Below are 461,373 nucleotides of genomic sequence, written 5' to 3'. Positions count from 1 at the left end.
GTCCTCTAAATCGTCTATCCCCTCTTCAATTTCCTGATCAGTTAAAACATCGGGTCTAAATTCACTCATTAATTCTTCTCTCTTAGACTTTGCATATTTATAACCAGATTTCCACCATTTACGCATTAAAGTTTGATCAAAAACTAAAGAATTAGTTGTTAAAACAGTTGGGGTATAATATAAATTTAATTTAATTCCTTTATTTGTAGCCGCTAATTTACCAATGGTAATATTGTGTCTTTCTACATGTGCCAACATAAAATCGAACACATCAAACAATAAAGAGAATGGGTTTGTAGCGGGTAATTTATTAAACTGAGTAACTTCTGTTTCTAAAATAATAGCATCAATTTCTGTGGCTCCTCTTAAAATAGCTTCTCTAATAGGTACTAAAGAACCAAAACCTCCGTCTGCATACTGACAATTATTTTTTTCTAGCAAACTCATAAAAGGTACATAATTGCAAGAACCCCAAATCCAATCACAAAAATCGTCATAGGTGCAATCGTTTATAGATTTATATTCAATTTGATTGGCTGTTAAATTAGAAACTGTTACAACAACTTCTTTGTTGTTATTTCTAATTTCATGATATATTTCTTTAGTAATTTTTTTCTTAATTAAAGTTCGTAAGTTTTTACTTTCTCCAAAAGTTTTTCTTCCGTTTAAAAAGTTCCAAAAAGTATTTAAATGTCGAATACTAACTACTTTTTCTCCGGCTACTTTTTTAATTTTAAAAGGATTATTACTAAAAATAGTTTTCTGATTTACATTGGTGTAAAGATCTTTTAGTTCATCTAATTTGCCCAAAGCTAAGTGAGAAACCATTAAACTCCCCGTAGATGTGCCTATAAATATATCGTAATCTTTATGCTCTTTTTTCATTAAGTATTGCGCAACTCCGCCTGCAAATGCCCCTTTACTTCCTCCTCCTGAAATTACCAATGCTCTTTTCATTATCTAAAAACGATTTGTTATTTTTAAAAAAAAGTCTCACTATTTTTATAGTAAATACCTTTAAAATTGTCATTCCCACCTATCTTTTTCAATCAAGACGAACACCGGCAGAATCTAAAATAATATTTTTTAATTTAAATATATTCTTACCTCTCCAATAAATAAGCGAATAAGTTTTAAAAAAACAACTATTTTAGAGCTATAAAAGTATCAAAAATGAAGAGAATAATCATATTTATTTTTGGTTTCCTAGCTTTTGTGTCTTGTGCAGACATTTATCAACCTAGAGAAATCAAGACTATTACCGTAAAAGAATTTAAAATAGACAGTGTTAGCATACGTGCAATTCAGGTTATTAATAAAAATGAAGTTGTATATGCAGGCTCAAATGGAAATATTGGTTTCTTTTCTGATAATGAGAATTCTAAGTTAAAACCTATTGTTTTAGAAATTAAATATCAAGATTCTATTCGCCCAAATTTTAGAAGTATTGCTTCAAATAATAAAGGTATTTTTGCTTTAAGTATTGGTAATCCTGCTTTATTATATCAACTTTCAGATGGAAAAGTAACCTTAAAATACACAGAGAATCACGAGAAAGTTTTTTATGATGCTTTGCAGTTTTTTAATGATAACCAACATGGCATTGCGGTTGGAGATCCTACAGAAAATTGTGCGTCTATTCTTCTAACTTCAGATGGTGGAGATACTTGGCATAAAATTCCGTGTGCTAATTTACCTAAATTTGAAGATGGTGAAGCTTTTTTTGCTGCAAGTAATACCAATATTAAAACTATTGGAAATACAGTTTGGATAGCATCTGGAGGAAAAAAAGCACGCATTTTAAAGTCGGATGATTTTGGAAATACTTGGCAAATTTATAACACGCCAATTGTGCAAGGAAATGGACCACAAGGTATTTATTCTATTGATTTTGTTGATAAAAATAATGGAATTATAATAGGTGGTGACTACTCTAAACCTTTAGAAAATAACGCAAATAAAGCCATAACTAATAACGGCGGACTCACTTGGACTTTAGTTTCCGATGGACAAAACCCTAACTACAAAAGCTGTGTGCAGTATGTGCCTAAAACCAAAGGAAAAGAAGTTTTTGCTGTTGGTGTAACAGGAATTTCATATTCTAATAATGGTGGTATTACCTGGACAGAGGTTAGTAAAGAACCGTATTATGCGATACAGTTTGTAGATAGAAAAACCGCTTGGTTATCTGGTAACAATAAATTAGGAAAACTAGTTTTAAAGTAGCCATTATTGGTACTAAAATTACAGAAACTTAACCTATAATTAGATAATTAGTAACCTCACATTCTTATGGTTTTAAATAAAACTAAAAAAGCAATTCTTTTTAGCGTATTTACTATCTATATGTCTAGCAGGTAGTTAGTAGTATTTATCAATATTTTCACTAAAAAAGTATCTTATTAAATTGAAAATATTTACCTTTAATTAGGTTTATCAACCTTATCAAAAAAAAAGTATATTTGCCATCGATTTTAATTTATGGCGCTTAAAATGATCTCTAATAGTTAGCAATCAAATCTTTTTATTTGAGATACGGTAAAACCTAAAATTTCTATCTTTTTATAAATAATTCAAAAATTAAATAGTATGAAACAATTAATTACAGCAGTCGCAGCAATTTTAGTGAGTACAGCTTCTTTAGCACAATTTCAAATATCGGCAAGTAGTGGTTACGCAATGGGTAGTGCTGGGATGCTTACAGGAACTACAACAACTACAACAGGTACAGAAAACAATTATGGTAGTTATGGTGAAGGTTCGAATTTTCAGTTAAGAGGAACTTATTTTTTAAATGAAAAATTTGGGCTTGAATTAGGTTTGGGATATTTACATGGTGCAGACCAAACAATTAATAAAACATCTATACCAGGTGTTGCAGAAGTAAACGCCATTGCAAGAGCACGTGCGTTTGGAGGATCTGTTTCTATGATTTATAATTTTTCATCTAACTTTTACGGACGTATTGGTGCTTTAATTAAAGTTGGTGGTAAAACAGAAGCTGTTGTTTATAACAAATCTTTCTATACAGATGCAAATCCATCGCCCCAAGGATTACCTAATGGTTCTTATTCTGAAACAAATTATATAGAAGACTTTCATGGGCAATTTCCTTTAGGTTTTGTGGGTGCATTAGGATATTCTTATGATTTAAATGAACATTTTGCTCTTTTTGTAGAAGCAGAATACTACGGAATTAGTTTAAAAAGAAAGGATTCTGAATTTAAAGAATTTAATACAGATGTTGCTTTAGCAGATGGTACAGTCGTTGCTAATTTCAATTTAGAAAGTGGCTTGCCAAAACCTACTGGTGCTGGTAATGATGTTTTTAACACAACCACTTATGTAGATGAATTATCTCATGCAGAAGCAATTGAGCAATTAGCAACAGCAAAAGCAGCATCACAAGCAGGAGAAGCTACTCATATCAAAAAATTATCTCAAAAAGTTCCTTATTCTTCTTTTGGGTTAAATTTTGGAGTTACTTATAAATTTAGTGGTTCTAGTAAATAATAGTATTATCACCTAAGTACAAGTGGTTGTCTAAAAGTATTGCATTTTGAAATACTGAATTTGCTTCAGTATTTCAACTTATCAAAATTTATAATTGATAAGAATCTGAAATAAATTCAGGTTAACGTAAAACTTCACTTTAGACAACCACTTTTTTTATCTTCTTCTTTTTATAAATTAGCATCTTCTTGCCTGCTTCTTTGTAATTTTTTCTTCTTTTTTATATTGATAAAAGGTATTTTCATCAGTTTTAAAGCCTTTTAAACTCACTTATTCTAAGTGTATATATTATCTTTATTAATCTATTTACTAAGATAGTTTCCTCTTTTTACTTGTATTTAGGCTAAAAAAAATCCTGCCGAAGCAGGATTAAATATTTTATCTAAAGCATATAACCGTATTGTAATTATTTTATAATTATAATGAATAAAAAAAGTAATAAAAATTAAAGTTAAAATAATGACTTACAGTTACTTAAAGCATATTAACTAAATAATAGGTTTATGATCCTATTTTATCTCTTTTAATATCTTCTTTAAGAGATGCTACTTGCTGTTTATATTCTTCACGCTTTTTAAATATATAATTATCGTCTCCTTTAGGTTCTGCTGCCAAACGTCTTATACTTTCTTCGTCGTACTTAATAAAGTTGGTAACTTGTTTTTTTAATGTTTCTTTTTGAAAACCAACTTTAGTTAAAACATCACAAGCTAACGTTAAGGAAGTCTCTAAAGTTTCTCGATATATATTTTCTATTCCTAAATTAACCAACTCGTAGGCATCATATCTATTTCTTGCTCTAACCATTAATTCTACATGCGGATATTTTTTCTTAACCTGTTTGCTTATTTCATGGGCAGCATCTGGATTGTCTACTGCACAAATTAAAATTTTAGCATCTGCAATACCGGCAGACTCTAATAACCCCATACGTGTTGCATCACCATAATACACTTCAAAACCTAATTTTCTAAGATAATCTACTCGATTAGAGTCGTGGTCTAAAATAGTGGTTTCTATATCATGAGATTTTAAAAAACGACCTATAGTACTTCCAAATTGTCCAAAACCAACCAATATAATTTTTTCAGATTTTGTGTGTTCGTCCATGGGTCTTTTTACAGACTCTTTTGTCCCTATTCTAGGAAGAATTAAACGCTCATTAATCATACTAGCAATAGGTGTAATAGCCATAGTTAAGGCGGTAACAACAAGCATAATGTCTAGATGTTCTTGGTCTAAAATACTAGATTGAAAAGCAAAGGACAACAATACAAAAGCAAACTCCCCTACTTGCGATAAATTAAAAGTCAACAATAAATTCTGATCTATTTTTAATTTAAAAATAAGGCCTACTATAAATAAAACAATGGCTTTTATAAAAATAACAGCAACTAAAATACCTCCAATAGTAAAAGGACTATTAGCAATTACAATAAAGTTAATAGAAGCACCAACAGCAATAAAAAACAACCCTAACATAAGATTTTTAAAGGGTTCTAAAGTGCTTTCTAGCTCATGCTTAAACTCACTATTAGATAAGACTACACCTCCTAAAAAGGCTCCTAACGCCGGACTTAACCCAACATACTCCATAACAAATGAAATACCAAAAACAATTAAAAAAGCAGCTGCAATTAAGAGCTCTCTAACTCCAGATTTTACAACTTTACGTAACATAGGTACAATTAAATAACGACCAGCTACAATAATAAAAACTACAGATGCAATAATGGCTAAGGCTTGCAGTTCCATTGGCAAACCATCTAATAAATTTACGTGCCCACCATGATTATTGTTAACTGTTTTTAGATTAGAACTAGCCATTAACGGTATAGAACCAATCATAAAAATAACAACGATATCTTGAAACAATAAAATTGAAAAAGCAGAGGTGCCAGAAGTGGTATTCATAAATCCTTTTTCTTTTATAGTCTGTAGTACAATTGCAGTAGAAGAAAGTGCTACAGCCATAGATAATACCAAGGCAACTTTAGATTCGTAATCAAAATATATAAAGAGATAATAAGATAATAACATGGTTACAGAAACTTGTATACCTCCCATTCCTAAAATGGTTTTTCGCATGTTCCAAAAATTCTTAGGCTCAATCTCTAGACCTATTAAAAACAACATTATTACAACCCCAAACTCAGAAATATGCATAATATCTTGTCCTTCTTCTCCAATAACTCCTAGCATATAAGGCCCAATTACAACACCTGCTATTAAATAGCCCAATACAGAACTTAAACCTAATCGTTTGGCAATAGACACGCAAATAATTGCTCCTGCTAACAATATAATTGCAATAAAAAGTAGACTTCCTGTCATATTTTAACTTTATTTATTTTGTTACTTTTTATAATTACAAATGCAAAAGTTGTAATTCTTTATATTAAGTTCAAAGATATCACGATTATTAAATTAATTACTTATTTTTTTAAGAAATTGAATGTTAAAAATTAGATTAAATTAAAAGTGCTTTTTTTATAATATTAGAAAAAAAAAGCAATATATATTCTAAATAATCATGAATATACAAGCATAAATAATTTCTTTAAATTGAAAATAAAAAAGAATAAAAATCACTTAAAAGACTTAAAATAAGTCTTTTAAATTGAAAATAAAAAAGCAGTTTTAAGTGTTGACAATAATGCCGTAAATACGTTTCTTATTTCTTTTGATGATAAACTACATTTACAACTAAGTACATCAACTAATATAACATTTGCTACAGTAATATTATAAATAAGTTAGGTGCTGTTGTTTCGTAAAAAATAGATGTATCAAACAAAAAAGCAACCTTAAATAACATGGTTAAGATTGCAATTAGTAATTTATGTATTACCTATAACTGAGTTACATAGTACCCAGAAGATTGTGAAAAAACAAATTTCCTTTTATAAAATTAAGAAATGCTCTAAAAAGAATTAAACGCTGTATTACTAAACCTATTAAAGTATATGAACTTACGGAAATTAAGTTTCCTTCAAATATTGAATGATGATATGTCTAGAATTATAAAGACATTAATTGAAAAGAAATTTTAATACCTGTAATCACCATACCTGTACCAATAATGGCAATTATTAAACCCATTATTTTACCAATAACAGAAATTACGTTATTACCAACTACTTTTACTATTAAATCACTTAATCTAAAAGTATAAAAAGTAATTAAACTCATAGTTCCGAATATAGCAATAACTAAAATGATGTGTATGGTTTCTACATTTGCCACAAAATTCATAGCAGTTACAATGGTTCCTGGGCCTGCCAAAATAGGAATTGCCAATGGAGACACCGCAATATCTTCATCAACATCTACATTTTTTATATTTTTTACATCAGATTTTTTAGATTGTAGCATTTCAAATCCAATATAAAAAATTAAAATACCACCTGTAATTTTAAATGCAGGAATACTTATATTAAACAACTCAAAAATATATTTACCTAAAAGAACAAAAACAGTTACAATTACAAAAGCAATAATATTACTACGCTTATTAATGTCTCTTTTTGTCTTTTTATCTAATCCTCGTGTTAAAGACACAAAAACCGTCATGTTTGAGATGGGATTGGTTATAGCAAAAAAACCTGTAAAGACAGTTATTGCAAAGGTGATTAGATTATCCATTTAGTATGAGGTTTGAACTGCAAAAAAATCAAATAACTTTTGTATTACCTAAGTAATTTTGTCTTTTTTTTCTGATTTTATAATTAGTAGGAAGATACAATTTAAACTTCTCCTTTAAAAAAAGAAATAGATTAATTATAAAAGCCATATTATAGATGCTTTTAAAACTTAAAATAATAAAGTATTACCACGAATATGTTAAAAAGACCTTTTATACTAGAACTACTAAAAAACACCTTGTACATAAAAATATGTACGTCAATTAAGTTGTATATTTGCCCTTATTTTTTACATTAAACATTTACCTTTTTTAGATATGCCTTTTAAAAAATTACATGCAGATATAAAAGAGATTTTAGAATCTCTAGAAATAACAACCCCTACTCTATTTCAAAGTAAAAGTATACCTGTTATTAAAAGTGGTGCAAACGTATTTTGTACAGCTCCAACAGGTGCCGGAAAAACAACTACTTTAGTACTTACTACTTTACACAAATTAAAATGTGAAGAAGTTGGTACAGCACCAAGAGCATTGGTTTTAGTAGAAAACTCAGAAAAAGCCCTTGCATTACATGATGAATTTATAAAACTTAGTAAATATGATGCTTTGCGTATTTATGCTTGTGATGATAGAGAACACATAGAATTGTTAAAATCAGAAATATTTGAAGGTGTAGACGTACTTATTGCTACGCCTAAAACTATGAATAAATTGCTTTTATTAGAAGGAATAAACACAACGCAATTAAAGATTTTTAACATTGATGATGCTGAATTTTTAATTGAAAAAACGGCGTATGCAGCATTAATGGCAATTACACAAAGTATTCATAAATGTCAATATGTATTATATTCAGATAAAATGCACCCAATTTTAAAACGATTTGAGTCTTATTTTATGCAATACGCAAAAACAATATCTCTTAAATAAGATACGCTTTTAAAGCTTTAACTCTCCTCTAAAAAACGAACTCATAATGATACCTAAACTACATTATATATCTCAAGGTAATTCTCCCAAAGAACATCTAGAAAATATTCAGAAAGCGTGTTCGGCTGGAGCAGAATTAGTGCAATTACATATAAATGCTATTTCTGAAAAAAAATATCTAAAATTAGCATTAGAAGCTAGAGAAATTACGTCTCACTTTCAAACAAGATTAATTTTAAGCAATCACTATAAAATTGCAAAAGAAGTAAAAGCAGATGGCGTTCATTTAGAAAACACAGATTTCTGTGCAACAACAGCATTAGAACATTTATTTACTTGGCAAATTGTTGGCGGAACTGCAAACAACTTAAAAGATTGTAAAGCCTTAATTAGCAAAAAGGTAGATTATATTACTTTAAGTCCGTTTAGAGATACCAAAAACCAAGATAACTTACCTACCGCTTTAGGATTAAATGGGTTTTCTTTAATTGTTGAAGCTTTAAAAACTGAAACGCCTATTATTGGAGCTGGAGAAATAACGACAGAAGATGTTACGGCTATTTTAGAAACAGGTGTTTCTGGAATTGCTGTTTCCGATGAAATTTCAAGCAATTTTGATACTATCAAAAAATTCAACCAATTATTAAGTGCATCTTCCACAGAAGAGCAGCGTCATACTTTTTAGTCAAAATTAGTTGCTTTAGAGCGTTTACTCTAAGTAAAATATCATTTTTCGTTTCAACTTTAAAATCAAAATAAATTGATATTATAAAGCTAACTTATTAATAGGTTTAGTTTTAAAAACATTTACACATACTACATCTATTTTTAAACAAATAGACAGGCTTAAAACTCTTCATTTATGAAATTTGCACATTTATTATACAATTACTTAATAACTACTGGAATCTCAGAAACGTACGCTGCATATATAAATATGTTTGCTTTGCTAATAGTAGTATTGATTATTACGTTTTTAATCGATTATATTATTAGAAAAATAATAGTACAATTATTTACTCAGTTTGCTTTAAGAAGTAAAACTAATTTTGATGATTTATTAGTTAAAAATAAAGTACCACGGAATGTAGCGCATATTATTCCGTTAATTTTTGCTTTAGAATGTGTGCCTGCTGTATTTTTAGATTTTCCATATATAGAAAATATATTTCAGAAAAGTTTAGAGGTATTTACCATTGTTTTAATACTTTGGATTGTAAGAAGTTTATTAAATTCTCTTAAAGATTATTTTAAAACCTTACCCAATTTAAAAGACAAACCAATAGATAGTTACACGCAAGTATTTATGATTTTTGCTTGGGTATTCGGAATTTTATCTGCTTTTGCTATTATTACAGGTATTGAGTTTATTAAATTTATTACCACCATTGGTGCTGCTTCTGCAGTTATAATCTTAGTATTTAAAGATACTATTTTAGGGTTTGTTGCCAGTATTCAGGTTTCTATCAATGATATGGTAAGAATTGGAGATTGGATTACTTTTGAAAAATATGGTGCAGACGGAGATGTTATTGAAATTAATTTATCAACCGTAAAAGTCCAAAATTTTGATAAAACCATTACCACAATTCCTACTTATGCCTTAATTTCAGATTCTTTTAAAAACTGGCGCGGAATGACTAATTCTGGTGGTAGACGTATAAAAAGGTCTTTAAATATTAACTTAGAAAGCATTCATTATCTATCTACACAAGAAGTTAATGATTTAAAGAAAATTCAGTCAATTACTACTTATTTAGAAAACCGTCAAGCAGATATTGACGCCTATAATGAGACCAATAATATCAATAAAGAATTACTGCTAAACGGTAGAAACCTTACCAATATTGGTGTTTTTAGAAAATATATTGAAACATATATAGAAAATCATTCTGGTACGAATAAAGAAATGATGATTATGGTGCGTCAAATGGCACCAGAAACGCAAGGAATCCCTATTGAAATTTATGCTTTTAGTAGTGATAAACGCTGGAAAAACTACGAATACATAATGTCGGATATTTTTGATCATGTAATAGCTGCAGTCCCTTATTTTAATTTACAAATCTTTGAATTGCCTAGTAGTTCTAATTTTTCTAACTTAAAATAATAATCTAAAAGAATATAAATAGGCGGATAATTTTACAACTACCCTCTTATTTTTCAATAGATATGACCCAATGTATTTATGTTAGCTTACATTTATAATACCAACTACTTCATAAAATCTTGTTCCGTTTACTTGTACTTTATTGTATAAAACAGTTGCATATTCATAATAGTTTTGCCAGTAGTAAGTAATTATTTTATGAGCTAAACACTTCAAATATAAAACTATTTGCTTTCTAAGTTAAATGTAAAAGACTGTTTGGGGTGTTAAACATCCAATCTAATAATTTTTTAGATATATAAAAAAAAGCAATATAAAATGTAGTTACTATGAATAAATTTGGTGTTATAATATCTAAATTTGATCCCGCCTTTTTAGGCTATTCTATTAAATAATGACTAAAAAAAAATCATTTAATTTTTATAAAAATGAGTAAAAATTTATCCAATTCCGTACTCTATTTAATGAGTATATCTGCAGGACTTGTTGTGGCAAACCTCTATTACAACCAACCACTGCTGCACCAAATGGTTTTAGAATTTGGAGTTAGTGAATCTGCTATAAGCAAAGTCCCTTTAGCTACACAACTGGGGTATGCTTTTGGATTGTTGTTTATTGTTCCTTTAGGAGATAAGGTTTCTAACAAAAAAATATTACAGTTCGATTTTGCTTTAATGATATTATCACTTATTGCAGCATCCTTATCTAGTACTTTATACCTTTTAATAATCAGTAGTTTTTTTATTGGCTTTTCATCAGCAATACCTCAACTATTTGTGCCTATGGTTGCACAATTATCAGACGATAAAGGTCGTGGTCGTGCCATCGGTATTGTAATGAGCGGATTGCTAATTGGTATTTTAGGAAGCCGTGTAATAAGTGGTGTTATTGGCAAATGGTTTGGATGGAGATTTATGTTTTCTGCTGCAACCATACTTATGGTGTTGCTTTTTATTTTACTTCAATATAAATTACCAAAAATTAAACCAAATTATAAAGGAAGTTACGGAAGTTTATTAAAATCTATAGGGCATTATTTTAAAACAGAACCTTCCTTACGATTGGCTGCTTTACGCGGCGGACTTGGTTTTGCCGGATTAAGTGTTTTTTGGACCACCTTTGTTTTTTTAATGGAAGATCATTTTAATTACGATAGTGATATTGCTGGTGCTTTTGGTGTCTTTGGTATTGTTGGAGCACTTGGAGCAACCGTTGTAGGAAAGATGAATGATAAATATACCAGAAAGAGTATGATTATCTTCTCTACCGTATTATTAATGGTTTCTTGGGTTATTTTCTTCTTTTCTGGATATTCACTAATAGGTTTAGCTTTGGGAGTAATTATTGTAGATTTAGGGATGCAAGTATTACATATTACCAACCAAGTTACTATTTTTTCTAAGAATCCAGAAGCACGAAACCGAGTGAATACAGTGTATATGGTTGGCTTTTTTATTGGTGGTGCTTTTGGTACTTTTTTTGGGGCTTATGCTTGGCAAAACTTTGGTTGGAAAGGTGTTGCTGGTTTAGGACTTTTAATATCTGTGAGTATTTTAGTCGTTCAATTTATTTATGAACCTAAAACTTCAATCATAAAAGAAGTCTAACTGTTTACATAAATTAGTTTTTTCAAAAACACTAAAATAGCTGTTCTATTTTAATTGTTAAACCTAATGTTATTATTCATATTTTTACTTTTTTGAGTGTTTTTATTGAACAAATCTTAGCTGAAACTATGCACTATCTTATAAGAGCCTAATAGACGTTTGCAAATTGTTTCTATACGAGAAGGGTATTTTTTAATAGATGGAAGATTTTTGGTTGAGTGATATATTACCATTTGAGAGACCCTTCAGGTTTTAAAAACCTGAAGGGTCTTTTTAAGTCATAATTACATTGAATGTAGTTAACATTTCATAATGCGAAAGCTGTTGATTTTGACAAGGATTATCTTTTATTTGGGTAAACTGATTCTTAAAAAATAAAAGAAGTCTAATAAGTCATTGCGAGGCACGAAGCAATCTGTAACTGATACTAAAGAGTACTTCGATTTACTCGTAATAGCATATAACTATACTTTTTAAAATTTATTTTCACTGTTCTTTTTCATTGATGAATACTGAATCAAGTTCAGCACAGGCTTCACCAAAAATCTAGACTTCTGATAATTTTATTGAATTCTACAAGGTATTACACTATCGTGTCCAGACCGCAAAAGCTCTTTGGACACTTGCCGTTCCATACCTTTTGAATTGCTACTAAAATTATAATAGGTCGGGATAAGATTTCGAAATAATTTTTATTTTATTTATTGGTTTTATTGTCATTGCGAGGCACGAAGCAATCTGTGACAGAGGCTAAAGAGTACTTCGGTTTACTCGTAATAGCATATAACTATACTTTTTAAAATTTTCTATTCACTGCTCTTTTCCATTGATGAATACTGAATCAAGTTCAGCACAGGCTTCACCAAAATCTAGACTTCTGATAATTTTATTGAATTCTACAAGATATTACACTATCGTGTCCTGACTGCAAAAGTTCTTTGGACACTTGCCGCTCCATATCTTTTGAATTGCTACTAAAATTAGAATATGTCGGGATAAGATTTCGAAATAATTTTTATTTTATTTATTGGTTTTATTGTCATTGCGAGGCACGAAGCAATCTGTGACTGATACTAAAGCTTGCCGTTCCATACCTTTTGAATTGCTACTAAAATTATAATATGTCGGGATAAGTTTTCGTAATAATTTATATTTTATTTATTGGTTTTATCCTCATTGAGAAGTATAGAGAAGAAACCTCTATTTATAAAGACCATAAATTTAATATTAGATTTTTGTTACTCTATTCAATTAAATATATTGATATTTCCTCCTGCAAGGTTTCAAAAACCTTGTAGGTGTCAGTTTAAAGAATGACGTCTCTTTAAACAAACTATCTTAAAAAAAAAGAATTAAAATGAATTATTCAAAATTCCATCCAAATATCCCTTCCCAATATCAAATATTTTTTCTGAATCTTTATTATCTAATCCAGAATACTCAGACAACGGAAAACTAACGGTCATTTTTGTAGCTGCAAATTTAAAACCTTCTGCCGCATGTGCTTTTAAATACGTAGCATGTGCAATCACTTTAAAGGTTGAGTTTAATTGTTGAGGCGTTTTTTTTGCAGGTTTACCTACATAACTTCCTATAATTGGTAAACCTGATTTAAGAAAAGGCTTAATTGGGAAATTATCTAAAATTCCACCATCAGAATACAGTGTTTTATTGATTATAATTGGCGTAAAAATACCAGGAATAGCACAAGAAGCCAACACCGGTTTTAATAATTGACCTTTACTAAAATAACGAGACTTGCCACTTTGCATGTTAGAGGCAGTAATATAAATAGGAATTTCTAAGTCGCTAAATTTATTTTTAATTTTATTTTCTATAATCGATTTAAATAAAAAAGTATCAAAAAGCCCTGCTTTTGTAATGCTGAAAAATGAAAATTTAAAAAGACTTGTTTTTTTAAAGATCTCTAAAATTTCTTGTGTAGAAATACCAGAAGCATATAACGAAGCAACCAAAGCTCCTCCACTACTTCCAGAAATAGCATTTATTTGTAAACCAAGTTCTTCTATCTTTTCTATCAAAGCCAAATGTGCGGCACATTTAATGCCTCCTCCAGATAATACCAAGTTTATAGGAATGTTTACATTTAATTTAGAAAGTTGTTCACTGTAATTTTTAAGCAATTGATTCTTTTTTTAGTCTAGAAAATACACGTAAATATACTTCTTAAATAACTTAGAAGCTATTTATTACTAAGGCAATCGTTTTTAGAGGTAATCAACTATAAAATATCTTAAAATTAGAAAAAAATTTCTATACACTTTTATCAAAAATTTGGTTGAGATAAGTAGAAACCTTGATTAGTAACCCAATAATTCTTAACTGCGCTCGAACAGACATTGTGATTTTTAACAATTATTTTAATTGATTAGAAATTAAGAATTCAATTCTTTCATAATTTCTGCAAATAACTCATAAGAACGAACTCTATCTTTTATAGAATAAATATTAGTTACTGCAATTAATTCATCCGCTTGCGTTTTTTCTAAAAAGTCTTTTACTTTTGCTTTTACGGTTGCTTTACTTCCTATAAAAGAATATTTCAGCATTTGATGTACTTGCGGGTTTTGTAAAATCTCTTTATAATAATCTGTCATGGCAGTTGGAGGTTGTACAAAATCTCTTTTTCCGGTAAATAAACCTACAATCATTCTAATTAAAGACGTAGATAAATTGGCAGCTTCTTCATCGGTTTCTGCAATAATTATGTTTACACCCGCAATGATATACGGTTTTTCTAAAACATCCGAAGGTTGAAATTCTTCTCTATAAATGGCCAAAGCATTCCATAAATGTGTTGTTGCAAAATGACTTGCAAATGCATACGGTAATCCTTTTTTGGCTGCCAAATGTGCACTGTCTGTGCTAGATCCTAAAATATAAAGTGGCACCTCAACGCCTTCTGCAACCGTAGCTCTTACATTTGCATGTTCGTTTTCTTTAGAAAAATAAGTCTGAATTTTTTCTATTTCTCTAGGGAAATGTTGCGCTGCTTCCATAAAATCCGATCGAATGGCTTCTGCCGTTTCTCTATCGGTTCCCGGAGCTCTCCCTAAACCTAAATCTATTCTATTTGGGTATAAAGAGCCTAACGTACCAAACTGTTCTGCTACAATTAATGGCGAATGATTGGGCAACATAATTCCGCCAGAACCAACACGAATGGTTTTAGTTCCTTGTGCAGCATACCCAATTAAAACTGAGGTGGCAATACTACCAATATTTGTAGAATTATGATGTTCTGCCAACCAATAACGCGTATACCCAAAGGTTTCGGCATTTTGTGCTAATTCTAATACATTATTAAAGGTATCTTTTAAAGTATTCCCTTCGGAAACTAAAGCAAGATCTAAGATGGAATATGCTGTTTGTAGAGTTTTCATAAGTACGAATAATCAATAATTATATTTCGAATATAGTGTCGTTTTTAAGCTTACAAAATTACAGAAAGTAGTCCTTTTTTAAGATAATGTTTTGTTAATATAAATAACGAAATGCTAAATTTGTACATAGTTCTAAAAACAAGCATTTTAAAATGAATACCACCATACAATCCATACCCGTTTTAGATTTAGATGAAATTGCTGTAGATTTAATGACAGTATATAAAAACCAGATTTTACTACTGATAATTTATAACAATGATTGTTTAGGATGCACAGGTCGTGCGATTCCTTTGGCATATGAATTTCAGCAGAAGTATCCAACAATTCAAGTTGCAGGTATTCATGCAGATTTTTCTAATAGAGAAGGAACTAAAGCCAATATTAAAAGTATTTTTACAAGTGGCGAGAATCCGTTTCCGATTTATATTGATAAAAACCACAAAGTGTACGATCAGTTTAAAGCTGAAGGAACGCCACAGTGGTTGCTTATTTCAGAAAAAGGAGAATTGTTTCGCTCTATCTTCGGATCTCAAGAAAACGCAGCAAATAGATTATTTTATGCTTTAGAAAGTTTAGTTGATGTATAAAAAAAGAGATTGTCTAAAAAGAGTTTTCTTTGTCAATCTGAATTTATTTCAGATTCTTACAAGAACTGAATTTCATCGGATTTAGATGCTGAAACAAGTTCAGCATGACAAGGCTTAATACTTTTTAGACAACCAATATTAAAAATAATACTTAAATTATTTAATGTTTAATTGCCTTTACAGCATGTTCTGCCCATTCTGGATATACAGTTGGGTCGATATCAAAAATAATGGTTCCCCAAACGATGGTCATGATTACAATAATGATGGTTGCAAAAATATCGATGATAATTCCTGTTTTTATCATTTGAGATATTTTTAGTTTACCAGTACCAAATACAATTGCATTAGGCGGTGTTGCAATAGGTAGCATAAAAGCCATTGAGGCTGCTAACGTAACCGGAATCATTATTAACAAAGGATTTACTTTAATTTCTGTGGCTAATCCAGAGATAATAGGCAACATCATTTCTGTAGTTGCGGTGTTAGATGTAAATTCTGTAAGTGTAGACATCATGGTTGTTAAAGTAGCTACCAATGCTACTGGAGACATATCTTTTGTTCCGCTTAAAAGTCCGCCAACATAATTAGACAATCCAGAATCTATAAATCCTTTTGCCAATGCAAAACCACCTCCAAATAGAAATACAATATGCCAAGGTAATTTTATCATAATCTTCCATCCTACTAAGGCTTGTTTCTTTTTTGTAGAGGGTACAATAAATAGTAACATGGCAATAAAAATAGCCACAGTACCATCATTTAAATATTTTGGGTTTTCAAAAAGAGAACTCCAACCAGGGACGATTGTAAAACCTAAATTAAGGTTAGATCTAAACACCCATAATAATGCTAATGAAACAAATAAAACAAATACTCTTTTTTGTTCTGCACTTACTTTACCGAGTGCTTTATATTTATCTGTAAAAAAAGAGGCATCTAATTTTTCAATTTTTCCTTTTGGTCTATAGGTATAGTATAACAGAAATAACGAAAAAATAAAAATCATCACTGTAATTGGAAAAGCAAACGTAATCCATTGTCCGAATGAAATTTCTGGCGCTCCAGGATAGATAATTTGGAAAATTCTTAAAAAGGATAAATTAGGAGGTGTCCCTACCAATGTTGCTATACCACCAATAGAACACGCATGTGCAATAGACAATAACAAACCTGCAGCAAATGAACTTATTTTTCCTTCTCCATATACTTCTTCTAACGCAGCAGTTACAGAAAAAGCGATAGGAAGCATCATCATTGCGGTGGCCGTATTAGACATCCACATAGATAAAAACGCAGAAGCCAACATAAACCCTAGCATAATTCTAAACGGACTACCACCAACAATAGAAAGTATTTTTAAAGCAATTCGTTTATGAAGCTCCCATTTTTCCATAGCCAAAGCCATAATAAAACCTCCAATAAACAAAAAGATTACATAATTAATATAGGCGTTAGAGATTGCTTTACCGTCTAAAACCCCAAGCATCGGGAATAAAATAATGGGCAACAAAGAAGTAATACCAATGGGTAATGCTTCTGTAACCCACCAAAAAGCCATTAGCACAGCAATTGCAGCTGTATAGGTAACTTCTGGTTTTCCGGGTTGTAGATCTACAAAAAAAACCATACCGAAAAACACAAGTAGCCCGATAATTATTAGTTTCATATTAATTTCTGTATTCGCTTCGAAAGATGACATAGTTAATTGTTTTAAATGGTTAGTTTATTTCTATTTGGTACTGCAATACCAACATTCCTTTTCGTTCGTCTACCTTAAGTAGATTATTTATATTTTGATAAACAGGTCTATTTTGATAACCTAAACTTAATTTGTTACTGTGTCCATTAAAGAAACAGTTAATCCCTAGATCATACACAACCATTGCATCCTCTAAAGCATCAAAATCTGAATATTGAACGGCAATGTTAGGTTGTAATTGGAAACTCTTTTTACCCTTTGCTAATAAATAGCCCAATTGGAAAAAAGTGGTGTTTCCAGTTCCTATCATCGGGAAATCATTACCGCTACCATTAAAAGAAGTTCCACCAGAAGTAATATCATTAGCGCCAACGTTTCTTACATAATTAGGTCCAAAATCATTATGATTGTATCCTAAATAGGTGGTAATTGCAGTTCCTTTTTCTATATCAAGCGGAGCGTCATAAAATACATCTACTGCCCAATTTTTAAAATCGTAATATTTTTCTATTCCATTTATTAGTTGTGATGTCATTTTAGGTTGGTTCATAAAACCAGCACCTAAGTTTAAAATATTCTTTGTACCAATGTATGTTCCTGCGCCTCCACTATAGGGAGATTTGTTACTTTCATTGTCTAGAAATTCATATTTCACATAACCAGATATTCTTTTTCGTGGTTTATTGGTCGCAAAATCTACCTTTCCTTCTGTTGGTGTAACTCCATATTGAATTGGGTCTTTTAAAGATAAAATATAATCGAACTTATGTATTTGTCCTTTTGCCCAGATACCTAATCCACGTGCAATATCATCATTCTTATTCACCGTTAACAAAGAATATAAAGGAGCATCTACTGCCATTAAAGATTTACTACTTCTTACATTCCATCTGTTTAAACCTTCCCATCCAGACTCTCCAAAACCCAATGCAAATTCTTTGGTAAATTCATATTCCGCATATAAATCTAACACTTCAAACTGAAAATATTTTTCTGTTTTGCTGTTCATATTATTACCACCAAATAAGGAGTACACATATAATTTAGGTGTTAATTGTGCCGAAATGCCCATTCTTAATCTTCTAATAGAAATGTCGAATACCTTATTTGCTGCTTCATTGTTTATGGTAGTTCCTGGGTTGCTATCAAAATACCTAGCCCATAATTGCATCCTTACAGAAGCTTTTATGTAGGTTTTACCTGTTTCATCTAAATTTAGTTTTAGCTTATTGCTCTGTGCGTAACTAGCAGTATATAAGAATATTAAAGTAAAAATAAGTTTGGTTGTTTTCATAGTTAATTGGTTTAGTTTATAATCTTTTAAATTTTAAGAATACGAATCATAAGGTATTTTATTCGCTAAACTAGCATAACTATAAAAGAAACTTACTGATATATATCACGTTAAGTTTCTTTTGAAAAAATTATTTTAAAGCTATTTAAAATTTATACAGCTAATTAAAGAGAGGTAAAAAGGTAAATAACAACATTTTATTAAATAATTTCTCATTTAGAATTAAAAGGGAATTAAATATTAAATAAAACTATTTTATGCTTCTCTATGATTAAAAACATATAAATATTGCCCCGTAGCCATTCTTCTAGAAGCATCTTTGGCTCTTTGCGCTAAATCACCAACATATAAAGAATCTATGGTTGTAAACCAGATTTCTAACCACTTTTCAAAATGAAGCTGACTCATGGTATGTTTCAAGTTTTTATCTACTTTTAAATGTGCTTTACTTGGGCTTCCTTTAAAACAAACATCTCCCAATAAAGCAGTAACCCAAAAATCTGTCAGTTTTTCTAAATGAGCAGGCCATTGATCCGCCGCTAGGTGGCTATTAAAAATAGGCCCTAATAATTCATTTTTTCTAACTGCATTGTAAAAACTAACAACCAATAGGTTAATATCTTTTCTGTTTTCTATTTCTTTCATTTTATATAAAATTAAAAATCCGCACAAACCAATATTAGGTGTGTGCGGATTATTTATCAACTTAAACTTAATTTTTCTTTTTGATACAATAAATGGTTTCTTGTATGGTAAACCAACAGAAGTAAAAAATACCTCCAGAGAATATTACATCACCAATCATACGCATCCATTTTAAGGTTTGTATTGTTGGAGAATACAATAATTCTGCATCTCTTGCAAAAGAATATCCTTTTGTAATTGATGTGTACGCTTGTATAAGACCTATAGGCAACAAGCTTAAAAATATCATAGCACTTAAACCAATATTTAACAACCAAAAAGCTCTTTTTAGTTTTACAGAACTCCAAACTCTGTCTGAATAAAAACGCAAACAGATAATTATGAATCCCATTCCTAACATACCATACACGCCAAATAAAGCTGCGTGAGAATGTACTGCGGTAGTATTTAATCCTTGAATATAAAACAAAGCAATTGGAGGGTTAATTAAGAAACCGAATACGCCAGCTCCTACCATGTTCCAAAATGCCACGGCAATAAAGAAAAATATTGGCCATTTGTATTTTTGCATCCATAGATTCGATTTTAAGATATTCCAATTTTCACGAATCTCAAAGCCCATTAAAGTTAGCGGTACCACTTCTAAAGCACTAAATGTTGCTCCCAAAGCAATTGCTTGCACAGGTGTTCCCGAATAATATAAATGGTGTAAAGTTCCAATAATTCCTCCTGCTAAAAATATGGTTGCTGATGCAATAGAAGCTTTTCCTGCTGTTTTTGCTGATAAAATTTTCATTCTTAAGAAAATAAAAGCAATAATTACGGTTGCAAAAACTTCGAAAAAACCTTCTACCCAAAGGTGTACCAACCACCATCTCCAATAATTAATTACTGGTAAACTACTGTTTTCTCCATACATTAAACCAGAGAAGAAAAACATACCAATTGCTATTACAGAAATTAATAAAATAATTAATAAATGTTTAGAATCATCATTTTTTCTAATCGCAAACACAACGTGTCTACCTACCATAAGTACCCATAATATCAAACCAATACCTAAGTATATTTGCCAGAATCTACCTAAATCCATATACTCATATCCTTGATGCCCAAAGAAAAAGTTAGTTGTTAAATCTAAAAATTGATGTACACCTAACCATTCGCCCATCATAGAACCTAATACGATAACTAATAGTGAAACGAAGAGAAAATTAATTCCGAATACTTGAAACTTCATTTCTTTACCACTAATCATTGGTGCTAAAAATAATCCTGTTGCTAACCAAGTTGCAGCAATCCAAAAGACAGCCAATTGAGTATGCCAAGTTCTAGTAATGGAATATGGTAAAAAACTAGATAAATCGAAACCAAAGAAAGATTGTCCTTCTACCGTATAATGTACTGTTAAGGCTCCTAAAATAACTTGCAATGCAATTAATAATGAAATAACAATGAAGTACTTTAATACAGATCTTTGAGATCTTGTTAATACCAAGGTATCTAAAGGATCTTTTTTAGGATGCATTATTGCCTCTCCTTTTTCGTGATTGCGAATGTAATAATAGCTTAACCCTCCAATAAATAATAATAACAATACAATAGAAAACCCAGACCATATTTGAGCATCTGGTGTAATGGTATTATCTATTAAAGGTTCATGTGGCCAGTTAGAAGTATAGGTATAGTCTTTTTCTGGTCTGTTGGTACTTGCTGCCCAAGAAGTCCAGAATAAAAAAGCATTTAATTGTGCTAATTTTGTGGTATCTACTAAAGCTCCTTTTGGTATTGCATATTTTTCATAACCATTAGAAAAGATGTCTGTATAATGTTTATAATTCTCTAAAATAGCAGTGTACCGATCTTTAGATATGGTAATGCTACCTGTTTTTGCATTGTATGTATTTGTTTTTACATGTTTAATTAATCGCGCTTTTAAAGCTGCTTTATTTTCTACGTCTAAATTTTCGTAGGTGGAGTTAAAATCTTTTTTTGCCCAAGCATTTAACATAAAAACGGCCTCTTTATGTATCCAATCTGCAGACCAATCTGGTGCCACATAACTACCATGTCCCCAAATAGAACCTACTTCCATTCCGCCAATAGATTCCCAAACATTCTGACCAATTTGTATGTCTGCTTTGGTTAAAAAGGTTTCTCCTGTTTCTTGTATAATAACGGTTTCTGGTATTGGTGGTTGTGTTTGATAAACTTCTGTACCCACCCAAATAAGTACTATAAAGGATAGTGTTACCACACTAGTAAATGCAATCCAAACTTTTTTCATGTTGTTGTTCTTTATATAAATTATACTACGTCTTTTACTCTTTGTTCGCTGTCTGAAACTGAAATTGTAAGTCTTATAATACAATCTTCAGTACAATATAAATCGTGAGGAACATTTGCGTCTAACGCAATTAAATCTCCTTTTTTTAATGGTTGCTTTTCTCCTTCTACTCCAAAATCTATCGTTCCTTCAAATAATTCTATAACAATAGGAAACGGCGCTTTGTGCTCTTTCATTTGTTGTCCTTTTTTCATAAGGATTCTTATTTCTTTTGTGGTTGCTGTTTTAATTAATACAGTTACTGCTGGTTTGTCTTTTCCGTAGATTAAATTTTCTGTGATCGATGCTATTTTCATTATATTAAGTTTGATTAAAGTATTAAAAGATATTTATATCTCTTGTTTGATTAAATTTTTAGCGTTTTAATAATAGTCCTTCTAAAGTCATATCATCAATTATAGATTTTATAGAAGTATTTTCTAACATATTCTTTAAGTTATCACGGATATCTACAAATTTAAAATGCAACGGACAAGGAGATTCGGCATCACATTGTTTTAATCCTAAACCGCAACCTTTATAGATATTATCTCCATCTAAAATACTTACAACTTCACTTAGTTTGGTTTCCATCTGTTTTACTTCAATAGAAAAACCACCATAAGGTCCTTTTACAGATGTAATAATTGCATTTCTTTTAAGTTGTTGTAAAATTTTTGCTGTAAATGCTTGTGGTGAGTTTATTTCTTCTGATATTTTACTCATACTAACCTTATTACCGTTGGCACTTTCTTGTGCTATAAATAGCACAGCTCTTAGTCCGTATTCACAAGTTTTAGAAAACATAATGTTACTTATTTTAATAGCACAAATATAGCTATTATTTTATAAAGGACAAATATACCCCTTATAAATTATGCTTGTAAATATTCTTTCCTCTTTTATTCTAAAAAAAAAAGTTTAAACATAAAAAAAACCTTGTATTGATATAATAGAAACAATACAAGATTTACAACAAAAATGAGGGACAGCTAGTCAATAGGAATTGAAAGTAACGGAATATTTTGACCAGAAGCCATAACTCTAGTTTTACTTTTATGCACAATAGATTCCCAAAAACCATATTTTTTAGGCATCATGACTAAGAGTTCTGAATGTGATTTTTTAATCTCATTTTCAATTGATTCAATCACCGAATTAGATTTTACATTTTTATAAAAATGAGTAACATCTTCTAATTCTTTATTTAGATTGCTGGTTATTTCTGTTTTTAATTCTTCAATTTTTTGATCAACATAAAAAACAGTAACCGTGGCTTTTAAGTTTAATGCTACCTGACGTAGTTTTGCTAAGGTTTTTAAAGGGATGTCTTGTAATAAATCGCACGCAAAAAGTATTTGTTTTATTTCTTTAAATTTTGCTTCTATAGGAATTGCCAATACCGGAAATTCTTTCATACTTATAACACTCGTTGTAGGATTGCCCAATAAATTTTGTTCCATAGATTTTGGAGACATACCAATCACTAAAAAACGACCATTATACGCTTTCATTAAATGATCTACTTCTTCACCCAAATCACTATAACTACTCTTATAAGAAACTTTAATTTGAAACTCTTTACTTAATTGCGCTGCTATCTTCTTTAATTTATCTTTATTTTTTTGAAAAAAAACATCTAAAGACACGGCAGATAACCTACTATTTGCAGCATGTACAGGCAATCTAAATGCATGAAATAATACAAGTTCTGTCTGAAATTGTTTTGTTAATGCTGCTGCGTATAATACAGCATTTTCAGATAATTTAGAAAAATTGGTAGCTACTATAATACTCATAACTTAGATGGTTTGTTTATACTCAAAGATAAAAAACAATCCGCATTATATGGTGGTCAAAAAAAGGGATGTATTGGTCAATAACAAGTTTTTATATAAGTTTAACAAAAAATATAAATTATATTATTTTATGTTTTTTCTAAAGTAAGAAGGCGATACACCTGTATTTTTCTTAAAGTATTTGCCAAAAAAAGAAAGGTTACTAAATTTTAATTCATTAGCAACTTGAGAAATACTCAATAACGGGTTGCTCAACAACAATTTAGCTTCCATAATTACGGTATCATCAATTAATTGACCAGCTGTTTTATCTGAAACTACCTTTAAAACCTTAGATAAATGAGCAGAAGTTAAATGCATACGATCTGCATAAAATTTAACAGAGCGTTCGTTTTTAAAATGATTGTTTAAGATGGCTAAAAACTGAAGTGTTAATTGTTGTTGTCTATTTAAATGTGCTTCTAAATTTGGATGTTCTCTTTTAAAAATAGCTCCGTAATGATATAACAATAACCCAAAAGAATGCATTATTATTTCATTTCTAAAAGGTAAAAAAAGCTCATCGGCATTATTATTTTTTGCTAATAATTTAGACAGCACTATAGAGGTTTCCGTTTCTTGTTCTAATAATTTTAACTTCGGAAAATTGTTGGCTGTTATAAAATCTATGGCATCAAACTCAGATTTCTTTAATAGTATTTTAAAAATAAAATCTACCGTAAAACTAACGCTAATAATTTCTAGATCTTCACTGACTTCTATAATTTGAGAAACCGTTTGAGGTTTCACTACAATCATCTCACTAGTTTTTAAAGTATATGTGAATAGGTTTAACTGTAACTTTATGGCTCCTTTAGTAATCAATAAAAAAGTATAATTCCCTGCTCTAAAAGGTGCTGAAAAAGGAGTTTTATCAAAATTATTTTTAGACAAATGCACATGTAAATCTGTGTACAGTTGTGGTTTGTCTCCAATAATTTCGACAACGTCGTTCATCGTATAATTTTTAATAAAGGGTGTCTGCAAGGAGTTTTTATTGTTAATTGGTTATTCAAAGATACCAATTTATGTAATTAACTTGCACTAAATACCTTTTGTATTGCCTTCTCTATTCCATATTTTCTTGTAGTTATATAAGGTATCAATTATATTTATAAGTGTATAAATATAAATCTTTGTTAAAAAAAAGAATGAACGTTCATTTTTATGTATCTTTGTCATCTAATATTTAGAGAATGAAAATTATTTGGAACGTATTGCGTATTTTATTTGCCATATTTATGATTTATGGAGGAATACAACATTTTGTTAAGCCAGAATTTTACACCGTATTTGTTCCTGATTTTTTAACATATAAAGACATTATTATTTATGCTTCTGGTGTGGTAGAAATCTTATTAGGTATTTTATTATTAATACCAAAATACAAATATATTGGTGCAACCGGAATCTTAATTTTAATGATATTGTTTTTACCAATTCATATTTGGGATGTGTTTTCAGAAACACCAGCTATTGGAAGTCACAAAGCAGCGTTAATTAGATTACCTATACAATTTGTGTTCATTGCTTTGGCATATAAATTTCAAAAAAACAGCAAATAATGGCAAAGCTTCAAAAAAGTATAGACAAACGTAATGCACTTGTAAAGGCAACAATAGAGCTCGTTAATAATAGCGGTTTTCATGCGACACCTATGAGTAAAATTGCAAAAATGGCAAATGTATCTCCAGCTACTATCTACTTGTATTTTGAAAACAAGCAAGATTTGGTGAACAAAACATATATAGAAGTAAAAGCAAAATATACAAGCTATGCTTTTGAAACGTATGATGTTAATATGTCTGTAGAAGATGGTTTTAAATTGATATGGAATCGCATTGCTAACTTTAAATTAAAAGAATGTGAAAATGCTATGTTTTTAGCACAATGTGATAACACACCAATGATAGATGAACCAAGTAGACAAGAGGGAATTAAGCATTTACAACCCCTACTCGACTTGTGGACACGTGGTAAAAAGGAAGGTATTATTAAACCGATGTCAGATTATATTTTATATGCGTATGCTATAAATCCGTTATCCTTTTTAATGATGTCGGAAAAAAGAGGTTCTTTTAAGTTAAATGAAACTCATTTAGAAGAAGCGTATCAATCTGCTTGGAGCAGTATAAAACTTTGTAAATAAGATGAAGAAAACTGCAATTATATTAGGCGCAACCGGTTTAACGGGTAACCATATTCTTCATCAATTAATTGAAGATAAAAACTACGAGACTATAAAATTATTTTCTCGTTCTAAAATTGATGGTTTACCAAAAAAGGTAACACAATTTATAGGTGATATTTTAGATTTAGCAAAATTTAAAGCAGATTTTACAGCAGACGAAGTGTATTGTTGCATTGGTACAACTGCAAAAAAAACACCAGATAAATCATTGTACAAAAAGATAGATTATGGTATTCCAGTTACTGCAGCAAAACTATCAAAAGAAAATAACATTGCTACCTTTTTAGTCGTTTCCGCCATGGGCGCAAATACAAAAAGTACTGTTTTTTATAATAAAACAAAGGGAGAAATGGAGCGAGATGTTTTAAAACAAAACATTAAAAACACTTTTATTTTAAGACCTTCCTTAATTGGAGGAGAAAGAAAAGAAAGTAGACTTTTAGAAAAAATAGGTTTGTTGGTTATTAAAGTAATTCAACCCTTATTTATAGGAAAATTAAAAGAATATAAAATAATAGATGCTAAAGACATTGCACAAGCAATGATAAACGTAGCAAATACTAAAAATAATGCCGAAGTAATAATTACTTCAAACGATATAAAAAAACTTTCAAAAAAATAAACAAAGAAAAAAATATGGAATTATTAGATAAATTAAATTGGAGATATGCTGCAAAGGCCATGAATGGTAAAGTGGTTGCAGAAGATAAAATAGAACGCATTTTAGAAGCAGCTCGTTTAGCAGCAACTTCTAGTGGGTTACAACCTTTTGAAATCTATGTAATTAAAAACCAAGAGGTAAAAGAAAAAATTAAACCAGTTGCTTGGAATCAATCTGTAATTACAGACTGTTCTCACTTATTGGTATTTGCAGCCTGGGATACGTATACACCAGAGCGCATCAACTATATGTTCGATTTAACAAACGAAATTCGTGGTTTTAAAAACGAAGGTTGGGAAGATTACCGTCAAATGTTATTAGGTATGTATCCACAAAGAGATGCTGAAGAAAACTTTAACCATGCTGCAAAACAAGCTTATATTGCTTTTAGTCATGCTATAATTGCTGCTGCTTACGAAGGTGTAGATGCAACTCCTTTAGAAGGTTTTGATCCTGTAGCGGTTGATGAAATTTTAGGCCTAAGAGAAAAGGGTTTACGTAGTGCTGTTTTATTACCATTAGGGTATAGAAAAGAAGATGAAGATTGGTTGGTAAACTTGGTAAAAGTTAGAAAACCTATGAAAGATTTAGTAACTGTAATTGAATAAAAAAAAAATGAAAAAAATTTTATTAAACAATAGACCACAAGGAAAACCAACAACTTCTAATTTTGAATTTGTTACGGAAGACATTGAATTAGCAATAAAAGATGGAGAAATTCTTTTAGAAGCTGCTTATGTTTCTGTAGATCCATATTTAAGAGGAAGAATGAGCGATGCAAAATCTTACATTCCTTCTTTTGAATTAAACAAACCAGTACACTCTGGAGTAATTGCTAAAGTAATTGCTTCTAAGAACGAAAACTTTAAAGAAGGTGATTATGTTTCTGGGATGCTAAATTGGCAAACACAACAAGTTTCTAATGGAGACGGTCTTTTAAAAGTAGATGGTTCTAAAGCTCCGTTAAGTACATACTTAGGTATTTTAGGGATGACTGGTTTAACTGCTTATTTAGGATTAAACGAAATTGGAAAACCTAAAGCAGGAGAAACTATTGTAGTTTCTGGTGCTGCAGGTGCAGTTGGTTCTGTTGTTGGGCAAATTGCTAAGATTCTTGGTTTAAATGTAATTGGTATTGCAGGTACTGATGACAAAATAGCAATGCTTAAAACCAAGTTTGGTTTCGATGCAGGTATTAATTACAACACAAGTAAAGATATTAATGCAGATATTAAAGCATTGGCACCAAATGGTGTAGATATTTATTTTGATAATGTAGGTGGACCAATATCTGATGCAGTTTTATTTAACATTAACCGTTTTGCTAGAATGATTATTTGTGGTGCAATTTCTGTTTACAACAATACAGAGTTACCAAAAAGTGCTAGTGTACAGCCCTTTTTAATAAAAAATAGTGCCCTAATGCAAGGTTTTATTGTGTCTAATTATGCAGATAAATTTCCAGAAGCAATGAAACATTTATCAGGCTGGTTAGCAGAAGGAAAACTAACGTACACAGAAACCATCGTAGAAGGTTTCGATAATATACCAAATGCTTTTATCGACTTATTTGAAGGTAAAAACAAAGGAAAAATGATCGTTAAAATTTAAAAAGAAAAAAAATGAACAATTTTGAATTAAAAAACCCAACCAAAATTATTTTTGGAAAGGACACAATTAAACAATTAGAAAGTGAAATTCCTAAAGACGCTAAAGTATTATTACTATATGGTGGAGGAAGTATCAAAAAAAATGGAATTTACGAACAAGTAAAAAAAGCGTTAACAAAAGTTGATGTTGTAGAGTTTGGAGGAATCCCTGCAAACCCAGAATACGCAACTTTAATGGAAGCTTTACAAGTAATTAAAGAAGAAAACATTACCTATTTATTAGCTGTTGGTGGTGGTTCTGTAATAGATGGAACTAAGTTCTTATCTGCTGCAGCATTATTTGAAGGAGATACCCCTTGGGATATTTTAACCAATAATATTAGAACAGAAATAGGAATGCCTTTTGCAACTGTTTTAACATTACCAGCTACAGGTTCTGAAATGAATTCTGGAGCCGTAATTACCAGAGCAGAAACTAAAGAAAAATTAGCAATGGGTGGTCCTGGTTTATTCCCTGTGTTTTCTATATTAGACCCTCAAGTAATTAGCTCTATTCCACAACGCCAATTGGCAAACGGATTAATGGATTCTTTTACACACGTTTTAGAGCAATATATGACCTACCCAGTTGGAGCATTATTGCAAGATCGTTTTGCAGAAAGTATTTTACAAACCATTATAGAGATTGCGCCAAAAGTATTAAAAGACCCTACGGATTATGAAGCCGCTGCTAATTTTATGTGGAGCTGTACAATGGCTTTAAACGGATTAATTCAAAAAGGAGTTCCTGGAGATTGGGCTGTTCATGCAATGGGACATGAGTTAACTGCTTTGTTTGGTATAGACCATGCACGTACTTTAGCAATTATTACTCCAAGTCATTACAAGTTTAATTTTGAAACTAAAAAAGAAAAATTAGCACAATTTGGAGAACGTGTTTGGAAAATAAAAGAAGGTAATAAAGAAGAGAGAGCGCATGCTGCAATTGATAAAACAGAAGCCTTTTTTCATAAATTAGGAATACAAACAAAATTATCTGATTATACAGATGATTATAAAGGTACTGCAGAGGAAATAGCAAAACGTTTTACAGATCGTGGTTGGTTAGGTTTAGGAGAACACCAAAACTTAACACCAGAAAAAGTAGAGAAAATAGTAAAAATGGCTTACTAATTAAATATATGAAGATCACAAAAATTATAGCTTTAACGCTTACAATTATTACAGCATCTAGTTGTAAAGAGACTAAAAAAGAAACAACCTCTGAAAAAGTTTCAGAGATAGAAACAACTATTAAAAAAGATAAAAAAATGAATATATTATTTGTATTAACATCTCACGATAAATTAGGAGATACAGGAAAAAAAACAGGATTTTGGGTAGAAGAATTTGCAAACCCATATTACACATTATTAGATAAAGGAGCAACAATTACTATTGCAACTCCAAAAGGTGGTGCTGCACCTATAGACCCAAGTAGTGATGCTCCAGATGCTGCTACAGAAGATACAGATCGTTATAATAATGATGCAGATGCAAAATCTAAAATTGCAAATACAAAAGTATTGGCAGATATGAATGCAGATGATTTTGATGCTGTTTTCTATCCAGGTGGTCACGGTCCTTTATGGGATTTAACAAACGATAAAGTATCTATTGCTTTAATTGAAAAGTTTAATAGTCAAGAAAAACCAATTGCTTTTGTTTGTCATGCACCAGCTGTGTTAAAAGATGTAAAAAATGCAGACGGAACTGCATTAGTTAAAGGTAAAAAAGTAACAGGTTTTTCTAATAAAGAAGAAGCAGCTGTTGGTTTAACAGAAATAGTACCATTATTATTAGAAGATATGCTAATAGAAAACGGTGCATTTTATTCTAATGGAGACAATTGGGCACCTTATTCTGTGCAAGATGGTAATTTAATTACAGGTCAAAACCCTGCATCTTCTCAGTTAGTTGCAGAAAAATTATTAGCTAGTTTAAAATAGTTAATTTTTAACTTTTAGTAAACAATATCAGTTTATTAATGCAAAAAGGCTCGCAAATTGCGAGCCTTTTTGCATTAATAATACATACAATTAGGCAAATTAAATCTCTACTTTTTATATAAATTTAGTTTAATATACATTTTATACTAAAAAACGATAGTTTGGTTTATATACCAACAAATATTGTTATTATTTACTTTTTATCCAATACCTATAATTAGGTATATTTGTACTAATGAAAGAAATAACGAGTATTCATAATACGTATATAAAAAACTTGCTTAAACTACAAGAAAAAGCAAGAGAACGAAAAAAACAAGGTTTGTTTATCATTGAAGGTAAACGAGAAATTACACTAGCGATTTCTGCAAATTATGAATTTGATACCATTTTATTTTATCCAGATTTAATTTCAGAAAATGAAATTTTACATCTTTTTAATGCCAATGTAAACAGAATAGAAATCTCTAAAGATGTCTATCAGAAATTGGCTTATAGAGGCTCTACAGAAGGTATTATTGCTGTTACAAAAGCAAAAGACTTCTCTTTAGAAAACATCTTATTTGAAACTACAGATCCATTAATATTAGTTGCTGAAGGTGTTGAAAAACCAGGAAATATTGGTGCATTGTTAAGAACTGCAGATGCAGCAAATGTAGATGCTGTTTTTATTGCAAATCCTAAAAGCGATTTGTATAATGCAAACATTATTAGGTCTAGTGTTGGTTGTGTTTTTACCAATCAAATAGCCGTAGGAACATCCGAAGAAATAATTACTTTTCTACAAGAAAAGAATATCAATATATATGCTGCTACCTTACAGAATTCTAATGAATATCATTTAGAAAAATATACAGAAAGTGCTGCAATAGTTGTAGGTACAGAAGCTACTGGTTTAACAGATGTTTGGAGAGAAGCTGCTACACAAAACGTAAACATACCTATGCAAGGGCAAATAGATTCTATGAATGTATCTGTTTCTGCTGCTATTATTTTGTTTGAAGCAAAAAGACAAAGAAATTTTAAAAAGTAAAAATGAAAGTATTAGGAATTGATATCGGTGGATCTGGAATAAAAGCAGCAATAGTAGATACAAAAAAAGGTAAATTACTTTCTAAAAGACACCGAATAGATACACCAAAACCAGCAACACCAGAAGCAGTTGCAAAGGTTGTAAATGAAATGGTAAATCATTTTAACTGGAAAAAAGCAATTGGTTGTAGTTTTCCTACCACAATTGTAAATGGTAAATGTATTCATACTGGAAATTTAAGTGAAAAATGGTTAAATGTTAAGGTTGATAAATTATTTAGAAAAGAATGTAAATTGCCTTTTTACGTTAGTAATGATGCCGATTTAGCAGGTTTGGCAGAAGTAAGTTTAGGTGCTGCTAAAAAAGAGAAAGGGGTTGTAATTATGGTTACCATAGGTACCGGAATTGGTTCTGGTCTGTTTTTTAATGGAAACCTAATTCCTAATTTAGAAATAGGTAAAATGTTACATACTAATGGTAAAATAATTGAATCTTACACCGCAGATTCCGTAAGAAAAAAAGAGAATTTAAAATTAAAAGACTGGGCTATCAGGTTCGATTCTTTATTAGAATATATAAGAATTGTATACACACCTAGTTTAATTGTTTTAGGTGGTGGAATTAGCAAAAGATATGACGGTTTTAAAGAATATTTAAAAACTGATGTAAAAGTAAAAGTTGCTGAATATAAAAACAATGCTGGTATTATTGGAGCAGCAATTTACGCGAGTAAAGAACATAAAAAATAAAATACGCTTTATTATTTTCTTTTTACAATACTACTTTCAATAAAAATTTAATGGATTATGAACTTTAGAAAAGCTACCATAAACGACGTTTCGGAAATTATTAAAATGATGGCTGAAGATGAACTTGGTAAAAAAAGAGAAAACTTTAAGAATCCTTTACCTAATTCTTATTTGGAAGCCTTTAAAAACATAGATGCAGATAAAAACCAAGAACTTATTGTTATAGAAAACAAGGGTTTTCAAATTATTGGAACTTTACAAATTACTTATATTCAGTATTTAAGTTATTGTGGCGGAATGAGAGCACAAATAGAAAATGTGTTTATTAGAAGTGATCAAAGAGGACTCGGAATAGGAAAAAGTGCTTTTGAATGGGCTATAAACCGAGCAAAAGAAAAGAATGTGCATGTAGTACAATTAACTTCTGATAAAAAAAGACCTCGAGCAATTAAATTTTATGAAGATTTAGGCTTTAAAGCTACGCACGAAGGAATGAAATTACACTTTTAATAAAAACAACTCTAAGCATTTTGTTTAGCACCTTTTATATATTTTATGCAACCAACTACTTTATTCTATATCATTATTGCCATATTAATTATCAGTTTTCTGGTTGATAAATTCTTAGATATCTTAAATGAAAAACGTTTTGATGCTGAAATTCCAGCTAAATTAAAGGATGTTTATAACGAAGATGAATATAAAAAATCACAAGCTTATAAAAAGACCAGTGCTCAGTTTACTAACATCACATCATTGTTTTCTACACTTTTAACCTTAATTTTCTTTTTTTTAGACGGATTTAAATATGTAGATGATTTTGCCAGAAGTTATACAGATAATCCAATTTTGGTTGCTTTACTTTTCTTCGGAGTTATTATGTTGGCATCAGAAATAATGACCACGCCTCTCTCCTATTATAGCACATTTGTAATTGAAGAAAAATTTGGTTTTAATAAATCGACAAAAAAAACATTTTGGTTAGATAAAATAAAAGGATTGGTAATGAGCGCCTTATTAGGTGGCGGAATTCTGGCTTTAATTATTTGGTTTTATCAACTTACAGGAGAGAATTTTTGGATGTATGCTTGGGCTTTTGTCGCTATTTTCTCTTTGTTTATGAACATGTTTTATGCTAAATTGATTGTTCCTTTATTCAACAAACAAAGTCCGTTAGAAGATGGAGAATTAAAAACTGCCATAGAAAAATATGCGAAAAGTGTTGGTTTTACCATCAATAATATTTTTGTGATAGATGGTTCTAAAAGATCCACCAAAGCAAATGCTTATTTTTCTGGTTTTGGATCACAAAAAAGAATTACGTTATATGATACTTTAATAAACGACTTAGAAACGGATGAAATTGTAGCCGTTTTAGCGCATGAAGTTGGCCATTATAAAAGAAAACATATCGTTTTTAATTTAATAGCATCAATTTTATTAACAGGATTAACGTTGTTTATTCTATCCTTATTTATCAATTCTGTGGTTTTATCGGAGGCATTAGGTGTTTCTATACCAAGTTTTCATATTGGATTAATTGCATTCGGAATTTTATATTCTCCGATATCAGAAATCACAAGTTTATTCATGAATTATATGTCTCGTAAATTTGAATATCAGGCAGATAATTATGCAAAAGAAACTTTTGAAGGAAATGCCTTAATAACATCGCTTAAAAAATTATCTAAAAATAGTTTGAGTAATTTAACTCCGCACCCGGCGTATGTTTTAGCGCACTACTCTCATCCAACTTTGTTGGAAAGAATTAATAATTTAGAAAGTTAATTTTTTTCTATTACGGAATGCACTATTTTCATTAACATCATTTTATCTTTAGCATCTGCATTAACAGCAAGCATTGTTGTAAGTTCTATACAGGTGTTTTCATCTTGCTTTATGTAATATTTTTGTTTTGTAAATTCAATTCCTTTTTTAATTATCGTACCAGTTAACAATAAAACATTTTCACTATTTATCATCTGCTCCCCTTTAAACTCCATTCTTTCCGCTGCAGGATTATTATTTATTTTTGTCTTTTTAGTTTCATAAGAAATAGGTATAAACAAACCTACAATTAATGCTTGTGGTTTTTTAGATACATACATATTTGTAGTAACACTTGTAAAAACATCTTTATTTATATCTATTTCTACTTTCTTTTTTTGAAGTTCAAAAAGACGATTTGGCCCTGCTTTTTCTTGAGCATTCATAGTAAAACTGATAAATAAAACGATAAAACTGATACAAATATTTTTCATTTTACAAAAATAAGAAATAAATACATTTAGAAAACGAAATACTTGTATGTTAAAATACTTATTGCTAAATTCACTTTGAGTTAACCCCTAGTAATAAAATAACGCATTTGGAATACACCGCAACCATAGAAGAGGAAAATAAGGAAATAGCAAAACGATATAAAGATTTGCTAAAGGGTACGTATGAGATTATGTCTAAAGAAGATAAAGAACTCATAAGAAAAGCATTTGACATTGCTGTAGATGCACATTCTGAGCAACGTAGAAAAACTGGTGAACCTTATATTTATCATCCCATTGCAGTTGCAAAAATTGTTGCTTATGAAATTGGCTTAGATGCAGTTTCTATAGCTTCTGCCCTTCTGCACGATGTTGTAGAAGATACAGAATACACGGTAGAAGACATGGAAAACCTTTTTGGTGAAACCATTGCTAAAATTGTAAACGGATTAACTAAAATATCTCGCTTAAACAAAGAGCAAGATGCTTCTATACAAGCTGAGAATTTTAGAAAAATGCTTTTAACATTAAATGATGATGTAAGAGTTATTTTAATAAAAATTGCAGACAGGTTGCATAATATGCAAACTATGGATGCGATGCCTGCTCATAAACAGGTTAAAATTGCATCGGAAACCTTATATATTTATGCTCCTTTGGCACATAGATTAGGTTTGTATAATATTAAAACAGAACTCGAAGATCTTGGTTTAAAATATACAGAACCAGAAGCTTATTTTGGTATTCTTGGTAAAATAAAAGAAAGTAAAGAAGATCAGAAAAAATATTTACAACGATTTGAAGAGACTTTAAAATCTGGCTTAGATAAAGAAAACTTCGATTATGAAATAAAAGGACGTTTTAAGTCCATTTATTCTATTCGTAGAAAAATGATCAATCAAAATGTAACTTTTGATGAGGTTTATGATAAATATGCCATTAGAATTATTTACAACCCAAATTCTAATGACGATAAATTTGATGCTTGGAAAATTTATACCATTGTAACCGATTACTTTAAGCCCAACCCTACGCGTTTAAGAGATTGGATTTCTCAACCAAAATCTACTGGTTATGAGGCCTTACATATTACGGTTGTAGGACCTGGTTCTCAATGGGTAGAAGTACAAATTCGCTCTAGTAGAATGAATGAAATTGCAGAAAAAGGGTATGCTGCACATTTTAAATACAAACAGGGAGAAACTAAAGACAACGGATTAGAAGATTGGTTAAATAAATTAAAAGAAACCTTAGAAACACAATCTTTAAATGCAGTAGATTTTGTTGAAAACTTTAAACTAAACCTATATTCTAAAGAAATATATGTTTTTACGCCAAAAGGCGATTTAAAATCACTTCCAAAAAACGCCACTGCTTTAGACTTTGCTTTTTCGATACATACAGATGTTGGTTTAAAATGTAGAGGCGCAAAGGTAAACGGTAAATTAATGCCTTTAAGTCACCAATTAAAAAGTGGAGACCAAATAGAAGTAATTACAACTGCTTCTAATAAGCCAAATGCCAGATGGTTAGATTTTGTAATTACAGCAAGAGCAAAAGCAAGAATTAGAGCTGCTTTAAATGAAGAAGAAAAGTTAATTGCAGATGAAGGAAAAGCTATCTTAACACGTAAATTACGTCATTTAAAAATAAATTTCACGGATAAAAATATTAATGAACTTGTTAATTATTTTAAATTAAAAACAAGTTTCGATTTATTTTATAGAGTTGGTAGCGGTACTATAGACAATACTCTTTTAAAAGCTTTTGTTTCTCAGCGAAACAGTAAAATTTTAAATTTCTTTAAAACCAAACTAAGTAGAAATACTGCTGAAAAAGAATACGTAGAATTAGATTCTGTTACCAACAAATACGACTCTTTAGTGTTTGGTAAAGAAGAACAAAAACTAGATTATAAGCTTTCTAAATGTTGTAATCCAATTGCTGGAGATAAAGTTTTTGGTTTTTTAACCATAAATGAAGGAATAAAAGTTCATAAAATGAACTGTCCGAATGCTATTTCATTACAATCTAACTATGCCTATAGAGTAATGCAGGCTAAGTGGATAGATTCTTCTCAACAAGATTTTAAAGTTATTTTACATATTTCTGGTGTAGACAATCAAGGAATGGCAAATGATGTAACCCGTACTATTTCTAGCAATATGGGCGTTTTTATTAACAGCATAAATATTAAAGGAAATGAAGGTGTCTTTGATGGTAAAATCTCTATAAGTGTTAAAAATAGCTCGCAATTAGATAAATTGATAAAAAACCTTCTTAAAATAGAAGGAGTTAAAAAAGTAGATCGTGTTAATACTTTATAAATATCAATTGATTAAAAGTGGTATTTAATTAAGAAATAACTGTAAATTTGCTTTTTGTAAAAAATAAATCTAAATGAGTAGTTCTCTTGAAAATCAAGAAGTAGTAAAAAAAGTTTTCACCACATATTTAGGCGAAAATAAGCATAGAAAAACTCCAGAACGCTATGCTATTCTTCAAGAAATATATGCGGCAGAAGAACATTTTGATATAGAATCTCTATATATAAAAATGAAAAATAAAAATTATAGAGTTAGTAGAGCTACACTTTATAATACAATAGACTTACTTTTAGATTGCGGTTTAGTTAGAAAACATCAGTTTGATGGGCAATCTATGGCGCGTTATGAAAAAAGTTATTTCGATAAAAATCATGACCACGTTATTTTTACAGATTCTGGAGAAGTAAAAGAATTTTGTGATCCACGAATTCAAATTATAAAAAAAACCATAGAAGACGTTTTTGATATTGATATTCATAATCATTCACTTTACTTTTACGGAACAAAAAAGAACAAATCTTAATTAACATCATAACAAAATAAACAATAATTAACACAACTATAATGGCTGTAGATTTATTACTAGGATTACAATGGGGAGATGAAGGAAAAGGTAAAATTGTAGACGTACTTACAAGAAACTATGATATCATTGCACGTTTTCAAGGTGGACCAAATGCAGGACACACTTTAATTTTTGATGGACATAAACATGTTTTACACACAATTCCTTCTGGAATTTTTCACAAAACGGCTTTAAACGTTGTTGGAAATGGTGTAGTTATTGATCCTGTAATCTTTAAAAAAGAATTAGAAAATCTAGACAAACACAATATAGATTATACTTCTAAATTATTAATTTCTAGAAAAGCACACTTAATCTTACCAACTCATAGATTATTAGATGCTGCTTCAGAAACTTCTAAAGGAAAAGCTAAAATTGGTTCTACATTAAAAGGAATTAGTCCAACTTATATGGACAAAACCGGTAGAAACGGAATGAGAGTTGGAGATTTAGAACTAGACAACTGGAAAGAAAAGTATGATGCTTTAACAGAAAAGCACATTAAAATGCTAGATTTCTTTGATGTTCAGGTAGAATATGATTTAAAAGAATTAGAAGCAGAATTTATTAAAGGAATTGATAAATTAAGAACTTTAGAATTTATTGATAGTGAAGAGTTTTTAAACCAAGCTATAAAAAACAAGAAAACCATTTTAGCAGAAGGAGCGCAAGGTTCTTTATTAGATATTGACTTTGGGACATATCCTTTTGTTACTTCTTCTAACACTACTGCAGCCGGTGCTTGTACTGGTTTAGGTGTTGCACCAAATAGAATTGGTGAAGTTTTTGGAATCTTTAAAGCATACACTACTCGTGTTGGTTCTGGTCCTTTTCCTACTGAATTATTTGATAAAGATGGTGAAGACATGGCAAGAATTGGTCATGAATTTGGAGCAACAACAGGTAGAGCAAGACGTTGTGGTTGGTTAGATTTAGTTGCCTTAAAATATGCTGTAGACGTTAATGGTGTTACACAATTAATGATGATGAAAGGTGATGTTTTATCTGGATTTGATACATTAAAAATATGTACATCTTATAATTATAAAGGAAAAGAAATTAGTCATTTTCCATACAATATTGAACCAGAAAATGTTTCTGTAAACTATTCTGAGTTTAAAGGTTGGGATGAAGATTTAACAGAAATGACTTCTGCAGATCAATTACCTAAGAATTTACTTGACTATGTTGCTTTTATTGAAAAAGAAACAGGAGTTCCTGTATCTATCGTTTCTGTAGGACCAGATAGAAAACAAACAATCACTAGATAATAATCTATAATTGTGACGTTCTAAAATAGCGTTATATAATTTATAAAAAGAAGGTAGTGATTTAATATCACTACCTTTTTTTATTTATAATATTTATTTACATGCTTTCTATTTTTTAACGTCATTGAGAGTTCTATTAGTGTCCTTTTTATATGTAAATGATCACTAATGTTACTATCTACAACTCTCTAAGAGTACGCTTCTTTAATTTAATTTTTATGATTACTTTTAAAAAAAAATAAAACACGAATAATGCCAAATACAGAAGACCTAGAAACCATTAATCTAGACAACCCTTTCAAGAGAACTCTTGTTGGAATTCAATTTTTATTTGTTGCCTTTGGAGCAACTGTATTAGTACCACTATTAATAGATATAGACCCATCTGTTGCCTTATTTACCGCAGGCGTTGGAACATTAATTTTTCATTTAATTACAAAAGGAAAAGTCCCTGTCTTTTTAGGTAGTAGCTTTGCCTTTATTGCTCCAATTATTGCAGCTACTAAATTATATGGTTATGCAGGAGCCTTAGGTGGTTTAATTGCTGTTGGTTTAGTATACGGAATTGTATCTGCAATTATAAAACTGTGGGGATTACGCGTTATTGAAAAAATATTCCCTTCTATTGTGGTTGGTCCCGTAATTATGATTATTGGTTTATCTCTAGCTCCTGTTGGAGTTAATATGGCTAAAACAAACTGGCTTATTGCTCTTTCTGTATTAGTTACAGCTATTGTTATTGTTGTATATTCTAAAGGACTTGTAAAATTGATTCCTATTTTTATAGGAATTGTTGTTGGATACCTTATCTCTATAATTTCTGGATTGGTAGATTTTACATCCGTGAATGAAGCTGCTTGGTTTGTACTGCCTAAATTTACAAGACCAGAATTTAATTGGGGAGCCATCATTTATATGATTCCTGTTGCTATCGCTCCTATTATTGAACATATTGGCGATATGTACGCCATTGGTGGTGTTGCAAACAAAAAATTTGTAAAAGATCCGGGATTACATAGAACATTATTAGGAGATGGAGTAGCAACTGCTTTTGCAGGTTTTTTAGGAGGCCCACCAAATACCACTTATTCTGAAGTTACGGGAGCTGTTGCTTTAACTAAAATTGTGGATCCTCGTGTGTTACGAATTGCTGCTGTAACGGCCATCGTTTTTTCATTAGTTGGAAAGATAAGCGCGATACTAAAAACCATACCACAAGCTGTATTAGGAGGAATTATGCTACTTTTATTTGGTATGATTGCCAGTATTGGAATTAAAACATTAGTAGACGCTAAAACCGATTTTGGCAAAACTAGAAATCAAGTAATTGTTTCTATTATTTTAACCATTGGTATTGGAGGAGCTGAAATTTCTTATGGTAATTTTTCATTAGCAGGAATAGGACTCGCTTCAATTGTTGGTGTAGTATTAAACTTAATTTTACCAAAAAAATCAACACCTATAAAAGGAAGTCACGAAGAATAAATCCATTTTAATTTATATAAAAAAAGCCTTTTAGAAATATTTCTAAAAGGCTTTTTTTATATTTAATTTTTAGAATTACATCATAAACTTAATTATGAATAACACTGAAATTACATACATTATAGGCTTTATTTCTTTATATTTTCCTGTAAATAATTTTAACAGTACAAAAGACAACATACCAAATACAATTCCTTCCGCAATACTATACGTTAATGGCATCATAATAATAGTGAAAAATGCAGGAATTGCTTCTGTAAAATCTTCTAAATTAATTTTTGTAATAGGTGTTATCATCATTAAACCAACAATTATTAAAGCTGGAGCTGTTGCAGCAGCAGGGATAATCATAAATATTGGTGCAAAAAATAAAGAAAGCGCAAACATAATAGCAACCGTTAAAGCGGTCATACCTGTTTTTCCTCCTTCCGCAACACCAGCAGCGCTTTCTACATAGGTTGTTACTGTAGAAGTTCCTAGAATTGCACCTACAAATGTACCAATAGAATCTGCAAATAATGCTTGTTTTACTCTTGGTACTCTTCCTTGTTCATCTAACATTCCAGATTTTGAAGATACACCTACTAAGGTTCCAACGGTATCAAACATATCCACAAATAAGAATGTAAATAATACAATTAACATATCTATTGTAAATACTTGAGAAAAATCAAACTTAAAAAAGATAGGTTCAATTGATGGAGGTAAGCTCACGAATGTGAAATTTTCTGGAATAACAGTAACGCCAACAATTAATCCGATAAGTGTAGAAGATAGAATTCCGATTAAAATGGCTCCTTTCACTTTTTTTACTAATAAAACACCAATAATTAATACACCTGCTAATCCTACCCAAACTGCCGGGTTTTTCATATTCCCTAAAGTTACTAATGTTGCAGAATTATCTACAACTACACCAGTTCCTTTTAAACCTATAAAAGCAATAAATAATCCAATACCAACAGATACTGCGTGCTTTAAATTTAATGGAATTGAATTTACAATCAATTCACGAATATTAAACGCTGTTAATAATAAGAATACAATTCCTTCTAAAAATACTGCGGTTAAAGCAAATTCCCATGTATACCCCATTCCTAAAACTACAGTGAATGCAAAAAAAGCGTTCAGCCCCATTCCTGGTGCTAATGCAAAAGGTAATTTAGCTACTAATGCCATTACTAATGTTGCAATTACTGCAGATAAGGCTGTTGCTGTAAAAACAGCATCCTTGTCCATACCAGCTGCACTTAAAATACTTGGATTTACAGCTAAAATGTAAACCATTGTCATAAACGTAGTGATACCTGCAATAATTTCCGTTCTTAAAGTTGATTTATTTTCGGTAATTTTAAAATATTTATCTAACATCTTTTCGTTATTTAATTATAAGTTCCATTTTACAGCTAAAGTAGGTCTTCCTTTAAATGCATAAGTACCAGCAAAATTATTTGACAGTTCAAGCTCACCTCCTACAGAAAATGTTTTATTTAAATGATACCATAATTGAGGCTCTGATAAGAATACCGTTTTATCACTTAGTCCATTTTCAGACCATAGATCTGCAAATCCAGAAAAAGTTAATTTATTAGCAATGATATTCCAATACCAAGTTCCTGTTGTTTGAAAGTTTCCTTTACTTGTACCTTTAAAAGTTTTGTAACCAGCATAGGTAGAAAATCCCCAAACGGCATTTGACTTACCATAATTAGCTCCAAAAATCCAAGCATTATTTATGGTATAACCATTTAAACCTGTACCCCTTTCAAAAGTTCCTAATCCACCATTATATTCAATATGTAACCCAACTGGCATTTTTTCAGTTTTTAAAACACGTGCAATTTCAAAATATGCTTGACTAATTCCATTGTCTGCATTAAAATCAAAATCAGTAAAAGTATAAGTGTTTCCGTAGTTATCGGGTTTAAACATTTCAAAAGTTAACGTTACATGTTCACGAGCTAAATCATAGTGACTTTGAAAATTTTGAGCACTTAAAGTTACAACGGTAAAAAGAGCAAAAAGAGTAGTAATTTTTTTCATTATAATAAGTTAAAATTAAGCGTTAAACTTACCTTAAAATGTAGAAAACAGCCTTTTATAAATAGTTCAATTATAAACAATATACTTTTAATTCATTATAGGTAATCACTTATAAATCAGTTTTTAAAAAGGTTAAACATAAAATTAAGAAGTGAAATAAAAAAATGTTAATAAGTTTTATTCTTTAACATGTTAAACACCTCTTAAAAAAATCTAATAATATCACTTTCTATAAAAAGAATTTCAAACCTTAATCCAATAATTAAATCACTAAAAAACAACACCTTATATCTTTAAATTACAAATACATATTATACAAAACAATCAAGGTTATTTCTTGTACAACTCTAAGTAAACAATATTAGATATAGCACTAATTTATGATAAACTAAAAAAGCATCTTTCAAATGAGTGAAAGATGCTTTTTATATAAAATATTCAAGATATTCTAAAAATATTGCCTTATAAGAGGATATTGATATAAACTAAATTTATAATGTTCTAAAATATTCTAAAATTAATCTAGTTTCTTTTTCTGATAAATGTTGATTAGCCATTGGCACACCCTTAAATTGAATTAACAAAGCCTTTGCTATTGGATCTTTTTTAACCATTTCTTCTGGATTTAAAATCATATTCATTACCCACTCTGGAGAGCGTCTTTCTAAAATTCCATCAGGACTAGGCCCTATAAATTTTTTATTAGCTTTATGACAAGAAGAACATTTACTTTTAAATATTAACTTTCCTTCTTCTGCCATTTTTTGATCAATAGTCCCATCTAGAGTAACAGACTTTACAGGACCAATTCCTTTGTTATTTAAATCTATTGTTATCTCTTCTTTTTCTACTACTTTAGTTTTGGTCTCTTTTTCCGGAGCTTTTTTTACAGCTGCTTTTTTAGTTGGTAAGTCGTTTGTAGATTTCTTTTTTTCTTCTCCTCCACAACTAATTAATAATAGTATTGCAAACAAAGCGATTAAATTTCTTATTTTCATTTTTGGTGTATTTAAAGGTTAATTGTTATTTTCTGTAAGTACTCGTTTTTAGTATGTTTTTTATTATTTGACTTGTATTACTACTAACAAATTTAAAAAAGTAGTCTGCAAAAAAACATGACAGTTATCATATTTAAAGACTTTATTGTCTTTTATAAAAATAACTTTTTACTCAGAAGAAAACCACATTAATCACCTTATAATTAATAATTTAAAATATTTATAATTATTATATCTCCTCTATTAATAAACATAAAAAAAGCCTCTTTTAATATTAAAAGAGGCTTTTTTTATGATAAATATTATTCCTTATAAATTCTCTATTTCTACACCTATTAAAACAAGTTTTTGTTGTTCTATTTTAAGTGAAGTTAAAAGTGCTTCTTTGCTATCTTTAAAAGCTTCTTTTTTCGCTAAAAATAATTCATTGTAATACTCAATTCCGGCTTCTAAATTCTTTTTAAACTTAGTTAAAGTTCTTAATTGTTTTTTATCAATTGTAGCTTTTGCTTCATTTACTTTATCTTGTAAATGGGTAATATAAAGAGATAATTCTTTTACAAAAACATTTGGTCTATCTGTTCTGGTCATCATATTTTTTCTTCCATAAATATGGTCTGTAATATCACATAAACTCATTATTTTATCATAATATGCCATATTAGGTCCAGGGCAAACAGAAACCCCTTCTCCAATTTTCTTGGTACTTAAATTATTCAAAATTAAAGTAGATGTACCTAAACCAACACAAATACAAGACTTTTCTGTAACCTGATTTATTTTTTTCTCTTTTTCTTCTGAAGAAATTTCTAAAGCATCTATTTCTTTTAATTTTAAATGCTGATACTCTCTAGATGCAGTACACAAACCTGTATCTTTAAATTCATGATTTAAAGCAATAAATTTATTCGGACAAGAAGTACCTGGTCTTCCTTTATCTATTAGCATTTGTCTTTGTACATCTTTTGTATTTCCTTTTAATGTGTTAAAAGGAACTCCTAATGGAGAGCTGTTGCTTAAATATAAGTCTTGTTCTTTAGCTTTTGCTAATTGTGCTACCGTTTTCTCATCAACACTTGTTGCTTCCGGAACCAATAAAAATGGACTTCCCCACCCTACAGAATCTAGTTGATATTCTTCTAATAAAAAAGAATGCTCTTCACCAGTACCAACACCACCTTGCGTTGTTATTTTAAGTTCTAAATTTTTGGTAGGAATTATACGGTCTGCATCTTTTAAAGCTTGCTGCATTAATTCTTGCGTTTGATTGATTAAAGTTTCCTTGTTTTCTTTAAATTCTTTTAAAACAGGTCCCATTAAAAAACCATCCGTAGCAAAAGCATGTCCACCACAATTTAATCCAGATTCTACTCTATATTCAGAAACCCATAATCCTTTTTTAGCCAAAAATTTACCTTGTATAAATGCAGATCTATAATCGCTTACTTTTAAAATAATCTTCTTTTTAATGTTTCCGTTTACATCCGGAAAAAAATCATCAAAATTACTCATGTAAGTATATAACCTTGGGTTCATACCAGCAGATAGAATTAAAGAGGAAGATAATTTACTGTTAGAATATCCTCTTAATGCAGCATGTGCATCATTATATTCAATAGGTAATAACTCTTTATCTACATAATTTCCTTTATCAATTTTAGTCATAATATTGACATCAATACTCCCCATTGATAAGTTTTTAGTAGCCCAATCTTTCAGCTTAGAAAAATCTACGCCTTCTTCTGTCAGTTTTAAAAACTCTTTCCTTAATGAAGAATATTCTGGTAACATGTGAATATAATCCATTAAAGCTTTACTTTTTTCTGAAGTAATATTCTTTAATTGATTGAACTTTTCTTCTGTTTGATCATGTAATAAATCTAAATAAGAAGTAATTCTCTTTGCTCTAAAATCATCAACTTTATCTGAAATTTCTTTATATGGTATTTCAAATTTTTCGCTGTAAATTTTTCGCATTTTTTCTACTAAAATATCATCCACTAAAGAAATAACAGAATCTATACCAAATTGTGCTACTTTTAAAGGAGAATCTATTGTAAACCCAATTCCCATAACAGGAATGTGAAATGAATGTGCGTTTTTCATTGTTTAATTTAAATGTTTAACTAAATTTAATTAAGCTTGCAATTTATATGTATCTGCCTTTAAAAAACATGATTAATATCATTAGAAGAAAAAAAACTAAGCATTAAACAAATAACACTCAGTTTTTTAAACGATATATTAGATATAAAATATTCTTATTCTTTATTTTTTTGCTCTAAAAGAATGGCTTTAGGAAACAAAATATTATTTTCTAAATGAATATGTTGATGTAAGTCTTGCTCAAACTCATCTAATTTAGCATACAACGCCTTAAATGTATTACAAGCTCCTTCTGGTGGTGTATAATTATTAGAAAGTTTTTTAATTTCCTTTAAGATATCACCAGCACTTTCATGTTCTTCTTCCATCATTGCTATTGGATTGTTTACGGTTCCAAAATGAGGTTGATTCACTTTTACTCCTTCTAAATCTGCTTTTACTAACTTTTTAATAAAAGGGAACAAAATAAGTTCTTCCTTTTTTAAATGTGCTGCTAATTCCTGTGCTACCTCAATAAAAAGTTTATTAATTTCTACAACTTCGGTATAATGATGTCCATGAACTTTAGCCACTTTAGCGGCATATTGCAATATTATTGGAGTACTTTCTTCTACATAAGCATGGTGAATGTTTATAATATGATCTACCAAAAAATCTAGCTTCCAACTATCATAATTATATGTATTAGAGGTTGGGGTATTTATATTTAATAGTTCTTGCTCAATTTCTTCAAAAGAAACATTGTGCTTTTTACATGCTTTTTCTATAGAAATTCCTCCTCCACAACAAAAATCTATTCCGTGTTTTTTAAATACATCTGCTGTTTTTATATTGTAAGTTACTACTTCTGCTACTGTATTATCTTTTGTAATTTTCATTTTAATATGTTTTAACTGTTTCTATAATTTTTGTAATAGTCTCATTATTATCAACTCCTAATCCTTCTTGTTGATGTACCAATTCTCCTTCCGGATTAAAAACACTGATAATGTTAGAGTGTGAAAAATCTAATGGAGAAATTTGTTTGTATTTTACAGCTAAAACATTCGCAAACTCTCTAACACCACTTTCTGTACCTTGTAATAAAGTCCATTGTTTGTTGTCTATAAAATTTTCTTTAGCAAACTCTTTCAACTTTTTTGGAGTGTCATTTTCTGGATCTATACTTACCAAAACAAATGCAACATCATTTTTTAAATCTGTTGGAATTTTTTCTTCAATATTTCTCATATCTGCTGTTAACCTTGGGCAAGCAGCTTTGCAAGTGGTATAAATCATTACCATTACCAAAGTTTTACCTTTTAGTTCTTTTAGCGCTATTTCCTTACCATCTTGTGTATTCCATTTAGAGGTTAGGTTAAAAATAGATTCATCAGAAATCATAGTAGACAAAACCTTTTTTATCACTTTTGATGTTGGCCTTAATTTCATTTCACAAACAGGACAAACACCTTCTTCTGCATATACTTTATCTCCCTCACATTTCATGGGGCATTGGTACTCCTCTTTACTACTTTCTTTAGAAGTAGGTGAATTACAAGAGCTTAATAATGTTGCTGTTACAACCAATAACAATATGTATTTAAGTATTTTCATTTTTCTATTTTTTAGTATCTTTTACACATCTAAAACCTAGGTTTTTCATGGTATATTTTGCTTTTAAACTTCCCCTAATTGCGTACCTCATAAAAGCAGCATAATTCATTAAATCTGTTGCATTTACGGCTGCACTTCCACAGAATAGATTATTATCTGTATCTACATCTTTTCTAGATTCTCCAGAAATTAACACCGAATTAAAATCTGAAGTCCACTCCCAAACCAAACCATGTAAATCATATACTTTCCAATAATTTTTAAAAGTAGATCCTATTGTTTGGTTAAAACTCTTTGGTTTTTCATACCAACCTAAAATAAAGGCATTGTATTCCTTTAATTTTCTAGCATCTGGTATGTTTTTATTAGCCATCGCTACATACTCCCATTCATCTACTGTTGGCAACCTTTTACCTTGACATTCACAATACTCTTTTGCCGCAAACCAAGATACTTGAGTTATTGGAGATTGCTCTTTTTGATTTTCACCTAAAATAGTATCAGATTTCCAATCTCGTAAATAACTTCCATCAGCAAATAATTTTATGACTTTACTTTTTTGCCATTTTGAAAATTTCTTTACAAAATCTATATACTCTTTATTTGTAACCGGATACACATCCATTAAAAAATCATCAATCTTAACATTCATAGAATCTCTACCATATAAAGGCATGTATTCTCCTCCTTTTATTTGTACCATTTTAGATTGACAACTTGTATTGGTTGCATTAAGTAGAAATAAACAAATTGTCAATCTTAAAATAGTTTTCATAGTATTGAATTGAGGTTATTAATGGCTGCTTTTTACTTCTTTTACTGTGTTTACTGTAACATTGGTTTTATTATTTCCCCAAGAATTATATACATAAGTAAGTACATCTGCCACTTCTACTTCGGTAAGTGTTTGTCTTGTCATTACACTGTTATATTTATTTCCGTTTACAGTAATTTCACCTGTTTTACCATGTAACACAATACCAACAGCTCTTTTAACATCTGCATTTAAATAATCTGATTTTGCTAAAGGAGGAAATGCATTCGGTATTCCTTGTCCTTCTCCTTGGTGGCAAGCAAAACAAGTAGTCATGTAAACTTGTTTACCATCTGCTATTTTTTTAGCCAAAGGTTTTTCTGCAGTATTCACAGCCACTTTTTCTTTATTATCATTTGGCATTGTTTGAATAGTACCTCCTTCTGGGTGATAAATTCCTTCTTGTTTTACTCCAGAATATAATTTTTTATTTTCTTCTCCAGATACTTTTAGCATTCCTAAAGCACCTTTGTTAAACGCTCTAAAAATAGCATGATCTACTAAAATAAATGTTCCGGGTACTTCTACTTTAAATTCTACAATTGCTGCACCACCAGAAGGAATTGATGTAGTTTGTACATTTGTATTTATTAAATCGCCACCTTCTACATGTACTTTATCAAAAATTTCTCCAATAACATGAAAAGAGGATGTTAAGTTTGGACCACCATTACCTACAAATAAACGAACCGTTTCGCCAACATTTGCTGTAATTGCATTATCACCAGTTAATGACCCCACTTTACCGTTAAAGACAACATAATCTGCATCTTCTTTTATAGCTTTTGTCATATCAAAAGGTTGTAGCCCTTTTTCATCGGTAGCTCCTTTGGTATAAAAGTCCCCTTGCATAATATAATATTCTTTATCTACTTTTGATAAACCACCTTCTGGTTCCACCAAAATTAAACCATACATTCCGTTTGCAATATGCATTCCAACAGGTGCGGTAGCACAGTGGTATACAAACAAACCAGGATTTAATGCTTTAAAAGAAAACGTTTTATTATGACCAGGAGCCACAAAAGAAGAGGTTGCTCCACCTCCAGGTCCCGTTACCGCATGCATATCTATATTATGTGGTAATTTATTATCTGGATGATTAGATAATGTAAATTCTATTTCATCTCCCACTCTAGTTCTTATAAAGCTTCCTGGAACAGAACCACCAAATGTCCAGTAAACATATTGTACGCCATCTGTCATGGTTCCTTCTTTTTCAAGAATTTCCATATTAACTAATAACTTTTTAGCCGTTCTATCTCCTATTGGAGCGGGCACAAAAGGAGGCGAAGTTAATTCTGCTTCCATAGTTCCTTTTATATAAATGTTAGAACTATCTACTTTAGCTAATTCTTGTTTTGGTTCACTCTTACAATTAATAAGAAGTAAACTTCCTGCAAATAGTATGCACACTGCTTTTAATAATTTCATTTTTGTTTCGATTTTTAGGTTTAGTTACAATAAAAGACTTTTTAATCCTTTATTATGAAGCAAAATTATTAATCTTCTTTAAAAAAATAAATGATATTTATCATACTAAAAGATAGTTTTATCTTTATATTTTTACAAAAAATATAAAATGTTATCAAATTCAAGTAAATATGCTATAAGAGCAGTACTCTATCTTACCGAAAAAGCGAGTGTAGATAATAAAATTGGCTCTAAAAAGATTGCAAATGATTTAACCATGCCAGCACCTTTTTTAGCCAAGACTTTACAAGAATTAACTAAAAAAAATATAATAAGCTCTGTAAAAGGACCTCATGGAGGATTTTATTTAACAGAAGCTAATGAAAAAAACTCCTTATTAGATATTATAGATTGTATTGATGGAGTAGAAAAATTTAATGAATGTTATTTAGGACAATCAGAATGCAGCGATACTAACCCTTGTGTTGTTCATCAATTATATGTACCATTTAAAGACAAATTAATTTCTAAATTAAAAAAGAAATCCATTTTAGAAATGTCTATGGAGTATGTGAAAAATAATAATATTATAAATACTTTATAACAATGATGAAAGCCAAAACACAAAGTTTTGTCGCACTTTTGTATTTTTTAATTGCTTCTTCGTTAGGTATTCTATTACGTCTTTTTCCTATTATTGATATAAATATTGATTATAAATTTTTTGTACACACCCACTCTCATGTAGCTCTGTTAGGTTGGGTATATATAGGTTTAACAAGCTTACTATTTTACTTGTATATAAAAGAAGAAGCTAAAAGAAAATACACAAAATTATTTTTGTTCACCCAAGTTACTATTGTAGGAATGCTTATTAGTTTTCCGATTACAGGTTACGCCTTATTCTCTATTATTTTTTCTACATTATTTATAATTTGCTCTTATTGGTTTTATGCTTTTTTTAGAAAAAACAATAATTTAGACAAAGATAGTTCTGCTTTAAAATTTATAAATACATCGCTACTATTTATGATTATTTCTAGTATTGGCCCTTGGTCTTTAGGAATAATTATGAATACCTTAGGTAGTACATCTCATTGGTATAAAAATGCTATTTATTTCTATTTACATTTTCAATATAATGGATGGTTTATTTTTTGTTTATTAGGACTCTTTTTTTCATTTTTAGAGAAGCATCACAGCATTATTCCTAAGAAAAAAGCTGTTTCTTTTTATAGATTGATGTTATGGGGTTGTGTGTTTACTTTACCACTGTCTTTTTTATGGGTTAAACCACATGTAACTATTTATATATTAGCGCTATTAGGAGTACTTACTCAATTCTTTGCTTTAATACAATTTTATCAACTAATTAAGCATCAAAAATCATTTTTAAAAGAAAAAACAACACCTTTTTTCTACCGATTAATCAGCTTTATTTTTGTATTATTTACTCTAAAAACGTTAATGCAATCTATTACGGTAATCCCTTATTTTGCAACCTTATCTTATCAAATAAGAGACTTTGTTATAGGGTATTTACATCTTGTTTTTCTGGGTATTATAAGCCTAAGTATCTTGTTTTTTTTACATCAAAACAAACTATTAAAATTACCCAAAGTTTGGATAAGCATTTACTTAATTGGTTTTCTTTTTTCTGAAATTTTAATATTCTATAAAGGATTTTGCAATTGGCAGCAATTATCTATCATTAATAATTATTATACAATATTAGTACTGATTTCTGTATTGATGCCAATTGGTATTTTAGGAATATTTATTACGAATATAAAACCTACTTTTTCCAATCTAAAAGAACCTGTTTAGCAAATACTTCACATTGGTCTAAAGTGTCTGTAACATGCTTTAACGTTGTTTTAGGGTTTATTAAACACATTCTAATTACTACTTGACTTTGTAAAACAGTAGTTACTAAAAAGGCTTCTCTAGAGTCTACCACTCTCGTAGAAATTTCTTGATTTAATCTATCTACTTCTTCTTCTGTTAAATCTTTATTTAGCGGATTATATCTAAAGTTAATAATGGCTAAAGTAGCCGGAGAAACAATTTCCCAGTTTTTACTTTTTCTTAGGATGTCTTCAGTTTTATCAGCCAAATCTATATTATAGGTAATGGCTTTCTTAAATGCATTTAGACCATACGTTTTTATAGACATATAAAATTTTAAAGCTCTAAACCTTCTTGTTAACTGAATTCCGTAATCATAAAAATTAATTTCAGACTCATTTCCTTCAATATCCCTTAAATACTCTGGTTTTTCACTAAATGTATTACTTAACCAAGAGGCATCTTTTACTAGTAGACAACCAATCTCATACGGTTGAAAAAACCATTTATGAGGGTCTACCGTTAAAGAATCGGCACGTTCTATTCCGCGTAAAATTCTACTCCCTTTTTTAGATAAAATTGCAGCAGCACCATAAGCACCGTCTATATGAAACCAAAGATTTTCTTTTTCACAGATGTCTGCTAAATCATCTAAAGGATCTACAGTACCAGTATTGGTAGTACCTGCAGATGCAATAATACAAAATGGTTTTTTGCCTTCTAACTGATCTCTTGCAATTTCATTTTTAAGTTTATTCATACTAAACTTAAACTCTAAATCTGTCGGAATTATTTTAATCTGTTCCTTTTTAAAGCCTAAAACACGAATTGCTTTAATATTGGAAGAATGTGCTTGGTCTGATAAATAAATAACGCCTTTAGAAAAATCATCGCCACATTTTACTCTTCTCGCTGTTGTTAAGGCTGTTAAATTAGCCATAGAACCCCCACTTGTAAAAATTCCGCCTCCTTTAGTTACAGGAAAATCGAACATTTTTAACAACCAATTTAAAGTTACAATTTCTAGTTCTGCAGCTGCAGGAGAAACAATCCATCCGCCAGAAAAAATATTAAAACCTGTTGCTAAAGAATCTGCCATGGTACTTATAAAATTACTTGGGCCAGGTACAAAAGAAAAAGATTTCGGATGCGTAGAAATATTACTGTTTGGCAGCACATTATCTACCACAAAATCTAATACTTCATTTGCATCTGTAGCATTATCTGGAGCTTCACTTAAAAATAATGAGTCCATTTCTTCTCTAGAAGCCTTAATTACTGGCTTTTTATGTTCTTCTTCTGTATAATGGTCTACAATAGTATCTACTATTTTATAGCCATAAGACTGCATTTCTTCTTTTGTTAAGTAAAAGGGTGATTTCATTCTAAATAATTTTGTCGCAAATTACGTCAACTTAAACTTTTATTGAAGATAAAAGTTGTTTTATCTCAATAGTAAGCCCCAAAAACTTCATTTTAACGTTATGAATAAATGATTTTTATTCATCATTTAACATCTACTTATCCGAAAATGATATCGTTTTAATACAAATATCTATAATTATGTAAAAAAGTGACAAAAGTCATTTTTTATCCCTAATTATAATACAATATTTGTTAGAAATTCAAAGCCTATTATTGTGAAGGACCTAATGAATAAAAGTATTGCAACAATAGTTATTGAGAACATAAATACTGCCTCCGTTTTTAAAAAATATAAAATAGACTTTAGTATTCATGGAAACATGTTACTTAGTAAGGCTTGTGAAGAAAAAAACACCAATTTAAAACACATTCTAAAGGATTTAAAAGCAGTAAATGATAAGGTTTACTATTTGAAAGATTATAATTCTTGGAAATTAGATTTTTTAATTGATTTTTTAGTGAATATTCAACATGAGTATAAAGAAGAAAATATATTATTCTTAAAAGAATATGGAAAAAAAGTAACTGCTATCTATGGGCAAGAATACAAAGAACTTATAAAAATTAATCTGTTAATATTAGAAATTGCAGATAGTGTTCTAGAGCACATGAAAAATGAAGAATGCATTATTTTTCCTTATATAAAGAAACTTATTAAGGCGAATACTAAAAAAATAGTGACTAATACATCTAATTCTCCTTTAAACAGACCTATTGATATTATAGAAGATGATCATGAAAAAGTGAGTAAAACATTTAAAAAAATAGCTGAACTAACCAATAATTATAAGATTCCAGAAAATGCATGTATCTCTTTTAAAGTCTTATACCTAAAATTACAGCAATTTGAAGAATTATTAAACAATCATATTCATATAGAAAATAATATCTTATTTCCTAAAGCAAAAAAGTTAGAGCAATCTTTATTAATACTTTGATTGCTTAATTCAACCAATTTTTAGTTTTCTTTAATACATAGCCATTTTCTTTTCATTATTTTTGCTTAAAATTCATCATTTTGAAAAGAATACTTTTTTTATTTCTTGTTATTTCATCCTTCGTTTCTTTTTCTCAAGAAAACAGAAAAATAGAATATTATGCAGAGCAGCAAGAAGCTGATGAGGAAAAATATCCTGGAGCAACACTACTAATTGGTAATGTTAAAATGATTCATGATGGAATTATTTTAACTAGTCAACAAGCCTTATACTATAAAGATAAAAACTTTTTTAGAGCTATTGGTAATGTATTAATTAAACAAGGAGACACAATTACTCAAACGAGTAGTTATACAGATTACAATGCCAATTCTAAACAAGCGCTTTCTTGGGGAAATGTGGTTTTAAAAGACCCAACAATGACCTTAACAACGGATACATTGCATTTTGATCGATTAAATCAGAAATTATATTACAAAAATTACGCTACCATAAAAGACCAAACAAATACTTTAAAAAGTAAAAATGGAAACTTTTATTTAGAAGATAAAAAGTTTACTGCAACTACAAGAGTTACCGTAGTAAACCCAGAACATCATCTAGAATCTGATCATTTAGATTATTATACAAACTCTGGACTAACCTATTTATACGGGCCAACGACTATTACAAATACAGAAAATGATAATAGAATTTATTGTGAAAAAGGATTCTATAATACCAAAACAGATGTTTCTCATTTTGTTAAAAATGCCAAACTCTATTTAAAAGAAAGAACTGTAGAGGGAGATAGTTTGTATTATGATAAAAGAAAAGGGTTTGCTTCTGCCACCAATAATATTCAAGTTATAGACACCGTTCAAAACTTTATAACAAGAGGTAATTATGCCGAAATATTTGAATTAAAAGATTCATTATATATCATTAAAAAGGCTGTAGCTATTTCTATTATAGATAAAGATTCTATGTTTATTCATGGAGATACTCTTTTGGTTACCGGTAAACCGGATAAAAGAATTGTAAGAACCTACCATAATGTAAAAATCTTTAAATCTGATTTACAAGGAAAGTGCGATTCTATACACACAAATCAAGAAACTGGCTTGACAAAAATGTTTAAAAACCCTGTAATTTGGTCAGATCAAAATCAAATTACTGGAGATACAATTCACCTGCTTTCTAATGTAGAAACCCAAAAACTAGACTCTTTAAAGGTATTAAACAACTCATTTATAGTTTCTAAAGATTCTATTTCTAACAAAGACTTTAACCAAATTAAAGGTAGAAATATGTTTGGGAAGTTTAAGGAAAATAAATTGCACTTACTTCTGGTAAAAGGAAATGCAGAATCTGTTTATTTTAATAGAAATGCAGAAACCAATGTTTTAGAAACCATAACAAAAGAAATATCTAGTAATATAGAATTTACTTTAGACCAAGGACAAATTGAAACCATAAAGTATTTAAAAAAATCTGATGGAGATACTTACCCTCCTTCTAAATTACCAGATGATGTTAGAGAGTTAAAAGGTTTTATTTGGCGAGAAGATGAACAGCCTAAAAAGATGGAAGACATCTTTATAAAGGACGATAAAAACACATCTTCTTCTAAAACAGAAAATAAAGTCGAAAAAATTTCTGACCTTCTGAGTAAGAAAAAGGTTCTTAAAGACAAAAAAGAGATTAAATTACCAAAATCAGCTATTTCTCCTAAAAAACAATAAGTTGAAAAAAGACTTCTTTAAATACCAAGCACAAACTACTCCTCACCCATTGGCTATAGAAATATCTAAGGCAAAAGGAAGTTATATTTATAATACTTCGGGTAAAGAATATTTAGACTTTGTAGCTGGGGTTTCTGCAAACAGTTTAGGTCATAATCACCCAAAAGTTACAAATGCCATAAAAAATCAATTAGATTCTTATGCGCATGTTATGGTTTATGGCGAGTTTATACAGCAGCCACAAGTAGCATTATGTAAATTATTAGCTCAAAATTCTCCAGAGAATTTAAACGCAGTTTATATTACAAACTCAGGAACAGAAGCTACAGAAGGTGCTTTAAAATTAGCCAAAAGAGTTACCAATAGAGCCGAAATAATTGCTGCAAAAAACTCTTATCATGGTAATACAATGGGGTCTATGAGTGTTTCTGGCGTAGAAAAACAGAATCAAGTTTTTAGACCTTTAATACCTGGTACAAGATTTATTGAATATAATAATGAAAGTAAAATAGATAAAATAACTTCTAAAACTGCAGCCGTAATTTTAGAAACCATACAAGGTGGTGCTGGTTTTATTGAACCTAAAAATGGTTTTTTAACCAAAATAAAACAACGCTGTTTAGAGGTTGGTGCTTTGTTAATTTTAGATGAAATACAAACAGGTATTGGAAGAACAGGTAAATTTTGGGGATTTGAAAACTACAATGTAATTCCGGATATTGTAATTACAGGGAAAGGTTTAGGTGGTGGAATGCCAATTGGTGCTTTTATTGCTGATTTTAAAATGATGAGTTTATTAAAAGACAATCCTAAATTAGGACACATTTCTACATTTGCAGGTCACCCTGTTATTTCTGCAGCAGCCGTAGCAACTGTAACAGAAATTACTCAGAATAACTTTATTAAAGAAGCGTTACGCAAAGAAGCATTGATTAGAAAACATTTGGTACATCCTTCAATTGTAGAGATTAGAGGAAAAGGATTAATGTTAGCGGCCATTTTAGAAAGCCCCGAATTAAACTCTAAAGTAATTTTGAAATGTTTAGAAAATGGGTTAATTCTTTTCTTTTTATTGTTTGAAGAAAAAGCAATGAGAATTACGCCTCCATTAACCATTTCTGATGAAGAAATAATAAAAGGCTGCAATATCATTTTAAAAACTATTGACGAAGTAACCCAATAAGTTTTTTATAAATTAATCTAACCTTTTTATAAACAGAAAAGAGCAATTATATAACTATAATTGCCCTTCAAATAAATCAACCATTAACATAATAGTAGATTATATTTTTTTTCTGTTATCTTATTACACTTCCAGATAAAACTGCTTTTGGTCCTGCTCCCATAGAAATTACGGTATGGTTATCTGCATCTGCTGGTACAACATGTGCCAAAGGCTTTAACGTAAAAGGTGCTGGACTATTATCTGGGCTAGGTTCAACAGAAATTACTACTGTTGCTCCTTTTAAATCTGTAGGAAAATCTACACCTGCAGCAGATCCCATTACATAATCTTCTCCTGGAAAACCTGGTCCATTTCCAACGGCCCCTTTATAAGGTGAAGTTGCAGCGTTATCATCTGCAGCATCTACAGCTGTAAAAGTACCTGTACTTACTGGTGTTCCGTTTAAAACTACCCATCCTTCATATTTCCATCCATCTGTTAAAGTTGGTAATCCTAAACCGGCAACAGCAGGAGGCGTTGTGTTATCTAAAAACCAAATTCCACTTGCTTCATTGCTATCATCATTATCTGTAGGTGTTGCTAAAAAGTATTTTCCCCAAGAAGATCCTAAAGCTTTAATTTCTCCACTAGAATCAACAACAATGTTATCAGAATTTACACTTGCTGTGTCTCCAGAAAAGTTACCAGCTAAAAGCTTCGTTGCTGCTGGTGCTAAAGCATCTGCTCCAGTTTCTCCTGCAGGTTCAATAGATAAAACAAAAGTTGTTGCTGCTTGTAAATTATCAATACCAACAGTATACGTTTGCGGAAAAGTTACACTTGTAAAAGTACCTGTACTTACTGGGCTTCCGTTTACAATTAACCATCCTTCGTAAACGAAATCAGCTCCTAATTCTTCTAAACCTGTAAAGTCTACTATTAAATCTCCTGTTGTTGGTACAATGTTGTTGTTGTTGTTGTCATCGTCGCTACAAGCTACAAAAGTAGTTGCAAGTGCAAATGCGAATGCTAAATTTAAAATTTTTTTCATCTTATTAATATTTATGTTAATGTTGATGACAAAATTATATGTTTAAAGCATCTTGAAATGTTAGCTAGCGAACACTTAAGCTATTTTTTGAAGTAATCTTATTTCTTTTCTATTAAAAGTGATAATACTTTCCTCTTTTAACTCGTTCATTAATACATTTAAGTTAGATCTAGAAGTACCTATTAATGATGCAATATCTTTCTGTGTATATGGGTGTTCAATAACCTTATCTCCTGTTTTTTCACAATCATAACCAAACTCTTCACAGAGTTCTTTCATAAATTCTAAAAAACGTGTTTTGGTATCTTTAAATAAAATTAATTGTAATCTTCTTTCTAATTTTTTAAAACGAAGCCCAAGAAACTTATAAATTTTTAAACTAAATGTTTTATTATCACGCATTAAATCGTGCATCGTATCTACTCCTATTGGGCAGATTGATGTGGATGCATCTACAGATTGAGCAAATTCATTTCTAACTTCTACTCCTAAAATGGCTTTTTCTCCAAACAATTCTCCTTTGGTTAAAATAGCCTTAACTACTTCTGTACCATCTTCATTATAATATCCTAGTTTTACTTTTCCTTTTTCAATTAAATAAATTTTACTTGCCGTGTCTTCTTCAAAATAGATATAATCGCTCTTTTTATAAGCATCGAAAGTATGACACTCTTTGTATTCTTTAAATTTATGCGGACAAAGAAGATTAAATAAATTTACGTTATCAAAAAACCATAAGTTATTCATAAAAAAGAGTTTCAGTTTTGGTTTTAGTAAGTCTAAAAACATAGTAATAGCTTACAAAATTTAATAAATTAAACCAAAAACTTTAACAATAAATTTGGATCAGGACAATTCTTCTTATAAAACGTTATATTTTCTTCGGATGAAACTCCTGGATAATCACCAAAATTAACCTCTAAATCTCTAATTATTTGAAAGTGTAAATGCGGTGCATAATCTCCATTTACAGATGAATCTCCTAAATACCCAATAATATTTCCTTTTAAAACCAAGTCTCCAATTTTTATATCTTCTATGGATGCTAGCGTTAAATGTCCATATAGAGTATAAAAAGTTTCACTTTCTAATTGATGTTTTAAAATGATTGTTGGTCCGTAATCACCATAATTCTTATTATTTTTAAAACTATGAACTTCCCCATCTAAAGCTGCTAAAACTTTGGTGTTTTCACCACACCATAAATCTATACCTAAATGAATATTTCTTTTTTCATTTTCTAGTTGATTTTTAAAATATTCGCTTCTATCGTAAATATTCCTTTTTTCTAAATAACCTCCAAAAGCTACCTTAGCTTTGTTTTGTTCTAAAAATAATTTTATATATGTTTCCCATTCCGAAGAAGAAGAGATATCAAATTGTAATAAATCTTTATTTTGAGAAGAAATTGCGATAGGATAATAACTCTCTAAAGAAATTTGTACATCAATTACAGCTAAAGACTCTTTAGATATTTGACTTAAAAACTGATTGAATTTTTCTGTATTCATAATTGTAGGGAACAAAAAAACTCTCGAATTTCTCCGAGAGCTTTATATTTAAAATACTTAAATTTTAAGCATTTTCTTTTTTAATTAAGTTTAAGGCAGAACCTTCATTATACCATTCAATCTGACCTTGATTATAGGTATGGTTTGTAATAATGATATCTTTAGATCCATCTGCATGTACAACCTCTATAGTTAAAGGTTTATCTGGTGCAAATTCATTTAAATCTAAAAAGTTAAACGTATCATCTTCTTGAATTAAATCGTAATCTGCTTCATTATTAAATGTTAAACCTAACATTCCTTGTTTCTTTAAGTTGGTTTCATGAATTCTAGCAAAAGATTTTACTAAAACAGCAGCAACACCTAAATGTCTTGGCTCCATAGCAGCATGTTCTCTAGAAGAACCTTCACCATAATTATGGTCTCCAACCACAATAGATTTAATTCCTGCAGCTTTATAAGCTCTTGCTGTATCTGGCACTCCACCAAACTCGCCTGTTAATTGATTTTTAACAAAATTTGTTTTTTTACCATAAGCATTTACAGCTCCAATTAAACAGTTATTAGAAATATTATCTAAATGCCCTCTATAACGCAACCATGGTCCTGCCATAGAAATGTGGTCTGTTGTACATTTACCAAATGCTTTTATTAATAATTTTACACCTGTTAAATCATTTCCTAACGGCGTAAAAGGCTCTAATAATTGTAATCTGTCAGAATCATCTTTTACAGCAATTTGTACATGACTTCCATCTTTTTCTGGTGCTAAATAACCATCATCTTTTACTTCAAAACCTTTTGGAGGTAACTCCCAACCAGTTGGTTCATCTAACATTACTTCTTCACCGTTTTCGTTGATTAATGTATCCGTAATTGGATTAAAATCTAAACGACCCGCAATAGCAATAGCAGCTGTTAATTCTGGTGAAGCAACAAAAGCATGTGTATTTGGATTACCATCTGCACGCTTAGCAAAGTTTCTATTAAAAGAATGTACAATACTATTTTTAGGTGCATTTTTTGGATCATCATAACGAGCCCATTGTCCGATACAAGGTCCACAAGCATTGGTAAATATTTTAGCATCTAATTTTTCAAAGATGCCAATAATACCATCTCTGTCTGCGGTATATCTTACTTTTTCAGATCCAGGATTTATCCCTAATTCCGATTTCATTTTTAAACCTTTATCCAAAGCTTGTTGTGCAATAGAAGAAGCTCTTGATAAATCTTCGTAAGAAGAGTTGGTACAAGAACCTATTAATCCCCATTCAACTTTTAATGGCCAATCATTATCTTTAGCTGCTTTTGCCATATCAGTTCCTACTTCTGTAGATAAATCTGGTGTAAAAGGTCCGTTTAATAAAGGTCCTAATTCTGATAAATTAATTTCTATAACTTGATCGAAATATTCTTCTGGGTTAGCGTATACTTCAGCATCACCTGTTAAATAGTCTTTTACTTCATTGGCTGCATCTGCAACATCACTTCTATCTGTAGCACGTAAATATCGTTCCATAGATTCATCATACCCAAAAGTAGAAGTCGTTGCTCCTATTTCTGCTCCCATGTTACAAATAGTACCTTTACCAGTACAAGACATAGAAGTTGCTCCTTCTCCAAAATATTCTACAATAGCACCTGTTCCTCCTTTTGCAGAAACAATACCTGCTACTTTTAAAATAACATCTTTTGGTGCAGTCCAACCAGATAATTTACCGGTTAACTTCACTCCTATTAATTTAGGGAATTTTAATTCCCAAGCCATACCTGCCATTACATCTACAGCATCTGCACCACCAACACCAATAGCTACCATACCTAAACCACCAGCATTTACTGTGTGAGAATCTGTACCAATCATCATTCCTCCAGGAAATGCATAATTTTCTAAAACTACTTGATGAATAATTCCTGCTCCTGGTTTCCAAAAACCTAATCCGTATTTATTAGAAACCGATTCTAAGAAATTAAAAACTTCGTTACTTGTATTTAGAGCCGATTGTAAATCTGAACTTGCTCCATTTTTAGCTTGAATTAAATGATCGCAATGTGTTGTTGTAGGCACAGCAACTTTACTTTTACCTGCTTGCATAAATTGCAATAATGCCATTTGTGCAGTTGCATCTTGTAAAGCAATTCTATCTGGTGCAAAATCTACATAATCTTTTCCCCTAACAAATGCTTTGTTAGTAGTTTTATCCCACAAGTGAGAATACAAGATTTTTTCTGCTAAAGTTAAAGGTTTTCCTGTTAGTTTACGAGCTGCATCTACACGTTCTACTACGTTAGAATACACTTTTTTAATCATATTAATATCAAATGCCATAAGATTTATATCTAATTTAGTGGTTAATATTTATTAGTACACTAAGATACAAAAATATCTACTATTTTTTATAACTGAATGCTGCTTACTAAAGATTTAATACTGATAGTGAAATAGAAAATTTTGATAGAAAATAGTTGCTCGGAAATAGCTGTTACTTCCATAAATGCTAATAGCTCGGGTTAGGGATTGAAATGGAAATCCTTTTTGAGAAGTATGAACAAAAAGATTGTAATAAAAAGCCCGACCACGACTTTTTAGGAGTGGTAACCCACAAATTATATGTATACCATAAGCTGATAAATTCTATACACCATTCTGCAAGGTTTTGTTTAACCTTATAGGTATCTTTTATACTTGTATGCTTTAATTAAAGTTTATTCATTTTTCTAAAAAAAAGACCTACAAGGTTTTGGAAACCTTGCAGGTCGGGACTACTTTAAATAATTTTTCTCTGAATAAGAGCAAAAAAAAAGTCTGAGTATAAAACTCAGACTTTTTAATATAATTTTTAATCTTTAGATTATCTCACTAATTGTTTTTGAGATGGCTTAAACTTAGTTAAAACGATACCGTCTACAGCTGCTTCATACTCTGCCATAGTTGGAGTTCTACCTAAAATTGTAGACAATACAACTACTGGAGTAGATGATAATAAAGATTCTCCTTTTTTCTCTCCAGAATCTTTTACAACTCTTCCTTGAAATAAACGTGTAGATGTTGCCATTACAGTATCTCCTGGTGCTGCTTTTTCTTGATTCCCCATACATAAGTTACATCCTGGACGCTCTAAATACAACATATTTTCATATCCAGTACGTGCTACTCCTTTTGGTGCGTTGTCATCAAATTCGAAACCAGAATATTTTACTAAAACATCCCAATCTCCTTCTGCTTTTAACTCATCTACAATATTATAGGTTGGTGGTGCAACAACTAAAGGCGCTTTAAATTCTACTTTACCATATTGAGCTTCAACATTCTTTAACATTTGAGCTAATATTTTCATATCACCTTTATGAACCATACAAGATCCTACGAATCCTAAATCTACTTTTTTAGTTCCGCCGTAGTAAGATAATGGTCTAATGTTATCGTGTGTATAACGTTTAGAAACATCATCGTTATTTACATCTGGATCCGCAATCATTGGTTCTGCGATTTCATCTAAATCGATCACAACTTCTGCGTGATATTTAGCGTTTGCATCTGGTCTTAAAGAAGGTTTAATTCCTGTTTTAAGCTCTACAATTCTATTTTCTGCCTTGTCTACTAAACCTTTAAGAACTTGACCTGCATTGTCCATTCCTTTATCAATCATGATTTGGATACGACCTTTGGCAATTTCTAAAGATTCAATTAAAGTATCATCTTCAGAAATACAGATAGACGCTTTTGCTTTCATTTCTGCAGTCCAATCTGTAAATGTAAATGCTTCATCTGAAGTCAATGTTCCAATATGAACCTCTATGATTCTTCCTTGAAAAACGTTTTCTCCACCAAATTGCTTTAACATTTGAGATTGTGTAGCGTGTACTACATCACGGAAATCCATATAAGATTTCATTTGTCCCTTAAAAGTAACTTTTACTGATTCTGGAATTGGCATAGAAGCTTCACCTGTAGCTAATGCTAAGGCAACGGTTCCAGAATCTGCTCCAAAAGCAACACCTTTAGACATACGTGTGTGAGAATCTCCACCAATAATAATATCCCAATCTCCTACTGTAAGATCGTTTAATACTTTATGGATAACATCTGTCATTGGAAAATATTTCCCTTTAGGATCACGACCAGTAATTAAACCAAAGTCGTTCATAAACTTCATTAACCTTGGTATGTTTGCTTTCGATTTATCATCCCAAACTGAAGCTGTATGACAACCAGATTGGTATGCTCCATCTACAATTGGAGAAATAACTGTAGCAGCCATCATTTCTAATTCTTGAGAAGTCATTAAACCTGTAGTATCTTGAGATCCTACAATGTTTACTTCTACTCGAACATCTGAACCTGCATGTAAAGTTTTTCCTGGAGTGGTACCAACAGCATTTTTGTTGAATATTTTTTCAACAGCAGTTAATCCTTGCCCTTCAATAGATATTTCTTTTGATGGTGCATAAACTGGCACTACATCTATACCTAATACTTTAGAAGCAAAGGTTTGTAATTTTTTACCGAAAACAACAGCGTAAGAACCTCCTGCTTTCATAAACTCCATTTTTTGTGGTGTAAATGCTGCAGAAATATCTTTTAATTCTGTATCTCCGTTATATAATTTTTTCTCTTTGGTATTAATAGTAAGTACAGTACCTGTTGCTACAGAATATTCTTCTTTTAAAACAGGGTCTCCATTTGCATCACGAATCGTGTTTCCTTCTGCATCTTTTTGTTGTACCCAGTTTTTAAGGTCTAAACCAATACCACCAGTTACCCCAACAGTTGTTAAGAAAATAGGCGAAATACCATTTGTACCTGCAATTACCGGCGCAATATTAATAAATGGTACATACGGACTAGATTTAATACCTGTCCATAATGCTACGTTGTTTACACCAGACATTCTTGATGATCCAACTCCCATTGTTCCTTTTTCAGCAATTAACATCACTCTTTTATCAGGGTGTTGTGCTTGTACTGCTTTTAATTCGTTTTGTTGTGCAATGTTGTGTTCAAATAAACACTGACCGTGTAATTCTCTATCTGAACGAGAGTGAGCATCACCACCTGGAGACAATAAATCTGTAGAAATATCGCCAACTCCAGCAATAAATGTTACTACATCTATTTTTTCATCAATCTCTGGTAATTTTGTAAAAAATTCTGCTTTCGCGTAACTTTTAATAATATCTATTGCAATTTTATTACCTTTATTAAATGCTTCTTCTAAACGTGTTGTATCTGCTTCATAAAGAAAAACTTGTGTTTTTAAAACATCTGCAGCTTGTTTTGCAATGGCAGCATCGGCTCCTAAAGCCAAGTCTAATAAAACCCTTACTGAAGGTCCACCCTTCATGTGTGATAATTGCTCAAAAGCAGAAGAAGTTGTAATTTCTTTTACGATTGATTCACCTAAAATAATCTCTTTTAAAAATTTAGCTTTCACTACAGCAGCACTTGTAGTTCCTGGTAAAACATTATAGATAAAAAAGTTTAAAGATTCTTCTCTGTACTCGTTTTCTAAATCTTTAATTTGTTCAATGATTTTGCTTAGTAATTCTGCACCATCAATTGGTTGTGGATGAAGTCCTTGTTCTTTACGTTCATCTATCTGCTTAAGGTAGTCTTTATAAATACTCATGAAAGAAATCTTTAGTTACTGTAAGCCCTTTTAATTCTTATAAACGAAAAGACATACTGTAAAATTATTTTTTTATTTTAGTCTGACAAACTTACATTTTTTATATTAAAATTAAAAGATAAATAATAGATTGCGTAAATTAATGAATAAAAAAAAGTTATTCGATAAAACACTGATTTTAAATCAATAAAAAGGTTTCTTTATTGATTTATTTTGAAGTTTTAATAATTATATAGAAAATGCAGACTAATAAGCCGAATCCTGTTCCTTAAAAAGGCTCTTATCATTTATCTAGAATTACAATTACTCGTAACTTCTATCTGCCTACCCTTTAGAATCGAGCGAGTAGCTCTCAAGCTCTAATTTACATGGCATTGCACCTCATAGAGTTTACCTGGTTTCACTACAGCCTAACTGTACATTCTTTCTGTTGCACTGGTCCTCAGCTCTCGCTGGACGGATGTTATCCGCTATGATACTCTTTGGTGTCCGGACTTTCCTACTTGTAAAACAAGTCGATAAGATAAGTCTGCAATTTCTATATTATATTATATTATGAATTTTTCTTTAATCATAAAAAAAACCCACTCATAAATGAGTGGGAAAAATTGCTATGAAAAAGAAAAAGTGTTGCCGATAAAATCGGCAACACTGCAAATATACTTTAAATATTTAAATAAAAAAACAGCTTATTTTAAAAAGTTACTTTTTTATTTAAAATTAACATTTCCTTAAGAGAACATGTCTTTAACTTTTTCAAAAAACGATTTGTCCGACTTATTTGGACTTGGTCTAAAATTCTCATTATCAGACATTTTATCAAAGAATTGTTTTTGTTCTTTATTCAATTCTTGTGGTGTCCAAACATTAATATGTATTAGAAAATCTCCAGTACCATAACGCTCTATACTTGGCAAACCTTTTCCTTTTAACCTTAAAATCTTACCCGATTGTGTACCAGCATCAATTTTAATTTTTACTTTACCTGTAACGGTATCAACTTCTTTGCTTGTTCCTAAAACTGCTTCAGAGAAATTAATATATAAATCATAATGAATATTAGTTCCTTCTCTCTTTAAAATATCATGAGGAACTTCTTCAATTAATACTAATAAATCTCCAGCAATAGAGTTTTTACCAGGAGCTTCATTTCCTTTTCCTCCTACTTTTAATTGTACACCTTCTGTAACTCCTGCAGGTATATTTATAGAAACGGTTTCTTCTCTTGTAATTAAACCTTGTGCATCTGCTTCACTTGGTTTTGTACTAATAATCTCTCCAGCACCAGAACAAGTACCACAAGTAGTAGCTGTTTGCATTCTACCTAAAATAGTATTGGTAACGCGCATTTGTTGCCCAGAACCATTACATGTAGTACACGTTTTATAAGTTACTCCCTCTGCTTGTACTTTACGTCTAACTTTTACTTTCTTTTCTACGCCTTTTGCTATTTCTTCTAAAGTAAGTTTTACACGTATTCGCATATTACTTCCTTTAACTCTTGCTTGTCGTTGACCTCCACCACCGCCAAAACCACCGAAGCCACCTCCAAAACCGCCGCCTCCGCCGCCGCCAAAGATATCTCCAAACTGACTAAATATGTCATCCATATTCATTCCGCCGCCGCCGAAACCGCCGCCACCTTGTGGACCTTCAAAACCAGCATGACCATATTGATCATAACGTGCTTTTTTGTTTTCGTCACTTAAAACCTCGTACGCTTCTGCAGCCTTTTTAAAGTTCTCTTCTGCAGCGGTATCATCTGGATTTTTATCTGGATGATATTTAATAGCCATTTTTCTATAACCTTTCTTTATTTCTGCTTGAGTTGCAGATTTTGAAAGACCTAATATTTCGTAAAAATCTTGTTTTGCCATGTTTTATTTCAATTATCAATTAACAGTAATCAATGATCAATGGTAATTGTACATTGTTAATTGTAACTTATTGTCCAATAACCACTTTAGGATAACGAATAATTTTGTCTCCTAATTTGTATCCTTTTTCTACACAGTCAATTACTTTTCCTTTTAAATCTTCTGATGGAGCAGGAATCTGAGTAATTGCTTCGTGAATTTCAGCATCAAAAACATCACCAGCTTTTGTTTCTACTACAGACAATCCTTTTAACTCTAAAGTGTTAAATAATTTTTGATAAATTAACAACACTCCTTTTCTTAATTCTTCTGCCTCTTTATCATCTTCAATATGTGTCAGAGCACGTTCAAAATCATCAATAATTGGCAGTAAAGATGTCATTAAATCTTGTCCAGCAGTTTTAAATAATTCTATTCTTTCTCTGGATGTTCTCTTTTTATAGTTTTCAAACTCAGCAAACAAACGTAAAAACTTATCTTTTTCAGCTTGAAGCAACTCTTCTGTTGTAGGTTCTTCTTTTACAACTTCTGCTTCAACTTCTTGATTTTCTTCTACTTGAACAGTTTCTTGTTCGTTTCTTATTTCTTCTTCTTGGGTGTTATCTTTCTTACTCATTATCTTTGTAAACGTTAAAATATCTACTATTAAAAGGCAAAAACGTTGCCAACAAAAAAATAGTGTCAGATTGACACTATTTTTAATTTCTTTATATTTTAACATGTCCCCAATTTTCACCAGATTTAATTCTATGAATTTGCATATCTGAAACTCCAAATCGTTTGGCAATCATAGTGATTCTTGTTCTTTTATTTTTAAGCTGCCTTTTTATGATTTTTACTTTTCCTTCTGTTAGCTTATAACTATTTTTTTTATTCTTTATAGATTCTACAAACACAGGGTTTTTAAACTGATGCAACTCTTTTTCTCTTTTTGTTGCCCATTTTAAATTCTCTAGTGTATTATCTGTTTTATCATAATTAAGATGCAAAACAAAAATTTTCTCTTCACTTTCTTTTTCTAGAAAATGTTGAGCAACTAATTTATGTACATACCTACTAGTAGATTTATTATTTACGACTTGTTTTACATAAATGGTTTCATAGCCATTAATAAAACTTTTTTCTCTTAAAAATTCTTTATCGTCTTTAATATAAAGAACTCTTCCGTAGTTAGAAATCTTAAATTTTTTTACATCAGAAATTTTCTCATCAAATTTAATATCCTTCCACTCTTCTTTCCACAAACTTCTTATCATAATATAAAAGTATTTTTAAATTCATAAAAAACTTTTCTTTATTCAGCAATTCTTTCAATTTTAGCACCAATAGATTTTAAACGGGCTTCTATGTTTTCGTACCCTCTATCTATTTGTTCAATATTATTTATAATACTTGTTCCTTTTGCAGATAATGCAGCAATTAATAATGAAATTCCTGCTCTAATATCTGGCGATGTCATTTTGGTTGCCTTTAAAGAGCTTTCAAAATTCATACCAATTACGGTAGCTCTATGAGGATCACACAAAATTACTTTAGCGCCCATATCGATCAATTTATCAACAAAGAATAAACGGCTTTCAAACATCTTTTGATGTATTAAAACGGTTCCTTTTGCTTGTGTAGCTATTACCAAAACAATACTTAATAAATCTGGCGTAAAACCAGGCCAAGGTGCATCTGCAACGGTTAAAACAGAACCATCTATAAAGTTTTGAATTTCATACGATTCTTGTGCAGGAATGTAAATATCATCTCCTTTTCTCTCTAGTGTAATACCTAATTTTCTAAATACATTAGGTATTTGCCCTAAGTTATCCCAACTAACATCTTTAATTGTTAATTCAGATCTGGTCATTACAGCAACACCAATCCAAGAACCAATTTCAATCATGTCTGGTAAAACAGTATGCTCACAACCACCTAGCGCTTCTACTCCTTCTATTATTAATAAATTAGACCCAACTCCAGAGATTTTTGCCCCCATAGAATTCAACATTTTACATAACTGTTGAATATAAGGTTCGCAGGCTGCATTGTATATTTTTGTAGTTCCTGTAGCTAAAACAGATGCCATTAAAATATTAGCGGTTCCTGTTACAGAAGCTTCATCTAACAACATTTCTACACCAAATAACTCTGCTGCTTCTACTCCGTAAAAATGTTCTTCTTTATTATAACGGAATTTTGCTCCTAATCTTATAAAGCCTTCAAAATGGGTATCTAATCGTCTACGACCAATTTTATCTCCTCCAGGTCTAGGAATATATCCTTTACCAAAACGAGCTAAAAGCGGACCAACAATCATAATAGAGCCACGTAAAGAGCTTCCGTCTCTTTTAAAATCTGCAGATTCTAAATATTTTAAATTGATTTCATCCGCTTGAAAAGCGTAAGAATTTCTACTTAATTTTTTTACTTTTACACCTAATTCTCCAAGAATAAAAATTAGTTTGTTAACATCAATAATATCTGGAACGTTATTTACAACAACTCTTTCTGGGGTTAATAAAACCGCGCAGAGTATTTGTAAAACTTCGTTTTTTGCTCCTTGTGGAGTAATGGTTCCGTTTAATTTATGACCGCCTTCAATTTTAAATGATGCCATATACTAATATCTTTTTCTATTTTTATTTTGATTACTGTGTTGTGGTTTCTTGTAAGTACCTTTCGTTGCAGTAGTACCTTGACCTTGTGTACGTGGCTTTCTTAACAAGTTTTTACTTTCAGAAAGTTCTTCTTCTGTATTTCGTAAATCTAATTTACCATCAGATAAATCGAATAAATGCTTAAAAATTACAGCATCATCTACAGTGTCTTTATTCCAATTTAAATAACACTTTTTCATGTGGTTTGCAATGGTAAATACCAAAGCTTCTTTTTTCTCGCCTTCTTCCCAGCTTAAAGCAATATCTATCATTGTTTGAATATTGTTACCATAATAACGATATCTAGACGCAGATTTTGGATACGCTAATCCTTCTGGTTTTTCTTGTAATTCTTCTTTTGAAGGCTGAGGATATGGAGATTCTACATCTAATTTAAAATCTGCCATAATATATAGCTGATCCCAAAGTTTGTGTTTAAAATCTGGAACGTCACGTAAATGTGGTTGTAAATTCCCCATAACATCTACAATCGCTTTCGCCATTTTATCGCGTTCTTCTTTAGTTTCTAAAGCCAAACAATGGTCTACTAATTTTTGTATATGTCTGCCGTATTCTGGTATTATCATTAACGGTCTTCCTGAATTGTATTCTAAATCGAATGTCATTTTTATATTTTTGAGAAGTGTTCTCGATACATTTTCCTTTATCCTTTTAATCAAAAGAAAACACTAGAACTGAAAAATTATAGTTTGTAGTTATTTAATGTTGCAAAATAACAATTTATTTTTAGTTTCTATGAATGATTTTTAACCAATCACTTTTAATTTGGCAAATTGAAGCAATAATTTCTTCTTACCAACAGTACCAAATTTAATTTCTGCCTTTTTATTTGGGCCATTTCCCTCTAGCGCAATTACTTCTCCTGTTCCAAATCTATTGTGTTCTACAAAATTACCCACAATAATATTACCATCAAATAAATTAGGTTTTGAGGTTGCTTGAGATACCTTTTTTAAATTTTTAGGAATCACCATCTCTTTCTTCTTTACCAAATCTCGCTCCATTTTTTTACGCTGAATTGGTTTTTGAAAACGAATTCCTTTTGGGGCATCATCAAAAATACTTTTATCAACAAAATTATTAATTGCTGGGTTGGTGCTTTTTGGTGTAATGTAATTTAGATATTGATCATCTATTTCCTCTAAAAATCTACTTGGTTCTGCATCTACCAATTTCCCCCATCTATAACGGGTTTGCGCATAACTTAAATAGGCCACTTTTTCTGCCCTTGTTATAGCAACGTAAAATAACCTTCGCTCCTCTTCTAGTTCACTTCGAGTATTCATACTCATTGCAGAAGGAAATAAGTTTTCTTCTAAACCAACAATGTATACGTACATATACTCCAATCCTTTAGATTGGTGAATGGTCATTAAAGAAACAGATGGTTTGTCTTCTTCTTTTTTAGCGTCAAAATCTGTAGCCAAAGCAACATCTTCTAAAAAGGTAGTTAAAGAGGTATCGCCACCTTCTTCAATTTTATCAGTAATAAAGTCCTTAATTCCGTTTAAAAGTTCTTGAACATTTTCTACTTTACTAACTGCTTCTGGCGTTCCGTCTTTTTCTAAATCTTTTATTAATAGCGTCTTTTTTACAACGGTTTCTGCAATTTCAAATGCATTTTTTGTTTGCGATTCTACTTGCAAACTCTGCATCATCGTCATAAAATTACGAAGCTTATTTTTAGTTCCTGCATTAATTTTTAAATCTATTTTATCAATATATTTTATAATATCGAAAATTGATTTTTTATAATGATTTGCAGCTATTATTAATCGATCTATGGTTGTTGCACCAATACCACGAGCAGGATAATTGATAATTCTTTTTAACGCTTCTTCATCATTTGGGTTGATTAAAATACGTAAATAAGATAAAATATCTTTAATTTCTTTTCTTTGATAAAAAGACATTCCTCCGTAAATGGTATACTCAATTCCTTTTTTACGCAAGGCATCTTCAATAGCTCTAGATTGCGAGTTTGTTCTATATAAAACACAAAAATCATCTGGAGTTAATTGATGATTCATTTGGTTTTCCCAAATGGATTGAGCTACAAAACGCCCTTCTTCCCCATCGGAAATGGTACGCATTACATTTATAGCGTCTCCAGGATCATTTGAGGTCCAAACTTCTTTATCTAATTTTGTTTTATTTTTTTCGATTACAGAATTTGCAGCGTTTACAATATTACTTGTAGAACGGTAATTTTGCTCAAGTTTAAAGGTTTTTACATCCGGATAATCTTTCTGGAAATTTAAGATATTCTGAATATTTGCTCCCCTAAAACTATAGATACTCTGAGAATCGTCTCCAACCACACAAATATTACCAAATTTGTCTGCCAAAGCTCTTACAATAATATATTGAGAGTGATTTGTATCTTGATACTCATCTACCATTATATATCTAAAACGGTCTTGGTATTTAGCTAATACTTCTGGAAAACGCGCTAATAACTCATTGGTTCTTAACAACAAGTCATCAAAATCCATTGCCCCAGCTTTAAAACATCTATCTACATAGGTTCTATAAATATTACCAACTTCTGGCCTACTTGCATGTAAGTCTGCTTCTTGTAAATCTGCATTATTAAAATACGCTTTAACCGTAATTAAACTGTTTTTAAAGGAAGAAATTCTACCTAAAATCTGTTTTGGCTTGTATTGTTCTCTATTTAAATTCTTTTCTTTAATAATTGCTGATATTAAACGAACAGAATCTTGAGAATCGTAAATTGTAAAATTGGTTGGAAAACCTAATTTGTCTGCCTCGGTACGTAAAATTCTAGCAAAAACGGAGTGAAAAGTTCCCATCCACAGATTTCTAGACTCACTGTTACCTACAACTCCGGCAATTCTTGCCTTCATTTCTTTGGCTGCTTTATTGGTAAATGTAAGTGATAAAATGTTGAAAGAATCTACACCTTGCTTCATTAAATGGGCAATTCTGTAGGTTAATACACGTGTTTTACCAGAACCTGCACCCGCAATAATAATCATGGGTCCATCTTTTTGTAAGACAGCTTGTTTCTGTGCTTCGTTTAAAGAATCTAAATATGTGCTCAATAGTTTATTTTGAAAGAATTTGAAAGCGTGAAATTAACCAAACTATTCGTTTCTATAAAAGAAGATGAATACTATTTATTCACAATTTATACATAACAAATCATAACGATATCTGCCCTAGAACAGATAAACACAATTATCTGCCTATAGACAGATAATTGTGTTTATCTGCTTACAGGCAGATAATATTGACTTTTAGTTAAATAAATGATATATTAGCTAAAAATTAAGATTCACAAATGACTAGTATTTTAACAGGCGACATCATCAATTCTAGAAAGAAGGATGACAATTTTTGGTTAGAAACTCTAAAAGAAGCGTTGAATACTTTTGGTGATTCTCCAAAATATTGGCAGATTTACAGAGGAGATAGCTTTCAATTAGAAATAGAAAACTCTGAAAAGGCATTTTACGCAGCTCTAAAGTTGAAATCTCATTTAAAATCTACAGTAGATATAGATGTTAGAATTGGCATTGGAATTGGAGAAAAAGAATTTAATGCTCCAGAGGTTACAGCCTCTAACGGAGAAGCTTTTGTAAATTCTGGCTATGCATTTGACACTTACTTAAAGAAGCAAACTATTGCGATTAAAACACCTTGGCAAGAAATTGATGAAGAATTAAATATTGCTTTTGACTTAGCTTTATTAACCATGGATTCTTGGACGCAAAATTCTGCCGAAGTTTTTAAACTCTCTTTAGAGTCTGTAAATAGTACTCAAAAAGAAATTGCTGCAGTTTTAGGAATTACCCAAGGAAGAGTAAGCGAAAGGCAAAAAAGAGCAGGATTTGAATCTGTAATGAAACTAGAAAAGCGTTTTAGAAAAATTATCAATCAAAAAATACATTTATAAAATGCTCTTATTTTTAAAACTTTTGTTAACTCATATTTTAGGTGATTTTGTTTTTCAGCCAGAAAAATGGGTAAAAGACAAAGAAGAAAAGAAAGTAAAGTCGATAAAATTATACTTCCATATAGGAATTCATGCTATTTTATTATTACTAGTCCTTCAACTTAAATTACAAGAATATTGGCTCGCTTTTCTGTTAGTTATAATATCTCATTATGGTATAGATCTTTTAAAACTCTATCTCCAAAAAAAGAAAACAAAACGAATTTGGTTTTTTATAGATCAAGTTTTGCATCTTAGTGTATTAGTGTTTGCAACTTCTTTTTATGTTGATTTTTCTTTATCAACTGAAAACTTAATAACAGATCAAATCTTATTATTAATTATCTTTTTACTGTTGGTTATTTTTGTTTCCGCAATTATCATTAAAATAATAATTACACAATGGAATCCTGAAAGTAAAAAAGAAAATGATGATTCTCTCGAAAAAGCAGGTCGTTATATTGGTATTCTAGAACGTTTATTTGTATTTACGTTTGTAATTACCAATCATTGGGAAGCAATCGGCTTTCTACTAGCAGCAAAATCTGTTTTTAGATTTGGAGATTTAACATCATCTAAAGACAGAAAATTAACGGAATATATTTTAATTGGTACTTTATTAAGTTTTGGTATTGCTATCTTTTTAGGAGTATTATATTTGTACACTTTAAAATTCATCTAATTTATGGAAGATAAACTAATAGAAAGCATTGCATATATTCTACCCGCTACTGTTACCGGTTTCGTTGCTTATTATATATTTAATAGATTGATAATAAAGCTAAATTCTGATGAAAAAACAGCGTTATTATCTCAAAGAAAAAAAGAAGCTTTACCTATAAAACTACAAGCTTACGAAAGAATGTTGTTGTTTTGTGAGCGTATTAATCCTGTTAAAATGTTGGTGAGAATTAAACCAATTACAGAGGATACGCAAGATTATTTACAATTGTTGATTGCAAATATAGACCAAGAGTTTGAACATAATTTAGTGCAGCAAATGTATATTACAGACGATACTTGGACAGCAGTTGTGGCTACAAAAAACACGATTATTAATAAATTAAGACAAGTTGCAGAAACGGCAGAAACAGCCAATGAACTGCGGGAAAAGGTGATTATCGATTACTCTAAAACCTTACCACCAACGGATACTGCTATTGGTTTTATTAAAAATGAAGTAAAAAAGTTATTGTAATCAAAAAACTCCATTTGTTTAATTTCTTAAACAAATGGAGCTCTTCTTCTTCCCTTTTTCTAATGCTATTCTTTCTTAATTAAAGTATATTTTTGAAGCACCTAAACCTACTGGTGCAGTGTAAATTTCTTCTTTAGTAGATAAATCTGTAACGATTAATTTACTTAAAGCTGTAAAGCTATAACTTGTGGTAAACAACTTATTATCTTTAACCGCCATACCATAAATACTACCTGTATTTATACCAGATGTTGCTAAAGCAGTAGCAGACTCATCAATAGAATATAAAGTGCTATCAGCACCTTTATAATAGTATATAGTACCGTTTTCATAAGACATTAAAGATGCTTTTTCCTGATCAGCGAACTCTATTTGATTTGTAACAGTTTTTGTTGATGTGTTGATGAAAGAAATTGAAGAAGTAGTTCTACCTATAACAGACCAATCTGTTGTATCATAAATCGTATTTCCCTCACATAAAACAATTAAATTACCTGAATTATCTACAATAATTTCATCTGGATTATCATTTACTTCAATTTCAGTAACTGTATTTCCTGCTGATAAATCTACCACAGAAACAATATTATTAGAAGAATACGCTCCTTGATGAGTTATATATAACTTATTGTTACTAGCTACTATTTGTTCTACACCATAACTTAAAGAAATCGTTGAAGCTTCTAAGGTATTTGTAGACAAGTCAATAACAGCTAAATAATCATCATTTGTAGTATAATTAGTTGCCCCCCAATTAGTAACATACCCTTTACCATTAGAAATTGCCATGTATCTAGGGTTTGCTAAACCTGTATTAATTTCTGTAATTTTCTTAAAAGTATATCTATCTGCAACAATAATTGTATTCACATCATTTAAAATAATATAAGCTTCTGTATCTGAAAAAGCTATAGATTGTATTAGGCCACCTAATTGAGCATTATTTACTCCTGTGTATATAAAATTTGTTGCCAATCTATTTAAATTCTCATTTACATAAGAAATAGAACCATCTTTACTTTTGAAACTACCTTCTGCACTAACAATAATTCCGTCTTTATAATTACCTGTTATTTCTGGGAATTCTTCATCATTATTTGAACATGATGTAAAAACTAAACTAAGTACGAATAGTTTAAAAATTGATTTTGTAATCTTCATTTGTATTAAAATTTATAGTTTAAATTAATGTTATAATTTCTTCCTGGCATAGGACGTAAATTTGAAAAATAATACACATTATTAAATATATTATTAACTTTAAAACCTATTTTTATTGTATTTTTTTGATTTTCAAACACCTTAAAATCACTACCAAAATTAGAGACATTTAAAGAATTTAAGGAGTAAAAATCGATGTTAATTTCATTTGTATAAACTTTACTTTGATATAAATGCTGAATAAAAAAAGAGATTTTTTTATACTCATAATCTAAGTTGAAATTTAACAGATGTATAGGCGCATAAGGCAGAAAGGTATCCGTTTCTTTATTTTTTGCTAACGTAAATGTATAATTGGTAGAAAAATTAAAAGAATGCTTATTAATTTTTTTTGATAATTTTATAGCCGTTTCAACTCCACTATGTGTAACATCGCCTACATTTCTGGGTCTCCATAAATTAGACGCTGCGGTTGGCAACCATAAAATCTTATTTTTTAAATGAATATAGAAAAGTGAAGAAGTAATTTCTATATTCTTTTTCTTAAAAGTAGCACCCAATTCTCCCTGAACAGACTCTTCTGGTATTAAATCTAAATTACCAACCACTGGCCAATACAATTCATTAAAAGTTGGTATTCTATAATTAGTAGATAGATTTGCTTTTAACAATAAATTATCTGTAATTTCTTGTTCTGCAGCAAGAGAAACTAATAAAGGAACTTTAAAATCTGAATTAGATTCTTTTCTAAAGTTAATTGCTGTTGTTAATTTATCCGTAGGCTTGTAGGTGACTTTTGCCAAGGCTGCAAAAAATGTTCTACTTTTTGATAAAATATCATTTGTTGTTCCTATGTTTTCATCATAAATAAAAGACGTTTCCATTTTTAAATAATTAGAAAAGCGATACTTTAAATTATAGTTAATATTATAGTTTTTTGATTTTCCAAAAACAAAATCTGTAGCATTTTTGTCATCATAATACCTATATTCTTGTGTTAAATAAGCTACGTTTACAGTTTGTGTAAAATTAGAAAAAGTATATTTCCATTTTAGTAAATTTCTTTGATTAAAGTCTTCATTTCTTTCGCTACCAGCAGCAGGATTTGGTAATCCATCAGAAAACAAACGATCACCATAATAACCAGTCGTATAAAAGTAAAGCTTGTTTTTGTCTGTAATTTTATATCCTAAACTAAAGTTTACCCCATAATTTTTATAAACTCCATTTTCATTTTTCAATAAACTACCGTCGTTATTTTTATAACGAGTATCTATAAACGTATAATCGTTATCAGAATAATTTAAAGTTGCTGCAAACTTAACAGCCCATTTCCCTGTTCCAACATTTGCTTTAAAGAAATTAGATGTGGTATTAAAACTACCGTGAGAAGAAAATAAATTAAAATCTTTATGTTTTTTAAACGATAAATTGTCATTTAAATGTACCGTACCACCAATAGCACCAGAACCATAATCTACACTTCCTCCTCCACTATTAACAACAATTTCATCTGAAATACTTGCAGACAAAGAGTTAAAATCTGTTTGTCCGCTACCCATTGCATTAATAGAAATTCCGTTCCATAAAACGGCCGTATTAGAAGCTGAAGTTCCTCTAAAACGAGCTGTACTAATACCTCCATTACCATAATCTCTAAAAGAAATGGGACTATTGTATCTTAATAAATTAGTGAAGTTTATAGGATTTTTAATAATTTGAATAGTTCCTATTTCTATTTTTTTTTGTCCAATTACTTTATTTTCTTGTTCAGCAACCACAATTATTTCCTTCAAAACAGTTCTTATAGAATCATTTTGAGCTAAAACAGCCTGTGTAATAATAAAAAAGAATGTAAAAAATAAGTGTTTTTTCATAATCTGTTTAACCTTTATCCCGAAAGTTTTAATTTTTCAAAAATCTAGGCAGGTCTCCTGGCTTGTTTTTATGTTACTATACCTTCCCAACATACTTCTGCCAGTGGTAAAAGAGTTAATAACATCCTTAAATAAGGTACTGAAATAAATTCAGCATAAACTTACAGTTGCGGGAACAGCTTCGGTATTTAACCAAATTCCCTTTTAATTTGTTCTCAAAAAAACAAAACCTAAATTCTTCACAAATGTAGATTATTTCTAATTACTAGAATCTAATAATTAATAAATTTTTAGCTTAATTCATTCCAAAATTCTAAGTATTCTCAGAAAATCATTTTAAGAAAATATTCTATTTATATAACGTCCACATTTCTTAAATCTTTATAAAATAACTACTTTAAAAATTCTCGATAACTTTAGGTATAAATCATAAAAGAAAAGCAATTTAAATACTATTTAAGATATTCTTTCCTTTTTAACAAAATGTTTCTAACCTTTGTATTTATATTTTATACAACTTTATGATTCATTATATTTCTGGCGGAGAACGATCTGGTAAAAGTAGTTACGCCAAAAAAATAGCTGAAGAAATTTCTAAAAACCCCTTTTATTTGGCAACTTCTAGAATTTGGGATGAAGATTTTAAAACAAGAGTAGAAAGACACATTTCTGATAGAGACAAACGTTGGACAACCATTGAGGAAGAAAAAAATATTAGTGCTGTTATTGTTGATAAATCTACTGTAGTGGTAGACTGCGTAACATTATGGTTAACAAATTTTTATGTTGACACTAAATATGATGTAGAAGAATCTTTAAAATTAGCCAAAAAAGAAATAGAAAAACTAGTAGAAATTGATGCTACTATTATCATTATTTCTAATGAAATTGGTATGGGATTACATGCAACTACAGAATCTGGAAGAAAATTTACAGAACTACAAGGCTGGATGAATCAATTTATTGCAAAAAAAGCAGATAAAGCAACTTTTATGGTTTCTGGATTGCCCTTAAAATTAAAATAAAACATGATTTCAAAAATTACACCTCTTTCTAAAGAAATAATAAATGCTCTTCAAAAAAAGATAGATTTTAAAACAAAACCTATCGGAGCTTTAGGTATGTTAGAAGATATTGCTATTAAAATTGGTAGCATACAAAACACATTAACACCTAAAATTACAACACCAACAATTGTTGTTTTTGCTGCAGATCACGGAATTACAAAAACAAAAAAGGTAAGTCCATATCCGCAAGAAGTAACGCAACAAATGGTGCTAAATTTCTTAAACGGAGGTGCTGCAATTAATGTTTTTTGCAAACAAAACAACATCAATTTAAAAATTGTTGATGCTGGTGTAAATGCAGATTTCACTCCAAATAATCAATTAATATCTGCTAAAATAGCAAAAGGAACCAAAGATTTTTCTACTGAAAAAGCGATGACAATTACAGAATGTAATACTGCGCTAGAAAAAGGAAAAGAAATTGTAAACACTCTATTTAAAGAGAACTGTAATACCATTGGTTTTGGTGAAATGGGGATTGGAAACACTTCTTCCGCAGCACTTTTAATGAGTTATTTTACAGCCGTTAACATTGAGAATTGTGTGGGAAAAGGAACAGGTTTAAATGATGAAGGTCTTCTACAAAAAAAGATTGTTTTAAGACAAGTATACGATAAACATTCATTAACAATACATTCACCAATAGATGCACTTACTGCTTTTGGTGGCTTCGAAATTGTAATGATTACGGGTGCCATTTTAGAAGCAGCGGCTTTAAAAATGACAATTCTAATTGACGGATTTATTGTTACAGCTGCCTTGTTAGCTGCTTTTGCTATTGATAAAAATGTACTTGATTACTGTCTTTTTACACATTCGTCTGGTGAACAAGGGCATCAAAAAATATTAAATCACTTAAATGTAAAACCTATTTTAAATTTAGGTTTACGTCTCGGAGAAGGTACTGGAGCTGCAGTTGCACTGCCTATTATTCAATCTTCGGTGCTATTTTTAAACGAAATGGCTACTTTTGAAAGCGCCAATATCAGCGAAGCTTAAAGCTATGAAAAAAGAAATTCATTATTTTTTAACAGCCATATTATTCTTTACAAGAATACCTTGCCCAAAATGGGTCGGGCATTCCTCTGAAATGCTAAATAAAAGTAACCGATACTTTTCTTTAGTAGGTATTTTAGTAGGATCTATTGCTGCTTTGGTTTACTACTTGGCAACGTTTCTTTTTACTCCAGAAATTTCTATTATTTTAAGTATGATTTCTTCTATTTGGGCAACTGGAGCTTTTCATGAAGATGGTTTTGCCGATTCTTGCGATGGTTTTGGAGGTGGCTGGACCAAAGAAAAAATCTTACTAATCATGAAAGATTCCAGATTAGGAACTTTTGGAGTTATAGGATTATTTTCAATTCTTTTATTAAAATTTTCAGCAATACAAGCGCTTAGTTTATCCGCTATAAACATTCCATTACTTATTATTTCTGGTCATGCCATTAGTCGTTTTATTGCTACTATCCTACTCTACACGCATCCGTATGTAAGAGATATTGAAACTTCTAAAATAAAGCCGACAACAACACAAATGAGTACAAAATCTTTAGTGATTTCTTTCTTTTTTGGAATTTTACCTCTTTTCTTTTTTCAAAACTACAGAGTATTTCTATGTCTTATACCTTTATTAATAACGTATTGGTATGTAGCTCGTTTTTTTAAGAAATGGATTGGCGGACAAACAGGAGATTGTGCGGGTGCTTTGCAACAAGTTGCAGAAGTTATTTTTTATCTTTTTATACTCGTTTTATGGAGATTATATTAATTAGACATACAACCCCCAAAATAGCAAAAGGAATTTGCTACGGACAAGCGGATCTTGATGTTACTGATACTTTTTTAGAGGAAATTAAACCTATTTTAAAGAAAGTTTCTACTTATGATGCTGAAACTGTTTATTATAGTAGTCCACTTAAAAGGTGTAAAAAGCTAGCCGAAAAACTTTCAAATAAAGTTCTTTTTGATGATCGTTTAAAAGAGTTAAATTTTGGAGATTGGGAACTACAAAACTGGAACGATATCAATAAAACTGAATTAGATATTTGGATGAATGACTTTGTAAAGGTTGCTGTAACAAATGGCGAATCATATTTAGATTTACATGCAAGAACTACAAATTTTCTTTTAGAAATAAGCAAGCAAAAACACAAAAAGGTTGTTATTATAACACATGCAGGTGTTATGAGAAGTTTGCATTCTTTTATCAATAAAATCCCTTTAGAAAAATCTTTTGATTTAAAATTACAATACGCACAAGTTTTAGAAATAAATTATTAAAATGAAACATCTTTTAGCTTTCTTAATTATAAGTAGTCTCTTCTTTTCTTGTCAAAAAAAAGCAAATCAAGCAACAGTAAAAACAACGCTAAAAAGCACCATAAAGTATGCAAAAGGTTTTGACATAATTACAATAGGTAATCAGAAAAAATTGGTAATAAAAAAACCGTATCAAAACTCTAAAGAAGAATTTACCTACCTACTTGGCGATAAAACGGATTTAAGTAAAAATGAATTAAAAATCCCTATTAAAAACATCGTGGTTACAAGTACTACCCATATATCAATGTTAGAACAAATTGGTGCAGAAAAGTATTTAACAGGGTTTCCACAAACAGAATTTATTTCATCAGAAAAAACTAGAAAACGTATTGCTGATGGTAAGGTTGTTGAGTTAGGTAGTGAACGATCTATGAACACAGAAAAACTACTAGAATTAGCACCAAATCTCGTCATTGGTTTTGGCTTAAATGGTAATAATAAAACATATAAAACGATTATGAGAAACGGAATTCCTGTTATTTATAATGGAGATTGGTTAGAAGATACTCCTTTAGGTCGCGCAGAATGGATTAAGTTTTTTGGTGTTTTATTCAACAAAGAAAAAGAAGCAGACAGTATTTTTAACGTTATTGAGTCTAATTATTTAGCTGTGAAAAAAATAGCTTTAAAATCAAAAACTATTCCCACTATTATTTCTGGAAATTTATTTAAAGATACCTGGTATATGCCAGCTGGTAAAAGTTTTATTGCTACTTATTTTAAAGATGCCAACACAAATTATATATGGAAAAACACACAAGGAAATGGTAGCTTACCTTTAAGTATAGAAAGTGTTTTAGACAAGGGAAAAGATGCCGATTTTTGGATTGGTTGTGGTTTATTTGAAAGCAGAGAAGAAATGTTAAGATCTAATCAATCTTACAATTCTTTTAATACTTTTAAGAATAAAAACGTATATACCTATGCCACTAATAAAGGAATAACGGGCGGACTTATTTACTTTGAAAAAGCTCCTGTAAGACCAGATTTACTTTTAAAAGACATAATAAAAATTACGCACCCAAATTTGTTGCCAAATTATAGCTTAACTTTCTTCGCAAAAATGAATTAAATTAAGTTTCTATAAAAATAATAATTTTAATGAAAAAATTACGTCCAAAATCTAACATAGATGAGCTTTGTTATCCTTTTATATATGAAGATTCTTCTCTTTGCGATTATGAAATAGAAACAGATCAACTAACTCGTTCAGTAGCTTGGGCTATTAACGAACTCTCTGTTTTAATCTTAAATTACCCTAATAGCGAAGAACTAAAAAAACTAGAAAAAGAATTAAACTGGTTAGTACCTCTTTGCTACCATCTTAATGGTTCGATAAGAGGGAAATTAGCTATTACAGAAAATGATCATCAACAATTATTAGATCATTATAGAAAGATGAAGTTAATAGTAGAAGATACTATTTCTGGTTTTGTTTTACCTGGAGGAAAATCTCCTGTAGGTATTTTGAATCAGTGTTCTTCACTTTCAAAGAAGGCCGTTAGATTAATGGTTATTATACATAATAATGAAAACAAAGAAGTTGCAGATATTTTACCAAAATTCGCAAATTTACTTTGTAACTATTTTTTTACCGCCACAATTCTAATCAATAAAGTAACTGGTTTTAAAGAAACTCCTTTTGTTAGTAAGAGTTATTAATTTATAGTAAAATTACATTTCATTTTTATTCGAATCAAACTCATTTCCATCGATAATCTAATAAAACCATTTTCAAATTTAATACCTTTATCACTTAACAATTTTGATAGAGATGAGAATAGAAAATGAATTAAAATTAGGTTTTAAAGATGTTATGATTCGTCCTAAAAGATCTACACTAAAATCTCGTTCGCAAGTAAGTTTAGAAAGAACATTTACTTTTTTACATAGTGATATTGTTTGGACAGGAATACCAATTATGGCGGCAAATATGGATACCGTAGGTACTTTTGAAATGGCAAAATCACTTGCAAAACATGGTCTATTTACTGCAATACATAAACATTATTCTATTGAAGATTGGAGAAGTTTTGCCGCAAAAGCGGATAAAAAAACATTAAATAATATTGCAGTTAGTACAGGAACTGGAAAAGAAGATTCGGAAAAAGTGAAGCAAATTTTATCTGAATTTCCTCAAATTAACTTTATTTGTGTGGATGTTGCCAACGGTTATTCTGAACATTTTGTAAATTTTGTTCAAAAAATGCGTAAAAATCACCCAAATAAAGTAATCATTGCTGGTAATGTGGTAACAGGTGAAATGGTAGAAGAATTATTATTAGCTGGCGCTGATATAATTAAAGTTGGTATTGGTCCTGGTTCTGTTTGTACAACGCGTGTAAAAACCGGAGTTGGTTATCCACAATTATCTGCTATCATAGAATGTGCAGATGCTGCTCACGGAATGGGCGGTCAAATTATTTCTGATGGAGGTTGTAAAATTCCTGGAGATCTTTCTAAAGCTTTTGGAGGTAGTGCAGATTTTGTAATGTTAGGTGGTATGCTTGCTGGTCATGAAGAAAGTGGTGGTGAATTGATTGAAAAAAATGGAGAAAAATTCAAAGCTTTTTACGGAATGAGTTCTACAACTGCTATGAATAAACATGTTGGTGGCGTTGCAAACTATAGAGCTTCTGAAGGCAAAACGGTTGACGTTCCTTTTAGAGGAAATGTAGAAGATACCATTATAGATATTTTAGGCGGAATTAGATCTACATGTACCTATGTTGGTGCAAGCAGATTAAAAGAATTGACGAAAAGAACTACTTTTATTAGAGTCCAAGAACAGGAAAATCAAGTATATTCTTAATGAAAAATTTAAATTTTATTCTTGTTTTATTCTTATTAACGTTAACGATTTCTTGTAAAAAAGAAATCGTTAACGTTAATAAAAACTCACAATCCGAAAGTAGTATTAAATATGCTAAAGGGTTTGATATTATTGATGATCAAGGTATTAAAAAGTTAATTATAAAATCTGCTTATCAAAAATCTAAAGAAGTTTCTGAATATATTATTATAAACAAATTAGAAAATAGCTCCTCTATAGAAAACACCATCTATACTCCTATTCAAAAGATTGTAGTTACATCTACAACTCATATTCCCATGGTTGAGTTATTAAATGAAGAAACTTCCATTATTGGTTTTCCTTATACTAAATATGTTTCATCAGAAAAAACTAGAAAATTAATAGATGACGGAAAAATAAAAGAAATAGGAAAAGAAACCTCTTTAAATACAGAAATATTATTGGACCTGCAACCCAAGTTAGTTGTTGGCTATAGTGTTTCTTCTGCAGATAAAAGTTTGACAACCGTTAAAAGAGCTGGTATAAATGTAATTTACAATGGAGATTGGTTAGAAGAAACTCCGTTAGGAAGAGCAGAATGGATTAAATTCTTTGGTGTTCTTTTTAATAAAGAAAAACAAGCTGATAGTATTTTTAAAGTAATTGAAAGTAATTATTTAGAGGCTAAAAAAATAGCTTTAAAATCAACCAACAAGCCCACCATTTTGTCTGGAGCAATCATGAGTAAAGATATTTGGAATTTACCTGCAGGAGAAAGTTTTGTTGCACAATTTATAAAGGATGCAAACCTAAATTACTTGTGGCAAGACACAAAAGGAAAAGGAAGCTTGTCTCTAAGTTTTGAAAGTATTTTTGATAAAGGCCAAAATGCTGATTATTGGATTTCTCCTGGATATTTTTCTACCAAAGAACAATTATTACAAAGCAATAAAATTTATGCAGAATTTGATGCTTTTAAAAATGATAAAATTTACACTTCAACAATTAAGAAAGGTAAGACTGGTGGTATCATTTATTTTGAATTAGCACCTACAAGACCAGATTTAGTTTTGAAAGATTTTATAAAAATTACAAATCCAGATTTGTTACCAAATTATAAAATGACATTTTTTGAAAAAATGAAATAAAAAAAAAAGCCTTCAGTAAGATACTGAAGGCCTTTTGTTATTGAAAAATTTTGGGGGAAATTTCTACTTCAAAAATACTATAAATAGTAAGTTATTCTTGTTATTTTACGGGTAGTATTGGGGTAGTATTAAGGTAGTCTTTAGGTGGTTCTTCTAAAAACCCTAGTGTTTTATGACTTTTTTAATGGTTAATGCTTCTTTTCTATTTTTGATATCTAATTTTAAGTAAATATTTTTTACATGAAATTTAACGGTATTTACAGAGATATTTACTTCGCTTGCTATTTCTTTATTGGACTTACTAGATACTATTAAGTTAAAAATTTCTCTTTCCCTTAAACTCAAGTTGTCTAAATCTACTTTTAAAAGTTCTTCTTGAGTTGTAAGATGTTTTATTTCTTTAGAGAACTTTATAATTTCATTTTTCATAAAGAAATTATATCTTCTTAAATCTTTTTCTCTAAACAAAACAGCAAATGATAAAACTAAAATTTGTAAAAAGCCCCCCATTTTTAAATTGGTTGCATTTGTTTCAAATAACGAAACACCAAAATTCTTTAAAACAAAAAAGTCTAATCCGCTAAATAATGAAATTGCAAAAGAAAAAACAAAGAGCTTCGTATAGTTGTTTTTATTAAAAAGTAAAATACCTAAAAACCAATAGATAAATAAAAGTAGCAATGTTAAAACGCTTAGAATTATATAGAATTCATTTATTCTAAAAATAATAAATAAGATAACAAATAAAACAATGATTAGAAACAAACCAAAAGTATACTTCTTAGCCCCTTGAAAATACTTATCTAACAAAACAAAACTATTTCCAAATTTTAATGATGTATAGCTTAATAAAATATAATCTAGTAAAATTAAGAATTCTATTATTTTTTGGTCAACATTAAAAACATTTAATAAACCATCAAAAATTACAAAACTAAAAGAAATACTAATTAGCAAAAAAGCATGATATAAAAATGCAACATTTTTAAAAAAACAGTAGTAATTAATACTAAAAATAATTACCAAAAAAGTTACTCCATAGTAAAACCCATTAATACTAAGTTGCACTTTTTCTGTAAAAGTAGCCTCCTCAATTGTACTCAATTCTACAGGGAAATAAGAACTAAAATTAGAACTCGCTTTTATGTATACCGGATCTTTTCTAGAGAATTTAAAAGAAATATATCTTTGATTACTTAATTTAGAAATCTCTTTATTCTTTTGGTATGCATGTACATTTATTGCTCTTATATTATTTATTCTAAAGATATAGTCTATATCCGTTTCATTTTCAAGTACCTTAAACCAAAAAGTAGCTTTAGAATGTCTTTCTAAAACTTGTTTATGTAAAGGTTTAAAATCTACTGTGTCAATATCTTTATAACTAAAACTACTATTAGTATCTTTAAAATAATAAACATCAGATTGAGAAAAAGTATTAAACCCAACTATAAAAAGAAAGATTAAGAGTAGTTTAATTTTCATTAATGGTTTTTTTTAAAAATAGAATGTCTTATATAAATAGATATATAAGAAATTAAAAAACAAAAATAGAAGAAAAACTACGACTACATTTTAAATAAATATTATTTTTTTTCAAATTAATGTAAATTTTCTTTTTCTAATTAGCTCTTAAAAATAGCTTAAATTTTTAAAACTTCTTTTCTACTTTTAATATTTAATTTTCCATAAATGTTTTTGACATGAAACTTAACGGTATTCACTGAGATATTTACTTCAGCTGCTATTTCTTTATTAGACTTACTAGATACAATTAAATTAAAAATTTCTCTTTCTCTAAAACTTAAAACATCTAAATTTATCTTTATAGATTCTTCTTGTACTGTAAGTTGTTCTATTTCTTTAGAAAACTTTATAATATCTTTTTTCATTAAAGAATTATATTTCCTTAAATCCTTTTCCCTATATAACACAGCAAAAGAGAGGATTATAATTTGTATAAAACCACCAATTTTTAAATTAGTAGCATTGGTTTCAAATAAAGAAATTCCGAAATTTTTTAAAATAAAAAAATCAATTCCGCTAAACAATATAATTACATAAGAAAATGTAAATAATTTAGTATGTGTATTTTCCTTAAAAAGTAACACACCTAAAAACCAATAGATAAATAAAAGTATAGCTGTTAAAACACCTAAGGTTATATATAATTCGTTTTTTTTAAAAATTAAAAATAATATTACAAATAAAATAATACCTACTCCTATTGTATAAGTATAATTTTTTACTTTAGGATAATAGATATCTAATAACAGAAAACTATTTGCAAACTTTGATGCAAAGTAAGCTAGAACAGTGAAATTTAATAAAATTAAAAACTGAATATATTTTTCATCAACATTAAATAAATGCAAAATACCATCAGATAATATAAAACTAAAAGTTAGACTGGCTAATAAAATAGCATGGTATAAAAATGAATTGTCTCTAAAAAAATAGAAATAATTAAGACTAAACAGAATTACTAAAAAAGCAACTCCATAATAAAAACCATCAATAAGTAATTGTACTTTTTCTTTAAAAGCAGCGTCTTCTTCTGTATTTAATTCAACAGGAAAATAGGCACTAAAATTAGAACTTACTTTTATATATATTGGCGCTTCTCTAGAAAATTTAAAAGAGGAATACCTTTGATTCTTTAATTTTTTAATTTCTCTTAAATTTTGATACGCCTTTGCATTCGTAGCTCTTATACTTATAATTCTAAAAATATAACTTAAATATGTTTTATTAGCTGGTATCTTAAACCAAAAAGTAGCTCCAGATTTTTCTTCTAAAATATCCTTTTCTAAAGGTTTAAATTCTACTTTGTCAATATCTTTATAACTAAAACTACTACTAGCATCTTTAAAATAATAAACGTCAGATTGAGAAAAAGTAGATACTACAAAAAAAAGAAATATTAGTAGTACCTTAAATTTCATATATACTTTCCTATTATTATTATTATTATTATTATTATTATTGCTGTTGCTGCTCTTGTTGTTGTTTTATTTTTTTCTTTTGATATTGAATTTCAGGTATTTTTTTTTCTTTTTTATCTATATCGTTATTCTTTAATGTAGAATTATCTTCCATAAAATATTAAAATTAAAACAACTTTGTCTGATTTTCATCATCTATTTTTTTCTGCTCTGCTTTTTTTCTTGCTATCGATTTTTGCAATGCAATTTTTGCTTTTTCTTCTGCAGAAAGTTCTTCTAAAATAGGTTTTTTAGTTTCCGGTATCGGAATATCAATAGGCAATTCATCTTCAATAACTTCTTCTTCAGCATCATCTATATCTTCAGATACTTCTTCTTCTGGTTCATTAAAAGGTAAGGGTTCTAATAACCTAACTTGTTTTATTTTTTCGGTTGTTAACTGGTTTCCTTGTGCTTTAATTCCTTTAACAGAAATAAATTCTTCAAAATTGACTTCTTCATTTTCTAAACTTCTTTTAGAAAATTGAACTTCAGCAATTGGTCTATAATCAGTTGCAACAATTTCTAATTGACTTTTTACATGATCAGAAATAAATTCTTCTTCTTTTTCAGTTGTTTCAATTAAGAAACGTTTTACGTAATAACGCTCTTTTTCACCATCAAAATAAATAGCAGAAATTGGCTTGTTAGGCTTCCATTTTTCTAAGACAATCATATCATCTTCAAAATGCATCGCTAAATTTGGTTTTACCGCTTTTGCTTTTCCACTTTGTGTAATAATTAATAACTTATCCTCTGCTCTAAATTCTCCCAACAACTCTCCTCTTTCATCAACATTTAAACGCTGCACAGTATCATCAAACCAAATTTTACGAGGTTTTAATGTAGAAACACCTTCAGATTTAAAATCTACAGATTTAATGGCGTATTTTGTTATTCTATTTCCTCTTACAGCTCTACCTTTTACCGTTAAATCTGCAAAATCTATATCCCATTTTAACTTTTTAACACTACCAGCTGCACGTAAATTAACCGTTACAACTTCTGCTTCTCCATTTAAGTTTGCAGTAAAATAATGCACAATAGATCCTTTATTTCCGTTTGTTAAATCGTACTCTTTATCTCTAGTAACAGACGTAACATTAAAACGCTTCATGTAAGACGCACCTCTAGCACCGTCTCTGTACATAAAATTATAAACGGTTCTTCTGTCTTTCTTTTTAAAGATAGCAACATAAATAATATCTTTACCTACAAAGGTCTTAGTATCTACTTTAGACACCATCATCCCTCCATCTTTTCTAAAGATAATAACATCATCAATATCAGAACAATCAGTTATAAACTCATCTCTTTTTAGAGAAGTTCCTATAAACCCTTCTTCTCTATTTACATAGAGTTTTGCATTATTCATTGCCACTTTAGAAGCCACAATATCATCAAAAATTCTAATTTCTGTTTTACGTTCTTTGTCTTTTCCGTACGTCTCTTTTAGACGTTTAAAATAATTTATTGCAAACTCAATTAAATTTGCTAAATGATCTTTTACTACAGCAATTTTCTCTTCTAAACCTTCTATAAATTGTCTTGCTTTGTCAATATCAAACTTAGATATTTTCTTAATTCTAATTTCTGTTAAACGTGTAATATCGTCTACAGTAATCGCACGTTTTAAATGTTTAATATGTGGTTGTAAACCTTTGTCTATCGCCTCAATTACGCCATCCCAAGTTTCTTCTTCCTCTATATCTCGGTAAATTCTGTTCTCAATAAAAATACGTTCTAAAGAAGAAAAATGCCATTGCTCTTCCAGTTCGTTTAACTGAATTTCTAATTCTTTTTTAAGCAAATCAACCGTTAAATCTGTAGAATGCTTTAACATTTCTGATACACCTACAAAAACAGGTGTATTATTTTCTATAGTACATGCTAAAGGCGATATTGATGTTTCGCAACTTGTAAAAGCATACAACGCATCAATCGATTTATCTGGCGATACATTTGGTGGTAAATGCACCAAAATTTCTACTTCTGCTGCTGTATTATCTTCAATCTTTTTTATTTTAATTTTCCCTTTATCGTTGGCTTTTAAAATACTATCAATTAAAGTGGTGGTGGTCGTAGAAAACGGAATTTCATTAATCACCAACGTCTTTTTATCAAGCTGATGAATTTTAGCACGAACTCTTACCTTCCCTCCACGTTTACCATCATTATAATGGGTGAAATCTGCAATTCCTCCTGTTAAAAAATCAGGAACAATCTTAAAACTTCTCCCTTTTAAGTACTTTATAGAAGCGTCTATTAATTCAATAAAGTTATGTGGTAATATTTTAGTAGACAAACCAACCGCAATTCCCTCTGCTCCTTGCGCTAACAATAACGGAAACTTTACAGGCAAATCTATTGGCTCTTTTCTACGTCCGTCATAAGACATTTTCCAAGCGGTAGTTTTCGGATTAAAAACAACATCCAACGCAAATTTAGACAAACGTGCCTCAATATAACGAGAAGCCGCAGCTCTATCTCCCGTTAAAATATTACCCCAGTTTCCTTGCATATCAATCAGTAATTCTTTCTGACCAATTTGCACCATAGCATCTGCAATAGAAGCATCTCCATGTGGATGATATTGCATGGTGTGACCAACAATATTTGCTACCTTATTGTAACGTCCATCATCTAAATCTTTCATAGAATGCATAATTCTACGCTGCACTGGTTTTAACCCGTCTTCTAACGACGGAACCGCTCTTTCTAAAATCACATAACTAGCATAATCTAAAAACCACTCCTTGTACATCCCTGTAACTTTGGTTATGGTTTCTACCGCTTCTGCCGGATTTTCTAGAGAATCAGATTGATTTTCTGGAATCGTTAATTCTTCTTCGTGTTCGTTCTCGTTAATTTCTTCACTCATTTAAAAAAACGTTTATTCGTTTAAGAGTTTACTTATTTTATTTTTTGGGCGTTTTAACAGGCTTTGCGCTGTATCTTTTTGCAAAAAAAGCAAAAAGGATGTCGCTTCAATCCCTAACGCAGCGTACTTGCCAACTATATTTTTTAATCTTAATCTTTTTTATAACCGATTTTATTTGTCTCTGGCCTATTTTATTTCTTCTCCACCAATTCATCTAAACTAATTAACATGGCAACTCGTTGTTCTGTAAAAAACATTGAAACATAACGCAAACTCATCGTTTTAGAATTGGCGGTCTCAAATTGAGACCTTCAATTTTTATTTTCTAAACCATTACAAAAATATAATTTTCAGACCTCACAGGTTTTAAAAACCTGTGAGGTCTTGATACAAATTATTGGTTTAGATTTGTTTCCTTTTTATTTTATTAACCTTAAAACAACAAATTGTAATCTTAAAATTTTCAAACTCATTATTAATCATTTTAAACATACAGACTTTTAACCTCCCTAAAAATAAAACCTAAATCACTTACTTTTAAAACCTTGAAGTTTTAAATTGACTCCTCAAGTTGTTTTATTATTTTAATTCTCCCAATCAATATCTAAATTTTGAACTTCAATATTTCCATATTCGTATTTATAACCTCCATCAGAATCCTTATAACCTATCTTTATAGTTACAAAACTTAATTTTTCTACTGTTGGAAGAATTTTAATAAAATTAATTGAAGCCTTAACAGGAATATTTGTTGGTACTTTATTGCACATGTAAGAAGCAAATTTTGAAGAAACTTTTGAACCAACCGAAACAATATCTGAGTTATATTCATTTCCTTCTAAATCGTAAGCTTTAGCATCTTTTATACTTTTATTAAAACAAATATCTTGATGTACCTTTTTATGTTTAATTAAAAATTCAATTTTTACTTGTTGAGTATTCTTATCTCCTTTACAACTCAATAATTTTAAATCATAATCATTTGAAAAAGACTTTATCTTTATTTCATCTAAAACTTTATTTTCTACAATTTCTTTTGCAACAAAAGCTTTATTCTTCGAAATCATTTCTCCTGTTAAAATAGCACTTTGCAATGGTACGGCTAATCTCATTTGAGAGTTTGGAACTTTAATAATAGCAAAAGTATAATAATTATTTTCAGATTTAACACGTTTAAAATATCTAATTTTTCCTTTAAAGCCATTAAATTCTTTTGACACTGGAATAATATATTCCCCTTTTATTATCATATTATTGTCTTTGTCTTCAAACACATCATATGAAGGAACTACATCTAGAGCAAGAGCATCATCTATATTATCTAATACACTTTTATGTTTATAAGCAAATATATTTCTAAATGTTTCTCCATTTAAAGCATTACCTAATTGAATAACATCCTTAATTTTATAACTATTTTTATCTGGCCCTGTTTGAGTTTCTTTTGTTCTTTCTCCTGGGAATTGAGAAAAAGTTATTGATGTAATTAATAAGCAAAATAAAGTAATTTTAATCTTCATAATTGTTTCTTTTTTAAATTTTCTTTAACATAATAATTTTAATACAAAAAAACAGTATTATTTTAATTGAACGTATCCAATTGCATCCACTATATTTTTTTAGGTTTACATTCTTCAGAGGGTTAAAAAAAATTACTATTTAGAAAACTTTTTAGATTCAAATTCCTTTTTAACTCTTCTAAAATTTGGCTAAAGCCTATATTCTTCTCATTTATTAAACACAGGCTAAAGCCTGTGACAATTCAAAATCATAATAAACCTTTTTCTTCCCTTTTGAATTGCCTATGGATTTATCCATAGGTATTTAATTACATCAACACAGAGGCTTTAGCTAAATTCACTCCAACCCATCATTACCGGAATCATTAACTAATCAAAGTCCTTTCCATCGGATAAGATTTAAGATAGACTCTCTTCATCTTCAATAGTATCCAATTCAACCTTTAAATTCTCTATAATAAATTTCTGTCTATCCGGAGTATTTTTCCCCATATAAAACTCCAACATCTGCTCTATAGACATTTCTTTGTCTAACATAATTGGGTCTAAACGAATATCATCACCAATAAAATGAACAAACTCATTAGGCGAAATCTCTCCCAAACCTTTAAATCGAGTTATTTCTGGTTTCCCTCTTAATTTATTAATAGCATCTTGTTTTTCTTCTTGAGAATAACAATAGAAAGTTTCTTTCTTGTTACGAACTCTAAACAACGGCGTTTCTAAAATATACAAATGCCCTTCTTTTATCAATTCAGGGAAAAACTGCAAGAAAAATGTTATCAATAACAAACGAATGTGCATACCATCTACATCGGCATCGGTTGCAATTACAATATTGTTATAACGCAATTCTTCTAAACCATCTTCTATATTTAATGCTGCTTGCAAAAGATTGAATTCTTCATTTTCATACACAATTTTCTTACTTAATCCATACGAATTTAAAGGTTTCCCTTTTAAACTAAAAACCGCTTGTGTATTTACATTTCTAGATTTTGTGATAGAACCAGAGGCAGAATCTCCCTCGGTAATAAAAAGTGTAGATTCTAAATAGGCTTCTTTTTTTGTATCACCTAAATGAACTCTGCAATCACGTAATTTTTTATTGTGTAAACTAGATTTTTTAGCTCTGTCTTTTGCTAGTTTTCTAATTCCGGAAAGCTCTTTTCGTTCTTTCTCTGCCTGAACAATTTTTCTATGTAATGCATCTGCAACATCAGTATTTCTATGCAGGTAATTATCTAATTTCGTTTTTAAGAAATCGTTTATATAAGTTCTTACAGTTGGTAAGTCTCCTCCCATGTCTGTAGAACCTAATTTTGTTTTTGTCTGACTCTCAAAAACAGGTTCCATTACTTTAATGGCAACCGCAGAAATAATAGATTTACGAATATCTGAAGCTTCAAAAGCTTTGCCGTAAAACTCTCTAATTGTTTTTACAATTGCTTCTCTAAACGCAGATTGATGCGTTCCACCTTGCGTGGTGTGTTGTCCGTTTACAAAAGAATGGTATTCTTCTGAATATTGTGTTTTACTATGCGTAATGGCAACTTCTATATCATCTCCTTTTAAGTGAATTATTGGGTACAACATATCATCTACATTGTTGTTATCTTCCAATAAATCTTTCAGTCCGTTTTCTGAAATAAATTTTTCGCCATTAAAGATTATGGTTAAACCTGGGTTTAAATACACATAATATTTGAGCATTTTTGCAACATACTCATTTCTAAATTTGTACTTCTTAAAAATTTCTTCATCCGGAATAAAAGAAACTTTGGTTCCCTTTCTACGAGAAGATTCTTCTAAAAACTCTTCGTTTTCTAAGTTTCCTTGGCTAAATTCTGCCGAAGCAGATTTACCATCACGAGAAGATTCTACTCTAAAAAATGACGAAAGTGCATTTACTGCCTTTGTACCAACTCCATTTAAACCTACCGATTTTTTAAACGCTTTAGAGTCGTATTTTCCACCAGTATTCATCTTAGAAACTACGTCTACCACTTTACCTAAAGGAATTCCACGTCCATAATCTCTAACAATAACTTTGCTTCCATGAATAGAGATTTCAATGGTTTTTCCGGCGCCCATAACATACTCATCTATAGAGTTGTCTAAAACTTCTTTTACAAGAATGTAAATTCCATCGTCTGCAGAAGACCCATCGCCCAATTTACCAATGTACATTCCCGGACGCATTCTTATGTGCTCTTTCCAGTCTAAAGACCTGATATTATCTTCGGTATATTTTGTTTCTTGACTCATGAAATATGTTACTATTGTTAGGTTTGAAGCCTTGCTAAAATAGCATTAAACAAGCTAAAATAAAAGGACTCAGCCAATTAGTTATCAACAGGATTTCAACGATTCTTTTATCTAAATTTTATCAACTTATAAAAATAAAATCTAAAGAAATTAAGGAAAAATTATCAAATTTAACACTCCTTCAAAAATACAAATTCCGCATAAAAATCACAAAAAAAAACAATATGTTATATTTTTAAACAAGTCATTATTTACCCAACAATTTTATTACTTTTGACGTCTGATATAAAATAAAACAAAGTGAAAAACGCACAATTAATAAAGTTAGCAAATAAATACGGAAGTCCTTTATATGTTTACGATACAGATAAAATAGAATCTCAATACAACAGGTTAACAAATGCTTTTAGCAGCGTTAAAAGTTTAAAGTTAAATTATGCTGTAAAAGCACTTTCTAATATTAATATATTAAAGTTCTTTAAAGACTTAGGTTCTGGTTTAGACACTGTTTCTTATCAAGAAGTACAATTGTGTTTAACTACAGGAATTGAGCCTCACGACATTATTTACACGCCAAACGGTGTTTCTTTATCAGAAATTGAAGAAGTTGCTAAATTGGGTGTTCAAATTAATATTGATAACCTTTCTATTTTAGAACAATTCGGACAAAAACATCCAGACATTCCTGTTTGTGTGCGTATCAATCCACATATTATGGCAGGTGGAAATTCTAAAATTTCTGTGGGTCATATCGATTCTAAATTCGGAATTTCTATTCACCAAGTACCTCATATTAAACGTGTGGTAGAAAATACGGGAATGAATATCAACGGAATTCACATGCACACTGGTTCTGATATTTTAGATATCGATACTTTTTTACGTGCCTCTGATATTTTATTTGATGTTGCTAAACAATTCGAAAACATCGATTTTATCGACTTTGGAAGTGGATTTAAAGTGCCTTATAAAGAAGGAGATATTTCTACAGATATAGAGCAATTAGGTTTGCAGTTATCAGAGAGATTCAATGAATTTTGTGCAGATTATGGTAAAGACATTACTTTAATGTTTGAGCCTGGTAAATTCTTAGTTTCAGAAGCAGGTTCTTTTTTAGCAAAAGTAAATGTTGTTAAACAAACAACTTCTACGGTTTTTGCACATGTAGACACAGGTTTTAATCACTTGGTAAGACCAATGATGTACGATTCTTATCACCATATTACCAACATTTCTAACCCAAAAGGAAGAGATCGTTATTACTCTGTAGTTGGTTATATTTGTGAAACGGATACGTTTGCATCAAACAGAAGAATTGCAGAGATTTCAGAAGAAGATGTTTTATGTTTCCACAATGCGGGTGCATATTGTTTTTCAATGGCGTCTAACTACAACTCTCGCTATATTCCTGCAGAAGTTATGGTACACAAAGGAAAAGATTACCTTATTAGAAAAAGACAAACAATTCAAGATATTTTACACAACCAAGTTGTAGTAGATTTTTCTAAAACAGAAAAAGCAGAAGCTTAAAAAAAGCTTTTAAACAAGTTATAAATCCATCAGAAAATATATTTTTTGGTGGATTTTTTTATTAAATTTACCTTATATAATTAAAACAAATTTAAAATGAAAATATTAGGAATTGGAAGTAATTACGTTACTGACTTGAAAGACATTTCCGAAAAAAAGAATGCTAAAAAGTTCATTTTTTCAAAACCAGAAAGTAGTTTAGCTGTTAATTGTGATGTAGAATACCCTAGTAGCATTACAAACGAATTAATTTACGAAATAGAACTAGTTGTTAAAATAGGAAAAGAAGGAAAAAATATTTCTAAAGAAACTGCAAACTCTTATATTTCAGAAATTGCCGTAGGTATCGATTATACTGCAACAGACCTTTTAAAAGACGCAAGAGAAACGAAACATCCTTGGGATTTTGCAAAAGGTTTTGATGGTGCTGCTCCTATTTCTAGTTTTAAACCGGTTTCTAATTATAATTTAGGTGATATTGATTTCGATTTAAAAATAAACGGAGAAGAAAAACAAAAAAGTAATACAGCCTATATGATTCATGATTTTGCTGATATTATTGTGTTTATTTCTAAATATATGACCTTACAACCTGGAGATTTAATTTTTACAGGAACTCCTGCTTTAGGAAAAGGAGAAATTTTTAAAGGAGATCAATTGCAATGTTCTGTAAACGGAGAGTTGTTGTTAGATTTTAAAATGATTTAATTGTCTATTCGAGCGTAATCGAGAATTTTTAATTATTAAAAACAAGATCTCAACTGCGCTCGATCTGACAAAACCCTATATTATTATATTTTTTTTATGAAAATAAGACTTTCTAATATTGAAGATATTCCTGCAATAATGACAATTATAGATGACGCCAGAGAACTCTTAGCATCCTTACATATTGATCAATGGCAAAACGGATATCCGAATGCAGCCCAAGTAGAAAATGACATCAAAAATAATGAAAGTTATGTTGTTGTAAATGATGACAATATTGTGATGGCAACTTCTATGTTTACATTCAAAAAAGAACCAACTTACAAGGAAGTTATAGACGGAAATTGGTTGGTAGATGAAGATAAAGTCTACGGAGTAATCCATAGAATGGCAATTAAAAAAGAGTTTAGAAAATTAGGTTTGGCAACATTTCTTTTTAGTGAATTTCATCAAACATTAAAAGATAAAAACATTCAAAGCTTAAAGATAGATACTCACGAAGACAATCTAGGAATGCAATCTTTAATTAAAAAATTAGGCTACACTTATTGTGGAGTTATCTATACCAATTATAACGCTAAGAGGTTAGCCTTTGAGAAAGTGATTCTCTAAAAAAAAATCTCGACACAAAATTCTTAAAAAAAGAATTTCACTCGAAGTGACAGAATGCTCATACTTGTAAACGTATTATAACACGCAATGTCACTTCGAGTGATTTTTCTGACAAAGGATGAGAAATTTTATCGATAAGTTTTGTTAAAATAACCTAAAAATCAATTAATTAACAAACTGTTTCGATAAAATTAGTTAAAAAGGTTAAACATAAATTAAAGTGATTTTTTTTTCAAGAAAAAGCTATTTATTTGTATCAAACAAATTAAAATTATAATTATGAAAAAAGTATTACTAGTAACATTATTAACAGTTTTAAGCATTGTAAATGCAAATGCACAAGACATCGAATTCGGAGTTAAAGCTGGACTAAATTTTGCTTCCATTAACGGAGACAATACCAAAGATTTAGGCACTGTCACCTCTTTTAATTTTGGTTTAATGGCAGAAATTCCCTTTACAGAAAAATTTTCGATTCAACCTGAATTGTTATTTTCTGGTCATGGTTTTAGTACAGGATCTGACACAAATGATTTTGTTGCTTTAAATTATTTAAACACCCCATTAATGGGAAAATATTATGTTACAAAAAGACTAAGTTTTGAAGCAGGACCTCAAGTGGGTTTTTTACTTTCAGCAACAGATGACAATACAAAAGCAGATGTTAAAAATGCTTACAAAGACCTAGATTTTGGAGTAAATTTAGGACTTGGATATAAACTAGATAACGGACTTAATTTTAGTGCACGTTATAATGTTGGTCTTTCTGACATTAATGAAGTGAAAACTGATAAAAATAGAAACGGTGTGTTTCAAGTTTCTGTTGGCTACTTCTTTTTTTAAGACATGACAATTATATAAGAAAAACACAAAATAAAACTATATTTACAACCTCATAAATTCATTTTTATGAGGTTTCTTTTTTCTGATAAAATTCAAATAAAAAAATGCAATTACTTTCTTATATAATTCAGCAAACCCAACTTTCTTCTAAAGCTGTAGAAAATACTATTTCATTGTTAAATGAAGATGCTACAATTCCTTTTATCAGTAGATATAGAAAGGAAATGACAGGTAATTTAGATGAAGTGCAAATTGGTGATATTGTTAAGTTTAAAGAAACTTTTGAAGCTTTAGAAAAGCGTAAACTCGGTGTTTTAAAAGCTTTAAAAGAACAAAATGTATTAACTACAGAATTAGAACAAAAAGTAAACGCTACTAGAGATTTAATTACTTTAGAAGATTTGTATTTACCTTTTAAGAAAAAGCGAAAAACCAAAGCAGAAACTGCTCGTTTACAAGGCTTAGAACCACTGGCAAAAATGATGATGAGTCAGCGTGTAAACGACTTAGAACATACCGCTTCTAAATACACGTCCAAGGAAGTTGTAACTATTGATGATGCATTAGAAGGTGCACGATTCATTATTGCAGAATGGATTAATGAGCGCACAGATATCAGAAATAATATTAGACGAGAATTAGAACGTTATGCTACAATTACATCAAAAGTAATAAAAACAAAGTCTGAAGATGAAAAAGCTCAAAAATTTAAAGATTACTTTGATTGGAGCGAATCTTTAAGCAGAATTCCATCTCATCGATTTTTAGCAATTTTAAGAGCCGAAAATGAAGGTTTTATCCGTGTTAAAATAGAAATTGATACAGAAAGGGTCATTCAAAAAATGGAAAGCAATATTATTCGTACACAAAACGAATGTACTCAGCAAATAGAACTTGCTATAAAAGATGCTTACAAGCGTTTGCTGTTTCCTTCTCTATCTAACGAAAGATTATCATTAGCAAAAGAAAATGCAGATGAAGACGCTATAACTGTGTTTTCTAAAAACTTAAAGCAATTACTTTTAGGTGCTCCTTTAGGCGAAAAAAGAATTTTAGCAATCGATCCTGGATTTAGATCTGGTTGTAAAATTGTATGTTTAAATGAGCAAGGAGATTTAGAACATAACGAAAATATTTATCCGCATGCGCCTCAAAATCAATCTACAGAAGCGATTAAAAAAATAAGTTCTTTAGTTGAAGCACATAAAATTGAAGCCATTGCAATTGGTAACGGAACAGCTTCAAGAGAAACTGAGCAATTGGTAAAGAAAATTGAATTTAAACATTCGGTTGATGTATTTGTAGTGAGTGAAGCTGGAGCGTCTATTTATTCCGCCTCTAAAATTGCAAGAGATGAATTCCCTAATTTTGACGTTACCGTTCGCGGTTCTGTTTCTATCGGAAGACGTTTGCAAGATCCATTGGCTGAATTGGTGAAGATTGATGCAAAATCGATTGGAGTTGGTCAATATCAGCATGATGTAGATCAAACAAAATTGAAAAAATCTCTTGATACAACTGTAGAAAGTTGTGTAAACACCATTGGTGTAAATATTAATACTGCAAGTGAATCTTTGTTGAGTTATGTTTCTGGAATTGGACCAAAATTGGCAGAAAACATCGTGAATTACAGAAATGAAAATGGTTCTTTTACTTCTAGAAATGCCATTAAAAAAGTACCTCGTTTAGGCGGAAAAGCATACGAACAAGCTGCTGGTTTTTTACGAATTAAAAAAGGAAAAAATCCGTTAGATGATTCTGGCGTGCATCCAGAAAGTTATGCTTTGGTTGATAAAATGGCTAAAGATAATAACATAAAAGTTTCTGAGTTTATTGGTAACAAAGAATTGATTCAGAAAATAAACCTAAAAAAATATATTACAGAAACTATTGGTCTACCTACTCTAGAAGACATTATTAAAGAATTAGAGAAACCAGGTTTAGACCCAAGAGCCAAAGCAAAAGTGTTTTCTTTTGATAAAAATATTAAAACGATTGCCGATTTAAGAACAGGGCAACTCTTACCCGGAATTGTAAATAACATTACCAATTTCGGCTGTTTTGTAGATGTTGGAATCAAAGAAAGTGGCTTAATTCATGTTTCTAACTTATCAGATACTTTTGTAAAAGACGTTAGTGCAATTGTAAATCTACAACAACAAATTATTGCAAAAGTAATAGAGGTTGATGTTGTGAGAAAACGAATTCAATTGGCTTTAGTAAAGTAAAATAATAATTTCTTATCTTTATAAAATGAGCAATAAAATAGAAAAAAATGATATTTGGGATGACTTAACAGATTCTCAAAAGGATGAGATTCAACAAGAAGTTAATGAATCTAACAAAAAGAAAAAAACAACTTGGGACGATGTTAAAAAAGAGCTCTCAAAATTGAAGTAAAATACAGTTTCTTCTTCTTTTAAAAACCAAAAAGTTTTTTTTGGCCAATAGTGTTGCAAAAAATGTAAATACAATTCTTACTTTACTTAAACATATAGTTTAAAAATTCTAGAGGTTGATGTAGTTAGAAAGCGAATTCAATTGGCTTTAATGAAGTCAATTAATAATTTATTATCTTTATAAAAAGAAAACAAAATGGATATTCAAACAACAAAAATAGCATTGATAAAAGAAATTTTAGATATTGAAAATCCGGAAACTCTTTTAAAAATAAGAAATATACTTGATGAATCTAATTTTGATTTAGATGTTGTTAATGAGAGTAATATAGATTATGACAACCTAAAACCTTCTCAACAAAAAAGGAAACTAGCATTTATTAATGATTTCATCAATTTAGAAAATGAAGAAACAATATCTAAACTTGAAAAATTACTTTGGCAAAACAATGATTTTTGGAATGATTTAAGTCTTTCTGAAAAAGAAGAAATTGAACAAGGAATTAAAGAATTAGACGAAGGTAAAAGAGTTTCTTATGAATCTGTTTTAAATGAAGTCTCCTAATGCAAGTTTTTTACTCTAAACTAGCAAGACTTAAATATATTAAAATAACAAATTATCTACTTGAAACTTGGAGCCTACAAAGCAAAAACAATTTTATTAAAAAGTTTGATTTAAAAATTCAACAAATAAAACTTCATCTTTATAGCTGCTTAGAGTCTTTTGAGTATAAAGGCTTACATAAATGTGTCGTAACAAAACAAACCACTTTTTATTATAGAGTTTTGCTAAATCAGCAAGAAATAGAAATTATCTCTGTTTTTGATACAAGACAAAATCCAGAGAAGTTAAATAAAGATTTATAAAATTCCCAAAATAATTTGTCAATAAATTTTATAAGGAATACGATTAGTTTTCATTCAAACACTTAATACTCCATAAACAATTACTAATTTCAGCCCCTTCAGGTTTTAAAAACCTGAAGAGCTTATTTTTATTAACAATCACAAAAGATTATCATTAAATTTGTAATAATTCCTTAATTTCGAACTCACAAAAATAATCAATGAAAGTCTGTATTGCCGAAAAGCCATCTGTAGCAAGAGAAATAGCTAGTATTCTAGGAGCCAACACAAAACGTGATGGTTATTACGAAGGAAACGGTTATGCGGTAACATATACATTCGGACATTTGTGCACACTTTTAGAACCTAAAGATTACAAGCCGCATTGGAAAAGTTGGGATTTGAACAATCTACCAATGCTTCCAGAACGTTTTGACACCAAAGTTACGGGAGATGCAGGAATTAGAAAACAATACAATATTGTAAAATCTTTATTTGATAAAGCAACGGTTGTAATTAATTGTGGGGATGCTGGGACAGAAGGAGAATTGATTCAGCGTTGGGTAATTAATCAAGCCGGTTATAAAGGAGAAGTACAACGTTTATGGATTTCGTCTCTTACAGAGGAAGCTATAAAAGAAGGTTTTAAAAACCTAAAACCTGCAGAAAAATACGACAACTTATATTATGCAGGTTATTCTAGAGCTATTGGAGACTGGCTTTTAGGGTTAAATGCAACGCGTTTATACACCGTAAAATTTGGTGGATTTAAACAAGTTTTATCGGTTGGTAGAGTACAAACTCCTACCCTAGCCATGTTGGTAAATCGTTTTGTTGAAATTGAAAATTTTAAACCACAACCTTATTGGGAACTACAAACAACCTATAGAAATACCCTTTTCAATTATGAAGATGGACGCTTTTTAAAACAAGAAGACGGACAAGTTTTAGCAAATAAAGTGAAAGAATCTGATTTTGAGATTGTTTCTGTTACCAAAAAGAAAGGGAAAGAATACGCTCCGAAACTGTTTGATTTAACTGGTTTACAGGTATATTGTAATAATAAATTTGGCTTTTCTGCGGATGAAACTTTAAAAATGGTTCAGAAGCTATATGAAATGAAAGTAGTTACGTATCCTAGAGTTGATACTACTTTTTTACCAAATGATGTGTATCCTAAAATTGCAGGTATTTTATCTAAATTAACAAATTACAGCGCACTTACTCAACCTCTTTTAGGTAGTAAAATAAAGAAATCGAAACGTGTTTTTGATGATAAAAAAGTAACAGATCACCACGCAATTATTCCTACCGGAATTCAAGGAAATTTGCAATACAATCAGCAACAAGTGTACGATATTATTACTCGTAGATTTATTGGTGTTTTTTATCCAGATTCTGATGTTTCTAATACTTCAGTAATTGGTAAAGCTGCAGATGTACCTTTTAAAACAACCGGAAAAGAAATTTTAACCAAAGGTTGGCGTGTTGCTTTTGAAACGGAAGAAAGCAAAATTAAGAAAGAATTAAACGAACAAATTACATTGCCTTCTTTTGTAAAAGGTGAAAAAGGCGCACATGAACCTTCGTTTTTAGAAAAGGAAACCAAACCTCCAAGAAATTTTACAGAAGCAAGTTTATTGCGCGCCATGGAAACTGCTGGAAAGCAAGTAGATGATGAGAATTTACGTGAATTAATGAAAGAAAACGGAATTGGAAGACCTTCTACAAGAGCAAGTATTATTGAGACTTTATTCCGAAGAAAATATATTGAGCGTAAAAAGAAATTGGTTTTACCAACACAAACCGGAATCGATTTAATTAATATTATTGACAACGAATTATTAAAATCTGCTGAATTAACTGGTCGTTGGGAAAAACGTTTAAAAGAAATTGAACGAGGAGAATTCAACGCCGGAACCTTCATTAATAATATGAAGAAAATGGTAGATGAATTGGTGTATGAAGTCCGTTCTAATACTTCTAAAAAACGAATTACTTCTAACGCAGAAGTCATTGCGAGTTCAACGAAGCAATCTATTGTTTCAAAGACAAAAAAAACTCCAACAAAAAAACAAGTTGTAGGAAAAACTTGCCCGAAATGTAAAAAAGGACAACTCTTAAAAGGTTCTTCTGCCTTTGGGTGTTCTGAATATAAAAACAATTGCGATTTAAAAATTCCGTTTGAAATTTACGGGAAGAAAATTTCTGAAAACCAATTGATACGATTGGTTGACAAAGGTTGTACTACCAATTTAAAAGGCTTTAAAACGGATAATGGTTCTGTAGAAGGCTTAATAAGATTTGATGATGCTTTTAAATTGAAATTAGAACCTAAACAAAAAGTAGTCACTTCTAACTCTGTCGAAAAGAGTTCTGATAAAATTACGTGTCCAAAATGTAAACAAGGAACTATTTTAAAGGGGAAAACAGCTTATGGTTGTTCTGCTTATAAGTCAGGTTGCGATTTTGTTTTCACATTTGATAACATCAAAAAAATAGCCAATGGAAAACCATTGACTAAAGATTTGGTGATAAAAATTATAAGTAGTTAATATTTACAATCAACTGTCATTTCGAAATAAGTTTTTTTTTAGCGATTGAGAAATCTCACATCCTCTTTACAAAATCAACAAGTAAAAAAAACGGCTTACTCAGCATACATTTTATCAATAAGAGCTTTGTATTTTTTATAAATTACTTTACGTTTAAGTTTTAAAGTGGCAGTAATTTCTCCTGCCTCAATAGTAAACTCTTTTGGTAATAAAGTAAATTTCTTAATTTTTTCAAACTTAGAAAACTCCTTTTGCAATTCTTCAAAACGTTTTTCTAACATGGTTTTAATCTGATTATTATTAATCAAATCTTCAATATCTTTAAAACTAATTTTATGCTCTTCAGCATATTTTTTAATATTCTCGAAACTAGGAACCGCCAAAGCCGTAACATACTTTTGCTGATCTCCTATCACAGCAATTTGCTCAATAAAAGAATCACTAACTAAAGCCATTTCAAGTTTTTGAGGAGCAATATATTTACCTCCAGAAGTTTTCATTAAATCTTTAATTCTATCAGTAATTACTAAGTTTCCTAATTCGTCAATTTTTCCTGCATCACCTGTTTTAAACCAGCCATTTTCAAAAACTTCTGCAGTAGCTTCTGGTTTTTTATAATAGCCTTTCATAACTCCAGGTCCTTTTACCAAAACTTCATCATTAGCACCAATTTTAATTTCGGTTCCTAAAATTGGCTTACCCGCAGAATTAAACTCGAAGTAGTGATCACCAAACAACGTAACTGTAGCAGTTGTTTCTGTTAAACCATAGCCACATTTTATATTTAATGCAAACGAATGAAAAAACGAAACCATATCTGGTACTAAAGGTGCTCCGCCACAAGGCATAAACTTTATATTCCCTCCAAAGACATCACGTAATTTACTAAGTACCAATTTATCTGCTATTTTATATTTTAGCTTTAACATTAGTGGTACTTTTTTATCAAAACGACGATAGGTATTATGGTATTTATTTCCAACTCCCAATGCCCAACTTGCCAATTTCATTTTAGTAGGGGAAGCTTCTTTTCTTTTTTCTTGAATAGCAGCAAAAATTTTCTCAAAGATTCTAGGTACTGTACACATCAAAGATGGTTTAACCTCTTTTAAGACATCTGCAATTTTCTTTGGGTCTTGGTTAAAATATACCTGAATTCCTTTTTGTAAGCAGAAAAACACCCAACTACGTTCGTAAATATGACTTAATGGTAAGAAGCTTAAAGTTACATCATTTTCATCTACATCTAATTCTGCTTCATGTGCTTTTAATGAGGATGCAAAATTGTTATGATCTAACATTACACCTTTAGGCTCTCCTGTTGTACCAGAGGTATAAATAATACTTGCTAAATCATTAAGTTCAGAATCAGAATGACGCTTTTCTAATTCATTTTCAATACTTTTTGGAAATTCTGCATTTATAAAATCATTAAAATAAACAGCTTTTTTATGGCCTCTTAAATCTACAGTACTTGTTAAGGCTACTATTAATTTTAAGTATGTATTATTTTCTGAGACTAATTCTACTTTATCAAACTCATCTTGATCTCCCACAAACAACACACTAATTTCTGCATCGTTAACAACGTATTCTACTTCTTTCTGAGAATTGGTTGCATAAATAGGAATCGTTACGGCTCTTACACCCATAATTCCTAAATCAGCAATAATCCACTCTGTCATATTTTGAGCAAAAACACCAATATTGTCTTGTTCTTTAATTCCGAAATTGATTAAAGCTTTAGAAACTTGCTGTATTTGAAAATAAAAAGAATCCCAAGAAATTCCTTTCCAACTTTGTGAAGCTTCATCTTTATAAAAAACTGCATCTTTTGTTGTAAATCGATTAGCGTTATCTTTAATTACTTCTAGTAAATGTTTATAATTCATCTTTCGATTATTTTTAAATAAGGATATTATAACTATCAAATTTACGAATATTTCAAAGATTTAAACAGATATCAAATTATATATTAATGTTAATGAAGTATCAAACCAATGTATCATTCTATTTTTTCGGTTAAATTTAATAGGTAAAAAAATTAATAATATCCTTTTTAAATTCTTTATTAACTTTTTAACAATAACTAATGTTAAAACTTATAGCTATTTCCTTATTTTGCCTTAGTTTTAACAAAAAAATTAAATAGTAAATGGATTTTACAAACCCACTAGTATATGGTGTACCGTGTTTCTTAGCACTTATTTTAGTCGAATTAACATATAGTAAGCACAATAAAAAAGAAGAAAAGAAGAAAATTTATAAATGGAAAGATTTAGCAGCTAGCCTTACCATGGGGATTGGTTCTGCTATTCTAGCTCCTTTAACAAAAACAATTGCTGCAATTGTACTTTTTAATTTTGTCTATGAAATATTCAATCCTTTAGTTGATGGAATTCGCACAAATTTAATGGGCTACGAATCTTTTGGATACGCTTGGTATATTTGGCTTATTTGTCAAGTTTTAGACGATTTTAGTTATTATTGGTTTCACAGACAAAACCACAATGTACGTTTTTTATGGGCAGCACATATTGTACACCATTCTTCGGATAATTTTAATTTAGGAACTGCCGTTAGAAACGGATGGTTTACCATTCTTTACAAACCATTTTTTTATGTGTGGATTGTTGCTATTGGTTTTCCACCAGAAATGTTAGTCGTTTGTTTAGGTATTGAAGCTTTATGGCAATTTCAATTACATACCGTTTACATTGGTAAATTAGGTTTCTTAGATAAAATATTGAATACACATACCATGCACCAAGTACATCATGCTCAAAATTTTGAGTATATGGATAAAAATCATGGTGGATTTCTAAACGCTTTTGATAGAATGTTTGGTACTTTTAAAGAATTTGACGAAAATATTGACATCAAATATGGAGTTACGCATCCGCCAAACTCTTATAATCCGTTTGTTATTCTAACACATGAATATAAAGATATTTGGGACGATATGAAAAAATCTAAGAACTGGTATCATAAATTTATGTATGCATTTGCCGCACCAGGTTGGAGCCATGATGGAAGTACACTAACCATTAAACAAGCTCGTAAAGCTTTACAAGAAGAATAATATGTTTTTTTTTAAGCAAAACTTGTCAACTTAAAAAAAGGAATCTCAAAATAAATTTGAGATTCCTTTTTTTATTAAATGATATAAAAGATAAGTAAACTTACGCTTGATTAAAACGACATCCTTTTTTTGAAGTAAGAAAAACCGATTCCGTCTTTCGATTTATCTCAAGAGACATTCCAAGCTGTAAATAACTCTTAATAAAACTAAGACGTTATTTGACTAAAAAACTCAAAGATTTCTCCTTTAGAAATAGCACTTCCTTTTTCTATTAAATCGAAAATTTCAGTATTCCTATCATCTTTATTATAAGGTTTTGTTCCTTTAAAAATCTCTACAGAATTATCCATAGGATTTTGCATTAACCATTCAAAACCTTTTTGTTCTAATAAATTAATATCCCAAGTAATTTTAATGGCAATTCTATGTATTTCTTCAGCATCACACTTAAACAGGTTTACAGAGGTTTTAGAAAAATGTTCTACATAGTTTGTTTTTGTTAGCACATTATCCCAAACAACATCAGAAAAAACATTCATCTCCTCTTCTGCAACTTGTGGTGTTTCTTCTTTTATTTTATTCCATTCTTTAACGTCTATACTTTGGGTTGCTAAAAAACGAGCAAAGTCTTCGTGTAAGCTTTCGAATTGTTCTTTGGTAAGTTGTCTATATTTCATAATTTATGGTAAAAAAAACCGCCCAATTATGGGCGGTTCAAATATCTGAATTCTTTATTGATTTAGAAAGAATATCTTAAACCAACTTGTGCTTGCCATCTAGAAAGTAACGTAGAATTATATACAAAAGTTTCTTTTAAGTCTGAATTAAAACTATAGGTTGGTAAACCTGTATTATCTACAGTAACACCTAATAATTGTACTGCATCTGGTTGTTGTACTAAGCCCCAGTTTGAGTTTAATAAATTACCAAAGTTTAAAATATCTATAGTAAACTCTAAAGAATTATTGTTTCCTAATTTTAAATTCTGGATAAATTTTACATCCATCTTTCCTCTCCAAGGTGATAATGCACCATAACGTTCTGCATATTCTCCCTGTCTATCACTTAAATAATCATCTTGATTGATATAATTTCTTAAGCCATCTTTTTGATCTTGAATAGATAAGTCTCCAGTATTTACTGGTGCTTTAAATGTCATTGCGTCTATTTCGCTGTCTGTTGGTATGTAAATTAAATCATTTAAGTTAGAGCCATCATTATTAATATCGCCTGCGTATGTATAGTTAAAACGACCTCCTTTTGCCAATTCATAGAAAGAAGAAATAGTGGTTGTCCATTTATCATTTGTTCCATAATTCCAAGATTTAGAAGCTACCGCAATAAAACGATGTGTATCTCCATATTTAGAATGTGCTAATGTTGCATCATTTGCATTAGATAAAACTGGATTAAAATCGAAAGCATCTCCTGTTATTTCTGCTTCAATAGAGTTTACATCTTTAGAATTTAAGTAATTATAGGCTGCCATTAAATACAATCCATTATCAAAATTTCTCTGTGCTTTTAAGGATGCATTTAAAGTTCTTCCTTTATCAGAATTGGTAAATACATAAGCATTTGATTTATCATTTGGTCCTCCCCAGTTTGGGCTTCTGTCTGTATCTGTATACACCAATCTATTATCTATACCACCTGCCAAAGTTCCTGTAGGTGTTTTTAAACCCCAGTTTTGCACATGTGCTCCGTTTATATCTTTTGTGTACGAAAGATCTGAAGTTAAAATAGTACCATCTTTTAATTTTACATCTGCTCCCAAACTTGTTCTCCAAACTTGTGGGAATTTAAAATCTGGATCTACAACTTGGTAAAAATATACATTAGGATTTGCTATTTGGTTACCTAACCAAACAAAAGGAAAACGTCCTGTAAATAAACCAGAACCACCTCGTAATTGTAAAGTACTATCTCCATTTACATCCCAGTTAAAACCAATTCTTGGTGAAACTAAGAAGTTGTTATTTGGCATTTTAGTAGAATCAAATAATACTGTTTCTCCTGTATCAGGGTCTGTATATGGATTATTAGGTAAGTAAAAACTTTTATCTATTACGTCTTGTGCTTTATCTGCAGAATTGAAAAATAAAGGCTTATCAAAACGAACACCATAAGATAATTTAAAATTATCATTTATATTCCAATCATCTTGTACGTAAAAAGCAAACTGACCAACATTTGTTTCTGCTAATGCCCAAGAATCATTGGCGTTATTAGTAGTAAATGTGCTTTGGGCAGCAGCCATAGCATCCGCTAAAAGACCATTAGTAATTCCTGTTCTAAAAGCATCCATATTAGCAAAATCTCCACCAAATGCACCTACATAACCTCTTGCATCTCCAAAGCCATAAGCTCCTAAATTAAATGAATTCTCAAATTCGAATTTTTCAAAAGAAAAACCAACTGTATAGTTATGGTCTCCATTACTTATATTTAAATTATTTGTAATTTGAAAAACTTTTTGATCTAATGTATTGTTAATTGAAAAAGGTTCATGACCTGAAATTATATAATTTCCTCCGTTACCATCTTGAATTCTAAATGCTGGCATAGGTGCAGATTTAGGACTTCTAAAATCATCGAAATGTGTATATCCTGCTTGAAATTTGTTTGTTATATTATCTGTAACAGTAGAATTTAATTCTAATAAAAATGAATTCAAATTATTATTAATTTGATATCCAGAATTTTCGAATTGTAACATTTGAGAACTTGGACCTCTAAAACCAAGTGCTGTTGGATGCGCTGGCAAATCTCTAGAGGCGTTTAAAAAATTATATACAAATGAAAGACGATTGTCTTTGTTGATATTCCAATCTAACTTAAACAATCCTTTGGTACTTTTAGAATCGTGTGTAAAACCTTCATAAGCACCGGTACTGTAACCAATACCTGCTAATGCGCTTTTAACTTCATCTAAATCTGATTTTAAAACTCTAGATTCATTAATAGCTCCCGAACCTGTGTTTGGTAACCAAGACTGGCCTAAATCTGATCTATTGTCTTTTTCGAAATTTATAAAAACAAATAATTTATCTTTTATAATCGGTGCACCTATACTAGCTCCTACTTGAGATTGTGATAATTTAGGAACAAAAATACTTTCTCCTTTAATTTTACCTCCTGTAAAATCTTGATTTCTGTAATATCCGTATGCGGTTCCTGTTACGGTGTTTGTTCCACTTTTGGTTACTGCATTTACAGAAGCACCTGTAAAACCAGATAAAGTAACGTCATAAGGTGCTGTAGAAACAGAAATTTGCTCTATAGCGTCTAAAGATACTGGCTGAGAAGCTGTTTGTCCTCCGGGTGTTGCTGCATCTAAACCAAAAGGATTGTTAAAGATAGAACCATCTAATGTAAAGTTATTAAATTGGTCATTTCTCCCTCCAAAAGATCCACCTGAAGCAGAAGGGTCTAAACGCGTAAAATCTGATGCCGATCTAGATATCGTTGGCAATATCTTTAAATCTTTAGTTCTAATACTTGTCTGTGCTCCTGTTCTATCGTTATTAAAAACAGCATTTTTACCAGAGCTAATTACAACTTCTTCTAAAGTATTACTATCTTCAGACAAAACAACATCTACATTTGACGTTTCACCTAATGTTAAAAAGATATTTGTTATCTTTTTAGATTTAAAACCTAGGTAACTAATTGTAATTGTATACGGACCTCCAATTCGTAAATTAGATAGCGCGTACCTACCATTATCTTGTGCTGTTGTACCAGATACGGTACCTGTTGGAGTATGCAAAGCAACAATTGTTGCTCCGAATAAAGGTTCTCCAGAATTCTCCGTAATAATTCCGTTAATTTTTGATGTTGTTGTTTGTGCATTTGCAACGAAACTAAACATTAAAATGAATGAACATAAAAAAAGTAATTTTTGCTTCATCTTTTTGAATTTAAGTTTATATAACCAAAAATAGAGCAAAAAAAAAGTCTACTCGTTAAAGTAGACTTTTAGTTCTTAACAATTATTTAACAATTGTTATTTATTCAGCAATAACTTCAAAAGAAATTTCAGCAACTACTGCTCTGTGTAATCTTACAGAAGCTTCATATTTACCTAATCTTTTTACAGAACCACCAACAACTTTAATAAATTTCTTATCTAAGTCTGTTCCTGCTTTTGCAAGTGCTGCAGCTAAATCGATGTTGTTTACAGAACCAAATAATTTGTCTCCTGAACCAACTTTAGATGCAATTTTAATTTCATATCCTTTAACTGCTTCTGCTATTACATTAGCGTCTTCAATTAATTTAGCTTCTTTGTAAGCACGTTGTTTTAAATTCTCTGCTAAAACTTTCTTTGCAGATGAAGTAGCTAAAACTGCTTGTCTTGTAGGGATTAAGAAGTTTCTACCATAACCGTTTTTCACGTCTACGATATCATCTTTGAATCCTAAATTTTCTACGTCTTGTCTTAATATCAATTCCATGTTCTACCTCTTTATTATTTTAACATATCTCCAACGTAAGGCATTAACGCTAAATGACGCGCTCTTTTAATTGCTTGCGCAACTTTACGTTGATATTTTAATGAAGTTCCTGTTAAACGTCTTGGTAAAATTTTACCTTGTTCGTTTACTAAATACATTAAGAAGTCTGCATCTTTAAAATCGATATACTTGATATCTTTTTTCTTAAATCTACAGTATTTAGCTTCTTTTTTAGTGTCTATATCTAACGGCGTTAAATATCTAACGTCAGCAGATTTACCGCCTTTTGCTTGTTGTTCTATTGATGCCATTTCTTATTTTTTTGTAGATTTAACACGTTCAGTTCTAATTTTTGCCCAAGCAGCTGCATGTTTGTCTAATCTAACAGAAAGGTAACGCATAACGCTATCATCTCTTCTAAATTCTAACTCATAAGCAGAGATTTCTTCTCCAGCAATTTTAAACTCTAATAAGTGATAAAAACCACTTTTTTTCTTTTGAATTGGATAAGCTAATTTCTTTAAGCCCCAGTTCTCTTTCGAGATCATTTCAGCTCCTTTAGAAACTAAATAATCTTCAAACTTTTGTACTGTCTCCTTTATCTGAGTATCAGATAAAACGGGATTCAAGATGAAAACAGTTTCGTAATGATTCATAAATTAAATATTTATTGTTTATTTTTAAGGCTGCAAATATAATAACTTTTTTATAACTAGCGTTATATATAACAGTTATTCTTGCTAAGAATATGTAAAACAAGCATATTACGTGTAAATAAATGCAGATGTGTCAATTTTTTCTACTTAAAAAGTATCATTATTATTTAATTTTCTAAATAATTAAGAATGTCATTAATAATAAGGTAATTTAAAAAAAAGAAAAAACCTCTAGGTTGAAACACAAAACAACACCAGAGGTTTATCAAAAATATTCTAGTTAAAATTAGACTTCAAAAGCTTCTAAATGAAAAGCTTCGCTAATTTCTTTATAAACAATTTTTCCTTTTATAATATTTAATCCTTTGTCTAGAGATGCATCTGTAGCACACGCTTCTTCCCATCCTTTATTTGCAATATTTAAAATATATGGCAATGTTACATTTGTTAGAGCAATTGTAGAAGTATAAGGTACAGCTCCTGGCATATTTGCTACACAATAATGCACTACATCATCAATAATATACGTAGGATCTTCGTGTGTTGTTGCTTTGGTGGTTTCAAAACAACCTCCCTGATCTACGGCAACATCAACAATAACAGTTCCTGGTCGCATATCTTTAAGCATGTCTCTAGTAATTAATTTTGGAGCCTTTCCTCCTTTTACTAAAACACCTCCAATAATTAAATCGTGTGTTTTTATTAGTTGTCTAATACTGTATTCACTAGAAAAAGCGGTGGTAACATGGTTTGGTAAAACATCATTTACATAACGTAAACGTTTCATATTAATATCCATAATAGTAACATGAGCACCTAAACCTGCTGCCATTTTTGCTGCTTGTACACCAACAACTCCTGCTCCTAAAATTAATACTTTTCCTGGTGCAACACCTGGTACACCACCTAATAAAATACCACGTCCTTTAATTGGTTTTTCTAAATACTTAGCACCTTGCTGAATTGCCATTCTTCCTGCAACTTCAGACATTGGTGTTAATAAAGGTAAAGTTCCTTCACTATCTTCTACTGTTTCATAAGCAATACAAATAGATTTACTTTCTATCATTGCTTTTGTTAAAGGCTCGCATGATGCAAAATGAAAATATGTAAAAACAATTTGATCTTCTTTAATTAAAGGATATTCTGAAGCTATTGGTTCTTTTACCTTTACAATCATTTCACTCTGGCTGTAAACTTCTTCTATGGTAGGTAAAATAGTTGCTCCTACCTTAATGTAATCGGCATCAAAGAAACCACTTCCTTCTCCTGCTGTAGACTGTACGTAAACAGTATGATTTTTTTTAGTCAACTCAAAAACACCTGCAGGTGTCATACCAACTCTACTTTCGTTATTCTTAATTTCTTTAGGAATTCCAACTTTCATTATTGCTTAATTTAGATGTTTTAAGCAAGTAAATTTACTGTCTTTTTGTTTGTATTTTAACAAAAATATTAAAAATTGTTATTTTTACTGATGTCCTATTTTTTGTTATTTTAAAATGATTTAATACAAAATTCTATTCATTAAAATTATCAAATATTCAATAAAACTCACAAAAAACTGACATCAGCAATATTATCTTTAACGTTTTAATCTAAATCTAAACGAATTCCCATAGAAATGTTTCTAGTTTCGGTATTTTTAAATAAAGAGTTTAAATCATATTTCACATAAAAACTAGTAGATCTATACCCCACATAAGCACTTAATCCATAATTAACAGTATTCATATTAAAATTATTGAATTGCACTTCTTCAACTTCAACATTGTTTTCATCTTTGTATTCTAAATATTGTCTTGTTCCTAATTTAAAACCAACAAAACCTCCAAGACCTAAACGAACAGATCTGTTTGTTCTATCTTTTACAAAACCATCTTTATCCGTTTTATTTTTAGAAAAATCCCATTCTACATGCATCGGAAAATTCATTTGTACATGACGTAATCTACTTTCTGATAATTTGTTATCAAAGACCTTAACCTCTGTAATATCTCCATCCTTTACATGAATACTATTATTATCTAATCGTAAATTATTCCAAAGAAAAGAAAGTCCGTATTTAAAATACAATTGAGAAGGCTCTTTAGTCAATCTTGTTTTCCACGTCCAACCTAGCTCATAAAAATGAGATTGCCAGAACTTGTAATCAGCATCATTTAAAGAAGATACTTCATGATCATTTAAAACATTATTTACTCCCATAGAAAACACAAACTGAGAGGTAGTTCTTCTATTCATTTTTCTTTTTCTCTTTTCTATTCTTTCACTTTTATCATCATTATTTAAGCTAAATGAAAATGTTTTCTTTCCAACAGTAAACGTATTATCGTCATCATCAAACTCACTTTCTTCATCTGAACTCGCTATTCTACCATTGGTTTTATCTTGCACCAATAATTGCAACAAATGCTCTTGTTCTCCAACTAATTTTTCAATTCTTCTGGCATGATAAGAAGCAACCTCTTTCTTTAAGGTGTTTGAAATCGGTTTTGTAATTTCTCCTTTCTCTAGCCTTTCATCAATAGCAACCACTTTTATTCTTAATGAGTCTTTTTGAGTTGCTGTAATGCGTTCTATTCTTTTAGATATTTTATTTACTTCTTTCTCAAAAGTTTTTGCTTGAGATACGGCAATAGTTGTACTTAACAACACTAATATTAGTAGTATTCTTTTCATCTTGTATGTTTTAAAAAATTGTTTTTATTTGATAAAATCATTTCGTAATCTAGCTTCAATTAAAACGTCTTTTAATTATACTACCACAGAAAGTGATTTAATTTAATCGTTTCTACTTGCAATAGCAGTTGCAATATCTGTTACTCTTTTCTTTAAAGATTGTAAGAAATTATTCTGAAAATCTTCTTCTCCAATCGTGCGTTCTACTTCAGCCAAAATAGCTTCTGGACTCACTTTAATATTAGAGTTTTTAAGCTCATTTTTAATCGTACTTAAAACATCTTCCCTTGTTAAATTTAGTTTTGCATAATACTCCTTTACTTCGGTTGACGAATGTGTTACCGCGAATAACAAATCATCACTATTAATTTTTATGCTACTATTTGGGTCTTGTTTTAAGATTTCTTTATTTATTGTTTTCTCCTTCGTCGGATGATCCTCAGAGACTGCTACCACTGTTTCGATAACTTCCTCCGTTGTCGGAATTACATTGTTTTTATTGTTTGCAACTATAGAATTATTGATAGATTTTTTAGATTCCTCCTTTGTCGGAATGACATTCTTATTTGTAACAACATTCTTTTTAGAAACTTCTACTTGCTTCTCTTCTACTTCATCAATCTTAACAATTGCTTCTTCTGCAGGAATTTCATTTATAAATTGATCTATTTTTGCATCAATTGTAATTGTATCAATTGGGTTTTCAACAATAATTTCTACAGGCTTAATGTCTTCTTTTTTATTTAAAAACAGAAAACCGACACTAATTAATAATAAAATACTTGCTGCTGCACCAACATAAAAAAACCATCCTTTTTTCTTTTGCTTTGGTTGCTCATCTAATTGTGCAGACATACGTTCCCAAGCAGAAGCCGATGGATTTATCGTTCTATTATCTAACTTCTCTTTTATGTTTTTATCTATATTATTTGTCTCCATTGCTCACTGTATTCATTTTGTAATAATTCTGTTGCAATAATTTACGTGCTTTAAATAATTGCGATTTTGATGTACTTTCAGAAATACCTAATCTCTCTGCAATTTCTGAATGTTTATATCCTTCTATCGCATATAAATTAAATACCATTTTATAACCTTCTGGCAATTGATCTATCAATTTCTGAATATCTTCTACAGACGTGTTTTCTAAACTTTCTGTAGCTGCATCATTAAAAACATAATCTTCGTCAGACAAATCAATTAAATTCTTTTTACGTAGATAAGAAATACAAGTATTCACCATAATTCTGCGAATCCAACCTTCAAAACTACCTTCGTGTTTAAACTTATGTAAGTTGGTAAAAACCTTTAAAAAGCCTTGTAATAATAAATCTTCTGCATGATGCACGTCTTTTACATATTGTCTACAAACTGCCAACATTTTAGGCGAATGTTGCTCAAACAATTGTTGTTGCGCTTCCCTATTATTGTCTATCGCTTTTTTAATGAGCGATTTTTGTTTGTTATGTAATTTTATAATTTTCAAGCCTCTCGTTTCGTTTTTAACTGCCTTACAAATATATAGACTACAGAAGTCTTAAAAAGGTTGCCTGAAGATAAAAAAATAATTTATTTATCACTCCAACCAAACTTAAACTCTTTGTCTATCAAATAATAAATGAAAATAAAATATTTTATTTTTCATAAAATTAAGAACATTATTATTCATTTCTTAATTATCTAGAACAAAAAAAGGGACTCAAAACTGAGCCCCTTTTTTAAAATAGAATATTAAAAATTCTTAATTATTGTTATTGTCTTTATCATCATCTTCTTTAGAAGTTTTGTTCCAAATTTTAATCTCATCATCTTTAGTAACACCTTCTAAAATTTCAACATTTACACCGTCTGACGTTCCTAATTTCACATCTTTCTTGTCAAATTTTCCTTCTGCATTTTTAATTTCTACATAAGGCAACTCTGTTTTTCTATCAAATTGTAATAAAGATTCTTTAATAGATAAAACACTGTCTTTTCTCTCTAAAACAATTTCTGCATTTGCGCTATAACCAGCTCTAATAAAATGCTCATCATCTAAAGAAACGTCTGCTTTAATTTTAAATTGAACTGCTCCTGCTTCTTCTGTTCCTTTTGGAGCAATGAAGTTTAAAACTGCTGGGAATTTCTTGTTTTCGATAGCTCCTAAAGAAATTTCTATTTCTGTTCCTTTTACCAATTTTCCAACTTCAGATTCATCTACTTTTCCTTCAAAAATCATTTTAGTCATATCTGCAATGGTAGCAATTGTGGTACCTGCACTAAAACCATTTGTTTCAACAACCTGATATCCTTTTTTAACAGGAATTTCTACTACCATACCAGAAGTTGTTGCTCTAATATTTGTATTTGCTCCAGAAGAACCTGCAGATCCTTTTTTAATAATCTGATAATCATTTTGTGCATTACGTAAATCGTTTTTTGCTTTATTATATGAAAGTTCTAAAGACTCAAATTCTTGACGAGAAATAACTCCTTTATCAAATAATTTTTTATTTCTGTCGTATTGAATTTTAGTATTATTTAATTGAATTTGAACTGAGTTAATACGTCCTTTTGCACTTGTTAAAGATTGTTCGTTTGGCACAACTCTTACTGTAGCTATTAAATCTCCTGCTTTAACAATCTCTCCTTCTTCAACAACTATTTTATCTATAATACCTGCTATTTGTGGTTTTATTTCTACTTCTTCTAACGGAGTAACTTTACCAGTAGCAACACTTTTTTTAACAATTGTTGCTTTAAAAGCTTTTTCTGTTTTGTATTCTATTGGTGATGCACTGTTCTTTTTACCAAACCAAATTAGTACTGCTATTAATGCAACAGCTATTCCTCCAAAAATGATTACTTTTTTCATTTATCTTTTATTTATTCTTGTTAGTTGATTTTTTTTATTCTTCTCTTAATGCGTCTATTGGTTTCACTATTGTTGCCATATACGCAGGTATAAATCCTATTAATGTTCCTAAAAATACTAATACTGCATATGCTATTAAAACAATAGGAATATCTACTGTAGGATTTACAAGAAATTCTACAAAATTATCTAATAACATTAAAACTAATCCACCAGCAATAATTCCTAAAGAACCTGCCAATAGCGTTAAAAATAGCGATTCTAATATAATTTGTTGTCTCACTTTATTTGGCGTTGCACCTAAAGCTCTTCTAATTCCTATTTCTTTTGTTCTTTCTTTAACGGTAATCAACAAAATATTACCAATTGCAAAAACACCAGCAATTAAGGTTGCAATACCAACAAACCATGTTAAAAATTGCATTCCTGTTAAAAAACCTGTAACCTGTTTTATACGTTCGCCTAAGTTAAACCCTCTAAATGCTCTGTTATCATCTGGATGAATTTTATGTAAATTTTTTAATAATAACTTTACATCAGATTCTAATTGAACAATATCAAATTCATCTTTTCCGGTTACAACCATCCATTCAAATTTATCTCCTTTATTATACACTAATTTAAAGGTACTAAAAGGTATGTGAATGTTATTCTTTCCTTCAAACTGACTCGTTTCATAAACGCCAACAACTTTATAATTGATGCCACTTACTTTTATATAAACACCTATAGCGTCTTCACTTCTATCAAACAATTCTTTATAAACACCTTCACTAATAACACAAACTTTTTTATTTTCGTCCATGTCACTTTGGTTGATAAACCTACCTTCTATCAAGTTCTTTTTTTGAACTAGATCTATTAAAGGAAAATCTCCAAAAATGGTAAAATTACCAGTTTTTAAACCATGAACTACTTGTCCGCCAGTTGCATTTCTTGGCACTACAAACTGAATACCTTCTATTTCTGAACGAATTTTATCTACATCACTTAATCTTAAACTAATCTGGCGTCCTTCTTGAAAACCTTTAAAAGGCATCGACGTTCTACTCCCAGACATAAAAACACTGTTAGTAGCAAAATTACCAAACATGCTATTAAAACTATTTTCTATTCCTTTGGCTGCGCCTAATAAACCTACCAATAATAGAATTCCCCAAAATGCCCCAAAAATGGTGATTGCAGTTCTAGTTTTATTCTTTCGAATACTACCGTAAATTTCTTGCCAAGTATCTTTTTCAAATAAAAATCTCATAATTAATCTGAATTTAGTGCTACTACGGGTTTAATTCTTGCTGCTTTTTTGGCTGGTAAATATCCTGCAATTAAACCGGCACAAACAAGTGTTAATGTTGCTCCAATAACTACAGGTTGAGAAACACTAGGATTTAAAATAAAGTATTTCTCTAAACTTGGTCCGGCTATTTCTAAAATACCTATTCCTATTAGCAAACCAGCATAACCAGAAATAGCGGTAATAAAAACAGCTTCTTGCATTATCATAGCAACAATCATTTTTGGTGTAGCACCAACTGCTTTTCTAATTCCTAATTCTTTGGTTCTTTCTTTAACGATGTACACCATAATATTACTAATACCTACAACTCCAGCTATTAGGGTTCCAAAACCAATTACTAGAATTAAAATACTTAAGCCAAACATCATACCTGAGACTTCCTTATTATTTGTCGCGTAATTATCTAATCCAATTCCTCTTTGGTCATTGGGTGAAACATTATGTCTTTTCTTTAATTCTCTGTGTAATTCACTACTAAATGCAATAGCTTCATCTATACTTAAATCTGGGTTATATGTAATTCCAAATTCATTTACATAATCGTTATTTCCATACATTCTTTGCATTGTAGAAAATGGAGTGTAAATATATCTTTCATCACTATCTCCTCCAGGATCAGAGAAAATACCAATAACTTTATACATAATTCCCCCTATATTTATTTGTTTTCCAAAAGCACTTAATTGACCAAACAAATCTTTTTCTACCATTCTACCAATTACAACAACTTTTCCTCTTTCTTGTATATCTCTATAATTTAAAAAACGACCTTCTGTTACTTCTGCAGATTCCAACACATAATATTCTGGATATACACCTCTAATAGTGTAATTGTCTTTTTCATCTTTATAAACAACATTCTCAGACCTCTGAATTCTTGGACTTATGGTTTGAATTTTATCTCCATAATTTTCTTTGATATAAGTAAAGTCATCATTTTTAAATTGAATTCTTCTACCTATTTGGTTTCCTTTATAAGCTATAGTGGTGTTATTTGTCCAAATATAAATGGAGTTCATAGCATCTTTTGCAAACTCATTTTTAAAGGTATTTTGAAGTCCGTTACCAATACCAAAAAGTAACGTAAAAAGTAAAATAGCAAACGCAACCGTAAAACCAGACAACGCAGAACGCAACTTGTTTTTACTAATGCTTTGAAATATTTCTCTCCAACGATCTAAATCAAACATAATTAAACTGTTTTAGATACATTTGTATATTCATCACTAATAATAAGACCGTCTTTTAAACGTACAATTCTCTTAGTTTGCTCTGCTACTTCCTCCTCGTGGGTAATAACAAACACCGTCATTCCTTCATTATTAATGTCTTTTAATAATTGCATTACAGAATCTGTTGTTGTAGAATCTAATGCTCCGGTTGGCTCATCTGCTAAAACTACTTTTGGTTTTGTAACCAAAGCTCTTGCAATGGCAACACGCTGTTTTTGTCCTCCAGAAAGTTCGTTTGGTAAATGATTTGCCCAATCTTTTAATCCCACTTTTTCTAAATATTCTAAGGCAATCTGCATACGCTCTTTTCTTGCCATTCCTTTATAATACAAAGGCAGCGCAACGTTTTCTAAAGCTGTTTTGTATGAAATAAGATTGAATGACTGAAATATAAACCCTAAAAATTTATTTCTAAGAATTGCAGCTTTTTTCTCGTTTAGGTTCTTTATTAATTGTCCGTTTAGGAAATAATCACCTTCATCATGTTCATCTAATAAACCAACAATGTTTAATAAAGTAGATTTACCAGAACCAGAAGATCCCATAATAGAAACAAATTCGCCTTCTTTTATATGTAGATTAATACCTTTTAAAACATGTAGAGAATCTTTACCTATTGGGTAAGATTTGTGTAGTTTTTCTATTCTAATCATTGGTTGGTTAATTTTAAGCTAATATATTTTTAAGTAAAATCTTTACATAAAATAAAGCGTTATTTACTCGAATACTAACATAAGACGTCTCATTAAAAAAAATGTTACAAGAAAATTAACTTTTTTTTAAAACATTTAAAGATACCTGTATTTTCTTTAAAACAAAACTACTTTAGAAACCATTATCAATTTTTATCTGTTTCGAAAAAAGATAAAGTATCTTTGTTTTCTTAAATTTTGAAATGCTAAAATGATTGATTTACCAAAAAACAAAAAGATTATTTTATTTGATGGTTTTTGTAATTTATGTAACGATTCTGTCTTAAAAGTAATTAAATATGATACTAAAAACATCTTTTTATTTACAGCCTTACAGTCTGATAAAGGGAAAGAAATTATAAATCTGTTAGGAATTGACATTTCTAAAATTGATTCTATTGTTTTGTATGAACCTGGTGTTTCTTATGAAGTAAAATCTACTGCAGCTTTAAAAATTATGAATGACTTTGGTGGAATTTGGAGTCTAAGTCAAATCTTTTTATTTTTACCAGAAGCATTTAGAAATTATGTTTACGATTATATTGCTAAAAACCGTTACAAATGGTTTGGAAAAAAAGAAACGTGTATGATTCCAACACCTGAATTAAATGCGAAATTTTTAGATTAAAATGAACGCGGTTTTATCAATTAAATATTCATTATTCTCTTTTGTATTTACAATAGCTATTGCTATTTTGTCTGTATATATGAATGATGACAATTCTTATATTATTTCAAATTTAGTAGGAATTCTCGCTTTTGTAATTCTATTTTTATCAATTATAGGATTATTAAAAGCTGTAAAAAGTATTAATGAAACTAAAAAGTTTCAGGTATTTATGGCATTCCTATTAAATATATTTTTTTTAACCCTATACTCTTATTTAATAATATCAAACTCTTAATAGCAACATGAACGTACCAAAAGAAATAAAATGTGTCATTTTTGACATGGATGGCGTAATTATAGATTCAGAAGAAATTCATAAAAAAGCATATTATGAAACCTTTACTTCTGTTGGAGTAACTGTTTCAGAAGATTTATACAAAACCTTAACAGGCTCTTCTACCATTAATGCTTTTCAGAAATTAGTAACACATTTTAACTTAGATTTAGACCCAGAAGCATTGGTTTTAAATAAAAGAAAACGCTATGTAAATTTCTTTGAAAGCGACCCAACATTACATCTAGTAAAAGGTGTAGAAGAATTGATAAAGCATTGTCATAAAAAAGGTTTAACCTTAATTTTAGCTTCTTCTTCTGCGATGGTTAATATTGATAGAGTTTTTAATAGATTTGATTTAAACCAATATTTTACGGCAAAAATTAGTGGTGCAGATTTAACCGAATCTAAACCAAACCCAGAAATCTTTAACAAAGCAGCTATTCTAGGAAATACGCCAAAAGAAAATTGTGTGGTAATAGAAGATTCCGATAATGGTGTTAAAGCGGCTAATGATGCTGGTATTTTTGTATTTGGCTACAGAAACCCAATGTCTGAAGATCAATCTTTAAAAAATGCCGATTTTATAGTGAATAATTTTAAAAGGTTACATAAAATCATCTAAAACACTGTATATCATAAATATAGCAAGAAAGAACTTTATTAAAACATTATAATGAGAAAAATAGTAGTATTGGTTATCATATTTGGAATTTGGAGTTGTAAATCTGATCAAAACCAAATTGAACAAGTCACTTCCTTCAAAGGACAACAAGTAACAGGTGTTACTGTGAGTGATAAAGGTAGAATTTTTGCTAATTTTCCGAGATGGAGAGAAAACGTTAAAAATTCGGTTGTTGAAGTTCTTGATGATAAAAAGTCAACTGCTTATCCTAACAAAAAATGGAACAGTTGGAAATTAGGTACAGCAATCTCTGATAGCGTATTTGTAGCTGTACAATCTGTTGTTGCTTTCGAAAACATTGTCTATGTTTTAGATACACGTAATCCATTATTTAAGGGGGTATTAGATAATCCTAGAGTTTTTGCTTTTGACCTTTCTACAAATCAGTTGATAAAAACCTATATTTTATCCGAAGACAGTTTTCTAAAAGATTCTTATATAAACGATTTACGTGTTGATAAAAAAAAGGGTAAAATATACTTAACAGATTCTGGACATGCAGGCCTTGTAGTGGTTGATATAAATTCTGGAGATTCTTTTAGAGTATTAAATAATCATACCTCTACACTTGCAGAAACCAATCACTTAACTTTTAAAAACAGTATATGGGAAAATACGGTTCATTCAGACGGAATTGCATTGGACACTAAAAATGATGTTTTATATTTCCATGCTTTAACGGGTTATAATTTATATGCTATATCTACTGAATTTTTAATAAAAGGGAATAACACTGAAATTGAAAAAAATGTAAAACATATTGCAAAAACAACTGCTCCAGATGGAATGATTTTTGATCAATCGGGTCTTTTATTTCTTGCTGATTTAGAAAATAACAAGATTATGAAATTTAATATTTCTAACGGTAAAATAAGTGTTTTTGCTGAAGGTGAAAAAATTAAATGGGCAGATACATTTAGCATCTATAATGATGAATTATATTACACCAATTCTAGAATTAATGAAGTTAAAGGAGATATTAGCAATATGGAATTTACTATTCATAAAATGAGCATAATCGAAGCAAAAAAATAGCTAGAAACTTACTGTTTACATCTTTTAATGGTAAACGATTACTACTCATTGATAAATATCAAAAAAAAAAGCTTGGAGATGTCTCCAAGCTTTTTTTTTACAAACGATATTACAACTTTTAAATCATTAAAAAACATGTATTTTCAGTATAATTAACCTTATGAACTTTTCTGTATATTAATGGTTTACTGTTTTAAATTTTCACCTATAATCATCAAAATTAATTCTACTAAAGAAAGCTTTTATCAACTATAAAAAAAGAGTTCTATTTTTATTTTATCCTTTTTTCCACCAAGATTTCTTCACCTCAGCTTCTCCGTAACCATAGCCATAACCGTAACCGTATTTTGCTTCTATATCTACATCATTTAATAAAACTGTCATATTTGGCAAACGTTTATCTTTGTATAATTTTGCAGGTATTTCTAATAAACGTTTATCTAAATAATTAGCTCTAATTGTATAAATAAACAAATCTGCACCCCTACCTAATAACATGGTATCTGTTACTAATTTTACTGGAGCTGTATCTACAATTACAAAATCGTAATGTTCTTTTCCATACGCTAAAAGATCTTCAAAACGTCCGTTACTTAATAATTCCGAAGGGTTTGGCGCTATTACTCCAGAGTGCAACACATCAATATTAAGTGCATCTACATGTTCTATTACATCGGAAACTTTTAATGTATTATCAGTTAAATAATGTGTAATTCCTTTTCCTAATTTTATATCTAAATATTCTTCTAAACGAGGTTTTCTAATATCTGCACCAATTAATAATACTTTCTTATTTGATAATGCCAACACCGCAGATAAGTTTACAGAAATAAAAGTTTTCCCTTCACTTGCTAATGTAGACGTTATAAAAATAGTTTTCCCACCTTCTTTAATTCCTGCGCCAGAAAGCATAAAATCTAAATTTGTACGAATCATTCTAAAAGATTCAGACAAACCACTTCTATCATCTTTCTTAATGACTTTAGTAGTGTCTTTTGTTTTTGGAATTTCGCCCATTAAAGGTGCTTTTACAATAGATTCTACTTCTTTGGTATTATGCACTTTATTATCTAATAAAAATAACACATAAATAATTGCAAATGGTATTGCTAATCCTAATGAAATAGCAATTAAGTACATTACTTTACCTTTCGTATTTATCGGACTATCACTGCCTCTTGCGGTATCAATTACTTTTGCATTAGGCACTGTTACCGCAAGAGAAATTGCATTTTCTTCTCTTTTTTGAAGTAAATAAAGATATAACGTTTCAATAATCTGTTGTTGTCTTTCAATATCCCTAAACTCTCTATCTTGTTTTGGTACAGAAGACATTCTATAACCTACTTTGCTTTCTGCTTTTTGAGCATCGATTAAAGAAATACTTAAAGATGATTTTAAGTTTACCAAACTTTGATAAATACTGCCTCGTAACTGAGCTATTTGAGAGTTTAAATTAACAATTACAGGATTTTTAAGACTAGATCCTTCTAAAATTCTATTACGTTCTAAAATTAAATCATTGTACTGAGAACTATTAAGATCTAAACTACCATCATTTAAACCTAAATTAGCAGGTATTAAGTTTTCTTTATTTTCTGTTATATAAGTCATTACATAATCAGTTAACCGTATCTGCGTATTTAAATCTACTATTTTCTTTTCTAATTCTGCGTTATTTTCTAGTACTATGGCAGCTTCTGCAGGAATACCTGTTAATCTATTATTAGACTTAAAATCTTCTACTCCCTTATCTACTGCAGATAAATCTTTTTCTATAACGGCCAACCTTTCATCGATAAAAGTACGGGTATTATTTCCTATTATATTTTTACCAGCAACAGCGTCTTCATTATATTGAGCTACCAAACCATCTAAAATAGCGGTTGATTTTGCTTTATTTTGAGAGATTAGACTAAGTTCTAATAAACTAGATTTTTCAAACATTAAACCTACTTGAAGCGCCCCTCTTAAACCTTCTACAACATTGTTTAATGCAGATATTTTAACGGTAACTATTTCATTTATATTCTTAATTTCATTTTTTGTTGGTGTTATGGTAATATTACCAAAGCTGGTGCTTATGTTCTCTCCAAACACATGTTTCTTTACACTTTCATCCTCCGAAATAAATTCAAATTGAGATTTAGATATTACACGAATTTTAAATGTAGTATTTGATTGATATACTTTTTCTTTAGAAAAAAAAGATATTTTAAAAGGCACCTCTGTATTATACATTTCTGTAATACGGCCTCTATCTTCTTTGTAAAATGTTGTATATACACCTAATTCTTTTACAACACGCTCCATAAGTGTGTATGATTTTAAAATACCGATTTCATTATCTATCGATTTTTTTCCTCCACCTATTAAACCTAAATCTTCAAAAGCAGAAAGCTCACTAGATAAACCACCATTACTATCATCATCAATTAAAATTGTTGTTGCTACTTGATATTGATTTGGTGTATAATAAGAGTACGCATACGCTATTGCGATTGCTACTATTACAGTAATAATAAACCATTTCCAATGAACTAAATATTTTTCTAACTGTTCTCTTATATTTATAGGTTCTTCTTCCTGAAAAATATAATTTAAAGGGTTCTCTTGTTGCATAATTTAAAAAATAGTTATTGTATTAGAATGGCAATAATTGATATAAACGTGGCAATTGAAGTAAAAATAACACTCGTATTTGCCCCTATACCAGAAGAATTAATCTTACTTTTATTGGGTTCTACATAAATAAGATCATTTTGTGATAAGTAGTAATATGGAGAATTAAATAAGGCTTTATTTGTAATATCTATGGGTATAAAAACACGTTCTCCGTCTCGTTCTCGTATTAATGTAATATCTCTATTTCCATTAATTGTTAAATCTCCGGCTAAACCTAAAGCCTCTACAATGGTGATTCGTTGATTTTGAATTTGATATGTACCAGGTTTATTAACCTCACCCAAAACAGTTACTTTAAAATTAATGGTACTAATATTTATAATGGGATTAGAAATATATTCTGCCAATTTTGTATGTAAGAACTCACTTAATTCGTTAGTTGTCATCCCTGTTACTTTTAAAACACCTAATACCGGAAACTTAATTTCTCCACTAGCATTTACTAAATAAGGTAATGGTTTGGCACTTCCTATTGAATTCTCTAAAATTGGAGTTTCATACAAATTAAAAGGTAAAACTGCTTCTGCATTTGCTGCAGATACATTAATATTTAGTAGGTCATCTTTTTGAATAGTAGGTTCATATTGTTGTAATCTACTATTTACTATCACCTTTTTTTTATCTCCGAAATACACAATCTTTTTTTTAGAAACACATGATGTGACTAAAAATAAAAGCAATACAGATGTTACATATAGATACTTCATTTTTTTTATAGATATTTAATTATTGATAAAATTCTTTTTTACAATTATTGTATAATTATTTATTGATAATAATACTTTTTAGTTTTTCTTTAATTTTAAGCGTTCTTTATTAATACTGCTTTTTAGTTTATAAAAGAGCAATAGAAATAACCCGAAAGCCATAACGAATACACCTAACATTTGAAAGCTATTTAAGCAAGACCCTAATTTTATGATAAAAATTACAAACAGGTAATTAATAAAACCTAATAACATAGTAGCCTTAAAATGAGACATACCAAAATCTATTAAAACATGGTGAGAATGGTTTCTGTCTGGATAAAATGGACTTTTCTTTTGCAATAAACGAACTCCAATAACTCTTAACAGATCAAACAAAGGAATACATAAAATAGCCATTAAAACAAAAAAACCATTTTCTGGTTTAAATGTAAAGTGACTATACATACTAATATCTATCGCCATAAACCTTAAAGACAAAAAGGCAATACAAAAACCTATTAATAATGAGCCTGTATCTCCCATAAATATTTTTTTCTCGGTTGAAAAATTAAAAAATAAATAGGCTAATAACATCCCTATAAAACTTAAACAGATTAAGTAATAAAAATACAAATCAATGGCATAAAATATTAAGCTAAATACACTAAAAATTATAATAGCAATAATAGATGCCAAACCATCTATACCGTCAATTAAATTATAGGCATTTATAATTGTTAACACCAATAATGTACTTGCAATATATACCAGCCATAATGGTATTTCAAAAATTCCCAAAAAACCATATAAATTATTTCCTTCTAAAGCATTATGAAAAAATAAAAATAAGACTGCTAATGCCTCCATAAATAGCTTCGCTTTTGGAGAGGAGACTACTAAATCATCTTTAGCACCTACCATAAATATCAATGTACTACTTGCTATTAAATTTAAACCAATATTCTCTGTATCAAAATGTTGAATAAAAAATAGCGTTAATATTAAGGTTACAAAAAAGGCAACACCTGCCATTGTAGGCGTTGCTCCTTTGTGAGAACTACGCTCATTTGGTTTTTCATTTAAATGGCGTGTTATTATTACCCAACTTATTTTAGGTATTATATAATAAACTAATAAAAGTGAATTTATAACAGCTAGTATGCTTACTACCGTTAAGTTAGACAATATTTCTTTTAACATGTTTAGTCGGTTTTATTTGTAATTTTTTGCTTTTAGCAAATCCCATAAAAAAAGAGGTGTAGACACAAAATTACGTTTCCATAAACGTTTAGGTTCTCTTAATAATCTAGGGAACCACTCTAATCCTAACTTTATCCAAAAAGGACTAGATCTCTTTACTGTACCTGCATAAAAATCAAATACAGCTCCAATACAAGTAATCACTTTAACATCTAAAAAGTCACTATTTGTATGCACCCATTTTTCTTGTTTAGGAGCTGTCATACCTACAAATAAAATATCTGGTTTGCATTTATTTACTGCCGCTATCATATTAAGATTATCTTCTTTAGAAAATTCTGATTTATAAGGCGGTGAATAAGTATTTACAGTGATGGTTGGAAACTCTTTTTTTATTCTTGTTGTTATTAAACTTAATGTGTTTTCTGAAGCTCCTAAATAAAAAATAGTTAACTTTTTTAATGCTGCTTCTTCCAATAAAAACTGATGCATATCTGCACCTGCAATTTTTTTTATTACTTTACCATTAAGTACTTTGGTAGCTAAAACAATTCCGGTTCCATCTGGCAGCAATACATTACTTTCATTTAAAGCTTGACTAAAAAACGGATCTTTTTTAGCCTCACAATAAGAATGAGGGTTTATAGTATTGATTATTTGTTTTGTTTTAAAAAGTGATAATTCACTTAAATCGTTAGCATAAACTTTTTCTGTAACATCTTTTAATTTAATCATCTCTTGGTTTTATTTTAGATAGAATTTAAAATATTAAACATATTTTTTTCAAAAAATTTCAATGTATAAGATTCTTCATATTTCTCTTTAGCAGCTATTCCTAGACGATTTCTAAAAGGAAAATCATTTATTAACAGTTCTAACTTATTCGCTAAATCAACTACATTTTGTTGTTCTACTAAAAAACCATTTACTCCATCCGTTACAATTTCTGGTATTGCTCCCTCAAAAGTTGTAACCATGGGTAAACCAAACTGAGAAGCTTCTAATAAGACTAATGGAAAACATTCATTATGATAAAACGTGGGCAATACAAAAATGTCTGAAGAATTAAATATTGCTGTTTTATCACTATTATACTTTTTACCTAAATAAAAAACTTGATTTACTAATTGCAATTCTTTTAACTTCTCAGTAAATATTTCTTTTGTAACATCTCCTTCTCCTCCAACAAAATTGCATGTAAAATCAATTCCTTTTTTATTTAGAATTTGTAGTGCTTTTAATAGAATAATAACACCTTTAGATGCTATTAAATTTGAAAGAAACAATAATTTAGGTATTTCATTTTTTAGCCGTTTAGTAACCAAATCTTGATGTATTGGAGGTATTCCATTTGGGCAATAATACACATCGTCTTCATCAACATATTTCTTAACATCATAATACAAGTGCTTAGAAAGTAGAATCACTTTTGTGTTTTTGAACACCTTTTGATATAAAAAATTATCAAATCTTTTTTCTTGTCTCGTATGTACCCCTTTGTTATGAAAATGTAACACTATTGGACGTTGGAAACACTTTACAAGAAGTACAATAACAGCATCTTTATAAAAGCCAAACCCCTTAGCCGTCATGGCTAAATAAATTAAGTCGGGCTTGTTGACTAAAAGCTGTTTTAACGTTTGAAAAACAATAGACAAATACCTTAAAACTTTTCCTAATGGATTTTTCCCTATTTCATCAATCGTTTTTGATGTTCCTAAATCAATGTAATCCGTTTTAAAACTATTATTGATTATAGTACTATCCTTTATAAACTGCCCTACCATAGAAGAACCATGTACAGGAGGTGGTAAATGCAAAAGAAACAATATCTTTTTAGCCATTATTTTTTATTTAAGACATGTATTACTTTGGCTGGGTTACCTGCTACTACAGTGTAAGGAAGTACATCTTTAACGACTACAGATCCTGCTCCTATAATGGCATTGTTACCAATAGTAATTGGCCCAATAATTATGGTATGAGGCCCTATCAAGACATTATCACCAATAACAGGAGAACCTAGATCTTCTCCTTCTAAAGACTCTTTATTCCCAATAGTTGTATGGTGTTTTAAGGTTACATTTTTTCCAATTACAACCTTGTTGTTTAAAACCAAACCTGTAACATGATGAATAACCAAACCTTCTCCTATTACTGTTGATGCAGGAATTTCGCACTTCAATAAAAAATCTGTTATAAACTTGTATAAAATAATAACAGGAGAGAATAAGATTTTAGTGAAAATGTTATTCATTCTAATTCTAAAATATCGCATAAAGACATAATTGCAGACTACAATTCTTCCTTTAAAATTAGAATTCTGTTTTGCTACTTTTATTATTTGAGAAATCAACATACTTTTATCAATAATGTCATAGAACTAAATTTGTACTTCTTATTTTACTTACAAGAAGTACTCTTGTATTAATTGGAAGCGTACTATTTTTTTAAATATTCAATAAAACTACCAGTAACTAGTTTTTGCCCTTTAGGATTTAAGTGTATTCTGTCATAAAATAAACTCGCTTTAGCACTATATAACTCGTTATAATCTAAAAATTTGATATTACTAAACTTAGATTCAATGCTTTTGAAATAAGTAATTTCAGAATTAAATTTTCCAATTTCAGCATTGTTGTATATCGAGGATGTTGGAACATATAACAAGATGATGTTTATGTTTTTTTGAGTTATTTTTTTTAGAGTATTTTCAAATGTTTTTCTATTCTCATTTGTAGAAACGATCTTTCTAAAATCACCTTTTTTAATATCAGAATTCAAAGCAACTGTATCTAAGACTCCTACTTTTAAATTGTCCCAACTTTTTAAATAACCTCTAAAACTACCACTTACTAAACCTTCGTTATATCTAGATGATTTTATAATTTGATGTTGCCAAAAATCTCCAAAAGCTGCATTTCCAAAAACATAATCATTAATTGTCTTTTCACCCATAAATGGATAAAACTGTTTGTAAGAGTTATCACTTAACCCCTCTCCTGTAAACATCCAAGCATCTACAGCGTATACGACTAATTTTAATTGCTGATTACTTTCTAATAATTGATCTATCATTAAATCTCTTTCAACAATGTTTACACCTTCTCTTGTATATTTAGAAACTTTTACATGAAGTTCTTTCTCCATCTCTACCTTATCAATACCAAGCATTAAATGAGAGTGACCAACAAGTGCAATTTCATTATCAGTATATAAACCATAATATGCATACAACCCATTTAATAAAAAGTAATTCACTCCATTATCTAAAACGATAAGTAATAACAGAAATAGGAATCCTTTTTTTAAGTAGTCCTTAAAAAGCTTGTTCTTAATCTCCTTTTTAATCATAATTTAAAATTGAAAATAAATAAAAGCATTCGAAGACATTCCGAACAAAGCAATTGTAATTAATAAGAAAGCATAAGACAGCCACTCAACAAAACTTGGCAATTGCGTTTTTGAAAAGTAAATGGACACCTTATTATTAAATTGTAAAATTTGCACACCTATTAAAAACAAGATTAACAATACAGAGAGTACTGTTGTTACAGAAGATCCACCTGTCCATAATTGTCCTGAAAAGCTAATTATTTTTGTACTAATTAAAAAAGCATCAGAAACCGAATTTGCTCTAAAAAATATCCAAGCAAAACAGACCAAAATAAATACTATAATAATTTTAAAAAATTTATAGTATCCTTTTTTCATTACATCCTCAGCTCTTACTAATACAAGTATTTTTTTACCTATAAATTCTATAAAATAATAAAAGGCATGTAACGCTCCCCAAATAACAAAGGTCCAATTGGCTCCATGCCAAAGCCCGCTAAGTAAAAACACTACCGAAATATTAAATACCCAACGACTGATTGAAACACGGTTTCCTCCTAAAGGAATATAAACGTAATCACTAAACCAAGTTGATAAAGAAATGTGCCAACGTTTCCAAAATTCTCCTATAGAAATCGATAAATACGGTAAATTAAAATTCTGCATTAAACGAAATCCTAACATTCTTGCACTACCAATAGCCATATCTGAATACCCACTGAAATCACAATAAATCTGAAAAGTAAAAAATACAGTTGCTAGGATTAATGTTGAACCAGAATGTGCTTCTGGGTTGTTAAAAACAGCATCTGAGTAGACAGACAATCTATCTGCAATTACTATTTTTTTAAATAAACCCCAAATAAACAATTTAGCACCTTCTACAAATCTTTTAATATCAAATTCATGTTCCTCATAAAATTGCTGTAATAAATTAGTGGAACGCTCTATAGGTCCTGCAACCAATTGAGGAAAAAAAGCAACATAGGTTGTAAACCTAACTAAGCTTGTTTCTACACCTACTCTATTTCTATAAATATCGATAGAGTAACTTAATGCCTGAAAAGTAAAAAATGAAATTCCGACTGGTAGTATAACATTTAAAGTATATTTATTAGCATGTACATCAAAAAAAATGGCCAAATTAGAAAATGAATCAATAAAGAAATTGGCATATTTAAAATAAAACAGAGGCAATAATGAAAGCATCAGTGCAGTTGCAAACCATTTCTGTTTTCCTTTTTTAGTAGCAGCATAAAATATTTTTTTTCCGCAAAAAAAATTTAAAACACTTACTCCAAACATTAGCAACGCAAATTTCCAACTCCAAACCGAGTAAAAAATATAGGAAGCAATTAATAGAAAATGTATGCGCCATTTATGCATTAGTGAAAAGTAAATAACTAAAACAACTAAAAAAAAGAATACATACTGCCAAGAATTAAATAGCATAATTTATTTATAGGTTTATCTTTTTCATATAACTATAGAGACTATTATATGTTTTTTAATAAGTCTTGCATTTTTTGATCAAAAGTAAAAGGCATTGCACTTTCTCTTAACTCTGTAATACTTTTGCCTAATGGTTTTACTTCATCAAAAGCTTGTTTTAACTTCGTTGATAAATCATTTTCTTCATTAGGGTTAAACAACACCCCATTCTTCTTATTTATCAATGAAGATGCACCTGCTAGATCTGAACATAAAACACGACAACCACCAACTAAAGCTTCATTAACAACTGCTCCAAAAGGCTCAGAGGTACTTGGTAAAACAAATAATTGAGAAAAAAGATACCAGTTGTATAATTCTATACCTTCTTTTCTACCTATAAATAAAACGTCTTTTAAAATGCCTAATTTCTCTGTAAACTCAATTAATTTTTCTTTCAACACTCCTTCTCCTACAAGTACCAATTTTTTATCTTTTTCTTTAACATTGGAAAAACATTTTATCAGAAAAAATAAATTTTTAACATCCACCAATCGCCCAACATAAAGCAATACTTTTTTGTCTTTTAAATCATATTTGGCAATATTGATGTTCGCTTGATTTACGGCGTTTGAATATTTTTTTAGCAGTGATTTTTCTGAATGAATAACAGGGAAATCAAGTGTATTACTTTTAGTACTAACATTTACTTTATACCAATTAGAAACCTCTTTGCTCGTAAACACAACCCCATTAATATTTTTAGAGATAAAATTTCTAAAAAATAGTCTCAAGCCTTTTCTGTCTTCAGAGTTTTTTATGCTATCATCACTTAAAGTGTATATTTTAATTCTAGGGTTCTTAATTTTACAATACAGAAATGCTAATAGTGTAATTTGATTATATTCTGCACAGAAAATAATATCTGGATTTTCTTTTTTTATAATTGAAAAAACGCCTGTTCTAATTGATCTTCCCAAAACTTCGAAGCCATTAGAAACATAATTGCACTTAAAATTACAAAGAGATTTTAAGTTTTCTTGATTAAATTTTTGATCACTTACATTTTTTAAACTAAAATAAAATGAAGCTGAATAATACTCATTTAAAGAATTAAAAAAATCGACTCTGTAAGGTGCTAAAGCAGGATGAAAAATTAATGCTTTCATTAAAATTTTATTTTTGATTCTTCTTTAAAATCTTGTTTAAAACAACATTCGGAACTAATGTTAAACATAAGTACGCGTAAACTACCTTATTTAAGGGATTGTAGTAAATAGCATCAAAAGACTCTTTAATAGATTTAGATCTTAAGCCTAATCTTAAATAAATGGAAGCTCTCATTTTTTTCCAAGAAGAAATATATTCTTTTAAAAAAGCTACATTGTTATTCTTTTTATATAAATCACACAGCTCCTGACCTACAATATCTACTTTTTCAGGAATTCTATTCGGTTTATTGTCATAGGTATGTGCTCTATCTTGCACAAAAACAGCCAAAGCATTTAAGTTATACGCTATCTGGTTTTTAATTGCCAATTTAGCCCATGTTAATAAATCCTCTCCAGATTTTATACCCAATGGAAAACCATTAATTTCTAGTAACGCTTCCTTTTTAATAACAATTGCAGAAGACCAAAGTGGCGGATGCGAATAGCATGCTACTTCAAAATAATTAGTTAAGATTCCTGTATCTCCCTTAAATAGAATTTTGTTTAATTTTATAGGTGTCTGTTCTCCTTTATAATCTTCCATTAAATAAGCAGTTGCCAGTACATTACTATTCGGATACTTTTTTGCCAACGTCTTAATTTCTTTCAGGTAATCTACATTCCATATATCATCTGCATCTAAAAAGGCAACCCATTCATGTTTTGCTTTATCAACTCCCGTATTACGAGCAGCCGAAACACCCGAATTATTTTGATATATCAATCTCACTAATGGATGCTCTAATTTAGATACAATTTTATCTGATCCATCTGTAGAGCCATCATTAACAATAATTATTTCATCTGGTAAAACAGTTTGATTTAATACTGTTTTAATAGTATCAACAATACTATCCTTCTTATTGTAAAGCGGAATAACAACACTTATTTTCATTATAAAATTACTTTCTTTTAGATTTCATTACCAAAGCAAAACCAAAAAATATATACGGATAACTTAAGGTAATTAAAGAATAGTTAACAACATTGTCTGTAAACGCTGTTGCCATAATACCACATAAGGAAGTACCGGCAATAAAAGCAGCATATCTTGCAGAGACATTATTTTTTTTATTGTTATAAATTCTAAATGATTGCCAAACAAAACTGATTATTATGAGTCCGTATAAAACGAACCCTATTAGACCTGTATCACAAAGTATTTGAAGATAATCGTTGTGAGCAATTCTTATTACTCCAAAAGGATGATTTCCAGAATAAAAACGAGCTTGCATTTGTCCTATACCAGCACCCATTAATTCATTTCCCTTGTAGAAAACTTTTAAACTCCATTCCCACATTGCAAAACGGCCATTACTATCAATAGTATCTGGTGATATTTTACCACTCATATTAAGAACCTCTTCTGCACTATTAAAAGATGTTCTAAACATTTTATTTCTTACTGTAGGCACAAATAAAATAGACGCTACAAAACTGGCAATTATTAAAGCAAACACGGGTATCGCTTTTAACTTATACTTAAAAAAAGATACTGCTAAAAAAAAGACTCCAATACCTATTAAACCCGTTCTTACACTTTCTACTATTGGAATACTAATAAAAAGAAGTATGGCAAGTAGTACATATTTTTTTTTTGAAAACTTGTACAATAATATTCCAGTACCTATAAAAAAAGGATTTACATCTATTACTGCAGGCGGCCACCATAAAATAGGATTATAAATAGAGTAGATGGGAATAATTTTCATTAATACAATACATGTATTTATGATAACACCTGCTATAAAACTTATTTTTAAGGCTTTTATAAAAAAAACATCTGTAATTTTTATAGAAGTAACAACCAATATGACTAAAAAAGGAAATAAGAACTTTAAAAAGACCCGAAAACCATATCCTTTTTCGGTAGTTAAAACTAACGAAAATAGCAGCCAACACAAATACAAGGCGTAAATTTTAAGCATCGGTGATGAAAACATTTGTATACCATACTTAAATAATAACCCTAATAAAAATGCCATCCAAATTAACAACAATAAAGCAGAAAAATTACCAGCTTGTACAATTGCTGTAGCCAATAAGAATAAAATAAAACGTTGTTGCGTGTTTATTTTAAATTTAACCCTTTTATTCCAGGTAGTGCTTACCAAATAGGTTTTACCTAAAAAGGTGTATTCAAAACCATAGATGATTATAATTAAAAAAGCTAATAAACTTAATCCTAAAGCCATTTATAATTGAGGATATAAAAACATTCTTTTTTGATTGAAAACAACATTTTCTAAGGGTGTTAAATAAAATTGTAATTTCTTCATCAAACAGATGTATATATTGTTATTAGAAAATTTATATTGTATCATTAAATAATTGAGTCCATTTTGTCATAATTTCATCTATATGAAAACGTTTCACATTCTGTGATGCTGTTTCTCCCATTAGCAACCTTAATTCTTTATTTTTCATTAATTTTTCTAAAGATTTTGAAAAATTTTCTATGTTAAAACCTTCAATTAAATAACCATCTTTTTCATCCGTTATAATTTCTGAAGGACCACATTCGCAATTAAAAGCTACACATGGTAAACCACATTCCATTGCTTCTGTTAGCACTAAGCCAAAGCCTTCATATCTTGATGGAAAAGCTAGTATAGAACTATTTAGTAATGCTTCTTTTATTTTTTTTGTTGGTGGTTTTAATAAAATTACATCCTGTAAATTATAACTTTTTATGAGCTCTAATAAATAACCTTTATCCTGACCTTCTCCATAAATTGTTACTTTCCAATCGGGATTATTTTTTGTAATTAAACTAAAACTTTTAATTAATAAGTCAAATCCTTTTTGCGCTATAAATCTACCAATGGCAATGATTTCTTTTTGTTCACCAGTCGATTTTTCTTTTGAATTAAATGATAAAGGATTTGAAATTACAGAACTATTTACAAGATTATTCCAAAGTAATTGATCCTTTTCTGTTAATAATACAAATTTATCATACTCTAAAACAACCCTTTGCTGCTTGTACTGAAGATATGAAGCATATAGTTTTCTAAGCTTTCTAAATGATAGATTGGGTATATTAGCCATTAAATGACTTAGATAGTTTTTAGAGAAATGAAATTCGATAATTTTTTTACTACCATCCTTAATCGTATGTAAAAACTGATATTCATCTCCAAACATACTTATGGTAATGTCTGGTTTTAATTCTAATAACTTTTTTGTTAACTCCTTTTTAAACTTTTTCCTATCTGTATTAAAAATTAGATTTAAAATTTTATGATTAGATTGTTTTAAATTTAAATTTTCGACGGTCACATTTTTATTTAACTCAAAAAAAAAGCCGTTTTTAGTGTCAGTTCTAGAAACAATAGTTACATCAAATTCTCTTTGAGATGCAAGCCAATTAACTTTAGAAGTTAAAACCCGTTCCATACCACCAGAATCTTCTAATGAGTTAATTATATATACAATTTTCATTCTATTAATTAATGGCTAGATGTTTATTATAAATAGCAATATATTTTAAAGCTGTATCTCTCCAAATAAATTTGGATGCTTGTACCAATCCTTTCTTTTCTATTTCGTCTAAGTCAAAAGACTTATTTTCAAATTGTTCCAGTACATCACAAATATCTTCTGGTTCTGAAGATTTTAAATATAAAGCAGCATTACGACCTACTTCTTTTAGAGAACTATTACTGCATGTTATAACAGGGCAACCACAAGCCATGGCTTCTAAAACAGGCAATCCAAAACCTTCATAAGAAGACGGAAAGACTAGAGCCGTTGCTCCATTATAAACTATAGATAATTCGTTATCTGTAATGTTCGCTATAAAATGAATTCTTTCTTTGCAATTAGATTTTTCTATCATTTCTAAAACAAACAAAGGCGGATTTCCCCAAAGAAGCACCAAATCATTAACAGGAAACTGTTTAGATAACTGTATATAGGCTTCAACTAATTTATGTGTATTTTTACGTTCTGCATTACACGAGACGCTTAAGAAATATGAAGAATCTATTCCAATTATTTTTTTAATCCTTTTTAGTAGTAAATCATCTTTTGGTAATTTATAAAAAACCTCGTGCTTTACTCCCCAATAAACAACATCTATTTTAGATGGATCTATTTGCATTGTTTCAACAATATCTTTTTTAGAAGCTTCAGAACAAGTTATAATCCCTTTACATTGCTGCATTAAAGGCGGTACATCTTTTACCATTTGAGTATGATTGAAAGCTTTTTCTTGTATTTTCATAAATAAGGCATCATGTAAAGTTATAATGGCTTTTTTAGGTTTATAAATACGAGCAAAATTATGAGGAACATGCATTAAATCATATTTAGCAAAGCTTTCTTTTATTGGTAGTTTTTCAATTATTTTATTGATAGTTTCTCTATGTGGCAGGTATAAATGCTTCGTTTTAAAATCATCAATAAACTCTTTTGCACCAATACCTTTCATGTTTTGAGAATACAAAATAATCTCAAAAGGCAAATTTTCTTCTATTTTAGAAAATGAATCTATTAACTCTAAAGTTGTTCTACCAACTCCTGTAGTTTTACCTGTTAATAAATAAGGAACTACCGAATTAATATCCAATAATATTTTTTTCATAATTACCTATAAATAATAAACAAATGATACTTAAGAAATAGTCTAATTTTTAAAATCAAAGTAATAAATGCTCTTGTAAGTTGCTTATACAAAACCTCTATAAACTTTCATCAAATCTAATACGTGATTATCTATTAAGTTTACATTTAAAGTTGTCTTTTCTTTTAACTTAAGTAATAAATTAGGCGATTCTATGATCTCTATTATTGCTTTCTTTAATTCATTAACATTATTAGGAGCTATTAATAAACCATTTTCATTATGAGTAATTTGCATTTCTGCTCCACCACATTTTGTTGCTATTACTGGTTTACCCATTTGTAAAGATTCAGCAATGGTAAGTCCAAATACTTCTAAAAAGAAAGCAGGATGTATCATAACATCAAACATTTTTATTTTTTCATTTACTTCTTCTGGAAGTACTTTACCATGCCAGATAATATTTTCGTTTTTATATGTTTTTTTCAAATATTTACTATAACTTTCTTCCACATGATTACCTGTACCTCCTATAACATGAATTTCTGCAGGCAAGGTTAAATTATTAAAAGCTTTCAACATAACATGTACGCCTTTTTCTCTGCAAATTCTTCCTACATAAAAAAACTTTACGGGTTTCTTTTCTTTTAAAACTTCTATGTCTTTCTTTACCTCAGTAATTTTATTTACTTTTATAGAAGGTATTCCATGCGGAATAACTTTTATACTACTTACTGGTGCGCCGTTGAGTACCATTGCTTTTTTAATAGCTATTGATGGTGCTATTAATAAACTTGCATTATTATAAATATTTTTCCATTCCCTTTTTTTATTCTCAATAGAAAGTGTGGTTGTAACAATAGGTGTAACATAATAAATAAAAGGAATTTTAAGAAATGCTTTACCAATTGCTAACCTAAGATTAAATGGAATCAATTTTTGTATTGGTAAAGTACAAGTTCCTCCTTTTACATTTCTTAATACACAAGGTAAACAGTTGCTCTCTGATGCTGCTACCGTACAAATTTTATCTTTAGAGTTTAATAATGCCCCTGCCGGACAAACTAAACCACCATGATGTGCCGTAACAATACAAGGTATCTCTAGTGATTTACAAGCAAATGAAAAGGGAGCTTTAAAACCATGAAGATGTACTATTGATGGATTAATCTCTTTTATAAAATTTCTTAATTCTAATAAATTCCCCTCTAACATTTTGTTCGTAAATGTATAAACAGGTTTTTCTTTATAGTGAGATAACTTTGTTCCGGAAATTTCTGGTGTTGCAATACTAACATCTACACCTTGCGCTATCATTTGGTTTACGATGTTCTTTACATAAACCTGACCTCCACCATAATTAGAGAAAAAATTAGCCGATGATACTATTAAAATCTTTAAAGGTTTATCATCTTTCATCTGCCTTTGTATACTTTATTATTTTTGCAGGAATACCTACAATAGTTATATTAGATTGAGGAAAAGATTTTGTAACAACTGTATTTGCACCAATGGCAACTTCATTACCAATTTCTATATTACCAAATAACTTTGCACCAGGGCCAATGTAAACATTACTACCAATAGTTGGAACTCCATTATTGCTAATTCCTATATTAACACCAGCTTGTAATACGCAATTTGCTCCTACTTTTGCAAAAGGATGCACTACAATTGTTCCGTAATGTGGTATTCTAAGACCAGGCCCAAAAACATTTGGTGGTATTGAAAAACCTAATTTATAGCCTAAATTTTTATATTTAACTAGATAATACTTTCGCTTTAATCTAGATACTATATCTTTTTTATTTGCATTCAAATAATATTCATAATGTCTTAAATATCTAATAAACATCCATAACAAATTAGGTGTAAAAATTGTTAAAAACTGTTCGTAATTAGTCACAGAAATTATATCATTCGCTTTAGCATCTTCTTCAAGATAATGCTTTAAACTGATTTTATTTTTAACCATTTTTTATATTTAAAACTTCTTTAATTTCTTTAACCATTAAAATTAAATCATTTTTCATGAACACAAAATAGAAAGTCAAAAACACAATTAAAAAAGTAATTGATGCTATTAAAAGATCCATATATAAGATTTCTAAGTAAACATATTGCTTTAATGTAAAAACAATTAATATTGAAATTAGATAGATAACCATATTTTTAATTGAAATATAATACAACTCATTTTTAAAGTTTAATTTTTCTGAAATCACGATTAATCCTGTAACAAAAACAATAATTTGAGCACAAACAAAGCCTATTAAGTAACTATTTAAGTTAGCATAAAATAATAAAATAAAATTTGCAAAAAATAATACCTTATTAAAAATATTAATTTTTAAGTACAAACCAGATAACCCTTTACTTAATAATATATTATAAAATAAATTAAAAATTTGTGGAGCAAAAGCACCAAATATAATTATTTGAAATATACGAACTGAGGGTTCCCATTTTTTAGAAAATAACAATAATATAATTTCATGAGCTCCTACTAAAAACACCCCACAAGCAAGAAAAGATACAAAAGAGATTATCTTAAAAAGTTTTAAAACAGTCTTCTTATATACAATTGGTTCGTTATTAATAGTACTTAAACTAGGTAATAGAATGTTAGATAAAGTAGAAGCTGTATATCTAAATGAAAAGTTTTCTAAAGATTTTGATCTATAGTAATATCCTAAAGTAGCTGGGTTTAATATTTTTCCAATTATTAACGAATCTAAATTTATAAAAATAGTATCTAAAACACCTGTTAAAAAAATTTTTGATCCAAACCCCCATAATTCTTTTACTGCCGTAATACTAAAAACTAATTTAAAACGAAACTTACTTAGTACAAAAATTAATATATTGTTAAGTATTTCTGAAATTAATATCTGGCTAATCAAACTCCATATTCCATAACCATTATATGCCATATATACAGCTATAAAACCACTAATAAAAGCAGATATAATGTTGGATACAGATATGATCTTAAAATTCATGATCCGCCTTAAATGTGCTCTGGTTACATTACCAAATGAATTTATGACAAAACTAAAAGACATCACTCTAATAAGATTTGTTAGTACTTCTTTCTCATAAAAATTAGCAACCAATGGAGCTGTAAAAAATACTAGTCCTCCTAAAAGGACTCCCATAATTACATTCATAAAAAAAACAGAAGCGTAATGTTCATTAGTTACATTAGTACGCTGAACCAAAGCAGTACTAAAGCCAAAATCTAAAAAGACATTTGCTAAATTTATAAAAACGGTAATGATGGCCAATAAACCAAAATCTTCTGGTAATAGAATTCTAGCTAAAATTATGGAAACAAAAAAACCAACTCCCTGCAATCCTAACTTACCTACAAAATCCCAAACAAGACCTGTTAAACTTTTTTTCTTTAAACTTGTCATTTAACTTTATATCCTATTTTTAGAATATTAACTTCTTCACTGTATTGAAGACTCTAACTCAATATTATTAATAGAATCATGATCTCTTAAAACTGAATTATTTAAAAAAACTATTTAATTTTCTGATAAAAGAATTAGAAAAAAAGACCATTCATAAACCCATTAAAATCCTTTTTACAAATGACTTTTAGCCTATAAGTTTTTAGCTCTGAATAGTTTCTATATAAAAGAATCAGTAGCAGTTATAAAACTCTAGAATTACTCTCAATAAAATAGTTTCTTATTATGGAAACATTATAAAATTCACAACAGCAATTAACACCATACCTACCGTTGCTACTAATGCAACTCTTAAAACTTTTTTAATTAAACTCATAGCAATATGTTTTTATTAATTAATAAATATGTTTTTTTGAAGCAGTCTTTTAAAATCAAAATATTATACTTTTTGAAGACTATTTATAGGTAATGTTACTTCAACATAACTCCCTAAGGCTTCCATTTCAATAATTACTTTGTCTTTACCTGAATTAGATAAATAGTTACCATATAAACCTTTAAAGGCTCCTTCAGAAACTGTTATTTTTGTTCCTTTAGCTAAACCAATTGGTCTGTTATATACCGAGGTTAAAAAATTAGTATTGGTAGACAAAATTCTTAAATTTTCAATTTCATAATTTTTCACTACCGCATAGTTTCCTAAATATTTTAAAATAGTTAGAACACCTGCTGTTGGATAAACTTGGGCTAAATTTTTTTGAGTCGATTTCACAAAAACATAAGAATTAATAAAAGGAACTTGTGTTTTCTTTTTACGATCACTCCACTGTTTCACAACAGTTTGCATTGGCAAAAAAGTATCAAAGCCAGCAATAGATAATCTTTCTTCTACCTTTTTTTCAGCTTTTGGTCGTGTATAAACAGCAAACCATTGTAATTCTTCTTTTCTTTTTTTGATTGTATTCATACTATAATATTTTTCTTTTCTCCTATTAATATGTTTTTACATTAACTATAATAGCAATGGTTGTGAATATTTTTGGGGGAATTTTGTGTAAGCGAAAAACCTCCTTAAAAGGAGTAAGTTTAATAGTAAAAATTTGAGGGGAGGTAATTATATTTCTTTTATGGCTTCGCCATCGAAAATCACATTTAGAGTAGTAAATTTTAGAAATTTAAAACAAAAAAAATGACAACGGTGCTAGTACTTAAAAAAAATAAAATAACATATAAAAAATAATTTAGGGAGAAATTTACTATTGTTTATTAAAACCAATATAAAATTGATTAGATAAACAGTAGATTAATTATTTACATTTATACGCCGCTAATTTATACCTTTTTGATTACTGAACAAGTTTAATTAACAAAAAAATCTCTTTTTAAAATAAGTTTAATTAAGTGCTGTTCTTCAATATAAAAAATATAATTGAACATTAAATTTTCAGTGATTTTATTTAGATAGTTTTACATATTTACAAACAACAACATTAAAAAAATACATATTATACAAAAAATGAACAAAATCTAATTAAATAGTAAATAAGAGATAATTTCTATACAAAATATTTTATTCCCTTAAAATATATAAAACAAAAATATTAATTTTTATAATTTGGGTTAAAACACCCTTTTTTAATATAGAATAAATTTCTAAAATATAAAAAATTGAGTACTTAATAAAAGTTTTAAAACAACTAACTTAATAGTTCATTGGAACGAAGTATTTAAAAATAAACATCAAATAGAGAGTTCTCAACTTCATCTAAAATAGTATAAATCGTTTTCAATAATAAATATTTGAGTATGGATCTTACTTTTCAAATTAAGTCTGTTATTTGAACAACATCTGCTTACCTATTTATCATTAAAAAAAATAAATTAGTTCATTAATTTTTCTAAAGAGGTTGTCTTTGGAGTAATTAGCTCCTATAAATTGAAAAAATCACTCAGTCATATTTTTTCCATTATAAAAACACTTAAACAACTATTAATCAATAACAAAAAAAATAGGAGTAAAAACACAATGGTTTCTACTCCTATTTACTCATTTTTTACCTCTAATTTATTTAAAGGATTTTTTTACTACTTATATTTCGTCTTCTAGATCATCTACATCTAAGTCTTCATCCTCATCAAAAGAATCTTCATCTTCTGCGTAATCTTCCATAGTTTGCTCTAGTTTAGAGCTAATTTTCACTAAATAAATAGTATCATCAGTCCTTACTTCTACTGCTTTTATGGTTTCTCCTTTTGCATTTTTAAAAGAAATAACATTCTCATAATCATATCCGTCAGGATATTTTTCTACCAACATATCTAATATGTCCGTAGTCAATTTTGCGTATTCTACGATTACTCTTTTCATAATATTGATGTTTTATTTGTCATTTCGAATGAGAGAAGAGAAATCTCATGTTAAGATTCCTCAATCGCAAAAAAGCTCATTTCGGAATGACAATTTTATTTACATTTCTAATAAATATGCAAAAATTAATGGAGCAACAATCGTTGCATCACTTTCTATAATAAACTTTGGCGTATCAATATCTAATTTACCCCAAGTAATTTTTTCGTTTGGTACTGCACCAGAATAAGAACCATAACTTGTTGTAGAATCTGAAATCTGACAGAAATAGCTCCAGAATGGCGTTTCTGGTCTTTCCATATCTTGGTATAACATTGGTACTACGCAAATTGGAAAATCTCCAGCAATTCCTCCCCCTATTTGAAAGAATCCAATTCCGTTTTCCGAATTATTTGTGTACCAATCTGCAAGAAAAGTCATGTATTCAATTCCAGATTTTACCGTACTCGCTTTCAATTCGCCTTTTAAAACATAAGAAGCAAAAATATTACCCATGGTAGAATCTTCCCAACCCGGACAAATAATAGGTAAGTTTTTTTCTGCTGCTGCGTACATCCAAGAATCTTTAATGTCTATCTCGTAATATTGCTCTAAAACACCAGACAATAATAATTTATACATGTATTCATGCGGTAAAAAACGTTCACCATTTGCTTCTGCTTCTTTCCAAATTTTTACAATATGTTCTTGAATTCTTCTAAAAGCTTCTTCTTCTGGTATACAAGTATCAGTAACTCTGTTTAAGCCTTTTTCTAATAAATCCCACTCGTCTTGCGGAGTTAAATCCCTATAATTTGGTACACGCTTATAGTGAGAATGCGCTACTAAATTCATTACATCTTCTTCTAAGTTTGCTCCTGTACAAGAAATAATTTGCACTTTATCTTTGCGAATCATTTCTGCAAAAATCTTCCCTAGTTCTGCAGTACTCATTGCTCCTGCTAAAGAAACTAACATTTTAGACCCTTTATTTAGTTGTGCTTCGTACCCTTTTGCTGCATCTACTAAAGCGGCTGCATTAAAGTGTAAAAAGTATTTTTCTATAAAATTTGTAATTGGTTTGCTCATTTTATTTATTCATTTTTTTTGTCTTTGCGAGGAACGAAGTAATCTCATTTCGATTACCTAATGTAGTTCACATCGAAAGATGTAATTAATTATTTATTTTTTTGGAAGTTTTCGAACTTCAAAGATGTCTTTTCTTCTATCTTTTAAATTACGTACGCTACCAAACTGGTTTAAATCCTTTAATAAATCTAAATCTACATCAGCAATTAAAATCATTTCTGTATTTGTGGTTGCTTCTGCTTTTATTCCGTTTGCAGGAAAAGAAAAATCACAAGGTGTAAAAACCATAGATTGCGCATACTGTATATCCATGTTATTTACTTTCGGTAAATTACCAACACTACCTGCAATAGCAACATAACATTCATTTTCTATAGCTCTAGCTTGTGCACAATGACGTACTCTAGAATATCCGTTTTGAGTATCCGTTAAAAACGGGATAAACAAAATGTCCATGCCTTCTTCTGCTAAAATTCTACTCAATTCTGGAAACTCAGAATCATAACAAATTAAAACACCAATTTTACCACAATCTGTATCAAAAGTTCTTAATTCATGACCACCTTGCATTCCCCAAACTTTTGCTTCATCTGGAGTAACGTGTAGTTTTTCATAACGTTCTTTAGAACCGTCTCTTTTACATATATACCCCACATTATACAACAATCCATCCTTAATTTCTGGCATACTACCAGTAATTATATTAATGTTGTATGAAATTGCTAACTCAGAAAATTTCAGAACAATTTTTGGTGTATACTTCGCCAATTCTCTAATAGCCTCAGATTCTGGCAAGTGATTATTATCCGCCATTAATGGCGCATTAAAAAACTCTGGAAACAATGCAAAATCCGATCTGTAAGCAGCAACAGCGTCTACAAAGTATTCTGCTTGTTGCATTAATTCTTCCAAATCTTTATACAAACGCATTTGCCACTGAATCAACCCTAAACGAACTACTTTTTTCTTTGTTGCCGCTTTTCTAGACTTTTTCTCGTAGTAAATATTATCCCATTCTAATAAAACTGCAAATTCACCAGAATTTACATCTCCTTCTAAATATCCTTTTAAAATTTTTGAAGGATGGAAATCATTTGAAATTTGAAAATTTAAAACAGGATCATGTATTTCTTTACGTTTTACTTTCGCAATGTATTCTTTAGGCGATAAAGTAGCTGCATATTTATGATAATTCGGAATTCTACCTCCAAAGGCAATTCCTCTTAAATTCAATTTTTCTGCAAGTTCTTTTCTATAATCATACAACCTTCTACCTAAACGTAATCCTCTGTATTCCTTTTTTATAAAAACATCTATTCCGTATAAAATATCTCCATCTTCATCATGGGTATCAAAAGTATAATTTCCGGTTATATCTTCATACGTGTGCTGTTCATCAAAACTATCATAATCTAATCTAAGAGAAAGCGCACAACCAGCCAAATCTCCATTTATCTTAATTACAACCTGTCCTTCTGGAAACTTTTCTATTAAAGATTTAATCTGATTCTCACTCCAATAAGAACCTGGCATACTTGAATATGCCTGAATCATTGCTTCTTTAAACTGTTTATAATCAGTTAAAGTTAGATAATGAAGTTCTATATTTTCAATTGTTTGAATCATTATATAAAATTAAAAGTTATCATCTTCATCATCCTTAAATTTAGATAATTTACTAAACGGATTCGTATCAGTATCATCATCACTATTATTATACGTATCATCTTTTGATGCAAATTTGTAGCTTAACATTTTGTAAAATAATTTTGCAGCTAAAAAGTCTGATGATTTTTCATTTTCGTTAGGGCATAACTCAACCATATCAAAACCTACCACATTCTTTTGTTGAAAAACCTGTTTTAAAAATTCTAAGGTTTCATAATAAAACAATCCTCCTGGTTCTGGAGTTCCTGTAGATGGCATAATAGAAGGGTCTAAAGCGTCTAAATCAAACGTAATAAAAACATTTTCAGTTAATTGATCGATTACATCTTCTACCCAATCCTCATTTACAGCCATATCATGTGCAAAGAAAACTTTATCAAGATTCATTTCTCTTTTTTCAGAAATATCCATACTTCTAATACCAACTTGCACCAAATTTGTATTTTGGTTAGCTTCATAAACTGCACAAGCATGGTTACATTTAGAACCATCATATTCTTTTCTTAAATCTGCATGTGCATCTATATGTAGTACTGTTAAACTGCTAAAACACTCATTAAAAGCTCTAATAGTTCCAATAGAAACAGAATGCTCACCACCAAAAACGGTAACAAATTTATTTCTATTAATGTATTTTTTAGTAATTTGATGTACTTCTTCTACCATTGCTTCTGGAGAAGAATTTTCTGTAACTGCATCTGCTAAATAAACACCTTGTTTATATACTTCAGAATCGGTTTCAATGTCATACAATTCCATGTTTTCTGAAGCATCTAAAAATGCTTGAGGACCTTTATCTGCACCTTTTTGCCAGGTACTCGTTCCATCATAAGGAACAGGAATAATTACTACTTTTGAAGTTGACAGGTTTCCAAATTCTGCTGAAATTCCTGCATATGTTTTATTTAAATTCATTTTAATTTTCTTTTTAATACCCTAAAATTGATAATAATTCGCTACTTTTTTGTTGTTCTTTAAAGACTCCTGAAGTTAAATTTCCATCTTCATCTCTATCTAAAATTAAATGTTTTGGATGTGGAATTAAACAGTGCTGTAACCCTCCAAAGCCTCCAATAGATTCTTGATAGGCACCCGTGTTAAAGAAACCAATATACAGCGGATTATCTTTTTCGTAAATAGGTAAATAAATTCCGTTTATATGTTGCTCAGAATTGTAATAATCATCACTATCACAGGTTAAACCACCTAATAAAACACGTTCATACTGCTTGTTCCATTTGTTAATTGGCAACATAACAAAACGCTTATTAATTGCCCATGCGTCTGGTAAAGTTGTTATAAATGAAGAGTTTATCATGTTCCAACGCTCTCTGTCATTTTGTTTTTTCTGATATAAAACTTGATAAATAGCAGCTCCAGATTCCCCAACAGTAAAGCTTCCAAATTCGGTAAAAATATTTGGCACATCTACTCCTGCATCTTTACAAACTTCATTTATTTGATTGATAATTTCATCAATCATATACTCATAGTCATAATCAAAAGCCAATGAGTTTTTAATAGGAAAACCACCACCAATATTTAAACAATCTAACGTAGGGCATATTTTTTTTAGGTTGATGTACACATTTAAACATTTCATCAATTCATTCCAATAATAGGCATTGTCTTTAATACCTGTATTGATAAAAAAATGTAACATTTTTAAATCTACTTGTGTATTTGTAGCGATTTCTCGCTCGTAAAAAGCAACAATATTTTTATATCCAATACCTAATCTAGAAGTATAAAACTCAAATTTTGGCTCTTCTTCTGATGCAATTCTAATACCTACATTTATCTGTTTATCAGTTTCATCTAATAATAGATTAATTTCTTCGTAATTATCTATAATAGGTATTACGTTCTTATGACCAGAGTTAATTAAGCCTCCAATATTTTTAATGTATTGGTCACGTTTAAATCCGTTGCAAATAACATACGTATCGTCTTTTATTTTTCCTTCTTTTTTAAGGTTGTTTACAATATCTATATCAAAAGCAGAAGATGTTTCTATATGGATATCATTTTTTAAAGCTTCATGTAAAATGTGTTTAAAATGAGAGCTTTTTGTACAATAACTATAAAAGTATTTTCCTTTATAGTTATGTTTTTCAATACTATTTTGAAACCAACCCTTTGCTTTATTGATATTTTCTGAAATTTTTGGTAAATAAGTAAATTTTAATGGAGAACCATATTGCTCTATTAATTCCATTAAATTTATTCCGTGCCAAAATAATTTGTTGTTTTCTGTTTTAAATTCTTCTTGTGGGAAATCGAACGTTTGCTCAATTAAATCTATGTATTTAGTGTTCACTTTTGTTTTTTAAATTAAATATATGATAAATTCATCTAAACGACAACATTACTTATGTTATAGTATAGAAATAATAACTCTAAAATAAGAGGTTTATCACTGTAATATTTGCAAGTAAACAACATGCAACTTTGAGAAAAGCTGCAATTCTGGAAGAATTGAAAATGGAGAGACCTTAATTTTTTCGTTGCATTTCCAAAATGCTATATAACTTTCATTCTCCGACTGAGAGTTATTTCCGAAATAAGAAAAACGATACATTTTACTTAAATAAGTTGAACAAATGTATATTTTTTTTAAATACAAATAACATAATCAAAAAAAAAAATCATTTTTTTTTGGTTATTAATTTTACTTGTAAACAATAGTAAATAAAGAGGTTACAAACTCTTATTCAGAATAAGCTAAGAGATTTAACCAAAATAAGAATCTAAAAGTTTCAAAAAGAAGCTTTTTTTTAGCAAATTAAAGGAAATATATTAAAACAAAAAAAACTCTGAAAATTCAGAGTTTTTTTGTTAATCTGAATTTCGTCAGATTTTATGATTACTTCATTAGATATCTTGAAACAATTTCAAAAATATAAAATTTTAAAATTTATTTTTTATTCTTCAATTGGTGGGTGACCATGAATTTCTTCAAAATCTTCATCAAAATTAGTTCTTAAATAAGCGTTTAATTTCTTTCTATAATCATCTTTTAACCACGTTACAAAATTGTGTGTACTTTTAGAGATACACTTTGCATATCTATTAATTCTATCATCAATTTCTTCACCTAATAATTTGGCTAAAATTAATGCATCAAAAACGTCTTCACTGTTTTCTATACACATTTTTGCATGGTGCACAATAGACTTTTCTAAAACCCTTTTAGAAGATTCTCCTTGTCTAATAGTATCTATATATACTTTTTTCATGTCGAAATAAGTATCGGTAGATTTTTCAAACTCTTTTTTAACATCTGCAGTTAACTCATATCTAAAAGTGCTTTCTATATCTTCATCAGAAAGAATTGCATTTAAATAGTAGTCTGGTGCTCTAAACATTTTCTCCCAATCTAAATCTGCTCCCCAAGGACCAAATCTATGAAAGTTGTTACCTAAATCGATAACATCAAAAGTACTTTTATTGTTTAAAACCCTAGAACCACGACCAATCATTTGGTAGTATAAAGTCAACGATTTTGTTGCTCTATTTAATATAATTGCTTCAATGGTTGGCTCATCAAAACCTGTTGTTAAAATACTTACAGAAGAAATAATTGCTCCTGGTGTTTTCTTAAACCATTTTAAGATAAGCTCTCGCTCTGCTCTTGTATTTGTATTGTCTAAATGCGCAATTGGATATCCTGCTTTTTTAAACGCATGAAACACTTGTATAGAAGTGTTAATACCGTTGTTAAAAATTAAGGTTTTCTTTCCTTTTGCAGTTTCTTCGTATGCTGAAACTAATTTAGAAAGCATGTCTGAATTGGTATATAAATCTTCAGAAGACTTTACCGTATAATCTCCATTTGCTCCTACTTCTAATGAAGTTAAACCAACATTATAAGAATATAAATTTGCGCTTGCTAAGTATTCATGATCAATTAAATGCTGAATTGTTTCTCCAACAAATAACTCTTGATAATTCTCATACATTGGCAACTTAATGTTAGAACTCAAAGGAGTTGCTGTTACACCAAGTATAAAAGATTCATCAAAAAATTTAAAGATTTTTGTAAAAGAATTATAATGCGCCTCATCCACAATTACCAAACCGATATCAGAAATATCTAGTTTGTCATCATTTAACCTATTTTTTAAGGTCTCCACCATGGCAACAAAACAACTAAAATCTTCTTGATCGTCTAAAACTGCAGTAGAATTAATAATTTTGTTAGCAACACCAAATTCTTTTAACATCTTAGATGTTTGCTTACTCAACTCAATTCTGTGCGTTAATACTAAAACTTTCTTTTTAAAAGTTTCTAAATAACGTCTTACAATTTCAGAAAAAATTACAGTCTTCCCTCCTCCTGTAGGTAATTGATATAATAAATGGTAATCTTTAGGCGCATCTTTAAACCTTCTAAAAATTTCTTGAAGTGCATCTTGTTGATAACCGTATAATTCTTTACCTACTTTCTTTACTGAAGTGTCTATCTCTGCCAAAGGAATATAAATTTAGGCTACAAAAATAAGACTTAAATAAGGGTTTATGCAAGTTTATACTATATAAATCTCGATAAATTTGTATTTGTGATATCATAATGAGCTGCACTCTCTATAGAAATACCATTTTTAACCACTATTAATTGCGGTGATTGGTGCATTACTTGAAAGGTGTACCCTACTTCATCAGAAATATTTCTGTAATTTAATAAATCTAAATAATAGACTTTTAAATTTTTATGTTCTTCTGTAAAAAGCTTTTCAAATTGCTTAATTACCATACTGCTAATACCACATCTTGTAGAATGCTTAAAAATTAAAACAGCTTCTGTTTTAGAAATTTCTTTAATTTTCTCTAATTCTTCCATAGAAGTTAAAGGAATCCAATTTAAGTATGACACTTTTTCTACTTTTGAGGTATCATCTGCCTTTGCTCCAAAAATCTTATTAAATATACTCATTATCTATTTTTATTGGTTTGTCGATGTAAATATAAGAAACTTTCAAATGTCAAAAAGTCAGCAAAAACAAGGTTTTACAAGACAAATTGACTTATCTTACATACATTATCTATATGGTATTAAAATTGCTTATTACTTATCAAAAGAAAAATAAAAAAAACAAAATATGAACTTTAACAATTATACAACAAAATCGCAAGAGACCATACAAATGGCGCAACAGATTGCGCAAGGTTTTGGTCATAATCAAATAGAAAATGAGCATATTTTTAAAGCTTTAACACAAGTTGATGAAAATGTTTTGCCATTTCTTTTGAAAAAGTTGAACATCAATATAAATATTGTAGAACAAATTTTAGACAAACAATTAGAGAGTTTACCTAAAGTTTCTGGTGCAGAATTAATGATTTCTAGAGAAGCTAGTAAAACCTTAACAGAAGCTGCTGTTATTGCTAAAAAAATGAAAGATGATTATGTTTCTATCGAACATTTAATTCTAGCTATTTTTAAATCTAAAAGTAATATTGCTCAGGTTTTAAAAGACCAAGGTGTTACAGAAAAGCACTTACAAGCTGCCATAGACGAGTTAAGAAAAGGAGAAAGAGTAACATCTCAAAGTCAAGAAGAAACTTATAATTCTTTAAATAAATTTGCTAAAAACTTAAATCAATTAGCCCAAGACGGTAAATTAGATCCAGTAATTGGTAGAGATGAAGAAATTCGTAGATTATTACAGATTTTATCTCGTAGAACTAAAAATAATCCAATTTTGGTTGGTGAACCAGGAACTGGTAAAACGGCTATTGCAGAAGGCTTAGCACACAGAATTGTAGATGGAGATGTACCAGAAAACCTAAAAGGAAAACTTATTTTCTCTTTAGATATGGGCGCATTAATTGCAGGTGCAAAATATAAAGGTGAGTTTGAAGAGCGTTTAAAATCTGTAATTAAAGAAGTAACAAGTGCCGATGGAGATATCGTATTATTTATTGATGAAATTCACACCTTAGTTGGTGCTGGTGGCGGACAAGGTGCTATGGATGCAGCAAACATTTTAAAGCCTGCTTTGGCTCGTGGAGAATTGCGCGCAATTGGTGCAACTACGTTAGACGAATATCAAAAATACTTTGAAAAGGATAAAGCTTTAGAAAGACGTTTCCAGAAAGTACAGGTAAATGAACCGGATACAGAAAGTGCTATTTCTATTTTAAGAGGAATAAAAGATAAATATGAAACTCACCATAAAGTACGTATTAAAGATGAAGCGATTATTGGTGCTGTAGAATTATCTCAACGCTATATTACCAACCGTTTTTTACCAGATAAAGCGATTGACTTAATGGATGAAGCCATGGCTAAATTGCGTATGGAAATAAATTCTAAACCAGAAGAGCTAGATGTTTTAGACAGAAAGGTGATGCAGTTAGAAATTGAAATTGAAGCCATTAAACGTGAGAAAGACGAGACCAAGTTAAAATCTTTACGTTCTGATTTAGCAAATCTAAAAGAAGAACGTAATGAGATGAATGCAAAGTGGAAATCTGAAAAAGATGTCGTTGATAATATTCAAAATGCAAAAGCTGCCATAGAAGATTTAAAAATGGAGGCAGAAAAAGCAGAACGTGATGGAAATTACGGTAAAGTTGCCGAAATTAGATATGGGAAAATGCAAAAAGCCCAAGAAGATTTAGAAGGTTTCCAAAAGGTTTTATCAGAAAATCAGTCTGAAAAATCTTTAATAAAAGAGGAAGTAACCTATGATGATATTGCAGAAGTGGTTGCTAAATGGACTGGAGTTCCGGTTACCAAAATGATACAGTCTGAACGTGAAAAATTACTAAGGCTAGAAGGTCAATTACATAAAAGAGTGGTTGGACAAGAAGAAGCAATTGTTGCTGTGGCAGATGCCGTAAGACGTTCTAGAGCTGGTTTGCAAAACCCAAATAAACCTATTGGTAGTTTCTTATTTTTAGGAACCACCGGAGTTGGTAAAACAGAGTTGGCAAAAGCATTGGCAGAATATCTTTTTGATGATGAAAACGCTATGACACGTATTGATATGAGTGAATATCAAGAAAAACACTCTGTGAGTAGATTGGTGGGAGCGCCTCCGGGATATGTTGGGTATGATGAAGGTGGTCAATTAACAGAAGCGGTTAGAAGAAGACCTTATTCTGTGGTGCTTTTAGATGAAATTGAAAAAGCACATCCAGATACTTTTAATATTTTATTACAAGTTTTAGATGAAGGAAGATTAACAGACAATAAAGGACGTGTAGCTGATTTTAAAAACACGATTATTATCATGACCTCTAACATAGGAAGTCATATAATTCAGGAGAAATTCAGCAACCCAAAAGCAGATTTAGACGCTGCAACTGAGTTAGCTAAAATTGAAGTTTTAGCACTGTTAAAACAATCTGTAAGACCAGAATTTTTAAACAGAATTGATGATGTAATTATGTTTACCCCTTTAAACAAGGAAAATATATTTGAAATTGTAAAATTACAAATAGCCCAATTAAAGAAAATGATTGGTAAACAAGAAATTACGTTAGACGCAACTGATGAAGCTCTTACGTATTTGGCCGAAAAAGGTTATCAGCCAGAATTTGGAGCAAGACCTGTAAAAAGAGTCATTCAGAAAGAGGTTTTAAATCAGCTTTCTAAAGAAATTTTATCAGGAAAAATCACAACAGATAGTATTATTTTAATTGATGCTTTTGATGACAAATTGGTTTTTAGAAATCAGTCTGATTTGGTAGAAAATTGATAAAAATACTGTCATTGCGAGGAGAAACGACGAAGCAATCTGTGAATATAAACTACAGATTGCTTCGTGTCTCGCAATGGCGTTAAAAATATAGCGGTGTTTGAAAAAACATCGCTTTTCTTTTTTAAGTATATTCGTACTTTAAACATACTCTTATGAAAAAAATTTTATTCCTTATTATACTTACTTTTAGTTTAATAACAGCCTGTTCTAAAGATGAAACAACTACCTATTATTTAATTCGTCATGCAGAAAAAGTTAGAATAGACAATACTAATAGAAATCCTAATTTGAATAAAAACGGACAAGAAAGAGCTAAAAAATGGGCAAATCGTTTTAAAAATGTTCCGTTTGATGCTATTTACTCTACAAACTACAACAGAACCATACAAACTGCCAAACCAACAGCTGAAAGTAAAAATTTAGAAATACAAACGTACAACCCTAGCAAAATGTACGATTCTATTTTTAAACAAGCTACAAAAGGAAAAACTGTTTTAATAGTTGGTCATAGTAATACTACACCCATTTTTGCTAATAAAATTTTAGAGGAAGAAAAGTATCAATTTATGGATGATAACAACAATGCTAGTTTATATATTGTTACTATTACTGGTGATAAAAAAACGAGTGTTATAGAAAAAGTTGAGTAATTTTTTAAGTTTGAAAAAAATTATTGATTTCACTTAACAATTCAGTTTAAGGTTTGTTCATTTTAAGAATTCCAAAAAACGGATTATTTATTGATTTATCAATTAATTATCCGTTTCTAATTTTCATTAAATGAGGAAATTTACTGTACTGCTTTAATCCATATAAAGCTTCAGAAATAAACTCTTTGTTGTATTTCGATTCGATATTCCTACCTTTTAAATATACGATTTCAACATCTTTATTTAGGCTTAGAAGGATACTTTTTTCTATATAATCTTTTGATTTTTTTCTATTATTATAGCAGAAAAAATTCTTCCCTTCATTTTCATTTAGAAATTTCATATATTTATATTGAAACTTTTTCCTTTGAAAATATTTAAATATTACAAACGGAATTGATAAAATTAACACAGAAAATCTTACTACAACTAACAGAACTATTAATAATATTTCTTTTAATTTTTTTACTTATTTTTAGATAATCAATGTTATATATAGAAAATTCACCAATTAGCATTTCCTTTTTTAAATAGTAAAATTATTGATTAAATACAATTAGTTAACAAACACAGGTAGCCCTCATTGCAGCAATTATTTGAACTCTTTTTTATTATTTTCTGAATAAAAAAGCGAGTGCCTTTCGACTGCTCTCAAGATAAACTCCAAGTAGAAAACAGCTTCAAAAAAAATAGATAAAACGTTTTTATCAAGATTATTTTAAAAGCTGTACTTCGATATTTTCTAAATTGATTTCTGACAATTTTTTAAGCTCATTTTTCTCAAAAGCTTTATCAATATCTGTTAAAGAAATTTCTTTGTTTAAAGGCTTATAATTATCATAATTTACAAAACGAATTCCGTTTTTTAAGATTTCTTTGTTGATAGCTCTAAAACGTTTTCCTCCGTCGTTGGTATGGTAAGAATATGCTAAATAATCAACTAAAAAATCTTGTTTTCCAATCCAATAAATAAAAACATCATCAAAATCTTCTCCTCCTCCATCTTCAGAAAAAGTAACTTGTACTTTATAATATTCTTTATCTTTTAAAATAATCGATGGCAATAATTTTTTTACAACAGCTTTGTCATTTAATCCGAATGGTAATACAGAAAAATAATGCACAGAATTTACAGAATTAGATAAAATATTTGCAATTGAATCGTTTACTTGGTAGGGAACTCCATTCACCAATCTTTTAAACTTGTCATTACTTAAAACATCAGTAATAAGTCCTAATTTTTCATCTTTTTGTTTTCTTGTGAGTTCAAAATTTCCATTATTACTTCTATTTGCAATATATTCTTTGTCTCTAAATATAAATTTAATTTCAGAATTAGCCACTTTATCTGCACCAGATGAAATAATGGCTTTATCAATAACTTGTTGTGCAGTCAACTTGTTTTCAGAAGGTTTACAAGAAATTAAGAACGCTAAAAAAAGGATTGGTAAATGTTTCATGGGTTGTTGTTTTATTAGGTGGATAATAGATTTCAAAATTACATTTCTTTGACCAAAGTAAAAATGTATCTTTGTTAAAATTATAAAATTAAAACCAGTCTATGGCTGTTCAGAAAAAGATAAACATAAAGAATAAAAAAGCGCGTTTCGAATTTGAAATTCTAGACAAATACGTGGCTGGAATTCAGTTAACCGGAACGGAAATAAAATCTATTCGTTTAAGTCAGGCTAGAATTACAGAAAGTTTTTGTGAATTTAATGATGGCGGAGAATTGTTTATTGTTAATATGTATATTCAAGAATACATGTTCGGCCACCACTTTAACCATAAACCAAAAAGTGAGCGTAGATTATTAATGCACAAACGAGAATTACGTTCTTTAAGAAAAGACGTTGAAGCAAAAGGAAATACGATTGTGCCTTTACGTTTGTTTATTAATGACAAAGGTTTTGCCAAACTAGAAATTGCATTGGCAAAAGGAAAACAAACGCACGACAAACGAGAAGTTATAAAAGACAGAGATAACAAACGTGATTTAGCACGTATTAAAAAGAGCTTTAACGGTTAATGGATTTTTTAAGACTTATTCGTTACAAAAACCTTTTAATGGTTTTATTAACAATGGTTTTAACCAAATATGCGGTAATAGATTCTATTTTTTTTAGCAATCTTAGTTTTAAAAATTACACCTTAATACATACTACTTATTTAGGCATTACTTTAACATATTATCAATTTACACTACTCGCTTTAAGTATTTTAAGCATCACTGCTGGTGGATATATTATAAATGATATTTTTGATATTGAGGCAGACAAAATAAACAAGCCTTTAAAAGTAATTCTAGAAAAATCTATTTCTAAAAAGAAGGCTTGGATTCTTTACTATTCTAGTACTATTTTAGGTTTATTCTTGGGCACATATTTGTCTTTTACTATTGAAAATAGTTTGTACAGTTTCTTTTTTATAGGAACCATTTTAGTACTATTTCTATATTCTAAATACTTAAAAAAAACACTTATTATTGGTAATTTAATAGTGTCGCTTCTCTTAGGTTTAGTAGTGTTTATCACTGTAATTTTTAACGAACCAAAAGCACATAACAGTAATTTATTAGAAGTAATAAGTAACATGGCAACGAGTATTCGTTTACTATTAATAACAATTACTTATATTGTTTTTTCTGTACTAACCAATCTTATTAGAGAAATAATTAAAGACATAGAAGATATTAATGGTGATTTAAAAATAAAAGCAAAAACATTACCTATTTTATTTGGAAGAAAAAGAGCTTCTAAAGTCGCTTTTTTCTTTTGCGCCGTTTTATTGGTTTTTCTTTTAATTATTTTACAATCTTTAATAAAGGAGTATGTACTTTTAACCTACGGAATTCTATTTATTTTACTACCATTACTCTATTTTATGTATAAATTATGGAGTTCTGAAAGTAAAAAAGATTTTAGCTTACTTAGTAATTTAATGAAAGTTATTATGCTTTTCGGAATTTTATCTATGGTTTTATTTAGACTAAAATAAAAATTGATTTCTGCTTTCGCAGGATGAACAACAAAAATATATGTTAAGAGAAAAATTAAAAGAATACAACGTAATATTAGCTTCTAAATCTCCAAGAAGACAACAGTTCTTTAAAGATTTAGATATCGATTTTACAATTCAATTAAAAGAAGTTGAAGAGATTTATCCGCCTGAATTAAAAGCAACAGCCATTACAGATTTTTTAGCCGATTTAAAATCGAAAGCTTTTTTAAATTTATCAGAAAAAGACATATTAATTACTTCAGACACTATTGTTTGGTTAGAAGGTATAGCATTAGGGAAACCAAAAGATGAAGCAGATGCATTTGCTATGTTAAGAGCATTATCTGGTAAAAAACACCAAGTAATTACCTCTATAAGTATAAAGAGTAAACGTTTTCAAAAAATTATAAACGACATTACTGTAGTTTCTTTTAAAGAGCTGTCTGACGACGAAATAAATTATTATATTAAAAACTACAAACCTTATGACAAAGCTGGTGCGTATGGCATACAAGAATGGATTGGTTTTATAGCTATAGACAATTTAGAAGGTAGTTATTTTAACGTTGTAGGTTTACCTGTACAGAAATTATACACAGAATTAATGAATCTCTAAAGCAATTGAAAACAGTAAAACAGCAATTTATTTCACTAAAAAACAGTAGATTACCCTAAAACTTTCAATTATTTAACTTAAAGTTAACATACCATACATATTCATTAATTCTAATGTTTTTATAAGATTATAACCTTTGTAATTTTGCACCCGCAAATAAAGCAATTATGAAAACAAGTAATCAAAAAGTAAAAAGTAAAGTTGTAGGACCAACACAAAATTTAAGTAACACAAATTCAACTCTTTGGAATTTAAAAAGACGTTATAGATAAATAGAAATAAACATATATTAAATAAAAAATAAGCTCTTTTTAAATAAAGAGCTTATTTTTTTGATTAACAATCAACATAACCATTACTTGTACCTACTATTTAAAAGTACAAACTAACAAAGAAAATAGATACGAATCGATTATAGTGTCTTAAAATTCATTCTTTTCATTGTCTAAAATCTCCTTTCGCGGTCTATCAATTATTTACCAAAACACAAATCTATAAGTTATTGCATTTTCTTCTTAATTTGCTTATTTTATGTATTAATTAGTAACAAATCACTTTTATATTAAATCAACAGTAAAAAAACAGCAGGGTTTTGCAAAAAATTAACCTTTCTAAAAGCAATTATTCCTATTATTGCAATATGCAAAGACTACTATATTTTTTGTGCTTATTAGCTTCCTTAAGCACATTCTCTCAGAACGATACCCTTCGTATTAAAACCTTAAAAGGTCAAATTATTCATGCCGAAACTAAAAAAGCTTTAAGCGCATCTCACATCCTAAATCTTAATACCGTAGTAGGTACAATTACAGATGATAGAGGTTTTTTTGAAATTCCTACAAAAGCTAATGACACTATTTTAGTTTCTTACTTAGGGTATGAATCGATAAAATTAAAAATTACAAACGATTTATTAAAAGGTAACGAGTTGCTAATTGCTTTGTATGAAAAACCAGAAGAAATTAGAGAAGTTGTTATAAAATCTACCCAATTAATAGGGGTTTTAGAAATTGATGTAAAACTAGTACCTAAAGATCGATTTACAAGAATTAAAATTAATGGTCTTCCACAAACCTACGAAGTTGGTAAACCTAAAGGAAAAGACTTCTCATCACCAATTGCAGCATTATTTCAACCTGTAGATTATTTATACAATCTCTTTGGAAGCAAACCGAAACAATTAAAAAAATTACAGAAACTTAAAAAAGAGGATGATTTACGTAAAATGCTGGCTGGTAAGTTTGATAGAGAAGTAATGATGGAGTATTTGCAAATGGACAGGCAAGAACTTACAGAACTACTTACGGACTGTAACTACTCTGAATATTTTATTAAAAAAGCTTCTGATTTACAGATGATTGAAGCTGTATTGGATTGTTATGAAAACTACAAAGCAATTAAAAATGGTAAAATTGAACGTGATAAAATTCCCGTAAAGAATTAATTTCTTATACCTAAAAACAATAATATTATTATAACCTTGAGGCTAAACCCTCAAGGTTTTTTATTTATAAAATCTTTTCTAAACTTCTATTCTTCAATTAATTTATTTAAACATATTTTCTTAAATCCCTACCTTTCTTAAAAATAACTTGCAAGATAATTAGAAAACACAAAGCTTAGAAGTTAAATTTTGTGCTAGATACTATTAATTAAACACAAGTTGCTAAAGCTAGAAAGAGCCAAAAACAATATTGCTTCCAACTCTAATCAACTACTAAAAACAAACTATAATACAATGACATTCTTACTTTATATCACACTTTTTTAACCTCTTTAAAAACACCTTTTAAATTTCTTTTATAGCCTTTATAACTCTTCTCTGTAATTTCAAATGAATTTTACAATACGTATTAACTTATTTTTGATTATAGCCAGAACTAAAAAAACATAGAGCTAGGTAAAACCAATAACCATTGTAAAATAAACAATAGCTTTACACAATTACCTGCGTTTATAAGATAGCAAAAGATACTTTAGATATAACCTAAAACTACCTTAACAGAACTATAAATTTCTAAAAATAGGCACAAAAAAAATCCAGATTTCGCTGGATTTTCATTGAGAAAAAATTTCTCTTATTAATTTTACCTCCCGAGTTAGCGGAAATTATCTTTTTACTGATTTCCTAAAATAATAGGTAAACCATCTTTACCAGAACCAATAACAATCACTTTACTGTTTGGTGATTTAGCCAACTCTAAAGTAGCACCGATTCCTTTTTCTTGTAAAATTTTATCAGTTAAAGATGCACTTAAAATTTTATTTGCAACTGCTTTACCTTCTGCATCAATTTTTTGTCTCTCTGCTTCTTTCTTCGCTTTTGCTAATCTAAATTCATATTCTAAAGATTCTTGCTCTTGCTTTAACTTCGTTTCAATTGCAGTTCTAATAGTAGTTGGTAATTTTACATCTTCTACCAAAACTCTTTTTACAAGTAAAAATTGCTCTTTTAAAACTATTTTAATTTCATCTAAAATTTCTTGTTCAATTACATCTCTTTTACTAGAATATAATTGCTCTGGAGTGTAACGCCCAACAACACTTCTTGCTGCCGCATTAATTGCTGGATCTAGCAACTCACGTTCATATTCTTCTCCTTTTGTTTTTATCAACATTCCTAAATTAGAGAATTCAGGCTCATACCAAATTGTACCGTTTACCTTAACCTCTAATCCATTTACAGAAAGTACATTCATTTCAGTAGATATAGACTGCTGACGAACCTTTCTTACAATCATACGATTCCAAGGTGCAACAATCTGAAAACCCTCTCCGTAGGTTTTATCTGTATTAATACCATCTCCTAAAGCTTCAAAAACAACACCTCCTTCTCCAGGCCCAATAGTTACTGTAGATTTAGAAAATAAAATGATTAATACTACCGCTAAAATGATAAAAAAAACACCTCCCTTAGGAAACTTTAGATCTACTTGATTATTCGCCATACTTATAAATTTTGATTAACTACAAATTTACAATTTAACTTTGTGAAACACAATATATATAAACTATATATTCGCTTAAAGATGGTTAACAATTAACATTTGTTAAGATAAAAAATGAATCTTAAATCTAATCTACTAATCGATCTCTTACGTATTCAATCTCCGTTTTTCCATGCTTTTTAGGGTTCCCATTTTCATCTAAACAAACCATAACAATTTTCTCTACCTCAATAATGGTTTTTCTTGTTAATTTATTTCTAACACTGCACGTTAAAGTAAGAGAAGAATTTCCAAACTTTAAAACATCAATACCTATTTCTATAATATCTCCTTGTCTTGCAGAGCTTACAAAATCTATTTCAGACATATATTTTGTAACCGTTTTTGTGTGTTCTAATTGAATAATTGCATAAATAGCTACTTCTTCATCAATAAATTGTAATAATCTACCTCCAAACAAAGTTCCGTTTGGGTTCAAATCCTCTGGTTTTACCCATTTTCTTGTGTGAAATCTCATATTTAATTCTATTTTTATTTTTAAATTTTACCGTAATATTTTCTAATAAACCATTCTATAGATAACAAGCTTATAACAATAAATAAAACCCATTTCCAGTCTATTAAATTTTCTTCTTTAATTATTGATTTTTGTGTTGTATAATAAGATTTATCAGCTAAAAGGGCCTTCTTTAATTTGTTTACTTCATCTTTAAAATAAAGCTTTCCTGCTGTATTATTTGCCAGTTTTTGAAGTTTTTTAGCGTTTGCATTGGTAAACTGTTCTTCTATTTGGTAATCTGTAATTTTAAACTTACCGTAGGCATGTATATTTTGTCCGTTTACAGAAACTTTATAATTATAATCTCCAGCAATGAGGTTTTCAATTTCCGTTTGATAAGCGTTATTTATTAATGAAAATGGATTTCTTACAACCTCTTTTGTTGCCATATTAGTAACGGTTATCTCTAATGTAGCTCTAGCATCAAACAGATAATTTTTGTCTGTATAAAATGCGGATATTTTAATAACCGAATTGGCAGGATACAAACTTTCTGCATTTACCTCTAAGCGATTTCGTTTCTTATTTGATGCTAAATACTGAACTAAATTCCCAATAAAAGCATCAAAATCTTGAAAGGAATTTGAGTTTAAAAAACTAGCCGCTCTCCATTTCCATAACCCCTCTCCAAACAAAACACTAGATTTCTGATTATTATCTTCTAAAGTTATCAATAAAGGTTGCTTGGTTTCTAATCCATTTATATTTTGATACAATAATATTTGATGTTCTTTAGAAATGTCAACTTCTCCAAATTGATCTTTAAGCGGCGGAAATTGATTAAAACCAATATCTTTTTGAGAAAAAGTTAAAAAAGAATCACTAAAAGAGGCACCATAATTTTCTGTTTGATTCAGCGCATTTTTCTTGAATCCTAATTGTTGTTTGTTGATAAAATTCCAATCTGTATTTACTCCAGAGATTAAAAAACAGTTGCTATTATTCGATTTAACCTCATTTAAAACCTTATTAAACTTATTGTTCGGTTGATTAAAAATAACTAACTGATAATCATTGATATTGAGTTTAAATTCATCAATTAAAAAAACATCTACTGAACGTTGTTTATTACTTTCTATTGATTTTTTTAAAACACCTAAATCCGGATGTAAAACTGAAGTTAAAATCAATACTTTTGTTTGTTCATCGATTACTTCTACAGAGAAACTTTTGCTATTATTCTTTGTGTTTTTCTCTCCTTCTATCTTATTAATTGATGCTGTGTAATATTGAAGACCTTCTTTACTTGAAGTTATATTTGTTGAAATTGTTTGAACATTATTCGTTGCTGAGAATTGTATTTTTTTAGTAAAAACAGTTTTTCCATCTTTATAAATCGAAAACTGAGAAGTTACATTTTCCTTTCCTTCATAATTCAAGAATACTTCTACCGGGAATTTATTTTTTATATAGCTATATTTATTAACGTTTAACTGACTTATTTTTAAATCTTGATACTGAATCGTATCACCAAAAACAATGGGATATATCTTTTGCTTAGAATTGATAAATTCATAATCATTACCAATCGTTTGGTTTCCGTCTGATAGTAGGATTATCGGCGCAATTTTATCCTCATACAAATCATTTGCAGCCGTTATTGCTTTAGACACATTGGTTTCATTCTCTTTAAAAGAAAGTGAGTCTAATGGCTTTATATCACTTCCGAAACTAAAGCTATTAATATCAAATTTCTCATTAATACTTTTATCCTTTTTAATTTCAGATAAAAATGTTGCTATGTTCTTCGTTTCCTTAAAAAACGAAATAGATTTAGAGGCATCTACTAAAACAGACAAAACAGGCTTTGTGTTTTCTAGTTCTGTTTTTTTTATTATTGGGTTTATCAGCAGTGAAAGTAACAAAAAAAGACTCAATGCTTTTAAAAAAAATAGTACAACATTAATTTTAGCCTTATTTTTTTCTTTAAAAAAGTACTGAAAATAAGCTACTGAAAGACTCAGTAACAAAGCTAAAATGAGATATGTAATTGTAATTGTTTGCAATGATTTTTATTTATGTAAAAATATATAAAGAACTATGTAAAAACGAATCTTAATTATTATGATACTTGAGTTATACGTAATAGGATACAAAACATTTTATAATTTCTTAGTCTAATAAATCTATGAATAAAAAAGACTAATAAAGGATTAAAACAACAAGAGAGCTTCTTAAAATGGTAAGACAATAACTAAATTAGAAATACGAAATAAAAAGAGTTTTCATTTTTTACATATTTATGGTTTTATGACTTCTTCTGCATCTACCTTTGCAATCCTTTTTCTAGAAGTAATAAAATAGACACCTGTTAATAAAACAATAGATGCTAGAATAGATTGATTAGTAAATTTTTCATCTAAAAAATACCATCCTAAAAGCATTGCTATAATAGGATTTACATAAGCAGAAGTAGCAACTTTTTCTGTAGATACTAATTTCAGCAAATAATTAAAGGCTGTAAATGCAATAATACTTCCAAAAACAACTAACATAACCATAGATAATTGTACTTCTTGAGACCAATTGAAAGGTGAAATCATAGTTTCATTAAAACTGAAGCTCATAATTAACAAAACTAAGCCTGCAAACAAGGTTTGATATCCTGTAGTAATAAAGAAGTTTTTAGGTAAATCTGCTTTAGAAACAAACACACCTCCATAACTCCAACTTAACACACAGGTTAAAATCATAAATATACCGAGTAAACTACCCTCAGAAGCGGTTATAGATTGTTGACTTACCAACAAATACATTCCTAAAATACCCAAAGCAACACCAATTACAGATTGTTTTTGCATCGGTTTTCTATCTATTAATCGTAATAATATTAATACAAATAATGGCTGTGTAGATGCTAACAAAGCTGCAAAACCACTATCTAAATAAACAAGTGCCCAAACAAAAACGCCGTTTCCATACACCAAGAAAAAAAAGCCAGAGATACAACAGTTAATCAATTGCTTTTTAGTAATTCTAAGATCTAATTTCAATATTTTAGAAATCATCATAATTAAAACTCCTGCACCTAAAAAACGGATTGAAGCCATAAAAAAAGGAGGTAAAGCGGTTACTGCAATCTTATTAAATAAATAAGTAGAACCCCAAACAATATAAATTGTAAAAAACGCTAAGACTATTAATATTTTTGATTTTTTCAAAAGAAGTAATTTATTACTCAAAGGTAAATATAGAATAGCTATAAATAAAATTACTGATTAACCTATTTTGCATTTATTTTAACTTACTACAACTATTTAAACCTCACAAGCATAAACTTGTGAGGTTTTGGTTATCTCAAACCATTACTAAACTAACTTTTCTCGTATGTTAATTTATTATTGATAAAATCTATATCTCTGGTATTTTTCTGTACAGTAATTGCCCCAAATAGACTTAGCAGAAATGAAATTCCGTAAAACCCTTTTTCACTTAAAAGTAAATCAGCATTTCTAAGCCCTATAATTAATAACAATATTGCTGCAAGAACTACAACCCAACTTATTCCGTAATACATTTCACTTACTTTAATCTCTTCTGCTTTATCCCTTACCGCTTTTTGTAGAGAAATTACAGCGTAAATACCCATTAAAAGAATAGCAAAATAAAATCCTTTTTCATTCAATTCCATCGCGGCATTCCATAAACCAATACAGTAAGAAACCAAACCAATCATTAAAGCTCCCCAAGAAGCCCCAACATAAGCAGACGTTGGTTTTGAGTTTAACTCATTCTTTACTTTTTTCTTTTTACTTTCTTTTTTAGTTTCTTCATTAATTGAAGATGTTGTTTGATAATTCATAATATTTAGTTTAATAATTATGATACAAATTTGCAACTCTTTTAAAGTTCTGAGAATTCAATTTTTAATAATTACTGACGATAAAAAGCATCAAAAATTAATAATAAAACATTATTTAAGTATATTTACAAGACATTTACTGACGATATAATGATAAATTTAAAAGAAGTATTAAGTACTTTTACAAAGGAACAACAACAAGATTTCCTTACTTATCTTGATAAAAAGAATAAGAGAAAGGATGCTAAAAACTGTCAATTAGTAACGCTTTTGTTAAAAGATAACTTATCGTCTAAAGAAATTTCTGACAAATTGTACGGAAAACAGAATAAAATAGCTTTACATGCCCTTAGAAAACGGTTATTTCAATCTCTTATAGATTTTACAGCAAACACAAGCATGAAAGAAGAAAATTCCATTGATATTCTTTTGATAAAAAACATTCTTTCTGCACGATATTTTCTCAAAAAAGGGCTACTAAAAGTGGGGTATCAAATTTTAGATAAAACTATTATAACGGCAACTGAATACCAATTATTTGCACTTTTAAATGAAGTATACCATACTAAAATTCAATATGCTCATTTAAATTCGGACTTAAATTTAGATACATTAATTGTAGATTTTAAAGAAAACCAAAATCGACTTATTTTAGAAGACAATCTGAATATTGCCTACGCTAAAATTAGAACCTCATTAGCCAATTACCATCAAAATAAATCTAAAATTGACATTAAAAAATTGATAGATGTTGCTTTAAAAGAACAAAACATCACAATTTCCAATTCTTTATCCTTCAAATCCTTGTATCAGATTATTCAAATCACCAGCATTTCTTCTGCTCAAAAATTTGATTATTATCATATTGAAGAATTTATTATAGAAACATATCAAGTTATTCAAAATCATACATCAAAAGACAAACAACTCAATTATCACTTAGAGGTGTTGTATTTAATTGCGAATGTACTTTTTAGAAGCAAGAAGTTTAATGAATCTCAAAAATATTTAAAACTGATGCTCTTCTATATGAATGCGGAAAAGAAAAAATATTATAATGATTTTATTCCTAAGTACAACTTGCTACATGCTTTAAACTTAAATTATACAAATAAACAAGAACAAGCTATTGCTTTAATAGAACCTTATATTGATAAAAAAAACACAGATATTGTTGCTCAATTAGACTTCTCTCTTTCTTTAATCGTATTTTATTATCAGCATAAATCCTTAAAGAAAGCTCAGAAAATAGTATCTAAATTTTACCATACAGATAAATGGTATATTGAAAAAGCCGGAATTGTTTGGACTATTAAAAAAAACTTAATTGAAATTTTATTACTAATAGATTTGGGTAATATAGATTTGGTAGATTCTAGGTTAAAAAGCTTTAAAAGAAACTATTTCTCTAATCTAACAGCAATAAACCAAGAAAAAGTAATTACCTATTTAAAGTTAGTAGAAATCTATTACAAAAACCCAGAGGTGGCTACAACAATTGAATTTAAAGATAAAGTAGAAACTTCTTTTAGTTGGATTAACAATGAAGAAGAAGATATTTTTATGATAAGTTTCTTTGCATGGCTAAAAGCAAAAATGACCAAACAAGATATTTATTTGGTCACGTTAAATTTGATAAATGGATAAACTTATTTACGTCTTCCTTTTAATTCCTTTTCAATGTCTTTTAAAGTAAATCCTTTTGCTTGCAACAACATTAAATAATGAAACATTAAATCTCCAGATTCATACAAAAACAACTCGTCGTTATTATCCATTGCCTCAATAACAGTTTCCACTGCCTCCTCACCCACTTTCTGTGCAACTTTATTAATTCCTTTTGCAAATAAACTCGCAACGTAAGATTTCTCTGTATCTTTATTAGCTACTCTTTCTGCAATTACATCTTCTAACGTAGAAAAGAAACCATAGTTTTGTTTATTTTCTTCTCCCCAACAAGTAGCTGATCCTTTATGACAGGTTGGTCCATTTGGATTTACAGAAACTAATAATGTATCATTATCACAATCTAGTTTTATATCCACTAAATTCAATACATTTCCGCTTTCTTCTCCTTTGGTCCAAAGTCTATTTTTAGTTCTAGAAAAAAAAGTTACTAATTTAGTTTCTTGTGTTTTTGCAAATGCTTCTTCATTCATATACCCCAACATCAATACATTTTTTGTGGTTGCATCTTGAATGATTGCGGGTACTAAGCCGTCGTTGTTTTTACTAAAATCGATATTCATAATATTATTTTTATACTGTCTTGTCATTTCTAAATGAACCTTTTCAGAGATTTAGACTCCTCCTTATTAGCTTCTCTATTTAATTTCAATCAAAATATATTTTGATTTCAATAACATTCGGAATGACATTTTTATTTCCGTTAATTTCTGCCAGTTCAAGTGATTTCAATTTTCTATCGAAATTATATCGAGAACTTTTTGTTTATTATCAATTATGAAATTCCTTTTTCTTCGGAATGACATTCTTTATTTTTTATATTCTAACTGGTATATTTTGTTTTTTCAATTCTTCTTTCAACTCCAAAATAGGAATTTCTCCAAAATGAAAAACACTTGCAGCCAAAGCAGCATCTGCTTTCCCTTCTTTAAATGTATCAACAAAATGCTGAATAGTTCCCGCTCCTCCAGAAGCTATAATTGGAATATTCAGTAACTCAGATAAATGCGCCAAAGCTTCATTTGCAAAACCTGCTTTTGTACCATCATGATTCATAGAAGTAAATAAAATTTCTCCTGCTCCACGATTTTCAACCTCTTTTGCCCACTCAAATAAATTCAATTCTGTAGGTATTGTTCCTCCAGCCAAATGGACAATCCATTCTCCATCAATTTGTTTTGCATCAATTGCAACCACTACACACTGACTTCCAAATTTTTCTGCTAATTCGTTTACTAAATCTGGTCTTTTTACTGCAGATGAATTGATAGAAACCTTATCTGCTCCCCATTTTAACAACTCATTTACATTTTCTACAGAAGAAATTCCACCACCAACTGTAAACGGAATATTTACTTGTTCTGCCACTTGATGCACCATTTCTATCATGGTTTTTCTACCTTCTAAAGTTGCAGAAATATCTAAAAAAACCAATTCGTCTGCACCTAAATCTGCATATTGTTTTGCTAAAACCACAGGATCTCCTGCATCTATTAAATTTACGAAATTAACACCTTTTACAGTTCTTCCGTTTTTAATATCTAAGCAAGGTATTATTCTTTTTGTTAACATTTTTTCACTTTTGGCTTTTCGCTTTTGGCTTTTCGCGAATTGCGAACTGCTAAAAGCTAATTGCTATTTAAAATATGTCTCCTTGAGCGCAGTCGAAAGGTTTTTAATAATTTTCGACTGCCCTCGAACTGACATTTAATTATTTAATATAAATTGTTCCAACTGTTTTAAGCTAATTTTATTTTCATAAATCGCTTTTCCTATTATAACACCTTCACAACCATTTTCTGCTAATTTTGGCAATTCATCAAAAGCAGATATTCCTCCAGAAGCAATTAGTTTTACATTTTTTACTTCGGATAAAATCTGATTATAAATATCAAAACTTGGTCCTTGTAACATACCATCTTTAGAAATATCTGTACATATAATATACTGAATACCTTTTTGCTGATAATTAGCAATAAAAGGTATCAATTCTAAAGAACTTTCTTCTTGCCAACCATTCGTTGCAATCTTCCCTCCTGTTGTATCAGGATAAAAATCGGCACCTAAAATAATTTTTTCTGAACCATATTTTTCAATCCAGCTTTCAAAAATTTCATTATTTTTTACAGCAATACTTCCACCAGTAATTTGATTAGCTCCAGAATTAAAAGCAATTTCTAAATCTTTATCAGACTTTAAACCACCACCAAAATCAATCTTTAAATTGGTTTTAGAAGCAATTTGCTCTAATACTTTATGATTGATAATTTGACTTGCTTTTGCACCATCTAAATCTACTACATGTAAATATTCGATTCCTGCAGCTTCAAATTCTTTGGCAACCTCTAATGGACTCTCATTATAAATTTTCTTGGTGCTGTAATCGCCTTTTGTTAAACGAACACATTTTCCGTCAATAATATCTATGGCTGGAATAATTCTCATATTTTTTTTATCTTATATAAGACCTGTCAGGTTTTAAAAACCTGACAGGTCTCAAAGTAATTACTTATTCAAAGCAGTAACCTGAATTTCAATTTTCATTTTTTCATCAATTAACGCTGCAGAAAAAACGGTAGCTGCTGGCTTTACATCTCCCATATATTTTTTTAAAACTGGTAATATTGAATTAAAATCAGACGCAGTTGGTAATATATAAGTAACACGTACTATTTTATCTAAACCAGAACCTGCTTGCTCTAAAACAGCTTTTATATTTTTAAAACACTGCTCAGTTTGGTTTACAACATCATCGGCAATTGTCATATTTTCATAATTAAAACCTGTTGTTCCTGATACAAAAACCCAATCTCCTTCTACTACTGCTCTAGAATACCCCATTTCATCCTCAAAAGGAGAACCCGAACTTATTAATTTTCTTGCCATATTAATTCTATTTTATAAATTTAAGAAGTTTTGTAAAATCTTACTTCCTGCTATACCACTTTTTTCTGGGTGGAACTGTGTTCCATAAAAGTTATCTTTTTTTAATGCTGATGCATATTCAAATTCGTAATCTGTAGTTGCAATTGCTTCTTCACAATTTTCTGCGTAAAAGCTATGCACTAAATACATAAATTCTTTCTCTTTAATTCCTGTAAATAAATCAGATTTTAAATTATAAATAACGTTCCAACCCATTTGTGGAACTTTTACTGCTTTCGAAAACTTCTTTATCGCCACATCAAAAATACCCAATCCTTTTGTATTTCCTTCTTCAGATGAATTACACATTAATTGCATTCCTAAACAAATTCCTAAAACAGGTTGTGTTAAAGTCGGAATTACTTTATCCAATCCACTTTCTTGCAACATTTTCATGGCAGAACTAGCTTCACCAACTCCTGGAAAAATTATTTTATCAGCAGCTCTAATTTTATCAATATTATTTGACAAAATAGCATCAATTCCTAATCTCTTAAACGCAAACTGAATACTTTTTATGTTTCCTGCTCCGTAATCTATAATGACTAATTTCATTCTTTAGCTTTTAGCTTTTGGCTATTAGCAAATGGCTAACAGCTAAAAGCAATTTTATAACACACCTTTTGTTGATGGTAAAAACATTTTGTTGGCATCTCTTTTAACCGCCATTTTCATCGCTTTAGCAAAAGCTTTAAAAATCCCTTCAATTTTATGATGCTCGTTTGCGCCTTCTGCCTTAATATTTAAGTTACATCTTGCGCCATCTGTAAACGATTTAAACAAATGTAAAAACATTTCTGTTGGCATATCACCAATCATTTCACGTTTAAAATCAGCTTCCCAAACCAACCAAGGTCTTCCGCCAAAATCTACCGCTGCTTGTGCCAAACAATCGTCCATTGGCAAACAGAATCCGTAACGCTCAATACCTAATTTATTTCCTAGTGCTTTGTTGAATAATTCTCCCAAAGCAATCATTGTATCTTCTATGGTGTGGTGTTCATCTACCTCTAAATCTCCATCAACTTTTACGGTTAAATCCATTGCTCCATGACGACCAATTTGATCTAACATATGATCGAAAAACTTAACACCTGTAGAAATATCATTTTTACCAGAACCATCTAAATTTAATTTGATGTAAATCTTGGTTTCATTGGTATTTCTTGTTATTTCAGAAACTCTATCTTTTAATTTTAAAAACTCGTAAATAGATTTCCAATCTGTAGAAGTTAAAGCAATACAATCTAAAATTTCTTGCTTAGAAGTTTCTACTTCATCTGCACCTAATTCTGGGTCTTCAGATAAAAAGATTCCTTTTGCTCCCAAGTTTTTAGCCAATTCCATATCGGTAATTCTATCACCTAAAACAAAAGAGTTTGCCAAATCATATTCTTCAGAAAAATACTTGGTTAACAAACCTGTTCTTGGTTTTCTTGTTTCAGCATTTTCATGCGGAAACGTTTTATCTATATGAACTTCAGTAAAAACAACACCTTCTTTTTCAAAGGCAGACATTACTTTATTTTGTGCTGGCCAAAAAGTATCTTCCGGAAAAGATTCTGTACCCAAACCATCTTGGTTGGTTACCATAACCAACTCAAAATCTAATTCTTCGGCAATTCTTGCCATATAACGAAAAACCTTCGGATAAAACTCTAATTTTTCTAAACTATCTAATTGATAATCTACTGGAGGCTCTAATACTAAGGTTCCGTCTCTATCTATAAATAATACTTTTTTCATACTGTAGCTTTTGGCTCTTGGCTTTTAGCGTTTAGCGAAATGCTAAAGGCGAGTAACCAACAGTTTTATTTATTTTATCGCTTTTAAAGCTCTTAATAATCTTTGATTTTCTTCACAAATTCCAACACTTATACGTAAAGTATTTTCACATAAAGGTTGTGTTGTTCTATTTCTAATTACAACGCCATACTCTATTAATTGCTGGTAACGTTTATTAGCATCATCTACTTTTAACAACAAAAAATTACCGTCTGATGGATATACTTTTTTAATATAAGTTTCACATTTTTCTAGCTCTTTTTTAAGTCGTTTTCTTTCACTTATCAACTGCGAAATTTCGTTTTCAACTTCATCCATTTTCTGCAATCTAACAACGGCTCTTTGCTGGCTTAATTCATTTACGTTATAAGGCGGCTTAATGTTGTTTAAAATTTTAATAATTTCTTTGGATGCATAACAAACTCCTAAACGAATTCCGGCTAAACCAAAAGCTTTAGATAATGTTTGTGTAATTATTAAATTAGGAAACTCTTCTAACTTTTCTAACCAACTTTTATGTTCAGAAAAATCTATATAGGCTTCATCAATAACCACCAAACCTTTAAATTTCATTAATAATTCTTTCACTGATGCTACCGAAAAACTATTTCCTGTTGGGTTGTTTGGAGAACACAAAAACAAAACTTTACTATTTACATCTGCTTCTTTTAAAATCTTACTAACTTGTGGCTGAAAATCATCATTTAATAATACCTCTCTATTTTCGATGGCATTAATATTTGCCAACACAGAATACATTCCGTATGTAGGTGGCAAGGTGATTACATTGTCTCTATTAGGCTCACAAAAAGCTCTAAATATTAAATCTAAAACCTCATCACTTCCGTTTCCTAAAAGAATGTTTTCTTTAGAAACTCCTTTTATACCAGACAATAAATCTTTTACATTGTTTTGTTGCGGATCTGGATATCTATTTACACCGTTTTCAAAAGGATTTTCATTAGCGTCTAAGAAAATCATTTCTGTTGTATTAACGTCTTTATACTCATCTCTTGCAGATGAATATGGCTTTAGAGATTTTATATTTTCTCTAACTAAGTTGTTGATGTTAAAGTCTGTTTTCATTTTATTTTTTGTCATGCTTAATTTATTTCAGCATCTAACTATTTATGTTTTGAGATTCTGAAACAAGTTCAGAATGACAAGCTTACTAATTATTTTAAATCTTTTAAACGAATTGAAACTGCATTTTTATGTGCATCTAAACCTTCTGCTGCTGCCATTAACTCAATAGATTTTCCTATTGTTTTAATACCTTCTTTAGATATTTTCTGAAACGTAATACTTTTTGTAAAACTATCTAAGTTTACACCAGAATACGATTTAGAAAATCCGTTTGTTGGTAATGTATGGTTGGTTCCAGATGCATAATCTCCCGCACTTTCTGGTGTGTAATTACCAATAAAAACAGAACCTGCATTTTCTATATTATCTACATAAAAATCATTATTATTTGTACAAACAATAAAGTGTTCTGGACCATACTGATTAATCAACTCTAAAGCGATTTCATCATTCTCTACAAAAATAGATTTCGAATTATTGATCGCTTTCTGAGCTATTTCTGCTCTCGTTAATTTAGCTAACTGAGTTTCTATTTCTTTGGCAACCTCAGCAATCATTTCTTTTGATGTTGATACCAAAATAACTTGACTATCAGCACCATGTTCTGCTTGACTTAATAAATCTGAAGCCACATAACTTGCGTTTGCAGAATCGTCTGCAACCACTAACAATTCACTTGGACCTGCAGGCATATCTATGGCAACACCATGTTTTGTAGACAATTGCTTTGCAACGGTTACATACTGATTTCCTGGGCCAAATATTTTATAAACTTGCGGAATGGTTTCTGTTCCAAACGTATATCCTGCAATAGCTTGAATTCCGCCAACTTTTATAATTTTTGTAACTCCGCATAAATTTGCAGCATACAAAATAGCCGGATGAATTTTACCTTCTTTATTTGGAGGAGAACATAACACTATTTCTTTACAACCTGCAATTTGTGCAGGAATTGCCAACATCAAAACCGTAGAAAACAAAGGTGCTGTTCCTCCAGGAATATACAAACCAACTTTAGTAATTGGTCTTTTTTCTTGCCAACATGAAACCCCGTTTGCCGTTTCTACAAATACTTTTTCTGTTTTTTGAGCAGTATGAAATTTGGTTATATTTTCTTTTGCAAGAATAATAGCGTCTTTTAACTCATTAGAAACTAATGAAATTGCTTCTTCTATTTCATCTAACGAAACAATTGTATTTTCTAAAGAAACACCATCAAATTTTGCGGTGTATTTCTTTACAGCTGCATCTCCGTTTTCTTTGATATCAGCAAAAACTTCATTTACAACTCCTTCTATATCATCAACCGTTTTTGTAGGTCTCTCTAAAATTTGAGACCACTCTTTTCTGGATGGGTTTATAATTGTATTCATGTTTTAAATTTCTCCTGCAAGGTTTCTAAAACCTTGTAGGTATTTTACTTTTTAATTTATACGAACAAAGTTTTTAAACCTTGCAGAATGTTTGCAAACTTGCAATTTGCGTTAGGGATTGAAACGGCATCCTTTTTGTTTTTCACAAAAAGATATAGTGTAAAGCCCGTTAAAACGCCCTAATAATAATAATAAATCAACACCTACAAGGTTCTGAAAACCTTGCAGGAGTAGCGGGCTAATTAAAGCACCATTTTTTCGATAGGGCAAACTAAAATACCTTCTGCACCATTAGCTTTTAACTCCTCTATAATTTCCCAAAATTCATTCTTGCTAATTACTGTGTGTACAGAACTCCATCCTTTTTGTGCCAATGGCAAAACAGTAGGACTTCTCATACCTGGTAATAAATTTAAAATGTCATCTAATTTATCGTTAGGTGCATTTAGCAACACGTATTTAGAGTCTCTACCTTTTAAAACAGACTGAATTCTGAATTGAATTTTCTCTAAAATGGCCATTCTTTCATCTGAAATTAATGGTGAAACAGCTAAAACTGCTTCCGATTTTAAAAGAACTTCAATCTCTTTTAATCCGTTTTTAAATAGTGTGCTTCCACTAGAAACGATATCACAAATTCCGTCTGCTAAACCAATATTTGGTGCAATTTCTACAGAACCGTTAATAATGTGCAACTGTGCCTCTATATTATACTCTTTTAAATATTTTTTAACCGTTTCTGGATAAGATGTAGCAATTCTTTTTCCGTCTAAATCTTTTAATGAATTCGCTTTAGATTCTTTTGGCACTGCTATAGAAACTTTACATTTAGAAAAACCTAAACGCTCTATAAAGTCTAAATCGTTTCCTTTTTCTATTAAAACATTTTCGCCTATAATAGCAGCATCTACAACTCCATCTCTTAAATACTGCGGAATATCTCCATTTCTAAGATAAAAAACTTCTACAGGAAAATTTCTTGCGGATGCTTTTAATTGATCTTTTCCGTTGTCTATTGAGATTCCGATATCTTTTAAGATACTCATTGAATCTTCATTTAATCTTCCTGATTTCTGTACTGCAATTCTTAAATTACTCATTTTTGTTTTGTTTGATGCCTGAGCAAATACGGTTTAAAATTAAAAAAACCCGTTTGATTCGCTCAAACGGGTTTATAAATATCTTGATTTTATTCAATACACTTTTAAATCGCTTGACTGCAATTGTAAAAATGATGATGATGGTTTTGAATAAAAGTCATGTCTTGTTTATTTCTATGCAAATATCAAAATTTTATTTTTAATTACACTAATAAACATATAAAAAAAGTTATTAAAATTAAATATTAATCAAAATATTAATATTTGTTTAAAATTTATATTTTTTTATTTATAAATCTCTCTTAGCTTTTAAGAACAAACTACTATTTTTGCAGCCATGGAAAACATAAAACAGGTAACAAAAAAACTACAGCGCGCTGTTGCAGAAGCAATACAGCAATTTACTATGATTGCTGAAGGAGATAAAATAATGGTTTGCCTTTCTGGAGGAAAAGATAGTTATGCAATGCTAAATATGTTACTATATTTCCAGAAAGTAGCGCCAATTTCTTTTAATATTGTTGCCGTAAATTTAGATCAAAAACAACCTGGTTTTCCTGTAGAAGTACTCCCTACCTATTTACATAACTTAGGGGTTGATTATAAAATTATAGAAAAAAACACTTATAAAATTGTAATGGACAAAACTCCAGAAGGTAAAACTACCTGTAGTTTATGTTCACGTTTACGTAGAGGAACGCTATATGAAGCCGCCAAAGATTTAGGCTGTAATAAATTGGCTTTAGGACACCATAGAAATGATATTCTAGAAACATTTTTCTTGAACTTCTTTTTTGCTGGAAAAATGGAAACCATGCCGCCTAAATTTAAAAATGATGCAGGTGACTTAGTGGTATTAAGACCTCTTGCTTTTTGTAAAGAAAGTGATATTGAAGAATATGCCAACTTTATGAACTTTCCTATTATACCTTGTAATTTATGTGGCTCGCAAGAAAACTTACAGCGCCAGAATGTAAAACAAATGATTACGGATTGGGAAACAGCGTTTCCTAATAGAAATGCTATTATGATGAATGCTTTACAAAATGTATCTCCTTCTCATCTTTTAGATAAAAACTTGTATGATTTTGATAATCTAGATAGTAAAATAAATGAGGCTTCTTTGGTCTAGTAGTTCTGATTTTAATTCTTTCTTAAAATTATAAAAACATTAGCATTTTATTTTTATGATTCTAACTCGAAAGTGCTAATTTAGCTATGAATTAGAAGTTACCTCAACTTTAAAAAATAGAGTTATTCATTATTTAAAATCATTAAATATGAGCTTAATAACAAAAAATATGATTACTGGAAATCACGGAAAAGTATTTGAAACAAATGCAAAAGAAAATCACGATTTAGAAAAAATTAAAGACAAACTATCATCTTTAGACGGCATTAAAGATGTAATTATTAATGCAGAAGTCTTTCCTAAAGAATTTACAGTTCATACAACAGAACTAGTTAATATTAAAGAGATTGAAAGCGTAGTAAAGTCTCTAGGTTTTCATGCAATTCCAAAAACTCCTTTTTCTTTATAAAAAAATGCATTCTTGTTCAGTTCAATAATATTTTGAACTTAATAAGAATGTATTAAATATGACCAAGGTAATAGGATTAATATTTTTGCTTATGGGGGATTGCTTTTAAAATATGTCTTCCTATATTAATACCTTGATCTACTCCATTATCTATAGCTGCTCTAAAATGAATACCTCCATACAACCTACTAATAGCAGCTTCTTTTGCAGCAGCATTAAAAGAGTTGAAATTTCTAATAGGCAATCCAAAAGGCAATTCTGTATCATCTGAAAAACTAAAATTTTCTCCAAAAATAGCCGTTAAAATAGTTGCTGATGCGCCTGAAACTACAGAATGACCACTTGTATATTCTGGAAACGGAGGCGTTTGCAATAAAGGCGTCCAATTTTTATCTATTGTTTTATTTATAAGGGTTTCTGGTCTTATTAAATTACTTCTATATTTTTCATCCCAACAACTTATAAAAGCATCAAAAATACCTATTGATGTTATTGTGTTTGCAGATACAGATTCTTCAAAATTAAAATTACTTTTTTTACAAGCAATCTTTGTAATTCCAATCCAATGTGCACCAGGAGTAATCTTTTTTGTAGCAATCATTAAATGCCCTTTGCTTGTTGTAACATACGGGTTACAATCCCAAAATCTTGCAATTTCTACTTCTTCGGATGTATCTCCGTTTTTTCTAATTCTATTAGTAACTGTATATACTTCTTGTACTTCTTTATAAAACGCACTGCCTTCATCCATAGAAAATGTAGGATGTCTTTTTGGTTTAAACTGAGAGACAGAATCTAAAAACATTGGTCTTATTTTCATCCAATGAGGCTCAATTCCGTCCATATAAGCTGGTGGAGTTGGCTGCCATCTTGATGGATCATCAGAATAAAGCTCAAATTTAGGATATGTTCTAGTCTCTTTATAATTGTCTTTACCAGACCATTCTTTAATATGCTTTGCTACTTGCAATCCATATTTTTCTGAAGCTATAAATTCTTCTTTATTTAAGTCCTTCCAACCTGTAAATAAGCTGTCTGCGTATTTTGTAATAATATCATCTTTAAAAATAAGATCTTTACTTACATTAACATAAGCCACTATTGCAGCTACTTTTGTATTTACATTTTTACCTGGTTTTGGAATTGCAGCTAATGATTTTATCTTTGTTGAAAGGGAAACATAATTACTGTCTTTTTGAGCAATAACCTCATAAGCAGCAATATTTGGATATACATAGATTCTGCTGGCAACAGGTGGCGAAAAAATATCATGAATCATTGTTTCCGTTATTTTATCGACAACCTCAAAATAATTATTGCCAGTAACGGTTATTGGCAGCACTTCCTTTTTACACGCTTGTAGTAGCAGTGTAATAAGTACTAATAAATATGTTTTCCCTTTCATAAATAAATTATTTAAACTCTTCTGAATAATAGGTTGTAGCATCCGTTAACAACAATTCCATTTTCTCTTTCTCTAAAAGGATTCTTTTATCGTCCCAGTCTAAATATTTTATAAAATCTTTTAAAATAATATCAAAATAGACAGCAATACTTGGTATGTTAAAATACAATCTTCCTGTTCTTCGTACAAAGAAATCTGCTAAACTATTGGTCATTTCATAGTTTATACAATACCAAAGTTCTGCTCTAATTAAGTTTTCTAATGGAGTTCCGTTTATAAAGAAATCCATTTTAGCAACAATTAAATCTGCCTTTTTACCAAAAGTAGTTGTTAAATACCAAGCATGATACGGATCTGAAACACCTTTCTTTAGCAAATCATTTTCTACTTCTTCTTGATAAAGTTCTACTTCATAAGAAGAATGTAACGTTGGCGTTACCAAAGAAATATGTTCTGTATCTGTTTTTTTTAATCTCTTTTTTCTTTTCTTTGGAAGCGTTTTTAAAATGACATCAATAACTCTGTGCGCCATTTTTCTATAGCCCGTTAACTTACCACCAGCAATAGAAATTAAACCGCTGTCTGAAACAAAAATCTCATCTTTTCTAGATAATTCTGATGGATCTTTCGACTCTTCATGAATTAAAGGTCGTAAACCTGCCCAATTAGATTCTACATCATCAATGGTTAAATTTACGGTTGGAAACGTATTATTTGCTGCTTTTATTAAATAGTCAACATCTTCTTTTGTTGCTACTACTCTATTTAAATCTCCGTTATAATTGGTATCTGTAGTACCCACATAAGTACATCTTCCTCTTGGAATTGCAAAAATCATTCTACCATCTTCTACATCAAAATACACAGATTGTTGTACCGGTAATTTTTTATTAGGAAAAACAATATGTACACCTTTGGTTAAATGTAAGTACTTATGATTGATAGAATTATCTTTCTTTCTAATTTTATCTACCCAAGGGCCCGCAGCAGATACATAATTTCTTGCCGTTAAATTTATTTTCTTACCCGTGTTATGATCGATACAATTTAGGCTTTCAATTTTATTATTGTTATCATAAATGATCGATTCCATTTCACAATAATTAATAACAGTCGCTCCAAATTCTGATGCTTTTTTAAGTAACTCAATTGTTAATCTTGCATCATCTGTTCTGTATTCTGCATAAAAACCACTTCCTAAAACGGTACTATCATCTAACAAAGGTTCTTTCTTAAAAGTATCTTCTTTGTTTAGCATTCTACGTTTATCATCTCCACCAACATTGGCCAACATATCATAAACTTTTAAACCAATAGAAGTCATCATTTTACCATAAGTTCCTCCTTCAATTAAAGGTAACAGCATTTTTTCTGGTAAAACCAAATGAGGTGCTAATTTATGTACAATTGCTCTTTCGGAACCAGATTCTCTTACCAACCCAATTTCTAATTGTTTTAAATACCTTAACCCTCCGTGAATTAGTTTTGTTGATTTATTACTGGTACCCGAAGCAAAATCATTCTTCTCTATTACACAAACACTTAAACCTCTAGAAGATGCATCTAAAGCAATACCTGCTCCTGTTACACCTCCACCAATTACAATAATATCGAACTTTTTAGAGGTTATTTTTTTAAGCTGTTTACTTCTATCTAAAACAGAAAAACGAAGCGGCTTATTTTTAACCTTACTAGTATTGGTTGTTTTTGTTTTATCAACTGCATTTAACCAACCTTTGTACTTTTTATTTCTTAGTTTGGGTTTCATCTCTGGTTTAAAAACAGTTTCTACTTTTCTTAAATCTTCAATATTTTCTTTTACCCAAAAACCAGCTTTAATACCCGCCAATAAAGCAGCACCAAAAGCGGTAACTTCTATCATTTTTGGTCTGTCTACATCTACATTTAAAAGATCGGACTGAAATTGCATTAAGTAATTGTTGTCACTTGCGCCTCCATCTACTTTTAAGGTTCTCATTTCTTTACCAGAATCTTGAATCATCGCATCAATCACATCTTTTGTTTGGTATGCTAATGCCTCTACTGTTGCTTTTATAATTTCTTTTCTACCCGTATCTAACGTCATACCATAAATACTTCCTTTTGCTTTGGCATCCCAATAAGGTGCTCCTAATCCTGCGAAAGCAGGAACCACATAAATGTCTTTTAAAGGCGGAATACTTTTACAAATTTCTTCTGTATCGGATGCTTTTTCAATAAGCTGCATGCTATCTCGTAACCATTGTATAGAAGCACCTCCTACAAAAATGCTTCCTTCTAATGCATAATTTACAGGCTCATTTTCTAAACTACAGGTAAGTGTAGTTAATAAGCCATTATGAGAAACCACTTGCTCTTTTCCTATATTTAACAACATAAAACAACCCGTTCCGTACGTGTTTTTAGCGATACCAGATTTAAAACCTCCTTGTCCAAACAACGATGCTTGTTGGTCTCCTGCAACTCCGTAAATAGGAATTTTAATATCTTTATACGTTACCGAACCAAAGTCTGATGACGATTGTTGTACACTTGGCAATACACTTTTAGGAATGTCTAATGCTTTTAGAAGGGTTTCATCCCATTTTAATTCCTTAATATTATAAATTAACGTTCTCGAAGCGTTTGTATGGTCTGTTACATGTTTCTCACCATTGGTAAATTTATAAATTAACCAACTATCTATGGTACCAAAACACAATTCGCCTGCATTTGCTTTTTCTCTTGCTCCGTCAACATTGTCTAAAATCCATTTTAATTTTGTTCCAGAAAAATAGGCATCAATAACCAAACCTGTATTTTCTTTTACGTAATCTGTAAGTCCTTTGTGCTTTAAATCTTCACAAATTTCAGATGTTCGTTTGTCTAACCAAACAATAGCATTATGTATTGGTTTACCTGTTTTACGATCCCAGACAACCGTAGTTTCTCTTTGATTTGTAATACCAATTGAAACAATTTCTTGTGGATTAATTTTAGAATCTTCTAATACTTTATAAAAAGTTTCTAATTGATCGGTATAAATATCTTCTGCATTATGCTCTACCCAACCAGATTGCGGATAATGTTGTTTTAATTCTTTCTGAGAAATTGCTACTATTTCTCCTTGATGATCAAAAATGATGGTTCTGGTGCTTGTTGTTCCTTGATCGAAAGCAACTATATATTTTTTTTCCATGATTATAAAAATCTTATGTTATTTTCTAAAAAATTAAGTAAGTACTTAATACTAAAATTGTAATTGCAACGCCTATAACTTTTGCATATTTCCAAGGAGTAATATCTATTTCTTTTGTAATTTTTGGTGTGTACACTTTTTTACTAGGGTATAATTTTCCCATAATAAGCATAAACGCAACATTAATTACAAACAGAATTCCCATAATATGCAAGAAATGAGGATAGGCTTTTGCCTTAATAATACTTAACTCTTTTGCATTTGTAATACCATTTATGGCGGCTTCTGATAAAGCGGCATCTATAAAATGAGGACTCAATACAAACTGACTTATTAAATACATTAATACACCAATAGTTAATACAATTTTTGCAGCCAACGCTGGTACTTTTTTAGTTGCCATACCAACCGCTACAACAGCCAAAATAGGCACACTTAAACTTCCTAAAGATTCCTGTATGTAAGAGAATAATCCGTCTGGTGCATTTGCTATAAAGGGTGCAATACTCATAGAAATAATTGCTAATAAAAGACCAAAGAATTTCCCAGCTTTTACCATTTTTAATTCAGAAGCATTTTTATTAAAGTATTGACGGTATAAATCGACTCCAAATAATGTAGAACTACTATTTAACAAGCTATTAAATGAACTTAAAACGGCTCCAAATAAAACGGCTGCAAAGAATCCTAAAAATGCTGCTGGCAATACTTTTTTAACCAAAGCAGGATATGCTTGATCTGGATTTGCCAAGTCACTACCAAAAATATGCCACGCAATAATACCTGGAAGTACTACAATAATTGGAATTAAAAACTTTACAAAACCTGCTAAAATCATTCCTTTTTGTCCTTCTGCTAAACTTTTAGCGCCAAAAACACGTTGTAAAATAGATTGATTGGTTCCCCAATAATACATCTGCGCAATCATCATTCCTGTAAAAATGGTACTAAAAGGAATAAAAGAATCAATCTCTCCTTTTGCATTAAACTTCTCTGGGTTCTGAGTCCATAATTCTGTAAATCCATCAGAAATACTTCCATCACCAATAAGCATTAAACCAAAAACAGGAATTAAAAGTCCACCTATTAACAACCCAATTGCGTTTACTAAATCGGAAACTGCAACCGCTTTTAAACCTCCAAAAATGGCATAAATAGAACCAATAATTCCAATAGATAAAACACAAACCCAAATAACGCTAGCTTGCGATATCCCCAACGTTTCTGGTAAATCGAACATGGTACTAAAAGCCAAAGAACCAGAGTATAAAATGGTTGGTAACAATACAACACCAAAAGCAACCAAAAACAGAATTGATAAAATTGATTTTGTTTGTCCATCAAAACGTTCCTGTACAAATTGTGGAATTGTTGTTATACCAGAGCGCATGTATTTTGGTAATAAATAAATGGCTGTTACAATCATAGAAATAGCTGCTAAGGTTTCCCACGCCATTACTAAAACTCCTTGCGCAAAAGATTGTCCGTTTAAACCAACAATTTGTTCTGCCGAAAGATTGGTTAATAATAAGGAGCCTGCAATGGTTATTGCCCCTAAACTTCTACCGCCTAAATAATAACCATCTGCAGATTTTTCGTCTGTTTTACGAGTTGCATACCAAGCAATAAAGGCTACCAATAAGGTAAAACCTAAAAACGAAGCAATAGAAAGTATATCCATTTTTTTATATTTTTTTAGTTAATTGAATCAATCCACAAGCAGGAGCTTCTAAACTAGAAATTCCTTTATTTAATTTAAAAACAGTTGTTTTTACCACTTCTCCTTCACAATTAAAAATTGTTGCTGTAAATTCTCCTAAATCAAATTTTGATTTAAGAATAATTGTTTCACTCAATTTTGCATTTAAGATATCTAAGTTTTCTACTTGCTCATTTATTTCTGAAACGTAGTTGTCGTAAATACCCAAAATCATTTTATCAGCATTTATAATTTGTTTCTGCGGATAGTTTAACAAAGGGTTAAAAGGGGTAAACTTCCCTTCTGTAAATAACACCTTATTTTCATTCCAATAATTGGTGTAGAATTTAATCATTCTTAAATGACTTTGGGGTGCTTCTTTTAATAAAATTGAAATTTGCGGTACACCAAACAACGTATTTACCAATTGCAAAGCAGCAACCTCTACAGTTTCTTCTTTATGCCAAGTAATCATATCTGAATGTACAGCCGTATTACCTGCTAACATTTTAATATCTGCAATTCTTATTCTGTTCATCGTAGCATCTCCAGGACAATCGAAAGCTCTAAACATATTACCATATTTACGCATTGCAGGACCTACGTATTTTTGTCTAAACTCTATAAAAACATCCGCCTTAATTGCCTTTAAAGTTGTAATAACATCCGTTAACAAACGATCTACAGCTTCATTTATAGAATGATAATCCATTTCTGGTGTCTTCTCTTTTGTCTCTGGATAATGTTTAAAATCATCAATAAAATCAAGTTTAAAACCATCTAAATCCCACTCTATTAAAGCAGATTTATAAATATTGATTAAATATGCTCTCACATCTGGATATCTTGGATCAAAAACGGGTGCCCATCTATGGTTTTCCGTTAAGAATTTCCCCTTAAAACGTTTGTAAGCTTTTGATTTATGTCCGCAAAAAGGAACCGAATACCAAAAACCAACTTTCATTCCTATTTTATGAATTTTAGCTACAAATTCTTTCGTCTTATCTAGTCTGTCTGGTTCCCAATCTCCTGTATAATCATAACCTCTATTATCATCTTTTGTTTGCCAACCGTCATCTACAATAATGGCTTTATACCCTAAATCATAAGCAAGTTTACATTCTTCTTCTAACTTGTCTTCATCTAAATTTTGATGAAAATTATACCAAGTAGAATACAAAGGCACTAATGCACTTTCTGGTACAGAGGTTGGTTGTAAGTTGTCAAAAGATTCCCACCATTTAGAAACATCTTTAAGCGTTTCTGAAAAATGAACATTTCTAGTATCTATTCTTAATTGAATATTAAAGTCTTTTACCTCATAATTTGTTTCTGTAAATAGGTTGATAAAGCAATAGAAATAATCATCTTCTTCTCTATATCTTGCATTTAACTCTAACTTATTAATGGCGTTAGAACATGCAAAAGTTAACCGATTGCTATCATCATGACCAAAAAGATTTATTATTGGCGCATCAATAGAAATACGAGATTCCATGTGGTCTAATTCCCAATCTGCCTGAATTCTCTTTGCAAAATCGGTGGTTGGTTTCCACACTCCTTTTACATTATGTGCTGGTATTTTCCATTTTATAGTAATGGGCGCTGGTATCTCTGCTTTTTCTCCGGTTATATTTATATCGAAAATGGTAATATTATTTTCGTTTGATACTACTTTTAAGTTTGATGAAAAGTTCTCTGAACCTCCAACTATTGTAATGTCCTTTTCTGAAATTGTATAATTTTCTTTAATCATCTTATTGTTCTAAATTGATTTTAAACGTTTTAGCTTTCTCGTTGTTCTGTGTTGCAATAATTAATTTCTCTTTATTTATAGTCTGTATTTCTACAATATGATTTGATTGTTCTGGTACATAAAACCCAGATTCATTTGATTTCTTAGCAATAAAACCTGTTTTACTTCCTTCTAAAAAGACACCCGTTAAAGCATCTGAATGTCCGTAAATAGTTTCAGTATTTTTATCATTACCTACTAGCAAGGCATCTAAAAAACCATCGTTATTAAAATCTTTTGCCAAAATATCATTTATAGGTGCTGTTTGGCAAATAGCTGGTAATTTGTGTACTTTAAAAGAATTCTGACCTAAATTTTCTATATAACAACTAGAAAAAATAGCCGCTTTTAAAGTCTCTTTCTCAAGATCTTTTATATTTAATAATTGGTTAAAGGTGGTATTTGAAAAATCTTTATAAGAAACATAGGTGTCCTTTAATTTTACAAGCTGTTTCATTACATCATCTCTGGTATGCACTGGCAATAAATCTTCACTCCTTTTAGTATCTGTAAAGTATTGCGCCATTATTGGATCTACACTTCCGTTTCCGTCAAAATCTTGTTTGTAGATGCAAACAGGCTTGTTTTTCTTCGGATTTACAAAACCATTTTCTCCTTGGTTCCCTACTATAAAATCGATATCTCCATCATTGTCAAAATCACCATATTTTATGGTATTCCACCAACCAGAAGTATCTATATTTTCATCTAAAGTATTTAACCAATTAGAAGTAGATTTTTCTAATTTTCCTTTTTTATTGATAAAAACAGTAATGGGCATCCAATCTCCAACCACCACTAAATCGAACCAACCATCTTTATTTATATCCGCCCAAACGGCATCCGTAATCATTCCTAAACTTTGTAGATCTTTATTAATTGTATCAGTAAAGACACCATTATCATTTAATAACAACTGACTTTTAGGTGCTAATGGATAGCTTCCCTTTATCATTCTACTACCAACAAAAAAGTCTACATCTCCATCTTTATCAAAATCGAAAGGTTTTACACAAGAGCTAATTTCTAGTGTATTTGGTAATCCGTTTTCTTTTCTTGTAAAATGCCCTTTACCATCATTAATATAAATTCTGTCTTGTAGAAACTTAGATCCTTTAGAAAATTCAGATCCTCCACTGGCAACATATAAATCTAAATCCTTGTCATTATCTACATCAACAAAAACAGCATTTGTATCTTCAAAATCTGAATCTAACTCTTGCTGAATTTCAAAAACACCTTGTTTGTTTTGTTTCCAAATGGTAGACGCTTGTCCTTTGCTACTACCAACAAATAATTCATCACCTATATTATTATCTACATTTGCAGCAGCAATACAAGGGCCTAACTTAGAGAATTGACGCATTAGTAAATGTTGAGAAACAAAATCGTGTCCCTGGTTTTCTTTGTGTTTAAAAGAAAACACTTCTTGTTTTGCTATAAAAAGGTTATTTATCTTTTCTTCTTTTATCACTTGATTTTTCCCTGAAGAAATATCAACCTTTAAAATAGAATTTGATTTAACGTTGTAAATTTTTGAAACTTTTTTACTTGGCCAAATCACTTGTACAGAATCTACCAAACTATCTTTTAACCCAAAATGTATTTTTGACTCAACTGATGATAAATAACCTCTTGTTTTAGATTGATATTGCTGTTGTACTTTATTGTGAGACCAAAGGGTGACTTTTGCACCAATTGCGTCTTTATTTTCTTTGTTTCCTTTTAGCTCAATTTTTAAATAATTGCTTTTTGGAAAATTTTCTATGGTATTATTTCTTATTAAAAAAGCTTCTTGATTTAAGTTATTTACAACCAAATCTAAATCTCCATCATTATCAAAATCTGCGTATGCTGCTCCGTTTGATAAAGAATTTTCTTTGGAAACCCAATCTGTACTAACATCTGTAAATTTTAAGCTTGTATTGTTTTGATAAAAATAATTAGGAATAGAAACACTTGGTGTTTTAGCTAATAAAGCTGATAATTTCTTGCTTTTAGATTCTTCTGTACCAAATAATGTACTCTGATTAGAATAATTGATAAAATCTAAATCTGTAATGTCTTTTGCATATCCGTTTGTAATATACATGTCTTTATCGCCATCATTATCAAAATCTGCTAAAATTGGCGCCCAACTCCAATCTGTAGAAGAAATACCTGCGTAATTACCAATTTCACTCGATTTTAAAATAGAATCATTTACAAAACCATTATGGAGTTGTAAGGTATTGTGCATAAATTGTGGCGTATAATTGTTTCTTTTAGAAATTAAATATTTATCATAATTCATAGAACCCAACATACTTTTTTGCCTTTGGTAACTTTGTGGTAACATGTCTACCACCATAACATCTGGTAATTCATCATTATTAATATCTGCAATATCCACACCCATTGCATTGTATGTAAGGTGATTAAAAAACTGTTTATTTGCTTCTTTAAAACCTAAATGTTTTTTTGTTTTTGCATCTATTCCATTATTTAAATACACTAAATCTTCTGTAATAAAATCATTAGAAACATAAATATCTGGTAAATTATCATTGTTAAGATCTTGTACGTTTACACCTAAAGAAAACCCTTTATAGGTAATGCCTAAAGTATCTGAAACGTTTGTAAAAACTGGGTGATTTACACCTGCTACTTTATCGTTTCTTAATAAATAATCTGCTAAGTTTTTAGGCATATAGTGTTTTGGAACTGGAGAGTTTTTATCAAACTTTACATTTCCATTATGTGCTATAAACACATCTAAATCTCCGTCTGAATCATAATCTAAAAAAACAGCTTGCTGACTGTAATTACCATCATTTAAATTATATGCTGCTGCTTGCTCTTTAAAAGTTGGAATTCCTTTTTCGTTTAATTTTTGATTAACAAATAAAAGATTATTACAATTATTCTTACAATTTATACCCGCAACACTTAAATAAATATCATCCCATCCATCTGCATTAATATCTACAATAGCAACACCTGTTACCCAAGAATTTGTTGTAAAACCAGCTGCTTTAGAAATATCTTTAAACTTTAAATCTTTTTGATTTAAGTATATTTTTGATGATACTTGATTTCCTGTAAAAACAACATCTGATAAACCATCATTATTAAAATCTCCAATACCTACACCTCCACCATTATATACATATTGAAAATTGACAACATTTAAGGTATCATTTTCTGTAATGGTATTTTTAAACGTAATATTAGATTCCGAAGAATTTATATACGTAAAAGTCTTCTTTTCTTTCTTGGAAGAACATCCTAAAAAGAGCAGTAAAATAAAGCTAGAAATAAGTAGTTTTAATTTCAAAATAAATACGGTTTTTAGTAAATAAAAGCCAAGTTTTAAAGCTTGGCTTTTATCACTTAATTAACATAATTCAACTTAAAAAAATCTTAATACCCAGAATTTTGATTCAAATTTGGGTTTGTTCCTCTTTCTGATATTGGTATCCAAACAAGTTCATTTTTACCTGACTGAAAGGTACCGCCACTTATAGATTTAGGGTGATATGTTTGCGATCCGTTTGTAACGTGTTTAGACGTTGATCCTAAATAATCTTCTGCCAACCCCCAACGAACCAAATCAAAGAAACGGTGTCCTTCTCCTGCAAGTTCCATAGCTCTTTCGTCTATAATTGCTTGTCTAACATCTGTTTGAGAAATTGCAGTTGTAAGTGCTAAACCAGAACCAGGTCTTTGTCTTACCAAGTTAAGGTTTATAATTGCATTACCTGTTTGACCATCTTCATTTAAAGATTCTGCAAGCATTAATAATACATCAGAATATCTAATTATTCTCCAGTTGTTACCAACATTAGTCCCAAGAAAATCTACTTCACCTCTTGTACCTAAGTCCATACCTGTATATTTTTTAGAAAATATAGGTTCTACACTGTTATCATTTGCTACTGCAATATCATCTACAAAATCTGTAGCATAAGCAATACCACCGTAACCAGTAGCTCCAGGATAATTATACGCTAAAGTTTCATTTCTTCTAAATGTATCGCCATTGTCTTCGTATAATTTCTTTAACCAAGGGTTTACAATGTGACCAAAATCTGGCGATTTAGATGGCGGTGCATAATCAATATGATAATTACCCATTGTACCAGTTTGAGGAATATCTGTACCCCAAACAAAGTTAGATTGCCCTAAGAATTGTAACTCGAAAACAGATTCTGCATTGTTTTCATTATTTACACCAAAATTATCGCCAAATTCTGAAGCAGGTAATAAACTATACTTACCTACCAAAGTACTTAAAGTAGTATGCGCTTTTTCCCATTCTTTCATAAATAGGTAACTTTTTCCTTTTAAAGCAGTTGCTGCTCCAGAAGTTGGTCTACCCGTATTATCTCCTGTCCAAGTTGCTGGCAACATTGTTTCTGCCATTTTTAAATCTTCAATAATTTGTGCCCAAACATCTGCTGGAGCTGCTTGATCTACTAATAGATTATCAAAATCTGGCAAATCTGTAATTAAAGGCACATTACCATAAAGGTTTACTAAGTACCAATAATCGAAAGCTCTTAAAAAATATGCTTGTCCTAATAACGGATTAATATCTGTACTAGAAAATGTATCTGGAGTATTAATTATTATATTATTACACCTAGCAATAGACTTGTACAATTCTTGCCAAGGCTCTGTTGCCCATCGTCCGTTTCCTGGTCCTCCCTGAAAAGTAGACATTACTGTGTTACCTCCATTCGGAATTATATTAAACTCATCTGAACGTAACAATGCACCTGCATGTGCTATTCTTCCCCAGAAAAAAGTACCCGTTATTGGATGAAAAGCTCCGTTTACTGCAGATTCTACCTGTTCTAAGGTTGCCCCAAAGTTTCCTGTAGAAATTGCATTATTGTTTTTTTGATCCAAAATATCTTCAGAACAACCTATAAGAGAAACAATTGTTGCAACTATAGCCAAACTTAAAAATGATTTTGTTTTATTTAGTTTTTTCATTTTATTATTTTTTATTTATTAGAAAGTTGCTTTTAACCCAACACTAAAAGTACGTGCATTTGGATACGCTCTTAAATCTAAACCTCTTGATAAAAGTGGGTTTACTGAATTTCTTACACCAGGAACTCCCGAATTGATATTAGAACGCCCTCCGTTAGCAGATGCTACATCTGGATCATAACCACTATATTTTGTTAAAACAAAAACATTTTGAACATTAAAAGAAACTCTTAAGTCTTTTACCCAAGCTAAACCAGGATTAGATTCTGTATTAAAATTATAACCAACTTCTAAGTTTTTTAATCTAAAATAAGAACCATCTTCTACAAAGAAAGATGAAGGAGCTCTATTACCCGCTGCATCATTTACAGTAGCTACAGGAATATTAGTATCTGTGTTTGTTGGGGTCCAAGCGTTTAAAACTTCCGATAATTTACCACCATCTTGCCATAAGATATTGTAATAACGACCAACATTGTAAATTTCATTTCCTTGTACTCCATTAAAAGCTAAAGAAAAATCGAATTCTTTATAATTTGCTTTAAAGTTAAGACCGTATGTAAAATCTGGTGTAGGGTCCCCTATTTGAGTAATATCATTTTCATCAACTATAGAATCTCCATTTGTATCTACTCTTACAAAGTTACCTGTTAATGGATCTACTTTATCTTCTACAACCCAACCATAAAACGCGCCCACTGGTGCATTTTCTCTTGTTTCATTAACAACTCTTAAATCTTCATCTATTGCAGGTCCTTGAATTGTTGCTGGAATGTTTTTTGCTTGGTTTTTAAGGTTGAATGAAAAATTAGTACCAATTGTGTATGTAAAATCTCCTTCAGATTTATTGTAAGCTACATCAAATTCGAAACCATTGTTTACTAAAGACCCTGCGTTTCTAATAACTGCCTGACTAACTCCTGCTGTAGATGGTACATTAATTGGTACAATAGCATCTTCTACGTTTTTAGAATAGTAATCTGCAGTTACCTTTACTTTACTATCAAACAAAGACATATCAAAACCAACATCAAATGTTTTTGTCGTTTCCCAAACTAAGTTTTCATCAACTAAAACTGTTTGTGCTAAACCATTTGCAAGACCACCACCAAAACTTGTAGCAGAACTATTACCATATACTCCTTGTGTTGGGTAAGCTGCATCTGGGTAAGAACCTAACTCTCCATAAGAAGCTCTTAATTTAAAGAAGTTAATTGTTTCCGATTTCCAAAATTCTTCACTACTTAAATTCCATGCTCCAGAAAAGGCAGGGAAATAACCAACTCTATTTGCCTTTCCAAATCTAGAAGACGCATCTCTTCTTACAGTTGCAGAAAATAAATATTTACCATCGTAACCATAATTTACTCTACCAAAATAAGACAACAATACGGCTTTAGAATTATTACCCAAAGCTTGTGTAAGTGTGTTTAATTTTTCTGGAACTCTAATTAAATTATCTCCCGTATTTTCTCCATACAAACCATTACTACTTTGCGATTCTACAAAACGAGTATGCCCTAAAACAACATCTAATTTATGTACATCATTAAAAGTCTTGTTATAATTTATTGTAGGCTCAAAAGATAAATTTATATTATCTCTATTAAAATTTGTTAAATCATTTAACTCATTTACATTTCTTACAGGATCTATACTGTTACCACTTGCAACAGGGTTTGTCATTAAAAAAGTTGGTGTAAATTGGTAGCTATGTCTTGTTCTATAATCTGCTCCAAAATTTACAGAAGCAGTAAAATTATCGTTTATTTCATAATCTAATTTTAAACTCGTAAATAAAGTTCTTGTAGTTTCTAAATTGTCTTCTAATGAAGCCAAACCAAATTGATTTAATCCACCAGGACCATGAATATCTTCTGTTGGTCCATCAAAACCACCATCTAAGTTATCATTTTTTAAAGCAATTGTTGGTGCCGTAACTGCATCAAAACCATACCAGTTATTGTTTTGTAATTTTCCTTCTGCTAAACCTAAAGAATGTGTGATTTTTACTTTATTAAATTGATGTTGACTATTAAACCTTGCATTTAATCTTCTAAAACCAGAACCTATTAAAATTCCGTCTTGGTTAAAATAGTTTAATGATCCAAAATAAGAAGAGTTCTCTCCACCACCAGAAATAGAAACACCATAATCCTCTACAATACCAGACTTTAAAGACTCTTCTTGCCAATCTGTATTTACACCATTGTAAGTAACCTGCGTTGCAGAACCTTCATTTGTAAAACGTTGGTTTAAATAATCTGTATACTGTTCTCCATTAATAAAATCTAATTTTTTACTTGGTGTATCAAAACCAACTCTAGCAGAAAAAGTAACCTCTAATTCTCTATTCTTTCTACCATGATTTGTTTTAATCAATATAACTCCATTTGCAGCTCTAGAACCATAGATTGCTGCTGCTGCTGCATCCTTTAGTACAGAAATATCTTCTATATCTGCAGGGTTTACATAATCCATATTTGTAACAAATAAACCATCTACAATATATAAAGGACTTGCATTACTTAATGAGTTAACACCTCTAATAAATACGTTTGGCGATCCTCCTGGTTGCCCACCTGGTGCCTCTACCTGTATACCAGACAATTTACCTTGTAATGCATTTGTTGGGTTACCCGCAACTGTATTAACAATATCTTTTCCTTTAATAGTAGAAACCGCACTTGTTGCTTCTCTTTTACTAGAAGTACCGTAACCAACAATTACAACTTCGTCTAAAGAAGCTGCATCTTCTTCCATAGCAACGTTTAAAGTTTTCTGACCTGTAAAAATCACTTCTTTTGCCTTAAAACCTAAATAACTAAATACTAACACATCTTTTTTACTTACTTTATCTAAAGTAAAATTTCCATCAAAATCAGAAGTAATCCCTAATGTTGTTCCTTTAATTATAATATTAACCCCAGGAAGCGGACCTTCTCCGTCTGTAACAACTCCACTTACAGAAGAAGTTTGAGCATTTACTACAAAACCAACTAGAAATATGGCTGTGTAGAATAGTTTTTTTAATAATTTTTCATTCATAAAATTAAAATTTAAGTTAATGTTAGTTAAAACACAATTTTGCGTTAAAGTCAATTGTTTTTATGATTTTTTACTGCTACTTTTTCATAAAAAACACAAACTGTGATACTCTATGCTACTTGCAAATATATGTATAAATTTCTTATACGCAAGTTTTTAGCTTATAAACTGAGTTTATCGTAAAATTTAAGGTTTTAAATATATTATTGATATTAAATATAACAGACACACTATATTAACATAAATTATGACTTTTATGAATGGTAGTACAATACAAGGAAGGATTGCCGAGGCTAAATCTAATTATAGAAAATTAGAAAAATGTATTCCTGTATACAAGTAAATAAATTTTAAAATAGGTATACAGATAAATTTTACCCAATGCAGATTGGGCAAAAGAACATTAGAAGAAAAGTATTTTAGGTTTCCGCTATCGCGGGATTTAAAAAAAGAACACTACTTATTAGGTAAGAATTAGACAAATTATAATCAATTAAAAGATAAGCAAGTAACTATAGAGAATCTATTCTTTTTATATTAAAAGGAATAATTTTATGCACCGTAGTTCTGTGCTTTACAAAACTAGCTGCTTCTAGAGCCATCTGTTTAAAATCTGCAGAAATAGTTGTAATTCCATCAAAAATAATTTCTTTAAAATCGGCATCATTATGGGTTAAAATACCAATGTCTTTACCAACTTTAAAATTTAAATCTTTGCAATCTTTTAGCACTTGCCATAGGTTAGAATCACTAATAAAAAAATACAATGTATTTAACTTAATACTTCCTTGTTTATAAGTCTTCTGTACAGATCCTTTTATATTATAATCTTTAATAAACTTATTAAATCCTTTTTTTATTCCTACCGGATAATCTGAATCATCTCTATAAAAAAGAACTACTTTATCATACTTTAAAATCCTACTATGCATCTCCTCTAACTTATGATATGTAGAAAGTTCAAATTCTTGAGAAATGTAAGAATACTCGCTTGGCATGTCAATAAATCTATCTACAATTAATGTCTTTTCAGAAGGAAATTGTTCTATTAAAACAGCAGATTCTTTACTGGGTATTGGTGCAATTACATACATACCATATTTCCCATTTATAGTCTCTAATATATTTTTAAAAATAGCTGCATTATTATGATGAAAGAAAATATCTATTTGATAATTTTTACCTAAAGATTTTCTAAATGTATTGTAAAAATCTTCATGAAAAGATTGAAAAGCAAACAATAACAAAGCAACCTTTAATTGAGATTTAGTATTTACGTTGGCTACATAATACCCTTTAAAGTTTTTAGATTCTACAATACCTCTATTTTTTAAATCTTCGTAAGCTTTTACAATTGTTTTTCTAGCAAAACCAATTTCACTTACCATTTTATTTATAGAAGGAAGTTTGTCGCCTTTTTTAACAATTTTTTCGTTAATAGCATTAATAACTCCATTAACTAGTTGCTCGTGCTTAGATCTAATGCTTTCGTCTTGCAACTCTTTAATTTTCTCAAAAAAATCATTCATTTGGCAAAAATAACATTTTTTACCACTAATTCAAGATGCTTTTATAGTCTAATCTATATTCCTATAAATGGATAAGCATTACTCAACCTACAAAAAAAGTACTAATTTATACAAGAAAGCAAAAGTCACCTTATTTGTTAGCGCTATTTTTAAAGACTAAGAATGCAGGAATTTTTAACACCTAAACACCTCTCTATTTCTTAATATTATCATAAAACTTAAAAGAAAACATCAAATTGTTTTTTTATTACTAAACGATTGTTTAGTTTTGCATTGTAATTAGAAATAATGGCAAGAAAGAAACAATATAACGAAGACGAAGTAGTTGAAAAAGCAATGAACCTATTTTGGCGAAATGGCTACCAGACAACTTCTATGCAAATGCTCGAAAAAGAAATGGGTATTAATAAGTTTTCTATATATGCTAGTTTTGGTAACAAACATGGCTTGTTTTTAGAAAGCTTAAAAAGTTATAAAGTAAAGGTTAATGTAATTTTAGAGAAATTTAAGAAAGCACAAAATGGTGTAGAAGATATTAAACAATTCTTTTACGATTCTGTATACATTGATCATAAAGGAAGTGCTCAAAAAGGATGTTTAGTAACTAATACTTATAATGAGTTTTCTGAAAGTGAAGACGCATTAATAAAAGAACAAATGAATTCTTTTATGGTAAATCTTAAGGATTTATTTATAGAAAAATTACAAAAAGATACCTCTAAAGATAAAGCTACTGTACTAAAACAAGCTAACTTTTTATTATTAGCAAAACACGGTTTAGCAGCAGCAACTAGAGTAAATACTCCAAAAGAAATAGAAGATTACATAGAAATGACGTTTATAAATATATAAACTTTTTTTTACCAGATAACTAAACGATTGTTTAGTTAAATTTAACATAAATTATAAATATAAAAACAAAAATTATGACAACTTTAAAAATTCACAACAGCGAAACAGCACCAGAAGAAAGTAAAGCATTATTAGCAAAATCTCAAAAAGCATATGGTATGATACCTGGTTTACATGGTGTTTTAGCTGCTTCACCTCAACTTTTAGATGCTTACCAAGTATTACATGAATTGTTTACAAATACCTCTTTTAACGATGAAGAGTTAACAGTTGTATGGCAAGCAATAAACGTAGAACATTCATGTCATTATTGTGTACCTGCACACACAGGAATTGCAAAAATGATGAAAGTAGATGATGCAATTATAGAGGCTTTACGTAACGAAACTCCTTTAGAAGATGCAAAATTAGAAGCATTACGTACAATGGCTTTAACAATTACTCGTAATCGTGGTAACGTTACTCAAGATGATTTAGATGCATTTTATGCAGCAGGTTACGAAGAGAAACAAGTTTTAGAAATTATTTTAGGTTTGTCTCAAAAAGTAATTAGTAACTACACAAACCATATTGCAAATACACCTGTAGATGCTGCCTTTAAAGCTTTTGCTTGGGAAAAAAAATAATTAGGTAATTTTTTAATTACATAGTAACATCTATAAACCTTTCGTATTTTTTTACGGAAGGTTTATCTTATATTTAATACTTTAAATTTTACAATACATGAGTATTTCAATAGAAAATAAAATTGCTTTAGTAACTGGTGCCAACAGAGGTATTGGAAAAGCAATTGTAGAATCCTTTATAAATCATGGTGCTAAAAAAGTATATCTAGCCGTAAGAGATGTAAACTCTACAAAAGAATTAGTAGAAAAATATGGAGCTAAAGTAGTTCCGCTAAAAGCGGATGTTTCTAATACAGCTTCTATTAACGAATTGGCACAAAAAGCAAATGATGTAGACATTGTTGTTAATAATGCAGGTATAGGAACCCCTTACCCTACAATTGGTGAAGATGCAGAAAGCGATTTTATGAATCAGTTGCAAGTAAATGCTTTTGGTTTATTAAGAGTTGCCAATGCTTTTGCAAAAATATTAGAAGATAAAAAAGGCGCTTTAGTACAATTAAATTCTATTGCTTCTTTAAAAAACTTCGAGCAGGTTTCTACCTATTCAGCTTCAAAAGCTGCTTCTTACTCTTTAACACAAGGCTTAAGAAACGAATTAGGTGCAAAAGGCGTTTTCGTTTTAAGTGTACATCCTGGTCCTGTTGCTACAGATATGAGTGCTGCTGCTGGTTTTGACGGAGGCGCATCTGCCACAGAAATATCCGAAGGAATTGTAAAAGCATTAAAATCTGGCGACTTTCATTTATTTCCAGATGCAATGGCAAAACAATTTGAAAGTGCTTACCAAAGCTTTTCAGAAAATATTGTTTTAGCAAATCTTTCAGAATAAAAAAACACCTATAAAAACACATAATTATGATAAAAGTATCTGTAATGTACCCAAACTCTAAAGATGTAAAGTTTGATGTAGCATATTATAAAACAAGTCATTTACCTATGATTTCTAAAGCCGTTGGTAGTGCTTTAAAAGGTTTAGAATTAGATTTAGGCGTTGGAAGTAGAGTTCCTGGAGAACCTGCTCCTTATGTAGCAATCGCTCATTTATTATTTGATGATGTTGCTTCTTTTAAAGAGTCATTTGACCCTCATGCAGCTGTATTTGCTGCCGACATAAAAAACTACAGTAATGTAAAAGGAGAACTTCAAATTAGTGAATTGATTACTTTTTAAAGATGAAAAACAACCGTAACATAAAACCGAAAGTACTTTTTTTTGATGTAAATGAAACTCTTTTAGATCTTACCAAAATGAAAAAACAGGTTGGTGCCGCTTTAGGCGGAAAAGAAGAATTATTGCCTTTATGGTTTACAACGATGTTACAGTATTCTTTAGTAACATCTGCTAGTGGAGATTATAAACCTTTTGGGCATATTGGAGCTGCTGCGTTGCAAATGGTTGCTGCAAATAATGGAATTAAATTATCTGAAGAAAACGCACGAAAAGTAACTACTACTGCGCTGCAAAACCTACCTCCTCACCCAGAAGTAAAAGAAGCATTGCTTCAATTAAAACAAGCGGGTTACAAATTAGTTGCCTTTACAAATTCTTCTACCGAAGGTTTAAAAAATCAATTTAAAAATGCTGGCTTAACAGATTATTTTGATGAAATGTTAAGTGTAGAAGAAACTGGTAAGTTTAAACCTTTTACAGAGACTTACCTTTGGGGAGCATCAAAAATGAATGCAAAACCAGAAGAATGCATGTTAATTGCAGCACATGGTTGGGATGTATATGGAGCAATGAATGCTGGTTTTAGAGCTGCTTTTGTAGCAAGACCTGGTCAGCAATTATTTCCGTTGGCTCCAGAAACAGAAATTGTAGCATCGAATTTAAAAAAAGTAGCAGATATTCTAGTAACTTATAAGTAACATCTTTATAAAAAGCGATGTAAGGTAACATGGAAATTAAGGAAGTCAACATAAAAGAAATAGCAGAACATTGCGTAGAAAATGTATTTAGAACAAATACTGATGCGCCTGGTTTTGTGTACCTTGACTTTGGTAAAAATAGAACCTCATTGCAACTTAGAGCTATTATGGTTTCTTTAAAAAAAGAATTATCTGCATTTACAACAAGGCGATTCAATAAAAAATTAAGCTATCATTGGTTGGTTCGTTTTGACCAACAAGTTAGTACTCCATTTCATTTAGATAATGCAGAAGATCAATCTTTTTTAATGCTAGGTTACCAACCAAGTGAAGTAGAAAGTGAATTATATATTGCAGATTATTTTAAATATGCGAGTGATAAAAAAGAGGATTCAGAAACGTATCTTAAAAACTTTATTCCTGTTTTTAAAGGGGATGAAGCAATACTGAAACCGTATATTACCAAGCTAGCATCATTTAACAAACATACATATAAGATTGTTTTAATTAATAATAGCAATCCAAAACAAAGTAGAGAAACCTTAGGTGTATTTCATAAAGCAAAAATAGAGAATCCCGATTTAAATAAAAGTAGAATAGTAAATTCAATGATTTTTAATATGTTAACAATAGATAAAACTATTGAAGACGAAAAAAAAGAAAATGCTTTTTTAAGTACTGATAGTATAAGTAAATAATAATTACTTAAATATTGATTTTAAATGAGTCTAAAATAAACATAAAATGAAAGAAAAATTAAAAATAGATATCGTATCAGATGTTGTGTGTCCTTGGTGTACTATTGGATATAAACGTTTAGAAAAAGCAATTGTAGAACTTGGTCTTACAGAACAAGTAGACATAGAATGGCAACCATTTGAGTTGAACCCTAATATGCCTGTTGAAGGTCAAAATTTAGATGAACATATTACAGAAAAATATGGATCTACCCCAGAACAACAAAAAGATTCTAAATTAATGATGTCTGAAGCTGGGGAAGAGCTTGATTTTACTTTCGATTATTTTGATGAAATGCGCATGGTAAACACTTTTGATGCGCATGTTTTATTAGAGTATGCTAAAGATTTTGGAAAACAAACAGAATTAAAAATGTGTTTAACAACTGCCTTTTTTAGTGAACGTAAAGATGTTTCTAAAAGAGATATTTTAAAACAAGCCTTATTAGCTGTTGGTTTAAATGCAGATGAAGGAATTGCAAAGCTAGATAATGAAAATGCTAGAAAAGAAGTAAGAACCAAACAAGATTACTGGAAAAGCTTAGGTGTTAATTCTGTACCAACAATTGTCTTTAATAGAAAAAGTGCAGTAACTGGTGCACAACCGGTAGCTACTTTTAAACAAGTACTTACAGAATTAATGAAAGAACAGCAAACAGTTTAAATCTACTACTAATTAATTTAAAAATCACTCAAATGGAATCAACAAAAAATAAAGGCGAATTAGATGCATTGTTAGCTGTAAAACGTAAAGAGGGTGCTCTTAAATATGGTAAAGAAAAAAATCAACTGTATTCAGATGGTATTGATGCTGTAGCTACTTCTGGTATTTTAGAAAGTGCTTTAAACGTGGGTGATAAAGCCCCTAATTTTACACTAAAAAATGCGTTGAACCAAACGGTTAGTTTATATGATGATTTAAAAAACGGGCCTGTAGTTTTAACTTGGTACAGAGGTGGTTGGTGTCCTTATTGCAACATCACTTTACACTATTTACAAGAAAAATTACCAGAATTTAAAAAAGCAGGTGCAACACTTATGGCTTTAACACCTGAGCTGCCAGATAATTCTTTAAGTACTTCAGAAAAAAATAAACTAGGTTTTAACGTTTTAAGTGATATTGGCAATACCGTTGCAAAAAATTACGGAATTGTATTTCAATTAATAGAAAAAGTGGCAGTAGTTTATGAAAGTGGCTTTGGTTTAAGTAAAGTAAACGGAGATAATAGCAACGAGTTACCTTTAGCAGCTACCTACGTTATTGATACTAACGGAATTATTCAGTATGCTTTTTTAGATGCCGATTATAGAGAAAGAGCAGAACCATCTGCTATTTTAGATGCCCTAAACAAGTTAAAATAAAACCAAATGAATACAACCAAAATTATCTTAATCACTTTTAGTGTCTTCTTTTTTTCTTGTGGAAACAAAAAAACAAATTCAGCAGTAAAATCAGATACAAATACAGAGAAAGCAACTCCAATTACCTTTAAAAACAAAGGACACGAATTGGTGTACAATACCGTACAAAAAACGGGAAACTATCAAATGCTTGCTGCTAAAAAAGATGTGGTCTATACCTATTCTTACCAAACGCCAGATGGAAAAACAGATATTTCTACAGAGAAATATATTTTTGATGGAGAACTTTCTTATGGAGAATATGTAAAGCACGAAAGAACATTAACCGAGCTAAAAGGAAAAGTAGAACAAGGATATGATGGAAACGAATATTGGTTAAAAAATAATGGAGAAAACATAACAGATTCAGTAGCCTTAAAAAGAGTTGCTTTTAACAGACCTACCAATTTTTATTGGTTCTGTATGATTCAAAAATTATTAGACCCAAGTGTAGAATATCAATATGTAAAAGCGCAAACAATTGAAGGAACTGCTTATGATATTGTTAAAATAACTTTTGATGGTAGCAATAACAAACCAAAAGACATTTATCAACTATACATAAATAAAGAAACCCAAATGATAGATCAGTTTTTATTTACAGTAATGGATTTTGCAAAATCAGATCCTTTATTAATGAAGTTGAAATATGAAAAAATAGACGGTATCTTAATTCCAACACAACGTACATACAAAGCCTCTAATTGGGATGCAGAAGTTACAGATGCACCATGGGTTCATGTAAATTGGACCAATATTAAATTTAATAATGGCTTGCAAAAAGCGATGTTTAAAAAATAATTAGAAGCCCCATTCTAATAACATTATATCTATTTATTTAGCCCCTTCAGGTTTTTGAAACTTGAAGGGGTTTCTTTTGTAAAAAAACAGTCTTTGCTTAACAAAGATGACAACGAAGAAACTGATTTATAACAAATACCCAAGTAATTTGGATTAGTTTTATTACTTCTTTCAAGAATAAAATACTAATTTTACAATCTTTCACCCGCAAAAACAAAGACTGAATGGCAATTGAAAACATCCCAGAGATATACATAGATAACACTAAAGAGAGTTTAGATTTATTTGTGTACGATTTTAAAATGACCAGTGACGTTGTTAAAAGCAAGGTTAATTTAGGGATGAATATGTTTAGTTTTTTACAAGTTGGTAAAAAGCAAGTGCATTTTGCAGATACTGCTATTGCTGTAAATAAAGAACAGTCTTTATTATTAAAAAAAGGAAATTGGCTTTGGACAGAATTACTAGACACAGAAGCTATTTATTACTGCAAACTTTTCTTTTTTTCTGAAAAAAAACTCACTGATTTTTTAAGTAAATACACCAACAATGTAAAACCATATAAAGAAGAATCTGCTTATTTTGTGATAGAAAACGACGATTACATAGCTTCCTTTATCAGCTCTTTATCTTCTAAAACATTTGACAAAAACAGCTATAGCACTGCCCTACTCTCTCTAAAGTTTGATGAAATAATGCTGTATTTATTAGACAAATATGATACTAAATTCGAGTATTATTTACATTCTTTAATCTCTAAAGAAATATCTCCTTTTAAAAAGACCATAGAAAGTAATGTAGATTCTAATTTAAAAATAGAAGAAATTGCTTTTTTGTGTAACATGAGCTTATCAACTTTTAAACGTCATTTTACAGCTGCTTATAACGAACCTCCTGGAAAATGGTTTCAAGACAAACGACTTCAAAAAGCAAAAAAACTACTACAAAAAGGCACCTTAACACCATCTGATATTTACCTAGATATTGGCTATAACAACCTGTCTAACTTTAGTATAGCTTTTAAAAATAAGTTCGGAATAAGCCCAACGGATGTTTCAAACTAATTAAAACAAACACAAGTATCTGATTTTTAAAACATTAACTTCATATCAACTTTTTCACTTCACCCAAAACACAACATTGAACTTTTTTCATAAGCTATTGAACCAAATCAATAAATAAAACCTTTAGATACCAACATACATTTGCTACATACTTACAAACACCTGTTTTGTAAGAAATTATTAAACATAAATTTAAAACATATAATTATGGCAAATGTAACTAAGCCTGTATTTAAAGAAAAATACGGAAATTTTATTGGCGGTAAATTCGTTGACCCAATTAAAGGTCAATATTTCGAAAACAGATCTCCAGTAGACGGAAAAGTATTTACACAAGCAGCACGTTCTACAGAAGAAGATATTAATCTTGCTTTAGATGCAGCACACGAAGCTTTCCCTGCATGGAGTAACACGTCTGTAACAGAACGTAGTAATGCGTTATTAAAGATGGCTCAGGTTATGGAAGATAACTTAGAGTATTTAGCAACTTTAGAAACAATTGATAACGGGAAACCAATTCGTGAATCTCTTGCAGCAGATATTCCTTACTGTATAGATCATTTCCGTTATTTTGCAGGTGTTATTCGTGCTGATGAAGGAAGTATCTCTGAACACGATAAAGACACGGTAAGTATCGTTTTACACGAAGCTGTTGGTGTGGTTGGGGAAATTATCCCTTGGAACTTTCCAATGTTAATGTTAGCTTGGAAAATTGCGCCGGCTTTAGCGGCAGGTTGTACAGCAGTTGTTAAACCAGCAGAACAAACACCTACAAGTGTTATTATATTAATGGAACTTATTGGTGATATTTTACCTGCAGGTGTTTTAAACATTGTAACTGGTTTTGGTAATGAAGCAGGTGCAGCTTTAGCAACCTCTAAACGTATTGCAAAATTATCTTTTACAGGTTCTACAGCAACAGGACGTACAGTATTGCACAATGCAGCAGAAAACATTATTCCTGTAACGATGGAATTAGGTGGTAAATCTCCAAACATTTTCTTTCCATCTGTAGCAGCTCAAGACGATGAGTTCTTTAGCAAAGCTATAGAAGGTGCATTAATGTTTGCTTTAAACCAAGGTGAAATTTGTACATCTCCGTCTCGTATTTTAGTACACGAAGATATTGCAGATCGTTTTGTAGAAAAAATGCAAGAGCGTTTAAAACTAGTAAAACCAGGAAACCCATTAGATCCAGAAACCATGATTGGTTCTCAGGTATCTAAAGCACAATACGAAAAAATACTAAACTATATTAAAATTGGTATTGAAGAAGGTGCTGCTGTTTTAGCAGGTGGTGAAGCTGGTAATTATGATGGTGAATTAGCCGAAGGTTACTACGTACAACCAACTGTTTTAAAAGGTGATAACAAAATGAGAGTGTTCCAAGAAGAAATTTTTGGGCCTGTTGTAGCCTTAACAACTTTTAAAACAACAGAAGAAGCTATTGCTATTGCAAACGACACTCCTTACGGATTAGGTGCTGGTGTTTGGTCTAGAGACGCCCACGAATTATACCAAGTACCACGAGCTATACAAGCAGGTAGAGTTTGGGTAAACCAATACAACACCTACCCTGCACACGCTCCTTTTGGTGGTGTTAAAGAATCTGGTTTCGGACGTGAAAATCACAAAATGGCTTTAGATCACTACCGTGTTGTAAAAAACATGTTAATCTCTTATGACAAGAAACCAATGGGCTTCTTTTAAGTAAGAAACCACATTCACTTTTTTAATAAAACCTCAGATTCGTCTGGGGTTTTTTCATTTTTTATTTTAAAAGATTATTCTTTTATATACAAAAACAGCCTTTGTTAAATGAACAAAGGCTATTTTAAAATATTGAAAAAAATTACATTATTCTGTAACTTCAGTTTCTTTAATTCCTACTACTTCAAGGTCAAAAACAAGATCTCTACCTGCTAAAGGATGGTTACCATCTATAACAACACTTTCTTCTTTTACCTCTATAATCATTAAATTCATTTCTTGTCCTTCTGGAGACTTAGAAACCAATCCCATACCAACTTTTGGCTCCATATCTTGTGGAAGATTTGCTCTTTCAATTTCTTGAATTAATTGCTCATTTACTTCACCATAAGCTTCTTCTTTAGCAATAGAAATGGTTTTCTTTTCATTCAATTTCATGTCAATTAAACCTTGTTCAAAACCAGGAATTAATCTTCCTTGTCCTAAAACAAATTCTATAGGCTCTTTTCCTTCAGAGGTATCAAAAACTTGTCCGTCTGCTAATTTACCTGTATAATGTACTTTTACTGTATTATTCGCTTTTACTTGACTCATACTATAATTAATTTGAAAAAATAGGCGTTGCATAATTCTTACACAAAAACTATTTTAGTTTAAACTTACAAAAAAGTATCTGCCATAACCAAGCCAAAACTAAATAAAAAGAGTTGCTTTAGTAAAAAACACACGATTTAAAAAGAACAAATAATTCGCTATCACTATAATAGCAGGAGTTAAGAACGTTTTCTCTTTTTTACAAGACAAAATGAACACGTATTTTTAAAACAGCAACTTTGTCAGTATTTGTTCTAAATTATGTTTTTTTTCTGACAGGTTTGTTCTTTCTAGCCCTTTGACTTTTCTGTCAAGAAGATGAATTTTATAAAGAAACAGCGTTTCATTTTTATTTTTTTGTCAATTTCTCCTAAAGTCGGATGAAAAGTCGGAGTGTTTTTTAAATCTTACACAGCACTTTATGCACTGCTTGTCATTTCTACTAGAAGAAAAAATCTCATAAGAATAAGTCTTTTATGTTTTCTCTCTTATAAGATTTCTCCTAAAGTCGGATAAAAAATTGGAGTGTTTTTTTAGGTTGATAAGTAACTAATTACTGTTCATAAATTATACTTCTAAATCTCATTAAATTTGTATTTTTATCTAAAAAAACACGCTCTTATTTTTACTTAGAAAATTTTAAACTAAAAGAAGTAATTGAGTATATATTTATAAAATAGTAAAGAAAATATAAAATGAAAAATAGAACATTAGGAAATAACGGTTTTGAGGTTAGTGAAGTTGGTTTAGGTTGTTGGCAAATTGGAGCTAATTGGGGCAATGAAATCGATAAGAATAACGCTTTTAAAATACTTAATGAAGCTGTTGATAATGGTGTTACATTTTTTGATACGGCAGATGTTTATGGAGATGGAAGAAGTGAAAAGTTAATAGGAGAGTTTTTAAAAAACTCTAAAGCTAATATTAAAGTTGCTACAAAATTTGGACGAGCAGCTAATGTATTCCCTAATAATTATAGCGAACAAGCATTAAGAGACAGTGTAGAAGCCTCTTTAAAACGCTTAAATGTAGACGCTATTGATTTATTACAATTACACTGTATACCAACTGTTGAACTAAAAAAAGGAGAAATTTTTGATTGGTTAAGATCCTTAAAAAAAGAAGGAAAAATAGTTCATTTTGGAGCGAGTGTAGAAAGTGTAGAGGAAGGTTTAATATGTCTCGAACAAGATAAACTACAATCACTACAAGTAATTTATAATATATTTAGACAAAAATTAACTCATAATTTATTACCACAAGCCAAGAAAAAAGGGGTAGGAATTATTGTTCGTTTACCACTAGCAAGCGGCTTACTTACTGGTAAATTTACACAAGAAACCAAGTTTTTAGAAAACGATCATAGAAATTTTAATAGAAACGGAGATGCATTTAATGTGGGGGAAACTTTTGCAGGACTTCCATTTGATGTTGGTGTTAAATTAACTGATGAATTAAAAGCATTTTGTCCAGAAAACATGACTATAGGAGAAATGGCGCTTCGCTGGATTTTAAATCATGAAGAAATATCAACCATAATCCCTGGAGCAAGCTCACCTAAACATATTTCTAAAAATACTAAAGCAAGTGATTCAACACCACTTCCAACAGAATTAATGAACAAATTAGAGGAATTTTACACAAAAAATATTCACCAACATGTTCGTGGAGTATATTAACGAATACAAACCAGCCATAAATAATATATAGTAAAGAGAATTTATATTAGAAAAAAAATCTAGTATTAATATTATCTTGAAAAATAATTTGGAGAAAAACATTACTAAATGCAAACAAAAATTATAGACATTAATGAAGCTACTATAAAAAAATATGTAGCTTCATTACGTCCGGAAGATTTAGAAATTAGAAACCAAATAGATATTGGTTATCTTTATAAAGCAAATGTTGTCTGCTTATTTGAAATAAGACCAGATTGGCAAAATCCAAATCAAATGCAAAAAATAGAATTTGCTAGAATTAGGTTTTATAAGACTAAAAAAATATGGAAACTATATTGGATGCGAGCAAGCGGAAAATGGGAACTTTATGAACCTTTTTCTGAATCTACACATTTAGGTAAAATTATAGAAATTATAAAAGAAGATAAACACGGTTGCTTTTATGGATAATAAAAAACAACAAATAATTAAAGAAATTGCACAAGAAATAGATTGTGGCAGTGATTGCTATTATAATTTGAAAACAAATGAAATTATAGCAATTCCAGATTCTTCACAAGTATTTGATGAAGATGAATTTAAAGAGGCTTTTAGCGAATCTCTAGAAAAGGTACGTGTGCAAAAAACAGACTTCATAAAAATTAAACCCTTAGAAAGTTTCGAATCCTTTAAAATAATGGAAAGCTTTGTAGCAGCGTTAACCGACCTAAATTTTAAAGAGGAATTGCAAACTGTTTTACAGAGAGGAAAACCGTTTCAGAATTTTAAACATCAAATAGACCATTCTATTTTTAGGCAAGATTGGTTTGATTTTAAACAGCAAGAACTAGAGAAAATAGTAGCTAAAAGGTTATATTAAAGAATCTATAGATATAACTTCTGTATGATTAAATTTATAATCTATAAAAAATTTCAAAAAAATATAATAATAAATTACTCACCTCCTATTTTCTAAATTCATATTTAGAAAAATCACAAAAAGGTCTTTTTGATTGCTCCTTATATAACTCAAAAAAGTTAATTTAGCTTTTAAATGAATCTTTTATTACACAAACCTTTATTTTCGATTTTAAAACCGATTTAATTCTACTTTTTCAAGATTCACCCGTTAAAAATTTGAAAAGAAAATGAAAATACTGCACACTGCCGATTGGCATTTAGGACATAGATTACACGAACAATCTCAACTAGAAGAACAATCTTTATTTTTAAGCTGGATTGAAACCTACATTATTGACCAAAAGATTGATATCCTTTTAATTTCTGGTGATATTTTTGACACCGGTTCTCCGTCTAATCAAAGTTTAGAAATGTATTACAGTTTTTTAGTAAAACTAAACGGAACCACTTGTAAATCTATTATTATAACTGGCGGAAATCATGATTCTCCTGGAACTTTAAATGCGCCAAAACATATTTTAGATGCTTTGTCTATAAAAGTAGTTGGTAAAGCAACCGAAAATATAGAAGATGAGGTTTTTGAAATTGAAATAAACAATGAGAAAGTAATTATTGCGGCCGTTCCTTATTTGCGAGATGGAGATATTAGACGTGCGGTTGCAGGTGAAACTTTTGATGAATTAACAGATAAATACAAAACGGCATTAATTAACCATTATGCAACTGCCGCAGACCAATGTAAGCTTATAAACACAGGCAATGTACCTGTTATTGCTATGGGGCATTTATTTGCAACTGGAGGAACTATTTCTGATAGTGAGCAAAATATCTATGTGGGAACTTTAGGACATATTGGCGCCGAAGATTTCCCTACCTATTTCGATTATGTGGCATTAGGACATCTGCACAGAGTTCAAATTATTGGAGGAAATGACAAAATTCGTTATTCTGGATCACCAAATATTTTAAGTTTTAGTGAAATTAATTACGATAAAAAAATAATTATTTTATCCGTAGAAAACAATAAAATTTGTGATATCAAAGATGAGGTAATTCCTAAATTTAGAACATTTTACAAGCTTACAGGAACATTGCAAGAATGTATGAATGCTTTTACTACAATTACTTCTAATACCTACAATTTAACGCCTTGGGTAGAAATTGAGCTAAAGGAAGATAACACTGTAAATACAGACGATTTAAAAAAGGAAGCAGAAAAATACCCTTTTGAAATCTTAAAAATTGGGTTAAAAAACCAGCGAAAAGTTAAAGGAATAGAAGAGTTATTAGAAAACACAAAATCAATCAAAGAATTATTGCCTACGGAGGTTTTTAAACTAAAGTGTAAAGAAATGGAATACGATTTAGAAAAAAGCCCCGAAGTTTGGGATGCTTTTAATGAAGTTTTACAATCCGTTAAAAACCAATAAGGCTGCTTTCCTATGAAAATTTTAAAGATAGAATTACAAAATATAAACTCCTTAAAATCGGATACTCCTATTGTTATCGATTTTGAAAATGAACAATTTAAAGATGTGGGTTTGTATGCAATTACAGGCTCTACAGGTGCTGGTAAAACAACTATTTTAGATGCTATAACTATTGCATTATATCATAATGTTCCTCGTTTTAGCGGCTCAAAGGGTACATTATTAGACGTAGTGAGCCATAGTGCACACGATGCTTTTAGTAGGGTTACCTTTGAAAACGACAATAACATTTACGAGGCATTTTGGGGAATTAGAATTGCTGATAAAAATGGAAAAGCATATAAAAACCCTAAAGAGGAAGTCAGTTTAAAAAACTTAACTACAGATGCCATTTTAGCAACTCAAAAGCGGAATTTAATTATCGAAATTGTTAATGTTACTCAATTAGACTATAATCAGTTTTTAAGGTCTGTAATGTTAGCACAAGGAGAATTTGCTTCGTTTTTAACAGCTAAAGGTCCAGAAAAAGGAAAGTTATTAGAACAAATTACTGGAGAACAGATTTATAAAAAAATCGGTCAAGGAATTTTAGATAGAAAATCTGAGGAGGAAAAAAAATTAAGAGAAATTGAGGCAAAAATTAATGCAGATGATGTTTTAACAGAAGATGCTAAAGCGAAATTAAAGCAACATGATAAAATTTTAGATACCGATATTCTTAAAACTGAAAAGGAAATAAAATCTACGCTAGTTATAACAGATTGGTATCTTCAGTATAAAGAATTAGTTGCAGCTTCTGAAGTATTAGATCAAAACACTAAAACTTTAGACACTTTTATAGAGAAACATAAACCAGAATTAGATTTATTAGCTTTAAACGAAAAAGCAGAACCGTTTAAAGAAATCATCCAGAATTTTAATAGAACCGAAAAAGAAATTAATGAAAAGGTAGAGCTATTAAAAAAGATTGAAAAGGAAATAATTACACTGAAACCTCAGATTGAAAATTTAGAAGCAATTACAAAAAAAGAAGCTCTTGAAGTAGAAGCTTCTGAGAAAGAGTTTTCTTCTTGGTTGCCAAAATTCGATGCTGTTACAACTTTAGATGGAGAGATAAAAAGTGAAGTTGCAACTCAACAGAAATCAAACGAACAGTTAGCACAATTAAAGCAACAGATGGATGCTTTAAAAGTAGATCAGCAAAAACTGACGAAAGAGTTAAACTCTATACAAACAACTATAAAAGTTGATGAATCTTTTGTTGCTGAAAATAAATTTTTAAAAGAAGTTGATTTAGAAATCTCAGACTGGACAACTGGTTTAACAACCTTAAAAGGACATAAAGAAATACTAAACGCAAGTATTTTGTCTGTAATTGAAAAGAATAAAGCAATTGCTAAAACTACAGAAAGTTTAAAAATAAATAATGAACTGCTCTTAAAAAAAATTACTGATGTTACCAAAATAGATCAAGAAATAACCACTATAAGTACTGCAATAGATAAAAATAATTTATCTGATTTATTAGCAAAAAAAGACAAATTTCTTGTTTCTGAATCTAATTGGAAACAGTTTAAAACACTTGCAGAACAACATAAAAAGGCTAAAGAAACCAAAACTACTTTAGTAGAAAACAATAAATCTTACACCTTAGATTTAGAAGGAATTAATAAACAAATAACAAGCTTAAAAAAGGATATTGAAATTCAAGAAAAAGCGGTTATAGATGCTTCCAAAATTTTAGATTTAGAAAGAAGTGTTGCTAAATATGAAACTGATCGTCAATATTTAATTGCTGGAGAGCCTTGTGGATTATGTGGTTCTAAAGAGCATCCGTTTACGGAACATATAACGGAAATTAATATCTCTAAATCTGAATTAGAACTTAACAATAGAAAAGATAAACTACAACTACTCAACAACTCTAAAGCTACTTTAGATAAAAATGAAGTCCAATTAAACACAAGTATTGATAGTTTAACAAAGCAAATTAACACACTTACCTCTGAGTTAAATGCTATTGAAACAAATGCAAAACAATTAAATATTTCTTGTGAATTAAGCAATAGTACTAAAATTGATATCGAGTTAAATTTACTTATAACACAAATAAAAGACTTAAATAAAAATTTAGCCATAGCACAACAATTACAAGTTGATAAAAATAAATTATCAAAAAATATTGAAGGCGAGAAACAAGAGCTTCAATCACTAAAAACAACAATTGCAACGCTTCAGGAAAAAAATAAAAATGCAAAAGTTGATATTGAACAGAGTCAAAAAACGATAGATAATGTATCTGAAATTTGTAAAAGTTTAGAAACAGATTTAAAAACTAAACTTTCTAAGTATAAATATGAGCTGCCACTACCAGAAAATACAAACGCATTTATAAATGAGATTGAAGCCATAATTACTCAGTATTATAAAAAACAAAAGAATTTAGATGCTTTAAGAGCAGAAACAAAAGTAATTGACACAAGGTTAGAAAATCATAAAAAACAATTAGAAACCTATTCTAAGACAGAAACTGAAACTCTAAAAATCATTAGTGATTCAAACCTAAAATATGCGCAATTAAAAACTCAACGAACTGCTATTTTACCTATTGATATTACCATAGAAAGCAAAAGAAATAGTTTACAAGAGTTAAAAAACAAAACAGTTGAAAAAACAAAGTTGAGCAACATTAGTTTGCAAAAATTACTAGACTCTAAAAATAGATTAGATACTTTAAAAGTTGATAATATTGCCAATCAAAAAGAGCTAAAAAACAAATTAGATACATTTAAAACTTCACTTAATTTACAATTAGTTGGTAGTGGTTTTACATCAAAAGAAACTGTTGAAAGTGCTTTATTAGCTACAGAAGACAAGTTGAAATTTACAACGAATAAAGAACGAATTAAAGAAAATCAGCTTAAGATAAAAACACTAAAAGAAGCAAATTTTAAAGCAAAAGAAGCTTTACATAAAACTAAGAATTTTGAAACTTCTGAAGTAGAAAGCAAACTTACTTTAGAAAATTTAAAATCAAAAAAAGATGGTTTTATTACTGAAAGAGGCAAAATATCTGAAGCTCTTAGAAAAGATAAAGAAATTAGAGATCGAAATAAAGAAGTCTATAAAAAGATTGATGCACAGGCAGATATTTGTAAAGTTTGGAAAGAGCTCTTTAAAATTATTGGAAATTCTAAAGATGCTTTTAACGTGTATGTACAACGATTAACGTTAAAACATTTGTTAGATCTTGCTAATGTGCATTTGTATCAATTAAATAAGCGGTATTCTTTAAAAATGGAAGAATCATACAAGCCAAAAGAAGAGCTTAATTTTAATTTGATAGACCATTATCAAACAGATCAAGCAAGATTGGTCGATACTTCTAGTGGAGGTGAAAAATTTATCATTAGTTTGGCATTGGCCCTAGGATTGTCTGATTTAGCCAGTAAAAATGTAAAAATAGATTCTCTTTTTATTGATGAAGGTTTTGGTACTTTAGATAGTAATACCTTAGAAACCGTAATTTCTACCTTAGAAACCTTACAATCTCAGGGTAAAATGATCGGAATTATATCTCACGTAGAAAACTTAAAAGAGCGCATACCTACTCAAATTCAGATTACAAAGAAAAGTAATGGTGTTAGTGCTGTTAAAATCATATAGAAAACACAAAGATTCCTCGCCGTAAACTCGCTCGGAATGACAGTAAAAAAAATAAATTACCTACAAAAAAAGCTCAAGTTTAACACTTGAGCTTTTAATTTATAAGATGGAATCGTTTTAATAAAAACGAAGTAAACGTTACAATCTGCTTAATAAATCTATTTTTTTATTTTCAAATTCTTCAACAGAAAGAATCCCTTTGTCTTTTAAGCCTGCTAATTTTTCAATTTTACCAAAAATATCTTCTTCAAAAGCACTATTGTTATTATTGTTGAAGTTATTATTATTAACTGGCTGCACTGGAGCTTCCATAATAGGTGCTACTGAAGTTTCTACAACATTATTTTGTAGGTCATTATTATGAAAAACTTCTGGTTGTTGTTGCTTATTTTCACCAGAAATAATAGGTAAAGAATTTAAATTTACATTACCATATTGGCTGGTAAAAGAAACCGAATAATTACCACCTTGTTGTTGCCCTACTCCACCAATATTATGATCTAACGTATCAAAAATGGTGACTTTTCCATTTTGCTGAATTGCCAAACGATGTATGTTATTAAAAATAGCATAGCTAGTATCATTTTGACTTCCAGTAGAATTTGGAAAACCTAAATCTCCCCACCAGTTTCCAGAAAAACCTCCTTGTGAATTCGCCGTTTTCGGTAAAGGCTTGTATTGTATTGCTCCTTGGTGAATTAAATTAGATAAATCTACACAAAGTCCGTCTACCAAATATTTAAGGTTATTGTTAAACATATCCCCAACCATGGTCATACCACCTTGCATCCACTGGCCACCACCACCTAATTCGGCAATATTAAACTGCGCCATAGAACCATTACTCCCCATAAGACAATACGTTAAATCTGTAACAGCATTTGTACTTACTCCGTATTTGTTTGCTACGTTTGTCATGTTCTGAAAACTAGCATCTGTAAATATTGCATTCATAATTCTATGTGGTATAATTCTTAGTTCAGTTACACGTTTCTATGTAACAATTTTAATACAAAGGTAGACTATAGTACTATCAATAAGGTTTTTTTAACTTTAAGTTTTAATACTATTAACATGGTAATAAATACTTTAACTCAACATTTTAATATTGCTTTAATAATAAAAAAGTGTAGATAAAAATAACAAATGAAGACTTTTATCCTAATTTATTGGTAAAATGATACATAAAGTAAAATCTAAAAGTGATAGATTTTTTATTGAAGCAAAAAACAATATATAAAATTTTATCTTTTATTATTAAACCTCAAACTTTTGGATACATTTTCTACTTTTAATCGGTAAAACTTATTTTTTTAAAACTATTCTATTTCTAAATTTAAGACTAGATATATTCAGTTTTAAAAATTTCTATAAATTAAGATTGCATTGGAATTTCTGGAAGTTTATTTTTAAAACTTGGAGCATTGTCTCTGTAAGAAACCAATTTCTTTTTAGAAACCATTACAATTAAATCTTCGCTTAATGTAAATAAAGTAGCGGCTCTAAAAGTTTCCATAAGTAGTTTTTCTACTTCAGTCATTACACCTTCTAAAGAAAATTGTAGAAACTCATTTTCTTCTGCATGACGGTATTTTAATTCAAAAACATCTTCACCATCAACCTTAAATAAACGCACATATACATTTAACAACCCTTCACTTTTACGCATCGGTTTGCTTAATGTTAGTTTTACAAACTCATCATTGGTTAGGCTACGTTGTAATGTTTCAAATAAAACTTTAAATTCACTCATGCTGCAAAAATATAAATAACAAATTGTTAAACCCTTTTTTAATCCATTTTATTTGAGGGATTCTTCTCTTAGTTTTTAAGGCGATAAAGAACAATGTAAAAACAGTTGCTAGATACTTTCTTTACTTAATAAAACAAGCTTCTAGCATTTTATACAATTCAGGATGTTTTCTTTGAAACAGTTTTGGTCTTTCAAAGAAATACTCTCCGGCAACCGCTAGAAATTCAATTTCAGAGGTTCCACCATAACTTCTAATATCTGAGTGATCATTATTAATAGCCTCCATTTCTTTATGCACTAATTGTAAATAAGGAATAATATATTGCTTGTCTAATAAGACAGCAGGAATACCATCTATAACGCCGTCTGCTTTATCTAAAAGATGAATAAACTCGTGAATTGCAGTATTCCCTTTATCGGTTTTGTTGCTAAAACCAAGATGTAATGCTTTTCTAGATAATATCATCTGATTTTCAAACCTTCCTGTGCCAACCAAACCCCCAATAGTTCTTCCTTCTATTTGAGAATCAAATTGCAAATCATCATCAAAATAATCTGGATAAATTAATACGGTAGATAAGTTGGTGTACTTCCAATTTGAAAATCTAAAAACCGGAATTACAGCACTCGCAGCAATCAATAAAGTATCTAACTCTTCTAAATTAAAATGAACTGCTTCAATATTTGTTTCATTTAAAAAAGCAACCATTTTATAGCGAAACAATTGCTGCTCATCAACATTTAACTTTTTATAAAAAAGAACATTGTCTATTAATAGTGGATGCCAATGTTCTGGAACGACAACTTTGTCTAATGATTTTATGGTTGTTTTTTTCTTAGTCTTTAAACTAACGTATAAAACAAAAAGAAGTATTGCGATAGCAATTATATATAACATTGTATTATTTTAAAGATAGGCAAACTACAAAAAATTAAAAGACTTAGAAATCATTTTAGAACTACTTTCTTTAACTAATTTTATTTATAAAACTAAAGTCCATAAAAAAAGCTCAAGTTTAAAACTTGAGCTTTTTAATTTTATATAGATTTCTGCCTAAACAGAAATGAAAATAATTTTTAATATTATCCTTTAAAAACAATTTTACGCATACGTAAGCTTTCTGGAGTTACTTCTAAGTACTCATCTGCTTTAATGTATTCCATGTTTTCCTCTAAAGAAAAATCTACTTTAGGTGCAATTTTCATAGCTTCATCTGTACCAGATTTACGCATGTTTGTTAATTGCTTTCCTTTAATTAAGTTAACAGCCATTTCATCAGACTTACTGTTCTCTCCAATTACTTGACCAACATAAATTTCTTGGTTTACATCGATAAAGAAAACTCCTCTATCTTGTAAACGGTTTAATGCATATGCAGTTGCTTTACCAGCAGCAGAAGAAACAATTGCTCCTTTTACTTCTTCAGTAAAGTCTCCTTTATAAGGACCATATTCACTAAATCTGTGGTTAATAATTGCTGTACCACCAGTTGCAGTTAAAATTTTGTTTCTCAAACCAATTAATCCTCTAGAAGGAATAGAAAATTCTAAGTGTTGTAAATCTCCTTTTGGTTCCATAATTAACATATCTCCTTTTCTAAGAGATACTAAGTTAATTGCTTTAGAAGCCATTTCTTCTGGTACATCAATAGACAATGTTTCCATTGGCTCATGTTTCTTACCATCAATCATTTTAATAATTACTTGTGGTCTTCCCACTTGTAATTCATATCCTTCTCTACGCATTGTTTCAATTAAAACAGATAAGTGTAAAACTCCACGTCCAAAAACGTTAAATTTATCTTCACTATCAGTAGTTTCAACTTTTAATGCTAAGTTTTTTTCTAATTCTTTAAACAGACGATCTCTAATGTGACGAGATGTTACAAATTTACCTTCTTTACCAAAGAAAGGAGAGTTGTTAATTGTAAACAACATACTCATTGTAGGTTGGTCAATTTCTGTTCTTGGTAATGCTTCTGGCTCTTCTAAATCTGCAATTGTATCACCAATTTCAAATCCGTCAATACCAGTAATTGCACAGATATCTCCACAAGGTACTTTTTCTACTTGAACTTTACCCATTCCTTCGAATACGTGTAATTCTTTAATTTTTACTTTTTTAGTAGTACCATCAGCTTTACATAAACTGTATTCTTTACCTACTTCTAAGTCTCCTCTAAAAACACGTCCAATAGCAATTCTTCCTGTAAATTTAGAAAAATCTAAAGAAGTAATTTGCATTTGTGGCGTACCTTCGTTATATTTAGTTGCTGGTATAGATTCTAAAACAGCATCTAATAAAGGAACGATATCAGTAGTTTGGTTTTGCCAATCTGTAGACATCCAGTTGTTCTTTGCAGAACCATAAATTGTAGTAAAGTCTAATTGCTCTTCTGTAGCTTCTAAAGCAAACATTAAATCAAAAACTTTTTCATGAACGATGTCAGGAGTACAGTTTTCTTTATCAACTTTATTTACAACAACAATAGGAGTTAATCCTAATGCTAAGGCTTTTCCTAATACAAAACGAGTTTGTGGCATAGGACCTTCAAATGCATCAACTAATAATAAAACACCATCAGCCATTTTTAATACACGCTCTACTTCTCCACCAAAATCGGCGTGACCAGGAGTATCAATTACGTTAATTTTTGTGTCTTTATATTGAACAGATACGTTTTTAGAAAGAATCGTAATTCCTCTTTCACGCTCTAAATCGTTATTATCTAACAATAAATCTGTACGTTCTTTACGATCGTCTAAGATTTTAGCTTGATCTATAATTTTATCTACTAACGTTGTCTTTCCGTGATCGACATGGGCTATAATAGCAATATTTCTAATTGGCTGCATTAATATGTTCTTAAATTTCGTGCAAAAGTAGTGATTTTTGATTAAAGAATCTATTCATTCTAAAAAAGTTTAACTATCTAAACCTTAATTTTATATAAAAATGTACTTTTTATGTTATAAATTAAAAACAACCACCTTTTAAATTTAAAACTCTAGATTTAAAATTGTTGCTTAACAATGTAATAATTGCTGTACTACTTCGCATACCAGACTTACAATAAACAACCAAATCTTTATTTTGATTCACCTCATCAATACGTTCTAATAATTCGCCCAAAGGGATGTGTTGTCCACCAATATGGTACGCTTCTCTTTCATTATTTTGACGAACATCTAATAAATTATATTTTTCTTTATTTTTATTAAGTTCTTCTAAAGTAATTTCTTCTTTGGATATAATACCGCAGAAAAAATCATAATCGGTTTCTAAAACAGTAATTTCTAAAGTAGTGTCTTTTTCATATGTTAAGACTATTTGATTCATTTGTAAAGAATCATACATCAATAATTTATTGGCAAGCACCACTCCTATTCCACAAATAATTTTGATCGTCTCATTGGCTTGTAAACTTCCTATAATTCCGGGTAGCACACCTAAAACACCAATTTCTGAACAATTTGGAGATTCATCTGGTTTTGGTGGCGTTGGATACAAACATCTATACGTACCGCTTCCTAGATAATTAAAAACACTAACCTGACCTTCGAATTTAAATATAGATCCATAAACTAAAGGTTTCTTTGTAATTACAGCCGCATCATTTACTAAATAACGAGTAGAAAAATTATCGCTTCCATCTACAATAATATCATAATTATTGAATAATAAAAGGGCATTTTCTTGGGTTAATTTTTCATTATAAACATCAAAATTCACAAACGGATTCAATCTTGACAATCGTTTTGCTGCAATTTTAGATTTAGACAGACCAATATCATCTATCGTATATAAAATCTGACGTTGTAAATTACTTTGATCTACCACATCGTCATCAATAATACCAATCGTTCCAACTCCTGCTGCTGTTAAATACTGTAAAACAGGGCAACCTAATCCGCCAGCTCCAATAACCAAAACTTTGGCCTTTTTAAGTTTCAACTGACCTTCTTCTCCTATTTTATCTAGAATTAAATGACGATTGTATTGTTTTTTTTCTTCTGATGTTAGCATGATAAAACTAAGTTAAAACGTGAACTTCATAATTTGAAACCCGTAATTATTAAATGATAATTGATCACAGATAATTGATAATTGATTAATTAAAATGTTCCCAATCTTTCCAAACCACTTCTAAATCTTGATTTTTTAGCATTTGTACCACCTCAGCAGTACTTCTTTCATCAGAGATTTCAAATTGTTCTAAAGATTGTGGCTCTACGGTATAACCTCCAGGATTTGTCTTCGATTCGGCACTAATAGACGTAATTCCTAAATTGACAATGTGATTTCTAAAAACTTCACTTTCTCTGGTAGACATTGATAATTCTATATCTTCATCAAACAAACGAAACGCACATATAAGCTGTACTAAATCCGAATCTGTCATCTCTACTTTTGGCTCTAAACCACCAGAATGCGGACGCAATCTTGGAAAAGAAATCGAGTATTTTGTTTTCCAATACGTTTTCTGTAAATATTTTAAATGTAAAGCGGTAAAAAAACTATCGGCACGCCAATCTTCTAAGCCGAATAAAGCCCCCAAACCAATTTTATGAACTCCTGCTTTCCCTAATCGGTCTGGTGTATCTAATCGATAATCGAAATTAGATTTTTTTCCCTTCGGATGATGTTTTTTATACTCATCTCTATGATATGTTTCTTGATACACTAAAACTGCATACAAGCCATTTTCTACCAATAATTCATATTCATCTTGGTCTAAAGGCTGTACTTCTATAGTAATATTAGAAAACTGAGAACGGATTAATTGAATCGCGTTCCTTATATATTCTACTCCAACCGTTTTATTTGCTTCTCCGGTTACCAACAAAATATGATCGTAGCCTTTCTCTTTTAAAAAAGCGACTTCCTTTAAAATTTCTGCATCTGTTAGCGTCCGTCTCGGAATTTTATTCGTCATACTAAAACCACAATACGTACAAATATTCTGACATTCGTTACTCAAATACATTGGCACATACATTTGCATGGTATTTCCGAAACGTTTTTTGGTCAATAATTGACTCTTATACGCCATTTCTTCTAAAAACGGTTTTGCAGAAGGAGAAATTAAGGCTTTAAAATCTTCTAAATCTAGCTTATCTTTTGCCAACGCTTGTTGTACCTCAACAGTTGTTTTGTCGAAAATACTTTTTAGGCTAAAATCCCAATTATAGGTATTAAATATATTTATAAACGTGTTATCCATTTTACCTTTGTAATTTATACAATTAATGATTCTATAAGTTTTAAAACTATTTTACTCTTATTTAGTAAAAATAATTTACTGAATTTAAAATACTACTTCTTGTATTATTCTAGTTTTAAGACTCCAAAAGATTCTGCTACATGAAAATCTGGTTTTTCTGTTTTTGGATCCACCCAACTTATCCACTTAATTGTAGCTATGTCATTTACTAACTCAACACAGTGCCCTCTATAAAGACCAATTTCTAATTGATTCTCTTTAAGTATTTCCTTTTCCTTCAAAAAAGACAAACTTAACTTACCTTCTAATATATAACGATCTTCTTTTATTACAGTTTTAATACATAATGATGTTGGCCACATCCATTTACGATTAAACTTGCGGTATGTATTTGCTTCATAATCTAAAACTCGTCCATTCGGATCCATTTCTAAACAATAATAAGGTGTCATTTCTTTATTTTTTCTAAAAAAAATTTCTACCCTTTCAGATTTTGTTACCTCTAACTTGTTATCAGTTGCTACAAACACTTTAGGCTTGGGCCCAAATGCTTCAAATCTAAAATTTATATATGCATCATCATAAAAAGCACTAAATAATGTTTTAGGTGAAGTTTCTTTTTCCCAAGGGTAAAAAAAATCATCTAATACAGTTAAATCATCTCTGCTTTCTCCTTCTTTTAATTTATAAATTACAAATTGTTTCATTCTTTTTAATTTTATAACAAAAAAAATAATTTAAAATAATGACTCATACTTTAACTTAAAAAACTCGTTAACGGACTACTTGCTATGGCCATTTCGCTTCTCGGAGCTAACTTTGCTTCATAAGCCATTCTACCAGCTTCCACAGCCATTTTAAATGCTTTTGCCATAACAACAGGGTTTTGAGAAACTGCAATCGCTGTATTTACCAAAACAGCATCTGCGCCTAATTCCATCGCATACGCTGCGTGAGACGGTGCGCCAATACCTGCATCTACAATTACTGGTACGTTAGATTGCTCTATAATAATTTCTAAAAAATCGACCGTTTTTAAACCTTTGTTACTTCCAATTGGCGCACCTAAAGGCATTACACATTGCACCCCAACATCTTCTAAACGCTTACATAAAACAGGATCTGCATGAATATATGGCATTACCACAAAACCTAATTTCACCAATTCTTCTGCTGCTTTTAAGGTTTCTATAGGATCTGGTAATAAATATCTTGGATCTGGATGAATCTCTAATTTCACCCAATTGGTTTCTAAAGCTTCTCTAGATAATTCGGCTGCAAAAACAGCTTCTTTAGCAGTTCTAACTCCAGAAGTATTTGGCAACAAATTAATACGATTATGATTCAAATGAGATAAAATATCATCCTCTTCATTTGCAACATCTACCCTTTTTAAAGCAACGGTAATCAACTCACTTTCGGAAGCCAATAATGCTTCTTTCATTAACTGAGATGAACTAAACTTCCCTGTTCCCGTAAATAAGCGGGAAGTAAATTCTTTGTCTGCTATTTTTAATTTTTGACTCATTTTATATTTTTTTTTGATTTGATATCACGTCGAGCAAAGTTTAAACTTAGTTCATTTTATAAAATTCCTAACCTATAAACCCTACTCTAGTTGATATCTCTCTTTCTCAATTTAATATTTCTTGAAATTCAGCAATACTGCTAACTTCTTTTGTTATTTCGCTAGAAATTGCAATTCCATAAATTCCTGTATTTATTATTGCAGGAACATCTTTTAAAGTGATTCCGCCTATTGCAATAATTGGAGTTTCAGTTTGTAATTCTTCGAGTATTTTTTTGTAACCTAGAACACCCAAAACCGGACTTAAATTCTGTTTTGTTTTGGTAAATTGATAAGGGCCTAAACCAATATAATTTACTTTTTTATCTAATAAACTGGAACAATCTTCAGTAGTGTTTGCAGTCCCTCCAATTATAAAAGACGCCCCTAAATAGGCACGAACTACTAACGGACATTCATCACTTTTACCTAAATGCACTCCGTCTGCTTTTACTTCTTTTGCAATTTTGTAATGATCGTTTATAATTAATTTTACTTTAAAACTATTTGTTATTTCTCTTGCTTTTTTAGCCGTTTCTAGAATTGTTTCAGCATCACAATTTTTTAATCGCAACTGCACCCAATCTGCTCCAGCAACACACACTTTTTGTATGTTTTCTAAATGAACTTCAGGCGTTTCACCTTGTGATATATATTGTAATTTACTAATCATTCGTTTTGATAATTATGTGTTCCTAATAAAGATTCGTTAGAACTTAAAAACTGTTCCGTGTAGAATTTTGTATTTCTACAAGCATCTTCCAAAGGAATCTCTTTTAATAAATTTGCTGCTAAAGCGGATGATAAAACACAACCACTTCCATGTTTTTCAAAAATCGGTTTCGTAGTTATTGGCGGAATATTCAGTTTTACTATTTTACTGTAATACACTTCGTCCCAACCTTTTTTATCTGTTCTATGTCCACCTTTTAGGTAGATATTTGTTCTTTCGGCGATAAATTCTATGGTTTGTTCTATGCTTTTATCAGGAAACAACGCTTTTATCTCATCATAATTTGGTGTTATAAAACTGCAATTTTGTAATACTTTTTCAAAGGTTTCTAAATCTTTTAGGGTATGAAATGTAAAACCTGTGCTTGCTTTTAAAATAGGATCTAAGACAATTTTAATCTTCGGATTTAATTTTTTTAAAGTCAGAATTACTTCTAACAGCGTTTTCCAAGATTGAATAATTCCAATTTTTACAACAGGAATAGAAAAGCGTTTAAAAAGATGTTGTACCTGACTTAATATTACTTTTTTCTTGATCCAAATACAATCTGTAAATTCAATATCATTCTGAACCGTAACTGCTGTACAAACCGATAATCCATATAGATTATGCGCTTCAAATGTTTTAATATCCGAGGTAATTCCTGCGCCACTTGATGGGTCTAAACCTGCAATGGTTAATATGTAGTTTTTTTGACTCAATTTTTTATTTCTTTCTTTTAGTTTCTTTCTTCTTTTTGAAAACAGATTTGTGTTTTGCAAACGTGTTCTCGATACATTTTTATTTCGTTACCACTTCATAAAAACACTCGAACTGACAGGAGTTCTCATTTTTGTGGTTAATTAATATGCGTAAAAAAATTATTCCTTCTAAATGTATTCTCGATACATTTTTATTCCCTTATCACTTCATTAAAACACTCGAACTGACAGGTGTTCTCTTTATTGTGTTTAAAATATGAGTTAAATAATCTCCTCTTTTATACCTTTAATTATGGCGTTCCCTTATAGGTCAGGCTTTCGCTACTCGCTTTTTTGTGAAAGAAAAATTCACAAAAAGAGCTCAGACAAACCGCTCAATCCTTAACGCAAAACAACTTAATACCTTAAAACATGTTCTCGATACATTTTTATTCCGTTACCACTTTATAAAAACACTCGAACTGACAGGAGTTCTCATTTTTGTGGTTAATTAATATGCGTAACAGACTTATTTGTTCTCAATAAATTTTAATCATAAAACAAAGATTCTACTTATTTCAACTGTCATTGCGAGGACGAAGGACGTGGCAATCTATACTTAATGCACTTTCCTAATTCTTCCATCTAAATGACTTTTAATTTAGATAGTTCTCGACTGCGCTCGAACTGACAAGCAAAAGACATTAATTTATAAAACATACTTGATAAGCATGTTTAATACTTTTAAAACTCTCAACCGGTTTTTCAGCATTCCAAATGCCGCCTAAAACTCCAATTCCTTTAAAACCTAATTGCAACGTTTCTTGGATGGTTTCTGCATTGATTCCGCCCATACCAACAACTTTTTTATTAATATGGTTTACATCAAAACCTCTGCCTTCATATCCTTCTTTAGAAATGGAAGAAAAAACAGGACTTAATAAATGGTAATCGAATTCGAAATAACAATCTTTTAAAACTTTTGGTTCATGAAAAGAAGAGCTAATTGTTTTACCATACATGTTTAAGTTTTTAAAATATTCACTCGGATTATCGATACAATCTATTCTTTTTTGTTCTTGAAAATGAATTCCTTTTAAGTTGAACTCGTTAATCAATTCATGATGATAATGCACTACAATTCTGTTGTGAAATTCGGTATCTATCTGATTCAAATATGCAACGTGTTCTTCGTAATTTTTAGCTGGTTTTCTAAAATGATAATACATTAAACCTTCTTCAAATAATTGGTTTAGTATTTCAATTTCGTTTGGAATATCTTTTTCTGGTGCAATAAGAATTATCATAGTGGTTTTAGTTTTTGATATTAAAAGATAAGATTACTTCGTTGTACCTCCTTGTAATGACGATAACTTTCACCTTCTTGTAATTACGGTTGCTAGGTTTTGAGTTAGGGATTGCAGTGGCATCCTTTTGCTTTTTTGCAAAAGATATAACGGAAAGCCCGCCCACGCTTTTTTTTAGCGTGGGAACTTCCTAATTATTTTACAAATACACTTCAGATCCTTTTTCTTTAAATTCTTTCGATTTTTCTTTGAAACCTTTTGCAATTACCTCGTTGTCTACAATGTCATTTTCGGCTGCAAAGTCTCTCACTTCTTGAGAAATTTTCATAGAACAAAATTTCGGTCCGCACATAGAACAGAAATGTGCCACTTTTGCTCCATCGGCAGGTAAAGTCTCATCGTGATACTCTAAAGCACGCTCAGGATCGAGTCCTAAATTGAATTGATCATTCCAACGGAATTCAAAACGCGCCATACTTAAGGCGTTATCTCGGTGCTGAGAACCTGGATGCCCTTTTGCTAAATCGGCAGCATGAGCTGCTAATTTATAAGTAACCACACCAACACGAACGTCTTCTTTATTAGGCAAACCTAAGTGCTCTTTTGGCGTTACATAACACAACATAGCGCAACCAAACCAACCAATCATAGCAGCTCCGATACCAGATGTAATATGATCGTATCCTGGTGCAATATCTGTAGTTAAAGGGCCTAAAGTATAAAAAGGAGCTTCGTCGCAAACATCAATTTGCTTTTCCATATTTTCTTTAATCATGTGCATTGGCACGTGACCTGGTCCTTCTATAAAACACTGAACTTCGTGCTTACGAGCAATCTGAGTTAACTCTCCCAAAGTTTCTAACTCGGCAAATTGTGCTTCGTCATTCGCATCTGCCACAGAACCCGGACGTAAACCATCTCCTAAAGAAAAAGCAACATCATATTGTTTTAAAATTTCACAAATATCTTCGAAATGTGTGTATAAAAAACTTTCTTTATGATGCGCTAAACACCATTTTGCCATGATAGATCCTCCACGAGAAACGATTCCGGTAACACGTTTTGCGGTCATTGGTACGTAACGTAACAAAACACCTGCGTGAATGGTAAAATAATCGACACCTTGTTCTGCTTGCTCAATTAATGTATCACGGAAAATCTCCCACGTTAAATCTTCTGCAACTCCGTTTACTTTTTCTAAAGCTTGGTAAATTGGCACGGTACCAATTGGCACAGGAGAATTACGAACAATCCACTCGCGCGTTTCATGAATGTTTTCTCCGGTAGATAAATCCATAATATTATCTGCGCCCCAACGACACGCCCAAACGGCTTTTTCTACTTCTTCTTCTATAGAAGATGTTACGGCAGAATTACCAATATTTGCGTTAATTTTCACTAAGAAATTTCTACCTAAAATCATAGGTTCTGCTTCTGGGTGATTGATGTTAGACGGAATTACAGCACGTCCTCTTGCTACTTCACTACGTACAAATTCTGGTGTAATTTTATCTGGAATAGAAGCGCCAAAGTGTTCGCCTTTGTGCTGTTTTCTAATCTCTGTCATTTCATCGATTCGTTGGTTTTCTCGAATAGCGATGTATTCCATTTCTGGCGTAATGATTCCTTTTTTAGCGTAGTGTAATTGGGTTACGTTTTCTCCTTTTTTAGCACGCAATGGCTTCTTTAGTAAGGCAAAACGCATGTGATCTAAACTTTTGTCGTTTAAACGCTCGTTGCAATATTCCGAAGAAAAGCCATCTAATTGTTCTACGTTTTTTCGGTCTAAAATCCATTGTTCACGAATTCTTTCTATCCCGGCATGAATATTAATTTCTTTGTTTGGGTCTGTATAAGGTCCAGAGGTATCATACACCGTTACAGGTTCGTTTGGTGTTTTCTTTTTTGTTAATGAATCTGTAGTATCACTTAATGCAATTTCTCGCATTGCCACTTTAATCTGTGGGTGAATTTTACCTGATACATACACTTTTGTTGAATTAGGAAACGGATGTCTTGTAATTCCGTCTTGCTTTGGTGCGGTGTCTTTGCTCTTCATAAATTATAGTTAGATCAATTAAATAGTTTATTTTTTAAATGTCTAATTATTAACCTCCTTGGGTGGATTTAATAATTAAAACTTCATCACTATTTTGAAGTAACCGTAAAGACCAATCGCTTTTTTTAACGACACTGCCGTTTATAGCAATCGCAATTCCGTTCGTTTTTATTTCTAAAAAACGAATTAATTGTTCAACCGCTAAAATTTCTGAAAATTGATATTTATCTTGGTTTACTTTTATAGTAATCATATTTTTTAAATATTTACTGTAAACCGTAGAGAGGTAGTTTTTGTATAACTAAATCTAAGCAACTTTTTCCTACGTTGGTATTAACCAAATCAGGTTCTAAGGATTTTTCTCAAACTAATTTAATAGCTACTCCTAAAGTTTACTCTACAAATGTATTGTATTATTTTTTGATAAATAAAGTTTTAAGGACTTAAATTTTAAAATAATTTTAAGACCTATTTTTTGTCACCAGGTAAATCATCTTTAAAAGCCGATGGTAAAATATCTGGAATTAATTTTATTAAAAGTGGTAATAACAATGCGCCTCCCGGAAGCAAGAATACAGCTAAAGCAGGTATAGACTTACAAATATCTAACAATTGTATTCTAATCTTTCCCTTTTCTTCTTCTGTTAAATTAGAATGTGTTGCTTTCTTTATAAGATAAACAGCTTCTTTACTTTGTCTTAATTCTTGTGCAAGACGTAACTTATTTCTATAAAGCAGCGCTTTTATTTCTTCTAAACTTGTCATTATAATTTTCTTCTCTTTCTTTCTGTTTTTAAGAGATTTAACTCTCTACTTGTTTGTCCTGAAACCGATGTATTCTCTTCTGCTCTTCTTATTAAGTAAGGCATTACGTCTCTAACAGGTCCAAATGGTAAGTACTTTGCAACATTGTAACCTTGGTTGGCTAAGTTATAACTAATATGATCGCTCATACCAAATAATTGCCCAAACCATAAGCGATTATCATTTTCTTTTATGTTGTGTTTTTTTGCTAAATCCATTAACAAATAAGAACTATCTTCATTATGAGTACCTGCAAATAAAGCCATTTTAGGTTGTTCTATCATGTAATTTATAGCAGCATCATAATTAATATCTGTAGCTTGTTTGTCTTTGCAAATTGGTGATGGATAGCCTTTTTCTTCGGCTCTTTCTCTTTCTTTTTCCATATATGCACCTCTCACTACTTTCATACCAATATAAAACCCTTTGTCTTTTGCTTTGGTATGTAGAGTTTTTAGATAGTCCATTCTATCGTGTTTATACATTTGTAATGTATTAAAAACAATGGCTTTTTCTTTATTATAAGTCTCCATTAATTCCTCAATCAATTCGTCTGCAGATTTTTGCATCCAACTTTCTTCTGCATCAATTAATAACGGAACATCTTTTTGAATAGCTACTTTACAAACTTTATGAAAACGGCCTACTACTCTGCCCCATTCCGCTTGCTCTTCTGTGGTTAACTCTTTTTCTTCGGATAATTTTTGAAACAACCCAAAGCGTCCAAAACCTGATGGTTTAAAAACAGCATAAGGTATCGATTGTTTTTCTTCACAAAAATTAAGAATTTTTAATATTTTTTCTAAAGCGCCATCAAAACTTACCTCTTTATCTTGCCCTTCTACAGAATAATCTAAAACACTATGTACATTTCCATTATTATACATATTATCTATAATTGGCATACAATCATCTTCTGTTACACCTCCACAAAAATGATCGAAAACAGTAGAACGAATTAATCCTTCTACAGGCAAATGTACTTTTAAAGCAAAATTAGTTACAGCAGAGCCAATTCTTACCATTGGTTCATTTTGTATCATTCTAAACAAAAAATAAGCGCGTTCTAATTGAGAATCTGTTTTTAAAGAAAATGCAACTTTGGTATTGTCAAAAAGTTTCATACTATATCGTTTTAGTAGAAACAAATATAGTTATAGAATGGTAATAATTGAATAATTTATTTTTAATTTGCACACTTAATAATTTATCTATGAAATCTATTAAATCAATAACATACCCAGTTCATTTTCAAGACAAAGCCTACAAAGAGCTTTCTAATTTAATTGCAACTAATAACTATTCTACGCTCTTTATTTTGGTTGATGAGAATACAATGGAACATTGTTATCCTAAATTTATACCCAATCTAGAAACAGACAAACGTATTGAAGTTATAGAAATTGAGTCTGGAGAAATTAATAAAAATCTAGAAACTTGTATTGGCGTTTGGAATGCTATTACCGAATTAGGTGGTGACAGAAAAAGTTTAGTAATTACTTTAGGTGGTGGCGTTATTACTGATTTAGGTGGTTTTGTAGCTTCTTGTTTTAAGCGTGGAATTGACTTTGTAAATATTCCGACGACTCTATTATCTATGGTTGATGCTTCTGTTGGAGGAAAAACTGGCGTTGATTTAGGTGTACTAAAAAACCAAATTGGATTGTTTGCAAACCCTGAAATGGTACTTGTAGATACCGATTATTTAACGACTGTTACAGAGAGAGAAATTAAATCTGGTACTGCAGAAATACTTAAATATGGTATTACCTACGACCTTAAACTATTTAATGAAATAAAAAACAACAAAGGCCTGAATATTAATGCTTTAATATATAGATCTATAGAGATAAAAAACGAAGTTGTTTTACAAGATCCTAAAGAACAAAGCTTACGTAAAATTTTAAATTTCGGTCACACATTAGGGCATGCAATTGAATCTTTTTACCTAGAATCTGAAGACAAAGAGAACCTTACCCATGGAGAAGCAATTGCTATTGGAATGGTTTGTGAGTGTTTTATGTCTGCTAAATTATTAGGTTTCCCAACCGAAAAAGTAAACGAAGTAAAAGAAGTTGTTTTATCAATCTATACTAAAAAAAATCTTTTAAAAGAAGACTTTTCGGACATTATGGAATTACTAAAACATGATAAGAAAAACGTAAACGGACAAGTAAATTTTGTCTTACTAAACGATTATCAAGATTATAAAATTGACTGTAAAGTTCCTGAAGAATTGATTATTGAAAGTATGGAGTTTTATAATAGCTAAGATTATTAGGTAGCTTTGCTTTTAGAAACAAGACATTAAAAAGACCTTTCAACTTAAAAATTGAAAGGTCTTTTTTATGATGAAATAGAAAAAACTAAATGATAAGTACTTCTTTAAATATGCTATCAAAAAAAAAAAGCCCCTTCAGGTTTTAAAAACCTGAAGGGGCTGAATATATATAATCTATGCTTTAAAACTCTTTCTTACCAAATTCACTATCAATAAATTTCGATTTATTTTTGACTGCATTAAAGGTATAAGATAGGTTTAAAGAAACCATATCTACTTCATACTTATAGTTTGTACTTGTAAAAAAGTTACTTCCAGATGTCGTTATACGCTGTTCATTAGTGCTTAACAAACCCATATCTATATTTTGCCATTGTAAAGTAGCCGTTAATCGATCGTCCATAAAACTTTTTCTAAAGGTTAAGTTCGGAGAGTAAAAACGAGAATCTTCTCCCATTGCTGTATTTCTATCAGACAAATAATTAAAGGTAAACTGTACAGACGCATTTTCCCAGAAATTATAAGTAGAGTTTAAGTTAAAAGAATAAATGGTAGATTTAGAATTTATAGCATATTGTCTATCAATTCCGTCTCTGTGTTTAAAATTTAAAATACCATCAATTGCATAATTATACACATTTGCACCAAACGAGTTGGTCCAATTTTCTGTTGGTTTAATAGTTGCCCCAATCTCTAAACCAATTGCATTACTTTTACCTACGTTAGAAAACACTCTATTAATTACACTATCTATTATTGCTCCTCTTTGCTCGTAAGCCAACGTATTTACACGATTAATAACATTATCTACATGTCTATAATAAGCCGTTGCATACACAGAATTTCCTTTTTTTAATTTTTTAGTAATTCCTAATTCTACTAAATCTATAAATTCTGGTAATAACGTGTTATCTCCTTGTTCAAAAACTTCTGAATGCTCACGCTCTGCAAAACTATTCATTTTAAAAGTAGTCGTTCTTTCTACTCTTTTACTATACGCTGTTTTTATATTTGTTTTATCATTAATCTTATATTGTAAAGATGCTGATGGAAATAACTTTACAAAATCGTAATTATATACATTTTCGGTTGTTTCACTTCTTAAAGCCTCTTTATACACTCTATCCATAGATTCTAAACGAACTCCGGCTGCATAATCCCACTTACTTTTAGAACCTGTTAATTGCGCATAACCAGAATGAATGGTTCTTTTTAGGCTTACATCACTAGAAAACTCTGGCACAAGGTTTCCATCTCTTTCATACACAAACTTACCTGTGTGGTCTAAATCTCTATATTGATATCCTGTTTCTAAAGTACCAAAAGAAAAAGGTTTCCATTGATAATCTAAGTTAAAACGAGTTCCGTATAAAGGATTATCGTTGGTATTATATTCTTGTTGATAAACAATTGCATTATCAGGGTTTCCTAAATTGTCATTTTCTGTTGGTCCTCCTAAAAAAGTATATTCATATAAGATAGAAGCAGATAATTTTGAAGTATTATCAAATTTATGTGCATAATCAAAACTACCTAAAGCAAAATCTCCTTTTCTAATTCTTAAGTTGTGGTTGTAATAGCTAAAAGTATATTGACGATTATCTGTACCTATTGGAGATACTGCATGATTATCAAAATATACAATATCTGCTAAACGTTCTTTAGTTCGTTTTCCTGCAAAAAGACCAACTGAATATGTGTCTTTTTCATTTGGTGTATAATCTACGTTAAAACGTCCGTTATAAGTAACCTCATCAAAACTACGTTCACCATCCGAAGGTAAAAAAGTTGTTTTATTTTCTGGAGTATTCACAATAAACATTTCTCCTTCTCTTCTACCCGTTTTATCATTTCTTTGGTAACTAGCACCTACAGAAATATTCCAATTATCTGTTCTTTTATTAACAGTTGCATCTATTCCATATCTTCCCGCAGGAACTTTAGTATCGTATTCTTCTATTGAAGGAAATCCGCCACGAACATTAATCTGTGCAAAAGTTCCGTTAACGGCACCTTTTTTAGTGATAATATTTAAGATACCTCCTTTTCCTTCCGGATCATATTTTGCAGAAGGCGCTGTAATTAACTCAACACTCTCTAAAGCATTAGCAGGTAATTGTGCTAAAATAGCACTTGCATCTCCTTGTGTTGGTTTTCCGTTTATTAAAACAGTAAACCCTTTACTACCTCTTACACTAATATCTCCTAAACCATCTACAGTTATAGACGGTAAGTTTTTAACCACATCTACTGCATTTCCACCAACGGTACTTTGGTATTTTTTTGTATCAAAAACTTGTCGGTCTATTTTATGTACAACCGTACCTCTTTCTGACTTTATAACAACTTCATTCAACTGATTTCCAGCACCTAAAACTAATTTTATAGTTCCTAAATCTTTTCTTTCCCCTTTTTTATTGATAACAATTGACTTAATCGTCTTTATTTGATATCCTATAAAAGAAGCTTCTAAATAATAGTTACCAGGTTTTACATCTGCTACAGAAAATAAACCATCAAAATTAGTAACAACACCAGTAACCAATGTTTTATTATTTGTTTTATACAAAGCTACAGTTGCATATTCTAGCGGATAACTTTCATCTGCTTCAATAATTTTACCAGTTAATTGAGCGGTTGCAAATTGACTTATAATAAGCGTGAGTAATAAAAATGCACATTTTTTAAATTTCATTGAAATAAGTTTTTATGTAAGTTATATGTTGGTTAAACTATATTAAGTGGTTAGACTAAATAAGTATAAAAGGTTTAATTGATTTGTTTTGTTACATCACAAAAAAAAACACCTCTTAAACAGCGTCCTTAATAATATCTAGCAAAAGTACTTTAGCTTCTTGTTATTAAAATGGTCTATTTGAAAATTTCACGGTCTATATAGCCTTCATATTAATTTTAACTCCTTATGGGTTTCCCCTGTATATCGTTTAAAATATTTAGTAAAGTGAGAAGAATCTTTAAAGTCTAAACTATAAGCAATATCACTTATTGCGCCATTAGTATATAACAATCTTCTTTTAACTTCTTTAATTATATGTTCTGAAATAATATCTGAAGCAGATTTATCATACTCTTTTCTACAGTTTGCATTTAAGTTTTGAGGAGTAGTCTTTAAATTTTCTGCATAAAAGTTTACATTATTTTTTAATGTGTGAGATGAAAAAGATGTAAATATTAATATACTTTATAGTAAGAAGTAAAAAAAAAATCCTTCTTAAAAGAAGGATTTTTTTTATAAAGTATCTGTGTAAAGTATTAAACTTTCTTAACTTTTACTGCATTCATACCACGCATTCCTCTTTCTAATTCGAAAGAAACTTTATCGTTTTCTGCAATTTCATCTATTAAACCACTTACGTGTGTAAAATATTTTTCGTTATTTTCTAAGTCTATAATAAAACCAAAACCTTTAGAAGAATCAAAGAAAGAAACTTTTCCTTTTCTAACAGGATCTTCTTCTGGTAAATCTTCTTTTTTGGTTACAGAAATCTGAATATCTTCCAATTCATATTCTACTTTTAATTCTGGATCTGGTGGAGTATCTGTTAAATTTCCATTATGATCCACATAAGCAAATTGGATACCTGTTGATCCATTTTCATCTTTGTCCGCTTTTCTAGCGTCCATTTTCTTTTGCTTATCTAAACGTTTTTTTAAACGTTTTTTTTCTTTTTCACTTTTACTAAAGGTTTGCTGCGATTTTGCCATTAAAAATATAAGAGTTTTTTAAATTAATATTTCTGAAAAGATAAAATACCTAACTGGAAATTCGAAATCAAACTAACGCTAACTAGTGTATTTAGAGGAGTGTATTTTTTCTTATGTCTGCAAAGATACGATAAATTTAAAAGTTTTCAAAATAGTTATAGGTTTATGACCATTTATTTTATTAATCCTTAAAATATTATAAAAAAATGCATTTAAAAAAACCAACTCTAAAACTATTACGTATATATTTTTGATAACTAAAAAAATATTAAATTATGAAGACAATTAAAATTTTTACATTAGTATGTGCAACAGCCCTAGGTTTAACATCTTGCTCTGATAACGAGAATAATATTACAGCTCAAGTACAAACTAAATTATTATTTACCTCTAACAATTCTGACGGAAATGTAAATATTTACAACGTAAACAATACAAAAGCTGTTACTAAATCTACATTAAACACAACCACTAGCGCTGCAGATGGTATCTATTATAATAGTGAAGAAGATTTAGTTATACAAGCATCTAGAACTACTTTTGGCATAGAAGGTTATGCAGGTGCATCATTAGTTCCATCTGATGTTTCTGCAAATGTAACTGCAAGTGTAACCGCAAGTGTTGTTGGAAGTCTAGATATGAAAAGTCCTAGAGAATTGGCCGTAAACGGTAATTTTTATGTAGTAGCAGACAATGCCGATGCAGATGGAAATACAGAAACTAAGGACGGAAAATTATTTATCTACACTAAAAGTGGAAATCAATTTAATTTAAGAAATACAATTACAACAAATTTTAAACTTTGGGGAATAACCTTTATTGGTAACGACTTGTATGCTATTGTAGATACAACAAATGAGTTAGCTGTTTTTTCTAATTTTTTAAATAACACATCTACCACCTCATTAAGCGCTACAAAACAAATAGCAGTAGAAGGTATTGTAAGAACACACGGCTTAACGTATGATATGGATACAGATACTATGATTTTAACAGATATTGGTGAAGCTTCTAACGGGCAAGATGATGGTGGTTTTCAAGTAATAGAAAACTTTACAAGTAAATTTAGCGCTACTACTAATGGAAATATTTTAGCTTTAACTGAACAAACAAGAGTTGCAGGTTCTAATACCTTAATGGGCAACCCAGTAGATGTAGCTTATGATGGTGACACTAAAACTGTTTTTATTGCGGAAGCAGGAAATGGTGGTGGAAGAATTCTAGCTTTTAATAATTTTACTAATGGAGGAAACTTAACTCCTATATATAATGCAAGTTTAACTGCAGCTTCTGCAGTATACTTATATAAGAATTAAAAAATATTTCAACTTTTTTAGTTGAATATTTAATGTTGATGTTAGCCTTCCGTTTTTACGGAAGGTTTTTTTATGCAGTCTTTTTAAGTAACCTTTTGTTAAAAATTAAATAAAAAATAGTAAACCATACTTTTATAATAGTAATACTATTATATTTGCACTTTAAATAATAAATTATGAAAAACTTATTATCTGTTTTAAAAATTTCTGTATCAGATAAAATTTTTATAAAAGATCCCGAAACTTCTGTTTTAGGGAAAAAAATTATAGAACATAGTATTTTACTGATTCATGAAATTGGTTTTGAAGCTTATACTTTTAAAAAACTAGGAACTAAAATTGGTTCTAATGAGAGTTCTATTTACAGGTATTTTGAAAGTAAGCATAAGTTGCTTTTATACTTATCATCTTGGTACTGGGCATGGTTAGAATATCAATTAGTTTTAGAAACCTTTAGCATTACTAATCCTTTAGAAAAGCTAGAAAAAGCCATTTTTATTGTAACTAGAGTTGTAGAAGAAGATGGAAATTTACCGCACATCAATGAAAAAATATTATATAAAATTATTGTTAGCGAAAACTCTAAACACTTACTTCCTAAAGAAGTAGATGCAAAAAACAAAGAAGGATATTATGAAACTTATAAAAGAATAATTACTAGAATTAGTGATATTATTTTAGCTGTAAACACAAACTACCCATACTCTTTAAGCTTAGCGAGTACACTAATAGAAGGCAGTTTACATCAACATTACTTAAAAGAACATTTCCCTTCTATTACAAACTGTAATAAAGATAAAAATTCAACACAGTTTTTTACTGAACTCGTAAAAAATACAATTAAATAATTATGGAACAAAAACAATTAACTCCTTGGAAAAGGTTTATTGGTTTATTAAAACTAGAAAGAAAAGACATCTTCCAAATATTTTACTATGCTATTTTTGGCGGAATTGTAGCTTTATCTCTACCCTTAGGTATTCAGGCAATTATCAATTTAATACAAGGTGCACAAATATCTAGTTCTTGGATTGTGTTAGTAATTATGGTTACCATTGGTGTTCTTTTTTCTGGAGCATTACAATTAATGCAATTAAGAATTATAGAAACCATTCAACAAAGAATATTTACACGAGCTTCCTTTGAACTCAGTTTTCGTTTTCCAAAAATAAAAATGAATGAACTGCGTAATGATTATCCACCAGAATTAGCCAATCGTTTTTTTGATACATTAACCATACAGAAAGGACTATCTAAAATATTAATTGATATACCAACAGCACTTCTACAAATTATTTTCGCCTTAATTTTGTTATCTTTTTACCATTCTTTTTTTATTGTATTTGGTATTCTATTGTTACTTTTAATATATATCGTATTTAAATTTACAGCTCAAAAAGGACTAGAAACTAGTTTAATAGAATCTAAGAAAAAGTACAAAGTAGCCCATTGGATACAAGAAGTTGCAAGAACTCTAGTGAGCTTTAAATTATCTGGAAACACTAGTTTAGCTCTTCAGAAAAACGATGATTTAGTGAGTCAATATTTAGAAGCAAGAGAAAATCATTTTAAAATATTGATGATACAATTTATTCAAATGATAAGTTTTAAGGTAATAGTAACTGCTAGTTTATTGCTAATTGGTGGTGCTTTAGTTTTAAATCAAGAAATGAATATTGGGCAATTTGTTGCTGCAGAAATCATTATCCTTTTGGTTATTCAGTCTGTAGAAAAACTAATTATAGGTTTAGAATCTTTTTACGATGTGCTAACATCCATAGAAAAAATAGGACAAGTTGTAGATAAAGAGCTTGAACCTCAAGAAGGAGAAAGACCTTTATTTAAAGAAGGTTTAACAATAGAGTTAGAGGATGTTTCTTTTGGTGTAGAAAATAGAGAGAAACATATTATTAAAAATATTTCATTTACCTTAAAACCTAAAAGTAGAATTTTAGTAATGGGAGAAAGTGGCGCAGGTAAGTCTACTTTATTACGTTTAATTTCTGGAGTTATAGAACCCGTTGCAGGTAATATTTATATCAATAATCTATCACTAAGTAGCCTACATTTAAATCATTATCGTTCTCAATTAGGTTTATCGTTATCAGACGAAACACCATTTGAAGGTAGTATTAAAAACAATTTAGTTTTTGGTGATAAAAACATTAAAGATGATATTATATATGATGCTTTAGAAATTGTTGGTTTAACACAATTCTTAAAAGAGCAACCCAAGGGATTAGAAACTGTTTTATATCCCGAAGGGAAACAAATGTCTTACACAATTGCAAAGAAATTAATTTTAGCGAGAGCTATTATAAAGCAACCTAAAATAATGATTTTAGAAGACCCTTTAGATCAATTTAATTTAGAAGAAACAGTCCGTATCATTAATTATTTAACAGATATTAAAAGACCTTGGACTTTAATTGTAGTGAGCAGTAAAAAGAGCTGGAGAACTCAATGTAACGAAACAATTACGTTAGAAAAAGGTGAAATTAAATCAATAAATTAAGTAGCAATGTTAAATATATCTAACAACCAATTACATAAAAACTTTGATTTAGCTGCGTTTAAATCTGGTAAGAATATTTTTACTAAAGAATATTATAAGGCTTTTAATAAATTTCTTTTAGCCTTTGCTATTATAGGTTTTATAGCGCTCTTTTTACCTTGGACACAGAATATAACGGGCCAAGGTTTAGTAACCACTTTAACACCAAACCAAAGACCACAAACAATTCAATCTCAAATTCCTGGAAGAATTGAAGAATGGTTTGTAACAGAAGGAGATTTTGTAAAAAAAGGAGATACCATTTTAAGAATATCTGAAGTTAAAAGTGATTATTTCGACAATCGCTTAATAGAAAGAACTAGCGATCAAATTAATGCTAAATCCTCTTCAGTTATATCATACCAAGGTAAAGTAGCCGCATTAAAAAGACAAGTTAATGCGCTTAAACAAGAACAAGTGTTAAAAATTGAGCAAACAAAAAACAAACTTTTACAATCTAAATTAAAAGTAAAAAGTGATAGTATCGATTTTGAAGCTGCCAAAACAAATAGCACCATTGCAGAAACACAATACGATAGAACAAAAACTTTGCAAGAAGAAGGTTTAAAAGCCGTCATAGATGTAGAGGAAAAACGAATAAAACTACAAGCTACACAAGCCAAATTAATTTCACAAGAAAATAAATTATTAGCAAGTAGAAATAATGTTTTAAATGCAAAACTAGAGTTATCTAGAATTAATGCAACGTATACCGATAAAATTTCTAAATCACAAAGTGATATGTACACAGCACAATCAAGTGGTTTTGATGCTGAAGCACAAGTGTCTAAATTAGAAAATAGTAGAAGTAATTATAGTGTTAGAAATAGCTTATTATTTATTACGGCACCACAAAATGGTTATATAAACAAAGCGCTAAAAGGCGGAATTGGAGGTACTTTTAAAGAAGGTGAAGACCTTGTTGGTATTATGCCAGAAAAATACGATTTAGCAGTAGAAACCTTTGTAAGACCAATTGATTTGCCCTTATTACATATAGGTGAAAAAATGCGTATTCAGTTTGATGGTTGGCCAGCAATTGTATTTAGTGGATGGCCAAATGCTTCTTACGGTACGTATGGTGCAACGGTTATTGCTATCGAAAATTTTATTAGTACTAATGGTAAATATAGAGTTTTATTAGCGCCAGATAAAACTGCTGATAATGATTGGCCAGAAGCAATTAGAGTGGGATCTGGCGCTAGAACAATTGCGTTGTTAGAAGATGTACCTATTTATTTTGAAATATGGAGACAACTAAATAGCTTCCCTCCTAACTACTATCAACCAAAAGGAGCAAAAAGTGATACAAAGAAAAAATAATATCAATTTGTTTATTTGACACATTATTATGAAAACATATATTTTAATATTTCTTCTATTTTTTACTTCTGGGTATTTTGCACAAGAAAAAGTAGCTTCTGTTATGACATTGTCGGAGTATTTAGGCTATGTAAAAAACTATCATCCTATTGTAAAACAAGCGCATCTTATTATCAATGAAAGCGAAGCTAAATTACTAAAAGCAAGAGGTGCTTTTGACCCAAAAATTGAAGTGGATTTTAATAAAAAACAGTTTAAAGAAAAAGAGTATTATAATAAATTAAATGCCGCTTTTAAAATACCAACGTATTACGGAATTGAGTTTAAAGCAAATTTTGAAAACAATGATGGCTATTACTTAAATCCAGAAAATACGGTTCCAGAAGATGGGTTATATAGTGCTGGAGTTTCTGTTTCTTTATTAAAAGGTCTTTTAATAAATACAAGAATGGCTTCTTTAAAACAAGCTAAATTCTTTTTAAACCAAGCAAAAGAAGACCAACAGATTTTGGTAAATGAAATTTTATACAACGCTTCTCTTTCTTATTTTAATTGGCTTAAAACATATCATCAAAATAGTGTTTATAAAGAATTTTTAACAAATGCAGAAATCCGTTTTAAAGCTACAAAAATAGCTTTTTTAGAAGGAGAAAAACCAGCGATAGATACTACCGAAGCATCTATTACATTAAAAACCAGAAAACTAAATTTAGAAAAATCTAGAATAAAATTAGTAAAATCTTCTTTAGAATTGTCTAATTTTTTATGGTTAAATGATAATACACCTGTAGAACTAAAAGAAACTATTATTCCTGATATTCATACAGTAGATAATGTAGATGTTACTTTTAATATTGCGTTATTTAATAATGCTAATTTTGATATTACTAACCATCCTAAAATTAAATCTTTAGAATACAAAATAAAGAGTTTACGTATTGATAAAAACTTGAAATTGAATAACTTACTACCTAAACTAGATGTTCAATATAATTTTTTAACAGAAAACAGAAATCAAATAAACTCTTTAAATACTCAAAATTATAAAGCAGGAATTAATTTTAAAGTCCCTTTATTTCTAAGAAAAGAAAGAGGAGATTTTAAACTATCGAAAATTAAGCTTCAAGACAAAAAATTTGAAAATGAAGTAGCTAAAGTTGCCATCAAAAATAAAGTAAATGCTATTCAGCAAGAATTAGATTCTTATGTTTTACAAAATAGTTTAACAACTGATATTGTTAAGGATTATGGAACCTTGTTAAAAGCAGAAGATCGTAAGTTTTTCTTAGGAGAGAGCTCTCTTTTCTTGGTCAATTATCGTGAAGTTAAATTAATTGAAGCCAAGCTAAAAGCTATTGATTTAGAAAATACTTTCTTTAAAACTAAAGCAAGTTTATTTAAAGCAACTGGTATTTCTATTGTAGAATAACTTATTGAAATCCATAGTGATACAAGCTTTTTTTGTACATTTAGTAAATTGATAAACAATAAAAATAGATGTATGAAAAATAACCTAAACAAACCAAGTAAAGCTTTTTGGATAATTGCAATTGTTGGATTACTTTGGAACATTATGGGTGTAGATGGTTATCTAAACCAGGCTTATCAAACGGAACGTTTTAAATTAATGTACACAGAAGAACAACTAGAATTTATTTACAACACACCGTCTTGGGTAATGGCTGCTTTTGCAATTGCAGTATTCTCATCTGTTTTGGGTTGTATTTTATTATTCTTCAAAAAAAAATTAGCCAAAGTATTTTTCTCAATCGGATTAATTGCGGTATTAATACAAACAACTTATAACGGGTTTATAAACCAAGGTAAAGAGCTGTATGGCGTTATGGAATATTCTATGCTAATCATAATTCCACTTTTCGCTGTTTTTCTATTTTGGTTTTCTAAAAAATGTGCAGACGATGGAATTCTAACTTAAAATCCTTTTATTTATTTCCTTTTATTGAAAAAAAGCGGCAAGAAACTCTGCAACACAAGCTGGTTTTTCTTGTCCTTTAATTGCTATCGTACAAGAAAATGTAACTTTTATTCCGTTATGGGGCATTTCTTTAATTTCCTTAACAACTGTAATCATCCTTAATTGACTATTTACAGGAACAGGATTAGGAAAACGGACTTTATTTAAGCCATAATTCAAGCCCATTTTAATACTTTTTATCGAAAAAGAAGCCTCTAATAATTTAGAAATCATGGCTACAGACATAAAACCATGTGCAATGGTAGCTTTAAAAGGACTCTCCTTCTCTGCTCTTTTTTCATCAATATGAATCCATTGTTTGTCTAAAGTAGCATTTGCAAAATCATCAATCATTTGCTGGGTAATAGTATACCAATCTCCAACAGGCAATTGTTGTCCCTTTATCTTTTTAAAATCTTCGAAATTTGTAAACTCTAATGGTTTCAACTCTTACTTTTTTGTAAATAGATCTTCTTTAATTTTAGGCAATTCTAACTGAAACTTAACAGAAACTACCCTGATAATAACTATAATACATGCTGATAATACAAAAACTACATTTTCAGGAACATTAAATTGACTTAAAATTAAATAAGCGATTCCACCAACTAAACAAGCAGAAGCATAAATTTCTTTTTCAAAAATTAAAGGTATTTTATTGGTTAAGACATCACGTAAAACACCTCCAAAAACAGCAGTAAGCATACCCATTATTAAAGCAATAATAGGATGTAAATCAAACAATAATCCTTTTTTTAAACCTAACAAAGTAAAAACACTAATCCCTATTGTATCAAACAAAAACATTGTTTTCCCTAAGTAAATTATTTTACTTTTAAAAAGAAATGTAAAAATAACGGCTGTAAAAATAGTATAGAGATAATTTAAATCACCAATCCAATTTATCGGATGCGCATTCATTAAAACATCACGCAACATTCCGCCACCAACTGCAGTTACAAAAGCAATAATTAGCACACCAAATAAATCTAACTTTTTATCAGATGCTACTAAAGCGCCACTAATTGCAAAAGCAAAAGTTCCTAAGATATCTAAAACATAAATGAGTTCCATTTACATCAATTTAATTATGAAAAATAGTATCAAAAAACCGAAGTTTTTCAACTAAAAAACTTCGATTTAGATTTTGTTATACGGTAACTTCAGAAAACTTAATATTTAACTCTTTCTGAATTTCATGAATTCTCACGATTTCTGAAGGTAAAATAAAAGCAATTGAAACTCCTGTTTTTCCTGCTCTTGCAGTTCTTCCACTTCTGTGGGTGTAGTATTCTAATTGTTCTGGTAATTGATGGTGAATTACAAATTCTAAACCACTAACATCAATACCACGTGCAGAAACATCTGTAGAAACCAAATATTGTAAATTCTCTTTCTTAAAAGCACGCATTACTTTGTCGCGTTCTTTTTGTTGCATATCTCCTTCTAAAGCTGCCGTAGAAAAACCTTCTTCAATTAAAAATGCAGCTAAATTCTGTGCACCTGCTTTTGTTCTACAAAAGATAATACCTCTTTGGTCTTGTCTCTTTTCTAAGAAAGTTACAATATCTGCCGCTTTTTCTTTTAAGGTAGTTTTAGCAAAATGATGACGGATATTTGCATTTACCAAAGAGCTTCTATTAATTTCTACTCTTGGCGCATTAGCATCCATATAGGTCTTTACAATTCTCTTAATTTCTTCTGGCATTGTTGCAGAAAATAACCAAGTTTTTCTATCAGATTCGGTTGTAAATTTTAAGATTCTATTTAAATCTTGTTTAAAACCCATGCTTAACATTTCATCAGCTTCATCTAAAACTACTGTTTTTACATGGCTAATATCAATGTTTCCTCTTTCTATTAAATCGATTAATCTACCAGGAGTAGCTACAACAATATGCGTAGTTCTCTTAAGATTATTCATTTGTCTGTCAATTTTTTCTCCACCAAAAACAGCTTCTACAAATATTTTATCTTCACTAAACTTCGTAAACTTAAATAATTGCTTTTTTATTTGTTGTACCAACTCTCTGGTTGGCGATAAAATTAACGCTTGTATATGGTCTGAACTCGCATCTATATGATGAAGTATAGGCAAACCAAAAGCAGCCGTTTTACCTGTACCTGTTTGTGCTAAACCAATAAAATCTGTAGGCGCATCCAATAAAATTGGAATTGCTTTCTCTTGAATTTCTGAAGGCGTAGAAATCCCTAATTCTTTAATTGCTTGTATATAATCTTTGGTAATTCCTAAGGAAGAAAAAGTTGACATTTTGTATCTTAATTTTGTGCAAAGATACTTTTATTTAGGAAGTTGTAATACTTTTAAAACATTTTCTCTAATTCTTGCAGGCTTAAAGGTTTTAGAATCTAACATTGCCCATATTGTTTTGGCTTTCACCAATATAGTATTCTCTTTATAAAACTCCATAAAACGGACAGAAGTAATCCCTTTGGTTTCTCCCACCCACGTTTTTACAGTAATTAAATCTCCTAAACTAGCTTGTTTTAAATAATCAATTTCATGCCTCATTACTACCCAAACATACTGTGGTAGTGGATGATTTTTGGTTAAATGAGCCCAATGTGTTGTTGCTATTTTATCCATCCATTTTACATAGACCAAATTATTTACATGATCTAAATTGTCAATATCTTCGGATGAAACTGTAATCGTTAATGTAAATACGTTTTCCACTTTAATCAATTTTAGCAAACATAAAAATTTTATGATATATATAACAATTATTGCTGCGTAGATTTATAGAGAACTTAGTCTTTATATCGATATTTGTAAAATATTATGACAGAATTAGCAAACGACTTAGGGACTCAAAAAATTAGTACACTATTAATTAAGCAAGCAGCTCCAGCTACCATAGGAATTCTTGTAATGTCTTTAAATATGATTGTCGATACTATTTTTGTGGGACAATGGATTGGTGTTTTAGCAATTGCTGCTATTACAGTAGTTTTGCCAATTGCTTTTCTAATTTCTTCTATAGGAATGGGAATAGGTATTGGAGGAAGCTCCATTATATCTAGAGCTTTAGGAGCAGGAAATTCTAAAAAAGCCTTTTTAACTTTTGGTAATCAGGTTTCATTAACTGTTATTTTAGCCATTCTTTTTGTAATTCTTGGATTTTTTTTTAGTGTACCCCTTCTAAATTTATTTGGTGCCAAAGGCGATATTTTACCCATAGCATCAGAATATTTTAGTGTTGTTATATATGGAGTTCCCTTTTTGGCTTTTGCAATGATGGGAAACCCAACCATTAGAGCAGAAGGAAAACCTAAATTTGCCATGTATGCAATGATGGTTCCTGCTGTACTAAATGTTATTTTAGATATTATTTTTATCAAATTTTTTAATTGGGGAATGTGGGGAGCAGGTTTAGCAACTACCATTTCTTTTATGAGTTCTGGGTCTTATATATTGTATTTCTTTTTATCTTCTAAAAGTGAATTAAAAATTATTCCTAAAAACTTTAAATTAGATTTTAATATTGTTAGAGAAATTGTAGAATTAGGAGGCGTTTCTATTGTAAGACAAGGTGCAATAAGTATCTTAATGATTGTTTTAAATTACTCTCTTTTTAAATATGGCGGAGAAATATCTATTGCCGTTTACGGAATTATTAACCGAGTAATGATGTTTTCACTCTCACCTGTTATGGGGGTTTCTCAAGGTTTTTTACCTGTTGCTGGTTATAATATTGGTGCAAATAAAAATGAAAGAGTTAAAGAAACTATTAAAAAAGCTCTTTTATATGGTTCTGTTTTAGGAACCATCATTTTTATAGCCATTTTATTTTTTAAAGAAGAAGTAATTGGTATTTTTACAACTGATACTACTTTATTAGCTGAAACGCCAAATGCAATGTTAATAGTCTTTTTAGCAACTCCAGTAATTACCATGCAGTTAGTTGGTTCTGCCTATTTTCAGGCAGCAGGAAAAGCATTACCGGCTTTATTTTTAACCCTTTTAAAACAAGGGATTTTCTTAATTCCGTTAGCTTATTTTTTGCCTAAATATTATGGAATTAGTGGTATTTGGTGGTCTTTCCCTATTGCAGATGTTTTATCGACCATAATTACAATTATCGTTTTAAAACGTGAGGTTGATAAGAATTTGAAGCACTAAAATTTTTATATTATTCCGAATGAAGCAGGAAGAAGAAGCTCAATTTTAGAAGCTAGGAGATTTCTCAATCGCCTAAAAAGGCTCATTTCGAAATGACAATCGTCTTTAAAGCGAAATTAAAAACCTCCATGAATCTCTTTATGCTCTCTGTGAATCTCTGCGAAATAACCCAATTATGTTTTCAATGTATTTACAACTTACTCAGTAAAAGGAAACTTCATTTTAGAATATTCAAGATTTCTCAATCGCCTAAAAAGGCGCATTTCGAAATGACAATCGTCTTTAAAACAAATTTAAAAACCTCCGTGAATCTCTGCGAAAGAACCCAATTATGTTTTCAATGTTTTTACAACTGACTCAGTAAAAGGAAACTTCATTTTAGAATATTCAAGATTTCTCAATCGCCTAAAAAGGCTCATTTCGAAATGACAATTGTCTTTAAAACGAAATTAAAAACCTCCGTGAATCTCTGTATGTTCTCTGTGAATCTCTGCGAAAGAACCCAATTATGTTTTCAATGTATTTACAACTGACTCAGTAAAAAGAAACTTCATTATAGAATATTCGAGATTTCTCAATCGCCTAAAAAGGCTCATTTCGAAATGACAATCGTCTTTAAAACAAATTTAAAAACCTCCGTGAATCTCTGTATGTTCTATGTGAATCTCAGCGAAAGAACCCAATTATGTTTTCAATGTTTTTACAACTAACTCAGTAAAAGGAAACTTCATTTTAGAATATTCAAGATTTCTCAATCGCCTAAAAAGGCTCATTTCGAAATGACAATTGTCTTTAAAACGAAATTAAAAACCTCCATGAATCTCTTTATGTTCTCTGTGAATCTCTGCGAAAGAACCCAATTATGTTTTCAATGTATTTACAACTGACTCAGTAAAAGGAAACTTCATTTTAGAATATTCAAGATTTCTCAATCGCCTAAAAAGGCTCATTTCGAAATGACAATCGTCTTTAAAACAAATTTAAAAACCTCTGTGAATCTCTGTATTTTCTCTGTGAATCTCTGCGAAATAACTCGCCAAAACTCAACTCTTAAACAATAGTCTCTCCATTTAAGTTCGTCGTTAAAACATCACTAAACAAATTAAAAAACGGACGTAAAGCTTTAAAACTTTTATCCAATTCTTCTAAAAAGTTAGGTGCTAAAACTTCTGCATCTGTAAAATTTCGAGTTGCTACAAATCCTTTTTTACGCAATAAATCGATGTCTTTATGTTCTTTGTCAAAACCTCTTGGTGCAGATTTTAATTCATCTCCGCCAAATTTTCCTTCAAAGTATCTTACAAAGTCTTTATGCTCTAAAATTTCTCTAAATTCAAATGAATCTTGTTCAATTTCTTTTCTTAATCTGAATAAATCATCTTTTTCTGGTTGCCAAAATCCTCCACCCAAAAATGTCCCTCCAGGTTTTATTTGCAAGAAATAGCCTCCGCGTAATTGTTTTCCTAATCTGGAAAAAGAAACAGCAAATCTGGGATTGTAAGGTGTTTTATCTTTAGAAAAACGAACATCTCTATAAATACGATAAATTTTCATTTTATCTATTTCATCATGCTTTTCTAAATCCATTTGCATTGCTAAAAATAATTCTTTTAGATTTTTTTGATGCTTTACAAAAGTAGGTTTATGCTCTGTAAACCACTCTCTATTATTATTTTCTTGTAAATCTTTTAAAAACTGAAAGCTAGATTTTTCGAATTGCATTTTGGTGAAATTTTTAGAGGTTAAACTTACGAAGTTTTTAGATATTATTGATACGGATTTTACGAATATTCACAGAGATGTTTTTTTTCTCGCAAAGACACAAAATTAAAAGTTTAGCAATATCGTTTTTGTTGAGAATACTATTTTAAAATCAGCTTTATAAATTACATTATTTATAAAATCGTACTTTTATTTGTCTGCTTAGCATTAAATTAATTTAAATTTGTGTCTTATATATGCATCAAAAAACAAAAGATATTCAGAAAAGGTATGAAGGATTTTTACAAACACATTGTTTGTGGAAAGGCAATACTGTTTGTGGCTTACATCAATTTAAAATTGAATTGAAATCAACAAAAATTGATATAGACATCAATGAAAAACTACGTTTAGGTAAATATATAGAACGTTTTGTTTCTTATCAATTAGCACAAGAAAAATCGATTTCTATTATTTGTGAGAACATTCAAATTCAGAAAGAAAAAATCACATTAGGTGAGTTAGATTGCATCTTGTTAAGGAATGAAAAACCAATTCATTTAGAAGTTATTTATAAGTTTTATTTGTATGATTCTTCTGTAGGAAAAACAGAAGTAGAACATTTTATTGGCCCGAATAGAAAAGATTCTTTAGTAGAAAAATTAGATAAACTAAAAGACAAACAACTGCCTCTTCTCTACTCTAATGAATGTATATCGTATTTAAAAACCATTAATTTAAAAGCTTCAGAAATAGAACAAGAAGTTTATTTTAAAGGACAATTATTTATTCCTTTTTCTGATAAAAATCTTGAGTTATCAACATTAAATCAAACTTGTATTGCTGGTTTTTACATCAACAAAAACGAGTTAGAACAATTTAAAGATTGTAAGTTCTTTATCCCAAATAAAAAAGATTGGATTTCTATTCCTCATAAAAATGTTGCTTGGTTAAATTTTGAAGGTTTTAGCCTTGTTGCCGAAGAATATTTGCAAAGAAAATTCTCACCACTTTGCTGGTTGAAAAAACAAAATGGCGAGCTTATTAAAATATTTTTAGTTTGGTGGTAATTTAATTTTTATCAACCACACTTCCAGAACCAACCGATTTACTATTAACTTTTGCAGGGTTTCCTTTGTAATAAACATTACCAGAACCTACTAATTTTGCTTCAATTTTAGAACTTACGCTCGTTTTTACACTACCCGAACCAGCAACATTTACATAAACCTCATCCGTTTGTAAACCGTACGCACTAATGTCTCCAGAACCAGCAATAGAACAAGTAAACTCGTTACAACTACCTTCTAAGTTCATATTTCCAGAACCACCAATAGCAGCTTTAATATTGTTCGCATCAACTTTTAAAGTTATGTTTCCAGAACCACCTAAACTAATACTAAAATTGTTTGCCTTAATTAAACTTTCACTTAAAATGTTTCCAGAACCGCCCAAAGCAACACTTTCAATATCTATATAAGGCACTGTTACTGTTAGTTTTTTAGTGGTACTAATATTTGTATTGTTCTTAAACTTTACTTTTAAAGTGCCGTCAGAAACTTCAGTTTCTATAAAGGGAAGTATATTTTCTTCTCCCTCTAAGGTTATTTTACCTTCTTTCCCTTTAACAAGAATTACATCAAAAGATCCACCTATAGAAATACTTTTATACGTTTCTGTAGTTTTCGTTAGCGTAATCAAATTTCCATTTCCTTTTATTTGTTTACTGCTTCCAAACCAATTTTGTGCATTTATAGTAAAACTGACCGTTAAAATTAAGCTTGTTAAAAATATTTTCTTGTTCATAATCGTTGTTTTTATTTTATTTTTTTTATTAGAAATCTATTTAATAGTAACCCCTCCGTACTGAGATTTAACTTTAAGTTTAGAGTTACTTTTTCCAATTCCAAATTTACCCTCGTAATATTTATCTGTTGACTTAGAAATATTTTTAGAAAACACTATATTATTCTCATTTCTATTAAAATCTGCATATTGTAAATCTATTTCAAATTCGAAAACTGCATCTGAATCTACACCAATATTTACACCTGCATATTCTGCATTTACCACCACGTTTTGGAAACCTTTTACTAAGTTTTTAACGGTTAAAGATCCATAATCTGTTTCTATAAATAAATTTTTCTTTACAGTACCAAATTGCATACTTAAATAATCTGAATTTCCTTTTATTTCTTCTGCCTCCTCAATATACATAGAACCGTAATCGCAATTAAAAGCTACATTTACAGCATTTTCTATTTTTACAGTAGAATACTTTGCGTTTATTTTTATATTTTCTGATGTTCCTATATTTAGTTTAGAATAATCACTTTTCACAACCCCTTCTTTCATATAATTAATATTTGAAGTTGTGCAATACTCTAAGTTAATATTATTATTTACTGCTGATAAATTTCCAATAGAAACCTTGCCATAATTGCAATTAATAGCTGCGCTTCCATCTAAAATATCTAGGTAAATATCACCATACACATTATTTAAATTTACGGAGTTAGACCTTGGCATTTTAACAACATAATTAATTTTATAATTAATTTTTTTACTTTTCCCCCACCAAGACCAAGCACTTTTTTGGTTGTCAATAATTGTTCTCGCTTCTACTAAAGAAGAATTTGAATTAAAAGCAACATCTATCGTAGAAAGTTTTTCGTTAACATCATCTAAGTCATCACCTTGTATAGTAATCGTTACTTCAATTTCTACCCTATTTTTATCCCAAGTAGTAATGTTTAAATTTCCGTACTTATTGGTTATAATTAGCTTAGCATCTGTATTTACATTAAAAAATTTAGTAATAACCTTATTTTTTTCATGTTTCTTTTTATCAATATTAGCAGACGTTAATAAGGGAATTAAAAGAAATAATAATGTAATTTTATAGATAGGTTTCATTCTTTTCTAAATTAAGATTTTTAACTTGCTCTATCTGTTTTAGGGTATTTTCTAATACAGATAAACGTTGCTGATAATTTTTAATCATAGCACTAATAACTTTTATTTGCTTACCATTTTTATTCAATTCCTTCACAAAAGTAGCATATACATCTTCCAACTCCTCCAACTCCTCTAAAGCATTCTCTATAATTTTTTCTGTATCTAAACTTCTATTTTTTTCTAAAGTTTTTAATTCTTGATAAATTGTTGATACAAAATAAGTCTGTACTTCTTCCATCTTAGGAGAAACATCTGCCAAATCTAATTGTCTTTTTTGATGACTAGACCCCAACCAAAAACCAACAACTAAAACTATAGAAGCTGCTACAGACATCCACGTCCAAGAAGTTTTATTTTTTCTACTTAAATGATTTAGTTTTCGTTCAAAACGGTCTAAATGACCCGCATGTGGTTCCTGAAAATCGAAATCCTTTTCAGAAAAAAAATGATTTAATTTATCTTCCATACCCTTGTGCTTTACTATTTTCTGCAAGCAATACTTGCTTTAATTTCTTTTTTGCTCTAGAAACAGTGGTTCTTACATTTTCATTTGAATAATCTAAAATCTGTGAAATTTCTTCATAATCATATCCTTCTATTAAATGCAAAGTTAATACCAATCTGTAATTTTCTTTTAAACTTTGTAAACAAGTCAAAACGTTTTTTGCTTTTAAACCGGTATAGTCAATCTCTTCTTCATCTACTTCATCTATAGAAACAACTTCCATCTTTACTTCTTCATATCGGTTGTTTTTCTTTAACTGCGTTAAACTTTTATTAATTACAATTCTCTTTAACCAAGCACCAAAAGTAACTTCCCCCTTATAACTGTCCATCTTTGTAAAAACCGTTAAAAACGCTTCTTGCATAATATCTTCCGCCTCAAAACTGTCTTTTAAAATGCGATAAGCAGTATTGTACATTGCATGGTAATATGCTTTATACAAATCTAATTGCGCGTTTTTATCCGACTTTTTGCAGCGTTTTATAAGGTTGGTTATATGTGGTTGATTAGTTTCCAATAAAACGTTTGTATCCTAGAGACTACATTCTTTTTAATTTGTGACAGTTTGCAAAAATAAAAATACTCTTTTTTTATGTGAGATCCATTTTTAAGTATTTGTTGTTACATTTGAACCCTAATAATTGTGCGTGTTTTACTTTAAATTTCTATGGATAAAAAAACAAAGAAACCTTGGCCAACAAAAAAGGCAATGGAACAAGTTTACGAAATGAATCTTTGGGGAAGCAACAACGCTGAGTTTTATTCTGGTTCGGGCTCTCATCAACCAGAAATAATAGCACCTTATATAAAAACTATTAGTTCTTTTTTAACTTCTTTTAAAAGCCAAATTACTGTTTTAGATTTAGGATGTGGAGATTTTAATATTGGTAAAAAATTTGTAAAACTTACTCAAAAATATACGGCTATAGATATTGTCTTAGAATTGATAAAACACAATAAAGAAAACTTTAAAGCAGATAATTTAAAATTTGAATGTTTAGATATTGCTACGGATAATTTACCAATAGGAGATTGTATTATTTTAAGGCAAGTTTTGCAACATTTATCTAATGCAGAAGTACTAAGTGTTGTAGAGAAATTAACAAATTATAAATATGTTATTCTTACAGAACATCTTCCTTGTGATGATTTTATTCCTAATAAAGATATTATTTCTGGACAGGGAATCCGAATTAAAAAGAAAAGCGGAATTGACTTATTAGCGACACCTTTTAATATGAAGGTTAAAGAAGAAAAAGAATTATTGTCTTATACCTTAGAAGACGGAAAAGGCAAAATTGTGACTACACTTTATACTATTTTTTAGGCGCTTGCCTTAGTATCTTTTCCATCTTTTTCCCCTTCGCTAACTCATCAACTAATTTATCTAAATAACGAACTTGCTGTGTTAAAGAATTCTCTATCTCCTCTACTCTATAGCCACAAATCACACCCTTTATCAAATGTACATTTGGATGTAATGTTGCATTTTTAAAAAAAGTTTCAAAGGTAACTTCAGTAACTATCAGTTCTTTTAACTCTTTTTCATTATAACCAGTTAACCATTCAATTACTTCGTGTAATTCAGCGATACTTCTTCCCTTTTTTTCCACTTTTGTTACATAATGAGGATACACAGAAAAAAAATTCATATTTGCAATACGTTCATCATGATGACTTGTATCTTTCAAAATTGGAAATTAATTATTTTATTCAATCAAATTTACTAAAATTATAATAAGTTAAATACTTTAAAAGGAATCTAAACTATTTTAACCTTGGCATAACAATTGTTTTTATATATTAGAGATTAAGAAAAAATATTATTACCTTCTTGATTATCAATAAACTAAAAACAACGAATTGATATTGATCTTAAACTTTTTAAGAATCAATGTCAGTATGACAGAGATATAACAGATGAGCAAACCAAAAATAATGCATTTAGACAATATGTCGCTACATAGTATGTTGAATGAAGATTCTGAATTAATTCCGTTAATGACTCCAGAAGATGAGGAAATTATTAATAAGGAAAGCGTTCCAGAAGTTTTATCCATTTTACCTTTAAGAAACACCGTATTGTTTCCTGGTGTTGTAATACCAATTACAGCAGGTAGAGATGCTTCTATTCAATTAATAAAAGACGCTAACAAAGGCGATAAAGTAATTGGAGTGGTTGCGCAAAGAAATGAAGACGAAGAAGAACCTACTTTAAAAGACATTCATACAACTGGTGTTGTTGCGCAAATTTTACGTGTTTTAAAAATGCCCGATGGTAACACAACCGTTATCATTCAAGGTAAAAAACGTTTCGAGATCGATGCAATAATTCAAGACAAACCGTATTTAAAAGCAACGGTAAAAGAAGCGTTAGAAGACAGAAGTGTAGATGACGAAAAAGAATTTGAAGCAATTATAGAGTCTATTAAAGAACAAGCTTTAGAGGTAATTAAGGAAAACCCAATGTTACCTAGTGAAGCTTCTTTTGCTATTAAAAATATAAAATCAGATTCGTTTTTGGTGAATTTTATTTCATCTAATATGGATTTATCAGTAGCTCAGAAACAAGTCATTTTAGAAAAAGACAATCTAAAAGAACGTGCTTTATTAGCGTTGAAAAACCTAAACAAAGAGCTTCAGAAATTAAAATTACGTAATGATATTCAGTCTAAAACTCGCGAAGATTTAGACCAACAACAACGTGAATATTATTTAAATCAGCAATTAAAAACCATTCAGGATGAATTAGGTGGTGTTTCTAATGACGAAGAGTTAGAAGAAATGCGCAAGCAGGCTAAAACTAAAAAATGGAGCAAAGAAGTTGGTGAAACTTTTGAAAAAGAGTTAAATCGATTAAAAAGAATGAATCCGCAAGCTGCTGAATATGGTGTTCAGAGAAGCTATTTAGAATTGTTGCTAGAGTTACCTTGGGGAATTTACTCAAAAGATAAATTCGACTTAAAATTTGCTACTAAGGTTTTAGATAGAGATCATTTTGGTTTAGAAGAAGTAAAAGAAAGAATTATAGAACACTTAGCCGTTTTAAAGTTAAGAGGAGATATGAAATCGCCAATTATCTGTTTATACGGACCTCCGGGAGTTGGTAAAACTTCTTTAGGGAAATCTGTAGCAGAAGCATTAGGACGTAAATATATACGTATGTCTTTAGGTGGTTTGCGTGATGAAGCAGAAATTAGAGGACATAGAAAAACTTATATTGGTGCTATGCCAGGACGTTTAATTCAGAACTTAAAAAAAGCTGGAACTTCGAATCCTGTTTTTGTTTTAGATGAAATTGATAAACTAAGTAACAGTCATCAAGGAGATCCTTCTTCTGCAATGTTAGAGGTTTTAGATCCGGAACAAAACGAATCTTTCTACGATAATTATTTAGAGGTTGGTTACGATTTATCTAAAATACTTTTTATTGCTACTGCAAACAACTTAGGTCAAATTCCTTGGGCTTTGCGCGATAGAATGGAAATTATAAATGTTACTGGTTATACAATTGAAGAAAAAATAGAAATTGCTAAAAGACATTTATTACCAAAACAATTAAAAGAGCATGGTTTAGCAACTGCACATTTAAAGTTAGGTAAAAAACAATTAGAGCAAATTGTAGAAGGTTATACAAGAGAGTCTGGAGTACGTGGTTTAGAAAAGAAAATTGCAAAAGTGGTTCGTTTTGCTGCAAAATCTATCGCTTTAGAAGAGGAATATGACATTGCTATTTCTTCAGAAAAAATAGAAAAAATCTTAGGAACTCCAAGGTTTAGAGATAAATTCGAGAATAATGAAGTTGCTGGTGTAGTTACTGGATTAGCTTGGACAAGCGTTGGTGGAGATATTTTATTTATAGAATCTATTTTATCTAAAGGAAAAGGAAATCTTTCTATTACAGGTAATTTAGGAAATGTGATGAAAGAATCTGCAACGATTGCTTTGCAATACATAAAATCGAATGCAGAAGAATTTGGTATTAAACAAGAAATTCTAGAAAAATATAATGTACACATTCACGTACCAGAAGGCGCAACGCCAAAAGACGGACCAAGTGCAGGTATTACCATGTTAACTTCTTTAGTTTCTTCTTTTACACAACGTAAAATTAAAAACAAATTAGCCATGACTGGCGAAATTACGTTACGTGGAAAAGTATTACCAGTTGGCGGAATTAAAGAAAAAATATTAGCTGCTAAAAGAGCCAATATTAAAGAAATTATTCTGTGTAAAGAAAACGAAAAAGATATTTTAGAAATAAAAGAAAGCTACTTAAAAGGTATGACTTTCCATTATGTTACAGAAATGAAAGAAGTAATAGAAATTGCACTTACAAAGCAAAAAGTTAAAAATGCAAAGAAATTAGTATAAATAACTATTTCATAAACTAATAAAACCTCTATTTTACTGATATCAAATCGGTAATTAGAGGTTTTTTTACGCCTTTTAGAGAATGATTTTTTTATTTAATAAATTGTTAAAAATAAATAGTACCATTCAACTTAGGATAGTAAATTTGCCAAAAAAGGATTTTTAATAAACAATTATACAAGTCAATTATTACATTAATAGACTTTATAAATGTTCTTTAAATTATCTATAAACAAAATATTAAATCATTCAATTTAGTAAACATAAAAGCTTTTAAAAATGCTTTTATGTTTTTTTTTGATAGTATCCCCTAATTAATATTACATGACGAATACTTCTGAAAAGAACACCAACAATAATAGAATTACTACAGCTTTATTACTTGCTGCCGGAACCGGAAGTCGCCTTTTTCCTATCACTAAAGACGCTCCAAAATGCTTAACCTTAGTCAATGAAAAATCGATGTTGGCGCGTTTGGTTACCAATTTAACAGCACAAGGTTTTACACGTCTTATCATTGTAACAGGTTACAAACAAGAATGTATTGTAGACTTTTTAGGTAATCAAAAAGAAGGTTTAAATATTGAGTATGTACACAGTCCGTTATACAAAACCACCAACAATATTTACTCACTTTGGATGGCGCGTAATAGCATTAAAGAACCGTTTGTTTTAATAGAAAGCGACTTGGTTTTAGAAACATCCTTACTAACCAATATGGTGTATCCAGATAGAATGGCTGTAGCAAAAATGCAACCTTGGCTTAACGGAACCACAGTAACGATTAACAACCAAAATAAGGTAATTCAGTTTCAAGCAGGCACTACAGAAGCATATTCAGAAACACGTTATAAAACGGTAAATATTTATAGTTTCTCATTAGATTCTTGGCAAGAAGTTAGTAAAAAACTAAATCAATATATTGAAGAAGGAAGTGTAAATTCTTATTATGAAACTGTTTTTTCTGATTTGGTAGATGAACAAAAATTACAATTAGAAGCCGTTTCTTTCGATAAAAAACCTTGGTATGAAGTAGATAATATTGAAGATTTAGCGGAGGCAGAAAAATTATTTCCAGTAATTGTAGAGGAAGAAGAAATTGAATATGCCTTATATTAAATATTCTTTTAAAAGCTGTTTACTGCTTATAATTTATCTTAAGCAAAGTCAAAAAAACAATATCTTTTTCAATAGAGATTTCTGCTAAAAGCAGTTTTCTCTATTAAAAAAGGATGTCGTTTCAATAAGGACTAAGCTTGTTTATTCATTTTATTAAAAGCTAAAATATTTAATTACTTATTTAAAAGTGCTATCACAGCGGTATTTCCTTGCATAACCGCATGTTTTAAAGCAGTATTTCCTCTATTATCTGTTAAATTTTTATCAGCATTATTAGCCAATAAATATTTTACAATTTCTGTATGACCAAAAGTACTTGCATAAATTAAAGCAGTTGCTCCGTTATAATTTTGTGCATTAACTTCTGCTCCATTTTCTATCAATATTTTAACAATAGAAATAGATCCTTTAAAACAAACGCCCATTAAAGCTGTGTTACCAGATGCATCTTTAGCTTCTACGGCAACTCCTTTTTCTAATAAAAAAGCAACAACTTTTAGTTGGTTATTATAAGCCGATAAAATTAAAGGAGTAAAACCTTTAGTATCTGCTGTGTTTATAACATTATTGTCTAAAGTATAAAGAGCATTAATTTTATCTAAATTACCATTTCTAGAAGCATCAAAAATAGACTGAGCAGAAATAGTAGATGATAAAATTAGAATTAAAATAAATGTAATTTTTTTCATAATATATATAATTTAAAAAAGAGGAAGCTTAAACTTCCTCTTTGTAATTTGTTTTGTTATTTACTTAGTGGTTCATAAAATCTTTTGCAGAAAAACCAAGAGACTTTGCTACTCTCATTCCATACTCTTTATCTGCTTTATAGAAATAAGTAATCATTTTCATTTGAATCTTTTTATCAGTAACCTGACCTAAATCTCCTTTTAAATTTTTAATTAAATTATCTTGTTGTTGCTTAGAAAGCGATCTATAAAAATCTCCTACTTGTGCAAAATCATTTGTTTTAGAAATCTCTTTTTGTGTAATTGTTACGTTTGTTAGTGTAGTTTCCACTTGTTTATATTGTGGGTCTTCAACTAAAGAAGATCTACTACTTGGTTGGTAATTTACATCTGGGTTTTCAAACCTTTTGTTTCCGGCACTTAACCAACCATCAGAATTATAATTATTAGGATTTTTTAAAGGCTTATTAATTTCTAATTGCTGAAAATTAGGTCCTAATCTATGTCTTTGCGTATCAAAATAAGAAAACAATCTTCCTTGTAAAAGTTTATCTTCAGAAGGTTCTACACCTGGTATTAAAGCACCCGGAGAAAAAGCAATACTCTCTACTTGTTCAAAATAATTTACTGGGTTTTCGTTTAAAGTCATGGTACCAATCTTAATCTTTTCTATCTTATCTGCTGGCCAATCTTTGGTAGCATCTAAAGGCCAAAAATTAAAAGAATGCATATCTTCTGGCTTTATCAATTGCACATATAAATCCCATTGAGGATAATTTTTATCAGCAATATCTTTACGTAAACTTACCGTTGCATGTTGCCAATCTTTACCTTGTTGTATCGTTGCTTCTTCTGCTGTTAAGTTTTTTTCTCCTTGTTTAGAAACCCAAGAATACTTTACATAGGTTACTTTACCGGCTTTATTAATCCATTTATAACCATGTACACTACTTCCATTCATATATTGGTAGCCTTTTGGAGTTCCTAAATCTGTATACAATCTCGTAATTAGATGTGTAGATTCTGGTTGATGAGAAAAGAAATCGAAAAAACGATTAGGATCTTGCTTATTCGTTACTGGAGAAGGTTTTAAAGAGTGCACCATATCTGGAAATTTAATAGCATCTCTAATAAAAAAGACAGGTAAATTGTTACCAACAATATCATAATTACCTTGTTCTGTATAAAATTTTACAGCAAAACCTCTAGGATCTCTTGCTGTTTCTGGAGAACCTTTTCCGTGAATTACGGTAGAAAAACGAACGGCTAAATCCGTCTTTTTCCCTGCTTCTGCAAATAATACAGCTCTAGTGTAATCAGACATATCTTTTGTTGCTTCAAAGTAACCAGACGCTCCTGCTCCTCTTGGGTGCACTACCCTTTCTGGAGTTCTTTCTCTATCAAAAGCCGCTAACTTTTCTATTAAATGAATATCTTCTAATAAAACAGGTCCGTACTCGCCTACCGTTTTAGAATTTTGATTGTCACCAACAGGAACTCCTCCATTTGTTGTAATTGTGTTTTTGCCGCTATTGTTTTGTGCAAATCCAAAAAGGGCTACAGATAAAGCGATAAATGTTATTAATCGTGTTTTCATTTGTAATTGATTTTATTTATAATTAAAGTACAAATATCAATCAGGCCCTCTCATAAATCAAATTAATAGTTTATATCCTTGTATTGCTAAAATCAATATAACATGACCCTCCAACAATTAGAATATGTAATTGCCCTAGACACCTATAGGCATTTTGTAAAAGCTGCCGAAAAATGTTTTGTTACCCAACCAACAATTACAATTCAAGTTAAAAAGTTAGAAGACGAAATTGGTTTTTCTATCTTCGATAAAAGTAAATCTCCATTTAAACCCACAAATTTGGGCGAAGTATTTATTAATAAAATTAAAGTAATATTAAGGGAAGTTAGCGAGTTAAAAAACATGGTAAATACCGAATTAGATAGTATGAACGGTGTTTATAAAATAGGAATTATCCCCACTGTTTCTCCCTATTTAATTCCATTAATTTCTGGTTCATTTTCAGAAAAATACCCAAACACCACATTAATTATCGAAGAAATGCAGACAGAAAACATTATTGCTGCATTAAAAAATAAAGAAATTCACATTGGTATTTTAGTAACTCCGCTTAACGAATCTTTTATAAGAGAAATAAAATTATACAACGAACCATTTGTGTTTTACGGACAAAAAGGACAGTTTCCGGAAGATAAAAAAGTAGTTTCTGCAAAAGAAATAGAAAATTTAGATAATATTTGGCTGTTAAAAAGCGGACATTGTTTTAGAAATCAGGTTTTAAAGATTTGCTCTAAAAACACAAACCCAAAAAGTATTCAATTTCAAAGTGGTTCTATAGAAGCTTTAAAAAAGATGGTAGATAATTATGGCGGATTTACCTTAGTACCCGAAATGGCGATTAATAAAAACGACATTGGTTGTCATATTAATTTCGAAGATCCAAAACCTATAAGAGAAGTTAGTATAGCAATACATCATTCTTTAGCAAAAGACCATTTAATAGACGCTATTCGATTAGAGGTTTTAAATAAAATACCGACAGAATTTGTAAAAAACAACCGATTTATTAAAATTAATTGGAAGTAATTTAAAATTCTTTTTTAGAAGCTATTTCCTGCTTTCCACTATATCTTTTTTTTCGTCCCTAAAAAAAAGGATGTCGTTTCAATCAGGGCTAAACTTGTTTGTTCACTTTATTTAAAAACAAAAGACTCATATAAATTCTATTTATTATTAAACCTTAAAAAAAAGTAAAATCACTTTTTAAAACGGTTCTATAATCTAATTTTAATACTTAACCTCTCCTTCTTCCATAAGAACAAAAACTAACGTTACATTAAAAAATAACTAGTATCTAAGAACTCATTTAAACTACTAACTATAAACAAACTAGCACTCTATAAAACTCATATATTAAAATCTTTATTTTATCTATTTTATTTTTATTATAATTAAAATAGAATTATTTTACACCAATATTTAAAAGTCTATGAATAATTTTGATGTAGTTATTGTTGGTGGTGGTACTGCTGGTTTAATGTTAGCTAGAGAGCTTGGTAATTTTAAACAAAAAACACTTATTTTAGATAGAAAAGATAATTTATTAGAGTTTTCTTTTAACACACTTGGTAGTTTTATAAATTTAGAAGATTTCAATTTATCTACAGAAGTTGTAGCACAACAAATAGATACACTCGTTTTTCAATCTAAAAGGGTAAAAAGAGAAATTAAAAACATTAATATGTATGTTTTAGACAAAAAGAAACTGCATGAAGAACTTATTAATTCTTTAGACACAAACTACGTAACCATAAAAACTGAAGTTCATATTAAAGATGTTTTAAAAGATGATGCGGGGCTATTTACCTGTGTTACAGATAAAAATGAAAACCAATATTTTGGAAAAATTATTGTGGACGCATCTGGTACAAATGGAATTATTAGTAAAAAAATAGGATTAAGACAAAAGAAAGGAAAACTAGCAACTGGAGTTGAATATAATGTTGAGTATTTAGGAGAATCAAATAAAATGTATCTTTTAAGTGGTAAAGATTATCAAGGTGGTTATGGGTGGATTTTTCCATTAAAAAATAAAAGAGCAATTATTGGTTTTGGAACCTACAATGAAGCCATTATAAAAAATTTAAAACCTAGGTTAAATGAGGTTTTAAACTTACCATTAATTAAAAAATTAGTTAGAAAAGATAATGACAAAGTAGAAGGTGCTAGCGTACCAATTACCCCCGTCTTAGAAAAATTTGTAATTAATAACTTAGTTTGTGTAGGTGATAGTGTTTCTCAAGTAAACCCTATTGTTGGAGAAGGTTACAAGTTTATTTTTGAAGCGGCTATAATGGCAAGCAAGGCTATACATAAATCTTTACAAGAACAAAATATCAATTTTTTAAGTGAATATGAAACTGAATGGAAAAATAGATTTTCAGCAAACTATAAGCGCTCTAAAAGTGCACAAGAAAAAATATTTAAGTACTCTAATAATGATGTTGTAATGGATATAGCATTACTATCAATGAGACTGCGTTCTAATGATAGAATTATCCGTTCTATATCCGGTGAATATGGACTTGAAAAAAATTAAATTTTATAATACAATCTAAATAAAAACCTCTAAAACTGAAATTCAATTCAATTTTTAGAGGTTTAATTTTTTTAATAACTAATATTTAATTTATTATACCCCCTCATTATCTGTATTTAATCACTCACCTCCTTTAGAGTCATAAAAAAAGCATCAAACTCATACCTATCAAAAATTACGCATCCCGTCTTGGTTTTTAATATCTATTACATAAAACCTTTTTGAATCAATCTAAAGAAATTTCTCAGACTTTAAATCAGCTTATTTTCTTTGGTAAATGAATTACTTCTCCAGTATTACAATAGATATCTTACTATTATACCTTTCTGTAACTCTTATAAAAACACACCTATTTTTATAAGAGATATTGTTATTTACAATTTCCTTCAGCTTGAAATTTAATACTAAAAAAAGTAAAGCTCAAAACACCATAAATTAGTGTTTTGAGCTTTATAATATGTAAATTATAATAAAGATGTTTGTGCAAACTACTTATTTATTGAATTTCTTCAATTTCAAAACCAGCACTTTTAACAGCTTTTAAAACACTCTCTTTATCTTCATCATCTAATTTTACTTCTAAAACTTTATCATCATGCTCTAAATCTACTTTCCAAAAATCTAAGTTATCTAAATCGTTTAGCACAGGTGTTACAGATTTAATGCAGCTACCACAATGAATATTTGTTTTGTATTTTACGGTTGTCATAATTTTTATTTTTAATTTAATTTTTTATTTTTTAATCTTAAACTGTTAGAGAGTACAGAAATAGAACTCATAGACATGGCTGCACCCGCAATCATTGGGTTTAATAAAAAACCATTGATAGGATATAACGCTCCTGCAGCAATTGGTATTGCAATAATATTATAAATAAATGCCCAGAATAAGTTCTGTTTTATAGTTTTCATCGTTTCTTTAGACAATAAAATGGCTTTAGAAATCTGTTTTAAATCGGAATGCATTAAGGTAATTCCAGCACTTTCCATAGCAATATCTGTTCCGCTTCCCATGGCAATACCAACATTAGCTTGTGCCAAAGCATGAGAATCGTTTATACCGTCTCCCGCCATTGCTACAATTTTTCCCTGTGCTTGTAGTTCTTTAACAAAAGCACCTTTGTCTGCTGGCATTACATTGGCTTTATAGTTTTTTATCCCAACTTTGTTGGAAATAGCTTTTGCCGTTTGTTCATTATCACCCGTAAGCATGTATATATCGATACCCATTTGCTGTAATTTTTGAATGGCTGCAAGTGTTGTTTCTTTTACTTTATCGGCCACTGCAATAATACCCACAACATTATTTTGATGCGCTACATAAACGACCGTTTTAGCTTCTATTTTTAATTCGTTTGCTTTTGTGTTTAAATCAATCGGAATTGTAATATCCTTTTGAAGCATTAAACTTTCATTACCTATGTAATAGAGTTCTTCATTAAATTTTGCTTCTGCGCCTAAACCAGTGATACTTAAGAAAGAATCGATAGCAACACTTTTAGTATCTAACTCTTTTAAATAAGCTACAATTGCTTCTGCAATAGGATGTTCTGACTGTGTTTCTATCGCCAAAACTACTTTTTGTAATTCGGTGGATGAAGTGTTTTTATCCCAAATTAAATCGGTTACTTTTGGTTTCCCTTCTGTTATAGTACCTGTTTTATCTAAAATTAAAGTATCAATTTTATATGCTGTTTCTAGCGCTTGTGCGTCTTTAATTAAAATTCCTTGCTGTGCTCCTTTTCCTATTCCTACCATTAAAGCTGTTGGCGTTGCCAAACCTAGCGCACACGGACAAGCAATTATTAGAACCGTAATTGGCGTTAGTAATGCGTACGTTAATGATGGTTCTGGACCTAATAAATACCATAAAACAGCAGTAATTAAAGCCAAACTAATTACAACCGGAACAAAAATTCCTGCAATTTTATCTGCCATTTTTTGAATGGTTGGTTTGCTAGATTGCGCTTCTTCTACTAATTTAATTATTTGAGAAAGCAAAGTTTCATCACCAATTTTATTGGCAATAATTCTTAAAGATCCTTTTTGATTAATGGTACCAGCAAACACTTTACTTCCTTTTATTTTTTCAACAGGAATCGGTTCTCCAGAAATCATGCTTTCATCAATAAAAGAGATTCCTTTTTTTACTTTTCCATCTACAGGAATTTTATCTCCTGGTTTTAAAATGATCAGTTCTCCTTTTAAAATTTCATCATACGTAATTACTTTTTCTTCTCCATTTCTAATAGCTGTTACTTTTTTAGGTTGTAAACCCATTAATTTCTTAATGGCTGAAGATGTTTTACTTTTTGCTTTTTCTTCAAAAAAACGTCCTAATAGAATTAAGGTTATAATAATTACTGCCGATTCGAAATACACATGCGGCACAAGTCCTTTACTTAAAAAATATTGCGGATTTATGGTATTAAAAACACTGAATAAAAATGCAATTCCGGTACTTAATGCCACAAGTGTATCCATATTTGTGGAAAACTTCTTTAACCTTTTCCAAGCAATCGTATAAAATTCTGATCCACTATAAAATAAAACAGGCAGTGCAAGTAGCATCATAATCCAGTTTTCATAAGGTATTTTTCCCATAAGAAACATAGACATGATAAAAATAGGTACAGAAAATATAGCAGCGAAAATCAACTTCCTTTTAAGGGAAATCAATCTTTTTTTCTCTAATATTTCAAACTCCTTTTTAGTGTCTTTCCTATTTCCTGTAATTAGTTTAAAACCTATTTCCTTTACTTTTTTAGAAATTGTTTCAAGTGAAATAGTATTTTCATCGTACTTTATGGTTACCGATTGATTTGGGTAATTTACAGCAACTTCCAAAATCCCTTTCTGTGGTTTTAAATAAGATTCTATACTAATTGCACACGACGCACAAGTCATTCCAGCTACTTTATATTGTTCTTTCATGCTATCATCAATTTATTGTATCACAAAAATACAGTTACTGTTTGCATAAAAGGTTACACAATTCCTACTATCATTTGTATAATTATGCCATAATGATTTTTAACTTTAAAGACTATCTAACGGTTGATGATTGGGGTCTTTCATCTTTTTAAACTGAGAAGGAGACATGCCTGTTTCTTTTTTAAACTGAGCAGAAAGGTGTGCCACACTGCTATAATTCATTTGAAAGGCAATTTCCGATAACGTATATTCTTTGTAAAAAAGAAGTTCTTTTACGTGTTCTATTTTTTGCTTTAAAATAAATTTCTCAATAGTAATTCCTTCTACAGAAGAAAAAAGTCTGCTAAGAGAAGCATATTCATGTTGTAATTTATCAGCAATATAATCAGAAAAATTAATGGTTAAAGGTTCTTTAGAATGATGAATTTGAGCTACAATTAACGCTTTTATCTGAGTAATCATTTTTTGACTTTTATCTTCTAAAAGTTCAAAACCTCTTTCCTTTAAACGTGCACTCAACAATAATTTTAGCGTATTATTTATTTCTAAATTACTTTCTAATTTACCTAATTGAATATCCTTAACAGATATTTTTAAATCTTCACAAATTTCTTTTACCACGTCAATACAACGTGGGCAAACCATGTTTTTAATGTAAATAACGTTTGTTTTCATTTTAAAAATTTTAATAAATATTACTGAGGTTTATTATTGGTTTGTAAAGTTTCTTAAATCTTTATTCGCACCATAAATTACTAAAATATCATTTTCATCAAGAACAGTATCTGGTGCAATAACACCTTGTACTTGTTCTTCATTTCTAGATCTTCCTACAACTGTTTTTACTTTTGTTTTTTTAATGGTAGTTAAGGCTAAGATATTATACTTTCTACGCAACTGAATTTCTTTAATACTGCTACCAATGTATCTTGTAGGAATATTTACTTCTATAATACTAAAATCTGCACTTAACTCAAAAGAATCTACCACGTTTGTTAAACATAATTTTTTTGCCCATCGTTCTGCAGATTCTTCTTCCGGATGCACAATTTCTTCAATACCAATGGCATTTAAAACTTTTTCGTGTAAAGGATTAATTGCTCTACTAATTAAGCGTTTTACTTGCAAATTTTTAAACAAAGCGGTTGTCATTACATTGGCACCTTGGTCTTGGCCAAAGGCAATAATAACAATATCTGTATCACTTAAAGGGAGCCCAGAAACAGTAGATTCATCTGTAGAATCCATACAAATAGTATGTGAAATTCTTTCTTTATACATTTCTACTTTTGCCATATTACTGTCTATTCCTATAACTTCATTTCCTTGCGTTGTTAATTTCTCAGCTAAAGGCCCTCCAAAATTTCCTAGTCCTACAATAATATACTTCATAATTTTAGTTTATTGTTATTTCTTCGCTTGGATAGCGATAATTTTTATGTTTAATTTTTTTGAAAACCGCTACCATTATAGAAAGCATACTTACTCTTCCAATAAACATAATAGCAATTACAACTATTTTACTTGCCGTACCCAGACTTGCTGTAATACCTAAACTTAACCCTACGGTACTATATGCAGAAAAACTTTCGAAAGCGATGTTTAATAATTTTAATTCGGGGTTAAATATGGTAATAAGCATAACTCCCAAACCTATTATAATTAATGAAAGTGCTATAGTGGCAAATGCTCTTTTTACCGAAATATCGGCAATTTCTCTTCGATATACTTCTATTCTATTTTTACCTTTTGCAAGACTTAATATATTTAAAATTGCAATGGCAAAAGTACTGGTTTTAATTCCACCTCCGGTGGATGCAGGAGAAGCCCCAATCCACATTAATAAAAAAGTAATCATTATGGTAGGTGATGCCAAAGCATTTAGGTCTACAGAGTTAAAGCCTGCCGTTCTTGGTGTTGTAGCAATAAATAAAGCATTTACCATTTTTCCAAAAAGAGAGTGTTCTTCTAAAGTATTGTGGTATTCTATAATAAAGAAAAGTATAAATGCAATAGAGGTAAGTGATAAAGTGGTTATTAAGTTAATGCGGCTATTAATTTTTAAAATCCAAGGTTTATACCTTTTTCTGTAAGATTGAAATTTAAAAAAATTTAAAATTACGTGTTTTAAATAATTTAAAAGATTTACAACAATAGGAAACCCTAAACTACCTAAAAAAAAAGTAGCAATAATAACCAGTTGTAGCGGGTAATTAAAACGAAAACCAACTTGGTAAATACTATTACTTAATGTAGAAAAACCAGCGTTACAAAAAGCAGAAATAGCATGAAAAATGGAGAAAAATGATTTGTCTGCAAAATTGGTAATTAATTGATCTCCTAAAGAAATATAAATAAGCAAAGCTGCACTTAACTCTACCGTTGCAGTAATTACAATAATATTTTTTAAGGTATTAAAAACTCCACCAATTCTTTGTGAGTTTGTCATTTCACTTAAAGTTAGTTGATTTTCATAAGTACTACCTCCTTTAAAAAAATAACTAAAATAACTGGCAAAAGTTAAAATACCTAAACCACCAATTTGAATAAGAACAAGGATAATAGATTGACCAAATACTGTAAAATAAGTTCCTGTATCTACCACAGATAAACCGGTAACACAAACAGCACTTGCAGACGTAAATAAAGCATTTATAAAAGACAAACCACTGTGTGTTGCTTTTGGCAACATTAACAATAAACTACCTAAAAAAATAATGATTAAAAAACTTAAAATAAATAACTGAGCAGGATTCAAGTAAATTCTTTTCAAATTTAATTTCAGTTCAGAAAATTCTCTAATAAATGATAAAATAACAGCTAAAACAAGCCACAACGGATTTTCTAAAACTAAATCTGTTTGAAAAGCTTCTCCTACAAATAAATACATATAAAAGATGCCTAACGAATACACCACAGAAAGTAAATCAAATACTGCTACATTTCTTTTTAAGAGATGCGGACTCGCAAAATATCTTACAAAAGTAGCCATTAAACCTAAAGCAATTACAACAAAATAGAACCCATCTATAATTTGTTGTACTAATATACTTTGATCAAAACCAAAATGAAATATAAAGGCAAACAGTCCTAAAACACTTGCCCAAAATGCAATTTTATATATTTTTTTGTAAGCAAAATTCATTAAGTAAAAGTAATCTACCTAATTAATATTTTTATTAAAATTTAAAAGTTTTTTAACCAATAAGATATGTTCTAATAATTCTAAAAGAATATTGTTTTCTTATATATATAACGTCTTTAATTTGCGTTATTAGTTATTATAACACCTGTTTTTTCATAAAATAATTAAATGTATTCTACCCAATACTAAATTTAATAAAGAAAATAACCATCAAAAGCAATAAAAAACATTTAGCTACTACAAATTTTATATTTTTTAGGCAGCATAGTAATTTGTTCTAGAGAAAAAACACCTTTTTAAAAATAAATTCAAGATTAATTTCTTGTACTCTCTTTTTAAATCTCAATAGAAAAAAAGCGCTATTTTAATTCTAATTTTATGTAATTTTGAATCCATCGTTAATTTTTATATTATTGAAGTCGATTAACAAAATTGATTTCTATTTAAGAAGAGAAATCTTTTAATAAAATTTTATATTTCTTAAAATAATATAACAACAAATAATTAAAAAACAACTATTTGTCACATTTCATAGACGTCATACTACCTATTCCTATCCAGAAAACATTTACGTATTCTGTTACAGAAGATGAAGCTAATTTTCTAAAAAAAGGAATGCGTGTTGCAGTTTCTTTTGGAAAATCTAAAATGTATTCTGCTTTAGTTTTAAACATTCATAAAACTAGGCCTGTTTTGTATGAAGCCAAAGAAATTCATCAGATTTTAGATGAAGTTCCTTTGGTAAATGAATTACAATTAAAACATTGGCAATGGATTTCTAATTATTATGTATGTTCTTTAGGTGATGTGTATAGAGCTGCTTTGCCTTCTGCCTTTTTGTTAGAAAGCGAAACCATTATCAATAAAAATGAAGATTTTTCTGATGATGCTATTTTAGCAGATGATGAGTTTTTAATTTTTGAAGCTTTACAACATCAATCTCAATTAACCATTCATCAAGTAATTGCTATTTTAGGAAAGCAAAAAGTAATGCCTATAATAAACTCTTTAATCAAAAAAGAAGCAATTATAATTAAAGAAGAAATTTACGAACAGTACAAACCAAAACTGGTGAAATATGTTCGTTTACATGCAGATTATTCTTCGGATGATTCTTTAGGTAAACTATTAGAAGAATTATCTAGAGCAAAAAAACAACGGGAAGCTGTTTTAGGTTATTTTCAATTATCTACTTCTAAAAAACCAATAAAAGCAAAAGATTTAGAAGAAAAAGCAACTGTTTCTGCTACCATTTTAAAATCTTTGGTTGATAAAAATATTTTTGAATTTTACCACATTCAAACAGATAGAATTGAGTTTAATGGAGACACCAATGATTTAAAAGTGCTAAATGAATTTCAAGAAAAAGCACTTTCAGAAATTAAGGAAACCTTTAAAGAAAAAGACGTTACACTTTTACACGGAATTACAAGTTCTGGTAAAACGGAGGTATATACAAAGTTAATTCAAGAAGTATTAGACCAAGGTAAACAAGTAGTATTCTTGTTGCCAGAAATTGCATTAACTACGCAAATAATTACACGTTTACAGTTTTATTTTGGAGAACAAATTTCTGTTTTTCACTCTAAATATTCTATGAATGAACGTGTAGAAGTTTGGAATAATGTTTTAGAAAACAAACCAAAAGCACGCATTATTTTAGGGGCTCGTTCATCTATCTTTTTACCTTTTTCTAATTTAGGTTTAATTGTGGTTGATGAAGAACACGAAACTTCTTATAAACAATTTGAGCCTTCACCTAGATACAATGCACGAGATTCTGCTATTGTTTTAGCAAAACTTCATAATGCTAAAATCTTATTGGGTTCTGCTACTCCATCTATAGAAACCTATTTTAATGCACAACAAAATAAATATGGTTTAGTTACATTAAATCGTCGTCATGGAAATGTACAATTACCAAAAATAGAATTAATAGACGTAAAGGAAAAGCAGCGAAAAAAGGAAATGACTGGTCATTTTTCTGATCGTTTGCTAAAACTAATTCAGGAAGCTTTAGACTTAAAAGAACAAGTAATTTTGTTTCAGAATAGACGTGGGTTTTCACCAGTGGTAGAATGTAATACTTGTGGAGTATCACCAGAATGCCCAAATTGTGATGTCAGTTTAACCTATCATAAATTTAGACACGAACTGCGTTGTCATTATTGTAACTATCAAAGATCCATGCCAAATAGTTGTGGTGCTTGTGGTAGCAACACTTTAGACAATAAAGGTTTTGGAACCGAGCAAATTGAATTAGAATTAACAGCCTTATTTCCCGATTTTAAAATTGGAAGAATGGATTTAGATACCACTCGTGGAAAATATGGGTATCAAAAAATAATTGGTGCTTTTGAAGCCAAAGAAATAGATGTTTTAGTGGGAACGCAAATGCTTTCTAAAGGGTTAGATTTTGAGAATGTAACATTAGTTGGCATTATAAATGCAGATTCTATGTTAAATTTTCCAGATTTTAGAGCACATGAACGCGCGTATGATATGATGGTGCAAGTTTCTGGAAGAGCAGGAAGAAGTAAAAAACAAGGAAATGTAGCCATACAAACCTACAACCCTCATCATAAAATATTGCAGCAAGTATCTACTACAAGTTATGCCGAAATGTATAAAGAACAATTGCAAGAACGCTGGCAATATAAATATCCGCCTTATTATAGGTTGATAAAAATCACCCTAAAACACAAAGATTATAACAAAGTTGATAGTGGTGTAAATTGGCTTTTTAAAGCATTGTCTAGTTCTTTTGGTGAAAACGTTTTAGGCCCAACTGCACCAGCTGTTTCTAGAGTTAGAAACCAATATATTAAGAATATTGTCATTAAAATTCCGCCAAAACAAAATTTAGCACAAACAAAAAAACAACTTCAAAAGATAAAAGATACTTTTGAAGCTGTTAAAGATTTTAGACCTATCCGATTTATTACGGATGTGGATGCGTATTGATTTAGTTGGCAGTGTTCAGTTGCCAGTGCACAGTCTCAGTTTCCAGTAAGAAGCTAACCGCTTTCGCTAGCGAGAGCGTCCCGCTCGTGAAGACTCCGGTACAATTTTGTCTTTAATTTTAAAACTCGCTCATAACGATACGAGCGTTTATGTGAGTATTAATTAGTTGGCAGCACTCGTCTCAGTTTTCAGTTACAAGCTAACTGCCTACTGCAACTGAAAACTGCAAACTTTTTTAGTAATTTCTATATTTTTTCGTTTCTTCAAAAACGTGTTCTAATATTTTTTGATCTTTTTCATCAAAAATCATATCTCTACGCTTCATAACCACTTCTGCCACTTCAAAAACTTTATTGGTTTTATATTCTGTAAATCCAGAAGCGCCTCCCCAACTAAAAGACGGAATAAAATTCCTTGGAAATCCACTACCAAAAATATTAGCACTTACACCAACTACCGTACCTGTATTAAACATAGTGTTAATACCACATTTAGAGTGATCTCCCATCATTAAACCACAAAACTGTAAGCCTGTTTTGGCAAAACGACCAGTTTCATAATCCCATAATTTTACTTCTGCATAGTTATTTTTAAGATTAGAGTTATTAGTATCTGCACCTAAATTACACCATTCTCCTATTACCGAATTTCCAAGATAACCATCGTGTCCTTTACTTGAATATGCAAATAAAACAGCATTACTTATCTCACCACCTACTTTACAATAAGGTCCTAAAGTGGTTGCTCCAAATATTTTTGTCCCTAATTTTACAACGGCATTTTCACACATAGCAAAAGGTCCTCTAATTGCAGAATTTTCCATAACAACAGCATCTTTACCAATATAAATAGGCCCTGTAGATGCGTTTAAAGTTGCAAAAGTAATTTCTGCTCCTTCTTCTATAAAAATATTTTCTTTATTCAAATACCTTGTACCTTCTGGTATAGGTTCCGATTCTCTTCCTTCTGTAATTAAATCGAAATCTTGTTGAATGGCTTTTTCATTTAAAGAAAAAATATCCCACGTGTTTTTAACTTGTATTAAATCTTCATCAAACTCAATTTGAGTATACTCATCAAAATTCACTTCTTCTTGAGAATCTGAAGTAAAAAAAGCAATGACATCATCACCTTTAAAAATAGCTTCATTTTTTGATAAATTTTTTACTTTTTCAATCAAATTTTCAGTCGGACAAAAAGAGGCGTTGATTAAAATATTTTCTTCCATTTCTACCATCGGATATTTTTCTTCTAAATATTCCTGAGTAATAGTTGTGGTTGTTAAACCTAAATATTTTTCCCATTTTTCTCTAATGGTTAATATTCCTATTCTAATGTCTGCAACTGGTTTTGTATATGTAAAAGGTAATAGAGCGTTTCTAACATCTCCATCAAATAGAATATAATTCATTTTTTCTTTTTAAAAGTGGCACAAATTTACTTTAAAATGAGCATAAAAAATACGAATTGTATTAATTACAGTTCCTTTTTATCAACTCTTAAATAAAATAGCACTTTTTTTATGCTATTCTAAAACATTATTTATTCTAATATTAACATATCATAAAATTTAGGTGCTACTTTTATATAAAATTCTGTAAATGGAAGTATATTTTAACTTCAAAAATTGTTTTCTTAATATTATTTATCAAAAATCACTAAAAAATGTATTTTAAAAGTTCTTTTAAATTAAAATACCGCCACAAGTAATCATATAATTTTACACCTTTAATAATAAAGAATCCATAATAATTACTTCATTAAACTAATAAATACCTAATAATAGATAATAAGTACTCTTTTTTATTTAAGAGCGTAAATAAAATGATATTTTAGCTTTATTAGAAACAAAAATAGGCAACGATAATATTTAAGTTATAGAAGGCCTATTCTTATAAGCTTAAAACTAAATTATGACTAAACAATTTAAATACATTAAAGAATCGCAAGTAAAGATTATGGAGTTAATGAAACCATCCAACTCTAATTTTAGTGGTAAAATTCATGGAGGTTATATTTTAAATTTGATGGATCAAATTGCTTTTGCTTGTGCTTCTAAACATTCTGGAAATTACTGTGTAACAGCTTCTGTAAATAAAGTAGATTTTTTAAATCCTATTGAAGTTGGTGAGTTGGTTACCATGAAAGCTTCTATTAATTTTACTGGTAGAACCTCTATGGTAGTTGGTTTACGTGTAGATTCTGAAAACATTAGAACTGGAGAAACAAAACATTGTAATTCTTCTTATTTTACAATGGTAGCAAAAGATGATGATGGAAAAAGTACTCCAGTACCAGGTATTATCTTAACAACAAAAGACGAAGTAAGACGTTTTGCCAGAAGTATTACTAGACAAAATGAAGGAAGAAATAGAACATCTCGTTTTCATAGTAAAGTTTTTAAAGTAGATGAATACATTCACTTATTAGAAGAAAGCAATGCTAAAATTGACTTAAAATAAGATTTTACTTGTTCTATAGACATATAAAAGAGCTATGCTAAGAGACTCAAAAAATATTAATCTTAGATTATTACTTTTGTAAAATAAAAAAACCGAGTAAAATTAATTTTACTCGGTTTTTTTATATCTTAAAATGTGTTTATCTTCTACTATAATTAGGCGATTCTTTAGTAATAACAACATCATGAGGGTGACTTTCATTAATTCCGCTTGCGGTAATTCTTACAAATCGTCCTGTTTCTTTTAATGTTTCTATATCTTTTGCTCCACAATATCCCATTCCTGCACGTAAACCTCCAATAAATTGGTGAATACTTTCAGATAATTCTCCTTTATAAGGAACACGACCTACAATACCTTCTGGAACTAGTTTTTTAAGATCATCTTCTACATCTTGAAAATATCTATCTTTAGAACCTTGTTTCATCGCTTCTACAGATCCCATACCTCTATAAGACTTAAATTTTCTTCCTTCGTAAATAATAGTTTCTCCTGGAGACTCTTTTGTACCGGCTAATAAAGAACCTAACATTACAGAATCTGCTCCGGCAGCCAATGCTTTAGGAATATCTCCTGTATAACGAATTCCACCATCTGCAATTACTGGTACGCCACTTCCTTTAATAGCTGCGGCAACTTCTAATACTGCAGAAAACTGAGGAAAACCAACTCCTGCAACAATTCTGGTAGTACAAATAGAACCTGGTCCAATACCAACTTTTACGGCATCTGCTCCTGCTTCTACTAAATATTTAGCTGCTGCACCTGTTGCTATATTACCAACAACTACATCTAATTCTGGAAACTTAGCTTTTACTGCTTTTAAAACCGTTACCACACCTTTTGTATGTCCGTGAGCGGTATCTATAATTACAGCATCTACGCCTGCATTTACTAAAGCTTCTGCTCTATCTACTGCATCTGCAGTAACACCTAAAGCAGCTGCAACTCTTAATCTACCAAAAGAATCTTTGTTAGCAATTGGCTTTTGAGTTACTTTGGTAATATCTCTAAAAGTAATTAATCCTTTTAATTTGTAATCTTCATCAACAATTAAAAGCTTTTCTATTTTATAATTCTGAAGAATTTTTTCTGCATCGCTTAAAGAAGTTCCAACAGCTGCAGTTACTAGATTTTCGCTAGTCATTACATCTACAATTGGTCTTTGGCTATCATGCTCAAAACGCAAATCTCTATTGGTAACAATTCCTTTTAAAATACCGTTGTCATCAACAATAGGAATTCCTCCAATACCATGTTCTTTCATGTTTGCTTTCGCTTCAGAAACTACAGCAGTTAAAGGCAAAGTAACCGGATCTATAATCATTCCGCTTTCTGCACGTTTTACTTTTCTAACTTCTTTGGCTTGTTGCTCAATAGTCATGTTTTTATGTAAAACACCAATACCGCCTTCTCTTGCAATAGCAATAGCCAATGCAGATTCTGTAACGGTATCCATTGCTGCTGATGCAATAGGAACGTTGATTGTAATATTTCTTGTAAATTTTGTTTGAATACTTACTTCTCTTGGAAGTACTTCGGAAAAGGCTGGGACTAAAAGAACGTCATCGTATGTTAACCCTTCTCCTAAAATTTTGTTGTTGTGTGCTGTCATGTTGCAATTAAGGTATAATTGCGTGCAAATTTACAATTAATATCTCAATTTTATACTAAAAATAACTTAGTATCTATAATAATAACAATTAATTCACATAAAAAATTATTCTTATTTATTCTAAATAAGGTTTGCGTAACTGCAATTGAATTGTATATTTGCTCCAAAAAAACAACCTATTTAAAACAAGTCTAAATAAACTTAACCAAATGAAATTCAATTTTACAAAGCTTACATTACTCTTATTTACATGTATTTTAACTATTTCTTGCTCTAGTAATGACGCAGAAGAAGAAATGATAACAAAAGAATTTACAAATGCAGATTTTATAACAAACTACACAACTATTGCTGCTGCAAATTATGCAGACACGTATAACACAGCGGTAGTTATGCAAACAAAAATTAATGAATTTATTGCAAATCCGTCTATTACAACTTTAGCAGATGCCAGAAAATCTTGGTTACATGCAAGAGATTTTTACGGACAAACAGAAGCGTATAGAGTAGCAAACGGACCTATTGATAATGAAAAACTAACGGTTGCAGAAGGATTTTTAGCTACAGAAGGAAGAATTAATGCATGGCCTTTAGATGAAGGTTTTATTGATTATGTTTCTGATAATATAGGTGGAAATATTCAAAACGGATTAATTGGAAATACTTCTTTTACTATAACTGCCGATAATCTTATCAATAAAAATGAAGATATAGATGCAGATGATATTGCTACTGGTTGGCACGCAATTGAGTTTTTACTTTGGGGACAAGATTTAAACTACGATCCTATCAATCAAACTACAGATAATTATGCGGTTTCTGGAGATAGACCTTTTACAGATTATACAACGGCAGACTTTGCAGACAGAAGAGCTACTTATTTACAAGTTGTTACCGATTTATTGGTAAACGATTTAAATGATTTAAACAATACGTGGAAAGTTGGAGGAACTTACAGAACAACTTTTGAAGCTTTAAGCGAAGAAGTTGCACTAAAAAACATCTTAAATGGAATTGGTTTTATCTCTAACGGAGAAGTTGCGCAAGAAAGAATTTATGCAGCTATTGATGAAGGTCAAGAAAATGAACATTCTTGTTTTTCTGACAATACAAACCAAGATATGTGGGCAAATGTACACGGTATAAACAATATTATTATTGGTAGTTATACCACAGAAAGTGGTGCTATAATTTCTGGTGCTTCTTTAATAACATTAGTAAAGCAAAACAACAACGCTTTTGGAACTACTTTAGAAACAAAAGCAGATGACACTATTTCTAAATTAAATACTTTATTAGGTTTAGGTAAGAATTTTGATGAAATTATTAGCGAAGAAAATTTAACTTCTGGTGGTCCTGCTAATGATTTGGCTTTAGCTTTAGTAGAACAAAGTCATGCAATTTCTGATGCAGCTAATGCATTAGGGGTTACTATTACAGTTGGTGGATAATTATAGTAAAACGTATTAATTTTTTAATAAAACTGAAGACTTTAGGGGCTTCAGTTTTCTCTATTTTATAAATAAAAGCAAATGAAATATTTTTATTGTATTTTAATATTCATGTTTTTTTCTTGTAATTCTGATGGACTTTCAGATGAAGAGTACATTAATATTGAGTATGAATTAGGTGAAGAAAACTTAGTTTCAGAATTATCTATAGAAGCTTTTACAGCAGAAAAAGCTTTTGGAACGAGTATCCCTGGTTTAATCGGTTTAGAATCTGCTTTCTTTGGCATTGGTAATGCTATGTTTGAGCAAAGTTGGGTTTCTGCACCTGCAACCACCACTTCTAGAGATGGTTTAGGTCCTATTTTTAATGCGAGAGCTTGTGCTTCTTGTCACTCTAATGACGGAAGAGGAAAACCAGTATTAGAAAATAATGCAAGTTCTCAAGGATTTTTAATCCGTTTAAGTGCTGGTAATGATCCTATAAATGGACCAATTGATTTCCCTAATTATGGCGGACAATTACAAGATAATTCTAATTTAGGTATTACTAAAGAAGGAACTATTAATGTAAGTTTCCAAACAATTACAGGCACCTATCCAGACGGAGAAACGTATGAATTAAGAAAACCAACCTACACAATTGTAAATGAAAATTATGGTAGTTTACAGCATGTAAAACAATCTGCTCGTGTTGGGGCACAAGTAATTGGTTTGGGTTTTATAGATGCTTTAAGCGAAGCTAGTATTTTGGAAAACCAAGATATTAATGATTTAGATGGTGATGGAATTTCTGGTAAAGCAAACTATGTTTGGAATGTTAAAGAAAAGAAAACTACCATTGGTAAATTTGGATGGAAGGCCAACCAACCCTCTTTAGAACAACAAGTAGCAGCCGCTTTTAGTGGAGATATGGGATTAACAACGTCTTTATTTCCTGATGAAAATTGCCCTAATGGTTTAGATTGCAGCAAATTAAATAATGGAAATAATGTTGGTGAAACGGTAGAAGTTACCGATACTCAAATGAGCAGAATAATGGTGTATCAAGCTGCTATTTCTGTCCCTAAAAGAAGAGATTATAAAACTCTTGATGTTTTAGAAGGAAAACAATTATTTAATGATTTGGCATGTGTTACTTGCCACGTAAACAACTTTACAACTGGTAATGATTATTCTTTATTAACACAATTAGAAAATAGAACGATTAGACCTTATTCAGATTTTTTGTTACATGATATGGGTGATGAACTTGCAGACAATAGAGCCGATTTTTTAGCCAACGGAAACGAATGGAGAACACAACCTCTTTGGGGTTTAGGTTTAATAGAAACGGTAAACAATCATACTTTTTTATTACACGATGGTAGAGCTAGAAATATAGAAGAAGCTGTATTGTGGCACGGTGGCGAAGCTGAAAGTGCTAAAAATAACTTCAAAAATTTATCAAAAGAAAAACGAGAACAAGTCCTTAAATTTTTAAACTCTTTATAAAATTATGAAAAAAAATATTTTATTATTTCTTTCTACAATCCTTTTAATAATGTCTTGTAGCAAAGAAAGTGACAACTCAACATCTGCAATAGATCTTTTTCACGAAGAATATTATAATGCAAATATACTTCCGTCTTTAAATAATTTTAAAGCAGAAATTACAAAACAAATTGAATTAACAGAAGCTTTTCAAACAAATACAACGCAAGAAAACTTTACGTTATTACAAGAACAATGGTTAAATGCTGCAAGTTCATTTTCTAAAACTAGAGTTTATAATGTGGTAGATGTAAAATCGCTTTATTTTGATATTATCATTTACAATTTTCCTGTAAATGAAACATTGATTGAAAAAAATATTGCTGAGAAAACAAATTTTGACACCACTTATATAGAAAATAGTAGCACCGTTTCTAAAGGTTTAGCAGGAATAGAATATTTACTTTTTGATAAAGAAAGCGTAAAAAACAGCCTTACATTATTGCAAGAAGATACTTTTAGGGTAGATTATTTGTTATCAATTACACAAGAAAATTTAAGACAGATAAATAAATTAATCGATTTTTGGGAACAAGGCTACAAGGAAACTTTTAAGAGTTACAAAAGTTTGTCTTGCGTAGAAAATGCACGTTGTTTGGCTTTTAATCAACTCATAAATATAATAGATATTATTAGAGTTACTAAAATTGGTAAACCTGCAGGCTTAGAGAAATCTCCTAATACAGATTTAAGTATTTTAGAAGCTTATAGAAGTAGAAGTTCTTTAAAATTAATTAAAAGTTCTTTAGAAGAAGTACAGAAAGCATATGCAACAAGTAGTGTCAATTTTGCAAATATTGTTGATGAAATAGCAGGTTCTTCAGAAATATCTACAGAAATAGACAATAACTTTAACTCCGTTTTTACTAATATTGATGCTATTGATGGAGATTTATATACTGCAATTTCTAATGGAGATAAAAGTGTAGCAACATTACATGCTTCTTTAGCTACTTTATTGCAATATTTCTCTGTAGATGCTGCGAGTACTTTATCTGTAAATATTTTACCAACAGATAATGATGGTGATTAATACCAAATAAATATCCTTCGAAAAAAACAATTTAAAATCATTCAACAAAAAAAGAGGCTTTCTAAAAAGTAATAAATCTTGTCATGCGGAACTTGTTTCAGTATTTTAATTTACTGAACATCAAAATTCAAAAGAATCTGAAATAAATTCAGATTGACAAAAACTCACTTTTTAGAGAACCTCTTTTTTATATCAATAAATTTAATAAAAGTTGCCTTTTTAAAACTTAAATTCTAAAGTAACATAATAATTTCTTGGTGACGATGGAATAATTCCCGGACCAGGATACCCCGTTGCTCTACGTGTAAAATAACTATTGTCTAAAAGATTATTTACACCCGTTTCTAGCTTCATAAATTTAAATTTATAAGAAGCAGAAAAGTCTAAAATATCATAGGCAGGTATTTCTCCTGTAACTCCGCTAATACTTCCTCCAGATGCATTTGTAGCATCAGAAAACTGACTTGATAAATAAGAATATTGAATACTTGCTAAAAAGTCTTTGTACCCAAAACGTGCACCTGTTTTTATATTGATCTTTGGTATAAACTCTACTTCGTTCCCTTCTACTCCATTAATTTCAGATTTTGTGTATTCTGATGTTATAAAAGAAGAATTTATAAAGTAATTTAACACATAATCAGAATTATTAGTAAACAGTTTTTTTAGGTTAAAATCTATCAAACTTTCAACTCCTAAAATTCTTGCATCACCAATATTTGCTCTTTCTGCTTTACCATCATCTCTTGTATAAATATTAATTCTATCATTATAAAACAACCCAAAAACATTGGCGTCATAAGAAAAGAAGTTTTTGTAATTACCACGAAAACCTGCATCAATTGTAAAACCATTTTCGTCAGAAATATCTGGCGAAATTTCAAAAGCAGGATTTGCCGTACTAATATCAGAAAAAGTTACGGAACGGTAATTTTGAGAAATATTACCGTAAAACTCCGTGGTATTATTCAGTTTATAACTTGTTCCCAATCCTAATAAAGCAAATGTTCTTTCGTTAGAATCTTCCACGTCATCTATACTTTCATCTATTTTATTTCCTGCAGCATCAAACTTAAACTCTTTAACAATCTCATCTCTTTTTGTATTGATATACTCCAATCTAAAACCTGGTGTAATTGATAGTTTATCATTTATATACATAATGTTTTCACCAAATAAAGACACATTCAAATTAGGGAATTTACTATCCGATTGCCTCGGATAATCTGGAGATTCATCTAAATACATCTTAAAATCGGCATCCGAACCATCAGATCCAGGACCTTGCATATTGGTATTGTTTGCTTTATAAAACTTGGTACCAATCAAAAAAGTAGATTTTTTATCAAACAAGGTATAATCACTAACCAAACGCGACTCAAAACCAAAGTTTTTGAAAGTACCTTTTATCAAGTCTCTTTCATCTCCAGAATCTGCTTGACTTACTCTATTTGTTCTAAATCCTAAGGCATCTCTAGACGCATCTAAACCAAAGAAATTAAAAGAAAAATTGGTTTTATCAGAAAAAGCATGTTCCCATTTTAGATTGTATAAAAACCATTTTACCTGAAACCAATTACGCGCTCTATTACTCTGTAAAGGATCTTCATTAAACATTCTATCTGTTAAACCACCTGCTTGTTGTGCTAAATATTTTAACACGGTAACTTCTGCAGACAACTTACTTTTATCGTTAATTTTATAGCCTAAATGTGCAAATACATTGGTAGATTCAAATTCTGAATTCGGTCTAAATCCGTCTCCTTTTTTATAATTTACATACGTGTAATAACTAAACTTTCCGTGTGTGTTACTCAAACTGGTAAAGTTGGTGTACAAACCGTAACTTCCAACAGTATTTCTAAAAACAATTTCTTGGTTTTCGGTTGGTTTCTTGGTTACAAAATTTACCAAACCACCAAATTGCGTTCCGTATTGCAAAGAAGCTGCACCACGAATTACTTGTATTTCATCTAACCCTTCACTTGCTGGAGTGTAATAACTTTCTGGATATCCTAAAACATCTGCGCTAATATCATATCCATTCTGACGTGTATTAAAATTAGCGGTTCTGTTAGGATCTAAACCTCTACCACCAATATTTAACTGCAAACCGGCATCATCATTCTGATAAATATTTAAACCTGCAACTTGATTAAAAATCTGACGCGCATTATTTGTTGATAAAGCTGCCGCAGATTGATTCACCAAAACGACTTCTGTTTTTTTACCTGCAAAAATAGAAGTTCCTTCTACATCTTTCAATCTTTTTAACTCAAAGACCTTACGTTTTCTGGCTTTTATTTCAATTTCTGATAATTCTTCTGAGAACGAGTTTAAAACAATTTTCACATCATTATAGGCATCAGAATTTAAAACAGTTCTATTTACTCTAAAATTATCAGTATAAAATACAAGAGAAACTGTTTCTTTATCAACCGAAAAAGAAAATTTTCCTAATGCGTCTGTTTGTGTTAATAATCCGCCAGATTCATTATAGATTTCTACATTTTTTAAAGCTTTATTCCCATCAGAAACTACGGTTCCAGATACTTTATATTGACTGTAAATTGCCGTTTGTAATAAGGTAAGAATGATAAAAATGATTCTAAATTTCATATACTTAAATTCCTTTAATTTTTATTTTTGATGAAAACGGAATAATCCAATCTTTGTGTTTAAAGCTTTCTTTTTGTTGATACAAATCTACCTTTGGGTTGATGAATCTTGTACTTAATCGTCCGTTTAAGGCGACGTAACTTTCTGCAAAAATAGCAATATTTTTATGTCCCTGACTTTTAAAATGATCGCCCAAATAATGCACGTATTCTAAAATAAAATCAGGTTGATAACTCATTTGTTTTTCTTGAAATGTGGTTAAAAAATCTTTATTATCCACCATAAAAGAACGGCCTGTTTTTGTATCTAACACTCTAAAGGTTGTCATTCCTGCTTTTTCCATTAACATAACTCGCCAAGAAAAACGATAACCTTCTTCTGTCCAAAATAATTCTCCCGGATACAATAAAGATCTAAAAGGCATTAGTAATTGAATTATTAAAAACACGCCTAAAATTGGTAAAACCATTTTCCCTTTAAAAGTTGAAAACGTATAGTTTTGATTTAAAACAACACCTCTCGACTGCGCTCTAGGAGATAAATTAGTTCTCGATACAATTTTTCGTTCCTCAAAATCATTCGAACTGACATTTAGGATATATCTTTTTATAAAAGCTATTATTTTCTGATGAAAACCAGCATCAAAAAATATCAATGTAGAAATAATCATCACAAAAGGAAACATACCAATTGGGAACAGAATCCTTGTAAATACATGGAAAAAAACCACTAAAACAAACGCAAAAACTCTTGTTCTTTTGTACAATAATAAAAACGGAATGGTTAAATCATACAACATACCAGACCAACTCATGGCAAAATGAAACCACTCTTGTTGCATAAAAGTATTTCCAATTAAAGGAAAATCATATTTAGATGGCAACCATATTTTTAGAGGCATTGCTCTAAACATCCAATCTGAATTTAGTTTTGCCAAACCTGCATAAAAATACACAACGCCTAAAAGGATTTTAATAATATCAATAGTCCATTTTGGTATGTTTGTATATTTCTTTTTGTTGATTAAATTATCAACAGAAAAAGTAGCATTTGCAGGTAAAAAAATAAGTACAAAACTAAGAACAGTAATAAAATAATAATGGTTTAAATACGTGGTTTTATCCATGAATTCTATATACGTAAAGGATAGAAAAAAGGTAATTATTGCCAATCTATATTTATAACCAAACGCTACAAAAAGAGCAGATAAGCCACAAATAATAAACAGCAAATACGTGTAATTACCTATTGGTTTTATCCAACTGAATCCATAATACGTAAAATGAAACTTTGGTTCTAGATACAATGTTTCAATCCAACCGTTTGCCCAAAAACGCACAATACTAGCAAACATCATAAAACCAAAAAACAAACGAAAAACAGCTAAAGGAGCTTCATTTGTTTGTTCTTTAAAATTGTAATTTAAAAATTTCATCAAAATAAAAAAAACTGAAAAAGTTCTGTACTTATCCTGCAAGGTTTCAAAAACCTTGTAGGTATATTATTTCTATCTTGGTAAACATCTTTTATAAACACCTACAAGGTATAAAAGAAAACCTTCCAGGAGAAAAAATCCGTTCAATAGATTAATATGTATTAATCTCCATCTGCATCAACATAATCTACACTTATATTAAAAGCCTGTAACATATCAACCTTTAATAAAATAACTACTTTTTGTAATTCATCATACGCCATTGTCATTGCAGAATTATCTGTATTAATTTGTGTAGAAAAACTATTGTCTAATTTGTTAATTTCTATATTTGCAAGTCTAAATTGAGTCTTTATACCTGCAACAATATTCCCACCATTTAAAGCTTCTAAATATTGTTGAAAACTAGGACCAACAGTTGAAGAACTGAAATGTTTCCCTTCAAATAAATCTTGAACCGCAGTTAAAGCTTCTAAAGCTAATTCTTTAGAAACATTATTTTTATAAAAACCTTCTACTTTTTCAGGCAAAGGTGTTGCAGAAAAAATACCTGCAGGTATTCCTATTTTATTTGCTCTTAATCCTTTTTCGTAGTAAAAAATATAATCATTAATTAGCATGTTTACAGCACTGTTTACGGTATTAGAAGTACTTGTAACAAAACTATCTCTTTGTGTTTTAAAATCTGAAACGACACTTGTAGTAAGTGTATTCATTTTATTTAAAACGTCTGTAATGTATTTTTTATAATTGTCTTTATTGGTATCTGTAGTGTATTTAGCTAAGATAGTTGCATCAGAATCTGCGACACCATACAATAAATAGTCTAATGCAGGAAAACCTTGTGCATCATGATTATTAGCACTATCTAAATCGTACACTCCATTAGATATATTAGTTTCTACATCTGCAACCGTTAAAGGGTAAATATTCATGTGAAAAGAATATTGAAGCTCGTCTGCTTTACCAATATTAAACATTTCTATATGTTGCCAAGTTTTGTATGCTGTTAACCAAGAAGTTCTTAAAGCGTCTAAATTTACTTGATTTGGAGTTGTAGTAAATGTTTCTCCTGCAGTTTTTAAAGCGGTCATTTTTGAGCTAAAATCATCATAAGCAGGAACTATAATATTATCTGCAATATTTACAAGCATTGCATTTCTATCAAAACTATCTTTTACTTTTGGTTCTCCTTCATCAGAAGAATTACAAGAAGCAAATAAAGTTATGGATATAAAAAGGATACAAAAATTTTTAATCATCTTATTTTTATTAAATCTAAATATAAAGCAAAAATAGTAAAAAGCATTTAAAAAAATACTTTTTACTATTCTTAAAAAGAACTATTAAGGTATTAACTACCTGCCTGTAAAACTGTAAAATTGAATTTAGAAGCTATAGTTTCTGATACCTCATCTAAAGTTGTAGTTGTAACATCCCAAAAACCATTACCAGATTGTAGTGTTTCTAAAATTGTATCTACTTCTGTTTTTGATAAATATGGTTCTGTAGAGTTTGGTTGTCTTGTAAATTGTAAGCTATAAATAAAACCTACTGCTTCTGATAATGCGTGAAAAGCAGCTGCTTCATCTACACTTAAAACAGCTTTACCTTGTTGTAAATAGTAAATACCTCTTACTGCAATAACTTCAGAAATTTTTTCTTTTAAAATTGCTACCTGACGATCTCTAGTTATATAATCTTTATTTACAATTGCTGCCCTACCTAAAGTAAAAGCATTGTAAATATCTGCTGCAATACCTGCAAAATCTTCATCGTCATTAACTCTGCTTAAATATTCATTTAAGAAACTGTCGTTATTTAAAACGGGAGAAGTAGCATCTGCCTCTAAAGCGTATAAATAACCAAAAGCTTCATCCCATTTATGTTCCATGGTGGTGTAGTTATGATCTCCATCTAAAGTTTCATTATCGTTATCTGTTCTATTAGACGCTTCATCTAAAACAGCAGTACTTAAATAATTATTTAAAATTTGATCTACCACTAAAGCTCCAATTAAACCTTTATTAATTGCTTGGTTATACTCTAATCCTTTTGCATTAATATATCTTAAAGATCCACCACCTGCTTGTTGAATTTGACCTGCAACACCTGCAGAAGCATTTACATTCCAATTAGGAAAAACCTCGGTTACTTGTAAAGAAATCCAAGTATCAAATTGTGTTTTTATAGTAGAAGCATCTGTAGAGTTTGCTGCATAAAAATCTGTAGACGCTGCCGTTTTACTTCTAATACTTTTATTTGATTCATTTAAACTTGCTTCAGAAAAATCTAAATTCCCTTCTGAATGGGCAAATTTACTGTTTAAAGAAGTTACTGTTTCTGTAGGTACTTTTAAAGCATCTAACAACTCTTCTCCCATTTTAATTCTTGTCGTTTGGCCACCATAACTTACGGTAGATTCTCCGTTTCTAGAAAAACTATAGCTTGATGGTGAAACTGTTGGGTTTTCATCATCATTACTATTACAAGATATTAATGTTGCTACAATTGCTAACGATAGGATTACTTTTTTCATTTATTTAGATTAATTACAAATAATTTTCCGCAAATATAAAATTGATTTTTACATTGACAAAGTTTATTTAGATTTAATTTAAATAAAACCAACACACAACAAGTAAATACCTAAAAATCAGTTAACAACTTATAAGTTTTCAAAATAAGCAACAACAGCTTTTCTAATATCATAAGCTAATTCCTCTTTTTGGGGAGTATATACAGCAAGTATTTCTTTATTTTCTTTTGATAAAAAAGGAATATCAAACCCTTTTAATAAATAGTCAGAAAAAGCAACCGTATACGTTTTATTTACGTTTAATTCTTCACTTTTAATCATCCACTTCTCACCTACTTTCTCTGCATTATAACGTTGTAAATAAGCGCCGTTGCCTACAGCTAAAACACCATAATCTAAAACACGTTTTAATAGTCTTCCTTTTATTTTAACTTTTAAAACTTCGCCTCCATAGGGCAATACTCTAAAAATATCTACTGCAGTTATATGACCACTTAATTGGTCGTCAATTCTTATAGAACCTCCATTTACCAAAGCACAATCTACTTCATCATTAAACGCAAAAGACATTGCTTTGGTTATTACTAGACCTAAATTTGTTTGTGTACTTCTAATGGGTGTATCTCTACCATCTAAAGGTATTTTAGCTTCAAAAATAACTGCTTCTGGGTTCTTAATAATTTCTTTAATTTTTGATGTTAAAATGGTTTGCCATTTATTTACAATTTCGGCTATTTTTTTATCCGACTTTATTGTTGAATTAATTTCTTTTAATTCTGAGATCACTACTGTTTTCTTCGTTTTTTTATCATAAGAAATTCGATGTACATACATTGTTTTTGCATTAGCATCTGCTTTAGCAATAATTACCTTTCCTATAGTGTCATAAGAGTTAGTGTGCTCATGACCTCCCATAATTAAGGGTAAATTAGGTATTAACTTTGCTATTCTTTTATCATTAGTTAATTTAACATGTGTTAAACCAAAAACTACATCTACAGAATCTTTTATAGCTGCATAAGAAGCTCTTGCTTTTACAAACATATTACCGTATTCTACAAACTCTTTTGGGTTAGAAGGTATACAAACACTTATAAAGCCTACTTTTATTTTGGTACCGTCTTTATCAGAAAATTCTTTAATAAAAGTTTCTCCTATATGTTCTTTTTGTCCGTTTATTTCTTTATAAAAAGGAATTGCTGCTTCTCTTGTTGTTTGTTTTACGTTGGCAGTTATCCAAGGAAAATTGCTTTCGTTTAATCTTTTCTGAAGGTCTTTTTTAGAAACATCAAACTCATGATTACCAAATGCTACCAAATCGAAATTCATAGCATTCATTACTTCTACCATTTGTTTTCCTCTTACTCTTTCTCCGTCTACTTTTATGGTACCTAATAAAGACGGATTTAAAAAATCGCCTGCCATAAAAAGCATGGTATTTGGGTTCTCTTTTAATAATTCTTTGTGTACCGTTTCTACTCTTGCCATTCCGCCATATTCTCCACCTTGTATGGGTGCAATTTCGTAGACATCATTTAATTGTAGAAAAGTAAAGTTTATTTTACCATCATCTTTAGAGCAAGAAATAACTACGAATATTGATAGAAAAAATGGAAGTAATTTTATAAATTTCATTATATATGGGTTGTTAGCTTTGTAATGCGTCTGTTAATTTTAAAAACGGATATAAGGCTTTTAATTTTTTTAAGATATGATGAGAAGTTAAAACAGATTTAGCTTGAAATTTTTTACTTTTCTCCTTTCAGATTATGTAAATTTTAGTCACTTCAACTTTAAATAAAATCTTAAATAAAAGTCTCTAATGCTTTGTTATAAGCACTTTCAAAACTCATTGGTTTTAAATTAGTATCTGCTTTTTGAGCTGTAAAATAACTCAATAATTTTTCTGTTGGCATATTACCCGTCAATTCATCTTTTGCCATTGGGCAACCACCGTAGCCTTTAATTGCACCATCAAAACGGTTACAACCAGCTTTGTAAGCTGCGTCTACTTTTTCGTGCCATTTATCTGGTGTAGTATGTAAATGTGCGCCAAATTCTATTTTTGGATAAGCAGAAATTAAATTCGAAAATAAATAATCTATTACTTCTGGCGTAGAACTACCCACGGTATCTGAAAGAGATAAAATTTTAACACCCATTTTAGATAATTTTTCTGTCCACTCACCTACTATTTCCACATTCCAAGGATCTCCATACGGATTTCCAAAGCCCATAGATAAATAGGCAACCACTTCCTTGTTGCTTTTATCTGCAATATTTAAAATGGCATCTAGGGTTTCTATAGATTCTGCTATTGTTTTGTGCGTGTTACGCATTTGAAAGTTTTCTGAAATTGAAAATGGATATCCTAAATAATCAATTTCTTCAAACTGAGAGGCATCATCTGCTCCTCTTACATTCGCTATTATGGCTAACAGTTTACTTTGGGTTCTAGACAAATCTAATTTTGATAAAACAGCGGCAGTATCTCGCATTTGCGGAATTGCTTTTGGAGAAACAAAGCTGCCAAAATCAATCGTATCAAACCCTACTTTTAATAAAGAGTTTATATACAATGCTTTTTGTTCTGTAGAAATAAAATGGCTTTTTATTCCTTGCATCGCATCACGCGGACATTCTATGATTTTTACTTTTTTCATCAGAACCAAAGATAGAAATTCTAATGAAGTAGCAAAACATTTTTCAATTGATTATTACCTGCTTTTTGTACTTTTGCTTTTATATGAGCAAATCAAAATATATTTTACCAGTAATCATTATTTCTCAGTTTTGTTGCACCTCTTTATGGTTTGCAAGCAATGGAGTAATGACAGATTTAGTAACTAGTTTTAACTTAAGTGATATTGCTTTAGGCTATTTAACCTCTGCAGTGCAATTTGGCTTTATTATGGGTACGTTGGTATTTGCTTTGTTTACCATTGCAGATCGGTTTTCGCCATCTAAAGTGTTTTTTTTCTGTGCTATTTTAGGCGCGTTTTTTAACTTGAGACTTATTTTTGAAAATCAAACTTTTTTAACACTAATAGGAATGCGTTTTTTAACCGGGTTTTTCTTAGCAGGAATTTATCCTGTAGGGATGAAAATTGCTACAGATTATTATAACAAAGGCTTAGGTAAATCTTTAGGTTATTTAGTTGGTGCATTGGTTTTAGGTACTGCTTTACCGCATTTACTTAAAGATTTAATGCAAGATTATACATGGAAAACAATTATAGTATCCATCTCTATTTTAGCTGCTTTTGGCGGATTATTAATGTTACTTTTTGTGCCTAACGGACCTTATAGAACTGCTGGGAAAAAATTAGATATTACCATCTGTTTTTCCATTTTTAAAAACGTAAAGTTTCGAAAAGCTGCTTTTGGTTATTTCGGACACATGTGGGAACTCTATACTTTTTGGACTTTTGTGCCCATTCTTTTAAAAATCTATGAGAATTTACATGCTGATGTTTCTTTTAACATCCCTTTATTATCATTTATAATTATTGCAATTGGAAGTATATCTTGTGTAATAGGTGGTTATTTATCTGAAAAATATGGCCCAAAGAGCATTGCTTATTTAGCCTTATTTTTATCTTGTATCTGTTGCCTTATTTCTCCGTTGATGTTTCAACTAGCTAATGAAAACCTGTTTATAGCTTTTTTACTCTTCTGGGGAATGGTTGTTGTTGCAGATTCTCCATTATTTTCTACTTTAGTAGCTCAAAATGTAGCTTCAGAAAATAAAGGAACAGCGCTCACCATTGTTAATTGTATTGGTTTTGCCATTACTATTGTTAGCATTCAATTAATAAGTAACTTTAAAAGCATTACAGATTCTAATGTTATTTTTGCGCTGTTAGCTATTGGACCTATTTTGGGTTTATTCACTTTTTCTAAAAATCGTGTTAGCTCATAAGTTAAAATTATCTAGATACAATTTTGCAAAAAGCAAAATTACTTGATGTGACAACTCCACACTAAACCCAATAGCACGAACTGTCAGTTCGAGTGAAACTTCTTTTCCAGAAATTTTGTATCGAGAACATTTTGTGTCTTTTTCAGATATTACATTTATCACAAAAAATAAAGGATAGCAAAACGAATTGCTATCCTTTATTTTTATATAAACTTCCCGAAATTTAGAGAGATAAGTTAAGTATTATGATTGTAATAAATTTTCTCCCTTTGGCAGAAATTACAAATAATTATCTAAACTTTAGTCAAAACCCAAAGTTGTACTTCTTCTAAAGGAGCTTCTTTTTTGTTTCTTTTTGTTTTATCAACCGTAGGTTTAATTGTTTTCTTTAAACATTTTTCTAGTTTAAAACGAACTCCTTTAGCCAATTCTTTTTCAATAGGATTTTCTTTTGTCAGCTTTTTTATTTGAGCAGAATTAGAGAATAAAATCACTAACCTTCCATCTTCAGCTAATCTATTACTTGCTTCTGCAAAAAACTTAGGAAACAAGTTTTTATTATAATAAACAGCTTCATCTATATTTTCTTCATTAGAAATTGCAGGTAACCAAGGTGGATTAAAAACAATTAATTCGGTTTCTTTCTCTATTGTAGCAAAAAGGTTTCCGTGTTCTAACTCTATTTTACGAGACAACTTAGTCTCTCCCATAAATTCTTTTAACCCCAAAATTGCATTTGGGTTTGTATCTGTACCAAATACTTTCTGAAAACCATGTTGCACCATTTGAAAAGACAAAACTCCACTACCAATACCAACATCTATAGCAGATTTCTTCGGTCCTTCGTATCGTTTTAACCAATTATCAAATAACGTTAAATGATCGAAACGAGTAGGAAAATATGTACCTAAATAAGGATGTACTTTGTTTCTTAAAACAGGCACTTTAATTCCCTTATTATACTTTTGCCAAGCACTGTTTAGTCTTTGAACTTCTGGAAACGTTAATAAAAAATTATTTTTATTTGCATACAATTTAGAAAACCAACCAATTTTAGGTGCTTTGTCTACCACCACTTTTTGATTTTTAATTTGTAATAAAATTTGATTAGAAAGTGTATGATATTCTACACGAAATGCATGTTGCTCTTTAATTGTTTTATTTGGCAAACGGATTTTTAAATGTTTTTGCAACTCTTTTAAAAGTAACATTCCGTTGCTATAAAATTCCGTAATTAAAACAGATTTGCCTTCTCTCATCGCATAAAGCGTTTCCCTTACATCTGTATTGCTATCGAATTTTATTAGATCATCACCAGGGTGAATTGGTGTTGGTTTGTTTATTTGCAGCGCTGAACTCATTAATTTATGTGGTATTATATAGAATTGCAGATACTTAACATTTACAATTCACGATTTTAAATAATAAAATTAGAAAAAAATAGCAGCAATCTGAATACAAATTTTTGCTAAATAATATTTTGCAAAGATACTTTTTAAAACCTAGTATTATTACTATTCTTAGAATTAGCAAAAAAATTAAAATATCACTTTTTTATACTTTCAAATTAGCAGTTTTATTAACCATTTTTTATAGAATCAATAAAAATAATTAAAGAAGTTTTTTGAGATAGAAATAATGATTTTTTATTCGGATATTTGTTTCTTATTCTTACTTTTTAATAGTAAATAATGATAGACAATACTACTTTAGATAATTTAAACAACTCACTTTCTGGTGATGTTCTTTTTGATAAGTTACACAAAACATTATATGCAACAGACGCTTCTGTTTACAGGAAAATTCCATTAGCAGTAGCATTTCCAAAGGATGAAAAAGACTTAAAAACCCTAATTGCCTTTGCAACTAAAAATAAGATTACTTTAATACCTAGAACTGCCGGAACTTCTTTAGCAGGACAATGTGTTGGTGACGGACTTGTAGTAGATGTTTCTAAGCATTTTACCAATATTATTTCTTTTGATGAAAAAGCAAAAACAATTACGCTACAACCTGGTATTGTAAGAGATTCTTTAAATGTGTATTTAAAACCATTTGGTTTGTTTTTTGGTCCAAACACCTCCACCTCTAACCGTTGTATGATGGGTGGAATGGTTGGTAATAACTCCTCTGGAAGTACTTCTATAAAATATGGAGTAACACGTGATAAAGTTTTAGAAATTGATGCTGTTTTAAGTGATGGTAGCACTGCTATTTTTAAAGAAATTAGTGCTGCAGATTTTATTAAAAAAACGAAAGAAAACACACAAGAAGGAAAAATATATAAAAGTCTTTTTGATGAGCTTTCTATAACAGAAAATCAAGAAGAAATAAAGAATGAATTTCCTAAAAAAAGTATTCATAGAAGATGTACCGGTTATGCGATTGACGAGTTATTAACGTCAGACTTATTTGGCGGAACTTCACCAACCATAAACGTTGCAAAATTATTAGCAGGGAGTGAAGGTACTTTGGCTTTTTCAACGTCAATTACCTTGCAATTAGATGTGCTTCCTCCTACAGAAAGCATTATGGTTTGTACACATTTTAAAACCGTAAATGAAAGTTTAATTGCCACAGTAATTGCTATGAATCACAATTTATATAATTGTGAGTTAATGGATAAAACCATTTTAGATTGTTCTAAAAACAACAGAGAATTAGCTAAAAGTCGTTTCTTTTTAAAAGGAGATCCAGAAGCTGTTTTAATGCTAGAAGTTTCTGCAAACACTATTGAAGAAACAGAGGTTTTAGCAGATAAATTAATTGCCGATTTAGAAAAAAACAATTTCGGCTATCATCATCCTAAAGTGTACGGAGCAGATATTGCTAAAGTTCATTATTTACGTAAAGCTGGTTTAGGTGCTTTGGGTAATATTGTTGGCGATAATAAAGCGGTTGCTTGTATAGAAGATACTGCAGTTGCTTTAGAAGATTTGCCAAATTATATTGAGGAATTCACTCAAATTATGGCTAAATATAAGCAAAACGCAGTTTATTATGCACATGCTGGCGCTGGTGAATTGCATTTACGTCCGATTTTGAATTTAAAGAAAAAGGAAGACGTTGTTTTATTCAGAAAAATTACAACGGAAACTGCCGAATTAGTAAAAAAATACAAAGGTTCTTTTTCTGGTGAACATGGAGACGGAATTGTGCGTGCAGAGTTTATTCCTTTAATGATTGGTGATAAAAACTACCAGTTATTAAGACGAGTTAAAAAGGCTTTTGACCCAAACAATATTTTTAACCAAGGAAAAATTACAGATGCTTTTTCTATGGATAAAAATCTTCGATATGAAATTGATAGAGAAGAACCAGAAATTAAAACTATTCAAGATTTTTCTGATAGTGAAGGAATTCTAAAATTAGCAGAAAAATGTAATGGTACCGGAGATTGTAGAAAACCTGTAGAAGCTGGCGGAACCATGTGCCCTAGTTATAGAGCTACCAAAGACGAAAAAGACACCACAAGAGCAAGAGCAAATACGTTACGTGAATTCTTAACAAATTCCGACCAAGCAAATAAATTTAATCATAAAGAATTAAAACAAGTTTTCGATCTATGTTTAAGCTGTAAAGCATGTGCATCAGAATGCCCAAGTAATGTAGATATTGCTACAATGAAAGCAGAGTTTTTATATCAATATCAAGAAACAAACGGGTATTCTTTTAGAAATAAAATGTTTGCAAATAATGCGAAATATAATAAATTAGGAAGTATAGCACCTTCTATCACTAACTTTTTTACCAATTCTACACTAGCTAAAAAGGTTTTAGGAGTTGCGGTAGAACGTTCAGTTCCTAAATTAGCGAATCAAACTTTAGAAAGTTGGTTAAAGAAACATCACCCAAAAACATCTAAAAAAGCAGTTTATTTATTTAATGATGAATTTACCAATTTTTACGATTCAGAAATTGGACAAGATGCTGTTATTGTATTAGAGAAATTAGGCTACGAAGTAAAAACCGTAAAACATGATGAAAGCGGTAGAAGTCATATTTCTAAAGGATTTTTAAAAGAAGCAAAAGCCATTTGTAATAATAATGTTGCAATTTTTAAAGATCTTGTTACAGATAAAACTCCTTTAATAGGAATAGAACCCTCTGCAATTTTAGGATTTAGAGATGAGTATATTCGTTTAGCTGATGATAAAGCATCCGCAGAAAAAATAGCGAAAAATAGTTTTACATTCGAAGAGTTCTTAGCCAAAGAATTAGAAAAAGGAAATATTGATACTTCTTTATTTACAAAGGAGTCTAAGACTTTAAAAATACATGGACATTGTCATCAAAAAGCATTGTCTAGCACGCAAGCTAGTTTTCAAATTTTAAATATTCCAGAAAATTATAAAGTAACCATTATTAGTTCTGGTTGTTGCGGAATGGCAGGTTCTTTTGGTTATGAAAAAGAACATTATAAGGTTTCTATGCAAGTTGGTGAAGATACCTTATTTCCAAAAATTAGAAATTGTAGTTCAGATACTGAAATTGCTGCTGCAGGAACAAGTTGTAGACATCAAATTTTTGATGGTACAAAACGCATCGCAAAACATCCAGTTACGTTATTAAGAGAAGCTCTTATCTAGTATTCAGTTTTCAGTGGCCGTTTGCAGTAAAAAAGCCGGTTTAAGTATTACAAATTGAATTCGTTATATTTGTATAAATAACTAGTAATCAGTTATATTATTATTTATACTTTGCTCAATACAAGCTTTATCGAATACTTCTTTTTAACAACTGAATATCCTTCGACAAGCTCAGGAGGACATTTTGAATTTTAATTGTTTTACGACATTATAAAATTCATTTGATATTAGAAAACATAAAAAGAAGACCCAAGGTAATTAAGTAAAATTTAAAAGATATATAACGGAAATATATGAAAAGCAATGATTGTAAAATCGTTGCTTTTTTGTTACTTTGAAAATAGAATTCGACCCTAAATATTAATAATCATGGCAAAATACAAAGCAGATTCAGAGAGGTACAATAAAATGAACTATAGAAGAACAGGAAATAGCGGTTTGCTGTTACCTGAACTTTCTTTAGGTTTATGGCATAACTTTGGTAAAAATGACGATTTTGACAATGCCAGAAATTTATTAAAATGTGCGTTCGATAACGGAATTACGCATTTTGATTTGGCCAACAACTACGGACCTCCTTATGGTTCTGCTGAAAAAACTTTTGGAAAAACCTTAAAAAAAGATTTCAAAAAGTACAGAGATGAATTGATTATTTCATCAAAGGCTGGTTATGATATGTGGGAAGGTCCTTATGGGAATTTTGGTTCTAAAAAATATTTAATTTCTAGTTTAGACCAAAGTCTACTAAGAATGAATTTAGAGTATGTTGATATATTTTATCATCATAGACCAGATCCAGATACACCATTAGAAGAAACTATGGGAGCTTTAGATTTAATTGTAAGACAAGGTAAAGCGTTGTATGTTGGCTTATCTAATTACAAACCTAAAGAAGCAGAAAAAGCCTTTAAAATATTAAAAGACTTAGGAACTCCATGTTTAATTCACCAACCAAGATATAGTTTATTTGACCGTTGGATAGAAGATGGACTTTTAGGTTTATTAGGAAATTCTGGAGTTGGAGCCATTTGCTTTTCTCCATTAGCACAAGGAATGTTAACGGATAAATATATTAACGGATTGCCAAAAGATTCAAGAGCTGTAAAAGATGGACGCTATTTAAAAACAGATAAAGTGATGGAAATGCTTCCAAAAATTAAAGCCTTAAATGAAGTTGCTAAAAGCAGAAATCAGAATTTAGCACAAATGGCAATTTCTTGGATTTTAAAAGATGATAGAATTACATCTGTTCTAATTGGGGCTAGTAAAACCGAACAAATTTTAGACAGTGTAAAAGCTACTGAAAATACTGTTTTTTCTGATGAGGAACTGACTAGAATTAATTCCATTTTAGCGTAAAATAAAATGATAAAAGCTTCTTTAAGTTTTATAAATCTAAAGGGCTCTTTTTTTATTATCTACCAACAAAAGTAGATTATTTATTACATAAAAAAAGCTCCTTTAACAAGGAGCTTTTCACTTTTTAATACTGCACTCTTCCTTTTCCTAAACTCTTCCTTTTTCATACAATTTTTATTATTCAGAAAGTTGATCATCTGCAAGTAAAGCAAAGAATTTATCTAAATTTGGTAAAATTACAATTCTAGTTCTTCTGTTTTTTGCTCTATTAGCATTTGTAGTATTTTCTACTAAAGGCATAGTAGAACCTCTACCTGCAGCAATCAATCTACTCCCCTCAATATTATATTTACTTTCTAAAAGACGTACAATAGATGTTGCTCTTTTTACACTTAAATCCCAATTGTCTTGTACAGTTACATTGTTAATCGTTCTAGAATCTGTATGTCCTTCAATCATAACATCCATACTTGGTTCAGATTTTATAACTGCTGCTAATTTTTCAATTAAATTATAAGCACCACTTTTTACCTTATAACTTGCTGTGTTGAATAATAATTTATCCGAAACAGAAATCATAACTACAGTTTGATCTATATCAATATTTAAATCATCAGAATCTGATAAATCAGAAGTACTAATTTTATTCTTTAAGTTATAAGCAATAGCAAGGTTTAAAGAATCTTTTAATGTTTTTGCACCAGAAAGTAATGTTGGATCTACTTTAGATAAAGTTGCTCTCATTCTCTCTCTCGTTTTATTAGAGATAACTGCTGTTTTACCAACCATGTCTAACTTTACATCATTCGCATCTTGTAAACTAGAATTATCACTTTTTAAAGAATTAATTTTTTCATTATAATCCGCTACTCTATTCTCAATTTTAGCAAATTTCCCCTCTAATGCTTCTTTTTCTAAAGTAGTTTTTTGAAGATTTCCTTTTGTATTAATATACTGGTTTTCTAAAGTAACATACTTTTTTTTAGAAACACAAGATGTTGCTAACAAAGAAATTGCTACAACAGGAATAATAAATTTTTTCATAATTAATTAGTTTAAATGATATAACCTTTAGCGGTTATTTTGTTATTTAAAAGTTACTACTATCAATAAAACAACTCAATTTATAAATACCCTACCTTAAAAAGGTGTTTTTTTAAACTAAAAATTAAAAAAGTCCATAAAAACTTAATTTTCATGGACTTATAATATTAAAAAAATATAAAATTTTTATTGTAACGAACTCAAACTACTTTTAATCGTTTCAATTTTAGCAACGGTATCTGCTTCTTTTTTACGTTCTAAAGCCAACACTTGTTCTGGTGCATTAGACACAAAACGCTCGTTAGACAATTTCTTTGTAATACCAAATAAGAAACCTTGGGCTCTTTTAAGCTCTCCTTCTAATTTTTTAATTTCTGCTTCTACATCTATATTTTCTATAGAAATTGGTACAAAGTATTCATTAGATTTAACTCTAAACGAAGCGCCTTCTACCTTTTCTGAAACGTAGTTTATAACCGATGTATTTGTTAATTTCTGAATAACAGCATCAAATTGTTTTGTGCTTTTATCATTATCAATTACAAATAACTCAATGGCATCTTTAAAAGAAATGTTCTTATCTTTTCTGATGGTTCTAATTCCTGATACAACTCCGGTTGCAAATTCAAAATCTTCTATAATTTTTGCATCAAAATCTTTAATTACAGGATATTTTGCAATAATTAACGCTTCTTCTGGTGTTCTGTCTGTAATATATTGCCAAATATCTTCCGATAAAAATGGCATAAACGGATGCAATACTTTTAAGTTATTTTCTAAAACTTCTATAATAGCATCAAACGTAGTTTTATCTATTGGTTGTTGGTAAGCAGGCTTAACAATCTCTAATAACCATGAAGAAAAATCATCATTAATTAGTTTATAAATTGCCATTAAAGCATCAGACAAACGGTATTTAGAGAAATGGTCTTCTATTTCTGCCAACGTTTTTTGAAACTTAGCTTCATACCATTCTAAACCAATTTTAGAAGTTTCTGGTTGTGGTAAACTTGCGTCTACTTCCCAACCTTTTATCAAACGGAAAGCATTCCAAATTTTATTTGCAAATCCTTTTCCTTGCTGACATAAATCTTCCTCAAACATTAAATCGTTTCCGGCAGCAGAACTTAATAAAAGTCCAACTCGTACTCCATCTGCTCCATAATCTTCAATTAACTTTAAAGCATCCGGAGAGTTCCCTAAAGATTTAGACATTTTACGTCTTTGTTTATCTCTAACTAATCCTGTTAAATAAACATTATTAAAAGGCTTTTCATCTTTATATTCATATCCTGCAACAATCATTCTTGCTACCCAGAAAAATAAAATATCTGGTCCGGTAACTAAATCGTTTGTTGGGTAATAGTATTTAATTTCTTCGTTTTCTGGATTTCTAATTCCGTCGAAAACAGACATTGGCCATAACCAAGAAGAAAACCAAGTATCTAGTGCATCTTCATCTTGACGAAGATCTTCTATTTTAAATGAAGCATCAACTACGTTCTTAGAAATTGCTAATTTATATGCCTCTTCCCTATTCTCTGCTACTACAAAATCTTCTTTTCCGTCTCCGTAGAAATAAGCCGGAATTTGTTGTCCCCACCAAAGTTGACGAGAAATATTCCAATCACGCACATTTTCCATCCAATGACGGTAGGTGTTTTCAAATTTCTTTGGATATAAGTTGATTTCTGCATCTTCACCCAAAACTGCATCAATTGCAGGTTGTGCAAGATCTTTCATCTTTAAAAACCATTGATCTGACAATCTTGGCTCTATAACAGCTTTTGTTCTTTCTGATGTTCCTACTTTATTTGTATGAACTTCAGTTTTCACTAAAATACCTTTTTCTTCTAATTCTTGAGCAATTTCTTTTCTTACTACAAAACGGTCTTTACCTTGATAATGTAATCCGAAAGAATTTAAAGAAGCATCATCATTAAAAATATCAATTACTTCTAATTTATGCTTGTCTCCTAAATTCTTATCATTTTCATCGTGTGCAGGCGTCACTTTTAAACAACCTGTACCAAATTCTAAATCTACATATTCATCCTCTATAATAGGAATTACTCTGTTAGATAAAGGTACAATTGCTTTCTTGCCTTTTAAATGCGTAAAACGTTCGTCATTTGGGTTGATACAAATTGCCGTATCTCCAAAAATAGTTTCTGGCCTTGTAGTTGCAATGGTTAAAGTATCCTCAGATCCTTCAATTTTATATTTTAAGTAATACAAGTTTCCTTGTCTTTCTTCGTGAATTACTTCTTCATCAGAAAGTGTTGTTTTTGCTTCCGGATCCCAATTTACCATTCTGTAACCTCTATAAATTAAACCTTTGTTGTATAAATCAACAAAAACTTTTATTACAGATTCAGACATTTCTGGATCCATGGTAAATGCAGTTCTTTCCCAATCACAAGAAGCACCTAGTTTTTTTAATTGTTCTAAAATAATACCTCCGTATTCATCTTTCCAATCAAAAGCATGTTGTAAAAATTCTTCACGTGTTAAATCGCTTTTTTTAATTCCTTGCTCTTTTAACTTGGCAACCACTTTTGCTTCTGTAGCAATAGAAGCATGATCTGTACCAGGAACCCAACATGCATTTTTACCTAATAAACGCGCACGTCTAATTAATACATCTTGAATTGTATTATTTAACATGTGCCCCATGTGTAAAACGCCTGTTACGTTTGGTGGCGGAATTACAATTGTATAAGGCTCTCTTTCGTCTGGCGTAGAATGAAAATAGTTATTTTTCATCCAGTAGTCGTACCATTTACCTTCTACTTGGCTTGCATCATATTTAGATGGAATTGTCATACTTTGGTATCGTTTTTGATATATAGTTTGCAAAAATACAAAACTCTAATTTGTCGAGAAAATTAGTAGTAGATTTTTTAAAACAAATTATTAGTCATAAATTTACGGTATAAAATATTAAAATATGAAAGCTTTCGGAACATTATTAGTAATCTTCTTTATTTCTTTGTCTATAAACGCTCAAGAATTTAAGTTTGAAAAAGAGACCATTAACTATGGAAAAATTGAAAAAGGATCTGACAGAGAAAGAGTCTTTGTTTTTTCTAATATTGGTGATGAACCAATAGTTATTAGTAGAATTCAATCTTCTTGTGGTTGTACAATTCCTAAAAAGCCAGAAGCACCAATAATGCCAGGAGAAAAAGGAGAAATTAAAGTATCTTATGATACCAATAGACTTGGTGGTTTCTCTAAATCTATTACAGTTTTTTCTAATGCAAAAGAAGGAAATAAAGTAATTAGAATTAAAGGGATGGTAACAAAAGAACTTTCTTTAGAAAAAGAAAAAAGTATCTTAACAGATATTTAAACTATATTTTTTTTAGTAAACGAAATTCGAATTTCATTTTTACGCCATTGCGTTTAATTGTAATTCGAATTTTCTTTTTATCTCTTTCTTGAAATTTATGAGTAATATCTTCTATCTTTAATTCATGCGCTAGTTTGCCATTTATTTTAAGAATAATATCACCTTTTAAGATACCTGCTTTTTCAGCTGCTGAGTTTTTTAACACATGACGGATAACAAAAGATGGTTTAAAATTAAAAGAATAACTAGTTACAAATGCAACCGAATTTCTGTTTAATTCTTCTTTACCATAAACACTGGTAAACTTTTCTAAAACTTCTTCTTTTACCAATTCTTTTCCATTATAAACAACATCTAACCCACTCATATTATAATTAAAGCCAGCAGAAAGAGAGCCATTCTTTTTTAAAGTGATTTTTTTATGCGGATAATCAATCCAAACTTTAAACCTACTTAAAACACCACCACCAACACTACCATTTCTTGCTTTAAATTTTCTAGCATTATGTTTAGATGCCGAATCTAAAAAAGAAACCGTTGGGTTGTTAATTACAAACCTACCTAGTTTAAATTCTGGTACTCTACTTCTATTACCAAAAATAGGTCCGCTTAAACCTTCGCCTAAAATATCATTAAAAAAACGTTTGGGTGTTCTAATCGATTTCTTAGAGTTTTCGAAAAGCCATACAGCATCACTTCCTCCAGAATCTACCAATAATTTTACCGCTGTAAATGTATCTCCAATAGTATCTAAAAGAACCTCCGCATTAATATATGGCTTTTTACGGTAAAACTTAAACGGAATAGTTTCGCATTTTTTACACTTTCTGTATGTAAACGTTTTGGGATTGTAAAAGTGAATCCTTTTTGACTTATAGTTAATTTTTACAATTACATTTTTTAATAAACTATGCCCAATAATACCATGAATGGTAGTCCCCATTTTACTTGATAAATCAAAATAATCATTTAAAACAACATAAATAGTTTCATTAGTACTTACTAAGTTCTTTATTTTAAATGTATTCTTTTTTTAGATTAAAGCATCTACCGCATCACCATTACCTAAACCACGTAATTTAACATTTCTAGTATTTAATAAGCTAATACTATCATTTTCAAATAAATTAAATAAAATGGTTTTATTAACTCCTGTATCTAAAATAAAAGACAATTCCTTCCCATTAATTTCTAGAGGTATTACAATTAGGTTGTTAATTAATCTAAATTTAATTTGTTGTCGATACTTATTCCCTTCATTAAAAGTAAAACCCACCTGAGCATTAATTGTTAATGAAAATAAAAATGAGCATAGAATAAGAGCATATTTTTTTATCAAGTTGCCTGTTTTTAGAACATATACAATATACAACTTAAGTTTTTAACGTTAAAAAACACACAATCATCAACCTACAAAGTTTCTTTAATATACTCTATTAAATAAAATATATTTCGGAAATTTGCATATACAAATATTTAAAACATAATTATGCCTGCAATATCTAAGAAAGGATTAAAAATGCCAGAATCGCCAATTAGAAAATTGGTACCATATGCTGAAGATGCAAAAAAAAGAGGTGTTAAAGTATTCCATTTAAATATAGGTCAACCAGATATTAAAACACCACAAGTTGCTTTAGATGCTGTAAAAAACAATGACATACAAACATTAGCGTATGCACGTTCCGAAGGTTCTGAAGAATATAGAAATAAACTAGTTTCTTATTATAAAAAACATAATGTTAACGTAACTGCAGACAATATTGTAGTAACAACTGGTGGTTCTGAAGCCTTGCTTTTTACTATTGGAAGTATTACAGACCCGGGTGATGAAATTATTATCCCTGAGCCTTTTTACGCTAATTACAATGGCTTTTCTACTGCTTCTGGAGTTACAGTTGTTCCTGTAATTTCTAAAATTGAAAACAATTTTGCATTGCCAAAAATTGAAGAGTTTGAGAAATTAATCACCAAGAAAACCAAAGCAATATTAATTTGTAACCCAGGTAATCCTACCGGATACTTATACTCAAAAGAAGAGATTCAGAAATTAAAAGAAATTGTTTTAAAACACGATTTATTTTTAATTGCCGATGAAGTGTATAGAGAATTCACTTACGATGGTTTAGAGCATACTTCTGTAATGGCTTTAGATGGTTTAGAGCAAAACTCTATTGTAATAGATTCTGTTTCTAAGCGTTATAGTATGTGTGGTGCAAGAATTGGATGCATTGTTTCTAAAAATGAAGACTTTATAAAAACCGCTATTAAATTTGCACAAGCACGTTTAAGTCCGCCAACATATGCATTAATTGCCAGTGAAGCTGCTTTAGATACACCTCAACAATATTTTGATGATGTAAAAGAAGAATATGTAGACAGAAGAAACACTTTAATTAAAGAATTAAACAAAATTGAAGGCGTAAAAGTAGCCAACCCAAAAGGTGCTTTTTACTGTGTTGCAGAATTACCTGTAAAAGATTCAGATCATTTTGCAAAATGGTTATTAGAAGACTATAATTTGAATAACGAAACGGTTATGGTAGCCCCTGCAAGTGGTTTCTATTCTACCGAAGGTGAAGGAAAAAATCAAATTAGAATGGCGTACGTTTTAAATAAAGTAGATTTAATTAGATCTGTAGAAATTTTAGGTGAAGCTTTAAAAGTATATAAAGATTAGTTATAGTAAGACTTATAAAACATTAAAAAACCAAATAAAGTTTATATTATAAAATAACTATTATGAAAGATGAAAAGAAAAAACTAACTTCTGTCTCAGGAAGACCTATTGCAGAAAATCAGAATGTAAAAACTGCCGGAAAAAGAGGTCCTATGCTGTTAGAAGATTATTGGTTTCTAGAAAAATTAGCTCATTTTGACAGGGAAGTAATTCCGGAAAGAAGAATGCATGCTAAAGGTTCTGGAGCCTTTGGATCATTCACTGTTACACATGATATTACCAAATATACAAAGGCAAAAATATTTTCTGAAATTGGTAAAAAAACAGAAATGTTTGCCCGTTTTTCTACAGTTGCCGGAGAAAGAGGTGCTGCTGATGCAGAAAGAGATATTAGAGGTTTTGCCATGAAATTTTATACAGAAGAAGGAAATTGGGATTTAGCTGGAAATAATACGCCAGTTTTCTTCCTAAAGGATCCATATAAATTTCCAGACCTTAATAAAGCTGTAAAACGTGACCCTAAAACAAATTTAAGAAGTGCAAACCATAATTGGGATTTTTGGACTTTATTACCTGAGGCGCTGCATCAAGTTACAATTACAATGAGTGAAAGGGGAATTCCAAAATCATTTAGACATATGAATGGTTATGGAAGCCACACCTTTAGTTTTTTAAATGCTGCTAATGAACGCTCTTGGGTAAAGTTTCATTTTAAAACTGCACAGGGAATTCAAAATTTAACAGATGCAGAAGCAGAAGCTATTGTTGGTAAAGACAGAGAAAGTAATCAACGAGATTTATTTGATTCTATTGAAAATGGAGATTTTCCAAAATGGAATTTAAAAATACAAATAATGCCAGAAGCAGATGCTAAAAACTATCGCTTCAATCCTTTTGATCTTACAAAAGTATGGCCTCATGAAGACTATCCATTAATGGATGTTGGTGTTATGGAATTGAATAGAAATCCAGAAAATTACTTTGCAGATGTAGAGCAAGTAGCATTTAACCCTGCTAATGTGGTTCCCGGAATTGGTTTTTCTCCAGATAAAATGTTACAAGGTCGTTTGTTCTCTTACGGAGATGCACAACGTTATAGATTAGGTGTTAATCATTATCAAATTCCTGTAAATAAACCAAAATGTCCGTTTCATAACGCACATAGAGATGGAGCAATGCGTGTAGATGGCAATGAAGGATCTACCATACATTATGAGCCAAATAGTTATGGGCAATGGGCAGAAAGCAAAGAGTTTGCAGAACCTGCAAGTCCTTTAGATGGTGAAGCTTTTCATTATGATCATAGAGAAGATGATGATTATTATACGCAACCAGGAAATTTATTTAGAATGATGACTGCAGAACAACAACAAGTTTTATTTGAGAATACAGCGCGTCAAGTTGGTGGTGCAGAAAAATTTATTCAAGAAAGACATATTGGTAATTGCTACAAAGCAGACCCTAATTATGGAATTGGAATTGCAAAAGCATTAGGTATAAACCCAGCTGATTTAGATTTATCTTAAACAGAATAGGCTTACAATAAAAAGTATCGTTAATGGCGGTTTTAGTCTTAATTTTAACACTTTAGCATGTATTAAGTCAAGCGCTAAAGAGAAAGTTAAATACAGAGGAATCCGCCACTAACCATACACAAATGGTTGTAAAACATTTGATAAAATTAACAAACAATGAGAAATATTTTAAGTTTAGTGCTATTAATTAGCATTTTTTCGTGTAAAAATTCTGAAAAAGAAAATAATCAGAATCAAAAAGAAACTGAGTTAACTCAGCAAGAAAAGAACCTGGAATCTAAAACTACAGAGCTTGAAGTAAGTGAGCAAGTATTAGCACTTAATGCAGAAGTTAAGAACAACGTTATTCATTGTGAAAATGAAAAGTTCTCTATTAAAGTAGACAACCTTAAAAATGGAGATTTAAGATACACTTCTTGGGATAAGCCAAGATCTACTTCTAACAAACCAGACCTTGTTCTTTATGACGGAAAAGTTGAACAACAAGGAACTAGTGGAGGATATCATTATGTATTTAAAAGTGGTGAATGGAAGTATATCATTGAGAATAACTTAATAGGAGAAACAAAGGAATCAATGGGAGTTTTTTTAAAACTACTTAAAGATGGAGAACAGAAAGGGTATTCTAAAATGAATGATTTGACCATAAAAAAGAATTATGATCTTAAAACTTACACAAATAAAGAACTAATAGGAAACTGGTCTACGCCACATTATGCGGTTAGAAAAGTAACTTTTTTTGAGAACGGAACATTTTTATTTGAAAATGGAGATGGAGATGGAGATGGAGAAAATCTAAAAGGAAAATTTGAGCTGAATGACAAATCTGTAAGCTTAAATTTCGATAGTGGTCTTAAGAAAGTATTAAAAATTGGACGAGGAAAAGAAAACACAAGTTTTACTTTAATTGGCGAAGGAGAAAACTTTGTTAAAAAATGGAAAAAATAAAAAGGTTTTACACTAACTAGTATAATTAATTACTGGTTTTAGTAAACTTAAAGAAAGTCTTCATGGACTTTCTTTAAGTTTTACCAACAATAATTGCTCTTGTAAAGGTTTTAAAGAGTGAATTTAAAGGAAAAACATAGAATACCGCTTCGTTAACAAAGAATTCCGTTTAAAGCAACATAAATATTAATTGTGAATATTCAAGAAAATACATCCTTAAAAAATTACAATACATTTGGCATTTCTGTATATGCTAAACGTTTTATTTCTATTGATTCTGTCTATCAATTACAACAACTTTTAAAGGTTGAAAAAGACCTTTTTTTAATTTCTGGAGGAAGTAATATGTTACTGACAAAAGATATTGAAAAACTAGTAGTACATATAGATATTAAAGGTATTTCTATTGACAATGAAAATGAAAATGCTGCTTATATTACCGTAAATGCTGGCGAAAATTGGCATGAATTTGTGTTGTGGTGCGTTTCTGAAAATTATGGCGGAATAGAAAACTTGTCTTTGATTCCGGGGAATGTGGGCACCTGCCCTATTCAGAATATTGGTGCTTATGGTGTGGAAGTAAAAGACACCATTACAAAAGTGGAAGCATTAGATATTGAAACTGGTAGATTGGTTCAGTTTTCTAATGAGGACTGTAATTTTGGCTACAGGAATTCTATTTTTAAAAATGAAGTAAAAGGAAAATATATTATTACTTCGGTTAGTTTTAAACTGACTAAAAAAGACCATAACTTAAACTCTTCTTATGGTGCTATTAATACAGAATTAACATCTAAAAATATTATAAAACCCACTTTAAAAGATATTTCTGATGCTGTAATTGCTATTAGAAAATCGAAGCTTCCAGATCCGAAGGAAATAGGTAACAGTGGTAGTTTTTTTAAAAACCCTGTAATTGCAACTACGCAATTTTTAGAGTTGCAAAAAGATTTCCCAACGATACCAAGCTATAAAATATCGGATACAGAAGTAAAAGTGCCTGCTGGTTGGTTAATAGAACAAGCTGGCTTTAAAGGAAAACGTTTTGGTAATTACGGTGTGCATGAAAAACAAGCCTTAGTATTGGTAAATTATGGAGATGCTACTGGAAACGAAATTTATCAGCTTGCTGAAAAAATAAAAGAAACCATCTTTAAAAAGTTTGGTATCGCTTTAGAAATTGAAGTGAATATTATTACATAAAAAAGAAACTGTCTCAAAAACAGCCTTTTTATCAATCTTAATTTATTTCAGCCCCTTATAAGTACTAAAAAGCAATAGATTAAGATGCTGAAATGAGTTCCGAATGACAAGCTATATTTTTTAAAATAGTCTCTTTTTTTTTAAAATTACTGCTCTAATTGCAGCGTTTTAATATCAGCAATTAATTGTTTTACAGAATTTTTATTTAAACCGTTATAAATACCTCTAATGTGTTTTTGCTTATCGATAAGAATAAAGTTCTCAGTATGTAAAAAATCATCGATTCCTTTTGGTTCTCCTAAGTCTTCTTCAACAAAATAAGACTGTCTACCTAAATCGTAAATTTCTTTTTTATCACCTGTAACCAAATGCCAATTCTCACCAATATTTTTATCTATTGCATATTTTTTTAATTGCGCTACAGAATCGATAGAAGGAGTTACTGAATGAGATAACATTAAAACACTAGTATCATCTTTAAAAGCATCTTGTACAAGTGTCATGTTTTTTGTCATCATTGGGCAAATACCCGGACAAGTTGTAAAGAAAAAATCTGTTACATAAATTTTACCTTCAAATGTTTTTTGAGTGATATTTTCTCCATTTTGATCTGTTAAACTAAATTCTGGAATGGTGTGAAAAGATTTTAATTCATCACTATTAGCATCTATCCATTTTGGAGTAAAAGATGCTTCATTATAATAAGGCAAAGTATCTACTCTACTTAAAACGGTTTCTTTATTTGTGTTCTTACAACTGATTGTGGTTACTATAATCAATAATAAAAAAAATCTACTTACTATTTTCTTCAACTTTTTCATCTTTTAATTGGTAACATAAATTTGCTCTTTGTAAGCCAAAAGTTCTTCCGTTTTTAGCTTCATAATTAATATAAATTTTCCCGTTTTGCAACCAAGCTTGTTGCAAACCATTTTCTTTTCCGTCTGTTAAATTTTTCCGTTTCGCTAATTGCCCGTTTATAAACCATGTTTTTTGAATTCCATGTTTTTTTCCGTTTACATAATTAGACTCTAAATAAATATTTCCATTCTTAAAATAATGCAACTTTAAACCATGCAATTTATTTTGAACATAATGTGCTTCCATTTTTATAGTTCCATCATCAAAATATTTAAACATTTCCCCTTGCCTTTTTCCATTAAAAAAACCAGTTTTTTCAGATAAAACTTCATTCTTATTATAAGTAATAGCATAGCCATTAAAAGGTTGGTCTTTATAAAACCATTGTCCTTTTAAAGGATTCAATTTTACTTGCTCTTTAGGTATCAAAATGTTTACAATCTCTTTAGTATTTATAATAGATATGTTTTTGGTAGTTTGATTTTTACAACTACCAAAAACACATATAAATACTAAAAAAATATATTTATCTAATTGCATTAGGTGTTCCTTTATATGGGCCAGGAAAAACAAGATATCTTCCTGTTGTTGTATATAATTCGTTAATAATATGATAATGATATTCTGCTGTTGTTGTATGTTGTGTTGTACTTGTATGACCGCCAGAAGTATCTAAATCTGTTGGATATGTTCCTGTTGAGTTACATTTTCTTCCATAGATAAAAAAACCATCAGAAATAATACCATTTAATTTATCATCGTCATCAGAAAAAGCTAAAGGCTCTAAATGATAGTGATAATCTGTTGGGCCAATATGTGCACCCGAATAATCTAAACTTCCTGCTGCAGCATCTAAAGCACCATTTCCTTCTTGATCATTATAAAGATAAGCACCACTTACAGCAATACCAATTGCACCTAATTGTGTTGCTGTTGTTGCACTTGCTAAACTAGCATTTTGAGAGACCGTTAAAGTACTTGAATTATCTCTGTTAGAAGTATCAATTCTAGTTGGTGTCATTTGAGCTTCACTTGTAACTGTTGGTGCTATATATAATGGGTGACTTTCGCTCCAATAAGGAGTTTTGTGATTTGGTAAACCTGTAGTTTCTATTACTACATTTGATCCTGAAAGATAAATTGTTGTTTCGTTTTCATCAAAATCTGCAAAGGCATTATGTAATGTTCCTGTTGTTTCTTCTTGTTCTTCTTCTCCTACAACTTCATCATCTGAGCTACAAGAAACGATTCCTGTAAAAAGTATTGCTAAAAGTACTGTGGTTTTAATAAATTGATTTTTCATTTTTTAATGGTTTTTTAGTGTTTTATATTTAGATGCTTAATTAAAACAAAACTTGCGTTTTATTTTAATTAATTGTGTTTAGGCACTCTTTGTCCTTGTCTTTGCCCTACATTTCCTAATTCTTCTTTGGTTAAAAAGCCATCCTTATTTTTATCTATACGATCAAAATTTTCACTTAGAGGTCCTTTTGCTTCGGCTTTACTTACTTTACTATCTTTATTAGTATCCATCATTTTTAAAATTTCGTAAAAACTTGGTTTCCCTCCTTGTTGTTGATCTCTTGATGGTCCTTTACGCTCTTGCTGAGTAACTTCTCCCATTAAACATCTACTTACATAAGGAAATTCATTGGTAACTAAATACATATATTTTCCGTCAATGGCTATTCCGTTACATTCATCTAAATCTCCTGAATTTGCTACATATTCGAAGTCAGCACCAAAAGTTCCATCATGATGCCCACCAACAGAAATATCTATCGTTTCTTTTGGGTTTTTATAAGCACAATCTTCACCTTCTCTTGTGCCGTCTAATAATTTAAAACTTGGTTTATACTTTCCGCTTTTAGAATAATACATAGGAAAACCATCGTGTGCAAAACCAATATGGACTAAATCTTTGCCAGTATCAAATTTCTCAATAACAGAAGTTGGTGTTCCGTGATAATGATATGCGCCTGTTGGTTGTACATGCGCATGATTAGAATCTAAACCTAAGTCTATTAAAGCTTGTAAAGCTTCAACTCTATAATTTTCGCCAGTTTCACAAACTACAACTTCTGCAGTTCCTGGTTCAAACTTAACACCATTTAAAGCAACTCCTGGTTCTCTAACCCAAGTAGATTTTCCTGTATACTTTGGATTTATTGGAAATGTATACGTTCTATTTTGTGCAGAAATTGTATTCGGGTTTCCAGAATTTGGGAACTCGCCAGTTTTATGGTTTGGTAAAGCATTTGTTACCATTTTACGTTCCGATGCTTTTACAGTAACAATTGTTTTTGTTCCGTAAGTTTTATCTACTAAACTATACGAATCAAAATAATTGTTTTTTTCATGCACATGTGCTTCCACATTTTCATCATGACTATGAGCGTGAGTTTCTTTATTTTTTTGACTTTTACAACTAACAAACAAACCGCTTACTAGTATTGCAATAAAATATTTCTTTATCATTTTAATAAGTTTATAAAAGTTTAGATGTTTTTTTTTTGATAAAACTTGCGTTTAATATTTTATAAGAAAAAAGCTTCGCAATTTCTTACGAAGCCTTCAATCAATCGAACTCAAATTTTTAATTTATTAATCTAAATAATTTTCTACAGCAGTTTTTCTACTTGTAACATGACTTTTTAACTGGTTAACAGCAGTTTGAAATTCTGAACTATTATTTAAAAAAGTATAACCACTTATTTCTGAAGTTGCATGTTCTTCAATTAGTGAAGCATACGTGCTGTATAAATTTTGAATAGTAGTTTCATTAAATGCTCCTTCAACTACTTCTTTTACATACACATCGTATTTTGCTTTGTAAACTTCATCTTGATATAAATAACCTATTAATGGCCATTGTGCTGCATTTAATCCAGAGAAATCTAATGGTAAAGAACCGCCTTGTTTACCTTCTTGCAATGCTTCATTATTATCCCAAGGAATCCAAGTTAATTTACTTGTTGTAGGATCATTGTACATAAAATAATTATGTGTCATTCTACCATAAGTATCCCAGTTTTGTACCACAGTGTTTACAGCCAAATACTTTAAAAAGATATCTGTATTAAAAACAGCCTCTAAGCTTGTTCTCCAAGTTGCCGCATCTGTAGTTCTAGTTTCATCGTGTAAAATGGTTAATAAACTCTGTACATCAGAAAAATCTGCTTCATCCCCATTATTTTTCTTCACATATTCATCTTCATCAAAAGTAGCATTTGCAAAAGAAGCTGCATCTCCATCTGGTTTGTATAAATTTCCTTCATCCGAAGAAAATTGCGTATCTAAAACAGTATCATCTACTTCTTCTACCAAGGTATACAACCCAAAATATTGTGGGCCATCTCCGTAATCTACATATACAGTGTAAAAAGCAGTATGAGATGCTGCTAAACCTGCATTTCTAAACACATCTGTAGCTACTTTTTCTCTTAACATAGATTTGTCATCGTAATTATTTTTAAGGCTTAATTTTTTAAACCCATAAAAACGTTGATTTTTTATTTGTGGATACTCATCTTCAAATTCATCAAAATCTAATTTGAATGATAATTTTAAAATACCTGCTTGCCAACTAGATTGTAAACTAGAATTCCCTTTAAAACGCAAACCAACTCTATACCATTCTTTACCTTCATAAAACACTTCTCCAGGAACAAAAATAGGATCTATATCTGCAGTTGTAGCTCCTCCTCCTGGTTGTTGCCCACCAGCTCCTCCAGAACCACCTTGTCCGCCAGAACTAGCGTTAAAGGTTCCGTAATTTACGGCCATATCATCTAACATATTTTGCCAGCGTTCTGTTGTTATTACTAAATCTAACCTTTTTACAATATTGTCTTCAAAGACTTCGTTAAAATTTGCATCAGCATCTTTACTATGCGTTTCGGGAGTCCAATCGGTAGCATCAAAATCAGTGTCGTCTATTGCTACTATAATTTCCTCATCCACTTTAACTTCTTCTGTAATATCATTACTTGTACACGAAAAAATACTGGTTAGTATAAATGTTGATAAAAATATGTATCTAAAATTTCTCATTATCGTTCGTTTAATCAGCTTTTATTATTTTTTTAGTTTCTTGGTCTTTGTTGTCCACTTGGTTTTGGTGCTTTCTTCAATTCCTCTTTAGAAATATAACCATCTTCATTTGCGTCTATAGTAGAAAAACTTTTAGACAAAGGTCCTTTTGCTTCACTTTTAGATATTTTACCATCTTTATTAGCATCCATTTGTGTGAAAATAGTTTCTAAATTTGGACGATCACCGCCTCTCTTTTGTTCTGATCGTACTGTTTTTTCTGTTGTTGCTTCTGATGATGATTTACAAGAAATTACTAGAGTTGAAATAGTAAATAATGCTGCTATAATAAAGTGGTTACGTTTCATAAAATATAGTATTTAAAGTTTTTAATATTTTTAAACTAGAGATTTCTTCTCTGTTTTAACTTTAGATGTTCTTTATTTATAAAACTTGTGTACGTTAACTTTACTTTAACAAAAAAGCCTTATTAACTAAATAATAAGGCTTTTTTTAAATTGATTAAATCAATAAATTTTATCTTGGAGGTGGCGGCATACCTTCTCTTCTTGGAGGAGGATTTCTACCATCTCTTGGCGGTGCGCCTTCTCCTGCTCTTAAAGCTCTTTTTAAAATTTTATCAAACTTTTTTGTTTGCTCAACAGTACACAAAGTTCTTACACTTTTAAAAAAACGATAAACTTCTGCATCTTTTTTTGCTGATAAAACACCTATTTTACTTGTTAATGAATCTATATTAATAGCTGATTTATTAAAAGAATTAAATAAAATATCTTTTTGATTTCTAGTTTCTTCTTCTAAAATTCTCATAAAATATCTATGAGTTTTATCTAATTCTATAAATTTTTCGGTTTGAGAGTCCGTAAAATTTAATTGCGTAGTTAAGAAATTATTTTTCTGATGATCTCTTTGATTTTCATGAGGTTTCTTTACCAACATAAAAATTAATACGCCATTTAAAAGTATTAATAAAAACAATAAAATAGGAAGTAATTTTGATTTCATATCTTTTAATTTAAAATTGAATCATTATCCGTTTGTAAAGAATAATCTTGTGCAAAAAGTTCAATGTCTGATGTTGTACTTGTACTTTCTTGAAAATTATTAAAAGCATAGAAAATAGTTCCGAAATTTAGCAACAACACAATACTTACCGTTGCCAATTGCAATTGCGGCGTAAACCAAGAAAAAATAGATTGCTTCACTTCTTTTTCTTCATTTAGTTTTTGCAGAACTTTATGCTTAAAAAAATGATTTACGTCTACTTTTTCTATCGTTTCTAATGCTTTAAAAGTAGCTGCTACTTGCTGATTAATATCTTCTTTATTTTTCATACTTATTTGTTCTTAAAACAATTACTATTTATTTAGATGCTAGAAATCTTAAAAACTTGCGTTAGTTTTCTAATTTATAAAAATTTTCTAATTTAACTTGTAAATTTTTCTTAGCTCTAAACATTAAAGACTCTACAGATGATAAACTTTTACCTGTAATTTCTACAATTTCTTGATAGCTCTTATCGTCAATCTTTGCCAAAGTAAAAACCACTCTTTGCACTTCTGGCAAGGTATTTATCGCCTTAAAAATAATTGCTGATTTTTCTTTATTCTCTAATAAAATTCCCGGGTGGTTTACCTCTGTAAAATAACTAGTTTTATCTAAAGGAGTTTCATTACCTAAGATTGTTTGCATAAATGCAAATCTCTTTTTCGTATTCTTTTTTCTAATAAATTCTAAGCACTTATTTGTGGCTATCTTATAAATCCAAGTAGAAAGTTTAGAATCTCCTTTAAATTTATGTATCGATTTAAAAACTTCTAAAAAAACTTCTTGCGCAACATCTTCTGCATCTTCTTTATTTGGGATAAAAGAAATACAGGTACCAAAAACTTTCTGCTGATAATCATCTAAAAGTTGACTAAATGCAGACTGTTTTCCAGCTGTTAATTGCGTTATAAAATCTTGTTCGTTCAAAGAGTATTTTATCAAAAAAGTAAACATACAAAAAAAGACTGCTTGTTAAAACAGTCTTTTCTAAATATATGTAATTATAAATTATTTTGTCATCGTTACAACACGCTGCGGTAAAGGAGCTTCGTAACCTGCATTCCCTAATGCTTCTACAATTTCTTGTCTTGTGTCCCAATAAACATCCCAATAGTTTTCGCAATTAGCATACGGTAAAGCCAATAACTCAACACTATTTTGGCCTAAATTATTAACAGCAACTCTAGGTACATTTGTTCCTATTTGCAAAACATTTTTATCTTTTTTAAGAACATCTAATACAATCTCTTTTGCTTTTGCAATATCCGAACCATATCTAATAGCAAACGGCATGTCTATACGTAAGTTTCCTATTTTAGTTAAGTTGGTAATTTTATTAGAAGTAATTGCCGAATTTGGTATAATCTCCGTTTCATTTTGAAACGTTTCTATAACCGTTACAAAAACAGAAATTTCTTTTACAAAACCAAAGGCTCCGTTTGTTTTAATTAAATCGCCCACCTTAAAAGGTTTAAAAATAAGTAACATTATTCCAGATGCAATATGCCCTAAAGAACCATTAAAAGCAGCACCAATTGCCAAACCAACACCTGCTAATAAAGCTGCAAAAGAAGCCATTGGCAAACCAACAATACCTGCTATAGAGATAATTAATAATAACTTTAAAAGAAAACCAATAGTTGTTAATAGAAACGGTTGTAAAGTTTCATCTAATTTTGTTCTTTCAAATGCTTTAGAAATTCCTTTCATTATCATTCTAATAATCCAAAGGCCAATAATTAAAGCTGCAAGAGCTCCTATTAATTGAAGTCCCCAATCTCCTAAACCAGAAGATATTGAATTGTAAAAATTTTTTAAAGAGTCTGTAGTTGTATCCATAATACTATGTTTAATTTGTTAATTATATTCATAATTTTGACACATCTAACTTTAAAAAGTCACTTTATAAATATCTCATATTGTTTTTTAAGAAAGCTTAAGAATTTGTACCTTTGTAGATCAAATTTTTATTATGAAATTATTATTTCTTACTTTAGGTTTATTAGCACTTGCAGTGGCAGGAATTGCTATAAAAATATGGGCAAAAAAAGATGGTAAATTTGCAGGTACTTGTGCAAGCCAAAACCCAATGTTAAACAAATCAGGAGAATCTTGTGGTTTTTGTGGAAAAAGCCCAGACCAATTTGATACTTGCGAAGACACCGAACATAACTAACTCTCGTTTTTAAATGATATTATCTGTACTTTTCTACTCTTTTGTAGTTTTTACAGGGATACAACTTCTCTATTATTTTATCTTTTCTTCATTTTTATTTGAAACTAAAAAAGATAAAAAAAAGGATATTCATGTTCCTGTTTCTGTAATTATTTGCGCAAAAAATGAAGCAAAAAATCTTCAAACATTTTTACCCTCTATTTTAAATCAAGAATACACCAATTTTGAAGTTATTTTAATTAACGACGCTTCTTCTGATGAAACTTTAGAGGTAATGGAATCTTTTAAAGAGCAACACAATAACATTAAAATTATTAGTGTAGAAAACATCGAAGCTTTTTGGGGTAATAAAAAATACGCGTTAACATTAGGAATAAAAGGAGCAAATAATGAACATCTATTGTTTACTGATGCCGATTGCAAACCCGTTTCTAAACATTGGATTTCTGAAATGTCTAAAAATTTCCATGCAGAAAAAACAATTGTTTTAGGATATGGAAAGTATAAGAAAGAAAAATTATTTGTAAATCTATTTGTTCGTTTCGAAACTTTGTTAACTGCAATACAATATTTTAGTTATGCAAAACTAGGATCTCCATATATGGCCGTTGGCCGAAACTTAGCCTATCATAGATCTGAGTTTTTTAATGTAAAAGGTTTTATAAACCATATGCACATAAGATCTGGCGATGATGATTTATTTATTCAAGATGCTGCAAATAAAGAAAACACTACTTTTTCCATCTCTAAAAAAAGTTTTACAGAATCTATTGCACCTACCAGTTTTACCGAATGGTTTCGACAAAAAAGAAGACATATTTCTACAGCCAAACATTACAAAACACCGCATAAATTCTTTTTAGGTTTATTCTTCGTTTCTAAAGTATTGTTTTACCTTTTAGCAATTTCATTGTTTGTCTTTTATCCTTGGAAACCTGTTTTAGCAATATTTTTAACGTATTATATAGTTCAATTTATTGTTATTGGTTTTTCTGCTAAAAAATTAAAAGAACCTGGAATTATTTATTTATTGCCTTTTTTAGAAATTGGTTTACTAATATTTCAATTTTCGATATTTATCACTAATTTGTCGTCAAAACCAAATCATTGGAAATAGACGATACTAAACTTACTATTAATATTACAAAAGCTAAAAGTGGAAATCAATCTGCATTTAGATACTTATTGGATACCTATTGGTCTGCTGTTTATAATTATCAATTAAAAAGAACAAAAAGCGAAAACGAAGCAGAAGACATTACGATACAAACGTTCTCTAAAGCTTTTGATAAAATTAATACTTTTGATGATCAGTATGCTTTTAAGACGTGGCTAATTACCATTTCTAAGAATGTTCATATAGATTTATTACGTAAGAAAAATAGATCTATTGCAACAGAAACCTCTAAAGAACAAGAAGAAAAGGCTTATTTAGTAGTAGATGAAAGTCCAACACCAGAAGATAAAATTATTACAGAACAAAATTTAGCGAAGTTGTTAAGAGATATCAAACAATTAAAACCTAAATACCAAGAAGTAATTCAGTTGCGTTATTTTCAAGAACTTTCTTACAAAGAAATTTCAGTACAAATTAACGAACCAATGAACAACGTAAAGGTAAAGTTATTACGAGCCAAAAAATTGTTAGCAGAGATTATTAAGAAATCTTAAATTAACAAAAATATTTGATGTAAATAATAAAATCCATTTTATTATTTGTCTAGAAAATAGCTATAATTTGTCTATTAAGTTATTACATAAAAAAACACTTTTCTTTCTAAAAAAGGGGAAAAAATTAAGGTTAACTATCGTTATTTCTTTAATTTTATTTTTAATATTTAAAGCTATATTTTGTAATTTTAAAAACTTTAAAGTTAGAATATCAGGTGGTTTAAAAAAAAACGGCTATACCTTAATTATTCAAAGTAAACAGACTAATTACTTAGAAGTTTTAACCATTCATTTTTACTTTTTCCTTTGTATCTTTGCTTTTTAATTTAGAGATAAAATGGCAATAGAATCCGTAATACTTCCAGAAAAACTTAAAAAACCAAAATGGTTACGTGTAAAATTACCGGTTGGTAAAAAATACACTGAACTAAGAACTTTGGTAGATAAATATAAACTAAATACTATTTGTACCAGTGGTAGCTGTCCTAACATGGGAGAATGTTGGGGAGAAGGAACTGCAACATTTATGATTTTAGGAAATACCTGTACTCGTTCTTGTGGTTTTTGTGGTGTAAAAACCGGAAGACCAGATACTGTAGAATGGGATGAACCAGAAAAAGTAGCACGTTCTATAAAATTAATGAGTATAAAACATGCTGTAATTACTTCTGTAGATAGAGACGATTTAAAAGATGGTGGTTCTATTATTTGGGCAGAAACTGTGGATGCAATTCGTAGAGCAAACCCAAATACAACTTTAGAAACTTTAATTCCAGATTTTCAGGGAAACACAAAACAGATTGATAGAGTTATAGAAGTACACCCAGAAGTAGTTTCTCATAATATGGAAACTGTTAGAAGGTTGACTCGTGAAGTTAGAATACAAGCAAAATACGATAGAAGTTTAGGTGTTTTAAAATACTTAAAAGAAAACGGAATGCGAACTAAAACTGGTTTAATGCTAGGTTTAGGTGAAAAGGAAGAAGAGGTTATACAAACCATGAAAGATTTACGTGCAGTAAATTGTGATATTATTACTATTGGTCAGTATTTACAACCTACAAAAAAACATTTACCTGTTAAAGAATTTATAACTCCAGATCAGTTTAAAAAATACGAAACTCTAGGTTTAGAAATGGGCTTTATGTTTGTAGAAAGTGGTGCTTTGGTGCGTTCTTCTTACAAGGCACATAAACACGCGGTATAAGTATTTTTAAGTTGATAATAAATTAGCAAAAACACTTATAATTTTACATAAAAAACGAATAAAATTTAACGATTCTCAGTAGAGAATCGTTTTTTTATTAAATTAATATAAAAATCATATTTAATTAACATATTATCATACAATACACTATTTTTGCACTCGCTTGAAAGAGCGCTATTGAAAACAACTTTGTAAACTGTTTTTGATGTACTTATTTGAATTAGTGAATAAAAAAACCATCTCAATTGAGATGGTTTTTTTTATGAAAATTAATAAAAGTAATTTTTAAATTACCTTAAAATAGCCTCTAAGTTTTTCTCAAAAGATTGCTGTAATTTTTGCATTATTTTATCTATTTGTTTGTCTGCTAAAGTTTTTGTTTCATCTTGTAATAAGAAACTAACGGCATACGATTTTTTTCCTTTTGGTAATTTATCACCTTCGTAAACATCAAATAAATCTACTTCTTTTAAGATGCTTTTTTCCGCTTGAAAAGCTAAATTATACACTTCATTAAAAGACACTTTAGAATCTAATAACAAGGCTAAATCTCGTTTTACAATAGGGAATTTAGATAATTCACTTACCTTAACATTCTTATTACCTACTAATTTTAAAATAGTATCCCAATTAAAGTCTGCAAATAAAACCTCTTGCTTAATTCCGAATTCTTTTAATAAAGAAGCTTTAACTACACCAAATTCAACTAATTTTATTTTTCCTAAACCAAAAGAAATTCCTTCAGAAAAAATATCTTGTTTAGATGGAGACGATTTTATTTTATCTATACCTAACCTACTTAATAATGACGTTATAACACCTTTTAAGTAAAAGAAATCTGTAGTTTTACTAGCAACACTCCAGCTTTCTTTAGATCTGTTACCAGTAACAAAAAGCGTTAAGTGTTTATTTTCTTCATATTTATCTGCGTATTTATGATACGTTTTACCAAATTCAAAGAATTGTAATGAATTATTTTTTCTGTTAATATTATAACTTACAGACTCTAAACCACTAAATAATAAAGACTGACGTAGCACTTTTAAATCGTTGCTTAACGGATTTAACATTTCTACATTTGCTTCTTCATTAATATTCTCAGACAAAGCAGTATACTCTGGCTTTGTTAAAGAATTTGCCATCGTTTCATTAAAACCTAAAGCACTTAATTGGTTTGCAATAACGTTTTCTATCTTTGTTTCTTTATTAGAATCATAAGAAATAGATGTATTTAGTTTGTGAGAAAACTCAATATTATTGTAACCATATACTCTTAAAATTTCTTCAATAATATCTGCTTCACGCTGTACATCTGTTCTATAAGAAGGTATTGTTAAGCCAAGACCACCATTTGTTTCACTATTTATTTTAATTTCTAATGAAGCTAAAATATTTTTAATGGTTTCTTTTGGAATCTCTTGACCAATTAAACGATACACGTTATCGTAAGACAAAAAGACTTGAAAATCTTCTATTCTAACAGGATAAAAGTCAGAAATATCTGAAGCTAATTTACCACCTGCATATTCTTCAATTAATAAAGCTGCTCTTTTTAAAGCATATTCTGTTGTATTAATATCTATTCCACGTTCAAAACGGAAAGATGCATCTGTATTTAAAGCATGTCTTTTGGCTGTTTTACGAACACTAACAGGATTAAAGTAAGCACTTTCTAAAAATATAGATGTTGTATGGTCTGTAACTCCAGAATGTAAACCTCCAAAAACACCTGCAATGCAAAGAGGATTAGAATCTCCATCACAAATCATAATATCTTCGGCAGATAATTCTCTTTCAACTTCATCTAAAGTGGTAAACTTAGTACCGGCTTCTAATGTTTTTACAAGTATTTTATTTCCTTTTATTTTCTGAGCATCAAACGCATGCAAAGGTTGCCCAAGTTCATGTAAAACATAATTTGTAATATCTACAATATTGTTTTTAGGTATTATGCCAATAGCCTTTAACCTATTTTGAATCCATTCTGGCGAATCTTTTACTTCTATATCTGTAATAGTGATACCACAATAACGTGGAGTTGATTCTTTATTTTCTACTTCTACATCTATACGCAACGTTCTTTCATCTACATGAAAATTACTTACAGAAGGAGATATCAATTCTAATTTAAGATCTTTTTGAATTAAACCTGCTCTTAAGTCTCTAGCTACACCAAAATGGCTCATTGCATCAGACCTATTTGGGGTTAACCCTATCTCAAAAACATAATCTGTTTCTATTTTAAAAACTTCTGCAGCAGGCGTTCCTTCTTTTAGGTTATCATCTAACACTAAAATTCCGTCATGACCTTTACCTAAACCTAATTCGTCTTCGGCACAAATCATTCCATGACTTTCTTCTCCCCTAATCTTCCCTTTTTTTATTTTAAAGCCGTCACCTTTATCATCATATAAAGTAGTTCCAATAGTTGCAACTGGCACTTTTTGTCCTGCAGCAACGTTAGGCGCTCCACAAACAATTTGTACGGGATTTTCTAGACCTAAATCTACTGTAGTTATTTTTAAACGATCTGCGTTAGGATGCTGTATACAAGTTAAAACCTTACCAACAACAATTCCTTTTAAACTTCCTTTTATAGATTCTTTGGTTTCAATTCCTTCCACCTCTAATCCTAAATCAGTTAACAATTCTCCTGTTTTAACAGGCTCCCAATCTATCTGCAAAAATTGTTGTAACCAATTGTATGATATTTTCATATTATTTTTTTCCGGGTTTGTTAACTGCAAATTTACTTAAAATCTACTTTTTATCATCCTTTTTAATTCTAAAAACGCAAGTTTATTTTTAATATTTCTAAAATAAATTTTCATGCGTCTTTAAATCTTAATAATGTTGTAGAAAACACTGAATTACCAACTACTTTCTAGCAAATATTTTATTTCTGAAAAGCACCAATTACAGCCTCTTTTTTTAGTTTAAGATCTGTAATTAAAAAAATTGCTACTTCTAAAGTTTAAATGTATTTTGATTACATTTTTTTTATTAAAAACAAAAATTAGTGCGTGAAAAAAGTTATAATAACTTAATTACACCACTAATTATGCATTTACAAAACTGGTTTCTAATATTTTAAATTGAAGAATTTATTGCATGGCTTTTTTTCGATAATTATCGGAAAAAACACTAAATAAAGTAAGTATCTTGTCTAATTTTATTTAAATATTTTTTGATCTACCTTCTTAAAAAAGAAGTAATAAATATAAGCAAGAGTAATACCAACTAAGGCTCCTACAATAATATCAATAGGAAAATGCACACCTAAATACAACCTACTATAAGCGAAAATTAATGGCCAAAATAAGATAAAGTAGATATACTTGTATTTATCTTTTAAAAGTAACACTACAAAAACAGAGAAAAAAGTTGATGTAGAAGAATGACCAGAGGTAAAACTATAACTCTGAGGAGTAATTAAAGTTCTTAATAAGTGTTTTATTTCTGGATCGTTATTAGGTCTTAAACGTTGTACATTATTTTTAATTAAATTGGTAAATTGGTCTGAAAATGCAACCAATAAAATCATGGAAAAAATCATAAATCCACCCTGTTTCCAACCATAAGCTTTAATGGTTAAATAAAAAATAAGAATAAACAATGGGCTCCAATAAAGTTGATTGGTAATTACCAACCAAAACGGATCCCATTGCTCACTCCCTAAACTGTTTAAGAAAATTAATAGATTTTTATCTAAATGTATAATATCTTCCATCTAATTATTTTCCTATTTTTAAAACTTCAACTTCAAAAACTAAATCAGATTTTGCAGGGAAAGGTCCGTATTTTTCTTCACCATACCCTAAATAGTAAGGTATAAATAAACGTACTTTTTCACCTTCATTCATGGTTAATACACCTTCTTTAAAACCAGCAATCATAGGTCTTTGAACATCATTTAACTGACATACAAAAGGCGTACTACTAGTTTCTGCTGTAGATTGAATCTTTTGCCCATCTGCAGTATACAATGTATAGTTAATAGACAAAGGTTTGTTGTCTACTATTTTTTTACCAGAAGTTTTCTTAAGTTTTAATATTCGAAGTCCAGAAGATGTTTTCTTTGCTTTCGCTTCATCCATTTCTTCTAAAAAAGCTGCTTTTTCAACTAAATAATTAGCATATCTTGCTTTTTCTACTTCATCTTCTGCTTTCTTTTTATTTTTTTCTAAGCTTTCAAAATCTCCTAACTGGGTATCAAAAACTTCTGCAGCATTAAAATTATTTGCTTCAGTACCTAGTTTAAGAATCTTTACAGATAAAATAGTATCTTTTTGTACGATACTATTTACAACAGACATTCTTGTAGAATCTATTGCTCTATTTAACTGTAAAGAATCTTTAATTTTACTTTTTAATTCTTTTAATTGAAGTGTGTTTATTATTGTTTTACCAAATACAGCGTGTTTACCATCTAAATGCGGAATTGGTTTATGAGTAATAAAAAACTGAGTATTATTGGTTGTTGGTCCTGCATTTGCCATAGAAAGAATCCCTTTATCATCATGTCTGTACATTAAATCTCCATCTTCACTCTTTGGAAATTCATCACCAAAAACATAACCTGCATCTTTTCTTCCTTTAGCAGTAAAACCACCACCCTGAATTACAAAATTATCTACCACTCTATGAAAAATAACACCTTCATAAAAGTCTTTACCTTTTAAAGAATCTACTAACTTACTATTTGTTCCTTCTACAAGAGAAACAAAATTAGCAACTGTCATTGGTACATCTTCCGCATATAATTTTACTAAAATTTCTCCTTTATTGGTTAAAATTTCAGCATAAACTCCATCATCAAGTCCTTTGTACTTTTCTGGTGTAGTGCTACATGCAGTTAATAAAACAACAAATGCTATTAAGTATTTTAAATTCTTCATTCAGGATATTATTTTGTAATTTCTAATAATTCTACTTCAAAAATTAATGTAGAAAAAGGCTTAATATCTGCACCTTTTTGTTGTGCTCCGTAAGCTAATTCTTGAGGAATAAAAAATTTGTATTTAGAACCAACACTCATTAATTGTACACCTTCTGTCCAACCTTTAATTACTTGGTTTAATCCAAATTCTGCTGGTGTACCTCTATCTACAGAGCTATCAAATACTTTACCTTCTATGTTCGTTCCATGATAATGAACTTTAACTTTAGTAGTTGGTCCTTCTGGCTTGTCTCCGTTACCTTCTTTTAAAACAATGTATTGTAAACCACTATCTGTAGTAATTACTCCTTCTTTTGTTTTGTTTTCTGCTAAAAAGTCAATTCCTGCTTTTTTATTTTCTCCAAACTTAGCTTCTGCTTCATTAGCTGCTTTTTCTTGCTGCTCTTTCATTTCTGCTGCTTGTTTCTTTTGAAAATATGGGCTTATTACAGACTGAATATCTTTAATGTCTATTAATAAATTAGTAGAATCTAAACCATTTCTAATAGCCTGTGTAAGAATATCTTTATTTACTTCATCGAAACCTGTTTTTAATTGACCAGACATACTTAACCCAATTGCATAACTAACAGAATCTATTTCTGTTTCTAAAGATTTTACTTCTTTTACTTGGTTATCACAAGATACCATAGATGCAACAACTGCTAATGCTAAAACACTTTTTACTACTTTCATTTTTACTTATTTATATTGATTAATGTTACTGTACTCTTAATTGATTGATTAATTCCTATTTTATTTCCATCTCCAGAAATGCCATAAGCACTATAAGACGGAATGACAAATGTAATGGTTTCTCCAACTTTCATCAACTTTATTCCTACTTGAAGTGCAGAAATAAAATCTTCTTTATCTACTCTGTATTCTTTTGTACCTAATTCTGCCTCACTATAGATTATATTACCTTGCAAATCAGCCACATTATACGTTATTGTTGCAATATCTCCTACTTGTGGAGTTGGAGCGTTTTCTGCTACTTTGTTAATATAGGCATACCAAAATCCATTAGGAGAAACTTGAAACGTTTTTGTAGAATCTTTTTTAATAATATCTAAAACCTTAGCCTCTTCTAAAGCGTTTAGCTTTATAGATTCATTAATGGTTTCTTTTAATATAGTTGTAGAATTCTTAGGATTAATAGGTCTTCTAGGTGCTATTTTAGAACAGCCTAAACATAAAATTAACGTAAGAACTAAAATTTTAATTTTCATAAGATGCTTCTAATTCTTTTTGATATTGTGGTAATAAACTAACAAATTTGGTCACGGTCTCTGCCATGGAAGCATCAGACCTTCCTCCTGCTGCATTATCATGTCCGCCTCCAGAAAAATGATTTCTAGAAAACTGATTTACAGAAAAAGCACCTTTAGAACGGAAAGAAATTTTAACCATTCCTTGCTCACTATCTTCTATAAAAATTGCGGCAAAAATAATTCCTTTTAAAGAAAGTGCATAGTTTACAACACCTTCTGTATCTCCTTTCTGAAAATCGAATCTCTTTTTTTCTTCCGAAGACAATGTAATATACGCTGTATTGTACGTTGGTAAAATTTGTAAATTACTTAATGCTTGCCCTAATAACAACAATCTATTATAAGAATTAGCATCATATACATTATTATGTATTTTATCATTTTTTGCACCTTTATCTATTAAAGCTGCAATAATTCTGTGCGTAGTACTTGTGGTAGATCTAAAGCGAAAAGACCCCGTATCTGTCATGATACCGGTATATAAACAAGTAGCAATGTCTGCATCAATTAAATCTAAATCGGCATTCATTTCTATAAATTGATACACCATTTGGCTTGTAGAGCAAATAGTAACATCTGAATACATATATTTTACATCATCTGGTTGTTGATGATGGTCTATCATAGCAAAATCGTTGGGATATTTTTCTAACGTTTTTTGCATATCAGAACCTACTCTATGTAATGTATTAAAATCTAAAAGAAAAATAAGATCTGATGCATTAATTGCTTTTTGAGATTGATTATTTTGCCAATCGAAACGATATGTGGTTTTTGAACCAGGCAACCAATGTAGAAATTCTGGATATTCATTGGGCACAACAACAGTTGCATTGTGTCCTTTTTTATCTAAATAATGTTTTAAAGCTAATGTAGACCCCATAGCATCTCCATCTGGATTTCTATGCCCTATAATTACAATATTTCTCGATGTGTCAAGAAAGCTTTTTAACTCTTCAAATCCTTTTAAAATCATAAGATGCGAAGATACAATTTAATAACATTGTTCAAAATATATTTTCTTTTACATTTCTGTTAAAATAAACCCATTTAGTCTTAAAATTTAATAATTGGAATCTACCTTTTAGTTGTTTTTATTTAGAATATTGGGCATCTTCTAATGAAACTTACCACAATAACATCAATTACTTTACTTATAGCCAACTTATAAATCCCTACAATAATTTCCTCTAAAAAAACGGACAAACACATTACAAAATGTAGTTTTAGACTTATAAAATTTATTTTTAAGAAAAAAGAAATCGCCCTAGAAATGTTAGGTAAAAACAATAAATTACAACAAGAATTCACACAAGTTTACCCTTAACTTGCAATTAACATTAAATAATGTACTTTTGCAAAAATATAAAAAATAGAATGGCAACAAATAGAACATTTACAATGCTGAAACCAGATGCTGTAGAAAACGGACATACTGGAGCAATTTTAGACAAAATTAACGCTGCTGGATTTAGAATTGTAGCTTTAAAGAAAACTCAAATGACACAAGCAGATGCAGAAACTTTTTATGCTGTACATAATGAGCGTCCGTTTTTTGGTGAATTAGTAGAATTTATGACACGTGGACCAATTGTGGCTGCAATCTTAGAAAAAGAAAATGCAGTAGAAGATTTTAGAACCTTAATTGGTGCTACAAACCCTGCGGATGCTGCTGAAGGGACTATTAGAAAATTATACGCAACTTCTATGGGAGAAAATGCTGTACACGGTTCTGATTCTGATGAAAATGCACAAATTGAAGGGAATTTTCACTTTTCTGGAAGAGAGCAATTTTAAGGATTTATAAAATTCTTAATCAAATATTTTAAAGAAACTCGTAACGTAATTGTTACGAGTTTTTTTGTTTGAAACTTTTAGTTTGTATCTAAACGAATTTTTAGATAATTCAATAAATAAATTATCTTTACAGGATAACAGTAATGTATTATGACACTATATCTAGATAATTTTACGGATATGAATAATAAAAGTTACTATATAACGAGTTGGCAATAATTATGAAGAACCGAAGAACATATCTAATTTTAACATTCCTAATTCCCGTTTTTGGTTTTTCTCAAAATGAATTTTTGGATTTTGTTGTCACTCAAAAGAATGATACTATTTATGGAACAATAAGAAATGTTATTTCAAAACGAAGTGTTCTGTATGAAAAAAACTCTAACCCTGAAAAAGATAAAATTAAGTTTCGTAGTCATAAGTTAAGAAAACACAAAGCAATAAGATTCAACGATAAAATCTATACTTATGTTAAACCTTCTAAGGAAGACGGGATTTATGCTGAAAAAACAAAAAGGACAATCCCAAAAAACAGTATTGCCAATAGATTAGGAGATTTCATAAACATAGAAAAAAGACTTCCTGATTTTGTTATAACCAATAACAATGATACTATTTACGGAAAAATAAAAGACCCAACATTTGGAAAATTACGCCTTTTAGACTCATCTAATGCAAAAGTTAAAATTGGCAAGGAACAAATAAGAGCTTTTAGGTTTAATAACGAGATTTTTGAACATAAGGAAAAAAGAAGAGCTACCCTTTTCGATAAAAAAGATGCCTATTTAAAATTAATATTAGACGGAAAAGTAAAACTTTATGAATATGAATATCATTATTCACAAATGGATTTAAATTCAGGGCAATATTTAAATCGTTCAGAAAATTACTTTTATATAGAAAAAGGTAATGACCTAATACTAATCAATAATTTATTACACCTTAAAAAATTGGTGGAAATATTTTCTGAAAATCAAATTTTGGTGTCGAAAATATTGAACAAAGAATATATAATTGATAATATTTATTTGATTGTAAAGTACTATAATGAAAATAAATAACTATTGCCAACACCGTATATAAAAAATTGCTAATTTAGGCTAATCTTAAAGGTCGTTGCACGTTTGTTACGTCTGATTTTCCTTCGGAAAATCCTCGCACTCAAACACGCAACTTTCCATATACATAAACGTTAGCTACAATATGAAAATGACAAAAATTGACGAAAGAAAGAATATTATAGTTTCTCTAAAATCTAGTTTTGGAGAACCAAAAAAGGGAATTGAAAAAAGATTTCAATTTCTAAAAGGAATGACTATTTTAAATTTAACACTTACTATTTTTAGCGCAGGAATTTTAGTTTTATCTATTATTTCTAATTTATTTAATTATGAGATTTTTAAATGGGAGAAAACTGGACTTTTAGCTATTTTGAGTTTAAGTTTTGTATTAAATCTACCAAATCAATTTTATGAATTAAAATTACTTAATCATTTGAAAAAAATCAATTCAAAATCGGAATTTGAAGGAATTGAAAAACTAAATATAGAATTAAAAAACATAATTGAAAAACTAAATAATAGATTGAAAAATGGTTGGCTTGAAATAATTTTGGCAATAATAATTATGATAATGGGGATTTGGCAAATGGGGTTTTCTAATAATAATAATAATAACCCATATTGGAATTATATGAAATTACCGATTTTAGCATTTTACGGAATAATATTATTTCGATTTGTATTTACGAATAGAAAAATTAATGAAAATATTAATAAAACAGAAAAATACTGTAGCTAACACCGTGTAAAAAAAATTGCTAAATTAGTACTTAACTAAAAGCAGTTGCATTTTTGCAAACAACAATTTTCCTGCGGAAAATAGCCGTTCACAAAAATCACAACTTTCATTACACAACAACGTTGGTAAAAATGAAAAATTGTAACAAAATAAAAACATAATACTCTTTAATAAAAAACGAACAATGAAAAAAGAAATATTTGTATTCTTACTATTTTTTTCTAGTATGATTTTTGGACAAAACATTCAAAAAATCGAATTCAACACTAATTTTTCAGAAACGAACCTTAGTAATTCCTCAGACTTATCATACCAACTACATCTAAAAAAAAGAGGGTTATATAAAATTTCTGTTTTACAACAAGGAATTGATGTGGCTTTGATTCTTAAGGATAATAAAAATAATACCTTAATTGAAAAAGATTCACATAACGGAATAAATGGATTAGAAAAATTTGAATTTATACCTTCAGAAACTGCTAATTATACACTTACAATAAAAAGACTTGATGATGAAGGGAATCCAGAAAACGGAAAAATTTCTATTAAAATTAAAGAGTACACAAACTCTGAAATAAAAGAGCTAGAAAAAATAAAAAAGGAATTAGAACCTGAAAACAAAAAAATAGTTCAAACCATAGATATTGACCACTTTTGGGAAGCTTTTGATAATCTAAAAAAAAGTAAATCTCGTAAAGACAGTATTGCTTCTTTTCAAAAAATATATCTTAATAGAGCCACAGACGGTTTAAAAGATTTTATTGTTGCACGAGACTTTACAGCAGAAAAGTTTGTTGATGCAGTATCTATGATGCCAAAATTTTACAATTCAATAAGAAAAAATACGCTTGAAGTAAAAAATATAGTTGACAACCTTAACGGACTCATAGTAAATTTTAAAAATATTTATCCACAATTTGAAACAAAAAAAATATGTTTTGCAATAGGAATTGTTAATACAGGTGGAACAGTTTCTGATAATTATTTACTTATAGGAACAGAAATTAGTACTTCAAATAAAGATGTTGACCTATCTGAATTTACCAATGAAGCTTATCGTAAAATTTTAGAAAGAGGTGATGATGTTACTCAAAAAATTAAAAATATGGTCGCTCACGAATATGTACATACACAACAAAATCGTAATATGAATAACAATATTGTCGGGTGTGATTTATTAGAGGCTGTTATAATCGAGGGTATGTGCGATTTTATAGGCGAATTAATCTCTGGTGACCAAATCAATAAAGTTGCACAAGAATATGGAGATGCACACGAAAAAGAGCTTTGGATTGAATTTAAAAATGAATTATGTAATAAAAGCTCTAAAAACTGGTTGTATAATTATGATTCTTCGAAGGATAGACCCGCAGATCTTGGCTATTATATTGGATACCAAATATCAAAAGAGTATTACAAAAATATGACCGATAAGAAACAGGCTATATATGATATTCTTAATATGAATGACCCTATAACATTTTTACAAAAAAGCAAATACGACCAGAAGGAAAAGCAATAAAACTTTTACCAACAAAGTACTGTGGTAAAAAACAAGTAAAAACTCATTAATTTTTCACTAAAACACTTCTATAATTATTATCATAAGTTAATCCTGATTTAGCGATAGCAAAAGCCTGTTTTAATAACTTATTACAAACCGCTATTAAGGCTAGTTTTTTACTCTTTCCCTTAGCTACTATTCTATCATAAATTGATTTGCAAGCATGGTTATATTTACATGCATTAAAACTGCACATAAATAGTAAATTCCGAAGCTTTTGATTTCCCATTTTACTAATTCTGGGACGTCCTTTTACACTACTTCCACTTTGTCGTATTACCGGAGTTAAACCAGCATAACTACAAAGTTCACTTCCACTTGTAAAGCGATCAAAACCATCCGTTAGAACAACTAGCATTAGGGAGGTTTTAGGACCTATTCCTGGAATGCTTTTTAAATCAGTTAAAAGTTTCTGATGGAATTCTTTTACTAAAAATAACAATTTATCTTCGATCGTTTTCATATCTTTCTGGAGTTCTTTTAAAATTCGTTTGAAGGAACTCACTACAGATTTACTAGGAATTCCTAAAACCGTTTCTCCATGTATTTTATTCTTAAGCATAGTGCTTTGTTTTGTATACACAGACAGGAGTCTAATCATCTGAAGACATTCTAATTGATGCTTTGAATTACCTCTCCATAGCTTTAATTCAACCTGTTTAGCATATTCACAAATTAACCTCGAATCGCTTTTATCTGTCTTAATTTTAGACAGCTTCATCTGAATAAACCGTTTTACAGATAAAGGATTCTCTACTGAAACTTTAATACCTTGTTCTTCTAAATAATAAGCTAACTGGTAATGATAATAACCAGTAGCTTCCATCACACAATGACTATTAATATCTAACAGTTTTACGAACTTTTTAAAGCCCAAAATACTATTTTTAAACTGGTAATAATTACCAAAAGAATCGGTAACATCAAAAACTAAATGACTGATGTCAAGTCCAAAATATTTTATATCTTTATTCATAAGAAAATGTTTTTTGAAAGGACATACTACGCGAGTTTCAACGACTTAAAATCGAGGTCTAAAAGCCTCATAGAACTGTACGAAATCTGTGTAGAAAAGAGAGGGGATTTTCAATGTTGACGAGATCTATTGTCTCTCCGTATATAATAACCTTATTCCTCTCTTTTGTGCTTTCTTATTATATGTCTTAAATTTAGTGTTTTTATTAAAATGCTAACTTAAGCCGTATATAATTTATTGCTGCCTTCTTGCCTACTTGCGAAAGTCCTATCGGACTTTCTTGGTCGGTAATTATTAACTAAATTCACTGCTTAAACAACACAACAACGTTGCCAGCAATTATGAAAAAAATACTGCACATAACATTATTTCTATTCTCTATCGGAGTTTTTGCGTGTGATTGTATGCCACCGAATTTAACTGAAAAGTATTCTAAATCTGAATTTGTTGCAAAAGTCAAAATCGTTAGAAACTATAGCAATGAAAACTCAAAAGAACTATATAAAGCAGACATAATTGTTGAAGAACTTTTTAAAGGCAAGAATATAAAATCAATAATTATTGCTGGACGTAGCGATGGGAAAATAGGGAGTTCTTGCTCTATGTTTATACCAGAGAATACTGAATTAATAATTTATACCAGTAAAAATAAAAATGGAAATTACGTTGTTGGAATGTGTTCTGGATTGCTTCGTTTTAACGATTGGAATATCAAAAAACAAAGAAAAGAACTAGAAATTTTAAAAGCTCTTAAGTCTAAAGATATAAATTTTACAAATAAAATAAGTTTTAGACCTGAAAGTAATATAAGGAACGAATTACAGCAATTCAAAGGGATTAAACTTGAAAAAAAATATGGTATCTATGAAATAAAATTTGAATCTGACTTAACAATTAAAAGCGTAAGCAAATTAATTGGATTTGATAATCCTATCGACCTAAAACTAATTGAAATTATTAGGCAAACAAAACAGTCTAGCTTTGATAAAGAAATAAAGAACAAAGTGCCAGAAAACAGTAGATTACTAATCGGAATTTATTATTACGATCGAGAAAAATCAAATTCGAGTTTTTTAAGTCAATATCACCTGTGAAAAATAACTGGTACCAACACCAAATAAACTTTATTGCTGGTTTTGGCTCACTTGCGAAATTCCTCCAGAATTTCGCCGTTCGTACTTTATTTAGTAAATTCACTGTTTAAACAACGCAACAAAGCTTATACAACAACGCTGGACACAATGTTCACATCAAAATAAAAAAAATGATAATAAATGAGTTATTGACAATCAGAATAATTTTAATAATGATTGGGTGCTCGTCATTTATGAATTTAAACGGACAAAATTTAAAAAAACATAAATGGAGAAATAGAGTATTAATTGTTAAAACATCCGATATAAAATCAAAAAAATATCAAGAACAACTCAACGAATTTAAAAACTCAATTGAAGAACTAATTGATAGAAAATTTATATTGTATCAAATAACTGGAGATGATTTTGTACTGCTAGATTATAAAAATAATGAGTTGAATAATTCTGGAAAAATATCTAGAAAACTAACAGATACCATTTTAAATGAAAAAGAAAATTTTGAGGTAATTTTAATAGGATTAGATGGAGGAATAAAACTTCAACAAACAGAAATATTGATGAAAGAAGATCTTTTTAACATAACAGATTCAATGACCATGAGAAGAAATGAACTAATTAGAAATAAAATTAAAAATTAAAAAAGCACAGCATACAACATTGTATAAAAAAAACACGCCTTTTGTGCTTGATCAAAAGTAATAGTGTATTTGCTTACATAACAACGGACTTTAATGTTAAAAACAAAGTTATTGGACACGATATAAATGGAGTTCAGCAGGATTATTTTGTTTGGAATTCATCATTTGCACCAGCTGGTCTGCTAAAATCAAATACTTCTGATATGTCGAAATTATTGAAAACACTTTTAACCAATAAAGGCAAAATTGGAAAAACTACTTCAATAACAGAACAAACGTTCTATAAAAACACCCAAATGGAAATAGGTTTCGGGCAAGAAATAGAACGAAACGGAAATGACACTTTCTTTTATAAAGCAGGCGACACATTTTCTTGCTCCTCAATTCTTGCTTATGACAAGAAATCTAATTAGGGAATAGTGATAATGATAAACCACAAGAATTCAGATTTGATAAGAGAACTAATAAATACGATTTATAAACAAGCCTTAAGATAAAAAACGTTTGCTAACAAAGTATAAACTTTATTGTTGGTTTTAGCCTACTTGGCAAGTTCCTCTGATACTTTCTTGGTATGTATTTTATTTATTAAATTCACTGCTTAAACAAGGCAACAAAGCTTAGAGTCTGTTGTAAGAAAAAGCATCAGCAATCTAAAAATAATATTATAACAAATACTATCTTTTTAAAAAACTAAATTAATTACCAAAATATAAATTACAGCAAAACCTTCAATGAAACTTTTAAGAATTAAAAATACTTCCGACACCTATTTTCTGGAGGCATGGAAATTGTACGAAGATGCTTTCCCTATTGAAGAACGAAGGTTATTGGATGATCAATCTTTGGTTTTACAAAACGAAGAGTATCATTTTGATGTTATCATAGATAATAACCAGTTTATGGGATTTATATTATGGTGGGATTTTGCTTCCAATAGATACATAGACCACTTTGCGACAGCGGTAGCACAAAGAAACCAAGGTCTTGGAAAAACAATTCTAAATAGTTTTATAGAAAGTAGCAACAAACCAATTATATTAGAGGTAGAATTACCTATTTGCGACCTAAATAAACGGAGAATACAATTTTATAAGAATGTAGGTTTTAAGCAGAATCAGCATCCGTATAAAATGCCTCCTTTAAGGAAAGGATATCCTGCCGTAGAACTACTATTAATGACATACCCAAATAGTATATCTGTAAAAGAGATGGCCTTGTTTGTAGAAAAATGTCATCCTATTATTTTTAAAAATAATTTATAACCTATGGGATTTTAGATAAATAAAAAGCAAAATATAGTGACTATATTTTGCTTTTTATTTATCTATTTAGATTGTTAATATTACCTAGACCAACAATAATTTAGAAATTACATCATCACCAATTTCTTCATTCATCATTTTTATGATCTTATCTTTACCGTAACTTAATTCTTCACGCAAAACAGAAGACGTTAACTGAATAACCAATGTTTTATTTTGCAACTTTACAGAACTGGTATGATTGGCTACACCAGGTCCCATCATTTGAATCCAAGTTTCTTCTATTTTAATTTTTTGCATTCCTTTACTCAAGTTGTTTTCCTTGATAAAACTTTTCATTAAATCTTCTATAGAAAAGGAATCATTTTCTCTTTTTGCCATTTTTTTTTTAGCTTGTCATTGCGAATCAAGTTTTTTTTGCTTGATGCGGCAATCTTATTATTATTAAACAGATTACTTCGTCATTATTCCTCGTAACAAGTATTACAATTTAAAAATCTGATATTCTTTACTCCCTTGTTTTAAGATGTTCTCTGTTCTATCAAAATGCGTATCTGTAATAAATATCTGACCAAATTCATCATTATTTACCAAATCTATAATTTGAGAAACCCTGTTTTCATCTAATTTATCAAAAATATCATCTAACAATAAAATAGGAGTCACATTAGATTGTTGCTTAATAAACTCAAACTGCGCTAATTTTAAAGCGATTAAATATGATTTTTGTTGTCCTTGAGAACCAAACTTTTTAATAGGATAATCGCCAATATCAAAACTTAAATCATCTTTATGTATGCCCGAGGTTGTATATTGAATAATCTTATCTTTTACTAATGATTTCTGTAACAACTCTTGCATTTCAAAATCATGTAACTGACTTTTATACACTAAATTAACATGTTCTTTATCACCAGAAATTATTTGATATTTCTCATTAAAAATCGGAATAAAATCTTCTAAGAAACTTTTTCGAACTTCATAAATACGTGCTCCAAATTCAGAAAGTTGCTCATCATAGACACTTAAATTTAATGCATCAAAAGTTCTATTAGCGGCAAAATACTTTAACAACGCATTTCTTTGACTCAATACCTTATTATAAGATAACAAATCTTTTAAGTAGGTTTTATTTTGTTGAGAAATTACGCCATCAATAAACTTTCTTCTTGTATCACTCCCTTCGGTAACCAAATCTCTATCTGCAGGAGAAATAATAACCAATGGCAACTGACCAATATGTTCAGAAAACTTCTCGTAACTTTTTCCGTTTCGTTTTAAAACCTTCTTTTGTCCCTTTTTTAAACTACAAACAATTTTTTCATTTCTATCGTTTAAAAGATAGTCTCCTTCTATCATAAAAAAACCTTCTCCATGCCTAATATTCTGCACAGCGACAGAATTAAAGTAACTTTTTGTAAAAGACAAGTAATAAATAGCATCTAGAACATTGGTTTTTCCAATACCATTATTACCCACAAAACAGTTTATTTTCTTCTGAAAATCAAAAGTTTGCGACTCAATATTTTTAAAATTAAGTAAAGAAATTCTCTGTAAATACATGGATAAATTTTGATATTGAAAACGTTTTGCAAATTATTGAAAATTTAGCGAATTATCCGCTTTTAAAATCCAATTAAAAAAACTATTTTTGTCGCCACTAATTTTTAAGGAAACAATGGCTACATACAAGAAAAAATATAAGGCAGAAAGTAAACAAGTAGAAAATCAAATTGATGAATCTGAATTTGAAACAGCTGGAGTATTAAATACTTTAGATGAAACAGCTTCAATATCTGAGCAATGGATTGAGAAAAACAATAAACCTTTGTTTTTAGCTTTAATAGCAGTAGTAGTACTGTTTTTAGCATATATGGGTTATACTAAATATGTAGTTGAGCCAAACGAAACCGAAGCTTCTAACGAGTTAGCTTTTCCTAGAAAATATTTTAATGAAGCATCAATTGCAGGTTCTGGAGTAGATTCTTTATTAACTTTAGGTTTAGAAGGTGCAGATGGTAAGTATGGTTTTTTAGACATTGCAGATTCTTTTAGCGGAACGGATGCAGGAAACTTAGCAAACTATTATGCAGGTGTTTCTTATTTACAGATGAAGAAATACGACAAAGCAATTGAGTATTTAAGTAAATTTGATTCTGATGATGAATTATTAGGCCCTGTTTCTATTGGAGCAATTGGTGATGCTTTTGCAGATATAAATCAACTAGAAGATGCTTTAAGTTATTACGAAAAAGCAGCAAACAAAAAAAGTAATGATTTTACAACTCCATTATACTTATTTAAAGCAGGTCAAATTGCTATGGAATTAAAGGATTTTGGTAAAGCAGAAACATTGTTTACAAAAATTAAAGAAAACTATTCTAAATCTGACCAAGGTAGAGATATAGAAAAATACATAGCAGCAGCTAAATACGCTAACTAAAATAGTTTGCAGTTCTCAGTCCACCAGTAAGCAGTTGCAGTAGGCAGTAACTTACTAAATACTGAAACTAAAAACTGAATACTAAAAAAAATATGGCTACAACCAATTTATCAGTTTACGATAAAACAACAATCCCAAATGCGAAATCTTTTCGATTTGGGATTGTTGTTTCTGAATGGAATCCTGAAATTACAGGGAATTTACAAAAAGGAGCAATTGAAACTTTATTAGATTGCGGTGCAACTAAAGAAAACATAATTTCTTGGGATGTACCTGGAAGTTTTGAATTAGTTTATGGTTGCAAAAAAATGATAGCAACACAACAAGTGGATGCAATTATTGCCATTGGAAATGTAATACAAGGAGAAACAAAACATTTCGATTTTGTTTGTGAAGGCGTTACCCAAGGTATTGTAGATTTAAATATAAAATACGATGTACCTGTTATATTTTGTGTTTTAACAGACAATACAAAACAACAATCCTTAGATAGATCTGGCGGAAAATTAGGGAATAAAGGAACCGAATGTGCCGTAGCAGCAATTAAAATGGCTGCACTTAAAAATATTGACGCTAAAAGTGAAAGCATCGGTTATTAATTTTAACTACTTTTCTAAAATAAAGCGATTATCCTGCAAGGTTTTTCTAACCTTGTAGGTATAGTATTCTTAAATAATCACCTAGCTTTTACACTTTAAACCTACAAATTTTTTGAAACCTTGCATGAAAAATTAAGAACTCTTTTAACATCTTTGTTTGAAGAATTCCTTTTAATTCTGTAAATTTGAAATACTTATATAAGTTGGTATAATCCTTGATTTATTCAAGAAATTATAAACCAATAATACTAAAACTATGGGATTTTTAAAACGTACTAATAAAAAATTTGACTACCAACCTCGTTTTTACGAAGGAGAAGGAAGTCCTTTTAAAATTGAACATAAGTTAGATCAGTTTAGAACAACAACGGGTAAAAACAAAGGGATTAAAGGTAAGTTTAGTGATGCTTTTGATGATTTAAAAAACTCAGATAGAAGCGTAAACAAAACACTTTTTTATATTATCGCAATTTTGGTACTTATCTTTTTGTACATCATAGATTTCGATTTATCCATTTTCAATAGAAATTAATGTCGGATATTATTCAATTATTACCAGATCATGTTGCTAACCAAATTGCTGCAGGAGAAGTCGTTCAACGTCCTGCTTCTGTTGTAAAAGAGTTGCTAGAAAATGCCATAGATGCTGGTTCAAACAATATAAAACTTTTATTAAAAGATGCTGGTAAAACGTTAATTCAAGTAATTGATAACGGAAAAGGAATGAGCACTACAGACGCTAGAATGAGTTTTGAGCGTCATGCAACTTCTAAAATACAAAAAGCAGAAGATTTATTTAACCTTAGCACAAAAGGGTTTAGAGGAGAAGCTTTAGCATCTATTGCTGCCATTGCGCATGTAGAATTAAAAACAAAACAAGATACCGAAGAGTTAGGTACTTGTATTAAAATTGAAGGAAGTAAAATTGTATCACAAGATTTTATTTCTACGAGTAAAGGAACTAGTATTGCTGTAAAAAACTTGTTTTACAATATACCTGCGAGAAGAAATTTCTTAAAGTCAGATACCGTTGAAACACGTCACATTATAGATGAATTTCAACGAGTTGCTTTAGCGCATCCAAACATTGCTTTTTTAATGCATCATAACGATAATGAAGTATATCATTTAAAAAGCAGTAATTTAAGAAAACGGATTGTGAGTGTTTTTGGAACTAAAATGAATGAAAAATTAGTTCCTATAAACGAGCAAACCGATATTGTTGGTATAGAAGGTTTTGTTGCAAAACCAGAATTTTCTAAAAGAAAAAGAGGAGAGCAGTTCTTTTTTGTAAATGATCGTTTTATAAAAAGCTCTTACTTAAATCATGCCGTTGTAAATGCCTTTGATGGTTTATTAGAATCAGGATCGCACCCCTCCTACTTTTTATACTTAACAGTACCTGCAAACACTATAGACATTAACATTCATCCTACTAAAACAGAGATAAAGTTTGATAATGAAAAAGCATTGTATGCCATGTTAAGAGCTACTGTAAAACACAGTTTAGGCCAATACAATGTAGCACCTGTTTTAGATTTTAATAGAGATGCAAATTTAGATACACCGTATCATTTTAATTCAAAACCAAAGTCTACTGCTACTCCTAGAATTTCCGTGGATCCAGATTTTAATCCATTTAAAGAAGAAGCGAGTAGAGAAATTCATACGCCGTTTAAAAGAGAGCCTGAAACAGAAAGTTGGGAATCTTTATATACCTCTGTTGCAGATACAGAGGAAGAAATACAATCAGAATTATTTGACAATCAACAAGACATAAAAACACAGAAAACATTTCAAATTCAGCGAAAATACTTACTGAGTTCTATAAAATCTGGTGTGGTTTTAATTAATCAATCTTTAGCGCATCAACGTATTCTATACGAAGAGTTTTTAGAAAGTATTACTGTAAAAGAAGCCAACAGTCAGCAATTATTATTTCCTGTTAAAATTTCTTACACATCCGCAGAAATAGAAATGATTTATACCATTAAGACCGAATTAGAAAATGCTGGTTTTTCTTTTGATGAATTTACAAAAGACAGTGTTACTATAAAAGGAATTCCGGTTTCGGTTACAGAAAGTAAAATAACAATTATCTTAGAAGAGTTATTAAGCGATATAGATTTAGAAGTACCAGATGCTAGTTTTAGTCATTTTGATGTTATGGCAAAATCGTTTGCAAAAACATTGTCTATAAAAACAGGTACACAACTTTCTGAACGAGAACAAGAAGGATTGGTAAATGATTTATTTTCTTGTAAAGAACCGACCGTTTCTCCTTTTGGAAAACCAATTTTTAAAACATTAACATTAAACGAAATAGACAATCTATTTAACAGTTAAAAATGAATACGAAACTTACAGACGCCATAAAACATATAATTATTATAAATGTAATTTTATTTGTTGCACCACAACTTTTAAAATTAGATTTTACAAATATCTTGGCTTTACATTTTCCTGAAAATGAACATTTCGGAATTTGGCAATACGTAACGCACATGTTTATGCATGGTGGTTTTAGTCATATATTGTTTAACATGTACGGTTTATGGGCTTTTGGTACTCCTTTAGAACAAATATGGGGAAAAAAGAAATTTATCTTTTTCTATTTTTCTGCAGGAATTGGAGCTGGAGTTATTTACACATTGGTCAATTATTATCAATTTAATGGTATCTATGAACTTTTTATAAATGCAGGTTTAAATAATTCTGAAGTTTTATCTATCTTAAAATCTGGTAGCACCAATGACGCACGTATTATAGGTGCTATTACACAAGATCAATTTAATCAAATAACCTCTTTATATAATACTCCTGCAGTTGGAGCCTCTGGCGCTGTATATGGTGTTTTAGTCGCTTTTGGTCTTTATTTTAAAGATGCCAAATTAGCATTGATATTTTTCCCGGTTCCTATTGCTGCAAAGTACTTTATACCTGTAATGATTTTGGGAGATTTGTTCTTTGGAATGACAAAATACTCTATTGGAAACATAGCTCATTTTGCGCATGTTGGTGGCGCTCTAATAGGTTTTATAATTGCTTGGTACTGGAAAAAGAACGAATTTAAAACATATTAATGAGTTTTCTAGACGACATAAAGAACCGCTATAAAAGCGGAAATATTGTAGAAAAATTAATCTACATAAACCTTGCTATCTTTGTATTTACCTTGTTAACATCTGTTTTTCAAGATTTATATAAGGGCGAAATAAATTGGGTAGTAACCTGGTTCTCTTTAGATGATAATTATACCTCTTTATTAACTAAACCTTGGACTATTATTAGCTATGGTTTTTTACATGCCGACTTTCTACATATTCTTTTAAATCTAATAACCTTATACTTTGTAGGGAACTTATTTATAGAATATTTTACACAAAAACAATTATTAACGTTCTATCTATTAGGTACTTTCTTTGGTGGAGTTTTATTTATTTTAAGCAATAGTTATTTTCCTTTATTTCAAGATCAATCTTCTATATTAGTAGGTGCTTCCGCAGGTATTTCTGCCATTTTTATAGGTATTACCACCTACATACCCAACTACCAATTAAAAATACGTTTTATTGGCTTTGTTAAGTTATGGCACTTGGGGGCTATTTGGGTAGGTTTAGATATATTAGCACTCTCTGGAGGAAATGCTGGCGGCCATTTTGCACATTTAGGAGGTGCTTTATTTGGTTTTTTGTATGTTCAAAAAGCAGCCAATAAAGAAATACAAATTTTCGATAAAATAGCAGCCCTATTTTCAACAAAAAAGAAACCTTTAAAAACAGTTTACAAATCGCCTAAAAAAACAGTAAAAACCACTAAAGATACTTCTTTAAATCAACAACAAATAGATGCTATTTTAGATAAAATTAGCAAATCTGGTTATGACACTTTAACGAAAGAAGAAAAAGAGTTTTTATTTAAACAAGGAAGATAGTAGTATGAAAAATTTGTCCCCCATAGATAAGATTTTATATTTTATAAACTCAATATTAGCAACCCTACTATTGCTCTCTTATGTACTACATTTTATATCTCCTGCCACCATACCCTTTGTAGCAATTATAAGTCTATTTGTACCGTTTTTAATGATAATTAACTTACTTTTTGCAATCTATTGGTTAATTAGATTGAAAAAACAATTATTACTATCCGTTACAGTTTTTATTATTGGAATCTTTTTTTCCTATCCTTTTTATAAAATTTCAGGTAACAACTCTTCTTTAAATAATGATTTAAAAGTGATGAGTTATAATGTAAAAAGCTTCGATCTTTTTCATAAAAAGAAAGACTCTATTATGCAAGATGGGTACGAATTTATAGCCGCAAAAGATCCAGATGTTATTAGCATACAAGAGTATTATAAATCTAATAAAAACAAATTCTCATTTCCATACAAATACGTAAAACTTCGTCCGAATAGTACTAAATACGGAATGGCAATTTACTCTAAACATAAGATTATTAATGCAGGGTCTTTAGATTTAAAAAGTACTGGTAATAATATTATTTTTGCAGATATATTAAAGAAAAAGGACACCATTAGAATTTATAATATTCATCTAGAATCTTTAAGAATAAAGCCCAATGAAGAAAATTTTGGGGAAGAAAATTCTGAAAAATTAATAGAAAGGGTTTCTAATTCCTTTAAAGAACAAGCAGAACAAACCGTTCAGTTTTTAGCACATGAGCAACAATGGAAAGGAAAAAAAATTGTTTGTGGAGACTTTAATAATACAAGCTATTCTTGGGTATATAACAAAATTTCAAAAGACAAGAAAGACACTTATATAGAATCTGGTAAAGGCTTTGGTAAAACCTACAATTATTGGTTTCCTATGAGAATAGATTTTATTTTAACAGATAAAAATGCCATTAGTAACAAGTTTACTACCTATACAGAAAAATACTCAGATCATTTTGCTATTATGGCTAAAATTAACTGGTAGCACCAAAAATGAGTAGATAGTAATAGTTATTAATAACTCCTTTTTTTTATAACCTTTGTAGCTTTGCCTTCTATTTTATATTTAAATAGCGTTACTACACTTAAAAAAAACATTTTAAATTTAGCAAATCGCAAAGTATAATGACTTGCTTTTAATAATCTTCCAAATTCTTTTTTAATGTCTTTTTCATAGCTCTTTAATATTTGTTCAGAGAAGTTATTTTCTCTTAAACACTTTTCTATATTATTTGCAGCAATAATACCAGACATCATACCCGTACCAATACCTTCTTTATAAAAAGCATTTGCCAAACCTGCTGCATCCCCTACTAATAAAAAACGCTCTCCGGAAATTTTATAATTACCAAAATGAAACGGAATAGACCAACCTCTCCAAGAGTTTACTTTCGTTGCATTTACAAATTGATGTTTAATATATTTATTCGTTTTAATTAGATTTTCTATTTCATGAACTAAATTTATACCATTTTTTTTTATCTGATCAGACCTACCTCCTAAACTAATATTTACTTGACCATCTGACAACGGAAAAACATAAAAAAACAAAAGCGTTTTTTTATAAATCATTCTAACTTCTGCTTCATTTTTTATAGCAAGATCTTGAACCCCCGTAAAATAAGCACTTACAAAAGTAGATGAAAACTTTTTATCTATTTTATTCTGAGCCAATTTACCAGAAACAATAGATTTTGCCCCATCTGCTCCTACCACCATTTTAGACAAAATTTCTTGGCCGTTTTTTAATTTAATACAAACACCATCTATTTGATTTTCAATCACTTTTACTCCATTTCCAAAATATTGACAAGCATATTCGCTAGATAAATGATTGACTAAAAAATGGTCAAAATCGAAACGTTTTGCATAAGAAATAACCATATCCCTATCTTCACTTTCTTTAAATTCAATTTTAGAATTATTGTTTATAAGCAGCGTAATTTTTTTACTATGTATAAATTTAGGATTTTTCAAAAATTCTAAAAACAAATCTTCTCCTAAAAGTTTTAAAGATTTGTAAGCGTATAATATTAGTCCATCTCCACACGTTTTATCTCTAGGAAAAGTAGCTTTATCTACTATACAATGCTTAATTTTTAATTTAGATAACATCAAAGACGTTGCAACGCCAGAGGGTCCTGCGCCAATAATACAAACATCTGTTTTTTTTATTTGACTCATAATTACAATAACTATATTACACTATTTGTATTAAACTTATTTATTAAAGCCATAATCTCATACTATTTTACAAATACACAATTGGCATTTTTAATACACTTTTTCTTAACTTAAACTTCTTCTTAATCTATATTATTTCTTCAACAGAAAACTAAAACACTTCTTTGAATCATTAATACTGTAGAAAAAATACATCACGATACCGAAGCATTAAATTAGCCCTAATTACAGGTACAACTCATATTTGGTTTCCGCCATACCTTCATCATTTATAAAAGTATTTTTTATTTGAAAAAAATTTGCTTCTAAAATTTTAGAAGAAGCTACATTTTCATCTACTACATAGCCAATAATTTTATCCATTTTAAGTTTCTTACAATAAGAAATTAATCCCACACAAACTTCAAAACCAAACCCTTGCTTCCAATATTTTTCTAAAAAACGATAGCCAATTTCATCTTCTAGATTATCTTTAACCAAAGCAACAGTTCCAAGAAATTGATGATCCCTTTTTCTGATGATCGCATAAATCCAAAAATCATTATTAGTGTCACTATATTTTAAAATCAATGTTTTTAACTCTTTTTCGTTTTCAATATAGGTTTTTGGATTTCCTGTAGCATATTTTAAAACATTCTCATTGCTTTCTAGCTGATGAAAAGCTGCTAAATCCTCTAAAATTAGTCTTCTAATAATTAACCTTTCCGTTTCAAAAATCATCAATAATATCGTACTTTTGCGTTTTTAAACTGTTACACACAGTATTTGTAAATATACAATTTGAACTTTAAGAAATAAATCCTTTTTTAAAGTTTTGTTTTTTAGTTAAACAAACTTATTAGAATGAATGCAGAAAAGAAAGTTGCCTTTTACACTTTAGGATGCAAATTAAATTTTTCAGAAACATCTACTATTGCTCGTAATTTTGTGAGCGAAGGCTTTGAGCGTGTAGATTTTGAAGAACCAGCAGATGTTTATGTTATAAATACTTGTTCTGTTACAGATAATGCAGATAAACGCTTTAAAACCATTGTAAAAAATGCATTAAAGAAAAATGATGATGCTTTTTTAATTGCGGTTGGTTGTTATGCGCAATTAAAACCAGAAGAATTAGCAGCTGTAGATGGTGTAGATTTAGTTTTAGGTGCTACAGAGAAATTTAATGTTACCAGTTATATAAACGATTTAACTAAAAATAATGTTGGAGAAGTACACTCTTGTGAAATTTCTGATGCAGATTTTTATGTAGGTTCTTACTCTATTGGAGATAGAACACGTGCATTTTTAAAAGTACAAGATGGTTGCGATTATAAATGTACTTATTGTACAATTCCTTTAGCACGTGGAATTTCTAGAAGCGATACTTTAGAAAATGTTATTGAAAATGCCAGAGAAATTTCATCAAAAGGAATTAAAGAAATTGTTTTAACGGGTGTAAATATTGGAGATTATGGTAAAGGTGAATTTGGTAACAAAAAGCACGAACATACTTTCTTAGATTTAGTAAAAGAATTAGATAAAGTAGACGGTATACATCGATTACGAATTTCATCTATAGAACCTAATTTATTAAAAGATGAAACAATTGAATTTGTATCTAAATCAGATTCTTTTGTTCCTCATTTTCATATTCCTTTGCAATCTGGTAGTGATGAGTTACTTAAGAAAATGAAACGTAGGTATTTAACAAATACATACACAAACAGAGTAACAAGAATTAAAGAAGTAATGCCTAACGCCTGTATTGGTGTAGATGTTATTGTTGGTTTTCCTGGTGAAACAGACGAGCTATTTTTAGAAACGTACAACTATTTAAACGAGATGGACATTTCTTACTTACATGTTTTTACTTATTCAGAAAGACCTAATACAGAAGCAGTGCATTTAGAAGGTGTGGTGCCTAAAAAAGTACGTGCCAAACGTAGTAAAATGTTACGTGGTTTATCTGCTAAGAAAAGACGTGCTTTTTATGAGAATCAATTAGGTAATACCGTAACCGTTTTATTTGAAAATGAAAATAAAGAAGGTTATATAAACGGTTTTACAGAAAATTACGTTAAAGTTAAAACACCTTGGAACCCAGAGTTGGTAAATACATTACACACTATAACGCTTACTGAAATTGACGAAGATGGTCTTGTAAGATTTAATTTTGAAAACAATAGCGTTACAATTTAAAATGTAATTGCTACATTAAAATAAATAGATATGAAAAAGATTCCAATATACTTGGTTCCTGGTTTAGCAGCTGGACCAGAAATTTTTGAAAACTTAGAATTATCAAAAGATAAATATGACATTCATTATTTAAAATGGATAACACCTATAGCTCAAGATGAGTCTATTGCTAACTACGCAATGAGAATGAGCGAGGATGTAAAAGAAGAAAAACCTGTTTTAGTAGGTGTTTCTTTTGGCGGAATTATGGTACAAGAAATGAGTAAGTATCTAGATGTTAAAAAAACAATTATTATTTCTAGCGTAAAACACCATAAAGAACTGCCAAAAAGGTTTAAATTTGTGAAATTCACAAAAGCTTATAAGTTTTTTCCAACTAAGGTTGTCTCAAATTTTGAAGATTATGCTAAATATTTTTTAGGTAAATCTTTAAAAAAGAGAGCCCATATTTATAAGAAATACCTTTCTGTTAGAAGTGAACTATACTTAAACTGGTCTATTGGTTCTATTATTAGGTGGGAACAAACAGAAAAGAATCAAAACATTACGCACATCCACGGTACAAATGACCACGTATTTCCTATAAAAAACATAAACAACTGTATACAAATAGAAGGTGGTACCCATATTATGATTATTACTAAAGCCAAGAAATTAACTAAAATTATTAACGATATTTTAACTAGTTAAAACACAGGTCATCCTTATTTTTAAATCACAAAAACATTGCAAACTCATGAATAAATCACTCCGTTTTCTTTCACTACTTAGCATCTTAATAGTTGCTTTTTTATTTTATAATGGCATTAATAAAAATGAAACAGACCCACAAACAAGTACACATGCAACCTATAAAATAAAAGCATTAAAACTACCTAATAATTTAAATCTTGCTGGAGAAAGGGTTCCTTTAGAAATACCGGATGTAAAAGAAAGAATGGAGAGAGAGTTATTGGTAAATACCTATTGGCAATCTAATGGACTATTATTGATAAAAAGAGCAAATAAGTACTTTCCTATTTTAGAACCATTATTAAAAAAATATGGTTTACCAGACGATTTTAAATTTTTAGCTTTGGCAGAAAGTGGTTTTATAGATGAAACCTCTAACGTTGGTGCAGCGGGTATGTGGCATTTTATGCAGGCAACAGGTAAAGAATACGGTTTAGAGATTAATAGCAACGTAGACGAACGTTACGATATTGAAAAATCTACAAAAGTAGCTGCTGAGTATTTAAAAAAATCTCAAAAACGTTTTAATTCTTGGACTTTAGCTGCCGCTGCTTACAATGCAGGAAACTATGGTGTTAGTAAAAGGTTAGATGAGCAAGAAGTAACTAATTATTACGATGCTAAATTACCCGATGAAACTGAAAGATATGTATTAAGAATTATTGCCTTAAAAGAAGTAATAAGCAATCCTAAAAAATATGGTTTTGTCTTTGAAAATGAAGATCTATACACTTTAGCAAAAACAAGAACTATAAAAGTTGATACAGCAATTTCTAATATTACACATTTTGCAAAGAAATTTGGAATGAATTATAAAGAGTTTAAAATTTACAATCCTTGGTTAAGAGAAAATAAACTAAACAATAAAAGTAGAAAAGTGTACGAGATTAAAGTACCTGTTAACTAAAGTATTTTTATTCTATAATATTTTTAATTCTACCTACCAACCCAGATTCTAACTGAACTTTAATACCATACGGATGGTTTTGAGATTTAGTTAGAATTTTTGCTATAACACCTTCTGTTAATTCTCCACTTCGTTGATGTGGTTTCTGTACAATTTCTACAAACAAACCTATTTCTACATTTTTTCTTTGCCTACCGTCAATCATAAATACTTTTTAATACGAAAATAAAAAAAGCCTATCAATATTGATAGGCTTTTAGATAAAAAATTAACTAGTAATAAATATATATTATAATACTCTTACGTTTACTGCGTTTAATCCTTTTTTTCCATCTTGTAAGTCAAATTCAACTTCATCGTTTTCACGAATTTCATCGATTAATCCTGATACATGTACAAAATGTTCTTTGTTTGATCCTTCTTCAGTGATAAATCCAAATCCTTTAGATTCATTGAAAAATTTTACTGTTCCTTTATTCATAATAAAAATTATTTGTTGTCAATTTAATTACTAACAACATTTATATAATAACAAATGTAATGCCAAAATTTGAATAACGGCATAATTTTTTATGATACTTTTTTTAATCTGAATGATAAGAACATAAAAAAAGCCTATCAATATATTGATAGGCTTTTAGATAAAAAATTAACTAGTAATAAATATATTATAATACTCTTACGTTTACTGCGTTTAATCCTTTTTTTCCATCTTGTAAGTCGAATTCAACCTCATCGTTTTCACGAATTTCATCGATTAATCCTGAAACATGTACAAAATGTTCTTTGTTTGATCCTTCTTCAGTGATAAATCCAAATCCTTTAGATTCGTTGAAAAATTTTACGGTACCTTTATTCATAATAAAAAAATATTGTGTTGTTAAATTAATTCCTAACAACGTTTATTGAATTGCAAATGTAATGCCAAAAATTAACAAACGTATCAAAATAATTAAATTATTTTCAAAAATAGAACCTAAACACTAGTAATCAATAATTTAACACCTTTAAATTCATCAACAATCTCCATTAGAACATCCTTTACTGGTTTTATTTCATGAATTAAACCCGCAATTTGACCAATTTCTAACTCTCCTTCGTCTAAATCTCCTTCAAACATTCCTTTTTTAGATCTTGCTCTGCCTAATAATTCTAAAAGTTTTTCTTTTGTTGGGTTTTGTTTATATAATTCTTGCACGTCATTGTAAAACTTATTCTTCACCAAGCGAACTGGCGCTAATTCTTTTAACGTTAACTGAGTATCTCCGTCTTTAACAGCAACAATGGTATTTTTAAAATTAATATGAGCAGAAGATTCTACTGTAGCAGCAAATCTACTTCCTATCTGTACGCCGTCTGCACCTAAAACCATAGCTGCCAACATGCCTCTTCCGGTTCCAATGCCTCCAGCAGCAATTACAGGAATTTTAACCTGTTCTTTTACCATTGGTATTAAAGTAAAAGTGGTTGTTTCTTCCCTCCCATTATGTCCGCCTGCTTCAAATCCTTCGCAAACCACAGCATCAACGCCAGCAGCTTCTGCTTTTAAAGCAAACTTTACAGAACTTACAACATGAACAACCGTAATTCCTTTTTCCTTTAAAAAGGATGTCCAAGTTTTTGGGTTTCCTGCGGAAGTAAAAACAATCTTTACCTCTTCTTCTATAATTATATCCATTAATTTTTCAATGTCTGGATACAACATTGGTACGTTTACACCAAAAGGCTTGGAAGTTGCTTTTTTACATTTTATAATGTGCTCTCTTAAAACATCTGGATACATAGAACCCGCACCAATTAAACCTAAACCACCAGCATTAGAAACTGCAGAAGCTAACTTCCAACCAGAAACCCAAATCATTCCTCCTTGTACAATGGGATATTTTATATTAAAAAGAGTTGTTATTTTATTTGTCATAACTTAAAGTTAATTTTTTGTGTATAATTAAAAGGTATTTTTCTACCTCTATCAATTGCAGCAGACCAACCTTTTATATCCTCAAAGAAATCTACTAATTCAATGTACAATTTTTCTGGTATTGTTTCATCAACAGTTACATCTGTAATAGAACCATCAATATCAATCACAAAATTTACATAAACATCTCCATCTATCTTATAATTAAGTGCACGCTTTAATTTTTTTAACTCATTTCTATATTCCTTTAAACCTCCTTTAAAACTTGGTTTCTTTTTACGTATTACAGCTTCTTTTTCAGTTATTTCTCCGTTATTATTATAGTAAATTTCTTGTATAATTGTATCTTTTTTAAATATAGCTTTCCCCGCTAAAACACCATTGTAATGGTATATTTTAAAAAGCCCTTCTTTATTTCCTTCATATAACCTGCCTTCTGCATTTATATTTCCATTATCAAACCAAGATTTATATTTCCCGTGTAAAAGTCCTTCTTTATTATAGTAACTTAGTTGAATCATTTTACCGTGTTTATTGTAATTTATACTTTGTCCAATTTTTACAGTTTTAGCTAAAGAATTGTAATGTTGATAATAAAAGAGTTTACCATTTCTTCTATATTTTCTGCTTAACCAAAGAGTATCATTTACTTTTGTTAAAATCTCAAAATTCTTAGCCTTCGTTTTATCTGTTGTTATCTTATTGTTATTATCAAAAAAATTAACAATGGAATCCTTTTGAGAAAACAGATGAAAACACGTAAAAAACAGAATAACAAATAGTTTTAATTTCATTTTACTCTTTAATTAATTTAAATATTTTTTGTTGATTATCCTTTGAGACCTTCATTAAGTAAACACCGCTTTCTAAAAAAGAAATATCAACTACATCTGAAGTTACCTTCTCTTTTTTTAAGACTCTTTTACCTAAAATAGTATAAACTTCAATTGTAACGCTATTAAGATCATCTGTAGAAATTACAAAACGATCTTTTATTGGATTTGGATATACATTTAAATTGATAATAGCATCATCCAAAACAGCTAAACTAGCCTTATAGCGATTCAGAGCAACTTCAAAATTAGGAATCCCATAACCATGCTGGTCGGTAGGATTATTAAATTGATTTGCAGACTCATAAACTGCAGTTTTTAAATAATCATTATAATTCTCACCAGATTTTTTTAAGGGTGCTTTTAAAAGAAATCCTTCATTCTGATTTAAACAAGCTATTAAACCCGCCATAATAGGCGATGAAAAAGACGTTCCGCTAGATGAAGTTGTGATTTCTCCAGAACTATAATGTATCAACGCTGGGTTTTGACCTTTACCTAAAATTTCTGGTTTTATTCTTCCGTCGGATGTTGGTCCGAAAGAACTAAAACTTGCAATATTACCAGAAGCATTTACTGCTCCAACCGAAATCACAGAAGTTGCATCTGCAGGTGCTCCCATATATTTCCAAGCACTATTTCCATCATTACCAACGGCATTTACCAAAAGCAAACCACGTGAAGCCCCAATTTCTGCACCTCTAGATATAAAAGTGGTTTTACCATCCATATCTGCATAGGTGTGGTTATGATTAGGATTATCATACGTAGTATAGCCCAAAGAAGTATTTATTACGTCAACACCCAAACTATCTGCTCTTTCTGCCGCTTCTACCCAAAGTGTCTCTTCTAAAACAGTCTCTGTTTCTGAGATTTCTGATATAAATAAATAAAATTTTGCGTCTGGAGCAGTACCTACATATTCATCTTTAATATACGCAGCAATTGAAGACAAAACATGCGTTCCATGACTATTTCTTGTGTAGAAATTCTCATTTCTATCAGCAAAATTATAACCTCCTAAAATTTGATTATTATCTCTAATTCTACTAAAAGCATCTAAGGTATTTACATTAGGAAACCCAGCATCTATAATTGCTATTATTTGCCCTTCCCCAGTTAATTCTTGTTGATGCAAATAATCTCCCTTTAACATTTTAATTTGATTATCGGTTGCACCATAATTAAAATCTGTAAGCGTTTCTTTAAACTTGTTATAATGATTAGGAGTTGTTGTTTTTCCTTTTGATTTACCATTTAGATTCAACGATTTATTAGCAAATTCTACAGATGCTATAAAACTATATTTAGAAATTAAAGTATTAATATCTGTAACCTCTCCTTGAACATGAACTGCGTTTAACCATTTAGATTTCCCTAAAACAGTAATCGTTTTATCATTTTTTAGTTGATTATAATACGCTTCATCAACAGGAACATCTTTAGAATCTAAAGGAATATTGAGTTTAGACCTTCTATCTAATGCTCTTTGAGTAAGCATTGAAATAGGGCTGTTTAAAAAACTAGTTTCCTGAGGTTTATCTTTAATAAAAACCCAAGCATCTTCTTGTGCAGAAACTTTAAAAAAAACTATTAGACATAAAAAAAGTAGTAATTTCTTCATATTCCGAAATTACTACTTTTTTATGATTTTATAAATGTTTTAAGAGATAACTCCAGAGCCTAATAATTCGTCTTCTATATACCAAGCTACAAACTGCCCTTCTTGTATGGCAGATTGTTTGTTTTCGAACTCAACATACAAGCCAGATGCTACCTTGTGTAAAATAGCATTTTCTAAAGGTTGTCTGTATCTAATTCTTGCAGCTACTTGCATGGTTTCTCCAACTTTTAAAGTTAAGTCTTCACGAATCCAATGCATTTCTTCATTAGAAACAAACAATACATTTCTGTATAATCCTGGGTGATTTTTACCTTCTCCGGTATAGATTACATTTTCTACAACATCGGTTTCTATCACATACAAACCTTCTTTTGTACCACCAACATTTAAACCTTTACGTTGTCCTTTTGTAAAATAATGTGCTCCTTGATGCTTACCAACCACTTTACCACCTTCTTTATTGTAAGTAAATTTGGTAGCGTAATATTTTAATTCTTCTTCTTTGTTTTCAAAAGTAGGAGCTTGTTTTGTGTATTGCTCAAAATCCGTTGGAATCGTTACAATTACTCCTTCTTTAGGTTGTAATTTTTGTTGTAAAAATTCAGGCAAACGAACTTTACCAATAAAACATAATCCTTGAGAATCTTTCTTATCTGCTGTAATTAAATCTGCTTCTTTCGCAATTGCTCTAACTTCTGGCTTTGTTAATTCACCAATAGGAAATAATGCTTTTATTAATTGTTCTTGAGATAATTGACATAAAAAATAAGACTGATCTTTATTATTATCTTTACCTGCTAATAATTTATAAACTGGTTTTCCGTCTATAATTTCTTCTCCTTTTCTACAATAATGACCTGTAGCAACATAATCTGCACCCAATTTTAAAGCAATGTCCATAAAGACATCAAACTTAATTTCTCGGTTACAAAGTACATCTGGGTTTGGCGTTCTACCTTTAGAATATTCATCGAACATATAATCTACAATACGTTCTTTATATTGTTCACTTAAATCTACCACCTGAAAAGGAATTCCTAATTTTTCTGCAACAATCATTGCATCATTAGAATCTTCTAACCAAGGACATTCATTAGAAATAGTAACAGAATCATCGTGCCAATTTTTCATAAATAGCCCAATTACCTCATACCCTTGTTCCTTTAATAAATGTGCGGTAACACTACTATCTACACCACCAGAAAGACCAACAACTACTCGTTTCATTTTTATTTTTTGAGGTTGCAAAGATACAAATTAGAAATGGTTTTTATAGATTGAAAGAATTGATGTAACCATTGTTTTGATTTATATAAGTTTACTAATTTTAAAAGTAGCTTTCTAAAAATATAAATCCAAAAAAATTAATCTTCTTTTTTACGAGAAAAAGTACTTTTCTGTCTTAGTTCTTTTTCCGTGGCCACTTCTCCGTCCAAATAATACTCCCAATTACCAACTCTTATTCCGTTTTTATAATTTCCTGTTTCTAATAACTTTCCGTCCAGTTCAAAGTATTTTGCCAAACCGGTTAACTCTCCGTTTTTATAAGTAAGCTCTTCTATAAGTACTCCATTACTAGCGTATGTAGTTTTTACACCATCTAACAAACCATTTTTGTAATTAGAAAACTCTGTAACTTGACCATCTTGATAGTAAATTATTTGGGCACCGTGTAATTTACCTTTTTTATAATTTTCTTCTGACATGATTATACCATCAGGATAAAAATATTTCCAATTACCAACACGGTCTTTCCCCTTTAAAACTCCTTCTGTTTCTATTTTACCTTTTAAAGTGAAAAACTTAACATAAAGCGAATCTGAGTTTTTATAAAATGTTTTAATAATTACCGGATGCGCAGAACTTGTAATGTCGTAAAACTTAAAAACACCTACCTCTTTACCGTTTTTAAATTGACCAACATAACGTATTCGCTTATTCGAATAATATTTTTTCCAAACGCCTACCCTTTCATTATTTGCATTTAATTGATTAATTTTTTGTGCATTAAAATTTTCACTTGTAAAAAAACAAGCAAAAAATAGTAAAATAAAAAACAGTCTTTTTATCTTTATCATTCAAATATAATTTAAAACAAAGATACATTAATAGTGTCAAAAACAAATCTCCTTTTTGTAACCGAACAACTCCACAACATGGAAAACCCTAAAAGGGAAAACCGACAAAGAGTTGCCAATATTATTTTAGAAAACCCACAACTATTTAAAGAACTGGTTACTATTACGTTTACTATTGAAAATAAAATATCTATAAAAGCTGCTTGGGTTTTAGAATGGATTTGTACACACCATCATTTAGAATGGATTTTACCTCATTTAGATGAATTCACTCTAAAAATTAAAACCTTAAAATTTGATGGTGCTATTAGACCTTGTGCTAAAATTTGTCAGCATTTAGCTACAGATTTTTATGCAAAAACAGAAAACAATATCCAAAAAGAACTTACAAAAAACCATATAGAAAGCATCATAGAAACAGGTTTCGATTGGTTAATAACACCACAAAAAATTGCAGTAAGAGCCTATACAATGAATACTTTGTATTTTTTTGGATTGGAAAAAGAGTGGATTCATCCAGAATTAAAACACTTAATTGAAACTAAAATTATCCATGAAAGTAAAGGTTGCAAAGCGCGTGGAAAATTCATTTTAGGTTTGATTGAAAAAAGAGGTTAAAAAGACATGGACTTCTTAAAAAAAAATATTTGCAGAGATTTAAGCAGAGTTTTAAGGAAAATATAGCTAATAGGAAGTACAAAAAGACACTAATTTCACAGATTTCAGTGATTAAACTGTTCTCATTCAAATAATAATAATAATAATAATATCAGAATATGATTTATTAATTATTTTGGCTAAAGCCAATAATACTCACTATTATCAATCACAGGCTAAAGCCTGTGCCTATAAAAAAAACAAATTTTTAAATTTAAACTATTCAAAAAAAAAACATTTAGAAGATTATAAATAGCCTGTGGATTTATCCACAGGAATTCAATTTTAAACGTTATCAAGGCTTTAGCCAAATTTCATCATCCAGCAAGGTTATTTCTATCGAAAAACACCTACAGAATTGAATAAAAAAAATCCTGAATTCGGGGCTGTTAAGTTTTGAAACTTCAACTATTTATTTGTGATAATCCTAGAAATTCGTGTACAAAAAACATCATAAATCTGCTAAATTCACTATTTTTGCAATTAACAACATAACGAAAAAATGGAATTAACACAATTAAATGCCATCTCTCCTATTGATGGTCGCTATAGAGGTAAAATATCAAAATTATCAGATTATTTTTCGGAAGAAGCTTTAATAAAATACAGAGTTCGAGTAGAAATTGAATATTTTATTGCTTTGTGTGAAATTCCTTTACCGCAATTAGCTGATTTTAACAACGATTTATTTGATGATTTACGTAAAATTTATATCGATTTTACTACAGAAGATGCTCAGAAAATAAAAGATATTGAAAGCATTACAAACCACGATGTAAAAGCTGTTGAATATTTTATCAAAGAAAAGTTTGATGCATTAGGTTTACAAGCACATAAAGAGTTTATCCATTTTGGATTGACTTCTCAAGACATAAACAATACCGCTATTCCGCTTTCTATAAAAGAAGCAATGAATGATGTTTATGTACCTCATTATTTTGAACTTTTAGAAAAATTACAAGAATTAGTTATTGAGTGGAAAGATATTTCTATGTTGGCAAGAACACATGGTCAGCCAGCATCTCCAACAAGATTAGGGAAAGAAATAGACGTTTTTGTAGTACGTTTAAAAGCGCAATTCAACTTATTAAATGACATACCAAGTGCTGCAAAATTTGGTGGTGCAACAGGTAATTATAATGCACATAAAGTAGCATACCCAAATATAGATTGGAAAGAATTTGGAAGTACTTTTGTACAAGAAAAATTAGGTTTACACCATTCTTTTCCTACAACACAAATAGAACACTACGATCATTTAGCTGCTTTATTTGATAATTTAAAACGTATAAACACCATTATTTTAGATTTAGATAGAGATTTCTGGACATACGTTTCTACAGATTATTTTAAACAAAAAATTAAAGCTGGTGAAGTTGGTTCTTCTGCAATGCCACATAAAGTAAATCCTATAGATTTTGAAAATTCTGAAGGAAACTTAGGTTTGGCAAATGCAATTTTTGAGCACCTTTCTGCTAAATTACCTGTTTCTCGTTTACAACGTGATTTAACAGATAGTACTGTTTTACGTAATGTTGGAGTGCCTTTTGGTCATACAATTATTGCATTTACATCTACCTTAAAAGGATTGAATAAATTATTGTTAAACAAAGAAAAGTTTGCGCAAGATTTAGAAAACAATTGGGCAGTTGTTGCAGAGGCAATTCAAACTATTCTAAGACGTGAAGCATATCCAAATCCTTATGAAGCATTAAAAGGATTGACCAGAACGAATGCTAAAATCAACCAGAAATCTATTGCTGATTTTATTGATACTTTAGAAGTTTCATCAGAAATTAAAGAAGAATTAAAAGCAATTACACCAAGTAATTATACAGGTATTTAAGCTATGTTAAAAACAGAACCAAGAAACAAGAACCAAGAATCAAGACAAAAGGATGCTAAAAAACAGTATCCTCTTGTATCTTGTTTCTTGGTTTTATTCAGTATTATATTTTTCTCTTGTCAGTCAGATATAAAAGATAACTCAGATCGCTTTAAAAAAGGTGTTTTTGAGATTCCTGCAGGAAATGGATATAGTAAAACAACCATCACTAGAAAAGATAGCCTTCAAATTGAAAAGTATGATAAAATCATAAGTATCTCTAATGATAGTACTTCTGGAGAAAAAAAGATAAAACATATTGATACATTATATATCAAATGGAAAAATAATTTTTTCTATACTTTAAAGATGAAATCTCCAAAAAAAGAGATCGATAAGGAACCTATTTATGTTCAAATTACGAAAGTAACAGATAGTTCTTTTAGTTTTTCTGCAAAAATTGGCTTTAGTAAATTTGCTACAGATGGTACTATTTATAAGGTGAAATAAATTACATAAACTTTTGTTTAAAAGAATACTCAGCATTTTTTTCCTTTTCCTATTGATGATACCAACATCAATAGAAATACTGCATGATTTAGCAAATCATGAGCATGCTGTTTGTACCTCTATTACAGATCATCACATACATAAACAGCATTTAGACTGTGCTGAATTCCACAAGCAATTAACCGTATTCTCTATGGATTTTACATCTAATTATGATGTAATTCCTAAACACTTTTACGCTTCAACTTTTATTGATAAACCACAGAGAGTTAAAAAGGTTTATCGATCTATAAAACCTCCTAGAGGCCCACCCTATTTTACTGTTTAAATATATCATTTTGAAAGAGAAAAGATTGAAAAAAATCATTAATTCCCTTTCGCTGTGTACTGAATTAAAACCCTTTGTGTTAAAAAACCTAAGGATCTAAATTAATTTTAATAGTAAAATAACATCAATGAAAACATTTATAAAATTGCTGCTTTTAGTAGCAGGGTTTTCTGTGAATGCACAAAACAGCATTTCAGGAACTATTACAGATAGCAACAATAATCCATTGGAGCAAGTACAAATTTATGCACAAGAATTGCATAAAGGAACCACAACCAAAGAAGACGGAAGCTATATTTTAAGAAACATTCCGAAGGGAAAAATAAAAATAACTTTTAGCTATTTAGGGTTTAGAACATTTTATAAAATAATTGAATTTAACAAAGAAAACATAACTCTAAACATTCAATTACAAGAAAGTCCATTTAACATGGATGAAGTTGTAATATCTGCTCCTTTTAATAAATTACAGTCAGAAAATGTAATGAAAATAGAAAGCCTTTCTGCTAAATCTATTATTAAATCTGGCGCGACCTCTCTTGTAGAAGGAATTACAAATATCCCTGGAGTTTCGCAAATATCTACGGGAGGTTCTATAGGAAAACCTGTAATTAGAGGTTTAAGCGGTAATAGAGTTTTAGTCTACACGCAAGGTATTCGTTTAGAAAATCAACAATTTGGTGGTGAACACGGTTTAGGTATTAACGATGCCGGAATAAGTAATATTGAGGTAATAAAAGGACCTGCATCTCTACTTTATGGATCGGATGCACTAGGTGGTGTTTTATATCTAATTCCAGAAAAATTTGCGGCAGAAAACTCTAAAGAACTAAATGTTAGTCATCGTTTTTTTGGTAATACATTAGGAACAAATACATCTGTTGGCGCTAAATTATCTTCAGAAAGCTGGAAATTTTTAGCAAGAGGAACGTATGCAAATCATGTAGATTATAAAATCCCTACGGATGAAAGAGTTACCAACACCCGTTTTAACGAAAAAGATTTTAAAACAGGAATTGCTTATTCTAAAAATAATTTTACATCAGAGGTTCGTTATAATTTTAACCGATCTAAATTAGGCTTGCCAGAAGAAGGTGTTGCAGAACAATCTACCAGTAGAACGCTTTTAGAACCTTATCAAGCAATAGACAATCATATTATAAGCTCTCATAATCATTTCTTTTTGGGCGATTCTAAAATAGATTTAGACTTAGGGTATACTTTTAATGATAGACAAGAATTTGAAGAGCATCATGACGAACATGAAGATGAAGATGACCATGGAGATGAACATGGAGAAGAAGAACATGAAGAAGCTGCTTTAAGAATGAAATTAAAAACATTTAGTTATAATGCTAAATATCATTTTCCTAAAATAGGAAATGTTGAAATTTTAACCGGAGTACAAGGATTATATCAAACAAATACCAACTTTGGAGAAGAGATATTAATTCCGGATGCAACTATAAACGATTTCGGAGTTTTTACCACGGCTTACTATTCTTGGAATAGAAATACATTACAAGCAGGAGTGCGTTATGATAATAGAAATATAGAAACAGAAAGACACGAAATTGCACATGAAGACGAGATTCATGTTTTTGAAGCTGTTGATAAATCTTATAATAGTTTTACAACTTCATTAGGTTTTAAAACCTCTATAACAGACAATTTTGTAGCAAGAATAAATATAGCAACTGGTTTTAGAGCACCAACTTTAGCAGAATTATCTTCTAACGGAGTGCATCATGGTACCAATAGATTTGAAAAAGGAAACAACAATCTTACCAATGAAAAAAATACTCAGTTTGATCTTTCTTTAGAGTATAAAACAGAACATTTTGAGTTGTTTGCAAACGGATTCTATAATTTATTAAACGATTATATTTTTATTTCACCTACAGGGGAAGTTGAAGACGGAGAGCCAGTTTATAGCTACTTACAAGAAGATGCTAAATTATATGGAGGTGAATTTGGATTTCACTTACACCCACATCCTTTAGATTGGTTGCATTTAGAGAGTTCTTTTGAAACCGTAATTGGCGAACAAGATAATGGAGATTACTTACCTTTAATTCCAGCCAATTCTTGGAAAAATACGTTAAGAACTGAATTTGACATAAAAAAATGGATGCAACAAGGTTACGCTTCATTAACTTTAAAAAGTACATTTTCTCAAAATAATATTGGTCCATTTGAAAGCTACTCACCTAGTTATAACCTAATCAATTTTGGTCTTGGTGGAGACATCTCTTTAAATGATATTACCTTTTCTACAAGTTTATCTATTAACAACTTATTAGGCACAAAATATATAAACCATTTGTCTAGATTAAAATCTGATGAAATTTTAAATCAAGGAAGAAATATAATCTTAGGGATTAATTTTAGTATATAAAAGAGTACAAAGAAAATAAAAAAAAGTGCTGAGTTTTAAAACTCGGCACTTTTTTATTTTACATACTTCGTTTTCTTAATAAAACTTAAAGAAATAAAAGCAGCTAAAAAGAAAACTGCTAAAGCCAATACACTCGATTGTATAGATATCATAGAATTTAATATACCAAAAGTAACCATACCTACTACTAAGGCTATTTTTTCTGTCACATCAAAAAAGCTAAAATAAGACGCATTGTCTTCTGTTTTTGGTAGCATTTTTGAGTATGTAGATCTTGCTAAAGACTGTATGGCTCCCATTACCAAACCTATTAAGGCTCCTAAAATATAAAAGTACATCTCTATATTCGGAGTGTCTTTAGTTAAGTTAAAACCTATAAAACAAACCAATCCCCAAATAGCAATGGTAATTTTTAATGTTTTTATATTCCCTATTTTATTTGACAATCTAGAAAATAAAAAAGCTCCTATAATTCCTACAAACTGAACTAATAAAATTGTTGCAATTAAGTTTAAAGTTTCTAAGCCTAAAATAGTACCAAAAATACCTGCCATTAAAATAATAGTCTGCACGCCGATACTCCATAAAAAGAATGAAATTAAAAATATTTTTAATTCTCTGTATGCAAATAATTCTTTGGCAACTTTTTTTATTTCTTTTATTCCTTTTGCTAAATAATTATCTTTAGGTATTTCTTTTTTCTCTTCGTTTGGCAATTTAGCATAGGTTATTTGTGCAAAACCAAGCCACCACAAACCTACTAAGACAAAAGATAATTGTGAGCCAAATTGTTTATCATAAAAACCAAAAACTTTAGTTTCTATTAAAACTAAGCACAAAAGCAATAATAAAATAGAGCCCAAATACCCTAACATAAACCCTTTTGCACTTGCATTGTCTTGTTGTTCTGGTAAAGCTACCTCTGGTAAATAGGCGTTGTAAAACACTATACTTCCCCAGAAACCAATACTTGCTAAAATGGTAAAAAGGATTCCCACCCAAAGCGTTTCTTTTCCTGTAAAAAAGAATAAACACATTACAGAGAGCGCACCTAATAAACAAAAACCTTTTAAAAATTTCTTTTTATTACCAGCATAATCTGCAATACCAGAAAGCATTGGCGAAATAAAAGCTACCACTAAAAATGAAAAAGCCATTGCATAATTATACAAGGTTGTCGGATTCCAAAGTGTGCCTAAAAAAGTAATTTTTCCTTCTGCATTTGCAAAACCTTCCGAAGCGGTTAAGCCTGCATAATAAATAGGAAAAATAGCGGTACTAATTACTAAAGAATATACTGAATTTGCCCAATCATAAAAAGCCCAAGCATTGATTAATTTTTTATCTCCAATTTTTAACATAAAATCTATTTTATAAAAAAACCGTTCAAAAAAATATCTTTTTTTGAACGGTTACAATATAGGAAATCTATTTGTTTCCTTATTTTTTATTTATACCTTTTACTTGGCATTATACTCTGCAGCATATTTTTTAGCCGTTGGTAAATAATTTCTTAAATCTTGTATTCTAGACTCATTAGAAGGGTGTGTACTTAAAATTTCTGGTTGAGAACTTCCGTTAGATAAATTACTCATTCTTACCCAAACCTCAGCAGCTTCTGTACCATCATAACCTGCCATAATCATAAAAACCAAACCTAATCTGTCTGCTTCTTGTTCATGAACTCTACTGTATTTTAACATTCCTAAACCAGTAGTAACACCAAATGCAGTATTCCATAATTGTTGAGATTCTTCACTTTTACCAGAAGTACCCAATGCTACGGCAACACCACCTAATTGTTGTAATTGTCCTTGAGACATTCTTTCTTGTCCGTGTTTTGCAAAAGCATGCGCAACCTCATGCCCCATTACTGCTGCAACTCCGTTTTCATTTGCACAAATTGGCATAATACCCGTATAAAAAACAACTTTCCCTCCTGGCATACACCAAGCATTTACAGTTTTATCATCTACTAAATTAAATTCCCATCTATAAGAATCTGCTTCTGAGCTCATATTATTTGCTCGCATAAAACGATCTACTGCTGCAGCAATATTTTTACCAACATTTTTAATTTGGTTAGACATTGCAGTATTTGTAGATAATTTATTTTCTTCTAAAAAAGTACTGTATTGTGCAAAACTAGTAGGTAACACTTGCGCATCACTTACAAAGTTAACACGACTTCTCCCCGTAATTGGTACGGTACTACATTCTACAAAAAGTAAAACTGTTAAAACTAAAACTGCTATTTTTTTCATCTATTTATTTTTATGATCACTAATTATTAAGACACATCTATTTCTAAATTGTCACTACAAGGTAATTCTTTATAATTCTATAAAATTACATATTCTATCTTTATCAAAAAAATAATTTATTGCTGAAAGTTAAATTTGTAATTTTCTGATAAAATTTTCGTCTAAAATAAAAACATTTAAAAATTATGAAAAATATATTCTCCTTGCTAGTTGTAATTTTAATGATTAGCTGTAGTAGTAAAGCACAGACTCCATCCAAAGAAAAAAACACATACACTATTGAAAAAACAAATGCTGAATGGAAAAAAGAATTGACAGCTAAACAGTACTATATATTGCGAGAAGCGGGTACAGAAAGACCTTTTTCTAGCTCTTTTAACAAAAACAAAGCAAAAGGAACTTACGTTTGTGCTGCTTGTAAAACACCTCTATATAAATCTGAATACAAATATGATTCTGGTTCTGGTTGGCCTGCATTTGACAGAGCAATAACGAAAAATGTAGAGTTAGATGTAGATTATAAAATAGGGTATGCAAGAACAGAATTAAAATGTAATACATGTGGTGGCCACTTAGGACATTCTTTTGATGATGGCCCAAAAAACACTACTGGAAAACGTCATTGTATTAATGGTGATGCTTTAGAATTTATTGCTAACTAATCAATAGAAATAAATAAAATACTTTATTTTTAGTTAATTTCTTGTTAATAATGCATATATTTAAAAAAAAAACTGCATTATAATTAAAAAGAAATTTTCATTGATTAAAGAATCACTTTTAATAATACTTGTTTTATTTGTATTTGAAGCTTATTCTCAACAGACAAAACGAACTCTTTTAAATTCTACAATATCTACTGTAGGTAGCAATTCTGTACAATCTATTTCTAAAAATAAAATAAGGTACCAAATTGCGCAAAGCATTGGTCAATCTAGTATTATTGGCACAAAAAGTACTAGTAAAATAAATGTTCAACAAGGGTTTTTAAATAATAGTAAAATATTTAACATCAATAATTCTAACTTAGATATTATTGATGAATCTCTTAGACTTGTAATTTCTCCAAATCCTTTTATAGAATTTATAACACTTAACTTCTCTAAAGAAACTAAGCATAAAATTCATATACGAATTTATGACATCAATCGTAAAATCATCTTTACAAAAGAATACACCCCTACAGACAATTTACTTATCCCCCTTAAACATTATAGTATAGGAACTTATATTATACGCATACAAAGTGGTACTAGTACATTTACAGAAAAGCTTCTAAAAACAGAATAAGAGATGTTGAAAAATATCTCACATATTATAATTATAACTGTTGTATTTATTTTTATAAATTATACAACAGAAGCACAACAGGTCTATATTGAAACTGGTTTTGAAAATGCCTATTTTAAAAATTATGTAAATAATTTAGGTAATAACTCTTTAGATTTAAGTTATTCAAAAGCACAAGATTTTTTTATGGAAGGTGGTTTTAGGTTTAAATTATATGAAGAAAGATATACTTGGGATTTAGGTCTCGGATACAACAAATATAAAATTAACATTGGTTATTATTCAGGTAATATTAGCATACCAGCAACCTATGATTTAAGTTATATAACCTTAAAAGCAGGCGCTAATTTTGCTATTGTTAATGAAAGACGATTAAAAGTACAAATACACGCACATGTTTCTTACGATTGGCTTATTGCTGGAGCAAGGACCTCTAAAGACAATACAGTTAATTTATACAAGGAAAATACATTCGACAAAAATCTACTTAGAATACACAGAGGAATAAGTGTAGAGTATGTTATTCATGATAATCTATCTACCTATATAAAATATAATGTAGCCGATAGTTTTAAAGAAAAAAGCCAAGACAGTAATATAGAAGAATCATATTCATTTCACACCAAGGCATTTTCGTTCGGATTGTTATTCTATATTTTAAGATTAAACAATAGAAGACGATTCTAAAAACATGAAATTTTCGCATAAAACACTGCTTATTTTACTTTTATTAGCCAGCACTTTTGTGTTTGGTCAAACACCAGGTTTTAATTATCAGGCGCTAATTTTAAATACTAAAGAAATTCAGATTCCTGGAACAGATGTATTAGAGAACCAGGTTCCTTTAGGTCTAGAAGAAATTGCTTTGCGTTTTACAATAACAAATGAAGCAGGTACAGAATACATAGAAGAACATACAATTAATACAGATGAAAACGGAATGGTTTCCGTTATTATAGGTGAAGGAACCCCCATTAACAATACTTTTTATGATATTAATTGGGATGGAAAATTAAAATATTTAAATGTTGAATTAAATATTTTGAACAATAACGATGGTTTTGTCTTTTTAGACAGTCAGAAGATACTATACATACCTCAACCTGAAAATGGAAACGGAAATAGAAATGGAAACATAAAAATAGTAAACTCTTTAGGAGACTTATCTCCTCCTTTTCAATTGGGAGATATTATTTGGCTTACAAATTATGGTATAAATAACACCCCATCATTAATGATTTGGGATGACACAAAATGGATTCCTATTAATGATGATTTTGATCCTACAAATGAATTTGGACTTATAGTAGTAAATAATGATAGCTTTAGAGATATACAATTTAAAGATCCTGTAACTGGAGATCAAGTGTGGAACCAGACTTGTAAATGTATTGAAATATTTGATGGAACTCATTGGGTATCTTCTAAAAACACCGAGGCAATAAATGGACTTTATACAAATGGTGATAACATAAAACTAGGGGGCATTTTAATTGAACCGACTATAATTACTACAGATGTAAGTAACACATTTGCCATTGCAGGGTTATTAGAAAGTACAAATACCGAAGATAAAATAATTGTAATAGATAAAAGTACCGGTGTCTTAAGACAAAAACCTACTTCTACTTTCCTTCAAAAAAAACAAGTAGTTATAATTGCTTATGAAGGACAAATTGATTTTACTACTCCCCTAAACATTACAAATACGGATAAAATAGACGTTTATAGAAATGGTGTTCGTATCAATTTTACAGCAATTAATACTACTACTATAAAATTAGAACGAGAAGCAAAATGCTACCAAGACGATAAAATTAGAATAGTACAATTCTATTAAATGATAATAAAAACTAAAAGCCTGTGAATAAAAACAAATGAAAATGAAAACGTAAAAAACTAAATCAATTAAAAATGAAAACTATGAAAAGAAATTATTTAAAATTAACAGTATTAAGCCTTATAATAATGATAAGCACTGCAATAAACGCGCAAAGAACGAATACATCAACAAATGCTGCTACAGATTTTACAAAACAAGCAAATACTGTTTTAGGTGAAGCTGGCGGTTCTATTAAAGTGATTGATAATAAAGGTACAATTAAGTATTTACAATCTAGTAATGGCGTAACAATGTTTACTGATACCGCACCCAATGGAGGTATAATTACCACCTGGCAATTAGGAGGCACTTTAACTGATGATACTTATATTGATGCATCTGGAGCTATTTTTGCAATTACAGGAATTGATGGAATTGATGCTACGGCCGGAGATGCCGAAAACTCTGCTGCTACTGCTTTTGATACCACTGGGTACTCATTATTAGTTAGGGATGAAGCTAGTGGCGAAACAAAAAAACTTTTATTGACAAACTTTATTGACGTTCTATGGGATGAAACAGAATTAACTGCAGATGTAACAACCGATTTTACTGTGGATGCTATTGGTATGTTAGCAACTACAAACGTTAATCGTGTATCTGTTTATAGAAATGGGGCTAAATTAAGATCTGGTACAGATTATACAATTACAACAGTTAATGAAGTCAACATAGTTGTCGCTGCATTAGGTGGTGCTGCTTATACTGGAGATGTTTTTGAAGTACACTTTATTAAATAAATAGCATATTTAAAATTATGACTTGTAAATTACAGGTCATAATTTTACTTTTCTTAAAATAATTCTAGTCGTTTATAAAAGAATTAGTTCTCTTAACTTTAAAATTATTTTTTATCAATAAAAATGCACAAATTTCTAAAACTACATATTATATCTTTTTTACTACTGCTAGTAAATTGTATGTATACACAAGAAATTCGTGTTATAAATAGTAAAGGTACCATACTGAATGTAAGAAATAATACAGTTACAACCTCTAATACGGGTAATCTAAATCCAGTAGAAAACGATATTTGGTTTGATACCTCCTCCTCACCCACTACTATTAAAATTTATAACGGAACTACTTGGGTAAACCTATCCCCAACAGCTACCGAAGGATCTATATTTTTTGGAAGTGTAACAGGTGAACTAACAGAAGATAATTCTCAATTATTCTGGGATAATATCAATAATAGATTGGGTATAGGAACAAGTTCTCCAACCAATAAACTTCATGTTACAGGGGCCATGAGAACGGAAGGCATTTTAAACTCTGATGGCACTTTAGGTAGACCATCATATAGATTTAAAAATGATACAGATACAGGAATGTACAGCCCTGTCGCAGATGAAATTAGCTTTTCAGTTGGTGGTATTGAAGCTCTAAACATAGATGAAATATCTAATAATACTACTGTAACAATAAAACAGACATTAAAATTAAATGGTCATATTCTAGATGAAAAGAATTCTGCAGGAAATACTGGACAAATTTTATCTGCAACCACTACTGGTACAGGTTGGGTAAATTCTTCAACTATAAATACGGATACTCAAAAAATTGATATTTATACTTTAAATGCAGATGGTAAAAATTTAGAAATTTCATTAGAAAACGATGCAGAAATAGCAAAACAAACCAATTTATCTGCGTTAATAATTACAGGAGATGTTTCCGGAACTTTGGCTGCAGCAACCGTTAAAAAAATACAAAGCATAGATGTTTCCAACATAAATCCAATAGACGGACAAACTTTAGTTTATGATAGTACAATTTCTAAATATATTCCTAAAACAACTTTTACACCTACAGTAAGCGAATGTTACCCAAATGCAATACAAACAGTTGCAGAATCTTCCAATTTTACAACCATCAACTTTCAATCTCAAGATTTTACTCCCAACTCTTCAGACTACACTAATACTTCAGATGGTATTATTGTACTTAAAGCAGGACGTTATAAAATTACTTACAGAATTACATCCGAAGGAATAAATAATGTTCGAGTTGGAGGAGAATTTCAACTTATAAAAAACACAATATCAGTAAATAATACAAAATCTTATAGCTATCAAAATAGTAGTTTGGTGAATAAAAGTACTATAATGATGGTGAAAATTTTAGATTTACTTAAAAATGATAAAATTGGAGTTGAAGGTAGAGTTTTCGAAAGTGATAGAGGAATTCCAGATAGTTTAACTATAATACCCTCTGGAACTATGTTAACTATTGAAAAAATTAATTAAGATAAGTAGTTCATTAAATCGATTATGTTTAAAAAAAGTAATATGTCTGTTTGAGTTGAATAGTAATGTATAAAAAATAGCACTTGCTAAAAAAACAACTATTTACAATTAAACAATGCTATAAAGACATATTTAGTCTTAACAATTAGTAACTTATTTTTTTGTATCTTACTTTCTTAATCTATTATTAATGGAAAAAGAGGCAATTGCAGATTTATTAGAAGAAAAATACACCGATTTATTTAAATGGTTAGAAAAGGAACCCAATGATAACTGGGAAAAAGGACCTGATGGTAAATGGACCGTTGGCCAGCAAATACAGCATTTAGTAGACAGTTTACAACTTTTAAACAATGCCTTAAGTTATCCTCGATTTTTTTTAAAATATAAATTTGGATTGTGTAATAGAAAGCCTAGAAATTATAAAACGATTGTAAATAAGTACCATCAAAAATTACTAGAAAATAACGATAAAACTAAAGCATATAACCAAAAGGTAAAAAAGCCATTATTAAAAGATAGAGAACGTCTATTAACTAGACTACAAATACAGAGTAAAAAACTACAATATAAAATTAAAAAAATTAGTGATGTTAATTTAGACACATTGGTACTTCCGCATCCTTTAATGGGAAAAATGACGATTAGAGAAATTATTATGTGGACGGCATATCACACAGAACATCATACAGAAACATTAATAATGACTTATAGTGAAGAGTTTTATTGCTAAACTTACTTAGTTCTAAATTACTCAATTTTACTTAGTGATAAAATCATCGATTTTAAAATTATATTATTACATAATTTAATTAGAAACTTCGTTGTTACTTTACATATTTTCTTTTAATTGATATTAAATCCACTAATAAGTATCTTTAAATACATATTTTCTAATTCTGATTCAATAAAAAACTATTCTAATTCATATATTTGTATTTCCTAAAAAAGAAGACGAATTATGTTTAATAATTTAAGCGATAAATTAGATAAAGCTTTACACACCTTAAAAGGTCATGGTAAAATTACAGAGGTTAATGTTGCAGAAACATTAAAAGAAGTTAGAAGAGCATTATTAGATGCCGATGTAAACTTTAAAATAGCCAAAGAATTTACCAAAAGAGTTCAAACCAAAGCATTAGGTCAAGACGTATTAACAACGTTAAACCCAGGGCAATTAATGGTAAAGTTAGTTAAAGATGAACTAACAAACTTAATGGGTGGAGAAACTGTAGGTGTTAATTTAGGGGGTTCGCCAACTGTAATTTTAATGTCTGGTTTACAAGGTTCTGGTAAAACTACTTTTTCAGGAAAATTAGCAAACTTTCTTAAAGATAAAAAATCTAAACAAGTTTTATTAGTTGGTTGTGATGTGTATAGACCTGCAGCAATAAATCAATTACAAGTTGTTGGAGAACAAATTGGTGTAGAGGTTTATGCAGAAGTTGGTAACAATAACCCTGTAGAAATTTCTTTAAACGCTATAAAGCATGCAAAAGCAAACGGTAAAAATGTAGTTATTATTGATACTGCTGGTCGTTTAGCTGTAGATACAGAAATGATGAATGAAATTTCTAACATTCATAAAGCTGTAAATCCACAAGAAACTTTATTTGTGGTAGATTCTATGACAGGGCAAGATGCCGTTAATACAGCAAAAGCCTTTAATGATATCTTAAATTTTGATGGAGTTGTTCTTACAAAATTAGATGGAGATACTCGTGGTGGAGCTGCATTATCTATTAAATCTGTTGTTGATAAGCCAATTAAATTTATTGGTACTGGAGAAAAAATGGATGCAATAGATGTATTCCACCCAGATAGAATGGCAGACAGAATTCTTGGTATGGGAGATGTTGTGTCTTTAGTAGAAAGAGCGCAAGACCAATACGATGAAGAAGAAGCTAGAAAATTACAAAAGAAGATTGCTAAAAATCAATTTGGTTTTGATGACTTTTTAAGTCAAATTCAACAAATCAAAAAAATGGGTAGCATGAAAGATTTAGTAGGTATGATTCCTGGAGCTGGTAAAGCAATGAAAGATGTAGATATTGATGATGATGCTTTTAAAGGTATTGAAGCAATTATTCATTCTATGACACCAGAAGAAAGAAGCACACCAACAACTATAAATGCCAGTAGAAAAAAGAGAATTGCAAAAGGATCTGGAACTTCTGTTAATGAAGTAAACCAATTAATGAAGCAATTTAACCAAATGAGCAAAATGATGAAGATGATGCAAGGTGGCGGCGGCAAAAAGATGATGCAAATGATGCAAGGAATGAAGTAAAAAAAGTATGCAGTATGCAGTATGCAGTATGCAGTATGCAAAAATAAAAACTTTGCGCCTTGGCGACTTTGCGAGAATATTTTTTTAAAACTTTAAAACTTAAAGTAAATAAAAAAGCATAAAACTTCTAGTAAAAGTTACTTTTTATTGAAATTTAAAATAAACAAAATATGATTTTATTAGACGGAAAAAAAACATCCGCAGATATTAAAGAAGAAATTGCTTTAGAAGTAAGAGATTTAAAAAGTAAAGGAGCTGATACGCCACATTTAGCAGCAATAATTGTTGGAGATGATGGTGCAAGTATTACGTATGTAAATGCTAAAGTAAAAGCTTGTGAGCTTGTTGGTTTCGAATCTACTTTAATTAGATTACCAGAAGATACTACCGAAGAAGATTTATTAAATGAAATCGCAATTTTAAATATTGATAAAGACATTGATGGTTTTATAGTACAACTTCCTTTGCCTAAACATATAGATGAACAAAAAATATTAATGGCTATAGATCCTGATAAGGATGTAGACGGATTTCATCCAACGAACGTTGGAAAAATGGCTTTAAACTTACCTACTTTTATCTCTGCAACTCCTTTCGGAATTTTAGAGTTATTAGAAAGATATAAGGTTGAAACTTCTGGAAAACATGTGGTCGTTTTAGGTAGAAGTCATATTGTTGGTAGCCCAATGAGTATTTTATTATCGCAAAAAAGAAAGGTTGGTAATGCAACCGTAACGATGTGCCATAGTAGAACTAAAAACTTAAAAGAAATAACTTTACAAGCAGATATTATTATTGCTGCAATTGGTATTCCAGAGTTTTTAAAAGCAGATATGGTAAAAGACCATGTTACGGTAATAGATGTTGGTATTACTCGTTTAGAAGATGCAACTAAAAAAAGCGGATTTAAATTAGTTGGTGATGTCGCTTTTGATGAAGTTGCTAAAAAATCTGATTTTATTACTCCTGTTCCTGGAGGAGTTGGTCCAATGACTATTGCCATGTTATTAAAAAACACTTTACTAGCTTGCCAAAGAAAAAGCTAATTTTTCATAGAACATAAAAAAAGCGATGCATTAAATGCATCGCTTTTTTTATGTCTTATATATTCTATTAAATATTGTTTTCGGCAAATTCTTTTCTATAAATTTTTACAATCACTAAAAATAGACTGATTAATAATGGTCCAAAAATTAAACCAATAAACCCGAATAAAGGTACCCCAACAATAACACCAATTAAGGTAATTAAAGGATGTACATCATCTAATTTTTTTAAAACCAAAAGCCTTATAATATTATCTGTAGAGCCTACTACTACTATTCCATAAATTAAAATTCCCCATGCAGCAAATCCATCTCCAGAAGCTAACGTTAAAATAAAAACGGGTAAAATACCAACAAAAGTTCCTATAAAAGGAATCATAGAACCTACGGTAACAATGGTAAACCAAAAGAATGGGTTATTTATATCGAAAATTAGAAAACCTATTAATGCAATAATACCTTGTGCAATAGCTACTAAAGGAATTCCTATGGTATTAGAACGAACCATAGACTGTGCTTCTGCTCCTATTACTTTTAAATTTACTTCATTTATTGGTAGGTACCTATATAAAGATTTTCTTAATATCTTTTCATTTACCAACATAAAGTATAGTATAAAATACATTAACCCAATAGATATAAATATATTAAATGTACTACCTACAAAACCTTGTAAGTTATCGGTTATCCAACCAGAAACCTCAGCGGCATCTATACTGTCTGTAAAATTATAACCTACTTTACCTTCTAAAGAAGTCATTTGTGTTTTTAATTTTTTTATAACTTCTTCAGAATTGCCTACTACACCACTCACTTTATTAGCCAACATTAGTAAAATACCAGAAATTGGTAAGAGTATCCCTATAAAGGAAACTAGTATTAAAAAGGCTGCTGCAAGGTTAGGTTTCCAGTTTTTATTCACTAAAAAAAGCATCGCTTTTCTTAATAACACAAAAATGGTTACAGCTCCTAAAACACCTGATAAATAAGGCATTAATTCCCTGAAAATTAAAATCAAAATAAATAAAATAAGAAATAAAACAAAAATCTGTCTTATTATTCTTGGTGCAATAGTATCTTTCATATTTAGTAGTTTCTCGCAATTTAAAAATAATATAATGCTAATATTATAACAATCAATTTAGAAAGTATCGCAAATGTAATTTATGCTTCTTCTCTATGTACCAAATCTACAGCAAAAGCAGGCAAACAAATTGCCATATACTCACAGGGTTCTATAAATGGGTTTGAATATTGTACTCTAGTATTTTTTTCTATTTTAATAGATTCTCCAGCAGATAAAACAACCGTGTCACCATCAATAATAAATTGTTTTTTTCCTTTAATGATATAAGTATATTCATCAAATTCTGGTGTTTGAAAAGGTTCACTCCAACCAGAAGGAGCAATCATGTGCGCCAAACTTAGTTGAGCATTTCCATCGGTTGCTTGTCCGAAATGTTCTTCTATTACTTTACCGTCTGTAGTTGGAACTATAAAAGGTGATTTTTGAATGGTATATTTTTTATTCATAAATATTAGTTTTACAAAAGTGATTAAAACGGTATCTTATTAATATAAAAACACCTACTTAATAAATATAACAAAATATTATTTATTAAACAGGTGTTTTTTTAATATCAGTTTATTTCTATATAAAAAGATATTGCCTTTAGATTTTGCTCAAGATAAATTTGAAGCACAGTTTTGTTAAAAAAATTAAACGGACAAAATTTGCCCTAAAATTAGATTTAATTAAACCAAACGATAAATGATTTCATTTTTGCTAAATCTGGAATTTGCTCTTTCGTTACCTTTTGAGTTGAAAAGTTTTTTAATCCTAATTCTTCTTTATCTATAACTATAGTTGTATTTAAGTCGTTTAAAAAAAGCGTTGCAGAAGTTAAAGTAGTCTCTATTCTGTTAATATTGTTATTAGCATTTATTTCTGAAAAACTAGATTTTAAATTAATACCAGAAGCTGTAGTATAACGTACATCATTAATCTCTATACTTTTTATGGTAGATGTAGAGTCTAATTGTTCTTTTGGTAAAATGGTAAGTAATAGCTTCCCTCCTTTTTCAAAAATAAAATATTCATCATCATCTTGAAAATAATTATCGCCTTGTGCCCCTTCACTTAAACTCTTTACAATAGAATCATTTTTAAAAATAGAACTTAAATCTTTAATTGTGGTGGTAGTTGTAAGCTCGCCAACTTTACCTTTTTCTATTTTAAATTTACTATTATTATCACAGCTAATTACAAATAGTGAAAATGCGATTACAATAATTGGTAAGATATTTTTTTTAATCATTATATTGAATTTGTTATTTAAAGATTCTTTTTATTTGTTGTTATTTTAATACTTTTCTTAAGATACCAAAGGCTGCTCTAATAAAAGTAGCACTAGTTAATACTTTTATTAATGGGTTTTGTGCCGTACTTCTGCGCCTGGTAGTGCTTCTAGAAGCTCTTTCTTCTCTTATTCTTTCCTTCTCTTTTTCTTTTGCTAATTTTTCTCTTTCTTTTTCATCCGCTTCTACTTGTATCGCTTTTGCTTCTGCAATATTAACCTTTTCTATCTTTTCATTCAATAATTCGTAGGCACTTTCTCTGTCTAAATTTTCATTGTATTTATAGAAAAGTCGCGAGTTGTTAATTACACTCTTTAACTCTTTATCAGACAAAATATCCATTCTACTCATTGGCGCGCGTAGCATGGTTCTTGCCAAAGGTGTTGGAATTCCTTTTTCGTTTAAAACGGATACAAATGCTTCTCCAATTCCTAATTGCGTTAACACTTCTTTGGTATCATAATATTCTGAAGAAGGATAATTTTCTGCGGCTAACTTAATGGCTTTTCGGTCTTTTGCCGTAAAAGCTCTTAACGCATGTTGAATTTTTAAACCCAATTGTGCTAAAATATCTTCTGGTACATCTTTTGGATTCTGAGTTACAAAATACAATCCGATTCCTTTAGAACGAATTAATTTTACAATACTTTCTATCTGATTTAATAAAGCCTTAGAAGCTTCTTCAAATACCAAATGTGCTTCATCAATAAAAATAATCAACTCTGGTTTGTCACTATCTCCTTGCTCTGGGAAAGTTTCATAGACCTCAGCTAATAATTGTAACATAAATGTAGAAAACAACTTTGGTTTATCTTGAATATCTGTTAAACGCAATACCGAAATAATTCCTTTTCCGTCTTCATCTACTCTTGTTAAATCTTCTACTTCAAAAGATCTTTCGCCAAAGAATAAATCTCCGCCTTGTTGTTCTATTTCTACTATTTTACGCAAAATTGCACCTGTAGAAGAAGATGAAATTCGCCCATATTCTGCTTGAATTTCTTCTTTCCCTTCGTTAGTTACATATTGTAATACTTTTTTAAAATCTTTTATGTCTAAAAGCGCAAACTTATTATCGTCGCAATATTTAAAAATGATGGCAACAATGCCGCTTTGTGTTTCTGTTAAATCTAAAATTCTTGATAATAAAACAGGTCCGAATTCTGAAATTGTAGCACGCATTCTTGTCCCTTCTTGTTCAGAGATGGTTAAAACTTCTATAGGAAATTTTTGTGCCGTAAACGGAAATCCAATTTTTGCATGACGTTCGTCTATTTTTGCGTGTCCTGGGCTTGGTTGTGCCAAACCAGAAAGATCTCCTTTTATGTCCATTAACAAAACAGGAACTCCTTTTTCTGATAGGTTTTCTGCTAAAACTTGTAATGTTTTTGTTTTTCCTGTACCTGTTGCACCGGCAATTAAACCGTGTCTGTTTAAAGTTTTAAGCGGAATTTTTACAATAGCATCTGTTATGGTTTCTTCTCCCAACATTGCAGCACCTAGTGCTATAAAATCGCCTTTGGTTTTGTAACCGTTATTAATGTATTCGAAAAATTCTTCTTTCTGACTCATCTAAAACTAAATTTTGATAAAAATAATCAAACTTTAATTGTTGTGAAATTATTTAAAGATTTTGTTTTACTTATTTGATAATTTCTACAAACATATCTGCTACATTGCCGTTATAACTATCATAATAAGAATTTCTAGGAAAACCAGAAGACAGACTAATGATGTTTCCAAAATTATCTTCTACAATGTATAGCGGAAATCCTTTTGTGGGAATTGTTCTAAAATTATTATTTAAAATACTATAAACTATAACTTCCTTTTTGAAATTTTTATAATTGTCATAAACTTCTGGATCATTGTTTGTACCGTAAATTTCAGTCCCATTTTTACTGAAATTTGATGTAACTATTGGAGTAGAATAAGTCACCGTTTTAGAAAAATCATCTAAAGAATAAACGGTATTTCTTTTTTTGTTAAGCAAATAAGAACTTGTTGTATTTACTATTACATCACTATTGTATTTAAAGCTTAAAGGAATTTCTTTTATTCCATTATTGGTAATTTCTCCTGCATTACTAATGCTATAATGTATTGCTCTGCCTTCGTTATTATGACTTAATAAGAAGTTGTTTTTATCTAATTTTGTAATTTCATAATTCTGACCTCCTTGATGATCAGGAAAATGTAGTTTTTCATCAATTTGTACAAATTGATCTCCATTTCTTTTGTAAGTAAAAACATCATCACTGTCGGATAAAACCCAAATATTATCATCAAAATATTCAAAACTATCCATAGAAGAATAAGATGCATTTAATGAGTGTTTGAAAATTAAGGTTTCTGCATCATAAATAAACAATTCATTACTTTGAGAAAAAACTAGTTCTTTTCCATTTTCTGAAGTAATTAATTTCATTTCCACTTCTGTGTACGACGTTGGTAGTTTAAAAGCTTCTGCAGTTATTTCTTGCTTGATATAATCATATTTTACCAATCTTGGCTCGTTTTTGGTATTTCTTAAATAAAAGAAAAAAGATTGACCTTCCGGATCAAAACTTACATATTTAATATAATCAGCGTCTAGCAATTCTGGTCTTGTAAAAGCTGTTTTCACAACTGACTTCTCATCATTTAAGTTACTAATATTCCCAAAAATATTGTACACATAAATAGAGTAAATAGGGTTGTTTACATACGGTGGATTCGTATCTATAAAAGTTGTGGTATTGATATCTGTAATAATTTTAACGCTTTCTATATTAGGTGCCGAATTTTCATTCTGATCTTGCACTCTTATCTCATAATGAGAAAAATAATAACCCGAATATTTTTCCCAAGATAAAGAAACCTCATTCTCAATTACTTCGGCATTTTTAAAAAGAACATTTTCTGGAAATATAAATTCAGGATTTATATACCTCGGATCACTTTCTCCTAAAAGTCCTTTGTTTGTGTAAATTTTTAAGAAATAACACGCTTCGCTATTAGGCAAAGGATCTTCATCTATAAAAGTATTTAAATTTACATCTGTAATTGTCTTTAATAAAGTAGCTGAATCTATATTACAATCTTTACCACTTCTATAAATCTCGTACTTTTCAAACATATTGTATCCGTCATAAGCGTCCCAACCAAATTCTATGTGATTTTCAAAAGGCGCCTCTTCCTTTTTTTGAAAAGTACTTGTATATAAGTCCATTTCATTTGGAGGTAAATACCTGTAAGCTGTAAAAGTAAATTCCTCTTTAATAGCGTCTCCATCTATGTCTACACTGGCAATGAAAACAAAATTATCTTTGCTTAAGTTTACAATTTTTATAATATCCGAATTGCTATTATCGATAGTACTTAACGTAATTATGCCGTTATTTAAAGTCCATTTTAATTTATTTTGTACGGGCTGACAAGTAAAAGATTCTTGATACAGAAATTCTTCATAAGTACCAGAACTATTGTAAATAAAAAAATCTCTACCACACTCTTCAGTTGTTGCAGGTACAGAAGCTTCATTTCCATTAGATGCTACTTTATAAATAGACCAAACACCCACTAAATCTTCTATTTTAGCCTCTTTTTGTATAATTTCTTCCTCGTTAAATAAATCATCATCGGTACTATTACAAGAAAATAATATTGCTAGAAAAGAAACCACTACTAACAGATTAAAAATTCTTTTTGTTATGCCATTTCTATTAACAAACTCGTAATGTTGCATCATGTTCATTTAATTTTTGATAAAAATAATCAAAGTTTTATTGAACGTAAATAATTACTTGAACTAGTTTTAAATAAAAATTAAAATTGAAGTCAAAAAAAAGGTTCTAACTTTTTAAAGCTAAAACCTCTTATAAATTTAAAAGACAATTTGTCTTATTTCTGAAAGTACTCAGGAATTAAACCTTTTAATTTTTCTAAAGTTTCATCAACAGTTAAATCACTCATTCCTCCAGAAGCATTTGCATGTCCTCCTCCATTAAAATGTTCTTTTGCTAACATATTAACCGGATTTTCTGCTCCTTTAGATCGGAAAGAAATTTTCATAATTCCGTCTCTTTCTGTAAATACAATAGCAGCTTTCATTCCTTTTATTGATAAAACTAAGTTTGCCAAACTATCTGTATCTCCTTTTTTATAGTGATATTTTGCCAATTCTTCTTTAGATAAAGAAATGATAGCAACGTTATAATCGTATAAAATTTCTAATTTTTCACTCATTGCATATCCTTGTAAACGCAAACGAGTTTCTGTATTATTATCGCTTAGTTTCTCGTGAATTAAATGATGTTCTACACCTGCTGCTAAAATCTTCCCTAAAACCTCATGTGTTCTTGGTTTTACAGAATTGAATCTAAAACTACCTGTATCTGTTAAAATTCCTAAATATAAAGGTGTTCCTATTTTTTCGTCTAACAATTCTAAGTTGCCAGATGCTTCAATTAAATCTACAATTAATTGTGATGTTGATGATGCCGTAGTTTCTGAAACCGTGATTGTAGGAAATTCTTCAGGATTCAAATGATGATCTATCATTATTTTCTTACAAGTTGCAGCTTCTAACAATGCTTGCATTTCTGGCCCTACTCTATTGGTTGCATTATAATCTAAACAGAAAATTAAATCTGCTTTTTGCATTTGTGTTGTTACTTCTTCCGGATTTTCATCCATTAAAATAATTGAAGAAGTATCTAACCAATCTAAAAAATCTGGCGCTTTATCTGGGTGACAAACCACTGCTTTTTTACCTAATTTTTCTATAAAATAAAGCAAACCTAAAGAAGAACCTATAGAATCTCCGTCTGCAGATTTGTGTGCTGTAATAACAATGTTTGATGCAGCTAAAATTTCTGCTTCTATTTCTTTGTAAATATTCATGTAGTGTCTTTTTGCAATTGCCATGTATAATCGCAATTGTATCTTTTTAAGAAGCTGTAAAGTTAGCTTATTATTATAAAGAGTAAGAAAGAATCAAATTTTTATTATTCGTAAATTAATATTGATGTTTAAAAAAACAACCTCATCAAACGTTTTTAAAATTCATCAATAACAAGTTCTTTTTCTTTCATATCATTCTGCCAATTATAAGGAAAAATTACATTTTTGTCTTTTATTAGATTCTCTATTATTTCTTTCACTCTTCGTTGAATCTTAGAAGGTAACTGGTAAAAACCTGCATCTACTTTTGTAATTCTATCGTAATCTGAAATTCCATTTTGATGTCTAATTACAAACTTTTTTCCGTTGTTATAAACTACTATTTTAACCCTTCCATCACCAAAACCATTTAAACCTTTTGTTCCATAAACAATTATCGGATCTATAATTCCATTAGCATCAACATCGCTTAAATTAAGAAATTTGGTCCAAAATGAAATGGTAAACTCTTCTGAAACTTCATTTCCATTAGGAAGTATAAAATCATTTAAATTCCATTTTAGAGTATACTTATTGTTTTTATAGGTTATGCAATATGCTTTAATAGCGTTATTACATTTTACAAATTCATTACCACATTTTGATTCTTTTACTGTTAATACTAAATAGTGTTTTCCTAAATTATCATTAAACTCATACACTTTATTTATAGCATACTCAATTTTAAGATTCTTTTTAAGGGCTCCAGAAAAAATAGTATTCACTTCTTGTGCAGATAATTTTTTACTATAAACTGATTTATTTTGCGCAAAACTTATGTTTGAGCATAGAAATAAAAGTATTAATAAGGTTCTTTTCATATCTATAAAGTAATTATTGTTTTAAACTAGTTGTAAAAATACTAGTCTACTTTTAAACATAACCGAAAACAATAATTAATTTAGCTCTTTAACATCTAACAATCTTATTCTTTTAATTCATAAAAATCTCTTTTTCCTACTTTTACTTTCATGCCTTCTTTTAGTACAATTTCAGCATAAATCTCTTTATTTTTTATGGTATCAATTTGTACAGCACCACTTTCAATTAACCTTCTTAAAGCAGATTTAGAAAGTCCTTTTTTAAGATGAACACATAAGTCTATTAAACTAATTGTATTCTCCTTATGTTGAATCTCTTTAATCAAAACAGATTCAAATTCTTTTTCTTCTAATTTTTTACTTTGAAATTGATTGACAAAGTACTCTTCTGCTTCTTCTGCTTGATTGCTACTATGGTATTGGGTAATGATGTTTTTAGCAATTAGCTTTTTTATTTCCATCGGATTTTCTCCGCTAGCTAACTTAATTTTAATAGCCTCATTTTCTCTTAAAGAAAAATCTGTTGTTAATTGTAAAAATTCATCTATTAAACTATCCGGAATAGACATTGTCTTACCAAACATTTCGTTAGGTTCATCTGTAATCCCTATAATATTGTGCAGAGATTTACTCATTTTCTCTTTACCATCTAGACCTTTTAGTAATGGCATACACATTACTATTTGCGGACTCATTTCAAAAGTTTCTTGTAACTTTCTCCCCATAGTACAATTAAAAAGTTGGTCTGTACCCCCCATTTCAATATCTGCTTTAATTTCTACAGAGTCAAATCCTTGAAGTATTGGGTACACTAATTCATGCATTGCAATTGGCGTATTTTCCGTAAACCTTTTATTAAAGTCGTTTCTATGCATTAACTGAGCAACGGTAACTTTAGATAAAATCTGAATAACCTCTGTAAATGATAGTTTGTCTAACCATTCTGAGTTAAAAACGATTTTAACTTTATCAACATCTATAACTTTAGATAATTGATTAATGTAGGTTTCTGCATTGTGCTGCACCTCTTCTAAAGATAAAGGTTTTCTACTTTTATTTTTCCCTGTAGGATCTCCTATTCGAGCAGTAAAATTCCCTACCAAAATTACAATTTGGTGGCCTAGATCTTGAAACTCCTTTAATTTCTTTAAAACAACAGCGTGTCCCAAATGTAAATCTGGTGCAGTCGGATCAAAACCTAGCTTAATTATTAGCTTTCGGTTCTCTTTTTTTGCTAATTCTAATTTTTCTTCCAGTCCGTTTTGAGGAAGAATAATCTCTACATTTTCTTTTAACTTATTAATTGTTTCCATCTTTTTTTAAATAAAAAAAGCCCGAGCAAATGCTCGGGCTTTTTAGTTATGTTATATTATTATTTATTATCAGATTTTACTTGAAGTATACACATAGCCATTCCGAGCAGTTATTATTTGATAATAATAAGTACTGAAAAAAGGAAGGCGTAATATGTTGTTCAATCTTTTCATTTCGACCGCAAATATATTTTTAATTTCCTTAATGTGCAATTTTATTTACTTGATAAAAAAATTGTCATTTCGAAAAGAACTTTTTCAGCGATTGAGAAATCTCATCAAAATAACTGAGAGTGTGATCCTCCTCATTCTTCGTTCGGAATAATAATCGTAAGAACATTACGCCTTTGAAATACCAAAAGTAACTGCATCAATCAATCCAGTTCTTAAAGTCTTTTACACGTTCTCTACTCACAATAATTTCACTTTCAGAATAAGAGTGTAAAATCAATTTTAAATGAGAATTAGAATATGTAATTATATCTTTTGTAGTTTTTTTCACATTGAAAACCCTTTTACTTTTTCACTATTCAATTTGGTTCTTTTTCTCTTCTAGCATCTCCAAATAAACGTCCTCAACATGTTCTCGAGCCCAAGTTGTTCTTCTTAAAAATCCCAGACTAGATTTCATTGTAGGGTTACTCTTGAAACAACGAATATTTACACGTTCTCCTAAATACTCCCAACCATAATAAGCTACTAAACGTTCTAAAACCTGAACTAGTTTCACTCCATGAAACGGATTGTTTAATTGTTCTTCAGTGGCTTTTCTTCTTTTTCGTTTAGCGGGTTTCTCTTCAGCCAATTTTTCATTCGTTTGAAGATTAGAAACTGTATCTAAATATTCATTTGATTGATTCTTTTTATCAGTAGACTCGTTCTGGTGATTGGTTTTCATGTGCATTGTTGGCAAATTGTATTTTTTAATCCAATATTTTTCTAAATCAGAATTTAAAATGTTTTTGTATTCTTAAGTTAGCAAAGTACTAGTTTTCTTCATCATTCAGAAAACAGTCCTGTTACATATTTTACTTACTTTATAATTAATACTAGTCTATCCAGTTCTTAAAATCTTTCACCCTTTCCCTACTTACAATAATTTCAGTTTCAGAATAAGAATCTAAAACCAATTTTAAACGAGAATTAGAATATGCAATAATGTCTTTTATCGCATTTATATGCACAATAAAAGTTCGGTTGACTCTAAAAAAATGCTCCGGATTTAATTGCTCTTGCCAATACTCTAAAGAATTATCTAACAAGTAATTTCTATTCTCTTTGGTATGAATATAGGTGGATTTATTCTCACTATAGAAACACTCAACTTCATCAATATTTATAATTTTGATGTGCTGCCCTACTTTAATTGATAACCTTTTTTTAAATTTTCTATCTACCGGGTTTACTAATAGTTTACGAATTTCATCTAAGTTTACTTGAACATCAGATTGTTTTGGTTGATGTTCTTTAAACTTATCTACCGCAACTTTAAGTTCATCTTCATCTAAAGGCTTTAACAAATAATCTATACTATTTAATTTAAAAGCTTTTAAGGCATATTCATCATACGCAGTGGTAAAAATAATAGCCGATTTTACGTCTATTTCTTCAAAAATTTCAAATGACAATCCATCTGAAAGCTGAATATCTAAAAATATTAAATCGGGATGTTCATTATTCTGCAACCAATTTAAAGACTCTTCTACAGAATGTAACATTTGCTGAACCTCTATATCAATTGCAGCTAACATTCTACTTAACCTTCTTGCAGCTGGCTTTTCATCTTCAATTATTAATACGTTCATTTTTAAGTTCTTTTGGGTTATGAGACTCCTCTTCTTTTTTTGCTCGCAATTACAGAGATGCAACTTTCTTGTTTAAATTTAATTATCGTTTTTCATAAACTCGCCAATTTTTCTTTCTTCCCAATCTTTACCAAATAAATTAGAAAATCCAAAAGTCTTAATTCCATGAAACACTAAAAATACTCCCCATATAAACCAAATAGGCAAATAGATGTTTTCTCCTCTATTAAACTGATTACTAACAATAAAATCACCAAAGAGTTTAAAAGAAAAATTCCATATAAATGCTAAAAACAAATTTACCAAAACATAGGTAACCAAGTGTTTATAGAATTTTTTAATTTCGTCTACTCTATGTTTCGCTCTAATTAACTTCTTATTTTCTAAATTTTTCATCGTTTTAAAATTTTCTTATTTTAACATCTTCTTTCTCCATCAATTCTTTAATCTTCTTTTGTTCCCAATCTTTACCGAAACCTATAGATTGAAAACCAAAAACCCCCATCCAATGAAAAAATATTCCAATTCCCCAGAAAAGCCACGTAGAATATACTCCAAAATTAGAAAGAGCATCTACTACATGGTATCCACTTTGCAGTAAGCCAAAAAGAATAACCCCGCTTATAAAAATATTTACCAAAACGTACACTATTAAATGAACGTAAAACCCTTTAATAGCTTTTACTCTTTTTTTAGCACGTATATAACTAGCTTCTTGTGTAAATTTTTGTTCCATTATCTTCTATTTTTTCGTTGTTTATCGGCTTCCATCATTTCTTTAATCTTTTTATCTTCCCAATTACTACCTAAAAAAATGTTGTAATTATTTACTTCTAAAAAGTGAAATGCCAATCCCATTCCCCATCCAAAAACAGGAAACCAGAACCAGTGAAATCCAGAAGAAAATCTTAAATTAATAAAGATTAAAAAAGGAATTACAATACAGTAAGAGGCTAAATTCTGGTAAAATTCTTTCAATTTTTCAACTTTCTCTACAGCTTTTATATATTTGCTATTTTCTAAATCGTCATTGTACATCATATCATTCATTTTATAAAGGAGCGGTAAACTCACGGTAAATGTTTTGTTATTATTTTCTATTTTCACTCCTTTTTGAGTGATTAAACCATATCTATCAGCAATATTTTGCAGCCCAACTTTGGTACTTTTCCCTATTGCATCTTTCGGGTTTACGTTGTTTTCTATAATTAAATAAGTATCTTCTTCATAAATATGAACAGTTAAAGGTTTAGAAGACGAAACCACATTATGTTTTACCGCATTTTCTAACAAAAGTTGTAGAGAAAGTGGCACAATTTTTAACTCATCATTACTAATGGAATCTGGAATATTAAATTTTACAGCATCTTCAAAACGCATTTCTAACAATTGCATATAGGTTTTAGCAAACTTTAACTCTTCTTCAACTGGCACTAAATCTTTATTTCTTTGCTCTAAAACATATCGATATACTTTAGAAAGTTTTGTGGTAAATTTTTCTGCTTGCGCAGGATTTTCGCCAATCAAACTCGTTAACACATTTAAGCTATTAAATAAAAAGTGAGGATCTAACTGATTTTTTAAAGACTCAAATTTTGCGGTTTCTGTTTTTGCTACAATCTGTTGTTGTGTACTCTCTTGCGTCATTGCAGATTTCCAGTTAATCATAAAACCTCTAGCATGCAAAAAAGCAGAAATTCCTAAGGAAAGAATAATGTAGAATAAATGAATCCAAAAATAATTTCCTTTAAAAAAAACAGCAACATCTACTCCATTTAAAACTACAAATACAATGTAGTCGATACTTAAAACTACAGGTACTGTATATAAAATAGTTGCAATAATACCAGACCAAATTCTTTGGTTTGTTAACGTAATCCAATCCCATTTAGAAGATAAATAGTTATTTATAAGTATGTTTCCAAAACCAAGACCAAAACAATACATACCAGAAATAATAAAAGACCATATAATATTTTCTAAGGTTCTTTGGCCAAATACAACTCCAAACAACAAACCAAATATTATAGTTAGCTTTAAGCACAAAAATGCTGATTTTTTAAAACTTTTAATAGTATAAACTTCTGGGTTTATCATGTTACTTATTCTTTAATAAAGACAATTATAGGAGCGTAATTTACTAAAATCTTATTTCTAAAGACACATTTGTATCAGTAACCATAAATTTTGCGTCTTCAAATTTTGGAGGTCCAAAAGTCATATTATTATTAGAAGCACCATAATTTTCTAGCGGCATTCCGTTTTGTTTAAAATCCATTTTATTATTACCGTTTTTATCGTGATAACAAATAATTGCATATTCACCTTCATTTACATTTTTAAAAGTGACTGTACTTACACCTTCTTCAATTATAGCATTAGCACTTTGTATCGATTTTAATCTAAAATTAGTTTTATCATATAATGCAAATACTACTTTACCAGTATTAGAAGTAATATTTACAACGGTTGCAGTAACTGTTTTGTTTTGTGCTGTTATAGTGTTTGTAATACATAACATTGCAGTTATTAAAATGGCTAAGATAAGTTTCATAAGATGTTGTTTTAATGGTTAATTATGATACAAATATGCAACAGCAATCTAGTTTTTAAAATTAAAGAATACTGAGTTGTATTTTTTTAAGGATGAATTGTAGTTTTTATATGGAATAAGCGATAATAAATAAAGAACAGTAATTTAAACATCATAAAAATTATGAAAAAGAGATTATTTAAGATATCTGTTGATTTATTTTTAACGCAAACTTCAATTTTGTTTAAATTTAATAAAACTTATAAAAAAGCACTACACTTTTGATAATACCTTTAAAAAAATATATACTTTAGCAGTATGATTACTTCAAGAAGAAATAAATTATGTACTACAATAGGTCCCAGCTTGCGCTTGCGCAACCGCCGTCGCTAATATTTTATCCTAGCAACAAGTTATCTTATTATAGTATTTATCCATTTATTTTTTTATCGTGAACATTACCTACAAAACTTACCTACAGCCTTTCGTTATTTTAAACAATAACAATTTACGACGTAGTTTTTCTTTTCGCCCTTTGGGTGTTTAGATAATTATAGAGTTTAGGTGAGTCCGATTCTACATTCAAAAAGAACAAACAACAACTTTAACAACATAAAAAACACAATGCAATGGAAATTGTAATTGCTAACAAATCACATACTGTTTACGCAGATATTATTTGTAAAACCATAGAAGATGCCGCTCAAGTTAGAGGTACAGGTATCGCAAAAAGAAAACCAGAATACGTTGCCACTAAAATGGAAAACGGTAATGCTGTTATAGCATTAGACAATGGTAAATTTGCAGGTTTTTGCTACATAGAACAATGGGGACATGGTAAATTTGTTGCCAACTCAGGTTTAATTGTACATCCAGATTATAGAAATATAGGACTTGCAAAATCTATTAAACAAGTAATCTTTAAACATTCTAGAACAAAGTTTCCAGATGCAAAAGTTTTTAGTATTACCACTGGTTTAGCAGTAATGAAACTAAATAGCGATTTAGGTTACAAACCCGTTACTTTTTCTGAACTTACAGACGATCAATCTTTTTGGGATGGTTGCCAAACTTGTAGAAACTACGATGTTTTAACAAGAACAGAAAGAAAAATGTGCTTGTGTACAGGGATGTTGTTTGATCCAAAAAACAATAATAAAGAAGCCTCTAAAGAGGTTAAAGAAAGCGTTTTTCAAAAATTAAAAAATATTAAACAGAACTTGTTTCTAAAAAAAGATAAATAATGAAAAAATTAGTAATTGCTTATAGTGGTGGTTTAGACACCTCTTATTGTGCCGTAAGTTTATCCAAAGAATATGATGTACATGCTGTAAGTGTTAACACTGGCGGATTTACAACAGAAGAAATTAAACACATAGAAAGTAACGCCTATAAAATGGGCGTTTCTACTTATAAAAATATTGATGCTGTTGCTACATTTTACAACAAAGTAGTAAAGTATTTAATTTTTGGAAACGTTTTAAAAAACAGTACCTATCCGCTTTCTGTTAGTGCAGAAAGAATTATTCAGGCAATTGAAATTGTAGAATATGCAAAAAGTATTGGTGCAGAATATATTGCACACGGAAGTACAGGTGCAGGAAACGACCAAGTTCGTTTTGATATGATTTTTCAAACCTTAGCTCCTGGTATAAAAATTATTACACCAATTAGAGACGGGAAATTAACAAGACAAGAAGAAATAGATTATTTAAAAGCTGAAGGAATTGATATGCCTTGGGAAAAATCTAAATATTCTGTAAATAAAGGTCTTTGGGGAACTAGTGTTGGTGGTGTAGAAACGTTAAAATCTGAATTGCCTTTACCTAGTGAAGCATATCCTTCTCAATTAGAAAAAGAAGGCGAAGAGAAAGTAACATTGACTTTTAAAAATGGTGAATTTGTTGCCTTAAACGGACAAGCAAACTTACCTGAAGTAAATATTGAAAACCTAAACAATATTGCTTCTAAGTTTGCAATTGGTAGAGATATTCATGTTGGTGATACTATTGTTGGTACAAAAGGTAGAGTTGGTTTTGAAGCTGCTGCAGCTTTAATTACCGTAAAAGCACACCATTTGTTAGAGAAACATACCTTAACAAAATGGCAATTACAACACAAAGAATATTTGTCTAGTTTCTACGGAATGCACTTGCACGAAGGTCAATATTTAGATCCTGTAATGAGAGATACGGAAGCTTTTTTACAAAGTTCTCAAAAAATGGTTTCTGGTAATGTGGTGGTTTCTTTAAAACCCTATCATTTTTCTTTAGACGGAATTATTTCTGACCACGATTTAATGTCTAGTGCATTTAGTACTTATGGTGAAGAAAATAAAGCGTGGACAGCAGATGACGCAAAAGGTTTTATTAAAATTTTAGGAAATCAGAATAAAATATACAGACAAGTAAATCAATAATGTTGCCTCATCCTGCAAGGTTTTAAAACATCCTGCAAGGTTTTCAAAACTTTGTAGGTATTTAATTAGTAGGAAAATTAATAGCTACAAGGTCAAAAAAAAGACCTTGCAGGATATTTAGATAATAAATACCATCAAAATGAAAAAATTAGAAGTAGGAATTATAGGAGGTGCAGGTTATACCGCTGGTGAATTAATCAGATTATTATTGAATCATCCAGAAACAAATATCAATTTTGTGTACAGTACTTCTAATGCTGGTAACAAATTATATAAAGTACACCAAGATTTAATTGGTGATACAGAAATTGATTTTACAAGCGACATAAATACAGATGTTGATGTTTTATTTTTATGCTTAGGTCATGGAAATTCAAAAGCTTTTTTAGAAAAAACTACTTTTTCTGACAAAACAAAAATTATCGATTTAAGTAACGATTTTAGATTACTTGCTGATAAAAATTTCGAAGGAAAAGACTTTGTGTACGGTTTACCAGAATTAGATAAAGAAAGTATAAAAACAGCTAAATATATTGCAAATCCGGGTTGTTTTGCAACTGCTTTACAATTGGCAATTTTGCCTTTGGCAGCAAATGGTTTGTTAAAGAACGATATTCATATTAATGCGGTAACTGGCGCAACAGGTGCAGGAACTTCTTTGTCTGCAACAACTCATTTTACCTATAGAGATAATAATTTTTCTCATTATAAAGCATTTAATCATCAGCATTTAGGGGAGATTAATCAGACTGTAAATCAGTTACAAAGTGATTTTAATTCTGAAATTAATTTTATGCCAAATAGAGGGAATTTCTCTAGAGGAATTTTTGCAACGACCTATACTAAGTTTGATGGCGCTATTGAAGAAGCTATAAAAATGTATAAGGAGTATTATAAAGATGCAGCTTTTACGTTTGTTTCTGAAAATGATGTGCACATGAAGCAAGTAGTAAATACAAACAAGTGTTTAATTGGTTTAGAAAAACACGGTAACAAATTATTAATTACAAGTACTATTGATAATCTATTAAAAGGAGCTTCTGGAGCAGCAATTCAGAATTTAAATTTAATGTATGGCTTTGAAGAAACACTAGGTTTAAAGTTAAAAGCAAATTACTTTTAATCTATTAAATGTATTCCTGCAAGGTTTTAAAAACCTTGTAGGTATAAAACTAAATAATAATTTACAAGGATAACTTTGTTTGTAAATAAATACCTACAAGGTCAAAAAAAAAGACCTTGCAGGATAAAAATAAAATATGAAAGCAGCAATTATTGGAGCAGGAAGTTTAGGACAATCTATCGCCAAAGGTTTATTAAAAAATAAGGTGGTAAGTTCTTTGTATTTAACAAAACGAAATACAAAATCTATTACCGATTTTAATATTTATGAAGAGGTAATTTTAACTTCGGATAATGAAGAAGCTGTTAAAAACTCTGATATTTTAATTTTTGCTGTTCAGCCAAGACATTTAGAAAATATTTTAAAAGATTTAAAACCACTTTTAAAAGAAAATCATGTGATTATTACAGTTATTACTGGGTTTTCTATCGCAAAAATTGAAGCGATTGTTGGAGTTGATAAATTTATTATTCGCTCTATGCCTAATACTGCAGCAGCAGTTGGACAATCTATGACCTGCCTTTCACCAAATACAAAAGGGAAAGAAAAAGTAGAGTTAGCAAAAACTATTTTTGATAGTTTAGGACAATCTTTAGAAATTCCGGAAGAGCAATTACAAGCAGCAACCGTTATTTGTGCAAGCGGAATTGCTTTTTGGATGCGTTTAATTAGGGCCACTACACAAGGTGCAATTCAGCTAGGTTTCGAAGCCGATGAAGCGCATAAATTAGCCATGCAAACTTGTTTTGGTGCCGCTAGTTTATTAAAAGAATCAGGCAATCATCCGGAAGCAGAAATAGACAGAGTTACCACTCCTGGAGGTTGTACCATAGAAGGTTTAAACGAAATGGAACACCAAGGTTTAAGCTCGTCTTTAATTAAAGGAATCAATAAATCTTTTGATAAAATAAATCAAATAAAAAACTAATCAACGGGTTTAAACCCATTGCTATAAAAAAATAATACTATGCCATTATTTAACGTTTACCCACTGTACAATGTTACTCCTGTAAAAGCTAAAGGAGTTTATGTTTATGACGAAAACAAAACGGAATATTTAGATTTATATGGCGGTCATGCTGTAATTTCTATTGGGCACGCACATCCAAAATATGTAGAAGCAATTACCAAGCAAGTTGCAAAACTAGGTTTTTATTCGAATGCAATTCAGAATCCGTTACAGGTTGAATTCGCGGATAAACTAGAAGCACTTTCTGGTTGTAAAGACTATGAATTATTTTTATGTAATTCTGGTGCTGAAGCAAATGAAAACGCCTTAAAGTTAGCTTCTTTTAAAACGGGAGAATCTAGAGTTATTGCATTTAAAAATGGTTTTCATGGTAGAACTTCTGCTGCAGTTGCTGCCACTGATAATAAAAATATTATTGCACCAATTAACGCACAACAAAAGGTTACTATTTTAGAGTTAAACGATATTGATGCTGTAAAAAAAGAACTAGAAAAAGGAGATGTTTGTGCTGTTATAGTAGAGTTTATTCAAGGAGTTGGTGGTTTAGACCAAGCAACTGCTGCGTTTTTTGAACAAGTAGACGTACTTTGTAAAGCAAACAATACTTTTTTTATTGCTGATGAAGTACAGTCTGGTTATGGACGTTCTGGTAAATTCTTTGCTTTTCAGCACTATAATGTAACTCCAGATGTTATTTCTATTGCAAAAGGAATGGGTAATGGATTCCCTATTGGAGGAATTTTAATTCACCCAGATATTGAAGCAAAATTCGGAATGTTAGGGACTACTTTTGGTGGAAATCATTTGGCTTGTGCTGCTGGTTTGTCTGTCTTAAAAGTAATTGAAGAAGAGAACTTAATAGATAATGTTAACGAAATGTCTGCATATTTTATAAAAATAGCAAAGACAATTCCGGAAATAAAAAATATTAAAGGTAGAGGTTTAATGCTTGGTTTAGAATTCGACTTTGAAGTTGGAGATTTACGTAAGAAATTAATTTATGACTATCATATTTTTACGGGTGGCGCAATGAATAAAAATCTATTGAGAATTTTACCGCCTTTAACTGTTAGAAAAGATCATATCGATCAGTTTTTTGAAGCTTTGGTTGATGCTTTGGGGGAATAAATATTTTTCTCGCAGAGACGCAAACGCGCAAAGATTTTCGTTGAAAGTAAATATATAAAACTGTAACTGAAAATTGTAACCTGTAATATTAAACGCAGAGAATTTTCGCAAAGAAAGCATTTTTTTTTGTTGAATGATACAGAGAACTGCAACTGTAAACTGAATACTTAAAAACATGAACACATTATTATCCATAGAAACAAGAAACGCTGTTTTACTTACAATGGCAGAACTTCTTAATAAAGAAAGAGAAGCTATTATAAACATCAACAAAAAAGATTTAGAAGCTTATAAAGGTGATGACATTTCTATGTTTGATCGCTTAAAAGCGGACGATAAAAAAGTGGATGAAATGATTGCTGCTGCTAAACATTTAGCTTCTCAAGAAGATCCTGTTGGTGTAGAGCGTTTTAGTTTTAAGCATGATAACGGCATGCAAGTTTATAATAAGACAGCTTCTTTTGGTACCATTCTTATTATTTATGAATCGAGACCAGATGTTACTGTGGAAGCTGCAGGAATTGCTTTTAAATCTGGAAATAAAATACTTTTAAAAGGAGGAAAAGAGTCGTTAAATTCGAACTTAAAAATTGTAGCATTATGGCATGAGGCTTTAAAACAGCACAATGCTGCTACAGATTGGGTAGAATACTTACAATTCAACAGAACTGAGACACAGGCTTTTTTAGAAAAACCAACGCAGAAAGTAGATTTAATTGTACCTCGTGGTGGCGAACGTTTAATTGCTTTTGTAAAAGAACACGCTACTTGCCCAGTTATTATTAGCGGACGAGGAAACAACTTTGTGTATGTGGAAAAAGAAGCGGATTTAGATATTGCAATTGATGTGATTATCAATGGAAAATCTAAAATATCTGCTTGTAATGCAGTTGATAAAGTTTTAATTGATGCAAACCTTCCGAATAAAGAAGTATTCATCAAGAAATTAATAGCAAAATTAAATGAAGCTAAAATTCAGGTTTTGGGTGATGAAACTGTAGCTAAAAACCATCAGTTAGAACAAATTTCATCAAACGAAGTTTGGTACGAAGAGTTTTTAGATTATAAAATTGTGATTGGAGAAATTGCTACTAATTCAGATGCAATTGCCATGATAAATAAATATGCTGGCGGACATTCATCTGCAATTATTACAAAAGAAATTAATACAGCAAAAGTATTTATGGAAAACGTAGATACAGCAGTTGTGTATCATAACGCTTCCACTCGTTTTACAGATGGTGGGCAATTAGGTTTGGGTGGCGAATTGGCAATTAGTACAGACAAACTACACCAACGTGGCCCTATTGGTTTACAGCATTTGGTTACCAATAAATGGTACGTTCATGGAAACGGACAAGTAAGAAATTAGCAGTTTCACAGTGGCAGTTGGCAGTAACAGAAACTGTAAATTAACTACCTTAGAGAAATCAAGAAGTAATAGTTCGAAATTAAATTAGATGCAAAAAAAGAAACGTATTTTACTAAAAATAGGCTCTAACACGCTTACCAAAGAAACCGATAATATTTCTAGAGGAAAAATTGAAGATATTGCGAATCAGATTGTAAAATTACAAGATACTTGCGAGTTTATTATTGTAAGTTCTGGAGCAATTGCCGTAGCTAAACAGTTTGTAAAGCTAGAAAGTAAACACGAAGAAGTTTTTGTAAAACAAGCGTTGGCTTCTATTGGTCAGCCACATTTAATTAGAATTTATCAAGAAATATTTAGAGAATATGGATTATTGAGTTCTCAGTGCCTTCTCTCCTATTCAGATTTTGAAAAACAACAAAGTAAAACCAATATTGTAAACACTATTAATGTGTTGGTTAATAATAATTACATTCCTATTATTAACGAAAATGACACCGTTGCAACGGATGAAATTCAGTTTGGTGACAATGATAAATTAGCAGCTTTAACGGCTACTTTACTAGAGGTAGATTTGTTAATTATTGCAACAAACACAAACGGAATTTATACTAAAGAATCATTCAAAAATAATACCCCAGAAACTATTTTAGAAGTTGATGATTTTGAAGGTTTAAAAAAAGAAGTTGTGAGTTCTAAATCATCCCACGGAAGTGGCGGAATGGCTTCTAAAATTGAAGCAGCAGAACTTGCTAAAAATGCAAACATAGAAACATGGATTGTAAACGGTTTAGAAGATAATTTTATTACCAATGCTTTTGAAAATAAGGTTGCGTTTACAAAAATAAAATAATGAATAGCAAGGGGTTTCAACCCCTTGTAAAAAAATAGAGAATGAAAAATTACACCTCCATTAACGACATAGACAACATTAATTCTTGGATTGAAGAAGCCAAAGAAATTAAAGCAAATCCTTTTAAAAACAAAGAATTAGGAAAAAACAAAACATTAGGATTGTTATTTTTCAACTCAAGTTTACGTACGCGTTTAAGCACTCAAAAAGCAGCTTTAAATTTAGGAATGGATCCTATTGTTATGAATGTTTCTGGTGATGCTTGGGGAATTGAATTTGGCGATGGAACGGTTATGAATGGTAACACAGCAGAGCATATTAAAGAAGCCGCAGCAGTAGTTTCTCAATATTGCGATGTTATTGCAGTAAGAGCTTTTCCGAGTTTAACAGATAAAGAAAAAGACGAAAGCGAACAGGTTTTAAAATCTTTTGTAAAATTTGCTTCTGTACCCATTGTTAGTATGGAGAGTGCTACTGGTCATCCTTTGCAAGGTTTAACAGATGCAATTACTATTGCTGAAAATTCTACTAAAAAGAAACCAAAAGTTGTACTAAGTTGGGCTCCACATGTAAAAGCTTTGCCACATGCTGTTGCAAATAGTTTTGTACAGGCAATGCAGAAAATGGATGTTGAATTTGTTATTGCTAATCCGGAAGGATATAATTTGAATCCGAAAATTACAAAGGACACGCCTATTTATCACAACCAAGATGAAGCGTTTAAAGATGCCGATTTTGTGTACACCAAAAACTGGAGTTCTTATGAAGATTACGGACAAGTATTAAGTACAAATCCTAATTGGATGATTACCAAAGAAAAAATTGGTGATGCCAAATTTATGCACTGTTTGCCTGTTAGAAGAAATGTTGTAGTAGAAGATGCTGTTTTAGATAGCGATGCTTCTTTAGTTATTGAGCAAGCAAATAACAGAACATACGCAGCACAATTAGTGTTAAAGAAAATATTAGAAAACAATTAAAGTCATTGCGAGGCACGAAGCAATCTGTTTTATAATAGAGAGATTACTTCGTCATTCTTCCTCGCAATGACTTATATTTAAAATAAAATGGAAAAACTATCAATCATAAAAATTGGGGGAAACATTATAGAAGATGATACTTCTTTAAATGCTTTTCTAAAATTATTTTCTAATTTAGAAGGAAAGAAAATTTTAGTTCATGGTGGCGGAAAACGTGCAACTCATATTGCCTCTAAATTAGGTGTTGAATCTAAAATGGTAAACGGTAGACGCATCACAGATGCTGAAACATTAGAAGTAATAACCATGGTTTACGGAGGTTTGGTAAACAAAAACATTGTTGCCAAATTACAAGCTTTACAAATAGATGCTATTGGTTTAACCGGAGCGGATATCAATAGTATACAATCAGAAAAAAGACCAGTAAAAGACATTGATTTTGGTTTTGTTGGTGATGTAAAAGAAGTAGCTTCTAATTCTATTGATAAATTAATTAAAGCTGATTTTACACCTGTTTTTTGTGCGATTACACATGATGGAAACGGACAATTGCTAAACACAAATGCAGATACCATTGCAAGTACTATTGCTGTTGGAATGAGCAAAATATACGAAACATCCATTTACTATTGTTTTGAATTAAATGGTGTTTTAAGTGATTTTAATGATAAAAACTCAGTAGTTAAACAAATCAATTCTAAAACATATCAAGAATTATTAACAGCTGAAATTATTACAGACGGAATGATTCCGAAAATAGATAATTGCTTTGATGCATTAAACAATGGAGTCTCTAAAGTACATATTGGAAACACTGCTATGTTAACAAATGAAAACGATAATTATACGACCATAACATTATAAATATGACGTTACAAAAATTAACAGAAAACGCAATTTCACTTTTAAAGAACTTAATTGAAACACAATCATTTTCTACAGAAGAAGAAAACACAGCAAAACTTATTGAAGGTTGGTTTATAGAAAATGAAATCCCTTTTAAAAGAACAAAAAATAATATTTGGGCAACCAACAAACATTTTGATGAAAGCAAACCTACCCTATTGCTAAACTCTCATCATGATACTGTGTTCCCAAATTCGGCCTATACAAATGATCCTTTAAAAGCATTTGTAGAAGACGGTAAATTATACGGTTTAGGTTCTAATGATGCTGGTGGTTGTTTGGTTTCTTTAATAGCAACTTTTACCAATTTCTACGCACAAGAAAACTTAAAATACAACATCGTTATTGTTGCTTCTGCAGAAGAAGAAAATTCGGGTCCGGATGGATTAAATAGTATGTTAGCAATCATACCTCATATTGATGTAGCTATTGTTGGCGAACCTACTTTAATGAATTTAGCAGTTGCGGAAAAAGGTTTAGTAGTTTTTGATGCGGTGGTAGAAGGAACTCCAAGTCATGCTGCACACCCAAATAATAACAATTCTATTTACAATACTATTGAAGTTTTACAATGGTTTAAAGATTTTAAGTTTGAAAAACCTTCTGTTGCTTTAGGTGATGTAAAAATGACGGTTACTCAAATTTCTGCCGGTTCTCAACACAATGTTGTACCTGCGCATGTAGATTTAGTGGTAGATGTTCGTGTAAACGATGCATATTCTAATAAAGAAATTGCAGACATATTACAAGAAAAATCGCCTTGTACAAAAATTACTGCAAGAGGTTTAAAACACAACTCCTCTTCTATTTCTATAGAACACGATTTAGTAAAAGCAGGTATTGCAATGGGAAGAGAAACCTATGGTTCTCCTACATTATCTGACCAAGCTTGCTTAACTTGTCAATCTTTAAAATTAGGCCCTGGAGACAGTACACGTTCTCATTCTGCAAATGAATTTATATATTTGGCAGAAATTGAAGAAGGAATTAAAATATACGTGGAGTTATTAAAACGTGTAATTGTTTAAATAATAATGTTATTCCTGCAAGGTTTCTAAAACCTTGTAGGTATAAAATATCTTACAAGGCTTCAAAATTCTTGTAAGTCTGAAAATTAATAATGTAATAATACCTACAAGGTCTTGAAGACCTTGCAGGATAAATAAAAAAATATGAAACTTTGGGATAAAGGATTTTCAATAGATCAGCAAATAGAAAAATTTACCGTTGGTAATGATAGAGAAATTGATATGCATATTGCAAAATATGATGTTCAAGCTTCTTTAGCACACGCTATAATGCTAGAATCTATTGGTATTATTACTGCTGATGAATTGAAAGATTTAAAAAGAGGCTTACAAGAATTAGCTAACGATATTGAAAACGGAACCTTTGTTATAGAAGCTTCTTTTGAAGATGTACACTCTAAAATTGAATGGGAATTAACAAATAAATTAGGCGAAGTTGGTAAGAAAATCCACACAGCTCGCTCTAGAAATGACCAAGTTTTAGTGGCACTTCAATTATATTATAAAGAGAATTTAGCGATTATCAATGATAAAACGAAGACCTTATTTGATACACTTTTAGGTTTAGCAGAAACGCATAAAGAAAGCTTATTACCTGGTTATACACATTTACAAGTTGCTATGCCATCATCTTTCGGCTTATGGTTTTCTGCCTATGCAGAGTTATTAGTAGATGATGTATATATGTTAAATGCAGTTGCTAAGGTTGTAGATCAAAATCCGTTAGGTTCTGCTGCTGGTTACGGTTCTTCTTTTCCTATTGATAGAGAATTAACCACTAAAGAATTACACTTTGCTACTTTAAAATATAACGTAGTTGCTGCGCAATTAAGTAGAGGAAAAAGTGAACGATCTATTGCTTCCGCCTTAGGCGGATTGTGTAATACCATGTCTCGTTTTGCAATGGATGTTTGTTTGTATATGAGTCAGAATTTTAATTTCATTTCTTTTCCAGATGAATTAACAACAGGAAGTAGCATTATGCCACACAAGAAAAACCCTGATGTTTTTGAATTAATTCGTGGAAAATGTAATAAAATTCAGGCGTTACAAACAGAAATGATATTAATTACAAATAACCTTCCAACTGGTTACCATAGAGATTATCAATTATTAAAAGAAAATATTATTGCAGCTTTTGAAGATGTAAAAGATATTTTAGACATCTTTAATTACTCTATTCAGCAAGTAATTGTAAAAGATATTGATTTGAATGATGAAAAATATCAATATTTATTTACGGTAGATAGCATTAACAATTTAGTGGTTGACGGTATGTCTTTTAGAGAAGCGTATCAACAAATAGGCGGACAGGTACAAGCAGGAACGTACAAACCAGATTTAGGAAAACAACATACACATGTTGGTAGTATTCACAATTTATCTTTGGATAAAATTGCTGAGAAATATCCGAAGTAAAATATTTTTTAAACACAAAAAAAAAATCCAAATTCATAATGAATTTGGATTTTTTAATTTATAAAATAATTTAATATAATTGCTATAAATAAAAGTTAACTCCAACGGATGTACTAAATACATCAAACACACTAACATCTTTTGCCGTAATTGCATACCATAAATAGGTTTCTACGGTTCCAAGTTCTAAATAAAAATCTACTCCTTTAAAAAGTTTTGGTTTCTTAAAATCTTTGTGCACTAAAGCTCCACCAAAAAAAGTAAAATGAACAGCCGTAGGTACATAATAGCCTTCTGGGTAAAAACTAGGAAGCGTTGTAAAAGAATTCGTTCCTATATCTAAAGTTGTAGTAAAACCTGCTATAGGTGTTATTGTTAAATTTTCTCCAATTACTTTTCTATAAATAGGAAACGTATTCTTAATTGTAATTAAATGTATATTATCTGCTTTAGAAGCAAATTCAGGTACAAATCCATACAATAATTCTGAATACAATACTTTATCAAATAACTGATAACCAGCACCTACTGAAAAAAGGCCTATATTTCCTGCAAATTGTGCTTTTACATAATCTGGCACATACCAAGATTTTTCTTTAACGATAACAGTTTCTTGCGCATAAACATTGTTAAATAATAACAACAATATAGATACTGTAAATATTTTTCTAATTTTCATTTAATTATAATTCTATCAATTCAACACTAAATCCTTTCTCTTTCACAGATACTATATTATACGCTTTCTCTTTCACAGCAGGCGCAGTTAGATAACTTACTTCACCTTCTTCATAAAGATAACTGTGCGTATGCCCATGAATAGATAATGGAACATTGTTTTCTAACATTATAGATCTATATTTTTCTCTTAATTCATCATCAAATTGATCTCCATAAGGAGGTATATGAGCAATAACAAATACTTGATTAAAAGAGGTATTGTCTTTTAATTCTAATTTTAACCAATCAAAATCTAACTCCTTTTCACTTTCCCAAACAACATCATCAAAAAGAACAAACTTATTATTATTAAACTCAAAAGAGTAATTATAATCACCGAACATTTTTTTATAAATAATACCTCCATTTATATTATAGTCATGGTTTCCAATAACTGTTAAATAAGGTTTCTTCAGTTTAGACATGATATCATGAAAAATTTCATACTCCCTTAATAATGCTTGATCTGCAATATCTCCTCCAAAAATTACAAATTTAATATCATCTCTTTTATTCATATCGTCAACAACTTTACTAAGTTGATCATAAAAAAAATGCACATCAGATAAAAAAGCGAATTTAAACTCTTTAGAATCTACTGGAATATTCTCCAATAATTTTAAATTTTTATCAGTAGTATTTTGTTGTTCGCTTTTAACGTTTGCTTCATAAACACTAAATTCAAAAGGATGTTTACAGCCTATAAAAACAACGGTAAGACTCAGTAATAGTATTCTAATATATTTCATTTATTTTATCTAAATTTTAAAATTTCGTGCAAACTTATAGAATAAGTAGACGACATAAAAACATAAACTTACATTAAGTAAAAGAAAAATTAAAATTAGAAAACTAGTTACACTTAACACCTTATCTACCTTTAATTTAACTAATAAAAAAACAAGAATTAAATACCTAAGAATAATCTAATGACTGTTCAATTACCAAAACAGCAATCTATTAATTTGTCTATATAATAGGTTTCGAAAAAAAAATAAAGAAACAACCAAAGAGGATATTTACCTATTTCACTAAGAATTTCCCTTAAAAATGTATTAGAATCACTTAATTAAGCAATAATTATAGCTTATTTTGATTTTTAAATTTTATATTTAAAACTTAACCCTAAAAAAAATAATAGTAATGTTTTGGTTTCATCCAGATTTAGAACGCTTAGAAAATCAGATTCGAGAATTAGAATACAATCCTAAAACGATTTTTTACGGTAGTTCTACAATAACTCAATGGAATAGTTTACCCTCTACTTTTAAAGAGCACAGCACCATAAACTTAGGGTTTGGAGGTTCTACATTGGCTGCTTGTACTTGGTTTTTTGATCGTATTTTTAAAAACATAAAAGACATAGATGCAATTGTAATTTATGCTGGAGATAATGACTTAGGAGAAGGCAGACATCCTGAAGAAGTGATCTTATTTTTAGAAAATTTATTACTTAAAATAAGAACAAAATACGGTAATATAAAATGCTCTTATATTTCTATAAAACCCAGTATTGCAAGAAGTCATCAGCTAGAAAGTATAAATTTTACAAATAAAAACATTCAAAAATTAATGTCTAAAGACGATAATTTTCATTTTGTAAATATTTATGATGCCTTATTAGATAAAAAAGGGAAACCTAATAGCAAGTATTTTAAAGAAGATGGATTGCATTTTAACTCTAAAGGTTACAATCTATTAGAGAAAACACTCTTAAAACATCCTAAAATTTTTCCTCAAAAAATACTCGAAAAAATATATTAAAAGAGTACTTTAATGGAATAATTTTTTTCCATGAAAAGAGAATATCATAAATGGTATAGTCACAGTCTTAAAAAAGAAATGGAACTTCTTGTATTTGGTTATGCGGGAGCAAAAGTTTTATTTTTCCCACCAAGAATGGGACGTTTTTACGATTATGAAAATTGGAAAATTATTGCAGCCTTAGCGCAAAAAATAACAAATGGAGAACTACAAATTTTTTGCGTAGATAGTGTAGATTTAGAATCTTTTTATAACAGTTTTAAAGACCCAGGATATCGTATTTATAGACACATACAATATGAAAACTATGTTCTAGAAGAAGTACTGCCTTTTGCAAATTTAAAAAACTCTAATGCAAATGTAGTTTCTGCTGGTTGCAGTTTAGGTGCATACCATGCAGTAAATATAGCCATGCGGCATCCCACATTGTTTTCTAAAGTTGTTGGTATGAGTGGCCGTTATGATTTAACAAAATCTAAAGGTTCATTTAAAGATTTGCTAAGTGGTTTTCATAATGAGTTTGTGTATTTTAATATGCCAAATCAATACTTAAAAAATTTAAATGATCCCCATTTAATCTCACAATTGAGTAAAATGGATATTATATTAGCCATCGGAAAAGAAGACTCCTTTTTAGAAAGCAATTATAAATTATCTAATATTTTACAAGAAAAAGGAATTCCACACCACTTATTTCAATGGCAAGAAGAAGCACATAAAGCATACTATTGGCGTACAATGGTAGATATCTATTTTTAAAAACACATTTATGAAACTAAGACTAATTTTTTTCTTTATGGCTATATCCTTTGTTAAATTACAAGCACAAAATGAAGTTATCTCTCTTTGGACAACCATACCAAATAGCATAGAAACCAGCGAAGAGGAAGTTATAGAAAATGGAGATATTGTTAAAATATCAAAAGTTAAAAAACCAACATTAGAAATTTACACTCCATCAAAACGAAGTGCAACGGACAAAGCTGTAATTATATGTCCGGGTGGTGGTTATACCATGTTAGCCTATGATTGGGAAGGCACTGAAATTGCAAAATGGTTTAATAGCAAAGGAATTACTGCTTTTGTTCTAAAATATAGATTACCAAATTCTAAATCTCTAAAAACACCCAATGAAGCACCTTTACAAGATGCTCAAAGAGCTATTAGATGGGTTCGTTTTAATGCTGATAAATTAGGTGTTAATCCAAATAAAATAGGTGTAATTGGTTTTTCTGCTGGCGGACATTTAGCTGCTACTTTAGGAACTCAGTTTAATACTAAAAATAATTTTAAAGAAGAACCTATAGATACCATTTCTGCAAGACCCGATTTTATGGCTTTAATTTACCCTGTAATTACTATGCAGAATGATTATACACACAAAGGTTCTAGAAATCAATTGATAGGTAAAAAGCCTTCACAAGAATTAATAGAAAAATACTCTAATGAATTACAAGTTACAGAAAAAACACCTCCTACTTTTTTAGTACACTCCTCAAATGATGATGTAGTACCTGTAGAAAATAGTTTGCAGTTTTACAAAGCACTAAATGATAAAAAAGTAAAAGTAGAAATGCATATTTACCCGTATGGTGGTCACGGTTTTTCTTTAGCTACACATCAAGAGGGATATTTACATACTTGGATATACCGATTAGATGACTGGTTGAAAACACTTTAACTTAAATTTGTTGTATTTTACGCTATCACTATTTGCAAAAAACCACTTACTTTTAATAATGAGATATCTTATTTATTTAATATAATTTAGAAGGAAATTGAGTCTTTATTCTTTAAAAATGGATGATACAATACCCCTCTTTTATATCTTCATTTTTAAATAATTTTATATGAGCTATTTATTTACATATTATATAATTTAAGGGTAAAATAATTACTAAAATCTCAACAAAAATCGGTTTTAAATGGCTCAAAAAACAAGTATCTTTGTGCTCTTAAATTTATAAAAATGCCAAAAATTTCATCAGTAAAACATTCCGAATTTGTACTTATTGGAGGCGGTATTATGTCTGCAACATTAGCCATCTTACTTTTTGAAAAATTTCCTGGAAAGAAAATAACCATTATAGAAAAGCTACCTACAATAGCTCAAGAAAGTTCTGAAGCTTGGAACAATGCAGGAACCGGACATGCAGGAAATTGTGAATTGAATTATACTCCAGAAAAAAAAGGTACTGTAGATATTACAAAAGCAGTCAATATTTCGGAGCAATTTACAGAAACCTATAATTTTTGGAAAGATTGTGAAGAAAAAGGATACATCAACAATTTATCAAAATGTATAAGTGAAGTTCCGCATTTAAGCTTTGTTAAAGGAAAAAAAGATGTTGATTTTTTAGAAAAACGTTACAACGTTATAAAAGATAACCCGCAGTTTAAGGGGATGCTTTTCTCTAAAGATAAAGAACAAGTAAAAAACTGGCTACCTTTAATGATGGAAGGAAGAGCTGATAAAGAAGAAGTTGCTGCTACCTTTTTTGAAAAAGGATATGATGTTAATTTTGGAGAAATAGCAGAACAAATTTTTCGTTATTTAAAAAAACAAGACAACGTAGAGTTATTAAATCATAGTAGTGTGTCTAATATTCAAAAGTCTAAAAGAGGCAATTGGGTAGTAACTATAAAAGGGCAAAACATTGGTAAAAATTGGATGATAGCTTCTAATTACCTTTTTATTGGTGCTGGTGGCGGTACATTGCCTTTGCTAGAAAAAGCAAATATTAAAGAAGCAAAAGGATATGGAGGTTTTCCTATAAGTGGTCTTTGGTTACGTTGTACCAATCCAGAAATTATAGAAAGACATAATGCAAAAGCTTACGGAAAAGCAGGTCGTGGTGCACCACCAATGTCTGTACCTCACATGGATTCTAGAATGATTAACGGTAGAAAAGAATTGTTATTTGGCCCTTTTGCAGGCTTTACAACTAAATTCTTAAAACATGGTTCTATGTTTGATTTACCTAGATCTGTAGAATTTGATAATATTATGAGCTTATTAGGTGCAGGTTACCAAAACCTACCGCTAGTAAAATATTTAATACAACAAGTAAGATTATCGTTTAAAGACAGAATGGATGAATTAAGAGCTTTTTATCCTGAAGCAAACAATGATGATTGGAAAACTGTAATTGCAGGACAACGTGTTCAAATTATAAAAAGGAACAAGAAAGGATTTGGTAAATTAGAATTTGGAACAGAAATTATAATTTCTGAAGATAAAAAAATTGCTGCTCTTTTAGGTGCATCGCCAGGAGCATCTACTTCTTACTCTGTAATGAAAGAAGTATTTAATAAAAGTTTTAAATAGCGGTTTGAAATTATAAAATTCTATTAAAAAGAGCGATTATAAAGTGTTTTGGTGGCATTTTAAGTATCACTTGTAAATCTTCATACACAGAAGTTTCTTCATCTAAAAATTTCAATATTTTTTTAGGTGAAGAACGTTTAAATAAATTTGAAAAAAGAAAAGACCCTAAGTGGTTTTTTTTACTTAAAATATCTAATAACAATAAATCATAAAACCAAAATTTATTTATTTTATGAAATTTAAGTAAGGGTTTATTCTGTTTTAAATGATTGGTTAACTCAATTGTTTTTTTATTGATATTTTTAAAAGTAAAACCAGTACTTGCTTTAGACCAACCACCTGCAGTACCAATATGAATAATATTTTTAGAATTTTTATTCCAAAACTTATAGCACGTCATTGGTATCAAACCCTGTTCTTTTTCAATAATTTTATAATTGGTAATATTTTTACTCTCTAAGTAACTTTCTATCTCCTCTTTATAAATATTGTATGCCAATAAGTCTTTTGAAAATAATGTATATTCAAACAAAGCTTCTCTTTTACTGTAAGGAAGTATATACATAAAACGCGTATTTCCTTTTTGTGCCACTGTAAAATCCATAAAAGTGGCTGCACTATCATCAAAAGAATCTTCTTGTGTTTGTATAAAAAAACCAACAAAATGCTGTCTTAAAACAGGATATTTAGTCTGTTTTTTATAAGCATCACTCAAAATACTATTAAGGACTGTTGCTGTTTTTAAAACTTTATTTTCTGTAATTACTTCTGCTTCGGACGAATGTTGATTCATACTAATTACATTTTCTTCAAGAAAAGAAATGTTAGCTTTCGATGCTATTTGATTCCATATTTTTTTATAAAAATCTTTACTTCTAATCATTTTATATTGATAAGGAGTAATACATTCTACACTGCTATAAATAGCACTCTTAAATACAATTTTTTTCCAAGAAGCCGTTAAAATAGCATTCCACTCGCCATCTTCTTCTTCCCAATAACACCAAGTTTTATCGTTAACTTGCTTTTTAACTTTATCTATAATTAATATAGACTTATCATCAAAAAAAGAATCTTTAGACATTCTGTAAGCCATCATTAGGCCAGACGCTCCCCCACCAACAATTATGTAGTCGTAGTAATTCAAAATAGATATACAGTAGTGTGTTTAGTAATAAGTGATAGAATTTCAGGAAATTAGTTTAAATTCAATACGTTCTAAACCCTTAAAGTTTTGGTTTTTTAAAATATTTAAACGGTACAAATAACATTCCAAAGCACTCTCCTTCTTCTTTTCCTAAATGCTTATGATGCATTTTATGAGCTTTTCTCAAACCTCTTAAGTAACGATTATTGGTATGTTTAAACCATTTAAAACGTTGATGAATTAAAACATCATGCACTAAAAAGTAAGCAATTCCGTATAGTAAAATTCCAAGTCCTATAAAAAACAAGAACGTAAATTCTGTATACGTACCAAAATAAAAAAGCAATATACTTGGCATTGCAAAAACAATAAAATAAGCATCGTTTTTCTCAAAAATTCCTTGGTATTTTGGCTGATGATGATCTGCATGCAAATACCAACCAAAACCATGCATTACAAATTTGTGTGTAAACCAAGAAACACATTCCATAAAAAGAAAAACACCTAAAGTAATTAGAACAAAGACCATTAAATAATATTTAATTTATATTTTACGTAACTTCTAGCTAACAAATTTATTTTCATCGGATTTGATATACGAATTCTAGTATCCATAATTTTTTCTGATGGAACTTCTTTTAATTTTTTAAGCAATCTTTTATAATATCGATATGCCATATAAACACCAAACTTCGCTTCAACAGGCAATTTAAGAATTCCGTTTTGATAAGCAAATTCAAAATCTGCTTCAATTTCATCAATAATCAACTGTTTAGAAGATGCATTTAATTCACCTAAATTTATATTCGGAAAATAAGAGCGATTCAACACTTCAAAATCATCTTTTAAATCACGTAAAAAATTCACTTTCTGAAAAGCAGACCCTAAACTCATAGCAGCATCCTTTAGTTCATCAAATCTTTTATCGTCACCATCAACAAAAACCTTTAAACACATTAATCCAACAACATCTGCAGAACCATAAATATACGCATCATATTCCTCTTTCGTTTGATATTCTGTTTTAAATAAGTCTGCTTTCATACTTTTTAAAAAGGCTTGCACCATTTTGTCTGGTATTTTGTATTTATGAACCGTTTGATGAAAAGAATTTAAAATAGGGTTTAGACTAATACCAAGCTCTTTTGCTAGATAATAATCTTTTTCAAAATGATCCATTAAAAGCTCCTTATCATAATCATGAAAAGAATCTACAATTTCATCTGCAAAACGCACAAAACCATAAATATTATAAATATCTGTTCTAATTTTTGGAGACAACATATTTACAGCTAAAGAAAAAGAAGTGCTGTATTTTTTGGTAACCAATTTACTGCACTCACTAGAAACGCTGTCAAATAATTCTTTCATAATTACAGTTGTTTTTTTAATATTAATTCTGATGCAATTTTTCCTGATATTAAAGCAGGAGGAACTCCAGGACCAGGAACTGTTAACTGCCCAGTAAAATACAAATTTTTTATTTTACTACTTTTAATTTTTGGTCTTAAAAAAGCAGTTTGTAAAAGTGTATTTGCCATTCCGTATGCATTTCCTTTGTAAGAGTTGTATTCACTTTTAAAATCATTTACACAAAAAGACTTTTTAAACAACACATGTTTTTTTACTTCTTGATCTGTTAGCTTCTCAAACCGATCCATAATTTTATGAAAATATTCTTCTCTCAATTCTTCTGTATCTTCTATTCCTGGAGCTAACGGAATTAAGAAAAAACCAGCTTCTTTACCCTCTGGTGCAGATGTTTTATCTGTAATAGATGTAAAATTCGCATAAAAAAGAGGATCTGTTGGCCATTGCGGATTGTCATAAATTTCTTTAGCATGTGCATCAAAATCGGTATCAAAAAACAACGTATGATGACTTGCATTTTTTATTTTTTTATCAAAACCAACATAAAACAATAAAGAAGATGGAGCAAAAGTTTTTTTCTCCCAATAACTCTCTGCATATTGTCTTACATTTTTATCTAACAAAGTTTCTGTATGGTGATAATCTGCTCCACTTAAAACTAAATCGGTTTTAATTTCTTTTCCGTTTACCAATAAACCGGTTACATTTTTATTTGTATCAGTTATAATTTTTTCAACATTTGCACTTGTTTGAAACCTTACCCCTAAACTTTTAGCTAAAGATACCATACCTTCTATAACGGTATACATCCCTCCTCTTGGATGCCAGGTTCCGAGTCCGAAATCTGCATAATTCATAAAATTATAAAATGCAGGAGTGTTATTTGGTTTTGCACCTAAAAACAATACCGGAAATTCTAAAATCTTAATTAATTTTTCACTTTTTATATCTTTTCTAACTTGTTTTCTTATGGTTGAAAAAAACTGAGAAACTCTTGCAATAGTTGTTGTATTTACCAATTCTAAAGGAGAAACTCCTGGTTGATATACCAAATCTTTTATAGCTGTATCATAATTAGATTTTGCTGAATCTAAAAAAGTTTTTAAATGCTTGGCACTTCCTTTTTCTTCATCTTCAAAAAGTTTATAAATATCTTTTAATTCACTTGCTATTTTAACAGATGAATTTTCTCCAAAATAAACTTCATAACCAGGATTTAATTTATCTAACGTATAATAATCGGATGGTTTTTTACCAAAATCAGCAAAAAAACGCTCAAAAACATCTGGCATCCAGTACCAAGACGGACCAATATCAAAAGTAAAACCATCTTTTTTGTACTGTCTTGCTCTACCTCCTAAACTATCATTTTTTTCTAAAACAATAACTTCATACCCTGCTTTTGCTAGATAGCAAGAAGCAGATAAAGCAGAAAAGCCTGATCCTATTATATAAATTTTCTTATTCATTTTTAATTTTGTTTAACAAATATACAATTTTATTAAACATAAAATTGAAAATATCAAATTACATTATTTTTAAAAAATCGGTTATAACATCATATAACTCAATTCTTGGACTTAAATCTAAGTGTTTTACGAGGTTCACTTTTTGACCAATTGCTATAAACGTTTTATCTGAATTACGTATCATAGCATCTATATCTTTAAAATAATCTTCTATTTTATCATCATAAGGCTTTATTGTTAAAGAGGTAATAAAACAAATTTCATTGTTACTCTCTAAAAAATAATCCAAATTATCTAAAGGCAAACTTTGGCCTAAATATACGGTATGAAACCCTCTTAAAACAAGTTCGTAATTTAAATATAAAAGTCCTATTTCATGAATTTCATTTTCTGGTAAAAACAACACAAATGTTTTACTTGTATTAGAAATATTAAACTGTAGTTCTTCTGTATTTATAAGAATTTTCTGTACTATTAAATTAGAAATAAAATGCTCATGTGCTGGTTTTAAAGTGTCTGTTTGCCACAATAAACCTACATCATTTAAAAAAGGAATAAACACTTCTTTAAAAATTTCTTGGAAAGTTTTTTCTTCTAAAAGCTTATGATAAACGGTATTAAACAAGAGTTTATCAAACTGAAACATCGATAGTTTTAGAGCATTAATAGATTCATCTTTTAAAGATTTTCCAAAAGCTAATGCTCTAGTTTGCAAAATTAGTTCTTCATCAGACATTTTTGCAATCTTAGAAATCTTAAAATCATTATTATTTAGTAAAACAATATTTAAAAGTTTCTGTAAATTTTCATTAGAATAAAAACGAATATTAGTTTCGGTTCTTTTAGGTTCTAAAAGATTATACCTCTTTTCCCAAATACGAATTGTATGTGCTTTTATCCCAGAAATATTTTCTAGGTCTTTAATAGTAAAATCTAACTTAATATTGTTCAATATATTTTATTTTTGGTTCAACAAAGTTAAAGAAAAAACAAAGAATAAAATATTTTTTATTTAAAATGTAACAATTTGTACTTTTCCACTACTAATAGATAACTAACTAATTTACACAAGTGCAAAAAGATTTAGAGAAAAACTTTTTATTGGACTTTGAAAAAAACCAGAATATTGCTCATAAAATTTGTAGAATTTATACTACAAACCAAAGTGCTCATAATGATTTATTTCAAGAGATAACCATTCAACTTTGGAAAAACTACCCAAAGTTTAGAGGAGATTCTAAATTTAGTACCTGGATGTATAGAGTAGCTTTAAATACAGCAATTTCGTTGTATAGAAAATCTACAAGAAGAGTTAAAACACAAGATATTAGTGATTTTGCTTATAAAATAAAAGCGACGGATTATGATGATACAGAAGAGGTACAATTAAAAGCCCTGTACCAAGCGATTCATCAATTGAATGATATTGACAAGGCGTTGATATTTTTATATCTTGAAGACAAACCTTACAAAGAAATTTCTGAAACATTAGGAATTTCATCTGTAAATGCAAGAGTAAAAATGAATAGAGCAAAAGAGAAATTAAAAAACATTTTAAAGCCATAACAGCATGGATTTATTAGATAAATATAAAAAAACGTGGGAAAATCAGCCAGAAGAAGGAAATAAATTTTCGTCTGTTGATATCTACAAAATGGCTAAATCTAAGTCATCATCTATTGTAAAATGGATCTTTATTATTGGTATTTTAGAATTTTTATTTTTAAATTCTATGTACTTTTTCTTAGATATGAAAGAGGCTTATGACGAATATGAAAAAATTGGATTAATGAATTTTGTTTATTATTCTCAAGTTTTAGCATATATAATTTTGTTCTATTTTTTAGTAATGTTCTATAAGAATTACAAAAGTATTTCTACCATCGATTCAACTAAAAAGTTGATGAAAAAAATTCTTAAAACAAGAAAAACAGTAAGAAACTATGTCTTATTCAATTTAGTTTACATTGCATTAATGATGATTATTGTAATGGTAGCAGAAATAAATTTTAAATTTGAAGATTTAGAAACTAAGCAAATATTTTTAACAATTCTGTTAACGCTAGTCATTACTTTAGTAATATTAGGTGTATTGTGGCTCTTTTATCAATTGTTATATGGTATTTTATTGAAAAAATTAAACAGAAATTACAAAGAATTAGCTAAATTAGACGAACCTAATTAATTTTTACTATGAAAAAATATTTTCTATTCTTGTTTTTAAGTTGCTCTTTTACAATGATTTCTCAAGAAAACCTAGATTTTTGGGACAATGTACAGTTTGGTGGTGGTGTAAGTATGAGTTTTGGTTCGCAAACAACCATTGGTATTTCTCCGAGTGCCATTTATAATTTTGACAATGGTTTTGCTTTAGGTACAGGTTTAACCTATATTTATAGTAAATACCAAGAACAAAAAACCAATGTTTATGGCGCCAGTATAATTTCATTATACCAAATACCAAACATAGGTATTCAACTTTCTGGAGAATTTGAACAATCTTTTGCAAAGATTTCAGAAAACTCAAATAGCACAACAAGAAGTTTTCCTGCCTTATATTTAGGTGCAGCTTATAATACTGGGCGTTTTGCTGTTGGTATTAGATATGATATTTTGTATGACAACAGAAGCGTTTATGCTTCTGCTTTTTCACCAATAGTCCGATTTTACTTTTAGAAATTTTTTAATTCTCTTAAAAGAATTTCATGCATTTTGTCTGTATAATCTAAATGTGTAACAATCCTTATTCTTCCTTGTCCCATTGGCGTTAAAAGAATATTTTTTGCTTCCATTTTTTGGATAAACTTCTCTGCTCCTATTTTTTCATCTACATAAAAAATAACAATATTAGTTTCTATCTCTTCTACTTTTGTAACATAAGAAACTGACTCTAAAACAGTACCTATTTCTTTTGCTTTTTTATGGTCTTCTGCTAATCTTTCTACATGATTGTCTAAAGCATAAATTCCTGCTGCGGCTAAAAAACCAACTTGTCTCATTGCACCACCCAATAATTTTCTAATGCGTAAAGCTTTTGCAATATGTGCTTTAGAACCTAATAAAATAGAACCAATCGGTGCTCCTAATCCTTTTGATAAACATATAGAAATTGTGTCAAATAACTCTCCATATTGTTTTGGTGTTTCATTTTTGGCAACCATTGCATTAAATAAACGAGCTCCGTCTAAATGAAAAGCTAACTTATTATCTTTAGATATTTTCTGTAATTTTTCTAATTCAGAAAAATCCCAACATGCTCCTCCACCTTTGTTTGTTGTATTTTCTATACAAACCAAACTTGCAAATGGTGTATGAATACCAAAACCTTCTGCAATAGCATCTTGCAATTGTGCAGCTGTAAACATACCTCTATTGCCGTCAATTAACTTACAGGTTACTCCAGAATTAAAGGCTGCTCCACCACCTTCATAATTATAAACATGTGCATACTTATCACAAATTAATTTATCACCCGGTTGTGTATGTAATTTTATTGCTGTTTGGTTAGCCATTGTACCAGAAGGAAAAAATAAGGCGTCTTCCATTCCGAATAATTTTGCAGCTTTTTCTTGTAAAGCATTGGTGGTTGGATCCATTTTAAAAACATCATCACCAACTTTTGCCTTCATCATTGCAGCTAACATTTCTTTTGACGGCTTGGTAACAGTATCGGAAATTAAGTCTATTATCATTCTTTATTCTAATTTTTGATAAATCTATAAAATAACTATCAACTTTTAAAACAAGAATTCTTAAAATTTCATTTATTTTTGTTGAACCTATGATTACACAAGAACAACTTAAAGATATTGCCGAAAGAATTGAAAAGTTAAAATCTTATTTAGAGATTGATAAAAAACTGATTGAAATAGCCAATGAAGAAGAGAAAACGGTAGATCCAGATTTTTGGAACAATCCTAAAGAAGCAGAAGTTTTTATGAAAGAACTTCGTTTAAAGAAAAAGTGGGTAGAAGATTATTATAAAACCATCACTTTAAATGAAGATGTAAATGTTTTATATGAATTTTACAAAGAAGGTGAAGTTGAAGAAGCAGAAGTTGTAGAACAATTTGAAAAAGCAAGTACATTTTTAGAAGATTTAGAGTTTAAAAATATGTTATCCGACGAAGGAGATGTATTGTCTGCTACCGTACAAATTAATGCAGGTGCAGGCGGAACAGAAAGTTGCGACTGGGTAGAAATGTTGTCTAGAATGTATACTATGTGGGCAGAAAAGCAAGGTTTTAAATTAAAGACACTTAATTATCAAGCTGGCGATGTGGTTGGTATTAAAACCATAACGATAGAAATAGAAGGAGATTATGCTTTTGGGTGGCTAAAAGGAGAAAACGGCGTGCACCGTTTGGTACGTATTTCACCTTTCGATTCTAACGGAAAACGTCACACAACCTTTGGGTCTGTCTATGTTTTCCCTGTTGCCGATGATTCTATAGAAATAGAAATTAATCCGGCAGATATAGAAATTGTAACCGCACGTTCTAGTGGTGCTGGCGGACAAAATGTAAACAAAGTAGAAACAAAAGTTCAGTTAACGCATAAGCCAACCGGAATTCAGATTTCTTGTTCCAACTCACGTTCTCAGCACGATAATAGAGCAACAGCATTAAAAATGCTAAAATCTCAGTTGTACGAAATTGAATTGCAAAAACAACAAGCAACAAGAGACGAGATTGAATCTGGAAAGCTAAAAACAGAATGGGGTAGCCAAATACGTAATTACGTAATGCACCCTTATAAATTGGTAAAAGATGTAAGAACGGGTCACGAAACGGGTAATGTAGATAATGTAATGAATGGTGATATAAATCCGTTTTTAAAATCTTATTTAATGTTAAACGGACAGAAAGATAGTTAGCAGTTAGCAGTTAGCAGTTAGCAGTTAGCAGTTAGCAGTTAGCAGTTAGCAAAAATAAAAAAGTTAGAAACAAGTATACTACAGACAAGTAAATTAAATACTAAACATTTTAACTTTGAAACTTTGAAACTTAAAAAAATGATAAAAATATACCACAATCCACGTTGTTCTAAATCTAGACAAGGCGTAGAAATTTTAGAAAACTCTAAAAAAGAATTTGAGATCGTAAAATATTTAGAAAACGTTCCAACAGAAAAAGAACTTACAGAAATCATTAAGTTGTTAGGCATCACTCCTATTCAATTAGTTAGAAAAACAGAAAAAATATGGAAAGAAAACTACAAAGGAAAAGAACTTTCAGATGCAGAAATAATTAATGCAATGGTAGAAAACCCTAAGTTAATAGAGCGTCCTATTGTAATAAACAATAACAAAGCCGTTATTGGTAGACCAACAGAAGCTATTCTAGACATTATTTAATATAATAGATCTCTACCTGCAAGGTTAAAAAAACCTTCATAAATAATGAGAAGCTCAAAAAAGCATTTAACGTTTCTTTAACTACTTCTATTTAAACTAAGCAAGAACTTTGCTGTCTTAATGGAATACCATTCAAAGATAGCTATGAAAAAAATTACACTCTTATTACTTTGCTTACTAACATCAACCTATTTATTGGCTCAAAAGCCAAATATTAAAACCATTTCCATAACAGGAAAAATTGTAGACGCCAATACCAATCAACCTTTAGAATATGCTACTGTAGTTTTAAAAAACACTAAAACGCAAGCCGTTTCTGGAGGAATTACAGATCAAACAGGTAGTTTTAATATTAAAAACCCAATAGGAACTTACCTAATAAGTGTTGAATTTATTTCTTTTAAGACCATTAAATTTCCGGTTCAAGAAATTTCGTCAAACAAAAATTTAGGCACTATTAAACTATATGAAGATGCTAGCAGTTTAGATGAAGTGGTTGTTATTGCAGAAAAATCTACGGTAGACATTCGTTTAGATAAAAAAATCTACAATGTAGGTAAAGACATGACGGTTAAAGGTGGTACAGCTTCAGATGTTTTAGACAATGTGCCTTCAGTAGACGTAGATCCCGAGGGTATTGTTAGTTTAAGAGGTAGTGAAAACGTACGTATCTTAATAGACGGAAAACCATCTGCTTTAGTTGGTTTAAGCGGTGCAGATGCATTAAAGCAATTGCCTTCAGATGCAATAGAAAGGGTAGAAGTTATTACGTCTCCTTCTGCAAGATATGATTCTGAAGGAACTGCAGGTATTTTAAATATTATTTTAAGAAAAGGAAAATCTTCTGGTTTTAATGGTTCTGTAAACGTAACCGCCGGTGATCCTAAAAATTACCAAGCAGGTGTAAATTTAAATTTACGTACAGAAAAAATAAATGTTTTTTCTAACATTGGTTACAATAATAGCAGAAACCCTGGGGTTTACAATTCTAATGTTACTTATTTAACAAACAAATCTATAGATAGTGTAAGAATAGAAAATAGAGATAATGAGAGACTTAGAAATGGTTTTAATGCTAATTTTGGTTTAGAGTATTTTTTAAATGAAGAGAGTTCTATTACAGGTACCATTTTTGTAAGAGATTCTAAAAACGATAATATTTCTACAAATAACATTAATTCTTTTGATTCTAGTGATAATGATTTATACAATTCTTTGCGTATACAAGATGAATCAGAAAAAGATCAAACACTACAATTCTCTTTAAATTACACAAATAATTTAGACGATAAAGGTCAGAAATTGACTGTAGATTTACAACACAGTGCTAGTTCCGAAAATGAATTTGCAATAATTACAGATACAAACCCAGAAACAAATACAACAGGAGAGCTTTCCGTAGACAATCTTGTACAAGCAGATTATGTGTTGCCTATTGGAGAAAACTCACAATTTGAAGCAGGTTACCGTGGAAGTTTTCAAGACTTAACATCAGATTATTTAGTCGTTGCTCCAAACTTAGACCCAGCATATAACCCTTCTAATAACTTAGAATTTACCCAAAATGTAAATGCATTTTACACACAATTTGGTAGCAAAATTAACAAGTTTTCTTATTTATTTGGTCTAAGAACAGAAATTACAAACATTGATATTCATTTAAATAATACCAATGAAAATTATAACAAAAATTACACAGATTTTTTTCCAACCATAAATTTTGGCTATGAATTAAACGACGATCAAAGTTTTACCTTAGGCTATAGTAAAAGGTTAAGAAGACCAAATTCTTGGTACCTAAACCCATTTGAAAGTAGAGAAAGTGAAGTTATATTCTCTAAAGGAAATGTAAACTTAGACCCAACCTACACCAACTCTTTCGATTTAGGTTACTTAAATACTTGGGGTAAATTAACTTTAAACTCCTCTATTTATTACCAACATTCTACAAACAATATTACACGAGTTAACAGTCAGGATGTTAGATTCGTAAACGGTAAAGAAACCAATGTAATTATTAGACAACCTATTAATTTAGCGTCAGAAGACAGATCTGGTTTTGAATTTACAGCAAATTACAATGCTAGTAGAAAAGTACGTTTTTCTGGTAGCTTTAACTACTATCAATTCGAAACAGAAGGAGAATACACTTACAACGTTACAGACCCAAGTAATGGCAACCTAACACCAATTACTCAAAATTTTGATACAAAAAACGACTCTTGGTTCACACGTTTCGATGCTAAAATTACACTTCCTTGGGATATTCAATCGCAAACAAGAATTTTCTATTATGGTCCAAAAAACGATGCACAAAGCGAACGAAAAGGTATTTTATCTACAAATTTAGCCTTTAGTAAAGATATTTTAAAAGACAAAGGAACTTTGGTACTTAATGTTAGTGATCTTTTTAACTCTAGAAAATATCAAGTTTTAGGCTATGCGCCAAGTAGAGAAAACCCAACTAATATTACAGACCAAACGTTTCAGAGAAGAATGCGTCAGGTATCTTTAACTTTTACGTACAGGTTTAACCAGAGTAAAAACCAAAAAGACAGAAAATCTGGTGGAAATGGAAATGATAATGGTGGCGGAGAAGAATTTTAATTTTTTTTAGACACGGGCGTTCGAGCGGGCTTTCCTCACTCGCTTTTTTTCTAAAAAAAGAAAAAAGAGCTCAAACAATTGCTTCAATCCCTAACGCGGGCATATTTGCTAATTAGTTGTTTTATAGAACAAGTTTTTGCAAATTTGCCCGCGTTAGGGATTGTAGTGAAAAGCCCACAGGTTTTTACTTTTTTGTAAAAACCGAGGACTTGTAACAGAAAGCCCGACCCTTGTGGTAACGCCAAAAAAATAAAAATAATGGATTAAATTCGTTTCTTATTCTTTACTCTTTAAATAAAAACAGAACCATAACTAGGGCTATGATTACATTTTACATTTCATACTAAGAAAAAACAATTCAAATTTATTATCAATCCTTTTAAAATTTATTTGGTATAACGCAAAAAAACTCGTTCAAATAAATGAACGAGTTTTTTTTATGATATGTTTTTAAAAGACTACTTACCTTCAGCAGCTTTTTTAGCTTCTTTTTTTAATTTCATGTTTTCCCAGATAGTTCCACCAATCCAGTAAGGAACTACAAATGTTAATAAGAATATTAACAACCAAAAACCAGCTGTAAAAATAAACATGAATAAAACCAATCCTGAAAATTCTGAAAAATCTAACATTTGTATCTTTTGTGAAATTATTACTGCAAAAATAATACTTATTTTCAAAAAACACGCATCAAAAAAATATTTTTTTTAGTTATCTAAAAATGACAATTATCAACTTTATGTAAACATAGTTTTTTGTAAATTTGTTATATCTAAAATTTACATTATAATTATGAAATATAGAATCGAAAAAGACACTATGGGGAACGTAGAAGTTCCTGCAGACAAGTATTGGGGTGCACAAACAGAACGCTCTAGAAACAACTTTAAAATTGGTGCAGCAGCTTCTATGCCATTAGAAATTGTTTATGGTTTTGCATATCTTAAAAAAGCAGCTGCATACACAAATGCAGAATTAGGTGTTTTAACAGAAGAAAAAAGAGATTTAATTGCACAAGTATGTGATGAAATTTTAGAAGGAAAGTTAGATGATCAGTTTCCTTTAGTTATTTGGCAAACAGGTTCTGGTACACAATCTAACATGAATGTGAATGAAGTAATTGCTAACAGAGCGCAAGAAATTGCAGGAAAAGTAATTGGTGAAGGCGAAAAAGTAATTCAGCCAAATGATGATGTAAACAAATCGCAATCATCTAACGATACATTTCCTACAGGTATGCATATTGCTGCTTACAAAAAAATTATAGAAACGACAATTCCTGGAATTACACAATTAAGAGATACTTTAAAAGCAAAAACAGACGCTTTTAAAGATGTTGTAAAAATTGGTAGAACACATTTAATGGATGCTACTCCACTTACTTTAGGTCAAGAGTTTTCTGGTTACGTTGCACAATTAAACTTCGGTTTAAAAGCGCTAAATAATACATTAGAACATTTATCTCAATTAGCTTTAGGTGGTACAGCAGTTGGTACAGGATTAAATACACCTGCAGGTTATGATGTTTTGGTTGCAAAATATATTGCACAATTTACAGGAATGCCTTTTATTACAGCAGAAAACAAATATGAAGCTTTAGCAGCCCATGATGCTTTAGTAGAAACACATGGAGCTTTAAAGCAAATTGCAGTTTCTTTAAATAAAATTGCAAACGATATTAGAATGATGGCTTCTGGACCAAGATCTGGTATTGGAGAAATTATTATTCCTGCTAACGAGCCAGGTTCTTCTATTATGCCTGGTAAAGTAAACCCTACGCAATGTGAAGCGATGACAATGGTTGCTGCGCAAGTTATAGGTAATGACGTTGCCGTAACAATTGGTGGTGCTCAAGGACATTATGAATTAAATGTTTTTAAACCTGTAATGGCTGCTAATGTTTTACAATCGGCTCAATTAATTGGTGATGTTTGTAAATCTTTTGATGAGCATTGTGCTGCTGGTATAGAACCAAATCATGCTAGAATTACAGAATTGGTAAATAATTCTTTAATGTTAGTTACTGCTTTAAATACTAAAATTGGGTATTATAAATCTGCAGAAATTGCAAATACTGCACATGCTAACGGAACAACTTTAAAAGAAGAAGCTGTTCGTTTAGGCTATGTAACTCCAGAACAATATGACGAATGGGTAAAACCAGAAGAAATGACTGGTGGTTTAAAATAAAAATATTAATTTTACAATCTCTAAAAGCTGCATATCTTATGCAGCTTTTTTTGGCTAAACAAAGTAAATCATAATAAAAGAAAATGAAGATGAACAAACACGAAGAATTTATGAGCGAAGCTGTAAAAGCGGCTTTAAAAGGAATGAACAATAACGAAGGAGGTCCTTTTGGATGTATTGTTGTAAAAGATGGAGAAATAATTGGTAGCGGAAACAACAAAGTAACTTCTACAAATGATCCAACGGCACATGCAGAGGTTACTGCAATTAGAGATGCCTGTAAAAACATTGGTTCTTTTCAGTTAGATGGTTGTATTATATATACTTCTTGTGAGCCTTGCCCTATGTGTTTAGGTGCTATTTATTGGGCTAGACCAGACAAAGTTTTTTACGGAAGTAACCAACAAGATGCGGCTAATATTGGTTTTGATGATGAGTTTATCTACAAAGAAATTCCTTTACCATACGAAAAAAGAAGTATTCCTTTTGAACAAATAGGAAGAGAAATTGCACTAGAGCCTTTTAATAAGTGGGCAGAAAAACAAGATAAAACAGCATATTAATTTTGTATAAACCTCACATCTAGTGAGGTTTATTTTTTTAAATACTTTTTTCTTTAATAACATTTAAATGATGTATTTGATGTCCGGAGAATAAGTACCCTAATGCTCTTACAGACATTTTATTTTCTGACGCTACTCCTATTCGTAATAAAGCTTCCGTAGAAAAACTGTTAAAAAGAACAATTGTTCCTTTTCTTATAAGGTCCATTTCATCTAATAAATCATTAAAATCTCTAGCATTAGCATCCACATTAACTACAAAACATCTTGATCAAAACCAGGTAAAGCTGTTTGATCATTTCTTGCAAAACACAAAGCTCTATAACTAAACACACGTTCTGTATCAATGACATGTTGTACAACCTCTTTTATGGTCCATTTACTTTCTGCGTACCAAAAATTTTGTATTTCTTTAGGGAGGTTTCTCAATAACGTTTCAAATTCATTTTGAGGTGACTTTAAATATTTTAGAATAGATTTATTTTCTTTAAAAACAATTTGAATATATTGTTCAAAATAAGGCGCATATTCATTTTTTGGAATGATAACAATTATAGTTTAATTTGTTTCTTATTAGCCACAGACTGCAACATTATTTAACTGCATTTAGAAACCTCGTTATTGTTGTTATTACCATTTATATTAAAATAAAAAAGCATCGAATTAACGATGCTTTTTCTATTTTATTTCTTTTTAAATAAACTGGATATTCTAGAGAAGAAACCTTTATTGTCTTCATTCTCATGATAACCATTGCCATATTTTCCGTAGCCATAGCCGTACCCGTAGCCATAACCATAGCCGTAACCATAACCGTATTTGTTTTTAATAGAAAAGTCATTTAAAACATAACTAATATTGGTTACTTCTTTATTTTTATATTTATCATCTATCATTCTCATCATTCCTTTTTCAGAATAATCCTGACGGATAACATAAATAATAGCATCTCCATATTTAAATAACTCTAATGCATCTGAAACCAAACCTACAGGCGGTGTATCAATAATAACATAATCGTATCTTTTCTGAAGCTCTTTAATCATCTTATCTGCCGTTTCATTTAATAATAATTCAGAAGGATTTGGAGGTATTGGTCCAGATAAAATAAGATCTAAGTTTGGTATTTTAGTATTAATTATAATTTCATCTAACGTTTTTTGATTAATTAAGTGGTTTACAACACCAATATCATTTGTTAAATCAAAATCATCATAAATTTTAGGTTTTCTTAAATCTAAACCAATTAATACAGTTTTCTTTCCACTTAAAGCAAATACCGTAGCCATATTTATAGAAATCATTGTTTTCCCTTCTCCACTCACAGAAGAAGTTAAAACCAATGTTTTAGATTTATCCGCATCCGTATTCTTAAATAAAAATTGAATATTAGACCTAAGCGCCCTAAAAGACTCTGATACTGAGGATTTAGGTTTATCAAAAACGGCTAAATTATTATTTCCATGATTTTTACCTACAACACCTAAAACTGGAATTGCATAATTATTTTGAATATCTTCTGCTGTGTGAATTTTATTATCTAATACCTCTTTAGTTATGATGTAAAATAATGGAAAAACAACTCCTAACATTAAACCGACTAAGTAATTAAAACTAGGTATTGGGTATACCGGACCATTACCTAAGTCTTTAGCAGTGTCTATTATTTTAACATCAGAAACATTTGCAGCAATTGCTGAACCTGCTTCGTAACTTTTTTGCTTCAAATAATTATAATTTGCTTCTGAAATTTGATAGTTTTTTTCAAATTTTAATAAACCTTGTTCTGTTTTAGGTAGCTTTTTAAGTTTACCCTTATATGTAGATAATTCCGCTGATAATTTGTTGATTTTATTTTGATTTACTACTTTTAAAGTAGATATATTTTCTAACAAATTAGTTTTAGAAATGTTAATATCATTACTCAACTTTATAACCTGTGGATGATTATCTGTTACAGAACCTCGTAATTTTTCCCTTAAACTAGATAATTGTATCAGAGTTGTTATTTCTCCAGAAATCTTTCCATCTTGAACAGCTATTAAAGCAGGTACTGGTATATTCTCTCCATACGTATCATGAGAAAGCAGATAACTTCTTAGGTTATTTAGATAGTCATTAAATTCTAAAATATTTTTTTTGTCTTGCTCTATTGTAATCGTTTCATTAAAGACAAGACTACCTTCTTCTGATAAATTATAGATATTGTTTTTCTCTTTAAAAACACCTAATTCTTTTTCTATTCGTTGTAAACTATCTTCTAATTGTGTAAATAAAAGCTCTATATAATCTTTAGTCTTTTTAGCATAAAGAATTTTTTGTTCTTGTTTATCTTCATCTAAAATAACAACAGTTGCATTTAAATAATCTACAATTCTGTTTTTATTTGGCCCCCCTTTAGATAGACTAAGCATAGAAGCTCCATTTGCAATACCAGCAACACTTATAGACCTGTTACTTCCTACAGTACCATCAAAACTTACAAATTGAATATAAAATTTCTCTCCGACAGTAAATTTTTTAGTCTTTTGTAATGAAAAATTTAAAAATTCAGTATTTATCTGTTCTCCTATTTTATACTCTTTAGAAAAAAGTGGAGAAGAAAAGTTATGTATACTTGTTGTATTTGAATCATAGATAATTAAAGCATTAGAATTACTCTCTTTAAGATCAAAAGATAAATTGTAAGTATCCTCACCAGTAATTTCTACTTGTATAAGTTGTCCATATAATTGAGGTTTACTAGTATCTAGGTCTACAACAAACGGCGTATAACCATAAACATCTTCTAAACGATATCTACCTTCTTTTAAATAATTTATAAAGAAATTTAATTTTCTAACTACTTTTTCGTTATGTGTTCTAGAAGTTAAAACAACTTTAATCGTTTCTACAGCATCACTAGCTCCTCCCCAGTTAAAAGCTATGTTTGTTCCTGTAGAAAACAACGGGTTATTTTCTTCTTTTACAGAAATTACAGTATTAAGATTATAAACTTTAGTTTTATAATCATTCATAAATTTAGCAACGATCAAGGCAATTACAATAGTTACAAAAAAAAGTTTCCAATAAGATAAAACTTTAAAAACATACCCCTTAACATCAATATTAGCTTGAATAGTACTGTTATTTAGTTTATTTAAATTATCCATAAATCCCTATAAATTTCTTGCTAAAATAAAAGTAGTACTTATCAATGTAAATAAAGAAACAATTGTTGTGAGGGCTCCCAGACCAGTAGTCCCAGTTCCCCAAGTTTTTTGTTTCAATGGAATAACATTTATAATATCATTTGGTTTTATATAAAAAACGTCAGAATCAAAAGCATTTATTTGTGTTAAATCAATTGTAAACTTTTCTGTTCCTGTAATTGAGTTTCTTATAATTTCAACTTTTTTTCTATTACCAACAGCAGTAATATCTCCAGAACTAGAAATGGCATCTATAATAGAAAGCTTATTTTGAAATATAACATTAGGCCCTGGACTTCCTATTTCTCCAATAACAGTATATTTAATACCTGCTAATTTTACTGAAACAAAAAGTTCTTCTTGAGTTTTAATGAACTTTTTTAATTCATTTTCTATTTTTTTTCGAACCTCAAGTTCTGTATACCCTAAAACATTAATTTCACCTAAAGTTGGCATTCTAATGTTTCCGTAGCTATCTATGCTGTATCCCGAAAAATAAGACGCTCCTTCACTAACACCACCTGCACCTCCAATAGATTGTTTCTTAAAAACAGATACTAAAGTCTCATCATTAGACATTATATCTATATTTAATATATCATCTACTTGTAATTTGTAGGGTATATTATTAATTCTTTTAATCTCTTTTTTTGCAATTGGCTCTCCTTGTAGATAAATTATATCCTTAGCTGGTATACACGAAAAAAGAAAAGGAATAAATAAGAGCAGTAAAAAATGGTTTCTCATTGTAATTTTAATCATAAATATGCACAAATATACTTTTTAAAAGTGGTTTACTATAATTTTATTTTACTTTCGTTTTTTTATATAAAAATGATCTATTTGTTAAAAGAATATTTAAGATTTCTCGTAAAATCATCCAATCAACATGGGGTTCATTCTCCTTTTGTGTATGATTTAGTAACCACGTGTTTTTACAAAAAAACAGACCCCAAATTATTTAAATTATTTTCTAAAACAAAACAACAATTATTAGACAACAAAAGTTTGATAAAAGTCACAGATTTTGGTGCAGGATCTAAAATTTTTAAAAATAATGAGCGTCAAGTATCTAAAATAGCTAAAATTGCAGGATTATCAAACAAAAAAGCAAAGTTACTAATTCGTATAATTCAATATTTTGAACCTAAAAACGTTTTAGAAATTGGTACTTCTATAGGGCTTGGAACCTCTGCTGTAAAAATTGGTAATAAAGAAACTGCTATTTTAAGTTTAGAAGGCTGCCCAGAAACTAGTAAAGTAGCTAACAAGTTATTTTCTAAAAATAATTATAAAGATATTCAAATAATTACGGGTGATTTTAAAAACACTTTGCCCGAAGCTATAAAAAACCAGCAATTCGATTGTATTTATTTTGATGGAAATCACACCAAAAAAGATACCTTACACTATTTTAATACATGTTTAGACACTGTAACAAATAATTCTGTCTGGATTTTTGATGACATTTATTGGAGTGATGAGATGAAAGAAGCTTGGACAGAAATTAAAAATCATAATAAAGTAAAAGTTACCGTTGATGTTTTTTATTGGGGAATTGTTTTCTTCAGAAAAGAACAGGAAAAAGAACATTTTAAAATAAGAGTCTGATTTTTTTAAAGTGTTAAATCGTGTTAATTTTAAACAGCACTCTTTTTAAACTTTGTAACTTTGATTTAATAATAATTTGCAACGAAAATTATGAAAATATATACAAAAACAGGCGATGCCGGTACAACTGCTCTTTTTGGAGGTACAAGAGTTAAAAAGTACAATCTACGTATAGAAAGTTATGGTAATGTAGACGAACTAAATTCTTATATTGGATTAATAAAAGATCAAGAAGTAAGTACCTCTATTAAAGAGTCTTTATTAAATATTCAAAATGAATTATTTACTCTAGGCGCTATGTTAGCAACACCTCCTGAAAAAGAAACTTTAAAAAATGGAAAAGAAAGACTAAATATTCCAAAAATTGACGAGGCTTCTATTCTGTTTTTAGAAGAAGAAATTGACAAAATGGATTTAGAGCTTCCTCAAATGACTCATTTTATTCTTCCTGGCGGACATCAATCTGTGTCATTTTGTCATATTGCAAGATGTATTTGCAGACGGGCAGAACGCTTAGTTGTAGAACTAAATGATCAAGAAAATATTAATATTGACATACTAAAATACTTAAACCGACTTTCTGACTACCTTTTTACGTTGGCACGAAAGTTGTCTAAAGACTTATCAGTAGAGGAAATCAAATGGATTCCTACAAAAAATTAACACGTTCTTTTTTTATCGATTTAAAGAAGTTTTCTTGTTTTTTTTATCACTTAAAGCATTAATTTTAAGTTATTAACAAAATCATAAAATAACTTCTCTATATATTTCTTAAAAAAGACTTGTATAATTCAGTAAAAAAATTATTTTTGCACAAAATTAAACATTAAGAAATGTATTGGACATTAGAATTAGCATCTTATTTAGCAGATGCGCCTTGGCCAGCAACCAAAGACGAATTAATAGATTACGCTATTAGAACTGGATCTCCTTTAGAAGTAGTAGAAAACCTACAAGATATAGAAGATGAAGGTGATGCGTATGATTCAATTGTTGAAATATGGCCAGATTATCCTACCGAAGATGATTATCTTTGGAATGAGGATGAATACTAAACATAATAATTAAATATAAAAAGTCTCTAATGAGGCTTTTTTTTTGTTTTCTTTTAATCTAGAAAACTGTTTTTCAGGCTTTTAAAAAACCTGATACGGAACTATAATGCAGTTATTAGTTTAACTGAAAATAACATAATAAATGAATATTTTAAATTCAGTAATCAAACTTTTTGTTGGTGATAAACAAGAAAAAGATTTAAAAATTTTACAACCAGTTGTTGAAAATGTAAAAAAATTCGAAATAGAATTTTCTAAACTTTCTAATGATGGTTTAAGGGCCAAAACCATCGAGTTTAAGCAAAGAATAAAAACTGCTACAAAAGAGTTTGATACTAAAATTACTGAATTAGAAGAAGAAGCTAAGACGGCAAATATAGATCGTCAAGAAGATATTTATACAGAAATAGATACTTTAAAAGATGAAGCATATAAAGTTTCTGAAGAAACTTTACTTAAAATTATGCCAGAAGCTTTTGCTATAGTAAAAGAAACGGCTAAACGTTTTGTAGAAAATGAAAAAGTAGAAGTTACAGCATCTCCTTTTGATAGAGAATTATCTGCAGAAAGAGACAACGTTACTCTAGAAGGTGATAAAGCTTTCTGGGCAAATTCTTGGGATGCATCTGGTAAAGCTGTTACTTGGGACATGGTTCATTATGATGTTCAATTAATTGGTGGCTCTGTTTTACACCAAGGTAAAGTTGCAGAAATGATGACTGGTGAGGGAAAAACATTAGTTTCTACCCTACCCGTTTATTTAAATGCATTAACGGGTAACGGAGTTCACTTAGTAACCGTAAATGATTATTTAGCAAAACGTGATAAAGCGTGGATGGGACCAATTTTTGAGTTTCATGGTTTTACAACAGATTGTATCGATTATCATCAACCAAATTCTGATGCACGTAGAAAAGCTTATAACGCAGATATTACTTACGGAACAAATAACGAATTTGGTTTCGATTATTTACGTGATAATATGGCTAGCTCTAAAGATGATTTAGTACAAAGAGCACCTAACTATGCTATTATTGATGAGGTAGATTCTGTTTTAATTGATGATGCTAGAACACCGTTAATTATTTCTGGACCAGTACCACAAGGAGACAGACATGAATTTAACGAATTAAAACCTTTAGTTTCTGAATTAGTTACTAAGCAAAAAAATCACTTAGTAAGTGTTTTTGCAGAAGCGAAAAAACTAATTGCAGAAGGTAATGATAAAGATGGCGGATTCTTATTATTAAGAGTTTACCGTGGGTTACCAAAAAACAAAGCATTAATTAAGTTTTTATCTCAAGAAGGAAATAAACAAATCTTGCAGAAAACAGAAAACTACTACATGCAAGATAACAACAAATTAATGCCACAAGTAGATGAAGACTTATGGTTTGTTGTTGAAGAAAAAAATAATCAAATTGATTTAACCGACAAAGGGATCGCAGATTTATCAGAAAAAACTGCAAATGACAATTTCTTTGTATTACCAGATATTGGAGTTAAAATTGGTGAAATAGATAATTCTGAAATTAGTAAAGAAGAAAAAACTGCTCAAAAAGAAGAACTATATAAAGACTTTAGTATCAAAAGTGAGCGTATTCATACCATGAACCAACTTTTAAAAGCATACACTGTTTTTGAAAAAGATGTTGAGTACGTTGTTATGGAAAACAAAGTAATGATTGTTGATGAGCAAACAGGTCGTATCATGGACGGTCGTCGTTATTCAGACGGATTACACCAAGCAATTGAGGCAAAAGAAAATGTAAAAATTGAAGATGCTACTCAAACTTTTGCTACTGTAACTTTACAGAACTACTTTAGAATGTACAGAAAACTGTCTGGTATGACAGGTACAGCAATAACAGAAGCTGGTGAGTTATGGGAAATATACAAATTAGATGTTGTAGAAATTCCTACAAACAGACCTATTCAAAGAGATGATAAGGAAGATTTAATCTACAAAACTGCTCGTGAAAAATACAATGCAGTTATAGAAGATATTGTAAAACTAGTTGAACAAAATAGACCTGTTTTAGTAGGTACAACTTCTGTAGAAATCTCCGAATTATTAGGTAGAATGTTACAAATGCGTAAGATTCCTCATAATATTTTAAATGCAAAACTACACAAAAGAGAAGCAGATGTTGTTGCACAAGCTGGTAAACCTGGTATTGTTACAATTGCAACAAACATGGCAGGTCGTGGTACCGATATTAAATTATCTAATGAAGTTAAAAAATCTGGTGGTTTAGCTATTATTGGTACAGAAAGACATGATTCTAGACGTGTAGACAGACAATTACGTGGACGTGCAGGAAGACAAGGTGACGTTGGGTCTACACAATTTTATGTAGCTTTAGATGACAATTTAATGCGTCTTTTTGGTTCTGATAGAATTGCAAAAATGATGGATAGAATGGGCTTAAAAGAAGGTGAAGTAATTCAGCATTCTATGATTACCAAGTCTATTGAAAGAGCACAAAAGAAAGTAGAAGAAAATAACTTTGGTATTCGTAAACGTTTGTTAGAGTATGATGATATTATGAACGCTCAACGTGAGTTTGTTTACAAAAGAAGACGTCATGCATTAGATGGTAAACATTTGCAAGTAGATATTGCAAACATGATTTATGATACGTGTGAATCTATTACTCGTACTAATAAAGCTGCTAAGAATTTCCATAATTTTGAATTTGAATTGATTAAATTTTCATCAATGACTTCTCCATTTACGGAAGCAGAATTTGATAAACTTTCAGAAAAAGAAATTACAGACAAATTATATGATCTTGTTACTGAACATTATAAAAACAAAATTGAAAGAAATGCCGTTTTAGCTTTTCCTGTAATTAAAGATGTTTTTGAAAATGAAGGTGATCGTTATGAAAGGATTGTAGTTCCTTTTACAGATGGTACCAAATCTTTACAAGTTGTAACCAACTTAAAAGAAGCTTATGAAAGTGAAGGAAAAAGTTTAATTACAGATTTCGAAAAAAACATTACGCTAGCAATTATAGATGAAAATTGGAAAGATCATTTACGTAAAATGGATGATTTAAAACAATCTGTTCAAAATGCATCTTATGAACAAAAAGATCCTTTATTAGTCTATAAATTTGAGGCTTTTGAATTATTTAAAACGACTGTTGATGAAATAAACAGAGAGGTATTATCTTTCTTATTTAAAGGTGAGCTTCCAAGTCAAGATGCGAATCAAATTTCTGAAGCACGTCAACAAAAAAGAGAAAGTTTAAATACCAGTAAAGCTGATGTTCAAAACTCAACAGAACAAGCAATTCAGAATTCTCAACAAAAACAATCTGAACCTGTTGAAACAATAGTACGTGAGCAACCAAAAGTTGGAAGAAACGAACGTGTTACCATTAAAAACGTAATGAGTGGTGAAGAGAAAGAAGTAAAATTTAAACAAGCTATTCCTTTAATTGAAAAAGGAGAATGGGTTGTAGTAAATAAGTAATATAGTTCTTCTAAAAAAGAATTCTTACATAATTAATAAGTCCGAAATTTTCTAATTAGAGAATTTCGGACTTCCTTTTTAAGCTAATTTTACTTACACAATTGTATGTTAATAAGAAGCTATATATGGTGTATGAAAAACTGTTAATTATAGAAATACACATATCACAAAAAGTGTAAATAACAAAGCTAACATAACTAATACCAAATAAACATTAAAATGACCGATTAAATTCGTTTATTTCCCTTAATATTTTAATATAAAATAGAACCATAACTAAGGCTATGATTAGATTTTCTATTGCATATTCAGAAAAAATAATTCAAATTTATTATCAATTATTTTAAAATTCATTTGGTATAATACAGAATTAGACGAAGTTAAAATACTAAACATATACTTCTACTAATCTAAATAAAAAAAAACTCAAGATTTTAAATAAATCTTGAGTTTTTTTTGTCTTTCTAGACACCTTAAATATGATTAAAGAAAATTATCTTTTAGTAAAGTATTGCTTATATCTTACACCTTTTAATGCTTCAAAAACTCCCGACAAATTGCTAAGATCTTGGGTTAGTGTAAAATTATCTGTAGAAATTTCTGTAGTTCCGTTAGCAAAATATAAAGCTTCTCCAATTACAATGTTATTCATAACTACCTTACCTAAATCTTCTTTTTCTGTATTGTATTCATACATAACCAACCTACTTTCAGATGCTATATAAGACCAGTTTCCTTTTAAAACATAACTATATGAGCTAGATTTAGCATCAAAACTTGGTACTCCCTCATTTAAAGACTTCAATAAACTAAAATAATCTTTTTTACCAGAAACTTTCCATTCATAAGTTCCATCAACTTTAAACTCTACAACACTACTTTCTATAATATCACAGGTCTCATAGTCTTTCAATTCATCTGTATGAATCTTTATTCTCTGTGGAGTACATTCATTATCTCCAACAACATCATAAAAACCAGAAGATCCTGCAGTAAGGTTTTCTGTTTTAGAGTATTCCCAAACACCTAACAAGCTATCATTTCCTCCCCAATTTTTTATAGTAACACAAATATCAACAGAATCACTAACTCCTCCATTAGCGTCATACAGTGTAATAACATAACAAAAAGTACCAACAGACATCGTTGCTTTAAAATCAATATCTAATTTTAGGTTTTTATTTTCGTTTAAATTTGCATCAGATAAATCTATTTTATAAAAACTATTTGCTAGAGTGCCATCATTATCTTTAATTTGAAAATAAGCACCAGCTACATTATTAGGTTCAACATTTAATTCGATATCAAAACCTTCATTTAAAAAAGCAAATTCTTGTGGATCTACAACAGTAAAAGGGATATTTTGACTAGCAGCAGGTATTGTACCTTCTATTTTTTCTGCAGAATTAATTGTTAAATTATTTGAAACTTCATTTGCTAAAATAGGAGTACTTACTTCAGGAACTGTTTCAATTTCGACAGATTCGTTAGCTTCACACGACGACAATAAAAAAGTTATTGATGTTAAAAAAAGGAAATAATAGATTTTTTTGGTCATAATTTTTATCTTAAAATATTTATAAATTAGAAACAACCACTAAACAGTATTCTAGTGTATTGTTCTTTTAATAATCATTATTTGAATACTTGTTTTTTTATATCAAATAATATCTTTCAATTATAAAACGTATGACTTAAAAAAAACCCTACTTTATTTTATAAATAAAGATTTATATACAGAAATATCTTTCTATTAAAATATAAATGAATTACATAAAAAAACAGTTTAGAATTCTCTAAACTGTTTTTTTATCACAAAATTCTAATAATTTAGAATTTTGTATCCATTTGTAAATATTGTAAAAATTCTTTCTTAGTTTCTTTATTTTTAAACTTACCTCCAAATTCTGCTGTAACAGTAGAACTTTCTATATCTTTAATACCTCTAGAATTAACACATAAGTGTTTTGCATCTATAACACAAGCAACATCTTCTACTCCCAATGCTTCTTGCATTGCTTGTACAATTTGCATTGTTAAACGCTCTTGTACTTGTGGTCTTTTAGAAAAATATTCTACAATTCTATTCATTTTAGAAAGTCCAATAACTTTTCCATCAGAAATATAAGCTACATGTGCTCTACCAATAATTGGTAATAAATGATGCTCGCAAGTAGAGTATACAACAATGTTTTTTTCTACCAACATTTCACCATACTTGTAATTATTGTCAAACGTAGAAGCTTTTGGCATGTTTGCTGGGTTTAAGCCCATAAACATTTCGTTTACAAAAGCCTTTGCAACTCTTTTAGGAGTTCCTTGTAAACTATCATCTGTTAAATCCATACCTAAAGTTTGTAAAATATCTTTTACACTTTCTTGGATTTTTGCTATTTTCTCTTCATTAGAAATATCAAATGCATCTGGTCTAATTGGATTTTCCGCAGAAGTTGCCACATGATTTTCTCCTAATTCGTCAATTCTTTCGTCATTCATTTTGCTGTCTAATTCAAACATTTCATTCTTTATTAAAGTGCAAATTTACGTGTTTGCAACGTATTATTTAAATTTATTAATAAATTAAAACTATCTAACTATAATTTATTATGCCTTAAGTAAATTTACTAATTCTGATAAAGAACAATTGTGCTGCTCTCCAGAAGTCATGTTTTTTAAGTTAAAAATATCTTTTTCAATATCAGAAACCACAAATTCAATTTCTCTAGCAGAGACATACTTCCATTGTCGTTTTTGAGCCTTATTACTTTCTGCTAAATCAGGATAAAATTCACTTTTTATATTATTTTCTCTTAAACTTTTTACGGCTTTCATTTTAGCAACATCTGTAGTTGCATCAAAATTTAAGAAAATAACCTTAGGTTTTGGCAGGTCTACAGCTTTAAACAAACCTAATTCTTCTAAAACTAAATAAATTCTGTCTAACCCAAAAGAAACTCCAACTCCAGAAACATCTTTTAATCCAAAGATTCCTGTTAAATCGTCATATCTTCCACCACCACCAATGGAGCCCATTTTTACACCTGCTGGTGCAGCAACTTCAAAAATTGCTCCGGTGTAATAATTTAATCCTCTAGCTAAAGTTACATCAACTTCTAAAGCAGCTGTTTCTAAACCTAATGCTGAAACAGAATTAATTACAAAACGTAACTCTTCTACTCCATTTGTTCCTTCTTCAGATGTAGATAACATACCTTCTAAAGAAGCTAACTTATCTAAATTAGACCCTGTAAAATCGAACAAAGGTTGTACTTTTTCAATAGCCTCTTCTGTAATTCCTTTAGATAGCATTTCTTTAACTACACCATCTTTACCAATTTTATCTAACTTATCTAAAGCAACTGTAAAATCTATTAATTTATCTTGCGCTCCAATAACCTCTGCAATTCCAGAAAGTATTTTTCTATTATTTATTTTGATAGTTGTTCCTGCCAAACCTAATTTAGTAAAAACAGTATCATATAACTGCACAAACTCTACTTCTTGCCATAAAGACTTGCTACCAACAACATCTGCATCACACTGAAAAAACTCTCTAAAACGTCCTTTTTGTGGTCTATCTGCTCTCCAAACAGGTTGTACTTGATATCTTTTAAAAGGAAATGTAATTTCATTTTGATGTTGTACAACGTAACGCGCAAAAGGTACTGTTAAATCATAACGTAATGCTTTTTCTGAAATTTGACTAGTAACTTTTAAGCTATTTTTTTCTGATAAAAGCGTACCATCTGCTTTCTTTAAAAAATCTCCAGAATTTAAAATCTTAAAAATCAATCGATCTCCTTCTTCACCATATTTCCCCATTAAGGTTGATGAATTTTCAAAACTAGGTGTTTCTATAGGTTGAAATCCGAAAGTTTCAAAAGCAGTTTTTATCGTATTCATAATATATGTACGATTGGCTACTTCTGTTGGCGAAAAATCTCTAGTTCCTTTTGGTATGCTTGGTTTCATATAAATCAGTTATCAATGTTCTTTTATCAGTTATCAATACATCAGCACGCTGATAATTGTAAAATGATAATTGCTTTTTGCGAGCGCAAATATCGTGAAAATCTTAGGAATGTTATAAAATAGAATCAATTTTATTTCTGAACCTTAAAGCATAAATAGCTGCATTTAATTCAAACCCTAACAATAAGATAATTGCGTTTAGCCACACAAACAACATTAATATTAAAAGGGTACCGATAGAACCGTATAATTGATTGTATTGTGCAAATTTAACAACATAAATTCCGAATAAATAAAATGAAAATAAAGACACAACTGTTGTTAAAATTGCTCCCGCAGAAAAGAACCTTGTTTCTTTACCTTGTTTTGTTCCATATCTAAAAAGTAATGAAACAATGGTAAAAATCATCACTAAAAAAATAAGGCTTCTGCCGTAATAAAAAAGATCTAAATCGGTTGTATCTAACCAACCTGTTTCATCTATTTTAGACAGTGCAAATTGATATAAAATTAATGAAGTTATTATTATAATTAAAAACAAAGACATTAATAAAGAAACACCCAAAGAAACAAAATAAGCTCTAAAAACATTTCTAACATCTGTAATGTGGTATGAATGTTCAAATCCTCCAAAAATAGCATTTACACCATTGGTCATTAATAAAATTGATAATAAAAAACCAAAAGAAAGCAAGCTACCGTACTGATTATTAATAATATCAATAAGTACTAAATTAACTGCTTCAAATGTTTGTGGTGGTAAAACTTCTTTAATAAAAGAGAATAATCCGTCTTGGAAACCTTCTATAGGAATATAAGGAATTAGTGTTAAAATAAACAATAAAAAAGGAAAAACTGCCATAAAAAAACTAAAAGCAATTCCGCCTGCTCGTGTGGTTAAAGCACCTTTAACAATACCTAGAATATACATTTCTACAACGTCATACAAAGTCATCCCTTCTAAACCCGGAATTTTTATTTTCTTACCGAATAGTACCAAGAGATTTAAAATTGGTATTTTTTCTAATTTGTCTTCTATTTCTTTTGACATTTTTTGTAGTTACATCGTTAAATTTAGTATCAAAGCAACAAAGTTTAATTATGTTTTGATTTTATACTTCTTATAAAAACTTGATAACATTCGTTCTATTTCTCTTGAAAGTTCATATAATTTATTAAATTCTTCTTTTTTTATATACTCTAAATTAAAAGCAATTTCTAATTGTGTTTATAATTCAAAAACCGAAGATAATCTTTCATTCCTTCTCTACCATAGCCTTCAGAAATATTACTAGGTATTGAAACTGCAGATCTCCTTAATTGAGAAGTTAAACCAAATGTTTCTTCTTTTGGAAATAATTTAGATACTTTATAAATTTTAGCAACAAAGTTCATCGACTTTTGCCAAACTAACAAATCTCTAAACGTTTTCATGTTCTTTTTTTTAATTAGTGTGGCAAAGTTAAAAGTGGTTTCAAAGTTGCAAAGTTTAACTTGTTACTTTAAAACTCTGTAACTTTTCTACTTTGCTACTTTGTAACTCTGTTACTTTATTCAACTACAATTTTATACTCAGTTAAAAGTCCCAAAATATTTTCTTTACTAAACTTTGCTCCTTTTAAACGATTACTCTCAGGATTGATATTAAAATTAAACGCAGTTCTAAAATCTGACTTTTCTAGATTAGTTCTATCAAAAATAGTGCCTTTTAAATCACTATTATCAAAAACAGCATTTGTTACAGTAGCTTCTGTAAAGTCTACTTCTTGCAAATTACAATTCACAAACTTTGTACTCGGAATTTTTAATTGATAAAAGGACGAAAAACTTAATTGACACTCTTTAAAAGTAAACTGTAATAAAAAAGGATCGCATTCATTAAATTTTACACCAATCATTTTACAATTGATAAAACTCACTTCTTTAAAAGCAGAATTATCTACAACTGCATTGCTAAAATTACAAGTTATAAATTCACATTCTACAAATTGAATATTTGATGCGTGTACATTTTCGAAATTACAATCGGTAAATGTACAATTGTCATATTCTCCTTTGTTGATTTTCGTTTTTGAGAAATCAATTTTAGTAAAATCTTCACTTTCAAAATAAGTTTCTGTCATCTAAACTTATTCTTGTTTTGTTAATTTATAATTCAACTCACTTTCAATTTTATGACCATCAATATCTAACATTTCAATATAATTGTCGCCAATTTCATATTTAAAAGGACTCGTTTCTAACGCTAAAATTACTTTTCCGTTTTCAACGGAATAATTTCCTGTTTTTGTAAAAACAGTATCATCACCTTGTCCTTTATAGACGCTCTCTAAAAGAAAAGTTCCATCGGAATTTAACGTCATTTTATTATCGATTCCCGTACAACTTGCACATGGAAATTCGCCAATATAAACGCCAGTAACATCTTGTGGAGTATTATTTTTACACGCTGAAAACAGGATACAAACTACTACTATAACTTTTATAATATGTTTCATTTTATATTTTATTTTAAACCTCTTGCTTCTAACATTGGTGCTGCCTTAGGATCTCTCCCTGCAAATGTTTTATACATTTCTGCATAATCCATTGTATTTCCTTTAGATAAAACTTGTTCACGAAATTTCTGTCCGTTTTCTCTAGTTAACAATCCGTTTTCTTTAAACCAACCGTATGCATCATGACTTAACATTTCTGTCCATAAATAAGAATAATATCCAGCAGAATATCCACTACTAAAAATATGAGCAAAATAAGTAGATCTGTATCTTGGTGGAATTTCACTAACATTAAGATTCATACTTTTTAAAGCTTCAGCTTCAAACTTAGCAACATCTTCAATTTTATCATTTACAGAAATTGTATGCCATTTCATATCTAAACTAGAAGAACATAAGTTTTCTATCATAGAATACCCTTGGTTAAAAGTACCTGCATCTTTAATTTTTTGTAATAATTCAGCCGGAATCACCTCTCCTGTTTTGTAGTGAACTGCGTAGTTGTTTAAAATTTCTGGGTGTGTTGCCCAGTTCTCGTTAAACTGAGAAGGAAATTCTACAAAATCTCTTGCTGTACTAGTACCAGAAATTGAAGCATATTTTTGATTTCCGAAAAAACCGTGTAATGCATGGCCAAACTCATGAAACATGGTTTCTACCTCATCAAAACTAATTAATGCAGGTTCTCCTGCTGCTGGTTTTGGTGAGTTACACACATTATAGATTACTGGTTTTTGGTTACGTAATTTAGATTGTTTTACAAAACTACTCATCCAAGCACCACCACGTTTACTGTCTCTCGCAAAATAATCGCCAAAGAATAACCCTAATTTACTTCCGTCTTCTTCAAACAATTCATAGACCACAACATCTGGGTGATACGTTGGTATGTCTGTACGTTTTTTAAAGGTAATTCCGTATAATTTTGTTGCTGCATAAAAAACTCCTTTTTCTAAAACGTTGGTCATTTCAAAATAAGGTTTTACATCATCTTCATTTAAGTTATATTTAGATTTACGTACTTTTTCTGCATAATAATTCCAATCATAAGGCGCTAGTTTAAAGTCTTCACCTTCTTTATTAATTTCTGCCTGAATCTCCTTTATTTCAGATGCTGCTTTGTCTAAAGAACCCGGAATTAAATTTTTAAACATGTTAAAAACCTTGTCTGGTGTTGCAGCCATCGTTCCTTGTAAACTCCAACTTGCATAGTTTTCAAAACCTAAAATCTGAGCTTTTTCTGCTCTTAACTTTGTCATTTTTAAAACAAGATCACTTGTATCGTATTTACCTGTATCTGCTCTGTGAATCGATTTTTCAAATAATTGTTTTCTAGTTTCTCTGTTTTCTAAAGTTTGTAAAGCGGGTTGCTGAGTTGTATTTATCAACTGAATTTCATACTTTCCATCCTTTTCTAAAGAAGCTATCTTTTCATCAGAAAAACCTTTTAATTTTGTTTTATCAGCAATTATAATTCCGCCTTTTTTACTGGCGTCTAATAATTTCTTACCAAAATCATTTGATAAACTTGCTATTTCAGAATTAATTTCTTTTAATTTCTCCTTTTTTTCTTCGGATAAATTTGCGCCTGCTTTAGAAAAATTCTTAAAATACTCACCAACTAAATGCTTAGATTCTTCATCTAAATTTGCATCAGCAAGACCATTATAAACCACCTTAACTTTAGCAAACAATTTTGTATTTAGTAAAATTTCATCAGAATGCTTAGAAAATTTTGGAGCTAATTCTTTTTGATTTTCTTTAAGGATATCATCTGTATTTGCGCCAGTAAGTCCAGAAAAAACCGAATTTACATTATCTAAAACAGTACTACTTTCTTCTAAAGCTAAAATAGTATTTGTAAAAGTTGGTGTTTCTGTATTTTCTGTGATTTTTTTAATTGCTGCGTTTTGCAATCTCATACCTTCTAAAATAGCAGGTAAAAAATCTTCCGATTTTATTTTAGTAAAATCAGGAGTTCCATATTCTAACGTACTTTTTACTAATAGAGGATTTTTAGATATATCCATAGTGTTTTCTTTTTTTGTTTCTTTCGTATTACAAGAAATCATCAATATCAATGAAGCTGCAATTGTTATATATTTTTTCATTTTTTTTTATTTTAGTTACAAAGTTTAAAATAGTAACAAGGTTTAAATTAGTAACAGAGTAGCAAAGTCAAACTTTGTAACTATGCTACTTTGCTATTTTGTAACTCTTTTTTAAAACGCTTTTAAACTTAAGTCTAAATTATAAACTGAATGTGTTAATGCACCAGAAGAAATAAAATCTACACCACATTCTGCATATTTTCTAATGGTATCTTCGTTAATTCCACCAGAAGATTCTGTTAAGCACGTATCACCAATTAGCGCAACTGCTTTTTTTGTATCTTCATAATTAAAGTTGTCTATTAAAATTCTGTAAACACCTTCATTAGATAAAATTTCTTTAATTTCTTCTAAATTTCTAGCTTCCACAATAATTTTAATATCGATGTTTTTCTCTGCTAAATATTTCTTCGTTTTGGTAATTGCAGCTGTAATTCCGCCAGCAAAATCTATATGATTGTCTTTAATCATCACCATATCATACAATGCAAAACGATGATTTTCTCCTCCACCAATTTTTACAGCCCATTTTTCAATAGCCCTAATTCCTGGTGTGGTTTTTCTTGTATCTAAAACTTTGGTTTTTGTTCCCTTTAATAAGTTTGCGAAAAAGGCTGTTTTTGTAGCAATTGCAGACATTCTTTGCATGGCATTTAAAACCAAACGTTCTGCCATTAAAATAGATTGAGATTTACCAGAAACATGAAAAACAATATCTCCATATTTTACATCTTCTCCATCATTTATAAAGGTTTCTATTTCTAAATCTGCATCAACATAACTAAAAACTTGTTTTGCAAATTCTACTCCTGCTATAATTCCGTCTTCTTTTACCAACAATTTAGCCTTTCCTTTTGCATCCGAAGGAATACAAGAAAGTGAGGTATGATCTCCATCTCCAATATCTTCTCTAATTGCATTTTTTATAATTAAATCTAACTCGTTTTGAAATTGTTTTTGTGATATCATTGCATAATATTTTTATCATTCCAAAAATATAGTATTTTTGAAGAAATCTTGTATGAAAATGAAAAGAAAACTGTTCTTTTTAACTTTGCTCTTTAGCTATTTTTTTAGTTTTTCTCAGTCTGTAAAATATATAGACGAGAATATGAGTCCCATAGATTCTATTACTTATTCTAAAAAATGCAATTTGGTTGTTTTAAAATGTTTAAATTTTAAAACCGACTCTTTAAACATTAACAAAGTGGTTTATAAATATAAATTTGGAACTACAGATACATTGGGCTATACTCAAGTTCGAAAATTTCTGAGTAGAAATAGCAATTTAAAAATTGATAAAAATGCTTTTTTAATGATTCGTTTTAGAGATACATTATATGATTCTAATACAAATTTAAAAAATTATAAAAGACATGTAAAAAATCATTCTAAAATAAAACATGCTGATTATGATTTTAAAAAAAATCAATCTAACACAAAAAAATCAATAGAGGCACTACAGAAGTGTAATAAAAAATTTAAAAAACTTGGTGGCGAAATATTTAATGTTTATAATTATGATTACGGATATAGAAAAGAATACCCGGAAGTTAATTGGATAAAAGATAGAGGTCTTTTTAAAAATGCTTTCTTTAAAATAATATATAGCAGTAGTTTTTTATTGATTAAACCTAATGGAGAATATTTTATTAGCGGCGGACATTTATCGGATAGTTTATTAAAAAAATTACTTAAAAATAATAATTGGTCAGATTTTAGATTAGACTGGTTAGCCTCTTATAACACTTTAAGTAAATCTGGTAAAGGTGTATTTAAACAAAGTGCTTATCATACAAAACATTGTTTCTAATGAAAATAAAACTACTAACAATTGGTAAAACTGACAATAAACACCTAATTCAGTTAATTGATGAATATCAAAACAGGTTAAAACATTATATAAAGTTTGAGTTAGAAATAATTCCTGATATTAAAAATGTAAAAAACCTTAGCGAAATTCAACAAAAAGAAAAAGAAGGAGAACTCATTTTATCTAAATTACAAAATACAGATAATTTGGTTTTATTAGATGATAAAGGCAAACACTTTACCTCTATTGAGTTTTCTAAATATTTACAAAAGAAAATGAATGCAGGAATTAAGCAATTAGTTTTAGTAATTGGCGGACCTTATGGTTTTTCGGATGCGGTTTATAAAAAGTCTGTCGGAAAAATATCATTATCAAAAATGACCTTTTCTCACCAAATGATTCGTCTTTTTATTGTTGAGCAATTGTACAGAGGTTTTACTATTTTAAAGAATGAGCCGTATCATCATGAGTAATTATAAAGTACATTTAAGTTTTTTTAGATATTAATTAAATACAAACTTTATTACATTTTATATCTGGTAATTTTTACACTTTATTACCATTACACTATTTTAACTTTACAACATTTTCAGACTTAAAAACGTTGTAACTTTGTTTCTTAATTTTTTAACCATGTAATTAAAATTATGAAATTAGTATTTGCTACAAATAACCTTAACAAACTGAGAGAAGTTCAGGAAATGTTACCAGATTCAATACAATTATTGAGTTTAAAAGATATTAATTGTTTTGATGAAATAGAAGAAACAGAAACCACTTTAGAGGGAAACGCTAAATTAAAGGCAGATTACATTACCAAAAAATTTGGTTATAATTGTTTTGCAGATGATACCGGTTTAGAAGTAGAGAGTTTAGATGGAAAACCAGGTGTATATTCTGCACGTTTTGCAGGAGAGCCTTCTAATTCTGAAAACAATATGCAAAAATTATTGGTAGATTTAAAAGCCGCTGACAACAGAAAAGCACAATTTAGAACCGCAGTTGCTTTAAACTTAAATGACGAGAATTTTCTTTTCGAAGGAATTTGTAGAGGAGACATTTTAGAAAAAAAACACGGAGAAAAAGGTTTTGGATATGATCCGATTTTTAAACCAAAAGGTTTTGAAAAATCTTTTGCAGAAATGACTTCGGAAGAAAAAAACATCATTTCTCATAGAGGAATTGCAATTCAGAAATTAGTGAAATTTTTATCAAAATATAATTATTAAAACAAAACTCTAGAACATTATCTTCAAGTTAAAAAGATTTTAACTTGAAGATATAGGCAGTTTTATAGAGGTTTAAAAATACGTTTAGACTGCGCATAACCAGACCAACCATCAATGGAAAACAAATCATACACAAAACACTTCTTTTTATTATCTATTTCACTAGTGCTTTTGTTCTTTTTGAACATCAGTTTTGGGTCTGTTTCAATTCCGTTTAAAGATATTTTTAATAGCCTTTTTGGTGGTAATGTAACCAAGGAAAGTTGGGAGACCATTATTATAAATTTTAGAGTACCTAAAGCTATAACTGCTATTTTAGTAGGTTCTGGCTTGTCTATTTGTGGTTTACTAATGCAAACCTTATTTAGAAATCCCTTGGCGGGTCCTTTTGTATTGGGTATTTCTTCTGGAGCAAGTTTAGGTGTAGCTATTTTAATTTTAGGTTCTTCTGTTTTTGGAAGCTTTTTTCTGGCAAGTTCTATCTCTAATTGGTCTTTACCTATTGCAGCAAGTTTAGGTGCCTTTTTAGTTTTATCTGCTGTAATTATTGCAGCAAACAGAGTTAGAAATACCATGTCTATTTTAATAATAGGGTTAATGTTTGGCTCCTTAACATCTGCAGTTATTAGTGTTTTAGCGTATTTTAGTGAAGCAGCTCAAATACAACAATATTTATTTTGGAGTTTTGGTAGTTTAGGTAATTTAACTTGGAATGAAATTACCGTTTTTCTTATTATTTACTGTATCGGAATTTTAGGAACCATCACCGTTATAAAACCTTTAAATAGTTTTTTATTAGGTGAAAACTATGCCAAGAGTTTAGGAGTTAATGTAAAAAAAAGTAGAAATATTATTTTACTAATTACAAGTATTTTAACAGGTGTAATAACCGCTTTTTCAGGTCCAATTGCTTTTGTAGGATTGGCTGTTCCGCATATTGCAAGAATGTTATTTTCTAGTTCTAATCATAAGGTTTTATTACCCGCAGTAGCTATTATTGGTGCTATTGTTTTATTGATTTGCGATGCTATAGCACAAATGCCAACAAGCGAATTTACATTACCAATAAATGCAATTACATCGTTATTTGGTGCACCAATTGTTATTTGGTTGCTAATTAGAAAAAAAAGATTGTTTGTATAATTAAAAAAAGCCCACCCTAACCTTCCCAAAGGGAAGGAACTAGCGTGTTTAAGAATAAAAAAGTAAGTAGCATAATGAAAATTAGTTAAAAGCAAATAAGTTAAACTCTGCAACATTGAAATTTTGAAACAAGAAAATAAACATATCATCCTTAAAACAGAAGATCTATCCATAGGTTATCAGCAAAAAAAGCACTCAAAAATTATTGCTTCAAATATCAATTTAGAAATTGAAAAAGGAAAACTAGTCACTGTTTTAGGTAAAAACGGAATTGGAAAATCGACGCTTTTAAGAACACTTTCTAAAGTTCAGCAACCTATTTCTGGTGCTGTATTTATCCATCAGAAAAACTTAAAAGACATTACAGAAACAACACTTTCTAAGCAGTTAAGTTTGGTATTAACAGAACGTTTGCCAGAAAGTCAATTAACGGTTTACGAATTGATTGCACTTGGCAGACAACCGTATACCAATTGGATTGATAAACTCTCTAACAAAGACATCGAAAAAGTAGAAACTGCATTACAACAAACGGAAATAGAACATCTTAAAAACAACCGTTTTTATGAATTAAGTGATGGTCAATTACAAAGAGTTTTAATTGCAAGAGCCTTGGCTCAAGATACAGAAATAATTATTTTAGATGAGCCAACAGCCCATTTAGACATGCATCACACAATTAAAATATTTTCATTATTAAAAAAGTTAGTTACAGAAACTGGAAAAACAGTAATTATTTCTTCTCACGAAATAAACTTATCTATTCAATTAGCAGATGAAGTAATGCTTTTAACAGAAGATACTCTTCATTTTGGGACTCCTACAGAATTGATAGCAACAAATGCTTTTGACACCCTTTTTCCTAAAGAACTTGTTAATTTTAACAAAACGTTACAACAATTTGTGATTAACAAAAGTTAAGTTTGAAGTTCATTATTATTATCATAATCTATAATTATTATTCAATCTAATTCATGAAAAAAATCCTTTACACATTTGGCCTATTCTTTTTAATGGCATGTAGCTCTAGCCAAAATGCCTACAAAGAAGATAAAAACACAGATTATGCAGCAAAATTTGCAGAAACAATTACTGCGGAAAACCTAAAAACGCATTTATATATTTTTGCTTCGGATGAATTTGAAGGAAGAAATACAGGAGAACCTGGACAAAAAAAAGCAATTCAATATTTAAAAGATTTTTATGTAAGTCAAGGAATTGCTTCTCCATTAGGCGGAGACAACTATTACCAAGAAGTACCTGCAGAATTTTTAAACAAAAACTCTAGAGGAACTACTTTAAAAGATTCAGAAAATGTTTTAGCGTTTATAAAAGGAACTGAAAAACCAGATGAAATTGTAGTTATTTCTGCACATTTAGATCATGAAGGAGTAAAAAATGGCGAAATTTACAACGGTGCAGATGATGATGGTTCTGGTTCTATGGCTATTTTAGAGATAGCAGAAGCTTTTAAAGAAGCAGCAAAAGCAGGTAAAGGTCCTAAAAGATCTGTATTATTTTTACATGTTACCGGAGAAGAAAAAGGTCTGTTAGGTTCTAAGTACTATACAGAAAACCCTATTTTTCCTTTAGAAAACACCGTATGTGATTTAAATATTGATATGATTGGTAGAATTGATGACGCACATAAAACAGACCCTAACTACATCTATTTAATTGGCGCAGATAAATTGAGTACAGAGCTTCACCAAGTTTCTGAAAGCGTTAATACAAAGTATACCAATATTAATTTAGATTATACCTATAATGATGAGAACGACCCAAATCGTTTTTATTACAGATCTGATCATTATAACTTTGCAAAACACAACATACCTGTTATCTTTTATTTTAATGGTACGCATGAAGATTATCATAAACCTTCTGATACACCTGATAAAATTGAATATGAGTTATTAGCAAAAAGAACTCGTTTAGTTTTTCATACAGCATGGGAAATTGCCAATAGAGAAACAAGATTAATTGTTGATAAAGCTGGAAAATAATATGTTTATTTTCAATAAAAAAAATAAAAACCTCACAAAATGTGAGGTTTTTTTAGCTTAAAGAAGTTTTAAAATTCCTACTTTTAAGTATTCAAAAAAATAATTTTTGGTTTGTTTAAAATCTTTTCTAATAGGTTAATTACCAGTACTAAAAGCTCTTATTAGCCTATTTACAAAAGCTTAAACCTTCTAAGAATCTTTACCACTTGTTACATTTAAAAATTTTCTATATAAATGAGTAATAAACTAAGTTTAAAAGAAGCTATTTCAATTGGAATTGGAGGAATGGTTGGTGGCGGAATTTTTGCAGTATTGGGTTTAGCAGTAGCTTTGGCAAAAGGAGGAACACCTATTTCTTTTTTAATTGCTGGTTTTATTGCTTTAATAACATCTTATAGCTATGTAAAATTATCTTTAAAATATCCTGATAATGGCGGAACTGTAAAATTTGTAAACGAAGGTTTTGGAGTGGGGGTTTTTAGTGGCGGAATTAATAATTTACTTTGGGTAAGTTATATTATTATGCTAGCCTTATATGCTTCAGCTTTTGGTTCTTATGCCCCAAACTTATTTCAACTAACTGGTAATAATGTTCTAGACACACATATATATGCATCGTCAATTATAATTATTGCAACAGCTATTAACTATTATAGTGTTTCTGTTGTTGGCAAAATAGAAGCGTATGCCGTTATTATAAAGCTAGTTATCTTATTATCTTTTGTTGGTTTTGGTGTCTACGGGTTGTTTGGAAACCCTCATTTAGAACAATTATCTCCAGAACATTGGGAATCTCCTTTTAAACTTATTACTGCTGGAATGGTCATTTTTGTAGCCTACGAAGGTTTTGAATTAATTGCCAATGCTGCACCTGATATTGAAAACCCAAAAGTAAATATTCCACGAGCTTATTATTGGTCGGTTATCTTTGTAATTTTACTATATATAACTATTGCAGCAATTACTGTTGGCTCATTAGATTTTAGTGTTATTGCAACTGCACAAGATTATGTGTTGGCAGAAGCTGCAAAACCAATGTTAGGCAAAGTTGGTTTTACAGTTATTACTGTTGCAGCACTAATTTCTACTTTTTCTGCCATAAATGCATCTCTTTATGGTGGTAGTAAAGTAAATTATGAAATTGCAGAAGATGATGAACTACCTACAGAATTTACACGTAAATTATGGAACCAACCAATTGGATTATTTATTACGGCTGTTGCCACATTAATATTGGTAAACACCTTACAACTAGAAAGTATTTCTACAGCAGGTAGTGTTGGTTTTCTATTAATATTTGCTGTAGTAAACTATACCGGTTTTAAATTATCAAAAGAAACTGGTGGTAAAAAAAGTATTCCACTTTTGGGTGCTATTTTATGCTTTACAGCAATGACTGCATTATTAATTCAACATTATACCGTGAGTAAATCTGATGTTTTTATAGCAATTGGTATTATTTGTATTTGTTTTTTAATGGAATATATTTATAAAAAAAATGAACAAAACTATAATTAACAACTAGAATATAGTTTTAAATATTTTTAAGTTGATGCTTCTATTACTGACAACATCAACTTTGCATTAAAATTATTTTTCCCTTTAAAGTTATTCCGTTGCTTTTTTATAATCAATTAAAAGCTTTTGTACCTTTTCATTATCATACACAATTGGATACAATTCTTTTAAAACGATACTATACTCGTAATCTAACTTTAAAGCAGCAATTAAGTGATCAAACCCATATTTTTCTTTATTCAGAATAAAAAATAAGCCCGCTAATCGGTATTCTATTTCCGCTACATCTTTGTAAAATTTCTGTGCTTTAATTAGAGTACTTATAGCATCGTTAAATTCGCCTAAAAAAGATAATACATCTGCTAACCCAATAAAAACTTCTAAGTCAGTATCATTTAAACTTAAACATTTTACATAACCAACGACCGCTTCTTCATAGAAATTAAGTCTTAAATTAATTTCAGCATACCTTCTCCAATACAAAAAATTGTCTTCTTCAATTTTTAACGCCTTAGAAATATAATAAGCAGCTTTCTGATAGTTTTCATCTAAGAAAGATAAATTAGCGAGTGACACCCAACCTTTATCTAACAAAGGATCTTCATGTACCGCTTTTTTATAAAATGAAATAGCTTCATCTAAATTTAATAATTTTTCATAGCACTCACCTACCCTAAGACATACAAAAGCAGTTGCGTCATCCAGTTCTAAAGTAATTAAATAATTATCGATAGCTTCTTTATAACGCCCTAATTGCTCTAAGGTTTTAGCTTTTTCTAAATAGCCACCTATAAAAGATTCATCAATTAAAACAGCATATTCAAAAGACATTAATGCTTTATCAAACATTTCTAAAATAAAATATTGTCTTCCTAGTTGATGCCAAGCAACCTCACAGTAGGGATTTATTTCTACATAATTGTTTAAATACGCAATTGCTTCCTCATGTTTATCTTCCATGTCAAAACAATACACTACGTTATACAACGCAGAATAATCTTCAAAATCTACTTCTACACACTTTATAAACGTAGAACATGCATTATTAAAGTCGTCTAAATACAAGTATTCCATTCCTAAAAGAGACCAAACATCTACTTTATCGTCTGTAAAAGTCAATGCTTTTTTCAATAATTCTATGGCTTCTTTATGGTTTCCTTGTTTAGAGCTAATAGTTGCTTTTTGTATAAAAACTTCATCATTATTAGGCTCTAATCGCTCAATTATTTTTAAGATTATGGAGGCTTTATCTAACTCATCTTCAAAAACATAAATTTCTACTTGTAGTAATTTTAAATCTACAGAAGCAGGGTGTTGTTGCAACCCCAATTTTACCGCTTTTTTGGCCAAAGCATGTTTACCTGCATCTAAATAATGCACAATTATTTCTTCAAACTCAACCAAATCAAAAAAATAAATAGCGTTGGTTTTAAGCATGGATTCAAACTTTAAGAGGGACATAACTATGAGTTTTGAATTAGGATAATAAAGGTACTATAACTCTTAACTCTCATTTAATTTAGGTTATTTTTTTTTCAACAATTTAGTTAACATTAAAGTGATTTGGTTTTTAGTTGCTATAAATTTTGCACATACATTTATTTACAGTAATTTTGATTTTCAATAACTATCAAGCTAAATTGATAGCTTTCTTATGAGCAAAAAAAACTTACTTAACTCAAAGGATATTGAAATAATTTTACATCGATTGGCTTGTCAGTTAATCGAAAATCATAACGATTTTTCTAATACCGTATTAATTGGTTTACAACCTAGAGGTAGTTTTTTGGCTAACAGATTAGCCGATATATTAAAAACAACTTACCACGTTAAAAACTTACAATTAGGCTTATTAGATATTACCTTTTACAGAGACGATTTTAGAAGAAGAGATGCGCCTTTAGCAGCTACAGCAACTAAAATGGACTTTATAATTGAAGGTAAAAATGTAGTAATTATTGACGATGTTTTGTTTTCTGGTAGAAGTATTAGAGCTGCATTAACTGCAATGCAAGCATACGGTAGACCAGAGAATACTGAGCTATTAGTATTAATAGACAGACGTTTTAGTAGACATTTACCAATTCAGCCAAATTATAGAGGTAGACAAGTAGATGCTATTAACCACGAAAAGGTATTGGTTACCTGGAAAGAAACACATAAAAAAGACGCCGTTTATATCGAATCAAAATAATTATGTCAGAATTAAGTGTAGAACATTTATTAGGAATAAAGTATTTAAAAGAAACTGATATTGATCTTATTTTTAGAACTGCAGATCATTTTAAAGAAGTTATTAATAGACCTATTAAAAAAGTACCTTCTCTTAGAGATATTACCATTGCTAACTTGTTTTTTGAAAACAGTACGCGTACAAAATTAAGTTTCGAATTGGCAGAAAAAAGACTTTCTGCAGATGTAATTAATTTTTCTGCAGGACAATCTTCTGTAAAAAAAGGAGAAACTTTAATTGATACCGTAAACAATATATTGGCAATGAAAGTTGACATTGTTGTTATGCGACATGCAAGTGTTGGAGCTGGAGTTTTTCTATCTAAGCATGTAGATGCTAAAATTATTAATGCTGGAGATGGAACGCATGAACACCCGACTCAGGCTCTATTAGATTCTTATTCTATTAGAGAAAAATTGGGTAGTGTAAAAGGTAAAAAAATTGTTATTGTAGGAGATATCTTACACTCTAGAGTTGCATTATCTAATATTTTTGCACTGCAATTACAAGGTGCTAAAGTAAAGGTTTGTGGTCCTACAACTCTTATTCCTAAATACATTTCTAGTTTGGGTGTAGAAGTAGAAACCAATCTTAAAAAAGCTTTAGAATGGTGTGATGTTGCCAATGTTTTACGTGTTCAAAATGAAAGAATGGATCTTAAGTACTTTCCTTCAACCAGAGAATACACACAACTTTTTGGGATTAATCAAGAGATTTTAGATAGTCTCGACAAAAAAATTGTAATCATGCATCCAGGACCTATAAATCGTGGGGTAGAAATTACAAGTGAGGTTGCCGACTCTAATCAATCTATTATTCTAAACCAAGTAGAAAACGGAGTTGCCGTAAGAATGGCAGTTATTTATTTATTAGCACAACAAGTTAAGCGATAAATTTCTTATATTTGGGAAAGATGAGTACAGCTGAATTAAAAAATAAAATTCAATATTTTTTAGAAAACGCAGATGACAAAGTATTAAAAATTGTTAACGGCGTTTTTGAAAATTATTATCAAGATGAAATCGTTGCATTTTATCCTGACGGAAAACCAATGACCAAAAATAATTATATTACGGATATTGAAACAGCAAATAACCAAGTAAAAGAGGGAGATTATATTTCTGTTGAGGAACTTGAAAATGAATAATAAGATTACTAAAGTTGTTTGGACAAGAAAAGCTCAAGAATCTTTACTCTTAATCTTAGAATATAGGTATACTAAATCGCCATCAGTAAGAAAAGATATTATTAGAGCTTCAAAAGAAATTCAGTTTGCTGAACAATTTCAAAAAGATGACATTTTACCAGAATACCGAAGAATAATTGTTAGAGATTATAAACTAATCTATTCTTATGAAAAAGAAATAGTTTACATCTTAAATGTTATTTGTACAAAAGCGAATTAAAATAATGAAAATATTAAAAAAAGATACATATACACTTATTTCAAGTGATGAAAAGTCACTCTCTGAATTCTACAATTCTTTCTTAATTGAAGAAGAAAAAAGATCTAAAGAGCATATTATAATACAAATTTCAGACAACATTAACGCTTCCATAAAAGATTTTTCACTATTTTTGAGAATAGCAGCTCAAAAAAAGGAAAATGGCACATCATTTGTACTAGTAAATTCTAGTATTAATATAGACGATTTTCCAGAAGATTTCAACATTACTCCTACTGTACAAGAAGCAATAGATGTTATAGAAATGGAAGCTATGGAAAGAGAATTAGGATTTTAAACAAGAAGCAAATGGTAAAAAAACTACTTTTAATTTTATTTTTAAGTTGCATTTCAATTGGTTTTTCGCAAGAAAACTCTATTGATTATCTATCTGCTGCTCCAAATCCGTTTACTAATTCTACCAAAATTAGTTTTTCATCAGACGCTAATAAAACTATTTATTTTACCGTTAAAAATGTGTTAGGAAAAACAGTCTTTAGAAAAAGTCTTTTAATTAAATCTGGTAAAAACAACATTCCTTTTTATAAAGATAATTTAGCGACAGGTATGTACATATATAGTATTCAAGACAATAAAAAAACCATATCTAAACGATTTGTCATTAGATGAGTATAGCCCTTACAATATTAGGATGCCATTCTGCAACTCCTAGAAAAAACGCTTTTCCTACTTCTCAATATTTAGAAATAAATAACAGTCATTTTTTAATTGATTGTGGAGAAGGCACGCAGCGACAAATGAGAAAATATAAAGTTGGTTTTGCTAAAATCAATCATATTTTTATTACGCATTTACATGGTGATCATTTTTATGGTTTGGTTGGTTTATTAGCTACTTTCGGTATTTTAAACAGAGAGAAAGAACTCCATATTTATGGACCAAAAGGTATTAAAGAAGTTACTTTATTACAATTGAGAGTTTCTCAATCTCATGCAAAATATAAAATGATTTTTCATGAATTAACTTCAAAAGAAAGTGAGCTTATTTTTGAAGATGATAAAGTTTCTGTAAGTACAATTCCTTTAAACCACAGAGTTTATACAAATGGTTATTTATTTACAGAAAAAGAAAAACCAAGAAAATTAAACATGTTAAATATTAGCGGATATCCAGAAATAGATAAAGCCGATTATTTAAATATTAAAGCCGGTAGAGATGTAGTTTTACCTTCTGGAGAAGTTGTTTCTAATTTAGAATTAACAATTGAGCCAGACAAACCTTTAAGTTTTGCCTTTTGTAGCGATACTTGTTACAAACCAGACATAGTACCTATTATAAAAGATGTAGATCTATTATACCACGAAGCTACTTTTTTAGCAGATAGAGAAGATTTGGCTAAAAAGACAAAACATGCAACTACAAAACAAGCTGCAGAAATTGCAAAACAAGCCAACGCAAAACAATTAATAATTGGGCATTATTCTGGTAGATATAAAGATATTAATGTGTTTAAAGAAGAAGCACAACAAATATTTAAAAATACATATTTAGCAGAACCAGGAAAAATATTTAAAGTTTAATTAATAAGTAAATTGAATTGGTTTTTCTAAATTTATTAGAAAATAAAATATTTTGAAAAGGGAAGTTTAACTTTACCAATTCAATTTACTTTTTAATATTGATTTATACTTAGCATTACTAATGTACAAGCAACTTCTACTTCTATAGAATTCTCTTCTAAAAGTTTAACCAACTCTTCATTTTCTGCTCCAGGATTAAAAATGACCCTTCTCGGTTTTAAACCAATGATATAGTTATAATATTCTTCTTGATTTTTTGGATTTAGGTATATTGTAATAGTATCAATATTCTCATACTCTTTCTTTTCGGTATCAATTACAACTCCTAAAACAGTTCCTTTTCTTATTCCTAAAGCTGCAACTGGTATTTCTTTATCTACGAGTCTCTTTATAGCAATATTAGAATATTTATTAGGATTTGTTGATGCGCCAAGAACTAATGTTACATTTTTCATTTCGTTAATTTACGTTAAACAAATTTAATATCATAACAAATATAAACAATGAGATTAAGAAAAGCTATTAATATTCGAAATCCATTTCATCAATTTAATTTCATTTTTCAAAAAAAAATAACCATAAATAAAGTCGATCTTTAAAATATTTTTCTTGTAAAAGTTGATAAAAACTTCTTATTATTCTTTACAAATTTAACTACCTTTATAGTACCGTAACCTATTATTTTATTTTAAAAAAGTTTATTAAAATCTAGATAATTATGAAAATAGCCGTTTTTAGTACAAAATCTTATGATAAGGAGTCATTAGAAAAATACAATACAAAAAGGGAACATTCTATTACTTATTTTGAAGAATCCTTAAATTATAAAACAACCAATTTAGCTTTAGGTTTTAATGCTGTCTGTGTTTTTGTAAATGACAAACTAGAAGCAGAAACAATAGAAAAAATAGCTAAAAATGGTATAAAGTTAATAGCCTTACGTTGTGCCGGCTTTAATAATATAGATTTAGAAGCTGCTGCAAAAAATAACATTACCGTTGTAAGGGTTCCCGCCTACTCTCCTCATGCCGTTGCAGAACAAGCTGTGGCTTTAATAATGACATTAAACAGAAAAACACATAAAGCATATAATAGAGTTAGAGAAGGTAATTTTTCTTTAGAAAAATTAATAGGTTTTAATCTATATACAAAAACTGTTGGTGTAATTGGAACAGGTAGAATTGGTGAAGCTTTTTCTAAGATAATGTTAGGCTTTGGTTGTAAAGTTGTTGCATATGATGTTTATGAAAATAAAGAATTAATAAAACAAGGTGTAACATATTTACCCTTTGATGAACTTATAAAAGTATCAGATATTATTTCTTTACATTGCCCACTTACACCAGAAACACATCATTTAATGAATAATAAAACATTTTCAAAAATGAAAAAAGGTGTCATGCTAATTAATACCAGTAGAGGTGGTTTGGTTAACAGTAAAGATGCTATAAAAGCCTTAAAGTCTCAAAAAATAGGTTATTTAGGAATTGATGTATATGAACAAGAAGAAAAGCTGTTTTTTAAAGATTTATCTGAAAACATTATTCTCGATGAATTAATATTAAGATTGATAAGCTTCCCAAATGTATTAATTACCGCTCACCAAGGGTTTTTAACAAAAGAGGCATTAGAACAAATAGCCAAAATAACTTTTGAAAATATTTCTAATTTTGAAAAAAATATTAAAACAAAAAATGAAGTTATATTTGAAAAATAAATTAAATAAAAAAAACATTTTACTTTAAATAAATAATGATTGATGCATCTTTGTAATATGTATCTATCTATAACAAATCACATCAATAACTATATTACTCCATCAGCTATTGATTTGCAATTATTTAATGCTGTTTTAACGGAAACGTCTATACCAAAAGGTCAGTTTTTGTCATTACCTAGCGCCATTGTAAAACATGAATATTTTGTTGTTAAAGGTTGTTTAAAAGCTTATTATTCTGATGATAAAGGACATAGACACATCATTCAGTTTGCAATAGAAAATTGGTGGATAGGAGATTTTGATGCTTTTTACAATCAGATACCTTCCCTATTACATATAGAAGCCATAGAAGACTCTAAATTATTATCTATAAGCTATAATAATCTTCAAAAAATTTATACTGAAGCACCTATTTTTGAGCGTTATTTTAGAATTTTAACAACCAAGGCATTCATCGCGCAGCGAAAAAGAATTTTATCTACATTAGAGAAAAATACGCAAGAACGTTACTTAGAGTTTTGCCACTCTTACCCAAACATAGAAGATAGAGTACCTAATTATGACATTGCAAATTATTTAGGAGTTTCTCCAGAAAACTTAAGTCGAGTAAGGCGACAACTTAAAGGTTAAATCTTTCTTAATTGATCTAAGTCAATAATATTAGATTTCTAATCTTGTAATTTTGTATAGATTATAACAATATAAAAATCAATATTAGATGAAAAAGCAACAATTATTAACTCCATATAATAAGCATATCAATTTAAAAAATAGAGTTGTAATGGCTCCCATGACACGTAGTAGAGCAGATAACGAAGGTAATGTAGCTACGAACGAATTACAAGGTTTGTATTATGAGCAACGTGCTTCTGCCGGTTTAATTATCACAGAAGGATCGCAAGTATCTAAAGATGCTGTTGGTTATATTTATACGCCAGGAATATACTCTGAAGAGCAGGTAGCAGGTTGGAAAAAAGTAACGAAACGTGTACATGATAAAGATGGAAAAATCTTTATTCAATTATGGCATGTAGGTAGAATGTCGCACCCAGATTTTCATAATGGAGGCTTACCTCTTTCTGCATCAGCTATAAACCCAAACGCACAATCTTTTACTGTAGAAGGTTTTAAAGACACCGTTACTCCAAAAGAAATGACTATTGAAGATATTAAAACTACGGTTAATGATTTTAAAAATGCCGCTGCAAATGCCGTAAAAGCAGGTTTTGATGGCGTAGAAATTCACTCTTCTAATGGTTATTTATTTCATCAATTTTTCACAAACTGTTCAAATACAAGAACAGATGAATATGGTGGAAGCATTGAAAACAAAACCCGTTTCTTTTTTGAAGTTTTAGATGCAATGAAAGAAGTTATTCCTCAAGAAAAAATAGGTGTACGTTTCAATCCTTCTTTAAACGGTATGTTTGGTATTAATTTAGACGAAGAAACCATACCAACATTCGAATACATTATTAAAAAATTAAACGATTACAATTTAGCATACGTTCATCTTTCTGAGCCTTTTACAGATGTTTCTGATGTTCCTTTTGCTGTAACAGAAATTGCAAAACATTTCCGTCCGCTATATAATGGAACTCTAATGATTAACACTTCGTTTGATAAAGAAAAAGGAAATAAAGTACTAGAAGATGGAAATGCTGATTTAGTTGCTTATGGTAAACCTTTTATCTCTAACCCAGATTTAGTAGAACGTTTTGAAAACAACTTAGAATTAGCAGAATGGGATCAAGATACTTTTTACACTCAAGGAGCTAAAGGTTATACCGATTATCCTAATGCTAGTAAATAAGTAGTTTTTTAATAGTGTTTTTGAAGTGTATGTCAGTTTGAGTCTATTGAAGACCATTAGGCTGCACTTCAACAAGGTCAGTGTGACATTTTGAGTTTTAATTGGTTTACGTTTTAACTTGATTATATTTTAGTTTAAAATCACATTTTTCATCCATCAATCTAAAATAACAATCTAGCAAACGAATGTCAGTCTGAGCCTGTCGAAGACCTTTTTACTGCACTTCGACAAGCTCTGTGTGACATTTAGAATTTTAATTGGTTTTCCATATTTAAATTGATACCATTTTAGTTTAAAATCATATTTTTCGTCAATAATTCTAAAAGAACAATTTAGAAAACAAATGTCAGTCTGAGCTTGTCGAAGACCATTTAAGTTACACTTCGACAAGCTCAGTGTGACATTTAGAATTTTAATTGGTTTTCCATATTTAAATTGATACCATTTTAGTTTAAAATCATATTTTTCGTCAATAATTCTAAAAGAACAATTTAGAAAACAAATGTCAGTCTGAGTTTGTCGAAGACCATTTAACTTACACTTCGACAAGCTCTGTGTGACAATTAGAATTTTAATTGGTTTTCCATATTTAAATTGAAACCATTTTAGTTTAAAATCACATTTTTCGTCAATAATTCTAAAAGAACAATTTAGAAAATGGATGTCAGTCTGAGCCTGTCGAAGACCTTTTTACTGCACTTCGACAAGCTCAGTGTGACAATTCGAATTTTAATTGGTTTTCCATATTTAAATTGAAACCATTTTAGTTTAAAATCACATTTTTCATCAATAATTCTAAAAGAACAATTTAGAAAATGGATGTCAGTCTGAGCTTGTCGAAGATCATTTAAGTTACACTTCGACAAGCTCTGTGTGACATTTTGAATTTTAACTTGACTATATTCTAGAATCCTCGTTTTCTGAATAGTTTTTAGAAAACTTTACTAAATCACTCCAATTTTCATCAATCAAAGCTTTCTTTTTTCTATGAGACCAACCTTTAATTTTCTTTTCATATTGAATTGCATCTCTCGAATCTGAACATTCTAAATACCATTTCAATTCAATTGGTAGTCTAGAAAAAGTATAGGAATCTTTACTTTTTCCTGACTTATGCTCAAACAACCTTCTTTCTAAATTGTTTGTCATTCCTGTGTAATAAGAATTATCAGAGCATAGTAAAATGTAGACATAATAAATTCTCATAATTTAGTTTTTAGGTATTGCACTTCGACAAGCTCAGTGTGACATTTAGAGTTTTAATTGGGTTTCCATATTTAAATTGATACCATTTTAGTTTAAAATCACATTTTTCGTCAATAATTCTAAAAGAACAATTTAGAAAACAAATGTCAGTCTGAGCTTGTCGAAGACAATTTAGATTGCACTTCGACAAGCTCTGTGTGACATTTAGAGTTTTAATTGGATTTCTAGATTTAAATTGAAAATATTTTAGTTTAAAATCACCTTTTTAACCAATCATTCTAAAAAAACAATTTAGAAAACGAATGTCAGTCTGAGCTTGTCGAAGACCATTTAAGTTACACTTCGACAAGCTCAGTGTGACATTTAGAACTTTAATTGACTTTACGTTTTAACTTGATTATATTTTAGTTTAAAATCACATTTTTCATCCATCAATCTAAAATAACAATCTAGCAAACGAATGTCAGTCTGAGCCTGTCGAAGATCATTTAGCTCCACTTCGACAAGCTCTGTGTGACATTTAGAGTTTGAATTGGGTTTTCATATTTAAATTAAAAACATTTCAGTTTAAAATCACATTTTTTACCAATCATTCCAAAAGAACAATTTAGAAAACGAATGTCAGTCTGAGCTTGTCGAAGACCATTTAAGTTACACTTCGACAAGCTCTGTGTGACATTTATAATTTCAATTGGGTTTCCATATTTAAATTGAAAATATTTTAGGTTAAAATCACATTTTTAACAAATCATTCCAAAAGAACAATTTAGAAAACAAATGTCATACAGAGCTTGTCGAAGACCATTTAAGTTACACTTCGACAAGCTCTGTATGACATTTTGAATTTAAATTGAGTTCTATATCTAAATTGAAAACATTTTAGTTTAAAATCACCTTTTTACCAACGGATAATAACAGAACCCCAAGTAAATCCACTTCCAAAAGCAGCTAAAACAACTAAATCGTTGTCCTTTATTTTTCCTTCTTCCCACGCTTCGGTTAAAGCAATAATTACAGAAGCAGCTGTGGTGTTTCCGTATTTTTGAATATTATTAAAAACCCTGTCATCAGACAATTTAAACTTCTTTTGTATAAACTGTGCGATACGTAAATTTGCTTGATGCGGAATTAACATATCAATATCTTCTTTCTCTAATTTATTTGCAGCTAAACCTTCTACAATAGCTTCAGAAAAACGTGTTATTGCGTGTTTAAAAACAAACTGACCATTCATATACGGGAAATATGAAACATCATCTGGATCATTTCTTTCTATAATTCCTGGAACCCATTTTCCGGTAGACGGTCCTTCTAAAACCAATTCTTTTGCATGTTTTCCTTCCGAATGTAAATGAGTAGATAAAATTCCTTTTCCTGCTTCTTCACTTCTAGAAAGTACAGCTGCTCCTGCTCCATCACCAAAAATAACCGAAATATTTCTCCCTCTTGTCGATTTGTCTAATCCTCCAGAATGATTTTCAGCACCAATTACTAAAACATTTTTATACATTCCTGTTTTTATAAATTGGTCTGCAACAGACATTGCATAAATAAAACCAGAACATTGGTTACGTACATCTAAAGCCGGAATTGTCCCCATATCTAACATTTCTTGTACTTGAACTCCACCTCCAGGAAAATACATATCTGGACTTAAAGTTGCAAACACAATAAAATCGATATCATCTTTTGTTAAACCAGCTCTTTCAATTGCAATTCTAGATGCTTTTGCGCCCATAACTGCCGTTGTGTCTTCTGTTTTTGGGTCTATCCAACGTCTTTCTTTAATTCCTGTTCGTTCTTGAATCCATTCATCTGAAGTTTCCATGAACTCTTTTAAGTCATTATTGGTAACAACATTCTCTGGAACATAATAGCCAAGTCCCGTTATTTTTGAATTATACATAATTATATATTGTTTTTTTGATTTTTTAGCAAAGTCTTAATACGTAAAAGTACTAATTTATAAAAATAAATGAAACAGTTGCCATTAAAATAATATTTCTGTCATCTTGTCATAAAATTCTCTTTGGTATTTTTTTTGAATAACCTATATCAAATTATAAATAATAACTGTTTGTCAATTCAGGTGAATTTTTAAGATAGAAAAAGTGTCTTTAGAGAATAATTAAAACTTCTCGATACGTTTTTTAGAAAAAAAATCACACGAAGTAGCAACCTCAAAATTAAATAAATATAAAATGGCAAAAGGAAATATTAATGTATCAGTAGAAAATATTTTTCCACTAATTAAAAAGTTCTTGTATTCAGATCACGAAATCTTTTTACGTGAATTAATTTCTAACGGAACAGATGCAACTTCTAAATTAAAACACTTAATTGCTATTGGTGAAGCAAAAACTGAATTAGGTGATGCTAAAATTGAAGTAAGCATCGATAAAGAAGCTAAAACAATTACAATTAAAGATCAAGGTTTAGGAATGACTGCAGATGAGGTTGAAAAATACATCAACCAAATTGCATTTTCTGGAGCTGAAGAGTTTTTAGATAAATATAAAGACAACGAAGCAGGAATTATTGGTCATTTCGGACTAGGTTTTTACTCTGCTTTTATGGTTGCAGAAAAAGTAGAATTAATTACAAAGTCTTTTAAAGACGAACCTGCTGCACATTGGACTTGTGATGGTTCTCCAGAATTTACATTAGTAGAAAGCGATAAAGCAGACAGAGGTACAGAAATTATTTTGCACGTTGCAGAAGATTCTTTAGACTTCTTAGAAGAAAGTAAAATTGGTGGTTTATTAAACAAATACAACCGTTTTAACCAAGTGCCAATTAAATTTGGAACAGAAGAAATTGACGATCCTGAGTTTACACCTGCAACTACAACAGATGCTGAAGGGAAAGAAACTACAGAGCCTCATAAAAAAATTACAGTTGATAATATCATCAATAATACAGAACCTGCTTGGACAAAAGCGCCTGCAGATTTAAGTGATGAAGATTATGAAAACTTCTACAGAGAATTGTATCCAATGCAATTTGAAGAGTCTTTATTCCACATTCATTTAAATGTAGATTATCCTTTTAACTTAACAGGTATTTTATTTTTCCCTAAGTTATCTACATCAATGGATATGCAAAAGGACAAAATTCAATTATACCAAAACCAAGTTTTTGTAACGGATAATGTAGAAGGAATTGTTCCTGATTTCTTACAAATGCTAAAAGGTGTAATCGATTCTCCAGACATTCCTTTAAACGTTTCTCGTTCTGGTTTACAAGCAGACGGAGCAGTAAAGAAAATTTCTGGTTACATTACTAAAAAAGTAGCCGATAAATTATCTTCTATCTTCAAAAAAGACAGAGCAGATTTTGAAACAAAATGGAATGATATTAAAGTAATTATTGAGTACGGAATGTTGTCTGAAGATAAATTCTTTGACAAAGCGAAGAAATTTGCATTGTACCCAACAGTTGCAGACACCTATTTTACGTTTGATGAATTAATTGAAAAAACAAAAGATTCTCAGACTGATAAAGAAGGAAATCACGTTCTTTTATATACATCAAACAAAGAAGCACAACACAGTTATATTCAAGATGCAACAGCAAAAGGATATGAAGTATTGTTATTAGATTCTCCTATTATTTCGCATTTAATGCAGAAATTAGAAGGTGGTGATGCTAAAGTAAAATTCTCTAGAGTTGATGCAGATCACTTAGATAATTTAATTAAGAAAGACGAAAACGTAATTTCTAAATTATCTGAGGATGAAATTGCAACTTTAAAACCAATTATTGAAGGTGCCGTAAATTCTAAAACTTATACGGTTCAATTAGAAGCGATGGACTCTGCTTCTTCTCCGTTTATGATTACAGTTCCAGAATTTATGCGTAGAATGAAAGAAATGCAAGCTTCTGGTGGTGGTGGAATGATGGGAATGGGTAATTTCCCAGACATGTATAACTTAGTAGTTAATACAAACAGCCCATTAGTTTCTGATATCTTAAATAATAAAGATGAAGCGGCTCAGAAAGGTTTAATTTCTCAAGCTTTTGATTTAGCTAAATTATCTCAGAACCTTTTACATGGTGAAGAGTTAACAAACTTTATAAAACGTTCTTACGCGTTAATTAAATAGTGGCGAATCGCCACAGATAAATTATAAACCTCTCTGTATATTCAGAGAGGTTTTTTTATTTGTCCCTTTTTTTTTTTTAAAATTAAATGTTATAAGTAAGTAGATAAACACCTAATTTTAGATTAACCTACTGTTTCTTTTTTTTAGTTTTTAAACTCAACAATGTCAGTTCGAGCGCAGTCGAGAACTATTAGATTAAAAAATTAGGTTTCTACTGCGCTCAACCAGACATATTGCTTATTTTTAAACTAAATTCTATACAAATAATTAATTACATCTATTAATTCTTTCTGTCCTTTCGAATTTCATAATTATGCTACAATGAAACTTACACACACCAACACATTACCAGAAATTGGCACTAGTCATAATGACGATATCAAGAAAAAAGTATTTATAGAAAAAGGAATTGTTCCTCAATTAATGATGTTTGGTGCTGCCACATTTACTCCCGGACAAACTGTAGAAACGCATAAACATGATACCATGTACGAAGTTTTTTATATACAATCTGGTAAAGTAGAATTTATTGTGAATGCTAATAAAATGATTGTAGTTCCTGGAGATTGTATCACTATTGAACAAGGAGAATTCCACTCCATGAACAATCCTTTTTTAGAAAATGTTACTTGGGTTTATTTTGGAATTGCAACAGACCAGCAAGACTAATTTTAAAGATTCCATTTAGCTTTTAAAAATAGGTTTTCTTAACTATCATAAAGCTGCTTTAAAAAGCTACGTTGTAAATTCAAATCTATTTTTTCTGTTTTAAATTGTAACTTTGATAAACACATCATACACAATTCATATTCAAAAAAAATGATTATAGACGTACATACACACCTTAATAATTACCATGAAGATAGAGTAACCTCTATAAAAGATAGTTTAGATTTACTTTCTAATACCATGAAAGATAATCAGGTAGATTATTCATTGGTTTTATCCTCTTACAAAGTAAATGAACACAGACCAAGCACCAAACTAGTTGTAGAAACGGTTAAAGGTTATAAAAATATTGGCGTAGTTGCTGGTATTAGTTACTTGCATTATAATTACAAAGATGTTATAGAAGTTAGTCAGTATTTAAAAGAAGGACATATAAAAGGTTTAAAATTTTATCCTGGCTACGAGCCTTTTTATCCGAATGATATTCGATTAAAATTGTGGTATGAAATGGCCATTGAATATGATGTTCCTGTAATGTTTCATTCTGGAGATACATATGCACCAACAGGTAAAGTAAAATATTCTCATCCGTTGCATATTGATGATTTAGCGGTAGATTTTCCAGATTTAAAAATTGTAATTTGTCATGTTGGTAATCCTTGGATTAAAGATTGTATGGAAGTTGTCTATAAAAATAAAAATGTTTTTGCTGATATTTCTGGTTTGGTTTTAGGCGATTTTAATGACAAGTTTGAACGCTACATGAAAAAGGAAATTGAAGAGATGATAACCTACGCAGGAGATCCAAAATATTTATTATATGGTACCGACTGGCCAATTTCTAATATGAAATCTTATTTGAAATTTATGAATCAATTAGATTTAGCTGATGATAAAAAAGAATTCATTCTATGGGAAAATGCAGCCGAATTATTTAAGATTGATGTGAATGATTTAAAATAATTACTTTATTAAACTTAACTTTTTTTATTGCTGATAAAAATCACAAACCTCACTGCGTATTCAGAGAGGTTTTTTGTTTGATTTTGTCAAGAAAAAAGGGTAAATTCGTTTGACTTCTGATAAAATGAATTGAAACTTATTTTATTGTTGGAATTGTAAATAATGTAAAAATGACCTCAGATTCAATAATAAATATTGATTTTTTCAGAACTATATTATCAGTAATAATTGGTGGAGTTATTTCCTTAACTTCAGTTTTATTAATCGAATTACGAAAAAGTAAAAAAGATAAAACCGAAAGACAAAAAGCTTTATACGCCAAATTAATTGGGACGCTAAACTCTTTGAGAAGAATTGAAAAAACTTGTATTCAAGATGATATGGGATATGCTTATAATAGGCAGTGTTTTGAGATGACAAAAGATGACATTAGCAAAAGACAAGCAGAATATCACTTGCAAAGAAGAAACGATGCTATTTTAAATATGAATAGTAAAGCAGAAGAATTTGATTCTTTATGTATCCAGTATGAATTAGAATACGGAACGGACACAGTTTTCGACAAAGTGACTCAAGAATTGAAAAACTGGCCAAGACCTAAAAAGATAAGATACTTTGAGGTTGTTTCTTTGGATGAGTTAAATAAAAAATATGAGAATGACACTAAAAAATTGTCAAATTATGCTCAAGAATATTGGGATAAAAGAATAAAAACATTGATTACTCATATTAAAGACAAACTTAAATAAACACTATTTACAGCAATGTATAAAAATAATAGCTCAATTTTAGGCTTAGAAAAAGGTCTTTTCAAGTTTACTACGTCTGATTTTCCTGCGGAAAATCCTCGCACGTAAACCCGTAACTATTCTTATACTAAACGTTAAACAAACCACTTCCATTTCTTCAAAAGATAATAAAATGAAAAATTACACTTTACTAATCATCCTAAGTCTACTAATTTTAAGCTGTAATAAAGAGAAAGAAGTAAGCTCTGTAGATTTTAATAATTGGTCTAAAAAACACTTAGCAATCAACACAAAAGATTCTTTAGAATATGGTAAATCTTATTTATCTGTATATTCTCAAATTTACAGTGTTTCAGAACATAAAACCCATAGTTTAACTGCTATGGTTAGTTTGCGGAATACAAGCGACACAGACACCATCTATTTATTAAAAGCTGAATATTACGATACCAAAGGAAAACTAGTATATTCTTATTTTGATAAAACAATATTTTTAGCTCCTTTAGAAACTACAGAAATTATCATTGATGAAGTAGAAAAAAATGGAGAAACGGGTTCTAATTTTATTTTCGAATGGAAAATACCTAAAGATTGTCCAGAACCTTTATTTGAAGGAATCATGAATTCTACCAAAGGTCAACAAGGATTGTCTTTTACCACACAGTCTAGAAGAATTAAATAAAAATAAACAGTAAATTTATCTTTTTAAAATGATATTTTATGAAGTGGAAAGGAAATAGAAAGAGTTCTAATGTAGAAGATAGAAGAGGCGCTTCTTCTGGTGGTAGTTCTGGTGGTTTAGGCAGTTTAAGTCCTATGATAATTGGGCTTCTATTAAAATTAGTGACTTCTAAAAAAGGGTTAATTATTGTAGGTATTGTTTTGGCTGTTATGTATTTTACAGGAAATAATCCTTTAAACTTTATTACAGGAAACACTAGTAACCAAATAGAATCTTCAACTACTTACAAAGGAACAGCTAAAGAAAATGAGTTGGCAGAATTTAGTAACCAAGTTTTAAGAAGTACAGAAGATGTTTGGAACACAATTATACCAAATTATAGAGAACCTACTTTAGTTCTTTTTACAGGCTCTGTGAGTTCTGCTTGTGGAAGTGCTTCTAGCGCAACTGGTCCTTTCTATTGTCCTGGTGATGAAAAACTATACATCGATTTAAGTTTTTTTGAAGAAATGGAGAAAAATTTAAATGCTCCTGGAGATTTTGCACAAGCGTATGTAATTGCACACGAAGTTGGCCATCACATTCAAACCATTACAGGTATCAGTAAAAAAGTACAAGCTTTACGCGATAAAGTGAGTCAAACTGAATATAACAAATACTCTGTTATGTTAGAATTACAAGCAGATTTTTACGCTGGTGTTTGGGCGCATCATTCTCAAAAAGATAATTTAATTTTAGATGACAATGATTTAGAAGAAGCATTAAACGCAGCAAATGCTATTGGAGACGATCGTTTACAAAAACAATCTACAGGAAGAGTAGTTCCAGACTCTTTTACCCACGGAACTTCTGCGCAAAGAATGCGTTGGTTTAAAAAAGGTTTTGACACAGGTGATGTTAACCAAGGTGATACTTTTAGTGCAAGTTCTTTATAACTTTTAATTTATTTACTCCTATATGATTTCAATTAAAAAAGCAGCTTTAGAAGATGTTAAAGCATTAGCTAAAGTTGGTGAAAAAGCATTTTTAGTTCCACATCAAGAAGCCATTCCTAAAGAAATGATGGACGCTTATATTAGTACTAGTTTTAATGAGCAAAACTTAATTGAAGAGATAACCAATAAGAAGTTTCAATATCATTTAATTTTTAAAAATGATGTTTTAGCTGGTTATTCTAAGATTATTATCAATTACAAAAACGAAAACATAAAGGAAACCAATGTTACAAAAATGGAACGTTTGTAGTTATTGGAAGAGTTTTATGGTACTGGTTTAGGTAAACAATTATTTACACACAATTTAGAGTTAGCCAAACAACAAAATCAAAAAGGTATTTGGTTATATGTATGGATAAAAAGCTACAAAGCAATCGATTTTTATAAAAAAGCAGGCTTTAAAAAAATAGCAGATTATGATTTTCCTCTTTCTAAAACAGAAACGAGACCTAATGATGTTTTTTACTTAGAGTTTTAAGTTTAAAATAACCTCATAAAAAAAGCTTCAGAATAACTCTGAAGCTTTTTTGTTTCCTTAAAATAAGAAGGTTATTTTTTAACCATTGTCATCTTAATTGTAGACTTTAATTCTTGTCCGCTTACTGACATATTCATATCAATTGTAGAGTTTTCAGGAATTCCAGAAGCTTTATCAATATTCATATTTCCAGAAATTGTTCCGGTTGCCATTCCAGAAACATCACCAGATAAGTCTAAAACAATCTTATCACTTGAGATAGATTTTACAGTATAAAGAAAATCCATTTTCATACCTTTTTCTTCTTTAGTCATTGTCCAAGTACTACCAACACTTACTGCTTCTGTAGGATATACAACATTACTAGATTGTTTTGCCATATCTTCTACTCCAGGGATGCTTGGCTCAACTTTAACTTCTAAAATTTCACCCAAGTTATTTCCTTTAGCTGATATAAGAGCACTTAACATTGGTCCCATTTGAGCTTTCATCATCTTACCAGTTTCATCTAACTCTTCATCACTTTTAGTAGAATCAAAACTCATTGCTTGTCCACCTTGTAACATGTCCATAGTCATTTTAGTGAATTTCATTTCACTATCATAAGTATCACCATTTACATCTAAAACTTTTATATCCATATTAATAAGCATTCCCATAGACATTACAGTTCCCATTTCTTGAGAAATGTTCATTTCAACATCATAAGTAGCTCCTTTTTCATAGTTTAATCTAAGTAATGCAGCATCTTGCGCTAAGCTTAAGTTTGCAGAAATCACTAGAAATAAAATTAACAATTTTTTCATTTTTTTTAATTTTTTTAATTTAGTTTTATAATTATTTATATACAACGAATATAATATTTTGAAACAAAAAAACGCTCACAAATTGTGAGCGTTTTTAGTATAATTGTATTTATTTTAAAACTAGAAGTCTTGGTTTATATCCCAAGCTTCTAAAATATCTTTTAAAGTTTTAATAAACATTCCGCCTAAGGCACCATTTACAACTCTATGATCATAAGAATGTGATACAAACATTTTTTGTCTAATTCCAATAAAGTCACCTTCTGGAGTTTCTATAACCGCAGGTACTTTTCTAATAGCCCCTAAAGCCAAAATAGCAACCTGTGGTTGATTAATAATAGGTGTTCCCATAATAGAACCAAAACCACCAACATTTGTAACCGTATAAGTACCTCCTTGTATATCATCTGGCTTTAAAGCATTATTTCTTGCTCTAGTTGCTAAATCATTTACTGCTTTGGTAATTCCTACCAAACTAAGTTGATCTGCATTTTTAATGACAGGTACAATTAAGTTTCCATCTGGTAATGCAGCAGCCATTCCTAAATTTATATTTTTCTTTTTAATAATGGTATCACCATTAACAGCAATATTAATTAAAGGATATTTTTTAATTGTAGTAGCAATTGCTTGCATAAAAATTGGTGTAAAAGTTAATTTCTCACCTTCTCTTTTAAAGAAAGCATCTTTAACCTTGTTTCTCCAATTTACAATATTAGTTACATCAATTTCTATAAAAGATTGTACATGCGCAGAAGTCTGTATAGAATCTACCATGTGTTTAGAAATCAATTTCCCCATTCTACTCATTTCTATAATTTCATCTTCTCCGTTTACAGAAATTGGTGCCGCTTTAGCAACCGTTTTCTCTATTTTTTTAGGAGCCTCAGCTTTAACAGGAGCTTTAGATGGTGTTTCTTTAACAGCTTCACCTCTATTTTCTATATAAGAAAGGATGTCTTCTTTAGTAACTCTATCGTCTTTACCAGAACCAGAAATAGATTCTAATTCGCTCATAGAAATACCTTCCGTTTGTGCTATATTTCTAACTAAAGGTGAATAAAATTTACCCGAATCAGAAATCTTAGCAATTGGTGCTGCTACGGTTTCAACTGCTTTATCAATCGTTTCTTCGATTTCTTCAACAGTAGACTTTTCTGCTTTACTAGATACAGTAACTTGCTCTCCACCAGAATCTTCTCCCTCTATTTCTATAATTGCAATCGTTGCTCCAACAGCAACAACATCATCTTGTTCAAATAAAATTTCTATTAAAGTCCCTGCAACTTCAGAAGGAATTTCTGAGTCTACTTTATCCGTGGCAATTTCTACCACAGCTTCATCTAATTCAATGGTATCTCCAACTTCTTTTAACCAAGAAGTTATCGTTGCTTCTGCAACACTCTCTCCCATTTTAGGTAATTTCAATTCAAATCTTGCCATTTCTATCTCATTTTTCAGTATGCAAAAGTACTAAAAATCGTTGATTTTTTAGTCTTTTTAATCTAATAAAAAAATAAACATTAAAACAAACTTTACATTATTCATAATAAAACTGTTTTAAAATTAAATATTAATGAATTTAATTTAGTGAAAAAATAATTTTAATGTATTTTATACAATATTAGTTAGTAATACAACTTTATATTTTCACTAGAACAAAATAGGTAATCAACTTAAACAAGCTACTTTAAAATTTAGATAAATAATCGATTCTAACATTTACCCATAAATTTTAAGATAGAAATAAGAAATAAAATTAACTTTAGCTCTATAAATACCTATTTGAATTGATTATTTTCTAATACAGAATTCAATAAACATCAAATTACACTCTCTAAAAAAAATAACTCTAAATTATTTATTATTAAAAGAATAAAAAATTAATTCTAAAGTCCCCCAAAAACAGCAGCTATAATTACCAAAGCATATAAAGATATGGTTATAATGGTAAATACACCTATAAATTTATAGTGAGATTTTAACATCTCAAAGGCTTTTGCTAAAGTTTCATCATTTTTTGTAGCCAATGCACTTTTCATTTTATTAGAAAATTGCAATAAATAATACACCGGAAAAAAATATATAATGGCCAGTACCAAATAAGCTATCGTCATTGTCAATCCTAAACCCTCTGGCATACCAGGTTGCATTTTGCTTGCCAAATTAAAAATAGTAGTTGCAAAAAAAGCAAAAAGCACCATTATTGCTATAAAAACAAAACCAATAATAGCTAAGAATTTAGCCCATTTAGCAGTTTCTTTTAAAAAATTCTTAGAAGCACTTGTTAATGTAAGTTGTTCTAATTGTGTAATAGGATTATGTATCATAAAATAAATTATAAGATTTCTTTCTTTCAAAAATAGACAAAAAAAAGAAGCCACGAATTCACAATTAAAACTTTGTGCATCCGTGGCTAAAATTATATCTAAAAAGTTATTCCTTTATAGTAATCTCAAATATTTTAAAGCTATTTAAATTCTGAAATCGTATTTTTAATAATTGAAATACATTCCATTAATTGTGCTTCATTCATCACCAACGGTGGTGCAAAGCGGATAATATTTCCATGCGTAGGTTTCGCTAATAAACCGTTCTCTTTTAATTTCATACAGATATCCCAAGCAGTAGAACTATCTTCAGAATCATTAATTAAAATTGCATTTAACAAACCTTTACCTCTAACAGATTCTACTAAATGATTGTTTTTACAAAATTCAGTTAATTCAGCTCTAAAAATAATCCCTAAAGCTTCTGCATTTTCAGCTAAGTTTTCTTCGGCAACAACTTCTAATGCAGCAATTGCAACAGCTGCAGCAACAGGATTCCCTCCAAATGTAGAACCATGATTACCAGGTCCAATAACATCCATAATATTATTATTCGCTAAAACAGCCGAAACAGGATATGCTCCACCGCTTAACGCTTTACCTAAAATTAAAATATCTGGTTTCACATTCTCATGATCTACAGCCAACATTTTACCTGTTCTTGCTATTCCTGTTTGTACTTCATCTGCAATAAAAAGCACGTTATACTCAGCACACATTTTTTTAGCTGCAGCCAAATATCCTTCAGAAGGCACGTAAACACCAGCTTCCCCCTGTATCGGTTCTACTAAAAAAGCCGCAATATTGTTACTACTCTCTAAAACCTCTTGTAACTCTTGTAAATTATCATATTCAATTTTGATAAATCCTTTGGTATAAGGACCAAAATTCTTTTTAGCCACAGGATCATTAGAAAATGAAATAATAGTAGTAGTTCTACCATGAAAATTATTCTCACAAACAATAATCTCCGCCTTATTCTCTTTAATACCTTTTACTTCATACGCCCATTTTCTGGCAATTTTTAAAGCAGTTTCAACAGCTTCTGCACCAGTATTCATTGGTAATAATTTGTCAAAACCAAAAAGTTCTGTTGCAAATTTCTCATATTTACCCAATACATCATTATAAAAAGCACGCGAAGTTAAAGTCAAGGTTTGAGCTTGATTTACCATTGCAGCTACAATTTTTGGGTGACAATGCCCCTGATTTACAGCAGAATATGCTGATAAAAAGTCATAATATCTTTTTCCTTCTGCATCCCAAACATAAACACCTTCTCCTCTACTCAACACCACTGGAAGTGGATGATAGTTATGTGCTCCATATTTGTTCTCTAATTCAATCGCTTCTTTCGAAGTTAATTTGTCTAAAACAGTCATTTTTTTCGTTTTAAATGTTTATAATAAAATAACCATTCCTGTTCTACCTTTATCTTTTCA

Annotated in this window: 420 protein-coding genes, 1 other RNA gene and 2 riboswitches (1 of these 423 only partly in view); of the genes, 190 read left to right on the top strand and 231 right to left on the bottom strand. The window is 29.8% G+C overall.

Annotated features, from left to right (window positions below):
• A protein-coding gene (locus KV700_RS02470) for a patatin family protein (protein WP_166387246.1) crosses the window boundary here: on the bottom strand, positions 1-957 show its 5' portion. It extends 12 nt beyond the left edge of the window; the window shows 957 of its 969 coding nt (coding positions 1-957); it begins with the start codon at positions 955-957; its stop codon lies off the left edge, out of view.
• Between the two features lie 216 nt (positions 958-1,173).
• Between KV700_RS02470 and KV700_RS02465 the strand changes: the two genes are divergently transcribed.
• Together KV700_RS02465 and KV700_RS02460 are read left to right on the top strand one after the other, a co-directional pair.
• A complete protein-coding gene (locus KV700_RS02465; protein ID WP_218598991.1) occupies positions 1,174-2,226 on the top strand; it encodes an oxidoreductase in 1,053 nt (350 codons plus the stop codon).
• 363 nt (positions 2,227-2,589) lie between these two features.
• Positions 2,590-3,513: an outer membrane beta-barrel protein gene (locus KV700_RS02460; RefSeq protein ID WP_166387250.1), complete on the top strand. Its 924-nt coding sequence runs from the start codon at positions 2,590-2,592 to the stop codon at positions 3,511-3,513.
• A gap of 501 nt (positions 3,514-4,014) precedes the next feature.
• Here the strand turns inward: KV700_RS02460 and KV700_RS02455 are convergent.
• Complete coding sequence (locus KV700_RS02455) at positions 4,015-5,847, bottom strand: cation:proton antiporter (RefSeq protein ID WP_218598989.1); 1,833 nt, start codon at positions 5,845-5,847, stop codon at positions 4,015-4,017.
• Positions 5,848-6,534: 687 nt separating this feature from the next.
• Complete coding sequence (locus KV700_RS02450; protein ID WP_166387254.1) at positions 6,535-7,158, bottom strand: MarC family protein; 624 nt, start codon at positions 7,156-7,158, stop codon at positions 6,535-6,537.
• A 316-nt stretch (positions 7,159-7,474) separates the two neighbouring features.
• Here KV700_RS02450 and KV700_RS02445 point away from each other — a divergent pair, with 316 nt between their 5' ends.
• From KV700_RS02445 to KV700_RS02435, 3 genes are all read left to right on the top strand, one after another.
• Positions 7,475-8,089 (top strand): DEAD/DEAH box helicase, encoded by a 615-nt coding sequence (locus KV700_RS02445; protein WP_218598987.1) that lies wholly within the window; start codon positions 7,475-7,477, stop codon positions 8,087-8,089.
• Positions 8,090-8,135: 46 nt separating this feature from the next.
• Positions 8,136-8,774, top strand: coding sequence for a thiamine phosphate synthase (locus tag KV700_RS02440; protein WP_218598985.1), 639 nt, complete (start codon positions 8,136-8,138; stop codon positions 8,772-8,774).
• A gap of 177 nt (positions 8,775-8,951) precedes the next feature.
• Positions 8,952-10,199 (top strand): mechanosensitive ion channel family protein, encoded by a 1,248-nt coding sequence (locus tag KV700_RS02435; RefSeq protein WP_218598984.1) that lies wholly within the window; start codon positions 8,952-8,954, stop codon positions 10,197-10,199.
• Positions 10,200-10,280: 81 nt separating this feature from the next.
• On the opposite strand, the gene KV700_RS17330 is transcribed toward KV700_RS02435, so the two are convergent.
• On the bottom strand, positions 10,281-10,415 hold the full coding sequence (locus KV700_RS17330; protein ID WP_262887963.1) for a hypothetical protein: 135 nt from the start codon (positions 10,413-10,415) through the stop codon (positions 10,281-10,283).
• Between the two features lie 212 nt (positions 10,416-10,627).
• On the opposite strand from KV700_RS17330, the gene KV700_RS02430 reads away from it, so the two are divergent.
• Positions 10,628-11,806 (top strand): MFS transporter, encoded by a 1,179-nt coding sequence (locus KV700_RS02430; RefSeq protein WP_218598982.1) that lies wholly within the window; start codon positions 10,628-10,630, stop codon positions 11,804-11,806.
• 1,352 nt (positions 11,807-13,158) lie between these two features.
• On the opposite strand, the gene KV700_RS02425 is transcribed toward KV700_RS02430, so the two are convergent.
• Both KV700_RS02425 and KV700_RS02420 read right to left on the bottom strand, forming a co-directional pair.
• Complete coding sequence (locus KV700_RS02425) at positions 13,159-13,950, bottom strand: patatin-like phospholipase family protein (RefSeq protein ID WP_218598979.1); 792 nt, start codon at positions 13,948-13,950, stop codon at positions 13,159-13,161.
• 252 nt (positions 13,951-14,202) lie between these two features.
• Positions 14,203-15,210: an LLM class flavin-dependent oxidoreductase gene (locus KV700_RS02420; protein ID WP_218598977.1), complete on the bottom strand. Its 1,008-nt coding sequence runs from the start codon at positions 15,208-15,210 to the stop codon at positions 14,203-14,205.
• Positions 15,211-15,362: 152 nt separating this feature from the next.
• On the opposite strand from KV700_RS02420, the gene KV700_RS02415 reads away from it, so the two are divergent.
• The gene (locus KV700_RS02415; protein WP_218598976.1) at positions 15,363-15,800 is read left to right on the top strand and encodes a redoxin domain-containing protein; all 438 of its coding nucleotides are present in this window, start codon (positions 15,363-15,365) and stop codon (positions 15,798-15,800) included.
• Positions 15,801-15,960: 160 nt separating this feature from the next.
• On the opposite strand, the gene KV700_RS02410 is transcribed toward KV700_RS02415, so the two are convergent.
• From KV700_RS02410 to KV700_RS02375, 8 genes are all read right to left on the bottom strand, one after another.
• Positions 15,961-17,502, bottom strand: coding sequence for a DASS family sodium-coupled anion symporter (locus tag KV700_RS02410; protein WP_218598975.1), 1,542 nt, complete (start codon positions 17,500-17,502; stop codon positions 15,961-15,963).
• Positions 17,503-17,521: 19 nt separating this feature from the next.
• The gene (locus KV700_RS02405) at positions 17,522-18,796 is read right to left on the bottom strand and encodes a porin (protein WP_254712955.1); all 1,275 of its coding nucleotides are present in this window, start codon (positions 18,794-18,796) and stop codon (positions 17,522-17,524) included.
• A gap of 255 nt (positions 18,797-19,051) precedes the next feature.
• Positions 19,052-19,441 (bottom strand): group III truncated hemoglobin, encoded by a 390-nt coding sequence (locus KV700_RS02400; protein ID WP_166385016.1) that lies wholly within the window; start codon positions 19,439-19,441, stop codon positions 19,052-19,054.
• Between the two features lie 67 nt (positions 19,442-19,508).
• Complete coding sequence (locus tag KV700_RS02395; RefSeq protein ID WP_218598974.1) at positions 19,509-21,728, bottom strand: nitric-oxide reductase large subunit; 2,220 nt, start codon at positions 21,726-21,728, stop codon at positions 19,509-19,511.
• A gap of 20 nt (positions 21,729-21,748) precedes the next feature.
• The gene (locus tag KV700_RS02390) at positions 21,749-22,084 is read right to left on the bottom strand and encodes a cupin domain-containing protein (RefSeq protein ID WP_166385012.1); all 336 of its coding nucleotides are present in this window, start codon (positions 22,082-22,084) and stop codon (positions 21,749-21,751) included.
• 58 nt (positions 22,085-22,142) lie between these two features.
• The gene (locus KV700_RS02385) at positions 22,143-22,574 is read right to left on the bottom strand and encodes an Rrf2 family transcriptional regulator (RefSeq protein WP_218598973.1); all 432 of its coding nucleotides are present in this window, start codon (positions 22,572-22,574) and stop codon (positions 22,143-22,145) included.
• 185 nt (positions 22,575-22,759) lie between these two features.
• Positions 22,760-23,566 (bottom strand): universal stress protein, encoded by an 807-nt coding sequence (locus KV700_RS02380; RefSeq protein ID WP_166385008.1) that lies wholly within the window; start codon positions 23,564-23,566, stop codon positions 22,760-22,762.
• A 123-nt stretch (positions 23,567-23,689) separates the two neighbouring features.
• Positions 23,690-24,562: an AraC family transcriptional regulator gene (locus KV700_RS02375; RefSeq protein WP_218598972.1), complete on the bottom strand. Its 873-nt coding sequence runs from the start codon at positions 24,560-24,562 to the stop codon at positions 23,690-23,692.
• 239 nt (positions 24,563-24,801) lie between these two features.
• Here KV700_RS02375 and KV700_RS02370 point away from each other — a divergent pair, with 239 nt between their 5' ends.
• The 11 genes from KV700_RS02370 to KV700_RS02320 all read left to right on the top strand — a co-directional run bounded on the left by KV700_RS02370 (position 24,802) and on the right by KV700_RS02320 (position 33,625).
• Entirely contained in the window at positions 24,802-25,170 is a 369-nt protein-coding gene (locus tag KV700_RS02370) for a MauE/DoxX family redox-associated membrane protein (RefSeq protein ID WP_166385004.1), read from the top strand.
• Positions 25,170-25,754 carry a TetR/AcrR family transcriptional regulator gene (locus tag KV700_RS02365; protein WP_166385002.1) on the top strand — a complete coding sequence of 195 codons (585 nt, stop codon included), beginning with the start codon at positions 25,170-25,172 and terminating at the stop codon, positions 25,752-25,754. Before KV700_RS02370 ends, KV700_RS02365 begins: the two co-directional genes overlap by 1 nt.
• A gap of 1 nt (position 25,755) precedes the next feature.
• The gene (locus KV700_RS02360; RefSeq protein WP_218598971.1) at positions 25,756-26,418 is read left to right on the top strand and encodes an NAD(P)H-binding protein; all 663 of its coding nucleotides are present in this window, start codon (positions 25,756-25,758) and stop codon (positions 26,416-26,418) included.
• Positions 26,419-26,432: 14 nt separating this feature from the next.
• On the top strand, positions 26,433-27,065 hold the full coding sequence (locus KV700_RS02355; protein WP_166384998.1) for an NAD(P)H-dependent oxidoreductase: 633 nt from the start codon (positions 26,433-26,435) through the stop codon (positions 27,063-27,065).
• A gap of 7 nt (positions 27,066-27,072) precedes the next feature.
• Positions 27,073-28,068 (top strand): NADP-dependent oxidoreductase, encoded by a 996-nt coding sequence (locus KV700_RS02350; protein ID WP_218598970.1) that lies wholly within the window; start codon positions 27,073-27,075, stop codon positions 28,066-28,068.
• An 11-nt stretch (positions 28,069-28,079) separates the two neighbouring features.
• Positions 28,080-29,240 (top strand): iron-containing alcohol dehydrogenase, encoded by a 1,161-nt coding sequence (locus KV700_RS02345; RefSeq protein ID WP_218598968.1) that lies wholly within the window; start codon positions 28,080-28,082, stop codon positions 29,238-29,240.
• Between the two features lie 8 nt (positions 29,241-29,248).
• Positions 29,249-30,055, top strand: a complete 807-nt coding sequence (locus KV700_RS02340; RefSeq protein ID WP_205860412.1) for a type 1 glutamine amidotransferase domain-containing protein — start codon at positions 29,249-29,251, stop codon at positions 30,053-30,055.
• A gap of 235 nt (positions 30,056-30,290) precedes the next feature.
• Positions 30,291-31,088 (top strand): RNA methyltransferase, encoded by a 798-nt coding sequence (locus tag KV700_RS02335; protein WP_218598966.1) that lies wholly within the window; start codon positions 30,291-30,293, stop codon positions 31,086-31,088.
• 2 nt (positions 31,089-31,090) lie between these two features.
• Complete coding sequence (gene ppgK / locus KV700_RS02330; RefSeq protein ID WP_166384990.1) at positions 31,091-31,837, top strand: polyphosphate--glucose phosphotransferase; 747 nt, start codon at positions 31,091-31,093, stop codon at positions 31,835-31,837.
• A gap of 57 nt (positions 31,838-31,894) precedes the next feature.
• On the top strand, positions 31,895-32,347 hold the full coding sequence (locus KV700_RS02325; protein ID WP_218598964.1) for a GNAT family N-acetyltransferase: 453 nt from the start codon (positions 31,895-31,897) through the stop codon (positions 32,345-32,347).
• 45 nt (positions 32,348-32,392) lie between these two features.
• Positions 32,393-33,625, top strand: coding sequence for a M48 family metallopeptidase (locus tag KV700_RS02320; protein ID WP_218598963.1), 1,233 nt, complete (start codon positions 32,393-32,395; stop codon positions 33,623-33,625).
• Here KV700_RS02320 and KV700_RS02315 read toward each other — a convergent pair.
• Positions 33,622-34,098: a hypothetical protein gene (locus tag KV700_RS02315; RefSeq protein WP_218598961.1), complete on the bottom strand. Its 477-nt coding sequence runs from the start codon at positions 34,096-34,098 to the stop codon at positions 33,622-33,624. The genes KV700_RS02320 and KV700_RS02315 overlap by 4 nt on opposite strands.
• A 107-nt stretch (positions 34,099-34,205) precedes the next feature.
• Here KV700_RS02315 and KV700_RS02310 point away from each other — a divergent pair, with 107 nt between their 5' ends.
• The 4 genes from KV700_RS02310 to KV700_RS02295 all read left to right on the top strand — a co-directional run bounded on the left by KV700_RS02310 (position 34,206) and on the right by KV700_RS02295 (position 39,746).
• Positions 34,206-36,425 carry a bifunctional (p)ppGpp synthetase/guanosine-3',5'-bis(diphosphate) 3'-pyrophosphohydrolase gene (locus tag KV700_RS02310; RefSeq protein WP_218598960.1) on the top strand — a complete coding sequence of 740 codons (2,220 nt, stop codon included), beginning with the start codon at positions 34,206-34,208 and terminating at the stop codon, positions 36,423-36,425.
• Between the two features lie 73 nt (positions 36,426-36,498).
• Positions 36,499-36,948, top strand: a complete 450-nt coding sequence (locus tag KV700_RS02305) for a Fur family transcriptional regulator (protein WP_068452590.1) — start codon at positions 36,499-36,501, stop codon at positions 36,946-36,948.
• Between the two features lie 41 nt (positions 36,949-36,989).
• A complete protein-coding gene (locus KV700_RS02300) occupies positions 36,990-38,261 on the top strand; it encodes an adenylosuccinate synthase (RefSeq protein ID WP_166384981.1) in 1,272 nt (423 codons plus the stop codon).
• A gap of 252 nt (positions 38,262-38,513) precedes the next feature.
• Positions 38,514-39,746 (top strand): uracil-xanthine permease family protein, encoded by a 1,233-nt coding sequence (locus KV700_RS02295; RefSeq protein WP_166384979.1) that lies wholly within the window; start codon positions 38,514-38,516, stop codon positions 39,744-39,746.
• Positions 39,747-39,821: 75 nt separating this feature from the next.
• Here the strand turns inward: KV700_RS02295 and KV700_RS02290 are convergent, their stop codons facing one another.
• The 8 genes from KV700_RS02290 to nirK all read right to left on the bottom strand — a co-directional run bounded on the left by KV700_RS02290 (position 39,822) and on the right by nirK (position 48,737).
• Positions 39,822-41,117: an NCS2 family permease gene (locus tag KV700_RS02290; RefSeq protein WP_166384977.1), complete on the bottom strand. Its 1,296-nt coding sequence runs from the start codon at positions 41,115-41,117 to the stop codon at positions 39,822-39,824.
• Positions 41,118-41,132: 15 nt separating this feature from the next.
• Positions 41,133-41,789 (bottom strand): DUF5020 family protein, encoded by a 657-nt coding sequence (locus KV700_RS02285; RefSeq protein WP_218598958.1) that lies wholly within the window; start codon positions 41,787-41,789, stop codon positions 41,133-41,135.
• Positions 41,790-42,280: 491 nt separating this feature from the next.
• Positions 42,281-42,787 carry a cytochrome c gene (locus KV700_RS02280; protein ID WP_166384973.1) on the bottom strand — a complete coding sequence of 169 codons (507 nt, stop codon included), beginning with the start codon at positions 42,785-42,787 and terminating at the stop codon, positions 42,281-42,283.
• Positions 42,788-43,096: 309 nt separating this feature from the next.
• Positions 43,097-44,893 carry a hypothetical protein gene (locus KV700_RS02275; RefSeq protein WP_218598957.1) on the bottom strand — a complete coding sequence of 599 codons (1,797 nt, stop codon included), beginning with the start codon at positions 44,891-44,893 and terminating at the stop codon, positions 43,097-43,099.
• A gap of 155 nt (positions 44,894-45,048) precedes the next feature.
• Positions 45,049-45,771, bottom strand: coding sequence for an iron-sulfur cluster repair di-iron protein (gene ric / locus KV700_RS02270; protein WP_218598955.1), 723 nt, complete (start codon positions 45,769-45,771; stop codon positions 45,049-45,051).
• Position 45,772: 1 nt separating this feature from the next.
• A complete protein-coding gene (locus KV700_RS02265; RefSeq protein WP_218598954.1) occupies positions 45,773-46,489 on the bottom strand; it encodes an SCO family protein in 717 nt (238 codons plus the stop codon).
• 4 nt (positions 46,490-46,493) lie between these two features.
• Positions 46,494-47,264 (bottom strand): formylglycine-generating enzyme family protein, encoded by a 771-nt coding sequence (locus tag KV700_RS02260; RefSeq protein WP_218598953.1) that lies wholly within the window; start codon positions 47,262-47,264, stop codon positions 46,494-46,496.
• 18 nt (positions 47,265-47,282) lie between these two features.
• Positions 47,283-48,737, bottom strand: a complete 1,455-nt coding sequence (nirK, locus tag KV700_RS02255) for a copper-containing nitrite reductase (protein ID WP_166384963.1) — start codon at positions 48,735-48,737, stop codon at positions 47,283-47,285.
• A 148-nt stretch (positions 48,738-48,885) separates the two neighbouring features.
• Here nirK and KV700_RS02250 point away from each other — a divergent pair, with 148 nt between their 5' ends.
• Both KV700_RS02250 and KV700_RS02245 read left to right on the top strand, forming a co-directional pair.
• Complete coding sequence (locus KV700_RS02250; protein WP_166384940.1) at positions 48,886-49,320, top strand: Rrf2 family transcriptional regulator; 435 nt, start codon at positions 48,886-48,888, stop codon at positions 49,318-49,320.
• 2 nt (positions 49,321-49,322) lie between these two features.
• The gene (locus KV700_RS02245) at positions 49,323-50,543 is read left to right on the top strand and encodes a hypothetical protein (protein WP_218598951.1); all 1,221 of its coding nucleotides are present in this window, start codon (positions 49,323-49,325) and stop codon (positions 50,541-50,543) included.
• Here the strand turns inward: KV700_RS02245 and KV700_RS02240 are convergent.
• Positions 50,512-51,948 carry an aspartate aminotransferase family protein gene (locus KV700_RS02240; RefSeq protein ID WP_166384936.1) on the bottom strand — a complete coding sequence of 479 codons (1,437 nt, stop codon included), beginning with the start codon at positions 51,946-51,948 and terminating at the stop codon, positions 50,512-50,514. The genes KV700_RS02245 and KV700_RS02240 overlap by 32 nt on opposite strands.
• Positions 51,949-52,216: 268 nt before the next feature.
• Between KV700_RS02240 and KV700_RS02235 the strand changes: the two genes are divergently transcribed.
• From KV700_RS02235 to KV700_RS02225, 3 genes are all read left to right on the top strand, one after another.
• Positions 52,217-52,927 (top strand): DUF542 domain-containing protein, encoded by a 711-nt coding sequence (locus KV700_RS02235; RefSeq protein WP_166384934.1) that lies wholly within the window; start codon positions 52,217-52,219, stop codon positions 52,925-52,927.
• A gap of 80 nt (positions 52,928-53,007) precedes the next feature.
• Entirely contained in the window at positions 53,008-54,651 is a 1,644-nt protein-coding gene (locus KV700_RS02230; RefSeq protein ID WP_254712954.1) for an OstA-like protein, read from the top strand.
• Between the two features lies 1 nt (position 54,652).
• Positions 54,653-55,834: an aspartate aminotransferase family protein gene (locus tag KV700_RS02225; protein ID WP_218598950.1), complete on the top strand. Its 1,182-nt coding sequence runs from the start codon at positions 54,653-54,655 to the stop codon at positions 55,832-55,834.
• A 115-nt stretch (positions 55,835-55,949) separates the two neighbouring features.
• Here KV700_RS02225 and KV700_RS02220 read toward each other — a convergent pair whose 3' ends face one another.
• The 12 genes from KV700_RS02220 to KV700_RS02165 form a co-directional block, all read right to left on the bottom strand.
• Complete coding sequence (locus tag KV700_RS02220; RefSeq protein ID WP_218598949.1) at positions 55,950-56,867, bottom strand: anti-sigma factor; 918 nt, start codon at positions 56,865-56,867, stop codon at positions 55,950-55,952.
• 75 nt (positions 56,868-56,942) lie between these two features.
• Positions 56,943-57,614 carry a Crp/Fnr family transcriptional regulator gene (locus KV700_RS02215; protein ID WP_166384928.1) on the bottom strand — a complete coding sequence of 224 codons (672 nt, stop codon included), beginning with the start codon at positions 57,612-57,614 and terminating at the stop codon, positions 56,943-56,945.
• Positions 57,615-57,682: 68 nt separating this feature from the next.
• Positions 57,683-58,378, bottom strand: coding sequence for a peptidoglycan DD-metalloendopeptidase family protein (locus tag KV700_RS02210; protein ID WP_218598948.1), 696 nt, complete (start codon positions 58,376-58,378; stop codon positions 57,683-57,685).
• A gap of 64 nt (positions 58,379-58,442) precedes the next feature.
• The gene (locus KV700_RS02205; RefSeq protein ID WP_218598947.1) at positions 58,443-60,710 is read right to left on the bottom strand and encodes an aconitate hydratase; all 2,268 of its coding nucleotides are present in this window, start codon (positions 60,708-60,710) and stop codon (positions 58,443-58,445) included.
• A gap of 523 nt (positions 60,711-61,233) precedes the next feature.
• Positions 61,234-64,011 carry a bifunctional aconitate hydratase 2/2-methylisocitrate dehydratase gene (locus KV700_RS02200; RefSeq protein WP_218598946.1) on the bottom strand — a complete coding sequence of 926 codons (2,778 nt, stop codon included), beginning with the start codon at positions 64,009-64,011 and terminating at the stop codon, positions 61,234-61,236.
• Between the two features lie 234 nt (positions 64,012-64,245).
• An RNA gene (rnpB, locus tag KV700_RS02195) (RNase P RNA component class A) lies at positions 64,246-64,547 on the bottom strand.
• A gap of 195 nt (positions 64,548-64,742) precedes the next feature.
• Positions 64,743-65,888 carry a molecular chaperone DnaJ gene (dnaJ, locus tag KV700_RS02190; RefSeq protein ID WP_218598945.1) on the bottom strand — a complete coding sequence of 382 codons (1,146 nt, stop codon included), beginning with the start codon at positions 65,886-65,888 and terminating at the stop codon, positions 64,743-64,745.
• Positions 65,889-65,955: 67 nt separating this feature from the next.
• Entirely contained in the window at positions 65,956-66,504 is a 549-nt protein-coding gene (locus tag KV700_RS02185) for a nucleotide exchange factor GrpE (RefSeq protein WP_166384918.1), read from the bottom strand.
• Between the two features lie 91 nt (positions 66,505-66,595).
• Positions 66,596-67,144: an HNH endonuclease gene (locus KV700_RS02180; RefSeq protein WP_218598944.1), complete on the bottom strand. Its 549-nt coding sequence runs from the start codon at positions 67,142-67,144 to the stop codon at positions 66,596-66,598.
• Between the two features lie 38 nt (positions 67,145-67,182).
• Positions 67,183-68,493 carry a UDP-N-acetylglucosamine 1-carboxyvinyltransferase gene (gene murA / locus KV700_RS02175; protein WP_218598943.1) on the bottom strand — a complete coding sequence of 437 codons (1,311 nt, stop codon included), beginning with the start codon at positions 68,491-68,493 and terminating at the stop codon, positions 67,183-67,185.
• A 3-nt stretch (positions 68,494-68,496) separates the two neighbouring features.
• Positions 68,497-69,159 carry a DUF4290 domain-containing protein gene (locus KV700_RS02170; RefSeq protein WP_166384912.1) on the bottom strand — a complete coding sequence of 221 codons (663 nt, stop codon included), beginning with the start codon at positions 69,157-69,159 and terminating at the stop codon, positions 68,497-68,499.
• 141 nt (positions 69,160-69,300) lie between these two features.
• On the bottom strand, positions 69,301-71,622 hold the full coding sequence (locus KV700_RS02165) for an ATP-dependent helicase (RefSeq protein ID WP_218598942.1): 2,322 nt from the start codon (positions 71,620-71,622) through the stop codon (positions 69,301-69,303).
• 239 nt (positions 71,623-71,861) lie between these two features.
• Between KV700_RS02165 and KV700_RS02160 the strand changes: the two genes are divergently transcribed.
• Genes KV700_RS02160 through KV700_RS02150 form a run of 3 tightly spaced genes read left to right on the top strand, consistent with a single transcriptional unit; the run spans position 71,862 to position 73,713 of the window.
• Complete coding sequence (locus KV700_RS02160) at positions 71,862-72,476, top strand: SatD family protein (protein ID WP_218598940.1); 615 nt, start codon at positions 71,862-71,864, stop codon at positions 72,474-72,476.
• Position 72,477: 1 nt separating this feature from the next.
• The gene (locus KV700_RS02155) at positions 72,478-73,197 is read left to right on the top strand and encodes a DUF3307 domain-containing protein (RefSeq protein WP_218598938.1); all 720 of its coding nucleotides are present in this window, start codon (positions 72,478-72,480) and stop codon (positions 73,195-73,197) included.
• A 3-nt stretch (positions 73,198-73,200) separates the two neighbouring features.
• Positions 73,201-73,713: a hypothetical protein gene (locus tag KV700_RS02150; RefSeq protein ID WP_218598936.1), complete on the top strand. Its 513-nt coding sequence runs from the start codon at positions 73,201-73,203 to the stop codon at positions 73,711-73,713.
• Between the two features lie 75 nt (positions 73,714-73,788).
• On the opposite strand, the gene KV700_RS02145 is transcribed toward KV700_RS02150, so the two are convergent.
• Together KV700_RS02145 and KV700_RS02140 are read right to left on the bottom strand one after the other, a co-directional pair.
• The gene (locus tag KV700_RS02145; protein ID WP_218598934.1) at positions 73,789-74,874 is read right to left on the bottom strand and encodes a YncE family protein; all 1,086 of its coding nucleotides are present in this window, start codon (positions 74,872-74,874) and stop codon (positions 73,789-73,791) included.
• 5 nt (positions 74,875-74,879) lie between these two features.
• Positions 74,880-76,751, bottom strand: coding sequence for a TonB-dependent siderophore receptor (locus KV700_RS02140; RefSeq protein WP_218598932.1), 1,872 nt, complete (start codon positions 76,749-76,751; stop codon positions 74,880-74,882).
• Between the two features lie 29 nt (positions 76,752-76,780).
• Positions 76,781-77,000: riboswitch (cobalamin riboswitch) on the bottom strand.
• Positions 77,001-77,272: 272 nt separating this feature from the next.
• Here KV700_RS02140 and KV700_RS02135 point away from each other — a divergent pair.
• The 8 genes from KV700_RS02135 (at position 77,273) to KV700_RS02100 (ending at position 84,085) form a co-directional block, all read left to right on the top strand.
• The gene (locus tag KV700_RS02135) at positions 77,273-77,776 is read left to right on the top strand and encodes a bifunctional adenosylcobinamide kinase/adenosylcobinamide-phosphate guanylyltransferase (RefSeq protein WP_218598930.1); all 504 of its coding nucleotides are present in this window, start codon (positions 77,273-77,275) and stop codon (positions 77,774-77,776) included.
• Between the two features lie 3 nt (positions 77,777-77,779).
• On the top strand, positions 77,780-78,817 hold the full coding sequence (gene cobT, locus KV700_RS02130) for a nicotinate-nucleotide--dimethylbenzimidazole phosphoribosyltransferase (protein WP_218598929.1): 1,038 nt from the start codon (positions 77,780-77,782) through the stop codon (positions 78,815-78,817).
• Between the two features lie 4 nt (positions 78,818-78,821).
• The gene (locus tag KV700_RS02125; protein ID WP_218598927.1) at positions 78,822-79,589 is read left to right on the top strand and encodes an adenosylcobinamide-GDP ribazoletransferase; all 768 of its coding nucleotides are present in this window, start codon (positions 78,822-78,824) and stop codon (positions 79,587-79,589) included.
• The gene (gene cobC / locus KV700_RS02120) at positions 79,574-80,101 is read left to right on the top strand and encodes an alpha-ribazole phosphatase (RefSeq protein WP_218598925.1); all 528 of its coding nucleotides are present in this window, start codon (positions 79,574-79,576) and stop codon (positions 80,099-80,101) included. The genes KV700_RS02125 and cobC overlap by 16 nt, the downstream gene beginning before the upstream one ends.
• A gap of 1 nt (position 80,102) precedes the next feature.
• The gene (locus tag KV700_RS02115; RefSeq protein WP_218598924.1) at positions 80,103-81,215 is read left to right on the top strand and encodes an ABC transporter substrate-binding protein; all 1,113 of its coding nucleotides are present in this window, start codon (positions 80,103-80,105) and stop codon (positions 81,213-81,215) included.
• A gap of 29 nt (positions 81,216-81,244) precedes the next feature.
• A complete protein-coding gene (locus tag KV700_RS02110) occupies positions 81,245-81,805 on the top strand; it encodes a cobalamin adenosyltransferase (RefSeq protein WP_166384890.1) in 561 nt (186 codons plus the stop codon).
• Between the two features lie 112 nt (positions 81,806-81,917).
• Positions 81,918-82,955, top strand: a complete 1,038-nt coding sequence (locus tag KV700_RS02105) for a GMP reductase (protein WP_218598922.1) — start codon at positions 81,918-81,920, stop codon at positions 82,953-82,955.
• A complete protein-coding gene (locus tag KV700_RS02100; RefSeq protein ID WP_218598921.1) occupies positions 82,955-84,085 on the top strand; it encodes an ABC transporter substrate-binding protein in 1,131 nt (376 codons plus the stop codon). Before KV700_RS02105 ends, KV700_RS02100 begins: the two co-directional genes overlap by 1 nt.
• Positions 84,086-84,247: 162 nt before the next feature.
• Here KV700_RS02100 and KV700_RS02095 read toward each other — a convergent pair whose 3' ends face one another.
• The 5 genes from KV700_RS02095 to KV700_RS02075 all read right to left on the bottom strand — a co-directional run bounded on the left by KV700_RS02095 (position 84,248) and on the right by KV700_RS02075 (position 93,738).
• Entirely contained in the window at positions 84,248-85,570 is a 1,323-nt protein-coding gene (locus KV700_RS02095) for a LuxR C-terminal-related transcriptional regulator (RefSeq protein ID WP_218598920.1), read from the bottom strand.
• A 158-nt stretch (positions 85,571-85,728) separates the two neighbouring features.
• On the bottom strand, positions 85,729-87,030 hold the full coding sequence (locus KV700_RS02090) for a LuxR C-terminal-related transcriptional regulator (RefSeq protein ID WP_218598919.1): 1,302 nt from the start codon (positions 87,028-87,030) through the stop codon (positions 85,729-85,731).
• A 166-nt stretch (positions 87,031-87,196) separates the two neighbouring features.
• Entirely contained in the window at positions 87,197-89,950 is a 2,754-nt protein-coding gene (locus tag KV700_RS02085; RefSeq protein ID WP_218598918.1) for a DNA gyrase/topoisomerase IV subunit A, read from the bottom strand.
• Positions 89,951-90,534: 584 nt separating this feature from the next.
• Complete coding sequence (locus KV700_RS02080; RefSeq protein ID WP_218598917.1) at positions 90,535-91,470, bottom strand: hypothetical protein; 936 nt, start codon at positions 91,468-91,470, stop codon at positions 90,535-90,537.
• 399 nt (positions 91,471-91,869) lie between these two features.
• Positions 91,870-93,738 carry a DNA topoisomerase IV subunit B gene (locus tag KV700_RS02075; RefSeq protein WP_218598916.1) on the bottom strand — a complete coding sequence of 623 codons (1,869 nt, stop codon included), beginning with the start codon at positions 93,736-93,738 and terminating at the stop codon, positions 91,870-91,872.
• Positions 93,739-94,038: 300 nt separating this feature from the next.
• On the opposite strand from KV700_RS02075, the gene lysA reads away from it, so the two are divergent.
• The 8 genes from lysA (at position 94,039) to KV700_RS02035 (ending at position 103,231) form a co-directional block, all read left to right on the top strand.
• Positions 94,039-95,268 carry a diaminopimelate decarboxylase gene (lysA, locus tag KV700_RS02070; protein ID WP_166384874.1) on the top strand — a complete coding sequence of 410 codons (1,230 nt, stop codon included), beginning with the start codon at positions 94,039-94,041 and terminating at the stop codon, positions 95,266-95,268.
• Positions 95,269-95,364: 96 nt separating this feature from the next.
• Positions 95,365-95,976: a fumarylacetoacetate hydrolase family protein gene (locus KV700_RS02065; protein WP_218598915.1), complete on the top strand. Its 612-nt coding sequence runs from the start codon at positions 95,365-95,367 to the stop codon at positions 95,974-95,976.
• 96 nt (positions 95,977-96,072) lie between these two features.
• The gene (locus KV700_RS02060) at positions 96,073-96,588 is read left to right on the top strand and encodes a GNAT family N-acetyltransferase (protein ID WP_218598914.1); all 516 of its coding nucleotides are present in this window, start codon (positions 96,073-96,075) and stop codon (positions 96,586-96,588) included.
• Positions 96,589-96,867: 279 nt separating this feature from the next.
• Positions 96,868-97,431, top strand: a complete 564-nt coding sequence (locus tag KV700_RS02055) for a porin family protein (protein WP_218598913.1) — start codon at positions 96,868-96,870, stop codon at positions 97,429-97,431.
• A gap of 104 nt (positions 97,432-97,535) precedes the next feature.
• A complete protein-coding gene (locus KV700_RS02050) occupies positions 97,536-99,659 on the top strand; it encodes a Tex family protein (protein WP_218598912.1) in 2,124 nt (707 codons plus the stop codon).
• A 25-nt stretch (positions 99,660-99,684) separates the two neighbouring features.
• Entirely contained in the window at positions 99,685-99,831 is a 147-nt protein-coding gene (locus KV700_RS02045; RefSeq protein WP_218598911.1) for a hypothetical protein, read from the top strand.
• 195 nt (positions 99,832-100,026) lie between these two features.
• On the top strand, positions 100,027-100,395 hold the full coding sequence (locus KV700_RS02040; RefSeq protein WP_218598909.1) for a hypothetical protein: 369 nt from the start codon (positions 100,027-100,029) through the stop codon (positions 100,393-100,395).
• Positions 100,396-100,897: 502 nt separating this feature from the next.
• Positions 100,898-103,231: a type IA DNA topoisomerase gene (locus KV700_RS02035; RefSeq protein WP_218598907.1), complete on the top strand. Its 2,334-nt coding sequence runs from the start codon at positions 100,898-100,900 to the stop codon at positions 103,229-103,231.
• A 95-nt stretch (positions 103,232-103,326) separates the two neighbouring features.
• On the opposite strand, the gene KV700_RS02030 is transcribed toward KV700_RS02035, so the two are convergent.
• The gene (locus KV700_RS02030; RefSeq protein WP_218598906.1) at positions 103,327-105,123 is read right to left on the bottom strand and encodes a long-chain fatty acid--CoA ligase; all 1,797 of its coding nucleotides are present in this window, start codon (positions 105,121-105,123) and stop codon (positions 103,327-103,329) included.
• A gap of 263 nt (positions 105,124-105,386) precedes the next feature.
• Between KV700_RS02030 and KV700_RS02025 the strand changes: the two genes are divergently transcribed.
• Positions 105,387-106,313, top strand: a complete 927-nt coding sequence (locus tag KV700_RS02025) for a sterol desaturase family protein (protein ID WP_166384854.1) — start codon at positions 105,387-105,389, stop codon at positions 106,311-106,313.
• Between the two features lie 206 nt (positions 106,314-106,519).
• Here KV700_RS02025 and KV700_RS02020 read toward each other — a convergent pair whose 3' ends face one another.
• The 13 genes from KV700_RS02020 to KV700_RS01960 form a co-directional block, all read right to left on the bottom strand.
• Positions 106,520-106,990 carry a DUF6495 family protein gene (locus KV700_RS02020; RefSeq protein ID WP_166384853.1) on the bottom strand — a complete coding sequence of 157 codons (471 nt, stop codon included), beginning with the start codon at positions 106,988-106,990 and terminating at the stop codon, positions 106,520-106,522.
• A gap of 62 nt (positions 106,991-107,052) precedes the next feature.
• Positions 107,053-110,226: a carboxypeptidase regulatory-like domain-containing protein gene (locus KV700_RS02015; protein WP_218598904.1), complete on the bottom strand. Its 3,174-nt coding sequence runs from the start codon at positions 110,224-110,226 to the stop codon at positions 107,053-107,055.
• Positions 110,227-110,326: 100 nt separating this feature from the next.
• On the bottom strand, positions 110,327-110,773 hold the full coding sequence (gene rplI / locus KV700_RS02010) for a 50S ribosomal protein L9 (protein WP_166384849.1): 447 nt from the start codon (positions 110,771-110,773) through the stop codon (positions 110,327-110,329).
• 14 nt (positions 110,774-110,787) lie between these two features.
• On the bottom strand, positions 110,788-111,084 hold the full coding sequence (gene rpsR, locus KV700_RS02005; RefSeq protein ID WP_068452452.1) for a 30S ribosomal protein S18: 297 nt from the start codon (positions 111,082-111,084) through the stop codon (positions 110,788-110,790).
• A gap of 3 nt (positions 111,085-111,087) precedes the next feature.
• The gene (gene rpsF / locus KV700_RS02000; protein WP_166384847.1) at positions 111,088-111,429 is read right to left on the bottom strand and encodes a 30S ribosomal protein S6; all 342 of its coding nucleotides are present in this window, start codon (positions 111,427-111,429) and stop codon (positions 111,088-111,090) included.
• Between the two features lie 286 nt (positions 111,430-111,715).
• Complete coding sequence (gene ald / locus KV700_RS01995) at positions 111,716-112,816, bottom strand: alanine dehydrogenase (protein ID WP_166384845.1); 1,101 nt, start codon at positions 112,814-112,816, stop codon at positions 111,716-111,718.
• 206 nt (positions 112,817-113,022) lie between these two features.
• A complete protein-coding gene (locus tag KV700_RS01990; protein WP_218598903.1) occupies positions 113,023-114,111 on the bottom strand; it encodes a hypothetical protein in 1,089 nt (362 codons plus the stop codon).
• 102 nt (positions 114,112-114,213) lie between these two features.
• A complete protein-coding gene (locus KV700_RS01985; RefSeq protein WP_218598902.1) occupies positions 114,214-115,050 on the bottom strand; it encodes a hypothetical protein in 837 nt (278 codons plus the stop codon).
• Entirely contained in the window at positions 115,037-115,597 is a 561-nt protein-coding gene (locus tag KV700_RS01980; protein WP_218598901.1) for an RNA polymerase sigma factor, read from the bottom strand. Before KV700_RS01980 ends, KV700_RS01985 begins: the two co-directional genes overlap by 14 nt.
• A gap of 255 nt (positions 115,598-115,852) precedes the next feature.
• A complete protein-coding gene (locus KV700_RS01975) occupies positions 115,853-116,965 on the bottom strand; it encodes an efflux RND transporter periplasmic adaptor subunit (protein WP_218598899.1) in 1,113 nt (370 codons plus the stop codon).
• Positions 116,966-116,999: 34 nt separating this feature from the next.
• Positions 117,000-118,220, bottom strand: a complete 1,221-nt coding sequence (locus tag KV700_RS01970; RefSeq protein WP_166384835.1) for an ABC transporter permease — start codon at positions 118,218-118,220, stop codon at positions 117,000-117,002.
• Positions 118,221-118,222: 2 nt separating this feature from the next.
• Positions 118,223-119,452: an ABC transporter permease gene (locus tag KV700_RS01965; RefSeq protein ID WP_218598898.1), complete on the bottom strand. Its 1,230-nt coding sequence runs from the start codon at positions 119,450-119,452 to the stop codon at positions 118,223-118,225.
• 2 nt (positions 119,453-119,454) lie between these two features.
• A complete protein-coding gene (locus KV700_RS01960) occupies positions 119,455-120,147 on the bottom strand; it encodes an ABC transporter ATP-binding protein (RefSeq protein ID WP_166384831.1) in 693 nt (230 codons plus the stop codon).
• Positions 120,148-120,397: 250 nt separating this feature from the next.
• Here KV700_RS01960 and KV700_RS01955 point away from each other — a divergent pair, with 250 nt between their 5' ends.
• The 3 genes from KV700_RS01955 to KV700_RS01945 all read left to right on the top strand — a co-directional run bounded on the left by KV700_RS01955 (position 120,398) and on the right by KV700_RS01945 (position 122,850).
• Positions 120,398-120,814 carry a thiol-disulfide oxidoreductase DCC family protein gene (locus tag KV700_RS01955; RefSeq protein ID WP_166384829.1) on the top strand — a complete coding sequence of 139 codons (417 nt, stop codon included), beginning with the start codon at positions 120,398-120,400 and terminating at the stop codon, positions 120,812-120,814.
• A gap of 284 nt (positions 120,815-121,098) precedes the next feature.
• Positions 121,099-121,755 (top strand): HAD family phosphatase, encoded by a 657-nt coding sequence (locus tag KV700_RS01950; RefSeq protein ID WP_166384827.1) that lies wholly within the window; start codon positions 121,099-121,101, stop codon positions 121,753-121,755.
• Between the two features lie 51 nt (positions 121,756-121,806).
• Complete coding sequence (locus tag KV700_RS01945; protein WP_218598896.1) at positions 121,807-122,850, top strand: L-dopachrome tautomerase-related protein; 1,044 nt, start codon at positions 121,807-121,809, stop codon at positions 122,848-122,850.
• A gap of 276 nt (positions 122,851-123,126) precedes the next feature.
• Here KV700_RS01945 and KV700_RS01940 read toward each other — a convergent pair whose 3' ends face one another.
• The 24 genes from KV700_RS01940 to ytxJ all read right to left on the bottom strand — a co-directional run bounded on the left by KV700_RS01940 (position 123,127) and on the right by ytxJ (position 151,428).
• Positions 123,127-125,472, bottom strand: a complete 2,346-nt coding sequence (locus tag KV700_RS01940) for a polysaccharide biosynthesis tyrosine autokinase (RefSeq protein WP_218598895.1) — start codon at positions 125,470-125,472, stop codon at positions 123,127-123,129.
• Positions 125,473-125,486: 14 nt separating this feature from the next.
• Positions 125,487-126,242, bottom strand: a complete 756-nt coding sequence (locus KV700_RS01935; protein ID WP_166384821.1) for a polysaccharide biosynthesis/export family protein — start codon at positions 126,240-126,242, stop codon at positions 125,487-125,489.
• Between the two features lie 78 nt (positions 126,243-126,320).
• Positions 126,321-127,424 (bottom strand): MraY family glycosyltransferase, encoded by a 1,104-nt coding sequence (locus tag KV700_RS01930; protein WP_166384819.1) that lies wholly within the window; start codon positions 127,422-127,424, stop codon positions 126,321-126,323.
• Positions 127,425-127,436: 12 nt separating this feature from the next.
• On the bottom strand, positions 127,437-128,159 hold the full coding sequence (locus KV700_RS01925) for a WecB/TagA/CpsF family glycosyltransferase (RefSeq protein WP_218598894.1): 723 nt from the start codon (positions 128,157-128,159) through the stop codon (positions 127,437-127,439).
• A gap of 14 nt (positions 128,160-128,173) precedes the next feature.
• Entirely contained in the window at positions 128,174-129,268 is a 1,095-nt protein-coding gene (locus tag KV700_RS01920; RefSeq protein ID WP_218598893.1) for a glycosyltransferase family 4 protein, read from the bottom strand.
• Complete coding sequence (locus KV700_RS01915; RefSeq protein WP_218598892.1) at positions 129,268-129,783, bottom strand: serine O-acetyltransferase; 516 nt, start codon at positions 129,781-129,783, stop codon at positions 129,268-129,270. Before KV700_RS01915 ends, KV700_RS01920 begins: the two co-directional genes overlap by 1 nt.
• 83 nt (positions 129,784-129,866) lie before the next feature.
• A complete protein-coding gene (locus KV700_RS01910) occupies positions 129,867-130,778 on the bottom strand; it encodes a hypothetical protein (RefSeq protein WP_218598891.1) in 912 nt (303 codons plus the stop codon).
• Positions 130,779-130,781: 3 nt separating this feature from the next.
• Positions 130,782-132,212: an MBOAT family protein gene (locus KV700_RS01905; protein ID WP_218598890.1), complete on the bottom strand. Its 1,431-nt coding sequence runs from the start codon at positions 132,210-132,212 to the stop codon at positions 130,782-130,784.
• Between the two features lie 44 nt (positions 132,213-132,256).
• Positions 132,257-133,360 carry a glycosyltransferase gene (locus tag KV700_RS01900; RefSeq protein WP_218598889.1) on the bottom strand — a complete coding sequence of 368 codons (1,104 nt, stop codon included), beginning with the start codon at positions 133,358-133,360 and terminating at the stop codon, positions 132,257-132,259.
• Between the two features lie 7 nt (positions 133,361-133,367).
• Positions 133,368-134,297, bottom strand: a complete 930-nt coding sequence (locus KV700_RS01895; RefSeq protein ID WP_218598888.1) for a glycosyltransferase family 2 protein — start codon at positions 134,295-134,297, stop codon at positions 133,368-133,370.
• 7 nt (positions 134,298-134,304) lie between these two features.
• Complete coding sequence (locus tag KV700_RS01890; protein WP_166384805.1) at positions 134,305-135,597, bottom strand: O-antigen ligase; 1,293 nt, start codon at positions 135,595-135,597, stop codon at positions 134,305-134,307.
• 115 nt (positions 135,598-135,712) lie between these two features.
• The gene (locus tag KV700_RS01885; RefSeq protein WP_218598887.1) at positions 135,713-136,846 is read right to left on the bottom strand and encodes a glycosyltransferase family 4 protein; all 1,134 of its coding nucleotides are present in this window, start codon (positions 136,844-136,846) and stop codon (positions 135,713-135,715) included.
• Between the two features lie 4 nt (positions 136,847-136,850).
• The gene (locus KV700_RS01880; RefSeq protein ID WP_218598885.1) at positions 136,851-137,990 is read right to left on the bottom strand and encodes a glycosyltransferase family 1 protein; all 1,140 of its coding nucleotides are present in this window, start codon (positions 137,988-137,990) and stop codon (positions 136,851-136,853) included.
• Between the two features lie 84 nt (positions 137,991-138,074).
• Positions 138,075-139,388, bottom strand: coding sequence for a glycosyltransferase family 4 protein (locus tag KV700_RS01875; protein WP_218598883.1), 1,314 nt, complete (start codon positions 139,386-139,388; stop codon positions 138,075-138,077).
• Positions 139,378-139,944, bottom strand: coding sequence for a serine O-acetyltransferase (locus KV700_RS01870; protein ID WP_166384797.1), 567 nt, complete (start codon positions 139,942-139,944; stop codon positions 139,378-139,380). The genes KV700_RS01875 and KV700_RS01870 overlap by 11 nt, the downstream gene beginning before the upstream one ends.
• On the bottom strand, positions 139,937-141,388 hold the full coding sequence (locus tag KV700_RS01865) for a lipopolysaccharide biosynthesis protein (protein WP_166384795.1): 1,452 nt from the start codon (positions 141,386-141,388) through the stop codon (positions 139,937-139,939). The genes KV700_RS01870 and KV700_RS01865 overlap by 8 nt, the downstream gene beginning before the upstream one ends.
• 439 nt (positions 141,389-141,827) lie before the next feature.
• Complete coding sequence (locus KV700_RS01860) at positions 141,828-142,355, bottom strand: UpxY family transcription antiterminator (RefSeq protein WP_166384793.1); 528 nt, start codon at positions 142,353-142,355, stop codon at positions 141,828-141,830.
• 1,122 nt (positions 142,356-143,477) lie between these two features.
• A complete protein-coding gene (locus KV700_RS01855) occupies positions 143,478-143,756 on the bottom strand; it encodes a hypothetical protein (RefSeq protein ID WP_218598881.1) in 279 nt (92 codons plus the stop codon).
• A gap of 99 nt (positions 143,757-143,855) precedes the next feature.
• The gene (locus KV700_RS01850) at positions 143,856-144,824 is read right to left on the bottom strand and encodes a deoxyhypusine synthase family protein (protein WP_166384789.1); all 969 of its coding nucleotides are present in this window, start codon (positions 144,822-144,824) and stop codon (positions 143,856-143,858) included.
• 93 nt (positions 144,825-144,917) lie between these two features.
• Complete coding sequence (locus KV700_RS01845; protein WP_218598879.1) at positions 144,918-146,450, bottom strand: carbon-nitrogen hydrolase family protein; 1,533 nt, start codon at positions 146,448-146,450, stop codon at positions 144,918-144,920.
• A gap of 9 nt (positions 146,451-146,459) precedes the next feature.
• On the bottom strand, positions 146,460-147,407 hold the full coding sequence (gene speB / locus KV700_RS01840; RefSeq protein WP_218598877.1) for an agmatinase: 948 nt from the start codon (positions 147,405-147,407) through the stop codon (positions 146,460-146,462).
• A 13-nt stretch (positions 147,408-147,420) separates the two neighbouring features.
• Positions 147,421-148,812, bottom strand: a complete 1,392-nt coding sequence (locus tag KV700_RS01835; RefSeq protein WP_218598876.1) for an arginine decarboxylase — start codon at positions 148,810-148,812, stop codon at positions 147,421-147,423.
• Between the two features lie 604 nt (positions 148,813-149,416).
• A complete protein-coding gene (locus KV700_RS01830) occupies positions 149,417-150,967 on the bottom strand; it encodes a DEAD/DEAH box helicase (RefSeq protein ID WP_166384781.1) in 1,551 nt (516 codons plus the stop codon).
• 59 nt (positions 150,968-151,026) lie between these two features.
• Positions 151,027-151,428, bottom strand: a complete 402-nt coding sequence (gene ytxJ / locus KV700_RS01825; RefSeq protein WP_166384779.1) for a bacillithiol system redox-active protein YtxJ — start codon at positions 151,426-151,428, stop codon at positions 151,027-151,029.
• Positions 151,429-151,594: 166 nt separating this feature from the next.
• Here ytxJ and clpB point away from each other — a divergent pair, with 166 nt between their 5' ends.
• Positions 151,595-154,201: an ATP-dependent chaperone ClpB gene (clpB, locus tag KV700_RS01820; RefSeq protein WP_218598874.1), complete on the top strand. Its 2,607-nt coding sequence runs from the start codon at positions 151,595-151,597 to the stop codon at positions 154,199-154,201.
• Between the two features lie 155 nt (positions 154,202-154,356).
• Positions 154,357-154,854: a phosphoglycerate mutase family protein gene (locus KV700_RS01815; RefSeq protein WP_166384775.1), complete on the top strand. Its 498-nt coding sequence runs from the start codon at positions 154,357-154,359 to the stop codon at positions 154,852-154,854.
• A 106-nt stretch (positions 154,855-154,960) separates the two neighbouring features.
• On the opposite strand, the gene KV700_RS01810 is transcribed toward KV700_RS01815, so the two are convergent.
• A complete protein-coding gene (locus tag KV700_RS01810; protein WP_218598873.1) occupies positions 154,961-155,197 on the bottom strand; it encodes a hypothetical protein in 237 nt (78 codons plus the stop codon).
• A 370-nt stretch (positions 155,198-155,567) separates the two neighbouring features.
• Entirely contained in the window at positions 155,568-156,314 is a 747-nt protein-coding gene (locus KV700_RS01805) for a DUF6503 family protein (RefSeq protein WP_166384771.1), read from the bottom strand.
• Positions 156,315-156,415: 101 nt separating this feature from the next.
• Here KV700_RS01805 and smpB point away from each other — a divergent pair, with 101 nt between their 5' ends.
• The 4 genes from smpB to KV700_RS01785 all read left to right on the top strand — a co-directional run bounded on the left by smpB (position 156,416) and on the right by KV700_RS01785 (position 159,914).
• Complete coding sequence (gene smpB, locus KV700_RS01800; RefSeq protein ID WP_165733248.1) at positions 156,416-156,883, top strand: SsrA-binding protein SmpB; 468 nt, start codon at positions 156,416-156,418, stop codon at positions 156,881-156,883.
• Positions 156,884-156,921: 38 nt separating this feature from the next.
• A complete protein-coding gene (locus KV700_RS01795; protein WP_218598871.1) occupies positions 156,922-157,851 on the top strand; it encodes a geranylgeranylglycerol-phosphate geranylgeranyltransferase in 930 nt (309 codons plus the stop codon).
• A 40-nt stretch (positions 157,852-157,891) separates the two neighbouring features.
• Complete coding sequence (locus KV700_RS01790) at positions 157,892-158,470, top strand: Maf family nucleotide pyrophosphatase (protein WP_218598870.1); 579 nt, start codon at positions 157,892-157,894, stop codon at positions 158,468-158,470.
• 640 nt (positions 158,471-159,110) lie between these two features.
• Positions 159,111-159,914: a carboxypeptidase-like regulatory domain-containing protein gene (locus KV700_RS01785; protein WP_166384765.1), complete on the top strand. Its 804-nt coding sequence runs from the start codon at positions 159,111-159,113 to the stop codon at positions 159,912-159,914.
• Positions 159,915-160,587: 673 nt separating this feature from the next.
• Here KV700_RS01785 and KV700_RS01780 read toward each other — a convergent pair.
• From KV700_RS01780 to yiaA, 5 genes are all read right to left on the bottom strand, one after another.
• Entirely contained in the window at positions 160,588-161,418 is an 831-nt protein-coding gene (locus tag KV700_RS01780) for a prohibitin family protein (RefSeq protein ID WP_166384763.1), read from the bottom strand.
• Between the two features lie 127 nt (positions 161,419-161,545).
• A complete protein-coding gene (locus KV700_RS01775) occupies positions 161,546-161,935 on the bottom strand; it encodes an acyl-CoA thioesterase (RefSeq protein WP_166384761.1) in 390 nt (129 codons plus the stop codon).
• Positions 161,936-161,955: 20 nt separating this feature from the next.
• On the bottom strand, positions 161,956-163,854 hold the full coding sequence (locus KV700_RS01770) for a VWA domain-containing protein (protein WP_254712953.1): 1,899 nt from the start codon (positions 163,852-163,854) through the stop codon (positions 161,956-161,958).
• Between the two features lie 363 nt (positions 163,855-164,217).
• A complete protein-coding gene (locus KV700_RS01765) occupies positions 164,218-165,138 on the bottom strand; it encodes an EamA family transporter (RefSeq protein WP_218598868.1) in 921 nt (306 codons plus the stop codon).
• 152 nt (positions 165,139-165,290) lie between these two features.
• Complete coding sequence (gene yiaA, locus KV700_RS01760; protein WP_218598866.1) at positions 165,291-165,779, bottom strand: inner membrane protein YiaA; 489 nt, start codon at positions 165,777-165,779, stop codon at positions 165,291-165,293.
• Positions 165,780-165,929: 150 nt separating this feature from the next.
• Here yiaA and KV700_RS01755 point away from each other — a divergent pair, with 150 nt between their 5' ends.
• Positions 165,930-167,426: a hypothetical protein gene (locus KV700_RS01755; RefSeq protein WP_166384755.1), complete on the top strand. Its 1,497-nt coding sequence runs from the start codon at positions 165,930-165,932 to the stop codon at positions 167,424-167,426.
• A gap of 2 nt (positions 167,427-167,428) precedes the next feature.
• On the opposite strand, the gene hisIE is transcribed toward KV700_RS01755, so the two are convergent.
• From hisIE to hisG, 9 genes are all read right to left on the bottom strand, one after another.
• Complete coding sequence (gene hisIE, locus KV700_RS01750) at positions 167,429-168,028, bottom strand: bifunctional phosphoribosyl-AMP cyclohydrolase/phosphoribosyl-ATP diphosphatase HisIE (RefSeq protein WP_166385038.1); 600 nt, start codon at positions 168,026-168,028, stop codon at positions 167,429-167,431.
• A gap of 253 nt (positions 168,029-168,281) precedes the next feature.
• Positions 168,282-169,037, bottom strand: a complete 756-nt coding sequence (gene hisF / locus KV700_RS01745) for an imidazole glycerol phosphate synthase subunit HisF (RefSeq protein ID WP_218598865.1) — start codon at positions 169,035-169,037, stop codon at positions 168,282-168,284.
• Between the two features lie 135 nt (positions 169,038-169,172).
• Positions 169,173-169,910 carry a 1-(5-phosphoribosyl)-5-[(5-phosphoribosylamino)methylideneamino]imidazole-4-carboxamide isomerase gene (gene hisA / locus KV700_RS01740; protein WP_166384751.1) on the bottom strand — a complete coding sequence of 246 codons (738 nt, stop codon included), beginning with the start codon at positions 169,908-169,910 and terminating at the stop codon, positions 169,173-169,175.
• Between the two features lie 60 nt (positions 169,911-169,970).
• Positions 169,971-170,351: a RidA family protein gene (locus KV700_RS01735; protein WP_166384749.1), complete on the bottom strand. Its 381-nt coding sequence runs from the start codon at positions 170,349-170,351 to the stop codon at positions 169,971-169,973.
• Positions 170,352-170,363: 12 nt separating this feature from the next.
• Positions 170,364-170,945, bottom strand: coding sequence for an imidazole glycerol phosphate synthase subunit HisH (hisH, locus tag KV700_RS01730; RefSeq protein ID WP_218598863.1), 582 nt, complete (start codon positions 170,943-170,945; stop codon positions 170,364-170,366).
• A 54-nt stretch (positions 170,946-170,999) separates the two neighbouring features.
• Positions 171,000-172,136, bottom strand: a complete 1,137-nt coding sequence (hisB, locus tag KV700_RS01725; protein ID WP_218598862.1) for a bifunctional histidinol-phosphatase/imidazoleglycerol-phosphate dehydratase HisB — start codon at positions 172,134-172,136, stop codon at positions 171,000-171,002.
• Between the two features lie 69 nt (positions 172,137-172,205).
• The gene (gene hisC, locus KV700_RS01720; RefSeq protein ID WP_218599799.1) at positions 172,206-173,261 is read right to left on the bottom strand and encodes a histidinol-phosphate transaminase; all 1,056 of its coding nucleotides are present in this window, start codon (positions 173,259-173,261) and stop codon (positions 172,206-172,208) included.
• 89 nt (positions 173,262-173,350) lie between these two features.
• Positions 173,351-174,634 carry a histidinol dehydrogenase gene (gene hisD, locus KV700_RS01715; protein ID WP_218598860.1) on the bottom strand — a complete coding sequence of 428 codons (1,284 nt, stop codon included), beginning with the start codon at positions 174,632-174,634 and terminating at the stop codon, positions 173,351-173,353.
• Positions 174,635-174,876: 242 nt separating this feature from the next.
• Positions 174,877-175,734 carry an ATP phosphoribosyltransferase gene (gene hisG, locus KV700_RS01710; protein WP_166384741.1) on the bottom strand — a complete coding sequence of 286 codons (858 nt, stop codon included), beginning with the start codon at positions 175,732-175,734 and terminating at the stop codon, positions 174,877-174,879.
• 337 nt (positions 175,735-176,071) lie between these two features.
• Here hisG and ttcA point away from each other — a divergent pair, with 337 nt between their 5' ends.
• Positions 176,072-176,866, top strand: a complete 795-nt coding sequence (ttcA, locus tag KV700_RS01705) for a tRNA 2-thiocytidine(32) synthetase TtcA (protein WP_166384739.1) — start codon at positions 176,072-176,074, stop codon at positions 176,864-176,866.
• 148 nt (positions 176,867-177,014) lie between these two features.
• The gene (locus tag KV700_RS01700; protein ID WP_218598859.1) at positions 177,015-177,275 is read left to right on the top strand and encodes a heavy-metal-associated domain-containing protein; all 261 of its coding nucleotides are present in this window, start codon (positions 177,015-177,017) and stop codon (positions 177,273-177,275) included.
• 76 nt (positions 177,276-177,351) lie between these two features.
• Here the strand turns inward: KV700_RS01700 and KV700_RS01695 are convergent, their stop codons facing one another.
• The 8 genes from KV700_RS01695 to KV700_RS01660 all read right to left on the bottom strand — a co-directional run bounded on the left by KV700_RS01695 (position 177,352) and on the right by KV700_RS01660 (position 194,909).
• Entirely contained in the window at positions 177,352-178,680 is a 1,329-nt protein-coding gene (locus KV700_RS01695; protein WP_218598858.1) for a vanadium-dependent haloperoxidase, read from the bottom strand.
• A gap of 7 nt (positions 178,681-178,687) precedes the next feature.
• Positions 178,688-181,858, bottom strand: a complete 3,171-nt coding sequence (gene glpK / locus KV700_RS01690; RefSeq protein WP_218598857.1) for a glycerol kinase GlpK — start codon at positions 181,856-181,858, stop codon at positions 178,688-178,690.
• Positions 181,859-181,883: 25 nt separating this feature from the next.
• Positions 181,884-183,539: a solute:sodium symporter family transporter gene (locus KV700_RS01685; RefSeq protein WP_166384731.1), complete on the bottom strand. Its 1,656-nt coding sequence runs from the start codon at positions 183,537-183,539 to the stop codon at positions 181,884-181,886.
• Between the two features lie 4 nt (positions 183,540-183,543).
• Entirely contained in the window at positions 183,544-185,313 is a 1,770-nt protein-coding gene (locus KV700_RS01680) for a glycoside hydrolase family 36 protein (RefSeq protein WP_218598856.1), read from the bottom strand.
• A 1-nt stretch (position 185,314) separates the two neighbouring features.
• Positions 185,315-188,668: a VCBS repeat-containing protein gene (locus KV700_RS01675; protein WP_218598855.1), complete on the bottom strand. Its 3,354-nt coding sequence runs from the start codon at positions 188,666-188,668 to the stop codon at positions 185,315-185,317.
• Positions 188,669-188,754: 86 nt separating this feature from the next.
• Positions 188,755-190,332, bottom strand: a complete 1,578-nt coding sequence (locus tag KV700_RS01670; RefSeq protein ID WP_218598854.1) for a RagB/SusD family nutrient uptake outer membrane protein — start codon at positions 190,330-190,332, stop codon at positions 188,755-188,757.
• Between the two features lie 18 nt (positions 190,333-190,350).
• The gene (locus KV700_RS01665) at positions 190,351-193,380 is read right to left on the bottom strand and encodes a TonB-dependent receptor (RefSeq protein WP_218598853.1); all 3,030 of its coding nucleotides are present in this window, start codon (positions 193,378-193,380) and stop codon (positions 190,351-190,353) included.
• Positions 193,381-193,892: 512 nt separating this feature from the next.
• Entirely contained in the window at positions 193,893-194,909 is a 1,017-nt protein-coding gene (locus tag KV700_RS01660; protein ID WP_218598852.1) for a winged helix-turn-helix domain-containing protein, read from the bottom strand.
• A gap of 288 nt (positions 194,910-195,197) precedes the next feature.
• Between KV700_RS01660 and KV700_RS01655 the strand changes: the two genes are divergently transcribed.
• The 11 genes from KV700_RS01655 to KV700_RS01605 all read left to right on the top strand — a co-directional run bounded on the left by KV700_RS01655 (position 195,198) and on the right by KV700_RS01605 (position 203,971).
• Complete coding sequence (locus KV700_RS01655; protein WP_218598851.1) at positions 195,198-195,761, top strand: TetR/AcrR family transcriptional regulator; 564 nt, start codon at positions 195,198-195,200, stop codon at positions 195,759-195,761.
• Positions 195,762-195,835: 74 nt separating this feature from the next.
• Positions 195,836-196,387 (top strand): carboxymuconolactone decarboxylase family protein, encoded by a 552-nt coding sequence (locus KV700_RS01650; protein WP_166384718.1) that lies wholly within the window; start codon positions 195,836-195,838, stop codon positions 196,385-196,387.
• A gap of 97 nt (positions 196,388-196,484) precedes the next feature.
• Positions 196,485-197,219, top strand: a complete 735-nt coding sequence (locus KV700_RS01645) for an SDR family oxidoreductase (protein WP_218598850.1) — start codon at positions 196,485-196,487, stop codon at positions 197,217-197,219.
• A 26-nt stretch (positions 197,220-197,245) separates the two neighbouring features.
• A complete protein-coding gene (locus KV700_RS01640) occupies positions 197,246-197,560 on the top strand; it encodes an EthD family reductase (RefSeq protein WP_218598849.1) in 315 nt (104 codons plus the stop codon).
• A gap of 2 nt (positions 197,561-197,562) precedes the next feature.
• A complete protein-coding gene (locus tag KV700_RS01635) occupies positions 197,563-198,258 on the top strand; it encodes a haloacid dehalogenase type II (RefSeq protein WP_218598848.1) in 696 nt (231 codons plus the stop codon).
• 29 nt (positions 198,259-198,287) lie between these two features.
• Positions 198,288-198,956 (top strand): hypothetical protein, encoded by a 669-nt coding sequence (locus KV700_RS01630; RefSeq protein ID WP_218598846.1) that lies wholly within the window; start codon positions 198,288-198,290, stop codon positions 198,954-198,956.
• 46 nt (positions 198,957-199,002) lie between these two features.
• Complete coding sequence (locus KV700_RS01625; RefSeq protein ID WP_218598844.1) at positions 199,003-199,659, top strand: DsbA family protein; 657 nt, start codon at positions 199,003-199,005, stop codon at positions 199,657-199,659.
• A gap of 32 nt (positions 199,660-199,691) precedes the next feature.
• Positions 199,692-200,357 (top strand): peroxiredoxin-like family protein, encoded by a 666-nt coding sequence (locus tag KV700_RS01620; RefSeq protein ID WP_218598841.1) that lies wholly within the window; start codon positions 199,692-199,694, stop codon positions 200,355-200,357.
• A 6-nt stretch (positions 200,358-200,363) separates the two neighbouring features.
• Entirely contained in the window at positions 200,364-201,197 is an 834-nt protein-coding gene (locus KV700_RS01615) for a DUF6503 family protein (protein WP_166384706.1), read from the top strand.
• A gap of 224 nt (positions 201,198-201,421) precedes the next feature.
• Positions 201,422-202,261, top strand: coding sequence for a helix-turn-helix domain-containing protein (locus tag KV700_RS01610; RefSeq protein WP_166384704.1), 840 nt, complete (start codon positions 201,422-201,424; stop codon positions 202,259-202,261).
• 207 nt (positions 202,262-202,468) lie between these two features.
• The gene (locus KV700_RS01605) at positions 202,469-203,971 is read left to right on the top strand and encodes an aldehyde dehydrogenase family protein (protein ID WP_166384702.1); all 1,503 of its coding nucleotides are present in this window, start codon (positions 202,469-202,471) and stop codon (positions 203,969-203,971) included.
• Between the two features lie 147 nt (positions 203,972-204,118).
• Here KV700_RS01605 and KV700_RS01600 read toward each other — a convergent pair whose 3' ends face one another.
• A complete protein-coding gene (locus KV700_RS01600; protein ID WP_218598839.1) occupies positions 204,119-204,565 on the bottom strand; it encodes a peptidylprolyl isomerase in 447 nt (148 codons plus the stop codon).
• Between the two features lie 695 nt (positions 204,566-205,260).
• On the opposite strand from KV700_RS01600, the gene KV700_RS01595 reads away from it, so the two are divergent.
• The 5 genes from KV700_RS01595 to KV700_RS01575 all read left to right on the top strand — a co-directional run bounded on the left by KV700_RS01595 (position 205,261) and on the right by KV700_RS01575 (position 212,243).
• Positions 205,261-206,244 (top strand): aldo/keto reductase, encoded by a 984-nt coding sequence (locus KV700_RS01595; protein WP_166384698.1) that lies wholly within the window; start codon positions 205,261-205,263, stop codon positions 206,242-206,244.
• 108 nt (positions 206,245-206,352) lie between these two features.
• A complete protein-coding gene (locus KV700_RS01590) occupies positions 206,353-206,697 on the top strand; it encodes a DUF3024 domain-containing protein (RefSeq protein WP_218598837.1) in 345 nt (114 codons plus the stop codon).
• On the top strand, positions 206,690-207,106 hold the full coding sequence (locus KV700_RS01585; protein ID WP_166384694.1) for a UPF0158 family protein: 417 nt from the start codon (positions 206,690-206,692) through the stop codon (positions 207,104-207,106). Before KV700_RS01590 ends, KV700_RS01585 begins: the two co-directional genes overlap by 8 nt.
• A gap of 268 nt (positions 207,107-207,374) precedes the next feature.
• On the top strand, positions 207,375-208,577 hold the full coding sequence (locus KV700_RS01580) for an exonuclease SbcCD subunit D C-terminal domain-containing protein (RefSeq protein WP_218598835.1): 1,203 nt from the start codon (positions 207,375-207,377) through the stop codon (positions 208,575-208,577).
• 12 nt (positions 208,578-208,589) lie between these two features.
• Positions 208,590-212,243 carry an AAA family ATPase gene (locus KV700_RS01575; protein ID WP_218598833.1) on the top strand — a complete coding sequence of 1,218 codons (3,654 nt, stop codon included), beginning with the start codon at positions 208,590-208,592 and terminating at the stop codon, positions 212,241-212,243.
• A 138-nt stretch (positions 212,244-212,381) separates the two neighbouring features.
• On the opposite strand, the gene KV700_RS01570 is transcribed toward KV700_RS01575, so the two are convergent.
• The 15 genes from KV700_RS01570 to KV700_RS01500 all read right to left on the bottom strand — a co-directional run bounded on the left by KV700_RS01570 (position 212,382) and on the right by KV700_RS01500 (position 227,495).
• Positions 212,382-213,197 (bottom strand): SHOCT domain-containing protein, encoded by an 816-nt coding sequence (locus KV700_RS01570; protein ID WP_218598832.1) that lies wholly within the window; start codon positions 213,195-213,197, stop codon positions 212,382-212,384.
• A gap of 421 nt (positions 213,198-213,618) precedes the next feature.
• Positions 213,619-213,996, bottom strand: a complete 378-nt coding sequence (locus tag KV700_RS01565) for a hypothetical protein (protein ID WP_166384686.1) — start codon at positions 213,994-213,996, stop codon at positions 213,619-213,621.
• Between the two features lie 121 nt (positions 213,997-214,117).
• Entirely contained in the window at positions 214,118-214,894 is a 777-nt protein-coding gene (locus KV700_RS01560; protein WP_218598831.1) for a zinc-dependent peptidase, read from the bottom strand.
• Between the two features lie 185 nt (positions 214,895-215,079).
• On the bottom strand, positions 215,080-216,852 hold the full coding sequence (gene typA / locus KV700_RS01555; protein WP_166384682.1) for a translational GTPase TypA: 1,773 nt from the start codon (positions 216,850-216,852) through the stop codon (positions 215,080-215,082).
• A 121-nt stretch (positions 216,853-216,973) separates the two neighbouring features.
• Positions 216,974-218,026: a molybdopterin-synthase adenylyltransferase MoeB gene (moeB, locus tag KV700_RS01550; protein ID WP_218599798.1), complete on the bottom strand. Its 1,053-nt coding sequence runs from the start codon at positions 218,024-218,026 to the stop codon at positions 216,974-216,976.
• 82 nt (positions 218,027-218,108) lie between these two features.
• Positions 218,109-219,221, bottom strand: coding sequence for a 2-iminoacetate synthase ThiH (thiH, locus tag KV700_RS01545; RefSeq protein WP_218598829.1), 1,113 nt, complete (start codon positions 219,219-219,221; stop codon positions 218,109-218,111).
• 104 nt (positions 219,222-219,325) lie between these two features.
• Positions 219,326-219,928, bottom strand: coding sequence for a sugar-binding protein (locus KV700_RS01540; RefSeq protein ID WP_218598827.1), 603 nt, complete (start codon positions 219,926-219,928; stop codon positions 219,326-219,328).
• A gap of 50 nt (positions 219,929-219,978) precedes the next feature.
• Positions 219,979-220,749 carry a thiazole synthase gene (locus tag KV700_RS01535; protein WP_218598826.1) on the bottom strand — a complete coding sequence of 257 codons (771 nt, stop codon included), beginning with the start codon at positions 220,747-220,749 and terminating at the stop codon, positions 219,979-219,981.
• A 106-nt stretch (positions 220,750-220,855) separates the two neighbouring features.
• Positions 220,856-221,461 carry a thiamine phosphate synthase gene (gene thiE, locus KV700_RS01530; RefSeq protein ID WP_218598825.1) on the bottom strand — a complete coding sequence of 202 codons (606 nt, stop codon included), beginning with the start codon at positions 221,459-221,461 and terminating at the stop codon, positions 220,856-220,858.
• Complete coding sequence (locus tag KV700_RS01525; RefSeq protein ID WP_218598823.1) at positions 221,458-222,222, bottom strand: hydroxymethylpyrimidine/phosphomethylpyrimidine kinase; 765 nt, start codon at positions 222,220-222,222, stop codon at positions 221,458-221,460. Before KV700_RS01525 ends, thiE begins: the two co-directional genes overlap by 4 nt.
• Positions 222,223-222,905: 683 nt before the next feature.
• Complete coding sequence (locus KV700_RS01520) at positions 222,906-223,508, bottom strand: thiamine phosphate synthase (RefSeq protein ID WP_218598821.1); 603 nt, start codon at positions 223,506-223,508, stop codon at positions 222,906-222,908.
• Between the two features lie 199 nt (positions 223,509-223,707).
• On the bottom strand, positions 223,708-225,567 hold the full coding sequence (gene thiC, locus KV700_RS01515; RefSeq protein ID WP_218598819.1) for a phosphomethylpyrimidine synthase ThiC: 1,860 nt from the start codon (positions 225,565-225,567) through the stop codon (positions 223,708-223,710).
• Positions 225,568-225,616: 49 nt separating this feature from the next.
• The gene (thiS, locus tag KV700_RS01510) at positions 225,617-225,820 is read right to left on the bottom strand and encodes a sulfur carrier protein ThiS (RefSeq protein WP_218598817.1); all 204 of its coding nucleotides are present in this window, start codon (positions 225,818-225,820) and stop codon (positions 225,617-225,619) included.
• Between the two features lie 49 nt (positions 225,821-225,869).
• Positions 225,870-225,964, bottom strand: a riboswitch (TPP riboswitch).
• A 71-nt stretch (positions 225,965-226,035) separates the two neighbouring features.
• The gene (locus KV700_RS01505) at positions 226,036-226,332 is read right to left on the bottom strand and encodes an LETM1 domain-containing protein (RefSeq protein WP_166384664.1); all 297 of its coding nucleotides are present in this window, start codon (positions 226,330-226,332) and stop codon (positions 226,036-226,038) included.
• Complete coding sequence (locus KV700_RS01500; protein ID WP_218598815.1) at positions 226,332-227,495, bottom strand: proline dehydrogenase family protein; 1,164 nt, start codon at positions 227,493-227,495, stop codon at positions 226,332-226,334. The genes KV700_RS01505 and KV700_RS01500 overlap by 1 nt, the downstream gene beginning before the upstream one ends.
• Positions 227,496-227,584: 89 nt before the next feature.
• On the opposite strand from KV700_RS01500, the gene aroB reads away from it, so the two are divergent.
• Positions 227,585-228,643, top strand: coding sequence for a 3-dehydroquinate synthase (gene aroB / locus KV700_RS01495; RefSeq protein ID WP_218598814.1), 1,059 nt, complete (start codon positions 227,585-227,587; stop codon positions 228,641-228,643).
• Between the two features lie 190 nt (positions 228,644-228,833).
• On the opposite strand, the gene KV700_RS01490 is transcribed toward aroB, so the two are convergent.
• The 3 genes from KV700_RS01490 to KV700_RS01480 form a co-directional block, all read right to left on the bottom strand.
• Complete coding sequence (locus KV700_RS01490; protein ID WP_218598812.1) at positions 228,834-231,347, bottom strand: outer membrane beta-barrel protein; 2,514 nt, start codon at positions 231,345-231,347, stop codon at positions 228,834-228,836.
• 207 nt (positions 231,348-231,554) lie between these two features.
• The gene (locus tag KV700_RS01485; RefSeq protein WP_254712997.1) at positions 231,555-231,845 is read right to left on the bottom strand and encodes an AraC family transcriptional regulator; all 291 of its coding nucleotides are present in this window, start codon (positions 231,843-231,845) and stop codon (positions 231,555-231,557) included.
• A gap of 80 nt (positions 231,846-231,925) precedes the next feature.
• Positions 231,926-232,378 carry a cold-shock protein gene (locus KV700_RS01480; RefSeq protein WP_166384656.1) on the bottom strand — a complete coding sequence of 151 codons (453 nt, stop codon included), beginning with the start codon at positions 232,376-232,378 and terminating at the stop codon, positions 231,926-231,928.
• A 275-nt stretch (positions 232,379-232,653) separates the two neighbouring features.
• On the opposite strand from KV700_RS01480, the gene KV700_RS01475 reads away from it, so the two are divergent.
• The 6 genes from KV700_RS01475 (at position 232,654) to KV700_RS01450 (ending at position 239,507) form a co-directional block, all read left to right on the top strand.
• On the top strand, positions 232,654-233,694 hold the full coding sequence (locus tag KV700_RS01475; protein ID WP_218598810.1) for a hypothetical protein: 1,041 nt from the start codon (positions 232,654-232,656) through the stop codon (positions 233,692-233,694).
• Between the two features lie 176 nt (positions 233,695-233,870).
• Positions 233,871-234,542 (top strand): TetR/AcrR family transcriptional regulator, encoded by a 672-nt coding sequence (locus tag KV700_RS01470; protein ID WP_166384652.1) that lies wholly within the window; start codon positions 233,871-233,873, stop codon positions 234,540-234,542.
• A 2-nt stretch (positions 234,543-234,544) separates the two neighbouring features.
• The gene (locus tag KV700_RS01465; protein WP_166384650.1) at positions 234,545-236,209 is read left to right on the top strand and encodes a peptidase domain-containing ABC transporter; all 1,665 of its coding nucleotides are present in this window, start codon (positions 234,545-234,547) and stop codon (positions 236,207-236,209) included.
• Between the two features lie 6 nt (positions 236,210-236,215).
• Positions 236,216-237,571: an HlyD family secretion protein gene (locus tag KV700_RS01460; RefSeq protein ID WP_166384648.1), complete on the top strand. Its 1,356-nt coding sequence runs from the start codon at positions 236,216-236,218 to the stop codon at positions 237,569-237,571.
• A 28-nt stretch (positions 237,572-237,599) separates the two neighbouring features.
• Entirely contained in the window at positions 237,600-239,000 is a 1,401-nt protein-coding gene (locus KV700_RS01455) for a TolC family protein (protein WP_218598808.1), read from the top strand.
• A gap of 72 nt (positions 239,001-239,072) precedes the next feature.
• Complete coding sequence (locus KV700_RS01450) at positions 239,073-239,507, top strand: hypothetical protein (RefSeq protein ID WP_218598807.1); 435 nt, start codon at positions 239,073-239,075, stop codon at positions 239,505-239,507.
• Between the two features lie 21 nt (positions 239,508-239,528).
• Here KV700_RS01450 and KV700_RS01445 read toward each other — a convergent pair whose 3' ends face one another.
• From KV700_RS01445 to KV700_RS01430, 4 genes are all read right to left on the bottom strand, one after another.
• Positions 239,529-239,993, bottom strand: coding sequence for a MaoC family dehydratase (locus tag KV700_RS01445; RefSeq protein ID WP_218598806.1), 465 nt, complete (start codon positions 239,991-239,993; stop codon positions 239,529-239,531).
• A gap of 3 nt (positions 239,994-239,996) precedes the next feature.
• Positions 239,997-240,620 carry a trimeric intracellular cation channel family protein gene (locus KV700_RS01440; protein WP_218598804.1) on the bottom strand — a complete coding sequence of 208 codons (624 nt, stop codon included), beginning with the start codon at positions 240,618-240,620 and terminating at the stop codon, positions 239,997-239,999.
• Positions 240,621-240,696: 76 nt separating this feature from the next.
• The gene (locus KV700_RS01435; protein WP_166384638.1) at positions 240,697-241,818 is read right to left on the bottom strand and encodes a DEAD/DEAH box helicase; all 1,122 of its coding nucleotides are present in this window, start codon (positions 241,816-241,818) and stop codon (positions 240,697-240,699) included.
• Between the two features lie 30 nt (positions 241,819-241,848).
• Positions 241,849-242,244: a thioesterase family protein gene (locus KV700_RS01430; protein ID WP_166384636.1), complete on the bottom strand. Its 396-nt coding sequence runs from the start codon at positions 242,242-242,244 to the stop codon at positions 241,849-241,851.
• Positions 242,245-242,349: 105 nt separating this feature from the next.
• On the opposite strand from KV700_RS01430, the gene KV700_RS01425 reads away from it, so the two are divergent.
• A complete protein-coding gene (locus KV700_RS01425; RefSeq protein ID WP_166384634.1) occupies positions 242,350-243,690 on the top strand; it encodes an MATE family efflux transporter in 1,341 nt (446 codons plus the stop codon).
• Between the two features lie 1,050 nt (positions 243,691-244,740).
• On the opposite strand, the gene KV700_RS01420 is transcribed toward KV700_RS01425, so the two are convergent.
• Positions 244,741-245,412, bottom strand: a complete 672-nt coding sequence (locus KV700_RS01420; RefSeq protein ID WP_218598803.1) for a DUF2461 domain-containing protein — start codon at positions 245,410-245,412, stop codon at positions 244,741-244,743.
• Positions 245,413-245,648: 236 nt separating this feature from the next.
• Between KV700_RS01420 and KV700_RS01415 the strand changes: the two genes are divergently transcribed.
• Positions 245,649-246,461, top strand: a complete 813-nt coding sequence (locus tag KV700_RS01415; protein WP_218598802.1) for a DUF1853 family protein — start codon at positions 245,649-245,651, stop codon at positions 246,459-246,461.
• A 1-nt stretch (position 246,462) separates the two neighbouring features.
• On the opposite strand, the gene KV700_RS01410 is transcribed toward KV700_RS01415, so the two are convergent.
• From KV700_RS01410 to KV700_RS01395, 4 genes are read right to left on the bottom strand one after another with little or no spacing between them, the layout of a single operon-like run.
• Positions 246,463-247,197, bottom strand: coding sequence for a head GIN domain-containing protein (locus KV700_RS01410; RefSeq protein ID WP_218598800.1), 735 nt, complete (start codon positions 247,195-247,197; stop codon positions 246,463-246,465).
• A 36-nt stretch (positions 247,198-247,233) separates the two neighbouring features.
• On the bottom strand, positions 247,234-248,307 hold the full coding sequence (locus KV700_RS01405; protein WP_218598798.1) for a hypothetical protein: 1,074 nt from the start codon (positions 248,305-248,307) through the stop codon (positions 247,234-247,236).
• Entirely contained in the window at positions 248,291-248,815 is a 525-nt protein-coding gene (locus KV700_RS01400; RefSeq protein WP_218598797.1) for a hypothetical protein, read from the bottom strand. Before KV700_RS01400 ends, KV700_RS01405 begins: the two co-directional genes overlap by 17 nt.
• The gene (locus KV700_RS01395; RefSeq protein WP_218598796.1) at positions 248,805-249,371 is read right to left on the bottom strand and encodes an RNA polymerase sigma factor; all 567 of its coding nucleotides are present in this window, start codon (positions 249,369-249,371) and stop codon (positions 248,805-248,807) included. The genes KV700_RS01400 and KV700_RS01395 overlap by 11 nt, the downstream gene beginning before the upstream one ends.
• Before the next feature lie 150 nt (positions 249,372-249,521).
• Between KV700_RS01395 and KV700_RS01390 the strand changes: the two genes are divergently transcribed.
• Positions 249,522-250,181, top strand: coding sequence for a class I SAM-dependent methyltransferase (locus KV700_RS01390; RefSeq protein ID WP_218598795.1), 660 nt, complete (start codon positions 249,522-249,524; stop codon positions 250,179-250,181).
• Here the strand turns inward: KV700_RS01390 and KV700_RS01385 are convergent.
• Entirely contained in the window at positions 250,171-250,545 is a 375-nt protein-coding gene (locus KV700_RS01385) for a DUF2200 domain-containing protein (RefSeq protein WP_166384618.1), read from the bottom strand. The genes KV700_RS01390 and KV700_RS01385 overlap by 11 nt on opposite strands.
• Positions 250,546-250,774: 229 nt before the next feature.
• Between KV700_RS01385 and lon the strand changes: the two genes are divergently transcribed.
• Together lon and KV700_RS01375 are read left to right on the top strand one after the other, a co-directional pair.
• On the top strand, positions 250,775-253,228 hold the full coding sequence (gene lon, locus KV700_RS01380) for an endopeptidase La (RefSeq protein ID WP_166384616.1): 2,454 nt from the start codon (positions 250,775-250,777) through the stop codon (positions 253,226-253,228).
• Positions 253,229-253,552: 324 nt separating this feature from the next.
• The gene (locus tag KV700_RS01375) at positions 253,553-254,347 is read left to right on the top strand and encodes a phosphocholine cytidylyltransferase family protein (protein WP_218598794.1); all 795 of its coding nucleotides are present in this window, start codon (positions 253,553-253,555) and stop codon (positions 254,345-254,347) included.
• A 173-nt stretch (positions 254,348-254,520) separates the two neighbouring features.
• On the opposite strand, the gene KV700_RS01370 is transcribed toward KV700_RS01375, so the two are convergent.
• Both KV700_RS01370 and KV700_RS01365 read right to left on the bottom strand, forming a co-directional pair.
• Positions 254,521-255,036, bottom strand: coding sequence for an ankyrin repeat domain-containing protein (locus KV700_RS01370; protein WP_218598793.1), 516 nt, complete (start codon positions 255,034-255,036; stop codon positions 254,521-254,523).
• Positions 255,037-255,100: 64 nt separating this feature from the next.
• The gene (locus KV700_RS01365; RefSeq protein WP_218598792.1) at positions 255,101-256,633 is read right to left on the bottom strand and encodes a catalase; all 1,533 of its coding nucleotides are present in this window, start codon (positions 256,631-256,633) and stop codon (positions 255,101-255,103) included.
• Between the two features lie 102 nt (positions 256,634-256,735).
• Between KV700_RS01365 and KV700_RS01360 the strand changes: the two genes are divergently transcribed.
• Positions 256,736-257,659 carry a LysR substrate-binding domain-containing protein gene (locus KV700_RS01360; RefSeq protein WP_166384609.1) on the top strand — a complete coding sequence of 308 codons (924 nt, stop codon included), beginning with the start codon at positions 256,736-256,738 and terminating at the stop codon, positions 257,657-257,659.
• 403 nt (positions 257,660-258,062) lie between these two features.
• A complete protein-coding gene (locus tag KV700_RS01355) occupies positions 258,063-259,172 on the top strand; it encodes an NAD(P)/FAD-dependent oxidoreductase (RefSeq protein ID WP_166384607.1) in 1,110 nt (369 codons plus the stop codon).
• A 496-nt stretch (positions 259,173-259,668) separates the two neighbouring features.
• Here KV700_RS01355 and KV700_RS01350 read toward each other — a convergent pair whose 3' ends face one another.
• The 5 genes from KV700_RS01350 to KV700_RS01330 form a co-directional block, all read right to left on the bottom strand.
• Positions 259,669-259,881 (bottom strand): heavy-metal-associated domain-containing protein, encoded by a 213-nt coding sequence (locus KV700_RS01350; RefSeq protein ID WP_166384605.1) that lies wholly within the window; start codon positions 259,879-259,881, stop codon positions 259,669-259,671.
• A gap of 11 nt (positions 259,882-259,892) precedes the next feature.
• Positions 259,893-262,106, bottom strand: a complete 2,214-nt coding sequence (locus KV700_RS01345) for a cation-translocating P-type ATPase (protein WP_218598791.1) — start codon at positions 262,104-262,106, stop codon at positions 259,893-259,895.
• Between the two features lie 105 nt (positions 262,107-262,211).
• Positions 262,212-262,781: an AraC family transcriptional regulator gene (locus KV700_RS01340; RefSeq protein WP_166384603.1), complete on the bottom strand. Its 570-nt coding sequence runs from the start codon at positions 262,779-262,781 to the stop codon at positions 262,212-262,214.
• Positions 262,782-262,814: 33 nt separating this feature from the next.
• Positions 262,815-263,498 (bottom strand): TrkA family potassium uptake protein, encoded by a 684-nt coding sequence (locus KV700_RS01335; protein WP_166384601.1) that lies wholly within the window; start codon positions 263,496-263,498, stop codon positions 262,815-262,817.
• Between the two features lie 4 nt (positions 263,499-263,502).
• Positions 263,503-265,251: a TrkH family potassium uptake protein gene (locus KV700_RS01330; protein ID WP_218598790.1), complete on the bottom strand. Its 1,749-nt coding sequence runs from the start codon at positions 265,249-265,251 to the stop codon at positions 263,503-263,505.
• A gap of 519 nt (positions 265,252-265,770) precedes the next feature.
• Between KV700_RS01330 and priA the strand changes: the two genes are divergently transcribed.
• Positions 265,771-268,215 carry a primosomal protein N' gene (gene priA / locus KV700_RS01325; protein ID WP_218598789.1) on the top strand — a complete coding sequence of 815 codons (2,445 nt, stop codon included), beginning with the start codon at positions 265,771-265,773 and terminating at the stop codon, positions 268,213-268,215.
• Between the two features lie 235 nt (positions 268,216-268,450).
• Here the strand turns inward: priA and KV700_RS01320 are convergent, their stop codons facing one another.
• The gene (locus KV700_RS01320; RefSeq protein WP_218598788.1) at positions 268,451-269,626 is read right to left on the bottom strand and encodes a GlmU family protein; all 1,176 of its coding nucleotides are present in this window, start codon (positions 269,624-269,626) and stop codon (positions 268,451-268,453) included.
• Positions 269,627-270,128: 502 nt separating this feature from the next.
• On the opposite strand from KV700_RS01320, the gene KV700_RS01315 reads away from it, so the two are divergent.
• Positions 270,129-270,677, top strand: a complete 549-nt coding sequence (locus KV700_RS01315) for an acyl-CoA thioesterase (RefSeq protein WP_166384593.1) — start codon at positions 270,129-270,131, stop codon at positions 270,675-270,677.
• A 139-nt stretch (positions 270,678-270,816) separates the two neighbouring features.
• Here KV700_RS01315 and guaB read toward each other — a convergent pair whose 3' ends face one another.
• Positions 270,817-272,292, bottom strand: a complete 1,476-nt coding sequence (guaB, locus tag KV700_RS01310; RefSeq protein ID WP_166384591.1) for an IMP dehydrogenase — start codon at positions 272,290-272,292, stop codon at positions 270,817-270,819.
• 209 nt (positions 272,293-272,501) lie between these two features.
• Between guaB and KV700_RS01305 the strand changes: the two genes are divergently transcribed.
• From KV700_RS01305 to KV700_RS01295, 3 genes are all read left to right on the top strand, one after another.
• Entirely contained in the window at positions 272,502-273,743 is a 1,242-nt protein-coding gene (locus KV700_RS01305; protein WP_218598787.1) for an imelysin family protein, read from the top strand.
• An 81-nt stretch (positions 273,744-273,824) separates the two neighbouring features.
• A complete protein-coding gene (locus KV700_RS01300) occupies positions 273,825-275,234 on the top strand; it encodes a di-heme oxidoredictase family protein (protein ID WP_166384587.1) in 1,410 nt (469 codons plus the stop codon).
• A 4-nt stretch (positions 275,235-275,238) separates the two neighbouring features.
• Positions 275,239-276,306 (top strand): imelysin family protein, encoded by a 1,068-nt coding sequence (locus KV700_RS01295; RefSeq protein WP_218598786.1) that lies wholly within the window; start codon positions 275,239-275,241, stop codon positions 276,304-276,306.
• A 219-nt stretch (positions 276,307-276,525) separates the two neighbouring features.
• Here KV700_RS01295 and KV700_RS01290 read toward each other — a convergent pair whose 3' ends face one another.
• From KV700_RS01290 to KV700_RS01265, 6 genes are all read right to left on the bottom strand, one after another.
• Complete coding sequence (locus tag KV700_RS01290; protein ID WP_218598785.1) at positions 276,526-278,925, bottom strand: TonB-dependent receptor; 2,400 nt, start codon at positions 278,923-278,925, stop codon at positions 276,526-276,528.
• A 4-nt stretch (positions 278,926-278,929) separates the two neighbouring features.
• Positions 278,930-280,360 carry an HTTM domain-containing protein gene (locus KV700_RS01285; RefSeq protein ID WP_218598784.1) on the bottom strand — a complete coding sequence of 477 codons (1,431 nt, stop codon included), beginning with the start codon at positions 280,358-280,360 and terminating at the stop codon, positions 278,930-278,932.
• Between the two features lie 161 nt (positions 280,361-280,521).
• Entirely contained in the window at positions 280,522-281,622 is a 1,101-nt protein-coding gene (locus KV700_RS01280; RefSeq protein ID WP_166384581.1) for an imelysin family protein, read from the bottom strand.
• A 92-nt stretch (positions 281,623-281,714) separates the two neighbouring features.
• Entirely contained in the window at positions 281,715-282,899 is a 1,185-nt protein-coding gene (locus KV700_RS01275) for a DUF4856 domain-containing protein (RefSeq protein WP_166384579.1), read from the bottom strand.
• 129 nt (positions 282,900-283,028) lie between these two features.
• Positions 283,029-284,534 carry a bifunctional UDP-sugar hydrolase/5'-nucleotidase gene (locus KV700_RS01270; protein WP_166384577.1) on the bottom strand — a complete coding sequence of 502 codons (1,506 nt, stop codon included), beginning with the start codon at positions 284,532-284,534 and terminating at the stop codon, positions 283,029-283,031.
• Positions 284,535-284,704: 170 nt separating this feature from the next.
• Complete coding sequence (locus KV700_RS01265) at positions 284,705-285,562, bottom strand: hydroxymethylglutaryl-CoA lyase (protein WP_166384575.1); 858 nt, start codon at positions 285,560-285,562, stop codon at positions 284,705-284,707.
• 83 nt (positions 285,563-285,645) lie between these two features.
• Between KV700_RS01265 and KV700_RS01260 the strand changes: the two genes are divergently transcribed.
• Positions 285,646-286,821, top strand: coding sequence for a nitrate/nitrite transporter (locus tag KV700_RS01260; protein ID WP_218598783.1), 1,176 nt, complete (start codon positions 285,646-285,648; stop codon positions 286,819-286,821).
• Positions 286,822-287,114: 293 nt separating this feature from the next.
• Here KV700_RS01260 and KV700_RS01255 read toward each other — a convergent pair whose 3' ends face one another.
• The gene (locus tag KV700_RS01255; RefSeq protein ID WP_166384571.1) at positions 287,115-288,182 is read right to left on the bottom strand and encodes a methyltransferase; all 1,068 of its coding nucleotides are present in this window, start codon (positions 288,180-288,182) and stop codon (positions 287,115-287,117) included.
• Positions 288,183-288,512: 330 nt separating this feature from the next.
• Here KV700_RS01255 and KV700_RS01250 point away from each other — a divergent pair, with 330 nt between their 5' ends.
• Positions 288,513-291,410, top strand: coding sequence for an FAD-binding and (Fe-S)-binding domain-containing protein (locus tag KV700_RS01250; protein WP_218598782.1), 2,898 nt, complete (start codon positions 288,513-288,515; stop codon positions 291,408-291,410).
• A 369-nt stretch (positions 291,411-291,779) separates the two neighbouring features.
• Positions 291,780-292,769 carry an aldo/keto reductase gene (locus KV700_RS01245; RefSeq protein ID WP_218598781.1) on the top strand — a complete coding sequence of 330 codons (990 nt, stop codon included), beginning with the start codon at positions 291,780-291,782 and terminating at the stop codon, positions 292,767-292,769.
• Between the two features lie 177 nt (positions 292,770-292,946).
• Here KV700_RS01245 and KV700_RS01240 read toward each other — a convergent pair whose 3' ends face one another.
• Together KV700_RS01240 and KV700_RS01235 are read right to left on the bottom strand one after the other, a co-directional pair.
• The gene (locus KV700_RS01240) at positions 292,947-293,813 is read right to left on the bottom strand and encodes an OmpA family protein (protein ID WP_166384565.1); all 867 of its coding nucleotides are present in this window, start codon (positions 293,811-293,813) and stop codon (positions 292,947-292,949) included.
• Between the two features lie 186 nt (positions 293,814-293,999).
• Positions 294,000-296,639: a valine--tRNA ligase gene (locus KV700_RS01235; protein WP_166384563.1), complete on the bottom strand. Its 2,640-nt coding sequence runs from the start codon at positions 296,637-296,639 to the stop codon at positions 294,000-294,002.
• Positions 296,640-296,763: 124 nt separating this feature from the next.
• Here KV700_RS01235 and KV700_RS01230 point away from each other — a divergent pair, with 124 nt between their 5' ends.
• The gene (locus tag KV700_RS01230; RefSeq protein ID WP_166384561.1) at positions 296,764-297,168 is read left to right on the top strand and encodes a DUF1573 domain-containing protein; all 405 of its coding nucleotides are present in this window, start codon (positions 296,764-296,766) and stop codon (positions 297,166-297,168) included.
• A 1-nt stretch (position 297,169) separates the two neighbouring features.
• On the opposite strand, the gene KV700_RS01225 is transcribed toward KV700_RS01230, so the two are convergent.
• Together KV700_RS01225 and KV700_RS17220 are read right to left on the bottom strand one after the other, a co-directional pair.
• Positions 297,170-298,111: a PDZ domain-containing protein gene (locus KV700_RS01225; protein WP_254712952.1), complete on the bottom strand. Its 942-nt coding sequence runs from the start codon at positions 298,109-298,111 to the stop codon at positions 297,170-297,172.
• 90 nt (positions 298,112-298,201) lie between these two features.
• Positions 298,202-298,507 (bottom strand): retropepsin-like domain-containing protein, encoded by a 306-nt coding sequence (locus KV700_RS17220; protein WP_254712951.1) that lies wholly within the window; start codon positions 298,505-298,507, stop codon positions 298,202-298,204.
• 150 nt (positions 298,508-298,657) lie between these two features.
• On the opposite strand from KV700_RS17220, the gene KV700_RS01220 reads away from it, so the two are divergent.
• From KV700_RS01220 to murB, 4 genes are all read left to right on the top strand, one after another.
• The gene (locus tag KV700_RS01220) at positions 298,658-299,848 is read left to right on the top strand and encodes a pyridoxal phosphate-dependent aminotransferase (RefSeq protein WP_218598780.1); all 1,191 of its coding nucleotides are present in this window, start codon (positions 298,658-298,660) and stop codon (positions 299,846-299,848) included.
• A 62-nt stretch (positions 299,849-299,910) separates the two neighbouring features.
• Entirely contained in the window at positions 299,911-301,374 is a 1,464-nt protein-coding gene (locus tag KV700_RS01215) for a catalase (protein ID WP_166384554.1), read from the top strand.
• A 165-nt stretch (positions 301,375-301,539) separates the two neighbouring features.
• On the top strand, positions 301,540-302,331 hold the full coding sequence (locus tag KV700_RS01210; RefSeq protein WP_218598779.1) for a hypothetical protein: 792 nt from the start codon (positions 301,540-301,542) through the stop codon (positions 302,329-302,331).
• A gap of 192 nt (positions 302,332-302,523) precedes the next feature.
• Positions 302,524-303,534 (top strand): UDP-N-acetylmuramate dehydrogenase, encoded by a 1,011-nt coding sequence (murB, locus tag KV700_RS01205; protein WP_218598778.1) that lies wholly within the window; start codon positions 302,524-302,526, stop codon positions 303,532-303,534.
• A gap of 146 nt (positions 303,535-303,680) precedes the next feature.
• Here murB and KV700_RS01200 read toward each other — a convergent pair whose 3' ends face one another.
• The 10 genes from KV700_RS01200 to KV700_RS01155 form a co-directional block, all read right to left on the bottom strand.
• Positions 303,681-304,355: an SCO family protein gene (locus KV700_RS01200; RefSeq protein WP_218598777.1), complete on the bottom strand. Its 675-nt coding sequence runs from the start codon at positions 304,353-304,355 to the stop codon at positions 303,681-303,683.
• Positions 304,327-304,935 (bottom strand): toxin-antitoxin system YwqK family antitoxin, encoded by a 609-nt coding sequence (locus KV700_RS01195; protein WP_166384546.1) that lies wholly within the window; start codon positions 304,933-304,935, stop codon positions 304,327-304,329. The genes KV700_RS01200 and KV700_RS01195 overlap by 29 nt, the downstream gene beginning before the upstream one ends.
• Positions 304,922-305,698 carry a YHYH protein gene (locus KV700_RS01190; protein WP_218598776.1) on the bottom strand — a complete coding sequence of 259 codons (777 nt, stop codon included), beginning with the start codon at positions 305,696-305,698 and terminating at the stop codon, positions 304,922-304,924. Before KV700_RS01190 ends, KV700_RS01195 begins: the two co-directional genes overlap by 14 nt.
• A gap of 68 nt (positions 305,699-305,766) precedes the next feature.
• Positions 305,767-306,873, bottom strand: coding sequence for a YHYH protein (locus KV700_RS01185; RefSeq protein WP_218598775.1), 1,107 nt, complete (start codon positions 306,871-306,873; stop codon positions 305,767-305,769).
• A gap of 126 nt (positions 306,874-306,999) precedes the next feature.
• Positions 307,000-308,448, bottom strand: coding sequence for a CotH kinase family protein (locus KV700_RS01180; protein ID WP_218598774.1), 1,449 nt, complete (start codon positions 308,446-308,448; stop codon positions 307,000-307,002).
• Positions 308,449-308,480: 32 nt separating this feature from the next.
• Complete coding sequence (locus tag KV700_RS01175) at positions 308,481-308,795, bottom strand: EF-hand domain-containing protein (RefSeq protein ID WP_218598773.1); 315 nt, start codon at positions 308,793-308,795, stop codon at positions 308,481-308,483.
• Positions 308,796-308,964: 169 nt separating this feature from the next.
• Positions 308,965-309,453 carry a hypothetical protein gene (locus KV700_RS01170; protein ID WP_218598772.1) on the bottom strand — a complete coding sequence of 163 codons (489 nt, stop codon included), beginning with the start codon at positions 309,451-309,453 and terminating at the stop codon, positions 308,965-308,967.
• 5 nt (positions 309,454-309,458) lie between these two features.
• Entirely contained in the window at positions 309,459-309,782 is a 324-nt protein-coding gene (locus KV700_RS01165) for a hypothetical protein (protein WP_166384534.1), read from the bottom strand.
• 61 nt (positions 309,783-309,843) lie between these two features.
• On the bottom strand, positions 309,844-310,422 hold the full coding sequence (locus tag KV700_RS01160) for an RNA polymerase sigma factor (protein WP_218598771.1): 579 nt from the start codon (positions 310,420-310,422) through the stop codon (positions 309,844-309,846).
• 81 nt (positions 310,423-310,503) lie between these two features.
• Positions 310,504-311,334 (bottom strand): mechanosensitive ion channel family protein, encoded by an 831-nt coding sequence (locus KV700_RS01155; protein ID WP_218598770.1) that lies wholly within the window; start codon positions 311,332-311,334, stop codon positions 310,504-310,506.
• Positions 311,335-311,467: 133 nt separating this feature from the next.
• On the opposite strand from KV700_RS01155, the gene KV700_RS01150 reads away from it, so the two are divergent.
• From KV700_RS01150 to lipA, 4 genes are all read left to right on the top strand, one after another.
• Positions 311,468-311,671, top strand: coding sequence for a membrane or secreted protein (locus KV700_RS01150; protein WP_166384528.1), 204 nt, complete (start codon positions 311,468-311,470; stop codon positions 311,669-311,671).
• Between the two features lie 13 nt (positions 311,672-311,684).
• Positions 311,685-312,788, top strand: a complete 1,104-nt coding sequence (locus KV700_RS01145; protein ID WP_218598769.1) for a glycosyltransferase — start codon at positions 311,685-311,687, stop codon at positions 312,786-312,788.
• On the top strand, positions 312,779-313,342 hold the full coding sequence (locus KV700_RS01140) for an RNA polymerase sigma factor (RefSeq protein ID WP_166384526.1): 564 nt from the start codon (positions 312,779-312,781) through the stop codon (positions 313,340-313,342). Before KV700_RS01145 ends, KV700_RS01140 begins: the two co-directional genes overlap by 10 nt.
• A 337-nt stretch (positions 313,343-313,679) precedes the next feature.
• Positions 313,680-314,549 carry a lipoyl synthase gene (gene lipA, locus KV700_RS01135; protein ID WP_166384524.1) on the top strand — a complete coding sequence of 290 codons (870 nt, stop codon included), beginning with the start codon at positions 313,680-313,682 and terminating at the stop codon, positions 314,547-314,549.
• A gap of 290 nt (positions 314,550-314,839) precedes the next feature.
• Here the strand turns inward: lipA and pheT are convergent, their stop codons facing one another.
• The 6 genes from pheT to KV700_RS01105 form a co-directional block, all read right to left on the bottom strand.
• Positions 314,840-317,266, bottom strand: coding sequence for a phenylalanine--tRNA ligase subunit beta (gene pheT / locus KV700_RS01130; protein ID WP_218598768.1), 2,427 nt, complete (start codon positions 317,264-317,266; stop codon positions 314,840-314,842).
• 455 nt (positions 317,267-317,721) lie between these two features.
• Positions 317,722-318,279, bottom strand: a complete 558-nt coding sequence (locus KV700_RS01125; RefSeq protein ID WP_218598767.1) for a phosphatase PAP2 family protein — start codon at positions 318,277-318,279, stop codon at positions 317,722-317,724.
• Positions 318,280-318,283: 4 nt separating this feature from the next.
• Complete coding sequence (locus KV700_RS01120; protein ID WP_218598766.1) at positions 318,284-319,447, bottom strand: peptidylprolyl isomerase; 1,164 nt, start codon at positions 319,445-319,447, stop codon at positions 318,284-318,286.
• 8 nt (positions 319,448-319,455) lie between these two features.
• Positions 319,456-320,184, bottom strand: coding sequence for an FKBP-type peptidyl-prolyl cis-trans isomerase (locus tag KV700_RS01115; RefSeq protein WP_218598765.1), 729 nt, complete (start codon positions 320,182-320,184; stop codon positions 319,456-319,458).
• A gap of 2 nt (positions 320,185-320,186) precedes the next feature.
• Positions 320,187-320,720 carry a gliding motility-associated peptidyl-prolyl isomerase GldI gene (gene gldI, locus KV700_RS01110; protein ID WP_166384514.1) on the bottom strand — a complete coding sequence of 178 codons (534 nt, stop codon included), beginning with the start codon at positions 320,718-320,720 and terminating at the stop codon, positions 320,187-320,189.
• Positions 320,710-321,738, bottom strand: coding sequence for a bifunctional oligoribonuclease/PAP phosphatase NrnA (locus KV700_RS01105; protein WP_166384512.1), 1,029 nt, complete (start codon positions 321,736-321,738; stop codon positions 320,710-320,712). The genes gldI and KV700_RS01105 overlap by 11 nt, the downstream gene beginning before the upstream one ends.
• 401 nt (positions 321,739-322,139) lie before the next feature.
• Between KV700_RS01105 and KV700_RS01100 the strand changes: the two genes are divergently transcribed.
• The 4 genes from KV700_RS01100 (at position 322,140) to KV700_RS01085 (ending at position 325,884) form a co-directional block, all read left to right on the top strand.
• Positions 322,140-322,559, top strand: a complete 420-nt coding sequence (locus KV700_RS01100) for a nucleoside-diphosphate kinase (RefSeq protein WP_166384510.1) — start codon at positions 322,140-322,142, stop codon at positions 322,557-322,559.
• Between the two features lie 221 nt (positions 322,560-322,780).
• A complete protein-coding gene (locus KV700_RS01095) occupies positions 322,781-323,623 on the top strand; it encodes a hypothetical protein (protein ID WP_218598764.1) in 843 nt (280 codons plus the stop codon).
• 148 nt (positions 323,624-323,771) lie between these two features.
• Positions 323,772-324,362 carry a hypothetical protein gene (locus KV700_RS01090; protein ID WP_218599882.1) on the top strand — a complete coding sequence of 197 codons (591 nt, stop codon included), beginning with the start codon at positions 323,772-323,774 and terminating at the stop codon, positions 324,360-324,362.
• 184 nt (positions 324,363-324,546) lie between these two features.
• A complete protein-coding gene (locus KV700_RS01085) occupies positions 324,547-325,884 on the top strand; it encodes a DUF2268 domain-containing putative Zn-dependent protease (protein ID WP_218598763.1) in 1,338 nt (445 codons plus the stop codon).
• Positions 325,885-325,930: 46 nt separating this feature from the next.
• Here the strand turns inward: KV700_RS01085 and KV700_RS01080 are convergent, their stop codons facing one another.
• Positions 325,931-326,902 carry an IS110 family transposase gene (locus tag KV700_RS01080; protein ID WP_218598762.1) on the bottom strand — a complete coding sequence of 324 codons (972 nt, stop codon included), beginning with the start codon at positions 326,900-326,902 and terminating at the stop codon, positions 325,931-325,933.
• A 341-nt stretch (positions 326,903-327,243) separates the two neighbouring features.
• Here KV700_RS01080 and KV700_RS01075 point away from each other — a divergent pair, with 341 nt between their 5' ends.
• From KV700_RS01075 to KV700_RS01060, 4 genes are all read left to right on the top strand, one after another.
• Positions 327,244-327,996 carry a hypothetical protein gene (locus KV700_RS01075; RefSeq protein WP_218598761.1) on the top strand — a complete coding sequence of 251 codons (753 nt, stop codon included), beginning with the start codon at positions 327,244-327,246 and terminating at the stop codon, positions 327,994-327,996.
• 188 nt (positions 327,997-328,184) lie between these two features.
• Positions 328,185-328,637 (top strand): DUF4174 domain-containing protein, encoded by a 453-nt coding sequence (locus KV700_RS01070; RefSeq protein ID WP_240914613.1) that lies wholly within the window; start codon positions 328,185-328,187, stop codon positions 328,635-328,637.
• Positions 328,638-328,684: 47 nt separating this feature from the next.
• Positions 328,685-329,050, top strand: coding sequence for a hypothetical protein (locus tag KV700_RS01065; protein WP_218598760.1), 366 nt, complete (start codon positions 328,685-328,687; stop codon positions 329,048-329,050).
• Between the two features lie 321 nt (positions 329,051-329,371).
• Entirely contained in the window at positions 329,372-329,902 is a 531-nt protein-coding gene (locus KV700_RS01060) for a GNAT family N-acetyltransferase (RefSeq protein ID WP_218598759.1), read from the top strand.
• An 84-nt stretch (positions 329,903-329,986) separates the two neighbouring features.
• Here the strand turns inward: KV700_RS01060 and KV700_RS01055 are convergent, their stop codons facing one another.
• Positions 329,987-330,283 (bottom strand): DUF721 domain-containing protein, encoded by a 297-nt coding sequence (locus tag KV700_RS01055; protein WP_166386475.1) that lies wholly within the window; start codon positions 330,281-330,283, stop codon positions 329,987-329,989.
• A gap of 102 nt (positions 330,284-330,385) precedes the next feature.
• On the bottom strand, positions 330,386-331,465 hold the full coding sequence (locus KV700_RS01050; protein WP_166386473.1) for a DNA replication/repair protein RecF: 1,080 nt from the start codon (positions 331,463-331,465) through the stop codon (positions 330,386-330,388).
• Positions 331,466-331,553: 88 nt separating this feature from the next.
• On the opposite strand from KV700_RS01050, the gene KV700_RS01045 reads away from it, so the two are divergent.
• The 7 genes from KV700_RS01045 (at position 331,554) to KV700_RS01015 (ending at position 337,890) form a co-directional block, all read left to right on the top strand.
• Positions 331,554-332,345 (top strand): tol-pal system YbgF family protein, encoded by a 792-nt coding sequence (locus tag KV700_RS01045; RefSeq protein WP_254712950.1) that lies wholly within the window; start codon positions 331,554-331,556, stop codon positions 332,343-332,345.
• A 92-nt stretch (positions 332,346-332,437) separates the two neighbouring features.
• A complete protein-coding gene (gene ribH, locus KV700_RS01040) occupies positions 332,438-332,944 on the top strand; it encodes a 6,7-dimethyl-8-ribityllumazine synthase (RefSeq protein ID WP_166386471.1) in 507 nt (168 codons plus the stop codon).
• A gap of 256 nt (positions 332,945-333,200) precedes the next feature.
• Complete coding sequence (locus tag KV700_RS01035) at positions 333,201-333,476, top strand: riboflavin synthase subunit beta (protein WP_166386469.1); 276 nt, start codon at positions 333,201-333,203, stop codon at positions 333,474-333,476.
• Complete coding sequence (gene mutL / locus KV700_RS01030; RefSeq protein WP_218598758.1) at positions 333,476-335,290, top strand: DNA mismatch repair endonuclease MutL; 1,815 nt, start codon at positions 333,476-333,478, stop codon at positions 335,288-335,290. Before KV700_RS01035 ends, mutL begins: the two co-directional genes overlap by 1 nt.
• Positions 335,291-335,292: 2 nt before the next feature.
• Positions 335,293-336,027, top strand: a complete 735-nt coding sequence (locus tag KV700_RS01025; RefSeq protein WP_165733389.1) for a rhomboid family intramembrane serine protease — start codon at positions 335,293-335,295, stop codon at positions 336,025-336,027.
• Positions 336,027-336,878 (top strand): rhomboid family intramembrane serine protease, encoded by an 852-nt coding sequence (locus tag KV700_RS01020; RefSeq protein ID WP_218598757.1) that lies wholly within the window; start codon positions 336,027-336,029, stop codon positions 336,876-336,878. The genes KV700_RS01025 and KV700_RS01020 overlap by 1 nt, the downstream gene beginning before the upstream one ends.
• 151 nt (positions 336,879-337,029) lie before the next feature.
• Positions 337,030-337,890: an endonuclease/exonuclease/phosphatase family protein gene (locus KV700_RS01015; RefSeq protein ID WP_240914611.1), complete on the top strand. Its 861-nt coding sequence runs from the start codon at positions 337,030-337,032 to the stop codon at positions 337,888-337,890.
• Positions 337,891-337,919: 29 nt separating this feature from the next.
• On the opposite strand, the gene KV700_RS01010 is transcribed toward KV700_RS01015, so the two are convergent.
• Both KV700_RS01010 and KV700_RS01005 read right to left on the bottom strand, forming a co-directional pair.
• On the bottom strand, positions 337,920-339,089 hold the full coding sequence (locus KV700_RS01010) for an NAD(P)/FAD-dependent oxidoreductase (RefSeq protein WP_218598756.1): 1,170 nt from the start codon (positions 339,087-339,089) through the stop codon (positions 337,920-337,922).
• Positions 339,090-339,314: 225 nt separating this feature from the next.
• Positions 339,315-339,809, bottom strand: a complete 495-nt coding sequence (locus tag KV700_RS01005) for a GNAT family N-acetyltransferase (protein WP_254712996.1) — start codon at positions 339,807-339,809, stop codon at positions 339,315-339,317.
• 123 nt (positions 339,810-339,932) lie between these two features.
• On the opposite strand from KV700_RS01005, the gene mtaB reads away from it, so the two are divergent.
• The 3 genes from mtaB to KV700_RS00990 are packed head-to-tail and all read left to right on the top strand — an operon-like array spanning position 339,933 to position 342,906.
• Positions 339,933-341,267 carry a tRNA (N(6)-L-threonylcarbamoyladenosine(37)-C(2))-methylthiotransferase MtaB gene (gene mtaB / locus KV700_RS01000; protein ID WP_218598754.1) on the top strand — a complete coding sequence of 445 codons (1,335 nt, stop codon included), beginning with the start codon at positions 339,933-339,935 and terminating at the stop codon, positions 341,265-341,267.
• Positions 341,268-341,297: 30 nt separating this feature from the next.
• The gene (locus KV700_RS00995) at positions 341,298-341,957 is read left to right on the top strand and encodes an alpha/beta hydrolase (protein WP_166386454.1); all 660 of its coding nucleotides are present in this window, start codon (positions 341,298-341,300) and stop codon (positions 341,955-341,957) included.
• Positions 341,958-342,003: 46 nt separating this feature from the next.
• Positions 342,004-342,906, top strand: coding sequence for a lytic transglycosylase domain-containing protein (locus tag KV700_RS00990; RefSeq protein WP_166386453.1), 903 nt, complete (start codon positions 342,004-342,006; stop codon positions 342,904-342,906).
• A 7-nt stretch (positions 342,907-342,913) separates the two neighbouring features.
• On the opposite strand, the gene KV700_RS00985 is transcribed toward KV700_RS00990, so the two are convergent.
• The 8 genes from KV700_RS00985 to KV700_RS00950 form a co-directional block, all read right to left on the bottom strand.
• Positions 342,914-343,111 carry a YwbE family protein gene (locus KV700_RS00985; RefSeq protein WP_158837947.1) on the bottom strand — a complete coding sequence of 66 codons (198 nt, stop codon included), beginning with the start codon at positions 343,109-343,111 and terminating at the stop codon, positions 342,914-342,916.
• An 84-nt stretch (positions 343,112-343,195) separates the two neighbouring features.
• Positions 343,196-343,387, bottom strand: coding sequence for a cold-shock protein (locus KV700_RS00980; RefSeq protein WP_018943662.1), 192 nt, complete (start codon positions 343,385-343,387; stop codon positions 343,196-343,198).
• A 187-nt stretch (positions 343,388-343,574) separates the two neighbouring features.
• On the bottom strand, positions 343,575-343,766 hold the full coding sequence (locus KV700_RS00975) for a cold-shock protein (protein WP_018943662.1): 192 nt from the start codon (positions 343,764-343,766) through the stop codon (positions 343,575-343,577).
• Positions 343,767-343,882: 116 nt separating this feature from the next.
• Positions 343,883-344,824, bottom strand: coding sequence for a nitronate monooxygenase family protein (locus tag KV700_RS00970; RefSeq protein ID WP_218598753.1), 942 nt, complete (start codon positions 344,822-344,824; stop codon positions 343,883-343,885).
• Entirely contained in the window at positions 344,821-345,618 is a 798-nt protein-coding gene (locus KV700_RS00965; RefSeq protein WP_218598752.1) for an energy transducer TonB, read from the bottom strand. Before KV700_RS00965 ends, KV700_RS00970 begins: the two co-directional genes overlap by 4 nt.
• A 1-nt stretch (position 345,619) precedes the next feature.
• Positions 345,620-347,281, bottom strand: coding sequence for a S8 family serine peptidase (locus KV700_RS00960; protein WP_218598751.1), 1,662 nt, complete (start codon positions 347,279-347,281; stop codon positions 345,620-345,622).
• Positions 347,282-347,320: 39 nt separating this feature from the next.
• The gene (mnmA, locus tag KV700_RS00955) at positions 347,321-348,508 is read right to left on the bottom strand and encodes a tRNA 2-thiouridine(34) synthase MnmA (RefSeq protein ID WP_218598750.1); all 1,188 of its coding nucleotides are present in this window, start codon (positions 348,506-348,508) and stop codon (positions 347,321-347,323) included.
• A 137-nt stretch (positions 348,509-348,645) separates the two neighbouring features.
• A complete protein-coding gene (locus tag KV700_RS00950) occupies positions 348,646-349,359 on the bottom strand; it encodes a toxin-antitoxin system YwqK family antitoxin (RefSeq protein WP_218598749.1) in 714 nt (237 codons plus the stop codon).
• 78 nt (positions 349,360-349,437) lie between these two features.
• On the opposite strand from KV700_RS00950, the gene KV700_RS00945 reads away from it, so the two are divergent.
• The 5 genes from KV700_RS00945 to KV700_RS00925 all read left to right on the top strand — a co-directional run bounded on the left by KV700_RS00945 (position 349,438) and on the right by KV700_RS00925 (position 355,077).
• A complete protein-coding gene (locus KV700_RS00945; RefSeq protein WP_218598748.1) occupies positions 349,438-349,977 on the top strand; it encodes an adenylosuccinate lyase in 540 nt (179 codons plus the stop codon).
• A gap of 541 nt (positions 349,978-350,518) precedes the next feature.
• Positions 350,519-351,862 (top strand): adenylosuccinate lyase, encoded by a 1,344-nt coding sequence (gene purB / locus KV700_RS00940; RefSeq protein WP_218598747.1) that lies wholly within the window; start codon positions 350,519-350,521, stop codon positions 351,860-351,862.
• 3 nt (positions 351,863-351,865) lie between these two features.
• Complete coding sequence (locus KV700_RS00935) at positions 351,866-352,351, top strand: hypothetical protein (RefSeq protein WP_240914610.1); 486 nt, start codon at positions 351,866-351,868, stop codon at positions 352,349-352,351.
• Between the two features lie 55 nt (positions 352,352-352,406).
• Positions 352,407-352,679, top strand: a complete 273-nt coding sequence (locus KV700_RS00930) for a hypothetical protein (protein ID WP_218598746.1) — start codon at positions 352,407-352,409, stop codon at positions 352,677-352,679.
• A gap of 127 nt (positions 352,680-352,806) precedes the next feature.
• Positions 352,807-355,077 carry a TonB-dependent receptor gene (locus KV700_RS00925; protein ID WP_218598745.1) on the top strand — a complete coding sequence of 757 codons (2,271 nt, stop codon included), beginning with the start codon at positions 352,807-352,809 and terminating at the stop codon, positions 355,075-355,077.
• Between the two features lie 53 nt (positions 355,078-355,130).
• On the opposite strand, the gene KV700_RS00920 is transcribed toward KV700_RS00925, so the two are convergent.
• Positions 355,131-356,438, bottom strand: coding sequence for an MFS transporter (locus KV700_RS00920; RefSeq protein WP_218598744.1), 1,308 nt, complete (start codon positions 356,436-356,438; stop codon positions 355,131-355,133).
• 99 nt (positions 356,439-356,537) lie between these two features.
• The gene (locus tag KV700_RS00915; protein ID WP_166386433.1) at positions 356,538-357,341 is read right to left on the bottom strand and encodes a M48 family metallopeptidase; all 804 of its coding nucleotides are present in this window, start codon (positions 357,339-357,341) and stop codon (positions 356,538-356,540) included.
• Between the two features lie 185 nt (positions 357,342-357,526).
• Here KV700_RS00915 and msrB point away from each other — a divergent pair, with 185 nt between their 5' ends.
• The 9 genes from msrB to folD all read left to right on the top strand — a co-directional run bounded on the left by msrB (position 357,527) and on the right by folD (position 366,098).
• Positions 357,527-358,003, top strand: coding sequence for a peptide-methionine (R)-S-oxide reductase MsrB (gene msrB / locus KV700_RS00910; RefSeq protein ID WP_166386431.1), 477 nt, complete (start codon positions 357,527-357,529; stop codon positions 358,001-358,003).
• Positions 358,004-358,103: 100 nt separating this feature from the next.
• A complete protein-coding gene (locus KV700_RS00905; RefSeq protein ID WP_166386429.1) occupies positions 358,104-358,631 on the top strand; it encodes a T9SS type A sorting domain-containing protein in 528 nt (175 codons plus the stop codon).
• A 3-nt stretch (positions 358,632-358,634) separates the two neighbouring features.
• A complete protein-coding gene (locus KV700_RS00900) occupies positions 358,635-359,318 on the top strand; it encodes a hypothetical protein (RefSeq protein WP_203392113.1) in 684 nt (227 codons plus the stop codon).
• Between the two features lie 4 nt (positions 359,319-359,322).
• Positions 359,323-360,471, top strand: a complete 1,149-nt coding sequence (locus KV700_RS00895; RefSeq protein WP_218598743.1) for a hypothetical protein — start codon at positions 359,323-359,325, stop codon at positions 360,469-360,471.
• An 83-nt stretch (positions 360,472-360,554) separates the two neighbouring features.
• Complete coding sequence (locus KV700_RS00890; protein ID WP_166386423.1) at positions 360,555-361,253, top strand: hypothetical protein; 699 nt, start codon at positions 360,555-360,557, stop codon at positions 361,251-361,253.
• Between the two features lie 180 nt (positions 361,254-361,433).
• Entirely contained in the window at positions 361,434-362,762 is a 1,329-nt protein-coding gene (locus KV700_RS00885; protein ID WP_218598742.1) for a hypothetical protein, read from the top strand.
• A 190-nt stretch (positions 362,763-362,952) separates the two neighbouring features.
• Complete coding sequence (locus tag KV700_RS00880; protein WP_166386419.1) at positions 362,953-363,495, top strand: DinB family protein; 543 nt, start codon at positions 362,953-362,955, stop codon at positions 363,493-363,495.
• Positions 363,496-363,723: 228 nt separating this feature from the next.
• Positions 363,724-365,052, top strand: coding sequence for a signal recognition particle protein (ffh, locus tag KV700_RS00875; protein ID WP_218598741.1), 1,329 nt, complete (start codon positions 363,724-363,726; stop codon positions 365,050-365,052).
• A gap of 170 nt (positions 365,053-365,222) precedes the next feature.
• Entirely contained in the window at positions 365,223-366,098 is an 876-nt protein-coding gene (folD, locus tag KV700_RS00870; protein WP_218598740.1) for a bifunctional methylenetetrahydrofolate dehydrogenase/methenyltetrahydrofolate cyclohydrolase FolD, read from the top strand.
• 67 nt (positions 366,099-366,165) lie between these two features.
• Here folD and KV700_RS00865 read toward each other — a convergent pair whose 3' ends face one another.
• The 15 genes from KV700_RS00865 to KV700_RS00795 all read right to left on the bottom strand — a co-directional run bounded on the left by KV700_RS00865 (position 366,166) and on the right by KV700_RS00795 (position 379,872).
• Positions 366,166-367,182: an AI-2E family transporter gene (locus KV700_RS00865; protein ID WP_166386413.1), complete on the bottom strand. Its 1,017-nt coding sequence runs from the start codon at positions 367,180-367,182 to the stop codon at positions 366,166-366,168.
• Positions 367,183-367,262: 80 nt separating this feature from the next.
• Entirely contained in the window at positions 367,263-367,631 is a 369-nt protein-coding gene (locus KV700_RS00860; RefSeq protein ID WP_218598739.1) for a cupin domain-containing protein, read from the bottom strand.
• A gap of 218 nt (positions 367,632-367,849) precedes the next feature.
• A complete protein-coding gene (locus KV700_RS00855) occupies positions 367,850-368,416 on the bottom strand; it encodes a hypothetical protein (RefSeq protein ID WP_166386409.1) in 567 nt (188 codons plus the stop codon).
• A 40-nt stretch (positions 368,417-368,456) separates the two neighbouring features.
• Positions 368,457-370,028 carry a helicase HerA-like domain-containing protein gene (locus KV700_RS00850; protein WP_218598738.1) on the bottom strand — a complete coding sequence of 524 codons (1,572 nt, stop codon included), beginning with the start codon at positions 370,026-370,028 and terminating at the stop codon, positions 368,457-368,459.
• Positions 370,029-370,098: 70 nt separating this feature from the next.
• On the bottom strand, positions 370,099-372,186 hold the full coding sequence (locus tag KV700_RS00845; RefSeq protein WP_218598737.1) for a lipocalin family protein: 2,088 nt from the start codon (positions 372,184-372,186) through the stop codon (positions 370,099-370,101).
• 152 nt (positions 372,187-372,338) lie between these two features.
• Positions 372,339-373,340 (bottom strand): bifunctional oligoribonuclease/PAP phosphatase NrnA, encoded by a 1,002-nt coding sequence (locus KV700_RS00840; RefSeq protein WP_218598736.1) that lies wholly within the window; start codon positions 373,338-373,340, stop codon positions 372,339-372,341.
• Between the two features lie 155 nt (positions 373,341-373,495).
• Positions 373,496-374,200, bottom strand: a complete 705-nt coding sequence (locus KV700_RS00835; protein ID WP_218598735.1) for a M949_RS01915 family surface polysaccharide biosynthesis protein — start codon at positions 374,198-374,200, stop codon at positions 373,496-373,498.
• Between the two features lie 104 nt (positions 374,201-374,304).
• A complete protein-coding gene (tyrS, locus tag KV700_RS00830; protein ID WP_166386395.1) occupies positions 374,305-375,513 on the bottom strand; it encodes a tyrosine--tRNA ligase in 1,209 nt (402 codons plus the stop codon).
• A gap of 370 nt (positions 375,514-375,883) precedes the next feature.
• A complete protein-coding gene (locus KV700_RS17325; protein WP_262887961.1) occupies positions 375,884-376,015 on the bottom strand; it encodes a hypothetical protein in 132 nt (43 codons plus the stop codon).
• A 24-nt stretch (positions 376,016-376,039) separates the two neighbouring features.
• Complete coding sequence (locus KV700_RS00820; RefSeq protein WP_166386393.1) at positions 376,040-376,411, bottom strand: VF530 family DNA-binding protein; 372 nt, start codon at positions 376,409-376,411, stop codon at positions 376,040-376,042.
• 151 nt (positions 376,412-376,562) lie between these two features.
• Complete coding sequence (locus KV700_RS00815) at positions 376,563-377,318, bottom strand: LytTR family DNA-binding domain-containing protein (protein ID WP_166386391.1); 756 nt, start codon at positions 377,316-377,318, stop codon at positions 376,563-376,565.
• A gap of 78 nt (positions 377,319-377,396) precedes the next feature.
• On the bottom strand, positions 377,397-377,714 hold the full coding sequence (locus tag KV700_RS00810; protein WP_166386389.1) for a 2TM domain-containing protein: 318 nt from the start codon (positions 377,712-377,714) through the stop codon (positions 377,397-377,399).
• Between the two features lie 4 nt (positions 377,715-377,718).
• On the bottom strand, positions 377,719-378,054 hold the full coding sequence (locus KV700_RS00805) for a 2TM domain-containing protein (protein ID WP_166386387.1): 336 nt from the start codon (positions 378,052-378,054) through the stop codon (positions 377,719-377,721).
• Positions 378,054-379,415 (bottom strand): 2TM domain-containing protein, encoded by a 1,362-nt coding sequence (locus tag KV700_RS00800; protein ID WP_166386385.1) that lies wholly within the window; start codon positions 379,413-379,415, stop codon positions 378,054-378,056. The genes KV700_RS00805 and KV700_RS00800 overlap by 1 nt, the downstream gene beginning before the upstream one ends.
• 43 nt (positions 379,416-379,458) lie before the next feature.
• On the bottom strand, positions 379,459-379,872 hold the full coding sequence (locus KV700_RS00795) for a DUF2141 domain-containing protein (protein ID WP_218598734.1): 414 nt from the start codon (positions 379,870-379,872) through the stop codon (positions 379,459-379,461).
• A gap of 608 nt (positions 379,873-380,480) precedes the next feature.
• Between KV700_RS00795 and KV700_RS00790 the strand changes: the two genes are divergently transcribed.
• The 11 genes from KV700_RS00790 (at position 380,481) to argH (ending at position 392,049) form a co-directional block, all read left to right on the top strand.
• On the top strand, positions 380,481-381,095 hold the full coding sequence (locus KV700_RS00790) for a GNAT family N-acetyltransferase (protein WP_166386381.1): 615 nt from the start codon (positions 380,481-380,483) through the stop codon (positions 381,093-381,095).
• Positions 381,095-382,270 (top strand): argininosuccinate synthase, encoded by a 1,176-nt coding sequence (locus tag KV700_RS00785; protein ID WP_166386379.1) that lies wholly within the window; start codon positions 381,095-381,097, stop codon positions 382,268-382,270. The genes KV700_RS00790 and KV700_RS00785 overlap by 1 nt, the downstream gene beginning before the upstream one ends.
• Positions 382,271-382,409: 139 nt before the next feature.
• On the top strand, positions 382,410-383,393 hold the full coding sequence (gene argC, locus KV700_RS00780; protein WP_218598733.1) for an N-acetyl-gamma-glutamyl-phosphate reductase: 984 nt from the start codon (positions 382,410-382,412) through the stop codon (positions 383,391-383,393).
• A gap of 136 nt (positions 383,394-383,529) precedes the next feature.
• Entirely contained in the window at positions 383,530-384,321 is a 792-nt protein-coding gene (gene proC / locus KV700_RS00775; RefSeq protein WP_218598732.1) for a pyrroline-5-carboxylate reductase, read from the top strand.
• 39 nt (positions 384,322-384,360) lie between these two features.
• Positions 384,361-385,491 carry an aspartate aminotransferase family protein gene (locus tag KV700_RS00770; RefSeq protein ID WP_218598731.1) on the top strand — a complete coding sequence of 377 codons (1,131 nt, stop codon included), beginning with the start codon at positions 384,361-384,363 and terminating at the stop codon, positions 385,489-385,491.
• Positions 385,492-385,666: 175 nt separating this feature from the next.
• On the top strand, positions 385,667-386,863 hold the full coding sequence (locus KV700_RS00765) for a glutamate-5-semialdehyde dehydrogenase (RefSeq protein WP_218598730.1): 1,197 nt from the start codon (positions 385,667-385,669) through the stop codon (positions 386,861-386,863).
• 88 nt (positions 386,864-386,951) lie between these two features.
• Positions 386,952-387,716 carry a glutamate 5-kinase gene (gene proB / locus KV700_RS00760; RefSeq protein ID WP_166386369.1) on the top strand — a complete coding sequence of 255 codons (765 nt, stop codon included), beginning with the start codon at positions 386,952-386,954 and terminating at the stop codon, positions 387,714-387,716.
• Positions 387,717-387,757: 41 nt separating this feature from the next.
• On the top strand, positions 387,758-388,696 hold the full coding sequence (locus tag KV700_RS00755; protein ID WP_218598729.1) for an N-acetylornithine carbamoyltransferase: 939 nt from the start codon (positions 387,758-387,760) through the stop codon (positions 388,694-388,696).
• Between the two features lie 87 nt (positions 388,697-388,783).
• Positions 388,784-389,560, top strand: a complete 777-nt coding sequence (gene argB / locus KV700_RS00750; RefSeq protein WP_218598728.1) for an acetylglutamate kinase — start codon at positions 388,784-388,786, stop codon at positions 389,558-389,560.
• Between the two features lie 2 nt (positions 389,561-389,562).
• Entirely contained in the window at positions 389,563-390,630 is a 1,068-nt protein-coding gene (locus tag KV700_RS00745; protein WP_218598727.1) for a M20 family metallo-hydrolase, read from the top strand.
• A 144-nt stretch (positions 390,631-390,774) separates the two neighbouring features.
• Positions 390,775-392,049, top strand: a complete 1,275-nt coding sequence (argH, locus tag KV700_RS00740; RefSeq protein ID WP_218598726.1) for an argininosuccinate lyase — start codon at positions 390,775-390,777, stop codon at positions 392,047-392,049.
• Between the two features lie 82 nt (positions 392,050-392,131).
• On the opposite strand, the gene KV700_RS00735 is transcribed toward argH, so the two are convergent.
• Together KV700_RS00735 and KV700_RS00730 are read right to left on the bottom strand one after the other, a co-directional pair.
• Positions 392,132-392,728 (bottom strand): hypothetical protein, encoded by a 597-nt coding sequence (locus tag KV700_RS00735; RefSeq protein ID WP_218598725.1) that lies wholly within the window; start codon positions 392,726-392,728, stop codon positions 392,132-392,134.
• Between the two features lie 4 nt (positions 392,729-392,732).
• Positions 392,733-393,518 (bottom strand): metallophosphoesterase, encoded by a 786-nt coding sequence (locus tag KV700_RS00730; RefSeq protein ID WP_166386357.1) that lies wholly within the window; start codon positions 393,516-393,518, stop codon positions 392,733-392,735.
• Between the two features lie 394 nt (positions 393,519-393,912).
• Here KV700_RS00730 and KV700_RS00725 point away from each other — a divergent pair, with 394 nt between their 5' ends.
• From KV700_RS00725 to mqo, 4 genes are all read left to right on the top strand, one after another.
• Complete coding sequence (locus tag KV700_RS00725; RefSeq protein WP_218598724.1) at positions 393,913-394,533, top strand: GDSL-type esterase/lipase family protein; 621 nt, start codon at positions 393,913-393,915, stop codon at positions 394,531-394,533.
• A gap of 30 nt (positions 394,534-394,563) precedes the next feature.
• The gene (locus KV700_RS00720; protein ID WP_218598723.1) at positions 394,564-395,292 is read left to right on the top strand and encodes an esterase family protein; all 729 of its coding nucleotides are present in this window, start codon (positions 394,564-394,566) and stop codon (positions 395,290-395,292) included.
• 10 nt (positions 395,293-395,302) lie between these two features.
• A complete protein-coding gene (locus KV700_RS00715) occupies positions 395,303-396,214 on the top strand; it encodes an alpha/beta hydrolase (RefSeq protein ID WP_218598722.1) in 912 nt (303 codons plus the stop codon).
• A 288-nt stretch (positions 396,215-396,502) separates the two neighbouring features.
• A complete protein-coding gene (gene mqo, locus KV700_RS00710) occupies positions 396,503-397,861 on the top strand; it encodes a malate dehydrogenase (quinone) (protein ID WP_166386349.1) in 1,359 nt (452 codons plus the stop codon).
• 10 nt (positions 397,862-397,871) lie between these two features.
• Here the strand turns inward: mqo and KV700_RS00705 are convergent, their stop codons facing one another.
• From KV700_RS00705 to KV700_RS00685, 5 genes are all read right to left on the bottom strand, one after another.
• Entirely contained in the window at positions 397,872-399,008 is a 1,137-nt protein-coding gene (locus KV700_RS00705; protein WP_218598721.1) for a lycopene cyclase family protein, read from the bottom strand.
• 79 nt (positions 399,009-399,087) lie between these two features.
• Positions 399,088-399,537, bottom strand: coding sequence for a sterol desaturase family protein (locus KV700_RS00700; RefSeq protein ID WP_218598720.1), 450 nt, complete (start codon positions 399,535-399,537; stop codon positions 399,088-399,090).
• Positions 399,537-400,379 carry a phytoene/squalene synthase family protein gene (locus KV700_RS00695; RefSeq protein ID WP_166386342.1) on the bottom strand — a complete coding sequence of 281 codons (843 nt, stop codon included), beginning with the start codon at positions 400,377-400,379 and terminating at the stop codon, positions 399,537-399,539. The genes KV700_RS00700 and KV700_RS00695 overlap by 1 nt, the downstream gene beginning before the upstream one ends.
• Positions 400,380-400,381: 2 nt before the next feature.
• Positions 400,382-401,848, bottom strand: a complete 1,467-nt coding sequence (locus tag KV700_RS00690; RefSeq protein ID WP_218598719.1) for an NAD(P)/FAD-dependent oxidoreductase — start codon at positions 401,846-401,848, stop codon at positions 400,382-400,384.
• Positions 401,849-401,906: 58 nt separating this feature from the next.
• A complete protein-coding gene (locus KV700_RS00685; RefSeq protein ID WP_166386338.1) occupies positions 401,907-402,800 on the bottom strand; it encodes a MerR family transcriptional regulator in 894 nt (297 codons plus the stop codon).
• 119 nt (positions 402,801-402,919) lie between these two features.
• Here KV700_RS00685 and KV700_RS00680 point away from each other — a divergent pair, with 119 nt between their 5' ends.
• Genes KV700_RS00680 through KV700_RS00670 form a run of 3 tightly spaced genes read left to right on the top strand, consistent with a single transcriptional unit; the run spans position 402,920 to position 404,524 of the window.
• Positions 402,920-403,414 carry an RNA polymerase sigma factor gene (locus KV700_RS00680; RefSeq protein ID WP_166386336.1) on the top strand — a complete coding sequence of 165 codons (495 nt, stop codon included), beginning with the start codon at positions 402,920-402,922 and terminating at the stop codon, positions 403,412-403,414.
• Between the two features lie 4 nt (positions 403,415-403,418).
• Complete coding sequence (locus KV700_RS00675; protein ID WP_218598718.1) at positions 403,419-404,033, top strand: hypothetical protein; 615 nt, start codon at positions 403,419-403,421, stop codon at positions 404,031-404,033.
• A gap of 8 nt (positions 404,034-404,041) precedes the next feature.
• Entirely contained in the window at positions 404,042-404,524 is a 483-nt protein-coding gene (locus tag KV700_RS00670; RefSeq protein ID WP_218598717.1) for a hypothetical protein, read from the top strand.
• Here KV700_RS00670 and KV700_RS00665 read toward each other — a convergent pair.
• A complete protein-coding gene (locus KV700_RS00665) occupies positions 404,521-405,540 on the bottom strand; it encodes a low specificity L-threonine aldolase (protein ID WP_218598716.1) in 1,020 nt (339 codons plus the stop codon). The two genes, KV700_RS00670 and KV700_RS00665, sit on opposite strands and share 4 nt — an antisense overlap.
• Positions 405,541-405,629: 89 nt before the next feature.
• Here KV700_RS00665 and prfB point away from each other — a divergent pair, with 89 nt between their 5' ends.
• The 3 genes from prfB to KV700_RS00650 all read left to right on the top strand — a co-directional run bounded on the left by prfB (position 405,630) and on the right by KV700_RS00650 (position 409,811).
• Positions 405,630-406,724: a peptide chain release factor 2 gene (gene prfB, locus KV700_RS00660; protein WP_218598715.1), complete on the top strand. Its 1,095-nt coding sequence runs from the start codon at positions 405,630-405,632 to the stop codon at positions 406,722-406,724.
• Positions 406,725-406,862: 138 nt separating this feature from the next.
• Positions 406,863-407,204, top strand: coding sequence for an arsenate reductase (glutaredoxin) (arsC, locus tag KV700_RS00655; RefSeq protein WP_166386325.1), 342 nt, complete (start codon positions 406,863-406,865; stop codon positions 407,202-407,204).
• A gap of 144 nt (positions 407,205-407,348) precedes the next feature.
• Positions 407,349-409,811, top strand: a complete 2,463-nt coding sequence (locus tag KV700_RS00650; protein WP_218598714.1) for a TonB-dependent receptor — start codon at positions 407,349-407,351, stop codon at positions 409,809-409,811.
• 458 nt (positions 409,812-410,269) lie between these two features.
• Here KV700_RS00650 and KV700_RS00645 read toward each other — a convergent pair whose 3' ends face one another.
• Positions 410,270-410,443 (bottom strand): hypothetical protein, encoded by a 174-nt coding sequence (locus tag KV700_RS00645; protein ID WP_165733463.1) that lies wholly within the window; start codon positions 410,441-410,443, stop codon positions 410,270-410,272.
• A 160-nt stretch (positions 410,444-410,603) separates the two neighbouring features.
• On the opposite strand from KV700_RS00645, the gene fumC reads away from it, so the two are divergent.
• Positions 410,604-412,001 carry a class II fumarate hydratase gene (gene fumC, locus KV700_RS00640; protein ID WP_218598713.1) on the top strand — a complete coding sequence of 466 codons (1,398 nt, stop codon included), beginning with the start codon at positions 410,604-410,606 and terminating at the stop codon, positions 411,999-412,001.
• Positions 412,002-412,090: 89 nt separating this feature from the next.
• On the top strand, positions 412,091-412,564 hold the full coding sequence (locus KV700_RS00635) for a nucleoside deaminase (RefSeq protein WP_218598712.1): 474 nt from the start codon (positions 412,091-412,093) through the stop codon (positions 412,562-412,564).
• 37 nt (positions 412,565-412,601) lie between these two features.
• Here the strand turns inward: KV700_RS00635 and KV700_RS17215 are convergent, their stop codons facing one another.
• The 4 genes from KV700_RS17215 to KV700_RS00620 form a co-directional block, all read right to left on the bottom strand.
• Positions 412,602-412,814, bottom strand: a complete 213-nt coding sequence (locus tag KV700_RS17215; RefSeq protein WP_254712949.1) for a hypothetical protein — start codon at positions 412,812-412,814, stop codon at positions 412,602-412,604.
• 5 nt (positions 412,815-412,819) lie between these two features.
• Positions 412,820-412,993: a DinB family protein gene (locus KV700_RS17210; protein WP_254712948.1), complete on the bottom strand. Its 174-nt coding sequence runs from the start codon at positions 412,991-412,993 to the stop codon at positions 412,820-412,822.
• 254 nt (positions 412,994-413,247) lie between these two features.
• Entirely contained in the window at positions 413,248-415,716 is a 2,469-nt protein-coding gene (locus KV700_RS00625; RefSeq protein ID WP_218598711.1) for an exopolysaccharide transport family protein, read from the bottom strand.
• 6 nt (positions 415,717-415,722) lie between these two features.
• Positions 415,723-416,502, bottom strand: a complete 780-nt coding sequence (locus tag KV700_RS00620) for a polysaccharide biosynthesis/export family protein (RefSeq protein ID WP_218598710.1) — start codon at positions 416,500-416,502, stop codon at positions 415,723-415,725.
• An 87-nt stretch (positions 416,503-416,589) separates the two neighbouring features.
• Between KV700_RS00620 and KV700_RS00615 the strand changes: the two genes are divergently transcribed.
• The 4 genes from KV700_RS00615 (at position 416,590) to secA (ending at position 421,905) form a co-directional block, all read left to right on the top strand.
• A complete protein-coding gene (locus KV700_RS00615; RefSeq protein ID WP_166386313.1) occupies positions 416,590-417,366 on the top strand; it encodes an O-methyltransferase in 777 nt (258 codons plus the stop codon).
• A 90-nt stretch (positions 417,367-417,456) separates the two neighbouring features.
• Complete coding sequence (locus KV700_RS00610; RefSeq protein WP_166386311.1) at positions 417,457-418,029, top strand: cob(I)yrinic acid a,c-diamide adenosyltransferase; 573 nt, start codon at positions 417,457-417,459, stop codon at positions 418,027-418,029.
• A 170-nt stretch (positions 418,030-418,199) separates the two neighbouring features.
• Positions 418,200-418,421, top strand: coding sequence for a DUF2795 domain-containing protein (locus KV700_RS00605; protein ID WP_065318236.1), 222 nt, complete (start codon positions 418,200-418,202; stop codon positions 418,419-418,421).
• A 142-nt stretch (positions 418,422-418,563) separates the two neighbouring features.
• Positions 418,564-421,905, top strand: coding sequence for a preprotein translocase subunit SecA (gene secA, locus KV700_RS00600; RefSeq protein ID WP_166386309.1), 3,342 nt, complete (start codon positions 418,564-418,566; stop codon positions 421,903-421,905).
• A gap of 493 nt (positions 421,906-422,398) precedes the next feature.
• Here the strand turns inward: secA and KV700_RS00595 are convergent, their stop codons facing one another.
• The 10 genes from KV700_RS00595 to nadC form a co-directional block, all read right to left on the bottom strand.
• Positions 422,399-423,463: a hypothetical protein gene (locus tag KV700_RS00595; RefSeq protein ID WP_218598709.1), complete on the bottom strand. Its 1,065-nt coding sequence runs from the start codon at positions 423,461-423,463 to the stop codon at positions 422,399-422,401.
• 272 nt (positions 423,464-423,735) lie between these two features.
• Positions 423,736-424,422: a GTP cyclohydrolase I FolE gene (folE, locus tag KV700_RS00590; protein WP_166386305.1), complete on the bottom strand. Its 687-nt coding sequence runs from the start codon at positions 424,420-424,422 to the stop codon at positions 423,736-423,738.
• 87 nt (positions 424,423-424,509) lie between these two features.
• Positions 424,510-425,877 (bottom strand): histidine--tRNA ligase, encoded by a 1,368-nt coding sequence (gene hisS, locus KV700_RS00585; RefSeq protein ID WP_218598708.1) that lies wholly within the window; start codon positions 425,875-425,877, stop codon positions 424,510-424,512.
• A 112-nt stretch (positions 425,878-425,989) separates the two neighbouring features.
• Positions 425,990-426,928, bottom strand: a complete 939-nt coding sequence (locus KV700_RS00580; protein ID WP_218598707.1) for a YihY/virulence factor BrkB family protein — start codon at positions 426,926-426,928, stop codon at positions 425,990-425,992.
• Between the two features lie 48 nt (positions 426,929-426,976).
• A complete protein-coding gene (locus tag KV700_RS17375) occupies positions 426,977-427,072 on the bottom strand; it encodes a hypothetical protein (protein WP_368384770.1) in 96 nt (31 codons plus the stop codon).
• A 23-nt stretch (positions 427,073-427,095) separates the two neighbouring features.
• The gene (locus KV700_RS17370) at positions 427,096-427,311 is read right to left on the bottom strand and encodes a four helix bundle protein (protein ID WP_368384766.1); all 216 of its coding nucleotides are present in this window, start codon (positions 427,309-427,311) and stop codon (positions 427,096-427,098) included.
• 116 nt (positions 427,312-427,427) lie between these two features.
• Positions 427,428-428,000: a pentapeptide repeat-containing protein gene (locus tag KV700_RS00570; RefSeq protein ID WP_218598706.1), complete on the bottom strand. Its 573-nt coding sequence runs from the start codon at positions 427,998-428,000 to the stop codon at positions 427,428-427,430.
• A 6-nt stretch (positions 428,001-428,006) separates the two neighbouring features.
• Positions 428,007-428,375 carry a copper resistance protein NlpE gene (locus KV700_RS00565; RefSeq protein WP_218598705.1) on the bottom strand — a complete coding sequence of 123 codons (369 nt, stop codon included), beginning with the start codon at positions 428,373-428,375 and terminating at the stop codon, positions 428,007-428,009.
• A gap of 8 nt (positions 428,376-428,383) precedes the next feature.
• Positions 428,384-430,486: a M3 family metallopeptidase gene (locus KV700_RS00560; RefSeq protein ID WP_218598704.1), complete on the bottom strand. Its 2,103-nt coding sequence runs from the start codon at positions 430,484-430,486 to the stop codon at positions 428,384-428,386.
• 111 nt (positions 430,487-430,597) lie between these two features.
• Positions 430,598-431,455: a carboxylating nicotinate-nucleotide diphosphorylase gene (gene nadC, locus KV700_RS00555; protein ID WP_218598703.1), complete on the bottom strand. Its 858-nt coding sequence runs from the start codon at positions 431,453-431,455 to the stop codon at positions 430,598-430,600.
• Between the two features lie 58 nt (positions 431,456-431,513).
• Here nadC and KV700_RS00550 point away from each other — a divergent pair, with 58 nt between their 5' ends.
• The 7 genes from KV700_RS00550 (at position 431,514) to KV700_RS00520 (ending at position 438,195) form a co-directional block, all read left to right on the top strand.
• A complete protein-coding gene (locus KV700_RS00550) occupies positions 431,514-432,299 on the top strand; it encodes a hypothetical protein (protein ID WP_218598702.1) in 786 nt (261 codons plus the stop codon).
• Positions 432,299-432,772, top strand: coding sequence for a 23S rRNA (pseudouridine(1915)-N(3))-methyltransferase RlmH (gene rlmH / locus KV700_RS00545; RefSeq protein ID WP_166386289.1), 474 nt, complete (start codon positions 432,299-432,301; stop codon positions 432,770-432,772). Before KV700_RS00550 ends, rlmH begins: the two co-directional genes overlap by 1 nt.
• A gap of 174 nt (positions 432,773-432,946) precedes the next feature.
• On the top strand, positions 432,947-433,528 hold the full coding sequence (locus KV700_RS00540; protein WP_218598701.1) for a non-canonical purine NTP diphosphatase: 582 nt from the start codon (positions 432,947-432,949) through the stop codon (positions 433,526-433,528).
• Between the two features lie 114 nt (positions 433,529-433,642).
• On the top strand, positions 433,643-434,671 hold the full coding sequence (locus KV700_RS00535) for an iron ABC transporter permease (protein ID WP_218598700.1): 1,029 nt from the start codon (positions 433,643-433,645) through the stop codon (positions 434,669-434,671).
• 123 nt (positions 434,672-434,794) lie between these two features.
• Entirely contained in the window at positions 434,795-435,592 is a 798-nt protein-coding gene (locus KV700_RS00530; RefSeq protein WP_218598699.1) for an ABC transporter ATP-binding protein, read from the top strand.
• Positions 435,593-435,645: 53 nt separating this feature from the next.
• Positions 435,646-436,677, top strand: coding sequence for a M28 family metallopeptidase (locus tag KV700_RS00525; protein WP_218598698.1), 1,032 nt, complete (start codon positions 435,646-435,648; stop codon positions 436,675-436,677).
• A gap of 234 nt (positions 436,678-436,911) precedes the next feature.
• Positions 436,912-438,195 carry an APC family permease gene (locus tag KV700_RS00520; RefSeq protein WP_166386279.1) on the top strand — a complete coding sequence of 428 codons (1,284 nt, stop codon included), beginning with the start codon at positions 436,912-436,914 and terminating at the stop codon, positions 438,193-438,195.
• Positions 438,196-438,285: 90 nt separating this feature from the next.
• Here the strand turns inward: KV700_RS00520 and KV700_RS00515 are convergent, their stop codons facing one another.
• Complete coding sequence (locus KV700_RS00515; protein ID WP_166386277.1) at positions 438,286-439,656, bottom strand: lipopolysaccharide assembly protein LapB; 1,371 nt, start codon at positions 439,654-439,656, stop codon at positions 438,286-438,288.
• Between the two features lie 193 nt (positions 439,657-439,849).
• Here KV700_RS00515 and pyrR point away from each other — a divergent pair, with 193 nt between their 5' ends.
• From pyrR to KV700_RS00480, 7 genes are read left to right on the top strand one after another with little or no spacing between them, the layout of a single operon-like run.
• Positions 439,850-440,389 (top strand): bifunctional pyr operon transcriptional regulator/uracil phosphoribosyltransferase PyrR, encoded by a 540-nt coding sequence (pyrR, locus tag KV700_RS00510; RefSeq protein WP_166386275.1) that lies wholly within the window; start codon positions 439,850-439,852, stop codon positions 440,387-440,389.
• A 2-nt stretch (positions 440,390-440,391) separates the two neighbouring features.
• Positions 440,392-441,321, top strand: a complete 930-nt coding sequence (locus KV700_RS00505) for an aspartate carbamoyltransferase catalytic subunit (RefSeq protein ID WP_165733485.1) — start codon at positions 440,392-440,394, stop codon at positions 441,319-441,321.
• A 20-nt stretch (positions 441,322-441,341) separates the two neighbouring features.
• Positions 441,342-441,575, top strand: a complete 234-nt coding sequence (locus KV700_RS00500; RefSeq protein ID WP_165733486.1) for a hypothetical protein — start codon at positions 441,342-441,344, stop codon at positions 441,573-441,575.
• Positions 441,568-441,834 carry a type II toxin-antitoxin system RelE/ParE family toxin gene (locus KV700_RS00495; protein WP_218598697.1) on the top strand — a complete coding sequence of 89 codons (267 nt, stop codon included), beginning with the start codon at positions 441,568-441,570 and terminating at the stop codon, positions 441,832-441,834. The genes KV700_RS00500 and KV700_RS00495 overlap by 8 nt, the downstream gene beginning before the upstream one ends.
• Positions 441,835-441,838: 4 nt before the next feature.
• Entirely contained in the window at positions 441,839-442,171 is a 333-nt protein-coding gene (locus KV700_RS00490; RefSeq protein ID WP_218598696.1) for a hypothetical protein, read from the top strand.
• 11 nt (positions 442,172-442,182) lie between these two features.
• The gene (locus tag KV700_RS00485) at positions 442,183-442,503 is read left to right on the top strand and encodes a T9SS type A sorting domain-containing protein (protein ID WP_166386269.1); all 321 of its coding nucleotides are present in this window, start codon (positions 442,183-442,185) and stop codon (positions 442,501-442,503) included.
• On the top strand, positions 442,500-443,414 hold the full coding sequence (locus KV700_RS00480; protein ID WP_166386267.1) for a ribonuclease Z: 915 nt from the start codon (positions 442,500-442,502) through the stop codon (positions 443,412-443,414). The genes KV700_RS00485 and KV700_RS00480 overlap by 4 nt, the downstream gene beginning before the upstream one ends.
• A 92-nt stretch (positions 443,415-443,506) precedes the next feature.
• Here KV700_RS00480 and KV700_RS00475 read toward each other — a convergent pair whose 3' ends face one another.
• Complete coding sequence (locus KV700_RS00475) at positions 443,507-443,869, bottom strand: CoA-binding protein (RefSeq protein WP_166386265.1); 363 nt, start codon at positions 443,867-443,869, stop codon at positions 443,507-443,509.
• 263 nt (positions 443,870-444,132) lie between these two features.
• Here KV700_RS00475 and KV700_RS00470 point away from each other — a divergent pair, with 263 nt between their 5' ends.
• From KV700_RS00470 to KV700_RS00460, 3 genes are all read left to right on the top strand, one after another.
• The gene (locus KV700_RS00470; protein WP_218598695.1) at positions 444,133-445,131 is read left to right on the top strand and encodes a 2-hydroxyacid dehydrogenase; all 999 of its coding nucleotides are present in this window, start codon (positions 444,133-444,135) and stop codon (positions 445,129-445,131) included.
• A 57-nt stretch (positions 445,132-445,188) separates the two neighbouring features.
• Positions 445,189-445,764 carry a Crp/Fnr family transcriptional regulator gene (locus KV700_RS00465; protein ID WP_166386483.1) on the top strand — a complete coding sequence of 192 codons (576 nt, stop codon included), beginning with the start codon at positions 445,189-445,191 and terminating at the stop codon, positions 445,762-445,764.
• An 88-nt stretch (positions 445,765-445,852) separates the two neighbouring features.
• Entirely contained in the window at positions 445,853-446,947 is a 1,095-nt protein-coding gene (locus tag KV700_RS00460; protein WP_218598694.1) for an alkene reductase, read from the top strand.
• A gap of 897 nt (positions 446,948-447,844) precedes the next feature.
• Here KV700_RS00460 and KV700_RS00455 read toward each other — a convergent pair.
• A complete protein-coding gene (locus tag KV700_RS00455; RefSeq protein WP_218598693.1) occupies positions 447,845-448,153 on the bottom strand; it encodes a GIY-YIG nuclease family protein in 309 nt (102 codons plus the stop codon).
• An 898-nt stretch (positions 448,154-449,051) separates the two neighbouring features.
• Positions 449,052-450,059: a 3-oxoacyl-ACP synthase III family protein gene (locus KV700_RS00450; protein ID WP_166386257.1), complete on the bottom strand. Its 1,008-nt coding sequence runs from the start codon at positions 450,057-450,059 to the stop codon at positions 449,052-449,054.
• Positions 450,060-450,354: 295 nt separating this feature from the next.
• Here KV700_RS00450 and htpG point away from each other — a divergent pair, with 295 nt between their 5' ends.
• The 8 genes from htpG to KV700_RS17200 all read left to right on the top strand — a co-directional run bounded on the left by htpG (position 450,355) and on the right by KV700_RS17200 (position 456,795).
• Entirely contained in the window at positions 450,355-452,259 is a 1,905-nt protein-coding gene (htpG, locus tag KV700_RS00445) for a molecular chaperone HtpG (protein ID WP_218598692.1), read from the top strand.
• A 321-nt stretch (positions 452,260-452,580) separates the two neighbouring features.
• The gene (locus KV700_RS00440) at positions 452,581-452,928 is read left to right on the top strand and encodes a cupin domain-containing protein (RefSeq protein WP_218598691.1); all 348 of its coding nucleotides are present in this window, start codon (positions 452,581-452,583) and stop codon (positions 452,926-452,928) included.
• Positions 452,929-453,078: 150 nt separating this feature from the next.
• Positions 453,079-453,891, top strand: a complete 813-nt coding sequence (locus KV700_RS00435; RefSeq protein WP_218598690.1) for an amidohydrolase family protein — start codon at positions 453,079-453,081, stop codon at positions 453,889-453,891.
• A gap of 170 nt (positions 453,892-454,061) precedes the next feature.
• A complete protein-coding gene (locus tag KV700_RS00430) occupies positions 454,062-454,640 on the top strand; it encodes a hypothetical protein (RefSeq protein WP_218598689.1) in 579 nt (192 codons plus the stop codon).
• A gap of 172 nt (positions 454,641-454,812) precedes the next feature.
• A complete protein-coding gene (locus KV700_RS00425) occupies positions 454,813-455,322 on the top strand; it encodes a DUF3124 domain-containing protein (protein ID WP_166386248.1) in 510 nt (169 codons plus the stop codon).
• 38 nt (positions 455,323-455,360) lie between these two features.
• Complete coding sequence (locus KV700_RS00420) at positions 455,361-456,257, top strand: neutral zinc metallopeptidase (RefSeq protein WP_218598688.1); 897 nt, start codon at positions 455,361-455,363, stop codon at positions 456,255-456,257.
• 22 nt (positions 456,258-456,279) lie between these two features.
• Positions 456,280-456,567, top strand: a complete 288-nt coding sequence (locus KV700_RS17205) for a hypothetical protein (RefSeq protein WP_254712947.1) — start codon at positions 456,280-456,282, stop codon at positions 456,565-456,567.
• Between the two features lie 3 nt (positions 456,568-456,570).
• The gene (locus tag KV700_RS17200) at positions 456,571-456,795 is read left to right on the top strand and encodes an N-acetyltransferase (RefSeq protein WP_254712946.1); all 225 of its coding nucleotides are present in this window, start codon (positions 456,571-456,573) and stop codon (positions 456,793-456,795) included.
• Positions 456,796-456,866: 71 nt separating this feature from the next.
• Here KV700_RS17200 and KV700_RS00410 read toward each other — a convergent pair whose 3' ends face one another.
• The 4 genes from KV700_RS00410 to rocD form a co-directional block, all read right to left on the bottom strand.
• Entirely contained in the window at positions 456,867-457,601 is a 735-nt protein-coding gene (locus KV700_RS00410) for a DUF6263 family protein (protein WP_218598687.1), read from the bottom strand.
• A 120-nt stretch (positions 457,602-457,721) separates the two neighbouring features.
• A complete protein-coding gene (locus KV700_RS00405) occupies positions 457,722-459,044 on the bottom strand; it encodes a dihydrolipoamide acetyltransferase family protein (protein WP_218598686.1) in 1,323 nt (440 codons plus the stop codon).
• A 446-nt stretch (positions 459,045-459,490) separates the two neighbouring features.
• Positions 459,491-459,931 carry a DUF5362 family protein gene (locus tag KV700_RS00400; RefSeq protein ID WP_254712945.1) on the bottom strand — a complete coding sequence of 147 codons (441 nt, stop codon included), beginning with the start codon at positions 459,929-459,931 and terminating at the stop codon, positions 459,491-459,493.
• Positions 459,932-460,071: 140 nt separating this feature from the next.
• The gene (gene rocD / locus KV700_RS00395; protein WP_218598685.1) at positions 460,072-461,313 is read right to left on the bottom strand and encodes an ornithine--oxo-acid transaminase; all 1,242 of its coding nucleotides are present in this window, start codon (positions 461,311-461,313) and stop codon (positions 460,072-460,074) included.
• Positions 461,314-461,373: the final 60 nt, after the last annotated feature.

Origin of the sequence: Polaribacter sp. NJDZ03 (assembly GCF_019263805.1) — a bacterium.
Lineage (GTDB): Bacteria > Bacteroidota > Bacteroidia > Flavobacteriales > Flavobacteriaceae > Polaribacter.
The sequence above is the reverse complement of the archived record's forward strand: the minus strand, read 5'-3'. Positions and strand labels throughout refer to the sequence as shown.

Excerpts from the sequence above, each read along its gene's own strand:
- KV700_RS01255 (WP_166384571.1), bottom strand. The coding sequence starts at position 288,182 with ATGAGTTCAGCGCTGCAAATAAACAAACCAACACCAATTCACCCTGGT.
- ribH (WP_166386471.1), top strand. The coding sequence starts at position 332,438 with ATGGCTACAACCAATTTATCAGTTTACGATAAAACAACAATCCCAAAT.
- folE (WP_166386305.1), bottom strand. The coding sequence starts at position 424,422 with ATGTTTGAATTAGACAGCAAAATGAATGACGAAAGAATTGACGAATTA.
- KV700_RS01900 (WP_218598889.1), bottom strand. The coding sequence starts at position 133,360 with ATGAAAGCATTAATTTTTCATCCTGCTTTAGCACCTTACAGAGTCGAT.
- KV700_RS02235 (WP_166384934.1), top strand. The coding sequence starts at position 52,217 with ATGAATAAAAGTATTGCAACAATAGTTATTGAGAACATAAATACTGCC.
- KV700_RS00815 (WP_166386391.1), bottom strand. The coding sequence starts at position 377,318 with ATGAACGTATTAATAATTGAAGATGAAAAGCCAGCTGCAAGAAGGTTA.
- KV700_RS01280 (WP_166384581.1), bottom strand. The coding sequence starts at position 281,622 with ATGATTAAAAATTTTTGTATCCTTTTTATATCCATAACTTTATTTGCT.
- KV700_RS01460 (WP_166384648.1), top strand. The coding sequence starts at position 236,216 with ATGTTAAATATATCTAACAACCAATTACATAAAAACTTTGATTTAGCT.
- KV700_RS00835 (WP_218598735.1), bottom strand. The coding sequence starts at position 374,200 with ATGAAAAGAACCTTATTAATACTTTTATTTCTATGCTCAAACATAAGT.
- KV700_RS01390 (WP_218598795.1), top strand. The coding sequence starts at position 249,522 with ATGGATAAAAAAACAAAGAAACCTTGGCCAACAAAAAAGGCAATGGAA.
- KV700_RS01520 (WP_218598821.1), bottom strand. The coding sequence starts at position 223,508 with ATGATAATTCTTATTGCACCAGAAAAAGATATTCCAAACGAAATTGAA.
- KV700_RS01330 (WP_218598790.1), bottom strand. The coding sequence starts at position 265,251 with ATGAATTTTGCTTACAAAAAAATATATAAAATTGCATTTTGGGCAAGT.
- KV700_RS02430 (WP_218598982.1), top strand. The coding sequence starts at position 10,628 with ATGAGTAAAAATTTATCCAATTCCGTACTCTATTTAATGAGTATATCT.
- KV700_RS02095 (WP_218598920.1), bottom strand. The coding sequence starts at position 85,570 with ATGAAAATTAAACTACTCTTAATCTTTCTTTTTATAGTTGGGTTTAAT.
- KV700_RS00960 (WP_218598751.1), bottom strand. The coding sequence starts at position 347,281 with ATGAAGAAATTACTACTTTTTTTATGTCTAATAGTTTTTTTTAAAGTT.
- nirK (WP_166384963.1), bottom strand. The coding sequence starts at position 48,737 with ATGAAATTATTAAAAGCAGTGTGCATACTATTTGCAGGAAGTTTACTT.
- KV700_RS00745 (WP_218598727.1), top strand. The coding sequence starts at position 389,563 with ATGACGTTACAAAAATTAACAGAAAACGCAATTTCACTTTTAAAGAAC.
- KV700_RS00450 (WP_166386257.1), bottom strand. The coding sequence starts at position 450,059 with ATGTATAATTCAAAAATAACGGGACTTGGCTATTATGTTCCAGAGAAT.
- KV700_RS02100 (WP_218598921.1), top strand. The coding sequence starts at position 82,955 with ATGAAAAATTTAAATTTTATTCTTGTTTTATTCTTATTAACGTTAACG.
- argB (WP_218598728.1), top strand. The coding sequence starts at position 388,784 with ATGGAAAAACTATCAATCATAAAAATTGGGGGAAACATTATAGAAGAT.
- KV700_RS02030 (WP_218598906.1), bottom strand. The coding sequence starts at position 105,123 with ATGAATTATAAACATTTACTAGAAGTAATTAAAGATAACGCTAATCGA.
- KV700_RS01175 (WP_218598773.1), bottom strand. The coding sequence starts at position 308,795 with ATGAAACGTAACCACTTTATTATAGCAGCATTATTTACTATTTCAACT.
- KV700_RS01700 (WP_218598859.1), top strand. The coding sequence starts at position 177,015 with ATGAGCTTAATAACAAAAAATATGATTACTGGAAATCACGGAAAAGTA.
- KV700_RS02015 (WP_218598904.1), bottom strand. The coding sequence starts at position 110,226 with ATGAAGCAAAAATTACTTTTTTTATGTTCATTCATTTTAATGTTTAGT.
- KV700_RS01870 (WP_166384797.1), bottom strand. The coding sequence starts at position 139,944 with ATGGTTAAAAATAAAATCAGTTTAAAGCATTATCTTGAAGAAGATGCT.
- cobC (WP_218598925.1), top strand. The coding sequence starts at position 79,574 with ATGGAGATTATATTAATTAGACATACAACCCCCAAAATAGCAAAAGGA.
- KV700_RS00525 (WP_218598698.1), top strand. The coding sequence starts at position 435,646 with ATGAAAAAAATCCTTTACACATTTGGCCTATTCTTTTTAATGGCATGT.
- KV700_RS00465 (WP_166386483.1), top strand. The coding sequence starts at position 445,189 with ATGTATCTATCTATAACAAATCACATCAATAACTATATTACTCCATCA.
- KV700_RS00790 (WP_166386381.1), top strand. The coding sequence starts at position 380,481 with ATGGAAATTGTAATTGCTAACAAATCACATACTGTTTACGCAGATATT.
- KV700_RS01410 (WP_218598800.1), bottom strand. The coding sequence starts at position 247,197 with ATGAACAAGAAAATATTTTTAACAAGCTTAATTTTAACGGTCAGTTTT.
- KV700_RS00770 (WP_218598731.1), top strand. The coding sequence starts at position 384,361 with ATGCCATTATTTAACGTTTACCCACTGTACAATGTTACTCCTGTAAAA.
- KV700_RS01575 (WP_218598833.1), top strand. The coding sequence starts at position 208,590 with ATGAAAATTTTAAAGATAGAATTACAAAATATAAACTCCTTAAAATCG.
- KV700_RS02125 (WP_218598927.1), top strand. The coding sequence starts at position 78,822 with ATGAAAAAAGAAATTCATTATTTTTTAACAGCCATATTATTCTTTACA.
- hisG (WP_166384741.1), bottom strand. The coding sequence starts at position 175,734 with ATGAGTAATTTAAGAATTGCAGTACAGAAATCAGGAAGATTAAATGAA.
- KV700_RS02300 (WP_166384981.1), top strand. The coding sequence starts at position 36,990 with ATGGCTGTAGATTTATTACTAGGATTACAATGGGGAGATGAAGGAAAA.
- KV700_RS00865 (WP_166386413.1), bottom strand. The coding sequence starts at position 367,182 with ATGAAAGATACTATTGCACCAAGAATAATAAGACAGATTTTTGTTTTA.
- KV700_RS02025 (WP_166384854.1), top strand. The coding sequence starts at position 105,387 with ATGGATTTTACAAACCCACTAGTATATGGTGTACCGTGTTTCTTAGCA.
- KV700_RS00730 (WP_166386357.1), bottom strand. The coding sequence starts at position 393,518 with ATGAAATATATTAGAATACTATTACTGAGTCTTACCGTTGTTTTTATA.
- KV700_RS01990 (WP_218598903.1), bottom strand. The coding sequence starts at position 114,111 with ATGAAAAGAATACTACTAATATTAGTGTTGTTAAGTACAACTATTGCC.
- KV700_RS00925 (WP_218598745.1), top strand. The coding sequence starts at position 352,807 with ATGAAAACATTTATAAAATTGCTGCTTTTAGTAGCAGGGTTTTCTGTG.
- KV700_RS01250 (WP_218598782.1), top strand. The coding sequence starts at position 288,513 with ATGATAGACAATACTACTTTAGATAATTTAAACAACTCACTTTCTGGT.
- KV700_RS02380 (WP_166385008.1), bottom strand. The coding sequence starts at position 23,566 with ATGAGTATTATAGTAGCTACCAATTTTTCTAAATTATCTGAAAATGCT.
- KV700_RS01095 (WP_218598764.1), top strand. The coding sequence starts at position 322,781 with ATGAAGAACCGAAGAACATATCTAATTTTAACATTCCTAATTCCCGTT.
- KV700_RS02075 (WP_218598916.1), bottom strand. The coding sequence starts at position 93,738 with ATGAGTCAAGAAACAAAATATACCGAAGATAATATCAGGTCTTTAGAC.
- KV700_RS01920 (WP_218598893.1), bottom strand. The coding sequence starts at position 129,268 with ATGGCTAAAAAGATATTGTTTCTTTTGCATTTACCACCTCCTGTACAT.
- KV700_RS01315 (WP_166384593.1), top strand. The coding sequence starts at position 270,129 with ATGACTAAACAATTTAAATACATTAAAGAATCGCAAGTAAAGATTATG.
- KV700_RS02295 (WP_166384979.1), top strand. The coding sequence starts at position 38,514 with ATGCCAAATACAGAAGACCTAGAAACCATTAATCTAGACAACCCTTTC.
- KV700_RS02085 (WP_218598918.1), bottom strand. The coding sequence starts at position 89,950 with ATGAGTGAAGAAATTAACGAGAACGAACACGAAGAAGAATTAACGATT.
- KV700_RS01405 (WP_218598798.1), bottom strand. The coding sequence starts at position 248,307 with ATGAAACCTATCTATAAAATTACATTATTATTTCTTTTAATTCCCTTA.
- KV700_RS01060 (WP_218598759.1), top strand. The coding sequence starts at position 329,372 with ATGAAACTTTTAAGAATTAAAAATACTTCCGACACCTATTTTCTGGAG.
- KV700_RS02315 (WP_218598961.1), bottom strand. The coding sequence starts at position 34,098 with ATGAAAAATATTTGTATCAGTTTTATCGTTTTATTTATCAGTTTTACT.
- KV700_RS01010 (WP_218598756.1), bottom strand. The coding sequence starts at position 339,089 with ATGAGTCAAATAAAAAAAACAGATGTTTGTATTATTGGCGCAGGACCC.
- KV700_RS01685 (WP_166384731.1), bottom strand. The coding sequence starts at position 183,539 with ATGGATATACTTTCTATTGCTTCGTTTTTAGGTTTTACCTTATTGGTA.
- KV700_RS00435 (WP_218598690.1), top strand. The coding sequence starts at position 453,079 with ATGATTATAGACGTACATACACACCTTAATAATTACCATGAAGATAGA.
- KV700_RS02045 (WP_218598911.1), top strand. The coding sequence starts at position 99,685 with ATGAGCAATAAAATAGAAAAAAATGATATTTGGGATGACTTAACAGAT.
- KV700_RS01775 (WP_166384761.1), bottom strand. The coding sequence starts at position 161,935 with ATGAGATTTCACACAAGAAAATGGGTAAAACCAGAGGATTTGAACCCA.
- KV700_RS02340 (WP_205860412.1), top strand. The coding sequence starts at position 29,249 with ATGAAGATCACAAAAATTATAGCTTTAACGCTTACAATTATTACAGCA.
- KV700_RS00440 (WP_218598691.1), top strand. The coding sequence starts at position 452,581 with ATGAAACTTACACACACCAACACATTACCAGAAATTGGCACTAGTCAT.
- KV700_RS01650 (WP_166384718.1), top strand. The coding sequence starts at position 195,836 with ATGACAACTTTAAAAATTCACAACAGCGAAACAGCACCAGAAGAAAGT.
- KV700_RS01365 (WP_218598792.1), bottom strand. The coding sequence starts at position 256,633 with ATGAAAACACGATTAATAACATTTATCGCTTTATCTGTAGCCCTTTTT.
- KV700_RS01985 (WP_218598902.1), bottom strand. The coding sequence starts at position 115,050 with ATGGAGACAAATAATATAGATAAAAACATAAAAGAGAAGTTAGATAAT.
- KV700_RS02245 (WP_218598951.1), top strand. The coding sequence starts at position 49,323 with ATGATGAAAGCCAAAACACAAAGTTTTGTCGCACTTTTGTATTTTTTA.
- KV700_RS00595 (WP_218598709.1), bottom strand. The coding sequence starts at position 423,463 with ATGACCAAAAAAATCTATTATTTCCTTTTTTTAACATCAATAACTTTT.
- KV700_RS00480 (WP_166386267.1), top strand. The coding sequence starts at position 442,500 with ATGAGTATAGCCCTTACAATATTAGGATGCCATTCTGCAACTCCTAGA.
- KV700_RS01400 (WP_218598797.1), bottom strand. The coding sequence starts at position 248,815 with ATGGAAGATAAATTAAATCATTTTTTTTCTGAAAAGGATTTCGATTTT.
- KV700_RS00860 (WP_218598739.1), bottom strand. The coding sequence starts at position 367,631 with ATGAATAAAAAATATACCATTCAAAAATCACCTTTTATAGTTCCAACT.
- KV700_RS00840 (WP_218598736.1), bottom strand. The coding sequence starts at position 373,340 with ATGAATATTTACAAAGAAATAGAAGCAGAAATTTTAGCTGCATCAAAC.
- KV700_RS01020 (WP_218598757.1), top strand. The coding sequence starts at position 336,027 with ATGAGTTTTCTAGACGACATAAAGAACCGCTATAAAAGCGGAAATATT.
- KV700_RS02160 (WP_218598940.1), top strand. The coding sequence starts at position 71,862 with ATGACTAGTATTTTAACAGGCGACATCATCAATTCTAGAAAGAAGGAT.
- KV700_RS00895 (WP_218598743.1), top strand. The coding sequence starts at position 359,323 with ATGAAATTTTCGCATAAAACACTGCTTATTTTACTTTTATTAGCCAGC.
- argH (WP_218598726.1), top strand. The coding sequence starts at position 390,775 with ATGAAACTTTGGGATAAAGGATTTTCAATAGATCAGCAAATAGAAAAA.
- KV700_RS02355 (WP_166384998.1), top strand. The coding sequence starts at position 26,433 with ATGGAATTATTAGATAAATTAAATTGGAGATATGCTGCAAAGGCCATG.
- guaB (WP_166384591.1), bottom strand. The coding sequence starts at position 272,292 with ATGACAGCACACAACAACAAAATTTTAGGAGAAGGGTTAACATACGAT.
- KV700_RS02400 (WP_166385016.1), bottom strand. The coding sequence starts at position 19,441 with ATGAAAGAAATAGAAAACAGAAAAGATATTAACCTATTGGTTGTTAGT.
- KV700_RS02415 (WP_218598976.1), top strand. The coding sequence starts at position 15,363 with ATGAATACCACCATACAATCCATACCCGTTTTAGATTTAGATGAAATT.
- ttcA (WP_166384739.1), top strand. The coding sequence starts at position 176,072 with ATGGAAAACATAAAACAGGTAACAAAAAAACTACAGCGCGCTGTTGCA.
- KV700_RS01200 (WP_218598777.1), bottom strand. The coding sequence starts at position 304,355 with ATGAAAAAGTTGAAGAAAATAGTAAGTAGATTTTTTTTATTATTGATT.
- KV700_RS01815 (WP_166384775.1), top strand. The coding sequence starts at position 154,357 with ATGAAAAAAATTTTATTCCTTATTATACTTACTTTTAGTTTAATAACA.
- KV700_RS00615 (WP_166386313.1), top strand. The coding sequence starts at position 416,590 with ATGATCTATTTGTTAAAAGAATATTTAAGATTTCTCGTAAAATCATCC.
- KV700_RS01105 (WP_166384512.1), bottom strand. The coding sequence starts at position 321,738 with ATGATTTTAAAAGGATTTGAAGAGTTAAAAAGCTTTCTTGACACATCG.
- KV700_RS01805 (WP_166384771.1), bottom strand. The coding sequence starts at position 156,314 with ATGAAACATTTACCAATCCTTTTTTTAGCGTTCTTAATTTCTTGTAAA.
- KV700_RS01965 (WP_218598898.1), bottom strand. The coding sequence starts at position 119,452 with ATGTTTGATTTAGATCGTTGGAGAGAAATATTTCAAAGCATTAGTAAA.
- KV700_RS01935 (WP_166384821.1), bottom strand. The coding sequence starts at position 126,242 with ATGAAGTATCTATATGTAACATCTGTATTGCTTTTATTTTTAGTCACA.
- KV700_RS01350 (WP_166384605.1), bottom strand. The coding sequence starts at position 259,881 with ATGACAACCGTAAAATACAAAACAAATATTCATTGTGGTAGCTGCATT.
- KV700_RS02145 (WP_218598934.1), bottom strand. The coding sequence starts at position 74,874 with ATGAAGATTACAAAATCAATTTTTAAACTATTCGTACTTAGTTTAGTT.
- KV700_RS02390 (WP_166385012.1), bottom strand. The coding sequence starts at position 22,084 with ATGAAAATAGCATCGATCACAGAAAATTTAATCTACGGAAAAGACAAA.
- mqo (WP_166386349.1), top strand. The coding sequence starts at position 396,503 with ATGCCAAAAATTTCATCAGTAAAACATTCCGAATTTGTACTTATTGGA.
- KV700_RS01950 (WP_166384827.1), top strand. The coding sequence starts at position 121,099 with ATGAACGTACCAAAAGAAATAAAATGTGTCATTTTTGACATGGATGGC.
- KV700_RS00805 (WP_166386387.1), bottom strand. The coding sequence starts at position 378,054 with ATGGAACAAAAATTTACACAAGAAGCTAGTTATATACGTGCTAAAAAA.
- KV700_RS01005 (WP_254712996.1), bottom strand. The coding sequence starts at position 339,809 with ATGATTTTTGAAACGGAAAGGTTAATTATTAGAAGACTAATTTTAGAG.
- KV700_RS01415 (WP_218598802.1), top strand. The coding sequence starts at position 245,649 with ATGCATCAAAAAACAAAAGATATTCAGAAAAGGTATGAAGGATTTTTA.
- KV700_RS02240 (WP_166384936.1), bottom strand. The coding sequence starts at position 51,948 with ATGAAATCACCCTTTTACTTAACAAAAGAAGAAATGCAGTCTTATGGC.
- KV700_RS00975 (WP_018943662.1), bottom strand. The coding sequence starts at position 343,766 with ATGAATAAAGGTACCGTAAAATTTTTCAACGAATCTAAAGGATTTGGA.
- KV700_RS00580 (WP_218598707.1), bottom strand. The coding sequence starts at position 426,928 with ATGTCAAAAGAAATAGAAGACAAATTAGAAAAAATACCAATTTTAAAT.
- KV700_RS01620 (WP_218598841.1), top strand. The coding sequence starts at position 199,692 with ATGGAATCAACAAAAAATAAAGGCGAATTAGATGCATTGTTAGCTGTA.
- rplI (WP_166384849.1), bottom strand. The coding sequence starts at position 110,773 with ATGGAATTGATATTAAGACAAGACGTAGAAAATTTAGGATTCAAAGAT.
- KV700_RS00470 (WP_218598695.1), top strand. The coding sequence starts at position 444,133 with ATGAAAATAGCCGTTTTTAGTACAAAATCTTATGATAAGGAGTCATTA.
- KV700_RS01670 (WP_218598854.1), bottom strand. The coding sequence starts at position 190,332 with ATGAAAAAACTAAATAAAACAAAATCATTTTTAAGTTTGGCTATAGTT.
- KV700_RS02440 (WP_218598985.1), top strand. The coding sequence starts at position 8,136 with ATGATACCTAAACTACATTATATATCTCAAGGTAATTCTCCCAAAGAA.
- KV700_RS00475 (WP_166386265.1), bottom strand. The coding sequence starts at position 443,869 with ATGAAAAATGTAACATTAGTTCTTGGCGCATCAACAAATCCTAATAAA.
- KV700_RS01680 (WP_218598856.1), bottom strand. The coding sequence starts at position 185,313 with ATGATTAAAGAAAATTATACAATTTCAGAAAAGGACATTACAATAGTT.
- KV700_RS02420 (WP_218598977.1), bottom strand. The coding sequence starts at position 15,210 with ATGAAAACTCTACAAACAGCATATTCCATCTTAGATCTTGCTTTAGTT.
- KV700_RS01660 (WP_218598852.1), bottom strand. The coding sequence starts at position 194,909 with ATGAATGATTTTTTTGAGAAAATTAAAGAGTTGCAAGACGAAAGCATT.
- KV700_RS01665 (WP_218598853.1), bottom strand. The coding sequence starts at position 193,380 with ATGAATGAAAAATTATTAAAAAAACTATTCTACACAGCCATATTTCTA.
- KV700_RS01880 (WP_218598885.1), bottom strand. The coding sequence starts at position 137,990 with ATGAAAAAAATATTATTGGATATTAATTCGGTAGTTCCTTATTTATTA.
- KV700_RS01100 (WP_166384510.1), top strand. The coding sequence starts at position 322,140 with ATGGCAACAAATAGAACATTTACAATGCTGAAACCAGATGCTGTAGAA.
- KV700_RS01945 (WP_218598896.1), top strand. The coding sequence starts at position 121,807 with ATGAGAAAAATAGTAGTATTGGTTATCATATTTGGAATTTGGAGTTGT.
- hisIE (WP_166385038.1), bottom strand. The coding sequence starts at position 168,028 with ATGAATATCGATTTTAGTAAAAACAACGACGGCTTAGTACCCGCAATC.
- KV700_RS01215 (WP_166384554.1), top strand. The coding sequence starts at position 299,911 with ATGAAAGATGAAAAGAAAAAACTAACTTCTGTCTCAGGAAGACCTATT.
- KV700_RS01895 (WP_218598888.1), bottom strand. The coding sequence starts at position 134,297 with ATGAAAATAAGTGTTGTTATTCCGCTTTACAATAAGAAGGATAGTATT.
- KV700_RS00695 (WP_166386342.1), bottom strand. The coding sequence starts at position 400,379 with ATGAAAGAATTATTTGACAGCGTTTCTAGTGAGTGCAGTAAATTGGTT.
- KV700_RS00795 (WP_218598734.1), bottom strand. The coding sequence starts at position 379,872 with ATGAAACTTATCTTAGCCATTTTAATAACTGCAATGTTATGTATTACA.
- KV700_RS00645 (WP_165733463.1), bottom strand. The coding sequence starts at position 410,443 with ATGTTAGATTTTTCAGAATTTTCAGGATTGGTTTTATTCATGTTTATT.
- KV700_RS00715 (WP_218598722.1), top strand. The coding sequence starts at position 395,303 with ATGAAACTAAGACTAATTTTTTTCTTTATGGCTATATCCTTTGTTAAA.
- hisA (WP_166384751.1), bottom strand. The coding sequence starts at position 169,910 with ATGAGAATTATTCCAGCCATAGATATTATTGACGGAAAATGTGTTCGT.
- KV700_RS01655 (WP_218598851.1), top strand. The coding sequence starts at position 195,198 with ATGGCAAGAAAGAAACAATATAACGAAGACGAAGTAGTTGAAAAAGCA.
- KV700_RS01855 (WP_218598881.1), bottom strand. The coding sequence starts at position 143,756 with ATGAAAAGAGTAATCGTAGAATACGCAAAATTGACTACGGACATATTA.
- KV700_RS01120 (WP_218598766.1), bottom strand. The coding sequence starts at position 319,447 with ATGAAGAATTTAAAATACTTAATAGCATTTGTTGTTTTATTAACTGCA.
- KV700_RS01015 (WP_240914611.1), top strand. The coding sequence starts at position 337,030 with ATGATAATTAACTTACTTTTTGCAATCTATTGGTTAATTAGATTGAAA.
- KV700_RS01500 (WP_218598815.1), bottom strand. The coding sequence starts at position 227,495 with ATGAAACTTTTTGACAATACCAAAGTTGCATTTTCTTTAAAAACAGAT.
- KV700_RS01150 (WP_166384528.1), top strand. The coding sequence starts at position 311,468 with ATGAAATTATTATTTCTTACTTTAGGTTTATTAGCACTTGCAGTGGCA.
- ric (WP_218598955.1), bottom strand. The coding sequence starts at position 45,771 with ATGAAAATTACAAAAGATAATACAGTAGCAGAAGTAGTAACTTACAAT.
- KV700_RS01355 (WP_166384607.1), top strand. The coding sequence starts at position 258,063 with ATGAATAATTTTGATGTAGTTATTGTTGGTGGTGGTACTGCTGGTTTA.
- KV700_RS01300 (WP_166384587.1), top strand. The coding sequence starts at position 273,825 with ATGAAATATTTTTATTGTATTTTAATATTCATGTTTTTTTCTTGTAAT.
- KV700_RS02405 (WP_254712955.1), bottom strand. The coding sequence starts at position 18,796 with ATGAAAACAACCAAACTTATTTTTACTTTAATATTCTTATATACTGCT.
- KV700_RS01970 (WP_166384835.1), bottom strand. The coding sequence starts at position 118,220 with ATGAGATTTTTATTTGAAAAAGATACTTGGCAAGAAATTTACGGTAGT.
- KV700_RS01090 (WP_218599882.1), top strand. The coding sequence starts at position 323,772 with ATGACAAAAATTGACGAAAGAAAGAATATTATAGTTTCTCTAAAATCT.
- arsC (WP_166386325.1), top strand. The coding sequence starts at position 406,863 with ATGATAAAAATATACCACAATCCACGTTGTTCTAAATCTAGACAAGGC.
- KV700_RS01960 (WP_166384831.1), bottom strand. The coding sequence starts at position 120,147 with ATGATTAGAATAGAAAAACTACACAAATCTTACCCAATAGGTAAAGAT.
- KV700_RS01910 (WP_218598891.1), bottom strand. The coding sequence starts at position 130,778 with ATGATTAAAAAGGAGATTAAGAACAAGCTTTTTAAGGACTACTTAAAA.
- KV700_RS00540 (WP_218598701.1), top strand. The coding sequence starts at position 432,947 with ATGAAATTAGTATTTGCTACAAATAACCTTAACAAACTGAGAGAAGTT.
- KV700_RS01475 (WP_218598810.1), top strand. The coding sequence starts at position 232,654 with ATGAAGACAATTAAAATTTTTACATTAGTATGTGCAACAGCCCTAGGT.
- KV700_RS00425 (WP_166386248.1), top strand. The coding sequence starts at position 454,813 with ATGAAAAATTACACTTTACTAATCATCCTAAGTCTACTAATTTTAAGC.
- KV700_RS00735 (WP_218598725.1), bottom strand. The coding sequence starts at position 392,728 with ATGAAAATTAGAAAAATATTTACAGTATCTATATTGTTGTTATTATTT.
- KV700_RS02020 (WP_166384853.1), bottom strand. The coding sequence starts at position 106,990 with ATGAAATATAGACAACTTACCAAAGAACAATTCGAAAGCTTACACGAA.
- KV700_RS00635 (WP_218598712.1), top strand. The coding sequence starts at position 412,091 with ATGAACAAACACGAAGAATTTATGAGCGAAGCTGTAAAAGCGGCTTTA.
- lipA (WP_166384524.1), top strand. The coding sequence starts at position 313,680 with ATGGCAATAGAATCCGTAATACTTCCAGAAAAACTTAAAAAACCAAAA.
- KV700_RS01055 (WP_166386475.1), bottom strand. The coding sequence starts at position 330,283 with ATGGCAAAAAGAGAAAATGATTCCTTTTCTATAGAAGATTTAATGAAA.
- murA (WP_218598943.1), bottom strand. The coding sequence starts at position 68,493 with ATGGCATCATTTAAAATTGAAGGCGGTCATAAATTAAACGGAACCATT.
- KV700_RS01025 (WP_165733389.1), top strand. The coding sequence starts at position 335,293 with ATGAATACGAAACTTACAGACGCCATAAAACATATAATTATTATAAAT.
- hisS (WP_218598708.1), bottom strand. The coding sequence starts at position 425,877 with ATGAAACCAAGCATACCAAAAGGAACTAGAGATTTTTCGCCAACAGAA.
- KV700_RS00970 (WP_218598753.1), bottom strand. The coding sequence starts at position 344,824 with ATGACAAATAAAATAACAACTCTTTTTAATATAAAATATCCCATTGTA.
- KV700_RS00985 (WP_158837947.1), bottom strand. The coding sequence starts at position 343,111 with ATGATTGACGGTAGGCAAAGAAAAAATGTAGAAATAGGTTTGTTTGTA.
- KV700_RS02050 (WP_218598912.1), top strand. The coding sequence starts at position 97,536 with ATGCAATTACTTTCTTATATAATTCAGCAAACCCAACTTTCTTCTAAA.
- KV700_RS02220 (WP_218598949.1), bottom strand. The coding sequence starts at position 56,867 with ATGAAAAAAATTTTAAATTTAGCATTCGCATTTGCACTTGCAACTACT.
- tyrS (WP_166386395.1), bottom strand. The coding sequence starts at position 375,513 with ATGGAAACAATTAATAAGTTAAAAGAAAATGTAGAGATTATTCTTCCT.
- KV700_RS00950 (WP_218598749.1), bottom strand. The coding sequence starts at position 349,359 with ATGATAAAGATAAAAAGACTGTTTTTTATTTTACTATTTTTTGCTTGT.
- KV700_RS00495 (WP_218598697.1), top strand. The coding sequence starts at position 441,568 with ATGAATAATAAGATTACTAAAGTTGTTTGGACAAGAAAAGCTCAAGAA.
- KV700_RS00885 (WP_218598742.1), top strand. The coding sequence starts at position 361,434 with ATGTATACACAAGAAATTCGTGTTATAAATAGTAAAGGTACCATACTG.
- KV700_RS01860 (WP_166384793.1), bottom strand. The coding sequence starts at position 142,355 with ATGAATACAATCAAAAAAAGAAAAGAAGAATTACAATGGTTTGCTGTT.
- KV700_RS01420 (WP_218598803.1), bottom strand. The coding sequence starts at position 245,412 with ATGCAATTCGAAAAATCTAGCTTTCAGTTTTTAAAAGATTTACAAGAA.
- rocD (WP_218598685.1), bottom strand. The coding sequence starts at position 461,313 with ATGACTGTTTTAGACAAATTAACTTCGAAAGAAGCGATTGAATTAGAG.
- KV700_RS00935 (WP_240914610.1), top strand. The coding sequence starts at position 351,866 with ATGTTAAAAACAGAACCAAGAAACAAGAACCAAGAATCAAGACAAAAG.
- KV700_RS01695 (WP_218598858.1), bottom strand. The coding sequence starts at position 178,680 with ATGAAAGGGAAAACATATTTATTAGTACTTATTACACTGCTACTACAA.
- KV700_RS00405 (WP_218598686.1), bottom strand. The coding sequence starts at position 459,044 with ATGGCAAGATTTGAATTGAAATTACCTAAAATGGGAGAGAGTGTTGCA.
- KV700_RS01590 (WP_218598837.1), top strand. The coding sequence starts at position 206,353 with ATGCAAACAAAAATTATAGACATTAATGAAGCTACTATAAAAAAATAT.
- KV700_RS01735 (WP_166384749.1), bottom strand. The coding sequence starts at position 170,351 with ATGGCAAGAAAATTAATAAGTTCGGGTTCTCCTTTTGAGGATGAAATG.
- KV700_RS00625 (WP_218598711.1), bottom strand. The coding sequence starts at position 415,716 with ATGGATAATTTAAATAAACTAAATAACAGTACTATTCAAGCTAATATT.
- KV700_RS00755 (WP_218598729.1), top strand. The coding sequence starts at position 387,758 with ATGAAAAATTACACCTCCATTAACGACATAGACAACATTAATTCTTGG.
- hisB (WP_218598862.1), bottom strand. The coding sequence starts at position 172,136 with ATGAAAAAAGTATTATTTATAGATAGAGACGGAACCTTAGTATTAGAG.
- lon (WP_166384616.1), top strand. The coding sequence starts at position 250,775 with ATGAGCAAACCAAAAATAATGCATTTAGACAATATGTCGCTACATAGT.
- KV700_RS02040 (WP_218598909.1), top strand. The coding sequence starts at position 100,027 with ATGGATATTCAAACAACAAAAATAGCATTGATAAAAGAAATTTTAGAT.
- KV700_RS01270 (WP_166384577.1), bottom strand. The coding sequence starts at position 284,534 with ATGAAATTTATAAAATTACTTCCATTTTTTCTATCAATATTCGTAGTT.
- KV700_RS02105 (WP_218598922.1), top strand. The coding sequence starts at position 81,918 with ATGAGAATAGAAAATGAATTAAAATTAGGTTTTAAAGATGTTATGATT.
- KV700_RS00620 (WP_218598710.1), bottom strand. The coding sequence starts at position 416,502 with ATGAGAAACCATTTTTTACTGCTCTTATTTATTCCTTTTCTTTTTTCG.
- KV700_RS01145 (WP_218598769.1), top strand. The coding sequence starts at position 311,685 with ATGATATTATCTGTACTTTTCTACTCTTTTGTAGTTTTTACAGGGATA.
- KV700_RS02455 (WP_218598989.1), bottom strand. The coding sequence starts at position 5,847 with ATGACAGGAAGTCTACTTTTTATTGCAATTATATTGTTAGCAGGAGCA.
- rpsF (WP_166384847.1), bottom strand. The coding sequence starts at position 111,429 with ATGAATCATTACGAAACTGTTTTCATCTTGAATCCCGTTTTATCTGAT.
- KV700_RS01470 (WP_166384652.1), top strand. The coding sequence starts at position 233,871 with ATGAAAAACTTATTATCTGTTTTAAAAATTTCTGTATCAGATAAAATT.
- KV700_RS01050 (WP_166386473.1), bottom strand. The coding sequence starts at position 331,465 with ATGTATTTACAGAGAATTTCTTTACTTAATTTTAAAAATATTGAGTCG.
- KV700_RS00920 (WP_218598744.1), bottom strand. The coding sequence starts at position 356,438 with ATGTTAAAAATTGGAGATAAAAAATTAATCAATGCTTGGGCTTTTTAT.
- KV700_RS02335 (WP_218598966.1), top strand. The coding sequence starts at position 30,291 with ATGAAAGAAATAACGAGTATTCATAATACGTATATAAAAAACTTGCTT.
- KV700_RS00945 (WP_218598748.1), top strand. The coding sequence starts at position 349,438 with ATGGAAAACCCTAAAAGGGAAAACCGACAAAGAGTTGCCAATATTATT.
- KV700_RS01080 (WP_218598762.1), bottom strand. The coding sequence starts at position 326,902 with ATGAATAAAGATATAAAATATTTTGGACTTGACATCAGTCATTTAGTT.
- KV700_RS00430 (WP_218598689.1), top strand. The coding sequence starts at position 454,062 with ATGACCTCAGATTCAATAATAAATATTGATTTTTTCAGAACTATATTA.
- KV700_RS00880 (WP_166386419.1), top strand. The coding sequence starts at position 362,953 with ATGGAAAAAGAGGCAATTGCAGATTTATTAGAAGAAAAATACACCGAT.
- secA (WP_166386309.1), top strand. The coding sequence starts at position 418,564 with ATGAATATTTTAAATTCAGTAATCAAACTTTTTGTTGGTGATAAACAA.
- KV700_RS01235 (WP_166384563.1), bottom strand. The coding sequence starts at position 296,639 with ATGACAATTCCATCTAAATATGATGCAAGCCAAGTAGAAGGTAAATGG.
- KV700_RS01585 (WP_166384694.1), top strand. The coding sequence starts at position 206,690 with ATGGATAATAAAAAACAACAAATAATTAAAGAAATTGCACAAGAAATA.
- KV700_RS02345 (WP_218598968.1), top strand. The coding sequence starts at position 28,080 with ATGAACAATTTTGAATTAAAAAACCCAACCAAAATTATTTTTGGAAAG.
- KV700_RS01375 (WP_218598794.1), top strand. The coding sequence starts at position 253,553 with ATGACGAATACTTCTGAAAAGAACACCAACAATAATAGAATTACTACA.
- KV700_RS01295 (WP_218598786.1), top strand. The coding sequence starts at position 275,239 with ATGAAAAAAAATATTTTATTATTTCTTTCTACAATCCTTTTAATAATG.
- KV700_RS01955 (WP_166384829.1), top strand. The coding sequence starts at position 120,398 with ATGATTGATTTACCAAAAAACAAAAAGATTATTTTATTTGATGGTTTT.
- KV700_RS01865 (WP_166384795.1), bottom strand. The coding sequence starts at position 141,388 with ATGACAAGTTTAAAGAAAAAAAGTTTAACAGGTCTTGTTTGGGATTTT.
- pyrR (WP_166386275.1), top strand. The coding sequence starts at position 439,850 with ATGAGCAAAAAAAACTTACTTAACTCAAAGGATATTGAAATAATTTTA.
- proB (WP_166386369.1), top strand. The coding sequence starts at position 386,952 with ATGCAAAAAAAGAAACGTATTTTACTAAAAATAGGCTCTAACACGCTT.
- KV700_RS01535 (WP_218598826.1), bottom strand. The coding sequence starts at position 220,749 with ATGAGTCAAAAATTAAAAATAGCAGACAAAGAATTTACTTCCCGCTTA.
- hisH (WP_218598863.1), bottom strand. The coding sequence starts at position 170,945 with ATGAAATTAGTCATTATAGATTACGGAGCAGGAAACATAAAAAGTATT.
- KV700_RS00650 (WP_218598714.1), top strand. The coding sequence starts at position 407,349 with ATGAAAAAAATTACACTCTTATTACTTTGCTTACTAACATCAACCTAT.
- KV700_RS00765 (WP_218598730.1), top strand. The coding sequence starts at position 385,667 with ATGAACACATTATTATCCATAGAAACAAGAAACGCTGTTTTACTTACA.
- KV700_RS01610 (WP_166384704.1), top strand. The coding sequence starts at position 201,422 with ATGGCAATTGAAAACATCCCAGAGATATACATAGATAACACTAAAGAG.
- KV700_RS00995 (WP_166386454.1), top strand. The coding sequence starts at position 341,298 with ATGAAAAAGATTCCAATATACTTGGTTCCTGGTTTAGCAGCTGGACCA.
- KV700_RS02465 (WP_218598991.1), top strand. The coding sequence starts at position 1,174 with ATGAAGAGAATAATCATATTTATTTTTGGTTTCCTAGCTTTTGTGTCT.
- thiE (WP_218598825.1), bottom strand. The coding sequence starts at position 221,461 with ATGATTAGTAAATTACAATATATATCACAAGGTGAAACGCCTGAAGTT.
- KV700_RS01265 (WP_166384575.1), bottom strand. The coding sequence starts at position 285,562 with ATGAAAAAAGTAAAAATCATAGAATGTCCGCGTGATGCGATGCAAGGA.
- speB (WP_218598877.1), bottom strand. The coding sequence starts at position 147,407 with ATGAATTTAAATAAAACATATGCAGGAATTTCAGCAGAATTTGGAAAC.
- KV700_RS02285 (WP_218598958.1), bottom strand. The coding sequence starts at position 41,789 with ATGAAAAAAATTACTACTCTTTTTGCTCTTTTTACCGTTGTAACTTTA.
- KV700_RS02135 (WP_218598930.1), top strand. The coding sequence starts at position 77,273 with ATGATTCATTATATTTCTGGCGGAGAACGATCTGGTAAAAGTAGTTAC.
- KV700_RS01570 (WP_218598832.1), bottom strand. The coding sequence starts at position 213,197 with ATGAATGCAATATTTACAGATGCTAGTTTTCAGAACATGACAAACGTA.
- KV700_RS01785 (WP_166384765.1), top strand. The coding sequence starts at position 159,111 with ATGCAAAGACTACTATATTTTTTGTGCTTATTAGCTTCCTTAAGCACA.
- KV700_RS01810 (WP_218598873.1), bottom strand. The coding sequence starts at position 155,197 with ATGAAATTTCTAAATGAAAATGAAGGGAAGAATTTTTTCTGCTATAAT.
- KV700_RS02155 (WP_218598938.1), top strand. The coding sequence starts at position 72,478 with ATGCTCTTATTTTTAAAACTTTTGTTAACTCATATTTTAGGTGATTTT.
- KV700_RS17205 (WP_254712947.1), top strand. The coding sequence starts at position 456,280 with ATGATTTCAATTAAAAAAGCAGCTTTAGAAGATGTTAAAGCATTAGCT.
- KV700_RS01625 (WP_218598844.1), top strand. The coding sequence starts at position 199,003 with ATGAAAGAAAAATTAAAAATAGATATCGTATCAGATGTTGTGTGTCCT.
- KV700_RS00725 (WP_218598724.1), top strand. The coding sequence starts at position 393,913 with ATGTTTTGGTTTCATCCAGATTTAGAACGCTTAGAAAATCAGATTCGA.
- KV700_RS00670 (WP_218598717.1), top strand. The coding sequence starts at position 404,042 with ATGAAAAAATATTTTCTATTCTTGTTTTTAAGTTGCTCTTTTACAATG.
- KV700_RS02360 (WP_218598971.1), top strand. The coding sequence starts at position 25,756 with ATGAAGAAAACTGCAATTATATTAGGCGCAACCGGTTTAACGGGTAAC.
- KV700_RS00410 (WP_218598687.1), bottom strand. The coding sequence starts at position 457,601 with ATGAAAAAATTGTTAATTTTATTTCTAGTGATTTCTGCAAACTTAAGC.
- KV700_RS01190 (WP_218598776.1), bottom strand. The coding sequence starts at position 305,698 with ATGAAAAATCAATTTATTAAAACCACAGTACTTTTAGCAATACTTTTT.
- KV700_RS02200 (WP_218598946.1), bottom strand. The coding sequence starts at position 64,011 with ATGAGTATTTATAAAGACTACCTTAAGCAGATAGATGAACGTAAAGAA.
- KV700_RS01180 (WP_218598774.1), bottom strand. The coding sequence starts at position 308,448 with ATGAGAAATTTTAGATACATATTTTTATCAACATTTATACTAACCAGT.
- KV700_RS01185 (WP_218598775.1), bottom strand. The coding sequence starts at position 306,873 with ATGATAAAGAAATATTTTATTGCAATACTAGTAAGCGGTTTGTTTGTT.
- KV700_RS00535 (WP_218598700.1), top strand. The coding sequence starts at position 433,643 with ATGGAAAACAAATCATACACAAAACACTTCTTTTTATTATCTATTTCA.
- KV700_RS02250 (WP_166384940.1), top strand. The coding sequence starts at position 48,886 with ATGTTATCAAATTCAAGTAAATATGCTATAAGAGCAGTACTCTATCTT.
- pheT (WP_218598768.1), bottom strand. The coding sequence starts at position 317,266 with ATGAAAATATCATACAATTGGTTACAACAATTTTTGCAGATAGATTGG.
- KV700_RS01155 (WP_218598770.1), bottom strand. The coding sequence starts at position 311,334 with ATGGATACAACTACAGACTCTTTAAAAAATTTTTACAATTCAATATCT.
- KV700_RS00980 (WP_018943662.1), bottom strand. The coding sequence starts at position 343,387 with ATGAATAAAGGAACAGTAAAATTTTTCAATGAATCTAAAGGATTTGGA.
- nadC (WP_218598703.1), bottom strand. The coding sequence starts at position 431,455 with ATGATATCACAAAAACAATTTCAAAACGAGTTAGATTTAATTATAAAA.
- KV700_RS01635 (WP_218598848.1), top strand. The coding sequence starts at position 197,563 with ATGAAAAACAACCGTAACATAAAACCGAAAGTACTTTTTTTTGATGTA.
- KV700_RS00890 (WP_166386423.1), top strand. The coding sequence starts at position 360,555 with ATGAAAAGAAATTATTTAAAATTAACAGTATTAAGCCTTATAATAATG.
- KV700_RS02185 (WP_166384918.1), bottom strand. The coding sequence starts at position 66,504 with ATGAGTAAGAAAGATAACACCCAAGAAGAAGAAATAAGAAACGAACAA.
- hisC (WP_218599799.1), bottom strand. The coding sequence starts at position 173,261 with ATGAAAACAGACTTTAACATCAACAACTTAGTTAGAGAAAATATAAAA.
- thiC (WP_218598819.1), bottom strand. The coding sequence starts at position 225,567 with ATGAAGAGCAAAGACACCGCACCAAAGCAAGACGGAATTACAAGACAT.
- KV700_RS01505 (WP_166384664.1), bottom strand. The coding sequence starts at position 226,332 with ATGACAAGTTTAGAAGAAATAAAAGCGCTGCTTTATAGAAATAAGTTA.
- KV700_RS01930 (WP_166384819.1), bottom strand. The coding sequence starts at position 127,424 with ATGTTAAAAGAAATATTGTCTAACTTAACGGTAGTAAGCATACTAGCT.
- KV700_RS01225 (WP_254712952.1), bottom strand. The coding sequence starts at position 298,111 with ATGGGGACTACCATTCATGGTATTATTGGGCATAGTTTATTAAAAAAT.
- typA (WP_166384682.1), bottom strand. The coding sequence starts at position 216,852 with ATGCAGCCAATTAGAAATATTGCTATTATAGCCCATGTCGATCACGGA.
- KV700_RS01615 (WP_166384706.1), top strand. The coding sequence starts at position 200,364 with ATGAATACAACCAAAATTATCTTAATCACTTTTAGTGTCTTCTTTTTT.
- KV700_RS02265 (WP_218598954.1), bottom strand. The coding sequence starts at position 46,489 with ATGAAAATACTTAAATACATATTGTTATTGGTTGTAACAGCAACATTA.
- KV700_RS01885 (WP_218598887.1), bottom strand. The coding sequence starts at position 136,846 with ATGAAAATTGTATATATAATTAACTCATTAGAAGATTCTGGTGGTATG.
- KV700_RS01170 (WP_218598772.1), bottom strand. The coding sequence starts at position 309,453 with ATGAAATCAAAATTACTTCCTATTTTATTGTTTTTATTAATACTTTTA.
- KV700_RS01125 (WP_218598767.1), bottom strand. The coding sequence starts at position 318,279 with ATGGAAGATATTATACATTTAGATAAAAATCTATTAATTTTCTTAAAC.
- KV700_RS00490 (WP_218598696.1), top strand. The coding sequence starts at position 441,839 with ATGAAAATATTAAAAAAAGATACATATACACTTATTTCAAGTGATGAA.
- dnaJ (WP_218598945.1), bottom strand. The coding sequence starts at position 65,888 with ATGGCAAAACAAGATTTTTACGAAATATTAGGTCTTTCAAAATCTGCA.
- KV700_RS01115 (WP_218598765.1), bottom strand. The coding sequence starts at position 320,184 with ATGAAAGTAGTAAAAAGTGTTTTAGCATTAGCAGTTGTTGCATCTATG.
- KV700_RS00675 (WP_218598718.1), top strand. The coding sequence starts at position 403,419 with ATGGATTTATTAGATAAATATAAAAAAACGTGGGAAAATCAGCCAGAA.
- KV700_RS00690 (WP_218598719.1), bottom strand. The coding sequence starts at position 401,848 with ATGAATAAGAAAATTTATATAATAGGATCAGGCTTTTCTGCTTTATCT.
- KV700_RS01595 (WP_166384698.1), top strand. The coding sequence starts at position 205,261 with ATGAAAAATAGAACATTAGGAAATAACGGTTTTGAGGTTAGTGAAGTT.
- KV700_RS02435 (WP_218598984.1), top strand. The coding sequence starts at position 8,952 with ATGAAATTTGCACATTTATTATACAATTACTTAATAACTACTGGAATC.
- KV700_RS02280 (WP_166384973.1), bottom strand. The coding sequence starts at position 42,787 with ATGAAAATAAGAAATTTAATCGCTTTGTTTGCAATACTATTATTAATT.
- KV700_RS02210 (WP_218598948.1), bottom strand. The coding sequence starts at position 58,378 with ATGAATACAGAAAAATTCAATCAGTTTTTAAGTCAAATATCTAAAGAG.
- argC (WP_218598733.1), top strand. The coding sequence starts at position 382,410 with ATGAAAAAATTAGAAGTAGGAATTATAGGAGGTGCAGGTTATACCGCT.
- KV700_RS01560 (WP_218598831.1), bottom strand. The coding sequence starts at position 214,894 with ATGTTATATATAATTGCTATCGCAATACTTCTTTTTGTTTTATACGTT.
- KV700_RS01340 (WP_166384603.1), bottom strand. The coding sequence starts at position 262,781 with ATGAAAACAAACGTTATTTACATTAAAAACATGGTTTGCCCACGTTGT.
- KV700_RS01425 (WP_166384634.1), top strand. The coding sequence starts at position 242,350 with ATGACAGAATTAGCAAACGACTTAGGGACTCAAAAAATTAGTACACTA.
- KV700_RS00520 (WP_166386279.1), top strand. The coding sequence starts at position 436,912 with ATGAGTAATAAACTAAGTTTAAAAGAAGCTATTTCAATTGGAATTGGA.
- KV700_RS01290 (WP_218598785.1), bottom strand. The coding sequence starts at position 278,925 with ATGAAATTTAGAATCATTTTTATCATTCTTACCTTATTACAAACGGCA.
- ppgK (WP_166384990.1), top strand. The coding sequence starts at position 31,091 with ATGAAAGTATTAGGAATTGATATCGGTGGATCTGGAATAAAAGCAGCA.
- KV700_RS02395 (WP_218598974.1), bottom strand. The coding sequence starts at position 21,728 with ATGAAAAAAGTTTGGATTGCATTTACTAGTGTGGTAACACTATCCTTT.
- KV700_RS02370 (WP_166385004.1), top strand. The coding sequence starts at position 24,802 with ATGAAAATTATTTGGAACGTATTGCGTATTTTATTTGCCATATTTATG.
- KV700_RS01210 (WP_218598779.1), top strand. The coding sequence starts at position 301,540 with ATGAGAAATATTTTAAGTTTAGTGCTATTAATTAGCATTTTTTCGTGT.
- KV700_RS01305 (WP_218598787.1), top strand. The coding sequence starts at position 272,502 with ATGAAATTCAATTTTACAAAGCTTACATTACTCTTATTTACATGTATT.
- KV700_RS01780 (WP_166384763.1), bottom strand. The coding sequence starts at position 161,418 with ATGGCGAATAATCAAGTAGATCTAAAGTTTCCTAAGGGAGGTGTTTTT.
- KV700_RS02290 (WP_166384977.1), bottom strand. The coding sequence starts at position 41,117 with ATGTTAGATAAATATTTTAAAATTACCGAAAATAAATCAACTTTAAGA.
- KV700_RS01360 (WP_166384609.1), top strand. The coding sequence starts at position 256,736 with ATGACCCTCCAACAATTAGAATATGTAATTGCCCTAGACACCTATAGG.
- KV700_RS00610 (WP_166386311.1), top strand. The coding sequence starts at position 417,457 with ATGAAAATATATACAAAAACAGGCGATGCCGGTACAACTGCTCTTTTT.
- KV700_RS02350 (WP_218598970.1), top strand. The coding sequence starts at position 27,073 with ATGAAAAAAATTTTATTAAACAATAGACCACAAGGAAAACCAACAACT.
- KV700_RS01260 (WP_218598783.1), top strand. The coding sequence starts at position 285,646 with ATGAGCAAATCAAAATATATTTTACCAGTAATCATTATTTCTCAGTTT.
- hisF (WP_218598865.1), bottom strand. The coding sequence starts at position 169,037 with ATGTTAACAAAAAGAATAATACCTTGCTTAGATATTAAAAACGGAAGA.
- KV700_RS01645 (WP_218598850.1), top strand. The coding sequence starts at position 196,485 with ATGAGTATTTCAATAGAAAATAAAATTGCTTTAGTAACTGGTGCCAAC.
- glpK (WP_218598857.1), bottom strand. The coding sequence starts at position 181,858 with ATGGAAAAAAAATATATAGTTGCTTTCGATCAAGGAACAACAAGCACC.
- KV700_RS00820 (WP_166386393.1), bottom strand. The coding sequence starts at position 376,411 with ATGAAAACCAATCACCAGAACGAGTCTACTGATAAAAAGAATCAATCA.
- KV700_RS00965 (WP_218598752.1), bottom strand. The coding sequence starts at position 345,618 with ATGAAATTAAAACTATTTGTTATTCTGTTTTTTACGTGTTTTCATCTG.
- KV700_RS00785 (WP_166386379.1), top strand. The coding sequence starts at position 381,095 with ATGAAAAAATTAGTAATTGCTTATAGTGGTGGTTTAGACACCTCTTAT.
- KV700_RS02450 (WP_166387254.1), bottom strand. The coding sequence starts at position 7,158 with ATGGATAATCTAATCACCTTTGCAATAACTGTCTTTACAGGTTTTTTT.
- KV700_RS01320 (WP_218598788.1), bottom strand. The coding sequence starts at position 269,626 with ATGAATTATATTCTATTTGATGGAGATGTTAGAAACGCTCTATTACCT.
- rlmH (WP_166386289.1), top strand. The coding sequence starts at position 432,299 with ATGAAAATAAAACTACTAACAATTGGTAAAACTGACAATAAACACCTA.
- KV700_RS01245 (WP_218598781.1), top strand. The coding sequence starts at position 291,780 with ATGGCAAAATACAAAGCAGATTCAGAGAGGTACAATAAAATGAACTAT.
- KV700_RS02445 (WP_218598987.1), top strand. The coding sequence starts at position 7,475 with ATGCCTTTTAAAAAATTACATGCAGATATAAAAGAGATTTTAGAATCT.
- KV700_RS01370 (WP_218598793.1), bottom strand. The coding sequence starts at position 255,036 with ATGAAAAAAATTACATTTATTTTAATTCTAATTTTATCATCTACTATT.
- KV700_RS00720 (WP_218598723.1), top strand. The coding sequence starts at position 394,564 with ATGAAAAGAGAATATCATAAATGGTATAGTCACAGTCTTAAAAAAGAA.
- KV700_RS01790 (WP_218598870.1), top strand. The coding sequence starts at position 157,892 with ATGTTAAGAGAAAAATTAAAAGAATACAACGTAATATTAGCTTCTAAA.
- KV700_RS02410 (WP_218598975.1), bottom strand. The coding sequence starts at position 17,502 with ATGTCATCTTTCGAAGCGAATACAGAAATTAATATGAAACTAATAATT.
- KV700_RS01230 (WP_166384561.1), top strand. The coding sequence starts at position 296,764 with ATGAAAGCTTTCGGAACATTATTAGTAATCTTCTTTATTTCTTTGTCT.
- KV700_RS01450 (WP_218598807.1), top strand. The coding sequence starts at position 239,073 with ATGAAAAATAACCTAAACAAACCAAGTAAAGCTTTTTGGATAATTGCA.
- KV700_RS01845 (WP_218598879.1), bottom strand. The coding sequence starts at position 146,450 with ATGATTCAAACAATTGAAAATATAGAACTTCATTATCTAACTTTAACT.
- KV700_RS01915 (WP_218598892.1), bottom strand. The coding sequence starts at position 129,783 with ATGTTGATTTCTCAAATAATAAAAGTAGCAAAACAGAATTCTAATTTT.
- KV700_RS00800 (WP_166386385.1), bottom strand. The coding sequence starts at position 379,415 with ATGATAAACCCAGAAGTTTATACTATTAAAAGTTTTAAAAAATCAGCA.
- KV700_RS00485 (WP_166386269.1), top strand. The coding sequence starts at position 442,183 with ATGGTAAAAAAACTACTTTTAATTTTATTTTTAAGTTGCATTTCAATT.
- thiH (WP_218598829.1), bottom strand. The coding sequence starts at position 219,221 with ATGGATAACACGTTTATAAATATATTTAATACCTATAATTGGGATTTT.
- KV700_RS02035 (WP_218598907.1), top strand. The coding sequence starts at position 100,898 with ATGAAAGTCTGTATTGCCGAAAAGCCATCTGTAGCAAGAGAAATAGCT.
- hisD (WP_218598860.1), bottom strand. The coding sequence starts at position 174,634 with ATGAATACAATTATAAACCCATCCAGAAAAGAGTGGTCTCAAATTTTA.
- KV700_RS02065 (WP_218598915.1), top strand. The coding sequence starts at position 95,365 with ATGAAAATATTAGGAATTGGAAGTAATTACGTTACTGACTTGAAAGAC.
- KV700_RS01490 (WP_218598812.1), bottom strand. The coding sequence starts at position 231,347 with ATGAAATTTAAAAAATGTGCATTTTTATTACTCACGCTTATTATAAGT.
- KV700_RS02320 (WP_218598963.1), top strand. The coding sequence starts at position 32,393 with ATGCAACCAACTACTTTATTCTATATCATTATTGCCATATTAATTATC.
- KV700_RS02215 (WP_166384928.1), bottom strand. The coding sequence starts at position 57,614 with ATGAATAACTTATGGTTTTTTGATAACGTAAATTTATTTAATCTTCTT.
- KV700_RS01275 (WP_166384579.1), bottom strand. The coding sequence starts at position 282,899 with ATGAAAAAAGTAATCCTATCGTTAGCAATTGTAGCAACATTAATATCT.
- KV700_RS02060 (WP_218598914.1), top strand. The coding sequence starts at position 96,073 with ATGAAAATAAGACTTTCTAATATTGAAGATATTCCTGCAATAATGACA.
- KV700_RS00460 (WP_218598694.1), top strand. The coding sequence starts at position 445,853 with ATGAAAAAGCAACAATTATTAACTCCATATAATAAGCATATCAATTTA.
- KV700_RS02365 (WP_166385002.1), top strand. The coding sequence starts at position 25,170 with ATGGCAAAGCTTCAAAAAAGTATAGACAAACGTAATGCACTTGTAAAG.
- KV700_RS00900 (WP_203392113.1), top strand. The coding sequence starts at position 358,635 with ATGTTGAAAAATATCTCACATATTATAATTATAACTGTTGTATTTATT.
- folD (WP_218598740.1), top strand. The coding sequence starts at position 365,223 with ATGATTTTATTAGACGGAAAAAAAACATCCGCAGATATTAAAGAAGAA.
- KV700_RS00400 (WP_254712945.1), bottom strand. The coding sequence starts at position 459,931 with ATGATACATAATCCTATTACACAATTAGAACAACTTACATTAACAAGT.
- KV700_RS00915 (WP_166386433.1), bottom strand. The coding sequence starts at position 357,341 with ATGAAAAAAATAGCAGTTTTAGTTTTAACAGTTTTACTTTTTGTAGAA.
- gldI (WP_166384514.1), bottom strand. The coding sequence starts at position 320,720 with ATGAAAATTAAAATTTTAGTTCTTACGTTAATTTTATGTTTAGGCTGT.
- KV700_RS00845 (WP_218598737.1), bottom strand. The coding sequence starts at position 372,186 with ATGATGCAACATTACGAGTTTGTTAATAGAAATGGCATAACAAAAAGA.
- KV700_RS02305 (WP_068452590.1), top strand. The coding sequence starts at position 36,499 with ATGAGTAGTTCTCTTGAAAATCAAGAAGTAGTAAAAAAAGTTTTCACC.
- KV700_RS01565 (WP_166384686.1), bottom strand. The coding sequence starts at position 213,996 with ATGAGTGAATTTAAAGTTTTATTTGAAACATTACAACGTAGCCTAACC.
- mnmA (WP_218598750.1), bottom strand. The coding sequence starts at position 348,508 with ATGAAACGAGTAGTTGTTGGTCTTTCTGGTGGTGTAGATAGTAGTGTT.
- KV700_RS00515 (WP_166386277.1), bottom strand. The coding sequence starts at position 439,656 with ATGTCCCTCTTAAAGTTTGAATCCATGCTTAAAACCAACGCTATTTAT.
- KV700_RS01285 (WP_218598784.1), bottom strand. The coding sequence starts at position 280,360 with ATGAAATTTTTAAATTACAATTTTAAAGAACAAACAAATGAAGCTCCT.
- KV700_RS01540 (WP_218598827.1), bottom strand. The coding sequence starts at position 219,928 with ATGAAACAATTTGTAATTTATAAATTAAAAGAAGGAGAAAGCAGAGAT.
- KV700_RS01220 (WP_218598780.1), top strand. The coding sequence starts at position 298,658 with ATGCCTGCAATATCTAAGAAAGGATTAAAAATGCCAGAATCGCCAATT.
- KV700_RS00855 (WP_166386409.1), bottom strand. The coding sequence starts at position 368,416 with ATGATTAAAAAAAATATCTTACCAATTATTGTAATCGCATTTTCACTA.
- KV700_RS00565 (WP_218598705.1), bottom strand. The coding sequence starts at position 428,375 with ATGAAACATATTATAAAAGTTATAGTAGTAGTTTGTATCCTGTTTTCA.
- KV700_RS01035 (WP_166386469.1), top strand. The coding sequence starts at position 333,201 with ATGGGATTTTTAAAACGTACTAATAAAAAATTTGACTACCAACCTCGT.
- KV700_RS00850 (WP_218598738.1), bottom strand. The coding sequence starts at position 370,028 with ATGAGTCAGAAAGAAGAATTTTTCGAATACATTAATAACGGTTACAAA.
- KV700_RS02080 (WP_218598917.1), bottom strand. The coding sequence starts at position 91,470 with ATGAAGATTAAAATTACTTTATTTTGCTTATTAATTACATCAATAACT.
- ffh (WP_218598741.1), top strand. The coding sequence starts at position 363,724 with ATGTTTAATAATTTAAGCGATAAATTAGATAAAGCTTTACACACCTTA.
- KV700_RS02055 (WP_218598913.1), top strand. The coding sequence starts at position 96,868 with ATGAAAAAAGTATTACTAGTAACATTATTAACAGTTTTAAGCATTGTA.
- prfB (WP_218598715.1), top strand. The coding sequence starts at position 405,630 with ATGATTACACAAGAACAACTTAAAGATATTGCCGAAAGAATTGAAAAG.
- ald (WP_166384845.1), bottom strand. The coding sequence starts at position 112,816 with ATGAAAGTTGGAATTCCTAAAGAAATTAAGAATAACGAAAGTAGAGTT.
- KV700_RS02205 (WP_218598947.1), bottom strand. The coding sequence starts at position 60,710 with ATGGCATTTGATATTAATATGATTAAAAAAGTGTATTCTAACGTAGTA.
- KV700_RS00810 (WP_166386389.1), bottom strand. The coding sequence starts at position 377,714 with ATGAAAAATTTAGAAAATAAGAAGTTAATTAGAGCGAAACATAGAGTA.
- KV700_RS02260 (WP_218598953.1), bottom strand. The coding sequence starts at position 47,264 with ATGAAAACTATTTTAAGATTGACAATTTGTTTATTTCTACTTAATGCA.
- KV700_RS00550 (WP_218598702.1), top strand. The coding sequence starts at position 431,514 with ATGAAAAGAAAACTGTTCTTTTTAACTTTGCTCTTTAGCTATTTTTTT.
- KV700_RS02110 (WP_166384890.1), top strand. The coding sequence starts at position 81,245 with ATGAAAAAATTACGTCCAAAATCTAACATAGATGAGCTTTGTTATCCT.
- KV700_RS01905 (WP_218598890.1), bottom strand. The coding sequence starts at position 132,212 with ATGCTATTTAATTCTTGGCAGTATGTATTCTTTTTTTTAGTTGTTTTA.
- KV700_RS00560 (WP_218598704.1), bottom strand. The coding sequence starts at position 430,486 with ATGAAAAAATATATAACAATTGCAGCTTCATTGATATTGATGATTTCT.
- KV700_RS02375 (WP_218598972.1), bottom strand. The coding sequence starts at position 24,562 with ATGAACGACGTTGTCGAAATTATTGGAGACAAACCACAACTGTACACA.
- rpsR (WP_068452452.1), bottom strand. The coding sequence starts at position 111,084 with ATGGCATCAATAGAACAACAAGCAAAAGGCGGTAAATCTGCTGACGTT.
- KV700_RS02115 (WP_218598924.1), top strand. The coding sequence starts at position 80,103 with ATGAAACATCTTTTAGCTTTCTTAATTATAAGTAGTCTCTTCTTTTCT.
- clpB (WP_218598874.1), top strand. The coding sequence starts at position 151,595 with ATGAACTTTAACAATTATACAACAAAATCGCAAGAGACCATACAAATG.
- KV700_RS00420 (WP_218598688.1), top strand. The coding sequence starts at position 455,361 with ATGAAGTGGAAAGGAAATAGAAAGAGTTCTAATGTAGAAGATAGAAGA.
- KV700_RS01850 (WP_166384789.1), bottom strand. The coding sequence starts at position 144,824 with ATGAGCAAACCAATTACAAATTTTATAGAAAAATACTTTTTACACTTT.
- KV700_RS02460 (WP_166387250.1), top strand. The coding sequence starts at position 2,590 with ATGAAACAATTAATTACAGCAGTCGCAGCAATTTTAGTGAGTACAGCT.
- purB (WP_218598747.1), top strand. The coding sequence starts at position 350,519 with ATGGAATTAACACAATTAAATGCCATCTCTCCTATTGATGGTCGCTAT.
- KV700_RS01640 (WP_218598849.1), top strand. The coding sequence starts at position 197,246 with ATGATAAAAGTATCTGTAATGTACCCAAACTCTAAAGATGTAAAGTTT.
- KV700_RS01975 (WP_218598899.1), bottom strand. The coding sequence starts at position 116,965 with ATGAAAAAAGTAATCATTTTTGGAGGAATAGCTGTTGCATTAATAGCA.
- aroB (WP_218598814.1), top strand. The coding sequence starts at position 227,585 with ATGAAATCTATTAAATCAATAACATACCCAGTTCATTTTCAAGACAAA.
- KV700_RS01605 (WP_166384702.1), top strand. The coding sequence starts at position 202,469 with ATGGCAAATGTAACTAAGCCTGTATTTAAAGAAAAATACGGAAATTTT.
- KV700_RS02325 (WP_218598964.1), top strand. The coding sequence starts at position 31,895 with ATGAACTTTAGAAAAGCTACCATAAACGACGTTTCGGAAATTATTAAA.
- ytxJ (WP_166384779.1), bottom strand. The coding sequence starts at position 151,428 with ATGAGTATATTTAATAAGATTTTTGGAGCAAAGGCAGATGATACCTCA.
- KV700_RS01075 (WP_218598761.1), top strand. The coding sequence starts at position 327,244 with ATGAAAAAAATACTGCACATAACATTATTTCTATTCTCTATCGGAGTT.
- htpG (WP_218598692.1), top strand. The coding sequence starts at position 450,355 with ATGGCAAAAGGAAATATTAATGTATCAGTAGAAAATATTTTTCCACTA.
- KV700_RS02180 (WP_218598944.1), bottom strand. The coding sequence starts at position 67,144 with ATGATAAGAAGTTTGTGGAAAGAAGAGTGGAAGGATATTAAATTTGAT.
- KV700_RS02385 (WP_218598973.1), bottom strand. The coding sequence starts at position 22,574 with ATGTTTTCTAAAACTTGTGAATACGGACTAAGAGCTGTGCTATTTATA.
- KV700_RS17370 (WP_368384766.1), bottom strand. The coding sequence starts at position 427,311 with ATGAAAACGTTTAGAGATTTGTTAGTTTGGCAAAAGTCGATGAACTTT.
- KV700_RS00455 (WP_218598693.1), bottom strand. The coding sequence starts at position 448,153 with ATGAGAATTTATTATGTCTACATTTTACTATGCTCTGATAATTCTTAT.
- KV700_RS01165 (WP_166384534.1), bottom strand. The coding sequence starts at position 309,782 with ATGAAAAATAAAGAAGATATTAATCAGCAAGTAGCAGCTACTTTTAAA.
- KV700_RS01925 (WP_218598894.1), bottom strand. The coding sequence starts at position 128,159 with ATGATTAAATTAAAAGATGTTACAGAAAAAGTTTATGCTAACGATTTA.
- KV700_RS01240 (WP_166384565.1), bottom strand. The coding sequence starts at position 293,813 with ATGAAAAAATTTATTATTCCTGTTGTAGCAATTTCTTTGTTAGCAACA.
- KV700_RS02140 (WP_218598932.1), bottom strand. The coding sequence starts at position 76,751 with ATGAAAAAACACTTATTTTTTACATTCTTTTTTATTATTACACAGGCT.
- KV700_RS01440 (WP_218598804.1), bottom strand. The coding sequence starts at position 240,620 with ATGGAACTCATTTATGTTTTAGATATCTTAGGAACTTTTGCTTTTGCA.
- thiS (WP_218598817.1), bottom strand. The coding sequence starts at position 225,820 with ATGATTACTATAAAAGTAAACCAAGATAAATATCAATTTTCAGAAATT.
- KV700_RS01455 (WP_218598808.1), top strand. The coding sequence starts at position 237,600 with ATGAAAACATATATTTTAATATTTCTTCTATTTTTTACTTCTGGGTAT.
- proC (WP_218598732.1), top strand. The coding sequence starts at position 383,530 with ATGAAAGCAGCAATTATTGGAGCAGGAAGTTTAGGACAATCTATCGCC.
- KV700_RS01345 (WP_218598791.1), bottom strand. The coding sequence starts at position 262,106 with ATGAAAGAACAATATAAAGTAGCTGGAATGACTTGTGCGTCGTGTGCA.
- KV700_RS01580 (WP_218598835.1), top strand. The coding sequence starts at position 207,375 with ATGAAAATACTGCACACTGCCGATTGGCATTTAGGACATAGATTACAC.
- KV700_RS01795 (WP_218598871.1), top strand. The coding sequence starts at position 156,922 with ATGGTTTTATTAACAATGGTTTTAACCAAATATGCGGTAATAGATTCT.
- smpB (WP_165733248.1), top strand. The coding sequence starts at position 156,416 with ATGGCTGTTCAGAAAAAGATAAACATAAAGAATAAAAAAGCGCGTTTC.
- KV700_RS01755 (WP_166384755.1), top strand. The coding sequence starts at position 165,930 with ATGATAAATTTAAAAGAAGTATTAAGTACTTTTACAAAGGAACAACAA.
- KV700_RS01195 (WP_166384546.1), bottom strand. The coding sequence starts at position 304,935 with ATGCAATTAGATAAATATATTTTTTTAGTATTTATATGTGTTTTTGGT.
- KV700_RS00665 (WP_218598716.1), bottom strand. The coding sequence starts at position 405,540 with ATGATAATAGACTTAATTTCCGATACTGTTACCAAGCCGTCAAAAGAA.
- msrB (WP_166386431.1), top strand. The coding sequence starts at position 357,527 with ATGAAAAATATATTCTCCTTGCTAGTTGTAATTTTAATGATTAGCTGT.
- KV700_RS01890 (WP_166384805.1), bottom strand. The coding sequence starts at position 135,597 with ATGGCTTTAGGATTAAGTTTATTAGCTTTTTTAATTATAATCATCTAT.
- KV700_RS01480 (WP_166384656.1), bottom strand. The coding sequence starts at position 232,378 with ATGGCAAAATCGCAGCAAACCTTTAGTAAAAGTGAAAAAGAAAAAAAA.
- KV700_RS00700 (WP_218598720.1), bottom strand. The coding sequence starts at position 399,537 with ATGGTCTTTGTTCTAATTACTTTAGGTGTTTTTCTTTTTATGGAATGT.
- KV700_RS02170 (WP_166384912.1), bottom strand. The coding sequence starts at position 69,159 with ATGACATTCGATTTAGAATACAATTCAGGAAGACCGTTAATGATAATA.
- KV700_RS00930 (WP_218598746.1), top strand. The coding sequence starts at position 352,407 with ATGATACCAACATCAATAGAAATACTGCATGATTTAGCAAATCATGAG.
- KV700_RS02090 (WP_218598919.1), bottom strand. The coding sequence starts at position 87,030 with ATGAAATTTAAGGTACTACTAATATTTCTTTTTTTTGTAGTATCTACT.
- KV700_RS01600 (WP_218598839.1), bottom strand. The coding sequence starts at position 204,565 with ATGAGTCAAGTAAAAGCGAATAATACAGTAAAAGTACATTATACAGGT.
- KV700_RS01435 (WP_166384638.1), bottom strand. The coding sequence starts at position 241,818 with ATGTCAACTTTTTCTTCCTTAGGAATTACCAAAGATTATATACAAGCA.
- KV700_RS02275 (WP_218598957.1), bottom strand. The coding sequence starts at position 44,893 with ATGAAAAACGCACATTCATTTCACATTCCTGTTATGGGAATTGGGTTT.
- KV700_RS01940 (WP_218598895.1), bottom strand. The coding sequence starts at position 125,472 with ATGCAACAAGAGAACCCTTTAAATTATATTTTTCAGGAAGAAGAACCT.
- KV700_RS00990 (WP_166386453.1), top strand. The coding sequence starts at position 342,004 with ATGAATAAATCACTCCGTTTTCTTTCACTACTTAGCATCTTAATAGTT.
- KV700_RS01875 (WP_218598883.1), bottom strand. The coding sequence starts at position 139,388 with ATGAAAGATGATAAACCTTTAAAGATTTTAATAGTATCATCGGCTAAT.
- mtaB (WP_218598754.1), top strand. The coding sequence starts at position 339,933 with ATGAATGCAGAAAAGAAAGTTGCCTTTTACACTTTAGGATGCAAATTA.
- KV700_RS00570 (WP_218598706.1), bottom strand. The coding sequence starts at position 428,000 with ATGACAGAAACTTATTTTGAAAGTGAAGATTTTACTAAAATTGATTTC.
- KV700_RS01085 (WP_218598763.1), top strand. The coding sequence starts at position 324,547 with ATGAAAAAAGAAATATTTGTATTCTTACTATTTTTTTCTAGTATGATT.
- fumC (WP_218598713.1), top strand. The coding sequence starts at position 410,604 with ATGAAATATAGAATCGAAAAAGACACTATGGGGAACGTAGAAGTTCCT.
- cobT (WP_218598929.1), top strand. The coding sequence starts at position 77,780 with ATGATTTCAAAAATTACACCTCTTTCTAAAGAAATAATAAATGCTCTT.
- KV700_RS00505 (WP_165733485.1), top strand. The coding sequence starts at position 440,392 with ATGTCAGAATTAAGTGTAGAACATTTATTAGGAATAAAGTATTTAAAA.
- KV700_RS01465 (WP_166384650.1), top strand. The coding sequence starts at position 234,545 with ATGGAACAAAAACAATTAACTCCTTGGAAAAGGTTTATTGGTTTATTA.
- KV700_RS02150 (WP_218598936.1), top strand. The coding sequence starts at position 73,201 with ATGGAAGATAAACTAATAGAAAGCATTGCATATATTCTACCCGCTACT.
- KV700_RS00605 (WP_065318236.1), top strand. The coding sequence starts at position 418,200 with ATGTATTGGACATTAGAATTAGCATCTTATTTAGCAGATGCGCCTTGG.
- mutL (WP_218598758.1), top strand. The coding sequence starts at position 333,476 with ATGTCGGATATTATTCAATTATTACCAGATCATGTTGCTAACCAAATT.
- KV700_RS00500 (WP_165733486.1), top strand. The coding sequence starts at position 441,342 with ATGAGTACAGCTGAATTAAAAAATAAAATTCAATATTTTTTAGAAAAC.
- yiaA (WP_218598866.1), bottom strand. The coding sequence starts at position 165,779 with ATGAATTATCAAACAACATCTTCAATTAATGAAGAAACTAAAAAAGAA.
- KV700_RS01335 (WP_166384601.1), bottom strand. The coding sequence starts at position 263,498 with ATGAAGTATATTATTGTAGGACTAGGAAATTTTGGAGGGCCTTTAGCT.
- KV700_RS01630 (WP_218598846.1), top strand. The coding sequence starts at position 198,288 with ATGGAAATTAAGGAAGTCAACATAAAAGAAATAGCAGAACATTGCGTA.